At 36.1% G+C, this 459144-nt stretch carries 459 protein-coding genes, 9 tRNA genes, 2 rRNA genes, 22 pseudogenes, 3 riboswitches and 1 other annotated feature (1 of these 496 cut by a window edge); of the genes and pseudogenes, 332 read left to right on the top strand and 160 right to left on the bottom strand.

The window, feature by feature from the left end; translation table 11 throughout:
• The 43 genes from MKY81_RS03755 to MKY81_RS03545 all read left to right on the top strand — a co-directional run.
• Positions 1–110: ribosomal RNA gene (locus MKY81_RS03755) — 23S ribosomal RNA — on the top strand; it begins 2846 nt to the left of the window's first position.
• A gap of 266 nt (positions 111–376) precedes the next feature.
• A 5S ribosomal RNA gene (rrf, locus tag MKY81_RS03750) occupies positions 377–493 on the top strand.
• Positions 494–502: 9 nt separating this feature from the next.
• Positions 503–577: transfer RNA gene (locus tag MKY81_RS03745), tRNA-Asn, on the top strand.
• 2 nt (positions 578–579) lie between these two features.
• Positions 580–652: transfer RNA gene (locus MKY81_RS03740), tRNA-Thr, on the top strand.
• A 35-nt stretch (positions 653–687) separates the two neighbouring features.
• A tRNA-Glu gene (locus tag MKY81_RS03735) sits at positions 688–762 on the top strand.
• Between the two features lie 23 nt (positions 763–785).
• Positions 786–861 (top strand) — tRNA-Val (locus MKY81_RS03730).
• Between the two features lie 20 nt (positions 862–881).
• A tRNA-Thr gene (locus tag MKY81_RS03725) sits at positions 882–957 on the top strand.
• 23 nt (positions 958–980) lie between these two features.
• Positions 981–1064, top strand: a tRNA-Tyr gene (locus MKY81_RS03720).
• Between the two features lie 112 nt (positions 1065–1176).
• Positions 1177–1251, top strand: a tRNA-Gln gene (locus tag MKY81_RS03715).
• 7 nt (positions 1252–1258) lie between these two features.
• Positions 1259–1331, top strand: a tRNA-Lys gene (locus MKY81_RS03710).
• Between the two features lie 145 nt (positions 1332–1476).
• Entirely contained in the window at positions 1477–2457 is a 981-nt protein-coding gene (locus MKY81_RS03705) for a cation diffusion facilitator family transporter (RefSeq protein WP_066235730.1), read from the top strand.
• A gap of 856 nt (positions 2458–3313) precedes the next feature.
• Positions 3314–4213, top strand: coding sequence for an arginase (rocF, locus tag MKY81_RS03700; RefSeq protein WP_066235731.1), 900 nt, complete (start codon positions 3314–3316; stop codon positions 4211–4213).
• 216 nt (positions 4214–4429) lie between these two features.
• Positions 4430–4993 (top strand): RNA polymerase sigma factor SigW, encoded by a 564-nt coding sequence (gene sigW / locus MKY81_RS03695; RefSeq protein ID WP_066235732.1) that lies wholly within the window; start codon positions 4430–4432, stop codon positions 4991–4993.
• A gap of 16 nt (positions 4994–5009) precedes the next feature.
• The gene (locus tag MKY81_RS03690) at positions 5010–5633 is read left to right on the top strand and encodes an anti-sigma factor family protein (protein WP_107920425.1); all 624 of its coding nucleotides are present in this window, start codon (positions 5010–5012) and stop codon (positions 5631–5633) included.
• Positions 5634–5760: 127 nt separating this feature from the next.
• Positions 5761–6585 (top strand): diadenylate cyclase CdaA, encoded by an 825-nt coding sequence (gene cdaA / locus MKY81_RS03685; RefSeq protein WP_066235733.1) that lies wholly within the window; start codon positions 5761–5763, stop codon positions 6583–6585.
• The gene (locus MKY81_RS03680) at positions 6578–7816 is read left to right on the top strand and encodes a CdaR family protein (RefSeq protein WP_107920427.1); all 1239 of its coding nucleotides are present in this window, start codon (positions 6578–6580) and stop codon (positions 7814–7816) included. Before cdaA ends, MKY81_RS03680 begins: the two co-directional genes overlap by 8 nt.
• 39 nt (positions 7817–7855) lie before the next feature.
• Positions 7856–9208: a phosphoglucosamine mutase gene (gene glmM / locus MKY81_RS03675; protein WP_066235735.1), complete on the top strand. Its 1353-nt coding sequence runs from the start codon at positions 7856–7858 to the stop codon at positions 9206–9208.
• Positions 9209–9663: 455 nt separating this feature from the next.
• Complete coding sequence (gene glmS / locus MKY81_RS03670; RefSeq protein ID WP_066235736.1) at positions 9664–11454, top strand: glutamine--fructose-6-phosphate transaminase (isomerizing); 1791 nt, start codon at positions 9664–9666, stop codon at positions 11452–11454.
• 1981 nt (positions 11455–13435) lie between these two features.
• Complete coding sequence (locus MKY81_RS03665; RefSeq protein WP_284561396.1) at positions 13436–13975, top strand: hypothetical protein; 540 nt, start codon at positions 13436–13438, stop codon at positions 13973–13975.
• A 411-nt stretch (positions 13976–14386) separates the two neighbouring features.
• Positions 14387–14689, top strand: coding sequence for a hypothetical protein (locus MKY81_RS03660; protein ID WP_116354766.1), 303 nt, complete (start codon positions 14387–14389; stop codon positions 14687–14689).
• Between the two features lie 53 nt (positions 14690–14742).
• Positions 14743–15303 carry a hypothetical protein gene (locus MKY81_RS03655; protein WP_116354767.1) on the top strand — a complete coding sequence of 187 codons (561 nt, stop codon included), beginning with the start codon at positions 14743–14745 and terminating at the stop codon, positions 15301–15303.
• 156 nt (positions 15304–15459) lie between these two features.
• Positions 15460–16047 (top strand): RNA polymerase sigma factor, encoded by a 588-nt coding sequence (locus tag MKY81_RS03650; protein ID WP_341116807.1) that lies wholly within the window; start codon positions 15460–15462, stop codon positions 16045–16047.
• Positions 16048–16051: 4 nt separating this feature from the next.
• Positions 16052–16240 (top strand): hypothetical protein, encoded by a 189-nt coding sequence (locus tag MKY81_RS03645; protein WP_116354769.1) that lies wholly within the window; start codon positions 16052–16054, stop codon positions 16238–16240.
• Between the two features lie 201 nt (positions 16241–16441).
• Complete coding sequence (locus tag MKY81_RS03640; RefSeq protein ID WP_116354770.1) at positions 16442–17101, top strand: hypothetical protein; 660 nt, start codon at positions 16442–16444, stop codon at positions 17099–17101.
• A 30-nt stretch (positions 17102–17131) separates the two neighbouring features.
• Positions 17132–17485, top strand: a complete 354-nt coding sequence (locus MKY81_RS03635; protein WP_341116806.1) for a hypothetical protein — start codon at positions 17132–17134, stop codon at positions 17483–17485.
• A 31-nt stretch (positions 17486–17516) separates the two neighbouring features.
• Positions 17517–18398 carry a M23 family metallopeptidase gene (locus MKY81_RS03630; RefSeq protein WP_116354772.1) on the top strand — a complete coding sequence of 294 codons (882 nt, stop codon included), beginning with the start codon at positions 17517–17519 and terminating at the stop codon, positions 18396–18398.
• A 108-nt stretch (positions 18399–18506) separates the two neighbouring features.
• Entirely contained in the window at positions 18507–19772 is a 1266-nt protein-coding gene (locus MKY81_RS03625; RefSeq protein ID WP_116354773.1) for a hypothetical protein, read from the top strand.
• 77 nt (positions 19773–19849) lie between these two features.
• The gene (locus MKY81_RS03620) at positions 19850–20323 is read left to right on the top strand and encodes a DMP19 family protein (protein WP_116354774.1); all 474 of its coding nucleotides are present in this window, start codon (positions 19850–19852) and stop codon (positions 20321–20323) included.
• Positions 20324–20438: 115 nt separating this feature from the next.
• The gene (locus tag MKY81_RS03615) at positions 20439–20771 is read left to right on the top strand and encodes a hypothetical protein (protein ID WP_116354775.1); all 333 of its coding nucleotides are present in this window, start codon (positions 20439–20441) and stop codon (positions 20769–20771) included.
• Positions 20768–21340 carry a hypothetical protein gene (locus MKY81_RS03610; RefSeq protein ID WP_116354776.1) on the top strand — a complete coding sequence of 191 codons (573 nt, stop codon included), beginning with the start codon at positions 20768–20770 and terminating at the stop codon, positions 21338–21340. Before MKY81_RS03615 ends, MKY81_RS03610 begins: the two co-directional genes overlap by 4 nt.
• Before the next feature lie 37 nt (positions 21341–21377).
• Positions 21378–21869 (top strand): hypothetical protein, encoded by a 492-nt coding sequence (locus tag MKY81_RS03605; protein ID WP_116354777.1) that lies wholly within the window; start codon positions 21378–21380, stop codon positions 21867–21869.
• Between the two features lie 19 nt (positions 21870–21888).
• Positions 21889–22323 (top strand): DUF4279 domain-containing protein, encoded by a 435-nt coding sequence (locus MKY81_RS03600; protein WP_116354778.1) that lies wholly within the window; start codon positions 21889–21891, stop codon positions 22321–22323.
• 101 nt (positions 22324–22424) lie between these two features.
• The gene (locus MKY81_RS03595; protein WP_116354781.1) at positions 22425–22835 is read left to right on the top strand and encodes a DUF4275 family protein; all 411 of its coding nucleotides are present in this window, start codon (positions 22425–22427) and stop codon (positions 22833–22835) included.
• Between the two features lie 11 nt (positions 22836–22846).
• Positions 22847–23686, top strand: coding sequence for a hypothetical protein (locus MKY81_RS03590; protein ID WP_223254543.1), 840 nt, complete (start codon positions 22847–22849; stop codon positions 23684–23686).
• A 231-nt stretch (positions 23687–23917) separates the two neighbouring features.
• Positions 23918–24535 (top strand): hypothetical protein, encoded by a 618-nt coding sequence (locus MKY81_RS03585; protein WP_341116802.1) that lies wholly within the window; start codon positions 23918–23920, stop codon positions 24533–24535.
• Between the two features lie 102 nt (positions 24536–24637).
• Complete coding sequence (locus MKY81_RS03580; protein WP_116354780.1) at positions 24638–24922, top strand: hypothetical protein; 285 nt, start codon at positions 24638–24640, stop codon at positions 24920–24922.
• 100 nt (positions 24923–25022) lie between these two features.
• A complete protein-coding gene (locus tag MKY81_RS03575) occupies positions 25023–25412 on the top strand; it encodes a hypothetical protein (protein WP_284561386.1) in 390 nt (129 codons plus the stop codon).
• Positions 25413–25496: 84 nt separating this feature from the next.
• The gene (locus MKY81_RS03570; RefSeq protein ID WP_341116799.1) at positions 25497–25982 is read left to right on the top strand and encodes a hypothetical protein; all 486 of its coding nucleotides are present in this window, start codon (positions 25497–25499) and stop codon (positions 25980–25982) included.
• Positions 25983–26165: 183 nt separating this feature from the next.
• Positions 26166–26429, top strand: coding sequence for a CPCC family cysteine-rich protein (locus MKY81_RS03565; protein ID WP_116353937.1), 264 nt, complete (start codon positions 26166–26168; stop codon positions 26427–26429).
• A 70-nt stretch (positions 26430–26499) separates the two neighbouring features.
• Entirely contained in the window at positions 26500–27042 is a 543-nt protein-coding gene (locus tag MKY81_RS03560) for an SF0329 family protein (protein WP_341116796.1), read from the top strand.
• Between the two features lie 113 nt (positions 27043–27155).
• Complete coding sequence (locus tag MKY81_RS03555; RefSeq protein WP_284561384.1) at positions 27156–27422, top strand: hypothetical protein; 267 nt, start codon at positions 27156–27158, stop codon at positions 27420–27422.
• Positions 27423–27467: 45 nt separating this feature from the next.
• Complete coding sequence (locus MKY81_RS03550; RefSeq protein WP_116353939.1) at positions 27468–27914, top strand: WapI family immunity protein; 447 nt, start codon at positions 27468–27470, stop codon at positions 27912–27914.
• Between the two features lie 70 nt (positions 27915–27984).
• Complete coding sequence (locus tag MKY81_RS03545; RefSeq protein ID WP_116353940.1) at positions 27985–28446, top strand: DUF4304 domain-containing protein; 462 nt, start codon at positions 27985–27987, stop codon at positions 28444–28446.
• Between the two features lie 797 nt (positions 28447–29243).
• Here the strand turns inward: MKY81_RS03545 and MKY81_RS03540 are convergent.
• Together MKY81_RS03540 and MKY81_RS03535 are read right to left on the bottom strand one after the other, a co-directional pair.
• The gene (locus tag MKY81_RS03540; protein WP_099354670.1) at positions 29244–29465 is read right to left on the bottom strand and encodes a hypothetical protein; all 222 of its coding nucleotides are present in this window, start codon (positions 29463–29465) and stop codon (positions 29244–29246) included.
• Positions 29466–29489: 24 nt separating this feature from the next.
• The gene (locus MKY81_RS03535; RefSeq protein ID WP_341116789.1) at positions 29490–30203 is read right to left on the bottom strand and encodes a GAP family protein; all 714 of its coding nucleotides are present in this window, start codon (positions 30201–30203) and stop codon (positions 29490–29492) included.
• A gap of 99 nt (positions 30204–30302) precedes the next feature.
• On the opposite strand from MKY81_RS03535, the gene MKY81_RS03530 reads away from it, so the two are divergent.
• The 3 genes from MKY81_RS03530 (at position 30303) to MKY81_RS03520 (ending at position 33634) form a co-directional block, all read left to right on the top strand.
• Positions 30303–30902 carry a TetR/AcrR family transcriptional regulator gene (locus MKY81_RS03530; protein WP_341116787.1) on the top strand — a complete coding sequence of 200 codons (600 nt, stop codon included), beginning with the start codon at positions 30303–30305 and terminating at the stop codon, positions 30900–30902.
• 787 nt (positions 30903–31689) lie between these two features.
• The gene (locus tag MKY81_RS03525; protein ID WP_341116786.1) at positions 31690–31824 is read left to right on the top strand and encodes a hypothetical protein; all 135 of its coding nucleotides are present in this window, start codon (positions 31690–31692) and stop codon (positions 31822–31824) included.
• A 235-nt stretch (positions 31825–32059) separates the two neighbouring features.
• Positions 32060–33634, top strand: a complete 1575-nt coding sequence (locus MKY81_RS03520; protein ID WP_341116784.1) for an IS1182 family transposase — start codon at positions 32060–32062, stop codon at positions 33632–33634.
• Positions 33635–33749: 115 nt separating this feature from the next.
• Here the strand turns inward: MKY81_RS03520 and MKY81_RS03515 are convergent, their stop codons facing one another.
• Together MKY81_RS03515 and MKY81_RS03510 are read right to left on the bottom strand one after the other, a co-directional pair.
• Entirely contained in the window at positions 33750–34544 is a 795-nt protein-coding gene (locus MKY81_RS03515) for a hypothetical protein (RefSeq protein ID WP_341116783.1), read from the bottom strand.
• The gene (locus MKY81_RS03510; RefSeq protein WP_341116781.1) at positions 34525–34989 is read right to left on the bottom strand and encodes a TFIIB-type zinc ribbon-containing protein; all 465 of its coding nucleotides are present in this window, start codon (positions 34987–34989) and stop codon (positions 34525–34527) included. The genes MKY81_RS03515 and MKY81_RS03510 overlap by 20 nt, the downstream gene beginning before the upstream one ends.
• A gap of 504 nt (positions 34990–35493) precedes the next feature.
• Here MKY81_RS03510 and MKY81_RS03505 point away from each other — a divergent pair.
• Positions 35494–36813 carry a S8 family peptidase gene (locus MKY81_RS03505; protein WP_341118733.1) on the top strand — a complete coding sequence of 440 codons (1320 nt, stop codon included), beginning with the start codon at positions 35494–35496 and terminating at the stop codon, positions 36811–36813.
• Positions 36814–37022: 209 nt separating this feature from the next.
• On the opposite strand, the gene MKY81_RS03500 is transcribed toward MKY81_RS03505, so the two are convergent.
• Entirely contained in the window at positions 37023–37901 is an 879-nt protein-coding gene (locus tag MKY81_RS03500; protein WP_328797664.1) for an IS3 family transposase, read from the bottom strand.
• Between the two features lie 38 nt (positions 37902–37939).
• Complete coding sequence (locus tag MKY81_RS21065; protein WP_107919767.1) at positions 37940–38251, bottom strand: transposase; 312 nt, start codon at positions 38249–38251, stop codon at positions 37940–37942.
• 479 nt (positions 38252–38730) lie between these two features.
• Between MKY81_RS21065 and MKY81_RS03495 the strand changes: the two genes are divergently transcribed.
• The 14 genes from MKY81_RS03495 (at position 38731) to arsC (ending at position 51104) form a co-directional block, all read left to right on the top strand.
• A complete protein-coding gene (locus MKY81_RS03495; RefSeq protein ID WP_242290933.1) occupies positions 38731–39201 on the top strand; it encodes a hypothetical protein in 471 nt (156 codons plus the stop codon).
• A gap of 326 nt (positions 39202–39527) precedes the next feature.
• The gene (locus tag MKY81_RS03490; protein ID WP_341118732.1) at positions 39528–40676 is read left to right on the top strand and encodes an endospore germination permease; all 1149 of its coding nucleotides are present in this window, start codon (positions 39528–39530) and stop codon (positions 40674–40676) included.
• Positions 40673–42199, top strand: coding sequence for a spore germination protein (locus MKY81_RS03485; protein ID WP_341116776.1), 1527 nt, complete (start codon positions 40673–40675; stop codon positions 42197–42199). The genes MKY81_RS03490 and MKY81_RS03485 overlap by 4 nt, the downstream gene beginning before the upstream one ends.
• A complete protein-coding gene (locus tag MKY81_RS03480) occupies positions 42177–43364 on the top strand; it encodes a Ger(x)C family spore germination protein (protein ID WP_341116774.1) in 1188 nt (395 codons plus the stop codon). The genes MKY81_RS03485 and MKY81_RS03480 overlap by 23 nt, the downstream gene beginning before the upstream one ends.
• An 87-nt stretch (positions 43365–43451) precedes the next feature.
• Entirely contained in the window at positions 43452–43889 is a 438-nt protein-coding gene (locus MKY81_RS03475) for a hypothetical protein (RefSeq protein ID WP_061184579.1), read from the top strand.
• 899 nt (positions 43890–44788) lie between these two features.
• Positions 44789–45364, top strand: a complete 576-nt coding sequence (locus MKY81_RS03470) for a type II toxin-antitoxin system PemK/MazF family toxin (protein ID WP_108073295.1) — start codon at positions 44789–44791, stop codon at positions 45362–45364.
• Between the two features lie 357 nt (positions 45365–45721).
• On the top strand, positions 45722–46048 hold the full coding sequence (locus MKY81_RS03465; RefSeq protein WP_066232003.1) for a DUF771 domain-containing protein: 327 nt from the start codon (positions 45722–45724) through the stop codon (positions 46046–46048).
• Positions 46049–46122: 74 nt separating this feature from the next.
• Positions 46123–46638, top strand: coding sequence for a MarR family winged helix-turn-helix transcriptional regulator (locus tag MKY81_RS03460; RefSeq protein WP_235993140.1), 516 nt, complete (start codon positions 46123–46125; stop codon positions 46636–46638).
• 72 nt (positions 46639–46710) lie between these two features.
• Positions 46711–47211 carry an arsinothricin resistance N-acetyltransferase ArsN1 family A gene (locus tag MKY81_RS03455; protein WP_066231998.1) on the top strand — a complete coding sequence of 167 codons (501 nt, stop codon included), beginning with the start codon at positions 46711–46713 and terminating at the stop codon, positions 47209–47211.
• Positions 47212–47297: 86 nt separating this feature from the next.
• Positions 47298–48665 (top strand): NAD(P)-binding domain-containing protein, encoded by a 1368-nt coding sequence (locus MKY81_RS03450; protein ID WP_066231995.1) that lies wholly within the window; start codon positions 47298–47300, stop codon positions 48663–48665.
• Positions 48666–48722: 57 nt separating this feature from the next.
• A complete protein-coding gene (locus MKY81_RS03445; protein ID WP_066231993.1) occupies positions 48723–48929 on the top strand; it encodes a hypothetical protein in 207 nt (68 codons plus the stop codon).
• A 79-nt stretch (positions 48930–49008) separates the two neighbouring features.
• Entirely contained in the window at positions 49009–49353 is a 345-nt protein-coding gene (locus MKY81_RS03440) for an ArsR/SmtB family transcription factor (RefSeq protein WP_084347672.1), read from the top strand.
• Between the two features lie 16 nt (positions 49354–49369).
• Positions 49370–50668 (top strand): arsenic transporter, encoded by a 1299-nt coding sequence (locus tag MKY81_RS03435; RefSeq protein WP_108073297.1) that lies wholly within the window; start codon positions 49370–49372, stop codon positions 50666–50668.
• 13 nt (positions 50669–50681) lie between these two features.
• Positions 50682–51104 carry an arsenate reductase (thioredoxin) gene (gene arsC, locus MKY81_RS03430; protein WP_066231988.1) on the top strand — a complete coding sequence of 141 codons (423 nt, stop codon included), beginning with the start codon at positions 50682–50684 and terminating at the stop codon, positions 51102–51104.
• Between the two features lie 350 nt (positions 51105–51454).
• Here arsC and MKY81_RS03425 read toward each other — a convergent pair whose 3' ends face one another.
• Positions 51455–52027 carry a TetR/AcrR family transcriptional regulator gene (locus MKY81_RS03425; protein WP_108073299.1) on the bottom strand — a complete coding sequence of 191 codons (573 nt, stop codon included), beginning with the start codon at positions 52025–52027 and terminating at the stop codon, positions 51455–51457.
• Between the two features lie 194 nt (positions 52028–52221).
• On the opposite strand from MKY81_RS03425, the gene MKY81_RS03420 reads away from it, so the two are divergent.
• The 3 genes and pseudogenes from MKY81_RS03420 to MKY81_RS03410 all read left to right on the top strand — a co-directional run.
• Complete coding sequence (locus MKY81_RS03420; RefSeq protein WP_107921307.1) at positions 52222–52857, top strand: FMN-dependent NADH-azoreductase; 636 nt, start codon at positions 52222–52224, stop codon at positions 52855–52857.
• Positions 52858–52895: 38 nt separating this feature from the next.
• Positions 52896–53768: a pirin family protein gene (locus MKY81_RS03415; protein ID WP_107958652.1), complete on the top strand. Its 873-nt coding sequence runs from the start codon at positions 52896–52898 to the stop codon at positions 53766–53768.
• Between the two features lie 865 nt (positions 53769–54633).
• Positions 54634–54985: pseudogene (locus MKY81_RS03410) on the top strand (site-specific integrase); the annotation flags it as partial.
• A gap of 213 nt (positions 54986–55198) precedes the next feature.
• Here the strand turns inward: MKY81_RS03410 and MKY81_RS03405 are convergent.
• A complete protein-coding gene (locus MKY81_RS03405; protein ID WP_382920601.1) occupies positions 55199–56077 on the bottom strand; it encodes an IS3 family transposase in 879 nt (292 codons plus the stop codon).
• 38 nt (positions 56078–56115) lie between these two features.
• Positions 56116–56427, bottom strand: a complete 312-nt coding sequence (locus MKY81_RS21060; protein ID WP_063440906.1) for a transposase — start codon at positions 56425–56427, stop codon at positions 56116–56118.
• Positions 56428–56854: 427 nt separating this feature from the next.
• Here MKY81_RS21060 and MKY81_RS03400 point away from each other — a divergent pair, with 427 nt between their 5' ends.
• The 3 genes from MKY81_RS03400 to MKY81_RS03390 all read left to right on the top strand — a co-directional run bounded on the left by MKY81_RS03400 (position 56855) and on the right by MKY81_RS03390 (position 59351).
• A complete protein-coding gene (locus MKY81_RS03400; RefSeq protein WP_341116763.1) occupies positions 56855–58528 on the top strand; it encodes a tyrosine-type recombinase/integrase in 1674 nt (557 codons plus the stop codon).
• On the top strand, positions 58525–58905 hold the full coding sequence (locus MKY81_RS03395) for a DUF6262 family protein (RefSeq protein WP_341116762.1): 381 nt from the start codon (positions 58525–58527) through the stop codon (positions 58903–58905). The genes MKY81_RS03400 and MKY81_RS03395 overlap by 4 nt, the downstream gene beginning before the upstream one ends.
• Positions 58906–59000: 95 nt before the next feature.
• Positions 59001–59351 (top strand): VOC family protein, encoded by a 351-nt coding sequence (locus MKY81_RS03390; RefSeq protein ID WP_108069878.1) that lies wholly within the window; start codon positions 59001–59003, stop codon positions 59349–59351.
• A 328-nt stretch (positions 59352–59679) separates the two neighbouring features.
• Here MKY81_RS03390 and MKY81_RS03385 read toward each other — a convergent pair whose 3' ends face one another.
• The gene (locus MKY81_RS03385; RefSeq protein ID WP_108073408.1) at positions 59680–61122 is read right to left on the bottom strand and encodes a DDE-type integrase/transposase/recombinase; all 1443 of its coding nucleotides are present in this window, start codon (positions 61120–61122) and stop codon (positions 59680–59682) included.
• Between the two features lie 166 nt (positions 61123–61288).
• Between MKY81_RS03385 and MKY81_RS03380 the strand changes: the two genes are divergently transcribed.
• The 10 genes from MKY81_RS03380 (at position 61289) to MKY81_RS03335 (ending at position 71291) form a co-directional block, all read left to right on the top strand.
• The gene (locus MKY81_RS03380; protein ID WP_108073574.1) at positions 61289–61648 is read left to right on the top strand and encodes a YxeA family protein; all 360 of its coding nucleotides are present in this window, start codon (positions 61289–61291) and stop codon (positions 61646–61648) included.
• Between the two features lie 105 nt (positions 61649–61753).
• On the top strand, positions 61754–62464 hold the full coding sequence (locus MKY81_RS03375) for a response regulator transcription factor (protein ID WP_108073576.1): 711 nt from the start codon (positions 61754–61756) through the stop codon (positions 62462–62464).
• A 2-nt stretch (positions 62465–62466) separates the two neighbouring features.
• Positions 62467–63885, top strand: coding sequence for a sensor histidine kinase (locus tag MKY81_RS03370; protein ID WP_341116760.1), 1419 nt, complete (start codon positions 62467–62469; stop codon positions 63883–63885).
• Between the two features lie 434 nt (positions 63886–64319).
• A complete protein-coding gene (locus MKY81_RS03365; protein ID WP_202778633.1) occupies positions 64320–65282 on the top strand; it encodes a bile acid:sodium symporter family protein in 963 nt (320 codons plus the stop codon).
• Positions 65283–66117: 835 nt separating this feature from the next.
• Entirely contained in the window at positions 66118–66753 is a 636-nt protein-coding gene (locus MKY81_RS03360) for a VC0807 family protein (protein WP_341116757.1), read from the top strand.
• Between the two features lie 54 nt (positions 66754–66807).
• Positions 66808–67911 carry a LytTR family transcriptional regulator DNA-binding domain-containing protein gene (locus MKY81_RS03355; protein WP_341116756.1) on the top strand — a complete coding sequence of 368 codons (1104 nt, stop codon included), beginning with the start codon at positions 66808–66810 and terminating at the stop codon, positions 67909–67911.
• A 174-nt stretch (positions 67912–68085) separates the two neighbouring features.
• Positions 68086–68931 (top strand): ABC transporter ATP-binding protein, encoded by an 846-nt coding sequence (locus MKY81_RS03350; RefSeq protein WP_108072392.1) that lies wholly within the window; start codon positions 68086–68088, stop codon positions 68929–68931.
• The gene (locus MKY81_RS03345) at positions 68931–69638 is read left to right on the top strand and encodes an ABC transporter permease (protein ID WP_108072390.1); all 708 of its coding nucleotides are present in this window, start codon (positions 68931–68933) and stop codon (positions 69636–69638) included. Before MKY81_RS03350 ends, MKY81_RS03345 begins: the two co-directional genes overlap by 1 nt.
• 168 nt (positions 69639–69806) lie before the next feature.
• A complete protein-coding gene (locus tag MKY81_RS03340; RefSeq protein ID WP_108072387.1) occupies positions 69807–70571 on the top strand; it encodes a MerR family transcriptional regulator in 765 nt (254 codons plus the stop codon).
• A 162-nt stretch (positions 70572–70733) separates the two neighbouring features.
• The gene (locus tag MKY81_RS03335) at positions 70734–71291 is read left to right on the top strand and encodes a short-chain dehydrogenase (RefSeq protein WP_341116749.1); all 558 of its coding nucleotides are present in this window, start codon (positions 70734–70736) and stop codon (positions 71289–71291) included.
• Between the two features lie 175 nt (positions 71292–71466).
• On the opposite strand, the pseudogene MKY81_RS03330 reads toward MKY81_RS03335, so the two are convergent.
• Positions 71467–71905 (bottom strand): annotated as a pseudogene (locus MKY81_RS03330) (AraC family transcriptional regulator).
• 241 nt (positions 71906–72146) lie between these two features.
• Between MKY81_RS03330 and MKY81_RS03325 the strand changes: the two are divergent.
• From MKY81_RS03325 to MKY81_RS03305, 5 genes are all read left to right on the top strand, one after another.
• Complete coding sequence (locus tag MKY81_RS03325; protein ID WP_341116748.1) at positions 72147–72596, top strand: DUF2243 domain-containing protein; 450 nt, start codon at positions 72147–72149, stop codon at positions 72594–72596.
• A 25-nt stretch (positions 72597–72621) separates the two neighbouring features.
• A complete protein-coding gene (locus MKY81_RS03320; RefSeq protein ID WP_341116747.1) occupies positions 72622–73413 on the top strand; it encodes a cytochrome c oxidase assembly protein in 792 nt (263 codons plus the stop codon).
• A gap of 669 nt (positions 73414–74082) precedes the next feature.
• A complete protein-coding gene (locus tag MKY81_RS03315; RefSeq protein ID WP_341116744.1) occupies positions 74083–74415 on the top strand; it encodes a hypothetical protein in 333 nt (110 codons plus the stop codon).
• A gap of 338 nt (positions 74416–74753) precedes the next feature.
• A complete protein-coding gene (locus tag MKY81_RS03310) occupies positions 74754–75635 on the top strand; it encodes a helix-turn-helix transcriptional regulator (RefSeq protein WP_341116743.1) in 882 nt (293 codons plus the stop codon).
• Positions 75636–75729: 94 nt separating this feature from the next.
• Positions 75730–75948 (top strand): hypothetical protein, encoded by a 219-nt coding sequence (locus tag MKY81_RS03305; RefSeq protein WP_066235381.1) that lies wholly within the window; start codon positions 75730–75732, stop codon positions 75946–75948.
• A gap of 135 nt (positions 75949–76083) precedes the next feature.
• Here MKY81_RS03305 and MKY81_RS03300 read toward each other — a convergent pair whose 3' ends face one another.
• The gene (locus tag MKY81_RS03300; RefSeq protein WP_066235380.1) at positions 76084–76335 is read right to left on the bottom strand and encodes a LapA family protein; all 252 of its coding nucleotides are present in this window, start codon (positions 76333–76335) and stop codon (positions 76084–76086) included.
• A gap of 234 nt (positions 76336–76569) precedes the next feature.
• Between MKY81_RS03300 and MKY81_RS03295 the strand changes: the two genes are divergently transcribed.
• Positions 76570–77442, top strand: coding sequence for a YitT family protein (locus MKY81_RS03295; RefSeq protein ID WP_341116735.1), 873 nt, complete (start codon positions 76570–76572; stop codon positions 77440–77442).
• Positions 77443–77543: 101 nt separating this feature from the next.
• Positions 77544–77762 carry a hypothetical protein gene (locus MKY81_RS03290; RefSeq protein ID WP_133174940.1) on the top strand — a complete coding sequence of 73 codons (219 nt, stop codon included), beginning with the start codon at positions 77544–77546 and terminating at the stop codon, positions 77760–77762.
• A 576-nt stretch (positions 77763–78338) separates the two neighbouring features.
• On the opposite strand, the gene crcB (MKY81_RS03285) is transcribed toward MKY81_RS03290, so the two are convergent.
• The 4 genes from crcB (MKY81_RS03285) to MKY81_RS03270 form a co-directional block, all read right to left on the bottom strand.
• Positions 78339–78698 carry a fluoride efflux transporter CrcB gene (crcB, locus tag MKY81_RS03285; protein ID WP_373454637.1) on the bottom strand — a complete coding sequence of 120 codons (360 nt, stop codon included), beginning with the start codon at positions 78696–78698 and terminating at the stop codon, positions 78339–78341.
• Complete coding sequence (gene crcB, locus MKY81_RS03280; protein WP_066227994.1) at positions 78698–79087, bottom strand: fluoride efflux transporter CrcB; 390 nt, start codon at positions 79085–79087, stop codon at positions 78698–78700. Before crcB (MKY81_RS03280) ends, crcB (MKY81_RS03285) begins: the two co-directional genes overlap by 1 nt.
• 57 nt (positions 79088–79144) lie before the next feature.
• A riboswitch (Fluoride riboswitch) is annotated at positions 79145–79204 on the bottom strand.
• A 23-nt stretch (positions 79205–79227) separates the two neighbouring features.
• Complete coding sequence (locus MKY81_RS03275; RefSeq protein WP_341116732.1) at positions 79228–79434, bottom strand: hypothetical protein; 207 nt, start codon at positions 79432–79434, stop codon at positions 79228–79230.
• 57 nt (positions 79435–79491) lie between these two features.
• On the bottom strand, positions 79492–79962 hold the full coding sequence (locus MKY81_RS03270) for a divergent PAP2 family protein (RefSeq protein ID WP_107920550.1): 471 nt from the start codon (positions 79960–79962) through the stop codon (positions 79492–79494).
• 278 nt (positions 79963–80240) lie between these two features.
• Here MKY81_RS03270 and brnQ (MKY81_RS03265) point away from each other — a divergent pair, with 278 nt between their 5' ends.
• Positions 80241–81596 carry a branched-chain amino acid transport system II carrier protein gene (brnQ, locus tag MKY81_RS03265; RefSeq protein WP_341116731.1) on the top strand — a complete coding sequence of 452 codons (1356 nt, stop codon included), beginning with the start codon at positions 80241–80243 and terminating at the stop codon, positions 81594–81596.
• A 115-nt stretch (positions 81597–81711) separates the two neighbouring features.
• Here the strand turns inward: brnQ (MKY81_RS03265) and MKY81_RS03260 are convergent, their stop codons facing one another.
• Positions 81712–82368 (bottom strand): GntR family transcriptional regulator, encoded by a 657-nt coding sequence (locus MKY81_RS03260; protein WP_341116728.1) that lies wholly within the window; start codon positions 82366–82368, stop codon positions 81712–81714.
• A 567-nt stretch (positions 82369–82935) separates the two neighbouring features.
• On the opposite strand from MKY81_RS03260, the gene MKY81_RS03255 reads away from it, so the two are divergent.
• From MKY81_RS03255 to MKY81_RS03235, 5 genes are all read left to right on the top strand, one after another.
• Entirely contained in the window at positions 82936–84387 is a 1452-nt protein-coding gene (locus tag MKY81_RS03255; protein WP_066228014.1) for an NAD-dependent succinate-semialdehyde dehydrogenase, read from the top strand.
• Between the two features lie 117 nt (positions 84388–84504).
• Positions 84505–85365: an AraC family transcriptional regulator gene (locus MKY81_RS03250; protein WP_066228017.1), complete on the top strand. Its 861-nt coding sequence runs from the start codon at positions 84505–84507 to the stop codon at positions 85363–85365.
• A 112-nt stretch (positions 85366–85477) separates the two neighbouring features.
• Entirely contained in the window at positions 85478–85960 is a 483-nt protein-coding gene (locus tag MKY81_RS03245; protein WP_066228020.1) for a MarR family winged helix-turn-helix transcriptional regulator, read from the top strand.
• Between the two features lie 4 nt (positions 85961–85964).
• Entirely contained in the window at positions 85965–87689 is a 1725-nt protein-coding gene (locus tag MKY81_RS03240; RefSeq protein WP_341116723.1) for an ABC transporter ATP-binding protein, read from the top strand.
• Positions 87686–89542, top strand: a complete 1857-nt coding sequence (locus MKY81_RS03235; RefSeq protein WP_341116722.1) for an ABC transporter ATP-binding protein — start codon at positions 87686–87688, stop codon at positions 89540–89542. The genes MKY81_RS03240 and MKY81_RS03235 overlap by 4 nt, the downstream gene beginning before the upstream one ends.
• Positions 89543–89626: 84 nt before the next feature.
• On the opposite strand, the gene MKY81_RS03230 is transcribed toward MKY81_RS03235, so the two are convergent.
• Positions 89627–90160, bottom strand: coding sequence for a flavodoxin family protein (locus tag MKY81_RS03230; protein WP_066228027.1), 534 nt, complete (start codon positions 90158–90160; stop codon positions 89627–89629).
• Positions 90161–90297: 137 nt separating this feature from the next.
• Between MKY81_RS03230 and MKY81_RS03225 the strand changes: the two genes are divergently transcribed.
• On the top strand, positions 90298–90774 hold the full coding sequence (locus tag MKY81_RS03225; protein ID WP_066228030.1) for an SRPBCC family protein: 477 nt from the start codon (positions 90298–90300) through the stop codon (positions 90772–90774).
• A gap of 399 nt (positions 90775–91173) precedes the next feature.
• On the opposite strand, the gene pcp is transcribed toward MKY81_RS03225, so the two are convergent.
• Entirely contained in the window at positions 91174–91821 is a 648-nt protein-coding gene (gene pcp, locus MKY81_RS03220) for a pyroglutamyl-peptidase I (protein WP_066228037.1), read from the bottom strand.
• Positions 91822–91954: 133 nt separating this feature from the next.
• On the opposite strand from pcp, the gene MKY81_RS03215 reads away from it, so the two are divergent.
• From MKY81_RS03215 to MKY81_RS03205, 3 genes are all read left to right on the top strand, one after another.
• Entirely contained in the window at positions 91955–92770 is an 816-nt protein-coding gene (locus MKY81_RS03215) for a hypothetical protein (protein WP_066228038.1), read from the top strand.
• Positions 92771–93262: 492 nt separating this feature from the next.
• The gene (locus MKY81_RS03210; RefSeq protein WP_328018940.1) at positions 93263–93997 is read left to right on the top strand and encodes an AzlC family ABC transporter permease; all 735 of its coding nucleotides are present in this window, start codon (positions 93263–93265) and stop codon (positions 93995–93997) included.
• Positions 93988–94314, top strand: a complete 327-nt coding sequence (locus MKY81_RS03205; protein WP_066228046.1) for an AzlD domain-containing protein — start codon at positions 93988–93990, stop codon at positions 94312–94314. Before MKY81_RS03210 ends, MKY81_RS03205 begins: the two co-directional genes overlap by 10 nt.
• A 518-nt stretch (positions 94315–94832) precedes the next feature.
• Here the strand turns inward: MKY81_RS03205 and MKY81_RS03200 are convergent.
• The gene (locus tag MKY81_RS03200) at positions 94833–95318 is read right to left on the bottom strand and encodes a peptide ABC transporter substrate-binding protein (RefSeq protein WP_066228049.1); all 486 of its coding nucleotides are present in this window, start codon (positions 95316–95318) and stop codon (positions 94833–94835) included.
• A gap of 349 nt (positions 95319–95667) precedes the next feature.
• Between MKY81_RS03200 and MKY81_RS03195 the strand changes: the two genes are divergently transcribed.
• Positions 95668–95988, top strand: a complete 321-nt coding sequence (locus tag MKY81_RS03195) for a hypothetical protein (protein ID WP_108072354.1) — start codon at positions 95668–95670, stop codon at positions 95986–95988.
• Positions 95989–96016: 28 nt separating this feature from the next.
• On the opposite strand, the gene istB is transcribed toward MKY81_RS03195, so the two are convergent.
• The gene (gene istB / locus MKY81_RS03190; RefSeq protein ID WP_341116715.1) at positions 96017–96772 is read right to left on the bottom strand and encodes an IS21-like element helper ATPase IstB; all 756 of its coding nucleotides are present in this window, start codon (positions 96770–96772) and stop codon (positions 96017–96019) included.
• Positions 96769–98337, bottom strand: a complete 1569-nt coding sequence (gene istA, locus MKY81_RS03185) for an IS21 family transposase (protein ID WP_107920984.1) — start codon at positions 98335–98337, stop codon at positions 96769–96771. The genes istB and istA overlap by 4 nt, the downstream gene beginning before the upstream one ends.
• A 272-nt stretch (positions 98338–98609) precedes the next feature.
• On the opposite strand from istA, the gene MKY81_RS21055 reads away from it, so the two are divergent.
• Both MKY81_RS21055 and MKY81_RS03180 read left to right on the top strand, forming a co-directional pair.
• Positions 98610–98747 carry a matrixin family metalloprotease gene (locus MKY81_RS21055; RefSeq protein WP_445663923.1) on the top strand — a complete coding sequence of 46 codons (138 nt, stop codon included), beginning with the start codon at positions 98610–98612 and terminating at the stop codon, positions 98745–98747.
• 47 nt (positions 98748–98794) lie between these two features.
• Positions 98795–99298: a hypothetical protein gene (locus tag MKY81_RS03180; protein WP_341116714.1), complete on the top strand. Its 504-nt coding sequence runs from the start codon at positions 98795–98797 to the stop codon at positions 99296–99298.
• Positions 99299–100212: 914 nt separating this feature from the next.
• Here MKY81_RS03180 and MKY81_RS03175 read toward each other — a convergent pair.
• Both MKY81_RS03175 and MKY81_RS03170 read right to left on the bottom strand, forming a co-directional pair.
• Positions 100213–101433, bottom strand: a complete 1221-nt coding sequence (locus tag MKY81_RS03175) for a CynX/NimT family MFS transporter (RefSeq protein ID WP_066225811.1) — start codon at positions 101431–101433, stop codon at positions 100213–100215.
• 16 nt (positions 101434–101449) lie between these two features.
• Positions 101450–102127 carry a FadR/GntR family transcriptional regulator gene (locus tag MKY81_RS03170; protein WP_108072351.1) on the bottom strand — a complete coding sequence of 226 codons (678 nt, stop codon included), beginning with the start codon at positions 102125–102127 and terminating at the stop codon, positions 101450–101452.
• A gap of 437 nt (positions 102128–102564) precedes the next feature.
• On the opposite strand from MKY81_RS03170, the gene MKY81_RS03165 reads away from it, so the two are divergent.
• Positions 102565–103554 (top strand): DUF3231 family protein, encoded by a 990-nt coding sequence (locus tag MKY81_RS03165; RefSeq protein ID WP_107920155.1) that lies wholly within the window; start codon positions 102565–102567, stop codon positions 103552–103554.
• A 271-nt stretch (positions 103555–103825) separates the two neighbouring features.
• On the top strand, positions 103826–105538 hold the full coding sequence (locus MKY81_RS03160) for a methyl-accepting chemotaxis protein (RefSeq protein ID WP_328018938.1): 1713 nt from the start codon (positions 103826–103828) through the stop codon (positions 105536–105538).
• Between the two features lie 38 nt (positions 105539–105576).
• Here MKY81_RS03160 and MKY81_RS03155 read toward each other — a convergent pair whose 3' ends face one another.
• Positions 105577–105996: an acyl-CoA thioesterase gene (locus MKY81_RS03155; RefSeq protein WP_066225814.1), complete on the bottom strand. Its 420-nt coding sequence runs from the start codon at positions 105994–105996 to the stop codon at positions 105577–105579.
• A 161-nt stretch (positions 105997–106157) separates the two neighbouring features.
• Here MKY81_RS03155 and MKY81_RS03150 point away from each other — a divergent pair, with 161 nt between their 5' ends.
• A complete protein-coding gene (locus MKY81_RS03150; RefSeq protein ID WP_066225817.1) occupies positions 106158–106724 on the top strand; it encodes a topology modulation protein in 567 nt (188 codons plus the stop codon).
• A 27-nt stretch (positions 106725–106751) separates the two neighbouring features.
• Here the strand turns inward: MKY81_RS03150 and MKY81_RS03145 are convergent, their stop codons facing one another.
• The gene (locus MKY81_RS03145) at positions 106752–107717 is read right to left on the bottom strand and encodes a LacI family DNA-binding transcriptional regulator (protein ID WP_108072348.1); all 966 of its coding nucleotides are present in this window, start codon (positions 107715–107717) and stop codon (positions 106752–106754) included.
• A 69-nt stretch (positions 107718–107786) separates the two neighbouring features.
• Between MKY81_RS03145 and MKY81_RS03140 the strand changes: the two genes are divergently transcribed.
• A complete protein-coding gene (locus tag MKY81_RS03140; RefSeq protein ID WP_165797705.1) occupies positions 107787–107948 on the top strand; it encodes a hypothetical protein in 162 nt (53 codons plus the stop codon).
• A 31-nt stretch (positions 107949–107979) separates the two neighbouring features.
• Entirely contained in the window at positions 107980–108687 is a 708-nt protein-coding gene (locus tag MKY81_RS03135) for a DNA alkylation repair protein (protein WP_341116704.1), read from the top strand.
• A gap of 55 nt (positions 108688–108742) precedes the next feature.
• On the opposite strand, the gene MKY81_RS03130 is transcribed toward MKY81_RS03135, so the two are convergent.
• Together MKY81_RS03130 and MKY81_RS03125 are read right to left on the bottom strand one after the other, a co-directional pair.
• Positions 108743–109423 carry an amino acid ABC transporter permease gene (locus MKY81_RS03130; RefSeq protein WP_341116703.1) on the bottom strand — a complete coding sequence of 227 codons (681 nt, stop codon included), beginning with the start codon at positions 109421–109423 and terminating at the stop codon, positions 108743–108745.
• 12 nt (positions 109424–109435) lie between these two features.
• The gene (locus tag MKY81_RS03125; protein ID WP_108072343.1) at positions 109436–110290 is read right to left on the bottom strand and encodes a transporter substrate-binding domain-containing protein; all 855 of its coding nucleotides are present in this window, start codon (positions 110288–110290) and stop codon (positions 109436–109438) included.
• A 253-nt stretch (positions 110291–110543) separates the two neighbouring features.
• Here MKY81_RS03125 and MKY81_RS03120 point away from each other — a divergent pair, with 253 nt between their 5' ends.
• The 6 genes from MKY81_RS03120 to MKY81_RS03095 all read left to right on the top strand — a co-directional run bounded on the left by MKY81_RS03120 (position 110544) and on the right by MKY81_RS03095 (position 115897).
• Positions 110544–111086 carry a helix-turn-helix domain-containing protein gene (locus tag MKY81_RS03120; RefSeq protein ID WP_108072342.1) on the top strand — a complete coding sequence of 181 codons (543 nt, stop codon included), beginning with the start codon at positions 110544–110546 and terminating at the stop codon, positions 111084–111086.
• A gap of 21 nt (positions 111087–111107) precedes the next feature.
• Entirely contained in the window at positions 111108–112214 is a 1107-nt protein-coding gene (locus tag MKY81_RS03115) for an ABC transporter ATP-binding protein (RefSeq protein WP_107921186.1), read from the top strand.
• Complete coding sequence (locus MKY81_RS03110; protein ID WP_108072341.1) at positions 112204–112995, top strand: ABC transporter permease; 792 nt, start codon at positions 112204–112206, stop codon at positions 112993–112995. The genes MKY81_RS03115 and MKY81_RS03110 overlap by 11 nt, the downstream gene beginning before the upstream one ends.
• Positions 112996–113005: 10 nt before the next feature.
• Positions 113006–113809, top strand: a complete 804-nt coding sequence (locus MKY81_RS03105) for an ABC transporter permease (RefSeq protein WP_108072339.1) — start codon at positions 113006–113008, stop codon at positions 113807–113809.
• Positions 113806–114879: an ABC transporter substrate-binding protein gene (locus tag MKY81_RS03100; RefSeq protein ID WP_108072338.1), complete on the top strand. Its 1074-nt coding sequence runs from the start codon at positions 113806–113808 to the stop codon at positions 114877–114879. Before MKY81_RS03105 ends, MKY81_RS03100 begins: the two co-directional genes overlap by 4 nt.
• Positions 114880–114970: 91 nt before the next feature.
• Positions 114971–115897, top strand: a complete 927-nt coding sequence (locus tag MKY81_RS03095; protein ID WP_341116697.1) for a helix-turn-helix transcriptional regulator — start codon at positions 114971–114973, stop codon at positions 115895–115897.
• Between the two features lie 10 nt (positions 115898–115907).
• On the opposite strand, the gene MKY81_RS03090 is transcribed toward MKY81_RS03095, so the two are convergent.
• Positions 115908–117092, bottom strand: coding sequence for a hypothetical protein (locus tag MKY81_RS03090; protein WP_341116696.1), 1185 nt, complete (start codon positions 117090–117092; stop codon positions 115908–115910).
• Positions 117093–117225: 133 nt separating this feature from the next.
• On the opposite strand from MKY81_RS03090, the gene MKY81_RS03085 reads away from it, so the two are divergent.
• Both MKY81_RS03085 and MKY81_RS03080 read left to right on the top strand, forming a co-directional pair.
• Positions 117226–117978 carry an effector binding domain-containing protein gene (locus MKY81_RS03085; protein ID WP_341116695.1) on the top strand — a complete coding sequence of 251 codons (753 nt, stop codon included), beginning with the start codon at positions 117226–117228 and terminating at the stop codon, positions 117976–117978.
• Between the two features lie 318 nt (positions 117979–118296).
• Positions 118297–118491, top strand: a complete 195-nt coding sequence (locus MKY81_RS03080) for a hypothetical protein (protein WP_108072331.1) — start codon at positions 118297–118299, stop codon at positions 118489–118491.
• A gap of 11 nt (positions 118492–118502) precedes the next feature.
• Here MKY81_RS03080 and MKY81_RS03075 read toward each other — a convergent pair whose 3' ends face one another.
• The 8 genes from MKY81_RS03075 to MKY81_RS03040 all read right to left on the bottom strand — a co-directional run bounded on the left by MKY81_RS03075 (position 118503) and on the right by MKY81_RS03040 (position 125980).
• Positions 118503–119105: a response regulator transcription factor gene (locus MKY81_RS03075; RefSeq protein WP_108072329.1), complete on the bottom strand. Its 603-nt coding sequence runs from the start codon at positions 119103–119105 to the stop codon at positions 118503–118505.
• Positions 119102–120244: a sensor histidine kinase gene (locus MKY81_RS03070; protein ID WP_341116693.1), complete on the bottom strand. Its 1143-nt coding sequence runs from the start codon at positions 120242–120244 to the stop codon at positions 119102–119104. The genes MKY81_RS03075 and MKY81_RS03070 overlap by 4 nt, the downstream gene beginning before the upstream one ends.
• A 6-nt stretch (positions 120245–120250) precedes the next feature.
• Entirely contained in the window at positions 120251–120988 is a 738-nt protein-coding gene (locus MKY81_RS03065; RefSeq protein ID WP_341116692.1) for an ABC transporter permease, read from the bottom strand.
• Positions 120989–121888, bottom strand: a complete 900-nt coding sequence (locus MKY81_RS03060; protein WP_328018931.1) for an ABC transporter ATP-binding protein — start codon at positions 121886–121888, stop codon at positions 120989–120991.
• A 170-nt stretch (positions 121889–122058) separates the two neighbouring features.
• Positions 122059–123396 carry an MFS transporter gene (locus MKY81_RS03055; protein ID WP_341118731.1) on the bottom strand — a complete coding sequence of 446 codons (1338 nt, stop codon included), beginning with the start codon at positions 123394–123396 and terminating at the stop codon, positions 122059–122061.
• A gap of 100 nt (positions 123397–123496) precedes the next feature.
• Entirely contained in the window at positions 123497–124405 is a 909-nt protein-coding gene (locus tag MKY81_RS03050; protein WP_181294670.1) for a cation diffusion facilitator family transporter, read from the bottom strand.
• A 219-nt stretch (positions 124406–124624) separates the two neighbouring features.
• Positions 124625–125308, bottom strand: coding sequence for a DsbA family protein (locus tag MKY81_RS03045; RefSeq protein ID WP_325948838.1), 684 nt, complete (start codon positions 125306–125308; stop codon positions 124625–124627).
• Positions 125309–125443: 135 nt separating this feature from the next.
• Positions 125444–125980 (bottom strand): YceI family protein, encoded by a 537-nt coding sequence (locus tag MKY81_RS03040; RefSeq protein ID WP_341116688.1) that lies wholly within the window; start codon positions 125978–125980, stop codon positions 125444–125446.
• A 464-nt stretch (positions 125981–126444) separates the two neighbouring features.
• Here MKY81_RS03040 and MKY81_RS03035 point away from each other — a divergent pair, with 464 nt between their 5' ends.
• Positions 126445–127827 carry a glycine--tRNA ligase gene (locus MKY81_RS03035; RefSeq protein ID WP_066225884.1) on the top strand — a complete coding sequence of 461 codons (1383 nt, stop codon included), beginning with the start codon at positions 126445–126447 and terminating at the stop codon, positions 127825–127827.
• 49 nt (positions 127828–127876) lie between these two features.
• Here the strand turns inward: MKY81_RS03035 and MKY81_RS03030 are convergent, their stop codons facing one another.
• The 3 genes and pseudogenes from MKY81_RS03030 to MKY81_RS03020 form a co-directional block, all read right to left on the bottom strand.
• Positions 127877–128875: a DUF3231 family protein gene (locus tag MKY81_RS03030; RefSeq protein WP_066225886.1), complete on the bottom strand. Its 999-nt coding sequence runs from the start codon at positions 128873–128875 to the stop codon at positions 127877–127879.
• An 86-nt stretch (positions 128876–128961) separates the two neighbouring features.
• Positions 128962–130419: an amino acid permease gene (locus MKY81_RS03025; RefSeq protein WP_341116684.1), complete on the bottom strand. Its 1458-nt coding sequence runs from the start codon at positions 130417–130419 to the stop codon at positions 128962–128964.
• Positions 130420–130519: 100 nt separating this feature from the next.
• Positions 130520–130711: riboswitch (Lysine riboswitch) on the bottom strand.
• Positions 130712–130800: 89 nt separating this feature from the next.
• Positions 130801–131838 (bottom strand): annotated as a pseudogene (locus tag MKY81_RS03020) (amino acid permease); the annotation flags it as partial.
• Positions 131839–132006: 168 nt separating this feature from the next.
• Here MKY81_RS03020 and MKY81_RS03015 point away from each other — a divergent pair.
• Complete coding sequence (locus MKY81_RS03015) at positions 132007–132174, top strand: twin-arginine translocase TatA/TatE family subunit (protein ID WP_181294311.1); 168 nt, start codon at positions 132007–132009, stop codon at positions 132172–132174.
• A gap of 141 nt (positions 132175–132315) precedes the next feature.
• Positions 132316–133389 (top strand): AI-2E family transporter, encoded by a 1074-nt coding sequence (locus MKY81_RS03010; RefSeq protein ID WP_235598306.1) that lies wholly within the window; start codon positions 132316–132318, stop codon positions 133387–133389.
• A gap of 48 nt (positions 133390–133437) precedes the next feature.
• Here MKY81_RS03010 and MKY81_RS03005 read toward each other — a convergent pair whose 3' ends face one another.
• Entirely contained in the window at positions 133438–134586 is a 1149-nt protein-coding gene (locus MKY81_RS03005; RefSeq protein WP_244913492.1) for a 3D domain-containing protein, read from the bottom strand.
• A gap of 274 nt (positions 134587–134860) precedes the next feature.
• Between MKY81_RS03005 and MKY81_RS03000 the strand changes: the two genes are divergently transcribed.
• Both MKY81_RS03000 and MKY81_RS02995 read left to right on the top strand, forming a co-directional pair.
• Positions 134861–135589: an amino acid ABC transporter ATP-binding protein gene (locus MKY81_RS03000; RefSeq protein WP_066231104.1), complete on the top strand. Its 729-nt coding sequence runs from the start codon at positions 134861–134863 to the stop codon at positions 135587–135589.
• A gap of 21 nt (positions 135590–135610) precedes the next feature.
• Positions 135611–136414, top strand: coding sequence for a transporter substrate-binding domain-containing protein (locus tag MKY81_RS02995; protein ID WP_066231107.1), 804 nt, complete (start codon positions 135611–135613; stop codon positions 136412–136414).
• Positions 136415–136734: 320 nt separating this feature from the next.
• On the opposite strand, the gene MKY81_RS02990 is transcribed toward MKY81_RS02995, so the two are convergent.
• Positions 136735–138174 carry a DDE-type integrase/transposase/recombinase gene (locus MKY81_RS02990; RefSeq protein WP_066235067.1) on the bottom strand — a complete coding sequence of 480 codons (1440 nt, stop codon included), beginning with the start codon at positions 138172–138174 and terminating at the stop codon, positions 136735–136737.
• 165 nt (positions 138175–138339) lie between these two features.
• Here MKY81_RS02990 and MKY81_RS02985 point away from each other — a divergent pair, with 165 nt between their 5' ends.
• Together MKY81_RS02985 and MKY81_RS02980 are read left to right on the top strand one after the other, a co-directional pair.
• Entirely contained in the window at positions 138340–138990 is a 651-nt protein-coding gene (locus MKY81_RS02985) for an amino acid ABC transporter permease (protein ID WP_066231112.1), read from the top strand.
• 17 nt (positions 138991–139007) lie between these two features.
• Entirely contained in the window at positions 139008–139739 is a 732-nt protein-coding gene (locus MKY81_RS02980) for an amino acid ABC transporter permease (protein ID WP_084347608.1), read from the top strand.
• A 382-nt stretch (positions 139740–140121) separates the two neighbouring features.
• Here MKY81_RS02980 and MKY81_RS02975 read toward each other — a convergent pair whose 3' ends face one another.
• Complete coding sequence (locus tag MKY81_RS02975) at positions 140122–141309, bottom strand: IS256 family transposase (protein WP_341116480.1); 1188 nt, start codon at positions 141307–141309, stop codon at positions 140122–140124.
• A 281-nt stretch (positions 141310–141590) separates the two neighbouring features.
• Here MKY81_RS02975 and MKY81_RS02970 point away from each other — a divergent pair, with 281 nt between their 5' ends.
• Positions 141591–142613, top strand: coding sequence for an AI-2E family transporter (locus MKY81_RS02970; RefSeq protein WP_066231115.1), 1023 nt, complete (start codon positions 141591–141593; stop codon positions 142611–142613).
• 58 nt (positions 142614–142671) lie between these two features.
• Positions 142672–142884: a binding site (T-box leader), on the top strand.
• 89 nt (positions 142885–142973) lie between these two features.
• Complete coding sequence (gene proS, locus MKY81_RS02965) at positions 142974–144371, top strand: proline--tRNA ligase (RefSeq protein ID WP_213087603.1); 1398 nt, start codon at positions 142974–142976, stop codon at positions 144369–144371.
• Positions 144372–144827: 456 nt separating this feature from the next.
• Here proS and MKY81_RS02960 read toward each other — a convergent pair whose 3' ends face one another.
• Positions 144828–146033 carry an IS256 family transposase gene (locus MKY81_RS02960; protein WP_341116671.1) on the bottom strand — a complete coding sequence of 402 codons (1206 nt, stop codon included), beginning with the start codon at positions 146031–146033 and terminating at the stop codon, positions 144828–144830.
• Between the two features lie 737 nt (positions 146034–146770).
• Entirely contained in the window at positions 146771–147100 is a 330-nt protein-coding gene (locus MKY81_RS02955; RefSeq protein WP_066231120.1) for a winged helix-turn-helix transcriptional regulator, read from the bottom strand.
• Positions 147101–147299: 199 nt separating this feature from the next.
• Here MKY81_RS02955 and MKY81_RS02950 point away from each other — a divergent pair, with 199 nt between their 5' ends.
• Both MKY81_RS02950 and MKY81_RS02945 read left to right on the top strand, forming a co-directional pair.
• Positions 147300–147569, top strand: a complete 270-nt coding sequence (locus MKY81_RS02950; protein WP_066231123.1) for a hypothetical protein — start codon at positions 147300–147302, stop codon at positions 147567–147569.
• A gap of 199 nt (positions 147570–147768) precedes the next feature.
• The gene (locus tag MKY81_RS02945) at positions 147769–148263 is read left to right on the top strand and encodes a DinB family protein (RefSeq protein ID WP_108072875.1); all 495 of its coding nucleotides are present in this window, start codon (positions 147769–147771) and stop codon (positions 148261–148263) included.
• 24 nt (positions 148264–148287) lie between these two features.
• Here the strand turns inward: MKY81_RS02945 and MKY81_RS02940 are convergent, their stop codons facing one another.
• Positions 148288–148968, bottom strand: a complete 681-nt coding sequence (locus tag MKY81_RS02940) for an LrgB family protein (protein WP_066231128.1) — start codon at positions 148966–148968, stop codon at positions 148288–148290.
• Complete coding sequence (locus tag MKY81_RS02935; protein ID WP_328019005.1) at positions 148934–149338, bottom strand: CidA/LrgA family protein; 405 nt, start codon at positions 149336–149338, stop codon at positions 148934–148936. The genes MKY81_RS02940 and MKY81_RS02935 overlap by 35 nt, the downstream gene beginning before the upstream one ends.
• A gap of 120 nt (positions 149339–149458) precedes the next feature.
• On the opposite strand from MKY81_RS02935, the gene cidR reads away from it, so the two are divergent.
• The 4 genes from cidR (at position 149459) to MKY81_RS02915 (ending at position 152366) form a co-directional block, all read left to right on the top strand.
• A complete protein-coding gene (gene cidR / locus MKY81_RS02930; RefSeq protein WP_066227980.1) occupies positions 149459–150355 on the top strand; it encodes a cidABC operon transcriptional activator CidR in 897 nt (298 codons plus the stop codon).
• Between the two features lie 89 nt (positions 150356–150444).
• On the top strand, positions 150445–150819 hold the full coding sequence (locus MKY81_RS02925) for a YkvA family protein (RefSeq protein ID WP_084347438.1): 375 nt from the start codon (positions 150445–150447) through the stop codon (positions 150817–150819).
• Between the two features lie 160 nt (positions 150820–150979).
• Positions 150980–151570: a DedA family protein gene (locus MKY81_RS02920; RefSeq protein WP_108072879.1), complete on the top strand. Its 591-nt coding sequence runs from the start codon at positions 150980–150982 to the stop codon at positions 151568–151570.
• Between the two features lie 307 nt (positions 151571–151877).
• On the top strand, positions 151878–152366 hold the full coding sequence (locus tag MKY81_RS02915; protein WP_107921149.1) for a DinB family protein: 489 nt from the start codon (positions 151878–151880) through the stop codon (positions 152364–152366).
• A 47-nt stretch (positions 152367–152413) separates the two neighbouring features.
• Here the strand turns inward: MKY81_RS02915 and MKY81_RS02910 are convergent, their stop codons facing one another.
• Complete coding sequence (locus MKY81_RS02910; RefSeq protein ID WP_107921150.1) at positions 152414–152614, bottom strand: hypothetical protein; 201 nt, start codon at positions 152612–152614, stop codon at positions 152414–152416.
• Between the two features lie 369 nt (positions 152615–152983).
• Between MKY81_RS02910 and MKY81_RS02905 the strand changes: the two genes are divergently transcribed.
• From MKY81_RS02905 to MKY81_RS02885, 5 genes are all read left to right on the top strand, one after another.
• Positions 152984–154162 (top strand): NupC/NupG family nucleoside CNT transporter, encoded by a 1179-nt coding sequence (locus MKY81_RS02905; RefSeq protein ID WP_108072882.1) that lies wholly within the window; start codon positions 152984–152986, stop codon positions 154160–154162.
• Positions 154163–154300: 138 nt separating this feature from the next.
• Positions 154301–155002, top strand: a complete 702-nt coding sequence (locus MKY81_RS02900; RefSeq protein ID WP_445663922.1) for a response regulator transcription factor — start codon at positions 154301–154303, stop codon at positions 155000–155002.
• Positions 154992–156107, top strand: coding sequence for a sensor histidine kinase (locus MKY81_RS02895; RefSeq protein ID WP_341116655.1), 1116 nt, complete (start codon positions 154992–154994; stop codon positions 156105–156107). Before MKY81_RS02900 ends, MKY81_RS02895 begins: the two co-directional genes overlap by 11 nt.
• A 102-nt stretch (positions 156108–156209) precedes the next feature.
• Positions 156210–157100, top strand: a complete 891-nt coding sequence (locus tag MKY81_RS02890; protein ID WP_341116654.1) for a D-alanyl-D-alanine carboxypeptidase family protein — start codon at positions 156210–156212, stop codon at positions 157098–157100.
• Between the two features lie 58 nt (positions 157101–157158).
• On the top strand, positions 157159–157824 hold the full coding sequence (locus MKY81_RS02885; protein WP_341116652.1) for a Dph6-related ATP pyrophosphatase: 666 nt from the start codon (positions 157159–157161) through the stop codon (positions 157822–157824).
• 279 nt (positions 157825–158103) lie between these two features.
• On the opposite strand, the gene MKY81_RS02880 is transcribed toward MKY81_RS02885, so the two are convergent.
• Positions 158104–158577: a hypothetical protein gene (locus MKY81_RS02880; RefSeq protein ID WP_202778717.1), complete on the bottom strand. Its 474-nt coding sequence runs from the start codon at positions 158575–158577 to the stop codon at positions 158104–158106.
• 102 nt (positions 158578–158679) lie between these two features.
• Between MKY81_RS02880 and MKY81_RS02875 the strand changes: the two genes are divergently transcribed.
• The 14 genes from MKY81_RS02875 (at position 158680) to MKY81_RS02810 (ending at position 171361) form a co-directional block, all read left to right on the top strand.
• On the top strand, positions 158680–159018 hold the full coding sequence (locus tag MKY81_RS02875; RefSeq protein WP_202778718.1) for a L,D-transpeptidase: 339 nt from the start codon (positions 158680–158682) through the stop codon (positions 159016–159018).
• A gap of 235 nt (positions 159019–159253) precedes the next feature.
• Positions 159254–159481, top strand: coding sequence for a hypothetical protein (locus MKY81_RS02870; RefSeq protein WP_202778719.1), 228 nt, complete (start codon positions 159254–159256; stop codon positions 159479–159481).
• Between the two features lie 58 nt (positions 159482–159539).
• Entirely contained in the window at positions 159540–159773 is a 234-nt protein-coding gene (locus MKY81_RS02865) for a hypothetical protein (protein ID WP_202778720.1), read from the top strand.
• A 29-nt stretch (positions 159774–159802) separates the two neighbouring features.
• Positions 159803–160039 (top strand): spore germination protein, encoded by a 237-nt coding sequence (locus tag MKY81_RS02860; RefSeq protein ID WP_202778721.1) that lies wholly within the window; start codon positions 159803–159805, stop codon positions 160037–160039.
• A gap of 128 nt (positions 160040–160167) precedes the next feature.
• A riboswitch (SAM riboswitch) is annotated at positions 160168–160285 on the top strand.
• 92 nt (positions 160286–160377) lie between these two features.
• A complete protein-coding gene (locus MKY81_RS02855) occupies positions 160378–161403 on the top strand; it encodes a methionine ABC transporter ATP-binding protein (RefSeq protein ID WP_341116646.1) in 1026 nt (341 codons plus the stop codon).
• Positions 161393–162055: a methionine ABC transporter permease gene (locus MKY81_RS02850; protein ID WP_202778723.1), complete on the top strand. Its 663-nt coding sequence runs from the start codon at positions 161393–161395 to the stop codon at positions 162053–162055. Before MKY81_RS02855 ends, MKY81_RS02850 begins: the two co-directional genes overlap by 11 nt.
• Before the next feature lie 38 nt (positions 162056–162093).
• Complete coding sequence (locus MKY81_RS02845) at positions 162094–162939, top strand: MetQ/NlpA family ABC transporter substrate-binding protein (RefSeq protein WP_202778724.1); 846 nt, start codon at positions 162094–162096, stop codon at positions 162937–162939.
• 90 nt (positions 162940–163029) lie between these two features.
• Positions 163030–164226 carry a M20 family metallopeptidase gene (locus tag MKY81_RS02840; RefSeq protein WP_341116640.1) on the top strand — a complete coding sequence of 399 codons (1197 nt, stop codon included), beginning with the start codon at positions 163030–163032 and terminating at the stop codon, positions 164224–164226.
• A gap of 186 nt (positions 164227–164412) precedes the next feature.
• Entirely contained in the window at positions 164413–165747 is a 1335-nt protein-coding gene (brnQ, locus tag MKY81_RS02835; protein ID WP_341116638.1) for a branched-chain amino acid transport system II carrier protein, read from the top strand.
• A 113-nt stretch (positions 165748–165860) separates the two neighbouring features.
• Complete coding sequence (locus MKY81_RS02830; RefSeq protein WP_202778727.1) at positions 165861–166838, top strand: LCP family protein; 978 nt, start codon at positions 165861–165863, stop codon at positions 166836–166838.
• 343 nt (positions 166839–167181) lie between these two features.
• The gene (locus tag MKY81_RS02825; RefSeq protein WP_341116633.1) at positions 167182–168933 is read left to right on the top strand and encodes an ABC transporter ATP-binding protein; all 1752 of its coding nucleotides are present in this window, start codon (positions 167182–167184) and stop codon (positions 168931–168933) included.
• 18 nt (positions 168934–168951) lie between these two features.
• Positions 168952–169626, top strand: coding sequence for a response regulator transcription factor (locus tag MKY81_RS02820; protein ID WP_108072904.1), 675 nt, complete (start codon positions 168952–168954; stop codon positions 169624–169626).
• Positions 169623–170690 carry a sensor histidine kinase gene (locus MKY81_RS02815; protein ID WP_341116630.1) on the top strand — a complete coding sequence of 356 codons (1068 nt, stop codon included), beginning with the start codon at positions 169623–169625 and terminating at the stop codon, positions 170688–170690. The genes MKY81_RS02820 and MKY81_RS02815 overlap by 4 nt, the downstream gene beginning before the upstream one ends.
• A gap of 140 nt (positions 170691–170830) precedes the next feature.
• Positions 170831–171361, top strand: coding sequence for a GNAT family N-acetyltransferase (locus MKY81_RS02810; RefSeq protein WP_202778730.1), 531 nt, complete (start codon positions 170831–170833; stop codon positions 171359–171361).
• Between the two features lie 12 nt (positions 171362–171373).
• Here MKY81_RS02810 and MKY81_RS02805 read toward each other — a convergent pair whose 3' ends face one another.
• The gene (locus tag MKY81_RS02805) at positions 171374–172252 is read right to left on the bottom strand and encodes a LysR family transcriptional regulator (RefSeq protein WP_341116624.1); all 879 of its coding nucleotides are present in this window, start codon (positions 172250–172252) and stop codon (positions 171374–171376) included.
• 111 nt (positions 172253–172363) lie between these two features.
• On the opposite strand from MKY81_RS02805, the gene MKY81_RS02800 reads away from it, so the two are divergent.
• The 10 genes from MKY81_RS02800 to MKY81_RS02755 all read left to right on the top strand — a co-directional run bounded on the left by MKY81_RS02800 (position 172364) and on the right by MKY81_RS02755 (position 181486).
• On the top strand, positions 172364–173461 hold the full coding sequence (locus MKY81_RS02800) for a citrate synthase/methylcitrate synthase (protein WP_108072912.1): 1098 nt from the start codon (positions 172364–172366) through the stop codon (positions 173459–173461).
• A gap of 125 nt (positions 173462–173586) precedes the next feature.
• On the top strand, positions 173587–174420 hold the full coding sequence (locus tag MKY81_RS02795) for a M15 family metallopeptidase (RefSeq protein WP_341116621.1): 834 nt from the start codon (positions 173587–173589) through the stop codon (positions 174418–174420).
• 236 nt (positions 174421–174656) lie between these two features.
• Positions 174657–174956, top strand: coding sequence for a DUF2087 domain-containing protein (locus MKY81_RS02790; protein ID WP_341116617.1), 300 nt, complete (start codon positions 174657–174659; stop codon positions 174954–174956).
• Positions 174957–175040: 84 nt separating this feature from the next.
• Positions 175041–176258 (top strand): MFS transporter, encoded by a 1218-nt coding sequence (locus MKY81_RS02785; protein ID WP_108072917.1) that lies wholly within the window; start codon positions 175041–175043, stop codon positions 176256–176258.
• An 83-nt stretch (positions 176259–176341) separates the two neighbouring features.
• On the top strand, positions 176342–176692 hold the full coding sequence (locus tag MKY81_RS02780) for an SCP2 sterol-binding domain-containing protein (RefSeq protein WP_108072920.1): 351 nt from the start codon (positions 176342–176344) through the stop codon (positions 176690–176692).
• Positions 176682–177563: a GNAT family N-acetyltransferase gene (locus tag MKY81_RS02775; RefSeq protein ID WP_108072922.1), complete on the top strand. Its 882-nt coding sequence runs from the start codon at positions 176682–176684 to the stop codon at positions 177561–177563. Before MKY81_RS02780 ends, MKY81_RS02775 begins: the two co-directional genes overlap by 11 nt.
• Positions 177564–177734: 171 nt before the next feature.
• Positions 177735–178301 carry a YkoP family protein gene (locus MKY81_RS02770; protein ID WP_341116612.1) on the top strand — a complete coding sequence of 189 codons (567 nt, stop codon included), beginning with the start codon at positions 177735–177737 and terminating at the stop codon, positions 178299–178301.
• Between the two features lie 172 nt (positions 178302–178473).
• A complete protein-coding gene (locus tag MKY81_RS02765; protein ID WP_066232196.1) occupies positions 178474–179724 on the top strand; it encodes an ammonium transporter in 1251 nt (416 codons plus the stop codon).
• A 72-nt stretch (positions 179725–179796) separates the two neighbouring features.
• Entirely contained in the window at positions 179797–180753 is a 957-nt protein-coding gene (locus MKY81_RS02760) for a DUF294 nucleotidyltransferase-like domain-containing protein (protein WP_066232193.1), read from the top strand.
• Positions 180754–180775: 22 nt separating this feature from the next.
• On the top strand, positions 180776–181486 hold the full coding sequence (locus tag MKY81_RS02755; RefSeq protein ID WP_235993124.1) for an exonuclease domain-containing protein: 711 nt from the start codon (positions 180776–180778) through the stop codon (positions 181484–181486).
• 135 nt (positions 181487–181621) lie between these two features.
• Here the strand turns inward: MKY81_RS02755 and MKY81_RS02750 are convergent, their stop codons facing one another.
• The 3 genes from MKY81_RS02750 to MKY81_RS02740 all read right to left on the bottom strand — a co-directional run bounded on the left by MKY81_RS02750 (position 181622) and on the right by MKY81_RS02740 (position 183751).
• Positions 181622–182062 carry a YrvL family regulatory protein gene (locus MKY81_RS02750; RefSeq protein WP_066232188.1) on the bottom strand — a complete coding sequence of 147 codons (441 nt, stop codon included), beginning with the start codon at positions 182060–182062 and terminating at the stop codon, positions 181622–181624.
• Positions 182063–182162: 100 nt separating this feature from the next.
• Complete coding sequence (locus MKY81_RS02745) at positions 182163–182966, bottom strand: metallophosphoesterase (RefSeq protein WP_445663936.1); 804 nt, start codon at positions 182964–182966, stop codon at positions 182163–182165.
• A 158-nt stretch (positions 182967–183124) separates the two neighbouring features.
• Positions 183125–183751: a histidine phosphatase family protein gene (locus tag MKY81_RS02740; protein ID WP_341116605.1), complete on the bottom strand. Its 627-nt coding sequence runs from the start codon at positions 183749–183751 to the stop codon at positions 183125–183127.
• Positions 183752–184003: 252 nt separating this feature from the next.
• Between MKY81_RS02740 and MKY81_RS02735 the strand changes: the two genes are divergently transcribed.
• Positions 184004–185224, top strand: coding sequence for a C40 family peptidase (locus MKY81_RS02735; protein ID WP_066232182.1), 1221 nt, complete (start codon positions 184004–184006; stop codon positions 185222–185224).
• Between the two features lie 606 nt (positions 185225–185830).
• On the opposite strand, the gene murB is transcribed toward MKY81_RS02735, so the two are convergent.
• The 3 genes from murB to MKY81_RS02720 all read right to left on the bottom strand — a co-directional run bounded on the left by murB (position 185831) and on the right by MKY81_RS02720 (position 188050).
• Entirely contained in the window at positions 185831–186748 is a 918-nt protein-coding gene (murB, locus tag MKY81_RS02730; RefSeq protein ID WP_066227573.1) for a UDP-N-acetylmuramate dehydrogenase, read from the bottom strand.
• 354 nt (positions 186749–187102) lie between these two features.
• On the bottom strand, positions 187103–187345 hold the full coding sequence (locus MKY81_RS02725) for a hypothetical protein (RefSeq protein WP_066227570.1): 243 nt from the start codon (positions 187343–187345) through the stop codon (positions 187103–187105).
• Between the two features lie 24 nt (positions 187346–187369).
• Positions 187370–188050, bottom strand: coding sequence for a DNA alkylation repair protein (locus MKY81_RS02720; RefSeq protein WP_107921093.1), 681 nt, complete (start codon positions 188048–188050; stop codon positions 187370–187372).
• A gap of 176 nt (positions 188051–188226) precedes the next feature.
• Here MKY81_RS02720 and MKY81_RS02715 point away from each other — a divergent pair, with 176 nt between their 5' ends.
• From MKY81_RS02715 to MKY81_RS02700, 4 genes are all read left to right on the top strand, one after another.
• On the top strand, positions 188227–189372 hold the full coding sequence (locus tag MKY81_RS02715) for an acyl-CoA dehydrogenase family protein (RefSeq protein WP_341116598.1): 1146 nt from the start codon (positions 188227–188229) through the stop codon (positions 189370–189372).
• 87 nt (positions 189373–189459) lie between these two features.
• Positions 189460–190599, top strand: a complete 1140-nt coding sequence (locus MKY81_RS02710; RefSeq protein WP_341116596.1) for a thiolase family protein — start codon at positions 189460–189462, stop codon at positions 190597–190599.
• Positions 190600–190814: 215 nt separating this feature from the next.
• Positions 190815–192377 carry a fatty acid--CoA ligase gene (locus MKY81_RS02705; RefSeq protein WP_341116594.1) on the top strand — a complete coding sequence of 521 codons (1563 nt, stop codon included), beginning with the start codon at positions 190815–190817 and terminating at the stop codon, positions 192375–192377.
• Positions 192378–192434: 57 nt separating this feature from the next.
• Complete coding sequence (locus MKY81_RS02700; protein WP_341116592.1) at positions 192435–194051, top strand: long-chain fatty acid--CoA ligase; 1617 nt, start codon at positions 192435–192437, stop codon at positions 194049–194051.
• A gap of 50 nt (positions 194052–194101) precedes the next feature.
• On the opposite strand, the gene MKY81_RS02695 is transcribed toward MKY81_RS02700, so the two are convergent.
• Positions 194102–194962: a MurR/RpiR family transcriptional regulator gene (locus MKY81_RS02695; protein WP_066227557.1), complete on the bottom strand. Its 861-nt coding sequence runs from the start codon at positions 194960–194962 to the stop codon at positions 194102–194104.
• 356 nt (positions 194963–195318) lie between these two features.
• Between MKY81_RS02695 and MKY81_RS02690 the strand changes: the two genes are divergently transcribed.
• Both MKY81_RS02690 and gntK read left to right on the top strand, forming a co-directional pair.
• Positions 195319–196662 (top strand): GntP family permease, encoded by a 1344-nt coding sequence (locus tag MKY81_RS02690; protein ID WP_107921089.1) that lies wholly within the window; start codon positions 195319–195321, stop codon positions 196660–196662.
• A gap of 125 nt (positions 196663–196787) precedes the next feature.
• A complete protein-coding gene (gene gntK, locus MKY81_RS02685) occupies positions 196788–198326 on the top strand; it encodes a gluconokinase (protein WP_341116589.1) in 1539 nt (512 codons plus the stop codon).
• A gap of 158 nt (positions 198327–198484) precedes the next feature.
• Here the strand turns inward: gntK and fdhD are convergent, their stop codons facing one another.
• The 4 genes from fdhD to MKY81_RS02665 form a co-directional block, all read right to left on the bottom strand.
• Positions 198485–199285 carry a formate dehydrogenase accessory sulfurtransferase FdhD gene (gene fdhD, locus MKY81_RS02680; protein WP_066227548.1) on the bottom strand — a complete coding sequence of 267 codons (801 nt, stop codon included), beginning with the start codon at positions 199283–199285 and terminating at the stop codon, positions 198485–198487.
• A gap of 88 nt (positions 199286–199373) precedes the next feature.
• Positions 199374–201728 carry an FdhF/YdeP family oxidoreductase gene (locus tag MKY81_RS02675; RefSeq protein WP_341116586.1) on the bottom strand — a complete coding sequence of 785 codons (2355 nt, stop codon included), beginning with the start codon at positions 201726–201728 and terminating at the stop codon, positions 199374–199376.
• A 20-nt stretch (positions 201729–201748) separates the two neighbouring features.
• Complete coding sequence (locus MKY81_RS02670) at positions 201749–203011, bottom strand: L-lactate MFS transporter (RefSeq protein WP_108072936.1); 1263 nt, start codon at positions 203009–203011, stop codon at positions 201749–201751.
• 215 nt (positions 203012–203226) lie between these two features.
• The gene (locus tag MKY81_RS02665; protein ID WP_066227541.1) at positions 203227–203691 is read right to left on the bottom strand and encodes a hypothetical protein; all 465 of its coding nucleotides are present in this window, start codon (positions 203689–203691) and stop codon (positions 203227–203229) included.
• 185 nt (positions 203692–203876) lie between these two features.
• Between MKY81_RS02665 and MKY81_RS02660 the strand changes: the two genes are divergently transcribed.
• The 6 genes from MKY81_RS02660 to MKY81_RS02635 all read left to right on the top strand — a co-directional run bounded on the left by MKY81_RS02660 (position 203877) and on the right by MKY81_RS02635 (position 210940).
• Entirely contained in the window at positions 203877–204794 is a 918-nt protein-coding gene (locus MKY81_RS02660; RefSeq protein ID WP_066227538.1) for a DUF1002 domain-containing protein, read from the top strand.
• A gap of 451 nt (positions 204795–205245) precedes the next feature.
• Positions 205246–206952, top strand: coding sequence for a peptide ABC transporter substrate-binding protein (locus MKY81_RS02655; RefSeq protein WP_244913521.1), 1707 nt, complete (start codon positions 205246–205248; stop codon positions 206950–206952).
• Positions 206953–207026: 74 nt separating this feature from the next.
• Complete coding sequence (locus tag MKY81_RS02650) at positions 207027–207956, top strand: ABC transporter permease (RefSeq protein ID WP_108072937.1); 930 nt, start codon at positions 207027–207029, stop codon at positions 207954–207956.
• A complete protein-coding gene (locus MKY81_RS02645; RefSeq protein ID WP_108072938.1) occupies positions 207956–208885 on the top strand; it encodes an ABC transporter permease in 930 nt (309 codons plus the stop codon). The genes MKY81_RS02650 and MKY81_RS02645 overlap by 1 nt, the downstream gene beginning before the upstream one ends.
• Before the next feature lie 35 nt (positions 208886–208920).
• Positions 208921–209922, top strand: a complete 1002-nt coding sequence (locus MKY81_RS02640; protein WP_108072939.1) for an ABC transporter ATP-binding protein — start codon at positions 208921–208923, stop codon at positions 209920–209922.
• A gap of 16 nt (positions 209923–209938) precedes the next feature.
• Positions 209939–210940, top strand: coding sequence for an ABC transporter ATP-binding protein (locus tag MKY81_RS02635; RefSeq protein WP_108072941.1), 1002 nt, complete (start codon positions 209939–209941; stop codon positions 210938–210940).
• 138 nt (positions 210941–211078) lie between these two features.
• On the opposite strand, the gene MKY81_RS02630 is transcribed toward MKY81_RS02635, so the two are convergent.
• Both MKY81_RS02630 and MKY81_RS02625 read right to left on the bottom strand, forming a co-directional pair.
• Entirely contained in the window at positions 211079–212653 is a 1575-nt protein-coding gene (locus MKY81_RS02630; protein ID WP_341116575.1) for an IS1182 family transposase, read from the bottom strand.
• Positions 212654–212866: 213 nt separating this feature from the next.
• Complete coding sequence (locus tag MKY81_RS02625) at positions 212867–213142, bottom strand: hypothetical protein (RefSeq protein WP_108073582.1); 276 nt, start codon at positions 213140–213142, stop codon at positions 212867–212869.
• A 200-nt stretch (positions 213143–213342) separates the two neighbouring features.
• Between MKY81_RS02625 and MKY81_RS02620 the strand changes: the two genes are divergently transcribed.
• Positions 213343–214008 carry an SOS response-associated peptidase gene (locus tag MKY81_RS02620; RefSeq protein ID WP_108073584.1) on the top strand — a complete coding sequence of 222 codons (666 nt, stop codon included), beginning with the start codon at positions 213343–213345 and terminating at the stop codon, positions 214006–214008.
• Positions 214009–214023: 15 nt separating this feature from the next.
• Positions 214024–214428, top strand: a complete 405-nt coding sequence (locus tag MKY81_RS02615; RefSeq protein ID WP_108073586.1) for a VanZ family protein — start codon at positions 214024–214026, stop codon at positions 214426–214428.
• A 27-nt stretch (positions 214429–214455) separates the two neighbouring features.
• On the opposite strand, the gene MKY81_RS02610 is transcribed toward MKY81_RS02615, so the two are convergent.
• Genes MKY81_RS02610 through MKY81_RS02600 form a run of 3 tightly spaced genes read right to left on the bottom strand, consistent with a single transcriptional unit; the run spans position 214456 to position 216393 of the window.
• Entirely contained in the window at positions 214456–215319 is an 864-nt protein-coding gene (locus tag MKY81_RS02610) for a hypothetical protein (protein ID WP_341116572.1), read from the bottom strand.
• A gap of 24 nt (positions 215320–215343) precedes the next feature.
• Complete coding sequence (locus MKY81_RS02605) at positions 215344–215757, bottom strand: DUF6114 domain-containing protein (protein WP_244913547.1); 414 nt, start codon at positions 215755–215757, stop codon at positions 215344–215346.
• Between the two features lie 30 nt (positions 215758–215787).
• On the bottom strand, positions 215788–216393 hold the full coding sequence (locus MKY81_RS02600; RefSeq protein ID WP_108073590.1) for a DUF6230 family protein: 606 nt from the start codon (positions 216391–216393) through the stop codon (positions 215788–215790).
• Positions 216394–216728: 335 nt separating this feature from the next.
• On the opposite strand from MKY81_RS02600, the gene MKY81_RS02595 reads away from it, so the two are divergent.
• The 3 genes from MKY81_RS02595 to MKY81_RS02585 all read left to right on the top strand — a co-directional run bounded on the left by MKY81_RS02595 (position 216729) and on the right by MKY81_RS02585 (position 218787).
• Positions 216729–218222, top strand: a complete 1494-nt coding sequence (locus tag MKY81_RS02595; RefSeq protein WP_107957906.1) for a response regulator transcription factor — start codon at positions 216729–216731, stop codon at positions 218220–218222.
• A gap of 96 nt (positions 218223–218318) precedes the next feature.
• Positions 218319–218537, top strand: a complete 219-nt coding sequence (locus MKY81_RS02590; RefSeq protein ID WP_066227497.1) for a DUF1659 domain-containing protein — start codon at positions 218319–218321, stop codon at positions 218535–218537.
• A 34-nt stretch (positions 218538–218571) separates the two neighbouring features.
• Complete coding sequence (locus MKY81_RS02585; protein ID WP_066227495.1) at positions 218572–218787, top strand: DUF2922 domain-containing protein; 216 nt, start codon at positions 218572–218574, stop codon at positions 218785–218787.
• Between the two features lie 235 nt (positions 218788–219022).
• Here MKY81_RS02585 and MKY81_RS02580 read toward each other — a convergent pair whose 3' ends face one another.
• Entirely contained in the window at positions 219023–220249 is a 1227-nt protein-coding gene (locus MKY81_RS02580) for an IS110 family transposase (protein WP_108073350.1), read from the bottom strand.
• A gap of 434 nt (positions 220250–220683) precedes the next feature.
• Here MKY81_RS02580 and MKY81_RS02575 point away from each other — a divergent pair, with 434 nt between their 5' ends.
• A complete protein-coding gene (locus MKY81_RS02575; RefSeq protein ID WP_066227493.1) occupies positions 220684–220827 on the top strand; it encodes a YvrJ family protein in 144 nt (47 codons plus the stop codon).
• A 196-nt stretch (positions 220828–221023) separates the two neighbouring features.
• Positions 221024–222292, top strand: a complete 1269-nt coding sequence (locus tag MKY81_RS02570) for a metal-dependent hydrolase family protein (RefSeq protein WP_066227490.1) — start codon at positions 221024–221026, stop codon at positions 222290–222292.
• 369 nt (positions 222293–222661) lie between these two features.
• On the opposite strand, the gene MKY81_RS02565 is transcribed toward MKY81_RS02570, so the two are convergent.
• Positions 222662–222835 (bottom strand): hypothetical protein, encoded by a 174-nt coding sequence (locus MKY81_RS02565; protein ID WP_160331392.1) that lies wholly within the window; start codon positions 222833–222835, stop codon positions 222662–222664.
• A 140-nt stretch (positions 222836–222975) separates the two neighbouring features.
• On the opposite strand from MKY81_RS02565, the gene MKY81_RS02560 reads away from it, so the two are divergent.
• A tRNA-Ser gene (locus MKY81_RS02560) sits at positions 222976–223065 on the top strand.
• Between the two features lie 593 nt (positions 223066–223658).
• Here MKY81_RS02560 and MKY81_RS02555 read toward each other — a convergent pair.
• From MKY81_RS02555 to MKY81_RS02535, 5 genes are all read right to left on the bottom strand, one after another.
• A complete protein-coding gene (locus MKY81_RS02555) occupies positions 223659–224045 on the bottom strand; it encodes a YmaF family protein (RefSeq protein WP_066225772.1) in 387 nt (128 codons plus the stop codon).
• A gap of 271 nt (positions 224046–224316) precedes the next feature.
• Positions 224317–224511, bottom strand: a complete 195-nt coding sequence (locus tag MKY81_RS02550) for a hypothetical protein (protein ID WP_066225776.1) — start codon at positions 224509–224511, stop codon at positions 224317–224319.
• 87 nt (positions 224512–224598) lie between these two features.
• Positions 224599–224718 (bottom strand): YjcZ family sporulation protein, encoded by a 120-nt coding sequence (locus tag MKY81_RS02545; RefSeq protein ID WP_066225778.1) that lies wholly within the window; start codon positions 224716–224718, stop codon positions 224599–224601.
• Between the two features lie 47 nt (positions 224719–224765).
• The gene (locus MKY81_RS02540; RefSeq protein ID WP_084347321.1) at positions 224766–224858 is read right to left on the bottom strand and encodes a YjcZ family sporulation protein; all 93 of its coding nucleotides are present in this window, start codon (positions 224856–224858) and stop codon (positions 224766–224768) included.
• 496 nt (positions 224859–225354) lie between these two features.
• Positions 225355–225795, bottom strand: coding sequence for an Lrp/AsnC family transcriptional regulator (locus MKY81_RS02535; RefSeq protein WP_107958523.1), 441 nt, complete (start codon positions 225793–225795; stop codon positions 225355–225357).
• A gap of 121 nt (positions 225796–225916) precedes the next feature.
• Between MKY81_RS02535 and MKY81_RS02530 the strand changes: the two genes are divergently transcribed.
• The 10 genes from MKY81_RS02530 (at position 225917) to MKY81_RS02485 (ending at position 233949) form a co-directional block, all read left to right on the top strand.
• A complete protein-coding gene (locus MKY81_RS02530; protein ID WP_107958525.1) occupies positions 225917–226333 on the top strand; it encodes a carboxymuconolactone decarboxylase family protein in 417 nt (138 codons plus the stop codon).
• A 136-nt stretch (positions 226334–226469) separates the two neighbouring features.
• Positions 226470–226748, top strand: coding sequence for a hypothetical protein (locus tag MKY81_RS02525; RefSeq protein WP_107958527.1), 279 nt, complete (start codon positions 226470–226472; stop codon positions 226746–226748).
• Positions 226749–227039: 291 nt separating this feature from the next.
• A complete protein-coding gene (locus MKY81_RS02520) occupies positions 227040–227795 on the top strand; it encodes a GTP pyrophosphokinase (RefSeq protein ID WP_107958529.1) in 756 nt (251 codons plus the stop codon).
• Between the two features lie 225 nt (positions 227796–228020).
• Entirely contained in the window at positions 228021–228368 is a 348-nt protein-coding gene (locus MKY81_RS02515) for a lmo0954 family membrane protein (RefSeq protein ID WP_066225780.1), read from the top strand.
• Between the two features lie 16 nt (positions 228369–228384).
• Complete coding sequence (locus MKY81_RS02510; RefSeq protein ID WP_328007312.1) at positions 228385–229041, top strand: PspA/IM30 family protein; 657 nt, start codon at positions 228385–228387, stop codon at positions 229039–229041.
• A 135-nt stretch (positions 229042–229176) separates the two neighbouring features.
• Complete coding sequence (locus MKY81_RS02505) at positions 229177–231138, top strand: BglG family transcription antiterminator (protein ID WP_066225784.1); 1962 nt, start codon at positions 229177–229179, stop codon at positions 231136–231138.
• An 8-nt stretch (positions 231139–231146) separates the two neighbouring features.
• Positions 231147–231599 carry a PTS sugar transporter subunit IIA gene (locus tag MKY81_RS02500; RefSeq protein ID WP_328007311.1) on the top strand — a complete coding sequence of 151 codons (453 nt, stop codon included), beginning with the start codon at positions 231147–231149 and terminating at the stop codon, positions 231597–231599.
• 5 nt (positions 231600–231604) lie between these two features.
• Positions 231605–231895 carry a PTS sugar transporter subunit IIB gene (locus MKY81_RS02495; protein ID WP_066225787.1) on the top strand — a complete coding sequence of 97 codons (291 nt, stop codon included), beginning with the start codon at positions 231605–231607 and terminating at the stop codon, positions 231893–231895.
• A 20-nt stretch (positions 231896–231915) separates the two neighbouring features.
• Positions 231916–233190, top strand: a complete 1275-nt coding sequence (locus tag MKY81_RS02490; protein ID WP_108073594.1) for a PTS ascorbate transporter subunit IIC — start codon at positions 231916–231918, stop codon at positions 233188–233190.
• Positions 233191–233205: 15 nt separating this feature from the next.
• Positions 233206–233949 (top strand): sugar isomerase domain-containing protein, encoded by a 744-nt coding sequence (locus MKY81_RS02485; RefSeq protein ID WP_202299925.1) that lies wholly within the window; start codon positions 233206–233208, stop codon positions 233947–233949.
• Between the two features lie 33 nt (positions 233950–233982).
• Here the strand turns inward: MKY81_RS02485 and MKY81_RS02480 are convergent, their stop codons facing one another.
• Positions 233983–234423, bottom strand: coding sequence for a site-2 protease family protein (locus tag MKY81_RS02480; protein ID WP_328007310.1), 441 nt, complete (start codon positions 234421–234423; stop codon positions 233983–233985).
• A gap of 158 nt (positions 234424–234581) precedes the next feature.
• On the opposite strand from MKY81_RS02480, the gene MKY81_RS02475 reads away from it, so the two are divergent.
• The 8 genes and pseudogenes from MKY81_RS02475 to MKY81_RS21045 form a co-directional block, all read left to right on the top strand.
• Positions 234582–235718 (top strand): acyl-CoA dehydrogenase family protein, encoded by a 1137-nt coding sequence (locus tag MKY81_RS02475; RefSeq protein ID WP_107958538.1) that lies wholly within the window; start codon positions 234582–234584, stop codon positions 235716–235718.
• Between the two features lie 178 nt (positions 235719–235896).
• The gene (locus MKY81_RS02470; RefSeq protein ID WP_084347325.1) at positions 235897–235986 is read left to right on the top strand and encodes a YjcZ family sporulation protein; all 90 of its coding nucleotides are present in this window, start codon (positions 235897–235899) and stop codon (positions 235984–235986) included.
• Positions 235987–236082: 96 nt separating this feature from the next.
• Positions 236083–236166, top strand: a pseudogene (locus MKY81_RS21050) (YjcZ family sporulation protein); the annotation flags it as partial.
• Between the two features lie 144 nt (positions 236167–236310).
• A complete protein-coding gene (locus tag MKY81_RS02460) occupies positions 236311–236493 on the top strand; it encodes a cold-shock protein (protein WP_066225803.1) in 183 nt (60 codons plus the stop codon).
• Between the two features lie 269 nt (positions 236494–236762).
• On the top strand, positions 236763–239402 hold the full coding sequence (locus tag MKY81_RS02455) for a DUF5689 domain-containing protein (RefSeq protein WP_341116550.1): 2640 nt from the start codon (positions 236763–236765) through the stop codon (positions 239400–239402).
• 1669 nt (positions 239403–241071) lie between these two features.
• The gene (locus MKY81_RS02450; protein WP_066228247.1) at positions 241072–241671 is read left to right on the top strand and encodes a hypothetical protein; all 600 of its coding nucleotides are present in this window, start codon (positions 241072–241074) and stop codon (positions 241669–241671) included.
• 635 nt (positions 241672–242306) lie between these two features.
• A complete protein-coding gene (locus MKY81_RS02445; RefSeq protein WP_153017462.1) occupies positions 242307–242645 on the top strand; it encodes a DDE-type integrase/transposase/recombinase in 339 nt (112 codons plus the stop codon).
• A gap of 33 nt (positions 242646–242678) precedes the next feature.
• A pseudogene (locus tag MKY81_RS21045) lies at positions 242679–242780 on the top strand (integrase core domain-containing protein); the annotation flags it as partial.
• 545 nt (positions 242781–243325) lie between these two features.
• Here MKY81_RS21045 and MKY81_RS02440 read toward each other — a convergent pair.
• The 6 genes and pseudogenes from MKY81_RS02440 to MKY81_RS02405 form a co-directional block, all read right to left on the bottom strand.
• A complete protein-coding gene (locus MKY81_RS02440) occupies positions 243326–244486 on the bottom strand; it encodes an ABC transporter permease (RefSeq protein WP_235598281.1) in 1161 nt (386 codons plus the stop codon).
• Entirely contained in the window at positions 244467–245357 is an 891-nt protein-coding gene (locus MKY81_RS02435) for an ABC transporter ATP-binding protein (protein WP_341116547.1), read from the bottom strand. Before MKY81_RS02435 ends, MKY81_RS02440 begins: the two co-directional genes overlap by 20 nt.
• A gap of 208 nt (positions 245358–245565) precedes the next feature.
• Complete coding sequence (locus tag MKY81_RS02430; protein WP_341116545.1) at positions 245566–245883, bottom strand: hypothetical protein; 318 nt, start codon at positions 245881–245883, stop codon at positions 245566–245568.
• A gap of 688 nt (positions 245884–246571) precedes the next feature.
• A pseudogene (locus MKY81_RS21040) lies at positions 246572–247885 on the bottom strand (IS4 family transposase).
• A gap of 244 nt (positions 247886–248129) precedes the next feature.
• Complete coding sequence (locus tag MKY81_RS02410) at positions 248130–248255, bottom strand: DUF6254 family protein (protein ID WP_219909946.1); 126 nt, start codon at positions 248253–248255, stop codon at positions 248130–248132.
• Positions 248252–248482, bottom strand: a complete 231-nt coding sequence (locus tag MKY81_RS02405; RefSeq protein ID WP_341116535.1) for a hypothetical protein — start codon at positions 248480–248482, stop codon at positions 248252–248254. Before MKY81_RS02405 ends, MKY81_RS02410 begins: the two co-directional genes overlap by 4 nt.
• Positions 248483–248610: 128 nt before the next feature.
• On the opposite strand from MKY81_RS02405, the gene MKY81_RS02400 reads away from it, so the two are divergent.
• The 3 genes from MKY81_RS02400 (at position 248611) to pepF (ending at position 253204) form a co-directional block, all read left to right on the top strand.
• Positions 248611–249465 carry a CvfB family protein gene (locus MKY81_RS02400; protein ID WP_341118729.1) on the top strand — a complete coding sequence of 285 codons (855 nt, stop codon included), beginning with the start codon at positions 248611–248613 and terminating at the stop codon, positions 249463–249465.
• A 411-nt stretch (positions 249466–249876) separates the two neighbouring features.
• A complete protein-coding gene (locus tag MKY81_RS02395; RefSeq protein ID WP_341116533.1) occupies positions 249877–251235 on the top strand; it encodes a transposase in 1359 nt (452 codons plus the stop codon).
• Positions 251236–251416: 181 nt separating this feature from the next.
• On the top strand, positions 251417–253204 hold the full coding sequence (gene pepF, locus MKY81_RS02390) for an oligoendopeptidase F (protein WP_341116531.1): 1788 nt from the start codon (positions 251417–251419) through the stop codon (positions 253202–253204).
• A 527-nt stretch (positions 253205–253731) separates the two neighbouring features.
• Here the strand turns inward: pepF and MKY81_RS02385 are convergent.
• Positions 253732–254508, bottom strand: a complete 777-nt coding sequence (locus tag MKY81_RS02385; protein WP_341116529.1) for a class I SAM-dependent methyltransferase — start codon at positions 254506–254508, stop codon at positions 253732–253734.
• A 260-nt stretch (positions 254509–254768) separates the two neighbouring features.
• On the opposite strand from MKY81_RS02385, the gene katA reads away from it, so the two are divergent.
• Entirely contained in the window at positions 254769–256223 is a 1455-nt protein-coding gene (gene katA, locus MKY81_RS02380; protein ID WP_341116528.1) for a catalase KatA, read from the top strand.
• Positions 256224–256605: 382 nt separating this feature from the next.
• Positions 256606–257334, top strand: a pseudogene (locus MKY81_RS02375) (aminotransferase class I/II-fold pyridoxal phosphate-dependent enzyme); the annotation flags it as partial.
• On the opposite strand, the gene MKY81_RS02370 reads toward MKY81_RS02375, so the two are convergent.
• The 6 genes from MKY81_RS02370 to MKY81_RS02345 form a co-directional block, all read right to left on the bottom strand.
• Positions 257330–257590, bottom strand: a complete 261-nt coding sequence (locus MKY81_RS02370) for a Tn3 family transposase (protein WP_341118728.1) — start codon at positions 257588–257590, stop codon at positions 257330–257332. The pseudogene MKY81_RS02375 and the gene MKY81_RS02370 sit on opposite strands and share 5 nt — an antisense overlap.
• Positions 257591–257905: 315 nt before the next feature.
• On the bottom strand, positions 257906–259363 hold the full coding sequence (locus MKY81_RS02365) for a PTS mannitol transporter subunit IICB (RefSeq protein WP_341116527.1): 1458 nt from the start codon (positions 259361–259363) through the stop codon (positions 257906–257908).
• Positions 259364–259455: 92 nt separating this feature from the next.
• Complete coding sequence (locus MKY81_RS02360; RefSeq protein WP_341116526.1) at positions 259456–259896, bottom strand: PTS sugar transporter subunit IIA; 441 nt, start codon at positions 259894–259896, stop codon at positions 259456–259458.
• Entirely contained in the window at positions 259890–261092 is a 1203-nt protein-coding gene (locus MKY81_RS02355) for a mannitol-1-phosphate 5-dehydrogenase (RefSeq protein WP_341116525.1), read from the bottom strand. The genes MKY81_RS02360 and MKY81_RS02355 overlap by 7 nt, the downstream gene beginning before the upstream one ends.
• 60 nt (positions 261093–261152) lie before the next feature.
• A complete protein-coding gene (hxlB, locus tag MKY81_RS02350; RefSeq protein WP_341116523.1) occupies positions 261153–261713 on the bottom strand; it encodes a 6-phospho-3-hexuloisomerase in 561 nt (186 codons plus the stop codon).
• A gap of 1 nt (position 261714) precedes the next feature.
• Positions 261715–262419, bottom strand: a complete 705-nt coding sequence (locus MKY81_RS02345; RefSeq protein WP_341116521.1) for a ribulose-phosphate 3-epimerase — start codon at positions 262417–262419, stop codon at positions 261715–261717.
• 17 nt (positions 262420–262436) lie between these two features.
• Between MKY81_RS02345 and MKY81_RS02340 the strand changes: the two genes are divergently transcribed.
• The 5 genes and pseudogenes from MKY81_RS02340 to MKY81_RS02320 form a co-directional block, all read left to right on the top strand.
• Positions 262437–263342, top strand: a complete 906-nt coding sequence (locus MKY81_RS02340; protein WP_341116520.1) for a DeoR/GlpR family DNA-binding transcription regulator — start codon at positions 262437–262439, stop codon at positions 263340–263342.
• 90 nt (positions 263343–263432) lie between these two features.
• Entirely contained in the window at positions 263433–265508 is a 2076-nt protein-coding gene (tkt, locus tag MKY81_RS02335) for a transketolase (protein ID WP_341116519.1), read from the top strand.
• 45 nt (positions 265509–265553) lie between these two features.
• Positions 265554–266222, top strand: a complete 669-nt coding sequence (gene fsa, locus MKY81_RS02330) for a fructose-6-phosphate aldolase (RefSeq protein WP_341118727.1) — start codon at positions 265554–265556, stop codon at positions 266220–266222.
• 114 nt (positions 266223–266336) lie between these two features.
• Positions 266337–267005 (top strand): HAD family hydrolase, encoded by a 669-nt coding sequence (locus tag MKY81_RS02325; RefSeq protein ID WP_341116517.1) that lies wholly within the window; start codon positions 266337–266339, stop codon positions 267003–267005.
• Positions 267006–267110: 105 nt separating this feature from the next.
• Positions 267111–267233, top strand: a pseudogene (locus tag MKY81_RS02320) (AAA family ATPase); the annotation flags it as partial.
• Between the two features lie 245 nt (positions 267234–267478).
• Here the strand turns inward: MKY81_RS02320 and MKY81_RS02315 are convergent.
• Complete coding sequence (locus MKY81_RS02315; protein ID WP_341116516.1) at positions 267479–268054, bottom strand: recombinase family protein; 576 nt, start codon at positions 268052–268054, stop codon at positions 267479–267481.
• Positions 268055–268223: 169 nt separating this feature from the next.
• Here MKY81_RS02315 and MKY81_RS02310 point away from each other — a divergent pair.
• Both MKY81_RS02310 and MKY81_RS02305 read left to right on the top strand, forming a co-directional pair.
• A pseudogene (locus MKY81_RS02310) lies at positions 268224–271196 on the top strand (Tn3 family transposase).
• Positions 271197–271270: 74 nt separating this feature from the next.
• Positions 271271–271729: pseudogene (locus MKY81_RS02305) on the top strand (trans-sulfuration enzyme family protein); the annotation flags it as partial.
• A gap of 74 nt (positions 271730–271803) precedes the next feature.
• On the opposite strand, the gene MKY81_RS02300 reads toward MKY81_RS02305, so the two are convergent.
• Entirely contained in the window at positions 271804–272643 is an 840-nt protein-coding gene (locus MKY81_RS02300) for an aldo/keto reductase (protein WP_108072805.1), read from the bottom strand.
• A gap of 54 nt (positions 272644–272697) precedes the next feature.
• Positions 272698–273897: an MFS transporter gene (locus MKY81_RS02295; protein ID WP_108072807.1), complete on the bottom strand. Its 1200-nt coding sequence runs from the start codon at positions 273895–273897 to the stop codon at positions 272698–272700.
• 185 nt (positions 273898–274082) lie between these two features.
• Between MKY81_RS02295 and MKY81_RS02290 the strand changes: the two genes are divergently transcribed.
• From MKY81_RS02290 to liaG, 4 genes are all read left to right on the top strand, one after another.
• Positions 274083–274454: a winged helix-turn-helix transcriptional regulator gene (locus tag MKY81_RS02290; protein WP_108072809.1), complete on the top strand. Its 372-nt coding sequence runs from the start codon at positions 274083–274085 to the stop codon at positions 274452–274454.
• Between the two features lie 62 nt (positions 274455–274516).
• The gene (locus MKY81_RS02285) at positions 274517–275485 is read left to right on the top strand and encodes a 2-hydroxyacid dehydrogenase (RefSeq protein ID WP_341116513.1); all 969 of its coding nucleotides are present in this window, start codon (positions 274517–274519) and stop codon (positions 275483–275485) included.
• 12 nt (positions 275486–275497) lie between these two features.
• On the top strand, positions 275498–275965 hold the full coding sequence (locus tag MKY81_RS02280; RefSeq protein WP_108072814.1) for an NUDIX hydrolase: 468 nt from the start codon (positions 275498–275500) through the stop codon (positions 275963–275965).
• A gap of 99 nt (positions 275966–276064) precedes the next feature.
• Positions 276065–276922, top strand: a complete 858-nt coding sequence (gene liaG / locus MKY81_RS02275) for a LiaG family protein (RefSeq protein WP_108072816.1) — start codon at positions 276065–276067, stop codon at positions 276920–276922.
• A gap of 56 nt (positions 276923–276978) precedes the next feature.
• On the opposite strand, the gene MKY81_RS02270 is transcribed toward liaG, so the two are convergent.
• Positions 276979–278445: an MDR family MFS transporter gene (locus MKY81_RS02270; RefSeq protein WP_341116510.1), complete on the bottom strand. Its 1467-nt coding sequence runs from the start codon at positions 278443–278445 to the stop codon at positions 276979–276981.
• A gap of 628 nt (positions 278446–279073) precedes the next feature.
• On the opposite strand from MKY81_RS02270, the gene MKY81_RS02265 reads away from it, so the two are divergent.
• The 3 genes from MKY81_RS02265 (at position 279074) to MKY81_RS02255 (ending at position 286677) form a co-directional block, all read left to right on the top strand.
• Positions 279074–283435 carry a S8 family serine peptidase gene (locus tag MKY81_RS02265; protein WP_341116508.1) on the top strand — a complete coding sequence of 1454 codons (4362 nt, stop codon included), beginning with the start codon at positions 279074–279076 and terminating at the stop codon, positions 283433–283435.
• 464 nt (positions 283436–283899) lie between these two features.
• Positions 283900–285156 carry a GTPase HflX gene (hflX, locus tag MKY81_RS02260; protein WP_107920656.1) on the top strand — a complete coding sequence of 419 codons (1257 nt, stop codon included), beginning with the start codon at positions 283900–283902 and terminating at the stop codon, positions 285154–285156.
• Positions 285157–285489: 333 nt separating this feature from the next.
• Positions 285490–286677: an IS256 family transposase gene (locus MKY81_RS02255; protein WP_341116480.1), complete on the top strand. Its 1188-nt coding sequence runs from the start codon at positions 285490–285492 to the stop codon at positions 286675–286677.
• 303 nt (positions 286678–286980) lie between these two features.
• On the opposite strand, the gene MKY81_RS02250 is transcribed toward MKY81_RS02255, so the two are convergent.
• Both MKY81_RS02250 and MKY81_RS02245 read right to left on the bottom strand, forming a co-directional pair.
• The gene (locus tag MKY81_RS02250) at positions 286981–287274 is read right to left on the bottom strand and encodes a hypothetical protein (RefSeq protein WP_341116507.1); all 294 of its coding nucleotides are present in this window, start codon (positions 287272–287274) and stop codon (positions 286981–286983) included.
• Positions 287275–287829: 555 nt separating this feature from the next.
• A complete protein-coding gene (locus MKY81_RS02245; RefSeq protein WP_066235003.1) occupies positions 287830–288867 on the bottom strand; it encodes a YeiH family protein in 1038 nt (345 codons plus the stop codon).
• Between the two features lie 118 nt (positions 288868–288985).
• Here MKY81_RS02245 and MKY81_RS02240 point away from each other — a divergent pair, with 118 nt between their 5' ends.
• Positions 288986–289882, top strand: coding sequence for a LysR family transcriptional regulator (locus tag MKY81_RS02240; protein WP_107920528.1), 897 nt, complete (start codon positions 288986–288988; stop codon positions 289880–289882).
• A 410-nt stretch (positions 289883–290292) separates the two neighbouring features.
• On the opposite strand, the gene cyoE is transcribed toward MKY81_RS02240, so the two are convergent.
• Complete coding sequence (gene cyoE, locus MKY81_RS02235) at positions 290293–291234, bottom strand: heme o synthase (RefSeq protein WP_066235000.1); 942 nt, start codon at positions 291232–291234, stop codon at positions 290293–290295.
• A 205-nt stretch (positions 291235–291439) separates the two neighbouring features.
• Between cyoE and MKY81_RS02230 the strand changes: the two genes are divergently transcribed.
• The 4 genes from MKY81_RS02230 to MKY81_RS02215 all read left to right on the top strand — a co-directional run bounded on the left by MKY81_RS02230 (position 291440) and on the right by MKY81_RS02215 (position 293568).
• A complete protein-coding gene (locus MKY81_RS02230; protein ID WP_160331479.1) occupies positions 291440–291715 on the top strand; it encodes a DnaA N-terminal domain-containing protein in 276 nt (91 codons plus the stop codon).
• A 31-nt stretch (positions 291716–291746) separates the two neighbouring features.
• On the top strand, positions 291747–292211 hold the full coding sequence (locus tag MKY81_RS02225; RefSeq protein WP_066234993.1) for a GNAT family N-acetyltransferase: 465 nt from the start codon (positions 291747–291749) through the stop codon (positions 292209–292211).
• A 225-nt stretch (positions 292212–292436) separates the two neighbouring features.
• Positions 292437–292928, top strand: coding sequence for a tetratricopeptide repeat protein (locus MKY81_RS02220; protein WP_066234991.1), 492 nt, complete (start codon positions 292437–292439; stop codon positions 292926–292928).
• Between the two features lie 13 nt (positions 292929–292941).
• The gene (locus tag MKY81_RS02215) at positions 292942–293568 is read left to right on the top strand and encodes a class I SAM-dependent methyltransferase (protein ID WP_107920526.1); all 627 of its coding nucleotides are present in this window, start codon (positions 292942–292944) and stop codon (positions 293566–293568) included.
• A gap of 34 nt (positions 293569–293602) precedes the next feature.
• Here the strand turns inward: MKY81_RS02215 and MKY81_RS02210 are convergent, their stop codons facing one another.
• Entirely contained in the window at positions 293603–293998 is a 396-nt protein-coding gene (locus MKY81_RS02210; RefSeq protein WP_165797712.1) for a DUF3888 domain-containing protein, read from the bottom strand.
• Positions 293999–294066: 68 nt separating this feature from the next.
• On the opposite strand from MKY81_RS02210, the gene MKY81_RS02205 reads away from it, so the two are divergent.
• Positions 294067–295077 (top strand): S66 family peptidase, encoded by a 1011-nt coding sequence (locus MKY81_RS02205; RefSeq protein WP_066234985.1) that lies wholly within the window; start codon positions 294067–294069, stop codon positions 295075–295077.
• Between the two features lie 172 nt (positions 295078–295249).
• Here MKY81_RS02205 and MKY81_RS02200 read toward each other — a convergent pair whose 3' ends face one another.
• Positions 295250–295420, bottom strand: coding sequence for a hypothetical protein (locus MKY81_RS02200; RefSeq protein WP_341116500.1), 171 nt, complete (start codon positions 295418–295420; stop codon positions 295250–295252).
• A gap of 129 nt (positions 295421–295549) precedes the next feature.
• Here MKY81_RS02200 and MKY81_RS02195 point away from each other — a divergent pair, with 129 nt between their 5' ends.
• The 5 genes and pseudogenes from MKY81_RS02195 to MKY81_RS02175 all read left to right on the top strand — a co-directional run.
• The gene (locus tag MKY81_RS02195; protein WP_325948063.1) at positions 295550–296380 is read left to right on the top strand and encodes an aminoglycoside adenylyltransferase domain-containing protein; all 831 of its coding nucleotides are present in this window, start codon (positions 295550–295552) and stop codon (positions 296378–296380) included.
• Between the two features lie 82 nt (positions 296381–296462).
• Positions 296463–296747 (top strand): hypothetical protein, encoded by a 285-nt coding sequence (locus MKY81_RS02190; protein ID WP_066234980.1) that lies wholly within the window; start codon positions 296463–296465, stop codon positions 296745–296747.
• 223 nt (positions 296748–296970) lie between these two features.
• A complete protein-coding gene (gene yiaA / locus MKY81_RS02185; protein ID WP_066234977.1) occupies positions 296971–297441 on the top strand; it encodes an inner membrane protein YiaA in 471 nt (156 codons plus the stop codon).
• A 296-nt stretch (positions 297442–297737) separates the two neighbouring features.
• Positions 297738–298052 carry a hypothetical protein gene (locus MKY81_RS02180; protein WP_066234972.1) on the top strand — a complete coding sequence of 105 codons (315 nt, stop codon included), beginning with the start codon at positions 297738–297740 and terminating at the stop codon, positions 298050–298052.
• 121 nt (positions 298053–298173) lie between these two features.
• Positions 298174–298377 (top strand): annotated as a pseudogene (locus MKY81_RS02175) (LLM class flavin-dependent oxidoreductase); the annotation flags it as partial.
• 258 nt (positions 298378–298635) lie between these two features.
• Here the strand turns inward: MKY81_RS02175 and MKY81_RS02170 are convergent.
• From MKY81_RS02170 to MKY81_RS02155, 4 genes are all read right to left on the bottom strand, one after another.
• On the bottom strand, positions 298636–299184 hold the full coding sequence (locus MKY81_RS02170) for an NADPH-dependent FMN reductase (RefSeq protein ID WP_108072826.1): 549 nt from the start codon (positions 299182–299184) through the stop codon (positions 298636–298638).
• 78 nt (positions 299185–299262) lie between these two features.
• A complete protein-coding gene (locus MKY81_RS02165) occupies positions 299263–300198 on the bottom strand; it encodes an NADP-dependent oxidoreductase (RefSeq protein ID WP_108072828.1) in 936 nt (311 codons plus the stop codon).
• Positions 300199–300353: 155 nt separating this feature from the next.
• Positions 300354–300647 carry a cbb3-type cytochrome c oxidase subunit I gene (locus MKY81_RS02160; RefSeq protein WP_181294692.1) on the bottom strand — a complete coding sequence of 98 codons (294 nt, stop codon included), beginning with the start codon at positions 300645–300647 and terminating at the stop codon, positions 300354–300356.
• Positions 300648–300769: 122 nt separating this feature from the next.
• Positions 300770–301528 (bottom strand): SDR family NAD(P)-dependent oxidoreductase, encoded by a 759-nt coding sequence (locus MKY81_RS02155; protein WP_341116498.1) that lies wholly within the window; start codon positions 301526–301528, stop codon positions 300770–300772.
• Positions 301529–301659: 131 nt separating this feature from the next.
• Here MKY81_RS02155 and MKY81_RS02150 point away from each other — a divergent pair, with 131 nt between their 5' ends.
• Positions 301660–302361, top strand: a complete 702-nt coding sequence (locus tag MKY81_RS02150) for a PocR ligand-binding domain-containing protein (protein ID WP_341116497.1) — start codon at positions 301660–301662, stop codon at positions 302359–302361.
• Here the strand turns inward: MKY81_RS02150 and MKY81_RS02145 are convergent.
• Positions 302263–302484 (bottom strand): annotated as a pseudogene (locus MKY81_RS02145) (PTS sugar transporter subunit IIA); the annotation flags it as partial. The gene MKY81_RS02150 and the pseudogene MKY81_RS02145 overlap by 99 nt on opposite strands.
• A gap of 16 nt (positions 302485–302500) precedes the next feature.
• On the opposite strand from MKY81_RS02145, the gene MKY81_RS02140 reads away from it, so the two are divergent.
• The 12 genes and pseudogenes from MKY81_RS02140 to manA all read left to right on the top strand — a co-directional run bounded on the left by MKY81_RS02140 (position 302501) and on the right by manA (position 314659).
• The gene (locus MKY81_RS02140; protein WP_341116495.1) at positions 302501–302827 is read left to right on the top strand and encodes a PRD domain-containing protein; all 327 of its coding nucleotides are present in this window, start codon (positions 302501–302503) and stop codon (positions 302825–302827) included.
• 358 nt (positions 302828–303185) lie between these two features.
• Positions 303186–304589 (top strand): annotated as a pseudogene (locus MKY81_RS02135) (PTS transporter subunit EIIC); the annotation flags it as partial.
• Between the two features lie 79 nt (positions 304590–304668).
• Positions 304669–305382 (top strand): annotated as a pseudogene (locus tag MKY81_RS02130) (family 1 glycosylhydrolase); the annotation flags it as partial.
• Positions 305383–305723: 341 nt separating this feature from the next.
• Positions 305724–307163, top strand: a complete 1440-nt coding sequence (locus tag MKY81_RS02125) for a glycoside hydrolase family 1 protein (protein WP_341116494.1) — start codon at positions 305724–305726, stop codon at positions 307161–307163.
• 89 nt (positions 307164–307252) lie between these two features.
• Positions 307253–308311: a lactonase family protein gene (locus tag MKY81_RS02120; protein WP_341116492.1), complete on the top strand. Its 1059-nt coding sequence runs from the start codon at positions 307253–307255 to the stop codon at positions 308309–308311.
• A gap of 215 nt (positions 308312–308526) precedes the next feature.
• Positions 308527–308829: a PTS sugar transporter subunit IIB gene (locus MKY81_RS02115; RefSeq protein ID WP_108072843.1), complete on the top strand. Its 303-nt coding sequence runs from the start codon at positions 308527–308529 to the stop codon at positions 308827–308829.
• 12 nt (positions 308830–308841) lie between these two features.
• Positions 308842–309174, top strand: a complete 333-nt coding sequence (locus MKY81_RS02110; protein ID WP_341116489.1) for a PTS lactose/cellobiose transporter subunit IIA — start codon at positions 308842–308844, stop codon at positions 309172–309174.
• Between the two features lie 14 nt (positions 309175–309188).
• Positions 309189–310484: a PTS cellobiose transporter subunit IIC gene (gene celB / locus MKY81_RS02105; protein ID WP_341116487.1), complete on the top strand. Its 1296-nt coding sequence runs from the start codon at positions 309189–309191 to the stop codon at positions 310482–310484.
• A gap of 145 nt (positions 310485–310629) precedes the next feature.
• Complete coding sequence (locus MKY81_RS02100) at positions 310630–312024, top strand: glycoside hydrolase family 1 protein (RefSeq protein WP_445663935.1); 1395 nt, start codon at positions 310630–310632, stop codon at positions 312022–312024.
• Positions 312025–312107: 83 nt separating this feature from the next.
• Entirely contained in the window at positions 312108–312815 is a 708-nt protein-coding gene (locus MKY81_RS02095; protein WP_108072848.1) for a GntR family transcriptional regulator, read from the top strand.
• Positions 312816–312832: 17 nt separating this feature from the next.
• A complete protein-coding gene (locus MKY81_RS02090; protein ID WP_181294693.1) occupies positions 312833–313696 on the top strand; it encodes an ROK family protein in 864 nt (287 codons plus the stop codon).
• Between the two features lie 15 nt (positions 313697–313711).
• A complete protein-coding gene (gene manA / locus MKY81_RS02085) occupies positions 313712–314659 on the top strand; it encodes a mannose-6-phosphate isomerase, class I (RefSeq protein WP_108072862.1) in 948 nt (315 codons plus the stop codon).
• Positions 314660–314759: 100 nt separating this feature from the next.
• Here manA and MKY81_RS02080 read toward each other — a convergent pair whose 3' ends face one another.
• A complete protein-coding gene (locus tag MKY81_RS02080; RefSeq protein WP_244913514.1) occupies positions 314760–315275 on the bottom strand; it encodes a tyrosine-type recombinase/integrase in 516 nt (171 codons plus the stop codon).
• A 44-nt stretch (positions 315276–315319) separates the two neighbouring features.
• Positions 315320–315553 (bottom strand): helix-turn-helix domain-containing protein, encoded by a 234-nt coding sequence (locus MKY81_RS02075; RefSeq protein WP_181294694.1) that lies wholly within the window; start codon positions 315551–315553, stop codon positions 315320–315322.
• Positions 315554–315844: 291 nt separating this feature from the next.
• Here MKY81_RS02075 and MKY81_RS21035 point away from each other — a divergent pair, with 291 nt between their 5' ends.
• The gene (locus tag MKY81_RS21035) at positions 315845–315931 is read left to right on the top strand and encodes a putative holin-like toxin (RefSeq protein ID WP_373316056.1); all 87 of its coding nucleotides are present in this window, start codon (positions 315845–315847) and stop codon (positions 315929–315931) included.
• Here the strand turns inward: MKY81_RS21035 and MKY81_RS02070 are convergent.
• Both MKY81_RS02070 and MKY81_RS02065 read right to left on the bottom strand, forming a co-directional pair.
• The gene (locus tag MKY81_RS02070) at positions 315915–316055 is read right to left on the bottom strand and encodes a hypothetical protein (protein ID WP_181294695.1); all 141 of its coding nucleotides are present in this window, start codon (positions 316053–316055) and stop codon (positions 315915–315917) included. The genes MKY81_RS21035 and MKY81_RS02070 overlap by 17 nt on opposite strands.
• Positions 316056–316141: 86 nt before the next feature.
• Positions 316142–316972 carry a hypothetical protein gene (locus MKY81_RS02065; protein WP_108072853.1) on the bottom strand — a complete coding sequence of 277 codons (831 nt, stop codon included), beginning with the start codon at positions 316970–316972 and terminating at the stop codon, positions 316142–316144.
• 281 nt (positions 316973–317253) lie between these two features.
• On the opposite strand from MKY81_RS02065, the gene MKY81_RS02060 reads away from it, so the two are divergent.
• Both MKY81_RS02060 and MKY81_RS02055 read left to right on the top strand, forming a co-directional pair.
• Positions 317254–318474, top strand: a complete 1221-nt coding sequence (locus MKY81_RS02060; RefSeq protein WP_341116482.1) for an IS110 family transposase — start codon at positions 317254–317256, stop codon at positions 318472–318474.
• 434 nt (positions 318475–318908) lie between these two features.
• Entirely contained in the window at positions 318909–320096 is a 1188-nt protein-coding gene (locus MKY81_RS02055) for an IS256 family transposase (protein ID WP_341116480.1), read from the top strand.
• A 289-nt stretch (positions 320097–320385) separates the two neighbouring features.
• Here MKY81_RS02055 and MKY81_RS02050 read toward each other — a convergent pair whose 3' ends face one another.
• The 13 genes and pseudogenes from MKY81_RS02050 to MKY81_RS01995 all read right to left on the bottom strand — a co-directional run bounded on the left by MKY81_RS02050 (position 320386) and on the right by MKY81_RS01995 (position 333283).
• On the bottom strand, positions 320386–320733 hold the full coding sequence (locus MKY81_RS02050) for a hypothetical protein (RefSeq protein ID WP_341116478.1): 348 nt from the start codon (positions 320731–320733) through the stop codon (positions 320386–320388).
• 55 nt (positions 320734–320788) lie between these two features.
• On the bottom strand, positions 320789–323746 hold the full coding sequence (locus MKY81_RS02045; RefSeq protein WP_108072854.1) for a Tn3 family transposase: 2958 nt from the start codon (positions 323744–323746) through the stop codon (positions 320789–320791).
• Between the two features lie 29 nt (positions 323747–323775).
• Positions 323776–324328 (bottom strand): annotated as a pseudogene (locus MKY81_RS02040) (recombinase family protein).
• Positions 324329–324856: 528 nt separating this feature from the next.
• A complete protein-coding gene (locus MKY81_RS02035) occupies positions 324857–325345 on the bottom strand; it encodes a PTS sugar transporter subunit IIA (protein ID WP_234943139.1) in 489 nt (162 codons plus the stop codon).
• A gap of 18 nt (positions 325346–325363) precedes the next feature.
• Entirely contained in the window at positions 325364–326134 is a 771-nt protein-coding gene (locus MKY81_RS02030; RefSeq protein ID WP_108072857.1) for a MurR/RpiR family transcriptional regulator, read from the bottom strand.
• Between the two features lie 84 nt (positions 326135–326218).
• A complete protein-coding gene (locus MKY81_RS02025; protein ID WP_061810984.1) occupies positions 326219–327553 on the bottom strand; it encodes a 6-phospho-alpha-glucosidase in 1335 nt (444 codons plus the stop codon).
• Between the two features lie 157 nt (positions 327554–327710).
• Positions 327711–329291 (bottom strand): alpha-glucoside-specific PTS transporter subunit IIBC, encoded by a 1581-nt coding sequence (locus MKY81_RS02020; protein ID WP_061810983.1) that lies wholly within the window; start codon positions 329289–329291, stop codon positions 327711–327713.
• A 216-nt stretch (positions 329292–329507) separates the two neighbouring features.
• Positions 329508–330206, bottom strand: a pseudogene (locus MKY81_RS02015) (Gfo/Idh/MocA family protein); the annotation flags it as partial.
• On the bottom strand, positions 330206–330385 hold the full coding sequence (locus MKY81_RS02010; RefSeq protein WP_108072859.1) for a hypothetical protein: 180 nt from the start codon (positions 330383–330385) through the stop codon (positions 330206–330208). The gene MKY81_RS02010 and the pseudogene MKY81_RS02015, both read right to left, overlap by 1 nt.
• A gap of 361 nt (positions 330386–330746) precedes the next feature.
• Entirely contained in the window at positions 330747–331625 is an 879-nt protein-coding gene (locus MKY81_RS02005) for an IS3 family transposase (RefSeq protein ID WP_382920601.1), read from the bottom strand.
• A 38-nt stretch (positions 331626–331663) separates the two neighbouring features.
• A complete protein-coding gene (locus MKY81_RS21030) occupies positions 331664–331975 on the bottom strand; it encodes a transposase (protein WP_063440906.1) in 312 nt (103 codons plus the stop codon).
• Between the two features lie 59 nt (positions 331976–332034).
• Entirely contained in the window at positions 332035–332427 is a 393-nt protein-coding gene (locus MKY81_RS02000; RefSeq protein WP_108073453.1) for an MmcQ/YjbR family DNA-binding protein, read from the bottom strand.
• Between the two features lie 37 nt (positions 332428–332464).
• Positions 332465–333283, bottom strand: coding sequence for an alpha/beta fold hydrolase (locus tag MKY81_RS01995; RefSeq protein WP_108073451.1), 819 nt, complete (start codon positions 333281–333283; stop codon positions 332465–332467).
• A 255-nt stretch (positions 333284–333538) separates the two neighbouring features.
• Here MKY81_RS01995 and MKY81_RS01990 point away from each other — a divergent pair, with 255 nt between their 5' ends.
• The 5 genes from MKY81_RS01990 to MKY81_RS01970 all read left to right on the top strand — a co-directional run bounded on the left by MKY81_RS01990 (position 333539) and on the right by MKY81_RS01970 (position 339047).
• The gene (locus tag MKY81_RS01990; protein ID WP_108073449.1) at positions 333539–334045 is read left to right on the top strand and encodes a DUF1648 domain-containing protein; all 507 of its coding nucleotides are present in this window, start codon (positions 333539–333541) and stop codon (positions 334043–334045) included.
• Positions 334046–334156: 111 nt separating this feature from the next.
• A complete protein-coding gene (locus MKY81_RS01985) occupies positions 334157–334480 on the top strand; it encodes a hypothetical protein (RefSeq protein ID WP_108073447.1) in 324 nt (107 codons plus the stop codon).
• 45 nt (positions 334481–334525) lie between these two features.
• Complete coding sequence (locus tag MKY81_RS01980) at positions 334526–336235, top strand: Ig-like domain-containing protein (protein WP_108073445.1); 1710 nt, start codon at positions 334526–334528, stop codon at positions 336233–336235.
• A gap of 1597 nt (positions 336236–337832) precedes the next feature.
• Positions 337833–338306, top strand: coding sequence for a YjdJ family protein (locus MKY81_RS01975; RefSeq protein WP_108073439.1), 474 nt, complete (start codon positions 337833–337835; stop codon positions 338304–338306).
• A gap of 405 nt (positions 338307–338711) precedes the next feature.
• Entirely contained in the window at positions 338712–339047 is a 336-nt protein-coding gene (locus tag MKY81_RS01970) for a hypothetical protein (RefSeq protein WP_341116469.1), read from the top strand.
• A 674-nt stretch (positions 339048–339721) separates the two neighbouring features.
• Here MKY81_RS01970 and MKY81_RS01965 read toward each other — a convergent pair.
• Positions 339722–340891, bottom strand: coding sequence for an IS256 family transposase (locus tag MKY81_RS01965; protein WP_341116467.1), 1170 nt, complete (start codon positions 340889–340891; stop codon positions 339722–339724).
• Positions 340892–341199: 308 nt separating this feature from the next.
• Here MKY81_RS01965 and MKY81_RS01960 point away from each other — a divergent pair, with 308 nt between their 5' ends.
• The 17 genes from MKY81_RS01960 to MKY81_RS01880 all read left to right on the top strand — a co-directional run bounded on the left by MKY81_RS01960 (position 341200) and on the right by MKY81_RS01880 (position 354099).
• Positions 341200–341433 (top strand): hypothetical protein, encoded by a 234-nt coding sequence (locus tag MKY81_RS01960; protein ID WP_341116466.1) that lies wholly within the window; start codon positions 341200–341202, stop codon positions 341431–341433.
• Positions 341434–341521: 88 nt separating this feature from the next.
• Positions 341522–341983, top strand: a complete 462-nt coding sequence (locus MKY81_RS01955) for a GNAT family N-acetyltransferase (protein ID WP_108070952.1) — start codon at positions 341522–341524, stop codon at positions 341981–341983.
• A gap of 96 nt (positions 341984–342079) precedes the next feature.
• Positions 342080–342853 carry an SDR family oxidoreductase gene (locus tag MKY81_RS01950; RefSeq protein WP_108070950.1) on the top strand — a complete coding sequence of 258 codons (774 nt, stop codon included), beginning with the start codon at positions 342080–342082 and terminating at the stop codon, positions 342851–342853.
• 368 nt (positions 342854–343221) lie between these two features.
• The gene (locus MKY81_RS01945; RefSeq protein ID WP_108070948.1) at positions 343222–344238 is read left to right on the top strand and encodes an NADP-dependent oxidoreductase; all 1017 of its coding nucleotides are present in this window, start codon (positions 343222–343224) and stop codon (positions 344236–344238) included.
• 145 nt (positions 344239–344383) lie between these two features.
• A complete protein-coding gene (locus tag MKY81_RS01940) occupies positions 344384–344998 on the top strand; it encodes a TetR/AcrR family transcriptional regulator (protein WP_108070946.1) in 615 nt (204 codons plus the stop codon).
• 5 nt (positions 344999–345003) lie between these two features.
• On the top strand, positions 345004–346026 hold the full coding sequence (locus MKY81_RS01935) for a 2,3-butanediol dehydrogenase (RefSeq protein WP_108070944.1): 1023 nt from the start codon (positions 345004–345006) through the stop codon (positions 346024–346026).
• Positions 346027–346986: 960 nt separating this feature from the next.
• Positions 346987–347550 carry an amidase domain-containing protein gene (locus MKY81_RS01930; protein ID WP_108070943.1) on the top strand — a complete coding sequence of 188 codons (564 nt, stop codon included), beginning with the start codon at positions 346987–346989 and terminating at the stop codon, positions 347548–347550.
• A gap of 47 nt (positions 347551–347597) precedes the next feature.
• Positions 347598–347936 (top strand): hypothetical protein, encoded by a 339-nt coding sequence (locus MKY81_RS01925; protein WP_084347843.1) that lies wholly within the window; start codon positions 347598–347600, stop codon positions 347934–347936.
• A gap of 443 nt (positions 347937–348379) precedes the next feature.
• Entirely contained in the window at positions 348380–348823 is a 444-nt protein-coding gene (locus MKY81_RS01920; RefSeq protein ID WP_108070941.1) for an SRPBCC family protein, read from the top strand.
• A 26-nt stretch (positions 348824–348849) separates the two neighbouring features.
• Positions 348850–349374, top strand: coding sequence for a DinB family protein (locus MKY81_RS01915; protein ID WP_107921042.1), 525 nt, complete (start codon positions 348850–348852; stop codon positions 349372–349374).
• A gap of 154 nt (positions 349375–349528) precedes the next feature.
• Entirely contained in the window at positions 349529–350044 is a 516-nt protein-coding gene (locus MKY81_RS01910) for an AAA family ATPase (protein WP_244913447.1), read from the top strand.
• An 11-nt stretch (positions 350045–350055) separates the two neighbouring features.
• Positions 350056–351183: a DNA polymerase III subunit beta gene (dnaN, locus tag MKY81_RS01905; protein ID WP_066234880.1), complete on the top strand. Its 1128-nt coding sequence runs from the start codon at positions 350056–350058 to the stop codon at positions 351181–351183.
• Positions 351184–351198: 15 nt separating this feature from the next.
• On the top strand, positions 351199–351738 hold the full coding sequence (locus tag MKY81_RS01900) for a GNAT family N-acetyltransferase (protein WP_108070939.1): 540 nt from the start codon (positions 351199–351201) through the stop codon (positions 351736–351738).
• Entirely contained in the window at positions 351738–352157 is a 420-nt protein-coding gene (gene fosM, locus MKY81_RS01895; protein WP_108070937.1) for a FosM family fosfomycin resistance protein, read from the top strand. The genes MKY81_RS01900 and fosM overlap by 1 nt, the downstream gene beginning before the upstream one ends.
• A 599-nt stretch (positions 352158–352756) precedes the next feature.
• Positions 352757–352903 carry a hypothetical protein gene (locus MKY81_RS01890; RefSeq protein WP_160331475.1) on the top strand — a complete coding sequence of 49 codons (147 nt, stop codon included), beginning with the start codon at positions 352757–352759 and terminating at the stop codon, positions 352901–352903.
• A gap of 58 nt (positions 352904–352961) precedes the next feature.
• Positions 352962–353387 carry a DUF2383 domain-containing protein gene (locus tag MKY81_RS01885; RefSeq protein WP_108070935.1) on the top strand — a complete coding sequence of 142 codons (426 nt, stop codon included), beginning with the start codon at positions 352962–352964 and terminating at the stop codon, positions 353385–353387.
• Between the two features lie 259 nt (positions 353388–353646).
• The gene (locus tag MKY81_RS01880) at positions 353647–354099 is read left to right on the top strand and encodes a hypothetical protein (RefSeq protein ID WP_341116459.1); all 453 of its coding nucleotides are present in this window, start codon (positions 353647–353649) and stop codon (positions 354097–354099) included.
• A 61-nt stretch (positions 354100–354160) separates the two neighbouring features.
• On the opposite strand, the gene MKY81_RS01875 is transcribed toward MKY81_RS01880, so the two are convergent.
• Complete coding sequence (locus tag MKY81_RS01875) at positions 354161–354289, bottom strand: FbpB family small basic protein (protein ID WP_107921044.1); 129 nt, start codon at positions 354287–354289, stop codon at positions 354161–354163.
• 100 nt (positions 354290–354389) lie between these two features.
• Entirely contained in the window at positions 354390–355409 is a 1020-nt protein-coding gene (locus MKY81_RS01870) for a DUF3231 family protein (RefSeq protein ID WP_341116456.1), read from the bottom strand.
• A 208-nt stretch (positions 355410–355617) separates the two neighbouring features.
• Here MKY81_RS01870 and MKY81_RS01865 point away from each other — a divergent pair, with 208 nt between their 5' ends.
• The 3 genes from MKY81_RS01865 to MKY81_RS01855 all read left to right on the top strand — a co-directional run bounded on the left by MKY81_RS01865 (position 355618) and on the right by MKY81_RS01855 (position 357441).
• The gene (locus MKY81_RS01865; RefSeq protein WP_108070929.1) at positions 355618–356403 is read left to right on the top strand and encodes a class I SAM-dependent methyltransferase; all 786 of its coding nucleotides are present in this window, start codon (positions 355618–355620) and stop codon (positions 356401–356403) included.
• A 101-nt stretch (positions 356404–356504) separates the two neighbouring features.
• Positions 356505–356984 (top strand): GNAT family N-acetyltransferase, encoded by a 480-nt coding sequence (locus MKY81_RS01860; protein WP_066234861.1) that lies wholly within the window; start codon positions 356505–356507, stop codon positions 356982–356984.
• Positions 356985–357150: 166 nt separating this feature from the next.
• The gene (locus tag MKY81_RS01855) at positions 357151–357441 is read left to right on the top strand and encodes a hypothetical protein (RefSeq protein ID WP_445663921.1); all 291 of its coding nucleotides are present in this window, start codon (positions 357151–357153) and stop codon (positions 357439–357441) included.
• Here MKY81_RS01855 and MKY81_RS01850 read toward each other — a convergent pair.
• Positions 357418–357540: pseudogene (locus MKY81_RS01850) on the bottom strand (DinB family protein); the annotation flags it as partial. The gene MKY81_RS01855 and the pseudogene MKY81_RS01850 overlap by 24 nt on opposite strands.
• Before the next feature lie 27 nt (positions 357541–357567).
• On the opposite strand from MKY81_RS01850, the pseudogene MKY81_RS21025 reads away from it, so the two are divergent.
• From MKY81_RS21025 to MKY81_RS01835, 4 genes and pseudogenes are all read left to right on the top strand, one after another.
• Positions 357568–357701, top strand: a pseudogene (locus tag MKY81_RS21025) (DUF3626 domain-containing protein); the annotation flags it as partial.
• Between the two features lie 110 nt (positions 357702–357811).
• Positions 357812–358531: an MBL fold metallo-hydrolase gene (locus tag MKY81_RS01845; protein WP_341116449.1), complete on the top strand. Its 720-nt coding sequence runs from the start codon at positions 357812–357814 to the stop codon at positions 358529–358531.
• Between the two features lie 641 nt (positions 358532–359172).
• Positions 359173–359916 carry an aminoglycoside adenylyltransferase domain-containing protein gene (locus MKY81_RS01840; protein WP_108070925.1) on the top strand — a complete coding sequence of 248 codons (744 nt, stop codon included), beginning with the start codon at positions 359173–359175 and terminating at the stop codon, positions 359914–359916.
• A gap of 167 nt (positions 359917–360083) precedes the next feature.
• A complete protein-coding gene (locus MKY81_RS01835) occupies positions 360084–360707 on the top strand; it encodes an SdpI family protein (RefSeq protein WP_341116445.1) in 624 nt (207 codons plus the stop codon).
• Positions 360708–360871: 164 nt separating this feature from the next.
• On the opposite strand, the gene MKY81_RS01830 is transcribed toward MKY81_RS01835, so the two are convergent.
• Positions 360872–361756 (bottom strand): MurR/RpiR family transcriptional regulator, encoded by an 885-nt coding sequence (locus MKY81_RS01830; protein WP_341116442.1) that lies wholly within the window; start codon positions 361754–361756, stop codon positions 360872–360874.
• A 152-nt stretch (positions 361757–361908) separates the two neighbouring features.
• On the opposite strand from MKY81_RS01830, the gene MKY81_RS01825 reads away from it, so the two are divergent.
• From MKY81_RS01825 to MKY81_RS01810, 4 genes are all read left to right on the top strand, one after another.
• A complete protein-coding gene (locus tag MKY81_RS01825; RefSeq protein WP_341116440.1) occupies positions 361909–363291 on the top strand; it encodes a 6-phospho-beta-glucosidase in 1383 nt (460 codons plus the stop codon).
• 106 nt (positions 363292–363397) lie between these two features.
• Positions 363398–364207, top strand: coding sequence for an HAD family hydrolase (locus tag MKY81_RS01820; RefSeq protein WP_341116438.1), 810 nt, complete (start codon positions 363398–363400; stop codon positions 364205–364207).
• Positions 364208–364426: 219 nt separating this feature from the next.
• Positions 364427–365227 carry an AAA family ATPase gene (locus MKY81_RS01815; RefSeq protein ID WP_108070915.1) on the top strand — a complete coding sequence of 267 codons (801 nt, stop codon included), beginning with the start codon at positions 364427–364429 and terminating at the stop codon, positions 365225–365227.
• Positions 365228–365367: 140 nt separating this feature from the next.
• Entirely contained in the window at positions 365368–365745 is a 378-nt protein-coding gene (locus MKY81_RS01810) for an SET domain-containing protein (protein ID WP_066234238.1), read from the top strand.
• Positions 365746–366016: 271 nt separating this feature from the next.
• On the opposite strand, the gene MKY81_RS01805 is transcribed toward MKY81_RS01810, so the two are convergent.
• Both MKY81_RS01805 and MKY81_RS01800 read right to left on the bottom strand, forming a co-directional pair.
• Complete coding sequence (locus MKY81_RS01805; protein WP_108070907.1) at positions 366017–366547, bottom strand: hypothetical protein; 531 nt, start codon at positions 366545–366547, stop codon at positions 366017–366019.
• A gap of 43 nt (positions 366548–366590) precedes the next feature.
• Positions 366591–366692 (bottom strand): annotated as a pseudogene (locus tag MKY81_RS01800) (helix-turn-helix domain-containing protein); the annotation flags it as partial.
• 329 nt (positions 366693–367021) lie between these two features.
• Here MKY81_RS01800 and MKY81_RS01795 point away from each other — a divergent pair.
• Together MKY81_RS01795 and MKY81_RS01790 are read left to right on the top strand one after the other, a co-directional pair.
• Positions 367022–367414 (top strand): hypothetical protein, encoded by a 393-nt coding sequence (locus MKY81_RS01795; RefSeq protein ID WP_373454649.1) that lies wholly within the window; start codon positions 367022–367024, stop codon positions 367412–367414.
• 371 nt (positions 367415–367785) lie between these two features.
• Entirely contained in the window at positions 367786–367983 is a 198-nt protein-coding gene (locus tag MKY81_RS01790; RefSeq protein WP_107920925.1) for a hypothetical protein, read from the top strand.
• A gap of 358 nt (positions 367984–368341) precedes the next feature.
• On the opposite strand, the gene MKY81_RS01785 is transcribed toward MKY81_RS01790, so the two are convergent.
• Entirely contained in the window at positions 368342–370243 is a 1902-nt protein-coding gene (locus tag MKY81_RS01785; protein WP_341116430.1) for an FtsX-like permease family protein, read from the bottom strand.
• Complete coding sequence (locus MKY81_RS01780) at positions 370218–370988, bottom strand: ABC transporter ATP-binding protein (RefSeq protein WP_327990447.1); 771 nt, start codon at positions 370986–370988, stop codon at positions 370218–370220. Before MKY81_RS01780 ends, MKY81_RS01785 begins: the two co-directional genes overlap by 26 nt.
• A 203-nt stretch (positions 370989–371191) precedes the next feature.
• Here MKY81_RS01780 and MKY81_RS01775 point away from each other — a divergent pair, with 203 nt between their 5' ends.
• The 6 genes and pseudogenes from MKY81_RS01775 (at position 371192) to MKY81_RS01750 (ending at position 376402) form a co-directional block, all read left to right on the top strand.
• Entirely contained in the window at positions 371192–372181 is a 990-nt protein-coding gene (locus MKY81_RS01775; protein WP_341116424.1) for a zinc-dependent alcohol dehydrogenase family protein, read from the top strand.
• Positions 372182–372249: 68 nt separating this feature from the next.
• The gene (locus MKY81_RS01770) at positions 372250–372729 is read left to right on the top strand and encodes an NUDIX domain-containing protein (protein WP_341116422.1); all 480 of its coding nucleotides are present in this window, start codon (positions 372250–372252) and stop codon (positions 372727–372729) included.
• Between the two features lie 366 nt (positions 372730–373095).
• Complete coding sequence (locus tag MKY81_RS01765; protein WP_107920930.1) at positions 373096–373758, top strand: hypothetical protein; 663 nt, start codon at positions 373096–373098, stop codon at positions 373756–373758.
• 313 nt (positions 373759–374071) lie between these two features.
• A pseudogene (locus tag MKY81_RS01760) lies at positions 374072–374348 on the top strand (OsmC family protein); the annotation flags it as partial.
• A 181-nt stretch (positions 374349–374529) separates the two neighbouring features.
• Complete coding sequence (locus MKY81_RS01755; protein ID WP_341116419.1) at positions 374530–375858, top strand: CoA-disulfide reductase; 1329 nt, start codon at positions 374530–374532, stop codon at positions 375856–375858.
• A gap of 109 nt (positions 375859–375967) precedes the next feature.
• On the top strand, positions 375968–376402 hold the full coding sequence (locus tag MKY81_RS01750) for a ferritin-like domain-containing protein (protein WP_107920932.1): 435 nt from the start codon (positions 375968–375970) through the stop codon (positions 376400–376402).
• Positions 376403–376720: 318 nt separating this feature from the next.
• On the opposite strand, the gene MKY81_RS01745 is transcribed toward MKY81_RS01750, so the two are convergent.
• Together MKY81_RS01745 and MKY81_RS01740 are read right to left on the bottom strand one after the other, a co-directional pair.
• Positions 376721–377056 carry a type II toxin-antitoxin system PemK/MazF family toxin gene (locus MKY81_RS01745; RefSeq protein ID WP_107920933.1) on the bottom strand — a complete coding sequence of 112 codons (336 nt, stop codon included), beginning with the start codon at positions 377054–377056 and terminating at the stop codon, positions 376721–376723.
• A complete protein-coding gene (locus MKY81_RS01740; protein ID WP_107920934.1) occupies positions 377049–377246 on the bottom strand; it encodes a DUF2281 domain-containing protein in 198 nt (65 codons plus the stop codon). Before MKY81_RS01740 ends, MKY81_RS01745 begins: the two co-directional genes overlap by 8 nt.
• Before the next feature lie 368 nt (positions 377247–377614).
• Here MKY81_RS01740 and MKY81_RS01735 point away from each other — a divergent pair, with 368 nt between their 5' ends.
• Positions 377615–377923: a hypothetical protein gene (locus MKY81_RS01735; protein WP_153017496.1), complete on the top strand. Its 309-nt coding sequence runs from the start codon at positions 377615–377617 to the stop codon at positions 377921–377923.
• A 74-nt stretch (positions 377924–377997) separates the two neighbouring features.
• Positions 377998–378717 (top strand): nucleotidyltransferase domain-containing protein, encoded by a 720-nt coding sequence (locus tag MKY81_RS01730; RefSeq protein ID WP_107920189.1) that lies wholly within the window; start codon positions 377998–378000, stop codon positions 378715–378717.
• 320 nt (positions 378718–379037) lie between these two features.
• Here the strand turns inward: MKY81_RS01730 and MKY81_RS01725 are convergent, their stop codons facing one another.
• Together MKY81_RS01725 and MKY81_RS01720 are read right to left on the bottom strand one after the other, a co-directional pair.
• Positions 379038–379505, bottom strand: a complete 468-nt coding sequence (locus tag MKY81_RS01725) for a GNAT family N-acetyltransferase (protein ID WP_341116413.1) — start codon at positions 379503–379505, stop codon at positions 379038–379040.
• An 86-nt stretch (positions 379506–379591) separates the two neighbouring features.
• Positions 379592–380008: a hypothetical protein gene (locus MKY81_RS01720; protein WP_107920191.1), complete on the bottom strand. Its 417-nt coding sequence runs from the start codon at positions 380006–380008 to the stop codon at positions 379592–379594.
• 129 nt (positions 380009–380137) lie between these two features.
• On the opposite strand from MKY81_RS01720, the gene MKY81_RS01715 reads away from it, so the two are divergent.
• Positions 380138–380392 (top strand): hypothetical protein, encoded by a 255-nt coding sequence (locus MKY81_RS01715; RefSeq protein WP_202752259.1) that lies wholly within the window; start codon positions 380138–380140, stop codon positions 380390–380392.
• A 59-nt stretch (positions 380393–380451) separates the two neighbouring features.
• On the opposite strand, the gene MKY81_RS01710 is transcribed toward MKY81_RS01715, so the two are convergent.
• Both MKY81_RS01710 and MKY81_RS01705 read right to left on the bottom strand, forming a co-directional pair.
• Positions 380452–381003, bottom strand: a complete 552-nt coding sequence (locus MKY81_RS01710) for a GNAT family N-acetyltransferase (protein ID WP_341116401.1) — start codon at positions 381001–381003, stop codon at positions 380452–380454.
• Positions 381004–381093: 90 nt separating this feature from the next.
• The gene (locus tag MKY81_RS01705) at positions 381094–381756 is read right to left on the bottom strand and encodes a TetR/AcrR family transcriptional regulator (protein WP_341116399.1); all 663 of its coding nucleotides are present in this window, start codon (positions 381754–381756) and stop codon (positions 381094–381096) included.
• Between the two features lie 219 nt (positions 381757–381975).
• Here MKY81_RS01705 and MKY81_RS01700 point away from each other — a divergent pair, with 219 nt between their 5' ends.
• The 3 genes from MKY81_RS01700 (at position 381976) to csaA (ending at position 383574) form a co-directional block, all read left to right on the top strand.
• Positions 381976–382623, top strand: a complete 648-nt coding sequence (locus tag MKY81_RS01700; protein ID WP_066231743.1) for a nitroreductase family protein — start codon at positions 381976–381978, stop codon at positions 382621–382623.
• Between the two features lie 32 nt (positions 382624–382655).
• A complete protein-coding gene (locus MKY81_RS01695; protein WP_066231745.1) occupies positions 382656–382952 on the top strand; it encodes a putative quinol monooxygenase in 297 nt (98 codons plus the stop codon).
• A gap of 289 nt (positions 382953–383241) precedes the next feature.
• Positions 383242–383574, top strand: coding sequence for a chaperone CsaA (gene csaA / locus MKY81_RS01690; protein WP_108070881.1), 333 nt, complete (start codon positions 383242–383244; stop codon positions 383572–383574).
• 592 nt (positions 383575–384166) lie between these two features.
• Here csaA and MKY81_RS21020 read toward each other — a convergent pair.
• From MKY81_RS21020 to MKY81_RS01680, 3 genes and pseudogenes are all read right to left on the bottom strand, one after another.
• Positions 384167–384955: a methyl-accepting chemotaxis protein gene (locus MKY81_RS21020; protein WP_411815352.1), complete on the bottom strand. Its 789-nt coding sequence runs from the start codon at positions 384953–384955 to the stop codon at positions 384167–384169.
• Positions 384938–385219, bottom strand: a pseudogene (locus MKY81_RS21015) (protoglobin domain-containing protein); the annotation flags it as partial. The pseudogene MKY81_RS21015 and the gene MKY81_RS21020, both read right to left, overlap by 18 nt.
• Before the next feature lie 634 nt (positions 385220–385853).
• Complete coding sequence (locus MKY81_RS01680; protein WP_100346401.1) at positions 385854–387131, bottom strand: IS110 family transposase; 1278 nt, start codon at positions 387129–387131, stop codon at positions 385854–385856.
• Positions 387132–387521: 390 nt separating this feature from the next.
• Between MKY81_RS01680 and MKY81_RS01675 the strand changes: the two genes are divergently transcribed.
• The 13 genes from MKY81_RS01675 to MKY81_RS01615 all read left to right on the top strand — a co-directional run bounded on the left by MKY81_RS01675 (position 387522) and on the right by MKY81_RS01615 (position 398483).
• Entirely contained in the window at positions 387522–387974 is a 453-nt protein-coding gene (locus tag MKY81_RS01675; protein WP_341116388.1) for a MarR family winged helix-turn-helix transcriptional regulator, read from the top strand.
• Positions 387975–387998: 24 nt separating this feature from the next.
• The gene (locus MKY81_RS01670) at positions 387999–388517 is read left to right on the top strand and encodes a GNAT family N-acetyltransferase (protein WP_066231759.1); all 519 of its coding nucleotides are present in this window, start codon (positions 387999–388001) and stop codon (positions 388515–388517) included.
• An 11-nt stretch (positions 388518–388528) separates the two neighbouring features.
• A complete protein-coding gene (locus MKY81_RS01665) occupies positions 388529–389158 on the top strand; it encodes an FMN-binding negative transcriptional regulator (protein ID WP_341116387.1) in 630 nt (209 codons plus the stop codon).
• Between the two features lie 50 nt (positions 389159–389208).
• Positions 389209–389775, top strand: a complete 567-nt coding sequence (locus MKY81_RS01660; RefSeq protein WP_108070871.1) for a DUF4256 domain-containing protein — start codon at positions 389209–389211, stop codon at positions 389773–389775.
• Between the two features lie 444 nt (positions 389776–390219).
• Positions 390220–391725, top strand: a complete 1506-nt coding sequence (locus tag MKY81_RS01655) for an NADH dehydrogenase subunit 5 (protein WP_341116385.1) — start codon at positions 390220–390222, stop codon at positions 391723–391725.
• A gap of 14 nt (positions 391726–391739) precedes the next feature.
• Positions 391740–394364, top strand: a complete 2625-nt coding sequence (locus tag MKY81_RS01650) for a DUF2309 domain-containing protein (protein ID WP_341116384.1) — start codon at positions 391740–391742, stop codon at positions 394362–394364.
• Between the two features lie 60 nt (positions 394365–394424).
• Positions 394425–394949 (top strand): carbonic anhydrase, encoded by a 525-nt coding sequence (locus MKY81_RS01645; RefSeq protein ID WP_341116383.1) that lies wholly within the window; start codon positions 394425–394427, stop codon positions 394947–394949.
• On the top strand, positions 394946–395230 hold the full coding sequence (locus tag MKY81_RS01640; protein WP_341116382.1) for a hypothetical protein: 285 nt from the start codon (positions 394946–394948) through the stop codon (positions 395228–395230). The genes MKY81_RS01645 and MKY81_RS01640 overlap by 4 nt, the downstream gene beginning before the upstream one ends.
• Positions 395231–395233: 3 nt before the next feature.
• Positions 395234–395602 carry a DUF2294 domain-containing protein gene (locus MKY81_RS01635; RefSeq protein WP_066231773.1) on the top strand — a complete coding sequence of 123 codons (369 nt, stop codon included), beginning with the start codon at positions 395234–395236 and terminating at the stop codon, positions 395600–395602.
• Positions 395603–395899: 297 nt separating this feature from the next.
• Positions 395900–396109, top strand: a complete 210-nt coding sequence (locus MKY81_RS01630; RefSeq protein WP_066231776.1) for a hypothetical protein — start codon at positions 395900–395902, stop codon at positions 396107–396109.
• A gap of 825 nt (positions 396110–396934) precedes the next feature.
• Positions 396935–397765: a VanW family protein gene (locus tag MKY81_RS01625; protein ID WP_066231947.1), complete on the top strand. Its 831-nt coding sequence runs from the start codon at positions 396935–396937 to the stop codon at positions 397763–397765.
• A 15-nt stretch (positions 397766–397780) separates the two neighbouring features.
• Entirely contained in the window at positions 397781–398212 is a 432-nt protein-coding gene (locus MKY81_RS01620; RefSeq protein WP_235598327.1) for an SRPBCC family protein, read from the top strand.
• Between the two features lie 10 nt (positions 398213–398222).
• Complete coding sequence (locus tag MKY81_RS01615) at positions 398223–398483, top strand: hypothetical protein (RefSeq protein ID WP_066231778.1); 261 nt, start codon at positions 398223–398225, stop codon at positions 398481–398483.
• 79 nt (positions 398484–398562) lie between these two features.
• Here MKY81_RS01615 and MKY81_RS01610 read toward each other — a convergent pair whose 3' ends face one another.
• Positions 398563–399105: an integrase gene (locus MKY81_RS01610; protein WP_235598328.1), complete on the bottom strand. Its 543-nt coding sequence runs from the start codon at positions 399103–399105 to the stop codon at positions 398563–398565.
• 220 nt (positions 399106–399325) lie between these two features.
• Between MKY81_RS01610 and MKY81_RS01605 the strand changes: the two genes are divergently transcribed.
• The 8 genes from MKY81_RS01605 (at position 399326) to MKY81_RS01570 (ending at position 404006) form a co-directional block, all read left to right on the top strand.
• Positions 399326–399799, top strand: a complete 474-nt coding sequence (locus MKY81_RS01605; RefSeq protein ID WP_341116378.1) for a hypothetical protein — start codon at positions 399326–399328, stop codon at positions 399797–399799.
• An 18-nt stretch (positions 399800–399817) separates the two neighbouring features.
• Positions 399818–400312, top strand: coding sequence for a hypothetical protein (locus MKY81_RS01600; protein ID WP_108070970.1), 495 nt, complete (start codon positions 399818–399820; stop codon positions 400310–400312).
• Positions 400313–400472: 160 nt separating this feature from the next.
• Positions 400473–401048 carry a nucleotidyltransferase family protein gene (locus MKY81_RS01595; protein WP_108070853.1) on the top strand — a complete coding sequence of 192 codons (576 nt, stop codon included), beginning with the start codon at positions 400473–400475 and terminating at the stop codon, positions 401046–401048.
• Positions 401045–401269, top strand: coding sequence for a hypothetical protein (locus MKY81_RS01590; protein WP_066231788.1), 225 nt, complete (start codon positions 401045–401047; stop codon positions 401267–401269). The genes MKY81_RS01595 and MKY81_RS01590 overlap by 4 nt, the downstream gene beginning before the upstream one ends.
• A gap of 14 nt (positions 401270–401283) precedes the next feature.
• The gene (locus tag MKY81_RS01585; protein ID WP_341116376.1) at positions 401284–402045 is read left to right on the top strand and encodes a kanamycin nucleotidyltransferase C-terminal domain-containing protein; all 762 of its coding nucleotides are present in this window, start codon (positions 401284–401286) and stop codon (positions 402043–402045) included.
• A 15-nt stretch (positions 402046–402060) separates the two neighbouring features.
• Complete coding sequence (locus tag MKY81_RS01580) at positions 402061–402609, top strand: 2'-5' RNA ligase family protein (RefSeq protein WP_341116375.1); 549 nt, start codon at positions 402061–402063, stop codon at positions 402607–402609.
• A 1-nt stretch (position 402610) separates the two neighbouring features.
• Complete coding sequence (locus MKY81_RS01575; protein WP_341116374.1) at positions 402611–403075, top strand: helix-hairpin-helix domain-containing protein; 465 nt, start codon at positions 402611–402613, stop codon at positions 403073–403075.
• 247 nt (positions 403076–403322) lie between these two features.
• A complete protein-coding gene (locus MKY81_RS01570) occupies positions 403323–404006 on the top strand; it encodes a TerC family protein (RefSeq protein WP_341116373.1) in 684 nt (227 codons plus the stop codon).
• A gap of 19 nt (positions 404007–404025) precedes the next feature.
• On the opposite strand, the gene MKY81_RS01565 is transcribed toward MKY81_RS01570, so the two are convergent.
• Entirely contained in the window at positions 404026–404598 is a 573-nt protein-coding gene (locus MKY81_RS01565) for a hypothetical protein (RefSeq protein ID WP_341116372.1), read from the bottom strand.
• 150 nt (positions 404599–404748) lie between these two features.
• On the opposite strand from MKY81_RS01565, the gene MKY81_RS01560 reads away from it, so the two are divergent.
• Together MKY81_RS01560 and MKY81_RS01555 are read left to right on the top strand one after the other, a co-directional pair.
• The gene (locus tag MKY81_RS01560) at positions 404749–405600 is read left to right on the top strand and encodes a VOC family protein (protein ID WP_341118726.1); all 852 of its coding nucleotides are present in this window, start codon (positions 404749–404751) and stop codon (positions 405598–405600) included.
• A 39-nt stretch (positions 405601–405639) separates the two neighbouring features.
• Positions 405640–406242, top strand: a complete 603-nt coding sequence (locus tag MKY81_RS01555; RefSeq protein WP_108070841.1) for a nitroreductase family protein — start codon at positions 405640–405642, stop codon at positions 406240–406242.
• Positions 406243–406294: 52 nt separating this feature from the next.
• On the opposite strand, the gene MKY81_RS01550 is transcribed toward MKY81_RS01555, so the two are convergent.
• The 3 genes from MKY81_RS01550 to MKY81_RS01540 form a co-directional block, all read right to left on the bottom strand.
• The gene (locus MKY81_RS01550; RefSeq protein WP_341116370.1) at positions 406295–406552 is read right to left on the bottom strand and encodes a hypothetical protein; all 258 of its coding nucleotides are present in this window, start codon (positions 406550–406552) and stop codon (positions 406295–406297) included.
• A 361-nt stretch (positions 406553–406913) separates the two neighbouring features.
• Entirely contained in the window at positions 406914–407222 is a 309-nt protein-coding gene (locus MKY81_RS01545; protein ID WP_341116369.1) for a GerAB/ArcD/ProY family transporter, read from the bottom strand.
• Entirely contained in the window at positions 407215–408021 is an 807-nt protein-coding gene (locus MKY81_RS01540; protein WP_341116368.1) for a GerAB/ArcD/ProY family transporter, read from the bottom strand. The genes MKY81_RS01545 and MKY81_RS01540 overlap by 8 nt, the downstream gene beginning before the upstream one ends.
• Positions 408022–408617: 596 nt before the next feature.
• Here MKY81_RS01540 and MKY81_RS01535 point away from each other — a divergent pair.
• Positions 408618–409049: a DUF2935 domain-containing protein gene (locus MKY81_RS01535; RefSeq protein WP_066231961.1), complete on the top strand. Its 432-nt coding sequence runs from the start codon at positions 408618–408620 to the stop codon at positions 409047–409049.
• A 74-nt stretch (positions 409050–409123) separates the two neighbouring features.
• Here the strand turns inward: MKY81_RS01535 and MKY81_RS01530 are convergent, their stop codons facing one another.
• On the bottom strand, positions 409124–409423 hold the full coding sequence (locus tag MKY81_RS01530) for a hypothetical protein (protein ID WP_066231820.1): 300 nt from the start codon (positions 409421–409423) through the stop codon (positions 409124–409126).
• Between the two features lie 165 nt (positions 409424–409588).
• Here MKY81_RS01530 and MKY81_RS01525 point away from each other — a divergent pair, with 165 nt between their 5' ends.
• Entirely contained in the window at positions 409589–410080 is a 492-nt protein-coding gene (locus tag MKY81_RS01525; RefSeq protein WP_341116366.1) for a hypothetical protein, read from the top strand.
• Entirely contained in the window at positions 410077–410946 is an 870-nt protein-coding gene (locus MKY81_RS01520; RefSeq protein WP_341116364.1) for a hypothetical protein, read from the top strand. Before MKY81_RS01525 ends, MKY81_RS01520 begins: the two co-directional genes overlap by 4 nt.
• A 28-nt stretch (positions 410947–410974) precedes the next feature.
• Here the strand turns inward: MKY81_RS01520 and MKY81_RS01515 are convergent, their stop codons facing one another.
• The 4 genes and pseudogenes from MKY81_RS01515 to MKY81_RS01500 all read right to left on the bottom strand — a co-directional run bounded on the left by MKY81_RS01515 (position 410975) and on the right by MKY81_RS01500 (position 413964).
• Positions 410975–411799, bottom strand: a complete 825-nt coding sequence (locus tag MKY81_RS01515) for a DODA-type extradiol aromatic ring-opening family dioxygenase (RefSeq protein WP_066231829.1) — start codon at positions 411797–411799, stop codon at positions 410975–410977.
• Between the two features lie 99 nt (positions 411800–411898).
• A pseudogene (locus tag MKY81_RS01510) lies at positions 411899–412060 on the bottom strand (hemin ABC transporter ATP-binding protein); the annotation flags it as partial.
• Positions 412061–412133: 73 nt separating this feature from the next.
• Positions 412134–413588 (bottom strand): alanine/glycine:cation symporter family protein, encoded by a 1455-nt coding sequence (locus MKY81_RS01505; protein WP_066231831.1) that lies wholly within the window; start codon positions 413586–413588, stop codon positions 412134–412136.
• Positions 413589–413775: 187 nt separating this feature from the next.
• Positions 413776–413964 (bottom strand): hypothetical protein, encoded by a 189-nt coding sequence (locus MKY81_RS01500; RefSeq protein ID WP_107920214.1) that lies wholly within the window; start codon positions 413962–413964, stop codon positions 413776–413778.
• Positions 413965–414074: 110 nt separating this feature from the next.
• Here MKY81_RS01500 and MKY81_RS01495 point away from each other — a divergent pair, with 110 nt between their 5' ends.
• On the top strand, positions 414075–415211 hold the full coding sequence (locus MKY81_RS01495; protein WP_107920219.1) for a zinc-dependent alcohol dehydrogenase: 1137 nt from the start codon (positions 414075–414077) through the stop codon (positions 415209–415211).
• Between the two features lie 107 nt (positions 415212–415318).
• A complete protein-coding gene (locus MKY81_RS01490; protein WP_153017498.1) occupies positions 415319–415519 on the top strand; it encodes a PspC domain-containing protein in 201 nt (66 codons plus the stop codon).
• Positions 415520–415558: 39 nt separating this feature from the next.
• Here MKY81_RS01490 and MKY81_RS01485 read toward each other — a convergent pair whose 3' ends face one another.
• Positions 415559–416029: a hypothetical protein gene (locus MKY81_RS01485; RefSeq protein WP_341116357.1), complete on the bottom strand. Its 471-nt coding sequence runs from the start codon at positions 416027–416029 to the stop codon at positions 415559–415561.
• Between the two features lie 341 nt (positions 416030–416370).
• A complete protein-coding gene (tagU, locus tag MKY81_RS01480) occupies positions 416371–417294 on the bottom strand; it encodes a polyisoprenyl-teichoic acid--peptidoglycan teichoic acid transferase TagU (RefSeq protein ID WP_066231843.1) in 924 nt (307 codons plus the stop codon).
• Positions 417295–417622: 328 nt separating this feature from the next.
• Here tagU and nagA point away from each other — a divergent pair, with 328 nt between their 5' ends.
• Genes nagA through MKY81_RS01465 form a run of 3 tightly spaced genes read left to right on the top strand, consistent with a single transcriptional unit; the run spans position 417623 to position 420204 of the window.
• Positions 417623–418771, top strand: coding sequence for an N-acetylglucosamine-6-phosphate deacetylase (gene nagA, locus MKY81_RS01475; protein WP_108070838.1), 1149 nt, complete (start codon positions 417623–417625; stop codon positions 418769–418771).
• 4 nt (positions 418772–418775) lie between these two features.
• Positions 418776–419501 (top strand): glucosamine-6-phosphate deaminase, encoded by a 726-nt coding sequence (gene nagB, locus MKY81_RS01470; RefSeq protein WP_066231849.1) that lies wholly within the window; start codon positions 418776–418778, stop codon positions 419499–419501.
• Positions 419494–420204 (top strand): GntR family transcriptional regulator, encoded by a 711-nt coding sequence (locus MKY81_RS01465; protein ID WP_341116352.1) that lies wholly within the window; start codon positions 419494–419496, stop codon positions 420202–420204. The genes nagB and MKY81_RS01465 overlap by 8 nt, the downstream gene beginning before the upstream one ends.
• A gap of 605 nt (positions 420205–420809) precedes the next feature.
• Here MKY81_RS01465 and MKY81_RS01460 read toward each other — a convergent pair.
• Positions 420810–421697, bottom strand: coding sequence for a LysR family transcriptional regulator (locus tag MKY81_RS01460; protein ID WP_341116351.1), 888 nt, complete (start codon positions 421695–421697; stop codon positions 420810–420812).
• A 150-nt stretch (positions 421698–421847) separates the two neighbouring features.
• Between MKY81_RS01460 and MKY81_RS01455 the strand changes: the two genes are divergently transcribed.
• Positions 421848–422588 carry an acetoacetate decarboxylase gene (locus MKY81_RS01455; RefSeq protein ID WP_066231865.1) on the top strand — a complete coding sequence of 247 codons (741 nt, stop codon included), beginning with the start codon at positions 421848–421850 and terminating at the stop codon, positions 422586–422588.
• A 13-nt stretch (positions 422589–422601) separates the two neighbouring features.
• A complete protein-coding gene (locus MKY81_RS01450) occupies positions 422602–423627 on the top strand; it encodes a ketopantoate reductase family protein (RefSeq protein ID WP_327990995.1) in 1026 nt (341 codons plus the stop codon).
• A 43-nt stretch (positions 423628–423670) separates the two neighbouring features.
• On the opposite strand, the gene MKY81_RS01445 is transcribed toward MKY81_RS01450, so the two are convergent.
• The 3 genes from MKY81_RS01445 to MKY81_RS01435 all read right to left on the bottom strand — a co-directional run bounded on the left by MKY81_RS01445 (position 423671) and on the right by MKY81_RS01435 (position 427645).
• The gene (locus MKY81_RS01445) at positions 423671–424063 is read right to left on the bottom strand and encodes a membrane lipoprotein lipid attachment site-containing protein (protein ID WP_066231872.1); all 393 of its coding nucleotides are present in this window, start codon (positions 424061–424063) and stop codon (positions 423671–423673) included.
• Positions 424064–424518: 455 nt separating this feature from the next.
• Positions 424519–425772 carry a C40 family peptidase gene (locus MKY81_RS01440; protein WP_325947630.1) on the bottom strand — a complete coding sequence of 418 codons (1254 nt, stop codon included), beginning with the start codon at positions 425770–425772 and terminating at the stop codon, positions 424519–424521.
• A gap of 433 nt (positions 425773–426205) precedes the next feature.
• Positions 426206–427645 carry a DDE-type integrase/transposase/recombinase gene (locus MKY81_RS01435; RefSeq protein ID WP_066235067.1) on the bottom strand — a complete coding sequence of 480 codons (1440 nt, stop codon included), beginning with the start codon at positions 427643–427645 and terminating at the stop codon, positions 426206–426208.
• Positions 427646–427810: 165 nt separating this feature from the next.
• Between MKY81_RS01435 and MKY81_RS01430 the strand changes: the two genes are divergently transcribed.
• Positions 427811–429814, top strand: coding sequence for a penicillin-binding transpeptidase domain-containing protein (locus MKY81_RS01430; RefSeq protein ID WP_341116346.1), 2004 nt, complete (start codon positions 427811–427813; stop codon positions 429812–429814).
• A gap of 168 nt (positions 429815–429982) precedes the next feature.
• Here the strand turns inward: MKY81_RS01430 and MKY81_RS01425 are convergent, their stop codons facing one another.
• Together MKY81_RS01425 and MKY81_RS01420 are read right to left on the bottom strand one after the other, a co-directional pair.
• A complete protein-coding gene (locus MKY81_RS01425) occupies positions 429983–430954 on the bottom strand; it encodes an LCP family glycopolymer transferase (RefSeq protein WP_321165988.1) in 972 nt (323 codons plus the stop codon).
• A 315-nt stretch (positions 430955–431269) separates the two neighbouring features.
• Entirely contained in the window at positions 431270–432304 is a 1035-nt protein-coding gene (locus MKY81_RS01420; protein WP_341116344.1) for a M14 family metallopeptidase, read from the bottom strand.
• A 520-nt stretch (positions 432305–432824) separates the two neighbouring features.
• Here MKY81_RS01420 and MKY81_RS01415 point away from each other — a divergent pair.
• The 5 genes from MKY81_RS01415 (at position 432825) to MKY81_RS01395 (ending at position 443397) form a co-directional block, all read left to right on the top strand.
• On the top strand, positions 432825–434297 hold the full coding sequence (locus MKY81_RS01415; RefSeq protein WP_341116342.1) for an N-acetylmuramoyl-L-alanine amidase: 1473 nt from the start codon (positions 432825–432827) through the stop codon (positions 434295–434297).
• Positions 434298–434711: 414 nt separating this feature from the next.
• Positions 434712–439397: an Ig-like domain-containing protein gene (locus tag MKY81_RS01410; protein WP_341116340.1), complete on the top strand. Its 4686-nt coding sequence runs from the start codon at positions 434712–434714 to the stop codon at positions 439395–439397.
• Positions 439398–439863: 466 nt separating this feature from the next.
• A complete protein-coding gene (locus MKY81_RS01405) occupies positions 439864–440352 on the top strand; it encodes a zinc ribbon domain-containing protein (RefSeq protein ID WP_066231885.1) in 489 nt (162 codons plus the stop codon).
• A gap of 20 nt (positions 440353–440372) precedes the next feature.
• Positions 440373–442001 (top strand): zinc ribbon domain-containing protein, encoded by a 1629-nt coding sequence (locus MKY81_RS01400; protein WP_165797750.1) that lies wholly within the window; start codon positions 440373–440375, stop codon positions 441999–442001.
• A gap of 13 nt (positions 442002–442014) precedes the next feature.
• Positions 442015–443397, top strand: a complete 1383-nt coding sequence (locus tag MKY81_RS01395; protein ID WP_066231894.1) for a zinc ribbon domain-containing protein — start codon at positions 442015–442017, stop codon at positions 443395–443397.
• Positions 443398–444007: 610 nt separating this feature from the next.
• On the opposite strand, the gene MKY81_RS01390 is transcribed toward MKY81_RS01395, so the two are convergent.
• Positions 444008–445645, bottom strand: coding sequence for an Ig-like domain-containing protein (locus tag MKY81_RS01390; protein ID WP_341116336.1), 1638 nt, complete (start codon positions 445643–445645; stop codon positions 444008–444010).
• A 193-nt stretch (positions 445646–445838) separates the two neighbouring features.
• Here MKY81_RS01390 and MKY81_RS01385 point away from each other — a divergent pair, with 193 nt between their 5' ends.
• The 4 genes from MKY81_RS01385 (at position 445839) to MKY81_RS01370 (ending at position 447453) form a co-directional block, all read left to right on the top strand.
• Positions 445839–446090, top strand: coding sequence for a hypothetical protein (locus tag MKY81_RS01385; RefSeq protein ID WP_066231898.1), 252 nt, complete (start codon positions 445839–445841; stop codon positions 446088–446090).
• A gap of 253 nt (positions 446091–446343) precedes the next feature.
• Entirely contained in the window at positions 446344–446673 is a 330-nt protein-coding gene (locus MKY81_RS01380) for a hypothetical protein (RefSeq protein WP_325947616.1), read from the top strand.
• Between the two features lie 11 nt (positions 446674–446684).
• Positions 446685–446924 carry a hypothetical protein gene (locus tag MKY81_RS01375; protein ID WP_341116333.1) on the top strand — a complete coding sequence of 80 codons (240 nt, stop codon included), beginning with the start codon at positions 446685–446687 and terminating at the stop codon, positions 446922–446924.
• A 4-nt stretch (positions 446925–446928) separates the two neighbouring features.
• Complete coding sequence (locus MKY81_RS01370) at positions 446929–447453, top strand: hypothetical protein (protein ID WP_066231903.1); 525 nt, start codon at positions 446929–446931, stop codon at positions 447451–447453.
• A 212-nt stretch (positions 447454–447665) separates the two neighbouring features.
• Here MKY81_RS01370 and MKY81_RS01365 read toward each other — a convergent pair whose 3' ends face one another.
• Both MKY81_RS01365 and MKY81_RS01360 read right to left on the bottom strand, forming a co-directional pair.
• The gene (locus MKY81_RS01365; RefSeq protein ID WP_341116330.1) at positions 447666–449102 is read right to left on the bottom strand and encodes a WG repeat-containing protein; all 1437 of its coding nucleotides are present in this window, start codon (positions 449100–449102) and stop codon (positions 447666–447668) included.
• A 131-nt stretch (positions 449103–449233) separates the two neighbouring features.
• Positions 449234–450784, bottom strand: coding sequence for a multicopper oxidase family protein (locus MKY81_RS01360; protein ID WP_280523950.1), 1551 nt, complete (start codon positions 450782–450784; stop codon positions 449234–449236).
• Between the two features lie 421 nt (positions 450785–451205).
• On the opposite strand from MKY81_RS01360, the gene MKY81_RS01355 reads away from it, so the two are divergent.
• Entirely contained in the window at positions 451206–451421 is a 216-nt protein-coding gene (locus MKY81_RS01355) for a hypothetical protein (protein WP_341116328.1), read from the top strand.
• 745 nt (positions 451422–452166) lie between these two features.
• Positions 452167–452550 (top strand): hypothetical protein, encoded by a 384-nt coding sequence (locus MKY81_RS01350; protein ID WP_341116327.1) that lies wholly within the window; start codon positions 452167–452169, stop codon positions 452548–452550.
• A 93-nt stretch (positions 452551–452643) separates the two neighbouring features.
• Here MKY81_RS01350 and MKY81_RS01345 read toward each other — a convergent pair whose 3' ends face one another.
• From MKY81_RS01345 to MKY81_RS01335, 3 genes are all read right to left on the bottom strand, one after another.
• Positions 452644–454383: a methyl-accepting chemotaxis protein gene (locus MKY81_RS01345; RefSeq protein ID WP_341118725.1), complete on the bottom strand. Its 1740-nt coding sequence runs from the start codon at positions 454381–454383 to the stop codon at positions 452644–452646.
• Positions 454384–454423: 40 nt separating this feature from the next.
• Positions 454424–454711: a hypothetical protein gene (locus MKY81_RS01340; RefSeq protein ID WP_160331446.1), complete on the bottom strand. Its 288-nt coding sequence runs from the start codon at positions 454709–454711 to the stop codon at positions 454424–454426.
• A 459-nt stretch (positions 454712–455170) separates the two neighbouring features.
• Positions 455171–455767 carry a TetR/AcrR family transcriptional regulator gene (locus MKY81_RS01335; protein WP_108070816.1) on the bottom strand — a complete coding sequence of 199 codons (597 nt, stop codon included), beginning with the start codon at positions 455765–455767 and terminating at the stop codon, positions 455171–455173.
• A 203-nt stretch (positions 455768–455970) separates the two neighbouring features.
• Here MKY81_RS01335 and MKY81_RS01330 point away from each other — a divergent pair, with 203 nt between their 5' ends.
• Positions 455971–458961, top strand: a complete 2991-nt coding sequence (locus MKY81_RS01330; RefSeq protein ID WP_341116326.1) for a S8 family serine peptidase — start codon at positions 455971–455973, stop codon at positions 458959–458961.
• Positions 458962–459144: the final 183 nt, after the last annotated feature.

Below are 459144 nucleotides of genomic sequence, written 5' to 3'. Positions count from 1 at the left end.
TTAGTTTATCTAAATAAGACCCCTGAAAGATGATCAGGTTGATAGGTTCGAGGTGGAAGTGTGGCGACACATGGAGCTGACGAATACTAATCGGTCGAAGACTTATCCTAATAAGAAAAGCGAAGGGCGCGCAGCTCTCTGGCGAAACTCACTGGAGCTTCTGGCGGAGAAGTCTGGAAGACTTCGACAGAAGAAGTGAAGTGACGCGAGCCGATAGCGCCCGCAGCTGGACAGGTTGATTCAACGTTATTACTGTTTCTCATTTATCTAGTTTTGAGGGAATAATTTTATTAAAAAACCCTTGAAATTTGGTTGAAAATCATTATAATAAATAATGTCTTAACCAAATGCTGCAAATGCAGTGAGGCAAAAAATATCCGGTAATTATGGCGAGAAGGTCACACCCGTTCCCATCCCGAACACGGAAGTTAAGCTTCTCAGCGCCGATGGTAGTTGGGGGCTCTCCCCCTGCAAGAGTAGGACGTTGCCGGGTTTATATTAATCCGCAGTAGCTCAGTGGTAGAGCTATCGGCTGTTAACCGATCGGTCGTAGGTTCGAATCCTACCTGCGGAGCCATTGCTTCCATAGCTCAGCAGGTAGAGCACTTCCATGGTAAGGAAGAGGTCACCGGTTCGAGCCCGGTTGGAAGCTTATAATATGAATTATGAGATTATCTTACATAGATTGGCCCGTTGGTCAAGCGGTTAAGACACCGCCCTTTCACGGCGGTAACACGGGTTCGAATCCCGTACGGGTCACCAACTTAGATTACATAAATGACATTGGAGGATTAGCTCAGCTGGGAGAGCACCTGCCTTACAAGCAGGGGGTCGGCGGTTCGATCCCGTCATCCTCCACCATATAAAAAATATAATAATAAGCCGGCCTAGCTCAATTGGTAGAGCAACTGACTTGTAATCAGTAGGTTGGGGGTTCAAGTCCTCTGGCCGGCACCATTCATTACGATTAGTAATGATATGGAGGGGTAGCGAAGTGGCTAAACGCGGCGGACTGTAAATCCGCTCCTTCGGGTTCGGCGGTTCGAATCCGTCCCCCTCCACCATTTTTATTAATATAATTTGATTAAAATGGACATAATAAGAATGTCCTTTTTTATTAGACTAAAATGTTTGCTTGTAGGGACTGACCAAAGCCCCGCACTTTTATTATTTCAATGGGCTATAGCCAAGTGGTAAGGCAACGGACTTTGACTCCGTCATTCGTTGGTTCGAATCCAGCTAGCCCAGCCATTGTTTAGAGCCATTAGCTCAGTCGGTAGAGCATCTGACTTTTAATCAGAGGGTCGAAGGTTCGAGTCCTTCATGGCTCATCAAATTTGCAAAAGTTTCCTTAAACCTTAGAGGTTTAAGGATTTTTTTTTGTGAAAAATATTTATAGAGAAACTTATAAGAGTTACAAACGTATAAACAATCGGTAAATTTTTATTAAATTCGATTGAGAGTAGAGGTTGTTAAATGATAGACATAATAAAGCTTTTAAGACAAGGTAATAAATCAGCAATGTTAGCGGCAATAGTCAATGCGGTTATTTCAATTATTAAGGGTATCGCTTTCTTTTTAACGGGCAATATTGCCATGTTTGCTGAAACGATGCACAGTTTAGGGGATGCTGCGAATCAATTTTTTGTATTTATTGGTTCCGCCTTAAGTAAGAAAGCCCCTACGGACCGATTTCCAAATGGTTTTGGTAGGGTTGTAAACTTAGTCCTTTTAGGTGCTGTTCTAATTGTTGGAATTATGTCTTATGAAACAATAAAGGAAGGATTTCATCATATTTTAAAACCAACTGCGTCAAAAGGTTTTGTCATAAATATCATTGTTTTAGGTGCAGCCGTATTACTTGAGAGTTTTGTTTTATTTAAGGCGATGAAGGAAATTCTTCATGAAGTCGGAGATGAAGCAAAAGGTCCCGCAATTTTCTTAAAGAGTGTTAAGTATTTAGGTAAGGCTAAGCCCGCAACGAAGCTTGTTTTTATGGAGGACACAGTTGCTACCGCAGGAGGACTTTTAGCCATCATTGCGGTAATAATTTCTCATTTTACATCGTTTCACCAAGCTGAAGGGATTGCCTCCGTTATAATTGGGATTATGATGTTCATTGTTGTTGGTAAAGTATTTTTAGATAATGCAGCGGGGGCTATCGGTGAAGCAGATGAGGAGATGGAGATGAAAATTGGTAATATCGTTATGGAGGATCCAAGTGTTAAAGATATTCAGGATATTACCGTTGTTAAAGAAGGGGAAGAACTACATGTCGAGGTAGAGATCGAAGTAGATCCAAGTTTAACTGTAGCTCAGGCCGATGATATTAAGGACCGTTTAGAGGAACGAATCATGGCCGAAAAGGGAATAGCTGATGTGATCATTGAGTTTGATGAAGATGATGGAGTGAATAATTGGGAGGAAGAGAAAAAAGAGGTTATAGACGAAAAGTAGAAATTAAACTGTCCTTGGAAATTAGTAATGAGTTTATCTTAGAGGTACAAAACGGTAAATCACAAAATCTTCACAGCATAATAAACAGTATATTTCACTGCTAAAAAGACTTAAAGATGTAAATATCTCTAAGTCTTTTTTCTCAGGTACCACAAGTGCATTAAATGTTAAAGCGAGTTTGAAATAAGCGGAGAAATTCCTCTTAATGAGGAAATAGCACTGAAATTAGGCTCCAATAGCCGGAATTTTTCCGCCTATTTACTCAAAAAACGTGAAAAAGAGGGATTTTGCATTGCATAATCGGAAAACTTCCGCTTATATAGCCCCGAAACATGCCCCATCCTGTATCTAACCGGAAAAACTCCGCTTATTAAATATCACTGCTTACTCAATTAGTACTTCTTATGTTTCAATAAAACCAAGTAAATTTCATTTAGACGCATTGCGGGGCTCAGCTCAACTAATCCTGAAGATGTCGCCCAGGCAAGTTCCCATTAAAAATTAATTCAACAATTATAATCACGTGTTAAACCACAAAAAAATCACACACTCTCCAATAATTATTTATATTCTGTGATTAAATCTGTGAATTAGGAAATGGTAAGCAATTGAAAATTCCTCAAAATCTGGATAAATCAATGTGAAATGCACTATGAATTATTTTGTTTGCAATCTGTTTAATATTTTGCACCTCTAAAGTAAACTCGTTAGGCATCTAGCGGGTAGTTTTTTCTGTAAACGGCCTTTTGTCTCTACTTTGAATAATGCATATATATACATGAATTTGTCGAGTTGAGTCAGAAGATTATGAAGTATTAAAATAGAGATAGATAGGGATTGAGGAGGTTTTACGATAATGGAAAAGAAAATTACTATATTAGGAGTTCCTATGGACTTAGGACAATCTCGCAGAGGGGTTAATATGGGACCTAGTGCGATTAGATATGCAGGTGTTGTGGAACGGCTAGAAAAGCTCGGTTATGTAGTGACTGATCAAGGGGACATTGAAATTGGTGCTGCAGAACGTTTGCATGATCCCGAAACGAATATGAAAAATTTGAAAGCGGTTGCGGACGCCAATGCTATTTTAGGCGAAAAGGTTGATGGAATTGTGGAAAAAGGAGAGTTTCCATTAATCTTTGGGGGAGACCATAGCATTGCAATTGGAACATTAGCAGGTGTCTCTAAACATTATAAAAACCTAGGCGTCATTTGGTATGATGCCCATGGAGATTTAAATATTGCTGATACATCTCCATCAGGAAATATTCACGGTATGCCGCTTGCTGCAAGTTTAGGCCACGGACATCCAACATTAACTGATATTGGCGGCTATGCTCCTAAAGTAAAACACGAAAATATCGTAATAATTGGGGCTAGAGATCTTGATAAAGGTGAAAAAGAGCTAATTAAAGACAAAAATATAAAAGTGTTTACTATGCATGAAATTGATAAACTTGGAATGACTAAAGTAATGGAAGAAGCCATTGACTATTTAAAAGATAAGACGGATGGCGTGCATTTGTCCTTGGATTTAGATGCACTGGATCCGAGCGATTGTCCGGGAGTGGGCACACCTGTACTTGGTGGCATCAGCTACCGTGAAAGCCATCTAGCAATGGAAATGCTGGCGGAATCGGGAATTATTACTTCTGCAGAATTTGTGGAAGTTAATCCGATATTGGATGAAAGAAATCGAACCGCAACAGTTGCAGTTGCATTAATGGGCTCTTTATTTGGAGAAAAACTATTATAACATTCATATGGGCAGTAGAATTTATTCTACTGCTTTTCTGCTTTATCACCTAACTACCACCATCAAACACTTCAAATCTAATTTTCATATCCATTTTTGTAAAAAAACAAACAACTATTGGTAAATATTTGTTAAGATAAAAATAAAAAATATTTTTTGAAACCTTTATGCTATTCATTCGTAACAATGTATAGCCGCTAGGGCGGGGGAATCTGAATGGAACTATTGGTTAAAAAAAGAATAAAACAAGTGTTAAAAGGGGACCAGAATGCTTACGGAGAGATAGTGGAAATTTATAAAGACAAAGTCCTTCAAATATGCTATCGAATGTTAGGTAACTTGCATGAAGCCGAGGATATTGCCCAAGAGGCTTTTATACGTGCATTTATTAATATTCATAGCTTTAAACAAGAAAGGAAATTTTCCACTTGGTTATACCGGATTGCTACTAATTTATGTATTGATCGCTTAAGAAAGAAGAAGCCTGATTTCTACTTGGACGCAGAGGTAGCAGGGACAGATGGCTTAACTATGTATTCGCAAATTGCAGCAACAGGAAAAGCACCTGATGTAGAAGTAATGGATTATGAATTACAAGAAACCATTCAATTTGCGATTCAGTCACTTCCTGAAAAATACCGATCGGTTATAGTATTGAAATATTTGGAAGATCTTTCGTTGAATGAAATTAGCCAAATCCTGGAATTGCCTTTAGGAACTGTGAAAACAAGAATCCACAGGGGACGTGAGGCTTTGAGAAAACAACTTCGAAATTTATAGAGAGGATGAGAACGAATTGAATACTTGTTCTGAAGAAATTATTCTCTTTATGCATGAATACATGGATGGCGATATATCCTCTGAGCATGAAACTATATTAAAAGAACATCTTCAAACATGTGCTGACTGCACAAGGCATTTTCAGGAACTAAAGAAAACAACTGCATTAATAAAAAGTACACCATTGATATGTGCTTCAAGTGATTTTACTGCAAAAGTAATGGCGAAATTACCCAAGGAGAAACGAAAAGTAGGAATAAAACGTTGGGTAACCAATCATCCATTCCTTGCTGCAGCTTCCTTGTTTATTATTCTAATGGGGGGAAGTATCCTCTCTATGTGGAATAACAATCAAGAATTTTCATTTACGAAAAAGCCGAATTTACAAGTAGAAAATCACACTGTTATTGTTCCAAAAGGTGAAACGGTTAAAGGTGATTTATTAGTTAAAAATGGTGATTTGCGAATAGAAGGTAAAGTAGACGGAAGTGTAACGGTTATTAATGGTGAGAAATACATGGCCTCAGCAGGTCGCGTAACTGGAGACATAAAAGAAATTAATGAAATGTTTGATTGGCTTTGGTTTCAAATAAAAATAGGTGCCGAAGAAATAGTAAGTTTTTTTAAGGAAGATAAGTAAAAAAAGAGAAACAAATAAAGACGTTTGTTTCTCTTTTTTGTGGTTTGTACTAATATGGTATAATATAATTTAGTACATATTTATAAAGCGGCTTTTTTTACGATATAAAATTAATGGAGGATCGGACATGCCGTTTGCAGACTTCAATTTTTTTGACTATATCTCTAATATTATTGACATTTTACTCGTATGGTACGTGATCTATAAGATATTAATGATCATACGCGGTACGAAGGCAGTACAAGTTTTAAAAGGGATCATTGTCATCCTTATTGTTAGGAACTTAAGTATCTTTCTAGGCTTAGGTACCTTAAATTGGATTATGGAGCAAGCCATTGATTGGGGATTTCTTGCCTTAATTATCATTTTCCAGCCGGAAATAAGGCGAGCGCTAGAACAATTGGGAAGAGGGAAGTTATTTTCCCGTGGAACGATGCATGAAGAAGAGGAGCAATCGAGAATTATTGATGCCATCGTTAAAGCGACAAGTTACATGGCGAAGCGAAGAATTGGTGCATTAATTTCGATTGAAAGGGAGACAGGTCTTAGTGATTATATAGAAACAGGGATTGCATTGAATTCCAAAATCTCTTCTGAATTACTAATAAACATTTTCATCCCTAATACACCTTTACATGATGGAGCTGTTATTTTACAGAAAGATCAAGTGGCTGCAGCTGCTTGTTACTTACCTTTGTCAGAAAGTCCATTCATCTCGAAGGAATTGGGAACGAGACATCGTGCTGCTCTTGGTATAAGTGAAGTAACAGACAGTTTAACGATCATTGTATCTGAAGAAACAGGAGCAATATCATTAACGAAAAATAGTGAACTTCACAGGGATTTAAAAATAGACCAATTCAAGGAGATGCTTGAAAAAGAATTTATGATATCAATGAACAAGCAAGCTTCCTCATCAATATGGAATTGGAGGGTGAAGAAGCGTGGATAAATTTATGGATAATAAATGGTTTATTCGAATCGTTGCATTGTTCTTAGCGTTATTGCTATATATATCAGTTAGTATTGAAAATGGTAACAAAGAAAAGGACACGAGACAAAAAAATGAAAATGATGTTGTTCAAAATATGCCTGTTGAAGTTATTTACGACCAGCAGAACTTTGTGGTGACAGGTGTTCCTGAAACGGTGGATGTAACCATTGATGGACCAAAGGGATTTGTACGAACAACAAAAAATCTAAAAAATTTCACTGTCTATATTGATTTAACTGATGCTGAACTTGGAAAACAGCGGGTTAAGCTAAAGCTTAAAGATCTATCAGATAAATTGACAGCTAAAATCTCTCCTGCATACGTTACTGTTACCGTTCAAGAGAAAGTGACGAAGGAATTTAGGGTAGATGCAGAATTTAATTCTAATTTATTAGCAAGTGGCTTTGAAGCTGAAACCCCTTCTGTTGAACCAAAAACAGTAAAAATAACTGGAGCAAAAGATGTGATTGATCAAATTACGTATGTAAAAGCGACAGTTGATTCAAAACGGGAAATTAGTTCGACAATTACAAGAGATGCTAAAGTACAAGTGTTAGACAAATCATTAAATAAGTTAAATGTAGATGTCGATCCGGAAACGGTAGAAGTGACCGTCCCGGTTAAAAATCCAAGTAAAACCGTTCCTATTACCGTAAATCCAATTGGGGATGAAAAGGAAGGAATTGTTATTAATAGCATCACGACGATACCAAAAAATATTAAAATTTATGGTAGAAGTGATGTGCTAAAATCAATTGATGCATTAAGTGTGGATGTAGATATTAGTAAATATGATAAAGATACAGAACTTGATGTTCCAATTAAAGTGCCAAAAGGTATAAATAAATTAGAACCAGAAATTGTAAAAGTCCGAATAAGTACTAGTGAGAAAAAAGAAGAAAAGACATTCAGCAATATTAAAGTAAGCAGTACGGGCTTACCTGATGACTACACGATGGAATTTTTATCGCCAAAAAATGGTGAAGTAGATTTAACGGTTAATGGTACAACCAAATCATTAAAAGATATTAGTGCGTCAAGTTTTGATATTCTTATGGATTTATCGGGTTTATCTCCAGGAGTACATGAAGTAAATCTAAAGGTTGATGGACCGAAGGATATAACATGGGAGCTGTCGAAGAAGAAAGCGAAAATTCGCTTAACGGAGAAAGAAAGTGGAGATATTTAATTTGTAATTATTGTATTTTTAGAAGGAGCGAATATTCAAATGGGTAAATATTTCGGTACAGATGGAGTAAGAGGAGTAGCCAATTCTGAGTTAACACCAGAATTAGCATTTAAATTAGGTCGTTATGGTGGATACGTGTTAACGAAAAATACGGAGCGTCCAAAAGTACTCATAGGTCGTGATACTCGTATATCTGGGCATATGCTTGAAGGAGCTTTAGTATCAGGGCTTTTATCAATTGGTGCTGAAGTTATGCGCTTAGGTGTCATTTCTACTCCAGGGGTTGCTTACCTTACAAAAGCTCTAGGTGCACAAGCTGGAGTTATGATCTCAGCCTCACACAACCCTGTCGCCGATAATGGCATCAAGTTTTTTGGATCCGATGGCTATAAGCTTTCAGATGAACAAGAAGCGGAGATTGAACAAATTCTTGATATGGAAGAAGATCAATTACCAAGACCTGTAGGTGGAGATCTTGGTGTTGTTAATGATTATTTCGAAGGAGGTCAGAAGTATTTACAGTTCCTTAAACAATCTGTAGACGAAGACTTTTCCGGTATTCATCTGGCACTAGATTGTGCGAACGGTGCAACCTCTTCATTGGCTACACATCTATTTGCTGATTTAGAAGCAGACATTTCTACGATGGGTGCATCTCCTAATGGCTTGAATATTAATAACGGTGTGGGTTCTACTCACCCTGAAAGCCTAGCAGCATTTGTGAAAGAAAAAGAAGCGGATGTTGGACTTGCTTTTGATGGGGACGGAGACCGAGTCATTGCCATTGATGAAAATGGTGAAGTTGTAGACGGAGATCAAATTATGTTCATCTGTGCTAAATATATGAAGAGTGAAGCACGACTTAAACAATCAACAGTTGTTTCTACAGTAATGAGTAATTTAGGCTTTCATAAAGGGCTAGAAGCATTAGGAATTAAGAGCATTCAAACAGCAGTTGGGGACAGATATGTCGTTGAAGAAATGAAAACGAATAGTTATAATCTTGGTGGCGAACAATCAGGACATATTATTTTCCTAGATTATAATACAACCGGCGATGGGTTATTAACAGGATTACAGCTCCTTAATATTATGAAAGCAACGAATAAACCATTATCAGAACTTGCTGGGGAAATGAAAAAGTATCCGCAAAAGCTCGTGAATATTCGTGTTCAAGATAAGTATCATGTAACAGATAATGAAAAAGTAAAAGCGGTTATTGAACAGGTAGAAAAAGAAATGGCCGGAAATGGTAGAATTCTTGTCCGTCCTTCCGGTACTGAGCCGTTAGTACGTGTTATGGCAGAAGCAGCTACTGAAGAAGCTTGTGAATCTTATGTTAATAGAATTGCAGAAGTTGTAAAAGAAGAAATGGGACTTTCAGAGGAATAAGTGGAATTATATGCATAAGGGGAACGTATACGAATCCTTATGCATATTTTTATTTTATAGCTGTTTTATTATACTTTTTTATTGACCTAAGTATTAATGTAGGATATGATTATCATGTTTTTACTTGCCAAAAGAGAAAAGGAGGATAGATGTTTAGAACGTTTTAAAAAGCGCCAGAACTAGACAACGAGCGGATACAATTGTCTAGTTGACGAGGAGAAGGTTTATCGAGTATTCGGCGGATACCTTCCGGCTGCCACACACAGTCGACGTCTTTTTCTTAAAACATCAGAGGTGACTCGGTGCACAAAGGGAAAAGAAATGTGAGAATTAGATAAGCTATTGGCTGTAAAAACAATTGTTTTGTCTAAAATCTTAGCATTAAAATAATACAGAGATAAGGGGGCAAGTCTGCCCTCTGGCATCTTGCCCCCAATATTGGGAGGAAGATACAAATGTGTGGTATTGTAGGATATATTGGAAATCAAGATGCGAAAGAACTTTTATTAAAAGGCTTAGAAAAGCTTGAATATAGAGGATATGATTCTGCTGGGATCGCAGTAAAGAATGAGTCTGGAGTTCATGTTTTTAAGGAAAAGGGACGTATTGCGGATCTTCGTGAAGTCGTTGATACAGATGTAATGGGTCACATCGGAATCGGACACACACGTTGGGCGACACATGGAGTGCCAAGTAAAGAAAATGCACATCCACATCAAAGTGCAAGTACACGATTTACCCTTGTTCATAATGGTGTTATCGAAAACTATTCACTATTGCAGCAAGAGTATTTACAAGACGTTACGCTTAAAAGTGAAACAGATACGGAAATTATTGTGCAGTTAGTAGAAAAGTTTGTTGCTGATGGATTAAGTGTTGAGGAAGCTTTCAGAAAAACGTTAACTCTATTACATGGTTCCTATGCCCTTGCATTATTGGATACGGAAAATGAAGATACAATTTTTGTAGCGAAAAACAAAAGCCCACTATTAGTAGGTGTTGGAGAAGGCTTTAATGTTGTCGCGAGTGATGCAATGGCGATGATTCAAGTAACTGATCAATTTATTGAGTTAATGGATAAAGAAATGGTCATCGTGAAAAAGGACGAAATCATTATCCAAAACTTATTAGGTGAAAAGATTGCTAGAGAGCCTTATAAAGCACTAATCGATGCAAGCGATATCGAAAAGGGCACATACCCTCACTATATGTTGAAGGAAATCGATGAACAGCCACTTGTGATGAGAAAAATTATTCAAGCGTATCAAGATATTAACGGTGACCTTGCCATTGATTCCGATATTGTAAAGGCAATGAACGATGCTGATCGCATCTATATTGTTGCTTGCGGCACAAGCTATCATGCTGGACTCGTTGGAAAACAAATGATTGAACAGCTTGCGGAAATTCCTGTAGAAGTTCATGTAGCTAGTGAAATGGGCTATAATATGCCTCTATTATCGAAGAAACCGTTATTTATTTTCATCTCTCAAAGTGGTGAAACAGCGGATAGCCGTGCGGTTCTTGTAAAGGTTAAAGAGCTGGGATATAAGGCAATTACGATTACAAACGTTCCAGGTTCTACTTTATCTCGCGAAGCGGATTACACATTGTTGTTACATGCTGGCCCTGAAATTGCCGTTGCTTCAACAAAAGCTTATACTGCTCAAATTGCAGTATTATCGATTCTTGCAAGCGTAGTAGGCAAAAAAGCTGATCTTGACCTTGTTCATGAACTAGGAATTGTCGCTAATGCGATGGAAGTTCTTTGTGATTCTAAGGAAGAATTCGAAAAAATGGCTTTTGAATATTTCACAGTGACACGAAATGCTTTCTTTATTGGCCGTGCCCTTGATTACTATGTATGTCTTGAAGGTGCACTAAAGCTTAAAGAAATTTCCTATATTCAAGCAGAAGGATTTGCAGGCGGAGAATTAAAGCATGGTACGATCGCTTTAATCGAAGATGGCACACCAATCGTCGCTCTTGCAACTCAAGAAAACGTAAACTGGAGCATACGCGGAAACGTCAAAGAAGTCGTCGCTCGTGGAGCAAACCCATGCATCATCTCCATGAAAGGACTCGACACAAACGAAGACCGCTTTGTCATCCCAGAAGTACACGAATTATTAACACCTCTTGTCTCTGTAGTACCACTGCAACTTCTCGCTTACTATGCAGCATTGCATCGTGATTGTGACGTGGATAAACCACGTAACTTGGCGAAGAGTGTGACGGTGGAGTAAGGGAAAGTAATTGCTTTTTTAATGTTATCTCCCTGCTAAAATCCTTGAACCTCAGCTAAAATCTTCTTCCCTCCTGTTAAAGAGTTCGTACCTGGAGCCGGTAAAGAGAGCAGAAAGAAGAGGGCGGGAGAAAAGAATTTCAATCGTATTTTTCAATCATAAATCAATACAATTCAGGCTGGATCAATAACAGGTCCAGTCTTTTTTCTTTTTAACTAAAAAGTTAAGAAGTCCCTTCAATCCCTTACCCAATAAGGAGTCCAATCGTTTTTTCATCATATTCTCTTTTCAAATCAATCCTTTTCCTCGCTCATAAAATCGTTATCCAATCTTCATTCTGTTATTTTTCCCAACGGGATGAATTCATCTTTCCTATTACGCTCACCAAAACGGGGGAACATCTTTTTAACATTTACAGAATATTCGATACAACCCAGAACGGAAAAAAGAAAAGAAAATGGGTTTTTGAGGGAAGAACTTTTTAGCAGTGCCTTGTGGCTTGAAAATGGGGTTGAGGCCTTGGGGGAGTAAGGGTGAAAGGGTGTTTGGGCGAGGGTAGGATATTTTGGGAGTGAGATAAATGTTGTAGATTTGAAATAAAGTCGCGATGTTTATAAAAAAGATGCGATGTTTTGAAGAAAGTCACGATGTTTTAAAGAAAGTTGCGAAGCTTTCCCCCTTTAGATATGATTGTCTAAAGGGGTGTTTTTATGTCTAAAAGAAAAAGAATATCTAAAATTGAGAAGTGGATTAAGGAAGGTATATAGCTGTCTTTTTCTTCTTCCCCATGCTAAAAAGTAGGTACTCACTGCTAAATAGTTGGTATCCGAACGGCATAGGAAGCGGGAAGAGCAGCGGCCAGATCTTTATGTACTCAATCGTTTTTTCAATCGGTTTTTTCAATACAAAATCAATATCAATTCGGGGCGGGTCCAGTAGGACTTCGTCCCTTTTTCTTTTGTCAAATATCCCCTCAATCCCTTGTCCGTAGCGTGTTCAGGTGTTTTTCATATCGTTTCCTATACAGTTCGAAAGAACACGGGAAAGAAGAAAGAGAGTGCTGAGGTGTGTAGCTGTTACTTTCCTCTTCCCCACGCTAAAAAGTCGGTACCTACTGCTAAATAGTTGGTATCCAAACGGCAAAGGAAGCGGGAAGAGCAGCGGTCAGATCTTTATGTAATCAATCGTTACTCAATCGGTTTTTTCAATCAAAAATCAATATCAATTCGGGGCGGGTCCAGTAGGACTTCGTCCCTTTTTCTTTTGTCCAATATCCCCTCAATCCCTTGTCCAATAAGAGTTTCATTCGTTTCTCCAATCCATAAATCCGTAGGATTTCCAATCTCTATTCAGTGTGTTTCCTAACTGTAAAACCGTCTCAACAGGGCTGCATTTCCTTTCTTTTCTCCTGATTCTTCTCTCCATCCTTTCTCAATTTCTCTTGTGTCTATTCTGTTGTTTTCCTCACTGTATAAACCCGTAGGGTTTTAGTTCTTTTTCGCTGGTTTTTCAATCATTTTCCTTTCTTTTCTCCTGATTCTTTCCTCCATTATCGGTACCAACTCTTTAACATTGTCAGAATATTCGATACAACCCGAGAAGGAAAAAAGAGGGCGAATATGGGGGATTTGGGGAAGAACTATATAACATAATGGAATGAAGAAAAAAGGCGAGATAAGAGGGAAGAGGCTTAGAGTCGCAAGGGTTTGGGGGGAGTGAGGGGGAGATGAAGGCGGGGAAGGACATTTTGGCAGGGGAATATAGTTATTAACTTGTTGTTTTATTTTTACAACACATATAATGTCCCAGTATATTGAAGGTACACTACTAGCTGTAGGTTAGATGAGTTTTGATTAATGATGTCTGTAGTTGTTGAATATGACTATCATTTTTAATTAGTTAATTTGATAGTAACTTCAAGGCGTAATTATAGAGGCTCACACAGTATAAATCAATTCTAATTAAAAATGGAGGTTTATGTATGAATACGAGAAAAATGGCTATGGAAAGTATTATCGAGTTTATTGAGTCTGATGAAAAATGTGCTTTATTAACTGGGACTTTTCAAAATGAGAAACATCCTTTAGTTTTAAGGACTATAAATGATTTATTCAAAGGGAGCAGAATATTATTTAGAGCCAACTCAATGCAGAATTTAAGCACATTCTTTAGGGCTAATAAAAACTTTAAGACGGGTGTTGCATACAATTTAGGAAGTAACACAATGTTTGTTGACACCATTAACCCTCGAACATGGAGGAGTTCTCCTAACAGTTTCAATTTCGCTGTTGTTTATCCGTTTGATTCTGTAACGAAAGACAGTAATAAACAGAGCATTATGGATGATTTATTTAAGCACAGAAATATTGAAAAGATATTTTTAGTTAGTTGGACAGATAATATAGACTTTTCTTGGTCTGATGAATATGTTGATCGGAAAATTACCTTCGATGCGGAAGAGGAAAAGCCTGAATACCATCAAAGGATGATTGATCTATTAACGAAAAATAAGGATTGGTAGAAGTACTGTCGATAAAGAAACGAATAAGGAGGATTGCATGAATAAGTTTTTCCGAAAGCCGTCTAAGGTTGCGTTAATTTCCCTAATCGCTACTATAGTTGTTACTGTTTTACTCTTGTGTGTATTGAGGTTATCAGGAGTAGATTCAAGGATTGTACATATGATTGGTAAAGCGACAATTGCAATTTCTTTACCTTTCTTAATGCTTAACCCATTATTTGGCTTTATCTATTCATTTTTCGTTAAAGGAAAAAGTAAAATTATGTATATCCTGTTGCATTTAGCTTGCATATGCACAATTTCAGTTTTAGCGTTTACGGCTTTTATGTTTCGATACTTTGTACCTTTTGCTCCATAGAAACCTAAAAATGAGGTTATGAGGGGGTGTGAGAAATTCCAAAAGTGTCAGCTATGTTGGGAGTAATTTCAGGGGCGTTTTCAATTTGCTTATGGGTTATCTTTAGCTTCTTCAATCCTTATTCAAATACAACTGATATTGAACCCATTTTAAATACGTTTTTCATGCTATGTATTCCTGCTTGTTTAGCAATTATTTCTTCTTTAATCTCTAAAAAAGTATTATTGTTAATTGCTTTTATATGGTCGTTACCAATCAGTTTATATGTAACGATGACTCCAAGCATTTTTGCTTTATTTGGGGTTACATGCTTTGCCTATTTACTCAGCTATTTCTTGATGTATTTAAAGAAATGAGGAAATCGGTGTTCAAATGATATATTCAGAGAGATTGAGGTGATTATTTGAAAATGGCAATTCCAATTCTCGTTTGTATAATCATTGGTATTATATTTATAGGCTCATTTCCTTCGATAACAAGTGCTTGTTCGTGTGCAGAATTACCAGGTGTAGAAGAAGAATTTGAACGTTCAAAAGCCGTATTTAGTGGGAAAGTTATTGATATACGAGAGAAACGAAGTTTAAAAGGATATACGACTAAATCAGTCCTCTTTGAAGTAACGAACACCTGGAAGGGTGTAGAGCAATCACAAATAATCATTACCACTGGACAAGGTGGTGGAGACTGTGGATATGACTTTAAAGAAGGGGAAGAGTATTTGGTCTATGCTTACGAATCAACTATGTATGGAAAAAAAACGCTTGTAACAATCATTTGCGATCGTACGAATGAATTGGGTTCCTCAGAGGAAGATTTGGCGATACTTGGGGAAGGACAGCCTCCGATTGAAGAAGTTGATTTAACAGATAAGCAGGAAGGAAATGGGTTATATATATGGGGTGCAGTAGTTATAGCCATCGGTATTGTTTTATTTTTCGTATTTAAGAGACGCACAAGGTCAAATAGTTAAGGGAGTGATTGTCAGTGATTAAAGACCTGTTATGCAAAGTTGATACACTAATGTAATAATTATGTAATAGACTGGTAATCTGTTTCCCTCAATTTCCAAAGTTGTGTTACCATAATATTAACAAATATTAGGGAATTGGTAAGCGAGTGAGGAACATTGGTTGTATTAGAAGAAAAAGGGAACATAAAGACTCTTGTTCCATCTCACGGTTTATGTGAAACAGACTTAGAAGAGTTAATTAATGAATATGAAAAAGAATTACGCTATTTTGCCTACAAAATTGTTCGTGACTGGATAATAGTTGACGATATTATGCAGGAGGTATTCATTAAGATATTTCTAAAGTTGGACTCGTTCGAAAAAAGATCTTCTATTAGATCGTGGTTATATAAAATTACTTATAATCAATGCATCGATTATTTTCGAAGTAAAACGATAAAATCTCCTAGGTTAATTGAATATCTCGAAGAAATTAAAGTAGCAAATACTGACTCGGCAGAAATTGAAGCAATAGAAAAGTTTGAGAAGGAATGGTTATGCCACACAGTTAATTCTTTACCTAACCAATACAAGGAACCGATTTTACTTTTTTATTTTAAACAGTATTCCTATAAAGAAATTAGTGAGACTTTAAATGAAAATATTGGTGTCATTAAGAATAGACTTTTTAGAGGAAGACGTTTGCTAAAGGAAAAATACTTCGATTATCAAGTTAGCTATGATCGAAAAGGAACGGAGTTATAACAATATGAATTCTTTTATTGTGATTATCATAATTGTTTTAGCTATTATTGCGGATTTCTTTTGGTTCGATGTTGATAAAAAAAGATGGGGATGGATGAAGAACTGGTCAAATCTCCAAAAGGTTTTATTCTTCTCAGGTTTTGCAGTTGTTTCAGGATTAATTTACGTTGGATTGAGTTTAGGTTTTTTCTAAAAACGTGGGCATTATCACTGGGATAATGCCCTTATTTATTGAATTTCCCTTTTAAAATTCTGCCACAAATCCCAAAGAGTAAATTTAGTTAAATGAAATAGTCAAAATAATTGAAAAATGTGATACCAAAATCATTTAAGTTTCGTAGATACATAGTGAAAACAATTTTTAACTAATTCTGGATAAAAGGATGTGTTCCTTATGATGAAAAGTAAAAAAATGTTATATCTTTCTCTTATTCTTTTTATTGCATCTCTTGTCCTAAATTTCCCTTTTCCACACGAAAGTCCTTATGGTGAGACTGTCGCATCGGTATTGAATATACCAGTTCAATCTGTTAATGGATTACATTATGTAGGAATTGCTTCATTAGCTTTATTGATTGCAAGTTTGTATTTCCTTACCAAATCGGTAGAAAAATATCATGGGCGTGTTGTCTTGGTTGCCATTGTTCTCGCTTTATTCGCACCATCGATGATTGCCAGTTCGTTTCAAAAAACATTTGCAACAGGTATTTATGCTGTTTCTTATGAGCGTGATTGGAGCAACTGTCAATTTGAAATGATCGGTGAAACAACATTGCGTGGAGAATGTGAACTTCCTTTTGAAAATTACAGTAGGAATGATGTCCAATTCACCATTGAATTTTATGAAAAATACTATTTTGAAGATGATGTACTCATGGTTTCACTCATGAACAACAATGATCCGTATGAGGTGAAGCTAAAGGGAAATGAAAGAAAAACAGTGAAAATTGAGTCAAATATAGACGTTTCAAATATGGAAAATCATATTGAACAGGGTAGTTCAACAGGTGTAAATATCATCATTAAGTCGGGAGAAAAAATAAGGAAACTTTAAAGTTGTTAAATTGAATAGAGGTGAAAACGCTTGAACTGTTGTTGTGATAGTGAAGAAACAAATGATTTAAAAATAGAAGGAGATGTTGGGGCAGATCCAATTTGGTGTAATAGGTGCGGTGGCAATCTCGACTTAGAAGATGTTCCGATTTCAGATAGATTAGCAGAGGAATTGTTGTCTTGGGCAACAAAGTATGGAGAATGGATTGATTGGGATTCAGATAAATTGCTTCCTAATGGGATTGAACTGGAAGATAAATTTAATCAAATGGGATTCGTATTAACGGAAAAGGTGAAACAAGAAATTGGCGGTAAATATAAAATAAAATTCATATCATCTACCAGTGCGAAATCTTATGCAAACAGGAAAAACGGTTTTAGATAGAGTGAGGACAATAGGATATGAGGTGATATTTATGAAAGAGGGAAAAGAAAAAAGGATTATTCCTGACGAATTTGGAAAAAGTTTTTTGAATGGAGAGTTTTCCACTATATATCAACAAACCTCTAAGGATTTTAAACAGTTGGTCATATTGGAGCAATTCATAGAGTTAGGAGAGTCTTTTAATCTTGAAGTTAAGCAGTATAACTTAGAAATGAGTAACCGTTTAGGTAAACATATTGAGCAATTTTTATGGTTAGACAATGAGAGGGAAAAGGCAATTAGTGTAGCATTTGATGAAGATTACACCATTCAAAGTCTGCTTCTTGCTCCATTTGTTTCTTATCCAGAAAGTGATAACCGATACACTGAGAATACTTATATCATGCCAATAAAAGAAGAATGGTTTGTTTTTTGGGGAGGAACAAATCAATTTATTAATTACCATTATGTTTATGAAACTCAAAGATACGCATATGATTTGGTCATTATGAAAGATGGTCAATCCTATCGTGATGCACCTACTAAGAATGAAAACTATTATGCTTTCAATAAAGAAATAGTCGCTCCGTTTGATGGCGAGGTGGTAAAAGTAATAGAAGGTGTGAAGGACAATGTGCCAGGTGAAATGGATGAAAGTCAGCCAGAAGGAAATTGTGTTGTGATTAGACATCCAAATAATGAATACAGCATGCTTGCCCATTTAAAACAAAACTCGATTCTTGTTAAGGTTGGAGATCATGTACAACAGGGGCAAGTGATTGGATTATGTGGAAACTCTGGAAATTCCTCAGAGCCTCATTTGCACTTTCAAGTCATGGATTCGTTTGATTATTATACTGGTAAATCTATTCGTATCCAACTTGAAGGTAGTTCTGAACCAATCCAAGGAGAAGTAGTTAGACCATATAATTAATCTATTTAGTATAAGAACTTTCTAATTTTCCTAAAAGTATAGTAGAGCTATAGTTATTGATGCGGTATCTGAATGTTTCAAAATAAGTTGCAAGTGAGGTCATAGCGAATGGATTTAAGAATACAAGAATTAGTTGAGTTTACGCAGAAAAAGTTCGGACTAAGTAACTATTATTTACATGAACAACAGTTTTATCGGAGTGTAGATATCTTCAATGAGACAATTTATACATTGTCCATGGAGTGGTTCCCCAATGATGCTGTACAAGATGATGATGGACTAAATCCAGAGGGGACAGTAAGTTTTGAAATCAACTTGAAAAGTCTTAAATTTGAACGTATTTTTGCAAAAGGTAAGCCTTATGCAGAAGACGGGATTACATTTAGCAATCTTAATAAGGAAGCCGTTATAAAATGGGTTGAGTGTGAAACAGGATTATCGTATGGGGAACAATTCCAATGGGTAAGAGAAGATGAAGGGGAACTTAACTTTATGTCGTGTTTTGATGGTGTTGCCGTTTCACCTCCTGGATATATTGACATCAAGTTTAACGAAGAAGGGAAGCTCACTATGTTTTCAATGCATGGTGAATTTCCTTCAAAAGAGCTGATTAAGAAAGAAAAATATACTCTTTCTCTTGATCGATTAGAAGATTTGGGAAAGGAACAATTGAAGTTGATTGAATATCCTTCCTATGAACAGAAAAAATTATACCCTATATATGCATTGGAAGAGATTTTTGTTACAAATGATGGGACAACAACGATTCCGTTTGAGGTTTTTGCAGATGAAAATTATTTTTTGAATATCGATCAAACAATTTATTGGGATGAACCAATGAATCAACCGTTTGAACGGAAAGAAATCAAATGGATTGAAGATCTTACAGCAGAACAAGCATTTTCATGTGAGCCATCTCCTGATTCATTCCCCATTACAGAGATAGAACAAGAGAAATGTATGATAGCAGTTAAAAACCTTTTACGGCGGGAATATCCAAGTGAATCAGGGAATTGGGTATTAAAACACTGTTATCGTGATAAAGGGTATATTCACGTTACATTGAAAGCGAATATTCAGGATGTTCGTGTATTTCAGCGGAAAATAAAGGTCTTCATAGATCCAAAAAGTTTTCAAGTTGTAAATTACATGGATAGTAAACCGATGTTGGAGACCTTTAATGACTTTCAAGCACCTGACAAGGTAACAATCACAAAAGAAGAAGCCTATGAAAAACTTAAAGATTTGTTTGAGTTAAAATCTTACTATGTGTATGACTTTAAACAAAAACAATACGTTTTATGCGGGAAATTAGATTGCAAGTATGGGGTGAATGCATCAAACGGGGAAGTGATAGCGTTAGATGATTTGTAGCTTGATTGACAGTGATAAGTATTTAACAGAAAGAATTGTTGTCTTGGGCAACAAAGTATGGAAAGGTGCCCCCAAATATGGATAAGAAGCCTAAATTAAAAAGATCAGACTTATTAAATAAAGATGATATTTGGAACGCCGTTAGTGATGTGCTACTTGAATCTGCCTATCAATTAGAAAATAAAGTAGCTTATGAAGCATTTACTGTTCTTCAATACTATTCCGAAATGGAAAGTGGAGGTCATGAAAGTTTTTTAAGATGGAATTCAGACCATGTAGAAGGAGTAGGAATCACTCGTTATTTGGAAGAACTGATCGGTGTTCTTGATAAAATAGATGCACATGAGTATGTACTGATTGAGAGAAAGTATGGAAAAGAAATGTGGGACTTGTACGTTGCCTTAGAAAATGACGAGATTGACGAAAAGGAATTTTATAGCGTTATCGAAAAAGCAGACAATGAATACTATCATCTCAATGAAAAACTGAGAGAATTATTAGAAACGTATTTCGTAAAGATTCACACTGACTTAATTGAAATAATAGAGTAGTAGATATATGGGGCATTGTAAAGTGTTTGTGTGTTTGTGTAAGTGATAGGAATGTTTGTAGAGCTGACGATAAAAGACAGTTTGAAAATATTGAGTGAGAGGAAGGAGGCTTCCAATGAACAACTCATTAGTATTAAGCCTACATCGGGCTTTAATCGGTGCAATTCCTGAAAATTTGAGAGGATTAAAAGTAATTTTAACAAATAATCGGCTGTTATGGCAGGCTTTTTTCGATCATGAGCCAACAGAGGATGAAAAGGAAGTGTTAAGTGTTGCTTGCACTGAAGTGTTATCTGATTTCCCTAACATTAATGAGGTTCAAGAGGAATACATCTTCCATCCAACACCATTAACTGTTAATACAATACACGAATGGGCATTTGTTAGATGGGAGCCTGAAACAGAACAAAAGAAATCAACGCATCAAAATAGGAGAAAAAATGAATGAAGTATGCAGACTATATTAACCCTGAAATATGGACTGGTGGATTTTATGAACTTTCAATTGAGTATCATCCATCAGGTGATCATAAAAAGCTAAATGATGCTCTGGACTCATTATACCAATGTGATTTTTTTAATGGAATGTGGGTAGAAAAAAGTGATTATCAAACGTCTCCTGTTCCTCTTCCTATAAATATTGAAGAGGAGAGTGTTCATTTATTTTATGGAACCATAACTCTAACAGCAAGTAATCAGTTACCTTGTGTGATTAGCATAATTAGGGTTCATGGTGAGTCTGATTGGTTAGATATTTCAATTCCACAAGCTATACTTGAAGAAAAATTTCCATATAGATATCCTCTTACAAAAGAGTTAAACCCTTGGCTAAGTAAGGTTGTTGAGCTGTATGCAAAGTTGGTTGAAACTATTTTTGAAAGTTCTCCTTTTACTATAGCAATCATTGGTGAAGAGATTTCAGGAGCGGATATACCCGAAATTAATCTGGAACATGTAACGATCATTACACATTCTCAATTGGAAACAAAACTTGGAATCAATAGAAAAAATGATTAAATGATGTGTTTGATTTATTCAAAAGGGGAGTGATTCATTGAATTATTGGAGAATAACAAAATATGATCCATTAAAAAGGAATGCTGATGGAAGTTATCTTGACCATGAAGAATGGACTTGTTTTTCAGAAGTTGGGACAAAGATAAGCATGGAGGAGTATGAGGCTACGGAGGAAAAGTACATAAATACTATCACGACATTTATGACGGAAATGGGTTTGAATAGAGTTTATGTAATTGCCTTAGAGCAAAGGTCTGACGAGATCAAACATCAAAAGGCGAATGAATTTCTATCAAAGATTTGGATAGGAAAAGCGGTGACTGCACAGGAAGTCCGAGAGTTAGTCAAGTTGACATTACGGAATGCCATTTGGTGTAAATTAGGCTATAAGAAGAAATTCTTTGTTCACTTTGGATACGATTATTATATGTACATTGGGGCGAGTGAAGACTGTACGGAAGCTATAGAGGTTGTTAAGGAAACGGGATTATTTGTCGAGGACTTCAAATCTCCTTACATAACGAATTAATAAAAAGTGGAGGATATTGATGGAGAAAACGCAAGTGATGGTGTATTTTAGTTTGTTTGCAGATGAATTTTCATTAGATGCTGTAACAAAACAATTGGATATCGTACCAACTGAAAGTTATAAAAAAGGTGACATCATAAAGAAAATATCTCCTACAGAAAATCATGTAAGAGGTTATACCCGTTGGAAGCTAAGTACAGGTTATCAAGAATCATTGGACGTTGGTGATCAGTTAAATTTAATTATCAATCAAATCGGGGGTAAGGCATCAATCATCAATGATTTAAAAAGGCGGTTCGGATTAGAATGTAGATTCACCATTGTCATCATAATGAACAACGGTTATACACCTGGTTTATATTTAGATGAATCTCTAATTGCATTTGCCAATAGCATTAATGCTGATTTTGATATTGATTTATACGCCAATCCCTACGATGAAATAGATGAATAGGTGAGGAAAGGACAAAAATAAGCGGTCTTTACCTTATAAGATGAATCAACAATGAATTTAATAAAGTTAAAGGAGAAGTAGGTGTCTTATTGGAAAATCGTATGGACTTAGTATCATTGCTTAGAAGCAAAAAAGTAAAGGTGACTGAAATAGACAAATGGGGAACATTTTTGAGGAAACGATGGGAAAACAATTTTGCCAATCATCTCAGCGATCAAGAAAAGAAATCTATTTATCTTTATGATTTTTTGTGGCACATATTTAGTTATGAGAAAAAGAATTGCTTAAAAGTAGAACAAGCCGACATAGCGTTTAACAAAAAGTCAAAGAAGTCCTGTTACGTTTTCTATCAACATTCTGATGATGCATTTATTCTTGAAAATGCTTCATCTTTAAATGCAAATGATTTCCTAAATGAAGCAGATGTGTACGTGGTAGATAAGGAATTCAACTGGACTTATGTAAAAACGCACGAAACGGGTTGGTGTGGGCCGTACTTTTGCCAAGAATAGTATGAATTGAGGTGTTCCATATAGAACTTTTAGAGTTGTACTACAAGAAATATACAGGTACAGTACAGGCATCAGATTATGTAGGATGGGCAAATTCTTATTTGTATTTGGATTTTCTCGAAATTAAGAAATTAGCCAGTATGAAAGGGAAATTAAATATATTTGAAATTGAAAAGATGTTTGTCGATGCAATAAATAGTATTCAAAGAGAAGCACCTTCTAAAGAACAATGTGTAGACTACCATTTAAAATGCCTACATTCACAATTATTAATGCCCAAAAAGAATGCTGTGTCAATTGTGAAAGAGATTTATGCTTGTACAATTGCAAACGATTTATTCGAAGAACAGATGAATTGGCAGGAGATCAGTGATGCCATAGATGACTTTCAGTACGGAGATAACGATTACGGCTATACCCTGGATAAGATCTATGAAATGATTGTTGCTCATGCACGTAATCTATGGCATACAAAAATAAGTAAGATCACGTTTAAGGAACTGATTGGACAGAAAGTTACCGCCATTGATTCAGAAGTTCATTTCATTATTAGGTTGGAAAAAGGGGCAATAATTATTGAATGTCCTTGGCGAATTCGGGATACAGGAGGAATATTGTTAGGAGAAACAGATATTCAATCTAACCAAAGTGAATGGAAATCGGTCAAAGAGCTATTGGTTGGTAAAAAAATTGAAGATATTCAGTTATTCGAACAGTGTCCACTTCTAATCGTACAATGTGATAATGTCTTTGTAGATGTCTTCCATGCCAGTTCCTTTTTTGACGGTTGGACTTTAACAGACGAAGGGGATTTCTATATATTTTCCATGCATGGTGGAAGTATTGCATAAATGGATTTGACGAATGGCACAAAAAAATTACCTTCACTGATGGTCAAAGCAACATGTACACAACGATTGTGAATTATTAAAATGTGTTGGATTTTATTAGAATCGCTTTTAAACAAATGGAAGCAAGTGTTGAAGAATATTGGGCTGTCTTGAATTGCTCTTTTTGAATGAGTAGCGTTGGCCAGTAATTTTTTGAAAATGCAAATATCGTATTTTAAGAAGGTGATAATAGTGGCTACTGTTTATATTTCAAGCATAAGCGGTCTTAATAAGTATGATGATAGATATGAAATTATAGGTGAACCTAAATACATATATCATATTGAAGTAAAAGAAATTGAGAAGCTGTTAATTGATTATCTACATGAAATAAATAGGTTTCCAATCCACTTAACTATAACTACCTATAACGATTATGATGAATTTGAAACATTATTGAAAAGGTTAGGCCAAGAGTATGAAGTAAATTCATTAGCTGATGTAGCATATGTTTCAACAGAAGATAGTGAAATGCTTAAATACCACGTTCCCCTATTTAAAGTGAAAATAACGGATGCAGTTGCCTTTGAATCAATCATTCGTACCTCTTTCTGGATGGCAGAATCGAATTGCACATTTATCCTTTCCTGTTCTGATAATGTAAGTATTATAAATAAGTTGGGGAAAGACTGGAAAGGTAAAGAGACCGAATACTCTACGATTTTAATAGATATGACTAAAGAATCAACGTCAATAGCGATTACCCATGATGCATATGGTTTTTTGCTATTTTCAGATTTAGAGGAAAACAAGTCCATTGAAACGATTGCACAGCGAATTCCCAATTATACTATTGTAATAGGTAAGTGAGGTTTTATGGATTAGTTTAAGTAAATATGCAATTTATAAAAATGATTATCGTTGATGCTCGTTTCTGTCTCATTTGCAAAACAGAAAGGTAATTTATAATAGATGAAAAAGACAATTTTGCATGCAGTTATATTTTCGATTATTATTCATGTACTAATCCTTGGATTTACGATAATTAAAGGATACTTGCTGACAAAATCTCATATTCCAAGCGACATAAATACTTATGATAATGTTCATATGCTCCAAAATGAGGTTGCGTTTGGTATTGTTTATAATTCAGGAGGTGCAGTGCTTTTAATTTTGTCATTTTTAGCGGGCATTGTTTGTTTTATGATAGGCAAATTTGTATTTGTAAGGTTAAGAGCTAAAGGATTGAAACAGTGATTCAATGAAAATATAATGGAGACACTCTTTCACTAAGGTCGTAGTTTAGTTGAAGAATAATTATTTAGATATCACAATTTAAAAACAAGGGGGGAGTTCATTGAAACGAGTTGGATTTATTTCGGCTATTGTAATTGTTATTTTGGTTGTTTTCATATTTGTAAATAAATTATACTATCCTTCTCTTCCAATTAATAATTTATCAGCTAAAGAGACGATTGAAAAATTGGAAAACTCCGATAGTAAAGTAGTAGAAATTGCAGTAGAAGGCGATACGATTTGGTATATTACCAGAACAGATAATCAAGGTGTTTTGATCGCTGATGAAAATATTAAACAAATGATCGGTTCTAAGGGATGGGAATTTAAAGAAAAAGATGGTAGTGGTCTGTTCTTTGAAAAAGAGGGAGAAAGATTAATTGCTACTACCCAAATGTGGAGTAAAAAATATGTTCTTGTTAAAGTTCAAAGTAAATTTAAAAAAATTTAGACCTTACTAAGCAAACGGAGGAATGTCGCATTTTTTCATAGAACAGGTTAGTTGAAGAGTGATTACGATAAAGGATGGGAGAATTTGAAGAAGAAAATTTGGTTTTCAGTTCTAATTTTAGTAATAGTTATTGGTGGTCTTTATTCCTTAGTAAAATTCAACCCGCCTGAAATTGGTACACTTGCTTCAAGTGAAGATAAAAAATCGGTTGTTGTCGGAATTGGTAATAAAGGGTTTCTCGAAGTGAAGAATTTAGACGTTTCAGTTAATAACAATGAAAAACCATCAAAATTAAAAGTACAAAAAAGTGATGCTGTACAAGGTTTCATTATAACGGATGATTTTGAAAATCAAGAATCAGAAAAATATGGATTTAAGAATATAGGGGATATTGTTCTTAAAAAAGGTACAGCCCCTTCTTCGTACTTTAATAAATTAGATGATGGTACTGCCACTAAGGATGATGAAATTTATGGTGTTAGTGTTATTCATCATGAGGCAATATTTAAGGTTGATATAAGATATAGCTATTTGGGGATTTCATTTAATGAAACGGTATTCTTCAACTAACAAAGAATACTAAATCTATTATCCTATAATTGAAAAAAGTCCTTTGTTCTTAGAAAACTCAGAACAGGTGATTAGATCAAAAGAAATGCTCCAATCCTTTTGGAATAAGAAAAGTGCCTTCTCTTATTGAAAAATACATATACAGAAATGGAATAAAAGTGATTCTTATACTGAGGTGATTAAGTGAAATATACTTGTCCTTGTTGCGGTTATAAAACATTAGATGAAAAACCACCTGGAACATATGCTATATGCAATATCTGTTATTGGGAAGATGACGGGATTCAGTATGATGATGTTGATTATGAGGGTGGTGCAAATACTCCATCATTAAGGCAGGCACAAAGAAACTACATCTTATTTGGAGCTTGCGAGGAGAAGTGTATGGAGTTTGTCAGAAAACCTAACGAAAAGGATGAAAAAGATTCAGAATGGCAACCGTTATAGTTTATTAAGGCATCAAATGTATTACACAATAAAAGGGAACGATTAAATAAAATAATCAGGAGATGGTTAATTGTTATATCAGCCTAAGTGGAGTAAAGCCAAGAAACATTTAAAAAGTTTTATCTGTGAGCCTTTGCGTTCAAGGGTGGATTTTCAAGTCATTAATTATAGAAAAGCACATGATGGGTTAGGTCGGGCTGTCATTACTGTTGATAAAGTTGAGCAATTAAGTATGTGTACAATTACAGCAGAAAGAGAAGAGTATTATAGAGAAAGAGATATCAGAAGGAATCTGAATGATTTTGATTATGATGATGTAGCAAAAAATAGATTCATACAAGATCAAGCCCACACACAATTGAAAAAAGAAGGTATCTTTGCTCAATACGACTTCTTTTCTTCATTAGAGGAATATTTCAACTCTTCCATTGAAGAATCCCTAAAGTCATATGATATCCTAATTAAAATACTCTGTTTGTTAGACCGTAGAGTAGGAAAAAGAACATTGCATAATATGGAAGTGTCTATTTTAGGAGAACATGAATTAGTTAGATATTTTTATGAATTACGTTGTCAGGCAGAAAACATGCATATTGCTTCCGATTGTTCTTAGGCGGTTAGCTTTTCCCTACTATGTCTGCTTCTGTTAAAATTTAGTGTTTAGTTATTTTATCCTTATTATAATGCAATGCATGATACAGAAAAGTATTGAGAATTTTGAGCTATATGACTGTTCAGCAAACAGTGGTGATTATTATGATTATTGAAATTGATGGTTACTTTCAACAAGTTCTACTTACGGGTAAAAAGTGTTCAAAACAACAATTGGAGCAAATGTATCTCAAAGCCAAAGAATTGAACTTTGAGCAAAGGGATTTTTCTGACGTATTTTGCAAAATTTACAACTTTGAACAAATACCTTATTCAGAGGCTATTAAGGTGGACTTTGTTATAGATACTGATACCGATAGAATTTACTCGCCTACATATTAATAACAGTAAGCTAACTATCTACCTAATTGAAATGAGATGAAAAGTGTGAATGAGTTTGTCATTAAAGGTAAAGAGGGCTTTATACGAATTGAGTTAAAAGAAGTATTTGGCTTTCCCGATTTGACAAGTAATTTTGGTGGCTATGATGTTCAAGGAAGAATAGAAATTAAGAGTGGGAATTATTACGTTAATGGTGAACTGTGGTTTACTACTGGTGAAATCTATGAGTTCCACGAACAATTAGCAAGTTGTTATCGTAAATTGAGCGGTGTTGCTACGTTTTGGACTTCCGAAACTAACCTGAAAATTGAAATTAAATTTGATAAATTAGGTCAAATCACCATAGACGGTTATTTTCAGGAAAAAGCATATCAAGAGAACAAATTGAAATTCGAAATTGAAAGCGATCAAAGTTTTTTTGAAGAAACCATTAAAGAGTTAAAGAAAATTGTGGATTATTATGGTGATTTAAAAGGTGTTAAGAATAAGTAACTTCTTTATATTTTCTACGAGTGCGAATGTTCAATAGAATAGTGGTTCTTTTAGACGATGAAGAAGGATTATGAATAAACTAAAGGTAAGGGGAAATATTGTGGCATCGAATGAAAGAAAAATGATGGATAATGCCCTGAAAAAAGTTGTTATACCTGTATTAAGAAATCAAGGGTTTAAAGGCTCATTTCCTCACTTTAGACGTGAAAATGAAGATAATATTGATTTAATTACTTTCCAATTTAACAAATGGGGCGGTTCATTTGTAGTGGAATTAGCAATTTGTCCAATTAAAGGTGTAACGATGTCTTGGGGAGAACAAGTCCCGCTTAATAAAGTTACTGCCCATCATATAAACAGACGGTATAGGTTAGGGGCTAAATCAGAAGATGAAGATGGAATCTGGTTTAATTTTGAAAATGTAAAAACAGAAGAAGATTTTGAAAAGGTTGCATCGAATGTTTTAGATTTATTAAATACATCTGACCGTTCATGGATTTCAAAGTTACTTAACCAACAGAAACATTCTTGAAATAAGGGCTAACAAACGAAATGATTTCTTCCTTAAATCTTATCCCTACTATGTCTCAAACTAAAATTACCGCTTCTTACACAATAAAACCGTTCCTTAACTAAAAAGAACGTTCCTAAATCCGAAGGTTTCCTGATCCGATTCAGGCAGACCTTCGGTCTTTTTATGCCCGAAAAAAGGCGGGGGAAAGAGCGAGAAAGAGCATGAGAAAAAGCATGAAGAAAAGCATGAGAAGACAAGTAACTACAGGGTTTCGCAACAAAAAAGAAGAAGAAAAGGCATGAGCAAACGTGTGAAAGAAAGCGGGAAAAACCGCTCCCTCCAACCTTAAATCTTACCTCTATTCTGGAACGTTATTATTCTTTCGGATTCAGTGAAAAATCGTTACACAAATGAGGAAAAAGGGTGAAAAAAGCGGGAACGTTATTATTCTTTAACGAGATTGGGGAAAGGTGAGAAAAGGGTGTGAGGGCATGTGTGGCAAGGGTTTGAGGGGGATTGGGGGAAGATGGAGCGGGGGAACGTTATTATTCGATGGGGACAACAATTATCTCCATGCTAAAAAGTTGATTTCCACGCTAAAAAGTCGGTACCTACTGCTAAATAGTTGGTATCCAGAGCGGGAAGACCAGCGGGTAAACAAATATGTATTTAATCTTGATTCTATCGTAAAATCAATCAAAATTCGGGGGGCGGGTCCAGTTTGACTTCGTCCCTTTTCTTTTGTAAAAGGCAAAGTAAAGGGAAAACAGCGGAAGTGGTGAGAATTCCTCCGCTGTATTGTAAATTTGTACATTTTAGTTTTCACTTTTAGTAGAGTCGTCTTTTTTACGAGATGCTAAACCTATGACCCCGCCAACTATAATAAATACAATGTTTAAAATGATTTCAAATCCTTGAAAGGCATCAACATAATTAACTAAAAACCAGCTTTTACCTCCATTTGTTAGATGATTAATTAGCCCTCCTACTCCTTGGATAAGGAATAGTAAACTAAGTCCACTAATAATTTCTTTCATGATGAACACCTCATTAAAATTTTTTTAATTTAATATGCCTCTAAGACCGATGTTGAAAAAAACTGCACCTACTACTCCTATCGCTACTAAGAGTGAAGAAATTGGAGCTTCATTTAATTTTGACCTGATTTTATTTAGAAATTGATGTAGTTTGTCTTTAAGCACAATATTAACTCCTAAAAGCAGTAGTGAAGGAAGCACCATTACAAGATTGTACCCAGTTATAATTAAGATAGAAGGAGTAGTCTCTATTGCTAGGTGATCCATTAATATAATTGAATAAAAGTAAGGCAATGCAGTTACAAATTCAATTAGAAAAACAATGCTTCCTAATATGATCATCCCTTTGATAGTTGTGTTTGTGGGTATAATTGAAATTAAACGTTTTTTTGTAGTATCTTTTGGTTTACTGAAGCTAATTAGAACAAGAACCATTCCAAAAAGGATATAAAACCAATTGATAAAGTCAATTTCAGATAATTGTTCGATTCTCGTCAATAGTGATTCTCCACCAAAGTATAGTAATAAACCCATTACAAAGTAGCCTAATTGCGTAATAGATAGAAAAACAAGCAAGCGAGAAGAAAATTGATTAGGTTGTGTCAATAATAAATAGGCTGTTACAGCGAGTACACCAGGACTTAATATGTCAACTAAGGCACAAATGGAAATAATTATTAAGGCTGTTGATATGTCTATTAATGAAGATGGCATCATTGCTTCAATCGTTTCTATCAATTAAATAGTACCTCCTTTTTAATATGTGGTATTATTATAATACAATGTGCTAAAAAAGATAATAACACACTGTGTTAAATAAGGGAAGTGGTTTTAATAATGCCAAAGATTGTTAATCATGAGCAAAAGAGGAAGTCGATCGCAGAAGCTGCATGGAATATTATTAAGCAAGAAGGGTTTGAGAAAGCATCAATACGCAGAGTTGCAACTGAAGCAGGGATGTCCTCTGGTGCGTTAAGACATTATTTTTCAACACAGGATGAAATGTTATTATTTATCATGAATTATTACCTGGAAGAAGGAAAAAAACGTTCTCAAAGTAAAAATTGGTCAGAAAACCCATTGCAAGCAGTTGAGGAAGTTCTATTAGAGCTTGTGCCAATTGACGAAAAAAAGAAAATTGAAACGAGTGTTTGGTGGATCTTTGCACTTCGCTCAATTACAAGTGATACATTAAAAGAAAAAAAAGATGAAATGACTAACGGAACGTATGAATTAGCGAATTCTATGATTCAGATGTTAGTTTTACAAGGGCTTTTACCCGAGTCAATTAATGTAGAATTAGAAACAAGTAGGCTATCAGCATTGATTGAAGGTTTGTCAATTCATGCTCTATTAAGACCTGATGTGTACTCCTCAGAAAAGGTTAAGGAAGTAATCCGTTATCATTTAGAAACACTTTGCAAAGTGTGTAATTAGAAAGTTAATAAAATGAGTGCTCAATAAAATTGGGGGTGATTATGATTGAAAATAAAAAACTGAATCAATTTACATTGGTAGATGTTATTGAAAGGAAAATACATTTCACAAATACAAATACAAATACTATATTCGAGTAACGAGGGCTTTTGCGGAATAAAGGTGGGATCAATACCATGCTTCTTATTTCTCTATTCTTTTTTCTACTATATATAGCTGTCTTTTTCTTCTTCCCCATGCTAAAAAGTAGGTACTCACTGCTAAATAGTTGGTATCCGAACGGCATAGGAAGCGGGAAGAGCAGCGGCCAGATCTTTATGTACTCAATCGTTTTTTCAATCGGTTTTTTCAATACAAAATCAATATCAATTCGGGGCGGGTCCAGTAGGACTTCGTCCCTTTTTCTTTTGTCAAATATCCCCTCAATCCCTTGTCCGTAGCGTGTTCAGGTGTTTTTCATATCGTTTCCTATACAGTTCGAAAGAACACGGGAAAGAAGAAAGAGAGTGCTGAGGAAAGAGGTTTTTTCAGGCTCTTTTTTCATGTTTTTTTCTTATTTCTGTTCCCGTTCAGGGAACATCTATTTAACATTGTCCGAATATTCGATACAAGCCAGAACGGAAAATAGAGGGCGAAAATGGGGGTTTTGGGGAAGAACAATAAAGCAGAACGGAATGAAGAAAAAAGGCGAGATAAGAGGGGTTGGACTTAGAGCCGCAAGGGTTTGGGGGGAGTGAGGGGGAGAATGGTGCGGGGAAGCACTTTTTAGCAGGGGAATATTAGGCCAATGGAAAACACCGTAGATACGGTTGAAAAAATAGTAGATATTTTTGAGAAAATGATTATTGCTTTCTCAAATTACACTTATTATTTCAATCAGGATAAAAAGGAAATGTGGCAGTATCATCAACAAGGAATATGAAAAATTTGTAGAAGATGTTGTCATACGAATCTGTAATACGGTTTGTACCAGATACATTCTAACTCATACCAAGATGAAAGGGGCTGGGACATAACCCACCTCTGAGATGAAAAAGCCGGTGGAAATTTACGACAAGTAAATTTTCACCGGCTTTTGGTTTTTTTACAATAAAATAAGGACCACTTCTGATAAAATTAAGTTACCACACCAAATAAAATCAGAAAGAAGGATCCTTATGTTTAAAAATTATACCATGAATCAATTAGTTTTGCCTTTAGATTTAGAAGTAAAGTTACAAAAAAATGATATTGCCTTCCATGTTCATCATTTAGTTGAAAGTATCCCTCATGAAGCGTTCGAACCATTTCAGAGAAATGATGGCTGTCCTGCCTACCATCCACGCATGATGCTTAAAATTATCTTATGTGCCTACACGCAATCTGTTTTTTCAGGGCGAAAAATTGAAGCCCTATTAAAAGACAGTATCCGTATGATGTGGCTAGCTCAAGGGCATGAACCAAGCTACCGAACAATCAACCGATTCCGTGTTCAACCAGAAGTGAAAAATTTAATTCGCCAATGTTTCGTCCAATTCCGTTGCCAATTAATTGAAGAAAAACTGATCGATCAAGAAGCAATTTTTATCGATGGTACAAAGATTGAAGCGAATGCAAATAAATTTACGTTTGTCTGGAAGAAGTCGATTGAGAAGTATCATCAAAGTTTAATTGAAAAGTCAAACCAGCTATATGATGAGCTTCTTGAGAATGAAATCATACCTGAAATCGAACGTGAAAGCGATGAACAGTTATCATTGGAAGAGCTCGCTCAATTGGTTCAAAAAGTGGATGATGTCGTAAACGAGTATGATAAACAAATTGAAGCATCATCGGATGTTCCAGAACGAAAAGCTTTAAGAAATGAACGCAAATATCCGAAAAAAGTGCGTAAACAGTTGATTGATTTTATCGTACGAAAACAGAAATACCAACGAGACCTTGAAATCTTTGGTACACGTAATAGCTATTCTAAAACAGATCCAGATGCGACATTTATGCGAATGAAAGATGATTATATGAAAAATGGACAATTGAAGGCTGGTTATAATACACAAATCGCAACGGAAGGTCAATATGCGCTTGCCTATGGATTATTCTCAAACCCAACAGACACACGTACGTTAATTCCCTTTCTAGATGAGATTGAGCAGGATTATTTCGAGTTACCGGAACACATCGTCACAGATGCAAGTTATGGTAGTGAAGAAAATTATAATGATATCCTTTTGAACAGAAAACGTGAAGCACTTATTCCTTATACGCTGTATATGAAGGAAAAAAAGAAAACCTACAAACAAAACCTATTCAATCCAGACAACTGGCCGTACGATGAAGAAACAGATACCTATACATGTCCAAACCAGAAACATCTTACATTTCACGATTATTCTGTCCGTACTGATCGTACAGGATTCCAACGGAAGTTTAAAATCTATGAGTGCGAAGACTGTTTGGGCTGCCCGTTCCGCCCCTCCTGTACCAAAGCAAAAGAAGGCAACAATCGAAAACGAATGGTGAATGAAAAATGGGAACAACAAAAAGAATATGTAAGAGCGAAGCTTTCAGAAGAGAAAACGAGTGCCATCTATCGAAAACGCAAAATCGATGTGGAACCAGTTTTTGGATTCTTGAAGGCTAATTTGCGTTTCACACGATTTTCCGTACGAGGAAAATCAAAGGTAGAAAATGAAATGGGCTTTGCATTAATGGCAGTGAATTTAAGAAAATACACTGCCCAACAACTAAGATAATAGAAGAATTACACGCAAAAAAAGAAAAAGGTGAATTTGAGTACACTCAAATTCACCTTTTTCACTAATTGAAGCTAGTTATGTCCCAGCCTCATTGTGTGTTGTTATATAATAATCATAGGTATTGCTGGAAAAGGCCAACTAATTGATGTCCAACAGTATTTAAACCGTTTAATCCCATTCCTAACTTCCCTGCGTATTCAACCTTTTCGATTGCATGTTTAATCAAAGAGCGTTTCGGCTTTTCTGATACAACTTCTGCAACAGCAACTTCAATGATTTCCTTCGTATCCTCTTTTTGCTCTTTATCCATATCCAATATTTCAATGAGTTTATAAAACTCCTCAGCTAATTCTTTTACGTTTTGAGCTTGTCCATTGTAATTGTTCTGTGTGGCGTTCACCGTTCCTTGTCCCTGAGCAATAGCAACTTGTCCACCGTTTACGCTGATATTAATTTTTCCGTCATCTCCCATGCCTAACCAAACCCCCTTTAAGTAAACTTCTATATGACTTACGAAAAGATGAACGACTCTATCATTAAAAGAATCGACCATATCTTGAAACTTCCTTCCTGAGCCATACCAGTAACAGATAGATAGGTATTTATCGCAATGTTCCGCACAATATTTCAGCAATTGATAAATAAAGGAGATTTCATAATTTTTATCTGGCTCAATATGGTAGCCTTCGTGCATTTCTCTTTCTTGAACCGCCTTTGCTATATCAAAAGTTAAGGTATTATGTTCCTCAATGAATTTCCAAATAATTGGATTGTGTTCAATGCAATTGAGAAATCTTTTTAAGTTATCTAAGCCATCATCTACGTTAGTTTTTAATAATCTACTCGCTACTCTGCGAAATTCTGATGACATTATTTGGAATTCTTTTTTATCCATCAATAGTTCCATGTGTTTCTCCTCCACAAAATGGACAGTATAGGGTATCGTCAATAAGTGATGTTTTTACCAATCTCTCACAGCAAGGAACACTGTACGTTTCCATATTATCTGACTCAACGATTATTTTTGGTGAATTCATTTTAAATTCAGGTCCTGTTTTGACCTTAACAAATTTATTATTTTTAAATGATTTATTTACATTATTTTGAAAATCATTTAGTGATTCAAATACGTAATTTTCTGCAAGACGCATAGCCCTTTCAATTACTTCATCTGATAGAAAGTCATTTGGTTCTGCCACTAAGCCACATTGTGGACAAAAAAGTTCATAAACCGATTCATCCATTGCATCCGTTCCAGTTATTTTAAAATGACAATTACAGAAAGGACATTGGAGTGTAACAAATCCTTCATCATCCAGTGGTATGGAAAGGGGGATTTTTTGTTCGGACATTATATTTCACCTCGACTGTCTCAATGAAAATCTAAAACTATTATACCATGTATTGTTGCTTAACAATGACCTCGGATAGTTTGATAACGTTTGACCAGGAACTTATTAAAAGGTTTGAAATTAAACTATATTTGAGATAAGGGGAGAGGGAGTAGAGAATTAGAAATGGTGATATTTTTTGCTCTTTAACGTTTCAAACCCTTGTGGCTGTTAGGCAAGACAGTCCTCTCGACTTTCGGAAAACATAAACCTATATAACGTGGTTAAAAGTTTCTGAAACTCTATTGAACTTTGCTAAAAAGATTATTACGAAATGTCAAAAGGCCTCTTCCAATATCTCGACTTATTTTGAAGAATCTAAGGTGTAATCGTAAAAAAGATAACTTTTATCATCAGCCAAGCTGAAAAGGACAAAGAAAGTGAATCTATCATTCTATAAAAACAAGCGATGGAAAAAGTCATTCATCTAACGAAACGTCAAAAGCCTTTTAGGAACAAGTTGCAATTGTAGATTCTGGTGTTTCCTCTGACAATCACCACCTAAAACCTTGGGTAGAAGATGTTGATAACTATGTGATTGAAACAAATCAAAATAATTATCATGGTGATTTTGTTGCAGGAATAATAAATTACGGACACATATTAAATGAAAATTTAACTAATGTTGTAGATTCTGGAGTTAAGATACTTGATGTTATAGTACTTCCTGATCCAGAAAAAGAGAAAGTAAGAGAAGATGATTTATTATCATCACTTGAACAGGCTTTAGAGGAATACTCGGATACGTATAAAGTTTGGAATTTATCTCTGTCTAGTAAGAGACAATGTACAGGGTTTGTATCAGAATTCACTGCATCGATTGATGAACTACAAAAAAGATATAATGTGATTTTTGTTGTCGCTGCTGGAAATACCACAAATAGTCGTATTAATAGAATTACATTGCCTGCTGATTCGGTTAGATCAGTTACTGTGGGCTCAATTGCTTTAAATAGCAGTATAGGTGATGTTGTAGAAGAGAATATGATAGTTCCTTATTCAAGAGTCGGCCCTGGTATTGGCCTTTCGATAAAGCCTGATGTAGTACACTTTAGTGGTAATCCGTCTAACCACCCTATATATTCATTAGATTCTAATGGTAAAAGGATTGGAGATTTCGGGACTAGCTTTTCTACCCCATTGGTATCAGCAATTATAGCTGAATATTTTAGTCTTTATCCTCAGAACATGTATCCGTTAATGGCGAAAACATTGTTAATACATGGTGCTAAAAACCCAGTAGGTAAAGATAGAATAAAAGAAATATCAGCTCATTATGAATATGGATATGGTTTGCCCCGAAGAATATCAGATATTTTAAATGGGGATGAGCATGAAATTACTTTATTATTCGAAGGAGAAATTGATTCTTCAAGAGGTACCAATTGGATAAAAATTGAGGAGTTCCCTTTTCCGGAATCTTTTTTTGATGAGGAAAACCAAAAAATTAAAGGAAATATTCTTGTAACTTTGGGGTATGAAACTCCATTAAATGCAAGATATGGAAGTGAATATTGTAGGTGCAACCTTGATGTTCGTATTCGAACAAAAATTAGCGATTCTTATAAAAAAATTACAGAAGGAAGCAAAACTTATGATGCTTCATTTGATGCAAAATGGGAAAGAGATAGAATAACTAGTGAATCAAAGTGGTCCAATATTAAGCAAGTCGAATTTAAGAGTCCTGTAGGTAGGCAAGGTACAGATGATATGATTTTAGAAGTATTACCTACTTGGAGAAACCTAGACGAAAAGGAAAGAGTACCATTTGTAATAGCGGATTAACCCCCGAATTTTGGACAGTATTTCTCTTAATCTCACTTTATCTTAAAATTACATTCTTTTTCGTTTCCTTTTGTCCTTTTGAGATCATAGCCATTGCTTCCATTCCTTCAAGGGTAAAGGCTTCGCCCGACTATCGTCGCCCTTGATTCCATTCCAGAAATGGCTGAAATAATTTTTGGGACAAAAGGAAGAAAAAATGGAAGGGGCGATTAAACCCGTACCTCTTTGATTTTCACGTTTTCACATTGTTGCTGTTCATAAAACTCATTTGGCGATAAGTCTAAAATACTAGAATGCATGCGTCTTTCGTTATAAAACACCATAAACTCTGCGACTGATTCATAGGCTTGTGCATACGTTTCAAATTGCCATCTTGATAAACAATCATCTTCAAAAATTCTATGAAAAGACTCAATGTGAGCATTCATATTTGGCGTTTTTGGTGGAATTCTTTCATGTTCTAGTGTATATTTTTCACAAAATTCTTCAAAGGTATGGGAGATAAACTGTGGCCCATTGTCTGTGCGAATCACAGGTTTTTCCCTTTCATTTATCTGCTGGCGCTTGAATAATGCCCGCAAAAGAGTTTGTTTTAGGTCTTTTGCTGTGCAGCTTAATCCCATATAGTATTCGACAATACTACGATCATACACATCGATGATGGACAATACAAAGAAGAATCGGTCTTCACCTTCGATGTAGCCATATTTAATGTCAATTTCCCATAATTTGTTCGAACTTTTAATCGTCCGATTTCGTGCTAGTTTTCTAGGGTATGAGACTTTCTTTTGCCGTTGCGGGCGTAAAATATCAAGTTCTTTGCACAACCGGTAAACTTTTTTCTTGTTAATGATAAGATGGTATTTTCGACGAAGTAATTTTGTTAATTTACGATAGCCATAGTTGAAGCCATCGCCTGCAATTTCTTCAAGTAGGTATTCTTTGATTTGTTCATCAGATACCTTTTGGCCGTCCTCTTTGATGGAATAACCGGGTGCTGGCCGTCCCTCACTTACTTTCTTCTCTTCCACACGATAGTTCTTTTGATAATAGTATGTGGATCGAGAAATACCAATGATTTTCAGCACTTTTTTGATCGGGTAGCCTTTTTGAATCCAACGATCGGCTACTTCAAGTTTTTCAGCAAGTGAGGGTTTTTCTTTTTTATAAGATCTCGTAGAATGGCGATTTCAAGGTCTTTTTCACCTAATATTATTTTTAGCTTTTCATTTTCCTCGGATAACTCTTTAGAATCAATATCTGGCAGCACAGTAACATCTACTTCACCGTATTTGCCATCTTTATATTCACGAATCCAACGACTTACCATGTTCGGATTCAGTTCGTATCGACGTGCTACTAACGAATTATTGCCTGTCTCAGTGGCTTCTTTTACGACTTGTAATTTGAAATCTTTTGAGTGTTTTGTTCGTTTCATTATGTCAGCCTCCTTGGTACATTAAGTAGTATAATATTTATTACTCTTACTGTCCAAGTTCATTTAGGGGCTATAGAGAAAACAGGTAATTAAATGAGTTATCCTTCCATGTACTTGTTTCAAAAAATGTTTGAAACAAGTTTTATCTAGTCTTAATGGAGGAAAGTCTCCTAAGTAATCAAACTTTTTATTAAAAATAAATTTAGCTAAAATTAACCTCATTCGTTTTGAGTAATCTTTTTTCAAAACGGAGGGGGTTTTTCTTATAAAATCAACATTCAAAGCATATTTTTGTTCAAACTTTAAATCAAACCAACAACAATTCTTTAATAGTACATAAAGCTGTGATTTCCTGAACAATTATATTGAGAGGATATCGGTAATTTTCACCTTATTCCATGTGAAAAAAGATGTTTTTCCGAATCTATTAACATGTTATCTTAAAAGAAAGAATATTTTAGGGAGGGAGTTCGTGCTTTATGCCAAATTGTGATTGGGGTAGACCATGTGATTGTAAGGATTGTAGAACAGACCAATTCAGTATAATATGCCCTCATTGTGGATTTAACAATGTCTTAAATGTTTTGGGTAGTGCTGAACTTAAGTCGGATAAGAAAGGCAGTTCGGGTTATGAATTTACCTATCCATCTGGAACAAAGGAATTAAACTGCTATTGTTGTTCAAAGATTATTCCAGATGTTCGTTACTATGATGGTTATAATGAATACATATGTAAAATTAATATTAAACTTTATCAGAACAAATTAAATGGACTTGTTTGTAGTTCTTGTGGTGTGATAGACGGGGAACTGAAAGGAATTAAGTTTGTAAAACTAATTAAATTTGATAATAAACTTTATTGTCAGAAATGCATTATTGATGCAGGAGTAAAAAAATCCCTAATCCTTCAAACGAAAATGAAAAGTACGTTTTTAACGGGGAAAAGTTGAAATGGGAATTACATAAGATAAGAATTCCTTGTCCCTCATGTCATAAAAAAAGATGGTTAAATGCTGAAAATAGATGGAAAACATTATGTAAAAAATGCTACCTAACTTCATAAGTATTTAAGATAGATAAAGCTTGGAATACTGGGCTTTATTTTTTTATTCTACCACGCAAAATAAATAAGATAACTAACATTTGCTTTAATGGAACAATGAAAAAAGCTGTGGTTCTCAAAAATATTGTAAAAAATTATGCCTATTAAAATTAATATTGAAATGTTCCTAAGAATTAAGTTTATGTATTTTCCTGAGTCTACCTATGATTTTATATAAAAAAACGAATAAATTTCTCCTTTTTTAAAAATAATATTAAAAAAAAAGGAGGTGCTAGTATTAATAAACTTGATTCCATTACAAATAAGCAAATGATGCTTATTCTAATAACAGTGATAGGTCTAAACAATCATGTATTTGTAATATCTCCACTTGTGCAACATGCAGGTAAAGATTCATGGATCAGTGTAATTCTATCATTTTTATTATCCTTAGTCTGGATTATACTTCTTTTAGTTTTGCAAAAGTCAATTAATAATGAGGGAATTTTTGAGTGGCTACGATTTAAAGTAAACAAAAAAATTATTATTATTTTGGGAATAATCTTTATTCTCTTTTTAATAAATTTAAGTGCTATCACATTAAGAGAAACTATTGCGTTAATTAATGTTGTATATCTTCCTGAAACCCCAAAATGGATAGTAGCATGTATTTTCAGTATTGTTTGCCTATATTTTGGAGGATCAAAACTAGGAACGATAAGTATCATTAATATCTTATTACTCATTTTCGTTGTCTGTCTTGGGTTTTTCGTTGCTTTTACAAATATGAAACACAAAGATTATTCACTATTACTTCCTATTTTTGAAAATGGATATAGGCCCATATTAAAAAGTATTATTTTTCCCTATTCCGGAATGACTGAACTTATGCTTTTTTTATTTTTAAAAAAGAGAATTAATACTCCAGTTAAATTTCGACATCTCTTTATAACGTCTTTCATATTAATGGGGCTTACATTAGGACCATTAATAGGAGCAATAACGGAATTTGATGAGGTTGAAGCATCCTATCAACGTTTCCCAGCATTTGAAGAATGGGGATTAGTTTCTATAGGGGATTTTATTGAACATGTGAGTTTTTTAGCTTTGTATCAATGGTTAGCAGGTGCATTTATTCGCATTTCCTTATTCTTTTATACGATAAAAGAAGTTTTATTAGAAATTAATTTATATTCAAAATGGTGTCTATTTGTAATTTTATTTATCGTAATTGGATATGCCGTTTATCCCATCAGTGATATTCATTATTCGAATGTTTTATGGAATATCCTACTACCTTTTACGACTTACTTTTTAATCAGTTTTTTACTTCTATTATCCTTATTTATTTTAGTACTACATAAAAGGAGAATAAATGTATGAAGTTTTTCAAAAAAAAATCCCTACAAAAAAATTTATCAATAAGTAATGATAATAATAAAAAGAGCACCGTAATTAGTGAACGAGTATTAAGAAATGTTCTAAAAAAATGTCCGGATATACAATTTTCCACAACTACTTATATACATCATCAAATTACATATATATATTGTTCGGGACTAGTCAATACTGAAATATTATACAATACTGTTCCTCAGTCAATTGATCATTTTTTTTTCGTACATAAAGGCGAAATCACTGAGGAACAGATACGCAACTATCTACATATCCCAACCTTGGATGTAATTGATAATTTAGAGGTTGCAATAACGGATATATTCGCCGGAAAATTATTAATCGATTTTGGAATCAATGGAAAACTTTTTACGATTGATATATCAGAACGTCCTCAAAGAAAGCCTGAAGAGACTGCCACTGAAGCAACTGTAAAAGGTCCTAGAGATAACTTTATTGAGGATATCAATGTTAACATTTCTTTAATCAGGAAAAGATTACGCACATCTTCACTTGCATTTGAACAAACAACGATAGGTAAACGTTCCCAAACGAAAGTTGCTATTCTTTATATGGATGATATCGCAAATATGAATGTACTTAAAGAAATAAAAAATAGACTTTCTACCATTGATATCGACGGACTTGTAACTACCCAACAATTAGAAGAAACGTTCAATAACACTCCTTATGCAGTATTTCCAAGACACCAGTATACTGGTAAGCCAGATTTCGCTGTGCAAACATTATTAAATGGAAGGTTTGTTATCCTAATTGATGGTGTCACTATTGCCTTAATTACTCCTATTAACTTTTTTTTGCTACTTAAAGGAAGTGAAGATAAAGAAGTATCATACATCTTCAGTTCATTTCAACGATTGATAAGAATATCTGGACTTTTCTTGTCAGCTATACTACCAGGCATATGGGTCTCTTTAACCTCATTTCATCAAGATCAACTCCCAATCTCATTATTAGCAACCGTTGTCGAATCAAGAAAAGGAGTTCCATTACCAGTATCCATTGAAGTTATTCTTATGGTAATTTTATTTGAACTTTTTAAAGAGGCGGGATTACGATTACCTATGTCCATTGGTCAAATTCTTAGTGTAGTTGGTGGATTAATAATTGGAGATGCTGCAATAAGTGCTGGATTGGCTAGTCCGGTTACCGTCGTTGTAATAGCTCTTTCCACATTATCCACGTTTAATCTAAATGACCAATCTTTAATTGGAACACTCTCTCTTACACGTCTTTTTATTATTATATTCTCTTCTTTATTCGGTTTTTTTGGCATGTTTACAGCAATATTTGTTATTTGTGCATATATCGGCAGAATAAATACATTTGGTGTTTCTTATTTGGAGGGAATTAGCCTACTAAATATATCTGATTTTATTAAAACAATTATTAAAATTCCTAGCACAAAATACACAAAAAGGCCAAAAGCGCTCGAATTAAATGACGTTACTAGAACAGGTGAAGAAAATGAAAATAAAAAGAAAAGCTAATCAATTTTTTCTTTTATTGAGCATTTTAACTACAGTATTTCTTTCTGGATGCTGGGATGTGAAACAAACGGAAAGAATGGTTTACATACATTCTATAGGTCTTGACTATAAAGACGGTAAATATATAGCATATTTACAAATCATTAATTTAGGACTACTTGCAAAAAGCGAGTCAGGAGGTAGCGATAACCAAGTTACAGCAGAACTTGGTCATGCATCAGGAAATACCGTGGAAGAAGCCATCTTTAATATCTATCAGACAACTCAAAGAAGACTTTTCTGGGGGCATATTGCATACATTGTTTTCACAGAAAATGTTTTGAAACAAGGAGGCTTACAAGCCATTACAGATATATTAGATCGGTATGTTGAAACTTATTATCAAACATGGATATATCTAACGGAAGATTCCATTCCTAATATACTTCATGCCATGCCGAATATTGGAATGTCTACAGATCTTTCACGCCTTAGTGATCCAGAACCTAGTTTTAAACAATTTTCCTATATCCGACCTATTGATTTAAGAAGATTAATTATTTTAAATAACCGTCCACCAAATGAAATAGTATTACCAATTATTTCAGGAAATCACCAATCATGGGAAGCTGATTCTAAACACATGGATACAGCAATATTAAACGGATTAGGTATTATCACTAATGACAATTTGAAAGGGTATCTTAGTAACAGTAAAGCTAAAGGATATAGATGGATGAATAAGGATTTTCAAAGATCAGAAATAACTATAAAAGGCAAGGAAGGTATGGGTCTTTTATTAAGGAACTTACATGTAAAGGTAACTCCGGTCATAAAACATAATGAGGTTAAATTTGATGTTAAAATTAAAGCTAAAGTACATATAAATAAAGTAAGACGAACTAATTCATTAGAGGAAATAAGTTCTGAGGCTAAAAGGAAAATTAAAAAAGAAATAATGGATACTTATTTAGAAGGTCTGAAACTGGATTCTGATATATATCGTCTTTCAAACGTACTTTACATAAAGAATTATTCCACTTGGAAAAGAATACAACATGATGGAAAAATACCGTTGAATAATCACTCAATTAATAATATTGACATTAATTTAAAAATAATAGATGCTGGAAAACAAAGGAACAAGCCCACCTTAATTAAGAGAAAATATCCGAGCCATCCATAATTGGATGGCTTTAAGTCGATGTTTAACATCATGTTTTAAACCATTATAGAGGGTCCATATAAATTTCAAGAGGTAAAATGCTTAGGCGTGGATGTTGCTTTATTTGGGTTCTCCATTATTTTTTGTTGGGAGAATGAACAAGCAAAATTAAATGAAGAAATTAGACAAGGTTTAATAGATAGGTTGGAAGAAAAACTACTTCAAGATTTTTATAGGGAATTAGAAGGTATTAGTTTGAATTTAACTTTAAATATTACTGTGGGAAGTGTGATAGAGAAAGCATACATTGCTACAAAACATTATTCAGAATCTGAATGGGATATTCTAGCGAAGTCAATGAAAGAATTCGAGGCTAACTTGGATATTAATAATAAGGGTGTAACTCCAAGGATATCTCTTGAAATAGATGTTCTAAGAGGATTAGAAGACCATCAATCTGAATTCAGGAAATTAAACACCTACGCTGAAGCAAAAAGGGCAGTGAATTTGAGTTATGTAATTAAATTAGTTGTATATGCTTACTAGATTAACACCACTACGAAATGATCAAACTTTTTTATAAAAACGACACTTGAATCTGCTGATAAAGAATCCATTTTAATCAATCTTTTTTCAAAATGGATTCTTTATATTCGTTGTAGAATTAGGGTTTGTGTGATATTTTTGATCAAACTTTATTTCAAAGCAACAATTGTTATGTCCCTGTTACTTTCCACTTCCCCACGCTAAAAAGTCGGTACCCAATGCTAAATAGTTGGTATCCAAGCGGAAAAGGAAGCAGGAAGAGCAGCGGGCAGTCTATTATGTAATCAATCGTTACTCAATCGGTTTTTTCAATAAAAAATCAATTAAAATTCAGGGCTGGGTCCATTAGTGATCCAGTCTTTTTCTTTTGCTCAATAACTGTCTATTCCCTTGTTCCATAAGGGTTTCAATCGTTTTTCCAATCAATAAATCCGTAGGATTTCCAATCTCTACTCAGTGTGTTTCCTAACTGTGATACCATCCTAGAATTGCTGCATTTCCTTTCTTTTCTCCTGATTCTTTCATCATTATCGGTACCAACTCTTTAACATTGTCCGAATATTCGATACAATCAAGAACGGAAAAAGGAGGGCGAAAATGGGGGTTTTGGGGAAGAACTTAATAACATAATGGAGGGAAGAAAAAAGGCGAGGTAAGAGGGGTTGGTCTTAGAACCGCAAGGGTTTGAGGAGAGTGAGAGGGAGATACCGACATTAAGACAGCTAAATAAAAGGGGCATGAGCCCTTGGGGGAGAGGGAGTTGAGGTGAGTGAGAAGGGGAAGGGGCGGTGGAACGTATTTTTTCTATGGGGACATAGTAGAGAAAAGAAAAATTACAAAATTGATAACTAGGATGTGGTATTATTGATTAAAGAGATATAATAGGGGGAAATAATTTAATGCAGATAGATCTATCTAAAACTCAAAGGTACTTAGAATGGTTGAAGACAAAACTTTTTTTGGATAGTATTGCGAATAAGGCCAAAAAAAGAGTTGTTAAACGTGGTGAGGTATACAAGTGTAATCTTGGTTATGGAGTAGGAAGTGAAGAATCTAAAGAAAGACCCTGTGTCATATTGCAAAGAGATGACGCAAATTCAACTTCACCCAATGTAATTGTTGCTCCAATAACTCATACTTCTTCTACCTTACCTGTTGTAATCCCGATTTCGGACAAGTTTGATGGGGATGGTAATTTAATTCTTGACGGAAATGTCTTATTAGGAAATATAGTATGTGTTAGTAAATCAAGACTAGGTGAATATATTTCCTCCTTGAGCAAGGATGAAATGAAGAGAGTTGACGAAGCTATAGCTATCGCCCTTGATGTAAAGCATTATTACGTTACAATAAATAATATGTTGGATGACAAATTGGTGTACATAGAAAAGCTAAAAAGTAAAATTAATACATTAGAATCTGAACTATCAGAAAAGGAAAGAAAGATAGAGGAATTAAGCATTTTGGGAAGCTAATGTATTTACTAAAAATATATTAGACAGATCTATTGTATTATGTTATTATAAAGGTACAAAATAGCTACTCACGAGTGGGGTAGATGTAAAATTATTCAAATGGGGGCTACGTGTGAGTCCCCTGTACTATTTTAATCAAAATAATGAATGAAATTAATGTAGCTGAATATAATATTAATACAAAATACTTTGAGACGAGTGCTCAAAGATGTAATATTTCAAAATTTGAGAAGTACGGGCGACTTCTCATGTGCCAAAAATCCCTCCTTAATATGGAGGGATTTTTGTATATATGGGGAGAGAACAAGAAATATTTTTTCTTATTTATAAAAAGATATATAATGGGTGGTTGAATTCTTGCAAAAACTACATGCAGAAATTGTAATAACAATTCCAGATGATATGGTGATTATAACAAAAGTTGAATATGAAGAATTAAAACAGAGTGAATTGTTAGGTGTCTATTGGAGTATGAAAGACCTTGAAAAACGTATAAATAAAAAATCAGATTGGATAAAGGAAAGTATTCTTTACCCACAAAGGTTTAAAAAGATTCTTGATATTGATAACGGAGGATTTGTTTATTATCCTGAAACAAAGGGGCAGAAATGGGCTTTTCAGGCTACTAAAATGGCAGAATTTTTGGAGACTAATTTTAGGAAGATATTTGGTTCAGATGTGTAGCTGTATTTAACCCTGTTCCCATTGGGTTTTGTACCTTTTTCGCTCAATCTCCTTTCAAAAGTCTTAATTAACGATTGACAAAGTCAATTATTGATTGTATCATTTACTTTGAGGTGACAGAAATGATTAGTTCTAATGAAGCAATTGAGATCAGAGAGATTCTTCAACAATTGGTTCGTGATTTTGGTTTGTTACAGCGTGAAGGTTCAGAATGTTGCGGAATAACAGTCCTGCAAAGTCACATTATATATGAATTGGATAAAAACCCCCGCATTTCCTTAATTGATCTGGCCGAGAAATTATCTATGGATACCGGAATGCTAAGTAGGCAGATCAATAAAGTGGTGGAATTAGGGTATGTTTCTCGAACCCCTGATCCTAACGATAGACGTTATGTTGTTTTATTACTTACTGAAAAAGGTCAAGTAAAAGCAAACGAAATCTCCGGTCAAATGAATCAATACATTGGGCAGATTTTAGGGTTTATTCCAAATGATAAACAGAATCAGGTTATAGATAGTTTACAGATCTTACTGAGTGCCATGAAGATGAATGATGGATCTGGTTCTGGTTGTTGTACCACTAAATAAATAGTGGTTTTCTTTTAAGAAAATATTTGACTTTGTCAAGTGTTGATAATAGCAATTAAAGGAGGGTACTTAATGATCATTAGAAAGGTCGAAATGACAGACTTGATAGAAGTTCTCGAGATATACAATCAAGGAATAGTTGACAGGGTTGCCACACTCGAAACTAGAAAGAAAGATCAAGACTATATCCATTCTTGGTTTAACAATCATCAAGGGAGATACGTTGGGTTAGTCGCAGAGAATGAAGAAAAAAGCATCGTCGGATGGGCAGCCATAAGTCCCTATAATCAAAGAGATGCCTATAAAGGAGTAGGTGAAATTTCTGTCTATATCCATCGTGACTATAGAGGAAAGGGGGCTGGTCAAAAATTGCTAAAACAACTTGAAATAGAAGCATTGAATCACGATTTTTATAAGTTGGTTTTATTTACTTTCCCATTCAATCTTTTAGGTCAAGGATTATATAACAAATTGCAGTACCGCCAAGTTGGGGTATTTAAGAATCAAGGAGTTCTTGATGGCAAATTTGTAGATGTAATGGCAATGGAAAAAATATTAGATACAACGTGTTAATCTATGCTTCAGTGTTTTACATACAGCAAATATCTCAATTACAAAGTCGAAGTAATCTTCTTTATAAAAATTTAAAGAGAGGAAAGATGAAAATGGAATGGATAGAAATCAAACCGACCTGTTGTCAAGCTGAAAAGGAATTGAAAGATACTAATAATGGAGAAAGCAAACATTTACCCGTTGCAATTATTGGGGCTGGTCCTGTAGGTCTTGCAGCAGCAGCCCATTTAGTAAGATATAATCAACAATTTATTCTTTTAGAATCTGGATCTCAAGTTGGGGCGAATATCCTAACATGGGGCCATGTTCGAGTATTTTCTCCTTGGAGATATAACATTGATAAATTTGCATCTAAACTTCTTAAAAAACAAGATTGGAATGAGCCAGACCTAAATGAATTACCTACTGGGAAAGACTTAGTTGAGCAATATTTAAAGCCGTTAGCAAATACCCCTGAAATTAAAAATTCGTTATTTGTTAATACAAAGGTTCTTTCAATTAGCCGAAAAAGCATGGATAAAATGAAAACGGCTAATCGGGAAAAACAACCTTTTGTGATTATTGCTGAGCAAAATAGGGAGTTTAAACAGTTTGAGGTGAGGGCGGTTATTGATGCAACTGGAACCTGGGGTAATCCTAATCCAGCAAATTCAAACGGCATTTGGTTAAAAGGAGAGGAGGGAATAAAAAATCAAATTTTCTATGGCATCCCAGATATTCTAGGGGTAGAGAAAAACCGTTATCTAAATAAACGTGTTGCTGTTATTGGAAGTGGCCATTCTGCCATCAATTCATTATTAGAGTTAGCAAAAATAAAAGATGAATACCCCGCAACAGAAATAGTATGGGTTTTAAGAAAAGAGAGGGTTGAAAATGCTTACGGAGGCGAGGAACTGGATGCTCTCGAGGCGAGAGGTGATTTAGGAAGTCGTATACACAAATTAGTGGATTCTGGCGTAGTTCAAGTTATTACTCCTTTTATGATTCAATACGTTAAAGGTAAAAATGGAAAAATCGAGCTAGTAGGGGAGACTAAGGGTGACTTAAAAACTTATTCAGATATAGATGAAATGATTGTTAATACTGGGAACCGTCCAGATTTTTCAATACTTCGGGAAGTAAGGACCAGCATTGATACAGCAACAGAAAGTGTTAAGGCTCTTGCACCACTAATTGATCCGAATATTCATAGTTGTGGAACGGTACGTCCTCATGGGGAAAAGGAATTACGGCAACCCGAAAAAGATTTTTATATCGTTGGAGCAAAAAGTTATGGTCGAGCACCAACATTTTTAATGGCGACAGGATATGAGCAGGTTCGGTCTGTAGTGGCATATTTATCAGGAGATTATGGAGCCTCTGAGAAGGTCGAGTTAGAATTACCTGAAACGGGTGTATGTAGTACGAATCTTAAAGTAACGAACGCTTCTTGTAGTTCAAATTCATGCTGCTAAAATTGTGTAATCAGAAGGGGGAGTTGAATAACTTTCCCTTTTATGGAGGTCATATTGATGCTTATTAATAATGGTGGTAATTTAAGTAAAGAATACTTCATAGCATATCTTAAATTAATTATGAGTAGTAGAAAATGCACCTTAGAAAAGGCAAAGGAAATCACGTTTGAGCGTCTATTTCAGAAAGACAAAAAAACACTTGGGAACATTTCTTTTGAACGTTTTACAAATGCGTATGAGGGTTTAAAAGAGGAAGGAAAGTGAGTTTGATATTTTTTTACTTGAACATATAAGTATATAGTTATATGATTATATAGGTTTAGAATTGCAAGGGGGGAATTAGGTGTTGCAAACAACCATCGAAATGGAGAATGCTGCTGTAATTTTAAAATTGCTTGGCGACAAAACAAGGCTAACAATGATGAAGTTAATAGATAATCAGGCTTGTTGTGTTTGTGAATTTGTTGAAATATTTCAATCTAGTCAGCCATCTATCAGCCAACATTTACGTAAATTGAAAGATTTAGGATTAGTTACGGAAGAAAGGAAAGGACAATGGATATTTTATTCAGTAAATAAAAGAAACGAGTATTATCAATTTATTAAACCCATTCTTGATCAACTACCTAATCAAGATTATAAATTAAAAGCACTTGAAGAAAAAGGTACACGAATTTCTTGTTGTTAAATTTGGAGGTATTATTTTGTCAACAACGCTTATACTTGCAATCATAATCTTTGTAGCTACTCTAGTCCTAGTAATTTGGCAGCCTAAAGGATTAAATATTGGTTGGTCCGCTTGTGGTGGGGCAATCATCGCCCTTTTAGTAGGAGTTGTCGGTTTTAGTGATGTTTTAGAAGTGATAGACATTACTTGGAACGCAACATTATCGTTTGTTGCAATCATCCTTATCTCATTAATATTAGATCAAATTGGTTTGTTTGAGTGGGCTGCTCTACATATGGCGAGGATTGCAAAGGGAAATGGAATTAAAATGTTTGCCTATGTAAGTATTTTAGGTGCTATTGTTGCTGCCCTATTCGCCAATGATGGGGCTGCATTAATATTAACACCAATTGTACTTGCCATGGTTCGAAACTTGAATTTTAAAGAAAAAATGGTGTTTCCGTTTATTATGGCTAGTGGCTTTATTGCCGATACAACTTCACTACCATTTGTAGTAAGTAACCTGGTAAATATTGTGTCTGCTGATTTCTTTGGAATTGGGTTTCTTGAGTATGCTTCGAGAATGATTATTCCAAACATTTTTTCACTAATTGCAACTATTGCAGTTCTACTTATTTATTTCAGAAAAAGTATACCTAAAACATATGATCTATCTAAATTAAGAAAACCAGAAGAAGCTATTAAAGACCAAAAATTGTTTAACCTTTCATGGTTTGTTCTTGCAGTTTTACTAATTGGTTACTTTACTAGCGAATTCATTAATATTCCTGTATCCATTGTGGCAGGGATTATTGCGATACTCTTTATTCTAATGGCTAGAAGAAGTGAAGCGGTCAATACGAAGGCGGCGATTAAAGGAGCCCCTTGGAATATTGTGTTCTTCTCGATTGGAATGTATGTAGTTGTTTATGGATTAGGGAATGCGGGGCTCACGTCCGTCTTGGCAAGTGTGATTCAAAATGTGGCTGAGGAAGGATTGTTTATTGCTACTGTTTCAATGGGCTTTCTTGCAGCTATATTATCTGCGGTTATGAATAATATGCCAACTGTAATGGTTGATGCTTTAGCAATTTCGGAAACTAATACGTCAGGTTTAATAAGAGAAAGCCTTGTTTATGCAAATGTTATTGGATCGGATTTAGGTCCCAAAATCACTCCAATTGGTTCACTTGCCACATTAGTATGGCTTCACGTTTTATCACAAAAAGGTGTGAAAATATCATGGGGAACATACTTTAAAACCGGTATTGTCCTAACGATACCTATCCTATTTATTACGTTAATTGGACTCTTTATTTCATTACTATTTTTCTAAAGGAGAATGAGTTATGGCTAAAAAAATAATCTACTTTCTATGTACCGGGAATTCTTGCCGAAGCCAAATGGCTGAAGGATGGGCAAAAAAATACTTAAATCAAGATGAATGGGAAGTAAAGAGTGCTGGAATTGAAGCACATGGACTGAACTCGAATGCGATTAAAGCAATGAATGAAGTGGAAATTAACATATCAAACCAAACTTCTGATATTATCCAACCGGAAATACTAAACAACGCTGAATTAGCTGTTACTCTTTGTGGTGATGCGAAAGATAAATGCCCTGTTACACCGCCTAATGTAAAACGGGAACATTGGGGATTTGATGACCCTGCAAAAGCAGAAGGAACGGAAGAAGAAAAATGGGCTGTTTTCCAACGTGTTCGTGATGAAATTGGTGAAAAAATTAAACGATTTGCCGAAACGGGAGAATAATAGTTAAGGCTTTACCCTTGCTTCCTTATCTTTCTTCTAATATATGTAGCTGTTATTTTCCTCTTTCCCATGCTAAAAAGTTCTTCCCAACTGCTTTATAGTTGGTATCCAAACGGTAAAGGAAGTGGGAAGAGCAGCGGGCAGTCTTATTCAATCAGTTATTTCAATCGTAAAATAAATACGAAACCAGGCTGGGTCTAATAGTGATCCAGTCTTTTTGATTCAATAATTACTGGTCTAATAATGCTTCAAATATCCGATATAATTGTTATCCAGACTGTAAAAATTGCTGTATTAAGAGCAAAAAGCGTTATATCCACTTGGAGTAACGCCTTTTTACTAAAGAAACTTTATACTATTTCATTCTTTAATAATTGCCTAATAGACAAACTTGCATCTTCAAAATAATCTTCAGGTGATTTATTACTGTTCTCTTTCCAATCAATTGAAGCTCCGTAAATCATCCAACTTAACATGGTCGAGTTCATTCTTAACTTTTCATCACCTTGATCCTTATATTTCTTTAATAGTAAATGAAAAATAATCTGTTCAAGCTCCTTTTTTAAAATGGCTTCGATATTCACGCTCATATCATGATAACTTCTTTGACATCGGGTTGATAAGCCCATATGGAATGTAGTAATAGATAAGAACAAACTCTTTAGCATTTCCTCGCTGAACTCTTCATTATTCGACAATTCCTTTAGTACATTCTCCAGTAAATCTTCTTTTATCACTTTTTCAAGCAAATCATATTTATCGAGAAAGTGACGATAAAAGGTTGCCCGGTTAATCATGGCTCCCTTTGTAATATCACTGATTGTGATACTGTTGAAATCCTTTTTTTCCAAGAGTTCTATAAAGGAATCAATAATAAACTTTCTTGTTCGAATTGAACGCAAATCCGTGTTTTCCTCAGTCATTAAAATACCTCCATTCCAGAATGATAAGACATATTTCGTGATTTGTGGCTTATGCAACAAAGTGAAGATTTTGTTGCTTGAGGGGTGAACAGATCATATCTATAATTTGATTATACAACAAGTGTTGTGTATGCAATAGTTGTAAAATCAATTCCCTTTTATTGTGGGAACAGGAATTTAGGAGGATTTATTAAATGAATTTATTAGTAGTTAAAGCAAATAATCGCCCAGAGGGTGTATCTAGTAAAATGTATGAAACCTTTATGGAGTCTATAAATGATGCAAAAAATCTTAATGTAACTGTCTATGATGTTTTTGAAGAAGATATGCCTTACTTTGGGCAGGAATTGTTCAATGCTTTCGGTAAATTACAAAGTGGCGAAGAACTATCGGAATTAGAACAACGCCTTCTAGCTGCAAAACAAAAAGCGAAAGATGTATTTGCTACAGCAGATGTAGTTGTATTTGTTTTCCCGTTGTGGAACTTAACAGTTCCTGCTAAACTTCATACATTTATTGACTACATTGATGAAGCGGGTTATACATTCAAATACGGTCCAGATGGTTCGCCGGTCTACTTAATGCCAGAGAAAAAGATTATTCTAATGAATGCAAGAGGTGGGTATTATTCTTCACCGGAAATGCAAAATATGGAACATGCAGTGAATTATATGAGAAGCATATTTGCTGGAATGTTTGGTATGGAAGTTACTGAAGAGGTTGTTATTGAGGGACATAATGCAAGTCCCGATAAAGCAGAGGAAATCATTGAAAATGGAATGCGTAAAGTAACTGAAACAGCAGAGAAATTAGCTTATCAATATGTTTAATCACACGGTGTAATAGATCCAAAAAAGGAGGACTTGAAATGTCTAATGAATCAATATTTCATAGAGATATAAAAGATTTTTGGTATCCAACATATAATAAAAATGGTTATCCACATGTCCAACAAGGAGTTATTCTTAATCCTGAGAGGAATCAAGAATTTTCTCCCTTTATTCTTATGGCTGAAGACTGGTATAAGCGTGGAGTCTTCGCCGATCATCCTCACCGAGGCTTTCAAACTGTAACGTATGTTGTTGATGGAAGGCTTGAACATATAGATAATGCGGGCGGCTATAGCCTTTTAAATGCTGGTGATGTTCAATATATGAATGCTGGATGGGCAGCTAGACATGCGGAAGAGGCTTATGATGATGACTTGATTCATACATTACAGGTATGGCTAAACCTTCCAAAAAGTTTGAAGCGTACAGAAACAGCTTATCAAAACATCTATGTTGAAGATGCTCCTGTAGTGAACTTTGAAGGTGGTTCGATTCGAGTTTATTCAGGTGATATTGCAGGAGTAAAAGGACCAATGAATAGTTTGGTACCTATTACGATGGCAGAAATTATCCTTCGTGAAGGAACAGAGTATACACATATTTTACCTGAGAATCATAATTCATTCTTGTACATGTTGGCAGGAGAGATGGAATTCGGAGAAAGTAAGACAAAGATAGCTAAAACAGGAGCGGCTACCTTATCCTTTAATGAAGGGGGCTCCGAGTCTAACCAAAGTGAATTAAAAATAAAAGCAAAAACTCGTTCTAAAGTGTTGATATATTCAGGCGTTCCAATTCGGGAAGAAATTGCATTTGGTGGGCCATTTGTAATGAATACAGCAGAAGAAATCCAGGAGGCGTTTCGAGATCTTCAGCTAGGAGTATTTGGACCACCTGCTGTAAAAGAGTAAGGGGAATTTTCATAGGAAAGGAACTACATTTTGTGGAAGGCTGCTTATAAAATGAAGTATTTTAAATGAGAGATGGACTAGAATCGGGGTTTCATTTTTACCTCCATATTCTTTCTTCTATTATATATAGCTGTTACTTTCCTCTTCCCCATGCTAAAAAGTTCTTCCCAATGCTTTATAGTTGGTATCCAAACGGCAAAGGAAGCGGAAAGAGCAGCGGGCAGTCTATTATGTAATCAATCGTTACTCAATCGGTTTTTTTAATCAAAAATCTATATCAATTCGGGGCGGGTCCAGTAGGACTTCGTCCCGTTTCTTTATGTCCAATATCCCTTCAATCCCTTGTCCAATAAGGGTTCCAGCCATCTTTTCTCATTCCTTTCTTTCTTCTAATATGTTGTTTTCCTCACTGTATAAACCCGTAGGGTTTCAGTTCTCTTTCATGGGTTTTCCAATCATTTTTCCATCTTTCCTCCATTATCGGTACCAACTTAATAACATTGTCCGAATATTCGATACAAGCCAGGGCGGAAAAAAGAGGACGAAAATGGGGGTTTTGGGGAAGAACTTTATAACATAATGGAATGAAGAAAAAGGCGAGATAAGAGCGGTGGGGCTTAGAGCCGCAAGGGTTTGAGGGGAGTGAGGGGGAGGGAAGGACATTTTAGCAGTTGAATAATTGTTGTTTATTGACAATAAAGTCGTTTAAATACTTAACTGTACTATGATTATTAGAGGATAGTTAGTTCAATATAAGAGCTAATATCCTCTTTTTTAATACCTATTAGAATTATAAACTACACTTAGAAGTTCTAGTATAATATGTTTATTTTATGATCTAAAGTTTTAAGGTGGAGGATTGGTTATGAAAGTACAGGAAGTATTACTTGATGGTAATAAGAAAAGGTATATGCTCCTTGATGAAGGGGGGATTACCTGTAGCTCCAGTTACGAAGTATTTGAAGTATTTAGATGCAACTAAAAAAAGCAGCAATACCCTAAAAACATATTGTTATGCCCTAAAGCAGTATTTTGACTATTTGGAAGAAGTAAAAAAGGATTATAAAGATATTAATATAAGGGATTTAGCAGAGTTTATGGGTTGGTTAAGGAATCCATATTCAAGTAGCAAAGTAACTCCGTTACAACAAACGAAAGCAAAAAAGACAGAGAAAACAGTGAATCTTACTATTACCGTAGTAACTAACTTTTCGGATTAACCCCCGAATTTTGGACAGTATTTCTCTTAATCTCACTTTATCTTAAAACTACATTCTTTTTCGTTTCCTTTTGTCCTTTTGAGATCATAGCCATTGCTTCCATTCCTTCAAGGGTAAAGGCTACGCCCGACTATCGTCGCCCTTGATTCCATTCCAGAAATGGCTGAAATAATTTTTGGGACAAAAGGAAGAAAAAAATGGAAGGGGCGATTAAACCCGTACCTCTTTGATTTTCACGTTTTCACATTGTTGCTTTTCATAAAACTCATTTGGCGATAAGTCTAAAATACTAGAATGCATGCGTCTTTCGTTATAAAACACCATAAACTCTGCGACTGATTCATAGGCTTGTGCATACGTTTCAAATTGCCATCTTGATAAACAATCATCTTCAAAAATTCTATGAAAAGACTCAATGTGAGCATTCATATTTGGCGTTTTTGGTGGAATTCTTTCATGTTCTAGTGTATATTTTTTACAAAATTCTTCAAAGGTATGGGAGATAAACTGTGGCCCATTGTCTGTGCGAATCACAGGTTTTTCCCTTTCATTTATCTGCTGGCGCTTGAATAATGCCCGCAAAAGAGTTTGTTTTAGGTCTTTTGCTGTGCAGCTTAATCCCATATAGTATTCGACAATACTACGATCATAAACATCGATGATGGACAATACAAAGAAGAATCGGTCTTCACCTTCGATGTAGCCATATTTAATGTCAATTTCCCATAATTTGTTCGAACTTTTAATCGTCCGATTTCGTGCTAGTTTTCTAGGGTATGAGACTTTCTTTTGCCGTTGCGGGCGTAAAATATCAAGTTCTTTGCACAACCGGTAAACTTTTTTCTTGTTAATGATAAGATGGTATTTTCGACGAAGTAATTTTGTTAATTTACGATAGCCATAGTTGAAGCCATCGCCTGCAATTTCTTCAAGTAGGTATTCTTTGATTTGTTCGTCAGATACCTTTTGGCCGTCCTCTTTGATGGAATAACCGGGTGCTGGCCGTCCCTCACTTACTTTCTTCTCTTCCACACGATAGTTCTTTTGATAATAGTATGTGGATCGAGAAATACCAATGATTTTCAGCACTTTTTTGATCGGGTAGCCTTTTTGAATCCAACTATCGGCTACTTCAAGTTTTTCAGCAAGTGAGGGTTTTTCTTTTTTATAAGATCTCGTAGAATGGCGATTTCAAGGTCTTTTTCACCTAATATTATTTTTAGCTTTTCATTTTCCTCGGATAACTCTTTAGAATCAATATCTGGCAGCACAGTAACATCTACTTCACCGTATTTGCCATCTTTATATTCACGAATCCAACGACTTACCATGTTCGGATTCAGTTCGTATCGACGTGCTACTAACGAATTATTGTCTGTCTCAGTGGCTTCTTTTACGACTTGTAATTTAAAATCTTTTGAGTGTTTTGTTCGTTTCATTATGTCAGCCTCCTTGGTACATTAAGTAGTATAATATTTATTACTCTTACTGTCCAAGTTCATTTAGGGGCTATAGAGTAAAAGAAGACGGTTCTTTTACAGAAAAAAGAGTTAATAATACTTATTTCTTAGTTAACAATTCATGGAATATCAACTATTTTGGAACGATTAATAACTTTAAGGAACAATATACTAAAAATAAGAAGAAAACTAAAATTAACATTGAATTTAATTTTATCTCCTACTCAGTTAATCTAGAAATCAAGTATGTATTTTATCATAAGTTATTTAATGATGAATGGACTCTCGCTAATGCATTCGGCACTTTCGATAATTATCTGAAAAAGTTAGCAATATTCATCAATAAACATTACCCCAATCTAAAATCCTTTTTGATTTAAATTTAAAGGAAGCTAACGATAAATGGATGTCTTGGCTGAAGAATACTGGACAAAAGGTAGAAAAATGTTATAAGACAAACGGAAAAGAATATACACATAAAACCCCTATAGTTAATTTTCTTAATTTAATATTTAATAGTCTATCAACCCTTTTAGATGTTCGTGAAGAATGGGAAAAGGATAGATGGGATGTTAGAATTTTATATAAAAAATATCTTATTGACTACAACCAGTCTTACCAAGGATATCATATTGATTTCTCAAAAATTAAAAATGAGCATATAAAACGGGAAACAAAGAAGTATTTCAAACAACGTTTACTTGCCAAACATAACTTTTCATGGAGTACTGCAATGAATTACATGAAATTTATTGTGAATTTTATTAATTACATGACCTCACTTGAACCTAACTGGAATGATCTTAATGATTTATCTAGAGTACATATCGAAAAATATATTGAATGGTTAAATATTTATACTACAAAAAATCAAAGCAGAAAAAATTTAAACCCGGAATCTTATATCTATGTGTCGATAAGGATGGTACAAAAGTTTCTAGAGGATTTACAATTGTTTGAATATGAGGTTGCGCCAAAAAGAAGTGTGAAAACATTGATTTTTCAGAGCGGTAAACCAACGTTAAAGAAAAAGCCATATGATCAAGTAGATTATATTCCTGATTACGTTTTAGAACAATTGTTTGAAAACCTTAAATATCTTCATCCAGAAGTTCAACCTATTATTTGGGTAGCATTCAAGACAGGACTTCGAATATCAGATATATTAGGCTTGAAGCAAGATTGCTTAGTTAAATTAAATGATAAGTATCAAATAGTCGCTGATATCAAGAAAACATATGTGCAAGGACATTCAATACCCATTGATAATGAATTAGCTGATCTCTTAGCAGTATTAATAACAGCTTCTAAAGAAAAAAGTAACCAAGAAAATAATCCTGACAACTACATATTTGTTAGGTATTCTGGTTCTAGAAAAGGAAAGCCTTATACGCAAGATTGGATTCGCTCAAAGTTAAACTCTCTCGCTCACGAACGAAAAATTATAGACGAGAACGGTAAGATCTTTCATTTTAAAACACATCAATTTCGACATACTTTTGCCGTTAAAATGATAAATGGGGGTGCAGATATTCTTACCGTTCAGGAACTTTTAGCACATGCTTCTCCAGAAATGACAATGAGGTACGCACGATTACTGGACAATACAAAGAGGAAAGCTTTTGAAGAGGCCGTTAATCAGGGAATATTCAGTTTTGATTTTAATGGAAAAGTATATAACATATCTGAAACTGAAGGAATCTCACAAGACGTTCTAGAAATGTTATGGTGTGACCATAAGCTAACTGCCATTGATAACCCTTACGGGTCTTGTCGAGCAAGATTGAACGGAAACTGCCCTTATGCAGAGGAACCTCCTTGCTTAACTTGTAACGGTGGTAAGCCATGCAAGGACTTAGCTGTAGGTTTGTCAGAAATGGACGCAGCCAAATACGAGATTCATATTCAATCAACATCTAAAATGATTGAAGTTGCCCAGCAATATGGTCGAGAAGAAATCCTAGAGAAAAATCGGAAAAACCTTGAAAGATTACAAGACATATACAACACGATTAAACAAGGTAATATTATCTTTGGGCGATTAGAACGGATGAAACGAAAGCAAGGTGTCTACAAATGACTAAATATGATCGTAGAGAGCATTTAAAACTGCTTCATCAAGAAAGAAAAGTGAATACTCGTAAAAAAGTTGATAATGCGATTCAAAGGCTCATACGAGCCAATGGTAACATTAACTTTAATAGTGTTGCAGAAGAAGCAGGAATTAGCAAAGCTACATTATATAACAATCCAGAAATTCGAAAAGGAATTGAATCATTACGAGAGCAACAGGCTCAAGTTCCAACCCCAAAACAGGTAAAACGTGAGGTGGATGAAAATAATAAAGATGCCATTATAGCATCTTTAAAACGGAAAATTAAGAAATTGGATGAAGAAAATAAAGAACTACGTGAACAGCTAAAATTTGCTTACGGGGAGGTTTATAAAAAAATCTAATGGCACTTCGTTCCCTGCATGTTCAACAATCGGGCCATTTTGTGGAAGAAAGGACAATCTGAGAACGTTTTATTTTAGTACGAGGAGGATGTAGAGTGAAGGTCAAGCGAATTGTTACCAATATTGAGACGCAGGACATTTCCAAGGCAAGGTACTTCTATGGGGAAATACTAGGACTTGATCAATTAATGAATCACGGATTTATTGCCACCTATGGTTCACATGAGAAAATGGACACTCAAATCAGTTTCCTTTCAGAGGGAGGTTCCGGGACTCCAGCGCCTGACTTGTCAATTGAAGTTGATGATCTTGATGAGGTGCTAACACGCGTAAAAGAAGCGAAGATTCCAATTGAGTATGGACCCGTTGAGGAACCTTGGGGAGTTCGGCGCTTTTATGTAAGAGACCCATTCGGAAAGCTCGTCAATATTCTTTTCCACCTGTAAACAAATAGAAAAAAGCTATTCAAGAATAGGGCGCACTTATTCAGGCAGTGCGCCTTTTCTTTAATCGGGCCAGGGTATTGTAAAAAGTTCTATGAAAACTAAATAGTTGTTTAGGTTACTTTCCATTTATTAGGTGGGGAGCTCCCGCAATCGCTCTTGACAAACACGCCAATGGTTTGATCCAAGGTTAACAAGGGCGAAGGGGACAAAAAGAAGGCATACCAAATAAGCCCTTGGTATTTTCATTTTAAACCATTGGCAAGTTCGGTTTGTCAAGAGTTCGCTCCGCCGATTGCTAAATGGTCCAAGGGCTCTGCTAAACAAAAAGTTAGGCGGATCTTTGTTCGACTATCCATCGTTGAGCTAACTCGATGAGCTTTGTCCAACGCGCAGGCATGGTAGGAAGTCCTGATAACTTTGGATTCACAACGGGTACCTTGCCCTCTAGGGATGCATGTGGTCGTAGAAAGTTAAAATACGCCGCAAACAAGGTGACAAAAGAAACAGATCCATGATCCGATCCAAATCCTTGTGTAGAGCGATAATTTCCTTTAAATGTGCGATTCAGTCTTTCGATAATCTGTTTTAACGGTCTGTATTCGGTTGAGATGGGATCTTCATTTGTCAGCCCGATTACTTGCTTCACATCGAAAGAAATATCATTCTGAGCGAAGAAATGCTGGGCTAGAAGATAGATTGGATTTCCATCTACTACGAATGTAAGGTTTTCAGGGATCTCTTCCATCTTCAGTAGGACGTCGTTTATCGCTTGAATGGCGGATGCTGTATCACGATTAGGCGACACTCGGTACGAAAGGACGATCTTTTTCACCGCGTCAAAGAAGAAAAAGAGATAATGCCATTTTCCATTGACCCGGATATAGGTTTCGTCACCACAGAATTGATCTGAAAGCTCATAAGGATAGTGATCCACGTAAGGTTTAAGTAAAAGAGCCACACTATTTTCGTAGTTCAATATCGTCTGATGAGAAATAGCTACACCGTGAACATCCTGCATAAGGGCAGCGGTCCTTCTTGCGGAAAGACCGTAATTCACATGGTAGGTCAATATCAAACCTAACGTATGCGGAGAAGCATAGATTCTAGACAGATCAACAACTGGCAACTCCGGTGAATTCTTGGATAATGGTTGAAAATCAATGTGGAATTGGCGAAAAATATACCTTAACTTAAACGACTGGGGATCCTTTTTAAACTGTTTCTTTTCTTTGGAAGACATACCGTTTAATTTCTTTTGATAATACGGACAGTCGTCGTTTTTACACTTAAACACATCGAAATCTTTTCGCTCCTTGATCTTATCGAGTGTTTTAGAACAATGAGGACATTTCAAAATGGCCTCTTTCGAAAAACGATTCTTATCGCTGAAAAGGCAAGAACATACCTTGCATTGATACTGTCCCTTATCACCATTATTGGCATAAAGATAATCAGATGGTGCACCACACTTAGGACATTTCATTCCTTTAGGTACCGACACTTTTGCGTTCTTGTGTCTTCGAACGGGTTTAAGAGATTTCCCATGCTTCTCTTGGTACTCCGTTAGGAGATTTCGATAATTCAGCTTTTCTGGGATTTCGATAATGGGAAGATCATCAACTTGTAGTTTTCGATAAGGTTTGTTAACAGGCTGCTGATCTTTCGGTTTATCAAACATACTCTTCCCAATAAGTAGGGTGAGTAATGTTCGAATTATTTGTTCTTGGAATTTTATAAAAGTTAGTAAATAGGTTATAATTTGAGGGTACAACTTGTCACTTCCTTTTCTAAGGTTGTTGGGTGTGTGGTAACCTCAATTATCCTTAGATTTAGGGGGGTGGCAATTTTTTTGCTCAAAAATCCCTCTATTAAGGTAGTTTATAGCCTATTTTATATAAAAGTTTTGACAAAACGAAAATAGAGTGAGGGGTATATGAATGAAAAAGTCAATGATAGTGATTGGAATAGTATTAGTGATTTTAGTTGCTGGTGCAATTTTTATGCAAAATGTAAATCTTAATCGATTTGGTGCTGATGAATATTACACACAAATAAAAGGAAAAGGAACTAAAATGGAAGACAAAATGAGTGATGGAACGATTTATAAAAGATATGAATATAAATTACCGGCTTTTGATAAAGATGGCAACCAAAAAACATTCACATTTTCTGCTGACAAGCAGCTTCGCGAAAATGCGTATTTACTTCTGTTTGTGAAAGATGGAAAAGGTGTTACATCATATCAGGAAGTGACTGCTGAGGAATTACCTGAAAAAGTAGCTAAAATGTTGGAATAATGAGAAAAGAATCCTTTGAAAAAAGGGTTCTTTTTTGCTTTTTAGTATTATGGGTCTCGGATTATTTCCTTTATAATAAAGAAAAAGTTATGGAGGTATTTATGAATGTCGCTAAGTAACAAAACTGTTTTAATTATCGATGATGAAGAAGATATTTTAAGACTTATTAAAACGGTTCTAGTAAAAGAGGGAATTAACTATGTAGTGACGTCTACCACTGCGAAAGAAGGCATTGCTGAATTCCGACGAACACAACCGGATCTTGTTTTATTAGACATTATGTTACCAGATGGCGAAGGGTATGATGTATGTAAACAAATAAGAAATATCTCGAATGTGCCAATTTTATTTTTATCAGCGAAAACAGAAGAAATTGATAAAATTTTGGGCTTTGCCATAGGGGGAGATGATTATATTACAAAGCCATTTAGTCCTAAAGAGGTTGCTTATCGGGTAAAAGCACAGCTGCGAAGGGCAGATTATATGCAGGTGGATATAATAACAGATTCCATTATAAAAGCTGGCCCCTTTGAATTAAACGAGCAAAAAGCGCAAATTTTAAAGAATGGGGAAATCATTGAATTAAAGCCAAAGGAACTTGGATTAATGAAGTACTTCCTCCAAAATATTAATAAGGTGATTAGCAAGGAACGGCTTTATGATACAGTATGGGGTGAGGACAATTTTGGCTCTGACAATACGGTAATGGTTCATATACGGCGGCTGCGAGAAAAAATTGAAGCAGATCCCTCTCGCCCTAATTTTTTAATTACGATAAAAGGCTTGGGCTATAAATTCACTGTAGAGGATGAATAAGTGTGAAGTGGAAGTTGACTGGAAGATATATATTTTCCATCGTCTTAGTCGTTATTCTAGTTGTTTTCGTAAACATTTTTATTATATTTGCTTTATTAATAGCCCAGTCTGTTTTTAATATACCATTATTTCAAGGAAACGAAACATCTCCCGAACGTTTTACAAGACAATTTCAAGATAAAATTAATATAGTAAATAATCATGTGACTATTAGCAAATCAGGAAAAAAAGCGTTGATTGAAGAAAATGCATGGATCCAAGTTTTGGACGAACATGGTAAGGTCATTTATAACTATAGAACGCCTAAGGGCATTAAAAAAAATTATACGCCTTCAGAAATAGTTCAAACGTATAAATACAAGGAAGTTAATGCAGACACAACGGTTTTTGTTGGTGGGAAAAAGGAAAAATCCATTAATTACAGTTATTTTATCGGGATAGAGAACCCTAGTTTAAATCGCTATTTTATTTCGTATGATAATCGAAACATCTATCAAGTTGTTAAGGTTGTCGGAATTGTTTTTATTATAGACATTTTCATCGCCTTGCTAATTGGTTACTTTTTTAGTAAACGTCTTACACAGCCTCTACAAACACTCATAAATGGAATCAAAAGATTGGCAAATAAAGATTACGCTGTCAATTATGAGCCTAAAGGAGTTTATAAAGATGTCTTTCATAATGTCAACTTTTTATCCGATCAGCTAACAGCCAATGAAAAGGAAAGAAAGAAATTGGAGATCATGAGAGAAGATTGGATTGGAAATATCTCTCATGATATAAAAACACCACTAGCATCCATACAAGGATATGCTGAATTGATTAAAGATCAAGATTATCATTTTTCTATAGAAGAAATAAGGGAGTACGCTGGAATTATTGAACAAAAGTCATTATATATAAAAGAGGTTATAGAAGATTTAAATTTAACCACAAGGTTGAAAAATAAAGCACTATCGTTAAACAAAAAAACAGTTAATATTGTTGCTTTTTTAAGAAATATTGTGATTGATATATTAAACGATCCTAAATATTCTAATCGTAATATTGTATTTCATGCAAATCAAGAGCAAATTCCTGTAGCAATTGATGAAATTCTATTTCGAAGAGCAATCAATAATTTAATTTATAATGCAATTGTTCATAATGATGAAAATGTACAAATAGATGTGATGATAGAGAAAAAAGAACGTACACATCTAACAATTAAAGATAATGGTAAAGGTATAGAGAGAAAAGAACTCGATAAAATTTTTGACCGTTACTATCGAGGAACGAACACCGGAGATGCACATAAAGGTTCTGGACTAGGGATGGCCATAGCTAAAGATATCATTCAGGAACATAAGGGAGAGCTTACGATTAGCAGTGAGATTGGTCACGGGACAACGATTGATATAAATTTTGAAGACCCATCGTAATCTTTCTTTAATTAAAGGAGAAGTTGTACGAGTAATTCATTAGACGCAAAATCGATTTTGATAAGCGGAGAAATTTCCCTTAATTGAGAAATTGCACCTAAAATACCTTAAATAAACGGAAAAATTCCGCCTATTAACGCGAAAAACGTGAAAATGAGTGATTTTGCTTTGCTTAATCGGAAAACCTCCGCTTAAATCCCACGAACCGGGCTCCATTTTGCTGGTTAACCGGAAATTATCCGCTTATATTGATTATCTTTAATGCAACAGGAGAGAACCAACTATATAGGGTTCTCTTTTTTTATTGATAAAAACTTAGATATTCTTAATAGAACGTCTAAAGCTCTAAAACTCCAAATTATCTAACTATTGTTTATTTTTAGTTATGAGTATATAATTTAGAACATTAAATTAATTTTAGAGAGGATCAAAATATGAGAACATTAGAACGTTTTAGTCAGTTTGTTAGTAGTACATTTGCTATTTGGGTACTAATCTTTGCGACATTTGCTTTCTTGTCACCAAATACATTTTCTTGGATTGGTGAATATATTACTATTTTGCTAGGCATTGTTATGTTTGGGATGGGTTTAACCATTACAGTAGATGATTTTAAAGAGGTATTAACGAGACCAAAAGATGTGGCTATTGGAGTAGTTGGTCAGTTTGTTATTATGCCTAGTCTTGCTTATCTTTTGGCAAAAGGACTTAATTTACCGCCGGAGGTTGCAATAGGAGTTATATTAGTTGGATCTTGCCCGGGAGGAACTTCATCGAACGTTATGACATTTTTGTCCAAGGGAGATGTAGCACTTTCTGTAACTATTACGTCTATTACAACTCTTCTGGCACCTTTTGTTACACCAGCACTTATTTTATTATTTGCTAGTGAATGGGTTGATATAGCGCCAAGTTCGTTATTCATTTCGATTGTACAAGTTGTCCTTATTCCGATTATACTGGGAATCATCGTTCAAAAATTATTTAAAAAACCTGCACAAGCAAGTGTAAAAGTTTTACCGTTGATTTCAGTAGTTGCAATCGTAGCAATTGTATCTGCAGTAGTTGCCGGAAGCCAAGCGAAAATTGCAGAAACAGGATTGTTAATTTTTGCTGTTGTTATTTTGCACAACACACTCGGTTATTTGTTAGGTTACCTATTAGGAAAATTATTCAAAATGAATTTATCAAAGAAGAAAGCAATCGCAATCGAAGTTGGTATGCAAAATTCTGGATTAGGAGTTGCCCTTGCATCTGCTCATTTTTCACCTTTAGCAGCAGTACCAAGTGCAATCTTTAGTGTATGGCATAATATTTCAGGTCCCATTTTGGCAACCATCTTTAGACGTATGAAAGAAAAAGAAGAAGTAGTAGTTAACGAGAGTAAGGTTATATAAGAATAATAATAAAGTTGTCCCGCTTTAGGTATCATAGCTGCTTGATCTACACTTTTATCGGATCGCTTCCGGCTAATCCGATCCCATAAACTCGGAGGCGGCTTAGTTATCGGCCGCTTCAACCTCATTAGGTCCCATAGCACCCAAAGTTGCCCTGTTATCGGACTGCTTCGGGCTGTACCGAACCCATAAACGTAGAGGCGGGCATGCTATGGGTCCGCTTCAACTTCATTAGGTCCCATAGCACCCAAAGTTGCCTTGCTATCGGACTGCTTCGGGCTGTACCGAACCCATAAACGTAGAGGCGGCCTTGCCATGGGCCCGCTTTAACTTTATTAGGTCCCATAGCACCCAAAGTTGCCTTGCTATCGGACTGCTTCGGGCTGTACCGAACCCATAAACGTAGAGGCGGCCTTGCCATGGGCCCGCTTTAACTTTATTAGGTCCCATAGCACCCAAAGTTGCCCTGTTATCGGACTGCTTCGGGCTGTACCGAACCCTTAAATGTAGAGGCGGGCATGCTATCGGTCCGCTTCAACTTCATTAGGTCCCATAGCACCCAGAGTTGCCTTGCTATCGGACTGCTTCCGGCTATACCGAACCTATAAACGTAGAGGCGGCTTTGCTATGGGCCCGCTTCAATTTCTTTATTAGAGCCAGTGTCACCTTGGCTAGGGGGAAGAAAACCGTGACCATTGTAACAATATTTGCTTCGCGTTCTCCCTGTAAATAACAATTAAATCCAAATTTAATTATAAAGCGACTTCCAAAAGAGGCTGATAATTGTGTAAAATGTAAAATAAAGATAAAAAATATAGGACTGGAGAGGTTACCATTGAGTAAACGTATTGTGATCTGGGATATTATTTGTTATTTGATATTTCCAATTGTTATTTGGAATTATGGAAAGAATCATATAGGTGAATATTATGCCATGCTAGTTTCTACATTGCCGGGAATTTTATACAGCATCGTTCGCTTCATTTTACTTAAAAGAGTAAATTTATTTGGAATTTTTATGGTTTTAAATTTATTAATTGGAACACTTGTTGATGTACTTGCGGGGTCAGCAATCCAGATGTTATGGAATGATGTATTTTATTCTTACATATTAGCTCTTATTTTTATTGTTACTATTGTCGTTAATAAACCTTTGTTTCTATTCTTCTCGCTAGATTTAGTAGAAATGCAAGGACACAATCGGACAAAAATGAAAAGTTTGTTCTATCAAAAGAAGATATTATTTATTTATAAATTAATAACTTTCGGTTTTGCTTTTAGAGAAATACTTTTATCTTCATTGAAAATTGCACTTATACTTAAATATGGTGTAAATTCATTTGATAAATCAATAATACTAAGACAAATTTTGAGTTGGGGGACTTTTGGTATTTCTTTTTACGGTTTCTTTTATATATCGAAGTTACTGAACAATCAGACAAATAGTCAAGAAACTTCCGATATATGTTAAAAAAGCAGCAGAATTAAAAAATGGAAATTTTCCGACCTGAGGTTTTTAATCAACATGTGCTTATTGCAAATAAAACAAATTGAAAAAAGTAAAGGAAATACGATTGTATTTCCAAAGATAGATTTAGATATTCATAAAGAAGAGATTGTAGCGATTCAGTGCAATCACGAAGTTGGAAAACAGTTAATCATGATGATAATTGGCAAGACACCCATTTCAAACGGGGAAGTATTGCTGGAAGGCTTGCCTATAAACCACCATTTTAAAAGCCTATCTAACCGTGTAGGGTTATTTTTATTGGATGAAGCGATGTATGAACGACTGACACCGAAGGAGTACCTTAATTTTTATAAAAGGTTATATGATGTGGACGAAGAGATTAATTCACTCCTTCAAAAAGTAGGTTTAGTTGAAAAAGTGAAATCAAAAATTAGTAAACTTACATATTCAGAAAAGAAACGATTACAGCTTGCTAGGGCAATTTTGCATCTGCCGGGCCTGCTCATTATGGAGGAACCTGATCAAAATATTGATATCGAAAGTAAAATCATTATGCAAAGAGTATTAGAAGACTTTAAAGGACAAGGAAAAGCCGTTCTCATTACTACAAACAACTTTGAAAGTGCTATTTCAATGACAAATACTGTTTACCGTCTGAATGAGGAAGGCTTAAAGAAAATTGATGTTGTGGATGAGGAAAAGGGTAATTTGCATCCCGTATCAATAGATGAACAGGTGATAAATTCGCCACCAACAATCTTGAATGAAGAAATAGAAAATTCAACTGCAGAAGAGGAAGTTACTATCATTCATAGACCATTACGGATTGAAAAAATTCCGGCAAAAGTCGAAGATAAAATGATCCTATTTGATCCCACGGAGATTGTCTTCGTTGAGAGTAATGAAGGAATCTCCCACCTACATGTAAATGGAGAAGTCTTTCCTTGTTCCATTACTTTGAATGACCTATCGGAACGATTACGACCATTTGGCTTTTTTCGCTGTCATCGATCCTATATTGTCAATTTACAAAAAGTACGGGAAGTAATCACTTGGACTAGAAATAGCTATAGTCTCATTCTTGAAGATTCCAAGAAAAGCCCTGTTCCATTATCCAAAGGAAAATTAAATGAGTTAAAAGTGATCCTCGGAATTTGAGAATTTGTTCACATCTAAAAGAGCATTTTTTAGTCAAAAAAATGCTCCACTCACCCTAAAATTGGTGCCATTCAACCGTTTATATACTCCCTTCGCCTTGATATTACTGCGTTTCACTGATTTTGCAACTAAACTTAAATCAAGAAAACGAAAACGTGAAAAGGGGTAATGTAAATGGAAAATGTTATCGAAGTTCGAGAACTTGTTAAATCATTTGAAAACAAGATGGCATTAAAAAATGTAAATTTTCAAGTAAAAAAAGGAGAAACCATTGGTTTTTTAGGACCAAGTGGTTCCGGTAAAACGACAACGATCAAAATTTTAACAGCCCAACTTCATCCAACAGCTGGAGAGGTTATAGTGTTTGGTCAACCTATCCATAAATTAAAAGATCCTACTTATATGAGGAGAATCGGAATCTTAACAGATAATAGTGGCCTTTACGAACGACTTAGTATCTACGATAACCTTGCCTTATATTGTGATTTATATGATGTGGACAAAAGTAGAATCAATGAGGTTCTTGAATCTGTTAATCTAATACAAGATAAGAAGAAACCAGTTCAAAAACTATCAAAAGGGATGAAGCAGCGGGTTACATTGGCAAGAGCCATCCTACATAAACCTGATCTTCTCTTTTTAGATGAACCAACCTCTGCCTTAGATCCAGTCAATACAAAGCATATTCATGCGGGCCTAAAGAAATTGAATCAAGAAGGAACAACCATTTTTTTAACAACCCATGACATGCAAGAAGCAGAAGACCTTTGTGATCGCATTGCGTTCTTGAATAACGGTGAGATCATGCTACTGGACACACCCCGAAATGTAAGAGCACAACAAGAAAATACAACGATTTCGCTTTTATTAAAAGGAAATCGTACAGTTGTAGTTGATAAAGGTGAAGAAGGGGCAAAGGAAATCTATCAATATATGAAAGATGGACAGATTTTAACCATTCATTCCAATGAGCCGACACTTGGAGACATTTTCGTACAATTAACAGGGAGGAACTTATAATGACTTTTTCATTTAAACGAGTAAATGCCATATTTATTAAGGATTGGAAAGACCTGCAAAGAAATTCCTACATCATCTTTACATTGGCAATCCCTTTAGTTTTTGCTGCATGGTTAGGTCGTATGGGTGAAGAAGATGGCATCTTTAGCACCTATCCAATTAATCTTGCTCTTGTCATTGCAGGTGCTTTTATCCAAGCTGCAATGGTTGCAGAGGAAAAAGAGAAAAATACATTAAGAGGATTGTTGCTATCTCCTGCTAGTACAGTTGAGATTTTCGTAGGAAAAAGTGCATTATCTGCTGTCATGACAATTGTTGTGATTATTGGTTCCATCTTTTTATCAGACTTCAAAGTCCCATCACCCCTATTATTCGCAGTAAGTGTATTATTGGGTTTGGTTTTTTATATTGCTACTGGAACCATTCTTGGCTTAATATCAAGAACCGTAATGGAAACAAGTATTATTGGAATGCCTGTATTAGTAGTCTTTGGCATGAGCTCTATGTTTAAATCAATGGTGGAAAATGAAACTTTCTTAAAGATTATCGATTATTTACCAAATGAGCAGCTAAATACCATTTGGGTCGGCTTAAGCAAGGGAGAAGGCTTTAGTGGAATTATTGGAAATATGCTTATACTCCTGGTGTGGGCAGCTATATCAATAGTTACTACAGTAGTTATTTATAGAAAACGTAGGATTGATTGAAAAAAAGGATGAGAGTGTTAAGTTAATTTCCTGTAATTGGTATGTCGTATACACCATATAATTTATCAAACTTTGTTCTAAAGCTTTTGTTTTTTCTAAATTCCATCTTGAACCTCCAGTTACGTAAGGCTTTATAATGAACATATACTTTTTATGGGAGGAATGTTCATGAAAGGGAATAACAAGTATTCGATTGGGGAGTTTTCAGAAAAAACAGGAATATCAATTCGTACCTTACATTACTATGATGAAATAGGTCTTCTACAACCAGAAAAGCATCCAACGTCGGGCCACCGCATTTACGATCATCAAGATATTTTAACCTTACAGAAAATCATCAGTCTAAAGTTCCTAGGGTATAGCTTGGATAAAATCACTAACTTGTTAAAGGAATCGAGTTTTTCTGTTGATTTAAATGAAACGTTAACCCTACATTTACAAGCATTAGAAAAAGATAAAGAACGAATTGAACAATCTATCACTGCAATTAAGAGAGTTATAAAGTTATTGGAGAAGGAAGGGGAAGTAGACAGCGCCATATTATTCAGTCTTATACATGGTATACAAACGGAAAATATACAAAAAGAGTGGATGGAACGGCACATGCTTGCAGATGTAATGGAAGAGTTGTCAAACAAAACAGAAGAAGAAAAAATCACCTTAGATCAAACCTTTATTCAATTAGCTAAAGAAGTAAAACAATTGTATGGTAAACCTGTAGAGGACCTAAAAGTACAAGAAATGATTAAAACGTATATAGAAGCTTCTTTTAAGTTTCTTGGTGATGATTTGATGGAAAGACTAGCGGAAACCAATGTGGAAGAACTGGATGTACAAGAACTCGAAAATATGACATCGCCATTTACAGAAGATGAACAGGATTGGCTAAATCAAGCAATGGAATATTATATGAAACAAACGGAATCAGAATAGAAATAAGATTTTCTCGACCTCTTAATAATATTGGGGTTAGTATATGATTATGATCTATTAATTTTAAGCTACAATTAAAGGAAAAGTAACAAAGTAGGTTCCTTACATTTTGTTGCTTTTTGTATTGAAAAATAGACAATATTATAAAAGAGGTGTAAATGAATGAAACATGCATTAGTTGTTGGAGGCACAGGAATGTTATCCAACACATCTCTTTGGCTAATGAGTAAAGGCTATCAAGTATCGGTAATCGGACGTAATGTAAATCGAATGGAAGGCTTGATAAGTAGATCAATAGATAGATCACTTATAACACCGATTTTAGTTGATTATAGTGATGTAGCGCTTTTGAAAAGGAACTTAAGACAGGCCATTGAACGGAATGGTCCTATTGAGTTAGTTATTGCATGGATACATTCGTATGCGGAGAATGCTTTAGAAATAATATCAAAGGAAGTTTCACATTGGAACGAAGGGACATGGAGTCTGTTTCATGTATTAGGAAGTAGTAGGAATCTTAGTGAAATTAAAAGTGAAATAAATGTATTTGATTCCTGTCGATACCACCAAGTACAGCTTGGTTTCGTCATTGAAAACGGTCATTCAAGATGGCTAACAAATGAGGAAATTTCCCAGGGTGTTATTGATTCTGTTCAGAATGATAAATTGACAAATATCATTGGCACTCTTGAACCTTGGGAAAAGCGCCCTTTAGCTTAGGTCTATTGTAAAATTCTATTTAATAATAGGGAATGTAAATCTTGTATCAAACATTATTTAAAATGAAAGGAAAGCAACAAAGTTTTAACTGCTTTGTTGCTTTCCCTATTAGGCGTCAGGAATCAATCTAAAAAAATGTAATTCAATTATTTTTTTAGGGAACACCCCAAATCATTTACAACGGTTTTAAAGGTACACATATATCACAATAATCGTTGTAAATCATATTACCGATGTATCTTTCGAAAATCGGTTTGTTGTCAATTTGATATCCACTGCTGTGAATGGCAGGGAAAATTTCAGTCCATGCTTTTTGAATGTCCTCGGCTGTATGCTTTACTTTGTAAATAAGATATTTTCCACCCGCAAATTCACTTTCGCAAACTGCATCATCAATTTGCTCATCTTTTGAAATGACAATACAAGCATCATATCGACAATTTTCGAGTGGTGTCGTTTCCGGATTATCTTGTGGAATTCCGAACAGTATAGTCGATTCAGTAAGCAAATTTTTCTCTGTTGCCCATTTTTTTAACTTATCCATGGCTTGACGGACCTACTTGTCGCACATATGCAATGCGATACTTTGGAAGATTTTCGACTTTCATATTCATCATTTCTACTTCCCTTCTAGAAAATGTTTGATACATTTCGAATGCTATCATGATAAAAAAAAATAATCACCAAGTATTTTTAAAATTCAAAAAATAATTTGTGTAAATGGGTTGAATAATCATTTGAAAGCGTTTAAACCTTATAAAGGTTCATGTTTTAAAATCAGTTAACACGGTAAAAATGATAAGTATTATCGAATGCTATTTTAAGTTAAGAGAGCATATGACAAAGGAGATACTTATGGCTAAAAAGAACGTTTCTATTAACTATTCGGCTCGTAACCTATGGGCGGGATTTCTATTCGGTCTTGGCATTGCCGCCTTTTTTGATGAAACCGTCTTTCATCAATTACTTCGTTGGCACCATTTCTATGATAAATCTACGACAAATATTGGTCTTATATCTGACGGGCTATTTCATGCTTTTAGTTGGTTTGCAACGATTGGGGGCTTATTTCTATTTGCCGATCTTCGAAGACGGAACACATATAATTGGAAAAGATGGGGGGGCGGGGTTTTTCTCGGTGTAGGTGGATTTCAGCTATACGATGGTATAATTCAGCACAAGCTCATGCGAATTCACCAAATTCGCTACGTTGATAATCTGCCTGTTTATGACTTAATTTGGAATATCGTTGCTATTATTATAATAATAGTCGGTATCTTTCTCATTGTCCGGTCAAAGAAGTAAAATCAGCTAAGAAAGGGTATTTTGAATGCACAACATTAATTATCATGGTGATGAGTTCGTGCCCGAGGTTCTTTTGGCATTACCGTTTATAGTAGTATTTATTTTATATATCTTCGCAGTAGTGGTCTCTAATCGACGTCATAAAAAATGGTCTTTATACCGTACAACCTCTTGGATTTTTGGAGTAATTTGCGTCTTGATTGCCGTTATTGGCCCCCTAGCAGACCGTTCCCACGTGGATTTCTCCGCCCATATGCTTGGTCATTTGCTTCTTGGAATGCTTGCTCCACTGTTTATGGTTTTAGCTGCACCTATGACTCTTATTTTGAGAACACTCAACGTCAGAACTGCCCGTAAGTTATCACGATTACTAAGAAGTCGATTGGTTAGTGTCTTTAACAATCCCATTATCACGTCTGTGCTCAATATTGGTGGATTATGGTTACTTTATACAACTAACTTATATAACCTGATGCATGAGAACATTTTTGTCCATGTGTTCGTACATCTTCACGTTTTTATAGCCGGATACCTTTTTACAGCATCCCTGATTTACATCGACCCAACACCCCATCGGGTTAGCTTCGTTTACAGGGCAATTGTATTCATACTAGCCCTTGCAGGTCACGGCATATTGTCTAAGTATATCTATGCCCATCCTCCAAACGGTGTACCTCAAAATCAAGCGGAAGCAGGCGGTATGCTTATGTATTATGGAGGCGATGTCATTGACGCAATAATAATCTTTATCTTTTGCTTTCATTGGTATCGTGCTATTCGTCCAAAAGCATCATTTTCAAGAATTACAGGGATTTGAAGGATTTAATATTATTTGAGAAATTGCTTTAAACATTATCGAAGGAAATCCGTAAATGGGGTGATTAAAATAATGAGGAGAATAATCACCATTGCAGTTACATTTCTTTTTATACTTCATTGGTTTATACCATCATTACCTTGGTAGCAGTAATAATTCATTACATAAGTTAATTTTAGAATTATCTGTTGCACGTATAATAATTGTAAAAATAAACGGAATCAAAGGGAGGATGACATCATAGATAGACTTTATAAAAATTCATCAAAAATAGTAATTGATCTTCCAATCTACCATTCCGGTTATCGATTTTTGTCGAAGGTTGATGCTTGACAATGACTATTAATCCGTGGAAAAATTTATTTAAGAATATTTTCCTTGCATCTATTTTATCCTCATTGAATCAACTTCAAAAGTATGGCAATCTAAGAAATTAGTAAACCCTACCTCTTTTTCGTCTTCAAGACATTCTTCATTAAAATCCTTTGCATTCTGAGTTAATCACCACAGGAGTCCTACTATGTTTTACAATCATTACCCAATATGGGAGTTGATAAGCTAGTAAACAATTAATTATCTCGTTAAGTTGTATAAACTTTTTTGTTCAACCGCTTATTGCTTATAGGATTGGTAGATATAATTATTTCAAGTTTAAAGGAGGAGCTATTAATGGGGCACGATATTAGCGGATACAATAAATCAGGAGAAGAAATTTGTTATATTCGTTTTGGTAAGTTGAATTCAACAGCCACCGTATTTTACAATCTTTTTGATGCTAGAGACTTTCATGCAGGTGTAAGTGGAACAGGGGCAAGTGAAACTTACACATTGGCACATGTTGAAAAGACGTTGGCAAACTACAAGGAATTCTATGGTAATGATTTCGTGGAGTTAAAGGATGATGACTTTTTAATAAGGGAACGTAAAGAAATACTCAAATTTATAAATAATTGCTTAGAAATCGCTAAAAAAGAGGGAAGTGTTAAAGTATTCTTTGGTTAATTAAGTCTAAATCCTATGAGAAATAATATAGGAGTCTGCAGGGTGTGATGATGTTAGTATAGTTTCAATATATTTAAGACTTAACTTGCTTATCTCTCTCCTAAACATTAGAATTCCAATTCCTACTACTAAATCGAGGGAAATAAATATTCCAACAATAATACAAAACACAATGTTCAATATAACACTCCCTAAATAAATCTCCATTTTTCAAATTACAATCCATTTTGTTTGGTGAAAACTGAATTTTATTTTAAATTACTGTAAAAAAGCAATATATGTCAAAAAGACTCTTCCCTTTTTTGCTATCTTTTTTACAAGGAGGTTCAAAGAAAAGAATGAGTTATAATCCAATCATACAAAAAACGATTGAGCATATAGAGAAAAACTTACACGAAGCACTTTCGTTAGAAAGCATTGCTCAATTTGCTGGATTTTCTAAGTATCACTTTCATCGTATTTTTCAAAAGGAGATTGGTGTAACAGCATCTGAATATATTCGGTACCGTAGAATTGCTAATTCTGCAAATATGCTGCTTTATTCGGGAGAAAAAATAATAGATATCGCGGTCTATTATCGCTTTGAGTCACAAGAATCATTTACTCGTTCCTTTAAGAAGTATTATCAATTACCACCAGGAAAATATAGAAAATTTATGAGTAAATTAACCTTACAAAGGGAGGAAGTTGTTTTGAAAAATGAACAGTTAGTAAAAGGATGGCAATTAAGCGAGAGTCACCCATTTAATTACGAGATGGGAATTGATCATGAAATCTTTCATAAAGGGAACGCATCTGGATTTTTAAAATCGGTTTCTGTACAATCCCAAGGGGAGTTTGCAACGATGATGCAACAATTTAAGGCAGAGAAACATCTTGGTAAAAGAGTAAAGTTATCCGGGTTTATAAAATCTAAAGATGTTGATGGGTTCTGTGGTTTTTGGATGCGTATAGATGATGCTCTTGGGGATGTGTTGCAATTCGATAATATGGGTAACCGTCCAATAGTAGGAGATACTGAATGGAATCATTATCACATTGTTTTAGATGTACCTGAAAATAGTACAGTGATTGCTTTTGGTGTTTTGCTTTCTGGAAACGGACATGTATGGATTGATGAACTTAAATTTGAAGAAGTTGATAATGGTACACCAACAACTAATATCGATTTTACTGGTGACCTCTTAGATGAGCCTACTAATTTGTCTTTTGAGGAGTAGGGATAGATAATTGCGAAATTTTTTAAATTTATTTAGTGATAATTCTGACAGACTAGTGGCGTTTATGGTATGTTAAAAAAAAGGAGTGATAATGATGGAGGGATTTGTATTTAATTTTAAAAATAAACGAGTTCGAGTGTGGTTCTTAACGGTTTTACCGGCTATTATTCTTGCAATACTTTTGTATACTTTATTACCAATAAAATACAATGTTATCCCAATGCTGTTTCTTATAGCTGCAGTAATGATTTATTATAGTTGGGTTTTTATCGATAAAAAGAAACAGAGGAAAGATGATACTTTTCTCAACTAACTGGTGAACTTAATACATTTAAAAGAAAACGTCATTTTGAACTCTTTTTTCATAATGACGTTTTTAATGTTGTTAAAAAAATGCATTAACATCCAGAATAACGAACTTTCACTGATGCAGTACTATCGTATATCTTTACGAATTATCATCCACATTATTATTTTCTGCCCTTTTTAATGCCTTTTGAAGCTGATAAATTTTCATCATACCAATTAATCCAGCTAATAGTGCTCCCAATAGAACCGATCCAATAATAACAAGAATTAATGGCCAATCGGCTTTTCCAAATAAATAATTAACTGTTACAGGTTCAACATTGATTACCGAAAAAATTGCAATAACTAAGACGACAATTAATGCTAATAGTAAGTTCCATTGCTTTTTCATAAGCCACCTCATTACTATTTTTTTTAATACTATCAGAATATATTCTAAAATCATAGCTTTTAGGACATACTCTTATCCATTGTAAAAAAGCATGCCTTTTGAATTTCCCCTCTTTGCAAAGAACATATTTTCCATCAGAATATTCGACTTTCGTAGAGAATAAAGCATGGGAAAAATACTTAGAATACATATATGGTAAAATTAAAAGATAAATTGATTGAATAGAGGTTCGGTATGAGCAATGTGAAAAAGTACAAATCAAAAAGGTTAAAGACAATTTTACGTGGATTGATCATTATAATTGGGGGATTTATAGCGGCATATGGTCTAGAAACTGTCTTAATCCCTAATAATGTATCTGATGGGGGAGTAACGGGACTTAGTATCGTTGCATCAAAACTATTTGGATTACCATTAGGCGTTTTAATTGCGATTATTAATATCCCTTTTATTTGGTTAGGTTATCAACAAATTGGTAAAAGCTTTGCAGTTTTTTCGGTTATAGGAATAATTTCATTATCTATTGGTACAAGCCTTATGCATCATATCCCAGCGATTATTGAAGGGGATACCTTGTTAGTTACTGTAGTTGGTGGTATTATCCTCGGTTTGGGGATGGGGCTTGCTTTGCGTAATGGCGGTGCATTAGATGGAATTGATATGCTAGCTGTACTACTTTCCCGGAAATTACCGTTTGGAACAAGTGATTTAATTCTTTTCTTAAACTTGTTTGTATTTATTTTTGTTACAACTATATTCGGCCTTCAAGGGGCAATTCTTTCGGCAATTGCTTACTTTATTGCTTCGAAGGTGATTCATATCGTTGAGGTAGGTTTAAGCGGCTCTAAAACCTTTAAAATTATCACCACTCAACCTGAATTAATGGTAGAGACTATACGTGATCGCTTGGGCAGAAGCGCAACGTATAATGAAGTTTACGGTGGCTATACAAGAGAAAAATTTAAAGAAATCACTTGTGTCATTAACCGCTTAGAAGAAAGTAAAATAAAAGAAATCATTCATGAAATTGACGAAACCGCTTTTGTTACAGTATATGACGTTGCAGAAGTTAAGGGTGGTAATTTCAGAAAGAATAATATTCATTAGATAAAACTAAGTAAATTTGAAACCTCAGTTAGCTGTGTAAAGTGACAATTCTGACAAATGTGTTGCGTTTATGGTATGTTATACAAGAGGGAGTGATAATGATGGACAGTTTCGAATTCAATTTTAAAAATAAACGAATACAAATGTGGCTAAAAACGGTCCTTCCAGCCATTATACTTGCGATATTTTTGTATACTTTTATACCAACAAAGTTGAATTATATCCCAACGTTGGTTCTTGTAACGGCAGTAATTATTTATTATGGTTGGGCTTTCAACGATAAAAAGAAACAGAAGAAAGATAACGCTTTGCTCAACTAACTAGAGTTAGTTACAAAAAGCCTTTAAAAATATATATCATGATATGGCTATCAAGTAATAACTTAATACACTTTAAAATAAAAATGACACAACTGTGTCATTTTTTAATACTTTTTTATGATGCGTGTTGACTAAAGTGCTTTTTCTTAAACCATAATGCGACGTTTACAATTGAAAAATAATGAGGGTGTGCAATTTATGAAGGTTATTTTAGAGCTAATTAGAATTATCCTGATATTTGGATGGTGTTTTTAGTTCTGTTTTAAACTATACATACAAATCATTAGGTGTAAACTGCTATGAATGGACAGGATTTTTAGCCGTTTTAATCTTATTGTTTGTCATGTATAGAAACAAATGGCAGTTTAATGGGTGGTACAATGGAAAAGGAAAAGAAAAACTATCTCGAAAAGTCACTAAATCTCTACTATCTTTCTCCGTATTCTTATTAATATTGCCTCCTTTTTTAAGTTATCTTTGGTGAGGAAAAAACATTCTATTTTTAAAAATTGAAAATTAAAGACTGATGGGACAACAGATTAGGTCCTTTGTCCGATTCTTGTACTGAAAAATCCCTTAAAAAACCTCACCTATTTTTAGCCCAATAAATGCAAGCAATATTCCGACTGTATAACCGATGCTTAAATACAAAACCATCACATTCCAATTTTTCTTTTCATAAAGTTGGACATTTTCTAATTTAAAGGTAGAAAAAGTGGTAAACGCCCCCGTGAATCCCGTCCCTAATAGTAATTGCCAGGACTTTTCTAAATTTGCTCCGATAATTAGACCGAGGAGAAACGAACCGATTAGATTCACAAAAAGGGTAGCTATTGGAAAAGTAGATGGGTATTTGCTCTTTATCCAGTTACTCATTCCGAAGCGGAAAATTGCGCCAAAAAATCCCCCGATTGCTACTAATGTAATATGTGCAATCATTTAGAGATCACCTCGTTTTTGGAAGTTCCTAAATTAAAACCACACCAGGAGAATAATAGCCCACCCCAAAGACTTAAGAGTACATAACCGATTGCAATAGCCCATTTCGCGTTCATTACTAGTTGAACGGTTTCCACACTAAAGGTAGAAAAAGTCGTAAAGGAGCCAATCAATCCGGTTCCTATTGCAGTAATCATATAAGGATGGAGAAATTTAAGCCGTGGTACAAAAGTTGTTATCCATCCCAAAATAAAACTTCCCGCCATATTAGTTAAAAAGGTTGCTAACGGAAAGTCGTATAGCCACCAATGGTTAAAGTAAATTCCGATTAAATAACGCAAAGATGCCCCAAGTATCCCGGCAATGCCAACGAATAAATACTGCACGAATGTTCACCTCTAGTATATAGTTCCCAAACATAAAAAGACTCCTACCAGATATTTTTTCCGGTAGGAGTCATTAGCCTAGTAGCACATCTGGCGAACTCCATCGCCCTTTACATTTATAGCGCTATTTTAGCATATAATCATAAATTTACCAATGGAATATTTATTATGGGGGCCGCTTTTCCCTTTGCCGGTCCGATAGAAGTACGCCCGGCACAGCAATGGGACTGCTTCTCCTTTAACCGGTTCCATAGCAGTACGCCCGGCACAGCAATAGTACCGCTTCTCCCTTTCCCGGCACCATTCCAGCATTGCTCTATCGGACCACTTGCAATGTCCATAAACAAAAACAATTACTCCATTATTCGTACAAATAACGGAACTAGGGTCCAAACTCGCAACCATTAGAATGGATAAATATAAAATGTTAACAAACCTACTAAGATACCTGTAATGATTCCAAAGAAAACCTCAACTGGTTTATGTCCTAACAATTCTTTAAACTTCTTTTGGTACTGATACTTCGTAACATCATGATCTTTAATGATTTCAATTAATTGATTGAAATCAGCTAATAATTTATTTAACACTTCAGCATGGAACCCGGCTTCCCTTCGAACACCAATCGCATCATGAATAACGATGGCGGAAACAACGACGCAGATTGCAAACTCATTAGAATAAAAACCGGAAGTTAATCCGATGGCGGTGGTTAGGGAAATAACTGTAGCTGTATGTGAGCTGGGCATGCCACCTGTACTTAAAAATAAACTCCATTTCAATTCCCGTGAGGTTAAAAAGTGAATGGGAATTTTGACAAATTGGGCAATTAACATACCTAAAAGAGCGGCTAAAATGGGATATGACAGAAACATTTTGTCCTCCTATTCATTGGATAGGTAATAAAATCACATTATTTTCTTTTATAACATACTCTTATAGTTCCACAAAAAGTCGTATATTAAGCTACTTTTTTGATAATTAAGATTAGATTACGGATAGTGGATCAGCCTCATTGTCCCAACCTCAGTGCGAATTATCAAAAAAATCTGATTGATATATTGCATTTTGCATACAAAGATAGTATGATAGATTTCACTAATATATTGCATATAGCATTTTAGCAAAATAATCATCTTAGGGGGAACATATTATGAATGACAAACTATCATTTTCATCTTACTTTGTAGTAGGAGTCATGCTATTTGCATTGTTTTTCGGAGCGGGCAATTTAATTTTCCCAGCACAGCTTGGTCAAAATGCTGGAACAAATATTATACCTGCAGTTGTAGGCTTTTTGATTACTGGCGTCGGTTTACCTTTTCTAGGTATCTTAGTGATGGGGTTTTCAGGAAGTCGGAATTTACAAGAACTATCTAGTAGAATTCATCCAATCTATGGAGTGATTTTTACTTCTCTATTATATTTAACGATTGGGCCATTCTTTGCGGCTCCACGTACTGGGGCAGTAGCATATGACATCGGGATCGCCCCATTTGTCGGAAAGGGATTTGAACAAACAGGGTTATTTATTTTCACCTTATTATTTTTTGTAATTACTCTATGGTTTTCTTTGAATCCAGCAAAGATAGTGGATCGCGTAGGAAAAATTTTATCGCCTGGTATTATTATTCTTTTAATTATTTTATTAGTAACGGTGATTGTCAAACCAATGGGATCCATTGAAGCTCCACAAGGTGCATATACAGGTAATGCCTTTATGAAAGGATTTACGGAAGGATATAATACGATGGATGCATTAGCTTCACTAGTATTTGGTATTATTGTCATTAATGCCATCCGTTCAATGGGTGTGAATTCTACTCGTGGAATCCTTGGTGCAACGGCAAAATCAGGCTTTGTTGCGATTGCATTTCTCGGTATCATTTATGTGGGAATTACCTACTTAGGGGCAACAAGCACGGGCAGATTTGGTCTCTTTGATACTGGCGGTCCTGTTTTAGGAAGTGCTGCATCTTATTATTTCGGTATGACGGGAACAGTAATGCTGTCTGTTGTTATCCTGCTTGCCTGTTTAACGACAAGTATAGGCTTAATGACAGCTTGTGGGGAATACTTCCATACACTTTTACCAAAAATAAGCTACAAAATTTTCGTTACGTTTTTCACAGTGTTTACCTTTATCATTGCTAATTTTGGACTAGCAAATATTATTAATTATTCAATTCCTGTATTAATGTTTCTTTATCCGTTAGCCATTGTATTAATGCTATTAACTTTCTTGTCACCACTTTTCAATCACTCAAAAGTTGTTTATATTTCGGCGACGTTTGTTACATTTTTAATAAGTATTATTGATGGGATTAAAAAATTTTATGATCTCTTTAAAATAGATTACGCTGGATGGTTAGAAGGTATTATTTCTTTCTATAAGCATTATTTACCTTTATATAATGAAGGACTAGGATGGCTGCTTCCGGTTCTCATTGTAATCTTAGTCACGGGAATCATTGCACGCGTCCATCGATATTCAGAAGTGCATGCATAGGAAAAGCGAAAGCGCCTTGTTCAGCCCCGAAAGTTATTTGATCTCGAAGGACTAGGCGCTGTAGCTAGACAAATAGAAAAAGCCGGCCTCCTCAATTTTGGGAAGCCGGCTTTACTTATTTTAATGAATGGAATTCCTCAATCGCACGGAGCCAGTTTTGGCGCATGACTTGTGCAACTTCGGTTACGTTATGATCTTTCATTAAATTGATGATCGTTTGATGTTCATCAATAGACTTTTTAGTTAGGATAATGGAGTTATGAAAAAATAATCTTCTAACATGTGCTTGTAAATCAGCAACGATGTTGTGTATGTAGGGATTTTTTGCAGTATCGACAATAATTTGATGAAATTCTTCATCTATTCTAAGTGCAGAAAAATAATTTTTTGAGTGAATGGCTTCTGCAAATCTTTCGTTTGTACGTTCAAGCAATTTGATCACTTCATCATTTAAATGTGAAATGGCTAGTTCGGCCGATAATGCCTGTAATGAAGCTAACGGAGGAAGCAGATCTTTAATCGATTCTTTCTTCACCTCAGTTACTTGAGTTGCTTTACCGGGATACATTTTTACAAAACCTTGAACTTCCAGCAATTGCAGGGATTCCCGTATTGGTGTCCGACTTACACCCAATGCTTCTGCCAGCTCGGAGTCATTTAGTTTCTCACCAGGTTTTAAAGTGCCTTCAATAATCCATTGCTGTATTTGGTTAAATGCGTTTTCTTTAGCAGATTTGCGTATAGGCTTCGAATGATTAATTGGTATCGGCATGACGACTCACCCTCAATAAAAGTTTTGTGTAATATCTATTATATAGTATACATGAAAAATAAAGGGAATGATATGCAATATATTACATTTCATTAGTTGTTAAATTGATATTAATTACTTCTTCGAAAAGTCAAAAGGTCGATAAAAGTACAGCCTGAAAATACTAAGTGTAGTCTTATTATCAAGTTAAATCATTCAAAAGTCACTTGAATCATACTGAAAATTTGGTAAAATTAAAATATAGTATATTTCTTCGGCCCTAGCCGTTTTACCGCGGAAGGAAGGGAAGAAACGGATCTTTGATTATTCATACTGACTGTTTAGATATCATAGCCATTCTTGTCGGAGTGGGGTTAATGAATCATAAAGCCGGTCTTTATCACAATAGTATGTGATAGGGCTGGCTTTTTTGAATTTATAAAGCTTTTCAAAGGAGAGGAGATTAACATTAATGGATGCGTATCTATAAAAATATCAATTAGATACAAATTTTCTTACAAACATTTAAGGAATGATTGGAAAAGAAGCATTAATTGCCGTTCAAAAAAGTTTACAGGAGGGAAAACGATGTTAATTGGACAAAAGGAAAAAGGGATATTTATAAACGGGGAATGGCGTGAAGCTTATTCCGGTACTTATCGGTCAATTACTAACCCGGCAACATTAGAAAAGCTGACGGAAATATCGTATGGAGGGAAGGAGGATGCTTTAGAAGCCATTGAGGAAGCTAAAGCCGCTTTTTCTGCCTGGTCGAAAAGAACGGCTAGAGAACGCTCGCGTTTTTTGTATAAAGCCTATGAAAAGATGCTTGAAAATAAAGAACAGCTTGCACAAATTTTAACATCAGAACAGGGAAAGCCGCTCACAGAAGCTCGAACGGAAATAGAATCAGCGGCGAGTTACTTATTGTGGTATGCAGAGGAAGCAAATCGTGTATATGGAGAAATCATTCCACCATCTAACGCAAATAAGCGGTCACTCGTCATTCCGCAAGCAATCGGTGTAATTGCCGCAATCACGCCATGGAATTTCCCTGCATCAATGGTAACGCGAAAACTTGGCCCTTCTTTAGCTGCTGGTTGTACCGTAGTCTTGAAGCCAGCCTCACAAACACCATTAACAGCAATGGCTATCGTGAAAATTTTCGAAGAAGTAGGACTTCCAAAAGGTGTCTTGAATTTAGTAGCAGGTGACGCTAGAGCCATTGGAGACGCGTTGACGCAAAGTCCGGATGTCCGGTTAATTACTTTTACTGGATCAACAGAAGTGGGAAGAGACCTAATGAAAAATAGTGCCCAGCATATTAAAAAATTATCACTAGAGTTAGGTGGACACGCACCAATTCTAGTTCTAGAAGATGCAAATCTTGAAACAGCTGTCGATTTAACAATCGCAAGTAAATTTAGAAACTGTGGTCAAACATGCATTTGTGCGAACAGAGTTTATGTACATCAGAATATAGCAGAAGAATTTATCGAAAAACTATCGGCAAAAGTAAGGAACCTTAAAATCGGTAATGGAAATGAGGATTCAACAGTTATCGGTCCAATGATTGACCGAAATGCTGTGGAAAAAGTAACAGAACATGTCGAGGATGCTTTGAAACATGGTGCGTCGATTGTAGCTGGGGGGAAGGAATGGAATGGAGGATTAGGCGGTCATTTCTATGAACCTACTGTCCTTGTAGATGTAAATGATCAAATGAAGGTTATGAACGAAGAAACATTCGGACCCGTTTTGCCGATTGAAACATTTGACTTATTAGAGGAAGTTATTGAAAAAGCGAATCAGCTTCCATATGGTTTAGCTGCTTATGTTATGACGGAAAGTACGAACCGTCTATTTCAACTCACAGAAGCATTAGAATACGGAATAATTGGAGTAAATGATGTTTTTCCAGCAACAGCCGAGGCGCCATTTGGGGGAATAAAGGAATCAGGATTTGGAAAAGAAGGTGGAAAGGAAGGAATACTAGAGTTTGTTGAAATGAAGTATGTTTCGATAGGTATAACGAAATAAACATTTCAGGCTAAAGCAGGAAAAAAAGCTAGCGATAGAGAATCTGTCTTAACAAAGCATAAAATGACAGGATAGAAAGTCATTCCCCTTTTAGAATGTTAGTAAGGAGTGAGCGATATGGCATGGGTGGAATCATTACAAAAGGCGATTAACTACATGGAAGAGCATTTGCTTGAGGAGATAACAATTGATGATATAGCTAACCAAGCTAACGCTTCAACATTTCACTTTCAGCGAACATTTTCAGTGCTAACTGATGTCTCCGTAGGTGAATATCTTCGTCGGAGACGCTTAACACTAGCAGCTGAAGAATTAGCAAAAACAAATGCTAAAATTATTGAGCTCGCCTATAAGTATGGCTACGACACTCCCGAGGCTTTCGCCAAAGCTTTTCGTAAGCAACACGGGGTTACTCCAAGTGAAGCACGTAAAGGCATTGGAAAGCTGAAATCTTATAACCGCCTGATGATACAGGTGAATCTGAAAGGGGTAGAACCAATGAAGTACAGTATTGTTAAGAAAGATGCATTTCAAATCGTCGGGATTAAGCGAGAATTTTCATATGCAAACGGTGAAAATCTTGTCGGTATTCCGAAGTTTTGGGACGAAGTAAATGCAAATGGAACAGATGACGAGCTATTCAAGGTAAACAATGGTCCGGTTAATGGGGTGCTAGGTGTCTGCGTCGATAATGGTTCAACGCGACCACAACAAATGGAATATTGGATCGCTGCTGCCCATGATGGCGATGTTCCTGATAAATTTGAAAAACTGGAGATTCCTGCTTCTAAATGGGCTGTATTTGAGGTTCACGGTCCAATGCCTGATGCCATGCAAAAAGTGTGGAAACAGATCTTTTCGGAATGGTTCCCATCCAGTGGCTATCAACATGCCGGGACTCCGGAATTGGAAGTATATCCAAATGAAGACGCATTTAGTCCAGATTCCTATTCTGAAATTTGGATTCCGGTAAAATAAGATCTGCAAAAAATCCTTTCAAAACGAAAGGATTTTTTTCTTGACTATGGCTATTTATCAGAGTAAATTAATATTTATCATTGTGAATAGTTCATAATGGAACAATTCTAAATTGGACAAAAGGAGCGATAAAGATCAATTGAATCAGCTTTCATTAGAAATCCTTCGTGCATTTGATCGTGTACAACAAAATGCGAGGAAAATTTTTCAAAAAACAGCTTCCGATCATAACCTCTCAATCCCGCAATTGGTATTACTAACGAAATTGGCACCACAAATTGAAATGACACAAAAGGAGCTAGGTAAGGAAACTCAGCTCCCGAAAAGTACATTAAGTCAGGCCGTTGACGGTCTTGTTTTAGCAGGGTTGATTCATAGGCACCCTGTTGAAGACAATCGAAGGGAAATGCAATTGATATTGAGTGAGAAAGGCAAGGAATTTTTTGATACGATTTGGGTTCAAAAGGGAAGTATTCATCATGCTTTTGAATGTGCACTTCAAACATTTACTGAAAAGCAATCAGAAGATTTCCTTGCCGCACTTCTCCAAATAGCACTATTTTTAGAAAAAGAAATAACTGAACAAGGAGAATGATCGAATGGCTAAGCTATTGAAAAATTTATCATTTTATAAATGGATCGTTCTAGCAGTATTTGGACTTGTTTTCCTACAATCGATGTCAGATCTTTATTTACCGACATTAATGGCGGATATTATCGATAAAGGTGTGGTCGTAGGGGATACGCCATATATTTGGAAAATTGGCGGAATCATGTTGCTAGTTTCTGCTTTTGGTGCTTTAGCATCAGTTGCTGCAAGCTATTTTTCATCAAAGGCCGCTATGGGGTTCGGAAGGGATATTCGCCGAAAAGTCTTTAGCCATGTGGAGAAGTTTTCACTTCAAGATTTTGATGAAGTAGGTACGGCATCATTAATTACGAGAACGACAAATGATATTACTCAAGTACAACAAGTGGTCATTATGATGCTTCGTATGGTAGTCAGTGCGCCAATTATGTTTGTAGGTGGACTAATTATGGCACTGTCTAAGGATGCAAAATTATCATTAATTATCGTTGTCACCATTCCGTTATTGGTCGGTTCGATCTTATTAATTATGAATAAAGGGATTCCGCTGTTCAAAACAGTTCAGGCAAGATTGGATCGTTTGAATTTAGTATTGCGTGAAAATTTGACTGGAATTCGGGTTATTCGTGCCTTTAATCGTGAAAAACAAGAAAAGGTTCGGCTTCAAAAGGCGAATAAAGATTTAACGGACGTTTCCATTAAAGTAAATAAGGTAATGGCACTTTTAATGCCTGTTATGATGCTTGTGATGAATTTAACAGTTGTAGGCGTCATATGGTTTGGCGGGATTCGGATTGATAATGGCGCAATGCAAGTAGGGGATCTTATGGCCTTTATTCAATACGTGATGCAAATTATGTTTGCACTTGTGATGGCATCGATGATGTTTGTGATGGTGCCTCGTGCTGCAGTCTCGGCAAAACGGATTAATGAAGTTCTAGAAATGGAACCAACGTTTTTGGATGAGGGAAAACAAACAGCCGATAAGAATCGTGGCACGCTTGAATTTGAACATGTATCATTCAGCTATCCTGGTGCAGAAGAACCTGCATTATCAGATATCCATTTTAAAGCCAATTCAGGTGAAGTGACGGCGATTATTGGTGGAACAGGAGCAGGAAAATCAACGTTAGTGAATTTGATTCCAAGGTTTTTTGATGTGACTAGCGGGACGATTTGGGTAAATGGTGTCGATGTTCGTGACGCTTCGCAAGATGAAGTCCGTTCAAAAATTGGTTTTGTACCTCAGAAAGCACTGCTTTTTTCAGGAACGATTGCGGAAAATATTCGTTTTGGAAAAGAAGACGCGACTCAAGAAGAAATTATCCATGCTGCAAAAGTCGCTCAAGCGGATGATTTTATTGGTAAAATGGACGCAGGTTACAATTCGGTCATTTCACAAGGTGGGGCAAACATATCCGGTGGCCAAAAACAACGTCTTTCAATTGCGAGAGCACTCGTAAGAAAGCCTGATATTTATATTTTTGATGATAGTTTTTCAGCCCTCGATTATAAAACGGATGCAAAATTACGTGCTGCACTAAAAAATGAGACAGAAACGGCAACGGTTATTCTCGTTGCACAACGGGTGAGTACTGTTATCGATGCAGATAGAATTATCGTTTTAGATAAAGGGAAAATTGCTGGGATAGGAACACATAAAGAATTACTAGAAACAAATGAAGTTTATCGTGAAATCGTTGAATCACAGCATTCAGAGGAGGAGATTGCATGAGTAAGCATAAAAAATCGCATCCTCAAGGCGGTGGACCAGGCCATGGCGGCGGTCATATGATGATGGCCGGACAGAAGGCAAAGAATTTTAAAGGAACCTTCAAGCGTCTGCTTTCGTATTTAAAACCTCTTCGCAATCAATTAATCGCAGTGTTTGTTGCTGCAACCATGAGTACGATTTTTACCATTGCGGGCCCTAAAATTATGGGAAACGCCATAACTGAAGTATTTAAAGGGGCATATGCAAAATTTAAAGGCGTACCGGGTGCCGAAATAGACTTTGGAGCCATTGGTCAGCTTCTCCTCCTTTTAGCAGGTCTATATGTTATTAGTAGTTTATTTACGTACATTCAGCAATACATTATGTCAAGTGTAGCGCAGAAAACGGTGTATCGTTTAAGGGAAGATGTGAATGAAAAGTTAGAGAAGCTTCCACTTAAATATTATGATAGTCGTCCAAACGGAGAGACATTAAGTCGAGTGACAAATGATATTGATTTAATAGGAAGTACATTGCAGCAAAGTGTAACGCAGTTTATTACATCGATTGTTATGATTGTCGGTATCATTATTATGATGTTGACGATCAGTCCTCTCCTCACATTGATATCAATCGTTAGCTTGCCCGTGTCTATCTTTGTGATTAAACCAATTTTGAAAAGGTCGCAAAAACATTTTGCTGATCAACAACGGACACTAGGACAGTTAAACGGACATATAGAGGAAATGTATACGGGACACCAAGTAGTAAAAGCATTTGGACATGAAAAGAAAGCACTTGAACAGTTTGATGAAGTAAATGAAGAATTATATCAAGCAGGACGTAAAGCTCAATTTATCTCAGGAATTATTATGCCGATGATGTTTTTCGTTGGAAATTTAAGCTATGTTTTAATCAGTGTTATTGGCGGAATTTTAGTGACAAAAAGAGCTATTTCGATAGGTGATATTCAAGCATTTATTACCTATACAAAGCAATTCACACAACCAATTACACAAACAGCGAACATCGCCAATATTATACAATCAACGGTTGCTGCCGCGGAACGTGTTTTTGAACTTCTTGATGAGGAAGAGGAAATTCAAGAAAAGAATACATCAACTTTAACTCATGCAAAAGGTGCTGTTACATTCGAGCATGTTGATTTCGGCTATGATAAGGATTTATTAATAGAAGATATGAATATTGATGTTCATCCTGGTCAAACAGTCGCCATTGTCGGGCCAACAGGTGCCGGGAAGACGACATTGATAAATTTATTAATGAGATTTTATGAACTAAATGGTGGTGCGATTAAAATTGATGGCATCGATACGAGGGAAATATCACGTGAAGATCTACGGACAACATTCGGAATGGTGCTTCAAGATACGTGGTTATTTAATGGAACGATAAAAGAAAATTTAGCGTATGGGAAAAATGGTGCGACGGATGAAGAAATCTTCCAAGCAGCTAAAGCAGCTCGGGCTGATCATTTTATCCGTACACTTCCAGATGGATATGATACCGTATTGAATGAAGAAGCATCGAATATCTCTCAAGGGCAAAAGCAGTTACTAACAATTGCTCGGGCGATTTTAGCCGACCCTCCGATTATGATTTTGGATGAAGCAACATCAAGTGTTGATACACGTACAGAATTATTGATTCAACAGGCAATGAATCGATTAATGGAAGGAAGAACAAGCTTCGTCATTGCTCACCGCCTTTCAACAATTAGAGATGCCGATTTAATTTTAGTAATGAACCAAGGAAAAGTAATTGAACAGGGCTCTCACCAAGAATTATTGGAAGTGGATGGGTTTTATGCAGATCTTTATAACAGTCAGTTTTCGAAACAGGTAGCTGGATGATTTAATATGTTATAGAAATCAAGAAATAAGAAAATACCCTTTGCTAAGGGTATCTTCTTATTTCAGAATTAAAACGATAATTATTTACCTTCTTAATAATTCGGTAGCAGCATATACAGCCTTTTTGTCATTCAAAATATCTCCCGGCTTATTTCCTTCTCCAAGAACATATCCCTCAAACGTCATACCCATAAAATCAAAGATATGCTGAAATTGTTGGATCATTGGTAGTCCCTTTACGTATGGTTGATCACCGCCGACAGCAATCACATATGCTTTTTTCTTAGACATGTGCGTTTTAAATTCAGGATAGTTTGCGTCTCTCATTGTTTGTGACCAACGATCGATAAAGTTTTTCATGATTCCTGACATACTGTACCAATAAATAGGGGTGGAAAAAATCCATGTATCATGTGGTAACAGACGGTTGATAATGGAGTTGTAATCGTCACTTACTTCTTGAAATCCTTCTTCTGAATGCCTTCCATCTTTGATTGGTTGAATGAGATATTCACCTAAGTATATTTTTTCTACTTCTAATCCGTTAATGGCTAGATCTGTTAATGTTTCTGCATTTCCATTCGGGCGGGTTCCCCCATAAATAACTGCTATTGTCATTGTAACTTCTCTCCTTTTATTTAAATTAGTCTAATCTTATAATAATCTTATTAATCGATAAAGAAAAAAGAGATGGTTGATATTAGGACTGGTTATTAATACAATGAAAGCAAATTACATTGTGAGAAGGTGGAATAATGTTAGCTTCAATACAAAAGGTCGAGGATCATTATTTTGCGAGATTTGAACGTCAATTACAGCATTCCGTTGAAGAGGTATGGGCGATGTTAACGGACAATGAAAAGCTTTCGAAATGGTTTTCAGAGTTACGAGTGAAAGATCTTCGTAAAGGTGGGATCATTTTGTTTGATATGCAGGATGGCACTTTTGAGGAGATGGAAATTACCGAACTTGAAATGTATTCTGTATTGGAATTTACTTGGGCGGAAGATAAAGTGCGTTTTGAACTGTATAAAGAGAATGATGGATGCTTATTAATTTTAAATGAAACGATAAATAAAATGACAAATCATACCCCAAAGGATCTGGCTGGATGGCATGTTTGTCTTGATGTCATACATGCATTATTAGATGGTAGAACAATTGAATCAAGAAAAGAAGAATGGGAAAAGTGGTACGAAAAATATATCCAATTAACAGAAAGATATATGTAATTGAAAAAGATGATTAATAATGGACTGGTTTCTAGTGCCAGTCTGATAAGAAAAACTTTTCTTGCTTATGAGCTGTGAATTGAGCGAGGCGGATCATCCGATGAGAGCTCGGCCCTCGCTGAAATCGTGCTGGGAAAGAGAGAGGCGGTCCGATGGAAAGGCGAATCTCGCATCAATGGTGCCGGAAAGGAGAGAAGCGGTCCGATGGTAGCTGCGCCCCGCAGCAATGGAACCGGAAAGGGGGGAAGCGGTCCGATGGAAAGGCGAATCCGACAGCAATGGAACCGGAAAAGAGAGAAGCGGTCCGATAGCAACGCGAATCCCGCTCAAACGGTCCCTCAAAGGTAAGAACCGTGCTGCAAACACCTCCATAAGATCCGAAACTCCCTGTCCGTTTCTTTAATGTATAGTGCCCCCGACTTCTCGAATGTCCTTTCCCTCATTAGCAGAAGTGATAATTGCTATTTCAAGTCCGCGTACGATGACATCTAGACTTAAACTTGGCGCGTTATTATTGATTGTTTGCTCCGGAATGAATGGAATATGGATAAAGCCTCCACGAATATGTGGGGTATTTTTTTCAATATAATTCATGACACCATAAAATAGGTGATTACAAACAAAAGTTCCTGCAGAATTTGAAACAGCTGATGGTATGCCAGCCTTTTTCATATTATGAACGATTCTTTTAATCGGTAAGGTTGACCAGTAGGCAACAGGGCCATTTTCAACAATTGCTTCATCGATGGGCTGTTTTTGATGATTATCCGGGATGCGTGCATCATCAATATTAATTGCGACCCGTTCAGGTGTTATTTGTGTTCTACCGCCCGCTTGTCCTACACAAATGACTACATCAGGCTGGTGTAGTTCGATCGCTTTTATCACCACTTTGATTGATTCATGAAATACAGTGGGAACTTCTAATGTAACAACTTCAACTTCTTCTATGATTCTACCTTTAAATCGTTTAACTGCCTCCAATGCAGGGTTGATTTGATCTTGTCCGAATGGGTCAAAGCCCGTGATTAAAACTTTTTTTCTCATCAATTATCCCTCCTACAATAAGTATAAAATATAGGAGCGAATATGACTAAGTAGAAACATACAATAAAAAAGAGGTAAGTTTCAATGCCTACTCTTAAGGGAAACATGTGTAAAAGAGGAAAGGAAGGTAGCCATGAAGCTAAACATAATATTTGCACCGATTATTGCTGTTCTTTTGCTAAGTGCCTGTGCACCAAAGAGCGAGGATATAAAGGGTAATGATAAGGAGAAATCCCAAGCTCCGGCCCAAGACCAAACGAATCACAATAGTAATAACGAACATAAGGGCGAGTCTAACAATGAATCGAAAAACCCAAATCAGACTATGTCACAGGCTGAAGTAATGGAAGCGATAAAAAACCAGTTGAAAACAAATATTTCCATTGTACTTCCCAATAAACTTCCTATATCAGAAGGAAAGCATTTAACCGCAACAACTAAATCGGATGCTAACCACTATGAAGTTGTTTTTTATGAAAGCGTTCAACCGATACCAATAAATCATAATACGCTTGGAAAAGATCAAACAGCAAAAGCAATCATGCGTTTAAATGTGAAAAAATATAATAGCTTAAAAGAAGCTAATGAGCAAATTGGATATCAAGATTATAGTAAGCTAGGCGGTAATCCAATCGATCTTGGCCATGGTATAAAAGGATACCAAGATGCCGGGGCAGGTTCGCAGTGGACGAGTTGGAATGAAGGGCGCTGGGCACTTGTTTCCCGTGCAAAAACGACGGAAGGTGACAAAGGGAAAAACCTAGCTAAAAATGCGGTAAATTACTTAGAAACACATACATTACCAATTCCAAAACCACACGGCATGGTTCATATCGATGTTGATCAATCAGATAACAGAATTATGTGGCAGAAGGAAACCATCGTATATACGATAGATCAAGTAAAGGATCCAATGGTTGCTCTTGAAATTGCTACATCTTTTGAATAAGCACATTTCGCAAATTTTATTTTAAAGAAAAAGGGGTTTCTCCTAGGCACAGCAATTAGGAAAAATTCCTTTTTCTTATGTTTTTTGCTTCTATATCCTCTTTTTTGGACATACTGTTTTTCTAAGTACGTTCATTGAGGTGAAGTGGTTTGAAGAAATTAAATAAACTAGCTGATCTATGTTGGGAAGGGCTTACTTTACAGCATGTTACTCATAGGGAAATTATCATTCCATATATGTGGTTTACATTTACAGCAATATTTTTTGAATTTTTTTTAGCGATATTAATTTGTGTATCTAGTTTTTTCTTTATTATATATGATTTCTTGCCTAACTTTGAATATTTTATCGCGGCAGGAATCGTATTTTTCTTACTGATTTTACACATCACTATTTATATTACTCTTTTAAAGAAGAGAAAATTCACTTTTCCGAAAAAGAAACCTCTGATATATTAGAAAATAAAAACAATCATCAAGAGGGGGAGGAGAAGTGAATCAAGAGATACTTAAGTTAAAGACGAATACATATTCCAACACGGAAGAAAGCTTTTGGAAAGGTGTAAAAGACTGTGTTCCGACATTACTTGGATATTTAAGTATTGGGTTTGCGGCGGGTGTTGTGGAAAAAACAGCGGGATTAAGTATTATGGAGATTGCACTTCTCAGTATTTTTGTTTATGCGGGATCAGCCCAATTTATTGCAGCAGGCATGATTGCTATGGGTAGTCCGGTTTCAGCAATTATTTTTACGATTCTCTTTGTAAATCTTCGTCATTTTTTACTCAGCGCCGCCTTATCGCCTTATTTTCGACATTTATCTCTGTGGAAAAATGTGTATGTAGGTAGCTTGTTAACGGATGAAACATTTGGTGTAGCCATCAATCAACTCTCAAATAAAAAGTTTGGTAGCTATAAATGGATGGTCGGCTTAAATCTAACCGCCTATTTAAATTGGATCGTAGCTAATATTGCAGGTGGATTCTTTGGGAATTGGATCCCCAATCCGGAAAAGTTCGGTTTAGATTTTGCCTTGCCTGCTATGTTTATCGGTTTACTTGTGCTTCAAATTTTAAGTCAAAAAAAATACTTTGTAGATATCATGGTTATTCTTAGTGCCGTGATTATTGTAGTAGCCGTAAGCTTTATTTTTTCAGGAAGTGTAGGTGTTATAGTTGCTACAATTCTAGGAGCAACGATTGGGATGGTGATTGAAAAATGGAAATAAGATATACCATTTTATTAGTCATTTTTGGATGCGCACTAGTCACATTTATTCCGAGGGTTCTTCCTTTAATGGTTTTGAGTCGTATCCAGCTTCCGGACTGGGCGATTAGTTGGTTAAAGCATGTCCCAGTAGCCGTCATGGCTGCGTTACTTGCACAATCCCTTTTATTTTCAAATGACAAACTAGCACTCTATGAAAATAGTCTTAATTTAGTCGTATCGTTGCCCGTTTTTTTAGTGGCTATTTTTACGAGGAGTTTATTAGGTACCGTTTTGACAGGGATTATATGTATGATGTTATTTCGTTTTATATTTTAGGCTATTTTCGTATATTTTGTTAATTTTGAGGGAAAAATATTTAACATTACTCGATCTGAGATATTAACAAAAAATTATGCCCGTAGTTAAACAAAATTTAGGATTTGCAACTAGTACGAAATTGTAACAGGTAATAACAGGCATTCGATTATTTCAATCTTTTAGAAAGTGCACTTATATTAGATTAGTCTTAGCCCTTTAAAATATTTGAATTTGGAGGGTTTTCCAAGTGTTGCCTTTTACCTGAATACTTTTCACACAAATTCTTAACACACAATTTTGTTTACTTTAATGACAACAGCCTTTTAATTGCAATTCAAAAAATAAATTATACTATTAAACTGTTTTTATACGGAACTTTTTAAAGCTACTAAGCTAGCGATCCAAACGAAAAACCCCAAAATTTGACTCAATTTGGTCGAATTTCGGGGATTCGTTGTTTTATTACTTTCTCTGTATGATTGTCATGTTAAATAAATAGATAATCCATATTAAAATTAACGGTCAGTAAGTAAATATTAACTTTTCTGAGTTTCTTTTGACTCTTTAACTTTCCATTCCCCATCTTTAAAATGAATTTTTGTTTCCACAACAGTAGAACCTTTGCCAGAACGATATTTGGACCCTTCAAATAAAACATTATTAAAAGGTTTATAATCAACCTTTTTAATTCTTAATAATACTCCATCTAAAGACATGGTATTAGAATTGAATAAACCTTTTTCTTTTAATTCGTCTAATGACATATCAATAACTTCAACTTTATACTTTTCCTTAAAATAACTTAATATTTCGCTTTTATCCTGTTTTGTTAATTCATCAAAATTCTTCATATCAATAGCTATATATTTCATATCACTACTCAATTCTTTATCTTTTTCCATTATAGAGTCTAATGCAATTTTATATATTTCTACTAAATGTTCCTTAGGATTTTCCTTTTTAGAACAAGCAGCAAGAGATAAAAATAGAGTAAATATTATAATAGATTGTATGATCTTCATTCGATTCGCTCCTTCATTGTAATTATTTTGTTTTTATTTTCTATTCGTTTCTCCTTTAGTTAGTAAGTCCAAACCCTAGTTGTAAAATTTTTATGAAACTGAAAGCCTTTTTAATAACTCCTCTCTTCTTATATTCTATATAAAATAAAAAAATCCTAGTGCTAAACCTTCTTTATTTTTAAACACTTACATATCCCATATATACCTTTGACATTAGGATACTAAAACAGTCTTTGAAATAATGGTTACTTGAATTTTTTTGAATAGATAAAATATTATGATTTACAACTCACTCTATTAAAGGTTATAATTTGGTAAAATGTATAAAAATATATTAGGAGTGATGATTATGAAAAAAAGGAATATTATGATCATGTTAACTGTTTTAATTATTTGTTTGCCTATAATTCTTAGTAATAATGTTGCAAATGCTTATGTTATAAGCGATTGGAAAAAACAGTCTCGTCCAAAAGGTCTATTATATAATATACACAGTTCAGTGAGTGATGCTGGTTTTTCAAGTTATGCTTCTAATGGTGCCAAGGCGTGGAACGCCTCAAGCAAAATAGAATTTGTTGGTACTTCATCTCAACCTGGACTTTCAGATGTGTACTTTACTTTTAGTAATGTAACTACTGACGATTACGCAACTGCTGTGACCGTCAAGTAGAATGTTACAATTTTCGATAATTTATTTTTTACACTTTTTCAGTAAAAATAGTAGCTCGATGTTTCATTCGATAGCTATCACCATTTAAGTGAATGACTTCTGCCCGATGGATAAGCCTATCCAAAATGGCTGTCGTTATCGCTGGATCCCCTAATAACTCACCCCACTCCTTTGGAGCTTTATTGGAGGTCAAGATTATAGAGGATCGGTTGTATAAGTCATTGATTAAATGGAAAAATAGGTTCGCTTCATGCTGATCCATTGCCATAAACATAAGATCATCAATGATGACTAAGTCCGCAGTACGGATTCTTTTCATTTTGGTCTGTGCTTTCCTTAAAATTTCCTGCGTTTTTAAGGCATGAACCAACTCTCCCATGGTGATAAACATAACCTTATGACCTTGATTGATTGCTTCTAATCCTAATCCAACTGATAAGTGTGTTTTGCCTATGCCTGGCGGTCCAAGCAGAATAATATTATATAATTGTTCAATCCATGTTAATTCTCTCAGATGATTCAATTGCTTTTGACTTAATGATTGTTGTTCTTCTAAATGAAATTCATCCAGTGTTTTTTGAAAAGGGAAGGCTGCCCATTTCAGCCTTTTTTCCAATTGTTTTTCCTCTCTTCGTTTTTGCTCATATTCCAAAATGCTGTAAAGAAAGGAAAGATAGGTTGATTCGTTTGTCTCAGCTTGTTTGACAAACTGAGACAAAGAATGGGCTGCTTCTGATAAATGGAGGGTTTTTAAAAGCTCTTCCGATTTCTTTAATGGGCTCATTTTTCTCCCTCCAATACAGCTATATATTCATTTACATCTCTTTTTTGGGCATAGGTTTGAATAATAAACGCATTTTGACCATGGAATGGTTTAATTTTACCCTCTTCATTACGGACATCTGTAACATTTAATGGTCGTTGCCGTTTGATATACTGAATCATATCGACAAAATCTGTTGCACAAAAAAGCCTTTTATCTACACACTCCTCCAAGGCCTGGTTAGATATTTCTTGCGGCGTCCTTTTTAGCTGATTCATGATGATCTGTAATTGATCACGTATATATCGAGGATATCGATCCCTGATTTCCTTCAGAAAACATTGTGCCAGATGGGAATCGGTAAAATAACTGGCTACTGTATCCATGTAGGCGTCGATTCCTTTTGATCTATCTCTAGTATGTTGCCGGTCTTGAATCAATTGACCTTTCCCATGACAAATTTTATGTTCGGCCATTAACGGGCCATTGGGAGATGCATATATAAGCAGATGTTCTTCGGTTCTTTGTATATATACCTTTTCTTGTTTATTAAATGTACCTAGAGGAACAGAATATCGGTTGGACTGATATCGGATTGTATTGTCCCGGCGAACCGTTCTTGTTATACTAGATACAGGTTTTACATTACTGAATTCTAACGGGTTAGGGACTGGTCTTAAATGGTGTTTTTCTTCTTGAAACACTTCGACCGGTCTTTTTTTTGTAGTCTGATGAATTTTATAGTTCCCTGTACGATTAAGCCATTTCCACGAATCTTCATTCCAGCGATCGATATTGGTAAATATCCGATGCTTGGCGAAATTTTTCTTGATATATCCGACTACATTTTCAATTCTCCCTTTGCTTTCTGGATCTGCTTTGCGACAAATCCTTACCTTTAAACCACGCTGTTGGCGGTACACTTCAAATTCCTTTGTGTAAATAAGGTTTCCCCCATTTTCACTGACGACAATGACTGAATCCTGGTCATATACCATTTCATGTGGAATCCCTTCAAACCACTTAAATGCATTTTCATGGGCATTTATCAAATCTCTTGTTGTAAAAGGCCTATCTAGCCATTCTACATACTTATAACGTGAATGCGATAAGACAAAAGCTATGAAATAAAGTTTTGCTTTCTTCCTTTCAGGGGTCTCCTGTATGGTTTCTCCAAAATCCACTTGTGCTTGTTCCCCCATGGCCATTTCTGGAACAGCTTCATAGTCACGAACACGAATTTCTTTTGGAAGATCATAATCTTCTCGAAGTTTCCTGACATAGCCCCTGACAGTGCTCTCCGATATCTCCAAGGAAGAATCTCTCTCTCTTAACCAATCTTCTACTTGGGCAGCCGACATGTCTGGATTCTCTTTGAGCCAGGATAAAATCTTATCCTTATATGGATCCAATTTTTTCGACCTGACTTGGAGGGAATCTACCCAGTCTGCCATTTCTTTCGGATCCTTTTGAAGGTATCGATACAGAGTAGGTCGGGAAATTCCTAACTTTTTGGCTATTTTTGCTTTACTGAACCCTTGCTTTAATAATTGACGAATGTCTACATACACTTCAAACTTGTCCACCTTTCATGTCCTCCATCACTGTAAATCATCATCAACGAATAAAATATAACAGTGATAGAGAAATATTTTAATAGGAACGGATGTTAGTAAGTTCTGATTTTTCTTTGTCCTCCTGCCCTAGGGCAGGAGGACAAAGAATCTAACCATCCAAGTTTAAAAGTGTAAAATATTATTTATCGGAAACTGTTAAATCTAGTTTATCAGTCACAACTGCTTATGGAAGTAAGAGTAGTTCTCAAGTAAGAATTACCTTTTGGAAGGATTTTAAAGGATTGAGTGCTACTCGTAAGACAGAAACTGCAGTCCATGAAGTTGGACATGCTTTAGGTTTAGATCATACTCAAAAAGCTAATAATTCAATATCTGTTATGAGAAAAACTGGATTTAATGATAAAAAAACACATTACTAATTATTCCAGGTATATTAATAGTTTTTATGGCTTCAATATTCTTTTATATGAAAATAGAAGCTTCTAAAATTCAAACACCTAAAGATTCATTTGCAGAAGCAAAAACTGATGGCTTTAAAGATTTAAATGAACTTGCAGAAAAAACACCAGTAATCGTGAAAGGAAAAAAAATCAACGAGGAACAGGTAGTTGATTATATTGGTGGAATTGCTAGTGGTTATACTCGTACTGAATTTAAAATCAGTGAAATTATTAAAAATGAAACTTCAAAAGAATTAAATAATAATGATATTATTACTGTAATTGAAAGTGCATTCTACGATGCTAAAAACAATACTAATGTTCATGTTAATGGTTATCAATTAATGAATATCGATGATGAATACCTCTTGTATATGATATATGATAGTGAAAATGATACGTATGCACCAAGAGGAGTGACCTTTGGGAAGATTCCTTTAGAAACAAATCAAACCGAAATTTTAAATAATGGTTCTAATATGGACTCTATTAATGTTATTAAGGAAGGTCAAAAAAAATATCAAAAATAAAAAATCGCTTTTAAGGAAAAGTTATCCTCAATTAGATATTAAAAATTTCAAAACGTTGATATATTCATGTTTTTAACATTTTCTATCATGTATAATTTAATTAAAATCGGTAGTTCGAAAAAGCCAGTGATCACAATATTTCACTGACTTTCGGAACTACCGATAATTTTTGATTATGTTAACTAATTGAGAACTGTATAAGCAAATATACAATCTTTCCTTCTTTACAAAAAAATCCTCCACATATACTGGGACCCTACTGCATCATCACATTTTTTACAACGAACTTATTAATAATTATCTTATCAAATCTTTCACCTGTCTATAGGCATGTTCATATGATATACTAACTAGAAATTCTGAAATTAGTTTTTCGATTTCATTAAATTTATTTTTTACCAGAAACCAAGATACATTACGTGTATTTTTTAACTCTACTATAAGTTTTATCTAACTATGATGAGCCTTTCTCAGTTCATTTAATAACTTCTTTATGATTTTTGACTGATAAATTATTGACTTTATAAAGAGGTGTTTATGCAACTTAAAACTCAATTGGGGAATATGTAAAGTAGTAAAAAACTGGATTTTATAAACTAGATTTCGGTTTTAAAAGTAAATCTATTATTTGAGGTTGCTAGACCTTAAAATTTATAATACACTTGTACGGAAAAATGAAAAGAACTTTGACGTGTTTAAGTGATGTTCGTAGCATATTTAAACCTAGGCAGGAAAAACGCTTGTCAAAGTTCTTTAGATTAACATAATTATACGATATTTCTAATGTATAATCCCATTCAATTCAAGAAGGAAATGTTTCCAAACGAGAAAACATTTAGAAAAGGGAGATAAAAATTGTTGATTAAAGGAAGCGTGACGGTAATCCGCTTCGCCCACTTCTTTCATTTTTTAAATTAATTCGTTGAAACATATCCTTTTTTTCCAGCACTTATACCTGTTACAAGAATAAGGAAGGAAACGATAATTAACATCCATAGAGGCATTGTCCAGCTATGAAATGTATCATGTAGAATTCCGAACAATGTTGGTCCAGCTGCCGCAAGAAGGTAACCAAATGATTGGGCCATTCCGGATAATTCTGCGGCTTCATGTGTACTTCTTGTACGAAGACTGAAGAACATCATAGCCAAACTAAATGCAAATCCTCCTGCAATACCTATCATTATCACCCATAATGGAATCAGCGCCTCACTGCCGTAAAGAATTCCGAACATACCAGCGATGAATAGCACTCCTGTTATTGCCACTAATAAAAGCTGGTTCTTCATTCGTCCAGCTAAAATTGGAACGATAAAGGTAAATGGAATGACAGCAAACTGCATTAATGAGAGCATCCATCCTGCTGAATTAGAACTAACCCCTTGCTGTACGAGTATTTCTGGCAACCAAGCGACAATCGTGTAGAAGATAAGTGATTGCAGTCCCATAAAGATGGTTACTTGCCAGGCGAGTTTAGATTTCCACAAGTTAATAGATTGCTTTTTTTCTGATTCCTTTTTCATTGGCTTTTGTCTTGAACGAATTTGTGGAATCCAAAAAAGAATAGAAATGAGTGCAAATAGGCCCCAGTAACCAAGAGCTCCATGCCATCCTATTTTTAAAGAAATAGGGGTACTTAATCCCGATGCAATAGCCCCACAAAGGTTCATTGAAACTGCATAAATGCCGGTCATGACACCAAGATTTTGAGGAAATTTATGCTTGATCACACTTGGTAACAAGACATTACAAATAGCAATGCCTAAGCCAACTAAGACGGTCCCTGCAAATAACGTACCGACGCCCGGAATGGTTCTTAAAACAATGCCAGCAGTCAATAAAATTAGTGAAACGAACAGCGTACCTTCCATGCCATATTTACGAGATAATTTTGGTGCGAATGGGGAAAGTAAGGCAAAAGCAAGTAATGGAACGGTTGTCAAAGTACCTGCTAGTATATTAGATATTCCTAAACTGTCACGAATCGATGAAATTAATGGTCCCACAGCTGTTATTGGTGCTCTTAAGTTTGCCCCAATAAAAATAATACCGATTATTAGTAATAATGTTTTTGATTTTACACTAATTTTAGTTTGCTGATGCTCTTGGTGAATAGATACTTGATGTAATCCCATGATGAACCTCCATTTTTTATTTCAATGTTTCTTTAAATTGAGCAATATACTCATTAACTGAGTCAGTCGCTTGACTAGAGTTTTGTTCTAAAATAGCCTCAATAAGCTTTTCATGGATTCCTATATGAAAATCGGTGTGTGTAGTAATGTCCGCTAAGTTTTGGATCGATGTTTGGAGAGGGATTGTCATATGTTCATATAAATCGATCAAAATACTATTATGAGATGCCTCTACAATCGATTTGTGTAACTCGAAATCTGCTTCTACATATAATTTGCTATTCCCTTGTTCAGCTGCAATTTGGCAAGCCTTTAATTTTTCTTGCAATCGATTAATATCTTCTTTGTCCCTTCGCATTGCTGCTAATTGTGCGGCTTCCCTTTCAAGCGCATGCCTAACTTCTAAGGTTTCTAATAGATTTGCTTTTTGAATTCTTTTTTCGAGAGCAGCTCCAAGGACACTCGATGAACAGACAAATGTACCGCTCCCTTGCTTCGTCTGAAGAAGTCCTGCATGTACGAGAGCTCGAATAGCCTCTCTCAATGTATTGCGACTTACATCAAATTGTTGCATTAATTCTAATTCAGGTGGAATTTTACTCCCAACTGGCCATGAATTCGACTCAATTAAAGTTTCCATTTGGGAAACGATTTGCTCTACTAATGATAAACGGTTAGTTTTGGATATATCCAAGAATTCACACCTCTAATTTGTAGGATGATTGGTTCATTGGGTAATTTAACATGTTTTTATGAAAAAGTAAATGGATTAAATTTTTCTCCTAAAAAAAAGGAGTGCACAATCTCATCTGTGCGCTCCTTTTACTAACTTTTAAATGGCATTTTTATGAAAGAATAGAGATGTTCATTAACCCATTAAATCTATGAAGGATCTGTTGTACAAGTCTCCTCAAATTATATATGAGTAATTGTAAAATTGTCTCAAGATTTCTCATAGGTTACCCCTCCAAATAAAAGTTAGTTTGGTGATATCACCGTATTTATTGTTTGTATTTTCCATTGAATATATGTATAAGACTAGGGATGTTTCTACTGGTTGTACAACTGAATGAATAATAAAAGTGGCTTTGGAAAATCTAGTAAAAAGATTTAAAACTGAGGTGAGCGAATATGCCGAATCAACCTACTATTTCTTCAAGCGAAGTGGGTACATTATGGTTAACATATCAGGAAAAGACATTTATTCTTCGTTTATTAGAATATTTAATTCCTAAGGCAGATGATCATAAATCCGAAAAAATTATGACTGATTTATATAAGGATTTAGATAAAAATGTGGAAAGAATTAAACATATTTTTGAAAAAGCAGGATCTGCATTGCCGGTCGGGTTTACTTCTCAAGACGTAAATGTTGAAGCACCGAGACTATTTGAAAATGGACTGGATATTATGTTTCTTCGGATGATAAAAGAAGTTAGTATGGGGCTGTATACACTTAATATGGGAAAGGCCTATCGTGAGGATATCATTAATCTCTATAAGGATTTAACAGCAATTACTCAAGGATGTTATAATAAATGTACGCAATATTTGTTAGAAAAAGGAATGCTTACTCGCCCTCCTTTTGTACCTATGCCTAAGACAAATGAATTTATAAACGATATGAAGTATTTAAGCGGGTTAAATTTACTAAGTAATGCAAGGCATATAAATACGATTGAACTTTCATCACTATTTCATGGCATGGAATCGAATAATTTGGGTATGACGTTAATGTTTGCTTTTACACAGGTAGCTGAAGCAAAAGAGGTAAAACAGTACTTTCATAAAGGTATGGAGATTTCCAAGAAAATTCTTAAGCAATTTGGTGAAATTCTTTTAGAAGATGATATTACCCCTACTATTTCATCCGTAGGAAACGTATCAAGTTCGAAGATAAGCCCATTTTCAGATAAGTTCATGCTGTATTGTAATAGCTTACTTTGTAATCTTAGTCTCGGGGGAAATGCATTCGGATTTGCCTTTAGTCTACGAAATGATTTACAGTTGAAGGCCTTATTGGCTGCAAAGGATGTTGCTGATTACGCGAATGATGGAAATAAACTTATGGTGAAAAATGGATGGCTGGAAAAGCCGCCAGCGACTAATTTAGAACGTTAAAATAAGCATAGTTATCGAAATAAAAAGATTGCAATGGCATGATCTTTACCCATTGCATTCTTTTTTTTAATTTGTGTGTTGATCATTTAGTGAGTCCGAACGTTCAAACCCAAGTAAGCGGGTTCCTTTTTGGATCGTCATATTTTGTAGAAAAATGTCGAAACTCTATAAAACATTACTGTTTTTTGTCGATACATAAAATGTATAAATAAAATAATTTGAAAATCTAGCAATGGAGAGCGTTTAATTTCAATCATAAGGAGAATGTTTTGTGGGTTTACTAAGAAATTTAAAAACAGCTAAGAAATTAGCATTATTAATTGCTATAGAAATTTTAGCATTAGTACTAGTTGGAGTAATGAGCCTTATCTTCATGAAAAATATTGCGAACGAAACAGAAAAAATGTTTACCCATCGGTTTATTCCAAACCAATGGCTAGGAAAAGTAATTGAAGATAATCGTGCAATTGATGAAGATATTTTGGAGTTAATGATTACAAAAAATTCAATTCGAAATAAAGAGATGATTGATGATATTGTAACATTGCAAAAAGAAATAAATGACGTGATGGAAAAGCTATTTTCAGCAAAACTTACACCTGCAGAAATGGAAAAACTTGAGGCTTACAAAAAAAGTGATATAGACTTACAAAAATTACAAGAAAAAGTGATTCAATTAGCGCGGAATAATCAAAATACAGAAGCTTATCAGCTATATACCGCTGAATTACTGCCACAAGTAGAATTAGTGAATACGACGCTTAAGGATTTACAAAAATTAAATGAAAAAGTGGCAGATCAATTAAACGATAATAATAAACAAACAATTAATAATGCAATCCTTCTAGTTATCTTAATAAGTGCAATTTCTATAATAGTATTAATCTTGATTGGATTGTTTATTACAAAAATGATCGTTAAGCCTACCAATCATATTGCTAAACTACTATCCAAAGCTGAGAATGGAGATTTTACAGTAAAAGGAACGTACCAATCTAAAGATGAGATTGGAAAATTAACAGCTTCTTTCAATAATATGATTAGCGGCCTACAAGGTATAATCAAGACCGTAAGAGATACTTCACAACAAGTGGCTGCGGCATCCGAAGAACTAACTGCCAGTGCAGATCAAACAACAGCCGCAACGGAACATGTCGCAACGGCTATTCAAGAAATTGCAAGTGGTGCAGAACAATCATCTGCGAAAATAGAGGAGAATTCGAATTCACTAAATGAAATTTTACACGGAGTTACACGCATTGCTGAAAGCTCAACGAATGTTTCCGAATTATCAAGGGAGACTTCTACTGAGGCTGAAGAAGGCGGTAATTCGGTCGAAGGAACATTATCACAGATGAAATTTATTCATGAATCAGTGAATAACCTAAATGAAGTAATCCAAACACTTTCAAATCGTTCTTATGAAATAGGTAAAATTCTCGATGTAATTAGTGGTATTTCAGATCAAACAAATCTCCTTGCACTTAACGCAGCGATCGAAGCAGCCCGCGCCGGCGAACATGGGAAAGGCTTTGCGGTGGTTGCAGATGAGGTAAAAAAACTGGCTGAGCAGTCTCAAACCTCAACTCAATCCATCGCCAATATTATTAATAGCATTCAAATGGATATTAAAAATTCACTAGAAATGATGAATGAAGTAACAAACAATGCAGAGCAAGGTGTTACAGTCACTATTGAAACATCCCAAAAGTTTAAGGCAATAATTGATCAAACAAAAAATATTGCCCCACAAATTGAGGAAATTACTGCAACAGTACAACAAATATCAGCTAGTGTAGAAGAAGTTTCCACATCCGCTAAAGAGGTATCGATGCATTCACAAGAAAACGCATCAAGCTCTGAAGAAGTTGCTGCATCTACAGAACAGCAACTAGCTTCAATGGAGGAAATAAACTCTTCTGCAAGAGCCCTTGCTTCTACAGCAGAAGAATTAAAAGAGTTAGTGAATAAATTTATTGTTTAAAAGCATTCGAAAGCGAGCCGACAAACGATCGGCTCGCTTTATTTTCTCTTAATTTCTTCATATTTTTGAAACCATTCAGGAAATACCTTTTTGAATTGGACTGGTTTAAAGTCTTCTTTTCTCACAACAATATGTGTTGTTGTTCCTTCCGCACATATTTCATCTTCTCCGTTTACAATCGTAAATCCATAGATTGTCCTCAAATTTTTGTTTTCTTCCACCCAGGTTTTTACAATTACTTTATCGCCGTATTTAATAGATTTTTTATAAGTTATTTCTAGATTATATACGGGTGCATAATAACCCGACTTTTCCATATCGAGATAATTATAACCGACATCCTCGATAAGTTTTGTCCTGCCAAGCTCGATCCACTTTACATAATTCCCATGGTAGATAACTCCCATCATATCTGTATCTGCGTAAGACAGTTGGATTTCAATCGATGAAATGTACATATTTGAAACTCCTTTAATAGTAAATTTGATTCTAAAATATAGTATATATTTTTTTCGCGTTTTTGAAAAAAAGACCGAGCAGCCACTTGCACCAAGAAATGGATTTTGGTAAGATGTTTGTCTTGAATAAAATGAATATTATGATAAAAGGAGGTGTATGAATGAAACGTATAATGATTATGGGAGTATCTGCAGGAGTTGGAAAGTCTACTTTTGCTAGAAAGCTAGGTGATATTTTGCAAATTGATGTTTACCATTTGGATGCACATTATTGGAAGCCGGGTTGGGTTGAAGCAACAGTAGATGAGTTTCGTGGAGCTCAAGAAGAAGTTGTGAAAAAAGAACAATGGATTATTGAGGGGAACTACACAGGTACATACGACATTCGAGCTTCCCGTGCAGACACGATTATCTACTTGGAGCTTCCTCTATCCGTTTGTTTATTTCGGGTGATAAAGAGATTCCTCATGAATATCGGAAGAACCCGTCCCGACATGGGAAAAGGATGCAAAGAAAAAATAGACTACCAGTTTATTAAATTTATTATTTCCACTTATTATCCACGGAAGAATAAAATGGCGGACCGTTTTAATGCCTTCCAATCTTCAGCAGCAGAAAGAAAAGTCATCATGTTAAAAAACAAACGGGCAATAAATGATTACTTGCACGAGACTAGATTAAAATATTCGTCGAAAAAAGAAATATTTCCCGAGAAATTTATCGAATAATGTGGAAGCGGCAAAAAATTTGTTCGTTTAAACAGAATCACGTTCAATTAATTTAAAAGGTAAGATAAGTCTATTAGATTCATTTTCATATTTTTTAATTGATTGAACGGCTAGTCGTCCGATTTCTTTAGTCTGGATTTCGATTGTTGAAATCCCCATTATTTCAGAGATGGGCTGGTTATCAAAGCTTAAAATAGCGAAGTCTTTTGGAATACTTAAGCGATAATTTTTTGATGCTAATATTAACCCTGCGGCAACTTGGTCATTACCTACGAGAAACGCAGTTGGTTTTTCCGTTAATTGGATATATTTCAACAGGACCTCGCGTCCATCTTCAATCGTTAAACAGCGATCAAAAAGCCACTCATCTCGAACTTTTTGATTTAGTTTCTTCATCATAGTTTCGTACGCTCTTATTCTTTTTAAACTATTAGGACCTTCTTTTCTGCCAAGACAATAAGCAATTCGAGTATGCCCTTTGGAAACTAAATATTGAAGCCCAAATTGAAAGGCTTTTTCATGTGGGATACTAATTGAAGGAAATATAGCTTGATCAGAATCTTCACATAGAATGATAGGACCATATTCCTTGTATTCCTTTACTACTTCAAGAGATATGGCACGGGAGCAAAATACGAGTCCATCAATTAAATTCCCTCTTAGCATTTCAAGAGCGTCTAACTCTTTCGTTGTTTCATAATTTGTTTGAAACAGAATAAGCTGCTGATTATCTTTCATCGCTTCCTCGGCTATGCCATCTACGATACTACTGAAATAGGGATGATTGATGGTAGGGAGAACGACACCAATCATATTAGAAGTCCCTTTTGACAAATGAACGGCGTTTATATTCCTTTTATAATTTAATGCTTCCATTGCTTTTCGCACGGAATTCCTTTTTTCTTCACTCACATATGGGTGATTGTTGAGTACCCTTGAAACCGTTGTAACGGATACACCGGCAAGCTTTGCAATTTCACGAATATTTGCCATAAAAAAATTCCTTTCAGTAAAAAAATCAATCTTGACCTGAAACGCGTTTCATAAATTACCTTTTCCTTAATGAAGAAAAGGAGTGACTATGTCATGATTGAAGGGATTATTCTATTAATAGCATTGTGCATTTTTGAACTAATCTTAGCAAACATAGCATTGAAAGACAAAAAAGAGCATTTGATGGATTTTTATGAGTTTTTTGATATTAGTAAGAAGGATGGGTTATAATTTAAAAAATTAAATGCTGTGAGGTGAAAATATGACTTTACAAGAAATAATGGAAAAGTTAAAAGAACTGGGAACAGAGCAAACAAAGAAAACGTTCATTCGACATGGGGCAACGGAGCCGATTTTTGGGGTCAAAGTAGGTGATCTGAAAAAACTTGTTAAACACGTGAAAAAGGATCAAGAATTAGCTCTTTCATTATACGAAACTGGAAATTATGATGCGATGTATCTAGCAGGACTTACGGTAAATCCTAAATTTGTATCGAAAGAATTGCTGCAAAAATGGGTGAAACAGGCATATTGTTACGGATTAGCTGAATACTCGGTGGCGGGAGTGGCGGCGGAAACTAATTATGCCATTGATTTAGCTAGGGAATGGATTGAATCTGAGAATGAAACGATCGCTACTTGTGGATGGAGTACTTATACAAATTATCTTTCCATTACACCTGATGAGAAGCTTGACATCGAAGAAATCCGTCACTTATTAAATAGGATCGAGACAACGATTCACCAGGAAAAGAATCGCGTTCGATATACAATGAACAATTTTGTAATTGCAGTCGGTACCTTTGTTGAAGAGCTACACAAAGAGGCTTATGAAGTTGGAGAAAACATTGGGAAAGTTCAAGTAAATATCGGAGAAACCGCCTGCAAGGTTCCATTAGCAACAGAGTATATAAAAAAGGTAGAAGCACGAGGGAAAATTGGTTCTAAGAAAAAGACTTGTATATGCTAGGCAAGTATGAGCCACAAACCGAAAAAAAAAGATGGCTTCACTAATGCCATCTTTTTTAACTGCTTTGCATTTCATATCTTTTTTCAAGGTGATTTTGCATTACTGCTATGATTGAACAGATTCCCCAATAGATGAGCGCGACTAAAATATACATTGTCATATAATCTAATTCCCTTCCTCCAACAATTTTTGCTTTTTGAAGTAGTTCAGGGACAGTGATCATCGCAGCTAGCGAAGTACCTTTGACTAAATCCAGTAATACATTTGATAGTGGCGGTATGGCGATTTTGACAGCCTGTGGAAGAATAATCTTTCGCATCGTTTGCCAATAGGAAAGTCCAAGGGATGCAGATGCTTCCCATTGGCCTTTATCAACAGAGGCGATGGCTGAACGATTGATTTCTGCCATATACGCAGCACTATTTAGGCTAAAGCCGATAATCGCAGCCGTTACTGCTGTAAAAGTAATTCCAATCATCGGAAAGCCGAAATAAAGAATAAACAAGAGAACAATAATTGGGACACCACGCATAAAAGAGATATAAGTACGCGCTGGAAGCTGAAAAATATAATTTTTTGACATTCGACCAAGTGCAAGAAAAAATCCTAGCAATAACCCGAAGAACATACTGATTATAGAAATGAGTAAAGTATAGCCAATCCCTTTAATGACATAAGGAAAGGATTCAATGGCCAATTTTGTATTAAAGATATATTCCCATTGAATTGTTCCCATGTTTCTCTCTCCCTAGTATTTAAGATCTGGCTTTTTCGTTACATCATCGCCATCAAAAAATTGTTTAGAAATTTTCGTGATGGTCCCGTCATCAAGCATTTCCTGAATCGTTTTATTAATATGTTTCTTTAATTCTGTATTATCTTTTTTCATAATCATTCCGACACCTTCATCACGCGTATTAAATTTAAGATCAGGATGAATCGTAATATTTAATTTCGGAAATGCAGCAAGTGCAAGCTTTTGTAAATAGTAGTCATTAATAATGATATCTGTACGTCCAGAAGAAACATCACGTAAATATTGTTCATTTGTAGCATTATCATATGTGACTTCTTTTGCACCGTATTTACGAGCAATTTTCATATAAGTTGTTGTTGCTTCACCAGCAGCCGTTTTTCCTTTAATATCTTCGACTGTTTTTATTCCAGATAAATCATCTTTTCTCACAATAGCTGTTGCAAAAGAAAACTTATACGGTGTTGAAAAAGAAAATTTCTCTTTTCGTTCATCTGTAATAGCGATATCGTTTGCAGCGACATCGACTTTTCCACTATTAATAGAAGTGAGCATTCCGTCAAAGGCCATTTCGACAAAGTCCACTTTAAGTCCCATTCTTTTGGCCATTTCACGAACTACTTCAACCTCAAAGCCCGTTAATTTATCTGTTTTGGATTCATGGAAAGAAGCAGGATAAAGGGTCCCTGCAGTGGCAACAGTTATTTTTCCGTCTTTTTTTATTTTATCCCATGCGGTTTCTTTCTTTTCCTTGGAACTATCTGAATTCCCGCATGCGGCTGTTACAAAGGCTAAAGCCATTACTAATAAAACCATAATTCTGTGTTTAAAACGATGTGATTTCCGCATTATGTAACCCCCATATTTAACTTTAATCAGTAAAAACATAGCACTGAAGTGGGGATTATGCAAAGGAATTTTGCATAGAGAAAATTAGGCGGAATTTTCGATTAATAGAAAAGTGCTTAAAAAAGTTTTTATTATTCAATTGAATTTTTACAACAATTATGTATAATGGTCTAGGAAGTAAACTTGAAGTTTAGTATTAATAAACTTTATTTATTAGTAGTTTACTAATAGTAAACAGACTTGAGGTTATACGATGCAAATCGGAAAAAAGATCAAAAACTTACGATTGAAAAAAGGGCTAACTCAGGAAGAACTTGGCGAGAGAACAGATTTGAGCAAAGGATATATCTCGCAAATTGAACGTGATTTAAGTTCTCCTTCCATAGAAACGTTTTTTGATATTTTAGAAGTTCTAGGATGTGCACCGAAGGATTTCTTTGATGAGCAAGAACTAGAACAGAAGGTTGTTTACGGTGATGAAGATCAAACGGAATACGTCGATGAAGAACGTGGATATCAGATTCAATGGCTCGTTCCAGAATCAAATGAAAAAGAAATGGAACCGATTATACTGACTCTTGAAGAGAAGGGTGAATTCAAGGAATTTGAACCATCTTTATCAGAGACTTTTGCCTATGTATTAACTGGAAAAATCAGCGTCCGCTTAGGAAGGCGGGTTTATTCAGCTAGAGCGGGGGAAGTCATTTATTATCACGCTGCTGAAAGACATCAAATTACGAATGATTATCCTGGTACATCACAAATACTTCTCGTTGCAACGGAATCATACTTATAAATTTAAAAGGGGGAAGCCACTATGACAGATAATACAATCATTCGTTTTGAAGGTGTAACAAAACAATACGATGATGACCCTGCTGTCTTAGATAGTGTTAGTTTTGAAATTGAAAGAGGGAAATTTTATACATTACTTGGTCCATCGGGGTGCGGAAAGACGACAATATTACGACTTATTGCTGGTTTTACTGAGGCGAGTCAAGGGGAAATTTACTTCAATGGGAAAATGATTAATCATGTTCCGGCAAATGAACGACAAGTAAATACGGTTTTCCAAGATTATGCACTCTTTCCTCATTTAAACGTATTTGAAAATGTCGCATTTGGACTGCGAATCAAAAAGATGAAAAATGCTCAGATTCAACAAAAAGTGAAAGAAGCATTAAAATTTGTCAATTTAGAAGGCTATGAAACACGTGAAATAAAAGAGATGTCGGGTGGACAACGGCAGCGGGTCGCAATTGCTAGGGCCATTGTCAATGAACCGGAAGTGATTCTTCTAGATGAACCACTATCGGCACTTGATTTAAAGCTTCGTACGGAAATGCAGTATGAGCTTCGTGAATTACAGCGTCGACTTGGAATTACCTTTATCTTTGTTACTCATGACCAAGAAGAAGCACTCGCGATGTCAGATGAAATTTTTGTCTTAAATAAAGGAAAAATTCAACAAAGCGGGACGCCAACGGATATTTACGATGAGCCAATCAATCGGTTTGTGGCGGATTTTATCGGGGAGTCCAATATCGTTCCTGGTAAAATGATTCAAGACTTTAAAGTAGAGTTTGTAGGAAAGCAATTTGAATGTGTGGACCGCGGATTTAATCCAAATGAGTCGGTTGAAATAGTTATCCGTCCTGAGGATTTAGAAATTACGAAAAAAGATCAGGGCAAACTGAAAGTACGTGTGGATTCGCAATTATTTCGTGGAGTTCATTATGAGATTTGCTGTTATGATGAGGCGGGTAATGAGTGGTTAGTTCATTCGACGAAAAAAGCTGTTGTAGGTGATGAGATAGGTCTATATTTTGATCCAGAAGCGATTCATGTCATGAGATTTGGTGAGACAGAAGAGGAATTTGATAAACGATTAGAAGCATATAATGAGGACGGCCATGCAAACTAAATCCCGCAATATCTATCTTATTCCTTATGTATTATGGATCATTCTTTTTATCGTCGCACCTATTCTACTCATTCTTTATTATTCTTTCTTTAATATCGATGGGGATTTCTCTTTTGAGAATTACAAAAACTTTTTTACACACGTTTATTTAAAGATGACACTTAGCTCGTTTTGGTATGCATTTTTGATTACCGCGATTTCGCTTATAATTGCCTACCCAACGGCCTATTTATTAACAAAAACAAAGCATAAACAACTATGGTTATTATTAATTATTTTACCAACATGGATCAATTTATTGCTGAAAGCCTATGCTTTTATCGGGATATTCGGAACGTATGGAGCAGCTAATTCATTTTTAGAATGGATTGGGATTGGGACAAAACAAATTTTGTTCACTGACTTTAGTTTCTTATTTGTCGCTGTGTATATTTTTATTCCGTTTATGATTATGCCGATATTCAATTCGCTGGAAGAGTTGAATCCAACACTTATTGATGCTTCAAGAGATTTAGGCGCGTCTGCGTGGACGACCTTTAAACGAGTGATTTTTCCATTAACGATTGATGGTGTAAAATCTGGATGCCAAGTTGTCTTTATTCCGGCATTGTCCTTATTTATGATTACCCGTTTAATTGCTGGAAATCGAGTCATCACACTAGGTACGGCGATTGAACAACATTTTCTTGTAACCCAAGATTGGGGAATGGGTTCAACGATTGCTGTCTTTTTAATCATAGCGATGGCATTATTCATGATCGTAACAGGTAATAGAAAGTGAGGGGATACGAATGAAACGAAAGGGAAAGATTTTTAATATTTATTTAGTTATTATTTTTATCATTCTTTATGCCCCGATCTTCTATTTAATGTTTTACTCCTTTAATAGTGGAGGAGCGATGCATGATTTTGAAGGCTTTACACTTGAGTGGTACAAGGAAGTATTTCACGATACCCGTCTATTAATTATTGTATTAAACACAGTTGTTATTGCCCTTTTATCGGCGGCACTTTCAACAATTCTCGGCGTAATTGGCGCTCTTGCCATTTATTTTGTAAAAAGAAGACGAACAAAAAATACATTACTTACACTAAATAATGTATTGATTGTTAGTCCGGATGTCATTATCGGTGCTTCATTTTTAATATTATTTACGATTATTGGGATTAAACTTGGTTTCATTTCGGTTCTACTCTCACATATCGCCTTCAGTGTACCGATTGTTGTATTAATGGTCATTCCGAAGCTGCAAGAAATGAGTCCTACTCTGCTTGATGCGGCACGTGATTTGGGGGCTAGCCGTTGGAACGTCCTTACAAAGGTTGTTCTTCCATTTATCACACCCGGAATTTTTGCCGGTTTCTTTATGGCATTGACTTATTCTTTAGATGATTTTGCGGTGACCTTTTTCGTAACAGGGAACGGATTCTCCACGTTGTCTGTAGAAATTTATTCACGCGCAAGACAAGGAATCTCATTATCTATTAATGCTTTGTCTACACTTATTTTCTTGTTCACGATCATTCTTGTTATCGGTTATTACTTTATTAATCAACGTAATAACCGTCCGAACGGAATGGGGGTAAGAAAATGAAACAGCTAGTTCGTGTGTTTGTAACGATTTTTATCGTGTCATTTGCGATTCTCTTTTTCATTAATCGATTGAATTCGTCCCAAGGATTATCCGGTGGGAATACATTAACTGTTTATAACTGGGGAGATTATATCGAGCCGAAACTGATTAAAAAATTTGAGAAGGAAACAGGGATTAAAGTTATCTATCAAACATTTGATTCAAATGAAGCGATGATGACAAAAATTGAACAGGGTGGCACGACATTTGATGTGGTAGTACCATCTGAGTATGCGATTGAAAAAATGAAGGAAGAAAAGTTGCTTATTCCAATTGATCATTCCAAGTTGCCGAATTTAAAATATATTAATCCTCGTTTTCTAGATTTACCTTTTGATGAAAAAAATAAATATTCGATTCCTTATTTTTGGGGAACAGTTGGAATCGTTTATAATCCATCGTTATTGAATGGGAAAAAGATTACGAGTTGGAATGATTTATGGGACAAAGATTTGCGCAATTCCATTTTACTTGCTGACGGTGCGCGTGAGGTAATGGGAATGGGGTTAAATAGTCTTCATTATTCATTAAATGATACAAACGAAGCACATCTTCAAGAAGCAAAAAGAAAGCTAGATAAACTTACACCAAATGTAAAGGCGATTGTTGGTGATGAAATTAAATTGCTTCTTGCTAATGAGGAAGCGGCAGTTGGTGTCGTTTGGTCCGGTGATGCGTCAGAGATTATCGATGAAAATGAAAAGTTGGACTATGTCGTTCCAAAGGAAGGTTCCAACCTATGGTTTGATAATATGGTCATTCCAAAAACGGCGAAGAATATCGATGGCGCGCATAAGTTTATTAATTTCATGCTTGATCCAAAAAATGCAGCGGCCAATGCTGACTATGTCGGCTACTCCACACCGAATGAAAAAGCATTAAGCTATTTAGATAAAGAAGTATCTGGTGATAAGCGATTCTACCCGGATTTAGACAAGGCGGAAGGTCTTGAAGTGTATGAGAATCTCGGAAAAAGAATGCTTGCACATTACAATGAGCTGTTCTTAGAATTTAAGATGCATCGGAAATAATGATTAGAAAAACCGATTTTTAGCACGTGCTAAAAATCGGTTTTTCTTTTATCATGTAATCAATATATAAATTGAAGAAGGGAATTATCCTATGAAATTGGATCGTTTGTTGGCAATTACGATGATCTTGATCAATCAAAGAAGAGTACAGGCACAGGAGCTTGCGGACATGTTTGATGTTTCAGTGAGGACAATTTACAGAGATATTGATTCATTAAATCTGGCAGGTATTCCGATTGTTACGTATCAAGGTCAAAACGGCGGAATTGGTTTAATTGATGGTTTTCGAATGGATAAGAATGTCTTGACTCGTGATGAGTTAGGAGCAATTACGATTGCCTTAAAGAGTCTATCCACATCCTATCAAGATGCGCATGCATCAGCTGTACTAGAAAAATTAAAAGCGTTATCAAATGAACAGCAGACGCTTGAATCAATATTTATTGATTTTAGTCCTTGGGGAGGTAACCCCGTTTTAAAGGAAAAGGTCACGATGCTGAAAAAGGCAATCGAATCTCATCTTTGTATGCAGTTCTTTTATTCAAACAGTTCAGGTAAAGAATCGAATCGTGAAGTTGAACCGCATACGATTGTACTAAAGGGCCAATCCTGGTATTTATATGCCTTTTGCCTGCAAAAGGAGCAATTTCGTTTATTTAAGATTGCAAGAATGAAGGAATTAAATGTTCTAAAGAAAAAATTTGTAAGGAAAGAGATTCAAATTGACGATTCTCCATGGGATAAAGAATGGTATCATCCGGAACGGACCACAGAATTAACCCTTTCATTCAATTCTAGTGATCTTGCACTAATGGAAGAAATGTTTGGAGTAGAAAATGTCATCAAAGGCGAAAAAGATCAACTTCTTGTAACGATAGATATGCCTGAAGACGAGGGCATGTACCGATTTTTATTTAGTCTTATGGATCGAATCGAAGTAATGAAACCAGAGCATGTGAGACGGAAATTAAAGAATTTACTTCAAAAGATGAATGATCTATACAAGGAAAAAGGATAAACACAGAGGATTATCCTTTTTCTGACACCTTTAATACATGTGTATCTTCCTCATAAGAGCCTTCAATTTTTCCAATTCCATCAATCTCAATATGATTGTTTAAGATAGTAGGTTCCTTTTCTAAAATGAGATGAAGATGATTAATTGTTTGAATCTTTTCGGTAAACCTCGTAAGGACAGGTTGTGTAATATAGTAGTCTTTCCCAGTTATTTTTAACTTGATAAAATTTTGATGCAGTAAATGATTATTGGAGGATACAATATTCATTGGGTCAAAAGCAGTAACCGTCATATTTCCTTCTATAAAAAGATGGAAGCCTATAGTATTAATAAAGGATTCAATGACCTTTTCTTTTTCACCTTTTACATAATTATAAATAATCATTGATTTTTCATTAGGTGAAAGCTCCAATGGATAGGGAGGTTGAATGACAATATACTCCTTAAAAAATTCATATAAGGTCTTCGTCGATTGGGTAAACGCCTCTTTCCATTCCTCGGTAAGCTGATCAAGTAAAAGGCAAAGAAACATACCGGAGCCATAACAACTTACACGAATTTGTAAATTTGATCTATATTCATCCAAAAATTTCGAACTATATGTTTTCAATATTTCATCAAATGGAAGAATACTAGCTTTTTGTAATGCTTTTGATTCTACATACCATGCAGGACCTTCCACACTTTCTATAAGAAATTCGTACTGAGCATATTCTCCAATTATTTCTTTTCTTTTTTCCCTCATAAAAATAAATGTATTCAATAATTGATTTCTAGCTTCTGCGTTTGACTCTAATAAAGCTTGATAGAGTAATCTTCTTTCCTTATTTCTTAACTCAATATTTTCTAGAAGTATAGGATACTGAACACCGAGCAATTCGTTTGGAAATCTCGACTCGTTATATAAGTATTGATATCCATGAAACAATTCATGAACGATTAGTGAATAGATCGTTTCACTATCGTTGTAACGATCAATGTTAACAATTGCGGTAGGAAAATCTTCATATAATATTAGCGAGTCAGCACTAAACAGTTCATTCCATGGAAAAATATTATCAGACGGATAGTTCGGGTGGTTATAAAGATAGACGGTTTCACTATTATACAGACAATAGGCAACGGATTTAAAATTCGGCCAGTAATATTCTAAATTAATATTTTTCATCATATCTCTTACTTTTACTTCGTGCATACAATCCCTCCTAAAAGTTACTATTCACTTTATAAATAAAAATTTCCTTCAAAGTCGTAAAATAAAAAATCAAACATGACAGATAGATGTCATGTTCGGTTTTTTATAATAAGGAAAAAAGGAGGTAAGGGAAATGAATCAAGTTTTTTGCCAAAGCTGTGGAATGCCAATTACTGAGGATTCTATTTTTGGGACTGAAATCAATGGTCATAAGAGTGTTGATTATTGTATTTATTGCTATGAAGGAGGTGCGTTTAAACAACCGAATTTAACCGTGGCGGAAATGATTGAAATTTGTGTTCCATACATGGTGGAGGATGGTATGGAAAAAGAAGAGGCGTTATCTATTCTACAAAAAACGATGCCATTTTTAAAACGCTGGAGAGATGAAGAAGAACTGATGCAGCCAATATTCAAAACATTAGACGGATTTACTTTTACTGGAATAAGCACACGCACAAACAATGCAAATGAGTCTAAGCCAAATGGAAAAATTCCAATGATGTGGAGCAAATATTATGGCCAGGGAGTTGCTGCTAAAATTCCAAATCAATTGGATTCAAAAGAAACGGTTGCACTATACTCGGACTACGAGAGCGATGTTACAGGGGATTATGATTTTTCGATTGGAGCAATGGTCAAACATGGAGAAAAAATTCCTGATGGGCTGGTGGTGAAAACAGTCCCAGCTTCTCACTATGCTGTGTTTACTACTAAGGTAGGGAAAATTACAGATATCGTCCAGATGGCGTGGTTGGATATTTGGAAGTGGTTTGAAACAACAGGGGTGAGGCGTACGTATAGTGGCGACTTTGAACTTTATGATGAGCGTTGTTCGGACCCGGGCCATTCACAAGTTGACATATATATTGCTATACAACGATGAAATTTTAAGTGGCCGATCCAACGAAATTCAGAGGCAATCCTAGAAGGGGCATACGGGCACTTGGTGAGAAATAACATTTATCAAATGCCCGAAAGACTCCGATTCGGGAAGATGAGCATGGAGCATTGGTCACGAAATTCTCTAAAGGGAGGGTTGCTGGAAGATGAGAGAAAGGTCTTGCCACAAAGTGCCCGAAAGAGTCGGATGCGGGAACTTGAACAAGACCCATCAATCGCGAAGTGCCCGAAAGAGCCGTATGCGGGAATTTGAACAAGACCCATCAATCGCGAAGTGCCCGAAAGAGTCGGATGCGAGAACTTGAACAAGAACCATCAATCTCAAAGTGCCCGAAAGCGCCACATGCAGGAACTTGAGCAAGAACCATCAATCCCGAAATACCCAAAAGGCCGGATTAAAGCAATTGAACATCAAAATTCTGTTACAAGTGTTTACAAACCAAATAATGATGGGGCATCCCATACACTTTGGCTAAGTGTATGCAATCTTGTTTGAAAATTTCCTCTCTATATCCATCCTTTATTTTGTGCGATGCTTATTGCTTCCATACGATTTTTTGCATCTAGTTTTTGAATAATTTCAGAAACATAGTTTCTTACGGTCCCTGATGAAAGAAATAGGATGGCTGTTATTTCTTTCGTTGTTTTACCTGAAGCTACGAGTCTTAAAATTTCTTGTTCACGAGGGGTCAAAGGATTTTCTTCCCTAATAATATCAAACATTAATTCTTGACTAAACACACGTTTGCCGGACATGACTTTGTGTATCGCATCAGATAAATCTTCGATCGAACCGTCTTTTAATAAGTATCCATCTACCCCGATTTTCACCGCGCGTTCGAAATATCCAGGTCGTGCAAAGGTAGTAAGAATAATAATTTTGGATGCAATATTTAACTTTTTGAGGGCTGAAGCGACATCTAATCCATTTTTTACAGGCATTTCAATATCCATTAGACAAACATCGGGATCGAGCTTGAGTATTGAAGCAAGTGCTTCCTCTCCATTTGTTGCTTGACCAACAACTTCCATATCCTCCTCAAGATTTAGTAATGATCCAAGTGCCCCAAGCAACATCCGTTGATCCTCTGCGATAAAAATACGTATCATATTGCGGCACCTTCTTTCTTTATTTTTTGAATGATAGGTATTTTCATTTCTAAATGTGTGCCTTTTTGAGTTGAAAGTGTGAGTACGCCATCAATAAGTGAGAGTCGTTCCTCCATCCCTTTCAAACCATTCCCGTCTAATCCTTTATTTTTCAAGCCGATACCATCATCTTTTACGACGAGATGTAGGCTTTCAGTAGAAGTTAAAATAGTAATAGAACAGTTTTTTGCTTTACTATGTTTTACAACATTTGTAACCGCTTCACGTAAGCACATGCTGAGAATATTTTGTGAAAGGGGAGGAATATCAGACACGTCATTTATCCCTTGGTGATGATAAGCAACTCCTGCCGCTTCCAAAATTTCTTGAACATGTATGAGTTCTTCTGCAATAGTAATGGCCCGCATATTCGAAACGAGTTCACGAACTTGCTTTAAGGCAGATCTTGATGTTCTTTCAATTTCCTTCGCCTCGATCTGTGCTCTTTCCGGGTCGATTTTGGTTAATCTTTCAACGAGCTGACTTTTTAACGTAATGAGAGAAAGTGTATGACCAAGAGTATCATGTAAATCCCGTGCAATCCGTGTCCGTTCCTCTCTTTTTACTAACTCTTTAATTGTTTCATTGGCTAGATCTAGTTGCTTTTCAAGTTCCATTCGTTGATTCATTGAACGAATCCCAAAGGGTGTTAAAATCATGATGGCTAAAAATGGCAAAAAGTGTAGAGAGCTAGATGAAACAAAGAGGCCATGATAAAAGGCTGGGACTAGCTCAAATAAAGCAAAGCAAATTAACATGGTATTGAACTTTTTCTTATCACAATACCAGCCGATAAAATTAGCGGGAAAGAAGCCCATAAACAATAAATTCGGATCATAGAATAGGCTAAAGCAAAAAACGATTCCCATTTGTAAAACTAGCCAATAGGTAAAGACAAACACTTTTCTGGATGTGGCGTATAATTGGCGGTAAGTAATTAGAAATAGGCATAATAATGCAAAACCAATGATTTTCTTTATACCTGACGAATTAACCAAATAGGGAACAGGAAGAGCTAAATACGCTAAAAATATATAGGGAAAAAATCCATAACGTTTAGGGAACACGTGAAATTTCTTATTTTTAAGAAAGCCGATCACTCATCATCACACCGCTTCTTGTTTACGTCTTATATATTTTGATAGTAGCATGAAAATTATTAAATAACAGAGTAAAATAATAATATTTTTCCAATTTGGTAAATTACCTCGAACGATTTCCCATGCGCCATTCCCAAAATTGTAGGATGGAAGCCATTTTCCGATGGATTGCATGATTTTCGGCATGACTTCTATAGGCATCCACATCCCGCCTGAAATTGCTAAGATCATATATAGGACATTACTCACACCTGCAGCTGTTTCTACTTTTCGCATCGCACCGATAATTGTACCTAGTGCAAGAAACGGAATGGAACCAATTAATATCCAAAGTCCACTCAGTAACCATTCAGAGGCTGATAAGGCAACCCCATTAATAAGTGCACCGGCTACGAAGATAACGATGATTGAAAGAACATGAATCACCGTTTGACCAATCATTTGACCCAAAAAGTAGATTGAATCGGGCAGCGGAGTCAATCTCATAAAAGTTGACCAGCCGTGGGCTCTTTCTTGAACGATACGAATACCGAGAGTCATGATGGAGGAACCCATGACGCTAAATGTGGTCATCGACATTAAATAGTGGGCATGCCATGCACTTTGATCACCAGCACCTGTATTAACGACTTTTGTAAAAATAAAATAGAAAACGATCGGCATGAGAAGGGACCAGAACACGAAATAAGGATTTCGTAATACTCGTAAGATTTCAGCTTTACATTGTAACCGGATTAATTTCAATTAAATAACCTCCTTATGTTCAGTAGTCAATTGCTCAAATGCTTCTTCCAATTTTCCACGTTCAATCTGAATATTATAGGCATCAATATTTTCTTTAAAAAGTAGAGCCAATACGGCATCTGTATCCTCTGTTTGTAGGAAGACTCTGTCATTTTTTTCGAAAATATTTGTAATAATTGAATGCCTATAAAGTTTAGTAAAAGATTCGGAGTTTGTCTGAAACGATACAAATTGCTTAGTTAAACTTGCTTTTATTTCTGAAGGTGTTCCATCCGCAATAACGCTCCCTTTATTAAATAAAATAATTCTTTGTGCCACATCATCTGCTTCTTGAAGGTAATGTGTGGTAAAAATAATCGTTTTCCCACTATCAGCTAAAAGTTGTACCGTTTTCCAAAATCGATTGCGGGAAGTAATATCCATTCCCACTGTCGGTTCATCTAGGATGACTAACTCAGGATTTCCCGCAAGAGCTAACGCAAAGCTAAGTCTTCGTTTTTGCCCACCGGATAGTTTTTCAGCAAGAGTTTTTAAATCGTTGTCGGTTAAACCTGTAAAGGATATTAATTCTTCCATGGACAAAGGGTTTGGATAGTATTGTCGGATTAATTCCAGTAATTCTCGCACCTTTAAACCATTCATCACACTTACCTCTTGTAGCATGATTCCGAGCTGTTCACGTACCTTTATTTCATTCGGATGCTGATTGAATAACCGGACTTCGCCAGCTGTCGGTTTTAATAATCCTAGCATCATTGAGATAGTCGTAGTTTTTCCTGCACCATTTGGTCCAAGAATCGCTACAACCTCACCCCTATTTATTGAAAAAGAAACATCCTTAACCGCATGTTTATGATGAAAAGACTTTGACACATTTTTAACGCTCACAATTTCATTCATTATTCGCGACACCTCCATAACTTATAATCTTAGTTTATTAAGATTGGCGAGTGAGTAGTAGTAGAGGATGTCATGATCGTAAGATGACAATTGTCATATTGAAAAAGGAATGGGCAGGTAACATCTAGAATTAAATCGCACAAAAAAGACCACTTGAAATTCCCAAGTGGTCAACCATTCGCTTCATTTCTCGAACTTTTCACCTTCAAAAGGACCAATATTCCGATGAGTGTCATGATAATAAGTGATCCCATAGCTAGACGGCTAGCTATATTTCCGTAACTTGCAAAGGCCCAAGTAATCGATCCATATAATAGAGGACCGATAATAGAAGAGACTTTTCCGGAAAAGGCAAATAATCCGAAGAATTGTCCTCGTTTATTTTCGGGACTTAGCTCAACTATATACGTTCTTGATGTCACCCACATGGCGCCGAGGCTAATCCCGAACATACTTCCTGCAATCCAGAACATTGATTTAGCAGTTGCAATGCTGCCGACAAGCAAGGCAAGACACATTAAGAGGCCAACATATAATACCGCCTGCTTTGCACCTTTTGCTTTAGTGATATATCCAAAGATAAAAGAACCGATTATACTGGAAACCGTTGAAACTAAGTAAAGCAAAATAAATTCCCCGGTCGTAAAGCCGACCACTGCCTTCGTATAAATAGCCATCATGGCAATAGCGGTTGCGATCGCATCATTTAGGAAAAAATATGAAATCATGAACGTAAAAACAGCCCGATATTTTTTCATTTCTTTAAAGGTTGCTAAGATATCCTTATATCCAGATAAAAAACTCCCCGCCACCCTTGTTTGAACTTTTCTTTTCTCCTTAGTAAAAAAGAAAAAGGGAAGGGCGAAAATCAAGAACAAAATTCCGGTAGCTAGAAAAGCAATATAGTATTTATTATCCCCGACAAGTGGGTATACACATAATCCAAGTAATGTTCCAACATATCCAACAGCTACACCAAATCCGGAGATTAAAGGTATATATGATTTATGAGCTAAATCGGAAATCATCGTATCATAAAAAACAAGACTGGAGTGGTAAAAGAATTTAGCAATAACAAATGAAATGATGACGAGAACAAGCGAAATAGGAAGGTTAAACCATTTTCCGGGTACTTGGAAATATGCGAAAATTCCCATGGAGAGAGTGCCTAAAACTGTAATTAATGTAAACCAGAAAATCCAAATTTTCTTTTTTCCTGTCCGGTCAATCGTTGTTCCAAAAAGCGGTGAAAAGATGACTAAGAAGAAGCTGGCCACGGCATTGGCATACGAAATAAATGTGCTGGCAATTTGATTTGTGACGGGATTTCCGCCAACTGTATGTTCTAAAAATAAAGGAAAGAAAATCGTATTGATGTTAGAGGAAAAAATCGTATTCGCAAAGTCATATAAGGCCCATGACAGAATGGGTAGTGAAAAAAATAGCTTCCAAGCTGAAAAACCTTGTTCCTTATGATTACCTAATTGTTTAACAGAATTACTGGACATTCGCTCACCTACTTTCTTTAATAATGTTTTCATTCCATGTATATAAGAAAATCTCCTTTTTCTTTACATAAATTTTACAAAAATAAAAACAAGACTAAATTTAGTCTTGTTTCTCTTCTTGAGAATAGTAAGGATTCAAATGAATAAGTACTTCCTGAATATTATCATATTTACTCATTAGTGAATGTTTGATTTCATGGGAAAGATCGTGGCCTTCTTTTATCGTTTTATCATGATCAATGGAGATTCTTAAATCAACGAGTATGTAATGCCCATGATCTCTCGCACGAATTTTATCTATCCTCCTTACGTCATGAAACTCTGAAATGATGGAGACAAAATCTTGAAGTGTTTCAACATCAATATTACGTTCAAGAAGAATGTTAAATGCTTCGCTGAGCATTTCTTTAGAAATTTTAAATATTAAAATGGCAACAAAAATACTAGCTACTTTATCTCCGTATAATAAAATGTCAAGTCCGAGTTTATCTCCGAGAATCGATAATATTACTCCGGCCGCTGCTGCAAAAGAAGCGACAATATCTGCTTTATGATCTAAAGCAATGGCTTCAATCGCTTTACTATTATTTGCTTTAGCAACTTTCATGGAAGATCGATATAAAAAATCCTTGAAAATAAAGGAAAAAATTGCAACCCACATAGCTAACATATTCGGTGTTTCAATAGGGTGGAAGAAACCGGCAATGCCTTCGTAAACGATATAAATAGCAACTAAAAATAATAAGATACCAACAATTCCTGAAACGATTACTTCTGCCTTTCCGTGGCCATAGGGGTGCTCTTTATCGGCCGGTTTATTGGCAATTTTTATGACTAATAAGACGATAACGGAGGCAAAAACATCCGCTGCAGAGTGAATCCCGTCAGCGAATACTGCATCACTGTGAGCAAACCATCCGATAACCATCTTTCCAATCGTTAATAAAATATTACTCCAAACACTGATCCAAGCAATTTTTTTCGCAATCGACTCTCTTGTCCCCAATATGTATCACTCCAATCGAAGAAAGTCTAAAACACCCTTGTAATCATAACAAACCTAGTATTGGTGGGTCTAGAGCAAGATAGTTGTTCCCATCAATCGTTTTAAAGTTTAACTAAAAATGTTTCCTCTATGAAAAATATAAGAACTAAATTAGTATTCACGTTTTTTCCAGAAATTATAAAAAACAGGTTAGTTTATACTAACCTGTTTTAAACGAATTGTTTATTTAGCCGCATCCTGTACTTGTTGAATAAATTCTTCATAGCTTTTTCCGGTAAATTCCTTACCATTAATAAATAGGGTTGGCGTTGAATTAATCCCTAACTCAGTCACATAGGATTTGTCTTTGTTTATAGCATCTTTGTACACCTTATTATTAAAGGCTTCTTCAACTTTTTTAACGTCTTTGTCACTTGAAATCTCCGCTAATGTCTTTTTAAGGAAGTCTAGTTTAAAGTAATCCACTTTTTCGTACTTCTCATCTTTTGGTTGTTTGCTGTAAAGAAGATGATGGAACTTCCAAAATGTTTCATTGCCTAGTACTTTGTAGACCGTTTCTGCAAACTCCGCGGAGCGATGGGAATCCGTATTAATAAAAGGAAAGTTCATAAAGTAAAATTTAGCTTTTCCTGTATCAACAAATTCCTTTTGAATAACCGGGTAAACACTTTCATTAAATTGTTTACATACCGGACATTTATAGTCACCGAATTCAACAATTTCGACGGGAGCTTTTTCATCACCTTCGAAAGGTTGGTTGCTGTAATCAAAATTAAATGCTTCGCTTTTTTCAGGTTTGTCCGAAGATTTACTTAAAAATATAATTAATGCAAGCAAAGCAACTGCAATGATGACTACAATCCAAAAAAATGAACTACTGGATTTGTTCGTATTTGTTTTCGACATATTTGCACACCTTTATAAAATATTGGTTTTGTAATTAGAGATAGTTTTACATAAGATGAATAAGGACGTCAAGAAAATACCTATTATGTCACTATTTTGTAAAATATAAAAAAGGTGCCCGAAGACACCTTTTTATTACGCTTCTTTAGCAGCTTCGATTTCAATCGCCACTTTTATTTCATCACCAACTAAAACACCGCCAGTTTCTAGAGCCGCATTCCATGTTAAGCCATAGTCACTACGTTTTAGTTTTCCTGTTGCACTGAAACCTACTTTTTCTGCACCGCTCATCGGATCTTTAGCTAGGCCTTCAAATGTAACAGAGAATGTTTCTGAACGTGTAACTCCATGAAGAGTAACATCACCGGTTACTTTATATTCATCATCATCCGTTTTTGTAATGTTTGTTGATTTAAATGTCATTGTTGGATAGTTTTCAACATCAAAGAAATCTGCTGAACGCAAATGGTTATCACGATCGCTATTGCGAGTATCAATACTTGCTACATCGATGTTGAAGTCAATAGTTGCTGTTGTTAAATCAGTTGGATCGGCTTCAACACTTGCGTTGAATTGTTGGAAAGCGCCTTTCACTTTAGATACCATCATATGTTTTACAGAAAAATCAATACTACTATGTGCTGTATCAACTGTCCATTTAGAAATTGTCATTTTTCATTCCTCCATTTATTTAATAACTTAATGTAAGTTGCTATATAAAATATACTTAATGATTTAAATTAATTATATTTTTTTCTATGGTATTTGTCAATTCATTTTTATATAAAAATGAAATTAAATTACTTTTTTATAGTTAGTTAAGTGAAGGGACTCTAATTAAATTCACCGTCCATTGACTTCTTCCCTTCCTTTATGTAATATAATCATAAAAAAACATAGACGACGTTGAAGGATCTATAGTAGCTAAAAATTGTCTTCTAAAGCGAATCAGGGATGGTGTAAGCCTGATAAGATGTTTTAGTGAAACGGCAATCTGGAGTCGTGTCTTGAAAGTGGATGTGCTTGTTTTGTACATCAACTGGGGTGGAACCGCGTGAGTACAGCTCTCGTCCCCAGGCAATCATTGCCTGAGGATGGGAGCTTTTTGATTTTTATAATAAAGGAGAGAATCGACTATGTCAGTAAATATGGAACAAATCGTTTCACATGCGAAGCATCGCGGATTTGTATTTCCAGGTTCAGAAATATATGGAGGACTTGCAAACACATGGGATTATGGTCCTCTTGGAACAGAATTGAAAAACAATATTAAAAAGGCTTGGATGAAAAAGTTTGTTCAGGAATCCCCATATAATGTCGGTCTTGACTCTGCTATTTTAATGAACCCAAGAACATGGGAAGCATCAGGTCATATTGGAAACTTCAACGACCCAATGATTGATTGTAAAAAGTGTAAAGCAAGACACCGTGCAGATAAATTAATCGAAAACGCAGCAGAAGAAAAAGGTGAAGAAATTATCGTAGACGGCCTCCCATTTGAAAAAATGGAAGAACTAATGAAAGAATATGACATTGCTTGTCCTGAATGTGGCAGCAAGGACTTCACTGGAATTCGTCAATTTAACTTAATGTTTAAAACTTTCCAAGGCGTAACTGAAACAAGTACGAATGAAATTTTCCTTCGTCCTGAAACAGCACAAGGTATTTTCGTAAACTTTAAAAATGTTCAACGTACGATGCGTAAAAAGCTACCGTTTGGTATTGCCCAAATTGGTAAAAGCTTCCGTAATGAAATTACACCAGGTAACTTTACATTCCGAACACGTGAATTTGAACAAATGGAGCTCGAATTCTTCTGTAAACCTGGCGAAGAATTAAAGTGGTTTGATTATTGGAAAGAGTTTGCGAAGAAATGGTTGCTTTCATTAGGAATAAAAGAAGAAAATCTTCGTCTTCGTGATCACTCTGAAGATGAGCTATCACACTATAGTAATGCAACGACTGATTTTGAATATAAATTCCCATTTGGCTGGGGAGAATTATGGGGTATTGCATCTAGAACAGATTATGACTTAAAACAACATATGCAATTCTCAGGTGAGGATTTCACTTATTTAGATCAAGAGACTAATGAAAGATTTGTACCTTATTGTATTGAACCATCACTTGGAGCTGATCGGGTGACACTTGCTTATTTAATCGATTCTTACGAAGAAGAAGCATTAGAAGATGGTACATCAAGAACAGTGATGCATTTACATCCGGCTCTTGCACCATACAAAGCAGCTATCTTGCCATTATCGAAAAAGCTATCTGATGAAGCGCGCGAAATTTTTGCTGATCTTGCAAAACAATTCATGGTAGATTTCGATGAGACAGGCTCAATCGGTAAACGTTATCGTCGTCAAGATGAAATTGGTACACCGTTCTGTATCACCTATGATTTTGACTCGAAGGAAGACCATATGGTAACCGTTCGTGATCGCGATACAATGGAACAAACACGATTGCCAATTTCGGAATTAAAAAGCTTCTTAGAAGAAAAAATTCAATTTTAATAAAAAAGAAGGGCCCCAACTGATGAAATTTTGGAGCCCTCTTTTTAATTTACTTTTCAAGTTTTTTCCTATTAGGAACGGAAGGAGGTTCTTCCAACCATTTTCGTTCTACCGCTAGCTTAAATCCTTTTTTCAAATATAATAAAATTTCTCCAATTAGCTTGCTATATTCTCCTGATAAATCGGTTCGTAATGAACCGGATAATGCATGGCCAATTAAAGTAATATCAATAGCATTTAATACATTAAACAAATTCATAATTAGCTTATTTGAAAAAGGGGAAATCTTAGAATCGGTCACTTCCATGTTAACCGATACAATTCCGAGAAGATCTTCAGCCTTTAATAATTCATTAAAATAATCGATTTGTTTTAATGAGATATCCTTGCCTTTTTTAATATAGTTTTTAATTTCTTTATCCTTAACTACCTGTAATAGCCCTGTACATAGCACTATTGAAAAGTAATTTCGTTCAATATTGTAGAAAATTTCCGTTAGTTCATTTACGTTTAACGGTCTGTCTTTATACAGTAACCCGCTTATGTATGATGAAGTTTCAATATAATTTACTTCTGTCGGGTATGGAATATTCGGCGGTCTGTCATAAAGCCCTTTCGACAACAATAAAGCTGTTGAATCCCCGTACAGTTTAGAGGCCCCCTGGAGGGAATCAGTAAAGAATGCAATCATGTCTTTTCTTGATAAATTCACAAGTGCAAACGAATAAAAAATCATATCCATTCTCGCCAAATTATATAAAAAGCTTAAAGCGAAAGGATCGTAGAAAAGGGGTGGAGCGGTTAAGTCAATATCCTTATCGGTAAACCCGTTTGGAACAGGTAGTTTTTCTTGAGAAAAGATAGAGTTGAGTCTCTTTATCCGTAAATTAGTGGAATCTAATGTATTTTGAAGCATATCTTTCATCTCTTGGTCTTTTATATGATGCAGAAAATAAATAAGAAGACAGCGAGTCATTGTACTGTTCATGTAGGTAGACCAAAGGCTACCGATTTCGGCGCTAGTTAATCGTATATGTTTTTCCGCCATTAGGTCATCACTCCTTTTTCTTATATTTTGATGTCATATCTATTTTTATACTTGAAATAAGAAAGACCGTCTAAAGACGGTCTGATTTAATTAATATATTTTTCAGTACTGAAATCACACTGTTCAAGTGGAACGATTCTCGTTTTTTTAATAAATTTGTAGCTCAACCATACAACAATAAATAGTGGTAATCCAATATACGATACTAAAACACTTGTCCAATCAATTTTATCTCCTAAAAAGGCAGAATAGTTTTGACCAAGGATGACAAACGCGCAGAGAACGAAGGCGAAAATAGGACCAAATGGGAACAACTTAGCACGATAAGGTAAATCATTTAAGTCCTTTCCTTGAGCTACATATGCTTTTCGGAATCGATAATGGCTGATGGCAATGCCGAGCCATGCAATAAAACCGGACATCCCTGAAGCATTCAGTAACCAAACATAGACGACTCCATCACCGAAGAAGGAGGCTAAGAACGCTAACGTTCCAACTAAAGCTGTGACAATTAATGCATTCACAGGTACACCATTCTTATTTAATTTTGCTAAAAACTTCGGTGCTTTTCCGTCACGAGCTAAATCCCAAAGCATCCGGGTCGATGCATACATTCCTGAATTTCCGGCCGATAATACAGCTGTTAAAATAATGGCATTCATGACAGAAGCCGCAAAGGCAATTCCCGCTTTATCAAAAATAATTGTAAATGGACTCATTGCGACATCATCGGTTGCTAAGTTCTTATCTGTATACGGAATAAGTAAACCAATGACTAAAATGGCTAACACATAAAACAATAGGATACGCCAGAATACTTGACGAACGGCTTTTGGAATATTTTTTTCAGGATCGTCACTTTCTCCGGCTGCAACGCCAAGAAGCTCAGTCCCTTGGAAGGAAAATCCCGCAGCCATAAATATCCCAAGCGTAGACATAAATCCACCATGGAATGGTGCATCACCAATCGTAAAGTTTTTAAAACCAACTGGTTCGCCGCCCATAATTCCAAATATCATCAAAAATCCTGTAATAATAAATACGATGACCGTAATGACTTTAATAAGGGAAAACCAAAATTCGGCTTCTCCAAAACCTTTAACAGATAGATAATTTAATAGAAACATAATTACTAAACAAATACTGCTCCAAATAAGTGATGGTGTATGAGGAAACCAAAACTTCATGATAATCGTGACAGCAGATAATTCTGCAGCAATTGTGATCGCCCAGTTATACCAGTAGTTCCAGCCAAGAGCAAATCCAAGTGATGGATCGACAAATCTTGAAGCATACGTACTAAACGTTCCGGAAACAGGCATAAAGGCAGCCATCTCTGCAAGGCTAGTCATTAAAAAGTAAACCATAATACCAATTAATAAGTAGGATACAATAACTCCACCAGGACCAGCTGTGTGAATGGCACCGCCGCTGGCCAAAAATAGACCGGTCCCAATTGTACCGCCAAGGGAGATCATTGATAAATGTCGGGATTTTAATTTGCGTTTAAGCTGTTGTGTGCTGTTTTCTATTGATGTTTGCATGTGGTTGTTACACTCCCTTAAAAAATATTGGAAGGAGTGGGGAAAATAAAAATGCCGTCAAAAAAGGTTTGACGACATTGTAACACCCCGCATCATACCTTCCGAAGATAGCTCAACACGTTTAGTTGGAATCAATAAACGTGACAGTTCTGTTCCTATTTGGAGACAGCCCCAGCCGATAAATCCAAAAGAGAAGTATCAGCTTCGGCAGCTATTCCTTTCAAGCGGAGTCATCGAAATCTTTTGTTTCTCGTCCGTCCTACTCTTAATAGCCGCGACCTCTACCCCATCGGTTTGATGAGGATTTTTAATTATTAAGTTATACAATTTACTATTATAAAATAATTTTACGATTTTGCAATAGAGAAATTTGGTAATCGCTTATTTCTTAAATTTATACGGAAGTGTAGCAACGACAATATCTTTTCTCCATAAAAGTCTCGCGCGAATTAATAATGCTGATTGATTGTGTAAAATATTGTGCCATCTTTTTTTCGGTATAAATTGAGGAACAAGGACTGTAACCATATAATGATTTTTAATAGCTTTAGCCTGAACAGTTTCTAAAAACTTATTTAATGGATAGATGATGCTTCGATAGGATGAATATAATGTCACTAATCGAACCCCATTGTTTAGCTCTTCCCATTTTTTCTCCATTTTCTTCTCATCTTCTTTATCAAAAGCAACATAAACGGCAATTACTTGATCTGTCAACGATTTTGCATAATTAATGGATCGTTCAACAACAGTTGTGACTCCAGCGATAGGAACAATAAACACGTTTCCTTCAATATCTTGGGCAATTGGTTGGGATACACGTAATTGCTCACCAACTGCTTCATAATGACGTTTAATTTTATGAAAGATGAAGACAACAATTGGTAAGAAAATCACGACAGCCCACACATGATGAAACTTTGTTACAAAAAGAATCGTTAATACGAGAAATGAAATTAGCGCACCGACTAAATTCGTAATTAACTTAATCACCCATCCCTCAGGCTTTTGTCTTATCCATTTCAAGATCATTCCTGTTTGGGAAAGTGTAAAAGGAATGAATACACCTACCGCATATAAAGGAATTAAATGCTCTGTTTTCCCTTTAAAAGCAATAATAAGAATAATCGAAGCAATACTTAAGAAAATGATCCCGTTTGAATAACCTAAACGATCTCCTCTTATTGAGAACATGCGGGGCATGTATTTATCTCTTGCTAAACTATAAGCTAACATCGGAAATGCTGAAAATCCTGTATTCGCTGCGAGAACTAAAATTAAGGCAGTTGTCCCTTGGACGAAATAATAAAGGAAATTACGCCCAAATGTTTGTGCAGCAATTTGTGAAACGACCGTCTCGTTTCCTTTTGGAGCAATTCCAAACCAATAGGCTAAAAATGTTATCCCTGTAAAAAGAATTTCTTAGCTTTTTACTATTTTTTCTATTCAAAACAACATGGAGAAAGCAATGTTCACCATACGTCCATTTTTTGTTGCTTGAAAATTAAAGTATTTAGGATTAAAATAGCCCTAGAACTTATTGTGATTGTAATTATGAATGATTAATTACATTTAGGAGATGAAATAATGGGTAACTTAGGATTCGGAGAAATTCTGTTAATTGTTGTTGTTGCTCTGTTAATTTTCGGACCATCTAAATTGCCAAAGCTAGGAAAAGCTGCTGGTGAAACATTAAGAGAATTTAAAAAGGGTATGAGAGGAATTATGGAAGACGATCCAAGCGAAAAGAAATAATTCCGGCGATCATTTCTTCATACTCCATTCGTTAACCACAGGGAAACTACCTGTGGTTTTTTGCTTTTTTTATTTATAGTGAAATATTTCTTTTATATGAGAGGGAAATTGATTATTATAGTAGAAAAGCAGGTAATAGGGGTGTTTAAAATAAAAAAGAAGTTTTTGAATATTGGAATTGGGATGATTATCGTTCTGGTTATCATTTGGCTATTAAATCAAGTTAGTTTTGTATTTACCCCGCTAGTTATTTTTATCCAAACTTTGTTTATTCCTTTTCTCATTTCGGGGATTTTATATTATTTGGCAAGACCAGTTGTGAGGCTGTTAGAAGGATGGAAAGTTCCAAGAAAACTTGCGATTATGCTCATATTTGTTGCGCTAATTGGGATTGTTGTTACGGTAGTTGAATTAGTCGGTCCATTATTACAAGATCAATTTAAACGTTTAATAGATAATGTACCAGATATGGTAAAGGCAGCGCAGGACGCATTAAATTATTGGCAAAAAAATCAGGAATACATTCCTCAATTTGCAAAGGACATTATTGCCAGTGTAACGACTAAATTACAAACGAACGCTTTATCAACGGGTGCAGTTGTCGCAAAGGTTCTAAGTAACGTATTCGGTTTCCTTTTCTCACTCGTCATTGTTCCGTTCATTTTGTTCTATATGTTAAGTGATCGTGATAAATTCGTGCCGAATGTGACTCGCTTTTTTCCAAAGTCGAAAGAAAAGGAAATTCGTTCTGTTTTACACGATATGGATAAGGCATTGGGCGGTTATATTCAAGGACAATTAATTGTGAGCTCTGTTGTAGGGATTCTCTTATTAATTGGCTATTTAATTATTGGATTGGATTATGCGTTGATTCTTGCATTATTTGGAATGGCGACGAATGTTATCCCGTTTCTCGGTCCATTTATTGCGGCAACACCAGCAGTTATTGTCGCTTTCTTCCAAAATCCGATTATGGCGGTTTACGTTATTATAGTAATGTTTGTTGCCCAACAAATTGAAAGCAATCTCGTTTCACCGCAAGTAATGGGAAAAACGTTGAATGTCCATCCACTAACGATTATATTGCTTATTTTAGTAGGGGGAAATCTTGCAGGGGTATTAGGAATGATTTTGATTATTCCAACATACGCTGTGTTAAAAGTTGTTGTTTTACATATTTATCAATTAATTCGCTTAAGAAAAATAGAAGAATAATAAAGAAAGAGCGGTCCCACTATAAGGGAAACGCTCTTTCTTTTAGTATTAATTTAAGATAATGATTTTTACGGTTTTCCGTCCCCAAGCTTTGGCTTCTTTGCTAGAGGGTTTGAGTACATCAATTCTATGTCCAATGATGGCACTTCCCGTATCGCCCGCGATCGCAACACCATAACCTTCAACCCAAACTTTTTTGCCAAGAGGAATAACTGAAGGATCGACTGCAATTAATTTCATATTAGGATTTTCCTTAATGTTATAACCTGATGCAGTAATATTTCCTTTCGTATCTTCATGGCTATAAGCAGTTGCTGTTACGTATAGCTCTTTCCCTTTTTTGGGCTTGTCATTATTTCTTCTTTGGGGAGTAGGTGTACTCGAACTTGAACTTGAACTTGTTTGTTTAGTAATACTCACTACTCTTTTCTTAGCTGCTTCCTGCTCTTTTTTAATCGTGTTTTGAATAGTAGTTATCTGTGATTGAAGCGACTCATTATTTTTCTTAGATTGTTTTATATCTTTTTCAATTGAAGCATACTTAGATTGAAGATTTGTTATAGAATCCTGTTTTTCTTGTAAACTATTTTCTAGTTTTATCTGAGCAGAAGCTAATGCTTCCTGATCCTTTTTTAAATCCGCTTCTTTTTTGGCAATTTCTTTTTTATCTTTTTCAATTTGATCGAGATCATCTTGTTGTTGTTCCAATATTTGATTATCAGCCTTTAATAAAACGGCTACGGCGCTTACTCGATCAAGAAAGTCACCGATACTTTCAGAATTTAATAATGTATCAATAATGATATTCGTACGATCATTTTCCTGTAAAGCAACGAGTCGTTTTTTAATAACATCCTCTCTTGCCAGTACTTGATCTTCCAATTTCACTATTTCCTCTTTTTTCTTTTCAATCTCTTCATTTGTTTCCTTTATTTTACCTTCTAAACTACTTAACTCTTTTTTATTTGTAGTAATCTCTGATTGTAATGATTGCCATTGTTGCTGTAAAGTAGTCAGTTCCGTGCCTAAGGCTTCTTTTTCCTTTTCCTTTTCTTGGACGGCTTTCTTATTTTGTTGCATTTGTTTTTTAACATTATGCAAGCTTTCTTGACTTGTTTCTGCTTGGGCTTTTATTGTCATTGGAATAAAAATAACGCTCATCATAAGTATGACAATAGCTCGCCTAATTTTTTGCATAATACAACCCCTTTCTGCTGTATATATAGTTATAACATAAAAAGTAGTATAGAAGATTACAAAACTATTAAATCGTTAATCGGATCAAAATTGTCGTAAGTAAAGCTATTTAAAAATAATAGAAAAAATTTTTTACCATAAAGAAGGGATTTTAGAGAATTAAGTCGAATATTAGATTATTATGGGGATTTAGAAGATTGTATAAAATAGATGAAACTAACATAGTTTAGGGAGAAGAAGGTTCCCTATTTCTTAATTTATTGGGGGGGTTCGATTGATAACATTTCGAAATGTTAATAAGCATTATGGGTCATTTCATGTTTTAAAAGATATTAATCTTGAAGTCAATCAAGGTGAAGTAGTGGTTGTCATTGGTCCATCTGGATCAGGGAAAAGCACGATGCTACGCTGCATTAACCGACTGGAAACAATTTCAGACGGCGAGCTCATCGTAAGTGGGATTAAAGTAAATGACAAGCAAACCGATATAAATAAATTACGCCGAAATATAGGGATGGTATTTCAACATTTTAATCTATATCCTCATAAGACTGTTTTACAAAATATCACTTTAGCCCCTATAAAAGTCCTCGGCGAAGATAAGAAAAAGGCTGAAGAAACAGCTATGTATTATTTAGAAAAGGTAGGAATCCCTGATAAAGCAAATTCCTATCCTTCTCAATTATCAGGTGGTCAGCAACAAAGGGTAGCAATTGCTAGAGGATTGGCAATGAAACCACAAGTAATGTTGTTCGATGAGCCAACTTCAGCATTAGATCCGGAAATGATTGGGGAAGTGCTTGAAGTAATGAAATCCTTAGCACAAGAGGGGATGACAATGGTTGTAGTCACACATGAAATGGGATTTGCTAAAGAAGTGGCCAATCGTGTCGTTTTCATGGATGAAGGGCGAATTGTGGAGGAAGGCAAGCCTGCTGACTTTTTTGCCAATCCACAAGCTGAACGAGCTCAGCTCTTTTTAAAACGTGTGTTAAATCATTAAATATATAAGGGGGAAAAGTAAATGAAGAAAATGAAAAAGTGGTTGTTTTTGGGGGTAGTGTTTACATTAATTGCTGCATTAATGGCAGGTTGTGGAAAGTCTTCGTCAGGAGATTCGAGTAAAAGCACACTAGAAAAGATTAAAGATCGTGGGAAATTTGTTGTTGGTGTTAAATATGATACGTATTTATTTGGTTACAAAGATCCTAAAAGTGGTGATGTAACAGGATTCGATATTGATATTGCTAAGGCGCTTGCAAAGAAAATCTTTGGTGATGAAAACAAAATAGAATTAGTTGAAATTACGTCTAAAACTCGTATTCCTAAGCTTAAAAATGGCGACATCGATGCCATCATCGCGACAATGACCATTTCAGAGGAACGCAAAAAAGAGGTAAACTTCTCCGATGTTTATTTTGACGCTGGTCAATCATTGCTTGTGAAAAAGGGAAGCCCAATTAAAAGTGTGGAAGATTTGAAAAAAGGAACAAAAGTTTTAGCTGTTAAAGGTGCTACTTCCGGAGAGAACGTGAAAAAGGTTGCTCCTGATACTGAACTGTTAGAATTTGAAAACTATGCAGAAGCATTCACAGCATTAAAGTCCGGTAAAGGTGATGCCCTTACAACTGACAACTCTATTCTTTATGGTATGGCTGCACAAGACAGCAACTATGAAGTAGTTGGCGGTACTTTTACAGAAGAGCCTTACGGAATTGCTGTTAAAAAGGGTGATAAAGAATTCACTGATTATATCAACAAATTTTTAAAAGAACTTAAAGACAGTGGAGAATACGACAAAATTAAAGAGAAGTGGATTAAAGAATAACTTTTCTTAGGAGGATGGGCTGAGGCTTGTCCTCTTAAAATATTAGCCTTGTTTTAAGGTAGTGTCAAAAGTTCTATGAAAACTCAATAGACACTCAGTTCTCTTTACAGTTATTGGTGGAACGGCCCCGCAATCGCTCTTGACAAACACGCCAATGGTTTGAATTCAGGATAACAAGGGCGAAGGGGACAAAAAGAAGGCATGCCAAATAAGCCCTTGGTTTTTACAATTTTAAACCATTGGCAAGTTCGGTTTGTCAAGAGTTCGCTCCGCCGATTGCTGAATAGCTCAAAAGCTTAAGGGCTCTGCTAAACAAAAAGTTAGGCAGACCTTTGTTCAAAAATCCACTGTTGGGCTAGTCCAATAAGCTTTGTCCATCGAGCTGGCATTGTTGGCAACCCTGATATCTCTGGATTAACAACAGGCACTTTACCTTCTAGGGATGCATGAGGACGTAGAAAGTTAAAATAAGCCACAAACAGGGTGACATAAGAAACAGATCCTTGTTCGGATCCAAAGCCATGCGTAGAGCGATAATTGCCCTTGAAAGTTCGGTTCAGTCTCTCGATGATTTGTTTCAGAGGCCTATATTCAGCCGAAACCGGGTCCTCATTCGTCAATCCGATGACTTGTTTCACATCAAAGCGAATTCCATGCTGGGCGAAAAAGTGTTGAGCCAGAAGGTAAATTGGATTTCCATCGACTACGAAGGTAAGATTCTCCGGGATCTCTTTCATCTTCACTAACACTTTATCAATGGCTCGAATGGCTGATGCTGTATCCCGATTAGGAGACACAGGATAGGAAAGAATAATCTTTTTTACCGCATCAAAAAAGAAAAATAAGTAGTGCCATTTTCCGTTCACTTTGATGTAAGTTTCATCTCCGGAGAATTGATCGGAAAGCTCGTACGGATAATGATCCACATAAGACTTAAGCAAAAGTGCCACACTGTTTTCGTAATTCAATATCGTTTGATGAGAAATCGCTACACCGTGGATATCTTGCATAATGGCTGCTGTCCTACGGGCCGAAAGTCCATAGTTTATGTGATAGGTCAAAATCAAACCCAATGTATGTGGTGAAGCATAGATCTTGGACAAATCAACCCTTGGAAGTTCAGGTGATTGTTTAGACAAAGGTAAAAAGTCTATATGAAACTGACGAAAAATATATCTTACTTTAAATGCTTGAGGATCTTTTTCAAATCGTTTCTTCTCTTTGGGAGACATCGCTTGCAGCTTCTTTTGATAATAGGAACAGTCATTATTTTTACACTTGAAAACGGAGAAATCTTTCCGTTCCTTGATCTTCTCAAGAGTTCTGGCACAGTGAGGGCATTTTAAAATAGCCTCTTTGGAAAAACGATTCTTATCACTGAATAGACAAGAACATACCTTACATTGAAACTGACCTTTATCTCCATTGTTGGCATAAAGAAAGTCCGAAGGAGCACCACACTGTGGACAGTTCAATGATTTAGGTACTGATACTTTTGAATTAGCACGCCTTTGAACCGGTTTGAGAGGTTTCCCGTGCTGCTCATAGAACTCTTGTAAAAGAATTTTATAGTCAAGCTGTTCAATCGTTTCAATAATCGGAAGATCATCTACCTGAAGCTTTCGATAAGGCATATTAACGGGCTCTTCCGTTGGTTTCTCAAACATATTTTCACCTACAAGAAGAGTCAATAAATAACGAATAATATGTTCTTGATACTTGATAAATTCGAGTAAATAGGTTAATAATTGAGGATACAACTTGTCACTTCCTGTTCTAAGGTATTGTGTGTGTGGTAACCTCAATTATCCTTAGGTTTCAGGGGGTGGCAAGTTTTTTGCTTGTGAAGCTCTTTAAATCAAGGAATTATTAACTTTTTACTATAGATGTTTTGACAATACGTGTTTTAAAAAGGGAGGGAGATTATGCTTGATTTCTCCGTATTAACTAATTATTTTGATTTGTATATGGATGGATTTCTTCAAACGATTAAAGTGAGCCTCATCGGCCTTGTTTGTAGTTTTGTATTAGGGGTAATTGTAGCAATCATGCGTATTGCCCCGTTTAAAATACTAAATTTCTTTGGTGCATGCTTTGTCGAGTTTATTAGAAATATTCCACTAATCGTTATTTTATTTTTCTTTTATCACGGATTGAGTTCAATATTTAATTTTAGTGGATTTGTAGCCGGAACGATTGCCCTTACAATTTATACTGCAGCCTTTATAGCAGAAGCTGTCCGTGCCGGAATTCAATCTGTTGATAAAGGACAAATGGAAGCGGCACGTTCATCGGGCCTTAATTATATCCAAACAATGAGGTACATTATTTTGCCTCAAGCAGTTAAAATTGTCATACCTCCAATAGGTAATCAATTTATAAATCTTGTTAAAAATTCATCCATACTTGGAGTAGCAGCAGGTTTAGAATTAATGTATTTTGGCGACTATATCGCACAAAAAAACTATGCCATTTTTGATACGTATATATTTGTTGGATTATTTTATTTAATATTAACCATCCCGTTAAGTTTATTTGTCAATTATTTAGAAAGAAGATTGGCAAAAAGCTATTAAAAGAGGGGGGATAAATGATGGATTTTGTAGGCGCGTACTCCAGTGGAAACATTAGCTACTTACTTAAAGGTTTTTTAGTTACATTAGAAGTTGCTTTTATATCAATTATTTTAAGTTTTGTTATAGGAAGCCTTCTTGGAATATTTAGATATGCAAAAATACCTGTTTTTTCAAAAATAGTCGCTGTTCTTGTTGAAGCAATACGTAATCTTCCCTTAATATTAATTATCTTTTTTACTTATTTCGCACTGCCTGAAGTAGGAATTAAAATGGGGGTTATGACAGCAGCTATTGCTGCATTAACGATTTTCGAATCGGCAATGATATCTGAAATCGTCCGAAGCGGTTTAAACTCTATTGAAAAAGGACAAATTGAGGCATCAAGGTCTTCCGGATTAAATTACGTACAAACGATGTGGCATATCATTCTTCCACAAGCATTAAAAAGAATGATACCTCCATTAGTTAGTCAATTTATTTCATTGTTAAAAGATACCTCCTTAGCAGTAATTATTGCTTTACCGGAACTTCTTCATAATGCACAAGGTATCTATAGCGGCCCAAAAGGCGGAAATCAAATCATTCCGATTATCATTATGGTAGCCCTAATGTATTTTGTTGTTAATTATGCATTATCACTTCTTTCTCGGGCATTAGAGAAACGTTTAGATACAACTCATAAGAAGGATAAAGGAAGGAATAAATTTCAAGGGAATAATCAAGAGGTATTGCCAAGTAATTTATCATAAAGAGCTGCCCTCGCAGGCAGTTTTTTATATTATCCGTCAATTTTCCCAACAATTAAAAACAAAAAGGGTGTGTCAATAATTTTGTGTAAATAACCCTATTTCCGGTAGAAAAGTTAGCCTGCTTATTTTAGTTGATAAAACTTCTATCTCTAGGTTAAACACAGAGCCACAGCGGTAGCTGCTTGTCCTTGACCTTGTGCCTTTTCTTAGTTCTTGCTGGTTGGGTTCAGGGACCCGGCCAGCGAGAACTTAGAAAAGATCGGTCGTGGTACGCTAGGTGTGCGGATAAAGTCCCCACATAGGGCTTTATTTTTCCCATCCGACAACCTACACACCACCACGACCGCAAACAAGGTCAAGGATGGCGGATCAGTGCTAGAGCTTAATCTTCCAGTGCTTCAAACATGTGTATCAATTCTGATTTGGCCTTTTCAAAGCCTCGATGACAACGCATGCCAAACTTGTGATTATAGTCTAGAAACCGTGTCACGAGAAAGCGTTCTAAGGATTCTTCATTCGGGAATTGTTCTTTGCGTTTGACATATCGTTTGATTTCTTTGTTAAAAGCTTCAATTAAGTTTGTCGAGTAGATACTGCGACGTATGGAAGCTGGAAAATCAAAAAACGTTAAGATCCGTTTGTTGTTCATCACTGATTCAATGACACGTGGATAAGGCTTTTCCCACTTGCTTTGCATCTGTTCTAAGGCTTCTAAAGCTTCTTCACGGTCTTTCGCTTGATAGACGGCCTTAAAATCATCGAGAATGGCTGCGCGATCCTTTACACGTACTTTGCTGGAAATGTTTCGAGCGACATGTACACAGCACACTTGATGTTTCGCCTTTGGATAGACACGGTGAATGCTATCTGTCATCCCTGGCAATCCATCGGAAATGAAGAGAAGAACGTTTTCTACTCCTCGCTCATGTAGGCATTGGAGGAGTTCTTCCCATACGTGCGAAGACTCAGTTGGTGCAATGGTAAAGTCTAAAACTTCTTTGTTTCCTTCTTCCGTAATACCAATAGCGATGTAGACAGCTTCTTTTTCAACCGTTTGACGTCGAATCGGAATATGAGTGGCATCCAAGTAAATGCACACATAGCGTTCTTCCAGCTTTCGTTCATGGAAAGCCTTCACGTCTTCAGAAACAAGTTGCGTTAGGTTCGAAACCGTTTGTTTGGAATAGTGATGTCCATACATTCGCTCAATGAGATGAGCGATTTCATTTGTCGTAATCCCTTTTTCATAAAGGTGAATGACAAACTGTTCCAGCGTATCATTGGAACGCTTATAGGGAGCTATTGTTTGTTGTTGGAACTGGCCATTACGGTCTCTAGGGATACGAAGGTGTAGTTCTCCGTATTCGGTTTTAAAGGTACGATCGTAGTAGCCATTACGGGAATTGCCGGAATGAAAACCTTCTCGATCATAAGGCTCATAGTCTAAAAAGACAGTTAATTCATGTTTTAACAGCTGATTGATGGCTGTTTCCAAATGATGACGAAAAACTTCTTCAATATCTTGTTTTTGTGCTAGTGCTTCGATTAAATCTGTAGTAAGATGAATCATAGGGAAGACCTCTTTTCTGTGAATTTTGTCGGCTAACTTTATTCTACAGAAAGGGTCTTCCTTTTTCTATGAACATTATTTAGTGCATTTCTATTTACACAAAATATTTTACACTCTCAACAAAAATTTAAGGATAAAAAGTATGAGACAAATTATTAGAAACATAAAATTATAAAAAAACATAAATTTTTTTGATAATATAGTATGAAAGTATGAGAAAATAAAGTAATATGTGAGGTGTAAGTTGTTTAAATTCAAGAGCTTGGGAGGAAAGCGATAAGATGGCAGAGTTTGTTAGCGGTTTTTTTCAAAAAAGAAGTGTAAAGCGTTTCATTATATTTGCTTTACTTGCACTTATAATATATTTTTTGAGAAGTATGATGAATTTAATACTGCTAACATTTATTTTTGCGTTTTTAATGGACCGTCTATCAGTATTTGTTTCTAGACGATTACATGTAAATCGCAAATTAACGGTTGTTGTCCTATATGTTGCCAGTGTCGGCCTATTATCGCTCGGTATTAGTAAATATTTACCGGTACTCATCAATGAAATAACCCAACTAATCAAGCAACTGATTGAATTCTATTCCCAGCCGCAAGATAATGTAGTGGTGAACTATATTGTTGAGAAGATAATAGAAAAAAATGAAATAACCAACTTTTTAAAACAAGGATTTACGTTCCTGCTTGGATATTTCACTAATATAGGAAAATTGAGCATAGATGTATTTTTATCTCTCATACTAAGTATATTTTACCTTTTGGAAAAAGAGAGACTCATTGACTTTACAAAGAAATTTAAAACAAGCAAAGTATCTCCGTTTTATGATGAGATTGAGTTTTTTAGCAAAAAATTCGCATTAACTTTTGGTAAGGTAATTGAAGCGCAATTTATTATAGCGATTGTAAATACGGTATTAACAACGATTGCCCTTTCCATTATGGGATTTCCGCAATTGTTTGGCTTAGCAATTATGATTTTCTTCCTAGGATTAATACCGGTAGCAGGAGTAATTATCTCACTAATTCCGCTTTGCTTCATAGCATATAGTATAGGCGGTTTTATTCAAGTATTATATGTAGTGATTATCGTAGTGATTGTTCATGCGGTTGAAGCATATGTATTAAATCCAAAATTAATGTCTTCAAAGACAAACCTTCCAGTATTTTATACATTTATTGTATTAATCTTTTCGGAGCATTTCTTCGGTGTCTGGGGCTTAATATTAGGAATCCCAGTTTTCGTATTCCTTTTAGATGTTCTAGATGTTCAAAATGAAAAGAATAAAAAGATAAAATAGTATAAAGTCGCTTGACATTGGATAAAAAAATTAGTATATTTTTTAAAAAATTATATATAAAAAAACGTTGAAAAGGACTAGTAGAGTGTGTCCGTCTTTTCTAGAGAGGAAACAATTGGTGAAAAGTTTCTAAAGACAGCATTTGAACCTGCCTTGGAGTTCTGTATCGATCTTACTTAAGATACAAGCGGTTTACACGAACCGTTATCAATAATGAAGTGTACAGCAATGCTGTAAATAAGGGTGGTACCACCAGACCTCGGTCCCTTTTAAGGAATCGAGGTCTTTTTGCGTTTAAAAAAATAGAAGGGAAGATGTATTGTGGCAAAGGATAAAAAGTTTGTTGAAGAGATTACCGCAATGGAAGATGATTTTGCACAATGGTATACAGATGTTGTAAAAAAGGCTGATTTAGTTGATTACTCATCAGTAAGAGGGTCAATGATTATTCGCCCATACGGTTTTGCCATTTGGGAAAATATCCGTGACATACTAGACGGAAAAATTAAAGAAACAGGTCATGAAAATATTTACATGCCTTTACTTATTCCTGAAAGTCTATTACAAAAGGAAAAAGATCATATTGAAGGTTTTGCACCTGAAGTTGCTTGGGTCACACATGGGGGTTCAGAAGAATTAGCAGAACGCTTAGTTATCCGTCCAACATCGGAAGTTCTATTTGGTGAACATTATGCGAATATCATACACTCCTATCGTGATCTACCTAAATTATATAATCAATGGGCGAATGTCGTTCGCTGGGAAAAAACAACAAGACCATTCTTACGCTCATTAGAGTTCTTATGGCAAGAAGGGCACACATGTCATGCTACAAGCGAGGATGCCCAGGAAGAAACGGCAAGAATGCTTGATATGTATGCTGAAGTATGTGAAAAATATCTTGCAATACCTGTACTTCGCGGTCGTAAAACGGATAAGGAAAAATTCGCCGGTGCAGTTCATACGTTAACGATTGAAAGCTTAATGCATGACGGAAAAGCATTGCAATCAGGTACCTCCCACTATTTAGGAACCGGCTTTGCCGAAGCATTCGGTATCCAATTTACCGACAAAAATGGTGAACTTCAAACTGTACACCAAACTTCATGGGGAATTACTACAAGAATAATCGGTGCGTTAATTATGGTCCATGGTGACAATCGCGGCCTTGTAGTACCGCCAAAAGTTGCTCCAAAACAAGTGATGATCGTACCGATTGCACAGCATAAAGAGGGCGTCCTTGATAAAGCATATGAGCTAAGAGATCAATTGAAGAAAGTTGCAAGAGTCGATATCGATGCAAGCGACAAAATGCCTGGCTGGAAGTTCAATGAATCTGAAATGAAGGGAATCCCAGTTCGTCTAGAAGTGGGTCCTAAAGACATCGAAAAAGGTCAAGTCGTCCTAGTTCGCCGTGATACAGGTGAAAAAATCTTCGTTCCAATGGCTGAACTCGAAACGAAGGTTGTAGAACTTCTTGAAGATATTCAAAACAATCTATTTGAAAAAGCAAAGGCACACCGTGAAGAAAAAACAAGTATTGCACGCAATATGGACGAATTCAAACAAGTACTTGTTGAAAATCCAGGCTTTATTAAAGCAATGTGGTGCGGCGATGTAGCTTGTGAAAACTTCATTAAAGATGAAACATCCGCAACATCCCGTTGCATTCCTTTTGAAGGTGAACCAGTTTCTGATACATGTGTCTGCTGCGGCGGCGAAGCGAAACACTTAGTCTACTGGGCAAAAGCATATTAATTTTATAAAAAATACAGATGAATGGGTCATCTGTATTTTTTTGTTTGTTTAGAAAACTATAAAATTCTAGACATGTGGATAACTGTTCGATAAAATGTTCGTATTAATAGTAGGAGTATCGGTATGAGTAAGCAAGTCGCAGAGGTATTTCAATATCATTATCAAAAGAGAAGCAAAAAACGAAATTTGACCGTTAGGGTTATTACCGTTATTCATTACATTAGGTTATGTAAATTATTTTGTGTAAATGATTTTGTTACCATATTTTTGACTATACTAAAATATATGTTCTTACCTGCTAGGGGGATAGGGCAATGCTGGGGAGCAACCCGAGCACCTAGTAGGGTTCTGCACAAAAGGAGATGGGGTTTCCCCATCTTTTTCTCCTTTTGGGAGAACAATAGCGATAAACCCTTAGGGCAGAGCCCTAACACGTCCCAATACAAATTGAAACGATTATTTTCCAAGCCGACCATTAAACATAATATCGAACTGTTGTCTACATTCTAACCATCCTGGAACGGGAATAGTCCATTTTTCTGTTACTCCTACTGTAGCGAGATAGACAATCTTTCTTAAAGCATTATCGCTAGGATAAGCATTCTTTGTTTTAGTCACCTTTCTAAGCTGTCTATGAAAGGCCTCAATCGTATTTGTTGTATATATTAACTTTCTAATTTCTACTGGGTAAGAGAAATAAGCAGTTAGCTCAAGCCAATTGTTTTCCCATGATTTGATAATTGATGGATATTTCGTTTCCCACTTATTTTTAAACTCTTCGAAAGCCACTTCAGCCTGTTCGAGCGTATAAGCTTTGTATACTTTCTTTAAATCATCCATTACCACTTTACGATTTTTAGTTGGGACATACTTCATATTATTTCGTAATTGGTGGATAACACATGACTGAATAGTAGTATCTGGAAATGTTGCATTAATAGCTTCGGAGAAGCCAGAAAGCCCGTCTTTACAAGCGATTAGGATGTCTTCGACACCACGGCTTTTGAGCTCCTGACAAACATTTAGCCAAAAACTAGCACTCTCATTTTCACCTATCCAAATACCAAGGATGTCTTTGACTCCATCAGTATTAATACCTAAAACTGTATATGCAGCTTTACTAACAATTCTATTTTCATGTTTCACTTTAAAGTGAATCGCATCCAAAAACACAATTGGATAAACAGGGTCTAGTAGACGAGACTGCCATTCATAAACAAGAGGTAATATCTTATCCGTAACTTTACTTACCAAACTTGGAGAAACATTCACACCGTAAATATCCTTCATGTGACTTTCAATATCTCTAGTCGACATTCCTTTTGAATACAGGGTTATAATCTGGTCTTCCAGCCCATTGATGGATGTTTCGTATTTTTTAATGATTTGAGGTTCAAAATCTCCTTTACGATCTCTTGGTATGCTTAATTCGGTCTCACCAAACTTACTTTTAATCGTCTTTTTACTATACCCATTTCGGCTATTTCCCGAGTTATTGCCCCTTGAATCGTGTTTTGAGTAACCTAGATGATTCTCGATTTCTGCTTCAAATACCTGTTGAAGAGTCTCCTTAAAAAGATCCTTAATCATGGCATGTATATCGTCAACAGTTTCACATTGACCAGCCAATTCCCTGATTGTCATGTCCTTAAAATTTTGCATTAATGATCATCTCCTAGTTATAATTATTAGAAAATTATGACCATTTACACAAAATTTTATACATTCTCTTACATTATGAAAAAAACTCCGAATGGAGCCCAAGATCCAAATCCAAAGTCCATCTTGGTCATCAAAACGAGCGAATGGAGCCCAAGATCCAAAACTTAAATCCATCTTGGTCATCAAAGCGGGCGAATGGAGCCCAAGATCCAAATCCAAAGTCCATCTTGGTCATCAAAACGAGCGAATGAAGCTCAAGATCCAAAACTTAGATCCAACTTGGTCATCAAAGCGAGCGAATGAAGCTCAAGATCCAAATCCAAAGTCCATCTTGGTCATCATAGCGAGCGAATGAAACCCAAGATCCAATACAAAAATCCAACTTGGTTGTTCCCAAAATCGAAACACTAGAACCAAGCCCAACCCAAACCGATTAAAATGAGAAGGAACCGATCAAAAAAGAGGATGAACCGATCAAAAATAAACCGAACCAATCTAATAAAAAAGTGGACCGTTCAAAAAAGTAAAGGTAGTATTTTTGAAACAAAAAAATCAAAATATAGCAAGTTTCTACATGCAAGCAATTTAATCAAACGTTTGATTAAACATATAAAAAATCCAGCCAAATCAAGCGAAAATTTGAATAAGTAATTGCATATTTTGTCGATGTCAGTGCTCTTTTAATAATATTTCGACATAAAAAAACCTTAGCTCAAAATAAAAGCTAAGGTAATTTCTTATTCGTTACAGCTGTTCATCGAAACCCATTTATCCGCCCAATGCTGGACTTCGTCAAGAACTGGAGTAATCGCATGACCTTTTTCACTTAATCGATACTCGATTCGAACGGGTGTTTCCGGATACACATCCCGAATAACGATATTCTCGTTTTCCAATTCCTTTAATCGATCGGAAAGCATTTTTTGACTTATATGTGGAATTTGCTCGGCAATTTCATTAAATCGCATTGGGTGACTTTCCAAAACACGGATAATTACACCAATCCATCGTTTTCCTAATAATTGAAATGCCTTCTCAAATTTTGGACATAGTCGTGAATTTTCCATATTGCTACACCTCCTATATGGAATGAAGCATAACTTTCTTCCTAGTTGTTATCTATTATACACCTTTTGTTAACTTACTAATAGTTAGTTAGTTTATTTTATAAAAAATAATTTTCACACAAACAATTTGTGAAATATTTGTAATATATGCATGATTTCAATAAAAGGGGGTATTAAATAAAACAAGGAGATGATTAAAATGGCGAAATTAAATCGGGTTGTACTAGCAGGTATAGGAATTGCTGGTGTGTCGTTTCTTTCATCTAAGAACAATCGTGAGAAGGCACGGGTTATGTTGAATAATGTTAAGACAAAAGTGGATTCCTGGATGAAAAAGAAAAAGCACAATAAATCACCGATGACGAAGATAGGCCACTCCGATCCCCACGATATAGCTGATAATAAAATGGTCAGTGAAGGTGCTATGTATAGTGTTGATTATTACAATATGGTAGAACAAGAAGAATAGATTGGAGAGGGTTCGGTAATTATTTACTGAACCCTTTTTTCATTAACTGGCTGGCCTAGTAATCTGCAGATTAATAGTGTCGATATTTTATGCCTTTCAGCATTAGGTCGCACGGACATCGTGTTGTTTATTATCCATTAAGGATTGACCCGTTCATATGAATTAGTCAATTTTAATATAAATAAAAGAGGAATTTACCATGCCGTTAACGAAAAGAAATACATACAAAATAACAAACAGGGATGGGATGGAAATGAATACGATAGTCAATCAATTAACAGGCTGGATCGATTATTTGAAAAATATTAAAGCGGAACAACATGAGGAATTTTTTAAAACGATTGCTGAAGGGAAATGGTCCAAAGCAGCAATTATTGCCCATATCTTCTACTGGGATCGTTTCTTTTATGAAAAAAGGCTGCCTGCAATGTTAGAGGGTGGAACGTTGCCTAGTATTGACGCAAGCTATGTTGAAGAAATGAATAATAAAGCCGATAAATATGCTCATTCAGGAATACAGCTGTCCGATCTGATCAATAAAGCCATTAAACAAAGAGAGATACTTGTAGATTCATTAAAGGACCAGGATTTGTCGCAGACGTTTATCATAAATGATAATAAATATACACTTGAGTCTTATGTAAAAGGTGAAGTAGAACACGATCAACATCACTTAAAGCAATTAAAAGGATAAAAAGGAGGAGCATGTAAGGCTCCTCTAGTGTAATAAATGCTGATAGATCCATGGGGAAAGACAAAATGACATAATCGCAGCTAATACCATGCAAACACTGGAGACAGCTCCAGTTGCATGACTTAATTCTAATGCCTTTGATGTCCCTGCACCGTGTGAACTCGTACCTAGCAATACCCCTCTTGCTATTTCACTTTTGATTCGAAAGAGGCGGATCATCCATGGTCCGAGAATCATTCCAATAATCCCGGTGATAATTACAAATACAGCAGTAATGGTCGGAACACCGCCAATTTTTGTCGAAACTCCCATCGCAATCGGTGTTGTAATCGAATAAGGAATAATGCTCGTAGACAGTGTTTTATTTAAATGGATTACACCCGAAATCGTAAACGACGCAAGAATAGACATAATCGAACCGAAAAACACACTAAAAAGAATTTCACTCATATATTTTTTTAAAATCGGGTAAAAACGATAGAGTGGAATCGCTAATGCCACGGTTGCTGGTTGTAATAATTTCGTTAACCAAATGGCTCCGTGATTATATGAATCATACGTTATATGGAAGAATACAAGCAATAATATAATCAAAAATGGAGCTACTAAAAGCGGTGAAAAGTATATTTTTTTAGTTTTACTGTATCCCCATTTTGCTAGCCAATAAATACTAATGGTGAGAAGTATATACATAAGTGTCAACATGCTGTGTCTTTTTCTCCTTTCGGCGTGCCATTTTCTCTGCTAAAAAACCAGAACATGCCATGACAATTGTGGAACTAATGATAATAACAGCAAAAATTTTAGAGCCATTTTCCAGTAATAATTGTTTATATTGAAGAATGCCTACTGCCGAAGGAATAAAAAATAACAACAATTCGGCGACTAACCAATTTCCTCCAATTTCAATCCACTTCAGCCTTATTACCTTCGTTTGTAATAAAATAAATAAAATAACCAATCCTAAAATACTGCCCGGAATGTTAAGATGCAGAAATTCGGAAAGTTTCCCCATAATATACGTAAAAACGGTTAACATCACGATTTGGATGAATCCAATTAATAATTTTTTCAATTTCTTCCCCTCATTTATGAAAAAAATCTCTATATAAAGTGTACAGCGCATTTTTATATAGGTAAAATGAATATAGAGAATGATAGCTATTCTAAATAGTTATAAGAGGGTGCGGTTGTTTTGGATATTCAACATTTAAAATACTTTGTTGCAGTTGCTAAGGAAGGGAATTTCACAAAAGCTGCACAAAAGCTCTATGTTTCACAGCCAACCATTAGTAAAATGGTGAAGAGTATTGAAGATGAGCTTGGTGTTGTTTTATTTGATCGTACAGGTAAACAGGCCAAACTAACTGATGCAGGGGAAATTATTCTCGTTCAAGCGCGGAATATTATTCAATCATTCGATAATCTTTCTTCGGAATTAGATGATTTAATTCAGTTAAAAAAGGGAAATATCCATATAGGATTACCGCCAATGGTTGGCTCACGATTTTTCCCAAAGGTTATTCAGGCATTTCATAAAAAGTATCCGAATATTACTGTTCAGCTTGTTGAAGATGGGGCAAAAAAAGTGGAAAGAGATGTTGGAAATGGTACGCTTGATTTAGGGGTCGTCGTTTTGCCAGTGAGCGAGGAGCTCTTTCATACTTTTTCATTTGTGAATGAAAATCTAATGCTGCTTACACACCCTGACCACCGATTAAGTAAAAAGGAATCTATTTCGCTTTCTGAATTGGCCCATGAGTCTTTTATATTGTTTGGAAAGGATTTTGCCTTACACGATCGAATCATTAGAGAATGTGTTCGTTCTGGTTTTCAGCCGGATATTATTTATGAAAGCTCACAGTGGGATTTTATTAGTGAAATGGTAGTAGCTAATCTTGGGGTAGCCCTCCTGCCGGAAACCATATGTAAACAGGTCAATCGGAAAGAGGTGTCGATTATTCCACTAACCGAACCAAGAATCCCTTGGAACCTAGGGATCATTTGGAGAAAAGACCGCTACTTATCTTTTGCAGCAAGGGAATGGATTCGATGCACACAATTGTTTATGGAAGGATCTGAACAAAAATAAATAAAGAAGATAGATACTTAAGCAGAAAGGAGCTATTTTAAATGAAAAAAGATATCCAGCAATATGATGAAGAAAAATTAACTAGCGAAATGCAACGTTCGAGCAGGCATTATTCTGATCATAAGTTTTGGGACAAGCTTAAAAAATATGGAAAGAAGGCAGGCGGGGTAGTCGTCTATGCTGTTCTCTTACTGTACTACACATTACAGAAACCAACTGTTCCTAAGAAAACGAAGGTGTTTATTATCGGTGCATTAGGATACTTTATTCTTCCAACAGATTTACTGCCCGATTTCCTTCCGGGGATTGGCTATGTAGACGACTTAGGTGCACTTGGCGCTGCGGTTTTGCAAGTGGCTGCACATATAGATAAAGAAGTTAAGGCTAAAGCCAAAGATAAAGTGATTCAATGGTTTGGTGAAGAAGTTAACACAACGGTCATCGATGAAAAAATAGGACATTAAAAACGATGGATTCATCGTTTTTTTGGTTCTCTTTTCCCCTTCATATCTTTGATAAAATTAGTAATCATCAATTAAATGAAACTAAATCTATCAAATATACGTTATACTAGTAGTATCTTTTAATTAATATTGGATGGTTAAACTACTTTTGGAGGACATGATGGGCGATTTTATTCAATCAATCTTAACCTTTTTGACGGATCTCGGTTATTTCGGTGTGGCATTAGGACTAATGATCGAAATTATTCCGAGTGAAATTGTGTTAGCATATGCGGGCTATCTTGTATCCCAAGGACATATTAATTTTGTCGGTGCGGTCATCGCTGGTGTCATTGGTGGAACGATTGCGCAAATTTTTGTTTACTGGATTGGTGCGTATGGAGGAAGACCTTTCTTGAAAAAATACGGGAAATATATTTTTATCCATGAGAAGCATATTGATATTGCGGAAAAATGGTTTGAAAAGTATGGGTCCGGTGTGATATTTACAGCTCGTTTTATTCCTGTCGTGCGTCATGCAATATCAATTCCTGCTGGGATTACGAAAATGTCGTTAAAGAAATTCACATTGTATACAACATTGGCCGTTATCCCCTGGTCGATCTTGTTTGTTGCTTTAGGGGATCAGTTATCATCAAACTGGAAACATGTTGATGAATTTGCGAAACCATATATACAGCCTGCGATGATCATTGCAATTGGATTGATTGTTTTATATTTTATTTATAAAATGTTTAAAAAAAATAAATAAAGAAAGAATAGAATGTCTGAATCAATTAAGATTGAGGCATTTTTTAACCTATACTTTGTTAAAGTTCAGTCTTGATATTGACGCTATGTTGATTGAAGCGAAAGGTGCGAGACTCCTGCGGGATTAGCTGGACAGATGAGACCCCGCAAGAGAGAAGCGATGAGGAGGCTCATCGCCAGCCCCGCGGAAAGCGAGTACCTGCAGCGGAAATCAACAATCCAGTATAATATCCTTAACCTAAATGAAGGGAAATTCAAAAAAGGGAAAGAAATATTTACATAACACATTAAAAAAGGAGAGTAGGAATATGAGTACATCAAAATTACGTGAGCTGTTGTTATCAGAACTATACATCGCTGTTCGAACAACAAAGGAATTGCTGAAGAAAGTGTCTGAGGAGGATTTTTCCTATCAGCCAAATGAAAAAATGCGCACCTTGTTGGAGCAGGCGAACCATTTAGTGCAAATTCCTTTCGTTGATATTGCGATTGGACAAGAAAAGACAGAAGCTGAAATTAGACAACTTGAAAAAGATTTATACTCGACTGATGTTATCAAACTAGGTGAAGTAATGGAAAAAGGCTTCCATGAGTTAAAAGCGTATTATGAATCACTTTCTGAAGAGGACTTCTTAGAAAAGGTAACAAAACCATTTTATTTTTCTCCTGATATGGAAGGTCATACGCAAGCGAAATGGTTGATTGAAACAACTACACATGCATTTCACCATCGCGGGCAATTTTTTAATTATTTAAAAGAGCTGGGGAAAGAAGTGAATATGTTTGATTTATATTAACAAACAAAAAAATCCGTTGCGAATTAGGCAGCGGTTTTTTAGATTTTTCAATAGGATTGAATGCGAGAATTCATTCGCCAATTTCTACTACATAACACTTCAATCATATGATTTATTTTATCCCTATCATTTAACGCTTTTTTTATAATTTGAACTTCGTTTTTCGTAACAGACAGCCCGAAATATTTTGCTAGTGTTTTTTCTACATTGGCACCTCTTGCAATTTCATTAGCGATTTCAGTTTCCATCCAAATACACCTCCATGAAATTCTTTAATTAAAGTTTAAATCCAAAATATTAAATTCGAATGAACATAGATTTAAGATTCGGTAAAGATTTGACATGTTTTAGGTGATGTTAACACATACTAAGTGTTGTGAATATGGGTTGGTAAAATATATTAGAATAGAAATTAAAATAACAATAATCTGAATGTAATCCTTTTCGTTGTGAGAGTATAAATTTTATGTTTTAATTTTATAGACCTTATTTTTATTAAGTAGAATATCGTTTGTTTTATACACTTTTAATACATAACTTTTAATAATCGATATTATATTGGGAAAATAAACATAAGTACTGCAACATAGAAAAAATTTCGTGATGGAGGAAATATAATGAAATATATTATTTCGATTATCGGTTTACTTATTGTAATAGGACTAGCTTTGCTAGTAAGTAATAACCGTAAAAAGGTTAATTATAAACCGATTATTTTAATGATTGTTATTCAGATTGTACTAGCTGCATTATTGTTGAATACAAAGTTTGGATTGGTATTAATTAAAGCTATTGCAGAAATTTTTACAAAACTGCTTGAATATGCTGGTGAAGGAATCTCCTTTGTATTTGGAGGAATTGCTAATAAAGGGGAAGCCCCTTTCTTTTTAAATGTTCTTCTTCCAATTGTATTTATTTCAGTATTGATTGGAATATTTCAATATTTACGGATTCTTCCATTGATCATGAAAGGGATCGGATTGTTGCTTAGTAAAATTAATGGGATGGGGAAACTGGAATCTTATAACGCAGTTGCCTCTGCTATGGTCGGGCAATCAGAAGTATTTATAACGGTGAAAAAACAATTGAATCATCTTCCTCCACATCGTTTATATACGTTATGTGCTTCGGCCATGTCGACTGTTTCAATGTCTATTGTTGGCGCATATATGACGATGATTGAACCAAAATATGTAGTTACAGCACTCGTCATCAATTTATTTGGCGGATTTATCATCTCTTCGATTATTAATCCATATAAGGTTGACAGCAAAGAAGATATTTTAGAAATTCAAGAGGAAAAGCAAAGCTTCTTTGAAATGTTAGGAGAATATATTCTTGATGGCTTTAAAGTAGCAATCATAGTTGGGGCAATGTTAATTGGTTTTGTTGCATTAATAGCGGCTATAAATAATGTTTTTGATTTGATATTCGGTATTTCATTCCAGCAAATTCTGGGCTATATTTTCTCCCCTGTTGCCTTTATCATGGGAATTCCATGGGCAGATGCAGTAAAAGCGGGCGGAATTATGGCTACAAAGCTTGTGACCAATGAATTTGTAGCGATGATTGACCTAACCAAAATTCAATCAAGCTTTAGCTCACGAACAATTGGAATCATCTCTGTGTTTCTCGTTTCATTTGCTAACTTCTCATCCATCGGTATTATAGCAGGTGCAGTGAAGGGATTAAGTGAAAAACAAGGAAACACTGTTGCACGCTTCGGATTAAAATTATTATATGGTGCTACACTTGTTAGCATACTGTCAGCTATTATTGTTAGCTTTGTTTTATAGCAGAAAAAGGATCTATTTGTTTTTATGAGAACAAATAGGTCCTTTTTATTTTCATTATGAAAAGTTTTTTAACAGTAGCGTTTCGAAGTATAAATTGGTAGACTTTTCAATATACACTATATCTATCAATAGTTATGAATGGAGATTAATATGAAAAACATATTAGTTGTTGATGACGAGAGAGAAATTGTAAATTTAATCACGATTTATTTGAAGAATGAAGGGTTTCATGTGTTAAAAGCCCACAACGGGGTGGAAGCTTTAGCGATTATGAACCATGAACAGGTAGAGTTGATGATTATAGATATTATGATGCCCGAAATGGACGGAATGGAATTGTGTCGGAAGATTAGGGAAAAGAATCAGGTTCCTATTATTATGTTGAGCGCAAAAGGGGAGGATATGGATAAAGTTCTTGGACTAATGACGGGTGCGGATGATTATATGATTAAGCCGTTCAATCCGTTGGAGCTGATAGCCCGCGTAAAGTCACTATTGAGAAGATCTTACCAATATAAAATTGACACGCACGCGAACGAAAGTGAAATTATCACCATTCATTCCATAGAAATCAATCGCAGCTCACATCAAGTATTAAATGGTGGAATACCGATATCATTAACGGCCAAAGAGTTTGATATTTTATATTTACTTGCTAGTAATCGAGGACGAGTTTTTAGCACGGAAGAGATTTTTGAACGTGTATGGGATGAGAAATATTTTGCATCTAATAATACGGTAATGGTTCATATTAGTCATCTAAGAGATAAGCTGGAGAAGGAATTAGGTTATAAATTGATCAAAACCGTATGGGGGGTCGGTTACAAGATTGAAGAATAGGTTGATTAATCAAATACAAGGAAAGATTATGCTCCTTATTCTAAGCAGCTTAGTTTTATCTACAATTGTTTTTGCGATCCTTTTTGTCATTTTATATATTTTAAAAAATATGTCGGTTATTCCTTATCGTGTATTATACAGTTTTTATCGATTCGATCAAAAATACGGTTATGCATATTTGGGAATGTTCATCTACTTTCTTTTATTTATCTTATTTGTACTCATCCTTAGTAGAGGATGGGGCAGGGACTTTAATAAGGTGTTGGAGGGGACGAAAAAAATATCCGAAGGAGAACTTGATTTTCAAGTTCCCGTTTATTCAAATAATGAATTAGGGGAAATGGCAGGTAATATTAATCGGATTTCCGAACAATTGCACCATTCAATACAAGAGGAGCGGCGGGCAGTACAAGGGAAGAACGAATTAATTACGAATGTCTCACATGATCTCAGGACCCCTCTAACATCAATTATGGGGTACTTGCGTTTAATTGAAGAGGATCGCTATAAAGATGAGGTCGAGCTTCGTTATTACGTGAATATCGCGTATGAAAAGGCTATGAACCTAGAACGAATGGTTAGTGATTTATTTGAATACACGCGTGTAAACTTTGGTACTCAACGGTTAGAAAAAATCGAAATTGACTTAATTCAGCTGTTATCTCAAATTACCGCTCAGTTTATTCCGATTCTTGAAGAGGCAGATATGGCGATTAATTTTATCGCTGTAGATGAAAATATTATGATTAAAGCGGATGCGGATAAATTAGTGAGGGTATTTGAAAATTTAATCTCTAATGGGATGAAGTATGGGAAAGAGGGTAAGAAAATTTTGTTAAGGGCTAAAAAAATGGATGGCCAGGCTATAGTCGAGGTCACTAATTATGGGGAACCGATTTCCTCTGCTGACCTTCCATATATTTTTGACAGGTTTTATCGAGTCGAGAAATCCCGCTCATTAGACACTGGTGGTTCGGGACTTGGACTGGCTATTACGAAAAGTATAGTCGAACAGCATGATGGTCATATAGAAGTAACGAGTAATAAACAAGAAACGAAATTCACTATTACACTCCCTTTAAATCAAATCGCCTATATTGAATAGGTGATTTTTTTTCCTTAAGAAAGACTTAAGAAATATTTACAAACCACTTAAGCTTCACGTTTTATAGTAAAGAAAACGATTTTTTATTAAGAGGTGTTAGTGGTGAAAAAGTTTCTTATTCTATGTATTATCCTTTTTATAAGCGGCATTTTATATAAATATCCTGAGTATTTGAAAAAACCATTCGGTCTACATATTCAATCTGATAGAAATTTGATTAAAGGAAAGGCAGGTGTATTGATGGATGAGAATAGTGGAAAAATCCTGTATGCTAAAAATGCAAATGAGCGTCTATACCCTGCAAGTACGACGAAAATATTAACCGCACTAATTGCTTTAGAGAAGACGAATGTAAATGATCCAATACAGATAGGAAATGAAATATTATTAAGGGAGCGTGAGGAAAGTTCTGCCGGTCTGAAACCTGGTCAGGTGCTGCCGCTCGGAGTGTTATTACGAGCGATGTTACTCCCTTCCGGAAATGATGCAGCAAGGGCAGTTGCTGTCTATATCGCCAAAAAGGATAGTAACCAGCCAAATATGTCTTCAGAGGCTGCATTAGACTATTTTGCTAAATTAATGAATGTGAGAGCAAAGCAAATCGGAGCAACCCATTCACATTTCGTCAATCCTCATGGACTACATAATCCTAATCATTATTCGACTGCGGAAGATTTGGCAAAGATTGCAAGGGAAGCAAGAAAGTTTAAGGAATTTCGGGAGATCGTCAGTGAAGAGGTGTATAAAGGTTCGTCTGAAACTTTTTATAATCGTAATGAGCTTGTGAATCGGAGCAGCAAACATTATTTTAATGGAGCAGATGGGATAAAAACAGGATTTACAGATGAAGCTGGTCACTGTTTAGTATCATCTGCTTCCAGAAATGGGAAAAAGCTGATTTCAGTCGTGTTGCATTCTTCGAAAGAAGATGTATGGAATGATTCCACCGCTATGTTGGAATATGGATTTCAGGAGAAGTATGCAAAGAAATAAGTAATTGGTTGTTTGCGTGCTACACTTTAATTAGCCTAACTAAAAGGGGAGATGGATCTTGGGAAAACGAGTTGCTCTTTCTTGGAGTGGAGGGAAAGACAGTTGTCAAGCATTGTATGAATTGGTGAAACAAGGGTATGAAATAGCTTGTCTTGTTACTACTGCTCCGAAGGAAACGGGCTTAACCTTTGCGCATGGGGAAAGAATCGAATTAATCGAAGCGCAAGCAAAATCGCTTCGGATTCCAGTCTACATTATACATTGTTCTTTCGATAGCTATACGGATGACTTCCACAGAGAAATAATAAAGCTAAAGGAAATTTACCAATTAGATGCTATTGCCTTTGGTGATTTATACTTAGATGGACATCGGGAATGGGGCGAAAAATTAGCGGAAGGCGCGGAACTTGAAGCTCTTTACCCATTATGGATGAGACAAGAGAATGCCATTTGCGCGCTTTCTACTTTTATCGATACAGGTTACCAAGCAATAGTTATCAGAACGATGCATAATCAAGTTCCGGATAAATGGCTTGGAAAACGAATCGATAAAGAATTTTGGAAGGAAATTCAAACGTATGATGTATGTCCGATGGGTGAATCGGGTGAATACCATACATTTGTTTTTGATGGACCATTGTTTCATGAGAAAATAAACTTTCGAACCAGTTCAAAAATCGTTCAGGATCACTCTACTAAACTGGACATTTTTCTAAATGATTAAAAAAATGAATTGAGAGGAATATTTTCACTTTATGATAATAAATATTCCTCGTAAGAAACCACACTATTTATTGTTTCAATAGGCTAATTTCTAAAAAATATTGTTACTTCTAACGGTAATAAAAGCGCAGAGTGGATTGAAGCGGAAGGCACTTGACTCCTGCAGGATTAGCTGGAAAGATGAGACCCCGCAGGGAGCGAAGCGACGAGGAGGCTCATCACCAGCCCTGCGGAAAGCAAGTGCCTGTAGCGGAAAGGAACGGTCTATTACGAAAGCTTTTTAAACATGAAAAATACTATCTAAAACGGCTAATGGATGTTCATAACGACGTCCAAACTCACTTCCGGTATAAAAATACTCAGGTGTTTCCAAATAACTTGAAAGTGTTTGTTCCTTTTTAATCTCCCATTTAAGCTGGTCAATCATATGATCAAACGTATAGGAAGCTGACTGATTAGGAGTATTATATTTAACAGAAATAGAAGCGATTTGCTCTCTATCTTTCATGATAAAAATATCATTTCCGTCATTAGTAAAGGCCTTAAATTCTAATGAATCATAAGCAGCCGTGACTGAATGGTGACTTGTCCTAACAACAAATCCTCTCTCTCTAAAATAATCTTCAAAAGAAGCAAGAAATTCATCGACTTTGATTTTCATTCCGGTCAATACATTGTTTTCATAGAGTTGTTTGTTCTTTTCTTTTAAGTGAATCAATTCCGCTTGTAAGTCTTTTATTTCCGTAGTACTCATATCATCATATCTCCTTTTTTATTTCTTCCTTTAATTTTATCAAAAAAATACGGTAGGCAACAAAATGTAATGATTCATATGGTGGTATAGGAGGTGGTACGAATGGTATATGAAATACATGTGTCTACATCTAAGCGTCGCTTAGCACTTTTGAATAACGGCCGGGTAGTTAAAATCTATCCAATCGGAGTGGGGAAAATGTTAACACCAACGCCGAAGGGTACGTATAGAATCATTAATAAGCAGCCAAATCCGGGCGGACCATTTGGAGTAATGTGGATGGGACTATCAAAACCACATTACGGAATTCATGGAACGAATAATCCTGCATCAATCGGGAAACTGGTCTCCCATGGTTGCATTAGAATGTATAACCAAGATGTTTTATCCCTATCTAAAATAGTACCGATTGGGACGAAGGTAAGGATAAGTCAGTCATGATTTTACACTCAATGGAAATTATGTAGCCCTAAAAAATAAAGTGAACAAAAAGATAAGATAAATATAAGGTTCTTCTTTGGAGTATGAAGAATATAAATTTTATAAAGGGTTCACTTGAAGGGAGGATAGGTGTCAAGCCAAATCAATTTTGTTTAAACGAAACGCAAATTCTTGGATACCAAGTGTGAAAGATAAACAAAATGGTCCAAATGAATAAAGAAAGGGAAATGGAATCATGGTCTTTGAACCTATTCAAATTAATCTTAGTGAATTGAAAATCAATAGTTGTGACCATTCGAGTGCAATTACTCTAGGATCTGCAGTTATCGTTGGCAGAAGAGTGGTTGCAAAGAAAAACCAACCAATTGGTCAACTTTTATCAGATCGTACCACTGTTATATCCTCTAAAAGTTTTACAATTGATGACGATATTGAAGACTTCTTTCGCACAAAAGGCATATAATCAATTAACCCTGTCCCTTTAGGTCGATGGTCTGATATAAAACATAGGAGGTACGAATATGTTATTTGCACCAGCAGTGATTAATCTTCAGACCTTTAAACTGAATTCAATAGATCACACAGCGGTATTAAATATCGGGCAATGCCAGCTATTAGATATTTTTGTCGCCTATAAAAGGAATCAAGGAATTGGAGAACAAAACGGTGATGGGGTTCGGATAATCTTACCTGTTTCATCCGTGTTAGACTCAGATTTCATTGATAGTCCTGCAGTTAAAAATAGTATTGTTTAGTTTGATTTCGTAAATAAGGAGTGACATGTATGTTTTTTTTCACACCTATGGTTGTTAATCTTCTCGGATTTAAAATTAATTCAGTCGATAACTCCTCTGTTATAAACGCTGGGCCAGTTCAATCAATTGATCAATTTACGGCTTATAAGCGAAACCAAGCTTTTGGAGAACTAAACGGTGATTTATCTCCAACCACTTTGCCTATTACAGCAATTGTTGATCCGGACGTAAGTGACAGCCCCGCTGTTAAAAATAGTGTTATTTAGTCGTACTTTTTCTAATTGTATAAGTTCAGCTAAATAAATTTAACAAATTTTTAAAAGGCTATTGACTTATTATATTTTTCGAAATAATATTAAGACTATTAAATTACAAAATTAAATAAAATGACTATGACTTATCCAGAGAGGTGGAGGGACTGGCCCTTTGAAGCCTCGGCAACGGGTTTGCATTTATGCAAATACCGTGCTAATTCCTGCGAATCGGGGTTTTTTCGATTCGAAAGATAAGAAGTAGATTGGTTAGTTTATACGAACCCTTCTTCTTATCTGTTCTTGGATAAGAAGAAGGGTTTTTTATTTATTGAAAGGGAGGATCAAGCAACATGATTAAATTTGAAGGTGTAAGCAAAGTGTTTCAGTCAAAAGGCAGAGAAGTGGCAGCTGTGCAGGATGTTTCTCTTTCAATCGAAAAGGGTGAAATATTTGGTGTAATTGGTTTTAGTGGTGCTGGAAAAAGTACTTTGCTTCGACTGGTAAATCTTTTAGAAAGGCCAACATCAGGAAAGGTAATTGTTAACGAACAAGAAAATCTCTCCCTATCAGAGAAGGAACTTCGAAAGATGAGACAAAGAATCGGAATGATCTTCCAAACCTTTAATCTATTTAACTCAAGAACGGTGTTCGGAAATGTTGCCTATCCGTTAAAAATAGCAAAAGTGCCGAAACAGGAGATTAATAGAAGAGTAACGGAACTGTTGCAATTTGTCGGGTTAGCTGATAAAGCAAATTATTATCCTGAACAACTGTCAGGAGGACAAAAGCAGAGGGTGGGAATTGCGAGAGCACTAGCCACTTCACCAGACATTTTAATTTGTGATGAAGCGACATCGGCTCTTGATCCGGAAACAACGAGCGATATTTTGACACTATTGAAGAGGGTAAATGAGGAATATAATGTGACGATACTATTGATTACTCATGAAATGCAAGTTATTCGAACGATATGTGATCGTGTTGCTGTGATGGAGAATGGACGAGTGATTGAAGAAGGTAGCGTCTTTAATCTTTTTACTAATCCTACAACTAAAACAACAAAAAACTTTATTAGCTCCGTCCTAAACGACAAAATCTCACCGCAACTTTTTGAAAAATTGTGCGGAAATAAGTCTAGTCATCTATACCGGATTATTTTTACCGGTGAAGAGACGAGTAAACCATTGCTATCAAACATTGCAAAGTCCTTTGAAGTAGATGTAAATATTCTTTATGGAAATATTAGCGAAATACAGGAAGTTCTCTTTGGTAATTTAATTGTTGAGTTACAAGGGAATCAAGTAGAGATAGGAAGAGCTGTTAATCATTTGCAACAATATGTAGAAGTGCAGGAGGTTACAAGTCATGCAAGTTGATTGGAGTACATTTTGGCCAAGGATATTCCAAGCATCCGGTCAAACGATAACAATGGTTATTTTTACACTGATTTTTGCAACAATATTTGGCTCAATCATTGGGTTGCTCCTTTTTGTGACAAGAAAGGGGAATATTTTAGAGAATCAAACGGTTTCTACGATTCTTAATATCTTAATTAATATTATTCGGCCAATTCCATTCATTATTTTTTTAGTAGCGATTAGTCCTTTGACCCGTGCTGTGATGGGGTCAACTATCGGAACGGCCGCTGCCATTTTTCCGATGACTATTGCAGCATCCTTTGGAATTGCTCGCGTTGTCGAGAATAATTTAGTGTCTATCGATCCTGGAATCATCGAGGCGGCAAAAGCGATGGGTGCCAGTAAACTTCAAATTATTTTTGGCGTATTAATTCGAGAAGCATTAGGACCATTAATCCTTGGTATAACCTTTATTACAGTAGGATTAATCGATTTCTCCGCCATGGCTGGAACTGTTGGTGGCGGAGGTCTCGGAGATTTAGCAATGACATATGGTTATCAGCGATTTGATAAATCTGTCATGATTGTTACGGTCGTGCTATTGATTATCCTTGTTCAAATTGCTCAATTCATTGGAAACTATCTAGCAAAAATTTTCTTGCGAAGATAATGAATAATACAAAACATCAGAAGAAAAGAGGAAACAATGTGAAAAAGACAATTTTATTAAGTGTTATTGCAGTATTTATCTTTTCCCTTTTAGCTGCTTGCGGAAAAGAAACGAGTGGCAACTCTAAAGTGGTGACCATTGGTGTAACCGGGTCGGATGGACAAATGTGGGATATTATTAAGGAAAAAGCAAAAAAAGAAGGGATTACGATTAAGTTAAAAGAGTTCTCGGATTATACGATCCCTAACCAGGCATTAGCAGATGGAGACATCGATTTAAATGCATTTCAACATATTGCTTTCTTAAATCAATTCAAAGAAGAACATAAATTAGATATTACACCAATTGGAACAACACAAATTGCTCCTATGGGTATGTTTTCAGACAAATACAAATCACCAAAGGAAATTCCTGCAGGCGGAGAGATTGCTATTCCAAATGATCCGTCTAACCAGGCACGAGCCTTATTATTGTTACAATCAGCGGGTTTAATCAAATTGAAAGATGATTTCGGCCTTTTCGGTGATCCAACTGGAATCATAGATAATCCAAAAAAGTTAAAGATTACCCCTGTTGTTGCACAACAGACTCCACGAGTATTAAAAGATGTTGCAGCGTCGGTAATTAATAATGGTGTGGCGGGCCAAGCCGGACTGAATATTACGAAAGAATCCATTTATTTAGAGGATCCCAATAGTGATTCGGTAAAACCTTATATCAATATTATTGCCGCACGTTCGAAAGATAAAGATAATAAGACATACGAAAAAATTATAAAGATCTATCATAGCAAAGAAGTGGAAGAGGCGGTTAAAAAGGATACAAAAGGCGGATCAATTGTAGTGGATATGCCAATTCAAGACCTTGAAAGTATCATTAAATAGGAAGAAGTTATTCAGGAAACGAAGGATAATAACTATTTAATTCCGATTAAATCTATGCGATAAATCACATATAAAAGGAGAGAATGAAGGATGACAATCCAAACGAAAAGTTTAAGAGGGGTAATTAATCAAAGTATTGAAGAGGCTAAACAATTGTATATTGAAACAAGTCACAAAATCCATAGAAAACCTGAAATTGGAAACCAAGAATATTTCGCATCAAAAACATTAACCGAAATTCTTGAGAATGCTGGATTTACTGTAACACGTAATGTAGCTGGACATGAAACAGGATTTGTTGCAAGAAAAGCAGCAGTTAAAAATGGTCCGAAAATCGCCTTTTTAGCTGAATATGATGCATTGCCGGGTTTAGGTCATGCATGTGGACATAATATTATCGGCACGACAAGTGTTGCTGCTGGCATTGCCTTAGCAAAAGTAATTGATGAAACAGGCGGTGAAGTGATTGTTTTTGGAACACCCGCAGAAGAAGGAGGGCCAAATGGCAGTGCAAAAGGAAGTTTTGTCAAACATGGATTGTTGGAGGGAATCGATGTCGCGCTTATGATTCATCCATCCGGAAAAACAAGTTTAACGTCTCCGTCTCTTGCAGTCGACCCTCTTGATTTTCATTTTTACGGGAAAGCGGCACATGCTTCGGGTTCACCCGAAAAGGGAATAAATGCGCTAGATGCTGTTATTCAATTGTTTAATGGTATTAATGCATTGCGCCAGCAACTACCTACAGATGTACGGATTCACGGCATCATTACTCATGGTGGTGATGCACCTAATATTATTCCAGAATATGCTTCTGCTAGATTTTTTATACGTGCCAGTACATGGAAACGAGCCGAGGGAATTTCAAAGAAAGTCCGAAACATTGCCGAAGGGGCAGCTCTTGCAACAGGCAGCACAGTAAAAATAGAACGATTCCAAAATGAAGTACATGATTTTATCATTAACGATTCTCTTGATCGAGTTGTTGGGGAAGAACTATCTTTATTAGGAGAAAAAGTTTTTTCTGAAAAAGGGAAAGGAATTGGATCAACAGATGCAGGTAATATTAGCCATGTTGTGCCAACCGCCCATCCACATATCAAAATTGGACCGGATGATTTAATTGGTCATACGAATGAATTTCGTGAATGTGCAGGCTCATTAGAAGGGGATAAAGCGTTAATAACTGGGGCGAAGGCATTAGCATTCACAGGATTTCGTCTATTAACAGATTCACGCTTGCTTGCAGGAATTCGTGCAGATTTCGAAGCAAGAAATATAAAATAGCACAGGAAGAGGTGGTAGATGATACCACCTCTTTATTAATGATATTTCAAAATATTTTTAGAAAATCTCCGAGAAATATGTTATTATTATTTGTCCTTAAATGAGACATATATTTTTCAGAATGTTTTACTATTTTAATATAAGAATTACTATTAATGGTACATTTCGTTTTCTCGGAGGTAAGTAATGAAGAAGAAAGAATCATTTACATTTATAATAGCGATTGGCTTTATGCTATTCGCTTTATTTTTTGGAGCGGGAAATTTAATTTTTCCAGTTATGCTCGGTCAATCAGCAGGTACAGCGATTTGGTCGGCAAATGCAGGGTTTGTGATAACTGGTGTTGGTTTACCTCTACTGGGAGTACTTGCGTTAGGATTCTCTGGTAAAAGCGATTTAAGATCGCTTGCGAGTCGAGCACATCCAATTTTTGGATTGATTTTCACAACTATTCTTTATTTAGCGATTGGTCCGCTATTTGCTATACCAAGGACCGGGAGCGTTTCATTTGAAATTGGTGTTAAGCCTTTTCTGCCTGCTCATGTAAGCTTTATACCATTATTACTATTTACTGTACTTTTTTTCGGAATAACGTGCTATTTTGCTTTAAATACATCGAAAATTGTGGACATAGTAGGTAGAATATTAACTCCTTTGTTATTAATTTTTATTGGAATATTGATTGTAACGGCAGTCATTCATCCGATGGGGAAATTAAGTATGCCCACGGAGTATTATATGAATCATTCTTTTTTTAAAGGCTTCCAAGAAGGCTATCTAACAATGGATACATTAGCTGCTTTTGTTTTTGGAATTATTGTCATTCAAGCCATTAAAGATAAAGGGATATCAGGTAAAGGAAAAATTATGATGACCTGTTTGAAGGCGGGATTAATTGCGGCGGGTCTCCTAGCAATCATTTACACCACTCTATCCTTTATTGGTGCGTCAAGTGTTGAAGAACTGGGCATATTAGATAATGGTGCAACAATCTTGGCTGGTGTATATCATCATTATTTTGGCCAATATGGACGGATATTACTAGGATTTATTGTAGTTGCTGCATGTTTAACAACGAGTATCGGCTTAATATCTTCTAGTGCTATCTATTTTCATAAGATGTTTCCGATGGTGTCCTATAAATTATTCACTATCATCTTATCTATAGTTAGTACAATATTTGCTAATGTTGGATTAATGAAATTAATTAGCATTTCAGAACCAATTCTCGTTGCGATTTACCCATTAGCTATCTGTTTAATTTTCTTAACATTCTTTCATTCACTTTTCAAAGGGAAATCGGAAGTATATATATGTAGTTTATTATTTACATTTATCATTAGTGTTTTTGACGGGTTGAAAGCAACAGGCATTCAAATTCATTCAATTGATCAGCTGTTATCTAGAATTATCCCTTTATATACTGTTGGTATGGGGTGGCTGCTTCCTGCTATAATTGGAGGAATAATTGGATATATAATTAGCATGCTAAAAAGAAAGAAACATAAGTGTAACAATTGAAATCATTTTTTGACCTTCTCATCCAATTTTATAGATGACAAATTTTCGTTTTTCGAAGATAATATAAAAGTTGGGTAAACCACACTTTAAATTAAAGAAAATTGAGGGATTATATGAGCTCAAGATTAAATAAGAAAAAAAGAAAAGTACGTAAAGGAAGAATCGCCCTTTTCATCATTGTCTTATTAATTATCGGTATAGCAGGCTTTGCTTATTCGCAATACAAAGCAGGTGTGAATCAAGCTGGTAAAGGAATAGATAAACAAGAAAATATTGAGTTTAATGGAAAAAAGGATAAAAACGGAAGAGTCAACTTCCTTTTATTAGGAATTGATAAGCGGAAAAACGAAACAAAGTCACATACAGATACGATTATGGTCGCACAGTATGACCCTAAAAATGATGATATTAAAATCATTTCATTAATGCGTGATATGTTTGTAGATGTTCCCGGTTATAAAAAGTGGAAAATCAATACAGCGTTTTTCTTGGATGGTCCTGAACTACTTCGAAAAACGATTCAGCAGAATTTCGGCCTTGATGTCCAATATTATGTCATGGTAGATTTCAAAGGTTTTGAAAAAGTGGTTGATACTCTTGCTCCAAACGGAATCGAAATCGATGTGGAGAAAAGAATGTCCAAAAATATCGGTGTGACATTAGAACCTGGGGTGCAAAAGTTAAACGGGAAAGAATTGCTTGGCTATGCACGATTTAGACATGATGCAGAAGGTGACTTCGGGCGTGTAGCTCGACAACAAAAAGTAATTAATGCGTTAAAAAATGAAGTACTTAGTGTGAATGGTATTACAAAAGCTCCTAAGCTTTTTGGAACAGTACAGCCATATATTCAAACGAATATGGGGACTAAGGATAGTATTGCTCTAGTTACGAAAGTATTATTAAATAAACCGGATAAGATTAATACGTTAACTGTTCCAGTCAAGAATTCTTATACAAATGGCTATTCAGACTACGCTGGTGCAGTATTAGAAGTCGATCTTGAAAAAAATAGACAAGCCATTGATAACTTTTTAAATGGTACATCGAAAGAAGAAACCAATACAACGGATCAACAATCTAATCCGTAATTTTGAATGAGACCAAATCAGTATGTGATTTGGTCTTTTGTTATATTGTGGACTGGACTTGGCTTGGAGGTGGACACTCGTTCCGTTATCTGTGAAAAAATGGGGGATTTCCTTCTGTTTGCGGACATAGAGTCCGTTATTTTATAAAAAGGTCGGAAATTCCCGTTATTTTTCGTAAATAGCGGACCTGGTGTCCGACTAGCTCTTAAATTTAGGTCATTTTTGAAAAATAGCGGACTCCATGTCCGCAAACAATGTGAAAATAATTCAAATTCATATTCAGTTCATAAACCTGTTGTATAGTAATAATAGAATCATAAACATGAAAGGATGTAAAACATATATGGAGGGAACTACCAAACATAAAGGATGGCGTCAGTTTGTCCAATTGGTGCGGGGAACAAAGCCTTCGAAGCTGCTTCTTAGTATTGCTTTATTTTTAAGTATCAGTACAACTTTAGTTGGTTTACTTGTCCCGTTATTTACAAAAAACTTAATTAATGACTTTTCACTTAGTTCATTGAGCACGGGGAAAATCATGCTACTTGCATCAGCTATGATCGTGCAAGCTTTGGCAAGCGGTCTTTCAATCTATATGCTCAATCATATTGGTCAATCGGTCGTAGCGGGGATAAGAGATCGATTATGGAAGAAGCTACTTGTATTACCTATTTCTTATTATGATGATCATCAAACAGGTGAAACGGTAAGTAGAATGACGAATGATACCGCTGTTGTGAAAGGGCTAATTACAGACCATCTAGCTAATTTTCTAACAGGGATCATTTCAATAGTTGGGTCGGTTATCGTTTTGCTCCTTTTGGATTGGCGAATGACATTAGTTATGTTTATTGCCATTCCCTTAGCATTTGTTATCCTCTTTCCATTAGGGAAAAAAATGCATATCGTTTCTAAAGGTATGCAGGATGAAACCGCCAGCTTTACGTCCGTGATTCAACAAGTGCTATCGGAAATACGATTAGTCAAAGCATCCAATGCGGAAAAAATAGAATATAACAATGGAAAGAAAGGAATTAACCAATTATTTCAATATGGGTTAAAAGAAGCTAAGATTCAGGCATTAATTGGACCACTTATCGGTTTAGTTATTATGTTGCTGCTTGTCGTTATTCTAGGTTACGGCGGGATGCGAGTTTCATCAGGTGCCTTAACTGCAGGCGATTTAGTGGCATTTATTATGTACTTATTTCAAATCGTTATGCCAATGGGACAATTAACAGCATTTTTTACCCAATTTCAAAAAGCAACGGGTGCCACAGAACGAATTATAACGATTTTAGATTCCGATGAAGAAAGTAATGAAATGAAGGAAGACGTTCCAAATATGAACCAACAAATTATTGTGGATCATTTAACTTTTGCCTATAAGGAAGGGGAATCGGTTCTTCAAGATATTAGTTTTTCAGTTGAGCCAGGAAAAGTTACCGCAATTGTCGGTCCGAGTGGCAGTGGGAAAACTACATTGTTCTCATTATTGGAACAATTTTATCAACCGCAACTGGGATCTGTTAGCCTAGGCGGTGTACCAATTGATCACTTTTCTCTTCAATCTTGGCGAAGTCAAATTGGCTATGTATCTCAGGAAAGTCCAATCATTGCCGGATCGATACGTGATAATATCCGCTACGGTTTAGAAAAAGAGGTAACAGAAGAAGAATTTATTCGTGTAGCTAAAATGGCGTATGCGGATCAATTTATACAAGATTTGCCGCAAGGATTCGATACTGAAGTTGGTGAAAGAGGTGTAAAGCTCTCGGGTGGACAACGTCAAAGGATTGCTATTGCACGTGCCTTTTTAAGGGACCCAAAAATATTAATGCTAGATGAAGCAACGTCAAGCCTTGATAGTAAATCAGAACTGGTGGTCCAACAAGCATTACAAAACCTTATGAAAGGGAGAACAACCCTAGTGATTGCTCATCGTTTATCAACGGTTATTGATGCCGATCACATTCTCTTTTTCGAAAAAGGTAAAATCACCGGAAGTGGGACACATGCGGAACTTATACAATCTCACTCACTATATCGTGAATTTGCAGAGCAACAATTAAGAATGACAGAAACAGTTGGATAGAGAAAGGTATGAGGATGTATGACAAAGGTATTAATTGTTGATGATGACTCCCATATTCGTGAACTCGTCCTCCTTTTTTTAAAAAAGGAGGGATTTGAGCTGTACGAAGCATCGGATGGGATAAAGGCTTTGGACGTAATGGAAAAAGTGAAAATTGATCTTGCTATTATTGATATTATGATGCCGAATATGGATGGATGGCAATTATGTCAAGAGATAAGAGAATCCAGTGACCTGCCGATTCTCATGTTAACAGCTAAGGGAGAGACAGCACAAAAGGTAAAAGGATTTGAACTTGGAGCGGATGATTACCTTGTGAAACCATTTGAACCGATTGAACTCGCGGCAAGAGTGAAAGCATTACTAAAAAGGTACAATATTACCGTTTCTCAAACGGTAGAAATGGGTGAATTTAAGCTAAATCGAAAGACACATGAAATATCTTTTAAGGAAAATGAGTTTACAATCCCGTTAAAGGAATTTGAGCTTTTATTTAAATTGGCCAGCTATCCGGGGAAAACCTTTTCCAGAGAGCAGCTAATTGAGGACATATGGGGATATGATTATGAAGGGGACGAGAGAACAGTTGATGTTCATATTAAGAGGCTAAGAGAACGGTTTTCTGAAATTGAGTTTCCATTTTGCATTAAAACGATTAGAGGATTGGGATATCGACTCGAGGTTAGAACATGAAGATAAAAAAGTTTTTTCGACACATGTTAGGAGTTCTCTTTTTTTTAATTCTTTTATCCGCTAGCTTTTCAGCAGGTTACTTCGTTGAACGGTCTGTATATAAAACGTTCGATTTTCATCTATCCGATTACCTTCGCCATTTGATTGCTTTAGCTTTCGGTTTCTTAATTATGGGGGGAGTGGGTTATCTTTTTTCGTTGTTGGCACAATCAAAACATCGAAGAAATTATATTCAAGAAGTAATCGATGCTTTAAGAAAAATTTCTAAAGGTGATTTCACAGTACATTTAAATTTAAAAATAGATAAGGAACATCCATTTGGACAGGTGGTTGATCACATTAATCATATGGCAAAACAGTTAAAGCAAATGGAGGATATGCGTCAGGAATTTATTTCAAATGTATCGCATGAAATTCAATCGCCACTTACATCTATCAGTGGCTTTGCGCGAGCATTGCAGCATGACCAGTTAAGTCAGGAGGAACGTTCCCATTATTTGAATATTATTGAAACGGAAAGCATTCGATTATCAAAATTAAGTGATAATTTATTAAAACTAACTTCTCTTGAGTCAACAAATCATCCGTTTGAGCGAAAAAGCTATTATCTGGATACACAAATAAGAAATATTATTCTAGCTTGTGAAGTGCAATGGATGGAAAAAGAATTGGACATGGACGTATCTCTTGATAAGTTAAGCATTGTCGGTGATGAAGACTTAATGAGTCAGGTCTGGACGAATTTGATTCATAACAGTATTAAATTCACACCGAAGCACGGGAAAATCCGAGTTCAACTAAGACAAGTAGATGATAAAGCTGTCGTAAAAATAATTGATAATGGAATCGGGATTTCAAAAGAAGACCAAATCCATGTGTTTGAACGGTTTTATAAAGCGGATAAAGCGAGAGAGCGTTCAAAAGGTGGCAGCGGGTTAGGGTTATCCATCGTTAAAAAGATTATTGACATGCATGAAGGGACAATTTTTGTAGAAAGTGAAGAAGGAAAGGGAACAGTATTTACAATTTTTATTCCAATAAGGCTAACTCAAAAAACCGTATAATGGTTTTGGAGAGTTAGTCAATTTTTTTATCAATTAAAATCAAGGATGTAAGCGATAACAAAATTAGAGTAATTATTCAGAAAATCTTGTATAATAAAATAATAGATACGAAATCTTTTTATCATTGTGGGGGATCATTTATGAGCCAATTCACCTTAAAAGGAAAAACTGTAGAATTAAAAAAACCGAGTTTTGAAGAATTAGCGTTTGTTCAGTGGTTATGGTCGGATGAGGAAACGATGAAATCAAGCGGGGGGCCAATCACTTTTTCGGAAGAAGAAAAAAAGCGTTGGTATGAAATTATGGTAAATCCGAGTAATGGAAAGCATCTATACTGCCTTGTATATAATGAATTGAACAAGCCAGTAGGTGAGGTTAGCTTCCATCAATACGATAAAATAACAAAAGCAGCCGAATTTAATATCAAAATTGCTTATGCTGAACGAGGAAAAGGCTATGGGTCCGAAGCAGCTAAACTACTTTTAAATTACTATTTTAATAAATGGAATGGGGAAATAATGAGAGATTCTCTTGCCATTGATAATATAGAAGGACAAAACACGGTGCTGCGTTTCGGGTTCGATAAGGTATATACGACTAAAGATGACTTTCTCGTTGCGATGACAAAAGAGAAATTTAACCGCATATATCATAATGAAGCAGGAAAATAATTTTTCCCGCTTCTAAAATCGAAATTTTGATAAAAAGTCTAAAAATTGCTTTTCCTTTGGATGCTCATATTTTAATATCGCATATGTTTTCGCAATTGGCAGCTTCAAAAAATGACAAGGTGCTTCTAGTAATCTGCCTTCTAATAATTCGCGTCTAACAGTAGAGGACGGAAGAAACGATATACCGAGTCCCTCAATAATGAATCGCCTCGTAACATGAACCTGGGAGACGGCCATTGTTTTTAGCATCGGAAATTGTGGACGCAGCGATTGTAGCAGACCATCCCAGTATTCCGGATGATTATGAGTGATTAAATGATGATTCCTTAGAAGCTCCTCTGCATCAAGCGGTGGAGCAGTTTCGCTATCCCTTCCGTCATGTGGAACTACAAGAATGACTGGATCTTCGTAAAGTGGTCGGCATATGAGATCGGAATTATTGAAATGTAAGCGTGAAAGTCCTAAATCCACTTCCCCCGTCAGAACGGCTTCAGATATATTCATGGAATCGAGAACTTGGACGGAAATCTCAATTTCTGGATGAATGAGCATAAATTGTTTTAATACATACGGCATGATAGATTCTGCTATTAATGGTGACATGGCTAATGTAAGCTTTTGTGAATATCCTTGACGAAAGCGATCTAAGTCGGCCATTCCATTTTCGTACACTTCAAGCATATTCTTGGCAATGGGTAAAAATCTTTTTCCTGCCTCGGTTAAGATCACCTTCCTGCCATCCCTTTCAAATAAAGGACTCCCAATCACTTCTTCAAGTAGTTTAATTTGAACCGTTACCGTTGGCTGCGAGATATAAAGCTCCTCCGCTGCTTTTCGGAAATTTTCATGTTTTGCCGCAGCTGTAAAGGTATGTAGCCATTTAAAATCCATTTTTTTATCCCCTGATTATAAAATTTAATTAATTTAATTATAATTGTTTAATTTTATTAATCAATGAAAGCAACTATACTTAAAGTATCAAATGCGAGAGGATGGTTCGATATGATTCAACACGGATTAAAAGGAGTTATTGCAGCAGAAACGGCAATTAGCTTTATTGATGGAAATAAAGGCTATTTAGTTTATAGGGGAAAAGAAGCGAAGGAAATCGCTTTAAATTATTCATTTGAAGAAGCTGCTTATTTCTTGTGGCACGGGACCTTCCCAACAAAAGAAGAACTAGCTTCTCTTAACCAAAAGCTGAAAAATAATCGAACTCTTCCTCAAAATATCGAAAAGATCATGCAGCTATTGCCAAATGATATGGAATTAATGAGCGTGATCAGAACGGTTGTATCAAGTTTAGGAAATTCACAATATAAATGGAAACCGACAATTGATGAAGCGATCCGTTTAACAGCAATCATCCCAACAATTATCGCTTATTGGAAAAGGAAAATATCTGGATTACAGCCAGTTGCTCCTAACGAGGACTATGGACATGTGGAGAACTATTTATATATGTTAACCGGAAAAAAACCGTTGGATGTACATGTGAAAGCACTCGAAACATATATGATCTTAACAATGGAGCATGGGATGAACGCATCGACCTTTTCTGCGAGGGTAACAGTGTCAACCAAATCGGATATGATTTCCGCAATCACCTCTGCGATCGGAACAATGAAAGGTCCACTGCACGGCGGCGCACCTTCAGATGTGACGATAATGTTGAACGAAATTGGAACGAAAGAAAATGCGGAATCTTGGTTACGAGCCAAACTAGAAAATGGCGAAAGACTAATGGGATTTGGTCATAGAGTTTATAAAACAAAGGATCCCCGCGCACTTGCTTTAAAGGAAAAAGCGTTAGAAATTGGTCAAGATGATCCATGGTTAGCCTTAGCGTTGCATGTAGAAGAAACCGCAATTCAACTTCTTGAAGAATATAAACCCGGCCGAAAACTATATACAAATGTAGAGTTCTTTGCCGCTGCGGTTATGAGGGCGATTAATATGGAAGATGATTTATTTACACCAACTTTCACTGCAAGCAGAGTGGTTGGTTGGAGTGCGCATGTGTTAGAACAAGCGGAAAGAAATGTGATTTTTAGACCGGAATCTCAATATATTGGTTCATTGCCTTTTTTAATGAATTGAGTAGGGATCATGCAGAAAATATGCTTAACTCATTTTAAATAAAAAAATTAAAAAAGCGAGAGAAAACTTGAAACCTTTAGGGACTGCAATCGTCAATAATAGTAGTAAATCAAAGGAGTACTAAAATGAAAAAAGTGGCTCTTACATCATTGATTGTAACTTTGCTCTTAGCTGGATGTAGCGAGATGGGAAAGTCTCCAGATAATATAAAGAAAAGGGATGACGAAGTTTCCAAAAATAAAAACACTTTAGTTGATGATCGGTCTGAACAAGGTGAACAAGATAAAAATAATCAATCGAATAATAACGATACAGCAAAGAAAAACGACAAAACAGATAATCAAACAAAAAATAGTGAAGGTGTTCCTGTAGTCGCTAACCCAACAGCGATAACAGTTATGGTAAACAAATCAAATGCATTGCCAGACGGTTATCGTCCAAACGATTTAGTGCGACCAAAGGTGAAGTATGTCTTTGGCAATCAGAAATTAGATAAGGCATTGATGCGAGCAGAAGCTGCAGCTTCACTTGAAAAAATGTTTAATCAAGCATCTTCACAAGGAATTCAGTTATATGCTGCTTCTGGTTTTCGTTCTTATGAAACACAGGATTATTTGTTTAAACAGGAAATTAAAAACGTCGGTCGCGAAAAAGCCGAGCTCGCCGTTGCAAAGCCAGGTACGAGCGAACATCAAACAGGATTAACGATGGATATTTCAGCACCAAGTGTCAACTATACATTGACACAAAACTTTGAGTCCAAAAATGAAGGAAAATGGTTAGCTGAACATGCACATGAATTTGGTTTTATTCTTCGTTATCCGAAAGGGAAAGAGGATATCACCAAATATCAATTTGAACCATGGCACTTTCGCTATGTTGGAAAAGAAATAGCAACTGAGATTTACAAAAAAGGCATCACATTAGAAGAATACTTTGATGGAAAACAAGGAATTTAATCCCGATATTCAATGCGCCCCCCGCATTTAATATAAATAAAAAATCCGTATTGCCTAATAAGGTAGTGCGGATTTTTCTTTTTTCCAATAGAGAGTTGTTTTACTTTGAACACTAAATAATATTTTAAACGCAGAGTGGATTGGAGCAGAAGGAGCTTGACTCCTGCGGGACATAGAGGAAAAGTCGAGACCCCACAGGCGCAGGAGCGCCGAGGAGTTAGAAAAGTAGAGGCGGCTTGCTTATCGACGTACGAACTGAAGGGCAGCGACTGAGAATCATCAATAATTTTTTCACAAAAGATGGGAAACTAAAGAACATCCCGGCACAACGTAAGAAAAAGCTTGTCATTCTTGCGCATATCGTAAAAGAGTTAGAGTTTGGAAAAATATATCCTGAAAAAGAGATAAATGAATTTCTAAAAAAATACCACGAAGACTATGCCACATTAAGAAGAGAATTAATTATGTGTCAGTTCATGTATCGTGAGAACAATCAATATGAAATGAACCCAAAAGATTTATGGTGGCTGAGATAAAAAATATGGAGGTAGTTCCATATTTTTTTGCAAAACTAATTAGATGCATATTTAATTAGATAGATTATAAAGTAGGTGAATGGAATGAATTTTTCACTTTTTAAAGCAGAACCTCAGTATCGAAAGTTGTTTGTTGCTGGGATTGTAAATGGGGTTGGTGACCGATTTAGTCAAGTGGCAATGCTTACAATGCTCCTTCAATTAACAGGATCTGGTTTTGCAGTAGGAGTGACGATGGCACTAAGATTATTGCCATTTTTAGCGTTCGGTCCGTTAGGGGGAAGGCTTGCTGATCGATTTTCAAGAAAAAGAATATTAATTATCACCGATCTTGTTAGGGTTATTTTTGCCTTATCCTTCCTGCTCGTAAATAGTAAGGACGATATTTGGATTATTTACATCGGTTCATTTGTATTAGCAGCAGGGGAGGCCATTTATGCTCCGACTCGTAAGGCGACGATTCCACGGCTTATTAAAAAAGAACATCTTGTTAAAGTAAATGGGTTGGAACAGGTAATGATTGGTATCGTATTAATCGGTGGTGCATTTTCGGGCGGGGTGGTTTCTTATTTATTTGGCCCGAATATAAGTTTCATGTTTAATGGGGCATCTTTTTTAATTGCGGCATGGTTAATTTCGTCAATAGTTTTTCCTGAGGCATTGGGAGGAAAACGGTCTCAAGGAGAATCAGCAAACTTATCCATGCTTAAAAAAGTACTTTTGGCATCCGTTCCACTTCAAATTATTTTGCTAGGGGAATGCTTAATCCCATTAATTAATGGGATTGATAATGTTTTAATAAGCGTTTATGCAGTGAATATCTTTAAGCTTGGCGATATGGGGGTTGGCTTATTTTATGGAGCGCTAGGGATAGGTTTAGTATTCAGTTTTGTGATCGCCAATCGTTTAAAAAGCAAATTACTGTTAATTGGATTTCTTTGCTTAATGTTAGAAGGGGTATCACTTGCCATGTTAAGTCAATCCAGTTATTTCATGCTTGCTTTGTTGTTCTTTTGTTGCACTGCCTTTATGTCGGGAATTGGAAATACATGCTTTGATACAGTCCTTATGCGAGAAGTCCCAGATAAACTTCAAGGAACGATATTTGGAATCATTGCAACGATTTCTAATACATTGTTAGGTATTTCAATGTTTTTGGCGGGAGTGGCATTAGAATTTATTTATCCACGTACTTTAGGACTTATTGGTGGTCTTTCTTTTATTATTATAGCGATCCTTCTTACGTGTGTGTTAACGATAAAAAAGTCCATATCAACCAGTTTGGAGGAAAAATCAAAGTGAATAGCGAACAAGATAATGATACGGCATTACATCTCATAGACAATAAAAGAAAATTATACACGAAATCATAGGGGGAACGAATCATGACGGACTTAATGAATATGACTGTTGAAGAAATATGGATGGATATTGAGAAATTAATGAAGGATAATCCGCAACCTTATAAGGATCTAAATGTGGTATACCAATTTGATTTATCTGGGGAAGATGGCGGTGTATTTCAGTTAGCTTTCTCTAACGAAACAGTACGCGTATTAAGGGAAGATTTTGAAGAGCCTTCGTGTACATTACAAATGAAAGTATCGGATTTTAAGAAATTTTTGCAAGGAAAAATGAACAGTACTGCCGCCTTTATGATGGGGAAAATTAAGGTTCAAGGAAGTGTCGGGCTTGCATTGAAATTAGAAGGACTGCTAGGACAATATGAATTCTAATATTACGATTCAATCGATTGTTGATTTGCCAGAAGCCGCGTCTTTTATAGCAGATTGTAACGGTGATCCATGTCAACATGTTGGTTATTGTGGAAGCAATCCAGAAGAAATTTTATATACACTGCAACACCATTTTTCTGATTTGCCTATACGGCAATCATTGATTGCTGCATATGATAATAAAGAATTAGTAGGTTTGTTAGGTTTAGATATTGATAAAGAGTTCATGGAAGCCGAAATTTGGGGTCCATTTATAAAGGGGAACGATTGGAATTCGATAGCAAATGAGTTATGGATGCACCTAATGGAGGAATTGCCAATCCAAATCAATCGCTTTAATGGCTTTTACAATACCGAGAACCATCACGCCGGAACTTTTATGCAACAGCACAATTTTATCAAAGGAAACATTCATTTATTGTTGAGTGCCAATCAGTCTCAGGAAAAACCGATAAATGATATTCATCTGCTAGACCTACCTCCTGAGGAATACAACCAATTTATTACATTACATGACGAATTATTTCCTCATTCTTATTATGATGGAAAAGGGATTGTAAAAAGGTTAAATAATGTAAGAAAAGTTATTGTAGCTGTAGAAAAAGGATTGATTCAAGGTTATGTGTATTTTGAGGCAAACCCTATTTTCGGTGAAGGGTGCATAGAATTTATCGGAGTCTCACCTAATCATAGGAAAAAAGGAATTGGAAGAACACTAATAAAGGCGGCATTATATCAATTATTTACTAAATTTCGCATAAGTGAAATACAGTTATGTGTAAGTGAAAAAAATTCAAGAGCCATAAATCTTTATACAAGTGCTGGATTTGTTGAAAAATATAAACTTATTTCTTATCGTAGCAATGAATAAAAAGATCCTCACTTACTTTAAGTATAGTGGGGTCATTTTTTTACATTGTTGTCTTGGCGCATTTATTATATTCATACTGTTATTTTCCATAGTGAAAAATGGAGTTAAAATTGAATAAAGTGTTTATCCTAAAAGTGAAAGGGAGAAAACCTGAAAGGGGATAAGATTGTTTTGTTTATAAGATTCTCGATTATTTCGTTATGGATGTTTATTGATCCCTTTTATCATTTGATTAGAAGGTTAAAATATATTGGATTTATTCAAAACAAAAAGGCAATTTTCCGGGTAAAGCTAACAAAATATAAAGGAAAAACATTTTTATTAGCGGATGGAACAGAAATTAAAAAAAATGACTGTTTGTTGAAAATTCATTTACACAATGTCCGTGTGTTAAAAGAAGTGATGTCGATTAGCCATCCCGTCCAGCGTACTAGAGTGATTTATAAAATGGTCGAACAATCCATGCCTTTATTAGCAAAATTTATTGAATCCCATCAAAGGAAAGAGGAGATTAAGGGGATTATCGGAATAACGATGTTAAACAAGGGTGTGAAGAAGCTGGGATTTGAGCTTATGTATCCGGAAAACAGATATTATATACATTTTAAACGACTCACGCAAACACCAATTTTTTTGATCTCCCATTCCACATTATCGATGAAGAAAATCAAAAATCAAAGACCAACTTACTTAGTTATGTCGAAGGAAAAACTATTTGAAAAATATTTAGGGGCTTAGGCCCTTTTTTTATGTTTAAATAATGTCATATTTTCTGACATTAAATTTGAAAAAGTCAAAAAAAAATCTTGACTTTGATGAAATTTCCTCTAAAATAATTAACAAATACATATCGTGTAACATTTTATAACATGAAATGTATTTATATATGACAATTATAGGAGGGGAAAGTATGGAAATGGTAATGAATACTGTTTGGGTTATGCTGGGAGCGATTTTGGTTATTCTTATGCAAGGTGGATTTATTTTATTGGAAAGTGGATCTACACGGATGAAAAATGCAGGACATATTGCTGGAAAAACAATCGTAACATTTGGGATTGGATCTCTTGTGTTTTGGGCTGTAGGTTATGCATTTATATTTGGCGAACATGCAAACTTCTTTGTTGGACTTTCTCATTTCTTCTACTCTGGCTACCAAATTGATGGTACAGATTTATCTTCATCGGTCTTCTTTCTCTTTCAATTAGCATTTGCCACAATCGCTTTAACGATCGCTTTTGGCGGGTTTGCTGAACGTGCTAAATTTTCCACATATGTTATTTTTTCAATATTATTTTCGGTTATTGTGTATCCTGTCGTTGCACATTGGATTTGGGGAGGCGGTTGGTTAGCCGAACACGGCAAACAAGATTTCGCGGGTTCAACTGTTGTTCATTTGACGGGTGCGATGGCGGCGTTAGCAGCAACTATATTATTAAAGCCTCGAATAGGTAAATACAATAAAGATGGTTCAGTGAACGCAATATATGGACATAATCAAGTCTTTACAGCATTAGGAGTCCTCATTTTATGGGTAGGTTGGTTTGGCTTTAATGCCGGTAGTACATTGTCAGTTGCTGATGGATTCTTCGGTTTTGTTGCCCTTAATACGAATCTTGCTGCAGGCGCAGGTGCGTTTGCTGCTCTTCTTATCTCATGGTTAGTACTAGGTAAATCAGATATAGGAATGATTTTAAATGGAGCTTTAGCAGGACTTGTTGCAATTACCGCATCGTGTGCATTTGTATCTGCTTGGGCAGCGGTAATCATTGGTTTTATCGCTGGGATTTTGGTCTTCTATAGCATGAGGTTTTTTGACAATAGGAAAATTGATGATCCAATTTATGCTTTATCTGTACATGGAACAGCGGGTGTTTGGGGCACGTTATCAACGGGATTTTTTGCAACAAAAGAACTTGCAACGGTAGGCTCACCAGGTCTGTTTTATGGAGGTGGCTTTCACCAACTTGGAGTACAGTTGACGGGAGTTGTGGTATCAGGTTTGTATGCGTTTATTGTGTCCTTTGTTATTTTATATGTGATGAAGAAGCTCATGAACGGCCTTCGAGTAACAGAAGAGGAAGAAATTATTGGTCTTGATTTAAGTGAACATGGTACTTATGGGTATCCGGAGCTAATTGCAAAAGAAAAAATTAGTTGAAGCAAATGGGGAAGGTTTGAATGATCAAAAAATAGTCGTTGTACCGTTGGAGGGAGGGTATAGAAATTCCTCATGAATGAGCATCAATCATTAGTAAGCTTGAAAAATAATTATTTATTCAAGTATTTTTCTGATAATAGATCCCTAAATCTGTTCCATGATCAAGTGATGAAAAAAGCATTTCAACTATCTATTAATCAAATAGGTCCTCCTCCATGCTCGTTTTCTTGGTTTGTCATGGGGAGTGCCGGAAGGTCAGAACAGGGAATCTTTAGTGATCAAGACCATGGGCTCGTTTTCGAGGATGATGATGAGAAAAATATGCTTTATTTTCGTCACCTAGGGAAGGAGCTGACAGATGAATTATATCGATTAGGCTATTCTTATTGTGAGGGAAAAGTGATGAGCTCAAATATTCTTTGGTGTAGGTCACATAAGGAGTGGGAAGAGCAAATCAACGGATGGATAGAGCAGGGAAGTTGGGAATCGATTCGAAATGCTACGATATTCTTTGATTCAAGGAATCTTGTGGGGAATGATGAATTTATTGAAGATTTAAAGAGGCAATTTCTTAACAAAATAGTTAGCAATCCAAATGTTTTAGAACGCTTTTTTGAAAATATACGACATGTAAGAAATTCGGTAGGTCTATTTGGACAAATTTTTGTTGAAACAAAAGGGATCCATCAAGGAGAAATCGATTTAAAATCTATGGCATACCTTCCTTATGTGAATGCCATTCGCTATTTAGCGATAAAAGAAGGGGTGTATGAAACATCTACCATATTACGAATGAATGCTTTGTCTAAAATGATGAGGTATGAGAAGGATATCCCTATTTACCAACGCTATTTTAAAAAATTATTAGCCTATCGATTATCACTTATTAATGAACGAACTTCTTGTCAAAGTATGAATTATATAAATGTAAAAAATATCGAGCGTGAGAAAAGAAAAGAGATAAAAGAAATTCTTCATCACGGTAAAAGACTGCATCGGTTCATTGAAACGATAGCGAAAGGCCTATAGGTGAATTATGGGTTTTGATTCAATGATTCGTTATATAAAGGAAAAAGGGTTAAATATCATTGAAGTGATGCAGGGCAGACAAAATGCTCAGCAGTTAGCATATGTTCGCCAGCTCCAAAGGGAAATAAATAATGACGAAAAGTTGTTTCTACCGTTACAACAATTACAATTTACTGTTTTTGATATAGAGACTACTGGTTTTTATCCAGAGCAAGGGGATCAAATAATTTCATTAGGCGCACTCAAAGTGAGAGAAGGAAAAATCTTTGAGGATACGCAGTTTTACTCATTGATTTATACGAATCAAGATATCCCTCCTGAAATCGAACAATTAACAGGTATTAGGAAAAGTGATTTGACCACTGCACCTTCCTTATCGGAGGTGATCTATCAGTTTTATCAATTTGTAAAAGATGATCCTCTCATTGCTCATCATTCATATCATGAGAAAAACTTTCTCCAGCATGTGAATTGGAAGCTTTATCGTTCGTCGTTTAATCATAGATTGATTGATACGTCTTTTCTGCTTCAGATAGCTGAGCCGACAATTCGTATTGTGAAATTGGAAGAGTGGTGCAACTATGCAGGAATTCCGGTGGAAAACCGTCATCATGCATTAGGGGATGCAATACTTACTGCTCAATTATGGTGTAAATACATTGAAAAGGTTCAAAAACTAGGAGTTATATCATTAATGGATCTATATGAAGAAGTTGCGAAAAGAAAAAAATGAATCTGGCAAATTTCGCATAGAAAAAACGAATGAAATACTTATATGTCAATGGTTTAAAGATTTTTAATCAAACGTTTGATTAAAAAGATAAGTGTTGGCTATTGGTGAGGAATAAGATTTATTGTTGAAAAAATCTTATTCCTTTTTCTTGTCAAAGTTATACTCAGCACAAGCAAGAAACAAAGCTAGTATAAGCTCGACCCAGGTAGGAATAGTAATACTACTCATCGATTCATCAACATAATGGAGGACAATCCAACTAATTAATATATCGAAAAACATTAAAACAATGAAATTCACTATATTACTGTTTACATAACTGATAATAAAACGAATAATTAACTTTGCAAAAACCTCGGCTATTAGGCAAATGAAAAAGAATTTTAAGATAAAGGAAATAAGTGCTTGATTTGAATCATATTGGACATTAAGTAAGCGGAAAAATCCTATTATCCCAAAAAAGTAAAGAGCTATGACAACTACTAATGCAAAAATAATTAAAAATCCGATAGATAGTATAGTAACCAGTTTTGAGGGGAAATTTAAATCTGAAAATTTTTCGTCATTATTCTTCATGAGTTCCTCCGAAGATTATTCTTATATCAATAATATCAGAATTTTTACAATAAAATGCAAAAAACACCTAAATGATTAGGTGTTCTTAAGATAGTGGAAGCTACATGGCACTGGCAGCCTTCTCGATAATTGGAAGCGTTAAATGATGGATTGTGATTTCAGGACGGCTTCCAATACGAATATTAAGACCTGTTTGTCCTAATCCTTCGCTAATATAAAATGGCTTTCCATCGTGGGTTTGCAAGCCTTTAATCATATTCATTCGTACGAGTTTTCCCATTTTCAGAAGATGGTATGGCTTTGGCCAATATATTTGTCCTCCGTGAAAATGGCCAGATAATAAATAATCAAAGTGAAAATTCTTCATTTTAAGCACAATATTTGGATCATGTGTTAAAACGAGATTATATCCGTGCATGAGTCCGTGATAGGATTTATCAATTTCACTCCGCTTAGTACTAAAATCGTCAATCCCGATAATGTTTAAACGATTCCCGTTTATCGTTAGAACGTCATTCTCATTTTGCATCGTTTTACACCCTTGATCTTCAAGCACTTTTTTTAATGTAAGAAAATTTGAATCCCGCAATACATAATCATGATTTCCAAATACGGCATATGTTCCGTATTTAGGATTAAGTTGGTTGAACACGTTTAAATAAGGAATCAGTTTTGGAATACTGCGCTTTCTATCTAAAAAATCACCAGTTAAAGCAATTAAATCAAATGATTGATCATTTAAACTTGCATAAAGCTTTTCTGGCGAAATGGAGAGATTTTCTAAATGTAGATCAGAGATTTGAAGTACTTTAATCGTTTGCCCATCTATCGTAGGGTGATTGACCGCTATATGATTTATCACGACATTTTGCGTGTTTTTATTTCCTTTATTAAAAATAATCATTAGAAAAGTAATGGCAATTATTGCGATTATCCAAATGTACAAACTATCCCCTCCTCACCTTTGATTATAATTGCTTAAAAGCAAGATTGTTAGCTGTAATTAATGGGAAAACGATTTCTAACTTGTTTTGCATAAGAAAAAAAGTCCTGATTCTAAAGTCAGGACTTCTTTATATGTGTATTCAAATTAATCGCTAAAAAGCGGCCTTCATCTTCTTTTGTTCGTTTAAAAATCGTTACTCCAACGTTGTCCTGAGCAATCATTCGATAATTTCGGAAAGGGATCTCAAGTGTGCCCGCAACAAAAAATCTAATGACCCAGCTGTGGGCTGTCACTAGAATCGTTCCTTCAGGATGCTGATTAACAACATCGTTTACAAATTCATTCACCCTCTGAAAAATTTCGAAAGCATTTTCACCTGTTTTCCCTGCTTTGGTAGAACCGGGATCCTTTAGCCATTGATCCCAATACTTTGGATCTTCAGCGATAAATACTTCTAGCCTTTTGCCTTCCCATTCACCAAAATTTGCTTCAATGAGTCTTTCATCATTTTGTATAGGAACGAATTCCTCGTGGTTTAATAAAATGTATTCTCCCGTTTCACGTGCCCTGCATAATGGCGAGGAGTAAGCACCTGTAAATTGTACATCTTGCAATAATGTAGCTGCCATCTGAGCTTGTTGTTTTCCAATATTTGAAAGCTTAATGTCAGTTCGTCCGCAATAACGATTTCCACTAGCATTCCATTCTGATTCTCCATGACGTACGAAATATATGATAGTCATTAGACCACCTCTTTTTAATAATATAGTTATTTAAGTATAACAAATCGGAATCTTTTTCAATAACTTAACAAAGAGTAACGCAATTGAAATATAAATGTAATATGATTGTGGCTCCTTTTGTCGAATAATGATGTTATAATAGCACCTGTGACAATAGACACGTATTTTTCTATTTATACATAATTAATAGAATAAATTTAAATTTTAATAGATTATGTTCGTATATTTATAAAGATCACGGGGGAAAAGAAAATGAGAAAGAGATTACTTACACTTGGTTTAGCGTCTGTAATTGGGACGAGCGCATTATTCTCTACCCAAAACGTTTTTGCATCCGAAAATGTAAATCAACAAATTCGTGCGAAAAAGCAAGAAATTTCCGATTTAAAACAAAATGAAATCAATATGCTTGCGGATATGAAACAAATCGATGCAAAAGTTGCACAGACTAATGCGGAAATGAACAAGACAAAGGCAGAAGTAGCAGATACAAAAAAAGAATCTGAACAATTAAAAGTAAAAATTGCAGATACAAAGAAAAGAATTGATGAACGTAATAAATTATTACAAAAACGTGCCCGTGCGATTCAAGAGAGCGGGAGTGTCGTAAGTTATTTAGATGTTTTACTAGAATCCGAAAGTTTCGGTGATTTCGTTGACCGCGCTATGGCGGTTTCTACCATCGTAAATGCTGATCAGAAGATTTTAGATGAACAGAAAAAAGATAAAGAATCACTTGAACAGTCCAAGAAAGAGCTTGCAAGTAAGCTAGAGAAAGTTCAGAAGGATTTAGATGATCTTAAAGATCTGAAAGAGGAATTACAATATCAAATTGATGATAAAAATAGTATTCTTGCAAAAATAAAAGAAGAACAAAAAAATGCATCAAGTGAATTAGGCAATCTTGAAGACCAGGCAGCTGCTGAAAAGGCTGCAGCAGAAAAGGCGGCACAGGAAAAAGCAGCAGCCGCTTCTACTTCTGAAACTACTTCAGGAACAAAAAGCAGCAGTTCATCAACTAATCATACGTCCACTTACACGGCGCCATCATCAACTGTAAAATTAGGCTCCGGAGGCATTGAAGCTGCGATAAGTGCAGGGTCATCTATTGTTGGTCGTTCTCCTTACAATTGGGGCGGCGGTCGTAGCAGCAGCGATATAGCAAGACGTTCATTTGATTGCTCTTCATTCGTTCGCTGGGCATATGCTGAAGGTGGAGTTAATCTAGGACCAGTTTCTGGAACAAATACGGATACACTAGTTGGACAAGGAAGGGCAGTAAGTTCTTCAGAAATGAAAAGAGGAGACTTAATCTTCTTTGATACGTATAAAACAAATGGTCATGTAGGAATTTATCTAGGAAATGGTCAATTCTTAAATGACAACAGTTCACACGGCGTATCAATTGATTCATTGAGCAACTCATACTGGAAAAAAGCATTCAAAGGTGTTGTACGACGCGTAGTTGAATAAAATAATAAGCAACCCCTAGCGAATACAGTATTCGCTAGGGGTTTTTTATACACTGACGTAGTGTTAAGTGAATCAAATTATCGTAGGAGAACTCGGATTCGGGAAGGAAAGACCAGGAATACATCGCTTACGTGCACGAATCCGCGAGATTCGGGAAGGAAAGACCGTGAACACATTGCTTACGTGCACGAATCCGCGAGATTCGAGAAGGAAAGACTAGGAATACATTGCTTACGTGCACGAACCCACAAGATTCGAGAAGGAAAGACCGTGAACACATTGCTTACGTGCACGAATCCGCAAGATTCGGGAAGGAAAGACTAGGAATACATTGCTTACGTGCACGAATCCACAAGATTCGAGAAGGAAAGACTAGGAATACATTGCTTACGTGCACGAATCCACAAGATTCGAGAAGGAAAAGTCAAGAACTCATTGCATTAGTGCACGAAAGGACAATGACATAACCTTTTTACGCATCACTCAAAAATGGAAGAACTACTTTATTCGCCCACCTTAATACTCTCATCGGATATATGATAATATTTAACTGCAAAAAACACACGAGCTTACATTTGCTCGTGTGTTTTTTGCAGTTAATAACAATTATAAATCCTCACCAATAATCTTAACTTCTCGTTCCAATTCTACATTGAATTTTTCCTTCACAGTCTTTTGAACATATTTGATTAATGAAATATATTCTTCTGCAGTTGCATTGTCTTTGTTGACAATAAAACCGGCATGTTTTGTTGATACTTGCGCACCGCCAATTTGTTTTCCTTGAAGCCCGCTATCTTGAATGAGTTTCCCGGCAAAGTAACCGGGTGGTCTTTTAAATACACTGCCACATGAAGGATACTCGAGTGGTTGTTTAGATTCTCTTTTAAATGTCAAATCATCCATAATTGCTTTAATTTCTTCATAGTTCCCAGGTTTAAGTTTAAAAATGGCTTCAAGAACAATATCCCCTTTTTCAGGGATATTACTTGTACGATAGCTAAGTTCAAGATCCTCTGCCGTTCTTTTTACGACTTCTCCGTTACGATCGATAACAATCGCATGATCCAATACGTCTTTAATTTCACCGCCATAGGCACCGGCATTCATAAATAAAGCCCCGCCTACAGTACCAGGGATTCCACAAGCAAATTCTAAACCAGTTAATTTTTCCTTTAATGCATACTGAGATGCATCGATGATGGCGGCACCGCTTTGCGCTGTTAAGAAATTCTCCTCAACAGAAATACGATTGAAATTTTCAAGAAGAATAACAATGCCGCGAATTCCGCCATCCTTAACAATCAAGTTGGAACCATTTCCTAGTAAGGTGAAAGGGACATTCTCCCGCTTTGCAAATTTAACGACGGTCTGCACTTCTTCATAAGTGGAAGGGGTAAGAAAAATATCCGCTTTCCCGCCAAGTTTTGTATACGTATGGTTTTTTAATAACTCATTCGTTTTAATATTGTTTTTATCTATAATAGTCGATAATTTATTGTAAATTTGAGTATAATCAGTCATTCATATCATTCCTTTTGCAGAGATAATGATCTTTGATGAAAAAGTGGCCTTCATTTTAGCATATGCCTATATTTGTTTTAAAGTAATATACAATGAGAAAAATTTTTTGACAATATCCTTATCATAGTAATAAAAAGGGGAATAATCAACTGAAAAACGCAGGTTATAAGTAATTGTAATATTATTGTTGTTTTCGTAAATTGGAGAGCATCCTGATAGAGAAAATTTGACAATAATCTCATATAGAAGAATGCTATAAACTTTATATATCAATAGGCACAGCATTTTTAATCAAACGTTTGATTAAATGAAGGAAGTGGTGAATATTGTCATATTAAAGGAGATTTTCTTCTTTCATCTTCGTTTCTTTCCTACCAAATAGCCGAGATAAAATATAATAATATAGCTTATTAATCCCACAAATAGAATGGGATTTTTCTTGATCATTTTAGCAAGCTGATCTACAGTGAAGAGAATTTTCTTTGTTAATAAACCTTCAGTATGCAGCTGATAAAGATAGACAAGGAAAAGAGCAATAAAAATTAAAAAAATTACCCAAAAGATTCGAAGAAAAGAAACTCCCTTTTTTGCTTTCATCTAATCCACCTCATTTAAGATCATTTACCGGATTATCTTTTTAGATTTCATCCATTTTAACGATTCTTTTTTACTAAGATTTGCGAGATTGGTTGAATCTACGAAGTCTATAACTTTTTGTGAATCTGTTTTTGAATACTCCCGTAATGCCCATCCAATTGCCTTCTGGATAAAAAATTCTTTGGAATCTTTTAAACGTAGGATACTATCGAACAAAATGGAAACGTCTGTGTCTTTCTTATATTTTAATTGATATAATAAGATACTTCTTTGAAGCCAAAGATTATTGGAGGATAACCATTTCTCGATGATTTCAGGTTTATGTTGAGGATATGCTTTTAAATAATATCCGAGTGCATTGGGAGCAATTGAATCAACAGAATCCCACCAAGATTTATTTGTAATGCAGTATTCGATTAATTCTATATCCTCCTCCTTTAACCACTTTTGATAACGATTTAAAAAAAGAATCGCAATCATTTGATACTCTCTTTCATCTTTTTTCCACAAATGAGTAACAAGTTCCTTTAATTCATGTGGATGAATTGTGTAAACGGTAATCAACTTTTTGAAAATTTCCTTTACAACCGGTGCTCTTGCTCCGAAAAATTTGAAGTTATTTTTCATATAACTTTCCATTTTAATGGCCTCATCTTTATTAGCGCTTTCTTGTAATAGTTCATCTATTAATTTAACGGGAAACAAAATGATCACTCCTAGACATAATTAGTTTGCTACTATCATACAACTTTTACTAGAATGACTAAAATTAAAACTAGTAAAAATTTTTCTGATTTTAAGTCAAAATATTCTAACAGTTATACGTCCAATCGGTTACAATAGAAGATAGTACGATTGGCATAGAAAAGGGGAATTTTCAAATGAACCATCTATATTTGAAAGATGAACATGAAATATTCCGTAGTTCTTTAAGGCGATTTCTTCAGAAAGAGTGTGTACCTTACTATGATGAGTGGGAAGAAAATCGGATTGTTCCTCGCTCCTTTTGGCAAAAAATGGGGGAGCAAGGGTTTCTTTGTCCGGATGTCGATGAGTCATATGGTGGATATGGAGGAGATTGGGGCTTTTCGGTTATTATTAACGAGGAGTTAGAAAGAGTGGGCTCAAGCCTGGTTGGTATCGGTTTACATAATGATATTGTGATTCCTTATTTGACCTCCTATGGTACGGAGGAACAGAAGAGAAAATGGCTTCCTTCATGTGTGGCAGGGGAAACAATTACAGCCATTGCGATGACAGAGCCTGGTTGTGGATCAGATTTGGCTAATATGCAAACGACTGCCATTTTAGATGGAGACCATTATCTATTAAATGGACAAAAAACATTTATTACAAACGGGGTTCATGCAGATCTAGTAATCGTTGCTTGCAAAACAAATCCACAGGCAGTCCCTCCCCATAAAGGGATGAGTCTTCTTGCTGTAGAAAGAAATACACCAGGATTTTCAAGGGGCAGAAAGTTAAATAAAGTTGGCTTGCATGCGCAAGATACCGCTGAGTTGATATTTGAGGATTGTCGTGTACCGAAAGAGAATTTACTTGGAGAAGAAGGCAAGGGATTTACGTATCTTATGGAAAAACTTCAGCAGGAACGCTTAATTGTTGCAATTGCTGCACAGGTGTCAGCTGAGAGAATGCTAGAAATAACAATGGATTATGTGAAATCACGGAAAGCGTTTGGAAAAGCAATAAGTAAATTTCAAAACACCCAATTTAAACTGGTGGAAATGGCAACAGAGATTGAAATGGGGAGGACATTTTTAGACCAACTAATCGCTGAACACATGGAAGGAAAAGATATTGTCGCGAAAGTATCGATGGCAAAATGGAAGTTGACCGAAATGGCAAGGGATGTTGCTACTCAATGTATGCAGCTCCACGGGGGATATGGCTATATGGAGGAATATGAGATTGCAAGGCGATATCGGGATATTCCCGTAGCAAGTATCTACGCCGGGACCAATGAAATTATGAAAACAATTATTGCGAAGAATCTTGGATTATAGTCGACTAAATTAATAGATAGGCAGATTTAACGTTTATATAAGTACAAAAAGTCCTCATTTAAGGGAGGAAGAGAAAGGAAGTAAATCATGCGAGAAGTCGTGATTGTTGAAGGGGTTCGTACACCAATTGGAAGGAAAAAGGGAGATTTAAAGGATATTCGTCCAGATGACTTAGCGGCTGAAACATTGAAATCACTTATTAAACGAACGAAACTGGATCCATCCATGATTGACGATGTCATTCTTGGATGTGTGACTCAATCCGGTGAACAAGCAGGTGATATTGCAAGGATTGCCGCTTTAATCGCCGGTTATCCATTAGAGGTTCCAGGTACAACAATTGATCGTCAATGCGGTTCAAGTCAGCAGGCAGTTCACTTTGCATCACAAGCGATACTTTCGGGTGACATGGAAGTTGTGGTTGCTGGTGGAGTTGAAAGCATGTCAAGGGTTCCGATTGCGTCTAACTATCAAGGGTCACCGTTTAGCGAAAAACTAACAAATAAATATGAAATGATCCACCAAGGACTGTCAGCAGAACGAATTGCAGAAAAATATGGTTTTACTAGAGAAGTTTTGGATCAATTCTCCTATGAAAGTCATCAAAAAGCATTAAATGCTCAATATGAAGGATATTTTCAAAGAGAAATTATACCGATAGAAAATGGCCAGGATTCAGTCATTATCCATGATTCAGGACCTAGAAAGGAAACATCTGTTGAAGTATTAATGAATTTAAAACCTGCATTCAAGGAGGATGGCATCATCCACGCTGGAAATGCAAGCCAAATTAGTGATGGAGCTGCAGCGCTGCTTTTAATGTCTCGTTCAAAAGCGGAGGAACTTGGATTGAAACCTCGTTTTAAAGTTCATACGCGTGTTGTTGTTGGTTCCGATCCAACACTTATGTTAACAGGACCTATCCCCGCAACGAAAAAAGTACTAAAAAAAGCGGGATTGACAATCGATGATATCGATGTGTTTGAAGTGAATGAAGCCTTTGCCTCTGTGCCGTTAGCATGGTTAAAAGAAACAGGAGCTAATCCGAAAAAGTTAAATCCGAATGGAGGGGCCATTGCGCTTGGCCATCCACTTGGTGCTAGTGGTGCAAGATTAATGGTAACAATGATGCATGAGCTTGAACGGACAGGTGGGCGCTACGGCTTGCAAACAATGTGTGAAGGATTTGGGATGGCCAATGCAACAATCATCGAAAGATTGGAGTGAGTTTGGTAACAGTTTAATAAGGCTACTTTTTAAAGGTTTATAGGAAAAACGTATATTTTCCCTCAGGATTATAGGATGAAAACATTTTATAAATACAGAGCCGCCGGAACTAGACAGGCTCACGGGTCACCCGCGGAAAGCGTAGTGTATTCAGACTGCGGATTTGATAACAACTATCCATACGAAGTAAATGAAAGAATTAGGGAGGTTCGTTTATGTCCACAACAATTGGAAAGCTTTTCGATTTAACTGTGAAAAAATATCCGAACAAAGAAGCCTTATTTGATGTGAGAAGAAACAGGAGATTTACGTATCAGGAATGGAGTGAACGCGTAAATCAACTAGCGAACGCCCTTATCCATGAGGGGGTTCGCAAAGGTGACCGTGTATCAACGTTTCTATTTAACAATGAAGAATTAGCAACAGCTGTTTTTGCTTGCGCCAAGATTGGGGCTGTAATTAATCCGATTAATTTTAGGTTGATGTCCGAAGAAGTAGCTTATATTTTAGACGACGCAAAACCGAAAGTGGTCCTTTTCGAACAGGCTTTAGCATCAACCATTACCTCTATTGAAAGCCGTTATCCTCACATTTCGTTTTGGTTTATTGATGATCAAACACCATCCTATGCAGCCAACTATCAAGAGAAAATTCAAACTGAACCTACAACTTTAGAAGACTACCAAATAGAAGAATCAGACATTTACGCCATTATGTACACGAGCGGAACAACAGGCCGACCAAAGGGTGTCATCCATCGTCATCGAGAAATCGTTGAACAAAGTCTTATTATTATAAGTGCGACTAAGTTACATGCAAATGATCATGGGCTTGTCACTGCACCGATGTTCCATTGTGCAGAACTACACTGTGCACTCATTCCACGAATTCATGTGGGAGCTAGAAATACGATTCTCCACCAATTCAATGCATCTAAAGTTCTTCGGCTAATTGAACAAGAAAAAATCACTAAGCTTTTTGCAGCACCGACGATGTGGAACATGCTTTTACAAGAGGATTTGGAAAAGTACAAACTGGACAGTTTGGTACTAGGACTTTACGGTGCAGCTCCAATGGCACCAACACTTGTTCATGCTTGTCATAAACAGTTAGGGATTTCGCTTGTTCAAGCATATGGAATGACCGAAATGGGACCAGCGATTTCTTTCCTTTTAGAGAATGATCAATTATCAAAGGCGGGTTCTGCGGGGCAAGCGTGTTTAAATCATGATATCCGTATTGTAAGGCCGAATGAAAATGGACCATCAGATCCGGATGATGTTGTCCCAATAGGGGAAACAGGCGAAATCATTGTTCAAGGCCCATGTATGATGGGCGGCTATTTTGAACGTGATGAAGCGACGGAATATGCCTTATATAAGGGATGGTACCATTCTGGTGATATTGGCTATTTAGATGAAGACGGCTATTTGTGGGTGAAGGATCGAGTGGATGACATGATTATTTCCGGTGGAGAAAATATTTATCCTCGTGAGGTGGAGGATGTTCTTTATGAGCATTCCGGCGTGTTAGATGTAGCGGTTATTGGAAGTCCTAATGAGCATTGGGGAGAAATAGTGATTGCATTTGTTGTAAAGAAAGACCCGGATGTAACTGAAACTGCCTTGGATGAATGGTGCATAAATAGTGACCATCTTGCGAATTATAAGCGGCCAAGAAAATATATATTCTGCGATGTCCTGCCTAGAAATGCTAGTGGGAAAATTCAAAAATTTTTATTGAGAGAACAGTTAAAGGAAGAATCACAGAACATATGAGAAACACAAATGTACTTGTAATCTAATTAAATCAAATAGATAAAGGGGAAATGTGACATGATGCAGGTGCCATTAACAGTAGGTTCATTGTTAGAGAGGGCTGAAACATTTTTTCCAAAGAAGGAAGTCGTTTCAAGAACTTTGTCGGGGATCCATCGCTTTACGTACAAAGAAATTGGTAGGAGAACTCGCAGACTTGCAAGTGCTTTAGAAACACTCGGAGTGAAAAAAGGCGATCGGGTTGGAACTTTAGCTTGGAATCATCATCGCCATTTGGAAATTTATTTTGCCGCGCCTGGAATTGGAGCTGTTTTACACACGATTAATCTTCGACTTTCGCCTGAACATATTTCCTATATTATTAATCATGCGGAAGACGAAGTATTATTCGTAGATGAGGATATTCTTCCTCTCGTTGAAATGGTAAAAGATTCTCTTACTACTGTGAAGGCATATATTATCATGACAGATCAGGATAAATTACCAACTACTACATTAGAGCCTGTATATTCTTATGAAAGATTGCTTGAAGCTGGTGATCCGGAGCATTCTTTCCTACAGGATATTAATGAAAATGACCCTGCAGGAATGTGTTATACATCAGCAACGACTGGGAATCCGAAAGGGGTTGTATATTCACATCGAGGAATTGTATTACACAGCTATGCATTAGGGTTAGCTGATACTACTGCAATGTCTGAAAAGGATATATGTATGCCAGTTGTTCCTATGTTCCATGTTAATGCTTGGGGAATGCCTTTTGCTGCAACATGGTTCGGATCTAAGCAAGTCTTACCAGGTCCGATGTTTACGCCAAAGCTGCTTGCTCAACTTATTGAAAATGAGAAGGTCACAGTCACAGCTGGGGTGCCGACAATTTGGTTAGGACTATTAAATGAATTAGAACAAAATCATTATGACACTTCTTCATTACGAAGCATTCTTTGTGGTGGTTCGGCAGCTCCAATGGCCATGATTAAAGCGTTCGAACAAAAATATAATATCCCATTTTTACATGCCTATGGGATGACTGAAACAACCCCGCTAGCAACAATTTCGACACTTAAAAGCTATCAAGAAGATATAGATGAAGAAGAGAAATTAAACATTCGCTCGAAGCAAGGTCTACTTGTACCTGGGCTACAAATGAAAGTCATCGCGGGAGATAATGAGGTGAAATGGGACGGGAAAGAAATGGGTGAATTATTAATTAAGGGTCCGTGGATTGCAGATGAGTACTATAAGGATGAACGAACAAGCGAATCTTTTAAAGATGGCTGGCTCTATACAGGTGATGTGGCTACCGTAGATGAAGAGGGAAATGTGAAATTAGTCGATCGGACAAAGGATTTAATAAAGAGCGGGGGAGAATGGATTTCTTCAGTTGACTTAGAAAATGCATTGATGGCCCATGAAGCAGTATTTGAGGCAACGGTAGTCGGAGTACCACATCCACAGTGGCAAGAACGACCGATTGCATGTATCGTATTGAAAGATGCTTTTAAAGGCAAGGTAGAAAAACAAGAAATATTAGATTTCATTGCCCCGCAATTTGCGAAATGGTGGATGCCGGATGAAATATTATTTTTGGATGAAATTCCGAAAACATCGGTAGGGAAGTTTTTGAAAAGAGAGTTAAGATCGAGGCTAAAGGATTACTTTGTTGAAATTTAAAAGTTTGAAAACCAACTGTTTCCTTAATAACAGTTGGTTTTCTATTTGTTTTATAACTTTTTAAGAGAGATTGCTTCTCTCATTTTTTGCAGTGATTCCTTCCCTAAATTATCTTGCTTCGCCATTACATTTACATAAAGGGCATCAATTATACTTAATTGGGCAATACGAGAGGACAATGCCTCGGATCGATAGTCTGTTTCTTGGGAAGCTGTAAATAGGGGAATATCTACTTTTTGGCTTAATGGCGATTTTGCAAAATTTGTAATTCCAATTGTTTTTGTCCCATTCTTTTTAGCGATGTCCAGGATCTCCATCATGTCTTTCGTAGAACCTGAGTGGGAGATAAGAATCACCAGATCTTGATCAGTTAGCTGTGAGGCAGACATAATTTGAAAATGTGAATCAGTATAAGCCGAAGTTTGAATGCCAGTACGCAAAAATTTATGATGAGCATCCATAGCAATGACCCCTGAGCCACCAATACCATAAAACTCAACCTTTCTTGCCCCCATTATTAGTTCGGTCGCCTCCGTGAAACGATTTTCATTAAAAATATGAAGGGTATCCTCTAATGTTCGGATATTCGCTTTGAATACTTTTTCGGCGATTTCCTTTTCGTTATCACCCTCTTGAATCGTTTCGTGAATATTTTTAATCGGTGCAACAATTTCTGAAGCCAAAGCGATTTTCATAGATTGAAAGCCATTAAACCCTATCCGCTTGCAAAAGCGAAAAACAGTAGCATCGGCTACAAATAAATCATCGGAAAGTTGATTAATTGTTGAATGAATGATTTTTTCAGGATGTTCTAATATATAGTCGGCTATTATTTTTTCTTTTTCGCTAAATTGTGGGTACATCGTACGAATCCTTGGTAAACAAGGGAATTTTTGAATTTGTGTTCCCATTTAAATTACACCTTTCTAAGCAGTCTTTTCTTCTATTGTAATATAAATGAAAGGGGAAATGTAAACGGTTTCGAAATTTTTTTTGTAAAGCATTGGGAGATTCATTGAAATAGGGTATCTAGTCTGCTTTTTCTTCTATTTGTTAATAAGTTAGGGAATTATTTTTCATAAAAACTATTGAAATAAAAAATATTTATCGTAAAATAGAATTATATTGAAAAAATATTTCTTTCAAGTGAAATGAAACCGTTTTAATAGGGACGTTTCTTTTTACATGAAAAATGTAAACGATTGCTTCTTCAAATTAAGAACACAATCACTATAAAACTAAACATCTAGATTTGGAGGATCGAAGAATGACAGGTCATGACATAAGTTTATTAGTTTACACATTATTAGCCATTATCTTTTTGATTTTTATGATTGCGAAAGTAAAATGGCATCCGTTCGTTGTGTTATTATTAACATCAGTTATTCTAGGAATGTTAGCCGGAATGAAACTTCCTGATGTGGCGGATGCAATACAGAATGGGGTAGGGAATACATTAGGTTCCATTGCTGTTATAATAGGTCTTGGGACGATACTTGGGAAAATGCTGGCTGAGTCTGGTGGAGCTGACCAAATTGCGAATACGTTGCTAAATAAATTTGGCGAAAAGAAAGTCCATTGGGCAATGATGATTGTTGCCTTTATTGTCGGGATTCCGGTTTTCTTTGAAGTAGGACTTGTTTTATTAATTCCACTTGTGTATACGGTTGCAAGAAGGTCGGGAATGTCGATATTGAAAATTGGGATTCCGATGGTTGCAGGATTATCAACTGTGCACGGATTGCTTCCGCCACATCCGGCACCAATGATTGCTGTGGAAGGATTAGATGCAAATGTTGCAAGAACAATCTTATATGCATTGATTGTAGGTATTCCTTCTGTTATTATTGCCGGTCCTATTTTTGGCTCTTTTATCGCCAAACGACTTGGTCATATAGAAATGTCTAAAGAATTGTCAGAGCAATTTTCGAAAAAGGAAACAAATAAATTACCTAGCTTTGGGGTAACAATTTTCACCGTTCTATTACCAGTCATTTTAATGTTAGTTGGTTCGATAAGCGGTATATTGCATGAAAACAAAGCGCTAGCTGAATGGAGCACTTTTCTTGGAAAACCAATTGTCGCTTTATTAATTTCAGTGATTGTTTCATTCTTTACGCTTGGGTATGCAAGAGGATTTAATAAGAAACAACTTTCCAGCTTTATGGGTGAGTGCTTAGCACCAACGGCTACAATTATTTTAGTTATTGGTGGAGGCGGTGCCTTCAAAAATGTATTAATTACGAGTGGGGTAGGAGATGCTATTGCTAATCTTGCTACGAACACACATATTTCACCGATTCTATTTGCATGGTTAGTCGCTGCATTAATTCGTGTAGCAACGGGATCAGCATCAGTCGCAATGACAACCGCTGTTGGAATTGTTGCACCGGTGATTGCAAGCACACATGGTGTCAATACGGAGTTAATTGTTTTGGCCATCGGTTCAGGTTCATTGATTTTATCCCATGTAAATGATGCAGGTTTCTGGATGGTGAAAGAATTCTTTAATATGAGTGTGTCCCAAACTTTAAAATCATGGACAGTTATGGAAACGCTACTTTCTATCGTTTCACTCATTATCGTGTTATTACTAAGTATTTTTGTATAATTAAAGTATGATAAATCCCACGTCAGATTTTGACGTGGGTTCTTGTCGATTTTTTAAAGGGAGTCGCGGATATCGTGAAATTCCGTACTGCTTGCGAAGCAAAAACTAATTTGAGGTGAATAAACATGGCACAGTCCTATATGATGGGTGTAGATATCGGAACAACGAGTACAAAAGCGGTTCTTTTTACTAAGGAAGGCGAAGTAGTCGATACATTTTCAAAAGGGTATCCATTACATAATCCAACTCCTTCGATCGCTGAACAAGATCCGGATGAAATTTTTCAAGCAGTAATTATTTCAATTCGTGAGTTGATGAAGTCAAGTGGGATTCATAAAGAGGAGTTAATGTTTGTATCTTTTAGCTCGGCAATGCATAGTGTCATTGCGGTTGATGGGCAAGGGAATCCTCTGACAAAAAGTATTACGTGGGCAGATAATCGAAGTGTTAAGTATGCGGATGAATTGAAGGCGTCTAAAAGAGGGTTAAATTTATATCGAAGAACTGGTACGCCAATACATCCGATGTCACCAATCACGAAATTAATTTGGTTACGAAATGAACATTCAGAAGTGTTTAATAGAACGAATAAATTTCTAGGGATTAAAGAATACATCTTTTATAAAATGTTTCATCAATATGTGATGGATTATTCATTAGCTTCAGCAACGGGGATGTTTAATTTAGAAACATTAAAATGGGATAAAGAGGCATTGGAAATTGCCGGGATTGACGAAAGCAAGCTACCCGCTCTTGTTCCAACGACACATATTTTAAAAAATTTGGACAGTGGGCTGGCTGGTCAAATGAATATTTCCGTAGACACACCATTTGTAGTAGGGGCAAGTGATGGTGTTCTTTCAAATTTAGGACTTAATGCGATTAAACCGGGTGTTCTCGCAGTCACGATTGGTACAAGCGGTGCCATACGGACAGTTAGTGATAAACCTTTAACCGATCCGAAAGGACGAACCTTTTGTTATGCTTTAACAGAAAACCATTGGGTTGTTGGCGGGCCAGTTAATAACGGTGGAGTGACGTTCCAATGGGCTCGTGATCAGTTTGGGCAATTAGAGGTACAAAGGGCAGAGGAAAATGGGGAAGATGCTTATGAATTGTTAACAGAAATGGCTGAAAAGGTGGCGCCGGGAGCGGACGGCTTGATTTTTCATCCTTATATGGCAGGGGAGCGCGCGCCAATTTGGAATGCAGATGCACGGGGTTCTTTCTTTGGTCTTGCTTTATACCATACACGGGCACATCTTGTTCGTGCTGTTCTTGAAGGGGTTATGTACAATCTGTATAGCGTAATGCTCGCATTACAAGAGCTAATTGGTGAACCGAAGAAAATTCATGCAAGTGGCGGCTTCGTTCGATCTAAGCTATGGCGGCAAATCATGGCTGACGTGTTTGGAGGACCTGTTACCATTCCAGAAAGCTATGAAAGTTCGTGCTTAGGCGCAGTCGTATTAGGTTTATATGCTATTGGGGAAATCGATCGATTAGAAGTAGTTGAGGACATGGTTGGCACAACAAACGACATCGAGCCAAATCCCGAAAACGCTAAAATCTACGAAGAACTCATGTCCATCTTCCTATCCATCAGCAGAAAAATGGAAGAAGACTACCACAGAATCGCCCAATACCAACGCAAAATCAAATAAGGTGTCACAAATAAAGTGTCAGGCACCGTTTTGGATAATGGGAAAAATGCTTCCATAACCCAATTCGGTACCTGACACCATTTTGGTTATGACGAAAAAGGTTGCATAAATCCAAATTGGTGCCTGACACCGCTTTGGTTGTGGAGAAAGATGTTGTATTAATCCAATTCGGTGCCTGACACTCTTTCTGGGTGGGTGTAGATGTTGAGTTGGTTTTTTCGGATGAATCCGATTATGGTGATGCCGAGGTCGTTGGCTAGGTCGATTCCTAGTGATGTCGGTGCGGATTTGGATAGGATGATTCCGATACCGATTTTGGCGACTTTTAGTATTACTTCGGATGACAGTCTGCCGCTAAAGGCGATGATCTTATCTGAGCGAGTGATTTTTTCTTTCAGGCAATAACCATATAGTTTGTCGAGAGCGTTATGTCTGCCGATGTCTGTGCGGTTAATAATCATCTCATCGTTCGTGCATAGGGAAGCGTTATGGACGCCGCCTGTTAACCGAAAATCAGCGGATTGATGTTGCAACATATTCATTAAGTGGAAGCATTTTTCAAGCGTAATCGTAGTTGTGTTCGTGATCGTTTTCGCTGTTCGCACGTCATTGTGAAAATAAAATTGCCGACTTTTGCCGCAGCAAGATCCAATAAATCGCTTAGAATATAAATCCTTATTAATTACCTTCTTATTCTTTAAATTTACATAGGCAAAACCATGATTGTCATCGATCGAAATTGACGCAATTTCAGAGTGGAGCCGAATAAGCCCCTCCGATGCGAGAAATCCTATAACAAGCTCCTCGAGGTGGGTAGGGGAGCAAACAATCGTTGCAAATTCCTCTCCATCGACATGAATGGTTAATGGAAACTCGATTGCGATATCATCTTGTACACTTGATAATGTTTCCCCATTGTATTTGACGATCGTATATGGCTTTCTAACTTTATTGTCCATTGGTAAAACTCCACCCCACTCACTTTCAATGTCCTCTCAAACGTAGCTAATTTCTAAAACAAAGGAAATCAGCATTCCTGCCGATTTCTTAACTAATTTCCACTTCTAAATCCTCGATTCGTTTCTCCATATATTTCGTATCCTTATGTGCATGGAAAGATTCGGCTTTCTCAACGATTACAGCGGTATTGTATTCAGGTATTCCCGCATATTGTTCATAGACTCCCTTCGGAATAAGAACATTTCCCTCAGGCCAGAACACAAGAAGGTTTCCGCGCTGAGTTTCTGCGAATTTTGCCCGACCGTGAAAATAGCCGTACTTATTGTACATAACGATTGCTTCTCCTTCAGCAATGTTTAATTCAGAAGCATCCACCTCATTTATTAAAACATCATAGCGATCGGCATTGTTAAACGAATCTTTTTCATTATAAATCATCGAATTAAATTGTTTTCCTCTTCGTGTCGTCACGTAAAAATGACCTTGTGGCTTGTGAAGCTCAGGTATTTCTATAGGGAGTAATTGTCCTTTGCCATCTTCGGTAGGACAAATTCCATCCTCACATAACCATGCACCACCCCATTGGAACACATCGCCTTTTTGATGTAAATGTTGGATTCCATCATAATTAGGGTTTGCCTTAGCAATCTCCTCACGAATTTGTTCTGCGCTAGAAAAATTCAAACATTCCTTTGCTTCGGCAGGTTTAATTCGCGCAGCTAAATCAACATAGATTTCCCACTCCGATCGTGCTTCCTCAATTCTTGGTCCTTTAATTTCCGGTGAAAAATAAACCATTCGCTCGGTAGAAGTGGAGGTTCCTCCACCTCGTTGTTCATATCTTGTCATCGCCGGTAAAACAATCACTTCTTCTTTCGCCTCAACTAAAGTAGAAGTATTAAAAATAATATCTTGATGGACACGAAGTTCAACAGATTCTAAACATTCCTTCACAAACGCAGGATCAGGCATCGTTTCTAAAAAGTTCCCACCTGAAGTGTAAAATACTTTCAGTTTCCTTTCATGATCATCCGGGAGCATTGCGTTTTCAATCGAAACTCCAACAATATCGCCTTGCCATTTTGGAATTTCGAATCCCCATATCTTTTCCATTCGTTCGATGTTTTTATAGTCAAAATCTCCCCCAGGCAAAGCAAAAGGGTCTGCTCCCATTTCACCTGAACCTTGAACTCCCGAATGTCCGCGAATCGGCATAACTCCACAATGTTGTCGACCAATAAATCCACGAAGCATAGCGAGATTAGCAACTTGAGAAATATTATCTGTTCCAAACCGATGTTGGGTAAGCCCCATGGACCAAACAAATACGGCACTATTTGCTTTCGCTAAAACTTCAGCAAATTCACACATCCGTTCCTTGGTTAGACCGGAGGATTTCTCTAGTAACTCCCAATCTTGCATTACGACGTGGGCTTTTAATTTTTCAAGCCCATTCGTATGTTCCTTCACAAATTGATGATCAATCGCCGATCCTTTTTCTTCCTCCTCCATTTCAAACCAATGTTTCATCACCCCATTCATAAAGGCGATGTCACCACCTATATTGACTTGATAAAAGTCATCGGCAATTTTCGTTCCAAATAAAGCGGAGTCAGGAATGGATGGAACCCAATATCCATCCATAGCCGGTTCACGATAAGGATTGATTACAATTATTTTCGTTCCTTTCCGTTTCGCTGCATACATATATTTCGTTGAAACGGGTTGATTGTTAGCAGCAACTGATCCCCAAAAAATAAGGACATCCGTACCGATCCAATCTTGATAATTACAGCTGGATGCACCAATTCCTAATGAACGCTTTAATGCTGTTTTACTCGGTGAGTGACAAATTCTTGAGGCGTTATCAATATTATTCGTTCCGAGAAAGCGTGCCATTTTTCCAGCTGTATAATACACTTCATTGGTAATTCCTCTTGATGTTAGGAAGAAAGCGAGCTGTTTTGGATTAATTGCCTTTATTTTTTCAGCTATTCGATTTAATGCTTCATCCCATGTAATTCGTGTAAATTTTTTCTCGCCTTTTTTTCTTGAAAGAGGGTAAGGGATTCGCCCAAGCTTTCTTAACTCTGCACTAGTAAACTTTTGCAGCTCTTCTATGTTACTATGAATCACTGATTCTTCCATGGCAGGCATTGTATTTAAACGAAGAACATTTAAGCGGGTTGTACAGAGATGTGGTCCTGTTAATGTTTGGTCACGAAGACCAGCCACGCCTAATGCACAACCATCACAAACCCCTTGGGTTAAAATCCTTGATGCATACGGAAGATTATCTCGGTTTTCCCATAAGACTTTCATCGTATCACGAATATGCTTCGGCTTAATCTTCCCCAGCCCAAAAGGAATTGGGCTTACCCAAAGCTTTGGATCGGGTGTTTTTGGTAACTTTATCGGTCCTTGATGCTTAGTTTTTCCCATCTTTTCCACCTTTCTTTATATTAAATATGTGAAGCGGTATTAGATGATTGACGGATTTTGTTTTCTTTTAATTTTTTTATGTCTATACGAATGACTAAAGAAATAATGAAGGCGAGTACGAATAATCCCGAGAAAAAGGTGAGGCTATTGGCATAGCTGCCAGTAACATCTTTAATCCATGCTGCAAATAAAGGTCCTGCCAGGCCGGCTGCGGCCCAGGCGGTTAAAATGTAGCCGTGGATTGCACCGAGTTGTTTTGTGCCAAATAAATCTCCAATAAAGGCAGGAATTGTAGAAAATCCACCACCATAACATGTATAAACAATGGCTAACATGATTTGGAACAGGATAGATATCGTTGTATGTGGTAATAGGGCAAAAAGAATAATTTGTAAAATAAAGAAGGTTGTATACGTATTTGCACGACCAAAGTAATCGGAAATAGATGCCCAACCTAAGCGACCGAAGCCATTGAACAAACCAAGAATCCCTACAAGTGCAGCAGCTTCTGTTGTGTTTAGTCCAATACTTTCTTGAGCTAACGGTTTTGCTGCCGATAATATGGCAATCCCGCAAGTCGTGTTAATGAACAACATAATCCATAAATAATAAAATCTTGTCGTTTTAATTGATTCATTTGCTGTTAATTGTGATAAATCTGTAACGACTTTCTTCTGTGCATTTTCCTTAAATCCTTTTGGTTTCCAATCTTCAGCAGGTTTTTCAAGATAAAGGGAAGATAAAGTCATAATGATGAAATAGGCAACACCTAAAATGAAAAAAGCATTAGCAATTCCGAATGATTTTATAAGGGCATCCATAATAGGGCTGCTGATCGCTGCAGCAAATCCAAAACCCATAATCGCAAGCCCTGTAGCAAGGCCGCGTCGATCAGGGAACCATTTTACTAATGTGGAAACAGGTGTAATATATCCGACACCTAAACCGATCCCACCTAATACCCCGTAAAAAAGGTAGATTAGAGGTAAGGAGCCGGCATGAACGGCAAATCCTGAGCCGAATACACCCACCCCAAAAAAGATGGAGGCAAGCAATCCGGCTTTTCTTGGCCCATGCTTTTCAACAAAATGTCCTAAAAATGCCGCAGAAAGCCCTAAAAAGAGAATCGCAACACTAAATGTCATTTGCACCTGACTAGCTGACCATCCAAACTCATTCATGAGTGGGTTAGTGAAATTACTCCATGCATACACAGAGCCAATGCAGATATGAATTCCGACCCCGGATAAGGCAATCAACCACCTGTTTTTTGTTTTTTTCATGAAACCCCTCCAATTTTCTTTTATGTTCTATATGTATTCTTAGAACATCTATCTATGAAGAAAATATGAACAATGATATATTCAGAGTCTATCCAATGGAGTAGGTGTCAATTCTTTGTTTTTATACTATCATGAAAACGCTTCCAGATGGCGGAGTATTTTAATATTTTGATAAAAACAAAATCACTAGCAGCTATCTACCATGCTAGTGATTCTTATTTTTTGTACGCCCATAGGATATACCATTTATCCTTCTCCTCTACCACATACACATCTTGATGAATTGTAAACACGCCAAACTCACTTTTAAATGTTTGTGTAATCGGTACTTGATACGTGTTTTTAAACTTTGGACTTTCTTTCGAAAATGTCCAGCTCTTAAGATGATGGGCTTTCCCGACTGTATAGGAAAAAGTTTTTGCGCCAAAATCTTGCATGAAAACATGGGCACGTCTTTGTATATAATCTTCCTGCGAAAACTTTTTCTTCATCAATGGATGAAAAAGAGTCCAAGAGCCACCGAAATTCCCGGATTTCTCGTATTGGTAAAAGTCTTCTACTAAACTTGTTGCCCGGTCTTTTGATGATTGCGAAAAGATGACATATAATAATAGACACAGCAAAATAATAATAAGGGTGAAAACAATGATTTTTAAAGCGGGTTTACGTTTTCTTCTCATACTCTCATCACCTACTAAATTAGTATGTGGATAATGAAAGAATTATGACGGGCCGTCCCAATCGGTAAAAAATGAAACTTAAATAAAATGAAAAACGTCTAATAAATAGCCCTTCGAAATAGATTTACTTAAGACAACCTTCAAAACATGGAAGGGCTATTTAAGACTTAAAGGAGCAGAATAAAATGTTAAAACGAATAAGTAAAATAGTTCTTATTGCGGTTTTTATGTTAGGAATAGGCATGAATAGTGTGGCAAAGGCATCTAGTAATGATAACAGTGACAGCATTAATGAAAAATTCGGCTTGCCGATTGTTGTCTACGGTGAAAAACTATCTGCCGACCAAAAGCAAAAAGTAAAAGAACTACTAAATGTAACAGACAGCAGCCAAGTAAAAGAAGTTACAGTAACAGCGGCCGATCTTGTAAAATATATAAATGGCGATCCAAATTCTAATCTGTATTCCTCAGCAAAAATTACAAGAAAAGAAAAAGGGGAAGGTCTCGCCATTTCAATTGTTACTCCCGACAATATTACAGAGGTTACCGACCAGATGTATGCAAATGCGCTTCTTACAGCGGGAGTAGAGGACGCGGATGTGGAAGTGGCTTCACCAATAAAGGTTAGCGGTCATTCAGCGCTAGTAGGTATTTACAAAGCATATGACAAAGGCGGCGGTGATCTTAACAAAGATCGAATGGAAGTAGCTAACGAAGAACTTGGTTTAGCAACAGACTTAGCGAAAAAAGACGGAATGGACCAAGAAAAGGTCACACAACTACTAACGGAAATTAAAGAAGAAATAGCGAAACAAAAACCAGCTACAAAAGAAGATATCGAAAAAATTATCGATGATAAGCTCAAATCATTAAACATTCAATTAAGCCCGGAAGATCGCGAGCTTCTAGTAAAACTATTTGATAAAATGCGAAATCTGGATATTAATTTTGATAATGTAAAGAGTCAACTTGGAGATATCGCAAATGATATTAAAAAGAAACTACAGGATGCAACAGGGGACAAAGGATTTTGGCAAGGAGTAGCCGATTTCTTTAAAAAGATTTTTCAAGCGATCGCTGATTTCTTTGGAAGTCTATTTTAATAATAGATAGTAATCTATAAAAAAGATTGGTCATAATTAAGTTGGCCAATCTTTTTTTGTGAACAATTATACCAATAGTTGTAAAAATAATAAGCAGATGTTACTAGTGTTTTTTGTGATACATCTAAATATTCGGTTTATATTCAATTTTCAACAAATTTTGAATAAATTATTGACAGATAATTTAAATTTACTGTATATTTTGATATATCATAGGATAAAAAAATCAAAATTTTTATCCGAAGTATGGGTCGCGTGTCCAAAGTACTATCAATTTTGAATTGATAGTTGAATGTTTCGTCTGCCGAAAAGCTTTTTGAGAAAAATTTTTCTCACTTCGGAATATAGATGGGATTATTCTAATAGTTTTATTATTAGGCATGTCGACTCATATCCTATTGGAAAGTCAAAACTGACTTTCCTAAACAAAAAGAAATAGGGGGGAAAGAGCTTGAAGAAAAAGTCTTTTTATTCATTTTTTGCGGTTTTTCTAGCAGCAATGTTAATGCTAGCCGGCTGTTTCGGAGGGAAGGAAGAAACAGCAAAGCCAGCAGATGGTGACAGTGGCAAAAAAACTGAAGAAAGCAAAGGAACAAAAGTATTAAGGCTGAATAACACGGAAGAACCTGGTGCCCTTCATCCGGGAAAAGCGCAAGGAACACATGATTCATGGGTATTAGAGGGTACTTTTGAAGGTCTTACAAAGAAAACACCAGAAGGCAAAATTGTTGAAGGTATGGCAGAAAAATGGGAACCAAGCAAAGATGGCTTAAAGTGGACATTCCATTTAAGAGATGGAATTAAATGGTCAAATGGAGATCCAGTTACTGCAGAGGATTTCGAATATGCGTGGAAATATGCATTGAACCCAAAAACAGCTTCGGACTATGCTTACCAACTATATTATCTTAAAGGTGGATCAGAATATAATAATTACAAGCTAACGAAATCAAAAGATCCAAAAAAATTAGCAAAACAAGATAAAGAGTTAAAAGCTTTAGAAGATAAAGTAGGAGTTAAAGCAACTGATGACAAAACATTGGTCGTAACTCTTTCAGCACCAACAGCATATTTTCTTGATTTAACAAACTTCTATACTTATTATCCGATTAATAAAAAAGTACAAGAAGCAAATCCAAAATGGTATACAGAGGCATCATCCTACGTTTCAAATGGTGCATTTAAGTTAACAGAATGGAAGCATAAAGAAAGCTTAAAGCTTGAAAAGAATGAAAACTATTATGACAAGGACAACATTAAACTTGATGAGGTAGATTTTGCAGTAATCGATAATGAATCGACTGCATATCAAATGTATCAAAATGGAGAACTTGACATGGTTTATCCTATCCCACAAGACGTTCTTCCAACGCTCAAAGATAATAAAGAATTTCATAACAGTCCGGATTTAGCGACTTATTACTATAATTTGAATAACAATAAAAAACCTTTTACTAATGCAAAAGTTAGAAAAGCTTTATCAATGGCAATTGATCGTAAAGCCATTGTTGATAGTGTAGCGCAAGGTGGACAACAGCCTGCATATTCAGTTGTACCTCCAGGTATCCCTGAGGATGAATCTACTGATTACCAAAAAAAGGGTGGAGATCTATTTAGTGAAGATGTAGACCAAGCGAAAACGCTACTTGCAGAAGGGCTTAAAGAAGAGGGAATGAGCAAGATGCCAAAATTCTCAATTCTTTATAACACTAATGAAGGTCATAAAAAGATTGCAGAAGCTGTCCAACAAATGTGGAAGAAAAACCTAGGTGTTGATGTATCACTCGAAAATGTCGAATTCCAAGTGAAGATTGACCGTGAGCACGCTGGAGATTATGAGGTTTCCCGTGCAGGCTGGATTGGAGATTATGTAGACCCAATGACATTTATGGATTTATGGGTATCAACTGGTCCACAAAATGATGCGAAGTTCAATAACAAAGAATACGATAAATTAATTGATACAGCTAAAAAATCTATAGATAATGAAGTTCGTATGAAAGCAATGCATGATGCGGAAAAAATTCTAATGGAAGAAATGCCTGTAATCCCTGTTTATTTCTATACAAAACCTTATGTATTAAAAGAAAATGTTACAGGTTTCTTCACACCGATCAATAGATACCCTCAATACATCTATGCTGATATTGAGAAATAAAAAACACAATTAAAAGCAGTTGGTATGTCCTTAAAAGGCATACCCTGCTTTTTCTTAAGAGAGGGTGAATAAAAATGTTGAGATATTCCTTAAAACGATTAATGTGGGCTATTGTGACGATTTGGGCGGTTACCACGATTACTTTTATTATTATGCATAACATTCCAGGAAATCCGTTTGCTAAAGAAGGAACAATGCCTGAAGCGGTACTTAATAACCTCAAAGCGTACTATAATTTGGACAAACCTAAAATAGTACAATATTTCTTATATATAAAAGGTTTGCTTCATTTAGATTTTGGACCTTCAATAAAATCTCAATCAATAACAGTTAATGATTATATCCGAAATGGATTTCCTATTTCACTGCACTTAGGTCTTCAAGCAATGGTTATTGCTATACCGTTTGGTTTATTTTTCGGAGTAATTGCAGCAATTTTCAAAAACCGTTGGCCGGATTATCTTTCTATGATACTTGCAATCATTGGTATTTCTGTACCAAGCTTTATTTTAGCTACAATATTAATCAATTATTTTGCAGTAGAGTGGAAGATATTCCCTGTTGCTACTTGGAAATCGTGGGCCCATACTGTTTTGCCATCTGTCGCCTTAGCAGTATCTCCAATGGCTTATATTGCAAGACTTATGCGCTCCAGTATGCTTGAAGTACTTGGTCAAGATTATATTTTGACTGCAAAGGCTAAAGGATTAGGCAAAAGCATGGTTCTTATCAAGCATGCAATTAGAAATGCGATTCTACCGGTTACGACCGTATTAGGGATATTAATCGCAAATGTTGTGACGGGAAGCTTTATTATTGAAAACATCTTTGGAATACCAGGCATGGGAGAAATGTTTGTAAAAAGCATTTTCAACCGTGATTATCCTGTAATCCTTGGTTCGACTGTTTTCTATAGCGCCATTCTAATCTTTCTCATTTTTATTGTGGACATTGCTTACACATGGATTGATCCAAGAATTAAAGTGACAGGGGAGAGTAAATAATGGCAAATGAATTAAAGTTATCAGAAGAGTTGTTCTTACCGGCGGAGGATAATTTCAAAGAAGCTGAGAAAATTGCTCGCCCCACGACATCCTATTGGGCGAATGTATGGAGACGGTTGAAAGGAAATAAATTGGCCTTAGTTGGATTAGTCATTATTATCCTTTTAGTCATAATGGCGATTATTGGGCCGCATTTGAACGGCTATAAATACGATGAAATGGATTTTACCCAGAAAAATGTGAAACCGAATGGGGAGCATTGGTTTGGTACAGATTCATTAGGTAGAGATTTATTTACTCGTGCATGGTCCGGGGCAAGAATTTCCTTATTTATTGGATTAGCTGCAGCTTTAATTGACTTTATTATAGGGGTTTTATACGGTGGGATATCTGCGCTTAGAGGGGGAAGAACCGATAATGTGATGATGCGAATTGCAGAGGTTTTGTATGCGATTCCATATTTACTAATGGTTATTCTCATTATGGTTGTTTTTCCAGAACAAGGAAGAGGAATGTTCTCGATTATCATTGCGATGACGATTACTGGATGGATACCCATGGCAAGGCTTGTACGTGGACAAGTATTGCAGTTGAAACAATATGAATATGTACATGCATCAGAAGTAGCAGGCGGTAAAACATCTTGGATTTTAAGAAAGCATATGATTCCAAATACAATGGGTCCGATTCTCGTAAATATTACATTAACTGTTCCGACTGCGATTTTTGGTGAGGCAACGTTAAGCTTTCTTGGCTTAGGAATTCCTGCTCCACAGGCTAGCTGGGGTACATTGGCAAGTGATGCACTTCAAAGCATCCTCGTTGGAAACTTTTATCAGCTTGCATTTCCAGCAATTTTAATTTCTTTAACCATGTTTGCCTTCAATGTCTTCGGTGATGGTTTAAGAGATGCGCTTGATCCGAGATAAAGTGGGGTCAAATATGAGAAAAGGAGGAACACATCATGGGTAATTTACTAGAAGTTAAAGACTTACATGTTTCCTTTGGGACCTATGCGGGTGAAGTCCAAGCGGTTCGAGGAGTTAGTTTTGAAGTGAAGCAGGGGGAAGCGATTGCGATAGTAGGGGAATCGGGTTGTGGGAAAAGTGTCACAGCCAAATCGATTATGAAACTACTATCCACTCCACCAGCTAAATATAAAAGTGGATCGATTTTATTTAATGGACAAGATTTAATTCCTAAAAGTGAAAGAGAGATGCAAAGGATTCGAGGGAATGATATAAGTATGATTTTCCAAGATCCGATGACCTCTTTAAACCCTACGAGTAAAGTAGGAAGCCAAATAATGGAGGCTGTTCTTCAGCATAATAAAGTTACACGAAAAGAAGCATGGATGGTTGCAAAGGAAATGCTCGAATTAGTAGGAATTCCACAGCCTGAAAAAAGATTGGATCAGTATCCGCACGAATTTTCAGGTGGAATGAGACAAAGGGCGATGATTGCGATGGCACTCGCTTGTCGACCGAAACTACTAATTGCCGATGAGCCAACAACCGCACTAGACGTAACGATCCAAGCACAGATATTAGAGCTGATGAAAGATCTGCAACAAAAAACAGAAACTTCTATTATATTAATTACACATGATTTAGGTGTTGTTGCGGAGATGTGTGATCGGGTGATTGTTATGTATGCCGGAAAAGTAGTAGAGACAGGAACTGTTGAGGAAATCTTTGAAAAGCCACAGCATCCGTATACAAAAGGGTTATTAAAATCTGTTCCGAGATTGGATATGAACAAAAATGAACCGCTTGCACCAATTGTTGGTACACCGCCAGATTTATTAGAGCCGCCAAAAGGATGTTCTTTTTATGCGAGATGTGAGTCTGCGATGAGAATTTGCAAAGATTATTCACCAGAGCTGGCAGAGGTAGCAAAAGGTCAAACTGCTGCATGCTGGCTCCATCATCCAATGGCCACCATGAAAAAGGCTAGTGGTAAATAGTGAGGAGGAGATTTAGATGAATTCGAAAACAATTGAGACAAATGATACGAACAAGACGAGCACTCTTACTCCTCTTATCGAAGTAAAAAACTTAAAGAAGTACTTCGGTTCTGGTGATCAGGCGTTGAAAGCCGTAGATGGAATTAACCTAGATATCTACCCTGGGGAAACGGTTGGACTAGTTGGAGAAAGTGGCTGTGGGAAGTCGACGGCAGGCCGGACGATTATTCGTTTATATGAGGCAACGGAAGGCGAAGTTTTGTTTAAAGGTAAAAATATTTATGAGAATAATAGTAGTGAAATGGCCAAGGTACGTAAAGAAATACAATTGATATTTCAAGATCCGTATGCTTCCTTAAATCCACGAATGACCGTTGAAGAGATTATTGGTGAACCAATCGCAATTCATGGATTATTACACGGAAAAAAGAAACGTGAACGTGTATTAGAATTATTAAAGCTAGTTGGACTAGATCCAGAACATATCCACAGATTTCCACATGAGTTTAGTGGTGGACAACGTCAACGGATTGGAATAGCCCGAGCATTGGCATTAAATCCTAAATTCGTCGTTTGCGATGAACCGATTTCAGCTCTAGATGTTTCGATTCAAGCGCAGGTCGTTAATTTACTTAAAGATTTACAGAAAGAGATGGGGCTGACGTATTTATTTATCGCGCACGACCTATCGATGGTTAAATATATTTCCGATCGTATCCTTGTTATGTATTTAGGGAATATGATGGAGCTTTCGGAAAGCGAAGAATTATATAATGAACCCCTACACCCGTATACTCAAGCACTGCTATCAGCAGTACCGATCCCGAACCCTAAATTAAAAAGGGAAAGAATTGTTTTACAAGGGGATGTACCAAGTCCAATTAACCCGCCAAGCGGCTGTGTCTTTAGAACACGCTGCATGCACGCCATGGACATCTGCGCACAAAAGAAACCAGAATGGCATGAAGCAAAACCAGGACATTTCGTGAGCTGTCACTTGTATAATAAAAATAATTAAAAGCAAAAAAACTGAGACATAATGTCTCAGTTTTTTGTTTAAAAGAGGCTGGGACATAACTAGCTTCAAATAGTGAAAAAGGTGAATTTGAGTGTACTCAAATTCACCTTTTTCTTTTTTTTACGTGTAATTCTTCTATTACCTTAGTTGTTGGGCAGTGTATTTTCTTAAATTCACTGCCATTAATGCAAAGCCCATTTCATTTTCTACCTTCGATTTTCCTCGTACGGAAAATCGTGTGAAACGCAAATTAGCCTTCAAGAATCCAAAAACTGGTTCCACATCGATTTTGCGTTTTCGATAGATCGCACCCGTTCTCTCTTCTGAAAGCTTCGTTCTTACATATTCTTTTTGTTGTTCCCATTTTTCATTCACCATTCGTTTTCGATTGTTGCCTTCTTTTGCTTTGGTACAGGAGGAACGGAATGGGCAGTCCGAACAGTCTTCGCACTCGTAGATTTTAAACTTCCGTTGGAATCCTGTACGATCAGTACGGACAGAATAATCGTGAAATGTAAGATGTTTCTGGTTTGGACATGTATAGGTATCTGTTTCTTCATCGTACGGCCAGTTGTCTGGATTGAATAGGTTTTGTTTGTAGGTTTTCTTTTTTTCCTTCATATACAGCGTATAAGGAATAAGTGCTTCACGTTTTCTGTTCAAAAGGATATCATTATAATTTTCTTCACTACCATAACTTGCATCTGTGACGATGTGTTCCGGTAACTCGAAATAATCCTGCTCAATCTCATCTAGAAAGGGAATTAACGTACGTGTGTCTGTTGGGTTTGAGAATAATCCATAGGCAAGCGCATATTGACCTTCCGTTGCGATTTGTGTATTATAACCAGCCTTCAATTGTCCATTTTTCATATAATCATCTTTCATTCGCATAAATGTCGCATCTGGATCTGTTTTAGAATAGCTATTACGTGTACCAAAGATTTCAAGGTCTCGTTGGTATTTCTGTTTTCGTACGATAAAATCAATCAACTGTTTACGCACTTTTTTCGGATATTTGCGTTCATTTCTTAAAGCTTTTCGTTCTGGAACATCCGATGATGCTTCAATTTGTTTATCATACTCGTTTACGACATCATCCACTTTTTGAACCAATTGAGCGAGCTCTTCCAATGATAACTGTTCATCGCTTTCACGTTCGATTTCAGGTATGATTTCATTCTCAAGAAGCTCATCATATAGCTGGTTTGACTTTTCAATTAAACTTTGATGATACTTCTCAATCGACTTCTTCCAGACAAACGTAAATTTATTTGCATTCGCTTCAATCTTTGTACCATCGATAAAAATTGCTTCTTGATCGATCAGTTTTTCTTCAATTAATTGGCAACGGAATTGGACGAAACATTGGCGAATTAAATTTTTCACTTCTGGTTGAACACGGAATCGGTTGATTGTTCGGTAGCTTGGTTCATGCCCTTGAGCTAGCCACATCATACGGATACTGTCTTTTAATAGGGCTTCAATTTTTCGCCCTGAAAAAACAGATTGCGTGTAGGCACATAAGATAATTTTAAGCATCATGCGTGGATGGTAGGCAGGACAGCCATCATTTCTCTGAAATGGTTCGAACGCTTCATGAGGGATACTTTCAACTAAATGATGAACATGGAAGGCAATATCATTTTTTTGTAACTTTACTTCTAAATCTAAAGGCAAAACTAATTGATTCATGGTATAATTTTTAAACATAAGGATCCTTCTTTCTGATTTTATTTGGTGTGGTAACTTAATTTTATCAGAAGTGGTCCTTATTTTTATTCAAAAAATAATCAAAGCCGGTGAAATTTTACTCGTCGTAAAAATTCACCGGCTTTTTCATCTCAGAGGTGGGTTTTGTCCCAGCCTCTTTTTGTTTAAAAGAGATTTGCTTATCTGAGCTGAACAAAGCGCTTTTCGCTTTTCTTAATTAAATATAATCATATACAATTGTAAAGCTGAGATTCCAAGGGAGATTACGATCGTTAACATACTTCTTAGTCCAGTCTTCCAATCTTTCACTGAAAACAAACCAATCACACCGAGATAAAGAATAACAATTGATAATGCTAATGTAATATATAAAGGCTGAATAACGGTAAACTGAATGGAATGAAGGAAATTCGTGATGTATGCAATCATGAACAGAAGTGTACAGCCTATACATAATAAAAAGGAATATAAATTTAAACGAACACTCATGTAAGACACCATCCTTTAGTTAATTTTGTCGATTTTGTGTCTAAAATATGTATATTTAATGAATATTCGCTATGTTCATTTAAAATCCTTCTTTTTTAAAAATTTTTCAGTCCTTTTAGGAATTTTCGTTAGGAATAGGAAAAATTCTCTTTTTTAAGGTAGAATAAGATAGGTAAAAAACTACTTTGGAGGAGTAGGGTATGTGCGGCCGATTTAATTTATATTCAAGCATTGAAGATTTAATGGAGCGGTTCGATCTTACAAATTGGGAAATGATTGAGTTTTCGCCTAAATATAATATTGCACCTAGTCAAGAAGTATTGGCGATCGTTGAAGGAGAAAAGGGAAATCGTGGTGGTTTCTTGCGTTGGGGGTTAGTTCCTTCATGGGCAAAAGATCCAAAGATCGGTTATAAAATGATTAATGCGAGAGCAGAAACGATTGATGAAAAGCCAAGCTTTAAACGGTTGTTAGCGAGAAGACGTTGCCTAATCATCGCCGATGGTTTTTATGAATGGAAAAAGGAAGGGAATCGAAAAACACCGTACCACATTCATTTAAAAGATAAACAACCCTTTGCGTTCGCTGGTCTTTGGGATCGTTGGAATCAAGGAGGAAAAACGATTCAATCGTGTACGATTATTACAACAGAGGCCAATAAATTAATGCGGGATATTCATGACAGAATGCCTGTCATCTTAACGAAAGAATCTGAACAAGTCTGGTTGGATAGGTCTATTCAGGAGGAAAAGCAATTAAAATCATTATTATCACCGTTCGACTCCACTTTAATGGAGGCCTACACCATATCAGAAATAGTTAATAGTCCAAAGAATGAAGGGGCAGAAATACTAAATTCATTATAAGAAAAGGTTGATAGAATGAAAAAACGAACAATATGGTGGGTATTAGCCATCATCATGTGCATCATTATTTATAATTTCACAGCGGCACCGGAATCTACTGGCTCCAATACATTGAATATAATTGAAAGAATAACGGGATTAAAAGGTGAGGCAGCGGGCGTATTGAATTTTATTATTCGAAAGCTAGCCCATGTTAGCGTATTTGGATTATTAGGGATCTTTTTATATAATGCGTTTAGCAGAAATAAGATATTTTTCGCATGGTTTTTAACGACCCTATATGCAGCAAGTGATGAGTATCATCAATCGCTCGTTCCAAATCGGACAGCTTCGGTCTGTGATGTTTTACTAGATTCTGGTGGAGCATTGCTGGCAATGCTCATTATTCGGGCAATCTTTAAAGAAAAAGAAAAGGAGTAGTTCATAGCGAATCTACTCCAAAAGTGATTATGGATTGTTACTCGAATCATTTACATTCGTGCCATTATCATTTCCGCCGTCATTTTCCGGGTTATCCGGTTGCTGACTTTTTTCATCGTTAATTTGGGAGTCATCCTTTGGGGGATCCTCGTCTTGTTGTGAATCCTCTTTTGGCTGATCGGCGGCATCATCCTTTTGAGAATTATCCTCATTTTTTTCCTTGGGTTCTTCCTTTTTGCTGTTATCTTCTGTTTTTGTTTCATCCTTTTGTGTATCTTTGTTCGGATCATTTGTTTCTTCACCTTCCGGATCTTTCTTTCCATTTAGAAGATCATCCATCGTAATTGGAAAGGTGTGCTGATCCGGATTTTCTTTAAGAAGTGCTGTTAATTTTTCATTCAACAGTTTTAAATGTTCTTCACTGTCTGAAGTTGTTTGGAAGTTATTTTGGGCAAATCGTACATCCAAATTTGGCAATGAAGCAAGATCTGCTGTTTGCTTATGTGCGACCAGTCGGACATTTTTTAGGCCGATTTCACCAACGCGAGGGATATAAATTTCATCAAATGACAGCTTCGTCACGTCTGCGCACATCTTGCTTAACTCATCCGGTCCACTTGATGCCATTTGCATAGTAATGCCGTTGCTTACTTTAGATAATTTCATTCCGTAAATCGTTGATTTCGCAAAGCAAAGACGAAGCATGACTTTTTTGGGTGAATGGGATGTCTCGCCGGTGACAATACTAGGCAAGCTTATTACTCCTTCAACACGATCCGCCTCAATGATAAAACCTTCCGATGATGAACTTTCAGCAATAGATGGATGAATCCATGTCCCGCTACAAAGAATATAAAGGATAAGAATAAAAGGCAGTGTTCTTTTTAACATAGCTATCACCAAATTTCGAATGATTCATTTACTTGCCGCAATTTCTTGAATTGTTTGATCTTCTTCTGTTTGTTTTTTGTTAGTAGAAACCGGTACAGTTCTCCAGGCGATAGAAAAGGAACCACCAATAATTCCGAGAATCGTCCCGATAAAAAAGCCACCTAATGCTCCCATAATAGATAAAACGGATAAAAAAATAGTTAAAATTCCAAATACCGTATGAAATTTCGGGAAAATATAGCCTAAAATTCCTAAAAGGACAATTAAGCCGCCGAAAATAATTCCGATGACAACTAAATTACCAGGGGCAAAGGCGATTTGAATTAACTGCAAAGGTACATATAAAATAATAAGACCAGAAAGGAGCGACAAAGTCGCCCCCCAAAATGGTCGGCTCATTCTCCAGTATTTAAAACGCTGTCTAATCGTTTGTTTCATTCTTTTTCAACTCCTAGCGAGAGCCAATGTTTATTTGCCTTTTTTAATAAATTCAACTTTCAATCCAGGTAGTTTAGCTACTTGTTGGAAAAGGTAATGTGTATCAAGGCTACCGTTTTTGATTGTGACGGTTGTTGCACCTTGTGTAAAAGCTTTGCTAGCAGCTTCTGGATCATTTGCTTGAACATAATTTTCGCTTATATTCATATTTGTAAATTGAGCATTTCCTTGTACAAGTGCCGCTTTTTGAATAAGACCAGTTAATTCAACAGGAACACTGCCGTTACCAGCAGTAATCATCACTGTGTAATCACCGAGAAGCGGAAGTGAGACTTCTTTTGATATTTTTAACCCTTTAATAGTGACTTCTTTAATATCATTTACAAATACTGGCTTTACATGGTCGGCACCTTTGCTCGGTTCACCGTAAAGGGACCCATACAATTTGAACCCTTTCCCTTGCATCTCATCAAACGATACATTGAACTTTCCAATACCACCCATCGGCATTGCATAGGCAACACCTGTTGCTCCAAACACTGTTAGTAGTGACCCAAGAAATAAAAAACCCGCTAATAGTGCAATTAAGAAATGCTTTTTTGATGTTTTCCCCTGTAAGACCATTGCCTCATTCATTTAGATCTTCACCCCTTCTTCGTGTTTAACGTATTAACTGGATAATCAGGTCTCTGTTTTGGCAAACACCCCCTTTGCAAGCGGTTTCAAACCTTTTTTCTTAAATTTTATTCAAAAAAGTGTGAATACTGAATTCCTATATATGTAGGAAAATCAATTTTTCATTCCCTACAAATGTCGTGTTCCAGTTAATGACAATTTTCGAGAAGTTATGTCAAATTTAATCTAATTTTCGTGTAAGAAAAAGGACTTAAGTAAGGAACGTTATGATACTATAAAATATAGACGGAATGTTCAAAAAATATATCGATGCAGGAAAGTAAGGGGAGAGAATGGTGAATCTCACACTAAATAATCATATGAAACTAGTGTTGAAGAATGGCGTTGAACTTTTATGTGATCATCAAGACCAAATTATTAAAGAATGGGCAGGCATTTTGGAATACATGAAAATTCATCATAAAAAATCTGCGCACGCATTTGAGTTCGCTTTTTCATTCTTTTCTCAATTCCTAAAAATGAGTGAACAAAATATCGACCATTTAATTAGTGATATACGGACCGAGTGGTTTCAACAATTTCATAGACCGCCAGAACCAAATTTATTAATTTTTATTTTGTCACTATTAGAAAATGCTGTACATAAAGTAATTAAATTAAATACGACCCGTTCATTTCATTTGCATCCTTCTGTCCAGTTTTTGTTTTCAAAAATTTGCGAAGAAATGCTTGCATCTACAAAACATGACAAGTTTCATATCGATTCACTATGTGAACAGATGGTTCGATCAGAGCAATTAGATATTGAATGGATAGCTAGAGTGGAGCATGTGGAAAATGGGTATCAATTAAAAAAAATTACAGGTTTATCAATGGAAACAAAATTCCAAGTAATAGCATCATCATGGTTCCAAATCACTGAAGAAATATTGCAAAAAACAGGAGGGAAAAAGGGAAGAAGCGATGTTTTTCCTATCCCTTGGAAAAATGAAACTTTGCTCTTTTGTATCAATAATCATGATGGATCGTCTATCGTTCCGTTTTTGACATATGCAATGCATGTGCTGCAAATTGAAGAAGAAAACTATCAAATACATTGGAAAGATGCGGTTATTTTATTTAATGAATGGATAATGCGTTCGAAAAATTTGGATGAGGCAATTAAAAATATTGCCTACGGATATGCACATTATTTGCCATTTGAGAGATGTGCAATTTTTCGCTATTCGAACATCGAAGAAAAAGGACAGGGACTCTTCGGCTATCATTTTAATGATGAAGAAATTCGGAGTATTAAAGAAAATATTGATAATTTTCCTTCATTATATAAAAGTTTAGCACGATTAAATCCTGCAAATGAAGCATTAAAGAATTTTCAGCCCATGTATTTTTCACATGCATCGGAGGAATTTCCTTATCGCTATGTTCAAACGTTCCAACTAGAATCCGTGGTTGTTGCACCGATTTATGTCCCCGCTGATGGTAAGCTTATTGGCGCTGCTTTTTTAGATAGAGGCCCAGGAAAGTTTTTTGATGTTGACAGCAATACATTTGCGGCATTATTAAAATTTGGTCAAGGTGCAGGAGAACTTTTATCAAAATTTACTGAACCTGAACATTGGCCATCAAAAGATCCATTGCTATCTTCAAGAGAAATTAGTGTGTTGGAATTACTTGCGGAAGGAGCCTCCACAACGGAAGCCGCTGAGGCACTTCATTTAAGTGAATATACGGTACGTGATTATGTATCAAATATTATGAAGCGATTAAATGCTAGAAATAGAACGGAAGCTGCTGTTAAGGCAATTCGATTAGGAATTATAAAGTAGAAGTTAAAAACTCATCAATTTTGGTGAGTTTTTTTGTGCAGGGGTGCCTTATTTTCCCTTTCATTTATATATATAAGGTGAAAGGAGGTGAGGCACATGGCTGATATCCTTTTAAAGGGTTCCAGTTTAAAACTTGTTTTTGATAACGGTGTTGATGAAAATGGCAAGCCTATGTTTAAAACAAAAACATTTAATAATATTCGTCTTGAGGCTACGGCGGATGAATTATTAAAGGCTGCACAAGCAATTGATTCGTTATCTCAAAAAGACTTATTTAATGTAGAGCGAAACGATAGCTCTGATGTGAAGGCGTAAGCTATTTTATTAACATTGCTAGGGAGGTGAGAGGATGAAAACTTTGGAGCTTCAATTTACTACATCTGAAAATAAAACAGCACGAATTTCTATCGAGGATCCAATTGAACCGGTTGATACAAACAAAGTAAAAGCAGCGATGGAAGAAATCATTGCATCAAACGTATTCGTTAGTTCAACTGGCTCAGCCTACACTGAAATAAAAGGTGTAAGACTGATCGAAAATAATGTAACAGAGTATACTGTTTAATTAACTTAATTTTTTATATAAGGGAAAGGCCTGAATTCCATTAGGACAGGTCTTTCGTGCTTAATGGAATTTTTTGAAAGACTTGTGGTAATAAGTCAAGAGAAAATCCATAAAAAATAAAGTTGATTTTGGACTTTCAAAGGAAAAAAAGGCGCACTGAACTAAACCCGCACCATCACAAGAACGCTTGTTCGGGTTTGCTGAAAGGATTCAAAAGCAGCTATTTGCTTTTGAGTTACACGCTCCTTTTTGGCGTGTAGAGTTGGTGATTGCGTAGTAGCACATCCACCAAACGCACTAATTTTCTTGCAGTCATGACAAGGGCTCTTTTGTGTTGAAATTTCGGAACTTCTTTATACTTCTTTAAGTAAAATTCACGATAGGCGGGTTCATTTCGTTGGACCGAGTTGGCAGCTTCAACTAAGTAATAACGAAGATACTGATTTCCCGACATGACTCGTGGTGTTCGTTCCGATTCATAGTCGCCTGATTGCGATTTTTTCCAGAAGAGACCGGCATATTTAGCTATTTGCGCTTGTGTTTCAAATCGATCAATTTGACCGATTTCGGCGATAATCCCTGCCGCATAAACCGGACCAATACCCGGCACGCTTTTCAAGCACTGTCCTTCTGGAATAATGTGAAATAGGGACTCAATCCCTTTTTCTAACTCTTTGACCTGGTTTTTAAGTGTTTGAATGAGTTTGGCATAGGTGGCCAATACGACATCAACGGAGTCCTGTACGACCTTGCCTAAACGGTAGGAGTCACGAATCGCCTTTTGGATGGATTTCGCAACTTTTTCTGGCTGACGAAAGCGACCTTTTCCTCTCTCTTGAAGGAACTCAGCCAGCTCTTCCAGCTCCATCTGAGCGATCTCATCCAGCGAAAAGGATTCAGCGAACAACTCCATCATGGTCGAACCAAAAACAGAAGTATCTACTTCATTGGTCAATGTATTGCACTTGTAATAGAGATTTTCAAGGAAATGCTGCTTACACTCGGTCAATTGATGAATGACCTGATAACGAGAACGCGTTAAACGCTGAAGGGCAACATACTTTTCTTCCTTGATGATGGTTTTATTATAGCGCCCAAACCGAAGAAAGTCGGCAATCCGAAATGCATCAATTTTATCGGTTTTATCTTCTTCAAATAAGCCTTTAAACCGATGGATCGCCTTTGGATTTTGAACCACCACTTCCACCCCAATCCGTTTTAAGTCGGCATCGTTATCTAAAAGATGCGCAGGGTGAAAGCTATACACAGAGGTGGATTCCATGCCGACAATGATTTTTTCGTAATGGGATTGTCCATGATAAGCTAAGATATTTTCTTTAATCTGGTTCGCTCCATGAATATCGTTTGGAAAAGTCGTTTCTTTTAAACGTGTGTCTTCGCTGTCCAGAAAACACACATCAAGTTTTTTAGAGCTTACATCAATACCTACAAATAAATTCACGGAAAGGACCTCCTTTCATTTGATTATGGAATAAGCTTGGATACTGCGGGATATCCCTAGAAACAATGGTCTGGCAACAGCCTCGCGTATGAGTATTCAAAAGGTGCGTCTCTAAAAGCTGCCCCAATGTCCACTAACATTGGTATAGAAATACACCGATACAGCTTGTGTGTTTGCAGTACAACCATTGTCTGGGTCACAGTCTTTAATCGTAGTCGAACTACAGGAGGAAACAGCATATTCCCAGTTGGATCCATTCCAATGTCTATTATCCAGGGATATCCCCCAGTATCCAAGCAATTCGGGTTGTGCTATTTATGAATATAAAGAGAGAGCAGCATTGCCTCCATCATAGATAGCAATATCTTAATTATTTAGTTATCAAAGAACAATAAAAGCAATTTCTAAAACTTATTATACGAGGAGGAAGAAAGATGGATCAGCTATTACCCTTCATTAGTGAAGTCGGCTTTCCAATTGTTGTTACGTTGTATCTACTCTATCGTATTGAAACGAAGTTAGATGCAGTTGTACAATCAATCGTAAGCTTGCCCGAGCGTTTGAAGAGAATAGAGTAGAGAAAAAAGCTTGAGAGGGAAAAGACAACCTTTCAAGCTTTTCTGCTATAGTTTACCGCGTTTTTGAATTAATTTTTTATTGGTATAAAGGAAAGTTTAGATTTACGAAAAAAAATGAAATTTTAAGAAGGATTTTCTTTTATTTTTATTGAATATTATAAATGTTAATAAAATTTAAAAGACTGGAGTGCTTATGGTGACTTACATACTAGTGAAAAACGGAACGCTTATTGATGGAAACGGCGGGCAACCCATTCAAAATGCTGCAGTACTAATTAAAGAGAATAAAATTGTGCAAGTAGGAAAGCTTGAAGATATTAATCTCCCCAATGAAGAAGTAGACGTAGTTGATGCGGAAAATGGATACATTCTTCCGGGCTTAATTGATACACATGTTCATTTAATGATGGAATTCACAGATATAAGGAAGTCTTTAGCTACACCGTTCGCATATAAATTTTATCAAGCAATTGGATACATGAAAAAGACCATTGATGCAGGGGTAACTACTGTTCGTGATGCAGGATTTACGGATTTAGGAGTGAAACAGGCGGTGGAGGACGGGCTTGTACTTGGCCCTCGTATGCAAGTAAGCATCAATCCACTGACGATTACGGGTGGTCATGGGGATAACTGGACCCGCTCAGGAATTGATACGACTAGTCCTTCTTACCCTGGAATGCCAAGCGGATTTTGTGATGGGCCGGAACAAGTTCGTCAAAAGGTAAGAGAAATGCTGCGAGCGGGTGCGGATATTATTAAAGTTCATGCAACAGGTGGGGTAATGAGCCCAACAGACCATCCGGAGTTTACGCAATTTTCGCAAGAAGAACTAAGGATTATCGTTGAAGAGGCGAGATTCCGCCGTGGCATTAAAGTAATGGCTCATGCACAAGGTGCAGAAGGGATTAAGAATGCTGTTCGTGCTGGGATTCATTCCATCGAGCATGGGATTTACCTGGACGATGAAGCGATTGAGTTAATGTTGAAGCATGGTACATATTTAGTACCAACATTACTAGCACCAGTAGCGGTATTAGAGCAAGGGAAAAATAGCGACAATATGCCGGAACATGCCATTCAAAAATCATTAGAAGTGATAGATATTCACCATGAAAGTGTCTCGAAGGCTTTCAAAGCTGGTGTGAAAATTGCAATGGGTACTGATGCAGGGGTGATGCCACACGGAAGCAATCTTCGTGAATTAAATCTAATGTGCAGCATTGGTATGAGTCCGATGGAATCAATCGTTGCCACGACAAAAGTAGCTGCAGAATGCCTTGGCTGGGAAGACAAGCTCGGTACAGTTGAGGAAGGAAAACTAGCAGACCTTGTCATTACAAAAGTGGACCCACTTGCAAATATTTCATCACTTGAAGATCAAACGAATATTGTTGCTGTTATGAAAGATGGACAAATAGTAAAAGATCTAAGAGTGGGGACATCGAATTTAGTTACTCAATAATTTTAAAATCAATTTTACTTATGAGAGGTCCTTTATTATTATAAAGGGCTTTTTCTTTACTAAAGACCGCACCTGGATCATGGGCTGCATCCAATGTCATACTACCGAAAAATGCATTTCCTGCTTCGGCAATGAATTTGATATTTAGTAAATCTGGTTATCCAAGTCGCAGGAGCAAACCAGCTGCGGGTAACACAGCAATCGGAAGCATAAGTGATTTACCGATTTTCTGTAAAAATGAAAGCATAACGCCCCTCCTAAAAATAAAGCTAATTACTATTTTAGAATAGTATAAAGTTATTAAGATGTATAGACCAATTATGTGTCATAAATTATTTCGATATAATTTAAAAAATAAAAAAATGGGAGCTAATCTTTCTTAGGCTCCCGTTTATCCATTTCTTGAATAATATCGATCAAGTCTCCTATTGCACGTTCTCGTATATAATCATGATTGTCTTCTAATTGAACTGCCACACTAATTAACATTCTTTTAATATATGTCCAGTCTTCTTTAAAGGATAGAAAATCGATATTTTCCATTGAGGATTCCTCCTTTTATATGTACGTAATTAATGATAATTTAACCGAAATACTGGTTGATTATTCCACTAAAAAATATGAGAAGTGTGAGTATTTCATTTGTCATACGATCAGGGTTTACTATATAATAAAAGTAAATTGGAGAAGTACCCAAGAGGCTGAAGGGGACGCACTCGAAATGCGTTAGGGGTTAACAGCCCGCGTGGGTTCAAATCCCACCTTCTCCGCCATAATGATTACAATATAAATAGTTGAAATTGTGACCTCAACTCTAGGTTTTCGTAAAATGAAGGCTTATGTTTGAACAAAATATGAATTAGTAATTAGTTTTGAGTAAAGTTGTATAAGTTTATAGAAAAGGGCAATCGAATTGAACTCATTCGAATGCCCTTTTTCTCACTTTATTAAGTCAGTATATTAAAAAAGGTCGGCATTAAGTCAGTATATTAAAAAAGGTCGGCAAATGCCTCTTCCTGTAACGATCTCTATTTCTAATATCTTATTATATGAAATAATAAAATCTTTTTCATAAGTTATTAAAAACTTAAATCCCTAATCTGGTGAATATATAACATTACGACAACTTTTATGAAAAAAAGCCTCTGGACTAATCTTAGAGGTTTCTATTATGTATGCCTGTATATTTAGTTAAGTATAAAATTAGCGCTTCTGTTGGATGAGTTTAGAAAAAAGTATATGTTAGTCCAAGCAGATTTTTATATGAATCATAAAAATATATAGAGTAGGTATATACATCATAATTGGATTTAACATTACGTTAATTGTAGTTCATTTTTGTATTTACAATAATTCTTAAACGGCCTTAGCTACTTGGACTAGTATTGCCACTATATTTATGTGAATGAGGGTGGGAGCCGTTAACTGTGGTTACGCCATGAAATTTATGGTAATGGCCTCCATCGGGCAAGGCAATTGCCGGTCCTGTGACACCTCGAATTTCATGTTTATGTCCATCATCAAAGGATGTAACTGTAAAGTATTCATGTGTATGAGGAACTCCACTTGGAGCAGGTTTAGTTGTACCTGCATATCTATGCTCATGTCCAACGTTAAAAGAAGTCACACCGGAAAAATGATGTTTATGAAGAGGCCTCCCATCCCACGAAGTAAGATATAAAACATGTGAATGCTCAGAATCCAAATTAGAATTAGGTGAATGAAAAATTAAACCTGTAATCGGAATATCCATTAAGCTACTCCACCTTCCCTTGATTTGTAAAGCTGTGGAAAATTTCTAGATAAAATTCACTTTCTTATCAACTACAATATATTCCTCGTTTTCGGAAAATTTCATTACATTTGCAGTAATTGTATTCGTTAATGAAAAAAATACGTACTCTTCATAGATGGCTAACGGTCTGTTTCACATCCCTAAGTTTTGGTAAGGTATGATATATGAAAAATAGGACCTGTTTTTCAAGCAGGTCCAAGAATGAATTTAAATAGTTTTTTTGAGCAATTTAAAAAATACGTCTTCTAAAGCGAAATGAAAAGACGAAAATAACTGCTGCAAATGGTATAAATCTTCTGCCAAAACCAGACCTTAAAAAGAATCCTCCTGGAGGTGGATCCCCATCAACGACTCCCCGATACACTCTCCCGTCGCGCATTCGCACTTCAACCGGTTCGCCTCGATATCTCATCATTGGATTCATTTTCCACTTCCTATCTTTTTGTGTTAAACAAAAGGACAGAAGCAGCTGTCCTTTTAGAGGGAAGTTCACTTCATATTTATTCACTCATTATGACCAAAAAGAAGTTCCTACAATGATAAGCAAAATAAACAACACAACGATTAAAACGAAGGAGCTACCACCATAAGATGTTCCCCCATAGCTATAACCACCGTAACCATAAGACATTTATTAGTCACCCCCTAGTTCTATTAATATTAATTGCACTTAAGACATTAATAACCGCCTCCAGAGAAAGAAGTTCCTACAATGATAAGGAGGATGAACAATACTACGATTAAAGCAAATCCCATACCAGTGCCTCCCATTTTGAACACCTCCTACTCTTAAAATGGATACTATATCTATCCACTATTACATTATGTAAATCTTAATTTTAAGGAATGGACAAACATATAGAAAAATAGAAAATCCATGTTTGTCTAATAGATTTAAATCCTATGAGAAAAAGAGGTTGGGACAAAACCCACCTCTGAGATGAAAAAGCCGGTGAAATTTTACGACAAGTAAATTTTCACCGGCTTTAATTATTTTTTGAATAAAAATAAGGACCACTTCTGATAAAATTAAGTCACCACAACAAAATTATACAGAAAGAAGGATCCTTAAGTTTAAAAATTATACCATATTTGAAGCTAGTTATGTCCCAGCCCCTTTAAACATTATTTTGAATTTCCTTTTTCATTTCAATTACAATAAATAATCGCTCTTCTCTACAATTTGGAGACCACTATTCAGTTTTATTAAATTTCCATAACGTTATTAAGCATCATAGGTAGATAGGTGTACATTGATTGATTAAAATCAGTCCGATCCGATTCTTAAGTTCGTCTCAATTTTAGAAAAAATGAAATGTGTTACCGTATGAGCATAAGGATTTACATCATCAATAAATTCTTCTGCTTTAGCAAATGTCTCGAATTGCATTTTAAGCATATAGCAAGCATTTCCAGCAATTCGGTAACAAAACTCTACATTTGAAAGACCCTCAATATATTTCTTAAAAGATTGATAATCGCCATTTTTGATAGTTGCTTCTATAATGCATTGAATAGGGAGCCCTAGTTTACCGTAGTCAACCTCTAATGTATATCTCTTTATTACTCCAAATGATTCCATTCGCCTTACCCGCTCTGTTACAGATGGGGAAGATAAATTAATTCTTCTTCCAAGTTCACTCATCGATAATCGACTATTTTTGCTTAATTCATCAATAATTTTCTTATCAATTGTATCAATTTGCATTTTTAATAAAATCCTCCAATTTGCATTAGTTTTTAAAAGAATATATGTAAAATGAATGTAATATTTAATGTGATTATTTAAAGTTATTCGGTAAAGTTAATACTACAAGGAGGTAGTAATGATGGCAAGAATTAATGAATCTGAATTTGGAGAGACACCTTTTCAAAGACTTTTAGGCCATAATATAGATATCTTAAATGGATGGAATCAATTAGGGGAAGTGCTGGGAAAAGATATGAATCTATCATCTCAACTAAAGGAACAAGTTAGGAGAACGTTAGCGCATAGTAATGGTTGTGAGTATTGCAAGGCAAAAGGAAAACCTGAACCTCATTTGTTCGATGAAAAAATATCTATTGCAGTAGGTTTTGCTGAGGTTTTTATAAAACAAAAAGGGGATATATCAGATGCTCAATTTGATATATTGAGAGGGTATTTTTCGGAAGCAGAAATTAGTGAGCTACTTTCGTTTATTACTTTTACTACCGCTTCCCAGTATTTTGGAGCCATTATGAAATTAGAATCTATGACAACATAATAATATTGCTACACCTGTTATGTTTAGTAGGACAGGTTGGGGAGGAAGTCCATTTTTCTTGTGTAACTAACAGGAAAAGTTTGTTACATTTAATATATTTTACAAAGAAAAATTCGTATCATTCAGCAGGCACAATATGCATAATGCAGCATTAAGTATTAATGATGTACAAAAAGCAATTGAAGATGAAAAATGGGGACTACGAAATAATCCAGAAGCAGAATTAAATATAAGAAAAATACTAAAGTACTGGCGAGAAATCAATTGGCCAGTTATTCACGTGCAACATAGGTCAGATAATACATCTTCAGTGTTTTATCAAGAAGGTAGAGGATTTGAGATCAAAGAAATCGTTAAGCTGATTGACGGAGTTTCAAACCTGAATGAATTTAATTTGCCTTTTTTGAGTAAGTAGGTTTATATATTATATCGAAAATAGAGCGAAATTTGAAATGGCATAGTGGATGCACTCTGTTGACAAATGACACAGTGTCATTTAATATTTAAATACATAATAATGACACCGTGTCATAATAATGTGAATACAGATGAAGGAAAAGTCAATTTATCTGAAGAATGTAAAAAAGTTAATTTCTAAATTACAGAAGCAAGGAATAAATGTCACAATGTGTAAAAGACCAATGATAAAAATGGAACAAAACTAATATATAGATATAGTGTTTTTAGCATAAAGGAGAAAAATGAAATGGGAGTAATAGAAATCGATGATAGAAAGCAAATGAAATTCATGAAAACTGAAATACTTCGATTTATGATGGGATATAAATTTGCTTTGGATGAAATAAATACGAAAATTGACATTTTAAAACAAGAATTTCAAATTATGCATGATTATAATCCGATTGAACACGTAAAGTCGCGGATAAAATCTCCGAAAAGCATATTAAAAAAGGTTAAGAAAAGAGGATATGATTTTTCATTACCTACAATAAAGGAAAAGGTACGTGACATAGCTGGGGTTCGAATTACTTGTTCCTTTATATCGGACATTTATGAAATCAGCAACATGTTACAAAATCAGAAGGATATAGAAGTAGTTGAGGTGAAGGATTATATAAAAAATCCTAAGCCTAATGGCTATCAAAGTTTACATTTAATTATCAAAATTCCTATCTTTATGTCTGATAGAGAAGAACGAGTATATGTAGAGATTCAAATTCGTACAATCGCAATGGATTTTTGGGCGAGTTTGGAGCATAAAATTTATTATAAATACAATAAAGAGGTTCCCCAAAAAATTAAAGATGATTTAAAAGACGCAGCAATTTCTTCTACTTTACTAGATAGGAAAATGGAGAATATCCATAAGGAAATGGATAAAATTAAAGAAAGCGTCAAAGATGAGGATGATTTGCAAGAATTATTGATAAATAATGAAAAATTCCATCTCCCATACGATTTTTTAACAGCGGATTTCATGGGAAGAAGAGAAGACAATTAATGGCTAAAGACTGAATCGTTGTAGAAGCGGTAGAAAATAATTAAAAATGAACTATTTCAAAAGAAAAAGGACAACCTTTCTGTGTTTAGAAGGTTGTCCTTTCATATTATTACTGAAAATTTTTTCGCTAATTAAGCCTTAAGTCCGATAAAAAAATAAAGCTCGAGATTGTTAATCGATTGAAAGGATTTCATTATCATTAAAGTATCGAAAGGGGAAATGAAAATGAAAAAATTCTTGATGTTTATTTTAGCGGGTGTGTTAGGGATTGTTGCTTTAGCGAGTATAGGAAATATTATCGGATTAGCAGTTAGTGTGGCGATTGCCTATTTTTCACTGAAGCAATTTCTAAAATCCGATTCATTTGGAGGGAAATTGTTATGGGCGATTATTGGGGTAATTGCTGTAGGTGCTACTTTTTCAAATCTACCAGCAATTGCGGGGATATTAGCTTTATACCTTCTTTATGTAGGATATAAAAATTGGAAAAAGGAAGAAAAGCCAACCCAATCATCGAAAGATCCATTTACAAGCTTTGACCAACAATGGAATGACATTAAAGGAAAATTTTAAAAAGGAGATTATAAAAATGACAACATTATTCGAAAAAATTAAAAACACCGTATTAGCTGACCTTAACGCCGTAATGGATAAGAAGGAAGAGAAAAATCCAATCGCATTATTGAATCAATATCTACGTGAAAGTGAAAATGAAACAAATAAAGTAGGCAAATTAATTGAGAGACAGTATATGTTGAAAGAAGAATTTTACCGTGAATTGCAACAGGCTGAATTTATGGCGGAAAAAAGAAAAAAACAAGCGAAAATCGCATTAGCAGCTAACGAAGAATCCCTTTATGAAACAGCGATACATGAAGAAGCAATGTACAATGATCAAGTCACTCGATTGAAAGAGGCCTACACACAAGTGACAGTCCAATTAGAAGACCTTGAAAAGAGACATCGCGAAATGAAGCTGAAATTAAAGGATATGCATTTTAAACGGATGGAATTGATGGGGAAAGAAAATGCAATGAAAGCGAACGCCAAAGTTAACACTGTCCTTGATCAATCAGTTGTTGGTAAAGCTACCAATCGTTTCGAGGAAACAGAGCGCTACATGGAGCAACTTGAATCCAAGATCAATACGGGATATGAACAAAGTTTGTTCGATATTAGAATGCAACAATTAGAAAAAGGGTTAGATCAAGAAGGCGAAAATAAATCGCATTGTAGTTGGAGATAAATATGTATGTAGTATAGTGGATAAGTCATCGAGTATAGATGACTTATTTTTTTTATTGCCACATCTGCGGAAATACTTAGTTATTAATGTGGCGGTTGAAAAGGATTACAATAAAAATGTAAAGGATGTGAGCAGATGATTTCCTTAACGAAACGACAGATGGATATTCTGAAACAGCTTTTAGGTCAAGCGGATTATATTAATGTCAAGCAGTTAGCTGAGTTGTATGAAGTAAGTGAAAGAACGATAAGGTATGATCTCGACTTTATTGAAAGTTTCTTAAAAGAATATGATGTTACCTTAATTCGGAAGCCTGGAAAAGGAATATACCTCGAGATAAGTCCTGAAAAGACTTCAAGGATAATAAATGAGCTTTTACAGTTAAATCATTATGTAGTAACGAAAAAGGATCTCATCTATATGCTCAGTATTCAAATTCTTTTAGAACAGAATACCACCCTTGAAAGCCTAGGTGAAACGTTTCAAATAAGTAAAAATAGAGTTTTTCAATATATGGAGAACGTGGAAGAACTGTTTAATCAATACGGTGTAAAGGTCGAGAAAAAACCTTCTCGTGGGATATCTCCTGTTGGAAATGAATTAGATATTCGAAATGCTTTTGCATCCTTATTTAATGAAGCAATTACATTATCAGCACTATCAAAGCAGTATATCTTTCAGCAGTTTGATGAGGAACTGCTTCATTTGTCTAAAAGGTTTACGAAGGACTTTGAGAACCATTTATCTATTCAATTTAGTGACGATTCATTAGACGAGCTTTATTTAATTCTTTGTTTTCAACATACTCGATTACAAAGAGGGTATATCGCTGACTATCCATTTGTTGAGAAAAAGGAATTTTTAAAGACAAAGGATTTTCAGCAATTAAAAGAAATATATCAGTCCATCTTTCACATCACTCTTGAGGACGATGAAGTTGTATATTTATTGAAACAAGTAAAGGGAGCTAAAGTGTCTGTTTATCCGATAGGAGATGTTCCTTTCAGTAAGCAAGAAGATGCGTACCAAATCACTTATTTATTTGCGACTGAAGTGGAAAAACGCTTAGGAATCAATTTTAAACAGGATTTAGAGTTTATGAATGGTTTAATGGTGCATCTGCAGGTTGCCTTGCATCGACTTTTCAATCACCAAAAAATTGAAAACCCTTTAACGGAGCAAGTAAAGTACAAATATCGTTTTATCTTTGAAATTACTCGTAAAGCATTATTGAAAATTGAAGAATTGTATCATTTTCAATTACCGGAAGAGGAGATAGCCTATATTGCTATGCATTTAGGTGCGAGTTATGAAAGACACTCCTTTTCAGGATATATGCCTACAGCGTTAGTTGTTTGCGGATCAGGATTAGCGACTTCTTCGTTATTGGCCACTCGATTAAAGATAATGCTTCCAGAGTTAAAGGCTTTCGGACCAATTAGTATGTCTAATCTCGATCAATACATGGATCAAGAGTTTGATTTTATTATCTCAACCGTACCTTTAACGATAAAGGATTATGAGGTTGTAGTCGTTAATCCACTTTTGGAACCTGAAGAACTGATGACCTTAAAAAAACTAGTTTTTAAGAAAACGTATCAAAAGCAAATGGACGAATTGATTCGAACAGAGCTACCTTTAAAGGATTACCATGAGTTAGGTGATCTTATTCCAATGAACCATATTCAATTACATGGGGATGTGGATAGCTGGAGAAATGCGATTAGACTTGCTAGTCAATCACTTATAGAAAATGGCTTTATAACCAATCAGTATACTCATGCAATGATTCGTGCAGTTGAGGAATTAGGTCCATATATGGTGTTTATTCCAGAAGTGGCTATTGTACATGCATCTTCAAAGGAAGGTGTATTGAAGGATGGCGCAAGTCTTCTTGCATTAGATAAACCAATCCCGTTTGGCGATTCGGAGAAGGTAATGGTTCAACTAATATTTGTTATCTGTTCTACAATGTCTGAGTCCGACTTATTTATTCAACTTGTCCAAATTCTCGAGGAAAACAATAATTTGGAAATCTTAAAAAGCTCAAAACGCATTCAAGAAATTTTGAAATTAAATAATGAAACAGCAAGGTGATGTTTGATATGTCTCAACTGATAAAGATGCAAAACATTCAAGTTCAGCAAGAGGTAGCAAATTGGGAGGAAGCGATTCGGAAGGCCGGGCAATTACTTCTAGCAAATAAAAGTATTGGTTCCGACTATATTGAGGATATGGTGAATGCTATTCATGAATTGGGACCATATATTGTAATTGCCCCTCATATTGCTCTTGCCCATGCAAGACCTAGCGACAAAGTAAAAAGAAATGATATTAGTATCATTACGCTGAAACAACCTGTCGCTTTTGGAAGCGAGCACAATGATCCGGTAAATATTGTTTTTGCCTTTTGTGCGACTGAAAGTGGCGGACATTTAGAACAGCTGACTAATTTAGCGAGTTTGTTAGATAAGGATACGGTTTTAAGTGTTTTAAATAATAGTAATAGTAATGAAGAGGTATTTCAGATTTTAAATAATGAATTTAAAGGAGAATGATAATCATGAAAAATTTAAACATAATTGCGGTTTGTGGATTTGGCGTAGGGTCTTCAATGGTATTAAAAATGAAAATTGACGAGGTATTGAAGGAAGAAGGAATGACTGCAAAGGTTTCTACAGCAGATGTTGGTTCTGCGGCATCAACTCCTTGTGACATTATTTTTACTTCTAATGAGTTAGGAGAAAAATTATCGCAAACTGCAACGGTTCCAGTCGTTAAAGTAAATAATTTTATTGATAAAAATGAAATCAAAGAAAAAGGATTGCCTGTTATTCAAAGCTTGCTTTCATAATTCAAAGGGGATAATAGACTATGCAAATTATTAACTTTATTGTTAACCAAATCCTACGTGAGCCCGCACTATTCTTAGGAATAATTGCGGCCCTTGGATTAATTATTCAAAGGAAAAACTTTTCAGATATTATTAGTGGAACATTAAAAACTGTTATTGGTGTTGTCATATTGACACAAGGTACAAATATTTTAATAAGCTCAATCACACCATTATCTGATGCATTTAATGATCTATATAAAATTCCAGCGGAAAAATCTTTACATCCTCTTGGAGCAGATAAATTTCTTAGTACTTATGGAAGTCAAATCGGGCTGTCAATGCTTCTTGCCTTTTTAATAAATATTATCGTTGCTCGTTTTACTCCATTGAAAAATGTATTCCTAACCGGGCATATGTTGTTTTGGTTCCCATTTGTTTTCACTGCAACAGCGGTTGAAAGTGGCTTAAAGGGTGCAGGAATTGTTATCTTCGCTACTATATTTGCTGCGTTATATTTCATAATTGCACCAGCACTAATTAAACCATTTGTTAAAAAAGTAACAGGTGGAGATTCATTTACACTTGGTCATCCGACAATTGGATTATCCATTGTTTCAGGACTTCTTGGAATGGCCTTTGGAAATAAGAAAAAATCAACTGAGGACATTAAGTTTCCTAAGCAAATCGAATTTTTACGTGAAATCACAATTACTTCTTCATTAGTTATGTTTATCGTGTACTTAATTGTCGGCTTTTTAATCGGCGGCGATCAAGTAGACAAAATCTTTGGAGAAGATAAAAGTTTAGTAACCTTTTCATTATTACAAGGTGTTTTATTTGGAGCTGGTTTAACGATCCTACTTCAAGGTGTACGTATGATGCTTTCTGAAATTATTCCAGCATTTAAAGGGATTTCTGATAAAGTCATTCCGAATGCTGTGCCAGCATTGGATTGTCCAATTATTTTCCCATTTGCACCAAATGCCGTTATTATCGGTTTCCTCGTTTCAATGGTAACTTCAACAATTACCTTATTTATCATAGGTGGAACTGGTTTATTTCCATATGCCATTGTTCCTTTAACGATTACATGTTTCTTTGAAATTGGGACAGCTGCGGTTATCGGTAATGGAACCGGTGGTTTAAGAGGTGCGATTATTGGATCAGCGGTTGCTGGTGTATTGATGATTTTACTCGTAGGAATTTCGATACCGTTCTTACAGCATACTGTATCAGAATGGATTATCGTGTTCGGAGGAAATGATTTATCTTTATGGGCATTTATTTCTGGGGCTCTCGGAAAATTATTTTAGTGGAGGCGTTTGAACTTGAGAAACTATGTTCAAGAATATTATCAACATGTAAATAAGATTACAGCACAAGTACTAGACACCCAATATGATCAGATTCTAAAGGCAGCAAAAGCTTTCTCTGAATCTATTAAAAATGGAAACACGATTTATGTGTTTGGGGCATCTCATGCTGGAATTATTGCAGAAGAGTTGTTTTACCGTACAGGCGGCTTAGCTGTTATTAACCCAATTCTTAATCCGACATTAATGTTAAATACCCGTCCAGTTACATTAACATCACAAATGGAAAGAATGAATGGATTTGGAAAGGAAATCTTCAATTCTACTGCAGCAAAAAGTGGAGACACAATATTAATCCATTCCGTTTCTGGTAGAAATCCGGTATCAGTTGATATGGCACTAGCGGCTAAGGAAAAAGGGTTAACAACGATTGGGCTTACCAATATTACGTATTCCTCTCAAGTTTCATCCAGACATGAAAGTGGAAAAAATCTGTATGAAGTCGTTGATATTGTTATTGATAATTGTGGAGATTTTGAAGATTCCTCTATGCTTTTAGAAGGAATGGATCAAAAAATTGGCCCTACTTCAACCATTATCGGATCGTTTATCGTGAATTCGATTGTAATTGAAACCGTTAATAATCTATTAAAAGCTGGAGTTACTCCGCCAGTATTTCATAGCGCGAATGTCGACGGTGGGGATGAATTCAATAAAAAGGTTTTAGAAAAAAATAAAAATAATATTCATTATATGTAAAAATAAAAGGGTCAAGCGATGTTCTTGACCCTTTTATTTTTGCCGCATAGCTTTTAAAATCGTATATCCATCCGACTGTCTTACCCCAAATCGAAATGGGATGAGATTAATAAAGAAAAGCCAGAAGTTAAATAGTGCAAATAATTGACAGATTCCTAAATGATCAACAGGGTTCCATTGCTGGACAATCAGCCCAATAACACCGTTAAGCAAAGGTCCGAACGCTGAAATCACAATCTGCTCCGTTTTTGAAAAATATGGATATCGTTCACTTGCAGTGTGTGCACCAAGCATATAGAAAATGTATACACAAATCGACCATTTTCTATTCTGAATAGAAAACAGTTTAGGTCCAGCACCAATATTCAGTTCAATTTTGTCTGCTTTCATCAAATAGGAACCTAATGCATGACCAAGCTCGTGAATAAATACAGTAATGGGCGCTGCAATCAATAGGAATATAAGAATAATCATGGCGAACTACCTTTTTTATTTTATTTTACCATTTATAAAGGGTCTCATTTTGAAAATTTGTATCTATTTTATTTCACTTAATTCCGACCTATTCAGTAGAAATTAAATATAAGAATCGTTAAAATGAAGATATAGTTTTGATGAGAGAGGTGCAGTCAATGGATTTACTAGCTTTACAAACGATAGATGAACGGTTGGATGCAATTAGAGAATTTATTCCTGTTTTTAAAAAACGTGCAGTAAAAAATGACCAAGAAGGACGTTTTCCATTTGAAAATATCCGCGATTTGAAAGGGATCAACTATACACAACTTACTGCACCTAAGATGTTTGGCGGGGGAGAGATTCCTTTATACGAGTTTGTTCGATATCAGGAGGAAATTGCTATCGGTGATGGCGCAACTGCTTTATCCATCGGCTGGCATATGGGACTAATGATGAATTTAACAAAAAACCGTCCGTGGGAGGAAAAACTATTTTCCTATATTTGTCGGAAAGTGAGCGAGGGGGCGCTACTTAATGTGTGTGCAACAGAAGAACAAACAGGAAGCCCAACAAGAGGCGGAAAACCGCTCACAAGCGCGGTGAAACTTGGAGATAAATGGCTAATTAATGGAAGAAAGACATTTTCAACGATGGCGCCAATGCTGGATTTTTTTGTTGTTTCTGCAACGATCGAGGAAACAAATGATGTTGCCTTCTTTTTAATTCCCCGAGACTCAGACGGCGTTTCTATTAAGGAAACATGGGATAGTGTGGCCATGAGAGCATCTGGGAGTCATGATTTAGTGTTAGAAAATGTGAGCATTCCTTTAGACTACTTAACTGAAAAACTTTCTAATCGCAAAAAGGCAGCGACTGGCTATCTGCTTCATATTCCTGCCTGTTATTTAGGAATAGCAGAAGCGGCAAAGCGGGAGGCAGTTCTTTTCGCAAAAAATTACACGCCGAATAGTTTGTCTCACCCTATTTTTGAGTTACCTGCCATCCAACATAAATTAGGAGAAATCGAGCTGAAACTTATGCAATCTCGTCACTTTTTATATTCAGTAGCAAAAATGTGGGATGAATCCTCACCGGAAATACAAAATCAAATGGGACCGGAACTTGGGGCGGTTAAATTAGCGGTGACGAATCAGGCAGTAGAAATTGTTGATCTTGCGATGCGCATTGTCGGTGCAAGAAGCTTGTCAGAAAAAAGTCCTTTGCAGCGGTATTATCGAGATGTTAGGGCAGGACTACATAATCCGCCAATGGATGATATGACACTGATGCTATTAGCAAAAAGGATCTGAAAAAAATACGAAAAAGGGCAGCTTTCTTATCGGAAGCTGTCCATTTTTATAGAAATTTCACCATGACTGAATAGCACTTTTAAAAGAGCCTAAATTTTTAAAAATAGTCATATCCCCAATCGCACTGAGTCATTTTTCCATAGTCTATAAGTGTAAAGGAAAGAGGAGGTGGTTATAAATGGGTGGAGCAGGTTTTGGAACAGGATTCGCATTGCTCGTCGTCCTATTTATTTTGTTAATCATTGTTGGAGCAGCGTATCTGTACTAACAAAATTTTATTAAAGGAGTGGATCGATTGATGTTTGGTTACGGAGGCTTCGGTGGCGGTTGTGGCTGCGGCGGTTATGGCGGTTATGGCTACGGTGGCGGATACGGCAGAGGTGGCGGATTTGCACTAATCGTAGTATTGTTCATCCTTCTTATTATTGTTGGAGCAGCTTGGTTGTAAACTGAAAATTAAGGAAATCGGCAAGTATGCTGATTTCCTTTTAGCTTTGTGAAATTTTACTAAAATGTAAAAAGAATTCAATAATATATCTTAAATTTCTTAAATAGGATATACTAATAGTAGTACATAGAAGGGAGAATCATTATGGCATATTTTAAAGGCCAGAAAGAGCCTGTTCCCGAAGTCGAAACAAATGTTTGGTCCTGTACAAGTGATAGCTGCCAAGGGTGGATGAGAGAAGCGTTCAGTTTAGATGAAAAACCGAAATGCCCGCTTTGTCATTCAGACATGGACAAAGAAACAAGAATTCTGCCGGTTATTGAGTAACATTTCTCAACTAGCTTAATTGCACATACAATAACGGAAAAGAAAAACAGTCTCGTTTACATAATGAGACTGTTTTTTTTGTTCAAGTATGTTTATTTTCAGGCCTATTATAATAGTCCTAATTATTAATCAAATCTTTACGTTTTTCAGGTGTTTTGCCCTATATGTGAATGAAAAAAATGTTGATAAAGTAGTTTTAGGTATGTCACATTTCTATGATTTTAGTAGAAAAATGTGTCATATTACTAAATTCCTATGGGAGGTAAAATATGAAGAAGGTAAAAAGCCTGTTTTTAAAGGTCGTCATGGCAATTCTAGTAGTAGGAACTTTGCCATCCCTGTCTGGGTTGCAAGCTGTACATGCTGAGGGTCCGAATGATCCAGCACCTGAGATTAAACCTGTGAATGATAATGGGAAAAAGGTATTGTTTGATAACACCCACGGTCAAACAGCTGGTGCGGCTGACTGGGTCATTGATGGGGGATTTTCTGATTTTGGAAATGCCATTGCAAAAAAAGGTTACTATGTAAAAGAACTTCGTAAGACGACACCAATTACGTATGATGATTTGAAAGCGTATGATGTATTTGTGATTGGAGAAGCAAATATTCCGTATAAAAAATCTGAACAAAATGCAATGATTCAATATGTACAAACAGGCGGAAGTATTTTCTTTATTGCCGATCACTACAATGCGGATCGTAACAAAAACCGTTGGGATGCTTCTGAAGTGTTCAATGGCTATCGTCGAGGTGCATTCGAAAATCCTGCCAAAGGCATGTCGACTGAAGAAGCTAACTCACTTGCCATGCAAGGTGTAGAGAGCTCTGATTGGTTATCTGATAACTTTGGACTTCGTTTTCGCTATAACGCGGTCGGCGATGTAAATGCAACAACAATCGTTTCTCCAAATAGTACTTTTGGAATTACTAGCGGTGTTGATTCTGTTGCGGTCCATGCCGGGTCCACGGTTGCTATTACGGATCCAAAACGTGCAAAAGGTCTAGTTTACCTTCCATCATTATCTTCTAAAGATAAATGGAATAATGCGGTCGATCAAGGTGTATATTTTGGCGGCGGTGTGGATGAGGGCGCCTATGCAGCAATTTCAAAACTTGGAAAAGGAAAAGCTGCATTTATTGGTGATTCTTCCCCGGTTGAGGATGCCACTCCAAAATATGTACGTGAAGAAAACGGTGCAAAGAAAACAACGTATAATGGATTTAAAGAACAAGATGATGCTGTTCTTTTAACAAATATAATTGACTGGTTAGCTATGGATGAAGATTATACAAGTTTCGAAGGGAAAATTCCTTTAGATAAAGAGTCTCCAATTCTAGATATGGAAATTCCGAGTAAGTCAACGGAACCACAACCGGAGCCATGGTCACCACCTGCTGCAGGTTATAAGTGGTATGATTCCAGTACATTTGCTCCAGGATCTTACGGGTCATCCAAGCCTCCTGAAGTAAACGCGGAATATTCATTTGTACACCAAGCTGTATTGCCAAATCAGCAAGAATTCCAAATTCGTGTATCAGTTGATCATTTAGCTCCTGGACAAACTGTTTCTGGATTAAAAGCAGGGATCTATTTAACTGGTGGAGAGCAAATCGCGAAATTCCAAAATGAGGACGGCACGTGGCCAACTTCTTACAATTATAGCTCGGAGTTTTCTGTTACGGTTGATAAGACGGGCCATGCAAGTAAGGATTTAACTGTAAAAATCAATCCTGCGAAATCAGGTGCTGCAAGCTTACGACTAAAAAGCGGCAGCAAAAATATCATTACAGAGGCGGTAACTGTTGATAATGTTAATGCTGAGCCATTGCCAGATGATAAACCGAATTTACCGGAAAAAATTTCAATTCAAGATGCAAGAACAGCACAGGTTGGAAAAACCGTAACGATTGAAGGTGTTGTTACTTCTAAACCAGGTGCCTTTGGTGGACAAGGGTTCTATTTACAGGATGATACTGCTGGAATTTATGTTTTCCAAAATGAAGCGGGTTATCAAGTAGGTGATGTTTTAAAAATTACTGCAACAACAGAAGTGTATAATAATGAACTTGAGCTAACAAATCCAGTAGCAATTGAAAAAACAGGAACAAAACCCGTACCTGAAGCAAAAGTTGTGACTGAACTAGGAGATGCAAATCAAGGGCAGCTTGTACAATTAGAAAATGTGAAAATTGGAAATTTAGCGGTTGCCGGTCGTGCATTTGAATTCGATGCAACGAAGGATGGAAAATCGACGCGAATTCGTGTCGATGAGCGTACGGGTGTTACCTATGATGAGTTTTCAAAAAAATATAAAAATGGTGATGTGCTAAATATCACGGGGATCTCATCTATTTTTAAAGATGTATACCAGCTAAAACCATTAAGTTTTGATCATTTTAAAATTGCCGATGCAACTGGTCCAGTAATTAAAGATATTAATCCATTAAGCATCTATCCGTACGAATCCTTTGAACAAAACGTAGAAGTGACGGACGAAGGCAGTGGTGTAGCTAAAGTTACAATTACTTTGGATGGAAACGAAGTGTCGAATCCAATTAAAGTAGAACCTTTTACATTAGCACGTGGAAATCACACAATCGTTGTAAAAGCAGCTGACCAAGCAGGTAATGAGAGTGTGAAGGAATTCACTCTTGTTGTACAAATGGATTTGAATCATTTAGATGAATATCTTGATAAAGGGTATGAAAAAGGACTTATTACAAATAAAGGGATATATAAAAGTCTTTCAGCGAAAGCACAAACAGCACAAAAAGCAAAGCTGAAAATGGTTAGGTGTACACTTTTAAATACTCTTGAGTTTGAAGTAAGATTGCATAGTGACAGAAAGATCGATAAAGACTATGCAAAATCACTCATCGAAGTCATTAACTATTTAAAAAAGTAAATTAAAAAGTCAGCCTTTGAAGGGGCTGACTTTTTGTGCGATGGGCAGTCGCGTGGAATGTTGACTTAGTCAACATTCTTCTTTTCATTATCTGAAAGAGACGTCATTTCGATGAAACGACTTAGAGAGGATAATCAATTTGAATCCCAGATGGTGAAAGTTTATACCTAAGAGACTGACCTAGCTTGGGAAGCCTAATCTAGGGCAGCATCGTGTGGTATTGTCTGAAGGAGATGCGGAAAGTGAGAGATCCGCAGGTGAATTGGTAGACCCTAATGCAATAAGTGTGAAGCACGGTGACGAGATAAGTTGGTGACTTTTCGAAAAGTGAGGAAGCCCACTTAAAAGGAATTTTCTTTAGAAGTCAGAACGAGAAAATGTGACTTATAGCGTGCTGGTGCAGGGTATACCTAGAAGGGAAATGTGATGACCCCGTGAGGACTTCACCTTACCGAACAGGCAGGGTTCTAGTCTATAAGGGTAATCCGAAGTGACGAAGAACGGGTGAAGTAGTCAGAAATTCTCATAGTACGGAAGTAGCTTGACGACCATAACATCAAGTGAACAGAAGGGGAATGACATATAATAGATCCAAGTTATAAAAGTGGCATTATGTAAGACAACAAGAGCTTATTGACCCAACAACTCCACATGTTTTCATGCGAACAATGTGGAGGAGAGATGTACCCTGAGTTTTGTGTACATGGCATAGTGTACAAAATAACGGATATTATCTAAACAAAAAGAACCGAGCATGGTTTTCGCCCGGTTTTTCTTATAGAGGATTCCATACAATAACGCTTTGAGTCATATTACGCTATTTAAAAAAGAAGAAATTCACCATGTCAAACACTTGGATTATAAATTATCCAAGATATCCCTATTTATATACATCATAGGATGGTGTACAATTGTAAAAGAATTCACTAATGTAATGGCTGTATAATTCTCATTCAGTTAGAAAGCTAAATCAATGGGGGGTAGCCTAGTTACTTAATTACGATTGTACACCAGTTTTATATGGGGCAGGACCTTAATCATCCGTATGTCAAAGCCGACGTACTAAATCATTTTTTCAGTATAGAAACCATGTTGGAGGATGAATGTAAAGGTCATGGCTCAACCACTTTTTTAGGAAAAGAATTCTGAAAGAAACTAAATTTTATGTGTCCAAAAAATTGACATATATCCATAAATTTAAGATAATCTTTTTATTAATAAAGGGTAAATAGTTTATTATTGATAGAATCAATCTGCACTGATTAAAATTACAAAAAGTAAAGAATAATTAAAGATTAAATGCTTTATAACTACTTTCTATAGTGTACCATTTCTAAAGAAAGTAGATCCATTTTGTTTATGGTATAAACTTATTAAATCTATGTTTGTTTTCATTTTGAATTTTCAATATCAAAATCTTGTTATTTTTTCTTTTGTCTTCAAAGATATTAAAACTTTTGTTTAGAAATTAAATTTATACTTAATTTTTTGTACAATTAATGTTTTCTCCCTATTACGATCATTTATAAACAATTTTTAAAATACTACAATGATATTTTAAATCGATTAAAAGGAAGAAACTCGAAATATTAAGTAATCTTTTTCTTCTTAGCATTTAAAAAATCCTAAAAAAATCACTCTATATATAAAACAATGGAGGAAAATAAGTTTGAATGAAATAGAAAAGGTAATTGAAGTCCACCAAAAGTTGTTAAATCAGTCTGAAGCTCCAATTGCAATAATGGCAGAAATACTTTGGATTTTTATAGGTTTATTATTAATTATACATATAATTAAAGATATTAAAATATTTTCCCTAAAAAAACTAATTTATATGGTATTTTTCTTAGTCATCATATTTTTTACTGTCGGTTCATTGTTTACTTCTATAAAAAAATATGACTTTTCAATGAATGAAAAACAATGGAAGGAAAAATATCTTGAACCTTACATTGTTTCTTTACCTACAAACAAATTAGAAGTTGAAGATTTTCTGCTGGTATTAAAAAGACCAAATAAGGGAGTCAAATCAGTTTATATAAATAATAAAGAAAAACCTATTTGGTGCAAAATATCTATGGTGAATAAAAAGGGACATGAAACGAAAATCAATGTTCAAACTAAAATTCAAAAAGAAAATATTAAACATGCTTATTTAACTTATAAAGTAATAAGTAAAAACATATCCAATGATTACAAAAGTGATGCCTTTTATGAAACAATATTACATATACCAAAAGATTATAGAGTCCTGGTTCCGGTAAAATAAAGGATTTACAGCTTATTAAAAGTTCCTAATAACATATATTTGTGGACTCATTTTATGCTTACATTGTTATTTACCTATCGGACCTAAGGTTTTGATTAACATTAAAATAACAAGTTCAAATAAGGTTTTAAGAAATTGTTCAAATATAGCTTATGTATTTTATTCCACAAAAAATGTTTCGAGATAAACAAGATAAATTTTAAGTAAAATAAGTACATCGACTCTTTAGATTTAATTATGAACGTACTCTAACGGCTAAGAAGATGCTGATTTAAGGAGAAAAATATGTTGGAAACATTAATTAAATATAACTTTCCATTTTTCACTAAACATCACAATGCTATCATAAGAAAATATAATGAACCCAAGAAACTATGCAGGAAATGAGGAGATGTTAAAGTAGGTTAATGAAACAGAGAAAACGTTATACATCAGAATTCAAATCCAAATTGTGCTAGAAATCTTGAAAGAAAAATGCTAAACGAAAATGCTTCTGCCAATGGAATTCATATGAATGAATTCCATTGGCAGTTATATATGAGAGAGATGGGGATTGTTGATATCGACATGGTCCGAATCTAAGCAAATAAAATCATAAGCACCGGATTTTTCCGTAGCTTTTAAGAGAATTAACCATTCAGTACCCAAACCATGTCTGGGGAATTGGCATCACTTACATTAGATTAAACCGTTGCTGGATGTACCTAGTGGTTTTCATTGATTGGTTTTCCCGGTATGTCGTAAGCTGGGAATTGGATCAAATCATCGAAATGGATTTTGTAGTTGAAGCCGTCAAACAAGAACTATCTGAATACAAGCCAACGATTTTGAATAGTAATCAAGACAGCGATTTCACTAGATCACAATACATCGACTTACTCAAGGAAAGAGACGTGACGATCAGCATGGATGGAAAAGGCCGAGTACTTGACAACATTATCACAGAAAGGCTTTGGCGAACCGTGAAGTATTAAGAAGTATATTTAAAAGATTACGGGAGTCCTAGAGAAGCGAGAAAAGAGATTAATAGCTTTCTAACATTTTATAACCATGAACGACCACATCAATCGTTAGGCTATAAAACGCCTGCTATCCTTTTTATTGTGTAATTGTTCGCAAGCCATACTCTTGAAAAGAGGACTTCTTAGGGGCTAACCAGTCAAGAGTAATAGCAAGCCCTCACTCGTTCGCTCTTAACAAGTTAGCCCCTAAGAAGCAAAATATTGGTGAGGATGGCTCACAAACAAAACAACAATTGGGTAAACCAACCTCTAAAGCCAAGCAAATCCTTCTGACTGTAACATAGTAGACAATCCGCGTTCGACCCCCACGTCTTAACAATAGGGTCCACTTTAAAAATGTAATTACTAGTAATTTTCTTTACCTATTTATCACCAATTAGCAAAAATCCCAAATTACTTCTAATCTAATATATATAAGGGTATCACCGATCATTCAATAGAAAATCTAATTTATTTGGGTACTACTTAATTTTATATCTTAACATTTTCTTCAAGTTAAGGTTTAAGTGATAAATATACTAACACTATTAAAATTCAAATCGTCTGTTTCTTGGGGAAATTCAATCTCATTTGTTTTATGCGCATAAATATGTATCGCTAAATCTATAGAAACTAACAGTCACACAAAGGATTTATATTCTCTTTTTATTATTTATAATTAATATAGTAAGGAAATAAAAAAGAATGCTTGATAAAAGTAGTGTAAAAACCCCATCGGTAACATTTAAATAAGGATTATTAAAATTTAGAGCACTTTCTCCATTTATAATTTTTGGTACATTAGCAAATGTGAATGGAATGAAATGCATTATTGCATAAAACTTGGTTTTAATACTGCCCATCAACTCAACAAAATAAAAACATCCAATTAAAACTAGCATTAACAACAAATTATTTTTTATGAAGGTATTTAAAAACTGTGTAAAAATAGAAATAAAGATTAGCAAACAAATTATTAATAATAGAGCCCTGCCAAAAAAGTTAGAAATTGTAATCCAAGTTAATTCAGTTCCATTGGAATTTACAGCAATTGGGTAGTTCCAGCTACCAGGATTATTGGCTATTGTTCCAATGAAAAGTGCTACCAATAAAGGAACAAAAATTAGAATACAACTATAAAAAAATGATATTAAAATTCTTGTATCCAGTATTCTTGTTTGCTTCACGGGAAATATGTTAACTAAATTGGTTATACCGCTCATTTTATTAGTTGTGGATATATCACCTATAAGCACTGCTACAAAAAGAGGCATTAGAAAAGGAAAGAAATAAAAGAGAATTCTATACGTAAAATTAATTCCTTCTGTTTCATATGACTCTATAACTGGATGAATATTTTGATTAACTAATTTAGTGTTGAGTTGTATTTCCTTTTCCGTTATTGGAATAATATCTTTATTATCTGTAACAGCAGTTCCTGCTCTTAATTTTTCTAGAAGATTTTTATCTAAAGAAATTTGCAATTTTAGTTCTTTCTTCCAGTCTCCTGTTTTATTTGCTTCAATTTGAGACGTTTGAAGGTTTAATTGTTCTTTTAAATTTCTAAGTACTCTTTCTTTGGCCACACTCTTGTCAGGATTGCTCTCCAAACTTGAAAGTGAATTTTCAAGAGTTACTTTATTACGTTGATAATCATTAATGGGATTCATTTTTTTAGAGGTTTCAAAGTTTAAAAAGAACAAAAGTAAAACAATTACGATTGCTATACCAAAAACAGCAATATTTTTTTTATTTCTAATTACTCTTAATGATTCTAACCGCATTAGGCTCATATTACTTACCACTTCCTTCATAAAGGTCCTCATAAATTTGTTGACTGCCTTTATTACCTAAATAAAGAACATTAAATTTAATATTTTGATTAGCAAGTTGATTAAATAATAATGAAATCTTATCCGTTTCTACCTCTAACTCAAGACTTTTTGAATTGATTTTCGTAAATTCTTCACTTTGAAATATTTTTTGTATATATTGGAAATCTGTCACTGTATCAAATTGAATTTTTGCATATTTCTTAAAAGGAGAATTATTTTTTTCACTTTCATAAATTATCTTACCATCTTTAAGATAAATGACCCGATCACATAAATCATCAATATTACTTAAAATATGAGATGAGAAAAGAATAGTTTTTTTCTGAGCTTTAAGTTGTTTAATTGTTTCACTTATAAGCTTAATATTGGTTGGATCTAATCCGTTCATCGGTTCGTCCATTAATAACAAATCACAGGAACTTATTAAACACATTCCAAATAACAGCCTTTGCTGCATACCGAGTGAATACTTTGAGACTTTTTTGTCAACATAAGATGTCATGTTTAATTTTTCGACAATATCATGGTAACTCAGTTTACTATCCCATAAATTTTGTACTAATTTTAGATGCTCTTTTCCGCTTAAATTTGGGTATAGTACTGAATTATCTTGTAAAAAAAATACTTTTTTCAAAACGTTTTCTCGATTATTTTGATAGTTCATATTATAAATACTCATTTCTCCTTTAGATACAGGAATGAGACTTGATATGGTTTTTAATAACGTTGTCTTCCCTGAACCATTAGGAGCTACTAAACCAATAATTTCTCCCTGACCGGCGGAAAAACATATATCTTCTAAGATTTTCACTTTTTCTATCTCCACAGAGATATGGCTTAACTTTAACAAAATAATCCCTCCGGAATTGAAATATAAATACTAATATTAATAAAGTTTGATAATCTATCAAACAAAAGAAATTCGAGATAGCCCCATTTTAAATATTGAATTATTTTAAATGAATAGAATTTTATTTGTACATAAATTCATAATTAATTATTTTACTCTAGTGAAAAAATTGGAAATAAAAAAAGGGATCAAGATCCCAATTTTTATTTTAATAAGTTTCATAGACCTTAGTAAATTTGTACGTTGACCATATAATCCCTGAATCAACCTTAGTTTTTTTAGTAGTTACAACAGAGTAACCATTTTTGTAGGATAAAGTTTTGTAAACATAGCCATAGGTATCACTCCAAAAGCTTAAAGCATTGTTATAATCTTGCAAATGGTAATTTTCAACTTCAGACACATTCATAGCACTAGTATTATTGCTATATCCAAAAAATAAAGCTGCGAATAAAACAAGTGCGGCAAATAGCGCTAATAATTTTGCTTTCAAAGACTGTAAAGATAAATTAATACTGTTACTCATTTAATCTCCCCCATTTTATTAAAATTTACTGTTTAGAAAACTACCCTCCTTATTATCAGATAATACTATTTTATTTTACTAATATAAATTTTTTAACAAAAAAATAAATATTTTTCCAATTTACAAAAATAACCCACCATTTAGACAATATTTTGTACAGTATTATTTTTTAAGTTTCTCAATCAATAAAACTATTATTATGATATTGTAAAAACAAGCTTTCTCCTTTAGCAAATTGGATATTTCATCTATGGTTGGGGGAGGTTTAATAAAAAATGGTTGATAGGAAGCGAAATGATAATTGGCATAAATAATTGATGTATTAAAAGAGTGGGAAATTCCTTTTTAAGGATTTGAAGAAATTTTTAATAAAACTTTTTATATATAAAACTTATTTTCATCACTATTCAGATGGGCATTTATAAGGTAAGCTTTTTATCATCGTTTGTAATTCACTTTTAATAAATAGGTATAGGTTTTATGGTATTCCTAAATGTATGAAACCACGGCTCTATTCGAACGCATTTCCAGTCGTAGAATCACTTTTTTTGAAACATCAAATACATCTTAATTCCTCGCCACGAAACTCATATCGTTGTTCTTATATAGTAACTTTGTTCCTTTACTGAAAGCCGAAAGTAAAGTATTAATATGAATTGAAGAAAAAATATATATTGGTTATTATAACTCAACTTTCGCAGAGCAAAATCGGCAAATAAGCCTTGATATAGTTTGGAAGGCCTGACTTTGTATTAACTTTTGGATTTTCTTATTCGTCTGTTATAAGTGCGTCTCGAAGAAGCTCGATTAACTGTTGTAATGCGACAGCCCAATCAAGTTCATTTACTTCATCGCATAATTCATAAAATAGGACACCTATTGTGCGTTGATCGGTGTTACCACGATTCTGCCATGCCAGTACGATAAAACGAGTAAACACAATAGTTGTATGGCAAATAAGCGCATCATAAGACCGGCTTTGGAACTCTTTTCAAGTTTCAAAAGAGATTTGGCCGCCTTAAAAAACACCTCGATATCCCAGCATATTCCATAGATTCGGACGATTTCCTGTTATGAAAGAGTGCAATAGGTACTGAGGATGGCAAGCTAGTCACTTTTCTTGTTTCTGTTTTTTATTGGTATTCCATTGGCGTTGTCGTATGGATGGAACAGAGAATTTTTTTCTTTGATCGAACGGGTCCGGCCAAGCGGCATAGCTGCTTTAAAGTCACCAATGTCCCGTTTACGTTATAGCGCTGTTTTGTTTCTTTAACAATTCCAATGACATCCAAACCTTGTTTAACGATAGCTTTGATAAGTGGTGGCAATGTAAACTAAGAATCCATAAGGACATATCTCGCATCTATTCCATTAACTAGCGCACGTTTGATCATGTCAGAAATTTATTCAGGCTCTGTTTGTAAGGTATTTTCTCGACGCTTAGATCCACAAGTAAGTTTATCAATTTGTTCAAAGATTCCATTGATTGAGAGTTTTTTGAACTGACTAAAGAAAAGTCAATTGGCATAAATGTAAAGCCATTCGATCAGCCTAAAGTGAGCATACGAAAGCCTTTATAGAATCGTATTTTAAGAGAAGCGTGATCAAAACAACGAGCGAGAAGTTCTACCTTTTTACTACGATTTCGGTCATACGCAGAATCATCGATAATCAGTACTTTTGGCCGCTCTTTATTCGTAATACGAGTAACCTTTTGAATGGTAAAAGTGCTCAACAGTAATAAAAAACGGCGCCAATTGAAAGTTGATTGGTTTAAAAAGCGATAGACTGGAAACTGATCAGCCTTCTTTGACTTAAGAAGAGAAAACCAATTTTTATGTTGGAAATTCAGACAGAAAACGAGCTGAAATAAGTAAGAACAGCTGAAACCAAAGGACTTTTTAATTCCTGCTTGGTGTAGATGTTTATTCATTTCAAGCTCAGAAAAAACAGAATTAAGTTCTTTTAGTAGCTGATTGTATTGGCTATTTTGGTCTATCATATAGGAGACACCTCTTCTGTGTGGTAGTGACTTCTCGACAATCTCACTATACCAAAGATCGAGGTATTTTTTCATTTTTTATAAAGGGAGTAAAGGACAAAGCAACTTATTCAAAATACTCCCTTTTCTTATATGAATCGACAACATTTTCGGCTAAGTTTATTAATCAAACGTTTGATTAAAAATAAGCGAAAGTGCAATTCTACAGCATTTTTTAAGAAAGCACCATTAAAATCGTGTCGAATCACTTTTTCTTAGTTGGTGTAACCTCATCTGCAATTTCCTCAAGTGATTTAATTTTTCCGTGAGGGTTTTGTGATTGTTTTCGAACGGTCCATTGCCGCTCTTTCTGGCCTTTTGATTGTGTCATTGTTCTTCCTCGCCTTCCTTTCCAGGTATTTTTCCATCAAACCATTTTGAGAAACGTTCCATTTCTGGATCAACTTTTAAGGACGTGACGTGAAATGGATTATCCGTCACTTTTCTATCAAATCGCAGTCCCATTTGTGGGCCGCCAAACGAGTCATTTTCAATTCCTTCATATTCGGAATCGAAATGAGGATCGGCATTGACGTGAATATTCTTCTCTCTGTTCATTAACATCACTCACTTTAAATTTTTCAAATCTATTTTGCGACTGAAAGGGATTCTTTATTCTTAATTGGGGAAAAACAATGTTATAATTACTTCCATACATTTATTGAGGAGAGTAGGATATACATATGATAAGTCTAGAAGCGGGAACGGTAGTAACATTGGATGTGGATCGTGAAGCACCTTTTGGTTATTTTTTAACAAACGGGGAGGAGGATGTGCTCCTTCATGATAGTGAAGTTCCGGAGGAGTTTAACCCTGAGGAAGCACATACGGTTTTTTTATTTCAGGATCATCAAGGTCGATTAGCCGCAACCCTGACGATTCCGACCGTTCAAATTGGAAAATATGATTGGGTAGAGGTCGTTGAAGTGAAGGAATCACTTGGTGTGTTTGTATCGATCGGGATTGTAAAGGATATTCTCGTATCGAAGGATGATCTTCCAGCACTTCATAGTCTTTGGCCGACAATTGGAGATCGACTGTACTGCTCGTTGAAAACAGATAAAAATGGACGCTTATTTGGAAAATTAGCAACCGAGGATGTCATGCGGGCTGTTGCGGAGAAAGCAACACGTAAGGACTTCAATAAAAATATTACTGGTTGGGCTTACCGTCTATTGAAGATTGGGACCTTCCTTTTAACAGATGAAAACTATATCGGTTTTATCCACGAAACACAACGTAAACACGAACCACGTCTAGGACAAAAAGTGGAAGGCCGGATTATTGATGTGAAGGAAGACGGCACGATCAATGTATCACTTCTTAGCCGGGGTCATGAAGCATTAGATGAAGATGCGGAAAGGATTTTTTCTTATATGCAAAGTCGCGGCGGAAAAATGCCCTATTGGGATAAAAGTAGCCCTGAAGACATCACAGCCCGTTTTGATATGAGTAAAGCTGCATTCAAACGTGCAATAGGCAGATTGATGAAAGAAGGAAAGATTTATCAAGAAGATGGTTGGAGTTTTATAAAAGAATAATACGATTAATAAAAAGGCAGATCATCCGATTTGTCTTTTTTACAAGGCTCTTTTTAAAATAATTGTAGCGGAAAGGAACGGTTCATTGTCTATTTCAAAAACAACAAGCTTTACGAAAACGATTAAACAAAAAGAAGCGCCGCATTTCCCTTCAAAATCTTTGATTTAGTGGGGATTAGGGGCTTATTCTTTCTTTTTCTTTGGTTTTCAAAAATCCTTTTTTATTCTTTCAATCATTGCACCGTCAGTGGTTAATACCATATAACTTTTACTACAAAAATTTGGTTTTCAGTATTATTTAGCTTCAAAGTAAATTGTTTTCAAAATATACTATTTATTCAAAATACCTTATTGCCTTTACAACGTATTTTGCTATGATAGATAGGAAGGAGCCTTTTGGAGGGTTTGATAATGAAAATTGTAAAAACATTAAAATACAAAATTATTAATCATTCAAAGATCTTCCACTCGACACTAGACATCTATAATCGAGCGTTAACATTCATCATGGATGTCATTGATAAAGAGTTTGATCATTTGGATTCCATCTCAACGAAGACGATTGTCCCTGCTGTCGAGAAGCTCATTCATGTTACAAAATCAAACCCTCAACCAAAGTACCCTGAGTTCAATCTTCTTTTCTATAAATTTCCTTCTTATTTTAGAAGAAGTGCCATTGCCTCCGCTTTTGGAAAAATCAAAAGCTATCGTTCCAATCTAAAAAATTGGGAAGAAGAAAAGAAAATGGCTCTATCAGAAGGAAGAAAATTTAAGAAGAAACCCCCTCGATTACAATTAGAACATAATGAATTTCCAGTATTTTATCGAGGAAATATGTTCAAAAAGACCTCTCATACTACAGCAAAAATTAAAGTCTTTCATCAGAATGATTGGATTTGGAAAGAGATTCAATTTAAACCACAGGACGAATACAAGCGTGGGGTCTGGAATTGGAAAGAAAATAATCCAAAGCTTGTTCAGGTGGGGAAAAAGTTCTTTCTGAATGTTAGCTATGAATCGAAAGTGAAATTAAATCATACAAAAACACAAAACCAAAGAATTTGTGCAGTAGACCTAGGAATCAACCAATCCGCCGTTTGTTCCGTGATGGATGCGAAAGGAACTGTCTTGGCCCGAACATTCATTAATCAGCCAATAGAAAAAGACCGATTGTATACCATTACAAACAAACTTAGGAAGGCACAATCCATTTCAGGGAGGATTACTGCACCAAATTTTTGGAGAAGAATAAACGGTTTGCAAAAACAAATCGTGAACGATACGTCACATGAAATCGTAAAATTCGCGAAAGAGCATAGGTGTGATGTGATTGTATTTGAGTACCTTGATCAAATGAAAATGCCTAAAGGATTTTGGGGTGCGAAAAAACTCCGTTTCAAACTTCGGTATTGGCGAAAGAAAGGCATACAAAATAAAGTCGAAGAAATGGCCCATTTCCTAGGAATGAGAATTTCAAGGATTAACGCTCGAAATACAAGTGCTTTAGCATTTGATGGCTCTGGAAAAGTGCAACGAAATGCTAAAAAAGACCTCGCTACGTTTACAACAGGAAAAGTGTATCATGCAGATTTACAAGCGTCGTATAATATAGGGGCTCGTTATTTTATCCGTGGAATTCAAAAATCCATTTCTGAAAAGAAATGGTTGACTCTTCAGGCAAAAGTTCCTGAATTGTCAAAAAGAACTGAACAAACCTTGTCTTCATTCATTAGTCTGAATCAAGCGATAGAGACACGAAAGGTGTCTTAACTGCTGATTTTGTACTGTATTTAAGATAAGGGATGCTCCATCAAAATCTATGATTTACTTGGAGAGGTTCACCAAAAAATAGGAAAATGTACTTACGAAAAATTCTAACTATTTGAGTTGTTATCGGTTATAGTAAATAGTATCAACGTAAAAGATTTACGAGAAACAAGGGAGTGTTTTGATGATTACCTATGCATCAAGAAGTGATGTGCCGGAGGGTGAAAAGTGGAAATTAGAGGATATTTATCCTTCTATAGAAGAGTGGGAAGCAGATGTACAAAAGATCGGACAAATGGCAGAAGGATTGAAGAAATACGATGGGAATATCCATAATGGCCAAACTTTATTATCCTATTTGTCAGAAAACGAAAAGGTATCTTTTTCTTTTAACAAAGTAGCTGCCTATGCAATGTTACAAGTAGATATTGATACACGTAATTCATTTGCCCAGTCACTACAAGATCGCACCAAGCAATTAGGTGTAAAATTGAGTGCGGCCACTTCTTTTTTTATGCCATTTCTATTAAGTTTGGAAGAAGCTACATTAAAGAAGTATATAGCAGAAGCAGAGGGTTTAACTTATTTTGAAAAGGATTTGTTTGAAGCGTACCGCTATAAAGCACATGTGTTAAGTAAAGAAAAGGAAGAAGTCATCTCGCAATTAGGAGAAGCACTTTCATCACCCAGTCATACATATAGCATGATAAACAATGCAGATATTAAATTTGGAGAAGTGACCAATGAGGATGGGAAAAAAGTAGAACTTACACGAGGGATGTACTCCAAACTGATTGAAAATAAGGATCGGGACAAACGAAAAGAAGCATATAAAGCCTATTACCAACCATACGTTCAATTGAAAAACTCGATTGCATCCACTTTAGCAGCAGCGGTGAAAAATAATGCCACGATTGCACGAATGCGAAACTATCCTTCCGCATTGGAAAAGGCATTATTTAGTGATTCCGTTCCAAAGGAAGTATATGAAAATTTAATTGCAACGACTAAAGCGCATATCGCACCAATGCATCGCTACTCGGAAATACGTAGAGAAATGCTCGGTGTAGAGGAACTGCGCCAATATGATTTATCTGTTCCTTTAGTGGAAGGGGCTGAACAAGACATCTGCTTTGAACAGGCATATGCCACGATGCTTAAAGCGCTTTCGCCACTCGGGGAAGAGTATACGAGAACACTGGAGTCCTTTAAAGATGCAAGATATATTGATGTGCGGGAAACACCCGGAAAACGTACAGGTGCCTATAATTTAGGCGTATATGGGGTACATCCATTTGTCTTATTAAATCATCATGATGACTTAAATAGTTTATTTACACTCGTGCATGAAATGGGGCATGCGATGCACAGTCATTTTTCACATAAAACTCAGCCGCAAATTACAGCAAAATATAGCATTTTTGTAGCAGAAGTTGCATCAACAGTAAATGAAGTATTGCTCATTCACTATTTACTTGAACAAGTAGAGGATGAAAAAGTGCGAAAATACCTGATCAATCATTTTATTGATAAATTTAAAGGAACACTATTTACCCAAGTAATGTTTGCCGAGTTTGAAAAAATTACTCATGAGAAAGCTGAAAAGGGAGAAGCATTAAATGCGAACGTGTTCAGTGAGATCTATGAATCATTATTCCGCGAATATAATGGAGATTGCGTTGTTTTCGATGATGAGGTGAAATATGGTTGGTCGAGAATTCCTCACTTCTATCGCCCATTTTACGTTTATAAATATGCAACAGGCTTTGCATCTGCCATTCATTTAGCGGATCGAATTTTAAAAGGAGACCAAGAAACTTTAGCGTCTTATCTTGAATTCTTGAAAAGCGGCAGCTCGGATTATCCGTTAGAATTGTTGAAAAAAACAGGTGTCGACTTAACATCACCAGAGCCGATTCAAAATGCATTGAAGCAATTTAGTGAATTGGTGGATGAATTTGCGAAAAAGTAAGTAGGTATCCTTGATGTTATGAAATACATTGAATAAAACGGACCAAATCGTATATCGATTTGGTCTTTTTGGTTGCTTTGTTTTCTAGTTCAGCTAATATCAAGACGAAGTTGTGATAGGATTTCATGGAAAGGAGGGAAAAATGTATAAGGAAGGAATGGATGCATATAGTTTCTCATGGAAAGAAGGGAAAAATGTATAAGGAAAGAGAGGATACGTATAGATTTTCATGGGAAGAGGGAAAAAATGTATAAGGAAAGGGAGGATGCGTATAGATTTTCATGGGAAGAGGGAAAAAATGTATAAGAGAAGAGAGGATGCGTATAGATTTTCATGGGGAGAAAGAAAAAATGTATAAGAGAAGAGAGGATGCGTATAAATTTTTATGGGAAGAAAGAAAAAATGTATAAGCATAGAGCCGATCCTTATACATTTTCATAGATTCAACGCCAAAATGTATAAGGAAGCCTAGTTATATACATTCTTCTAAAATGAATCAAATTAAGAAATAGACCAATTTTATAAAACTATTGTTTATCCGCTTTCCAAATCGTCCAACGATCTTTTTCAACAATCGGTTGATGGCCGGGTAACTTTTCCTTCAGATAATCAACTAGATCTTGCAATTGATAATCATTTAGCTCGTGAAGGATGGAACGACCTGTTCGATTTATTATATCATCAAATAGTTCTTGCCGATTCTCATATTTCCTCCTAGTCTCCCATAATATATGTTTGGAAATTGTTTCAAAGCCAGTTAGCTTTAATGCATCACGAACATTCTCGCCGGAATGTCTTCGCGAGGTTTCCTTTTCTACTAACTGTGGGTATTTTGTAAAAAAATATCCCCTAATATGTTCATTACTTCCTTCAACTAAGCAATCGTCGGGTGTACGATCTTGAATCATGCATGAGCCTCCCCGTTTTAATAAACGAAAGATTTCTTGAAAACAAGTTTCAATATCATTTAGATGATGGATAACTGCACGTATGAGCACGATATCGTATTGTTCACTAGGCAATCCCGTTTGTAAGGCATTGCCTAGCTTGAATTCAATATTATGATAGGATTGCAAATTAACTTTTGCAGCAGAAAGCATCTTTTCTGAAAAATCCAGGCAGGTTATATGCAAGGCCCCCATATCTGCAAGAGCTTTTGTGTAAATTCCACCGCCACAACCAATATCTAGCACTCTTTTTCCTTTAATATCGCTTATCTGCCTAACAAATTGTATCCAAGATGAGTCCGCTTCTCTTCTTGCATAGGTAAAATGGTCATCCGGATTCTGAAAGTTGATTGTCATCGCCAATCCCTCCCTGTTCTTGCTTTTAGATTAGCTCTATATATTTCATTAGTCAATTTAATAATTTTTATAAATACCCATAAGTATTTGTTATTTTGGACATAAATCTTGTACTTATGAATAACATGTGTAGTGGGAAAGAGAGAGGTAATCATTTAGTATTTCTTACTAAATTATAATTATTATAAAAAAGTATTGATTTTATTTTAATAAGTGTTATTATAGTTTCATAGTCAAAATAACTTGATGAGGTGATTTGATTGAGTACAAATAAGAAACTAACGACAAGTTGGGGTGCACCAGTAGGAGATAATCAAAATTCAATGACAGCTGGCTCCCGCGGACCGACATTAATTCAAGATGTACATTTGCTAGAAAAATTAGCTCATTTTAATAGAGAACGTGTACCAGAACGTGTTGTTCATGCCAAAGGTGCGGGTGCACACGGATATTTTGAAGTAACAAATGATGTTTCAAAATATACAAAAGCAAAAGTATTTAATGGTGTGGGCAAACGTACACCATTATTCATCCGCTTCTCAACAGTAGCTGGTGAAAATGGTTCTGCTGATACAGTTCGTGATCCTCGCGGCTTTGCAGTTAAATTTTATACAGAGGATGGCAACTACGATATCGTAGGAAATAACACCCCTGTTTTCTTTATTCGTGATGCAATCAAATTCCCTGATTTCATTCATACACAAAAGCGTGATCCGCAAACACATTTGAAAAACCCTACAGCGATTTGGGATTTCTGGTCTTTATCACCTGAATCTTTACATCAAGTAACGATTTTGATGTCTGACCGTGGAATACCTGCTACATTCCGCCATATGCATGGCTACGGAAGCCATACATTTAAATGGGTGAATGAAGAAGGCGAAGGCGTTTGGATTAAATATCATTTTAGAACTGAACAAGGTGTGAAAAACTTAGCACCTGATTTAGCGGCTAAATTAGCGGGAGAAAATCCTGATTATCATACAGAAGATCTATTTAATGCGATTGAAAAAGGCGACTTCCCAGAGTGGAAGTTATATGTACAAATTATGCCTCTAGAGGACGCTAATACGTATCGCTTTGATCCATTTGATGTGACGAAGGTATGGTCACAAAAAGACTATCCATTAATTGAAGTCGGTCGAATGGTGCTTGATCGTAATCCGGAAAACTATTTTGCTGAAGTCGAACAAGCGACATTCTCACCTGGAACATTAGTACCTGGTGTCGATGTATCACCAGATAAGATGTTGCAAGGCCGTTTGTTTGCATATGCTGATGCCCACCGTTACCGTGTAGGTGCGAACCATAATCAATTACCAATCAACCGTCCGAAAAATGAAGTAAATAACTATCAACGTGATGGCCAAATGCGTTTTGGTAATAATGGTGGAGGCTCCGTATATTACGAACCAAATAGCTTCGATGGGCCGGCAGAATCACCGGAAGACAAACAGGCTGCTTATGCTGTTTCGGGATATGCGGATGCTGTTGCTTATGATCAATTCGACCATTATAATCAAGCGGGTGATTTGTATCGTTTACTAAGTGAGGAAGAGCGTACACGCTTAGTTGCAAATATCGTTGAAGCAATGAAACCTGTGGAGGTAGAAGAAATTAAGCTTCGTCAAATTCAGCATTTTTATAAAGCAGATCCGGAATATGGAAATCGTATAGCTGAAGGTCTAGGATTACCTCTACCTCAAGAAGTTTAATAGCATATTTATAAAAGTAGTATAGTAATCTCAATTTATTTCTCAAATTCTCAGGTTAGAGTAGGTATCCGTTCGCAGACGGGTACCTATTTTTAAATAGTGCATATTTTATATGAGGTGATCGTAATGTAAAAGGAGTGTTCGAATATGTTAAACAAAATAATTTGTCCTATATGTCATACAAAAATAAAATACTTAAAACATAGTATTCTTTGTAAATGCGGGATGAAATGTAAAACCAAAAAAACAATTGCTTAGTTATAAATGATCAGTTTAATTATCAATGTACCACTCCTTCCTAATTGTGAAAACGCTTCCATTATCTTTTTGATTAGCATATGATAGATATAGAGCTTCATATTTTTAGGGGGAGGTTACACAAATGGGGAAGCAAAAGAGGTTTGAAACAGAGGTTATTCATAGTGGATATGATTCGCTGCAACATCAAGGCAGCCTTGTTCCGCCGCTATTTCAAACGTCCACCTTTACATTTCCGTCAGCCGCAGAGGGAGAACGTCGATTTGCGGGAGAGTCGGAGGGGTATGTTTATTCACGTTTAGGAAATCCTACCGTAAAAGTACTTGAGGAAAGAATGGCAGCCTTGGAAAAAGGGGAGGTCGCACTTGCCTTCGGATCAGGAATGGCTGCTGTATCTGCAACTCTTTTTTACTTAACAAAAACAGGTGATCACATTCTTTGTTCGGAAGGAATATATGGCTGTACATTTGGGCTGCTGCAATTAATGAAAAAGAAGCATCAAATTCAGCATGATCTTATCCATTTTGCCGATGAAGAAACGGTCCGCGCAGCGATTCGCGATAATACAACCTGTATTTATATTGAAACACCGATTAATCCGACGATGAAGCTCGTAGATTTAGAGATGGTTTCTCGGGTTGCAAAGGAAAAAGGCATCCCGGTCGTCGTTGATAATACGTTTTGTTCTCCGTACTTACAGCAGCCATTAACATTAGGATGTGATTATGTCATCCATAGTGCAACGAAATATATTGGTGGACATGGTGACGTGATTGCTGGGATTGTCGTTGGCAGGAAGGAAGAAATGGGTGAAATGGCCATGACGACGCTGAAAGATATTGGAGGAATCATTGGGGTAAGTCCGAGATAAGTCCAAAAACGGCATGATAGATAGAAAAAAATGTAAAAAGGGTCAAGAGGCCCTTCATTTGAGCTGTTTTAAGTTCTAACCCCAGCTTTCCATCGAAAGGTTGAGGTAGTTCTTCTAAATCAATGACGTAATCACCAAATAGTTTAATATGTTCCATAATATAGGGACTTAGTACACTTAGATCGTCTGGGTCTACGTAATGTCCTTCTTTCCTTAATTGACGGATCGCCGTGGTCATATCCACAACCCTTATCGGGGTAGTACCAGCGAAGCTGTCACCATCCGCAATAAGGCAATGTCAAGATTACTTCCAACATGCATACCCCCGTCCTATTTTGGATGGGGGTAAAATAGTTAATTTTTTTAGGATGCCCTAGCAATATAGTCATTTTAAAATTTTTATTTTCTTCAATAATCGCGCCCGATTGCTGAAGATTATTGCTGATTTTTATTGAAGGAAAACACCCGTTAAACAAGATTTTTTAGCTCTCTCGTCTGCCATGGTTAACCAAAACAGAGTTCTCCATTTTAAGAACTCCGATTTGGTTTAAAATTAGCTATTCTTTTTTTCTAGTTTATTCAATAATTCAGCAAGATTCGGATCATCTATATAATTTCCTATAGTAATGATTTTTTTATCTTTATGAGATAACCTCGCTCTTTCTAATAAATCTTTATGCACAACGATTATATCAGAATCCCGAGGAACATCTTCTATCCTATAATGTTTTACCTCAATGCCATTAATGTTTTTCTTTTGTAGTCTTTTTCTAAATGTTGTTGCACCTAGCGCACTGCTACCTGCCCCTGCATCGCAAGCAAATGAAATTTTACTAATTTTAATAGCATTAATTTGATTAATAGATGAACTTAGAATTTGTTTTCCTTCGGATTTCATAGCTTTTGATCTTTCTACTGAACTAGTAAAATCCTCATCTTCATCAGCTTTTTTATCCATCTTTAAAATAATTGATGTAACGAGGAAGGAAACTACAGCAGCAACGAGTACTCCGGATATGATTCCTAAGAAATTACCTTTAGGTGTTAAAGCTAGATATGAAAAAATTGAACCTGGGCTTGGCCCTGCTACAAGTCCTACATGGAAAAGGCGGAAAACGGTAATACCTGACATGCCACCAGCAATCATCCCAAGAATTGTAATGGGTTTCATTAATACGAATGGGAAATACAATTCATGGATACCGCCAAAAAAGTGAATAATAATTGCTCCTGGGGCAGTTCGTTTAGCCGTTTTTTTGCCAAAAACGCTATAAGCTGCTAATAATCCAAGTCCTGGTCCAGGGTTAGATGCTACTGTAAAATAAATTGATTTTCCTGCTTTAAGCGTTTCTTGCATACCTAAAGGATAATAAATCCCTTGGTCAATGACGTTATTTAAAAATAATACCTTCGCAGGTTCATTGATAATAGAAAGCAATGGTAAAAATCCAGTCGATACTAATGCTTTAATAGCCGATGATACAAAGTTATTAGCTGATTGGATAACTGGACCTATAAAGAAATACGAAACAACCATTAATAAGAAACCTAAAATACCAATCGAGAAATTATTAACGATCATTTCAAATCCCGCAGGAACCTTATTTTCTATTGATTTATCGAATTTTTTGATTACCCATCCGCCTAGAGGACCAATAATCATTGCTCCCAAGAACATTGGAATGTCTGATCCAACTATTAAACCGATAGCGCCAATGGTTCCCATTACAGCTCCTCTTTGGCCGGCAACCATCCTGCCCCCCGTACTAGCTAAAAGTAACGGCAACAGGAATTTTATTGCAGGGCTAACGATTTCTGCAAGGTGTTTATTTGGAAACCAGCCAGTAGGTATAAACAAAGCAGTGAGTATACCCCAAGCTATAAAGGCTCCTATATTAGGTAATACCATATTAGTTAAAAAGCCGCCAAAGGCCTGAATCCGAGCACGAGTTGATGGGGTCTTAGAAGGTTTATCTTTAACTAAATTTGCTGCATTCGCTGCATTCGCCATATCGTATCATCCCTTTTTCAAGTGTTTTTTAAGCATTCATCCACATTTGGCAAATAAACCAAGTTATTCGAAGGTAACGAATGTGGACTATCCTATTCGACCATCTTAATTAAATTAATTATTTCCTCTTCATTATCTGAATTTCTAAATTGAACCATAACATCTTCATCAATTAGGATAGAAGACAAATCAGAAATCAAATCTAAATGTCCTGTGCTATCTTCAGCGGCTAAAACGATCAGAATATTTACCTCTTTATCTTCTGGAAAAAGCACAGGCTTTTTTAATTTCAATAAGGAAATACCCGTTTTTATTACTCCTCCTCCTTCATTTTTTGCATGAGGCATTGCAATCCCTGGAACAATCACGATATAAGGACCGTTGATATTAACATTATCAATCATATCTTGAATATATTTTGGAGTAATATTTCCTTTGTTTAATAAAGGTTCGGCTGCTACTCTTATAGATTCTTCCCATGTAGAAACTCCATCTAAGAAATAGATATTATTTTTTAAGTAATCGCTTAACATTTTACTTCCCCTTCATTCATATTTAGTAGTGATATTAATTCATTGTTCTCATTTTTGAATAAATAATAATTTTCTTTAATTCGATCCCGGATTGTTTTACTTTCAATCTTAGTAAAATGTAATATTGCCTTGTCTATGCCTTTTTCACTTATATATTCTTGTAAATTGACGGATTCCTCATCACTAGGGTTATTAAATAGAAATCCAGCAGCAAGCGCCATTGTTAGATGATCTATAGGGAGCCCTAGATCAAATAGTTCTCTAGTTGGTTTAGTTAATCGCTCATCATAACTTAGTTTACGAATGGGGGATCTTCCTACACGCAAAATATCATCACTAATATTTTTATTTTTAAAGCGTTTTAATGTCTTTTCAATAAAAGCAGTCATGTCTTCAGATTTAAAATTGAATCTTTGAATTATATATTGTGAAGCTTCATTAAGTGTTTTCCTCACAAAACTTTCAATAGTTGGGTTGCCCAATGCACTCTGAACAGTAGATTCTTTTGCTAGAAATCCGATATATGCAGTCGTTGCGTGACCCATATTGACAATATATAATTTCCGTTCAATAAAAGGCTTTAAATCTTCAACATAGATAGCGTTTTCTATCAAGGGTAAATCTAAATTAACCATTTCTGATTTATTGATGATCCACTCGTAAAATGGTTCTACAAGCGCAATCTCACCCTCTTCACTATTTTTTGATAAAGCTAAGCGATCGATGGCTGAATTTGGAAATCCAACAAAAGAAGTGATTTCTTTCATTTCGCTATTAGTTACATGTTGTGCAATTTCTTGTTTCAAAGTTGATGTCGCATTAATAGCGTTTTCATTTGCAATTATGTCAAGCTTTCTTTTGTCTTTCTTTGCTCTCTTTAAAAGACCTTTAGAAATAATATTTGCGATTCTAGGTAAATTATTAACTCCAACAGATGTTGTAATTAGATCGGCGTTTACGATGGCATCAATTACATCTTCTTCTTGTGTAATACTATTTAATGCAGTAACAGGAGAAATCGTTTCTACTGTATGGGTGTCATCTAGTATTTCTACTAGGTAACTATTATTTTTATTAAAACTGTCAACCATTTGTAGGTTGACATCAACAAAGCAAACATCATAACCGGTTTTGTTTAGCAAATAGCCAATAAAACCCTTCCCGATATTCCCGGCACCAAAGTGTAGTGCTTTCATTTTATTATCTCCTTTTTATCCTAATGAACATCTATCAACATAAACGGCCTTTTAAAAGATCTATTCTAAGTTTGCATGATATTGCCACAGGCTAGGCATATCAATATTTTGCTCTCTAATCATCATTAATGCTAAAGTGTCACCTAACAACAATAAACTTTGTTCAAATAAACTTGTCATAGGCTGTACCGATGGAATTTCATCTGGTAATTGTAGTTTTGTGCTTACAGGTACTTTTACGAAAAGATCGGAATACTCTCCCATTGAACAATTAGGATTTGCCCCAATATGAGCAACAGTGGCATTATATTGTTTTGCCTTTTTTGCAATAATTAATGGGAAAGCTGACTCGCCACTACCTGAGCCTACTATTAATAAATCTTTATCCGTAATAGCTGGCTCAGTAATTTGTCCAACAATATAGGTTTTAATACCAAGATGGGCTAATCTTTTAGCTACTGCTTTTAATGACAATAAAACTCTGCCAACCCCTACAAAGAAAACTTTATCAGCCTTTTGTATTTCTACTAGCAACTTACTTACATCGTTACTATCAATGTTACTTAACGTAGTAGTAAGTTCATTTGTAATTTCTTTTGCAATATCATAGTAATGGCCCATTTTACTTAACCTCCTCATATAAACCCTCTAAAATAGCTTTTTCTACAATCTTCTTATTTTCTGCTAAACTTTTATTAGAAATAAATAGACTTGTACTTCCCGCCACTAACGTATCCGCACCGGCTCTTACCAAACTTGAAATAGTGTCTAAAGAAACTCTGCCATCAACCTCAATTCTTTTTTCAAATCCATTTTCTTTAATTAATCGATACAAATCTTCTACTTTTTTAACTGCATAAGATACTTGTTTTTCATTCTTATCCGTTGCAAAACCTGGGTTAATTAACATTAAAAGAACTGCGTCAACCTGTGGCAGCACATAATCCAATACGGATAATGGCGTTGCAGGATTAAGGGCCACTCCAACCTTAGTGTTATTTTTCTTTATTAATTGAATAAAGCGATCAATATGTGTACTCGTTTCTAAATGGAAAGATATTTGTTGAACACCGATCTGTAGCATCTCTTGAATAAAATACTCATTATTATTAGACATAATGTGCACATCAAAGTTCATATCAGTAATCTTGCGTAATTGCTTAACGGTATCAATCCCCAAGGGCATACTAGGGCTAAAATATCCATCAATTATATCTATGTGTAAAGTATCTAATCCTTCTCTTTCAATCTCTCTAACACTTTTTTCTAAATTGCATAAGTCTGCACACATAATCGAAGGTGCAATAGTAATTTTTCTGTTTTGCATGTTTATGCCTCCTGCCTTTGCGCTTATTTGCTTTTTTCTGTATTATAAAACGTTATCAATTATTAGTAAAGCATGTTTTTGCATTTTTATATTTATTTTTGCGTGTTTGTCTTTGTATAAACGCAACACTCTATGGTAAACTAAAAGAAATGAAAGAAAGGGTTATCATTATTATGCTAAAAGAAGAACGTCAACAGATAATTTTACAGATATTAGATGAAGAGCATAAAGTTATTGCTAGTGATTTAAGTAAGCGATTTTCTGTTTCAGAGGATACGATTCGAAGAGATCTGAAAGAATTAGATAATCAAGGTCTTATAAACAGAGTCCATAGCGGGGCATTGAGAATAGGACCGCCTGTCGTCGATTTTTCAACAAGGCAGAATATTTCTAATGAAATTAAAAGCAATTTAGCAAAAAAAGCATTGGATTTCATTAAAGAAGGAATGGTATTACTAATAGACGGAGGAACAACTAATTTACAATTAGTGAATCAACTACCATTAACATTTAACGCAACAGTCATAACAAATAGCCCTCCCATTGCAATGGCATTAATAAATCACCAAAATATTGAAGTCATTATGATTGGTGGAACTTTGTTTAAACAATCAATGGTTAATTTAGGAATTGATACTGTTGAAGCGTTAAATACAATGAGAGCTGACTTATATATCATGGGTATTTATAACATTGATCCTCAATTAGGGATTAGTGTTCCTAGTCTTTCAGAAGCCTTAGTGAAACGTAAAATGACTTCTATTTCTAATGAAATTCTGGGAATGGTAACTTCTGATAAATTAGATACTATTTCTAATCAAATTATTTGTCCAACAAATCAATTAACATATTTAATAACTGAAAATATCAGAACAGATATTAAAAGGTTATACGACCAGCAAGGAATACTTGTTATTGATTAATTAATTTTCAAATAAGTTTCTTACATTTTATAAGGCGGTTTGAAAGAAGAAGCAGCCTTTAAATGATAAATTAATAAAGGAGTAGATAGAATGAAGAACTTTAATGAAATTGATGAACTTGCTATTAATACAATACGTACACTATCCATAGATGCTATTGAAAAGGCTAATTCGGGGCATCCAGGTTTACCCATGGGAGCTGCCCCCATGGCATATGTATTATGGACCAAGCATATGAATCATAACCCAAAGAGTCCATCTTGGTTTAATCGGGACCGTTTTGTATTATCCGCAGGACATGGTTCGATGTTATTGTATAGCCTATTACATTTATCAGGATATGATTTACCCATCGAAGAAATTAAAAACTTCCGTCAATGGGGTAGTAAAACACCCGGCCACCCAGAATTTAGGCACACACCAGGTGTAGAAGCAACAACTGGCCCACTTGGACAAGGTATTGCTATGGCAGTTGGGATGGCGATGGCTGAACGTCATCTAGCAGAAAAATATAATAAAGAAGATTTTGATCTAATTAATCACTATACATATAGTATTTGTGGTGATGGTGATCTAATGGAAGGCGTTTCCGCTGAAGCTTCTTCACTAGCAGCACATTTAAAATTAGGCAGACTTATCGTATTATACGATTCAAACGATATTTCATTAGATGGTGACTTGAACCGTTCCTTCTCTGAAAGTGTGGCAAATCGTTATAAAGCCTATGGATGGCAAGTAATACGTGTCGGGGATGGCAATAATTTAGAGGAAATTAATCAAGCAATAGAAGAAGCAAAAAGAAATTTAGAATGTCCTAGTTTAATTGAAGTAAAAACAACCATTGGTTATGGATCACCAAACCTTGCAGGTAAATCTGATGTACATGGTTCACCACTTGGAAAAGAAGAAATTAAACTGACAAAACAGGCATATAAGTGGACATTTGAAGAAGACTTCTTTGTTCCTGAAGAAGTCTATACTCATTTCCGGTCACTCTTAGTAGAGGAAGGACAAAAGAAAGAAGAAGAGTGGAATAAGTTATATGCTTCTTATAAAGAAAGATACTATGAACTATATGAGCAATTAGATAAATCTATTAAAGGAGAACTGCCTGAAGGTTGGACAAATCATTTACCATCCTATGAAGTTGGGACAAGCTTGGCATCACGCGCTTCTTCTGGAGAGGTATTGAATGCCATTGCAAAAGCAGTCCCACAATTTTTCGGTGGATCAGCTGATTTAGCAGGTTCAAACAAGACAACTATTAAGCAGGCTGGTGATTTTTTTGCAACTAATTACGCTGGCCGTAACATTTGGTTTGGTGTACGTGAGTTTGCAATGGGTGCAGCGTTGAATGGTCTAGCGCTTCATGGGGGACTTAAAGTATTTGGTGGTACATTTTTTGTATTCTCGGATTATCTTCGTCCAGCTATTCGTTTAGCAGCCTTAATGAAATTGCCGGTCACTTATGTCTTTACACATGATAGTATCGCAGTAGGCGAGGATGGCCCAACACACCAACCGATTGAACAACTTGCTTCATTAAGAGCTTTACCAAACATGAGCATCATACGTCCAGCAGATGGAAATGAAACCGCAGCAGCTTGGCAAATTGCGATGGAATCAATGGAGACGCCAACTGCCCTGATTTTATCTCGTCAAAATCTGCCTACCATTGCCGGTACAAAGGAAAATGCCTATAAGGGCGTGCAAAAAGGCGCATATGTGATATCCAAATACGATAATCCGCAAGCCCTCTTGATGGCATCAGGTTCAGAAGTGCAGTTAGCATTACAAGCACAACGTGAATTATCGATGGAAAACATTTCAGTATCTGTCATTAGTTTTCCATCGTGGGATCGATTTGAAGCCCAGTCAAATGACTACAAGTCTTCAGTCCTTCCATCCAATATAAAGGCTCGATTAGCTATCGAAATGGGATCATCTTTGGGGTGGGAGCGTTATGTGGGAGACTATGGGGACGTGTTGGCCATTGATGATTTTGGTACTTCGGGTCCAGAATCCAAGGTGTTGAAGGAATATGGTTTTACCGTAGACAATATCGTTTCAAAGGTAAAAGAATTATTGAAGTCTCTACATTTAAAAAGTGAAAAGAGTTTATTAGAATTTGAAAATGGTGAAAAACAGAATGCTTTAAGTGTATAGGAACCATTTCAAGTTAAAAAATACTAATGAAAGTTGGAGAACAATATGAAATTTTTTATTGATACTGCAAATCTTGAAGATATAAAAAAGGCATATAAAATTGGCGTTTTATCTGGTGTTACCACTAACCCTTCCTTGGTGGCCAAAGAAGGTGTTAAATTCGAACATCGTATTGAGGAAATCTGTCAATCTGTACCTGAGGTGGAATCTGTTTCAGCGGAGGTAACTCCTGACGCAGTGACCGCTGAAGAGATGATTGCACAAGCAGAAAAACTCATTTCAATCAATGGCGGCGATGAGAAAATAACTATCAAGCTTCCAATGACATTATCTGGTTTAGAGGCATGTCGGTATCTTACTAGAAAAGGAGTTAAAACCAACGTTACCCTTATTTTTACTGTAAACCAGGCACTTTTGGCTGCTCGAGCAGGAGCTACATATGTTTCTCCATTCTTAGGCCGTTTGGATGATATTTCTGAAGATGGTGTCCAATTAGTAACCAAAATTGCTGAACTATTCCGTGTTCAAAATATAGATTCACAAATTATTGCGGCCTCCGTTCGACATCCAGATCATGTAACCCGTGTCGCTATGGCTGGTGCTCATATTGCCACTATCCCTTTTAGTGTCATTGAGCAGATGTCCAAGCATCCATTAACAGATCAAGGCCTCGTGAAATTTGCTGCTGATTGGGAAAAAACAAATAATCAATAAAATAATATTATTTATTTCTCAACTGTCTAAGGTCTTGTCATTGGACTTTAGGCAGTTGGTATTCTGTTAGCACACTAGAGTAGGGAGAGAGTAGATAATATGGGGGGAACTGATATGATAAAAGCTATTGTTTTTGATTTTGATGGGTTAATTATCGATACAGAAACAGCTTTGTACCAAGCTTATAGAGAATTGTTAGAAGAACATAATGTAACTTTATCGATTGCAGAGTATGCGTCATATGTTGGTACAGATCCTGGAGCCCTTTATGAGTTTTTAACGAACCAACTTACAGGAAAAATGACAAGAGAGGAAATTATTGAAAAAAGTTATAAGCTTCATCGAGAGAAATTAAAGGAGCCGATAGCTAGAGAAGGAGTCCAAGAATACCTAGAAGAAGCTAAAAAACAGGGTTTAAAAATTGGACTAGCAAGTAGCTCCGATAGAGAGTGGATTATTCATTTTTTAAAAGAACTTCAGATCATTAATTATTTTGAAGTGATCAAAACCCGTAATGATGTGGAGAAGGTTAAACCCGATCCGGCCTTATACAAAAAGGTTATTAAGGATCTAGGCATTTTACCTTCAGAGGCTATTGCATTCGAGGATTCAGCCAATGGAAATAAAGCTGCTGTTGTTGCTGGGTTAAATTGTGTAATTGTTCCGAATATGGTAACAAAAACCCTTACATTTGATAAATATCATTTACGTATGTCTTCTATGAAGGAAAAAAGTCTAGGTGAAATCATTGAATTTATTACTTCATGTGCTAAAAAGATTTAACACGCTTCATTTTGAAGTTTATATTGAATTAGAAGAACTCTAAAAACCCAGGCGTCCTCATTCACTTTGGCAGCCGCTGACGAAGAAAAGCAAAAAGAGTTTGTAGAAACTACCTTCCCAAAATTAGCGGCAGACGGTAGCTACCGCAAGTTAATCAAGAAATATGCAAAAACGGATGTGCTTATTCTTGATGAGTGGCTGCTTATGGATCTATCAAAAGATGAAGCAAGGTAGCTGTGAATAATAATTTTAGACAGAATATTAAACTATTTATTTTATATTATTCATGCCGAGTAAAATACCTTCCTGAATAATATAAAATAATGATCCAGGAAGATATACAAAAAAGTGGCTGGTTACATTTTAGAAACCTTTTTTAACTAAAAAACCTCATTTATTTATGGTACGGTTCACCACTATTAATGCTGAACTACATCCTCTACAATCTGGCCTTTTAAAGGAATAAAAACGAACTATTTTTTCCCTTCTGAAAGCTTTCGATACAAAGCCGACCTTGAAACATTCGTAATTTCACAAATTTGCTTTACGGTCATTTTGCCTTCTCGATAAAGCTTTACTGCATAGTTAATCCCGGCATGCTTATGGTGATACTTTTTGACTCTTCCACGGTATTTCCCTTCCTTTTTCGCTAAATCAATTCCTTCACGTTGACGCATTCGAATTAGATCACGCTCTAGTTGATTTACTCCACCCATAACCGTCATTAAAAATTGGCTATAGGGATTATCTTCTGATAAATCTAACCAGGTGTCTTTTAATGACCGTAAGTTCGCCTTCTTTTGTTTTATGTAATCCACTAATTCAAATAAATCCCTTGTGCTGCGAGTGATTCGAGTAAGGTCCGTAACAAAAATGATGTCCCCATGTTGAAGAGATTCCAACATTTTTTGCAGCTCAGGTCGATCTTGTGTCGCCCCGGACAGTTTTTCTTCAAAAACGATGTCCATTCCTATCTCATTTAGTTGCTGAAACTGCCTTGCAGGATTCTGGTCAACAGAACTCACTCGTATATAACCGATTTTCCTCATATTTACACCTCTATTTTGAAACAAGTCTTATGGGACGCTCTTAACTAGCATTCTATCAGTCTTTCATATTTGTTTCAATAGAGTCTACTCTATTGGTATATAATTATTATGATAGAAAGTTTCCATAATACAGAATACTCGTTAATTGAACAGATAAAGGGGAGTTTATATGGCATCAATTGAAAGAACGGCGTATCCTCGTTTTAAGCGAAGCTTAACAAAAAAAGAACTTCAACGCATTTATACCTTAACATTAGAAGAAACTCAATTTATTCATTCAATCGCACGAGGACCAGAAAACTTATTAGCAGCTGCTGTTCTGCTCAAATCGTTTCAGAAGCTAGGCTATTTTCCTAAGGCTCATAACATCCCGAAAGGGATTATTGAGCATATCCGTAATTCGTTAAACTTGTCTCCTAATACGTCCTTAGATTTCAAACCATCCCGAACCACACAGAGACATCAACAAGAAATACGTAAATATTTTAACGTCATACCAAATGGTAAACAAACACGGCCGATCATCATCAATATTTTAACCGAAGCAGCAAAGGTGAAAGATCATCCCCCTGATCTAATTAATATCGCCATCGAAGAGCTCGTTAAAAGCAGGTGTGAGTTACCGAGTTTTCGTGTCCTAGATGAGTTAACCGGTTAAATTCGCAGGGCTGTAAATCAAGAGCTGTTCCAACTGGTATTTAGTAGGCTATCCAGTGAACAAATACATTCTTTCAATGAATTGCTCATAAGAAGCACGGACCAGCATTATAGCGACTATAATCGGTTTAAAACCCTTCCTAAAAAGCCTACTCTGAAAAATCTAAAGGATCATATCGACTATTTTATTTGGCTTCAGTCTTACGGTGATATGACTCCGTTTTTGAAGGGAATTGCACCATCTAAGATCAAATATTATGCGGCTGAAGCCAAATCGCTGGACGCAGCCGAATTAAAAGATTACTCCGAACCGAAGCGAATCACTCTTCTTATCTGTTTAATTCACCAGGCCCAAGTAAAAACCAAAGATCACTTGGCTGAAATGTATCAAAAACGGATTGGAACCATACACAACTCCAGCAAAGAAGATCTAAAGGACATGAAAGAACAGAAGCAAAACGAACTAGAAAATCTAATTACAATCTTTAACGACGTTTTGCTTGTTATGGCTAGCGAGAACGATGATGCAGTCAGTCATGAAAAAGTGAAAGAAACCATCGCCTCTTATGGAAGTGTCCAGACACTGTTGGATAAATGCGAAGCGGTGGCTTCAATTAAAGGAAATAACTATTACCCTTTCATCCAGAAACATTATAAAAATAGTCGGTCTACTCTTTTTAGACTTGCTGATCTGTTGCAGTTTACATCCACATCTCAAGACCAATCCTTGTTGCATGCGCTTGAATTTGTGATGGAAAATAGGAACAAACGCACGGATTGGCTACCCGATGAAGTGGATCTCTCGTTTGCCTCTGATCAATGGCGCAGGATGGTTCGCGTAATACAAAGAGTTGGAGGTTGGCTTGTTCACCGTCGGCACTTAGAGGCTTGTGTCTTCTCTTGTATTGCAACAGAATTAAAATCTGGCGATATTTGTGTCCCAGGGTCCGAGTCATATGCTGACTATCGAAAACAATTGCTTCCTTGGGAAGAGTGTGAACCTTTAATACCGGAATACTGTCGCGAATTAGGTTTCCCTGATAATGAGGTAGACTTTGTAAAAGGATTGAAGTCATGGATGATTGAGATTTCGAAACAAATTGACCAGGACTTCCCTGATAATGAGCATGTGAGCATTAACGAAGCTGGTGAGCCTATTTTAAAAAAGGTGAAGAAACGTGAATACAAAAAGTCACTGAAAGAATTAGAGGAGATGATTAAAGAACGTCTCCCCGAAAGAAATTTGATTGATGTCTTGTGCAATGTCGAACACTGGGTCAATTGGACACGCCACTTCGGGCCATCTTCCGGGTCCGATCCAAAGCTAAAAAATCCACGTGAACGATACATCTTAACTACTTTTGCTTATGGATGCAATTTAGGACCTGTTCAGGCAGCTCGGCATATGCGGGCGGATGTGACCGGGAGTGTCCTATCTTATACAAATCAAAGGCATATTACGGCAAGAAAGATTGACCAAGCTTTGAAGGATATCATAAACCATTATCATCATGAGTTTGATTTACCCAAGCTTTGGGGGAAAAGTAAATCTGCTGCGGCCGATGGGACCAAATACGATATTTATGAACAGAACCTATTGGCCGAATACCATATTCGCTATGGGGGTTATGGTGGGATTGCGTACCACCACATTTCAGACAACTACATTGCTCTTTTCAGTCATTTCATCCCCTGCGGAGTATGGGAAGCCGTTTATATTCTTGATGGTTTGCTGAAAAATGAGTCGGATGTGCAACCAGACACTATTCATGCCGACACACAAGGCCAATCTACGCCAGTATTTGGTTTATCTCATCTGCTGGGTATCAAACTGATGCCTAGAATTCGGAATTTCAAAAAGCTCACTTTCTTCCGACCTAGCCCTGACATGAAATATAAGCACATCAATTCTCTTTTTAGTGATACGATCGACTGGGATTTAATCGAATTACATTGGAAGGATCTTTTACGAGTGGTTTTGTCAATAAAGCATGGGAAAATCTCTTCTGCTATGTTGTTAAGAAAGCTGGGGAATTACAGTCAAAAAAACAAGCTCTATCAGGCATTCAGAGAGCTGGGACGTGTCGTGCGGACCGTTTTCTTACTCCAGTACATTTCTGATATTGAATTACGCAGAACAATCACTGCTACCACTAACAAAGTAGAAGCTTACAACGGATTTACCAAATGGTTGTTCTTTGGCGGGCTTGGCATTATTGCTGATAACGATCCTGAACAACAGGAAAAGGCCATTAAGTATGGAGACCTGGTTGCAAACGCAGTTATTTTTCAAAACGTCGTGGATATAACTACGGTGATACGTCAGCTGAGGAAAGAAGGGCATTACGTAGATCAGGACGACCTAAGTGCACTTAGTCCTTATCTTATGGAACATATCAAACGATTTGGCGATTACGTCATTGATTTAGAAGAACGGCCTGAACCTTTAGATGGAAGGCTGGGGTTAGGGTTTAAAACAGCTTAGTGGAGGGCCTTTGTGTCCTCTTTACATTTTCTTACATCTGTATGGCGGTTTTTGGACTTATCTCGGACTTATCCCTCATTAGCCCATTCGATGCCTGGTTGCTCATTAGAGGGTTAAAAACATTACCAGTGAGACTTGATCGCCATTGTGAAAATGCGAAAAAAATAGCAGTCCAACTGAAAAAGCATCCGAAAGTAAAGACGATGTACTTTCCTGGGGATCCGGATTTTCCACAATATGAGCTGGCTAATCGTCAAATGAAGCATCCTGGTGGAATGATCAGCTTTGAAATTGATGGAACAAAAGAAGAGGCCCAAGCCTTTTTAAATCACTGCCAATTAATTAAAATCGCTGTCAGCTTAGGTGATTCGGAATCACTCATTCAGCATCCAGCAACAATGACCCATGCAGTCGTACCTGAAGAGGAACGTTTGAAAATGGGGATAACCGACCAACTCATTCGTCTGTCTGTAGGGCTCGAAGCGTGGGAAGATATTTGGGAGGATTTACAACAAGCGTTGGATCAGTTGTGATATAGCTAAAAAGAAGCAGAGCAAACCCCATATGATTTGCTCTGCTTTTTCTATCGAATCTTTACGTAATCTTTTTAGAAATCAAAGTTATCAGGATCTGGTCCCACACGATGGTTCTCATTTAAACTATCGATTCGTTTCATATCATCAGCTGATAATTCAAAATCAAAGATGGTAGAGTTTTCAATAATTCGGTGTTCTTTTGTTGATTTAGGTATTGTGATAATACCATTTTGCAAATCCCATCGTAAAATTACTTGAGCGACTGATTTATTATATTTTGTTCCTATTTCTTGTAATGTAAAGTTATCTAGTAACTGGCCTTGCATTAAAGGTGACCATGCTTCCAATTGAAGTTGATGCTGTTTACAAAAAGCGAGAAGTTCTTTTTGGGATAAACGTGGGTGCAGTTCCACTTGGTTCACCATTGGTTTAATTTCTGCATCCTCCATTAAGTTTTGCAGATGATGAATTTGGAAGTTGCTTACGCCGATTGCTTTAACTTTTCCTTCTTGATAAAGGGTTTCTAATGCTTTCCAAGAATCTTTATATTTTCCCTCAACTGGCCAGTGAATAAGATAAAGATCTAAGTAATCTAATCCAAGTTTAGTTAGACTTGTATTAAATGCTTCAAGTGTTTTTTCGTATCCTAAGTCTGCATTCCAAACTTTGGATGTAACAAATAATTCTTCGCGAGATATGCCCGCTGCTTTTAATCCTTCACGAATTCCGATGCCTACGCCTTCTTCATTTTCATATACAGCAGCTGTATCGATACTCCGATATCCATTTTTGATTGCTGATGAAACTGAATGAATGGTGTCATCATTTGGTACTTTAAATACACCAAGTCCTAACCAAGGCATTTTTACACCATTATGCAATGTTGTTGTATCTTGTAAGTTTTTTATCATTTTAAATAACCTCCTAGAATCTGTTGGAAAAATTATGAATTAATTTGTTTTGTTTTAGTGAATTATATTTTTTTGATCTTTTCGTTCTAACGTGCGACTAATTCCAGTAAGAATTACCGCACCTACGACCATTAATGAACCTATCCAAGCTGTGTGAATGATTCCCATGGAATGGATGATGATGCCGCCCAAATAAGAGCCAATTGCTATCCCTGCATTAAATGCGGCAATATTTATTGCTGATGCGACATCAATTGCTGATGGCACAAATCGTTCAGCCAACATGACTACATACACTTGTAGGCCGGGTACATTCATGAAAGCTAATAATCCCATAAAGAGAATAGTTATTAATCCAGCTAGCTTATATGGTGCTGTGAATGTTAATACAAAAAGAACGACTGCCTGAACAATAAACATATAGAATAGTGCATCTATAGGGTTTCGATTGGATAATTTTCCTCCGATCATGTTACCAATGGCAATCATAATTCCGTAAATTAGTAAAATGGCTGCAACAGTACCTTCCTTAAAGCCAGTAATTTCTTGTAATAATGGAGAAAGATAAGTAAAGACAACAAATGTTCCTCCATACCCTAAGGCTGTAATTATAAATAGCAAAAGTAGACGACTGTTGGTAACTAATTTAAATTGATCACGAAAGCTTGTCCGAGTAACGGATTTTCTTAAATCAGACGGTATTAAAATACTATTAGCGATAAAAGCAATTACACCGACGATAATTATTACAATGAAGGCGATTCTCCATCCGAATTGTTGCCCAATAAATGTACCAAATGGAACACCGGTTACTGTTGCAACTGTAAGTCCTGTAAACATAATTGAAATTGCACTTGCCCTGCGGTTTTCCGGAACTAAATCAGCTGCAATGGTCGAACCGATAGACATAAATACACCATGTGAAAATGCTGAAATCACTCTTGCAATTAGCAGTACAGCAATAGTAGTTGCACTGCTAGCAATGCTATTGCCGATGATAAAAACAACCATAATCCAAAGTAATAAGGCTTTCCGTGGTATCCTTGAGGTAACAGCTGTAAGGATTGGTGCTCCGAAAGTAACTCCTAACGCATATAATGAAACAGTTAAACCTGCTGTAGTAACAGGAATGTGTAAATCATCTGCAATAAGTGGCAATAATCCCACACTTATAAATTCCGTTGTACCAATCGCGAATGCACTTACTGCTAGAGCCAATAGTGCGAATGTACTTCTTCTTTTATCCAGTGACATGAACTCTCTCCTCCTCTATAAAAAGTGAATAAAAACACAAATGTGTGTGTGAATAGAAAAAATTAACCGGCAAATGATATTATGAGATATAACGATCTTAATGAAAAGTACGCACTTTTTTGTAATATAGGTACAAAAAAGTAATATAGGCACTTAAAAGTACCTATAGGATGAGGAGGATTACAATGCAGAAAAAGAAATACAATATATCAGTTGAAGCGACGTTAGAAGTGATCGGTGGGAAGTGGAAATGTGTGATTCTTTGCCATTTAACACATGGGAAGAAGCGGACGAGTGAATTAAAACGGTTAATGCCGAATATTACACAAAAGATGCTGACGCAGCAACTAAGAGAACTTGAGGAGGATGGCGTCATCAATCGTATCGTATATCAACAAATCCCTCCTAAAGTGGAATATGAGCTAAGTGATTATGGATGGAGTTTAGAAAGTATATTGAATGCTTTATGTGATTGGGGTGAAAAACATATTACGAAGGTGTACGGGGACACATTTTCTGTACTGGAAGAAAATATTTTAAATGATCATTTAAAATGATAAAGGAAAACTCCAATTGTATCTAGAAGATATGGAGGGATACGACAAATGAGGTGTAAACAATGAAACCAAAAATTTATATAACTCGTAAAATACCAGAAGTAATTTACGATCAATTAACTGAGTTTGCGACCGTCCGTATGTGGGAAGAAGAGGAGACTCCAGTACCTCGGGAACTTTTATTACAGGAAGTTCGCGATATTGAAGGGTTGTTCTGTCTTTTAACAGAAACGATCGATGAAGAAGTGATCCAGCAGGCACCAAAGCTAAAAATCATTAGTAATATGGCCGTAGGATTTAATAATATCGATGTGACATATGCTAATAAACATGACGTGATTGTGACGAATACCCCGGGAGTGCTCACAGAAACGACCGCGGATCTTACTTTTGCATTAATGATGGCGACGGCAAGAAGATTAGTCGAAGCATCTGAATATTTACGTAAAGGTGATTGGAAAACATGGTCACCAATGCAACTAACAGGTAGAAATATTTATGGTGCCACGCTAGGAATTATCGGAATGGGAAGGATTGGACAAGCGCTTGCTAGAAGAGCAATCGGGTTTGGAATGAATATCCTTTACTATAATCGTTCGCGAAAAACTGAAATAGAAAAGAAATTAGGGGTTGAATACTGTGAATTTGAATCATTACTACAACAAGCAGATTTCATCAGTCTTCTACTTCCTTATAGTCCGGAGGTCCATCACTTAATAGGCGAAAAAGAATTTAAACAGATGAAAAAGACCGCAATTTTAATTAACACTGCACGGGGTGGAATTGTTGATGAAAGTGCTTTATATCATGCATTGAAAAACGGTGAACTTTGGGCAGCCGGCTTAGATGTTTTTGAAAAAGAACCGATTGATTTAGATTCACCGCTTTTATCATTGCCAAATGTGGTGACCCTTCCTCATATCGGAAGTGCAAGCGAAGCAACAAGACTAAAAATGGCTGAAATCGCCGCCAATAATATCATTCAAGTGTTAAAGGGCGGCCAGCCAATAACACCAGTGAAAATAAAATGAAGAGGTTAGACAATGGGATATATTGAAGAATTACGAAAGCTTGTTGGAACAAGACCATTAAATTTAGTAGGATCTGTCGTTGTAATGGTGGATGAAAAAGGGAGGATTCTGTTACAGCAAAGAAAGTATCCAAAGGAATCATGGGGGCTTCCTGGAGGGCTGATGGAGTTAGGAGAATCAGCGGAAGAAACGGCAAAACGGGAAGTGTATGAAGAGACGAGATTAGTTGTTGATGACTTACAGCTTATTAACGTTTACTCGGGTAAAAACTATTATATGAAGGCGGCAAATGGTGATGAATTCTACTCTGTAACTGTTGCCTACTATTCAAATACCTTTCATGGGGAAATGCAGGCCGACCAAACAGAAATTAATGATTGCTTATTTATAGACCCACATCAATTACCAGAGAAAATTGTCGGAAGTCATCGGGAAATTGTTGAGGATTATTTGTGTTTAATTAAAAACAGGAGTCACTAAGCCTCAAGTCTGAACGAATATTCATTCTAAAGTGCATTGTTGGAAGATTGTCCACTCCTATATGATGTATGTATAGAAGAAGGGAAAGGACGATATGCAATGAAAAAATTATTATTATTTTTACTCGTTCTTGTCGGTTTATATTTTATCGGCTCGAGTATAAAAGAGGCATCTTGGTTTCCGTTTAGTAAGGGTGATGCACATACTCAATCAATAAAACACATTGACTTACTTGATTTAAAGGTCGATAGCTCGAATACTGTCATTATTCCAGAAGATCGGGAAGATGTTAAAGCGGAACTAGAGGGCAAAGGAAAATTAGATGTTGATCGAAGTGGAGACACTATTCGAATCGAAGTAAAACGGAAATGGTTTCAACATTTTGGGTTTTGGAACAAAAGCAAACTGACGGTGCATGTTCCTCGAGAATATAATCGCGATTTGAATGTGACGATCGGATCCGGGAAGTTAACAATGGAAGGTCCTTCAAAAAAAGATCCAATGAAGTTGAAAAACATGAACGTGAATATGGGTTCAGGTCAGTTAGATCTAGAAAACTTAGATGTAAAACAGTATAAACATAATGGCTCATCAGGCATGGCAAATCTATCTTCTATCTCCACTCAAACGGGAGAAATTCGAATGAGTTCTGGTATTGTCAATGTGGATGGCTATGAAGGAGAACTTGATGCGACGCTATCTTCTGGTAAATTAAATGTTCAAATGGATAAGCTTGAGGATTCCATTAATGTCCATGTAAGTTCAGGTTTAGCCACGCTTGATTTACCTGATAATGCAGATTTCACCTTGAAAGGAAAAGTAAGCAGTGGAGATATTTCTTGTGATTTCCCACTTGAAAGCCAAGAAGTAGGTAATCATAAAGTGAACGGAAAACATGGTTCAGGAAAGCATACAATTGATGTTACGGTATCTAGCGGAAAAGTGAATATTTATTGATAATTAATGATTGAAAAGGCTGGTATCAAACTTGATACCAGCCTCTTCCTTTTAACTTATCCTCTTTCTTCTGCTTTTAATTTTGGAGATAAAAATGCAACAAAGAAGCCTAATAAGGCAATCACCATCATTGCAATAAATAGATGGTGCAGACCAAACACGAGAATTTCCCTTAAAGAAGATCGTGCTTCTTCAGGCAGCTTCTGTGCCAAGTTAGGATTAATCAATTGATTAAGACTATCTGTTTTTACATGGGAATGTGCGGTTTTTGTTACAACGGTCGAATTAAAGTAAGTTCCAAGTATGGCCACCCCGACGGACTGTCCTAATGTACGGAAAAACGTATTAGATGCAGTAGCCGCCCCGCGCATCGACCAATCAACTGCAGACTGAGAACTAACCATCGTTATCGTCATAACCATTCCGAAGCCAACTCCGATTAATGCAGCTAATAAATGGAAAAATAGCTCAGGTGTGTTAATCGAGAAAAACATTAACCAAATCGCCGAAATAACGATAATTCCCATACCGACTGCAACGGTTACACGTTCACCTTGACGCAGCAACATTCGCCCGCCGAGAAATGAACCAATCATCCATGTAAGAGACATTGGCGCCAACATTAAACCTGAAATAGTAGCTCCGTGGCCAATAACCCCTTGAACCCACATCGGAAAATAAACAGTTATACCAATTAATATACAACTTGCGAGAAAACCAACCGCATTAGCGACCGAGATGGCCCTTAAACGAAATAGCTGTAATGGAATCATCGGTTCTTTTGCTTTCGATTCAATAAAAACGAATAATATAAGTAAGATAATTGCACTTATAAGCAAAAGAATAATCGATGGAGATGTCCAATTATGCGTATCGCCGCCGCGTTGTAAGGCATAAAGCAAGGCGAGCATACCTATCGAAAAAGTAATCGCACCGGCAAAGTCGATTTTTTTCTTCGTTTTTTCGATATTTTCCTTCAAAGAAAAGCCAACCATCAGCATCGCGGCAATTCCGAATGGAACATTAATATAGAATATCCAATGCCATGATAGCTGATCGACGAAAAAACCACCGACAAGTGGACCAATAACACCGGCAATTCCCCAAGCGGCCCCCATAAACCCTAGTACCTTTGCCCGTTTTTCATATGGATAGATGTCCCCGATAATCGTAGTTGTGACGGGCAAAATGGCACCAGCACCAATTCCTTGGATCGCACGATAAATAATTAATTGTTCCATCGTTTGTGAAAGTCCACAAAGTGCAGAGCCAATAAGGAAAATAATTGTACCAAGTGTAAAAATAAATTTTCTGCCGTATAAATCAGAAAGCTTTCCAAAAATCGGAACAGTTACAGCAGAAGTAAGTAAATATATTGCAAAAACCCAATTCATTAATTCGATCCCTTTTAAATTACTGACAATTGTCGGCATTGCAGTACTAACGATAGTTCCTTCAATGGCAGTCAAAAAGGTTGCAACAAAAAGGGCGATCGTTACAGTTCGTTTATTTGTTTTCTTCATTCCTATCCTCCATTTTTCTTATTGCTACTGACTAGTATCATTCGAGACCTTCTATTTTGTCAAATATATCGTACAAGTATACGAAAGAAGTCATTATAGAATACCAATGCATGTCAAAAGAAGGATACTCATTAATAAAACAGTCTCAAAAGTAGTTCGTATTACCAAAATATAAAACTCTTTGTTATCAACTACAAGGACTTTCGGATTAATTCAGACAATGAATAATGATTCATAATTATCCCTACTAGGTTGATGTATATATTTTTTTGGGGGTTGAAATGGAATTTTTTTAACATAGTAAGGAGTCCCTATATGATTTATTAATAGAAGGGTTATTTTGCCAATATTTTCGCTGTGTAACAAAAATTACACTCCTGGTAATATTTAGTACTTTTGCCCCTGCTTAATAATTTCCATTCCTACGAAATGACTAAATCCTGAAAATTCAGACCTTAGTCGACAAATTTAGACAATTTTTTTAAAACCTAAGCGATATATTTAAGTTGACAACTAAGAACCTTCACCAAGAAAGTCTAGAGAAAGGAGGATACAGTTGTCATTTCTATTGTCAAAGGCTTTTTTCATGAACGAAAAGAGCAAATTATTTTGAAGGGGAGGAAAAAGAATGCCGAGGAAGAAAAAGGTTGTGAAGGCCACAAGTGTATTGGCCACAGTGTTAATGTCAGTTTCGCTTTTAACACCAAGTTTTGCGAATGCTGCTTCATTATCAGTAACGAAAAAACCACATACATCGGTTTTGGATTCGAGTGTTACGAAGTCGAAAATTAGTGATGCACTTCTTAAAAAGTTCAACACAGCCGATGAAAAGGTAACCTTTTTAATCAAATTTAAGGAACAGGCTGATACAGCTAAAGTTGCTAAAAAAGCGGCAACCAATGCCAAAAAGGCGAAGCTGTCAGGAATTAAAACAAAGCTTGCAAAACGATCAGCGGTTGTCTCCGAATTAAGAGCGACTGCGATAGAAACACAAGACGATGTGATTAAGTATTTAAAAAAGGAAAAGAAAAACGGCAATGTAAAGAATTTTGAATCCTTCTATATTGTCAATGGGATGGCAATAACAGCTACGAAGGAAGTCATGCAAAAGCTTGCTGGCTTTGAAGCGGTAGCGAAAGTCCTCCCGAACGAAACGCGTCAGCTATATAAAACAGGTGTAGCTGCACCGAATAAACAGGATCAAAAAGCTGAAAAGAATACAAAAGCTGAAAAAAGTGCAAAAACAGCTGAGAAAAAAGCTGGCACTAACAATATTGAATGGAATATTGATCGCGTAGGTGCACCACAAGTTTGGGATATGGGAATTGATGGATCGGGAACGGTCATCGCCAATATCGATACAGGTGTACAATGGGATCACCCGGCATTAAAAGAAAAATATCGTGGTTACAATGCAGCAAACCCAAATAGCCCAAATCATGAAATGAACTGGTTTGATGCAACTGCAGGTCAGTCTACTCCGTATGATGACCAAGGACATGGTACACATACAATGGGAACAATGGTCGGTTCTGAGCCTAATGGGGCGAACCAAATTGGTGTAGCTCCTGGAGCAAAGTGGATTGCGGTAAAAGCGTTCACAGCTACGGGTGGCACAGACGCAGATCTACTAGAAGCTGCTGAATGGATTCTTGCTCCAAAGGATGCACAAGGGAATCCACATCCTGAAATGGCGCCAGATGTTGTCAATAACTCATGGGGCGGCGGCCGTGGAATTGATGAATGGTATCGCGAAATGGTTCAAAACTGGCGAGCAGCGGAAATTTTCCCAGAATTCTCTGCGGGGAACACAGACATATTTGAACCTGGTGGACCAGGATCAATCGCAAATCCAGCAAACTATCCTGAAAGCTTTGCGACTGGTGCAACAGATATCAACAATAAATTAGGAAGCTTCTCCTTACAAGGTCCTTCTCCATATGGTGAAATAAAGCCTGATATTGCTGCACCTGGAGTAAATATTCGTTCTTCTGTACCTGGAGGCGTGTATGAAGGCGGTTGGAATGGAACTTCGATGGCTGGACCGCATGTATCAGCTGTAGTTGCGTTGTTACGGCAAGTAAACTCATCATTGACAGTTGATCAAATTGAAGAAATTTTAATGAACACTGCAACGCCTTTAACAGATACCACTTTCCCTGAAAGTCCAAACAATGGCTATGGACACGGATTAGTGAATGCATTTGATGCAGTTTCATCCATTATGAATGGTCTAGGAAAAGTGAAAGGTCAAGTAACGAAAGACGGGGATGACAATGAAGCTCCAACTTTCGAACATAGTGCACCAACTGAAACATATGCAGGAATGGATTTACCTTTAACAGTCCAAGTAAGTGATAATATTAGCGTATCTTCAGTTACTTTGGAATATAAAGAAGGAAATGAATGGAAGAGCATTGATGCACAAAGAAAATCAGGTGATTTTAAATCTGGAGAATATTCCGCGAAGATTCCTGGGGATAAAATTGCTACTCCTTCTTTAACGTATCGTTGGAAAATGAATGACTTTGGTAATAATGAAGTGACAAGTAATGAATACAGTGTAGAAGTGAAACCTGGAATCACTGTTGGCTATTCTCAAGACTTTGAATCTACACCAACGGGCTGGAGCTCTTTTGGAACAAAAGATTCATGGCAATGGGGTGTACCAACTTCCGGACCAAGAAGTGCTGCCTCCGGTGAAAAGGTTTATGCGACAAACCTTGCTGGAAACTATGATAACAGTGCAAACATGACGTTGGTAATGCCGCCAATCGATCTTCCGGAAGGTAATTCATACCTTCAATTTAAAAACTGGTATGAGCTAGAAACTCGTTATGATTTCGCTCATGTATTTGTTTCAACAGATAGGGAAAATTGGACACAGCTTCTACGTTTAAATGGAACAACAACTGCATGGACAGATCAAGAAGTAGATCTATCTGCTTACGCAGGTCAACGAATCTACATTGGCTTCAACGTAACTACGGATGGAAGTGTACAAAAACAAGGTTGGTATATTGATGATGTGAAGCTTTCCGCTAATTCGATTAGCAGTAAAACTTCCAAAGGCAACATGAATCTTGGAGTCGAAAAAGGCGATGACAAGGATTCTATGAAAAAAGAAAAGGTAAATCCAGCTTCAATTAAGCCAGAATTACCTAAAAAGGATGCCCCTCCGGCGAAAGAGGAACAAGTTAATCCTACACTATTACCGATGAATGCTCAAGTAAGTGTAGTAGAAACTGGACGTTCAGTAACAACAAATCCAGCTAACGGCGAATATGAAATGACACATGCAGCTGGCGACTATACTATACAAGCAGATGCATATGGATTCCGTTCTAAGCAACAACGTGTAACGATTGAAAATGATGGGGTAGCAACAGCTAACTTTGTTTTAGATGAGCTGCCAAAAGGAAATATTAGTGGTACGGTGAAAAACAAATCGACTGGGGAGCCTTTACAAGGTGCAACGGTTCTACTTGTTGAAGACGCTGCGGTGACACCGGTACAAACGGATGCGAATGGACACTATGAATTAACTGCTTATGAAGGCACATATACGTTGAAAATCATTGCACCATTCTATCATGGCCAAGAAAAACAAGTAACGGTAGAAGGTGGAGAAACAGCAAACGTTAATATTGATTTAGTTCCAATCATTAGTTACCCTGGCGGAGAAATTGGTTATGACGATGGTACAGCTGAAAATGCGCGTGCATTCTATGATGCGGGTAATGGCTGGGCAGTGAAAATGTCACTACCTGAAGGTAAAAAGACGGCAATTGTTACAGCTGGAGTGTTCCGTTTCTGGGATACTGAATGGCCTGTACCAGGTGGAACAGAGTTCAAAGTAGAAGTTTGGGATGCAACAGGAACTAATGGCGCACCAGGTAAGAAGATTGCTGGTCCAATCAATGCGACTGCACTTCGTAATGGTGAGTGGACAGTTGTTGATTTATCTGGAGAAGGAATCTCAGTAAATGGTGACTTCTACATGGTTTACATTCAAAGTAAAATTAACACTGCTTCTCCAGGCTTAGCAACAGATGAAAGCAGTCCAAATGCAAAACGCAGCTGGCAATACGTAGGCGGAGCATGGAGTCAATCTCCTGCAGATGAAGGAAACTATATGATTCGTGCCCGTGTAAGCTATGAAGTGGACGTACCAGCAATCACTTCACCTAAAGATGGTTCATTTACAAATGAAGGAACAGTAACTGTAGAAGGAACTGCTTCACCTTCAACAAATGTACACATCTTAAACAATGGTGAAGAGGTGAAAACTGTTCAAGCAACAGATAAAGGAACATTCTCTGCAGATGTGGCTCTAACTGAAGGAGAAAATGTCCTAACAGCGAAAGCTTCTGTGGAATCTGGTTCAACAGAACCGTCCGCACCAGTTAAAGTGGTGTATGACAAAACAAAACCGAATTTGATAATCGATAGTCCGAAAAATGATTCTAAGACAAATAAGGAAACAGTAACTGTTGAAGGTAAGGTCAGCGACGCCAATCTTGATTGGGTTAAAGTTGACGGTCAAAAAGCTACTGTAACCGATGGTAAATATTCAAAACGTGTGATGCTTGAAAATGGCGAAAACGTCATTAAAGTCGTTGCTCAAGACAAAGCGGGCAATAAAGTAACGAAGAAGGTAACCGTACATGCACAGTACGATGCACCTGCAATCGAAAATCTATTGCCAGATGCTGACAAGAATTTGAAGAAAGGTGATTCAATCAAAATCGAATTTGATAGTGCACCGGGATTAAAAGCAACATTCGCTATTCACATGCCTTTAACAAACGTTTCCAGTGATAATGCAACGGAATTGCCAATGATGGAAACATCATCTGGTCATTATGTTGGCTACTGGACCGTACCAAATGGCACAAAAGCAGATGGAGCGGTAGTCGAAGTAAAAGTAAAAGACGATTATGGCAATGTAGGAACAAAACTGGCGAGCGGTAAGCTTTATATTAAGTAATCTAATCCGAGTCCCCCCTGACTCGAAAATAGATGTTGCCTAGCAAGGAAAACCCCCCCTTGCTAGGTTTTTTGTTTTTCTATAAGGATTTTCTTTTCTTTATTGTTATCTACATATTGATGTGGTAATATTAAGATAACTTTTTTAGAACGGAGGGGTAGCCTTGAAGTTTGTAAGAATCCGATTTAAGGCTTTGTGCCGCTAATTAAATAGCGCAAGACTCTGCTAATCCTGTGCAGAGTAATCGGATTGGTCTGCCTACTTTTAGGAACCCTATTTTATTGAAACATTTATAGTATAAAGAGGGAGGAACGATTCTGCCCTCTTTTTTTGTTGTCTTTTTTTGGAACTGCTTATAAGGGTGCTCCCTTATTTTTGGGGAATTATATACATTATCCGATACTCAGGTGCGTGCAGCGAGCAGATTTGTAAGTTTATTTTTAGAAAATGGAGGGAGCAATTTTATGGAACTAAGGGAAAAAGCGATATTAGTAGGGGTTAATTTAAACCATCAAGACAATTTTGACTATTCAATGGAAGAGCTTCGAAATTTAACGGAAGCATGTGATATCGAAGTCGTTGGAGAAATTACACAAAATCTTCAAAGAATCAATAAATCACATTATGTAGGGACTGGAAAAATTGATGAAATTCGTGCGCTTGGGGAGATGGTAGAAGCAAATGTCATTATTTTTAATGATGAATTATCACCATCACAAATTCGAAATTTAGAGGCGGATATTGATTGTAAGGTTATTGACCGGACGATTTTAATATTAGATATTTTTGCTGAACGTGCGCGAACGAAAGAGGCACAGCTGCAAGTAGAGGTTGCCCAGCTGCAATATATGCTACCGCGCTTAGTCGGTCTTCGTGCATCTTTAGGTCGTCAGGGTGGTGGATCTGGCTTGGCCAACAGAGGTGCCGGAGAAACAAAGTTAGAACTTGATCGTCGAAAAATTGAGGCAAAAATCGTTGCCTTAAATAAAGAATTGGAGCATTTAGTTGCCCATCGGAAAACACAACGTAAACAACGGAAGAAAAATGATGTGCCTGTTGTTTCGCTCGTTGGCTATACAAACGCGGGGAAATCAACCATTATGAATGCGTTGGTAGAAAAATTTAACCCACTAGAAAATAAGCAGGTATTTGAAAAGGATATGCTATTTGCGACATTGGAAACTTCAGTTCGAAGCATTTCTTTAGCTGACCAAAAGTCATTTTTACTAACGGATACCGTCGGATTTGTTAGTAAGCTCCCTCACCATCTTGTTAAAGCATTTCGATCGACTTTAGAGGAAGTAGCAGAAAGTGACTTATTAATTCATGTCGTTGATTATTCCAATCCGAATTATGAACGGCTTATGGACATTACGAATGAAACATTAAAGGATATTGGAATTGAAAACATTCCAACCATCTATGCGTACAATAAATCTGATTTAATGGATGTTCAAATTCCGATGATTCGCGGTGAAGATGTATTTCTATCTGCAAAACAAAGAATTGGAATCGATGAATTAATCGAGTTGATTAGGAAGGAAATTTTCACAGATTATGTTCAGTGTGAAATGTTAGTTCCTTATGATCAAGGAAGGATTATTTCCTATTTTAAAGATCATGCAAATGTGATGGGGATGAGTTATGAGGAAACGGGAACGAAGCTTGTGTTGGAATGTAAAGAGAGTGATTATGAAAGGTATAAGGAATTTGTGATTTAAGGCGCTTTTCGTAAACATTGCTCTTTTTACGAAATGATGCACCTATTGGCTGATACATGTCGTGAAAAAAGAGGATTGATCAAAAGTAATCAATCCTCTTTTATTAAACTTGATATATCTTTTTCCCCAATGGGTTATTGAGTGAATAATAAGTATCATTTATTTTAATTTCATTATCTAGGAAGGTTATATTAAATTCTTTATTGTTGGAAGAGGAGAGTGTAAAATATTTTGTGTAAATAGAAATGCACTAAATAATGTTCATAGAAAAAGGAAGACCCTTTCTGTAGAATAAAGTTAGCCGACAAAATTCACAGAAAAGAGGTCTTCCCTATGATTCATCTTACTACAGATTTAATCGAAGCACTAGCACAAAAACAAGATATTGAAGAAGTTTTTCGTCATCATTTGGAAACAGCCATCAATCAGCTGTTAAAACATGAATTAACTGTCTTTTTAGACTATGAGCCTTATGATCGAGAAGGTTTTCATTCCGGCAATTCCCGTAATGGCTACTACGATCGTACCTTTAAAACCGAATACGGAGAACTACACCTTCGTATCCCTAGAGACCGTAATGGCCAGTTCCAACAACAAACAATAGCTCCCTATAAGCGTTCCAATGATACGCTGGAACAGTTTGTCATTCACCTTTATGAAAAAGGGATTACGACAAATGAAATCGCTCATCTCATTGAGCGAATGTATGGACATCACTATTCCAAACAAACGGTTTCGAACCTAACGCAACTTGTTTCTGAAGACGTGAAGGCTTTCCATGAACGAAAGCTGGAAGAACGCTATGTGTGCATTTACTTGGATGCCACTCATATTCCGATTCGACGTCAAACGGTTGAAAAAGAAGCTGTCTACATCGCTATTGGTATTACGGAAGAAGGAAACAAAGAAGTTTTAGACTTTACCATTGCACCAACTGAGTCTTCGCACGTATGGGAAGAACTCCTCCAATGCCTACATGAGCGAGGAGTAGAAAACGTTCTTCTCTTCATTTCCGATGGATTGCCAGGGATGACAGATAGCATTCACCGTGTCTATCCAAAGGCGAAACATCAAGTGTGCTGTGTACATGTCGCTCGAAACATTTCCAGCAAAGTACGTGTAAAGGATCGCGCAGCCATTCTCGATGATTTTAAGGCCGTCTATCAAGCGAAAGACCGTGAAGAAGCTTTAGAAGCCTTAGAACAGATGCAAAGCAAGTGGGAAAAGCCTTATCCACGTGTCATTGAATCAGTGATGAACAACAAACGGATCTTAACGTTTTTTGATTTTCCAGCTTCCATACGTCGCAGTATCTACTCGACAAACTTAATTGAAGCTTTTAACAAAGAAATCAAACGATATGTCAAACGCAAAGAACAATTCCCGAATGAAGAATCCTTAGAACGCTTTCTCGTGACACGGTTTCTAGACTATAATCACAAGTTTGGCATGCGTTGTCATCGAGGCTTTGAAAAGGCCAAATCAGAATTGATACACATGTTTGAAGCACTGGAAGATTAAGCTCTAGCACTGATCCGCCATCCTTGACCTTGTTTGCGGTCGTGGTGGTGTGTAGGTTGTCGGATGGGAAAAATAAAGCCCTATGTGGGGACTTTATCCGCACACCTAGCGTACCACGACCGATCTTTTCTAAGTTCTCGCTGGCCGGGTCCCTGAACCCAACCAGCAAGAACTAAGAAAAGGCACAAGGTCAAGGACAAGCAGCTACCGCTGTGGCTCTGTGTTTAACCTAGAGATAGAAGTTTTATCAACTAAAATAAGCAGGCTAACTTTTCTACCGGAAATAGGGTTATTTACACAAAATTATTGACACACCCTGGAAGAGAGAACGGCTTTATATATATAACCTTTTGTTTTTTCGTGATTTTCCATTTCTTTATATTCTTTTTCATTAAGAAGTTGAATAAATTGTTGTATTTTGTCTTTTTCAGTAATAGTGTGTCGGTTTCCATTTCTCCCGTCAATCACTTCTATTTTAGATACCGATTTATCACCTACAATCTCCATAAAATCCTTACTTCCTTTTGAACTTGTTTGAGAGCAACCACTAATTAATACTAAGACTAAAGATACCGATATTATAATAAAGTTTTTCATTTGATGGACGCACCTTGATTATATAGTCAAAATAAAAAGTGCATTTAACCCAATAATCTTTCGGTGTATTGTTCGATGTATCATATAGAATTTCCTCCTGTTTTCAATTATTAGATATGAGCGCGTATGTTATTTAAATATTTCTATTTATTGAAAAACCTCTGTTTATTGTAAAAAATTATTAAAAAAACACACGATTAGCAAATTAAAATTAAGGGGTAAAAAACTGTCCAAATTTGGTAGGAGGGTTTGTACTTATAACTGAAGGTTGATTTTACCGAGTTTGAAAAATAAACGGAAAAATTCCGTTAATTTAGGGAAATACTCATATTTCCCTAAAAATAAGGGGAGTTTTTCCGCTTACCTCATCCAAATCTTTGGATTTTGGCTCATTTAGAGCAGTTAATCGGAATAACTCCGCTTATATCTACATCTTAACCCACCCTTATATACAATAGACGGAAATTCTCCGCTTATTATTTATATAAAGTCTTGGTTCCTAAATGTGATCTAGTCTTTTTACATTCTATAGGCTTTTTTGTTTTATGAAAATTTTTACACGATAAAGTAAACGATGACGCTAAGACAGATCGATGTGATGACCATGGCGATAAGTGGTCGCAGGGCTTTGGTGCGAAGGTCTTTTATGCTGACGTTAAGGCCAAGGCCGACCATGGCAGCAGTTAGACACCATGTTGTTACATTGGAAACGCCATTCGTAAAGCCGTCGGATACAGGGATCTGACTTCCAAGAACATAGCTTCCGAATAGACTCATAACGATAAACCCAATTAAGAACCATGGAAATTCAATTTTATTTCCAGCAGTTTCTTTCCCGTGTTTTTTTCGATTCACAAAATACATGAAAATAAAGCAAAGCGGAACAAGAAGGAAAACACGTCCTAGTTTAGCTAGTAAACCGATTGCTAAGGAATCCTCTCCACCCGGTGCAGCGGCTAAGGCCACATGGGCAATTTCGTGTAAACTTGTGCCAGACCAAATCCCATACTCGACAGGGGTTAATGGTAAAATAGGGCGAAGAATTGTATAAGCAATGGCAAAGATTGTTCCAACTAAAGCAATAATTCCAACTCCAATTGCAGTCTCTTCGTCCTTTGATTTAATGATTGGAGCGACAGCGGCAATCGCAGCGGCCCCACACACTCCGGTTCCGACTCCTAATAAAAGGGAAATTGTTTTATCCGCTTTAAACACTTTAGCAAGCCACATCGTAAAGAGAATCGCAAAGGCGATCACACCTACATCACGAATAAGCAGACCGATTCCGTCTTGAAACACCGTATTAATATTTAATTTTAATCCGTATAAAATAATAGCGAATCTCAAAAGCTTCTTCGATGAAAAATTAATTCCCGATCGAATCGCTTCCGGGTATCCAAAAAATTGTCGGAACACAATAGCAATCACTATCGCGGATGCAAGCTGGCCGACATGATCGAATCCTGGGACTTTTGCTAAAAAGAAGCCAAGTAAAGCAATAAAAAAGGTAAATGCAATGCCACCGACCCAAAGGAGGGAAGACGGTTTTCGCTTCGGTTCCATCGGTTCAAGTACTTTTGCTCTTTCTTCCATGTCAACACCTCCAAAATTATTCTATACTATTACGATAATTCATCATTGACGATAAGGAAAATAAATATATATGATGTTCATAATAAGTAAAACTTATAAAGGGGGGAGGGAAGCTATGATGGATCAGCATTTACTCGTGTTTGTCACGGTTGTAGATAAGGGGAATTTTTCACGTGCGGCCGAGGAGCTTCATATGACGCAGCCTGCAGTGAGTCAATACATACAAGCATTGGAACGATCTTATGGGGCAAAGCTGCTTGATCGGAGCAATAAATTCGTTCGCTTAAATAAAGCAGGTGAGATTGTGTACTATCACGCAAAGGAAATTTTAGGACTTTATTCGAAAATGCAGGGCCTCATTGACGATTTGACGAATCGGGCAAGTGGACCGCTGTCTATTGGAGCGAGCTATACATTCGGTGAATATGTGCTGCCACACTTAATTGCGAAACTCCATCAACAATTTCCACTCATTAAACCTAAGATTACAATTGGGAATACGAAAGAGATCTCAGAGTTAGTTATTGGTCACCAACTGGATGTCGGAATTATTGAGGGAGAATATAAGGACCCGCATCTTTCAATTGAATCTTTTACCGAAGATATGATGTATGTTGTTGCCTCTTCCACTCATCCTTTATCTTTGCAAAAAAAGGAGATCCCAATTTCCGACTTAGAGAAGGAAACATGGATTATCCGCGAAATAGGCTCAGGAACGCGAGAGGCAACAGAAACCATTTTCAAACGGTTATCCATAGCTCCAACAGATACGATGGAATTCGGCAGTACCCAATTAATAAAAGAAACCGTAGAATCCGGATTGGGCATCACTCTTTTGTCTCAACTGGCAATAAGAAAGGAAATTTCGATGGGATTGTTAAAAACTCTCCCTGTTAAAGATACTCCTTTTAAAAGAAGTTTTTCAGTCGTCTTACGAACTTCCTTTCAAACGAAAGCACTGGAAGTATTTATAAGATTATTAAAGGAGCAGTTTAAAAAAAGGGGCTTCTCTTAACGATAAGTAGTTCCGTTTCGGTAGACCAATTAATGTCCTTTTTGAGGATAATCAAAATAAGCGGATATTTTCCGGTAAAATAGCAGAATGGATCTCGGTTCGGGGAATATAAGCGGAGTTTTTCCGATTAAGCAAAGCAAAATTACTTATTTTTGCGTTTTTCAAGTTAATAGTCGGAATCTTTCCGGCTATTTAAGGTATTTTCAGTGCTATTTCTTAAATAAGAGAAATTTTTCCGCTTATTTATCAAACTCGATTTAGCGTCTAAATGAGCTTGTACAACTTCTCCATTAGTTAACAAAAGCTTGAGAAAAAAATCCCAAGCTTTTGTGCTAATTATAATGTTATTTGTGCTGCGATTTTAGATTTTATCCATGTTATCGAAAACTACTTATCTTAACGAGACAGCCCTATAAAAATGTACTTCCAATAAAGGAATAAACAATGATGGTCGCAAAAAGAATAGTGAGATGATTAAGTGAAAAAATAAACATTGTTGTCGCCCATTTTTTAGTTGTCATTTTTTTATAGCCAACAATACTTAAGATAAGCCAGGCAATACTTAAAATGAGTGCGACTAACATAATCCCGATGCTAAATGTGATAAAAAGAAAACTTGCAGCAATTAAAGCAATCAAGTAGATATTTGTTTGTATATAAGTTCGCTTAAATCCTTTAACGACAGGAAGCATTGGAACATTTGCTGCTTTATAATCATCATACTTGCGGATGGCAATTGCATAAAAATGAGGCATTTGCCAAAGAACCATGATGACAAACAGGCCTAGAAGTGCTGGATGCATCATGTTAGTTGTAATCGCTGCCCAGCCAATAAGTGGAGGCATTGCTCCTGAAATACTTCCAACTTCCGTATTATAAATGGTACGGCGTTTCGTCCACATTGTATAAGGCACAACATAGAAGAATAAACCAAGAAGCCCGAAGAGTGCGGCAAGTGGTGTTGTAAATGCAAGGGATACTAATCCTACTACGGACATGATGATAGCAAGCAGGAGTACAGTTTTTGGCTGCAGTGCACCTGTTACTGTTGGGCGATTTTTTGTCCGTTCCATAATGGAATCAATATCACGGTCATATAAATTATTAAAAGCACCTGCAGCACCTATCACTAGAGCTGATCCGATCATCGCTAAAATGATCTCAGGAATCTTCTCAAGCGGGCTATAATCATTTATAAATAAAGCCAATGTTAACCCTGCAAACATGGCTAATAAGTTTGATTTAATAATACCGGTCTTAACCGTCTGTGCCAAAATGGTCGTTAGCGATTGTTTTGAGACTGCGCTAGACGTACTTTGAACACTTTTATCGATCTTTACATCGCTTCGCATAGTTATCCTCTTTCCTTTTTCCAAGGTTATCTGCCATATAAGTTTATCATAATTCATAGAAGAAAAGTTTGTTCAGCTTTGAACAATTTTTAACAGATATATAAACAACTGCTTTTCTTATGTTAGGAAAAAGGAATTACCCACCATTTTGTCGAATGTATGGGAGATGGAAATTGGTAAATGTAATTTGAAAGGAGCAAGAATATTGACCCATTCAAAAAAAATACATACAGAAAAAGTCGGACTTTGGGAAGAGGTACTAGATGAATTAAAGTTATCTCTCGAACCTAATGCGATTAAGACTTGGTTTAGTAAAGCAACAATCGATAGATTAAGCGAAAATGAAATGCTGGTTTGTGCGGTTAATGAATTCTCGGCAGACTGGATTAGGAAACATTTTCAAGCTGATCTCGAAAAGGCTGTATGCAAAGTATTGGATCAGAAGGTTCGCATTCATATTTCTGTTCAATCGTCGAAGTAAACGAGATAAATTAACCGAGGAGGACGAGCGAATGAATTATTTATCGATTCGAAGAGCACGTCGGAAAGATATCGATGAACTAATCGACCTAATGCTCCAATATATCGTTGATTTTTATAAAAGACCGCGTCCTGAAGAGAAGGAGCTTCGAAACTTAATTGAACATTTATTATCTAATCCTGAAGTCGGCGTACAGTTTGTTGCAGAATTAGAAGGAAAACTGATCGGATTCTCCACATTATACTTCACTTTTAGTACGACAAGAGTGAAGAAAATTGCGATATTAAATGATTTATTTGTCGCTCCCAAAACGAGAGGTATGAAGATTGGAGAGCAATTATTCAAGGAAAGTTTAGCCTATACAAAAGCTAATGACTATGCGGCAATGTCATGGCAAACCGCACATGATAATCTAATCGGTCAGTCCTTATATGAAAAAATGGGCGGCCAGCAAACAAATGACGAATGGATTAATTATGAGATTAGTAATATGTAAGTATCGAAGGGGAAAATAGAGTGAAGAGAGTCAGTGCTGCATATAGATTTTATAAAAGGGATGGCCAAAATGTATAGGAAAGCGCCGGATGCATAAAGATTTTACAAGAAAAAGGACAAAAATGTATAAGGAAGCCCGGGTTGCGTATAGATTTTACGAGAAGAAGGACAAAAATATATAAGGAAAGTCCGGATACACATAGATTTTTCAAGTTGGAGGCCACAAATGTATACGAAACACGAAATGGAGAAAGCAATCCAACTAAGAGAAGAGGGACATTTAATAGAATCGAATGAACTACTGATTCAATTAGCCAAAGAGCATCACGGTGATCCCGTAATAAACTACCAATGTGCCTGGAGTTATGATGTGCTAGGTGAAGAACGTGAAGCTGTTCCTTACTATGAAAAGGCGATTTCATTGGGGCTTGAAGGGGAAGATTTAGAGGGAGCATTGCTTGGATTAGGAAGTACATACCGAACATTAGGTGAATATGAGAAGTCAAGACGTACTTTTTTAAAAGGAATCGAGTTATTTCCGCATAACCATGCAATACGGGTATTCTACGCTATGACCTTATTCAACTTAAAGGACCATAATCAAGCGATGGAAATTCTTTTAAAAAGTATAGCTGAAACATCGAATGATCCTCAATTGGTAAGCTACAAACGGGCGATTGAGTTTTACTCAGATAAATTAGATCAGGTTTGGGATTGAAAGGAGTAGTTACATGTTAAGTAAACAAGGTTTTGATTTATGGGCAAATGATTATGACCAAACGGTTCAACTAAGTGAGGAAAATAATCAATATCCTTTTGCCGGCTACAAAGAGATTTTAAATACAATTTTTAATGAGGTGATGCAAAAACCTTCATCTCATGTTTTGGATATCGGATTTGGAACAGGAGTTTTAACAACAAAATTATATGAACATGGGCAACATATTGACGGAATTGATTTTTCCGCGAAAATGATTGAAATTGCTAAAGAAAAAATGCCGCATGCCCATTTAATCGAATGTGATTTTTCACAAGGTTTACCTGATGGGGTAAAAGCGAAACGGTATGAATCGATTATCAGCACCTACGCATTACATCATCTAACTGACGAGAATAAGGTGGAGTTTATTAAGGAATTGCTGCCATTACTCAATGAACATGGGGCGATTTACATTGGAGATATCGCTTTTGAAACACGTGAAAAGCTCGAAGAATGCAGGCAGGAAAGTTTAGCTTATTGGGATCCTGATGAATTTTATTTCGTTAATGAAGAGATTGCATCGGCTTTGAGTGATGTTTGTAAATGTGAATTTCATGCAATTTCACATTGTGGCGGTGTGTTTATTATTTCTCGTTAATAACAGGGGAAAGAAATAGGAGGCTCGTTGCCCCCTATTTTTCAGAATGAGTGTATTCGATTAATTCGACCGCATTTTTTGGATCAGCCTGTGGGTCTACTTTTAATAAAATTGTATCAATATGTGGTTGAGTCTTCGTCGGGTCGGTTACTTTAACCGTCATTTTCACCTCGTAAATTCGTTTAGGAGGCTTAACGGAGAAGTTATTGTTAATTGTTAACTTCTGCATTTTGTCTAACGTCCAAGTTGCCTGGTCGCCATTTTCCTTTTTTACGACTTCCGTCACATAAGGGGAAATTACTTCAGCGAATATTTTATTAAAGTTTGCCGTCATTTTATTTTGTTGACCTTGATTAGCTGGTTCCGCCATTACAATGGAAGCATTTCCGAACACGAGTAAGCATGCTAATAAAACTGTTATTTTTTTCATTTTTTTCACCTCGAAGTTAATGTTTCCAGAATGTAGTTTTCTATTCATCTTTTTAAGGAGGTTTTTATGTGAAATACCCCATTTTAGAAAAAGGCGCAACAATTGGCATCACCGCTCCTTCTTCGGGCGTAGAAGCGGAATTACATGATTTGATTAAATCGGCATGTGATCGTATGGAACAGAAAGGTTATTCAATTATTTGCGGCGATACTGTATGGACACAGGAAAAAGCAAAATCAGCACCAGCAAAAATACGTGCGGCTGAATTTACTGACATGATGCAGAATGAGCAAATACAAGCAATTATTCCGCCGTGGGGTGGAGAATTGTTAATCGAAATTCTCGAATACATTGACTTTGAGCAAATGAAAAATAAGTGGGTGCTCGGTTATTCGGATCTAAGTGTTCTATTAATGGCTATCACGTTAAAAACGGGAATAGCAACAGCCCATGGAACGAATATCATCGACTTAAGAGGGGAAGTGACGGATGAGACGACCGCGATGTGGGAAACAGTTTTATCCACAAAACCTGGGGAAGAGGTACGTCAATATTCCTCTAACAAGTTTCAAAAGAATTGGCAACACGACAATCCATCCCCATGTGTGTTTCATTTAACAGAAGAAACAGAGTGGAAAACGACTACGAATAAAGATGTGAAAATAGAAGGTCGATTGCTGGGCGGATGCATTGATGTCATTAGACATTTAATCGGAACGCCGTATGGAGATGTGGCGGATTTTCGAAAAAAATATACGAATGGCGAACCTATCCTGTGGTACCTAGAAAATTGTGAATTAACAACCGCTGATTTACGGCGATCATTAGTTCAAATGAGGCTAGCTGGCTGGTTTGAAGGCTGCTCGGGAATTATGTTTGGCAGAAGTCCAGCTAATCAGCCAGTGGATAATTATACAGCTGAAGATATTTATGAGGAACTGTCAGCTGAACTGCAAGTCCCAATTATATATGACATCGATTGCGGTCATGTCCCACCGCAAATCACTTTCATTAATGGTGCATTTGCTGAAGTAGAAGTGGAGAATGGGAAGGGAATGGTTTTGCAGCGGTTTATTTGAAGGTAAGAGAATAAGAACAAAATCTTACCGAAGATCCCCTTTTGTGTAAATTATTTATTAATCTCGAATAATATAAATGAGTTTTTGGAAATTTGGAAAGTTCCTTCTTAACTGAAGGGCTTTTTTTCGTCTAGGGGCTAATATTTCAAATAAAAAAGACAGGTTCCCCCATCTACTGATTTCGTTGATCTAGTTTCTTCAATATGCTTCTTAAAATATCATTTCTTTCTTGCTGCAATCTAATGAACCGCAGTAGAAACCAAATGACAAATACGATCGGAACAACGTAAAAAAGAATCGCAATTAAAGGTAAAGTAGAAGTAAAGATAGAAACCCAAGACATATTCAAACCCTCTTTCGAATGTTATTGGATAATTGTACCACGTAGGAAATAGCTGTTGTACAATAAATTTAATATAGCCATACATTTTGGCTGAAGATAAATTTCTGAAATCTAACGGAGGAAAATCAAATGAATCATATTCCAGTAAGGGTAAATGAAGTCTTATCGGTTTATTTTGATTTTTTTGAGTCAAAATTGCCTAATTTGCTTGATTCCTATTATCTTTATGGTTCTACATCATTAGGAGAATATAATGAAAGACAAAGCGATATTGATTTCATAGCTGTTGTGAAAAGAGAAATGAGTGAAATAGAGATACATAGGTTGAAAGACATACATTATCATATGCAAAAAAGATTTCCTCATACGACTTTAGATGGGGTGTATATTCTTCAAATTGATTTGGAATCTCCCAATAAAAATACTCCGTTATGCCCCTATTTTAACGATGGAAAGTTCCAAGGATTTAAGAAGTTTGATCAAAACTCCATTGATGCCTATCAATTAAAAAAATACGGGGTTACTGTGAGAGGCGAAAAACTTGAAAATGTTAATTTTGATGTAAATTGGGATGTCTTAATAGAAAATATGCGCGCTAATCTGAATACATATTGGCGTAACTGGGCGAATGATTGTAAACAGTTCCTCTCTTTAAAATACATTGGGTTATTTTTTAATTTAGGAATGATCGAATGGGGAGTATTAGGCGTATCCCGTCTTTATTATACATTCCGGGAAAAGGATATAACCTCAAAAGTAGGGGCTGGAGAATTCGCGTTAAGGACCGTTCCTCAAAAATGGCATAAGATTATCAATGAATCAATGAGATTGCGGAAGGGAAATAAAAAATCCTTTTACACATCAGTTTTTGCGAGACGAAAAGACGCATTAGATTACATGGAATTCATCATTCGAGAAAGCAATCGTCTTTTTACTGAAGATAATAGACTAAGGAAATAGGGGAACTCTGGGTATTCGCCGTTTCATTTAGAAAATGCCTACATAAATTATAGGGTATTAACCCATAAGGAGAGATGCCCATATGTATCCGTTTGTCAATTATCAAATACCGTCCGTCCCATACGAATATAACCCATATGACGAGTATCAGGACTATTATGATCGCAATACACAAGTATCACAGCTACTTCAACTTCCACAATGGCGGCAGTTGGAACGTCGTGTCACTCAGCTTGAAAGGCAAAATGAACGCCAAGAAAGAGAAATTAATCAATTACAGCGCCGACTTCAACGAGTCAATCAACGGCTTCGTGTCATAGAGAACAGATTCAATATTCCGTTCACACCATTTGATGGGGAATTTTGATTACCACAAGTAATTTTTTCCTTAACATTTAGTCGCAGCTTGTATACTTTCTAAAACAAACGAAGAAGGTTATTTTGACAACTCCGAAAACTAAAATTTTAATAGGAAATCAGGGGAAAATCATCTGCTGATTGCAAGAAAATTCTGTATAATATATTTAGGTAGGAGCACTACTATCTGGTGCTCTGTTTTTATTAGAAAAAAAGTGGGGGTGAGGTATTCAATGTCTAATGATAATGAGATTTTATTTGAAAAGGGTAAACAAAATGATTCAAAATTGAAGATAGAAAGGAAAGAGGGAGAACCGACTCCAGCTTTCAAAGGGGCCTCTTGGGCAGCGCTATTAGTAGGTGTTGCGGCATATCTAATAGGCTTGTTTAATGCAACGATGCTATTAAATGAAAAAGGCTATTACTTTGCGGTCTTAATATTCGGGCTCTACTCAGCGGTATCCTTACAAAAAGCAGTAAGAGATAAAGATGAGGGAATACCAGTTACTACTATTTATTATGGAATTAGTTGGTTTGCGCTTATTGTAGCAATTGCATTAATGGTTATCGGTTTATACAATGCAGGAAGTATTGATTTAAGTGAAAAGGGATTTTATGGTATGGCATTTGTGCTTAGTTTATTTGCTGCGATAACGGTTCAAAAGAATATTAGAGATACACAGAGAGCAAGGGAAAGGGATTGAGTTATTTTTGTTCATTTGACTGGAGGCTCTTTCATATCTGACAATCAATATTGCATTAGAAAGGGCGGTATTTTAAAATAATCCCGCTCTTTCTAATGGATATTCATCAAAAATTATATGTATCTTCTAAAATAAGAAGAGAGTATTACTTTCTCTTCTCCTACATAGCCCACAGATTCAATTGTATATTTTCCGTATTTATAACTGACTTTTTTTGTATTCATGTCTTTTGCTTGCCTCGTTTCATCATACTTGGCAATTAATAAAGAAATATTTGTTTAAAAAGGGGTGTTTGTATGGAGGATCTGCTCTTAATGATTCTATCTATTCTAGTTATCATTTATAAAATACAGAAAAACAAAGAAATCTTAAGAAAGCTTACAAATATTCAATTGGTAGGTGTATCTTTGGCCTTTCTTTTAACGATAATATTGAGTTTTTCTTGCATTTATTTTGGTGGCAAATGGATTAGGGGATATTCCCTCCATCCGGTTCTGACGTTCATAAGTCAAGTGATTATTATCATTGTATCAATGGGTTTAGGAGTAACAGCCTTATATAAAGTTTTATATAAAATTACTAAGGGGATTCTTCCTAAAGAAAGTGAGTAGCTTCCTTTTGGTTAACATAAGAAAAATAGGATTGGTAAATAGTGTTTTGCCTATAAAAAACATATAATAGTTACATCAATTAAATATATATAAACTGTTAGCCGAAAGGAAGATAATATAAATGGAAATAGGCGTAAGTACGTTTGTCGAAACAACTCCGGATGTGGTAACCGGTAAAGTAATTAGCCACGCACAAAGATTGCGTGAGGTAGTGGATGAAATAGTTCTAGCTGACCAAGTAGGCTTGGATATTTTTGGTGTGGGTGAGCATCATCGGAAAGATTATGCGGCATCATCTCCAGCAGTTGTACTTGCTGCAGCTGCTTGAGGAACAAGAACCAGTGTATATACTAAAGAAGTATCTCCAAAGCAGTTTATGGGGAACATGAAGCAACATTTCTGCAAATGATGTACCTCAAGCTAAGCCTGAAAAACATCTAATCAATTGGAAACGAGGATTGTTGGGAGAAGAAGGCGAAAATTCGATATTTGGAGAAAACTGAACGAAAAGAAAAAACCGATCCTCTTGCTAAGAGAGATCGGTTTCATTTAAATACTATTACTGAAATTTTAAAAAAAGTCCTTATGATTGATATTTTTTAATTAATTCAACAAAGGCATTCACAAAAGTTTGCAAAAATTGAACTGTTCCATCATTGTTTATTTTACCGTTTTCATCTATTAAGTTTGCTGAATTGGCTAGATAGACTTCTGGTTGTTGAACAATCGGCATATTTAAAAATGTTAGTGATTGGCGTAAATGGTGGTTTGCACCAAATCCGCTCAAATTACTTATAGATTGGCTAATAATCGCTGCTGGTTTGCCATTCCACACACTTTCGCCATACGGTCTTGAACCTACATCAAGCGCGTTTTTTAATACTCCTGGTACAGAACGGTTATATTCAGGGGTTACAAATAAAACAGCGTCAACTCCCTTTATCGTGTTGCGGAAGGTGGTATATTCTGATGGGGAATTACCATCATACTCCTCATTATATAATGCGAGATTGCCGATTTCGACAAACTCTGTTTCATAACCTTCAGGAAATAGCGAGGCAACATTTTTCGCAATTTTTTTAGATAAAGATTCTTTTCGTAGACTTCCAACTACAATACCAATTTTCGTCATTTTTCATCATCCTTTTTTCTTTTTAGTCTTTCTCTACATGCATATATTGTTTATTAGAATGAGAGAAATATGCATTTTTTATAGTATTTTAATAACTATCTTCCCTTTTGCATGGTGAGTTTCACTGAGTGCGTGAGCTTCTTTGATTCCTTCCGCTGATAGTGGAAAGGTATGTCCGATGATCACTTTAAGTTTCTCATCTTGGAGAAGTTCAGCAAGTTTTTTTAATTGTTCTCCATTAGGAATCAGCCAAACAAGATCAGATTTAATATTTTTTTGTAAAGCTTTTTGTTGATCAGGTTTAGAAACGATAGATGCTAATCGGCCCCCTTCCTTTAAAACGGTAAAGCTTTTTTCCTGTACTTCTCCCCCTAATGAGTCAAGAACGAAGTCAAATTGATGCAGAATGCTTTCAAAATCTTGTGTTTTATAATCAATTACCTCATCAGCACCGAGGGATTTCAAAAAATCAGAGTTCCTTGCACTAGCAGTTGTAGCAACATAAGCCCCCGCATTTTTTGCCAATTGGATGGCGAATGTTCCAACTCCACCTGCACCCGCATGTATAAGTACTTTTTCTCCTTTTTTTACATCGCCAAACTCAAATAAACATTGCCAAGCGGTTAATCCAGTTAATGGTACACATGCCGCTTCTTCATAGCTAATATTATCTGGAATTTTGGCTAGGAGATGAGAATCAATTGCTGTAAATTCAGCATAAGTTCCTCTATTTGTAGTCTCTGGACGAGCAAAGACCTTGTCTCCAATTTTAAAATTTCTCACATTACTACCTAATTCAACAATGTCTCCCGCTGCATCCCATCCTAAAATAATAGGGAAATCAAAAGGTAACATTTCTTTTAAATATCCTTCTCTCAGTTTCCAATCAATCGGATTAATGGAAGTTGCATGAAGCTTCACCACAACTTGATTTTCTTTTGGTGTCGGTTGTTGCATTTCTTTTTCCTTAAGTTCCTCTTTGCCGCCATATTTTTCAATCACAATCGTTTTCATTGTACTCACCCTCGATTCGAAAATGGATTATTAAAAAAATTAATGTAGTAGTTTTCATGGTTTTGATGACCGAAACTTATGAAGATTAATCGGAAAAATTATGCCTACTGGCTTTTTAACCAGCAAAAAAACGCTTGGAGTTTAAATCCAAACGTTTATATATAAATTAAAACGCCGCTGTCCAGCCTGCATCTGCTGCAAGCACAGTTCCTTGATTCATCTGAAGCTATCATTGTCAATACAACCTGGAGGGACTTCCAAAAGGTAGATATTCCCGGATCCATTAATTGATGGTGGAATCCAACTGGGATAGAGTAAAGAATAAGTAATAAGAAAGTAAGCCTCAATAAAGAATTACTAAAAATCTTTCCACCAAATGATCTTGGAAATCGCAACATACCAGTATATGTAAGCTGGAAGTAGTCAGAAATAAACGAGTGGGTGGCCAAATAAAATAAAAAAGCAAAGAGACAGCGTTTTAGACGCCTACTCTTTGCTTGAAGTTTTGATGCAATATCTATACTGAATATTCTTTAAAGTAATACAGCCATGAAGTTTTTCTAAATAGGGTTTATAATGTTAATCCACCATCTACAAGAACAATCGAACCTGTCATATAGCTTGCTTTATCTGAAGCTAGAAAAGCAACCATCTCAGCGAGCTCTTTCGGATCAGCATAACGGCCCATTCTCATATTGGAAACTTCGTCTGGCACGTAACCGCCTTGTGCAAACTGTGCTTCTACACCAGTTGTTAAAGTAGTTCTCACACCGCCGGGACAAAGGGCATTAATGCGGATTCCTTTTTTTGCATATTCCATTGCAGCACCCTTTGTAAATCCTACAACTGCATGTTTACTTGCAGAATATACAGCTACACTATGTTCAGGACGAACCCCTGCAGTAGAAGCCGTGTTAATAATGGAGCCGCTGCCTTGCCCTTCCATTACTTTTAACACATATTTCATTCCAAGGAAGACTCCTTTTACGTTAATATCCATAATGCGATCAAATTCGGATTCCTCTACCGAAGTGAATGGAGCAAACTTTTGGATAATACCTGCATTATTGAAAAATATATCAATACGTCCGTATGTTTCGACTGCTTTGTTTACATAGTTTTGTACATCTTCAGTTTTCGAAACATCTGCTTGAACGAAGATTCCTTCGCCGCCTTGTTCTTTCACTAGTTTTAATGTTTCTTCCCCAGTTTCCTTATTGAAATCGACTAATACAACAGTTGCGTCGTTTTCGGCAAGTTTCAAACTGCTTGCTCTTCCGATTCCACTTCCTGCCCCGGTGATAACAGCAATTTTATTTGATAATTCCATGTATATCTCCCCTTGTCAATTATTTAATACATGACCTAGTATATCCCTTGTAATGATTAATTTATTGTATTATCTTACGATTAATAGTATTTATTTAATGGAATGAATTTGAAGGAGATTATTAAACATAGATGGAGATAAACGTAGCTGATTTACAATATATATGCGAGCTAATTTACAAAGCTCATAACATATCAGTGTATAATGTTAATCAATTTGGTGAATTTGAATATGAATTCTCAAGAAGTGATTTGCGGGAGAATCCATATTATGCCCCTTTTATGGAACAGATAAGTGTATACACTTATGAAGATGATCCAAATGATTTTCCTATCTTTTTTACAAATTCAAATTTGAATTTTTTCTTTATAAATCTTAAAAAATCCAACCTTTTTATAGGCACTATTATTGTCGGACCAGTCCTTGAGTCAAAAATATCCGGTGAAACGATTACCAAAATTATGGACGCTTTTAAAGGGGAGGTGAATAAAAGGCAGCTTATTGAATATTATCAATCCGTTCCTATTATGGATAAGCAGCAACTGCTGACGATTAGTTTATTAATGTATTATTTAATTTATCGTAAAAAATTAGATGAAACATTTGTTGTACAAAACAATCAAGACCTAACTCCCGACTTAATTGAAGTAGCAGATCTAGATCTTGAGTTATCTAAAGGTAGAAGGAATTTTCTTTTTCATTCCAATCTTTCATATGAAAGGGTTTTGCTAGATTATGTTAAGAACGGACTTTTCAACACGAGCGCCTTGCGTTGTATGGGCAGAAAAGTATTTCCCTTCCAACTGTACAGTGTCCATTCCAATATGGATTAAAATTTCTGCACCTTCGTCTGTAGTAATCCCAATCGCATGATTAGTTGGAAATAAGGCTGAAACCGTACCAGATACAGGCGAAACTAATTTACCTTCTGATGGTTCAATTGCTACGCCCTTTCCTGTTCAAATTACAGAGATGGTTAATACAATTTTGAATATCGTAAAATACCATTTTAAAATGGAATTAGACGAGAATTCAGTGAATTACGAACGGTTTTTAACTCATCTTCGCTTCTTCGCTGTTCGGTTTGTCCGCAAAGAAAAATTGGATGAATCAGTCGATCAATTCTTTTTTGAGCAGATCCAATTAAAGTATCCGGATGCATATGCATGCGCAAAAAAAATCACCGCTTATTTAAGTAATCAGTTTAATTGGGAATTAACGAAAGACGAGGAAATTTATTTAACAGTGCACATCCATCGGGTTACGAACCGCCAAAAAATGAAGGAAGAATCCGATTAAAAGTACTTTAAAATGATTTTTAAGAAAGCGTTGACATATGGTGAAAGCGCTGTTACAATAAATCTAAATTAATAAGTAAATTCTTTTAGGATTGTTACTGGTAATGCAGGCTAAACCTAAATTGCTCCGTCTTTTATTGACGTGCAATTTAGGTTTTTTTGTTGGCTGTTCAATACAAGCAGCTTACATTTTTACAATAAGGAGGCGGATCTTTCATTCAAACAAATTTAATAACTTCGTTTAGGAATGTTACCTATCTGGGCATAACCTGAACTAATCTGGAAAGGCATATACATGCGTATTCAGATTGGTTCAGGTTTTTTTATTCAAAATGATAACAAGAAAGAAGGGTCATTTTATGAAATATGAACAACTAGCTAAAGATATTATTGAAAATGTCGGCGGCAAAGAAAATGTAAATAGTGTTGTCCATTGTATTACTCGTTTACGATTTAAATTAAAGGATGAGGGGAAAGCCAATACAGATGTTCTAAAAAATATGGATGGCGTCGTTACGGTCATGAAAAGCGGTGGTCAGTATCAAGTAGTCATCGGCAATCATGTGCCTGATGTGTATAAAGATGTTGTAGAGATTGGAGGTTTTCAAAACCAATCACCGGTTGAAGAAGATGGGGACAAGAAAAAGCAAGGCGTGTTTAATAGTTTCATCGATATCATTTCCGGTATCTTTACTCCGACATTAGGGGTATTAGCAGCAACAGGGATGATTAAAGGATTTAACTCCTTATTTGTCGCATTAGGTTGGTTTAGTGATAAATCTGGAACGTATCAAATTCTAAATGCAGTTGGTGATGCGTTGTTCTACTTCTTCCCAATCTTCCTTGGTTATACGGCAATGAAGAAATTTGGCGGAAGTCATTTTATCGGGATGGCAATTGGTGCAGCGTTAGTTTATCCAACGCTATCTGGTTTATCAGCTGGTGAGCCGTTGTACACATTATTTGCTGGAACGATGTTTGAATCACCAATTCATATAACTTTTCTAGGGATTCCAGTAATCTTAATGTCTTATTCTTCATCAGTAATTCCAATTATTATTTCTACCTATGTAGCAGCAAAATTGGAAAATTGGCTTAAAAAGGTTATTCCTGATGTTGTAAAAATGTTTTTAGTTCCATTTTTCACTTTGCTTATCATTGTTCCACTTACATTTATTGTTATTGGACCAATTGCAACATGGGCAGGGCAGCTTATCGGACAACTAACCCTTTGGTTAATTGGTTTAAGTCCAATTGTTGCAGGTATCTTCCTTGGAGCATTCTGGCAAGTATTTGTTATATTTGGCCTACACTGGGGTCTTATCCCGATTGCAATTAATAATATTATGGTCATGGGTCAAGATACAATCTTGGCATTAATTTTTGCCGCTACATTTGCACAAATTGGTGCTGTTCTTGCCATTATGCTTAAGACAAAAGATAAAAAGTTAAAATCATTAAGTATTCCAGCATTTATTTCCGGTATTTTTGGTGTAACAGAGCCAGCGATTTATGGAATTACGCTTCCAAGGAAAAAACCGTTTATCATTAGCTGTATTGCAGCAGCTATCGGCGGAGGAATTATTGGTGCCTTTCACGCGAAATCATATATGATGGGCGGTCTTGGCATATTTGCCTTCCCAAGCTTTATTAGTCCAAAGGAAGGAATTACAATGGGACTTTGGGGGGCAGTCATTGGAGCTGTAGCAGCGTTCATTCTAGGTTATATTCTAACTGCTTTATTTGGCGGAAAAGAAAAGAAACTTGCTGAGGGTTTAGGAGCAACAGTTGGAACACAAACGACTGCAGAACAAAAACAAGCTGTAAAACATCTGAAAAACAAAAGATTTTTTATGGGGTGGTGCCCTCGCTGCGAATCAAGTAGAAGGCGCCTATATTGAAGATGGCAAGGGATTAACTACAATTGATGTCATGCCAACAGGGAAAAACCGTTGGGATATCGCGACAGGGAAGATTGAATCCTTCAAGCCGATTGAAGGTGAATTTTATCCTTCACATGAAGCAATTGACTTTTATCACCGCTTTAAAGAGGATATTGCTCTTTTTGCAGAAATGGGATTTAAAGCATTGCGTGTGTCAATATCATGGGCGAGAATTTTTCCAAATGGAGATGATCAAGAGCCAAATGAAGCAGGCTTGAAGTTCTATGATGACTTATTTGATGAGCTTTTGAAGTATGGAATTGAACCGGTAGTGACGATTGCTCATTTTGATGTACCTATACATTTAGTTGAGGAGTATGGAAGCTGGAGAAATCGTAAACTAGTTGTGCTATTTGAAACATATGCGAAAACAATTTTTAAACGATATAAAGACAAAGTGAAATATTGGATGACATTTAATGAAATTAATATGCTTCTTCACCTACCGTTTGTTGGAGCAGGTCTTGTTTTTAAAGAAGGTGAAAACAAATTACAAATTCAATATCAAGCAGCTCACCACCAACTTGTAGCAAGTGCACTAGCAGTTAAGGCATGCCATGAAATGATTCCGGATGCGAAAATTGGTTGTATGCTTGCTGCAGGAATGACCTATGCTCCAGATCAGCCACTTGTTCAATTAGAAAATGCCAGTGTGACAAAAGTTGAATATAAAGATGGTAAATACACTGTTAAATCTGTGAATGACATGAGTTATGTTGAAAAGGGAGAAAAAGGCCAGTAAGCTAGTTCAAACGGAGAAAACCTTTAATCTTTGTCATTCATTTATAGAAGGTTTATAATAGATGTAAATTGAATAATAATTTTTCCAGGATTGTTACTGGTAAAGCAGGCAAAACCTAAGAAAGCATAAAGTCTTGTTACGGCAGGATAAATTCTTTCTTAGGTTTTTTGTTTTTTTGTAGAACATTAAGTGAAAAATTAGGAGGAAGAAAAATGGCTACGAATGGTAAAAAATTTCCTGAATCTTTTTTGTGGGGTGGGGCAACCGCTGCTAACCAATTGGAAGGTGGATTTCACGAAGGAAATAAAGGGATGAATATTGCAGATGTACTTCCGGGAGGAAAAGAACGTTTAGCAATCTTGCAGTCACCAGGATTTGACTTCCAAATTGACGAGAGTAAGTACTATCCTAATCATGAAGCGATTGATTTTTATCATCGATATAAAGAAGATATCGCATTATTTGCTGAAATGGGTTTCAAAGCATATCGGATGTCTATTGCATGGACTCGGATTTTTCCAAATGGGGATGAGTTAGAACCAAATGAAGATGGATTAGCCTTCTATGATCGTGTTTTTGATGAACTACATAAATATGGAATTGAACCAGTTGTCACCATTTCGCATTATGAAATGCCTGTTAACTTAGTAAAAGAATATGGAGGCTGGAGAGATCGTCAGGTTGTTACATTCTTTGAAAGATATGTGAATGCGATTTTTAATCGTTATAAAAATAAAGTGAAATATTGGATGACGTTTAATGAAATTAATAGTGGTTTAATGATGCCAATTATGGGTCTGGGTTTCTCTATCCAAAAAGAAGAAGACCGTTACCAAGGTACATTCCAGGCTTATCATCATCAGTTTGTTGCTAGCAGTATTGCGGTAAAAGCTTGCCATGAAATAATCCCGGATGCCAAAATTGGTTGTATGATCTTATTTGCTCCAGTTTATTCTTACGATAGTAATCCTGAAAATGTGATGTATGCACTTCAGGAAGAAAACATATTTAATTATTTTTGTGCAGATGTTCAAGTACGTGGTGAATATCCAACATTCATCAAACGTTATTTCAAGAAGCATAATATTGAATTAGACATCCATGAAGGTGATCTTGAACTTATTAAAAAGCACACAGTAGACTATATCGGTTTCAGTTATTATATGTCCCGAACAGAGAAGAAGGACAAGAGTGATCAAGAGAATACTCAAGGAAATATTATGTCCGGTGTAAAAAATCCATTCTTAAAAGCAAGTGATTGGGGTTGGGAAATTGACCCAATTGGACTTAGAATTTCATTAAACAAACTATATGGCAGATATCAAGTTCCATTATTCGTTGTGGAAAATGGGCTAGGAGCGTACGATAAAGTTGAAGAAGATGGCTCTATTAATGATGACTATCGAATTGATTATTTACGTGAACATATTAAAGCAATGGCTGAAGCGATTGAAGACGGTGTCGACTTGATGGGATATACAAGCTGGGGATGTATTGACTTGGTGAGTGCATCAACCGGCGAATTTTCGAAACGCTATGGTTTCATCTATGTCGATAAACATGATGATGGCAGTGGTACATTAGAACGTAAGAAGAAAACATCCTTCTACTGGTATAAGGATGTTATTTCTACGAATGGGGAAAAATTATAAATCATGACTTTATGATATAGTATTATAAAGGGGAGATTTCATTGAAATCTCCCTTCTTATCAACAAAACTTTTGAAAAGAGGGTTCCAAATGAGTAAATCTAGCAGTTCATTGAAAGGCTATGTTGGTACTTATACAAAAGGAGACAGCGTAGGAATTTACAGCTTTACTTTAAATACGGAAATACCTGAAATTAAAGATGTACAAGTAGCAGCTGAGTTAGGCAATCCTACATATTTGACTATAAGCCAGGATAATCAGTATCTTTATTCTGTTATTAAAGAAGGAGATAAAGGTGGTGTAGCGGCTTATTCCATTTCTGATCAAGGTGAATTACATTTATTAAATAGTCAGCTAACAGAAGGAGCCTCACCTTGTCACGTTAGTGTAGATAATGAAAAAAATTATGTAGTAACAGCCAATTATCATAAAGGAACAGTAGAATTGTACCCAGTCAACAAGGAAAATGGGTCAGTTTCACCGGCATCTTCTACTGTACAGCATGAAGGCTTCGGTCCTAATAAAGACAGACAAGAAAAACCACATGTCCACTATTCAGGTTTTACTCCTGATGAAAAATACATTGCTGTAATCGATTTAGGAATTGATAAATTAATTACATATGCAAACAATGATGGTGTATTAGAAGAAGTAAGTAGCTTATCTGTTCAGCCAGGAAGTGGACCAAGACATTTAGAGTTCCATCCGAACGGAAAATATGCATATTTAATGACGGAGCTAAGCTCTGAAGTCATTGTTTTATCATATGACAGTGAAAAAGGTTCCTTTAAGGACATCCAATACATTTCAACAATTCCTGCTGACTTTACTGCCAATAATCAAGGAAGTGCGATACATGTCACAGCTGATGGTCAATTTGTCTATGTTTCAAACAGGGGACATAATAGCATTGCTGTCTTTAGTGTTGATCAAGAATCCGGAAAACTGACATTTATTGAACACACATCTACTGAAGGAGATTGGCCAAGGGACTTTGTGCTCGATCCATCGGAAAGATTTGTTGTTGCCTCCAACCAAGAGTCAGGCAATCTCGTGCTATATACAAGAGATACTGCTACCGGTAAATTAACGCTAGTTCAGTCTGATATAGCAGTGCCTTATCCGGTATGTGTTAAATTTTTGAAATAATATACTACCTCTATAAGATAAAAAAGCTGACTCAAAAGGTTTTTAATGAGTCAGCTTTTTTATGTAACTTCCTAAGAAAAAAATATATTTTTTATTTAAATGTATAGACATTTAAAAGTAAATGACTATAATAATATTTGTAAGCGGTTAATGAAAGCGTTATTAATTGTTCTATTAAACTACTATTCATATACAAGATAAGGAGTCTGATTTCGATGAAAAAAATTTTATTAGCTTGTAGTTCAGGAATGTCAACTAGTCTTTTAGTTACAAAAATGGAACAATACGCAGCTTCAATCGGTGAAGAAGCGAAGATTTGGGCAGTTGGTCAAGATCAAGCGAAAAAAGAAATGGCTGATGCCGATGTTGTCTTAATAGGACCACAAATGAGTTTCTTGAAAGGCGAATTTCAAAAAGAAGCAGACAAATACGGCATTAAAGTAGATGTCATTGATATGATGGCTTACGGTTTGGCAGATGGTAAAAAAGCTTTTGAACAAGCTGTATCTTTAATGTAACGGAGGATTAGTATGGAAAACGTAAATGTAGATGAACTAACTGGTGAACAAATTAATTTTATGCTGATTCTTCATAGTGGGAATGCAAGAAGTAAAATCATTCAGGCACTACGTGAGTATCGTGAAGGCAAAGTTGAAGAAGCAGATAATCTATTAGTTCAAGCAGAAGAAGATTTGAATAATGCCCATCAGATTCATTTTAAGATGGTACAGAAAGAAGCTTCAGGTGAAAAGGTCGAGTTTGCAATGCTGTTAATGCATGCAGAAGATCATTTAATGTCAACGATAACAATGAAAGAACTTGTGAAAGAATTATTAGATCTATTTAAACAAAAAAATATCTAAAAAGGGGAAAAACAATGTTCGAGAAACTAAGTAAATACCTTGTTCCGATTGCTGGTAAACTTAATAACAATCGCTATTTGGCAGTGTTGCGCGATGCATTTATGCTTGCCTTCCCATTAACTATTTTTGGTTCGATCTTCGTTGTTTTAACTAATTTGCCCTTCCTAAATAAAATAATGAGTAAGGGAGCAATCGCTAATTTCCAAGATATGTTTGGTATTGCTTCATCAGCAACAATGGGAATCATGTCCGTCTTCGTTGTTTTTGGTATAGGTTACTATTTGTCTAAAAGTTATAATGTGGAAGCTGTTTTCGGTGGAGCAATTGCCCTTGTCTCCTTCTTAATATTAACACCATTTGTCGGTCAAGCAGAAAATGGTGATATCGTAACAAGCGTTATTCCTTTAGACCGATTAGGTGCAAAGGGAATGTTCCTTGGTATGATAACCGCATTCCTAGCAACTGAAATTTACCGTCGTATCGTTCAGAAAAATATTACTATTAAAATGCCTCCTGGTGTTCCACCAGCAGTAGCGAAATCATTCGCGGCATTAATACCTGCACTTATTACATTAACTGTATTTTTAGGGATAAATATTTTTGTCACACAATTATTTAACACAAATATGCATGATGTCATTTATAAAGCAATTCAATCCCCACTAGTTGGTTTGGGAAGTGGAATTATTCCTACTTTAATTGCGATATTCTTTATTCAAGTTTTATGGTTCTTTGGATTACATGGACAAGTAATAATCAACTCTGTCATGGATCCAATCTGGAATACTTTAATGATTGAAAACCTAGAGGCATATAAAGCTGGAAATCCTGTACCGAATATTATCTCAAAACCATTTATGGAGATCTACACAGTAGGTATGGGTGGAACAGGTATGACATTAGCAGTTGTCCTTGCGATTCTTATATTTATGAAAAGCAAGCAAATGAAGCAAGTAGGTAAGCTTGGCTTAGGACCTGGTTTGTTCAATGTAAATGAACCAATTATCTTTGGTTTACCGATTGTTATGAACCCGATTATCGTTATTCCTTGGATTGTGGCACCGATGATTGTGACACTCGTTTCTTACTTTGCGATGTCTACAGGGCTTGTTCCACCACCAACAGGGGTAGCAGTTCCATGGACGGTTCCATTCTTTATCAACGGGATAATGGCTACAAACTCATTGGCCGGCGGAATACTACAACTTGTAAACATGGTCATTGTTTTCGTCATCTGGTTCCCATTCTTAAAGGCATTGGATCGCATCAATGTGCAAAAGGAAAAAGTAGAAGTAAACAAAGCTGGATAATTGTTAACTTTATAAATCATTTAAAAGGGCAGGTAAAAAATCGGAATATGCAAGAGATTTTGCAAAACCGTATTCACTGCCTTTGTTTTTTGAAGATTCAACCAAGATTTACTAAAATGAAAAAGGAGATATAATCATGGCAAGTATGAATGAAATAAATTATCGTTTCCCTGAAGGATTTTGGTGGGGATCAGCAGCTTCTGGTCCACAAACAGAAGGGGCAGCAGATGTAGACGGAAAAGGAAAAAATATTTGGGATCATTGGTATGAAGTCGAGCCAACTCGGTTCTTCGATGGAGTGGGACCTAACAAAACTTCACAATTCTATTATAAATATAAAGAAGATATTAAGTTAATGAAAGAGACTGGCCATAATTCATTCCGTATGTCTATAAGTTGGTCTAGATTAATCCCTGGTGGGAAAGGCGAAGTAAATCCGAAAGCAGAGGAATTTTATAATAATGTCATTAATGAAATGATTAATAATGAGATTGAGCCGTTTGTGAACTTATTCCACTTTGATATGCCGTTTGAATTGCAAGAAATTGGCGGATGGACAAATAGAGAAACCGTACATGCATATGTAAACTATGCTCGTACTTGCTTTGAACTATTCGGTGACCGAGTAAAATACTGGTTTACTCATAACGAACCTATTGTTCCGGTTGAGGGTGGATATTTATACGATTTCCATTATCCGAATGAGGTGGATTTTAGAAAGGCGGCTCAGGTAGCTTACCATTCTATTTTAGCGAGTGCTATGGCCATTAAAGAATATAAATCGTTAAATCAAGGTGGAAAGATCGGGATTATTTTGAACTTGACACCTTCATACCCAAGAAGCCAAAATCCTGCAGATGTGAAAGCTGCAGTAATAGCAGATGCATTCTTCAATCGTTCATTTTTAGATCCTTCTGTAAAAGGTGAGTTCCCAAAAGAGTTAGTCAAAATTTTGAAAGAAGAAGGATATTTGCCAGCTATTGAAGAAGAGGATTTAGAGCTTATTAAAAATAATACCGTTAACATTCTTGGTGTCAATTACTACCAGCCTAGACGTGTCAAAGCTAAAGAAAACATGCCAAATCCTGAGGCGCCATTTATGCCAGAGCGTTTCTTTGATAACTATGTGATGCCCGGTCGTAAAATGAACCCGCATCGTGGTTGGGAAATTTATGAAAAAGGTATTTACGATATTCTTATCAATTTGAAAGAAAACTATGGAAATATTGAGTGTTTTATTTCTGAAAACGGTATGGGTGTTGAAGGAGAAGAAAAATTCCGTAATGATCATGGCATGATTGAAGATGATTATCGAATTGAATTTATTCGGGATCATTTAAAATGGGTTCACAAGGCCATTCAAGAGGGTAGTAATGTAAAGGGATATCATATGTGGACATTCATGGACAACTGGTCATGGACGAATGCTTATAAAAATCGTTATGGTTTTGTCTCCGTGAATCTTGACAAAGATGGTGAACGAACAGTTAAGAAAAGCGGAAAATGGTTTAAAACTGTTTCTGAACAGAACGGTTTTTAAAAAAGATGGTTGGTTTCAACCATCTTTTTTAAAGCTATTGTATGATAGAAAGTAATATCATTAATTAGGATGGAGAATCGCAAATGACTAAGTATGAGATAATTTCATCTGAAATGAGAAAAAGAATAAGGGAACAGTATTATCCTATTGATCAGCCTATACCTGATGAAATTTCGTTAGCTAAAGAATTCGAATGTAGCCGAATGACCATGAAGAAGGCCCTCGACATATTAGTAATGGAAGGGTTGCTTTACCGTAAAAGAGGGCATGGGACATTTATCGTTCAATCAGCTATTAATGACAAGCGGGTTTTTGTTGATACGAACGAAGGATTTTCTAAACTAATGCGAAATAAAAAAGTAACAAGTAAAATAATAAAATTTGAAGTTCAATTTCCGTCAGAAGAAGTGGCTATGCAATTAGCAATTGATATAAAGACCCCAGTCTATGATATTATTAGGTTAAGGCTTGTCGAAGATGAACCATATGTTATAGAAAAAACATACATGCCATCTACATTAATTCCAGGTATTAATGATGAAATTCTTAAGGGGTCAATCTACTCCTATATCGTCGACAATTTGGGTTTAACGATAGCAGGATCTCACCGAAAAATAAGAGCCTGCAAGTCAGATAAGCTTGATCAAGAACATTTGGTATGTTTCCCTGATGATCCGATTCTAGAAGTGGAACATGTAGGATTTTTAAATAATGGCGTTCCTTTCGAGTATTCTTTTTCACGTCATCGATATGATAAATTTGAAATTACAACAATTAACTTCAAACGGTAGTAGGGGGAGAATTCATTATGTTAGGGGCAATTGAAGCAGGTGGTACAAAATTTGTTTGTGCTGTTGGCGACCATCTAGGCAATATTAAAGATAGAATCCAAGTTCCGACAACTATTCCTGAGGAAACAATGAAGGACGTTATTTCCTTCTTTCGGAAATATCCAATAGAAGCAATTGGAATCGGTTCGTTTGGTCCTATCGATGTGAATCTCGATAGTCCAACATATGGGTATATTACTTCCACGCCAAAAACAGCATGGAAGAATTACCCTTTCATGCAGACGATAAAAGAAGCATTTTCGGTACCGGTTGGCTTTAACACAGATGTAAATGCAGCAGCATTAGGAGAAGCAACCCTAGGCGCGGCAAAAGGTTTGGATAGTTGCCTTTATATTACAATTGGTACTGGAATTGGTGCGGGGGCAATCGTACATGGGAAGCTGCTTCAGGGTGTGACCCATCCGGAAATGGGCCATATTTTGGTTCGGCGTCACCCCGATGATTCATATAAAGGGAAATGTCCTTATCATCATGATTGTTTAGAAGGTCTTGCGGCAGGTCCTAGTATTGAAGAACGTTGGAATGAAAAGGGAATTAACTTGGCTGGACGTTCGGAAGTATGGGACTTAGAAGCTTATTATATTGCTCAAGCACTTATGCAGTACATGCTCATTCTTTCACCAAAGAAAATCATTTTAGGTGGAGGGGTAATGAAACAGAAACAGATTTTTCCTCTGATCTATAAGCATTTAACGGAATTGGTGAATGAGTATGTATCCTTGCCGGAGCTATCGAATTATATTGTTAGTCCGGGATTAGGAGATAATGCTGGAATTACGGGATCGCTCTTACTAGCACATGAAGCATATCAAAATCAATAAATCTTGGAGGGGCAAATCGTGCAACCATTATTTTTACAACCAGTTTTTAAGGAAAGAATTTGGGGCGGAACAGCGCTTAAAAAGGAATTCGGCTATGATATCCCTACAGACAAAATCGGTGAATGTTGGGCGATTTCCGCACATCCGAATGGACCATCTGTTATCGAAAATGGACCATTTGCGGGTGTAACATTAGATAAATTATGGAATGAACATCCTGAGCTTTTTGGAAACCCTTCTGAAAAGGTTTTTCCTCTTTTAACTAAAATCTTAGATGCTAATATGGATTTGTCTGTTCAGGTACATCCAAACGATGCGTATGCAATGAAGAATGAAAATGGTGAATTAGGAAAAACCGAGTGCTGGTATATCATCGATTGTAAAGAAAATGCTGAGATGATCTTTGGTCATAATGCCCTAACGAAAGATGAATTTATTCAATTAGTGGACAAAGGACAGTGGAATGACCTTCTTCGCAGAGTAAAGATTAAGCCAGGCGACTTTTTCTTTGTTCCAAGTGGCACGATTCATGCACTTTGTGAAGGCACGCTTGTTTTGGAAACTCAACAAAGCTCAGATACCACTTACCGTGTTTATGATTATGATCGCCGCGATGATCAAGGAAACTTACGTGAACTTCATATAGAAAAGGCAATTGAAGTGACATCTGTTCCCCACCAAGAAATCAAGGGAAACACTTCAATTGAAGAAAAGGGAGATTTAACAATCACCACATTTGTAAATTCCGAGTTTTTCTCTGTTTATAAGTGGGACGTAAAAGGAAGTGCTTATTTTACAGCGAATGATCAATATTTGCTTATAAGTGTTTTAAAAGGAAATGGTACTTTCATTCATAATGATGAAACATACTCGTTAACAAAAGGCACGCACTTTATTGTTCCAGTAGGAATGGGAGATTTTGAAATACGTGGTGATTGCCAATTAATTGTATCTCATAAGTAATCTCAAATATAATTTAAAAAAATGCAATTAGCTATTTTGTACAGAAATAGCTAATTTTTTTTAGATTCAAAAGGTTGTTAACTCCGTCGTGAATTTGTACTTATTTCCAATTTAAGTAAAGGGATAAATGGGATAAATACAAAATATATCTTAAAGTTACAGCTTCAGAACTATGGTTAAACATTTCCATTAACAAGGTTATATTAGTACCTCTTTTTATCTGGTGATATCCAAAGGTTTTTCTCAATGAATGTGTACCTATATTTTCAATACCCAATTCATTGGCAGCATCACTAATTATTTTCCATGCTTGAACCCTAGATATAGCTTTATTTTTTCCTTTTCTACTTCTGAATAAAAACATTTCGGGGTCTCCTGTATAATGATTTGCTGCGTAATCGGATATTGCCTTTCTTACCTTTTTAGCTAGAGCTACTTTATTTTCTTTTCCAGTTTTTTTCTCTTTTAATGATAAGTGAGACCGGACATTATTTTTTCCATCCATAACATGTTTAAATTGTATGCGGACTAAATCAGATATTCGATAAGGCGAATTTATACCAATCGTAAATAAAAGAAAATTCCTTTCACTTTGAGCAAGAAGGATTTTTTTCATACTATCAATTTTTTTAATATCTCTTATTGGGTCAACGAATTTCATTATTCATCAACCTCATTGAAAATATCGTCATTGAAAAACTCGGATAGGGTAATTCCAAAACCAAGGGAAAGTTTTTTAATTGTATTAATTTGAGGGTACTTTGAACGCCCATTCATGAACTCTGAAATGGTCGGCTGATGAACACCTGAACGTTTGATTAACTCATTGAGTGTCCAGTCTCTTTCTTTACAAAGATTTTCTATTCGTGTTTTTACAGCTTCTCTAATTTCCATGGTCATTTCTCACCTTTCAATGAAATAACGAATATAACATAATATCATTATATATATTATTAAGTAATATTCAAATTGAAGATGTTCTCGGAAAAGACATAGAAAAAGCCGAAACCCCTTGAATTATAAGAGTTTACGACTTTTTATGAATCTAACATATTTATATTGTGTTAGATTCGAGGTTTCATTTAAATAGAGAGAATAAAATGCTATAATTAAAGGACAATAGCATAACGGTTAACTCAAGGGTGGCTAGCATCACTCCCATTTTTTTAGAAGGGGGGTGGTGCTATGATGACGGTATATGAAAGCATTTCTCTCATGATTGCGTTCGGAGTGTTAATTATAGCGCTGCTGTCATTTAATCAAAAAAAATAATCCACCCTTGAGTTCGTGGCTCAGGTGGATTATTTCTGTCTGCTGCTAGCCCCCTTGAAGGGAACCAAGCTATTGTTATGACTGAAGGTGCTCCAACATCTTCAGTCGTTTTTAATGTATTCATTTCTAAGTACAGTATACCCTTTTTTTCTAAAAAAGAAAACATGCAATATTATTGAATGTTAATTTTACTTTATAATAATGTGGAAACTAACTGATGCTAATAGTTTGATTTATAATTTTATCATTATGAGATTTAAAAAATCGGTCTATTGCTTTAAATATTTTATTATCATATTTACTATCGTCCAAAATAAAACCGAGCTTATTCAAAACCTCCTTGAATTCATCACTATACAAAATGTTTCTCTGTTCTCTTTGAAAAGGGAAGTCTATCCACATTTCAAAATCCTCAAATTCCAAGATGAAATTAAAGTTGTCGTTTGGTCTGCCATTAAAACAAGGTAGTTTGTAATAATGAAATTCTTTGGAATCTCTATCCCCAATATATTTAATATTTTTAACAGGTGAAGGCTCATCATATAAAACTTTACTACATTCATATATTTCAATTATATTTTGAAGGAGTACATCTTTATCATATGTTCTGTCACCAAAAGACATACCATTAAGAAAAAATACCAATCTACCATCTTTTTTAGCTTTCACATGTATAGGGATAGAAGAAGAGTATTTACTGTCATAAGCTATTAATTTCTTTTCAGTAAAATCGTATTCAATAACATTATAAGTAAATACATTGGTTTCTAAGTTCTCCATATCAACATCAGTGTTTACATCAAGAAAATTGACTAAATTACGTGGCCCAGTTCCCCTATAACCGCATTGAAAATTATATGTACTTAATTTATCTGTTTCTACCCATAAGTCCCTAAAAACAAAAATACTGTTTGTCATTTCTATGTCATCGAATTTTTCGCTAGGTTTTTCAATTATCCTGTAGTAACCATTTAAGAAAAGTTCATAAGTATTAAATGAAACAACAACTTTAGATAAATCAACGTTCAAATTGACGCTCATATTTCACATCTCCTTTAGAAGAATGATTTTATTATAGACGTTCATGCCGCTTCCGCGGCACCATCAGCAGGATGAAAATGGATCAACGTCGAAGTATATTTTTACGGCTGGCGAAGGGAGGTCGCGTCTCTATGGTGCTGCGAGCCCGTAAGTTAGACAGATCCCAGCGACCAGGTGCACCACAGATTGTTGCTTCATTTTTGGAAGCACGGAGGGTAGATTAACCAGGATGGTTGCTGCACCAGCCCTTTAATCTATACAGCCGTAGAAGGAGAAAGACTATGGACGTCGTTTACAGTCACTGCTGCGGGCTTGACGTTCATAAAAAGAACGTTGTAGCCTGCGTGATTACTCCGGAAGGGAAAGAGATTCGGACATTTACAACGATGACGGACGATCTCATCAACCTCGTGGATTGGATCAAAGCCAAAGAATGTACGGTCGCAGCTATGGAGAGTACAGGCGCCTTTTGGAAGCCGATCTACAACCTGCTTGAACTGGAAGACGTCAAACCAATGGTCGTCAATGCCCAGCACATTAAGAATGTTCCGGGCCGCAAGACAGACATAAAAGATGCAGAGTGGATTGCCGATTTGCTTCGTCACGGCCTGATCAAAGGCAGTTATATCCCTTCCCGTGATCAACGTGAATTGCGGGAGCTGATTCGTTATCGCCGGAGTCTCATCGATGAACGGGCGCGGGAAACGAATCGTATCCAAAAGGTCCTTGAAGGAGCCAATATCAAATTGTCTTCCGTCGCCAGTAATGTTCTTGGTAAATCCGGCCGCGCAATGATTGAAGCCATGATTGCCGGCGAGGAAGATCCTGAAGCCCTGTCGGCACTGGCAAAAGGTCGGTTAAAGAACAAAAAAGAAGAGCTGATGTGTGCATTGAACGGCTTGATGGGGCCCCATCAGAAGCTCCTGCTGGAAACCCAACTGCGCCATATTGACTTCCTTGATCAGGAAATCAAAAGGCTCGATGAAGAAGTAAAGGCGCGAATGCTCCCTTTTGAGGAGGTCCTGGAACTGTTGGAGACCATTCCCGGAGTCGGCCGGCGCACATCAGAACAAATTCTGGCTGAAATTGGAATTGATGTAGAAGAACAATTTGGCTCCGCTGCCCGAATGTGCTCATGGGCAGGATTGTGTCCAGGGAATAATGAAAGCGCCGGAAAACGGAAGTCAGGCCGAACGCGCAAAGGGAATAAAAAACTGCGAAGCGCTCTTGTAGAAGCTGCCCGGGCGGCGGCACGAACAAAGAACACATACCTGTCAAGCCAATATCATCGCATTGCCGCCAGGCGTGGTGCAAATCGAGCCGCCGTTGCCGTTGCCCATAGTATATTGACAATTGTCTACTACATCATAGTACGAAGACAGCCGTACATCGAACTCGGTCCAAACTATTATGAGGAACGAAAAAAGGAAACCGTCATCAAACAATCCATTAAGAAACTAGAGTCCCTTGGTTACAAAGTGAACGTTGAGTCTACAGCATAGAAGAACGAAAGCATTCCTAAACATCATAGTGCTATCGAAGCCGGTTACCACTTTCTGGAAATTAGGGTATAGCCGGTTAGCTTAGTATTGCTTTTTTTAGCAGTTCGTTAGTTATATTTTCAGGGTAGTTATATTTTCAGGGTAGAGTCTTCATATTCGGAAGACCCTCTATAGTAAAATGATATTCCTAAAGCTCTATGGCTTTTTGTTTTTTTATCTTTTTTTCATTTTCCATGGTTTTACTTTCTTCTGTTTTATCTAATTGATTATCATTAGATAGGAATTTATTAAACTCCTTGAAAGCCCCTTTATCCTGGAGAGTGTAAAATATTTTGTGTAAATAGAAATGCACTAAATAATGTTCATAGAAAAAGGAAGACCCTTTCTGTAGAATAAAGTTAGCCGACAAAATTCACAGAAAAGAGGTCTTCCCTATGATTCATCTTACTACAGATTTAATCGAAGCACTAGCACAAAAACAAGATATTGAAGAAGTTTTTCGTCATCATTTGGAAACAGCCATCAATCAGCTGTTAAAACATGAATTAACTGTCTTTTTAGACTATGAGCCTTATGATCGAGAAGGTTTTCATTCCGGCAATTCCCGTAATGGCTACTACGATCGTACCTTTAAAACCGAATACGGAGAACTACACCTTCGTATCCCTAGAGACCGTAATGGCCAGTTCCAACAACAAACAATAGCTCCCTATAAGCGTTCCAATGATACGCTGGAACAGTTTGTCATTCACCTTTATGAAAAAGGGATTACGACAAATGAAATCGCTCATCTCATTGAGCGAATGTATGGACATCACTATTCCAAACAAACGGTTTCGAACCTAACGCAACTTGTTTCTGAAGACGTGAAGGCTTTCCATGAACGAAAGCTGGAAGAACGCTATGTGTGCATTTACTTGGATGCCACTCATATTCCGATTCGACGTCAAACGGTTGAAAAAGAAGCTGTCTACATCGCTATTGGTATTACGGAAGAAGGAAACAAAGAAGTTTTAGACTTTACCATTGCACCAACTGAGTCTTCGCACGTATGGGAAGAACTCCTCCAATGCCTACATGAGCGAGGAGTAGAAAACGTTCTTCTCTTCATTTCCGATGGATTGCCAGGGATGACAGATAGCATTCACCGTGTCTATCCAAAGGCGAAACATCAAGTGTGCTGTGTACATGTCGCTCGAAACATTTCCAGCAAAGTACGTGTAAAGGATCGCGCAGCCATTCTCGATGATTTTAAGGCCGTCTATCAAGCGAAAGACCGTGAAGAAGCTTTAGAAGCCTTAGAACAGATGCAAAGCAAGTGGGAAAAGCCTTATCCACGTGTCATTGAATCAGTGATGAACAACAAACGGATCTTAACGTTTTTTGATTTTCCAGCTTCCATACGTCGCAGTATCTACTCGACAAACTTAATTGAAGCTTTTAACAAAGAAATCAAACGATATGTCAAACGCAAAGAACAATTCCCGAATGAAGAATCCTTAGAACGCTTTCTCGTGACACGGTTTCTAGACTATAATCACAAGTTTGGCATGCGTTGTCATCGAGGCTTTGAAAAGGCCAAATCAGAATTGATACACATGTTTGAAGCACTGGAAGATTAAGCTCTAGCACTGATCCGCCATCCTTGACCTTGTTTGCGGTCGTGGTGGTGTGTAGGTTGTCGGATGGGAAAAATAAAGCCCTATGTGGGGACTTTATCCGCACACCTAGCGTACCACGACCGATCTTTTCTAAGTTCTCGCTGGCCGGGTCCCTGAACCCAACCAGCAAGAACTAAGAAAAGGCACAAGGTCAAGGACAAGCAGCTACCGCTGTGGCTCTGTGTTTAACCTAGAGATAGAAGTTTTATCAACTAAAATAAGCAGGCTAACTTTTCTACCGGAAATAGGGTTATTTACACAAAATTATTGACACACCCTTATCCTGTTTAAAATATTGTTCAACAGTATTGAGTTTTTCTTTTAATTTATTATTAGATTGCATCAGTTTTTTGTTTTCTTCTTGGGTAGTAGCTAGTTCCTTTTTCAATTTATCAATTTCATTATTGTCTTTTGACAATGTAGTTGCATCAGCAGGAGCAATATCATTGTCAATTAATTTATGATTAATTAAATTGCTTTCCTTCATCTTATTTAGTTCATTATTTGAAAGAATGATTGAAATAGGTTCATTGGCTTTTTTTTTTTTGCTTCCACTTGGGGTCCTACCAACAAAAAGCGCAAAACATACGCTAAGCAAATTTCGACATAAATAAAGCCGAGTTTTCCTACGCTAAGAAAATTCGGCTTATTATTTATTGAATAAGAGGGCGCAGCGAATGTAAGCTTGCTATTTTCTTCATATCAAAGGTGTATTCCCCAAGAAAATTGATATGTTCCCATCCTAATGGCGAAATATGTTTTAGTAGATCTTCTTGAAAATCCCCTTTTTCCTTCAACAATTTTGTTGCTTCGGTAAGATATACGGTGTTCCATACACTAATAGCGTTAATTATAATATTTAAAGCGCTTGCACGTTGAAGTTGATCTTGCAGTCCTCGTTCCCGTAACTCCCCTCGTTTTCCAAAGAATAATGATCTTGCCAAGCCATTCATAGCTTCTCCTTTATTCAATCCTCGTTGAATACGCCTACGTAGAGCTTCATTAGATATGTAATCTAAAATAAAAATAGTTTTTTCGATTCTTCCCATTTCTCGTAATGCAGCAGCTAACTTGTTTTGCCTTGCATATGATCCCAATTTCCCCATAATAAGCGAACCAGACACTTTTCCTTCTCGAATCGAATGGGCTAAACGGAGCACGTCATCAAAGTTTTCCTGAATAATCTTTGTGTTAATCCGTCCACGAAGTAATTTTTCTAGGTCAGGAAAATCACTTGGCTTTTGAATTGTGTATAGTTTGGAATCAGCTAAGTCACGAAGCCTTGGCGCAAAACGAAAACCTAACAAATGACTTAATCCGAATACAGAATCTGTATAGCCGGCCGTGTCTGTGAAATGCTCTTCAATATTTAATTCTGTTTCATGATGAAGCAACCCATCGATGACATGGACAGCATCTCTTGCATTGGTATTAATGACTTTCGTATAAAACGAGGAAAATTGATCACTTGTAAACCTATAAATGGTTGCCCCTTTTCCTGTGCCGTAGTGGGGATTTGCTTCGGCATGCAACGATGAAACACCAACCTGTACTCGCATTCCGTCGGATGAAGATGTGGTGCCATCTCCCCAATAAGAAGCTAGAGCAAGTTTGTGTTGAAAATTTACCAAAGTTGCCTGTGCTCGATTTATAGCATCATCATATAATCTCCATTGTGCGGCATTGGCCATCTGATGATAAGTAACTCCAGGTGTAGCATCTGCCATTTTAGTCAATCCAATATTCGTTCCCATTGCCATAAGCGCAGCCATCAAAATGACCTTTTCTTCTCCATTTGGAGGGCGATTAGTGGAAGCATGTATTAACATTTCGTCAAAACCTGTCCAGTGCGCTACCTCCATTAAAAGATCAGTAAGCTTAATTCTCGGAAGCATATTATATAAGGATAAACTGAAAGTTCGTGCATCTTCTGGGGTATTCTTTTCCAAACGATCCACTCTAAGTTTTGCTTTTTCTATATTTATTCCTTCAAGACTATCAAGGTTATTTGAAACCCATGTAAGGCGTTCAGCTAGAGCTTTCTTTCTTTCCTCAAGGTATTCCTCTGCTGATGAACGAACTGCCAGTCTAGTTTCTTTAAGATTGGTTGTTGTCCATTCATCTTTGGGAACAAGGTACTCCTCAAAGTCTTTATGAAGCCTACTGCCGACTACAGATACGTCTCCTGAACGAATATGATTTTTTAATTCCGTAAGGGCAGCCATTTCATAATAATGTCGATTAATTGTTCCTTCCTCATCGTATACATGCTTTTGCCATCGTTTTGGGACGAAATCTAATGGAGCTCCATCTGGTACTTTTCTTTTTCCGGATTCATTCATCACGTTCAATGTTTTTAATGCACGTAATAATGGTTCTGCTGCTTTTGTAGAATGAAATTCTAATGATTTCAAAAGAGTAGGGGTATACTTTCTCAGATAAGTAAATCGATTCTCTAGCAAATCAAGGTAATCATAATCCATTGGTCGAGCTAATTTTTTCGCTTCTTCAACAGAAGTAACGATTTTATCCCAAGGCATTATCTTTTCAATGGTCCTAAATGGATCAAGCCCTTCATCTCGTGCTTGAATAAGTGCAGCCCCAATATCTGCAAAATGAACAACTTTTTCGTTAACTGCTTTTCCATTTTCTTTTTGCATTTCCTCTTGTGTTTTACGACCTTTCGATTGTAAAATCATCATTTGCCGATCATGAATTTCAATTGCTTGGTCAATTAAATCCTGACTTAGAGTTACTAGGTATGCGACAAGAATGGTATATTTCTTATTTTCTTTAAATCTGCGAAACGAATGGGGTTCATAACGTGCCCCAATGCGAGATAATTGTAGTAACCGATTAGGATGAACTTCATTTATGTTTAATGGAAGTTTCAACTCCCGAATATATTCTAAACGCTCTATTACTTTTAGAAAGGCATCCGGTGATGACTGACCCGGAAGTTCTCTCAACCATGCCAATGGGGTTTTCCTGCTTTCCGCAAAGGGATCTATAAGTTTATCCAATTTGTGTCTTTGCCACGGTGAAAGAGTAGCAGTTAAAGAGTTAAAAATCCTTTCCTCTGCTCTCCGACGGGTATCCCACACAAGTCGCTCTATTGTAGTCATTCCAGGAAGGATTATTTTTCGATTCCTAAGTTCTTCTTGAACAGTTCGAAGTAGATACATAGAATTGCCATTTTGAAGTGCATGTTTCAAAAGATACTGAGCTAACTCCCGATATGTACTTACAGAAAAATTCTGGTATCCATATACCTGTCGAATTTCTTCCATATGTTCATGCTTGGTTGGGTCACGTTGGGCATATAAAGAAAATGAATCGGGATTAGCATTTATTTGTTTTGCTATATAGTGGAGTACATAGTCTGGTATAGGTTCAACATCTGTGAGAGACCACCCTGGATAGCGCAATACACATAATTGGACAGCAAACCCTAAGCGATTATGATCTCTTCTGTGTCGTTTTATAATTTCCATATCAAATTGCGAAAAAGTATAATAGGTTTCTAGTTCTTGTTTACTCATTTCATCCGGTATTTTTACAAATTCTGCTCTTTGATCTGCTGTAAGTAATTCTTTCCCTCTTGATGCCATTTCCTCCCCATCCTTTCGTAAGCAAAGACTTACTTCTTTTCTAAATATCGATAAACAGTTGTTCGGGAAACTCCCCACATTTGAGCAATATCAGTAACGGGTGTCCCATTTGCTACCAATGTCTTCAACATTTCTAATTCCTTTTTATCTAACTTCTCCGGTCTTCCTCCTAAACGCCCTCTGGCTCTTGCAGCAGCACGACCAGCTGCTGAACGTTCTTGAATAAGATTACGTTCGAACTCAGCAAAGGCCGCAAATAGATGAAACATAAGCTGCCCTGTTGCACTAGCCTTGTCCATCGTAATGTTTTCCTGCAAGCTGTGGAAACTAATACCTCGGTCATTAAGGTCATTCACAATTTTAATTAAATGCTGCATATTTCTCCCTAATCGATCTAAGCGCCAAACTACTATCGTATCACCAGAGCGTACAAATCGAAGGGCTTCTTCCAATCCTTGTCTTTTATCTTTGGCGCCACTAATTTTATCTGTAAATATTTCTTCGCAAATGTTCTTTAAGAGCATCCAATTGTAAATCAAGATTTTGAATGCCTGTTGAAACACGAGCATATCCTACCTTCATTAATTTCTCCCCTTATTTTTAAATTTCTCTGTTTTATCGTAACATAACTTAATGTTAGGGGTAATATCTGAACATAGATTTCTTTACAGAGTTTATGAACACATATAGTAGATAGAAAGCTATAAAACTATTTAAATTTCCCTGCGTTCAGAAATTGATGAGTTTTTGAACAAAACAAATAAGTATCCTGAATGACAAGACTTCTAGGCTGCAGAACAATTTATTTTAGATCTTTCATTTTTAGTTTTGCGCCACTGTTTTTCTAAATGGAAAGCGCCGTAAAACCGAGGAACGTAATAAAAGCCTGAATGAAGGAAGTATCATACAGGCTAATTATTACTTAATAAATTCACTTTTTGATCTAAGAATTAGGTTGTCAAAAATAAATAACAACTATGGCATGAGAATCTTCCTTACCAAGAATGGAGGCCGTTTCGCTTTTTAAAATCAGTTCAAGCTACGAATTTGGCTGGGTCTTAAATTTTTGAGAGCCCCATCACAAATCGATTTTCAAGTATGAAATTTGAGTTATTTAAAAATCAATTGAGCAATTTCCGTTCCACTTTCAACTTCATCTGACTTTAACGGAATCATTTCAGAGATTTTTTCTTCAAAATTCGGGAAAACAAGGACTGAAATAATTTCTTTTCCCTTCTCCTCAATATAGGAAAGATCAAAAGTACCAATGTGGTCATTAACACTAACTATATCTCCAGCATTAATTTTGATATTAAATCCTTCACCTTTTAATTCAACTGTTTCAAGTCCTAAATGTAATAGCATTTCAAGGCCATCTTCCGTTACCATTCCAATTGCATGTTTAGTAGGAAACACTTGTGTAACCTTCCCATTTACAGGAGAAAAAACTTCGCCGTTAGTTGGAATAAAGGCTAGCCCTTCGCCCATCATTTTCTGGGAAAAAACGGGATCTGGAACACTTCCTAATGGAATAACCTCGCCCTTTAAAGGGCTATGGATGAATATATTTTTTTCTTTTTTACTCTTCTTAAAAAACATCATTTCACACCTCAATGTCTATCTTTTACTATTTATATAATCTAAATATCCAAATGCCAATGCTTCTACCACAATAAAAAAGGAAGAGGCAGATCGTACCCACCAATTTTTCGGAATAGGATTCATCGTACTGGAAGCATATAAATTAAAATCAGCATGTCCTGACAACCAATTACTTTTAAAATTGGTAAGGGAAATCATTTTTGCACCCTTAACTGCAGGAATATCAGGTAACCCTTGTAAGTTTGGATTTTCACCGGATAGCGAAAACAAAATAATTAAATCTTTAGAAGTTAACTTTTCAATTATAAGCCTATATTCATTTGCGTGGGCCATTGCAGGAATAATTTGAACGGGTTTGCCAATAAGTAGGAATAGTCGTTGCAGTTCTGCAGCTTGATTTTTCTGGGCTATTCCTGTTGAAATGACATAAATATTTTCGCTAGTATCAATTGCTTTATAAATAGGTTCAAAGTCCACACTATTTAAATAGTCTAACGTTTTATTGACATCATAAAGAACTTGTTCAAACAATTCATTTGGTTTAAGTTCCTTATTTGGGCTGGCATTTTCCCATTTTACAAAGTTTTTAAATTCACTATATCCACTAAAACCTAATTTTTGAGCAAATCTTAATACAGATGATTTGGATGCTAAACTATTTTTAGCTAACTGATTAATACCCATGTTCCCAATTTTATCTTTATTAGCAAGAACGTACTTAGCAATAGTAAAATCAGTATCACTCAAATACTCATAATTTTTATTAATTAACTCTTCAAGATTCACAAGGAGATCCTCCTAACTTAATTACCAGGCAACAGGGTATGAAAACACCTCATACCCGCTACTAGTTTAGCAAACCCTTTTTCCTTAAGAAAGTTCCGGCCAAAAATCCTTGTTTGCCTCGATAAGGTCATCTAAAATTGCTTTTGCAACACTCGCACTTGGTACTGTCTTTGACAATGTTAGCGCCTGCCAAAGTTTTTGATATGATTTTTCTAAATAAGCTTGAACGACTAACTTTTCTACTGATACTTGTTGTTCAATCAATCCCTTTTGGAATTGAGGAATCGTCCCAATAGATAGTGGTTCCACACCTGCTTTACTTACTAAACATGGAATCTCAACCATTGCAGTTGGTTCAACGTTTGCAATCGCCCCATTATTAGGAACAATTAATAGCATTCTTTCATATGTGTTGTATGCAAGCGCTCCTGCCAATCGAACGATGAATTCCGCGTGTTCCCCGGCTTCAATACTTGTTCCTTCAGCGGTGCCAGCTTCGGCAATTCGTATACATTCGGCAAAAACATTCTTTTCACGATGATCCATCACTTCGTTTGCCCGTGTATGTTCTGGGTTTGAATGTTGTACTACATAGTCAGGGAATAAATAATATTTTAAATACGTATTTGGTAGTGTATCCGGGTCAACAGCGTATACGTCCTTAGCTTTAGTAAATGTATCCATCCAGCTGGATTCCGCTAGCAGTGGATTATTAATCCCATCATTTTTAGCCCCATAACCCCATTGTTTTACATGTTCTTTCAATCTTGGCATTAAGTCATTGCCTTCTTTATCATAAAGCTCAGTCCACCAACCAAAATGGTTTAGTCCATAATACCGTTCAATAATATCATTCTCAGATTCCAACCCTAAAATGTCAGCCATTGATTTTTTAATGGCAACTGGCATATCACAAATATTAATGATTTTCGAGTTAGGACGTAAGATACGTGTTGCCTCTGCAACAATCGAAGCTGGGTTAGAGTAGTTTAACATCCAAGCATTCGGTGAATACTTTTCCATATAATCAATTAATTCAATTACTCCTGGAATTGAACGCATACCATAGGCCATGCCGCCAGGTCCACATGTTTCTTGACCAACGGCCCCATATTTTAATGGAATTTTTTCATCTAGTTCACGCATTTTTAGACCACCGACACGAATATGTGCCATTACGAAATCAACATCTGTAAAAGCTTCCTCGGGATCTGTTGTTGCTATGAATTCAATTTTAGGAGCACGTTCCTTAATGATAATTTCACATGCTTTCGCAACGATATCTTGACGTTCTTTATTATTATCGTAAAATTTTAATTTCCGTAATGGAAATTTATCTTGATTTTCAATTAACATCATTACAATTCCAGCTGTATAAGTACTTCCCCCACCAGCAATTACTACAGAATTTTTTTTCATTTTTAGTCCCTCTTTCCTTATTGTTGTTATGTCTTAGTGTATAAATATTTCTTTAAGGTTAGTATACTGCGATTTTTCCTTCATCGTAATAGTTTGGAAAGATGATGGGAAAGGTTTCACTCATTGGGAGATTTCTTTAACCTTCTTACATCCTATTTTACTTTCGAACACTTTTAATCTTTTCTTCCATTTTATCTCGAACTTGACCAACTGATAGTCCAACTATTACTTGGATCGCTTGTTTATTTCGAACTAAGCCATGTGCTCCATGTTTTCTAAAAACTTGTTCACTTTCTAGTTTTTCAGGATCTTTTACTGTAACACGTAATCTCGTTGCACAGTTTGTAATATCTTGAATATTTGCAGCGCCACCTAAATCTGCTAAAAAGTATTCAGCTAATTGTTCAAAAGAACTGCTTCCACCTGTATTTCCTAATTTCTTCTCTTTGTAATCTGCTTTCGTAAATAACTTGCTTTCTACATCATCAGACTCCCTGCCTGGCGTCAAAATATTAAACTTAATAATTAGATATCTAAATAAAACAACATAGATAACGGTAAATCCTAAACCAATACCTATTTGAAGCAGCCAAGTTGCCCAGTGATTTTGCCATGTACTTGCCCAAGTGATTGAGAAATCAAGTAAGCCGTATATAAAGTTACCTGAAACACCAAAGGCATACATAATTGCAGTCATTAAACCAGCCAAAATAGCATGAATTAAAAATAAATAAGGAGCAATAAACAAGAATGTAAACTCTATTGGTTCTGTTATCCCTGTAATTACTGCAGTAAATGCAACAGGTAAAATTAATCCAATTGTTTGTTTTCTTTTCTCTGGTCTACTTGTAATGATAAGTGCAATTGCTATGCCCAAGCATCCAAATACTTTGGAATTCCCAAACAAGGTAAAACCACCCTGAGGAAACAACTCTGTCATTGATTTAGTCGAATTTGCAAACTCTGCTACATGAGAAAACCAATAAGCTAGAAGTCCCCCATTTACTGCAGCTGGTCCATAAGCAAAGGGCTGCCAGATAAAATGGTGTAAACCAGTTGGAATCAGAATTCTTTCTAGAAAACTGTAAAGCCCTACACCTATAGCTCCAGATGTTTTTAATAGCCCTTGAAGTGAAAAAATCCATTCTTGAATATGTGGCCAGACAAGACAAGTTAAAAGTGCTACTGGTATCATAACTAAGAATCCTACTATCGTGACCAAGGCACTTCCTTGGAAAATTGCTAAAAGGTCTGGCAATTTTTTATCATAAAAGCGTTCATGAAGCCAGATAGTAATTCCTGCAATAATTAATGCACCAACCATACTCGTATCAAGCGTTTTAATACCTGCTATACTTGCTAATCCGCTATATCCGCCTACATCCTTAGAGAAATCCACCCCAAAAGTTGAACCAGATGTAGATAGTAATGAGTTGATAAATACATTAAAAAACATATAAATAACGAAAGCTTCCAATGCAGCCCTGCTCTTTGATTTCTTTGCTAAACCAATAGGTAAACCGATAACAAATAAAAGGGGAATATTTTGAAATACAACGTAACTCCCATCAAAAATTAATTTCCAAAATGCATACCAAATGGTACCTTTAGCAGCAATACTTCCGACCATTTGCTCATTTAATAAAGTGTTACTGAGACCTAGTAACAATCCCATAGCCGGCATAATCATTACTGGAATAAACATGGCTCCACCAAATCGCTGCAATTTCTGCATCATAATGAATCAACTCCTTTTTAGTTTTTATAAGAAAGCGCTATCTCTAGAGCAATTATAGAGCTGCATGATTATTCTAACAATCACTTATCAATAACTTGGGAAAAGTACCAGATAATGAAACAAATGAGACTCAGAAAATTGAAAATAACTTTTAGGAGTAGACCTTGATTATTAATAAAAAAATCCCTTTAGTTTAAACTGAAGGGATTACTCGTACTATTTATTTATCCTATCCGCCGGAAATTCAAGACCCATCTGTTTCCGCGCTTCTTCTATAATTCTCATAGTTATCATTGAATGATTGTGCGAATTGATACTTGATTCTAACTGACCAGCCTTAATTAAATTAATAAATTCTTTGGTTTCATAATACATTGTGTTGTTAGATTGTGGGTAGGAAATATCTTCTACTCGTCCATCTCGATAACGAATTTCTACTTTTTGTGGTTGATTGATATTATCTATAATAATGTTTCCATTTTCGCCTTGAATTTCAGAAGGAATATTCGAATCTGTTATTTTTGAATACATAATTACTGCATCCATATCTTTATACTTCAGCAATAGACTTCCTTCTCCGTCTATTCCCGAGTCAAGCATCAACGCATTGGCTTGGACACTAGATGGTACGCCAAATAATACAACCATTGGATAAATACAATAAATACCAATATCCATTATAGAACCATTTGAAAATAAAGGATTGAATGCATTTAATATAGTTCCTTGCTTATAAGCATCATAACGAGAGGAGTATTGACAATAACTTGCAAAATATCGACGTATTTTTCCTATTTTATGTAAATTACTGTAAACACTTTGAAAATTAGGAAGTAATGTTGATTTTAATGCTTCCATTAAAACAACTTTATTACTTTGAGCAACTTGAATCATCGTTTGTAATTCTGTTGTATTTATTGTGAAATAATATCTAGCTTTGTTCTTAAAGGAATTTTAGTCAATGGGGCAGATATTTCATCTTGCTCAAAGTGTTCAATTCTTTCTGTTTTAATGACTCCAATTAATTCTTTAACACCATTCCTTTTCTTATAATTAATACCTCTTGGAACTCGAACTTCATCATCACGTAACACATAGCCTTCTCTTTCCGTTTTACCATTATGTGAACTTATTGGCAGAATAGGTACAGTAGTAGCATATTTACCGCCATAGTTTATAACAACACCATAACGTTCTTTTCCTTGCTTATTAGGTTCAGAATCATCTTGTTTAGACTCGGATTAACCCCCGAATTTTGGACAGTATTTCTCTTAATCTCACTTTATCTTAAAACTACATTCTTTTTCGTTTCCTTTTGTCCTTTTGAGATCATAGCCATTGCTTCCATTCCTTCAAGGGTAAAGGCTACGCCCGACTATCGTCGCCCTTGATTCCATTCCAGAAATGGCTGAAATAATTTTTGGGACAAAAGGAAGAAAAAAATGGAAGGGGCGATTAAACCCGTACCTCTTTGATTTTCACGTTTTCACATTGTTGCTTTTCATAAAACTCATTTGGCGATAAGTCTAAAATACTAGAATGCATGCGTCTTTCGTTATAAAACACCATAAACTCTGCGACTGATTCATAGGCTTGTGCATACGTTTCAAATTGCCATCTTGATAAACAATCATCTTCAAAAATTCTATGAAAAGACTCAATGTGAGCATTCATATTTGGCGTTTTTGGTGGAATTCTTTCATGTTCTAGTGTATATTTTTTACAAAATTCTTCAAAGGTATGGGAGATAAACTGTGGCCCATTGTCTGTGCGAATCACAGGTTTTTCCCTTTCATTTATCTGCTGGCGCTTGAATAATGCCCGCAAAAGAGTTTGTTTTAGGTCTTTTGCTGTGCAGCTTAATCCCATATAGTATTCGACAATACTACGATCATAAACATCGATGATGGACAATACAAAGAAGAATCGGTCTTCACCTTCGATGTAGCCATATTTAATGTCAATTTCCCATAATTTGTTCGAACTTTTAATCGTCCGATTTCGTGCTAGTTTTCTAGGGTATGAGACTTTCTTTTGCCGTTGCGGGCGTAAAATATCAAGTTCTTTGCACAACCGGTAAACTTTTTTCTTGTTAATGATAAGATGGTATTTTCGACGAAGTAATTTTGTTAATTTACGATAGCCATAGTTGAAGCCATCGCCTGCAATTTCTTCAAGTAGGTATTCTTTGATTTGTTCGTCAGATACCTTTTGGCCGTCCTCTTTGATGGAATAACCGGGTGCTGGCCGTCCCTCACTTACTTTCTTCTCTTCCACACGATAGTTCTTTTGATAATAGTATGTGGATCGAGAAATACCAATGATTTTCAGCACTTTTTTGATCGGGTAGCCTTTTTGAATCCAACTATCGGCTACTTCAAGTTTTTCAGCAAGTGAGGGTTTTTCTTTTTTATAAGATCTCGTAGAATGGCGATTTCAAGGTCTTTTTCACCTAATATTATTTTTAGCTTTTCATTTTCCTCGGATAACTCTTTAGAATCAATATCTGGCAGCACAGTAACATCTACTTCACCGTATTTGCCATCTTTATATTCACGAATCCAACGACTTACCATGTTCGGATTCAGTTCGTATCGACGTGCTACTAACGAATTATTGTCTGTCTCAGTGGCTTCTTTTACGACTTGTAATTTAAAATCTTTTGAGTGTTTTGTTCGTTTCATTATGTCAGCCTCCTTGGTACATTAAGTAGTATAATATTTATTACTCTTACTGTCCAAGTTCATTTAGGGGCTATAGAGAATCCATTTTTTTTAATTAACCTTATGCGCGTAATCCATTCCTTTACCAAACGCTTTGGTGCAACGCGCAGATAAGCTTCTTGAATAAGTGCTGTCAGTTCACCCCAGTCTTCATCACGTGGGTTTAGAATAGATACCCATCCGTGTCGACCAATATAAGGGGTTTTGAAAAACTGTTCTTTCTGCAGCAACCATTCTTGTGTTTCCGGATTCGACTTGAATGATAGTCCAGTTCTTTCACTTAATCTAACAAAGGATTTGCCATGGACTTGAAAGGTAGTGTGTCCAAATCCATCGATATGCTCCAAGGCTTCAGGAAGTGCAAGACAAATATCCCGCACATGTTCAAGGATCATTTCCTTTTGTGTTTCCATATTCTCATTCACCTCGTCTCCCTTAATCAGAACTATTTCATTGAATAAATTCTTCAATCCGATCCAGCCATTCATTAATAAGCGTATAAAATAAATGTGATTGCTCAATTTGCAAGTTGTGGCCAGCTCGATCCAAAACAGCAAATGTTGCTCTTGGATAGTTGTCTAAAAGTTCAAATGCGTCTTTATATCCAACCACAGAATCCTGTTTTCCTAGCAGGAACACACTTGGTTTATGAAATACGACATCATCCACACTATAAGAAAAACCGTAATTCCTTTGGATTTTTTCTAAAAAAGCTACATCAGCAATTTTACAACCGGATAATACTTCATCTCTGTATCTTTTCCAATTGTATTCATCTAGGATTACTTGATTTGCTTTGAAAATATCTACCTCTTCGTTGGTCAGTGTAGATAAAAATTCATGATCCGAATAAACAATCGTTTGTTTTGGAAGTGTTCGATTTTCTGTCTTAGGAATAATTACAGGGCAAATAAATGCAGTTCCTAAAACCTGTTCTTTTTTTCTTTTAATGATTCCTCGCGTTAAATAGCCGCCATAGGATTCGCCAGCAATCATGAAAGCTTGGTTTGGAATTAACGTTTCAATAAAATTGATTACTGCATCCAATATGTCATTAGAGCTATGAATATGTCCATAATCCTCAGTTTGACCCATTCCTGGAAGGTCTATGTATATTCGTCTATATCCATCTCTCTTTTTAAAAATAGGTTCCATACAACCACTCATTAGTCTGTGGTCAGGAGTAAATCCATGAATCATGATAATTGGTATTCCTTTTCCGATTTCCTCATAGTAAAAAGTAGCTGTATCCGTTTGTAAATACGGCATTTTACATATCACCTCTAACTAGAATGTACGTTCGTATTAAATATAACAAATTTTCAAAATAATATCCATTGAAAATTATGATAAATACTCATGTATCTTTAGAAGGAGTACTTCAACATGTGTAGAAGTAATATTCTGATTGAACTTTTATCTAATTATTTTTTTTCATAATTAAGATTCCAAAAAAACGAACTTCATATAAATATAGATAACTAACTACCGTAGTATAACAGTGAGATAGGGAGGAAGACAAAAATGACAAACTCATGGAAACGGCCAAAGTTAACGATTGCAAAGACAAAAGGGGAATGGGTCTGGGATATTATTGGTTATTTATTTTACTTCGGCTCGATTGTCTTTTTAATCGTTGTTTGGAATAAGCTTCCGTCAGAAGTTCCAGCGCATTATAATGCGGTAGGTGAGGTTGATCGGTGGGGGTCCAAAATGGAACTTCTCATATTGCCGTTTGTTGGAGCTTTCATTTTAATTTTTATGCAAGTACTTGAAAAATTTCCAGAGGTCCATAATTATCCAAGCAGGATGAATGAGTCGAACGCAGAGCAATTTTATTTGCATAGCCGGAAGCTCTTAAATCAAATCAAAAATATTTGTTTGATTCTCTTTTCTTTGATCCTTGTTGAGTCCATTTTCGTAGCAAATGATTGGGCAAGCGGTTTTGGGATATGGTTTCTGCCGATAACAATTGTGGGAACGGGGATTCCGATTGTAGTAGGGATTATAAAGCAAAGGAAGATTGGATAGGGAGGTTGGGAAGTTTATTACATGGAATATTTTGTTGATGGAAATTTTCTATATTATATCCGATATACTTAATAGCAATAGATAAAACTAAAAGTGAAAGAAGGATAATCAATGAAAAGGAATGTACTAATAAAAGTGATCGTCATGATGATGCTATTACTTTCGTTTGCTTCAAGCAATACGGTAAATGCAGAAAGTAATACTTCATTAAGTGATGGTACCTATACAGTAGGAGAGGACATTTCTGCAGGATTAGCTAAATTTAGTATTCAGAAAGGTACAGCAACAATCCATATTAGCAGGGGTACGTTAGATCTAGTTTATGAGACTCTTAGTGATCAGTTATTCAATTCTAATCAATTTACAGCTAGCTTGAAAGACGGGGATAAGATAGAGGTCACCCTTGATGAAGCTACCAATTTAATGGTGCAGTAACTCTCAAAATTAGATTTGGAAAACTTATCAGCGGGTTATTATGAGGTGGGTAACGATATTCCGGCGGGAACGTACACGTTACAAATTGATCGCCCAGAGGATGACTATGCGTATATCACTATTTATGATAATCAAGATAACGAAAAAGATTCCTTTAGTTTATATAACGACGATGATCCCATTGAATATACAGCTTCTGCAGGAGAGAAAATCTATATATCATCGTTAATGGGGACGATGAGCTTTAAAGAGAAAATTCTTGTTCCGCAAAGTATCACGTTAAGTAAATCAAGTTTATCCCTAAAGGTAAACCAAACGGCACGGTTGACAGCTATTGTAAAACCATCTACTGCAATTAATAAAAATGTTAGCTGGACGAGCAGTAATCCGGAAATTGCTACAGTAGATGCAAAAGGTAATGTAAAAGCACTTAAAGCTGGAAGCACAACAATTACAGCCACGGCAAATGGGGATTCCTCTATAACAAAAAGCATAAAAGTTACTGTAACGAATATTGTCCCGACTAGTTTAAAGTTAAGTAAATCGATACTAAATATTACAAACAACCAATCTATTAAAGTTATTGCAACAGTCGCGCCAACGAATGCAGTAAATAAAACAGTTTTATGGAAAAGCTCAAATACGAAAGTAGCAACGGTAGATTCGACAGGGAAGATTAAAGGATTGGCAAACGGATCCGCTACCATTACAGCAACGGCCAAAGAAAATCCTAAGGTTTTTAAAACTGTGGCTGTAAAAGTTACTACGAAAACAGTAAAAGTAAATAAAACAAGTTTGTCTATAACAGCGGGAAAGACAGGGAAATTGACAGCAACGGTATCACCATCCGATAGTACAGATAAGACAGTAAAGTGGAAATCTACTAATACAAAAATTGCAACAGTGGATAGTAAAGGAAAAGTAACGGGCAAAGCAAAGGGAAAGACGACGATTACGGCAACAGTTAAAGGTGCTAAAACGGTAAAAGTTAAAGTGACAGTTACGCCTCCGATTATGGCAAAATCGGTGAAGATTAACAAGAAATCAGTCACGTTAAGTAAAGGCAAAACACTAACCTTATCTGCAACGGTAAGCCCAAGTAACACAACGAATAAAACAGTGAAATGGAAATCTTCCAATACAAAAGTCGCAAAAGTTGATAAAAAAGGAAAAGTAACCGCTGTAGGTGCTGGGACGGCTAAGATTACTGCTACAACAACAAATGGTAAAACTTATAGCACAACGATTCATGTTCCTTATGTTAAGAGTTTGAGTGCGGGTAAATGGAAAGCAGGAAAGGATCTACCAGCAGGCCGTTATAAAATTACGACGAAATCTGGTACTGGCAATTTAGTAATTGGAATGGGTACTGAACGTTTTGTAAATGAGGTTCTAACGAATGATGATGATGATTTTGGTGTAACTGTTGTTACAACAGATATAAAATCAGGAGATCAAATTGAAATTTCGGGATTAAATAGCGTTCAATTTACTCGTGTTTCACATGTGAAATCAAATACACTGCATGCTGGATACTGGACCGTTGGAAAAGATATAAATGCAGGGAAATATAAAATAACAACATCAAGTGGGATAGGAAACTTAATAATAAACAGAGGAAACAATTTACTTGTAAATGAAATTCTTTCTAGTACACATGATGACTATACAGTTACAAGTGTAACGACAACACTTAAATCAGGAGACCGTATTAATATTTCAAATTTAAATAAGGTGATCTTTAAGAAAAGGTAGGTATTAAAGGGTGATGTTTCTCATGTAAGAGAAGGATCATCCTTTTTTTATCTTAAACGTTATAACGTATTGAATTCAGCTTCTTAAATAAAACTATCTATTTTATTGTTAATTATTTAAATCTTTAATTAGCTTTTTTAAATTTGGTGAAAAGGGGGAAAAAGAATGACAATTACAACAAAAAAATTCTCATTTACCATTAATGCAAAGTGTGTTTAAGCAATGTCTACCGCCATCGTATTTTAGAACACATTTAAAGCGAAAATACGCCAACTCAGTCTATGTCACGATACCTTTGACAGATGCATAAGGGGCTCTTTCGTAAGGAAAGGTTGCCCCTTGTAAAAATAATCATAATTATTTTAATTATGGTAAAATAAAAACAGGAATTTATTAGCAGGTTATATGTATCTGGTAGGGAGTGTAATTTTATATGAACTTGCTTCGTAAAAGTTTACTATTTGGTATATTGATATTTATTGTTTTTGTTATATGGAGTTATGTGGAAAATAATGTGTTTAATTTGGCTGATAACACTTTACGAGCTTTGATTTTTGCTTTTGTGTATGCCCTATTTACAGGATTATTTGAAAAAAAGACAATAAAGGAAAGTCGATCACCTAATTAGGTTATATAACAATATTTTCTATCAGTTTCATTAGTGGAAATTGATTTTTCGAATATTAAGTTATCCCATCGGATATTTATTAACTATTGTACAGAAGTCGGATATGGAACTAGAAATCGAGGCTGGTCGAGTAAAGGCGTAGAATTTACTAAAAAGGGGAATGCTCAAAAAATTGTATCTACTTTTATTCACCATAATTTATTGTGTAGTAACACAGGTTTTGAATATAGGCTATATACCTGCTATGGGAGTTTATTTAATAGGTTTAATCTTTATCAAGGGAATTTTTAGTGGAGAATTAAAAGATGTCTTTAACTTTAAAAGGACTAAATATTTGTACGAAAAAAACGGATTTAAAGCCTCCTTAATGGAGCTATTGTCTTTAATGTTAATTTTTATTAATTCAATTTTAATAGATTATGAACCTCTATCTCCTTTTGAATTTGTTTATTTGTTATTTCTTATTGTACTTGTATACCGCTTTCTATTTTGGGGTATAACACAGGCAATCGGGAAAAAATTTAGCTCTAAGGTGTAATTCAGATGAGTCCTGAAATGGTTAATATCATACTGGACTTTTACCATAAATCGTTAAACTTTGATGAATGTGTATTTAACAGGTTTTTATAAGATATTACGGTCGAATTCTACCATGGATATTGGCAACATAGCTCGTTTAATGGGATAACTGATTCTTTTTGTCAGGAATTTATGAGTCATTTTTTTTCAGGATATCAAACAGAAAATATACTACATAGAGATACCGTAAAACAAATTCCTATTTTCCTTTTATGTAGAAGCGGGACAGGAATCATTTAGAAGATTGGCAAAAGAATACGTTGCACGACGTAGAGGACAAAATTAAGAATGGAGAGCTGTATGCTGGGAGTCGTGAATTTTCAATTTATCTTAAGTGACTGAAACTTTCAATTTATAAAATCAGTCTCCATAAAATGAGGTGGAAATAAATTGAACAAAATAGTCCTGCAGTTTGGTTTGGCCCTTGTTGTATTTTTATTTTCAGCGGGAATAGCTTTTTATGAAGGAAGTGGAATTGTCGATGATGTATTTGAGTGGGATTATTCCACACCGTTTACCCACTTGTTCCATGGAGAAATAATTGAACCGACGGACATATCCACATTGGATTACTTTGTGTACGCAGCGAAGTATCGACCAACCTATCCACTTCTTATGGCAATAAGTGTATTGTATTTAATAACTCTTATTGTATATCGATGGATTGGCAATAGCAGAAAAGAATTTTCTTATTTTATTGGTATACTAGGTGTGCTTTTGTTAGTTGGTTGTGCGGTTACGAATTATCCATCAACTGTTGGCGGACAGACGATGTTTGCTGTTTTATTAGCAATTGGTATTCTTTATATGGGAATATCAATCGTACTTTATTTTAATAATTGGTTGGTTGGAAAACGATGTTAGTATGATAGTAACGGGTTCCGATAAGGGAGAGAAACAGTTAAATTAGAATATCAATTAGCAGACTAATTCGCATAGCGATTTGGTCTGCATTTGTATTGTTATATCAATGTTTAAAGTGAATTAACAATGAGATAACTATGATATTAACACCTGTATTTTTGCTTAGACAATGGCTGTTGTCCAGTGTGAAATTCGTGTGCTAAAATTGGTGCTAAAGAATATGTTAAATGGTAGTAGAAAAACAATTTACTTTAAAAGATATTCTTACCTAAGATAGTTCGCTGGATATTGGCGAACTAATTTTATTTAAATTCAAATGGAAAATTTACGTTAAAATTATTATATAATTATGAAAAATTGCTTTTTTAAATTTACTAAGAAATTGTTACAAAAAAATTAAAGGGAGTGAATGTAATAAAGAAAAAAGTTGGATGGACAATTGCAATAATGGTACTTTTAATAGGAGTTGGCATTGGATACTATTTCACTGCATTGTCACTTTATGAGCCGTCAGAAGATTTATACGGTTTCCCAATTCCTAAAAAAGCTGAATTAGTTCAAGAAAGTAACAAATCAAAAAGTTATGATTGGTCAAGGGCTTCTGAAGAAAATGGAATACCATTTATTACAAAATTGCTCTTAAAGCAAATGGTTGGAAAAAAGGTGAAAGAGAAGGGACTTCCGTTTTATACACAAAAGGAAATCACACAATTGATTTGCTTTCTTCTACCAAATGGTTAGACATTATCAAAGTAAAGTAGATAGAAGTAACAAGCCCTCTTTGACAATTAGGGGCTTTATTTGAATGAAGATAGTTAATTCTACATCCAAAAACGCTCAGAGTAAATTCTGAGCGTTTTTGTTTGCTATTTATGTGGTTAATTTCTCGTTAAACTCTATGCTAATAAGCATATAATTTATATTGTTATTAGCAATTATCTCTTCCAAAACGGAACCCGTTAGTATGATAGCATCGTTTTTTTGCTTGTAAAATTGCACTTTACTACAGTGAAATTATCAAGATGAAAAGTTAAGTACATGGGACTCATTCGAGAAGGAAATAAGTCAAAATCACACGCCATATGCACGGAAAGGGCTTATTCGAGAAGGAGAGCAGCGCAAAACGCCCCTCAAGTGCACGAAAAAGCCGTATTCGGGAAGGAGAGCAGCGCAAAATGAGTCAAGTCCATATTATTGTGTAAAAGTGTTAACAATGTTTTCATGATATAAAACTATTTTCGTATAAAAAGCTACAAATATTTCGAATTTACATTGAGGGGCGGGCGTGATAGCCTGGAGGGCAAGCCAGGAGTTGTTAAACTGCTGGCTTCCTGGCTTTAGATCATGCCCGTCGGAGGCTCAATGTCAATTCGAAATTAGGCCGTACCACTTTCTGAGTTGAGTTGGTTTTCTATTTAATTTTTAAGGTAAGGGGCTTTATTTTTATCCCAGTCTTCTTCAATATCCATCAATACCGAACCAATAATCCTAATAGCTGATTGTTCGTTCGTAAAAATTCGAATGACTTTTTCCCTTCTACGAACTTCCTGGTTTACACGCTCCAGCATGTTTGTGGTACGTAAATGTTTATGATACCCAACAGGGTGAGAAAGAAATTGTATAGCATCTTCAAATCCATCGTCTAAAATTTCAATGGCTTTGGAAAAACCTTTCGTGCCCTCGTATTTATTTGTAAACCGGGTTTTTAATTCTCTCACGACTTCTAAATCTGAATTTCGAAATAGATCCTTTAGTTCTTGACGAGCTTCAGATGTTCCCTTTTTAGGTAAAGTATCCATGATGTTTTTTAAAAAATGGACACAACATCTTTGCCACGAAGTTCCTAAAAAGGATTCTTTTATGGAAGCAACCAAGCCACCGTGGGCATCAGAAATAACCATTTTAGGTGATTGAAGACCTCTAGACTTTAAATAGTCAAAAAATGAAGTCCAGCTTTCAGTAGACTCAGTGTGATTAATTTTTAAGCCAATAATTTCTCTATGTCCAGTTTCGTTCACACCAACAGCAATATGAACGCTTTTAGAAACCACTTTTCTGTTCTCACGAACTTTAATATACATGGCATCTACATAAATGTATGGATAATAATATGTGTTAAGAGGGCGGTTTTTCCAATCATTAATAATAGGATCTAAGGATTTGATTAGATTGGAAACAAGCGATTTTGAAACACTCGTGCCACATAATTCCTCTACAATTTTAGTAACTTTTCGCGTTGAAACACCATTCACAACCATTTCAACCATAGAAAGAATTATAGCTTGATCGCAGCGTTTGTATTTTTCGAAAATCGTTGTAGAAAATTCGCTGTCTCTAGAACGAGGAACTTTTAACTTAAGTGAACCAACTCCAGTGATCAATTCACGCTCATAATAACCGTTACGATAACCTTTACGTTCATCAGTCCTTTCGTGGGAAAGAGCATTGATGTATTCATCTCTTTCCTTTTCCATTAAGGAATTCAAAATAAGAGCTAATGAAGCCTTCACAGGTGATTCAAGCGAACTTTTTTCTACTTTGTCTTTGAGATCTTCTAAGTTTATAGTAATATTGATTTGGGTCATCATCATGTCCTCCGTTTATGGTTTTCTTGGTCGAAAACATTGTAACACGGATCATGATGATGACCTTTCTTTTTACACAATTATATGGACTTAATCGAAAATCAATCCCTATGTGCACGAATCCACAAGATGAGGGAAGACGAAGCGCGAAAATCAATCTCCACGTGCATGAATCCGATCGATGTGGCAATAAATTCCATAACGCCAGCACCAAATGCCCGAATCCGAAATATACAATCAGAAGGAAATTTCCCCATCAAAAAGGAATATACATACAATAATAAGCGAACGAGGAGAGAGGGTTGTGGATGGACTTACATTGGGCTGTGGTCTTGTTTTGGGTATTATCGGGAGCTTACTTATTTCTATTTCTAGGTGGACTACTGGCAAGATCGTGGAGGGCATTGGTTGTTAGTGGAATTGCGGTGATATTGCCGTCGCTTTACTTTTTCGGTGCGGAAAATTGGTTAAGACTTGCAATATTGCTTCCTTTTCTTTCTTTTATCTTTGCTTATTTGGTGAGAAAAAATAGATCTGTATAAAATTGAGAAATTGTTTAAGTTTGTAATCTAGTCCGAGGTTGGATTACTAAGTTGAAATATTAACCTTTTTTGAGATGGGAGACCTAATATGAAAATAAACCGAACTAATGATTTCGAACTAATTGCTAAGTTGAATAAGCATGTACACGATTTGCACATAAAGTTATATCCCAAGCACTTTAAAGAATATAACTTTGAAGAGGTGAAGGCTTTCTTTGCAAGTATTATTGATATAGAGGAATTCGTGTTTCTTATTTTGGAACAAAATGAGCAGCCTTTAGGTTATGCGTGGATAGAATTAAGAGAGTATCCGGATAACCCTTTTAAAAAAGCGTATAAATCTGTATATGTGCATCAAATTAGTATTTCAGAAAATCAAGGCAAAAAAGGTTACGGTTCAAGATTGATGGACGAAATCTGTAATATTGCACGTGCAAATGGGATAAATAAAATTGAATTAGACTATTGGTGCGATAACGAGATAGCAAAAAGCTTTTATAAGAAAAACGGATTTGTAAAATACCGTGAATTTGTTTATAAGGACATTTAAACTTGATACTGTACTCTGAGTAAAAAATACAAGAGGTGCAATTGTACTATACCTTCTTTAATTTATCCAAAATTATGTTTCAAAAGGGGGAAGGAAATGAGTAATTTAAAAGGGAAAATTGCCATCGTTACGGGGGCTAGTCGTCGAAATGGGATTGGTGCTGCGATTTGTTTAGAGCTTGCTCGGAGGGGGGCGGATATATTTTTTACCCATCTTCGCCAATATGATCGGCAAATGGACTATTATATCGAAGAAGATTTTCCAACTGAGCTTGAGGGGGAATTGAAGGATATGGGTGTACGGGTCGGATCATTAGAGGTTGATCTTAGTCTGCCAGATGGACCTGGGAATCTATTAAATGAAGTGGAAAATCAATTAGGTTTGCCTTCTATTCTAGTGAATAATGCGACATATAGTATTGATGTAGATTATAAAGCAATGACAATTGATATTCTGGACCGTCATTATGCTGTAAATGTTCGTGGAACATGTATGCTTACAGTGGAATTTGCAAGACGAATTGAAGGAAAGCACGGTGGCAGAGTGATTAATCTCGTTTCGGGTCAAGCTAAGTCACCGGAACCGGGTAACTTAGCTTATGTGACGACCAAAGGGGCGATTTCGACATTTACGAAGACGATGGCCTTAGAGGTTGCGAAACATCGCATTACTGTTAATGCTGTTGACCCAGGTCCAACTGATACGGGCTGGATGAGTGATAAGTTAAAAGAACATTTATTGCCTAAATTCCCGATGAGGAGAATCGGACAACCTGAAGATGCTGCTCGCATTATCGCTTTTTTGGCAAGTGATGAGGCGGAGTGGATCACGGGGCAGATTATTCATTCGGATGGGGGATTTTGGGACTAATCTCATTCAGAAGGGTGAAGCGAGGAAATAAGGGTTATTCAACGGTATCTTCTATTAACAAAAGAAAAGAAAATAAAAAAAGTGGATTCGAGAATATGTCGAATCCACTTTTTATACTCTGTTTAACTATAATATCTGACCAAAACAAAAACTAAAGAGGATATTTTGAGCAAGGATGTCTAAAATATCATTGAGATTGACTGCAAATGAGCAGTCTTTTTAATGTAAAACGCGTGTTCATTGACAAAAAAATAAGCAGGAGTATACTTGGAATTGAACAATTGTTCAAAACAAATGTTCAAAATAGTAAAAGAGATATGCCTATAAAATCAGAACAAATAATCCCTTTCCTGAATGGAGGAGTAATAATGAGTCAAATGCAAAAACAAATTCAGCTTGCAAAACGTCCGATTGGAACGCCTTCGATAGAGGATTTTGCTTTTATTGAAGCACCAATTGGAACACCGTCAGATGGTGAGGTACTGATACGTACCGTATATATTTCAGTTGATCCGTATTTACGTGGAAGGATGCAGGATGTAAAATCATATATTCCACCATTTCAATTAAACGAGGTCATTACAAGTGGAGTCATTGGCCAAGTTGTAGAATCAAAGTCGGAACAGTTTGCTAAAGGTGATTTAATCATTGGTACTCTAGGCTGGCAGGAATATTCGATTGCGAACGAGAGAGAGATTCGAAAAATTGATCCGACGTTAGCTCCTGTAACAGCGAACCTTAGTATTATTGGAATGACAGGATTAACAGCATATTTTGGCCTGCTTGATATTGGACAGCCGAAAGAAGGAGAAACCGTTGTCGTATCTGGAGCTGCTGGGGCAGTGGGATCGACCGTTGGACAAATTGCGAAAATTAAAGGGGCACGTGTCGTGGGGATTGCCGGGACAGAAGAAAAATGTCGCTACCTTTTAAATGAACTCGGATTTGATGCAGTAATTAATTATAAAAAGGAAGATGTTCCTAGTGCATTAGAAAAAGCTTGTCCGAATGGAATCGACATCTATTTTGATAATGTTGGTGGCGTTATTTCTGATGCTGTATTCCCACTTCTTAATAAGTTTGCGCGTATTCCGGTTTGTGGGGCAATTTCTGCCTATAATAAAGTCGATATTGATATGGGACCACGCGTTCAAACTGCACTTATCAAAACAAGTGCCCTTATGAAAGGATTTACACTAGGAGATTACTCTAACCGATTTAAAGAAGGCGGTACCGCACTTGCCAAATGGTTAAACGAAGGCAAACTTAAATATGAAGAAACCATTACCGAAGGATTCGACCATATTATCGACGCCTTCCTTGACCTTTTTAAAGGGGCTAATCTCGGTAAGCAACTCGTCAAAGTAGCGGATATTGAAGAATAACTGGTGAACCCCATTTAAAGGATATTATTTACTTTTAAAACTGAAGTGTTTGAGCGGGAGGCAGGGGTAGGGAAGTCCCCTGCGGAAAGCGAAGTGTCTGGAGCGAAAATCAACAACCTAATACAACAGAGCCTTTATAAAAACAATGAAGGGGCTGAGTCAATTAAAACAGAGTAAAAGTAATGACAAAAATAAGGTTGTCCGAGATCAAATTCTTCAAGCAGCAAAGAAATTATTTGCGAAAAAAGGCTATGAAGGGACAACCGTAAGACAGATTTGTAATGAAGCAAATGTTTCATTGGCTCTCGTTTCGTATCATTTTGGAGGGAAGGAAAATGTTTTCTTTGAAATGTTCGAACCGATTAGACAATTGTTTGCAAATATGAATTATGATTTATCCGATCCGTTAGGTGCACTTAAAATCTTTTGTAGACAGTTTGTTATTTTTAGAAATGAAGAACATGAATTAATTAGTATTTTACAACAAGAGTTAGTGATGAATAGTCCAAGATTAGAGAAGCTGACAGATGTGTTTTTTCCTTCTTGGGAGCAACTTCGGTTGATTTTAAAAAAGTGTCACGATGAAAATGCAATTCAATTTCCCCCAATCGATCTAGCAGTGAACTTTGTGATGGGAACTTTAATGCATACTTTTAATATTTCATTTTTGAATCGAACACAATCGGAATTGTCTCCTGAACAGGTAGCGGATCTGGCTGTAAGTTTTATTATTAATGGACTTACTAAGGGAAAGAGGTAGGAAAGATGAAAGCGGCAAAAATATATGGAGCAAAAGATATACGAGTGGAAGAAGCAGAAATACCTGTACTAGAAAATGGAATGGTGAAGGTAAAAGTTGAATATGCGGGCATTTGTGGAAGTGATATGCATGAGTATTTAGCGGGAACTTATCCAATGCGTACTCAACCTGTTTTAGGTCACGAGTTTTCGGGTGTCGTAGTGGAGGTAGGAGAAGGAGTAACCAATACAAAAGTAGGAGATCGAGTTGCTGTTGAACCACTTATTCCTTGTGGAGAATGTGATAATTGCCAAAGAGGCTTTGTAAATTTATGTACAGAGCGTCAAGGATATGGATACACAGTTTCAGGTGGATTTGCTCAATTTGCAGTTGTGAAGGAAGAGAATATTTTCCACTTGCCTGAAAACATGAGTTTAGAGCTTGGTGCACTTGTTGAGCCAACAGCTGTTGCGGTTCATGCTGTCCGTCAAAGTCAATTAAAGCTTGGAGATACTGCAGCAATATTTGGTGCAGGTCCAATTGGATTATTGTTGTTACAAGCGGTTAAAGCAGCGGGAGCAAGTGAAGTTTTTATCGTGGAAGTTTCGGAAGAACGTCGTCAAAAAGCATTAGAACTTGGTGCTACACATGTGATTAATCCAATCGGTACAGATGCAGTTGCCTTTATCCGTGAACAAACGAACGGTGGAGTAAATGTAGCTTTTGACGCAGCAGGTGTACAAGCGACATTTACAAGTGGCGTAAGTTCCGTGCGCCCAGGCGGTGAATTCAAGATTGTCAGTGTATGGGAAAAACCAGTCAATTTTGATCCAAATATGATTGTAAGAACAGAAGCGAAAATCAGTGGTTCTTATGCATATGTTCGTTTATTCCCGGAAGTCATTCGCCTGCTTGCTAGTGGCGTCATTGACGGCAACGCAGTCATTACAAGTCAAATTGCGTTAGATGACATTGTAGAAAAAGGCTTTGAAAAATTAACAAAAGATCGTTCTCAATGTAAGATTCTTGTGAATATGAATCTAAATTAATTGGTGGTTGCTTTAAATAGATTAGGAGATTAAAAGCTATTTTATAGTAAAATTTCGGCAAAAAGGCGACAGATTCATTTTTGAATTCGTCGCTTTTTTTCATTAGGAAGAAAAATCCATCACTACTTACCTTATAGTATTCTTCAATATTAGTTAATCTGTTTTTCTTTCCAATTGAATCGTGACGGGTATGGTGGTGTCGATTGGAATACAAGCACCAGTCCAAGCAAAATCAATCCAAAATTCATTCATTTTGATTTTTTAATTCTCCTTCTTCAAAATCAGTAGCTTTTTCATAAGAAGAACCATCTATCTTATAATTAAAAACAGATGGAGTACTACCCTCTCCGATATACGAGATTTTATAAAGTCTACTCTACTCATCTTCAACATTCAATATCACCTTCCAACAATCACTTTTTCCTTTAAAATGCTGTGCCTCAAATTTATTAGAAATTTGTTTTATCTGTACAGGCAGCCAGTATCAAGATAATTGCATATAACCTATCAACAATAAGTATTTCTTTATAATTATTTCCTCCTTTGCTTGTAATATTTGATGTTCAGATTCAATTTTTATCCCACTTTTTAAATTATTTAGAACACAACAATTATTTATGATTCTTTTTAAGTAATGGAGGAGAGAATTTCAAAAATTTGATAGACTAATTTCCTACTGGCTGCATCTAAACAAGGCCAGTGATTACATAGAAGAACAGAAATGAATTGATTAAATCATTCAAGTACTATCATATAGTATAAGATATAGTACTAAAGGTATGGGTATAATCCTTTTTTTTAGTTATTTTTTACCGTTTTTGTTATTTTATATTGTGGTAGGTAAAGAAACTTTTTATAATAGTAATCAGAAAATTGGGAGTCTTTAGTTTTATAACATTACTTTAAGGGGTTGGTTTATGTGAAAAAAATAATTCTATTAAGGCAACAACGTTAGGTGAGATGAAAGAAGAAATAGAGAAAGAAGAAGCAACGGCTGAATTATTAGGACAATATGAACCAGAGGCTACTGGGACAATTAACTTAAAAAATGCAAGAGCTTATGCAGAAAAATATTATAAAAATTATAATAAGGGCTACCCTGAATTCGGTAATGATTGTACAAATTTTGTTTCTCAAATATTAGCAGAAGGTGGAAGAAGAGAAGTCTATCCTATGCATCTTCCATCTTATACAACTGATTCGAAGTATTGGTATATGAAAAAACGTCCTGATAATTCTTGGGGATGGAGTAAATCTTGGACTGTAGTATCGGATCTTTATGCTCATTTAGTGAGAACACAAAAAGGATATAGTAGTACAAGTAAAAGTTCTATTATTAGTAATGCAAAATCTGGAGACGTAATTCAATTTAAAAAGCCAGGGGCAGACCGTTATTCTCATACAATGTGGATTTATGAAAAGCAAAGTAGTAATCTCTTACTTTCCGGCCATGATAATGATTATTTAAAACGTAGCTTTAATGCAATAACGGGTTATGCAAAATATAGAATAATCAAAATGTAATAGAGAGGAAGATTAACATAAAAAAGAAAAAAGTTATTGGACTAATTGTGCTTTTATTTGTAGTTTTCATCGTATTGTTAAGTTCTATAACTATTTTTTCATATGAAGAATCTAAAAAGTTTAAAGGATTTCCTGTACCGAAACATGCAAAATTAACGAAAAGTAGGGCGGATTTTGAGGCGTATGATTGGTCACCTGCTTCGGAGGAAGAAGGACTTCCCTTAAGATATCTTCTTATCATCAAACTTAAAGGTTGGAAAAAGACGTTTGAAGAAGGTTCTTTAACAATCTATGAAAAGGATGGATATAAGATCGATGTCATATCCCAAACGGATTATTTATCTTTAGGGATAGATTCGGATTCCAAAAATGACAATAAAGAATAAAGGGTAAAAAAGCTTTCGGTGTAGATTAAAAAGAAGATGTTTGCACAAACCTTAGTGATATAAGAAAAATGACTATCAAAAAGTGTAGTAGTTGATAGTCATTTTTTATTATAGATCAAATGGCTCTTTTAAAAGCTTGAATTTCTTAATGCAAGGAAGATTGCTAGTGTAATAAAGAAATTTACTGCCAATGATGCTGTTCAGAATCCTGCTTGCAGCCTCCCACAATAAAAAAGCAAGACTCTCATCCCATCTACCATATATCTCGTAGGTAAAATAGGACCAAATATTTGAGGGACGATAGGCAAAGTCGAGAAAGGAACAGCTCCTCCACTTGTCGCTAGTATATCCTTATGATATAGAATCGTATATTAAAGGAAAAGAACGACTCGTTATCGAAATATAAAGATAAGCATTGGGATGGTATAAGGAGGTTGGAAAATATGCCTGAAATCGAGCATAGTACATATATAAAGGTGGAGAAAGTAAAAGTATATGAAATACTTTCTTCTCCTGAAGGATGGAATGCATGGTTTACAGATGATACTTCTCTCACACTAAATTCTGAGGGAACTGGTGATATTCGATTAAAATGGACTGATTTCGGCAGCAAAAAAGAGAATATTGAGGATGGCGGTAAAATACTTGAGGCAATCCCTAATAAATCATTTGTTTTTCAATGGTCTCCGGGCGAAAGTATAACTACAGTATCTATTAAACTTGAGAAATATAAAGATGGAACTCTAGTAAGGCTAAGAGAAACGGGATACTCTAGTTCTGAAAAGGACTTAGCTGCTTATTTAGGGTGCGCTGTAGGTTGGGGAGAGGCGTTAACGCTATTAAAGGTTTACCTAGAATATGGTATTGTGTGCAAACAAGATTTGTAGACCATTTTAAAAAGGGGTAGATAAATTTGGAGAAAAAATCACTATTCGTATCGTCTTTAGCAGGATATGAAGAAGAAATTGGCCGTTGGCTATGGTGTTTAGAAGATGTTCGACGCACCATAAAACAGAGATTATCTGGAATTAGTCAAAGCGATCTTGATACAAAAATCGATGAAAGACAAACGATTGGCTCACTTTTATATCATATCGCTTTAATCGAAGCCGATTGGTTATATGAGGAAGTGTTATGTACTGAATGGGACCCAGAAATACGAGAGTTGTTTCCGTTCGAATGCCGTTCTGATGACGATTCATTAGCCCATATCGAAGGACAAAGTTTGGAAGCGCATTTTGATCGTCTTAACAAGGTACGTGAAGTTTTTCTTTCACATTTTCGTACAATGGATCTTATAGATTGGCGGAAACCAAGGGTCCTTGAAAAATACGATGTCACACCTGAATGGGTCGTCTACCACTTAATTGAGCACGAATCCCATCATAGAGGACAGATTTTTCAATTACTTAGTAAATTAAAGCATGAACGTATTTAATTATTAAAAAATCGACAGTTTAATTTGCTGTTGATTTTTTTATGTAGCCGTCTGAAAAAAGGATCTCAAAAAGGTATTTTTGTTTACAATGTAGAATTCCTTTTTTAGAAGGAAGGTCGAAAAGGTAAATATAATGTTGAAAAGTGGTGAAAGAGTGTCGAAAGCAATCCCGAATAGAATTCATATTATCGGTTCAGTTGGTAGTGGAAAAACAACTTTAGCCCGATCATTATCTAAAAAATTGAACATCCCATTTTATGAATTAGATAATGTTGTATGGATAAGGACAAAATCCGGTGATGTGCAAAGGGGGCAGAAGGAAAGAGATAAGTATCTTACCGATATTGTAAGGTCAGAAGCATGGATTATCGAAGGTGTCCATCATCCATGGGTATCCCCGAGCTGGGAAAAAGCGGACTTAATAATCTTTCTGGATACGGATTATTCAATAAGGACTTATCGAATCATTAAACGATATATACGACAAAAATTAGGACGCGAAAAAGCGAATTATCAACCGTCGTTTGACATGTTTAAAAAGATGTTCGGTTGGAATGCTTATTTCGAAAAGAAAAGCAAACCTGAAATTATGGAGCTTTTAAGACCGTATGAGGAGAAATTGCTCATTTTAAAAGATAATAGAAGAAATATTTTGAATGAAGGTTCCTAAGGGGTGTGGAGATGGAGTTTATTATTAATAACGACTGTTTCAATAAGGCGATTTCAGAGGTGAGGAAAGGAATTTCTTCGAAAACGCCTTTGCCGATTTTAACGGGTATTAAGATAGTCGTTAATAAGGAAAGTGTTATTTTAATCGGAAGTAATTCGGGTATCATCATTGAAAAAAGAATTCCTTTAATGATTGATGGAGTCAAAGTTTTAGAAATCGTACAACCGGGGAGTATTGTTATTCCGGCCAACTACTTGAGTGAAATCGTTAAGAAATTGCCATCTGATGTTCATATGAAAGCAAATGAAAAGCAGTTGATTACGATTCAATCTGATGAAATTATTACACATATAAGTGGCTTGAATGCGGATGATTATCCAAGACTTCCGGATATTCAGCAAAACTTCTGTATAAAGATAGGAAGTAATGAATTAATCGAACTATTTAAACAGACGATGTTTGCTGCCTCATCAAACGAAATGAAGCCAGTATTAACGGGAGTTCATATGAATTTTTTAGATGACAAACTTGTTGTTGTTGCAACAAATTCACATCGACTGTCTAGGAGAGAACTGTCTATAGAATCCGATGTGAATGCTTCTATCATAGTTCCACGGTCAAGCTTACTGGAGTTTACGAAGTTATTTATAGATTCAGGGGAATTAAAGCTGTTCATAACGAACAATTATATTGTCTTTCAGTCAAAGGACATGACTTTATATTCAAGATTAATCGATGGTGTGTATCCGAATACGGCTGGACTCATTCCAAAGGAATCAAAAACAAGAAATAGATTAACTACCAATCAATTTTTAAAAGGAATAGATCGTGCCTGTTTGTTTGCAAGTGAATGGAGAAATAATAATGTGAATCTATCGATTGTAGAAGGGGATAAAATAAAGATTTCGTCATTGGCATCGGAAATAGGAAAGATTGAGGAAACCCAAACGATTCAAATGGTTGAAGGACAGAAGGAACTGAGTATTTCTTTAGACGGAAGTTTTTTAAAGGATGCATTAAAGGTAATTCAGGAAGAAGAGATAATGATACAATTTGGCGGATCAATGAGTCCAATATTCATACAACCTGTCGGTAATCCATCGTTTCTGCAACTCATATCGCCGGTTCGGACGTATTAAAAGGGGGAGATTTATATGTTTCCGGTTTTAGAAACAGAGAGAATGAAATTGAGAGAAATAGTTGAAGAAGATGCGGGCGACATTTTTTCTTGTTTTTCTAATGAACAAGTCACGAGGTACTATGGGCAAGAACCATTTGTAAAAGTTGATCAGGCAAAGCAAATGGTCCATCTTTTTGCAAAAAATTATGAGGAAAAACGAGGGATTCGTTGGGGAATGGAGAGAAAGGGAACAAAAGGATTAATCGGTACGATTGGCCTGAATGCATGGTCACCAACACATAAGCGTACGGAAATTGGCTATGAAATCCATCCGGACTTTTGGCGCAAAGGTTATGCTAAAGAGGCAATTTCAGAGATTGTTACATATGGACTTGAAGAGCTAGGACTCATGAGAATTGGTGCCGTTGTTTTTCTGGAAAACACAGCTTCCAATGAACTTTTACTAAAAATGGGCTTTCAGCATGAAGGTGTGTTGAAAAATTATATTCATCAAAATGGACGGTCGTATGATACGAATGTTTATGGGTTATGTAAAGTTGTGGATAAGAGCTGATGGCGATTAAAGGTGTGAATCATTTCTTATTTTCTGTATCAAATTTAGAAGCATCAATTGAATTTTATCGGAATGTGTTTGATGCAAAGCTGCTTGTTAAGGGAAGGAGCCTTGCCTATTTTGATTTAAATGGGATATGGCTTGCATTAAATGAAGAAAAGGATATTTCGCGTGAGGAAATCCATCTATCATATACACATATTGCTTTCTCTGTTGATGAAGAAGATTTCGATACAATGGTAGAAAAGTTACGTTCGTTCCATGTGAATATTCTTCCCGGTCGAGAGCGAGATGAAAAGGATAAACGCTCCATTTATTTTACTGATCCAGATGGGCATAAATTTGAGTTTCATACAGGGACACTGGAAGATAGGATGGCGTATTATCGAGAAGAAAAGGATCATATGGAATTTTATTAAGTTAAAAAAGCGGAGCCTGTTTTGGACAAGGATGTTTCAAAACAGGCTCATTTTGATACGGGAAGATGAAGAGCGAAAGTCCAATCCCACGTGAACGAATCCGTACGATTCGAGAAGATAAAGAACGAAAAAACAGTCTCATGTGGACGAATCCGTTCATACGGGTGGTTCGTTAGTTAAATAAGGATCGTCATTCGTTGCTGAAGGATTACGGAAAAGTTATTCATCTGAAGATTCATCTTTCTTCACCAATATCAGAGAAAGAATTTCGATCACATGCGAATTTTGCTTTGACTTTTCTAAAAATGACAAAGGGATTTGGCCGTTTTTGGCGGCCGCTCTATTTTTATATGTAAAGTTCTCAATTTTTGCCTCTGGAAAGTACTGATGAAAATATCCACCTAAGGATAAGTTTTTTTACGTTTGGATCAGAAAAAAGATAGAAAAAGAAGAGGTTTAGCACCCAAAAAGAAAGTAATCGAAAAAATGGGAGTTAAAGAAAAAGTGATTCATCGATTGCCAAGCGTTTTGAATAAAGGACGGCGGATATTTTTTTAAATTAATGAACATTATATATGTTGAGCGGGAGGTGAATGTTGATGGAGAATAACAAAAAAACAAAATCATCCAATACAAAAAATGGATCAGGGTCTTCATATAATAAGAATCACGCGGGTCATTTACCAGACTATGGTGGAAATGATGTGGATCCGAATGCAAAAGGGATTGTAACTAAGGATGAATAGTACTCATGATAAGACGCCTCGTTATTGGCGTTTTTCTTATATAGTTAGGAGGGTAAATATGGTAAATAATCACGTAATCAACACGTTGAATGATTTTTTGAAAGGTCAATATATGGGGATACATGCTTATGAAAACTATATTCAAAAAATATCGGATGAACAAATCAAACGAGAGCTTCAAAAGATTCAGCAAGAACTTAAAAACGATGCTTCCAAAGTTGCAGAAAGAATTCAAAATCTCGGGGGAAAACCTGCTGATAGTGAGGGCATCGTTGGTTCCATACAAGGTTATATCAATCATTTTACAATTCCAAATGATACATCCGAGATGCTGGAAGATGCGTTAAATGGTGAAAATAAAGGGATACAGATGGCAAAAGAAATCGTTAGAGGGGATCTCGATCCGGAAAGTCTTCAGTTAATTAAAGAACTTCTTAATAAAGATAGGAGTCATGTAGAGCGATTGCGGGGATTAATTCAATAAGGAGATGGTTTTCTGAATTGTATAATTGAGGTGAAAAAGGGATGCCACGTTATTCAAATAAATGGAGGATATTGAAATCATCGATGGATCCTCTTTTCAATTAAAAATTAAGGAAATTAAAGGAAGGGTTTCTTTTCTTCTTGTCGAATAATAGATTAAGAGTAATTTTAAAAGGAGCTCTTCGTGAACAGATGGATCAAATTAGTGAATTTCTCTCCCAAAATAGTAGAACTTTTTGTAAAAGGGAAGAGGTGATTTCTTGAATTATTATATGAGGGTACTCATCACGGTTATTTTGGTATTGGCAATTATAGGGATTGCATTTCTGTGGGGATTTATCGCTAAGAAATTTGAGAAAAGGTATGTTACACTTATTCAATCGAAAAAAGGGAATGCACTGATCATTTCAGGAGCATATCTGATTCAATTGTCACTGGTGGTCATAATTTCTTTTCAATTTAGGACCTTTATTATAGATACGTTATTTGTATTTAGTTTCATTATTTCCGGAATAGCTTGGTTATACTCTTATTTTCGAACCTATTCAGTGAATCAGCAAAAGGTCATTAATAAGCAATACGGCGGCGACTACAGTGTAAGTGAAATAAAAGTATTTAAGTTGGCATTAAATCCCTTTTTGATAGGAATCTATTCTTTTTCTATTATCGGCATCGTTGTAAGTTTTTTATATTATCTACCTTACTTTTTTTAGTCTTGAGTTTTCTACATAATAATATCATAAAGAAGGACCCCGTTTAGGAGTCCTCTTATCACTACATTTGTTTTTGGATACTGTATTTTTTATCAATTTTTATTTCTATTTTTTCTAAAGCCTTCTGATCTTTAATAATGTCTAATCTATTTTTATTTACAAGTTCTTTTAATGTAATATTTTTTCTCATAACTTACACTCCTTTCATATTTCATTATACCCTAAAATAGCCTAGGTAAAATTAAAATAGTATGAATATTTAGTGAAATATTCATTAAATAGGATTATTTTTATAAAAATTTGTCTGAAGCTAAATGGTCCCTGTCGACCGCTTCGGGTGGACGTTCCATCCAATCATTTTCTATCATGATATTCATACCGTCCTCCACAAAAAGACCGATTTCAATTAAAAAACGAGAATACATCGTTGCCAAATCCTTCCTTCCGTTTGCGGATAATGAATTCGCATAAGACCGTACTTTCATAGAAAACATATCTATCTTATGGAATACCATCAATTTATCTGAAAATGGTGAATCGGTAGATGTACTTACTAGATGGTCCAATAAAGAAGGGGAAGGTAAATGATCTTTATGTAATTTTTTTGAACAATTTTCTATATGTTTATTGGTTATGTTCCTTCCTTTAATAAAAAAATCTTTTACTTTCTCATTTTTAGCTACTTGGCTAAATCCAATAAGAAGCGCTTTACTCGTAATATCATTTTCAATATTATCAAACAAATGCGCGATCTCTAAGCTATGAAGATTTCTTACATCACCAAAGAATCCATTTAAATAATTATTCTCTTTTATAAATTTAACTTTTTCAGGTGTAGGAATAGTTGTAGTCTTTATTAATAAACCTTTCATATTAAGTACATTATTTACTTCAAATAAAAGCTTTTTCGTAGAGTTAAGACAATAAGAAAAAAATTCTTTAACATCCTCTCTAATTACGATTGGAATGGCAATAGAATAAAGACTGAGTCCTGCTTTTCCTGCATATTTCAAATAATAAAGATAAAATTCATCTGCAAATAGTCGTGGAGCGCTTAGATTCACATCCTGTTCACCAAACCCCAAAGGTATTGGAAAGTCTTCTTGAATAAATATTTTTTCAATTTCTTTAACCATTGACTCACTTAGATGTAATGCATCATTTAAAACCTTTTTGATATCTTTATCTTCCGTATGCAGAAGGTAGTATGTTAGGACCCGAATAGACATGGAATTACCCATATATGTAGCCCATAATTTTCCCATTTCAGCTGCACTTAATTTTTCATTTAAAGAATTACTCTTTACCATTTATATACAACTCCTGCTATATTATTTTCCTTTGAAAACATAATGTACAAAATCGTTAGGATTCTTATTTTTTCCAATCAGTGGTGATACATACGGTTTTTGTGGAAAAAATTCGATAAATTCCTTCAGATGTCTATTTCCTCATTCATGTATAATAAAATGAAAAAGAAAAGGATGACTTATTTCTACATTAAAGGAGCTGATATTTATGGAAAACTTCGAAGAGTACGATGATCCAATTTTATACGATAAAGAAAATGAATCATACACAGCGGACATTCCATTTCTATTAAAATGGGCGGCAAAAACGGAAGGAACGATTATCGATGTCGCCTGTGGTACGGGTAGAGCGACGATCCCTTTAGCAAAGAACGGACACAAGCTCATCGGTGTTGATGTACATAACGGAATGCTAGCAGAAGCGAAAAGGAAAACGGACAAGCTTAATTTACCAATTGAGTGGATCGAACAAGATTGCGCGGAGCTTAACTTAAATGTAAAGAGCAATCTTATTTATACAGTCGGAAATTCATTTCAGCACTTCCTGACAAATGAAGCCCAGGATGCATTATTAAACTCTGTGAACAAACATTTGAACGTGGATGGGATCTTTATTTTTGGGACACGGTTCCCGAGTACAGAAGAATTACTGCAGCCAAGTACAGAGGAATATTGGAAAACATATATAGATGAAGAAAGTCAGCATAAAGTAGATGTATACACAATTAGTCACTATGATTCCCTTAATCAAGTTCAACATTACACGACGATACGAAAATTTTTAAACGATGCTGAGGAAATCGTTGATGAAAAGAAAACAAACATCAGCCTGCGATATGTCTTTCCGAAAGAAATGGAACGATTGCTGGAAAGGCATGGTTTTGAAATTGTTCATCTTTATAAAAATTGGAATGAGGAACCGATAACGAATGACAGTTATGAAATGGTGTATGTGTGTAAAAAATACAGGAAGTGTAGGAGGAAAAATGTTTGAGAAGATATTATTGAAAAAATATAAGATTATTCATTGAATTATTTGCGAACATATATTCGGTGTGGTAAAATGGTTTTATAAATAACACGGAGTATTTTTATATGAAAACAGGCAATGAAGTAGAATTGCATTTTTATAAGTCGGAATATTTTGATTTGCTGAAAGACTATCATTTACCGGAGGACCAAGCTCGTTTTACTGCATTACCAGCAGACGCTTTGGAAGTGATACATGAAAAACAACCAATCGTGATAATGAGTGATGGTGAGGCAGTTGGATTTTTTGTGTTACATACTAGTCCACGGGTGAAAGATTATACCGATAATCCTCATGCTTTGCTATTAACGGCATTTTCGGTTAATCATTCTCAACAAGGCAAAGGTTATGCCCGTAAAGGATTGGAGCGGTTAAATGCATTTGTTCGTAAAGAATTCCCCGAATACAATGAGATTGTTTTGTCTGTGAACAAACTAAATATTCCAGCACAAAAGGTGTATGAAAAGGTTGGTTTTCAAAATACAGGGCGAAGTAGATTTGGGAAAATGGGAGAGCAGTTTATTTATAGCTTCCTATTAAAATGATGAAGGGATGATGATTCAAGTTGTTTTACAAATGACGGTTCAAATTCGTGTACCTGATATGAAAGAAGGACAAAAATGGTATGAAACCCTTTTGAATTGATAGCCAGATTTCATTCCTCATGAAGGTTTTGCGGAATGGGAAATGATCCCTGGGTGCTGGCTGCAAATGGCTGAAGGAACACCTTCAAATGGAAGCGGTCCAATCCGGTTAGGGGTTACGAATATAGAAGAAACGCGGGAAAGACTTGTAAGGGAGTTAAAGGTTGAGCAATTTGAGCTTTGTTCAAGGGAAGAAGTACCTGTTAAATGGGGCACCTTTTCCGATCCGTGGGGAAATCGACTAGGTTTATTTGAATATGTAAACGAGGATGATAAAAATGAAAGAATCGCGGCGATTCTTAGGAAAAAGAGGTGTAAGCCCCTCTTTAGTTTATTAGAAGTAGACCCTGATGATTAAATCGGAGTTAACGGGTTTCAATTCTAGTTCCCTCGACCATATTGATAATTGTCCAATATGGTGAATCTCATGTGAGATTAAATGCCTGATGATTTTTCCGATACAAGTAAGAGTTGATTCACTGCCATAGACTTCAAGTTCAATCCAACTTTCCGGAGTGACCGTGGTAAAATAATGTGGCTCTTCGGGAATTAAAATTATTGTGGTATGTATTAGTTCGGTATGGGAAACCAATTCGAAACTTATCCAGAACAACTTAAAAAAGTCGATGTTCTAAACTTGAAAAAGTTTTATTCATTTGCTTTCTTTTTATTTCAAACTAACTACGCTATTCTTATTAGGCACTACAATCTGGAGGAGGAATGGCAAAGTGAAAATTTCCAAACATGTTGAAATGGTCGTACTAAATATCGAAGGCTTTTTGCTAAATCCAACCCTATTATGGGATGACGAGAAAGCGATATTGGTTGATACAGGAATGCCTGGTCAACTTGAACCAATCAAGTCAGCTATGAACAAAGCTGGAGTTCCTTTTGAGAAATTGCAGGCGGTAATTTTAACCCATCAGGATATCGATCATATTGGGAGCCTTCCAGAAATTCTTCAGGCAAGAGACGAAAGAATTGAAGTTTACGCACATGAACTAGACAAACCTTATATTGAAGGTACGAAACATATGATGAAGGCAGATCCGAATAAAATTAGCAAAGAAGTTTGGGATTCACTTCCTCAACCAATGCAAGCGTTATATATGAATCCGCCAAAAGCAAAAGTAGATCACACACTTGAAGATGGTCAGGTACTGTCTTACTTTGGAGGCATCGAAGTAATTTTTACACCGGGCCATACACCAGGACATATTAGTTTGTATGTAAAAGAAAGCAAAACCCTTATTGTTGGTGACGCGATGGTAATAAGTAATGGTGCATTGCATGGCCCCGTTCCCCGCAACACGCCAGATATGGAAACAGCATTTCAATCACTAGAAAAATTTCTTCCATTCGATATTGAAAACGTGATTTGCTATCATGGTGGTTTTTTAAGTGGGAAAATGCATGAACAAATTCGAAAACTTGTTCAGAATAACTAAGTGATGTCTTTGTTGGAAAATAGTCCTGGTAACATGGAGGAAATGTAAAATCGCAACAAAGATTAGCACAAAAGCTTGGGTTTTTTTTCTCAAGCTTTTGTTAATTAATGGAGAAGTTTTACAAGTTCATTTAGGTGCTAAATCGAGTTTGATAATAAGCGGAGAAATTTCCCTTAATTAAGAAAATAGCACTGAAAACACCTTAAATAGGCGGAAGGATTCCGACTATTAACTCGAAAAACGTAAAAATGAGTAATTTTGTTTTGCTTAATCGGAAAACCTCCGCTTAAATCCCCCAAACCGAGCTCTATTCTGCTGTATAACCGGAATATATACGCTTATTGATTATTCTCAAAACGGACATCAATTACCTGCTTAAGTAAAAAAATCAACATACCAAATAGCATATAGGCTGTGATTTTACTTGCTAATTAAAGTAGTAATATCCCATAATCGTTAATATACAAGAGACCAAATGATACGCGATTTGGTCTGCTAATTTCTATTTCTTCTAGCTGATGTAAAAAAGGGATGTACACAAAATACGATTCCGTCTCAAAAATATGCGGGTGCAAACGTAGAGCGATTTGATACCATTGAATAACACTCCTCAGCTATTCGAAAAAAAGCAGGTGTAGAAAGTGTCGGTTGAAAAGTTTTTAGAAAAGGTTTGTTCATTGTTTGATCGTCAATTAGGGTCTAATTTAGTTGGAGTTTACTTGCACGGTTCCTTAGCAATGGGATGCTTTCAACCAGATAAGAGTGATGTGGATGTACTGGTCATTGTGAAGGAGAAATTATGTAAGGAACAAAAGAAGAATCTTATCCAAGATATATTAACATTAGAAGAGTATAAGTTGGAAATGAGTATTCTACTAGAAAATTATCTAGTGAATTTTCGATTTCCCACGCCGTTTGAACTGCACTATTCACAGATGCATCGGGAAAAATATTTGCAAGATAGTGACTATCTATGTGGTGACTCGGTTGATCCGGATTTAGCTGCACATTTAGTTGTGACCTATGAACGGGGGATATGTTTGTTTGGGAAACCGGTTCGCGAAGTGTTTTATCCCATAGAACGTACTTATTATATTCAATCCATTCTTTTTGATGTAGAGGATGCAGTTGAAGAAATTGTTCATCAACCAGTCTACTATATTCTTAATCTGTGTAGAGTTCTTTATTATCTTTCTGAAAGGGTCGTTTCCTCGAAAAAAGAAGGTGGAGAATGGGGGAAGAGGAAGGTGATAAATCGATATAAACCACTTGTGTCCCAGGCCCTATCCCGATATTTAAACGAAGAATCTGAGCAGGAGTGGGATCCAGTATTTCTTCAAGAATTTGCTGTATATATGGTGAAGGAAGTAAGTAAGTGGAAATAAAATGTAATGACCATTTAACGATTTTATAAAATACAAGACTTTTAGATAGTGAGCGGAAAGGGAAACAAATTATCTATTCAATTAATCCTACTGTCTTTCAAGATATTCTCACTTGGATTATTAATCTCAGAAAAGAGTAAATTTTTAATGAAGGAAGGGATTTAAAATTGAAGAAAAATATTTTTGTTGTAACTAATATTTTGTTATGCATTATTATTGGCTTTATTTTTATTACAAAATTACCACAACAACTTGGAATTCATTGGAGTTCTAGTGATTCTCCTGACGTATACGTTAACAAGTTTGTTGGAATATTTATATTCCCCATCGCCATTCTTCTAACATGGATCATACATTCAGTCATCTTTAAAAAAATGATAAAGACTCAATTAAACAATCTTATTTTAAATATCTTAACTGGTACTTACACTGTTATTCACTTATTTTTATTAATGGAAAACCTTGATGTATTGAATACCGAAATCGATTTATCTGGGATTTTAATTGGTATTATCATTATTATTATAGGGAATCCGATGCAGAAAGCAAAAATGAATCCACTATATGGCGTCAGGACCACTTGGTCAATGAAAAATGAGGAAGCGTGGAGATTATCCAACCGCTTTGGAGCAAAGGTTCTAGTTGCTTATGGATTTGCAGTAATATTAGTTGCAATATTTCTTTCAAAGTACTTGCTTCCTATAATAATGAGCTTACTTTTAATCGTTCTCATCGTTGTCGTTTATGCTTCATATTATTTCTATAAAAAATCCTTAAAGATAAATAACTAATTGTCTTTTTATACTTTGATAGTTAGTGACCTTTTTGTCAAAAAGAGTCAAGTTAATTGACAAAGAATAACTGTTGTTTAATCAGGTTTAAAAGGAAAAGCTTTCAAAATAACCATCTGTTTATATATATAAACAATATGCGGGAATCTTGTAGATCCCCCTTTTTAATTCTGATCATGATTATTTTCTTCCATCACCTTATTGGAACTTTTTCGATGGTCGTAATATTTGGAAATATTTATTTTATAATCGAGATTATTTTTATAGTCTCTACCAAATACGCATGCATAGAGAACATCCAGAAGGAAGGAGATAGAATCATTTGAACTGAAGCTGCCTATTTTCGAATACAATTTTTCACGAGTCGTAATTCTAAAAATACAATCAGCGTATTTAGTTAATGTATTGTCTCCAATACTTGTTAAAGCAATGATTGGTGTTTTTCTCTTCTTTAACATCGGTAATAAACTAATAATATCTGACGTTTCTCCAGTATAGGAGATAACAATAGCACATGTATTCGAATTGCAGCTAGCCGCCTCGTATCCTTGGTCTACTGTACAAAGATTGACCTTTCTGCCAATCCTCCCCATATGTGATTTAAAATCGTTACATAGTAGTAGGTTGTTGTTTAATGAAAATACTTTTATTTCTTCAGCTTGGTTCAGCAAATCGGTTGCCTTTTGTAGTTCATCATTGTTTATTAAAGATAATGTGTCACTAATGGTCATTTGATTCAATAAAGCCATCTTGTTCGCAATGGTGATGACATTGTCCCGTTCATTAAATGGATAATTCGCATCAATATCTTTAAAGTGGCTATTCAGGTAGTCAATTTCTTCAATAAATGTATTTTTCAGTTCAACCCAGCCATGATATCCAAGCTTTTTGGCAACTCTGATTAACGTAGAGGGATGAGTGTACGTTTCTTCAGCTATTTGTTTTGTAGTTTTATCATTAATATTCTCCCTCTGCTCAAACATATAGTGAATAATTGCTTTTTCAGAAGGAGAGAAGATATTTTCTTTCATTTTTTCCGTCAATAACATATGAATCACCAACTACAGTATATCCGATGTAAATAGCATTTACAAAAATTATTGATTTTTGTAAATGAATTGTAAACGGTATATGATTTTCCCTTCATTCCCTTGTTTGTTGTTTCTGCTGTTTTACAATAGAAGAAAAGGAGGAATGATGTATGTCAAAAGGTGTGAAAATCGTAACTATTGGCGGAGGAAGCAGCTATACTCCAGAATTGATGGAAGGATTTATTAAAAGATATGAAGAACTTCCAGTTCGTGAAATTTGGCTTGTTGATATAGAAGATGGCAAGGAAAAACTTGAAACGGTTGGTAAGATGGCCCAAAGAATGTGGGATGCGTCACCTTATGATGTGAAAGTTCATTTAACGTTGGACCGACGTGAAGCATTAAAGGATGCTGATTTTGTAACAACTCAATTTAGGGTTGGTGCATTAAATGCCCGAGTAAAAGACGAACGAATTCCTTTATCCTATGGGATGGTGGGACAAGAAACCAATGGGGCTGGTGGAATCTTTAAAGCATTCAGAACGATTCCGGTTATTTTAAGCATTGTGGAAGATATGAAAGAATTATGCCCGAATGCTTGGTTAATCAACTTTTCGAATCCAAGTGGAATGGTAACGGATGCTATTATACGCTATGGTAAATGGGAAAAGGTTATTGGTTTGTGCAATGTTCCGGTTGGAGCGATGATGGCTGAACCAGAATTAATTGGAAAAACGTTGGATGAACTTATTTATTCCTTTGCCGGTTTAAATCATTTTCATTGGCATCGTGTAAAAGATTTGCAAGGAAATGATGTTACTTCTGAAATCATTGATAAGATGTATGGTAATGATTCGGGAATACCGGCAAATATTCATGACACTCCATTTTTTATCGAACAACTGAAACAGATGAATATGATTCCGTGTGGCTACCATCGTTATTACTATCGCTATGAAGAAATGCTTCAACATATGCTCGATGAATATAATGATCCAAATGTAGGTACGAGGGCGCAACAAGTGAAACAAACGGAAGCGGAATTGTTTGAGTTGTACAAAGATCCTCATTTGAATTATAAACCAGAACAATTATCAAAACGTGGCGGAGCCCATTACTCTGATGCCGCTTGTGAAACCATTGCATCCATCTATGCAAATAAAAATACACATATTGTTGTTTCAACAAAAAACAATGGTGCTGTTCCTGATTTGGCACCGGATGATGTTGTCGAGGTTTCTGCGTATATCGGGGCTGCGGGAGCAAAACCAATTGCATTCGGTTCTTTTCAACCAGCTGAAAGAGGTTGGCTGCAATTAATGAAAAATATGGAGCTGTGTGTGGAAGAAGCAGCAGTAACCGGCAATTACGGTTTAGCATTACAAGCCTTCACGATGAATCCGCTCATTCCGAGTGGTGAAACGGCAAAACGCGTCTTAGATGAACTACTCATTGCCCATAAAAAATATTTACCGCAGTTTGCTGAAAAAATTGCAGAACTAGAAAGTGCCGGGTGCACTGTTAAAGATGAAGTGGCAAAAAATTTGAACTAAAAACGTAATCGTAAAGAAGCGTCCTAAATTAAATTTAGGGCGTCTCTTATTTTAAGTTGATGTTTTAGCAAAAACCTACATTTTAAAAGTTAAAGGAGGCAATGATATGATTAAATTAGTGCTATCGGATATGGATGGAACGTTTTTAAATAATAGTGGTGATTTTAACAGGGAACTATACAGGGATGTAAAAAAACTAATGAAAGAGAAGGGTGTTGTTTTTGCACCTGTAACCGGCAAACAATGTGAACGTGTAGAAGAGCTATTTGGTGACGATGCGAATGATTTATGGATATTAGGTGATAGTGCTACTCGAATCAAGCACAATGGGGAATTTGTTTATGAATCCTTGATGAGTAATAAATTAGGACTGGAAATTATTCGTTTGCTTGAGGATATAAGCTTGGATCATACCATTATTGCGTGCACTAGAAATGGTGCAGTGATTAAAGGGAATATTTCGCAAGAAGAAGCCGCTATTGTCAGACGCTCCTATGCTCAGGTGAGAGAGATATCCGATTTTAGTGAAATTAATGAGGACTTCGTTAAAATAACCGTTCATGATCCGGCCCTTCGATGTTTTGAAACGAGGGAAAAATTATCTCACTTTTTTGAGTCCGCTTATATTGTCGCATCCGAAGCTGCCTGGATTGACATCGCTAATGCGAATGTTCATAAAGGCACGACCGTTGAACACTTGCAGAAATTATTGAAAGTAACACCGGAAGAGACGCTTGCCTTTGGAGATGGTTACAATGATATAGAGCTTTTGGCTCGAGCAACGTATAGCTTTGCTGTCCGAAATGCGGTTCAAGAAATAAAAGATGCTGCAAACTTTATTACCCGTTCAAATGAAGAAGATGCTGTAATGAAGACAATTATACAAATGTTATCTTTACAGGAAAGTCGGTCATAATGTTGGCTAGAGAATGTGTAATCCTGCTGTTTAGTATTTTTTGTTTGTAAAAAAGAAGTGTCCTATAAATAAATTTAGGGCGCTTCTTCATTTAAACTCTTCCTCCCTGTAGCTATTACAGACTTCAAAGAAAAGGAGTTATCTACACCATTCATTCTTTAATAATGATAGTATTGTTTATATCTATTTTATTTTTTCCAAAGGAGGGTTTTTACCCATATGATTTATTTAAAGAGCTTCAAACTTTCCCCTCATACAGTCAATAATCCAAATGCATATCCATACAATGTGTTCAGAAAAATATCTGGAGAAGTGTTTGTCTTTCATAACATTACGGTTTTGTATGGTAATAACGGTTCCGGCAAGTCCACATTGTTAAATTTAATAGCAAACAAGCTGGATATTACTGGTGCTGAGGAATTTACAAATCGTGAATACCCATTAGATTTCATGTTGAATTGTTCATATAGCCTAGGTGAAAATCAAGGTGATGGGGAGTCAGATCGAATACCGCCTAATAGTTTGTACATCAAAAGCGAAGATATTTTATATGAGATCAAGAAGATTCAGCAGGAGTCCGTTCTTAAGGAAGGTTATCTGTACCAACACGCTAAATTGGGGTATACTAAGGAGAATTTGGAAAAGTTGAAACAATCCTCGCAGATGTATAAACAAATTGGAATTATGAAGTTTGCCAATGAGAAATATTCTAACGGTGAGACATCCATTCAAATATTTGATGAGTATCTTGTCCCAAATGGATTATACTTGCTTGATGAACCTGAAACATCTCTTTCACCTACAAACCAAATTCGGTTGGCGGAAGAAATCAATAAACTGGTAAGATTTTTTAACTGTCAGTTTATTATAGCTACTCACTCGCCATTTATGTTGGGAACACTAGATGCAAAGATTTATAATCTTGACGCTCCCCTCTTAAGAACATTTAGATGGTCTGAACTGGAAAATGTAAGATTTTTTTACGACTTTTTCAAAGAACGTAAGAATGAATTTGAATAATTTTGTAGAACATACCATGTAGACTATGTTGCCAGTAACGGGAACAGTTATCAATTTTTATTATCGTAACCAAGAACACCTTCGGAAATATGTATATATACAGTTAAAAAGAAAATTTTAAAAGTAAGAAGGAGAACAACATGATTGAGATAAAAACATCTCCACTAAGTAATGGAGAATTCAATAGAGGGGTATTCGCTACATGTGATATCAAAAAAGGCGTGCTTTTACATGAAGCACCTGTTATTTCTTACCCAAACGATCAGCATCAATACATAGAGCAAACGTTACTTGCGGATTACGCTTTTGAGTATGGGATAAATCATTCTGCGATTCTTCTTGGTTATGGAATGCTGTTTAACCATTCTTATGAACCTAATGCAATTTATGAAATTAATTTTGACAATCACACATTCGACTTCTATGCTTACAGAGATATAAAAGCAGGTGATGAGATTCTAATCAATTATAATGGCGATGTTGATGACAAGGAACAATTGTGGTTTGATCAGGACTAAAAAATATTCAAAATAACTTCTGTTTGGGCAGTTAAAAAAATAAAGCAAGTAGAGCCGCATGGAACCCGGTTTGTGGGTCATAGAAAGAAATTTGGGACCGATAGAACCTAACGCGGCGGACGAAATTACGGTTTGTGGATCAACGGATGAAATTAGTGCCTCATAGAACTCGATTTGTGGATCATAGAAAGAAATTTGTGACCCATAGACTCCATCTTGGCAGGTGAAACTTGGATTTTCGCAAATAACAAATTTGTACCTGTAAAAATAATTACACCTTCCTTTGGGAAAATCCCGTAAAAACAAAACAAGTAATGCAGGCAACTGCTGTAACGATGATAGCAAATAGTAATCCAATCGCCTTCATAAATGTATCTTCTCCAGGATAGGATGGTTTTAATGTGACAAACAAGAAAACAAACAGAACGGTCAGGATCAAATAAAAACTGCTCCCAATTGCGCCCATCTTCAATCGATTTCTTTTCGTGCCTTGCCATGCTTTATTTATTATAATCCATAAATAAATACTTCCGAATACCGCTAAAAGCATTATAAATATATGAATAAACGGGATAATCAAAAACATCAGCAAGTAAAGTATACCAATGGTTGCAAAAAATAAAACGGCATTCATCCCAAATAAAAAGATCCCAGCTAGCCAATAATTTTGATACCAATTCGCCGTTTGTAATTTATGGACCATTTTATTATTTTCTCCAAGCTTATTAATGATTGGATTTTTGAAGAATAGAACAAGTAACACTCCAAAAAGACCGATGAATATAATCAATGACAATGGCATACACCCCCTAAAATTCTAAATCACTTTTATATTCAAAAATATCTCAAGGCTGATAATCTAGTGTTTTGCAGACCGCTTCTAATGTTGAAAACTGAATTGCTTTTGCCTTGCCATTTTTCAATTTTGAAAGATTAGCCATAGTAATAATACACAAAAGGCAAGACCATGATCCATAATATAAAAATTATGAATTTAAAAAAGCAGTTGTTCCTTGCTTCATAAAAGCACCTCACCTATTGATCTTATTCATATAATAATCATTTATTTATCGAATATCAATAAAAATTTGTTAATTAACAATATTATTTGATGATTCCTTTCCTTTGATTGAAAGGTTTGTTTTAATTTGACTTTCGTACCTTCGACTAATCAAGGATAACTTTCGGTTTTTGGTATAATTACTACAAAAGCTTTTCAGCGTAGTGTCTTTTGAAAAAACATTATCCATTGCCCAAATGTAGAGGGAAGAGAAAAATGCCAAAAAAACAAACGAGTTCAATGAAAAGACCCATTAAATTATTAGGGATAATCTTCTTAAGTCTTGCAGGAATTTTTTTTATAGCACAAATAATTTTGACTCTAAGTATAGGAACGGGTTTAGGTAAAGATGACATGGTGGGATTTTCTAAAAATAAATATGTCATTGGTCGTCCACCGACAAGTTATAATTTATATGAAAAAGATAGTGGGATAACTATATTAGATAATGTAATAGGTTACAAAAAGGGGAAGGCTGCAAGTTATATTCGAAATGATATAGAATATGTAATTATAAATGAAGAAAAGGGTAATTACTCCAAAAGGGAATTAAAAGATGCGTCTACAACAGATATTAAACAGTTAAAAAAAGTAAAAAGATTGGAGTAGTCATTTTCTTAATATAACATCTATTATAGAAGTCGTTCACACAAAAGCCCTTGAATTCAACCAAATATGGTCAAATTCTGGGGCTTTCCTTTTGGGGAAAATTGAAAATTAAAGGGAAATGCTTTTAAAAAATGAAGGGATTTTTATAAACTTATAGAAAGTAGCTATATAATAAAACATCTGAGAAAGGAAAATTGCTCAAAGACGATAACTTGGTTTCTTAATGTAATTGGTTTGGTTTTTTCTGTCGTTGGAGTAACACATTTTAAAAATAATATTTTTATATATTGGATTAGTTATCGAGACTATAACAACAGTGATTTATTATGTAATTAAATATAATGAAGAAAAACTATAATAAGGAGTAAATCATGAAAGCATTAACTGGGACGATTGCATTATCCGTTTCTTTTGTATTATTCATTTATTTATATGGTTTAAAAGAAGACTCATCGGTGAAATACACACCGGGATTATATGTATTTCCATCCATATTGCTACTTATTGCAATCATATGCTTTGGGTTGTTAGTTGTAGAATTTGAAAGTGCAAACTCTAAAAAGAAGTGAGCGTTTGAAGGTAAATGATGTTGTATTAGTAAGGCTTGTATCTTATAACAATTAATAGACCTGGGGAATCGCGATTCATCTTCCCGAAAGAAGTGGATTCGAGTAGATAAGAAGAGGAACTGCACTTTCAACTACCCGAAAGAAGCGGATACGAGCAGATAAGAGGAAGAACCGCATCCCCATCTTCCCGAAAGAAGCGTATTCGAGAAGATAAGAGGAGGAACCGCGCCCTCATCTTCTCGAATGGAGTAGATTCGAGAAGGAAAAGAGAGGGATCGCGATTCCTGGATGATGTTCTTTCGCAAATAACTTACTCAGTTTCAGCGATAACTACCATTTTTGTTAATATAATGTTTTCTTACACCATCTTCGTATACAAATGCTTCAAATACCGCCAACGGGCAATGAAGAAGTAAACGACTTGAGCTGCCCCAAAGGTTACAAAAATGATAATTGATGATTTCAATACTGAAAAGTCAACAAGTCGTTGCAGGGCGAAAAAGGCAACGGAGCCGTGAATGATGGCCATGACGATTGGCAAGAAGAATAGGAGTACGAGTTGTCGGGTCACGATTTGGCTGAGTTCCTTTTTGCTTAGTCCGATTTTTGAAATCATTCGATATTGCTGGATGTCGCGGTCTAAGTCTGCGTAGAGGCGGAAATAGATAAAGCTTGCAGCGAACGTAAAGAACACAACTCCGACTAGCCCGCTTAAAATGAGCAAAAGACCGTTCTCTTGTTTAGACGTTAACCAATTTAATACAAGTGAACTAAAGTTATAGTTGTCTGGATTCAACTTCATAGTGATGTTTTGAGCCACTTCTTTTGTTTCCTGCCAGTTTTTTACGACGAAACGATAATCTCTATAATTGGATTCGTCTCCTTCTAAAAATTTTTCGTACATTTTATCCGAAACAATAATAGTTGTACTACCTACTTCTGGAAAAACGATGTATGGCAAGGCTTTTTTTATTGTAACGTCAGCATTCATTTTTTCTTGAACAATCTCTAGTTGCTTTGTGGTTTGTCCATGAATTCGCCAATCATTTTTTTGTTTAACAGTTGTTGGAGTGAGAATGGCTTGATTCGTTGAAACAGTTTCTGTTGGATAACCAAGTGCTTTAGCCATTTCATTATAGTTACTAAGCTTAATCAAGGTCGTATCATTTGTCGTATAAATTGGTTTAAACGATCCCATCGCAAATGGAATATTCGCTTTTGTGAGTTCTTCTTTAATGGTTTCGATTGCTTGTTTATCCGCTTTCTCACCAAACGATGTGTAGCTAAATGCATACGGATTGATCATTTCGGATAATCCTGAGTTTCCTAAAGCTAAGCATGTTCCAATTCCTGTGAATGCTGAAGCAGAAATGACAGATACAAGGAAAAACATAACCGCATTGTCCTTCATACGGTACATAAATTCCGAAATCGTCACCATATTTGTCTTCTTAAAAAAGAAACGGCTTCTCTTCTTTAAGCCTCGTATCGAATATACACTAAATTGCGTAAATAAAAAGTATGTTCCCAAAATCGTTAAACCGACACCGGATAACAGCAAGCCAAGTGAAATAATTTGTAGAATCGCAAAGCAAAGCACCATACCATATCCTGCTGCTAGTAAAACAATTGCTAAGATTGATAACCATGGTGAGGCTTTCGGTTCAGGCTTCGGTTTTTCTTCTGCTTTCACAAGTTCTAAGACAGTCCCTGTTCTTACCAATCTAGAAGTAAATAACGAAATTAACAGGAAGAGCAGGAGGAATGCACCCGCAGTGATTAATGCTGCCTTGATTGGAAAATAGAAAGATAACCCTTTTTCAATCGCAAGTATGTTCGCACTTATAATTAAAAGAAACTTCGAAAGGAAAGTCCCTGCAACAATCCCTGCAATAATTGCAGCACATCCAATAATCATGTTTTCGACAAAAAGAAGACGATAAAATTGCTTTCGGGACATGCCGAGGATCATAAGAATACCAAATTCCTTTTTCCGCAGTTTTAGAAAAGCACTGACGGAGTACAGCAAAAAGAAAAATGAAAAAATGAAAATGATAATTTGCGCTACTTTCATTCCCATCGTTCCTAATGCACTAATCATGTCACTGGTTGACTTAAGTTCTCCTTGTAGCTCGGGATGAAATAGTAACAACGCATAGATGAAAAAGATCATGACCGAAAACGCACTGCTCAAAAAATGGGCCAAATACGTTCGTTTATTTCGAAGAACGTTATTAATCGCGAATTGGCGAAGGTTCATTTGCAGTCCCTCCAATTCGTGAAAGATTCTCGATGATTTTTTGATAAAAGTCGGATCGATTCGTTCCCATTCGAATTTCATTCACTAATTGACCATCTTTAATAAAAACAACACGCTGACAGTAACTAGCTGCAACTGCGTCATGGGTCACGAGCATCATCGTTGCTTGTTCTTCCTTATTTAGTTTTTCTAGCATTTCCATTACGTCTTGTGCTGCCTTTGAATCTAAATTTCCGGTAGGTTCATCGGCGAGAACAAGTTTTGGCCGATTAATAAGGGCACGGGCAACTGCTGTACGCTGGGCCTGTCCACCGGAGATTTCATAGGTCCGTTTATCTAAAATAGAAGTGATTCCTAATTTTTCAGCAAAAAGGTTTACTCTTTTGTTCATCTCCTCAATGCTCACACCATCTAATGTTAATGGAAGAACAATATTTTCCTTCACCGTTAAGGTTGGAAGCAGGTTAAAAGATTGAAAGACAAATCCTAATTCGCGTCTGCGAAAAATCGCCAATTTCTGATGGGACAAGCGATAGGGATTCTCACCGCCGATACGAATCTCCCCGGAAGTTGGGCGGTCAATCGTCGAAATCATATTTAATAAAGTCGTTTTCCCGCTTCCTGATGGTCCCATAATCCCTACAAACTCGCCTTGATTGATCGTTAAATCGATATTTCGAAGGGCTTCATAATTCACATTCCCTTTATACACTTTCCCTAAATCCCGAACAGTTAATATTTCCATAAAAGGTTCCTCCTCATGTTCGTGTGTATGTATTAATTAGTTCATACACCTTGTATGTGTATTATATGGTTAATACATTTATAAAGTCAACTGCCATTTTTTATAAAAGGAAGGAAAAATGGAGGGATTCGAGAATACTAATCTATATATAGATTGGACATTGTATACTGAAAAAGATCCGCGAAAATGAAGGAGTTTTAATTTTGAAAGCAAACCGAGTGATGTTTCATGAATTTGGAAAACCGGAAGATGTGTTAATCGTTATGAATCAGCGGATAGATCCGCTCGCTGATGGGGAAGTTCTTGTTCGCATGAAAATGTGCCCAATTAATCCGTCTGATCTGATTCCGATTAGAGGGTCTTATTCTCACCGCATTTCACTGCCTGTCATTCCAGGATATGAAGGGGTAGGAATTGTAGAGGAGGTTGGTCCTTCTGTTTCGCATGACCTAATTGGTAAACGTGTCCTTCCGTTAAGAGGGGAAGGGACATGGCAAGAAGTTGTTAGGGCGCCAGCTAAGTGGTTAATTCCTATACCCGATGAAATGGATGATACAATCGCTGCCCAGCTCTATATTAATCCGGTTACAGCTTTTGTTATTTGCACCGAAATATTGTATTTAGGACCAGGCGATTATTTATTAATGAATGCAGCGGGATCTGCAATTGGCCGGTTGTTTGCCCAGCTTGCTAGAATCATAGGGTTTCAATTTATCGCCGTAACACGAAATCCTATTTATACTGAGGAGCTGCTTAAACTAGGGGCTACCCATGTTATAGACACTTCGGCTATGCCTTTACAAGAAACGGTGATGGAATTAACAAATGGAAAAGGTGTAAATGCGGCGATTGATTCAATTGGTGGTTTAGATGGGACCCAGCTTGCATATTGTGTCCGTCCGGAAGGAAACTTTTTAACAATTGGCTTGCTTTCTGGTATGCAAATTCAATGGAAGGAAGTATCAATGCGGACGAAAGTAAATGTTAAACTATTTCACCTTCGTCACTGGAATAAACAAGTTTCGGTTCAAAAATGGCAAGAGACATTTCACAAATTAATGACGTTAGTGACTGAGCAACGATTAACATTGGCTTCACCCGAAACATTTTTCAATCTAATGAAAGTACGGGAAGCGGTACGACAATCTGAAACCTCGAATAGAAGCGGAAGGAAGGTTTTTATAGAAATATAGTGTATACGGAAATAAGAGATCGGAAGGTGTTCTATTATTTGCATACATATGATGGAGGTGGCGATTAGGTGACTTATCCTATTAGAGTGCGAGCGTGTGCGCTCATTATCGAAAACGATTCGATTCTTTTAGTTGAGTTTCAAGATGAAAGGGGGTTGCATTATAATTTGCCAGCAGGTGGGGTGGAACCTAATGAATCTGTTATTGAAGCAGTTAAACGGGAAGCGAAAGAGGAAGCTTCAATTGAAGTGGAAGTTGGTCCCTTGGCTATTGTTTATGAGTATGCTCCACATTTAAACTCAAATAAATTTGGAGAAACGCACTCTTTACAGTTAATGTTTGAATGTACGATAAAGGATGGATTTATTCCAAAGCTGCCAAATACCCCAGACCCAAATCAAACGGATGTTAAATGGATAAAATTATCTGAACTGAATGAGATTGTTCTATTCCCGAATATTAAAGAACAAATAATTACATATGTAAAAGGAAAAAATAGTATTGAGTTAATTGAAGAATATACTTTAGAGGGATATGAATTGAATTAGCATCCTTTAAAGAACGGCTATATGGGCGTGCTAGTTAACATTATCCATAAGTAAATGAGGCATTTAGCCAAATGCCTCTCCTGAAATAAAGGAAATAGTTTGACAAATTTAAGAAGTCTATTAAACTAAAATTAGAATCCTCTATATAAGCTAAAACGCAAGTCTTTATTTCCCTTTTTCTTTGTCCCCAATTGAAACTACATTAAACCACTTATTTTCACTCGCTTAAACACTCATAAATTTTAAAAATCTTTCCGAAGTTCAAATGAATAAACATCAAATGATGTAAGCTATTAAATGCCCCGGTTGTGGAGATTTTGCATTGAAAGATGATTATTACAAAAAACTGGACAGGAGGAGAAATCTATGGGATTTAAAGAAGAATACCAGGCCTTTTTGAATGCTCACTTGCAGGCAAGAACTGGAGAGCGGTTACGTCGCTTACAAGAAGGTCATAACCAGGCTGAAATGTTATTTTTAAAAAAAGTATGGTGGCCTTTATTTTACCATTTCCAGTATCTTCATCCAGAATATGAAGTCAATGATTTCAAGGATGGCAAAAGGTATTTAGATTTTGCATATATTCGTCCAGGTATCCGGATATGCCTTGAGATCGACGGGTATGGTCCTCATCTAAAGAACATAAGCAGATGGCAATTTTCCGACAGCCTGGAACGTCAAAACCAATTGGTGATTGACGGATGGACAGTAATCCGTTTTTCTTATGATCAAGTAAAGGAAAATCCTCGTCGATGCCAACAGATTGTTCAGCAGGTGATTGGCCGATGGCTGGGTGATGAATTGGACCAGGCATCTCTGTCTTTGCTCGAAAAGGAAGTCCTTCGGTTAGCGATTCGAAAAGGAGAAACCATATCCCCTATAGAAGTCGAGAAGTATTTGAAACTAAGTGACAAGACAGTGAAAAAAGTACTGTCTCGACTAGTTGATAAAAAGATGCTGATTCCCGCATCGGGAATTAAGAGGATCCGCTCATATCGATTGGGGGATCGGGTTAAACATCCGATCTGACCAATAGTCGGAAAAATTCCGCTTAATTAGCTTAATAGCATTGAAAATGGGTTGAATAGACGGAGGAATTCCGCCTATTGGCTGTAAAAACGTGAAAATGGGGGATTTTGCTTTGCATAATCGGAAAAATTCCGCTTATATACCCCCGAAACATGCCCCATCCTGTATTTAACCGGAAAAACTCCGCCTATTTTACTTTCACTGCCTACTTAATTAATTAAATGGAAGTGGTGAACCGTTCTGTAAGACATATGTTTTAAACAATGACAAAAGGGAATCCACTAATTATCGGAATATAAAGGAGTTATTTTAAGTGAGTACATCTTATGCTACGGCAAAAAGTGGACGGGGTGGCCATGTGAAGATAAATCCGACAAAAAGGGGTCGAATCCTGAACAGTTATTCGCGGCTGCTTACTCTGTCTGTTTCGATGGAGCGTTAAATTCGGTAGCTTCGCAAAAGAAAAAGGAGATCGATTCAACTTACAACAGCCAGTGTAAGCTTTTTAAAGGATCTGGATGATGGAGTCCGCCACTTAACATAAAGGTGTAAGCCAAAAGGAAGCTGAGGAGCTTGTTAAGGCAGCCCATTAAGTTTGTCCTTACTCTACGCGGAAACATTGAGATCCAGTTATAACCGAAGGCGGTTTAATTCGAAAGACGCATGAAAAAATACGAAAGGCTAAAACTAATTGTATCAACTCTAGCCTTTTTGATACAGGACTTCAGTCAATTTTTTCAACAACGAGAGGGTATAAGAGGAGGTGAGAAAATGAAGTATGTGATTATTGGTGGGGATGCAGCAGGGATGAGTGCGGCAATGCAAATTGTTCGTAATGTGGAGGATGCGGAGATTGTTACCTTTGAAAAAGGGGAAATTTATTCATATGGGCAGTGTGGACTTCCGTATGTGATAGGTGGAACCGTTTCTTCAACAGATCAGGTCATCGCTCGAAGTGTAGAGACCTTCCGACAAAAATATGGGATCGATGCACATTTATATTGTGAAGTGAAAAATATTGATTCAGACGAAAAAAAGGTGTATGGCATTCATACAAAAACAGGTGAAGCATTCTGTCAATCCTATGATAAATTGTTGATTGCGACAGGAGCGAGTCCCAACTTGCCGGAGTGGGAAGGGATCGAACTTGAACATGTTCATGTATTAAAGACTATTCCGGACACACACCGTATTTTAGATAGTCTAAAAGAAGAAATAAACGATGTAACAATTGTAGGTGGAGGCTATATTGGTCTTGAGATGGCTGAAAACTTCCACAAGCTCGGGAAACATGTCCGAATTATCCAACGAGGGAAGCAGCTTGCTTCAATTTTTGACGAGGATATGGTAGAGCATATTCATAAAGAAGCACAGGATAAGGGAATTGAAGTTATATTAGAGGAAAATGTGAAGAGAATAGTTGGGGAAACAACGGTAGAAGCGATTGAAACAGACAAGCGGCGTTATGAGACAGATTTAGTGTTAATTTCAATAGGAGTGCATCCGAATACTACTTTTTTGAAAGGGACGGATATCCGTTTAAGTACAAACGAAGCTATTGAAGTGAACCGTTATATGGAAACGAATGTGAAAGACATTTATGCTGCAGGGGATTGCGCTGTTCAATACCATCGGATTAAAGAGCAAGACGATTACATTCCTCTTGGCACAACAGCCAACAAACAAGGGCGGATTGCTGGTTTAAATATGGCTGGTAATGGAGTAGCTTTCGGAGGAATTGTTGGCTCATCCATTATTAAGTTCATGGATCTAACACTTGGAAAAACAGGATTGTCCGAAAAAGAAGCGAGCGCTCTTCAGTTTCCATTTCAAACAATTTCACTAGAAGTGAAAGATCACGCTGATTATTACCCAGGGGCAAGCCCGCTCTCTATCAAACTAATGTATCGAAAGGATAATGATCTACTTCTCGGTGGGCAAATTATCGGGAAAGACGGAGTTGACAAGCGTATTGACGTTTTGGCAACCGCACTATTCAATAAAATGTCCATTACCGAGCTTACAGATTTAGATCTCAGTTATGCCCCTCCTTATAACAGTCCGTGGGATCCGATTCAACAAGTGGCACGTAGACATTAAAGAAATTCCATGTAAACAGAACTAACCTCTGAAACTCCGAATGAATGTTTAACTTTATTTTAAAAAGGGTAAATAATATATAATTACAAAATGAAAGGATGACTGGCTGATGGAAAAAGAAATGAAAGAACTTATTGACGGATTAAATGAAGATTTGAGTGGAGAATATTCAGCTGCCATTCAATACACTTATTATGCATCCGCTGTACAAGGTCTTTACTATCAAATTCTAAAACCTATGTTTGAAAAAGAAATTCCTGATGAGCAGGGCCATGCTCTTTACCTATCTGAAAAAATTATTAATCTCGGCGGTCAACCAACAACTAAACCGGCAGAAGTAAAACCTGTAACGGATGCTAAGGAAATGCTTGAAGAGGCACGTAAAGCAGAGGAACAAACAATTGCCCGCTATAAAGTACGTCGTGAACAAGCTGACAAATTAGGATTGATCGAATTAGTCGTTAAACTGGAAGATATTATTTCCGATGAAACTAGACATATGGAAGAAATGCAACGTTTACTGAATGATCCACGTTTTTCCTAATGGGATACAGTCAGAATTGTACATATATAAATGAAAATTAAAGTCCCTTAAGCCTTCTTTTATAGCGGGCCTTTTTGTTTTGTTTATGATGTATTGATGCTGAAGCTTTCGGGTCATAAATACACCTGATACATTTATCTGATCGATAATTAGTAGGTAAGCATGAAAAAATACCAAGTTATGTATAACAACTTGGTATTTTTAGCTTACTTATATGAGATAAGCGCCAGTTACTTTAAGTGAAGTTCTTCTGAAAAGTAAAATTTGAAAGCTCTTTACATACTAAAAAGGCCTGTTTGGCAGCCTTCTTTTCAAAAATTATTTTAATAACTCGTTTATTTTTGTCCGAACGCCTTTCAAAACCTCAGAGTTCACTTGTCCAAACCTTTTTCTGACAATATCTTTTGAAAGTGTGTAAACTTTATCAGCACGAATTGCTGAGGTAACTTTAAGTTCACCCTCATTTAAATCTTTTGAGTTTATTACTATTGAATAATCAAGATCCTTTAATCGTGAAGTAATTGCAACGACAACTATATCTTCAGTTATTTTGTTGTAATTATCATTTGAAATAACTAGTACAGGTCGCTGCTTCCTGTTTGTTAAATCACTAAATGGAACAGGAACTAAAACAATATCTCCCTGTTTATACATTATTCCAAACCTCGTCATCAATATCATTATTCCAAAAATCAAGACTACTTTCACTTGCCTTTGTTAAATCTTCAGATAAGAATTTTTCTTTTTTCGCTTTTAAGAATTCTGCAAAATCCAAAATTTCATTTATCTCTTGTTCAGGTATTTCATCTATAATTTTAAGCAATCGCTCTTTAGCTGTATTCATGTTGACATTCACCTCTTCCATGAATAGTTTATTTTATTATACCACTTGAAATTTCATGAAACTACATAATCCGTTAGTTCTATACTGTTTACCGAAGAAAAAAAGAGAATGTATTGCAAGCTGAATAACCCCTCTATTACATATGGTTAGTCTCTAAAAAATTCTCTCCCTACTAACCATTTCAACATGTATGGTTATTGGGATGACTAGTTATTTACAGTATTTCCAATTAGCACAAGATTTTAAAAAAAGGAATAATGGAACAATCAAGCGAAGTAAAATAAAGAATGGGGGGATTTGTATGATTAAAAAATTCTTAGTTATCATTCTTTTCTTTATTTTTAACGGCTTGTTCAAAAATAAAAGTGATGAATTTTGTTGGTAGGAGCGGCAATTGGGATATAAATTATAGAGTAACGGTGCTAGATGAAGATAGCGAATCTACTAATATAACAATAAAATATATTGGAAAAGACCCTATTCCTAAAAAAATTTCATATAGTATTGAAACTGCCTCGGGGAAATCAAGCGGCAACGAGCCACTAACTGAGAGTGGTGTATTAAGTGGTAGTGGACATTCTTGTGATGGCTGTTCAGTTGTTCAAGAAAATGAAGATATAAACGCTATCATCACATGGGATGGAAAGTCTGAAACGTTTAAGCTGAAAAATAAGTAGTCTTTAAGAATATAAATTTTAAATATTTCAGTAAAGATACTCTTCCAGAAATAAATCAAATAGAGGTGGGAACAATGGGTGATTTAATTAAGTTAAGCCCAATCGAAGCAGCACAACAGTTTATCCGTAAGCATTTTCCAAATTGTCAAGGAGCGTTATTAGCTGGGAGTGTAGTTCGAGGTGAAGCTACAGAAACATCTGACCTTGATATTGTTATTTTCGACAAAAGCGTTAGTTCATCTTATAGAGAGTCATTAATGGATTTTGGTTGGGCGATAGAGGTCTTTGTACATAATTTAACCTCTTATAAGCACTTTTTTAAAAATGATTATGAAAGAGCGAGACCTTCGATGCCAAGAATGATTTCAGAGGGAAGGGTCTTAAAAGACGATGGAATCATAGATTCTATCAAAAAAGAGGCTAAAGAAATCGTTGAAAAAGGTCCAGCGGAATGGTCAGTAGAAACGATAAATGCAAAGCGTTATTTTATTTCGGACGCACTGGACGATTTTATAGGTTCTTCTATTCGAGCGGAAGATATATTTATAGCAAATACACTTGCAGAATTGGTAAGCGAATTTGTATTGAGAACGAACCGTAAATGGATTGGTGCATCCAAGTGGGTAGTTCGTTCATTAAAACAATATGACGAAGAATTCGCAAAGCAATTTGTAGAGGCATTTGATATTTTTTACAAGACTGGTGACAAAAATCAAGTAATACAATTAGTTGAGAATATTTTGCAACCTTTTGGAGGAAAGTTATTTCACGGTTTTTCGTTGGGGAAGAAGTAGGTATCTTCTAACAGGAGGGGATTTAAAATTGCTGATCCAGATGGGTATTTTCTAAGAATTACTTCTAAATGATATTGTGGATTTTAAACGGCTGAATAAGCAGGATGCTTTTTCCAAAAAACCCCCGACCAAAATCAAACGGATGTAAAATGGATAATATTATCTGATTTAAAGATATTGTCTTATTTACGAATATAAAAGAACAAATATTTACTTATGCTAAATGAAAAAATAATATTGAGTTAATTGAAGAACACACTTTAGAAAGATATGAAATGAATTAGCATCTTTTTTAAATAATGCATTTACTTTATTCTCAACTACAAATAAAAACTCATTATAATTAATTCACCTTTTTTACCCATTTTTCTAACTCCTTCATCTTTATAACCACATTTTTTATACAATGTTTGGGCCGAGATATTTTTCGCATTCACGGCTAATATTATTTCATTGATATGTGGAAATTGTGTACGAACAAATTGGGGTAATAGAAAAAGGGATTGTTTAGCATACCCGTTCCCCTGATGACGAAAATCAGTGGAGAACGTTCTCAACAGAATCGCCTTTCTATTTTCTGAATAAGGTTTTACGCCTTCATTTTTATGAAGTACAAAAAATGTTACAAGTTCATTATTTTCAATAGCCAAAATGGGATGTCGGTCTATATCTGAATTTGATAGTTCTACAGCTTTGGAAGGGGTTCCTGTAAACTGGAGCTGTTCTTTGGATAAAGAATAGTTCTCTAATTTTTCCTTAAATTGTTTTTCATATTCTATTAAAAACATAATTTCCTCCACAGTACGTTTTCAAATTTAATTAGATTATAGAACATTCGTTCTTGTATTACAAGAAAAATTAATAGCCTCCGTCTTTAAACCTTCTTCTTATAATGATTACTACTTAGAATTTCAGATACAAACGTAACGAATACAACAAATGATAAAACCAAAATAATCCAAATAAGCATTTCAGCTTTAAAGATAGCATAGAAAATGATAAATAATATTTCTAAAAAAATTACCGTATATTGAATAATTTTGAATGATATTGCATTACTTTTCAGTTTTATTTCTTGATTTCTTTCATCTAATTCTTCAATTTTATCTTGTATTGTCAATTGTTTTGAAATACTTCTACGAATACTAGAAACAGAAATCAAAAAAATAAGTATCGCTAAAATGGAAAATTTTAAATCATATCCTTTTATTAATAAAGAGATTAAAGCTATTAATACAAAAAAAATACCTATTATCCCTGTAAAAAATTTCTGTTTATTGTAGATTTTCAAAGCGTCTATCCTCCAAATCTTTACTAGGTAAGGCTTGATTTCTACTATTATACCAGTTTTTAGCATAACTTTTAGTAGCAATTCAATTGTAAGAAGATACAAGAACTTCAAAAACAACTCCTGGAACTAATGTATTTAAAATATTCGTCTATTTTGATGTCTTCCTCGATTTTAAGATTTCGCCTAATTAATGTTGCTTCGAGTAATAATGGTGCAGTAGAAAATATTCTAAAGGATCTTCTTAAACTAGATGAAGTTAGTCATCCATCTGATAAAAGTAAGTTTAAAGAATATGAAAAGTATGCTAAAGAGGCAATGAATTATCAATGTATCCATCTTCCTCAAAACTTCCTTTCTACTTTTCTCAATTCCTTTCACAAATAATAGAGGAAGATAAAAAGAATAGCTCAATACCGTGTTTAAACAAACCAACCTTAATAATGTTACTTTAGTATTTTTCGGTTTAAAATATCTTCTAACAAAGACCAGGCTTCATGACAGCTTGGTTCGGTGAGTAAAGGTTCAAACCTGTAGTTTAAGTACATATTGATTGCTTGGTAACTTGTCGTTTGCGATGTAAGATAGCATTTTGAATGATTATTGGCCAAAATATTCATAACAGCACTAAGTAATGGTTTTGAAAGTTTCTTCCCTTGATATTCTGGAACAATACCTACCCAATGAATTCTGCCGGATACTTCTCCATCGCCATGTAAGTCGCCATACCATGCTGTGGTGGTACCAATCACTTCGCCATTTTCATTTTCAATAAAAACACATCTTCTTGACATTTCATCCAAATGTGGTCCGAATTCTTTGTTAAAGTGTTCTAGTGCAGTTTGTTCGTTTTTAAATTCATCCACACTTGTTTCAACACGAGCCCAACTATGTTCGTCCCCTTTTTCAAATAACCTTATTCGAAATCCGGCTGGAAGCGAATATTGAGGGATATCTAACAAATCCTTCCTCACCATTTTAACTGGAATTCTTTTCATAAAAATCATCTCCCTATCGTGATTAATCTTCTTGTTTAAATATTTTTAACTGATTTTCCTTCAATTGGGATCTGAAATATAAGACTATTTTTAAATCGCTGCTAGTTTTTTCAGTACACAATCCACCATTGCATTGATATTCTCATTTTCTGTGCTTTGCAAGTATTCAGGCTTAAAGACCTGGGTTTTCTTTGCCACATAATAATCGATTAGAGACTGTTTCAATGACAATCCCTCTTCCGTTAAAAATGAAGTATTAACAAATCTCTCCAGAACAATTTCATCTTGAATAATTAGGATTGAGGCATTCAATTCATTAAAAACTTCTTCTTTCATACCATTTTGATAAAAGGTGTGAATAATAGAAGTTTGTTCTTTTCTTGATTGCATCTTTTTTTCATAAAGATGGGGGCAGCTTCTTTTTAAATCATTCAAATAAATATCTGACGTGTATGCAGCTGAAAAAACCGCTTGTTCAAACACTTTTTGAAAACGAAGCGAATATGACAATTCTTCGTTGGAAATGGTCTGACCAAATTCATTTATATAATTAATACAGAGATTAGTTAGCTCCATAATGATGTCTTCTTTTGAAGAAAAATAGTTATACAAGGAAGCTCGGCTCAAATTCATTAAATCGGCAATATCTTGAATGGTAAGAGAAAGGAATCCTTGAGTACGAATGACATGGATCAACTTTTTTACATAGGCTTTTCTCAACCTCTGTCTTTCATCAGGTGCAATTTTTCTCAAAAGTACCACTCCTTTTATCCTGAAATTATATCATATCCAGTAAGGTAAATTAATTTATGGGTATTCCAATTCTTTTCAGTTTACAACAAAAGAAAAGAGGAGTATGGTATACAAAGTAAACACTTTAGACATTTTAAATTATTTTTGTCTAAAATGTATAAGTATTTGTTTTTCAAACATTTAAGTAAAAATTTAAGATAATAAGGAGAGAATATAAGAATGGCTACTAAGACTACAGCACCAGTAACAAATGATTTTTATAAAATCGTAACAGAACGCCGTTCAATAAAAAGTTACGATAAAAATGTAAAAATTAGCCGCGAAGAGATGGAGGAAATCCTTACATTAGCAACACGTGCTCCTTCTTCGGTTAATATGCAGCCATGGCGCTTTCTTGTGATTGAAAGCCCTGAAGCAAAAGCAAAACTTGCTCCACTGGCCCGTTTTAATCAAACCCAGGTTGAAACATCATCAGCAGTTATTGCTGTTTTTGGTGATTTAAATAATTTTGAGAAATTCGAAGAAATCTACGGTGCAGCTGTAGATAAAGGATTGATGCCTTTAGAAGTAAAAGAACAAATTCATGCATCTTTTTCAGGTTATTATGAAACTGCTTCACGCGAAGAAATGAAAGATGTTGTTTTGGTTGATGGCGGTCTTGTCTCTATGCAATTAATGCTAGCTGCCCGTGCTTATGGCTATGATACAAATCCAATGGGAGGATATGAAAAAGATCAAATAGCCGAAGCTTTTGGATTAGATAAAGAACGTTATATTCCAGTGATGTTGATCTCCATTGGTAAAGCAGCAGATAACGGACATCCATCTGTACGCCTCCCAATTGACCAAGTCGCACAATGGAAGTAATGAAATATAAACAAGAAAGGACCTGAGGTTCAATGATTATCGTCCATGCTACATTCCAAATAAACCCAGCAAAAGAGAATCTATTTCTAGAGGAAATCCAGCCGCTTATTGCCGCTTCAAGAGAAGAGAACGGAAATATTTCTTATGGCCTTCAAAAAGATGTAGAAAATGAACATGTATTTTTGATGATAGAAATTTGGCAGGATATGCAAGCTGTTGCCAGCCATAACTCAAGCGATCACTTCACTAAGTTCGTAGCAAAAGCAAAAGACTTCTTGACTGCACCGTTAGACATTAAGGCATATGAAGGGCAGCAGCTAAAATTATAGACATGTACTCTAATATATAATGAAAAATAGAAAGAGAGTGTCCCAAAGAAAAGTTTTTAGGACTCTCTCTTTTTTGTTTATAAATAGAAATGATTGAGGAATTTCAACAATGATGGTTTGTTAGTTGTGAAGGAATATCTCCAAAAAATATAGAAATCTTAATAATGGATAAAAAGGATATTAAACTTGGTAAAGAAATTTTCTATGATAAGCTTAATATCCTTTTATAGTATTAATTATGGTAATATTATGGAAACATAGGTAAAACTTTAAAGGTGGTAAGAACAATATGGTAACAATCGAAGACTTTTTAAAACTAGATATGCGAGTTGGCACGGTCATAAGTGCAGCACCTTTTCCTGAAGCAAGAAAACCGGCGATAAAATTAGAGATTGACTTTGGGGAAGAGATTGGAATAAAACATTCTTCTGCTCAAATTACTCGAAGATATAGTCCTGAGCAACTTTGTGGACGTCAAGTCGTAGGTGTAGTAAATTTTCCGCCAATGCGTGTTGCTGGGTTTAAATCCGAGGTATTGGTAGTAGGCGGGATTCCTGAAGAAGGGGATGTCGTTCTGTTAAAACCTGATGAACCTGTTAGGAATGGAACACGTATCTCATAATTCTTTGTGCTAGGTGTTAATCTAAGAAGGATTAACACTTTTTTATTTGTTTAGGAAACTGCCAAGATCCGATTCCAAAGTCCATCTTGGTCTACAAAGCGAGCGAATGAAGCCCAAGATCCAAAACTGAGATCCATCTTGGTCGACAAAGCGAGTGAATGGAGCCCAAGAACCAAATCCAAAGTCCATCTTGGTAGACAAAGCGAGCGAATGAAGCCCAAGATCCAAAACTTAGATCCATCTTGGTAGACAAAGCGAGCGAATGAAGCCCAAGAACCAAATCCAAAATCCATCTTGGTCGTCCCAAAAATTGAAACCATTCTTGAATCGAGTGTGCTGTCAGCTTTTTATTTGGAAATAGTAAACAATATTCCTTTATTCTACGTAATACTGCCGTTGTAATATTTTCTTTGTATCCGCATTTAGGGCATAAGATAAAATATTTTTCATAATGGTCAATAAATTCTTTAATCCACTATCAACAGTTAGCGGAAGAACACAAAAGAAAAAACATTCCTTTGAATGCCTTTTCTAATCGATCTTTTCTTTCGTAGCAATATCCTGTACAAATCCACAACAATAGAAAAATTCATTAATATCCTTGCATCGTTCCATTTAGATCATCTGCTAAATTTGCTACTTTTGCACCGGCTTCACCAATTTCCTTTAATATATCTATAAATTTAATCATTTCTTGGTTATTCCGTTCATTTTGTTCCTTGCTAGCCATACTTGCTGTTTGAATTTCGTCAAAACTTTCCACAGTATCTTGGACATTTTGGTTAGCTAATACGGTTTTAGAATTGACATCATTTATTTGCTCCACCACGTCTTTGATTTGTTTTGTTGTGGAGACAACCAATTCTGTAATATTACTTGAAGAGTCCTTTGTTTGCTCAGCTAGCTTCCTTACCTCAGCTGCCACAACCGAAAATCCCTTTCCGTGTTCTCCTGCTCTTGCGGCTTCAATCGCAGCATTCAGCGCTAATAGATTTGTTTGTTCTGCGATGGAGGTGATTACGGCCACGATGTCTCCAATTTCCTTCGAGTTAGCTTCTAATGAGCGGATACTAGTTCGAATCTCGTTAACACTTTCCTTTAAGGACTCTGTTTGTTCAATGACTTGGTCTAACTGTTTTCTACCTGTTACGGAAGTTTCTGATGTGATGATTGAAGATTGGAGTCCCTCGTTTAGGTGTGTCTTTATACTTTCAGAACGAACAACGACATCCGCAACCGATGCCCCAACTTCTTCTGACATGGCAGCTAATTCTTCTGTAATGGTACCAATCGTTTCCTTAATGTTTTGTTTTGCTTCAATTTCTTTTTTGGCCGCATCCTCATTTTGTAGCTCTTGTAAAGCTGAAAGGCAAAGCTGCAGTTCTAAATTAAATATTTTACTAGTAACTTTAGTAGCAAGTGCAAAACTTTCTCTATCATCCTTAAACTCTTCTGTTAAGAGATCTGTTATATTGTTTGTAAATGCTTGGTTGGTACAAAGATACCACCGTACTTCAACACCAGTCATTAAATAATATTTACTTAGTTGATATCTTCTCTCTACATATGCATCATCAATAATCCCATCAAAAAAATCAACTACATATTGTTGACTTCCCGATAAATCAATGCCTATTGGAACCATATTTACTACACTTTGAATTCCTGCAAAAGGGTTGTGATACATTGGATTATAGATTCTTTCAATATTATCGCGTATAAGAGGTTGTAATGCCTTTGCAACTGCAAGGTCATCTAAAGTGAGATCAATGAGGGACAACTGCTGTGTTAAACTACTATATTTATGGACATCAATCCTTACATTCGACTTTAGTCTATTCGCTTCCTCTTTTAAATATCCTGGTCTTTCTTTTTTGGCGAACAATTTCATAAAAAACTCTCCCTCTATAAATGTTGATTTATCAACGGTTTGAGCCGTTGGTGGGGTGTCAAAAAAATATTTTTCGACACGCTTCCTAACAATATTTTTATATTATGAGAAACTATTCCATTATATGGGTACGCTACGCGGTCACTACTGGTTAATAGTGGTAAGTAGTGTCAGAGAATTATGTGATGCACAATGGATCTCTGCGTAACTTATGATGACGTACCCTCCCATGTCTCTGGGCATCTGTGTGCCTACATTCCTTCGTTCGGTCTAGTCATAAGGCAGAGGCTAGCGAAGCTCCTTTAGGGACTCTAGGTCGAATGGTGAATATAATGCCAGCTTCTCCGTGTCATCCTGTTGTCTAGGTCTGTAAAGGGGATGTAGAAATCTATATAGCCTCTGCGAGACTAGGAATATCCTTCATCATTCGCTGCGCATCAAATGCTTTGTGCTTCGTGCTGATTCCATGTAACACTTTTAATAGTTTTCCGCATAGAACCACGATAGACTGCTTCTTACGTAATGGATTAACCTGACGATTTGTATAATATTCGTGCAGTTTTCTAAAAGCCTCATTATGTCGAATCATCGGCATCATAACTCTAAATAGGAGGGCACGCAGCTTTCTTCTGCCACGTTTGGAGATGCGCTTTTGCCCTTTGTGCTGTCCGGAAGAACTCTCTCGTAATGTTAACCCCGCGAGTTTGATTAGTTGGCGTGGGTCTTCATAGTATGAAAAGCTTCCGATTTCAGCTAATAAATCAACTATCGTTGTATCTCCTAGTCCTGGTACCGTTGATAGCCACTCGTACTCTACAGAAGTTTTTACAAGCTCAACTAAGTGTTGAGTAATCCTCTCGATATCTTGTTCCAGCTGATGGTAACGGCGAACGAGCGTGGCGATTTCAATACGGGCCATCTCACGTCCTTCTGTTACTCCAATGGAATAAGCAGCGACTTCAATGAGGCGCACTGCTTTTGGTCGTTGGGGAGATTTGAGCCCCTCAATCTTTCGATAAAGGGATAAAACCTCATCAGCTTGTTTCTGTTGGAGATCACTCGGAAATGGGGTACATTCTAGTACGGCCATTGCCATCTTTCCAAATGACGGGAAGATCTGAGTGAACTCAGGAAAATAGCGATCTAACCAGCGAATAATCATGTTTTTGACAGCACTAAGTTCCTCTGTCAATTTCCCTCTAAACGTTGATCCAACACGAAGTTCAGCCTCCATGTCTTTCAAGATACGTGGATAACTGAAGCGTCCATCTTTAATAAGACGAGCGATTACTAGCGCATCTTTACGGTCATGTTTGGTTGGTAAATTGTCATCCAATTCCTTTGACTTTTTAACGTGCAAAGGGTTGGTCATGACTAGGGGAATACCCCGTTCCTCAAGGAAATAAGCTAAATTTAGCCAGTAATGGCCTGTTGGTTCAATCCCGACAATGACTTCCGTTTTTTCGTATTCTTTCATTGCAGTTAAAATACGTTGATAAAAACACTGGAAGCCATCACTAGACTGTAATACTGGGAAAGATTTTTGGAGCACCCGACCACGATCATCTACAAAGCAAGCAAAATGTTTTCGCTTGGCAATGTCAATTCCTACTACGAGTGTATTCTCGGTGACTTGATTTATTTTCTGATTTTGTTTAAAATCCACTTTGGAGTCCTCCTTGGTTAACTAAGTTAGGGGTCAATTCGCGCTATGATTTGACACCCCGTATCATACCAAGAGGGCTCTTTTTTGTTCAAGTCCCCGAAAATCCTTCTAACAGGAATGCTCCTTTATAAAAATACATGAACAAATGATTATTTATATTATCGGTAATTAAAATTATTTTTAAATAGTAATTAGAAATGATAAGGATAAAAATATGCTTTCTAAATTAAATTTCGGAGGGAAAATCAAGTTAAGAAAATTATCGTAAGAAAGAAATGTTCCCTTATACAATTACCTATTAAAAAAATGTTGTAAATGCAACAAAAATAAGTTAAATTTAATGTACAGTTTTATTGCATTTGCAACAAAATATGTAGTAAGGAGTTAATTATGAAGGATGTTCTTCGAGAAGTTGGAATGATAGCCAGGGCATTAGATTCAATAAGTAATATAGAATTTAAAGAATATGACCTTACGAAGGGTCAGTATTTGTACCTTGTACGAATATGTGAAAATCCGGGAATCATTCAAGAAAAATTAGCTGAGATGATAAAGGTAGATCGAACAACAGCAGCACGTGCTGTAAAGAAACTTGAAATGAATGGCTTTATTGAAAAAAAGGAAGATAACCAAAACAAAAAAATTAAAAAACTCTTCCCGACAGAAAAAGGGAAAGAAATTTATCCTTATATTAAAAGAGAAAATGATTATTCCAAAACTGTTGCTTTAGAGGGATTTTCCGAAAAAGAAGTAGATACTATTTTCAATCTTCTACAAAGAGTGAGAAAGAATATCGAAAAAGACTGGGAATTTGTAAAAAAGGGAAACAAGAGAAATTATTGAATATATAAAGGAGCGACCTATTAAATGAGTATAAATATAAAAAAGTGCAGCCTTGAAGATTCACGCAAACTTCAAGAAATTAGTTATGAAACATTTGATGATACATTTAAGCATCAGAATACACCTGAAAATATGAAAGCCTATTTGGAAAAGGCATTTAACTTAACACAGTTAGAAAAAGAATTAGCCAATATTTCCTCGCAATTCTTTTTTGTTTATTTTAATGATGAACTTGCTGGATATTTAAAGGTCAACACGAATGATGCTCAGTCGGAAGAAATGGGTGAAGATTCACTTGAAATCGAGAGGATTTACATAAAGAAGAGTTTTCAAAAACATGGACTAGGCAAAGTTCTTCTAAATAAAGCTTTGGAAATAGCGCTGGAAGGTAATAAGAAAAAAGTCTGGCTAGGCGTATGGGAAAAAAATGAAAATGCTATTGCCTTTTATAAGAAAATGGGATTTGTTCAAACTGGTGCCCACTCTTTTTATATGGGTGATGAAGAACAAACGGACTTTATAATGACTAAAACTCTCGTATAAGGGGGATGATTATGTACATTCCAAAATATTTTAAGATCACAGATGTTGATGAAATTTGGGATTTTGTGCAAAAAAACTCTTTTGGCACGATTGTCACAACAGAAAAAGGAAAACCAATTGCTACTCATTTGCCATTACAGTTAATTAAAGAAGGAGATACTTTCTATATAACAGGGCATTTAGCGTATGGAAACCCTCAGTGGAGAACATTTGAAACCTGTGAGGATGTTTTGGTTATATTTCAAGGACCACACGCCTATATCTCTTCATCCTGGTATGAAAAGGAAAATGTACCGACATGGAACTATCAAGCCGTACATATATATGGCCCGTCCCGTGTTTTGGATGAAGATGAGTTAAAGCAGGACCTGACAATGTTGCTGGAAAAATACGAAAAACACCGTGAAAATCCAGCTTTATGGGATAAACTTTCTCCTAAACTATTAGAAAATCAACTGAAAGGTATTGTTGGTTTTAAGATTAAAGTGAAAGAAATTCAGGCTGCATATAAATTAAGTCAGAATCGAAATGAAACGGATTATAATAATATTATTGATAAATTACAAAATGAAGTTAATCCGAATTCGAAACAAGTGGCGGAACTGATGGAAAAAAGTATTAAAAAATCACGTATGCAATAGTTAAAGATTCTTTAGGTGTTAAGAAAAAACAATAAAGGGGAAAAACGAATATGACAAAGACAAATAAGGAATTATCACTAGAAAAACGTGAAGAATTACTCAACGTATTGAAAGCCCGTTTTGAGAAAAACATGAACCGCCATAGCGGGATCGAATGGTCCAGCGTCCAAGAAAAGCTGGAAGCTAATCCTAAAAAACTATGGTCGCTTAATGAAATGGAAAGCACTGGCGGCGAACCGGATGTTGTTGGTAATGATAAAGAGACGGATGAATACATTTTTTATGACTGTTCAGCGGAAAGTCCTAAAGGCCGCAGAAGTGTTTGCTATGACCGTGAAGCACTTGAGTCAAGGAAAAAACATAAACCGGAAAATAACGCGATTGATATGGCTGCAGACATGGGCATTGAGCTTTTAACGGAAGAACAATACCGGGAGTTACAGACACTTGGAAATTTCGATTTGAAAACATCGAGCTGGGTGCAAACACCTGCTAATATTCGAAAACTCGGAGGAGCTATCTTCTCTGACCGCCGCTATGATACGGTCTTTGTGTACCACAATGGAGCGGATTCCTACTATGCTGCAAGAGGGTTCCGTGGCTCGCTGCGTGTCTAAAGAAGTCTTTTTTGTTGACATTTTTTAATATTTGAGATAGCATACAATATGCTAAATAATCGATAGATTTTTATTTCTCCTTTTTTAAATAATTATGCCTTTAGCATTCTGTTAATATACTATATTGATTGAATGAAAAAGGAACATACTATAAAAAAGGAAGAGTAACGTAAATCGATTTATTACATTATACCGATCTTTTGTTTAAAAGGAATATAAAATTAAATTATAAAATAAAATGACATATAAAAAGGTAGCTCTTTAAAAAACTTTGTTAAAAGTTAGTTGAAGTGAAGCCGACAATTTTCATGATTCAATGATTTAAGCATCATTGAATGATTGAGGTTGTCGGCTTTTTTTATTGAAAAATAACATTTATCCAAAATCCCCTTAATTTAAAGGATTTTTTGACCATAATGCTATTCGAAAAAGGGAGAATTTTAAATGCTGAGTTTGTCGTCATTATTAACATTATTTTTTATTATGTTAATCGCTTCTGGGTTAAGTGGACTGTTGTTCTTACATCCGCGAATCCCCTTGAGTTTTGTTCGTATTCATTTTTGTATCGTGGCTTTACCGCCTTTGGTTGCCTTATTGGCTCTTGTTACGCGTGTAAATGGAAATGTTGGTCCTTTTCACTTGGATACCTTAGCTTGGTTAATGGTTTTCTTTGTTCTTGCAATTGGTTTAATCGTTCAGCGTTTTTCTATACGTTATTTAATGGGTGATCGTTCTTATCGAAAATATTTTACACTTTTTACTTTCACTACAGCTGCTGCTGCAATTACATGGTTAAGTGCTGATCTCCGCTTAATGGTCCTATCTTGGGGAGCAACCCTCACCGGATTAATTTTACTTATAAGGTTAAACAGTGGATGGAAAGTAGCTAGTGAAGCGTCCAAAGTTTCTGCTCGCTTATTTACACTGGGTTGGTTTTCATTATTATGCGCAATAATTTGGCTTTTTCAAGCTACAGGTCAATGGCAGTTATCATTAGCTCTAACAAATGAAAATTTAGCTCAACTTGGCGAATGGGAGAGAACAGGGATTGATTTATTGATTGTATTAGCTGTAATCATTCCAGCTGCCCAATGGCCTTTCCAAAGATGGTTAATTGAGTCTGTTGTTGCGCCTACTCCAGTTTCTGCGATTATGCATGCAGGTTTAGTAAATGCAGGTGGGATAATGTTAACTCGGTTTTCACCTCTTTTTAATGGTGATATAGCTTCGATTGTTTTACTTATTCTTGCAAGTATTTCTGTATTGATTGGGTCCGGCATTAGTTTAGTTCAGGTTGACTATAAGCGTCAGTTAGTAGGTTCAACTATTGCACAAATGGGATTTATGCTCATTCAATGTGCATTAGGTGCGTACATAGCAGCCATTATTCATCTTATTTTACATGGTTTGTTCAAAGCTACGCTGTTTTTACAGGCTGGTTCGGCAGTACATCGTTTTGAAGTATCAACTCGTGTTAATGAAAGGTCCACCTATTTATGGATTATGGCAGGTCGAATTTTAAGCTTAGTTTTAGGGGTTGCTTTTTGGCTCATGGCTCCTGGAGAGGGGTACCAATTGATTAGTGCGTTCATCTTAGCATGGTCATTGTCCGTTTCTTGGAAACAACTCGTAGCTTTTGCAGAGGGAAGAATTGGCCGTATTGCAGGCTTATCATTTTTAGGAGGAGCTGCCATCGTTTATTTTATCATTCATAGCCTTTTCTATAAGTGGTTAAATACAACCGTTTTTCAGGGGGCTCAACCGCCAATGGCACTTGTCATCATTGTCTTATGTTTCTTACTAATTGGCAGTGCTATAAGTATGTTAATTGCCCGTAATCGTTCTTCTGTTTCCTTCGTAGTACTCTACCTTTGGTTAGTACGATTAGGTGAAGCAAAACCAAAGTCAGTAGAGAGTCATCCAAACTACCTTAAAAACTATTTACCATAAGGAGGTAATCAGTGATGAGCGGAACTTCCGTATTAACAAAAGAAAATGTAAAAAGGAAAAATACAAAGGTCGATTTTCAAGAAAGTGATATTAACGTCTTAATTGAATCTGCAAGCCAAGTGATTGCACCACTTTGGCCAATTTCTACATTTGCAGCACGTAATCCGTGGATGGGATTTGAAAAGAAGTCTTTTGACCAAGTTGCAGGTTGGTTAAAAGATACTCGTGATGTTGATATATACCCTAGTGCTTCGATGATCCATTCCGCAAAGAGGAAAGGTGAGATTGATGAAGCATTTGTAAAAATGGGTTTACAGCGTTGGCTTGATACACATTCCTTCAATATCCCACGTGACGTGGCAGAACGATTTTGTCTTGCTTCACTAAAATTAGATCCGTTACCTTCTAACCTATTAACATCGCTTAAACTGAAGAAGTTGGCAGATGAATTTAGTGGACTAAATATGGATCGCATCGGCAATTATTCTATGCAACCAATAAGTTCTCGATTAAAGAATCAAGATGGGGAAAGGGTAGTCGATATTCTCGATTATCATGTCATCAAGTGGTGTAAATTATATCTTGATGATTCTCAGGCAGGCTGGACAATGCCAAATCGTGAGCAAGGCTTCTATCGTGCTTGGCAAAGTCTTATTCAATATGATCCGGCACTTAGTAAAAAGCAACGTAAAAGTTTAAAAAGTTGGTCACAAGAGCCACATATGGCTTTAAAAGAAGTGTTATTCGCATTAAAAATCCCTGAATCGGAAATCCAAGCATATCTTGAAGGTCATTTACTTTCCTTACCTGGATGGGCAGGGATGATGCTTTGGCGTTCCCAACAATCGGGACAAGGTCATGCACTCCTAACTGAATATTTAGCAGTTCGACTTTCCTTGGAGTGGGCTCTTGTACAGCCGTCCTTACCTATTTCCGGTCAACGATCTGAGAAGGAAGTTTCGATAACTTCCCTTTTGGCAGCTTGGATTCATTGGGGGGACTTTACAATCGAGGAATGGTCACAATTGTCAGCGGCCGAACAAACCGAATACTTATCATTTGCCTATAGATTTGATGAGAAGCTTCGCAGGAAACTTTGGTTAGAGGCTTGGGAACAAACACACGCAAATCAATTAAGTCAGAAACTTATCGCCAAACAACCTAAGACTAAAGATAAACAATCTGTATTAGCTCAATTAGCATTCTGCATTGATGTACGATCAGAACCTTTTCGTCGTCAACTTGAAAAAGAAGGTCCGTTTGAAACGATTGGAATTGCTGGTTTCTTTGGCGTACCCATTGCAACTAGTGAACTGGGGAGTAATCACAGTCATCCTTCTTTGCCGGTTATGCAAAAGCCTCAAAACAGAATAAAAGAGATTGCTGATAAAAATGAGCTCAATTCCTATCAGCAGCGGAGACAGGCAGCGAATTCCTTAAGCTATACATTTAAAGCGATGAAACAGAATATACTTGCTAACCTTTTTTTACCTGAGATTAGTGGACCTTGGCTTAGTCTCCAAATGGTAGCACGTAGCTTTGTACCAAGAAAAGCAGATCGTTTTATTCATAACCTTCGTGAGACTTGGCTACGAAAACCGAATACAAAGCTCGCGCTTAATCATGTTCATAGCACAAAAGCGGAGATACCTGTTGGTTTTTCTGAAGAAGAAAAAGTAAATTATGCCCGCCAAGCTCTAAAAATGATGGGCCTAACAAAGAATTTCGCACCATTAGTCGTATTATGCGGACATGGTAGTCAAAGTACAAACAACCCTTATGCCTCTGCTCTGGACTGTGGTGCCTGTGGTGGCGCTGCAGGTGGATTCAATGCAAGGGTTTTAGCTTCTTTATGTAACCTTCCAGAGGTAAGACAAGAGTTATCTTCCTCAGGAATTGAAATCCCTCAGGACACCGTTTTCATCGCCGCTGAGCATAATACAACGGTAGATGAATTGCACTGGATTTATGTCCCTGAACTTTCCGATGCTGCACAAGAAGCATTTGATTGTATCGAAGCGATTATGCCTAAAGTGAGCCATAATGCAAATGCAGAGCGTCTAGCCCAATTACCGAATTTTCAATCGAAACATAAAAATCCGAAGGCTGAGGCACACCGATTTGCAGAGGATTGGAGTGAGATACGTCCGGAATGGGGGTTGGCACGTAATGCCGATTTTATAATCGGCCAACGTGAATTAACGCAGGATTGTGACTTGGAAGGAAGATCCTTCCTTCATAATTATGATTGGAGGCAGGATGAAAGTGGTGAACTCCTCGCCAATATTATTGCAGGACCTGGAACGGTGACCGAATGGATAAATCTACAATATTACGCTTCAACGGTAGCACCTCATTATTATGGTAGTGGAAATAAAGCAACACAAACCGTTACATCAGGTATAGGTGTTATGCAGGGGAATGCCAGTGACTTGTTAGCAGGACTACCTTGGCAATCCGTCATGCAGTCAGATCACGAAGCTTATCATTCTCCTCTTCGATTACTGATTGTCATCCAAGCACCGAATGAATATGTCAAAAGATTATTAAATAATGATTCAGCATTTAGAGAAAAAGTTCAAAATGAATGGGTTCGACTTGCTAGTGTTGATCCAGAAGGACGTTGGGAAAACTGGTAATCGTTTGATAATACTTGCCTCTTAATCAAAAAATTATAAACATAAAGGGAAGTGTACTAAATGAATCTAGTTAAAAATCAAAAAGCATTAGTTTTAACGAACATTGAAAATGGCTTGGAGACTATTTTACAAGAAGTGACTAATATTCGAACAGAAAACATGCTGACTTTACAATGCTACGGTCCTGTAATCTCAAATCCTTATGGAGATATAATGAGGTCTATTATTATTGCTATTTATCAGGAAAATGTTGAAGAAATTTTCGTTGTAGGAAAACAAGATAAAGAGAATACCTCAGTTAAGGTACTTACTCAAATTGATTCAATGAAAGATAAAATACAAACATTAGATTATCTTTTTCAATATAACAAGCCCGAATTTTCGGGTGTTTCAGTCAAAGAATGGTTATATGGGAAGGAAAATGAAAATGCTAGTGACAATATCAAAAAGTGCGTTAATATCATTCAACATCATCCATTAGTACCATCACATGTTAAAGTCAAAGGTATAATAGTTAGCAATGATGATGGCAAACCTATAATTGGTGAGATTCCTACTAATATAACAGTGTCAAGTCTTACATGATCGTCAAAATAATTAGGCTCTTTTCTAAAGGATTGTTGCTTCCAAATATTAATCCACAGAGTGGATTGGAGCGGAAGGCAATTGACTCCTGCGGGATCAGCTGGACAGATGAGACCCCGCAAGAGCGAAGCGATGAGGAGGCTCATCGCCAGCCCCGCGGAAAGCAAGTGCCTGTAGCGGAAAGGAACGGACCATTCCAAAAAACAACAAACTTTACGAAAACAGCCTTTAAAAAAACATATGAGAATATACTAATTTTTCATTCTATAGGAGATGTATAATTAATGAAAATATCTAAAGGAGCTTATGAATCTGAGATTAGTAAAGCAATTACTCAATGGGAAAAGGACTATCTTGGGCGTGGGTCTTTAACCGTTAAAACAGATATATTACGGGACATGATCATTGTGAACTTACAAGGTATTTTAACACAAGCCGAATATGCTGTTTGTGAAACAAAAGAGGGATTGTTAACTATAAAGAAAACTCGTTCAGAATTAGTTGAATCAGGTATAGAAGATCTTAAGAAGATTATATTAACTAAAACCGGGGAAAAAGTGAAAAGTTTCCATACTGATATAAGCTCTCGCACAGGTGAACGAGTGATGGTATTCAAATTATATAATGATCTCGAGAAAACTCTTTTTACATAATGAAATAGAGGGACGTCATTTTTTAGAATTGAAGATCCAAAAAGGTATTGGATTTTAATCCAATACCAGAGTTCCAGATAATGTGGTGGTAGGAGGAAATCCAGCTATAATTATTAAAAAAATAGAAGTTTAAGGGACAGTCCTTTTGAAATAATGTGTCAAAGAAATATTTTTTCGGTCTTAAGGGAACTCTTTTAAATATAAATCAGTCCGTGTTATAATGAAAAATTAGAATAATAATTGAACGGATGCCAAAAAAAGCCTCCGCCAAGCACTAAAAAATGGAGGTGTAAGAGATTGAATAAACGATGGACAATCGGCGAAATTAAAAAATTTGTTGAGAACAATTCGGAAAGTAAGTTACTATCGACTGAATATCACGGTTTTTCTCAAAAGTTACTGTTTAAATGTTCATGTGGCAGCAATTTTGAAAAAACATTTACGAAGTTTAAGAAAAATAATCAACGAAAATGTGACGTGTGCCAACCGCCAAAAGCGTCACGCTAAGCAAAGTACCAATTTCTGTTAACTGGAAATTGGTTTTTTTATTGACGATAAAACGAAACATTCCGTTTGTGGATCAAAGAAAAAAGTTTGTGCCGCATAGAATACGATTAGTGGATCATAGAATCTCATTTGTGGATCATAGGCTTCTTCTCGAACGAGGGATTTACGGTTTGTGGATCATAGAATCCTATTTGTGACGCATAAAAATCGGTTTGTGGATCATAGAATCTCATTTGTGGATCATAAGGTTCTTTTCAAACGGGGGATTTTCCGTTTGTGGATCAAAGAAAAAAGTTTGTGCCGCATAGAAAACGATTAGTGGATCATAGAATCTCATTTGTGGATTATAGGCTTCTTCTCGAACGAGGGATTTGCTGTTTGTGGATCATAAAAAATAATTAGTGCCGCATAGAAAATGATTTGTGGATCATACAATGTCATTTGTGGATCATAGAGTTCTTTTCAAACGGAGGGTTTGCGGTTAGTGGTTCATAAAAAATGATTTGCGCCGCATAAAATTCAATTTGTGGACCATACAATGTCATTTGTGGACCATAGTCTTCTTTTCAAACGACAAATTTACAGTTTGGGGACCCAAGCATTTCTAAACTAACGAAGTCAATTGTTAATTAAGGACAATTGACTTTTTACTTACAGATAGAAGAAGGAAATCACTCAATTTTATAGAATTGTAATAATTTAGAATGAATATCAATCATTTTCTAATTATACGAATGCGGAATTCATTGAGGAATACGATAACACGTTTGATGGGGATAAACTTATTTATCGATTTGAAAATAGGAGTTTGTAGGGGTGTGGGAAATGGAGTCACTAAAGCCGATACATAGGAGTCCGATTCGAATTTATTTTGGAAAAAAGTACTATCGATTCAGGAGGTATTTGGATTGGTACTTCGGACGCAAGAAATTTTCGTTAAAAAAAGGGGATACTCCATTACAACATGTTATTTTTACCCACCAAACTGTCCTTATGCGAGAATTAAAAGATGTAAAGATGTGGTTGCAGCATAATAAAGTGAAGAATCTTCGGCTTGCAACGGAGAAACTAAATAAGGTGGTCATTAAACCTGGTGAAACCTTTTCTTATTGGCGATTGCTTGGTAATACAACGAGAAGAAAAGGATATGTAGACGGAATGATTTTACATTATGGAAAAGTTCAAACAGGGGTAGGCGGAGGGGTGTGCCAGTTATCGAATTTGATTTATTGGATGACACTTCATTCTCCGTTAACAGTTACGGAACGATACCGTCATAGTTATGATGTTTTTCCGGATTCAAAACGTAGCCAGCCGTTTGGGAGTGGGGCGACTTGTGCATATAACTATCTTGATCTACAGATTAAAAATGAAACAACTCATTCCTATCAATTAGTTGTATACTTAACTGATACTCATTTAGTTGGGGAATGGAGATCAAACGCTCCTCCGATTCATTCCTATGAAGTATACGAGCAGGATCATATGATTAGACAGGAATATTGGGGAGGGTATGTCCGACACAACCGAATTCATCGGAAAAAGTTTAATCTAAATAAGCAGCAAATCGATGATGAATTTGTTACGGAGAACCATGCAATAATGATGTATGAACCGTTGCTGGCGGAGCCTTCATTTAGTGAAATGAATAATTGAAAAGAGGGATTTTCCGTGAATAATGTTACGAAAATGAAAATAAACAAATCTGCAAATGAAGTGTTTGAAGCATTCGTAGATCCTGCAAAAATCGGGAAGTTTTGGTTTTCATCAAGTTCTGAAAGATGGGAACAGGGCAAAACGATTACTTTGAGATATGACGAATACGGTGCAGAAGCTAACATTAAGATTTTAGAAATAGTGAAAAATAAAAAAATCGTTTTTCAATGGGGAGAAGAGGGAAATATTGTAACAATCACTCTCCAAGAGGTGGATCAGGATGGTTCAATTATTGAGATCGTAGAAGAAGGTTTTAATGAAATTGACGATCAATTTTTAAGTCATATAATTGATAACAAAGAAGGCTGGGTGTACGTATTAACCTGTTTAAAAGGTTATTTAGAGTTTGGGATTGATCAATTGCGGGCGGGATTGGTGAAGGATTGAGGGGATAGTATTGAAAGAAAATATGCTTGCTCTGTATTTTAACATGATTTTAGGAACAATCGGAACCATCCTCGTTGCATTAACTGCATTGGGGTACCTGGTGAAAACAAATGATGGTAATGGATACATCATTATCTTTCTCGGATTTATTTTTACTATTAGTTATATCAATTTTTTAGAAAAAAGAGCGGGAGTAAGTAAAAAATTGACTTGGATAAGAGCAATTGTATCGATTGTTATTTTTGCGTCAATTTCCTATTTCTATTTTTAATAATCATTTATATCAATTTTTTGCTTATTGTCAAAAAAAGAATCAGTCATAAAAAAATCCGACTGATTCTTGTATTTCTCTATGCAATTTGTTCGCTTTGCTCGGCTAGAAGTTTGTTATAAAGAGTCAAATCTCTTTCATATAAATGATGATAAGTGGCTAAGCCTTGAGCTTTTACTTGTTCGAAGCTTTGCCAATCGACAATTGCAAACTTTTTATTCATTATTTCTGCATTCGCCCAGGCTGTCTCTTCAAAAGCAATATTCATTAAATGCTCTTCAATCAGCATGCCAAGCAGTTTGATGTCGCTATACTGTTCTTTTAGTGAATAGCTTTTTTTCATCTCAAAGATCTCAATTGTTCTTTCAAGTGAATCCATTAAAGCTTTTCGATCTACTGCATGACCTAATTCATGGATAGTCAATGCTTTTATATATGCTTCAGGTGAAATAGGTGTTTCCGCTAAGACTTCTTGGACACGTTTAACATCATAACCTACATTGTTAAAAATAAAATTATAACTCATATTTATTCCATTATTCATTTGCTTTAATTCGATATCCATTCCAACAGCATCCATCGTCGACTGTATCCATTGCTGGATTTGGTTTCTTTCTTTCACTCATTTCCCTATCTTTCTTTTTTTATTTCTATTATAGTAAGGAATTTTCCAAACGAGACCAGTATATAGTAAAAAAGATTGCATTTCTACAAAAAAGGCACCTTTTTTTATCCTTTAGTATTTTTTCGAAAATCTGATTCAAAAAATGTAGGGACAAAATATAAAAGTATTTTCCGATAAATATGATTTAGAAAGAAGCATTTTTAAGGAGAATCAACGAATGTCACATGATTATCTCGAAGCGATATACACGGTTTTAGAAAAGGGAATGGCTGCCAAAGAGGTTGTTTGTTCCATTACGACTGGATTCCGATCGGTTCCCTCCATACGAACTCAGCCAGGGTTGAATCCTTATCATGCCTCTGTAGCAGATGTTGGTTATGGATTTGACGCGGTGCAAGGGACCATTGATCGAATTCGAAACGGAGAATCGATGCCTCTTGCAATGGAAATGCTTGTTTTTGATTTGGATACTCTTCGAATAAGTGCCCAACAATTACAGCCGAATTTTGAGTTAGCGGTAAAAAATGCTTCCTCGGAAGTCTACTATTTGGTTGAACTAAGCAGGGACTTAAATAGACAAATAGAGCAAAGAATTAGGGATGCAATAAGATTAGCTCAGGAGTTATTAGGGGATAAGTGGCAAGAAATCCGTTCGCGTATTGAAAATATTCAAGCGGTTCCACGGCTTTAAGGGGGGATACCTTTGGTTATGAATGATGATGAGAGACAGCGACTGCTTGACTGGTGGAACACAATGGAAGCGGCAAAACCAATGGTACGACGACTAATGTCCCTAATTACCGAGCTTCGATTACATCCACAATCAAGTCATGCCGACGGTATAATCTTATTTTACAGGGCAGCCTCGGAAGTTTCCTATGGATACGCCGGTGTGAGAGGGTGCATTAGGAGAGCATTTACAAGTGAATACGGTGAGGCCATTAGAATGAATATAGTAAATTGCCATCGTTTTGCGGATAGATTTTCAGTTGATACGAACGTTCTATTAGAACGGGTAGCTAAACAAATAACCGGGAAGGATGCGCTGCAACTAGTCCAACGAATTAGAGAAACTTTACGAGAAAATGATGTGATGCTCGAAGAAATAAATAAGAAAGCCAATGCTTTTTTTGGAAAAAATACATTCCAATCGATGAAGAAGAAAGTGAAGGAATCTAATACATTGTCGAAGGTAGATGCATGATCGGGTGTGTGGGACAAATGAAAGATCAAACATGAAAAGGACGCTATTTTAGTCATAAGGAATAGTGACCTTTTATTTTTTTTGTAGGAATATTCTTCAAATTCCGTTTATTGTATATAGAGATTTTGCTATGATAGACCTATCTAGAGAATAGGAGTTTATGAATATGTTAAAAACCGAGTCAGATATTATCCGAATCATTCAAGAAGATGCATGGATGATGGCTATTTTACATGCGGCAAAGACGTTAGATTTGCCTGATTGGTGGGTGTGTGCCGGGTTTGTTCGATCGAAAATTTGGGACACGCTCCATCGGTTTTCCGAACGAACACCGTTGGCTGATGTGGATGTCATTTACTTTGATCCTTCGTTTGTAGATGAATGTGTGGAAAAGATGTTGGAAGACAAGCTTAGAGAGATTCTTCCGAATGTACCGTGGTCAGTGAAAAACGAGGCAAGAATGCATTTAGTGAATAACATCCCACCGTATACTTCATCCGTAGATGCGATTTCAAAATTTCCAGAAACGGCCACTGCTTTAGGAGTCAAACTGAATGAACATGATGATGTCATTTTAACGGCCCCTTGTGGGATAGGGGATGTACTTGCTATGGTTGTGAAACCAACTCCGTATTTTTCCGAAAATGAGGAGAGAAAGAAAGTTTTTGAAACACGCGTTATAGAGAAGAATTGGGGAGCAGTTTGGAATAAGGTGTTAATTGGAGGAAAACTATGAAATTAGTTGGGTGGATACTGATAAGTACATTATTAGGATATGGACTTTTTGCACTTGGTCCCTTATTAGGTGGATTTATAGCTTTCGGAATTGTCGCCGGATGCATTTTTCGAGGCTTGGCTTTATTAAAAGAATTAAACGAAAAGCTGTCTGTTTTGGTACCTGATAAGGATAAAGTAACCGAAGCGTATGAAAAATATATTAATGAGAAAAACGCATAGATTGGAGGAATAAGATGCTTACATTCCCAGTACCTACAACAAGAGAAGAAAAGTTCAACATGATGAACGAGATAAAAGATCGGTTACTATCGAAACATGGAACAAAAATTTTAGCCATTGGCGTATATGGTTCAATCGGACAAGATAAGGATGGACCGTATTCAGATATTGAAATGCATGTAGTATTGGAAGACGGCGTACAGCTAAAGGGTCATGAATTTATCTATCATAAGTTTAAAATAGAAATCGGCATGAATCAAAAAAAGGATATTTTTAAAGAAGCTACAGAAATTGATGAATCCTGGCCGATTAAAGCAGGTGCTTTTGTACATATTACTCCTTTATATGATCCAACGAATCTATTTGAGGAATTGAGAAAGATGCCATTTCAAGCTTCTGACGCTGTTTTTAAAGTAGTGATGAGAGAATTCATGATTTGGGAACCTTATGAGACGGTTGGTAAACTGAGGAACAATTTTATGAGCGGAAATTTTGATTATTTGACTTTAGGAGCGAAGGATTTAGTTTGGCAAACAGCGAAGCTTATTGGACTTGCAAATAGGAAGTTTTTTACAACAAGAGCAAGAACTTTTGAAGAATCATTGTTAATGGAGTCCAGGCCTGCAGGCTATGATGAGCTTGTGCGAAAAGTGATGGCTGGAACGCTAGAAGACAAGGAGTACATATATCAGTTATGTGAAAAATTGTGGACAGGTTTGAATGAATGGTTTGCGGAGTTAGGAATTGAGTACAAGGTGCAGGAGTTACCGTTTTAAAAAAGAGGTGTGAAGATGTACGGGATTATAGCGCATTTTGATCGGGAGACAGAGGAATATATTAAAACAATATGGAAAGAACTAAGTGAATTATCGATTTCTTCATACGCGGAGGAAGTACGAAATCGAAGACCTCATCTTACGTTGGCTAGTTATAATGCGTTAGATGAAGAAAAGTTTATCCGAAGGTTTACCGATTTTTATGAAAGCGAGTTTGAACTACCGGTTGAAATGGGTTCATTAGGTACATTCATGAATTCCGGGTTACTATTTTTAGCGCCAACGCCATCCATTGAATTACTAGAATTTCATGATAGATATCATCGATCTTTTGCAGACTTCGCCGATCTTTCGGATTCATTGTATCTTCCAAATAAGTGGGTACCGCATTGCACATTAGCGAATCGTTTGAGTTTGGGGAAACTAAAGGAAGCTTTAGTTTATTGTTCGCAACGAATGGGAAAAATTCAAGCAAAGATATGCGAGGTTTCAATTATCAAAATGGTCGACCGTATGACAGTTCCAACAATACATACGTGCTATTTAAAGGAGGAGAGGAGGTAAAATGAAGAAAAAAACGCCGAAGCTTATGTTAACGGAAGTGGAGAGGGAAGCATTACGGAAAAATAAAATTCGTCTTCATGAAATAGCGGATATAGATGTAGGGGTTTTGCACGATCTATTAGGTGGAACATTGGAACGAGCAAAAGAGCTAAAAGCCTCGGCGGAGTTTCAAATGATTCCATCTATTGGTCCAAAATTTTCAGAGGATCTGATGAAGATTGGCTTTTTCAGCTTAGATGAGTTAAAAGGAAATGATGGTGCCGAATTGGTTGATAGAATGGAACAATTTTACGGAGTTTGGCTGGATCCTTGTGTTGAGGATCAATGTCGGTTAGTTGTGCATTATGCGGAGCATCCTAGTAGTACGAAACAATGGTGGGATTTTACCGAGGAGCGAAAACTGTATCGTGCGAAATATGGGTATCCGAGTAATCGCCCTGCTAAATCGTGGAATGAAGTTGAATAATTTTTGAAGGCTGCTCGTATTGAAGCGGCTTTTTTTGTGTCTAACATGATTTTGATCCACAAATGAGATTCTATGATCCACAAACCGATTTCTATGCGTCGCAAATTCAACTTTATGATCCACAAACTGAAAAATTGACCTCCGATAGGTTGTACTTTTTTATAAACCTATTGAATACTTATAAATTGATGCTGTCCAACTTTAATCAACATCGTCTTTAATAATTCAGAAGAAACGAGGCGATCGGGTGCACGAGTTTTTTAAGGTGTTTTTCATCAATTTGGTATGTGACATTGATAATATGCTTATTTTGGGAGCGATTTTGCGAAGACATTCTTATTTAAATATGACGATTCCTGCTGCGATTGTTCTGACTTTCATGCGAACCGTTTACGTCATTTTGATTAACGAAGGGCTTTCGGGTATTCCGCTATTTCAATTGCTTACAGGACTTGTTTTGCTTTTTATTGCATTTAAAGTGGTTACTATGACCATTTCAGGGGAGGATTTACTTTCACGTTCGACCCGTTCTCCGAAATCAAAAGTGAACGTTTTATTGCTTCTTATGGGTACGGACTTTTTGATTAGTTTGGATAGTGTATTTGTAATTTCCGGGATTTCGCAAACCATTTTCCCTGTGGCTACCGGCATTTTTGGCAGTTTGATGATTTCATTGCTTTTTATGTCAATCATTATTAGGCTAGCGAAAGCTTTTTTTTGGATCAATATTATTGCGGGTGGTTTTATTGCTCAGAATGCGATGATTGGAATGAGTAAGGATCCATGGTTGGCAGATTGGATCAGCCAGATTAATCAGTCTTTTCCGAATGTAAATATCGTAAATATTGCAGCCAATGGGGCCGTCATTCTCATTGTTGTGATTGGGGTGTATTCTTATATAAAACATCACCGCATTATTATTGATAAGTAGGCAACTAAGATCGCCTACTTTATTTTGCTTTTATCGGTATGACTTTTTCTAGGCGGTAAAAATAGCCCTTTCCAACTTGCCATGTGTTAGGCATTGATTTCTTCGATGCATTAAGTCGTAGTCTTACGGTTGCTAGTGAGGTTAGGCCGCCATCGATATAGTGAAATCCTTGATTTCGTTTCGTTATGTATTTCTGGTGAAGATTTGGATCACGAGTCCCGATGTATTCGGAAAAATAAAATAAACTTTCCTCCAAAAGTTTAAAACCAATAGATAATTCTTTTTTAACATTATTCAAAGATAATTTTACATCATTAGGAAGTGTGGAAGGGATGTTTAGTCCAGCTAAGTGTTCTGAGCCTTCGATAAACTTATTTTTCGCAGAGGTAATCATCATATATAATTCTTCCTCGTTTATTTCTTCATTGAAGGTGCTCAATGGTTTGATACTAGTTGCTATAATTTCAAAGATATTTTTTTCAAATTGGAAATATCCTTGAAGTGTGGGATCTTCCTTTTTTTGTGCAAAAGAGAAGGCAGGAATCGAAAGCTGAATACATATTAGTAATAGGATAGCAATGTATTTACGCATGAGGTGAAGTCCTTCCTACATCGTTTTTATTAGTATGTGACGAAGCATAATATTTATGTATTTTTAATTACTTGACTAATATAGGTATAAAAAATATAATAACTTACATAAAGTAACCTATCTTTTTTTCAACTGGGAGGTACTATCATGATGGGATTCCATCAACCACCACATACATTTGTTGGTCAAGTTGATTTGAAGGTTTCCAATTTGGAGCGTTCATTACAATTTTATCAAGAGATTATTGGCTTTCAAATTTTGAAGCAAGCAGATAAAAAAGCATTATTAACAGCGGATGGGAAAACGTCATTGTTATCGCTTGAACAATCGGAGGATATTATCCCGAAGCAGCCGCGAACAACCGGGCTTTATCATTTCGCCATTCTGTTACCTCGTCGTTCTGATTTAGCCGCTGTTTTACAGCATTTACTCCAAACAGGTTATCCATTACAAGGAGCATCTGATCACCTTGTCAGTGAGGCGCTTTATCTTGCGGACCCAGATGGAAACGGAATTGAAATTTATTCTGATCGAAATCCATCAACATGGGAATGGAAAAATGGAGAGGTGTCAATGACAACGGAAGCATTGGATGTTCGCGGTTTGCTTGCTGAAGGAAGTGGAAAGCAGTGGGTGAGACTTCCAGAAGCGACATTGATAGGTCATATTCATTTGCATGTATCCGAATTGCAAAAAACGGAGGAGTTTTATTGTAAAGGTCTTGGCTTTGATGTAGTTACGAGATATGGAGACCAAGCGCTCTTCATTTCGACAGGTGGCTATCACCATCATATCGGATTAAACACGTGGGCTGGAATTGGCGCACCGAAACCGGCAGAAAATAGTGTGGGATTAAAATGGTTTTCCCTCATGTTACCAAGTGATGATGCAAGAAAAAAAGTAATCGAGCAACTTCAAGGAATAGGTGCATTAGTTGAAGTGAAAGATGGAAGTTACTTTACAGAAGACCCTTCAGGGAATCGGATAAAATTAATGAGTTAAGCAAAACTATTTTTAAAAGACAACAAGGAGACGAAATTTATGAACAAAAATGATTTTTATACAGCAATTGAAAATAGACGTTCTATTTATGGAATTAGCAGTGAAGCGGTTGTTTCAAATGAAAGAATTCAAGAAGTCATCAATCATGCGGTAAAGCATACACCTTCATCATTTAATTCTCAAACAGCAAGAGTAGTTGTGTTAACAGGTGAAAGCCATACAAAATTATGGAACATCACAACAGAAACACTTAGAAAAATTGTTCCAGCTGAAAACTTTGGTCCAACTGAAGACAAAATGAATGCTTTCGGCAGTGGTTACGGTACTGTATTATTCTTTGAAGATAATAGTGCAATAGAAGGATTGCAAAAACAATTCCCATTATATGCTGAAAATTTCCCAATTTGGTCATTACAATCAAACGGAATGCTTCAACATGTTATCTGGACATCTCTTGAGGTAGAAGGATTCGGTGCATCATTACAACATTACAATCCATTAATTGACGATGAAGTGAAAAAAGAATGGAACATCCCAAGTGATTGGAAGCTTCTTGCTCAAATGCCATTCGGTAAACCAACAGCACCAGCGGGTGAAAAACAATTTGCTCCATTGGAAGATCGTGTGAAGTTTTATAACTAATAAATTAAGCATACAGGTGATTACCTGTATGCTTAAAATATTCATAAGGTAACTAGCGATAATAATGGCCATAACCATGATGGTGATGGTAAGGGAAACCACCATAGCCATGATGATACCCATAGCCCCAGCCACCGTAGCTAGGGTAACCGCCATAACCGCCGTAACTCGGAAAACCGCCATAACCGCCATAACCACCAAAACCCGGAAAACCGCCATAACCATGGTAACCGTCGTAACCCGGGAAACCACCATAACCGGCAAAGCTACCCATGCCCGGATATCCTCCAAAACCAAATTGTCTCATCATTTTTCTATCTCCTCCTCAAAAATGGTACACAATAGGGTATGTGTCTATTTTTGAAAAGGTATAGATGAATGCCTATAATTTAGTTGGTTAGGGAGATATAAAATCTTCGCATTGCCCGTTCGGTTTCACGTACTGAGATATTGGGTCACAAAAGAGAATAGGAAATCCGATTATTAAGGTTTATGCGGACACTGGGTTCGTAATTCAAGATCAAAAATAAAGGAATCGGTGACCGCAAATTGTTATATTCTACTTCTCAAAAAGTACAGTAATTAGTGTTTTTAGTATAATTGATAATGATTTTCAATGTCAATTAAAAAGAAAAGACTTTTTCACAATTTTGTTGTTAAAAAAGTCTTGCTCAAGTTTTACGTTGATGCCCTTTTGTTTTCAATTTTTTCGCCAACCAAACAAGAATTAATAGGAATGGAATATATATAAAGTTAATCAAAAAGCCTAGGTGGCCAAATACATTATTTAATATGTCAATTTGCTGGCGCGATTTTAGGAAGGGGACGATAATTATTGGAATGGCACATAGAATAAAGACCCCTTTTTTTTGGGTAATTTTAAAAGTTTGTTTTATTAATCTGCTTCCACACCATAAGGCAAGAGCTGTATTAGGCAATATAATTAAGCACCAATTAGCAATTCCTATATATTCATTCAAAACGCTCGACAACAGGTAAGTGAACAATTTTCCAAGTGGTTAATGTTGGCCAGATATATTTTTGTAACATTCCTTCACTAAAATAGCCGAATGTCAAAACCGCTGTATATAAAAACATTATTAATGATACTAAAAGTGCAAGATAAGCCCATTTTTTTGATTGATTTGTATTTTTCACAAAAGGGCTGTAGATAAGAAATGCCTCATACCCCATATACGTGAGAGACATTTGGTGGGAAGCAAGAATAATATCTTTCGTTGAATGATCAAATATTGGTAAAAAGTGACAAAAATCTGCATATTCAAATGTATAGCTAAACAAAATGAGTAAGTAAGAGGGAAGAGTTACACTAAAAAACATCATACCGACCACTGTTCGAAATCCACCAAAAACGATATACATACAAAGCGATAAATAGATAACCGTAAATATAAATACATTTAAATCTTCAAAGACCCAGACTTGAATAATTTCTGTATAGGTTCGAAGAATGGTTACAATGTAGAGCAAAAAGTAAAAAATAAATAATAGGTTAAATACTTTGCCAAGTAACTTCCCAAAAACAAATTGATGTGTTTCAGCAAGGTCTTGTTTTCCCATTTCTAAAATTTTATAAATCATCCACATTATCATCATTGTTGCTATTCCTGCTAAAATAACCGAGATCCATGAATCGTAACCAGCTTTTCTAGCAATTAACCGCTGAAATCCTAGTATGCCAATCCCGAATTGCATTCCATGGATAGTAAAAAAGGTGAGTGATGGTGAAACTTTTCGGTTTTCTGGAATTGTCTGCATAGTAAGACCTCCGACAATATATGAGAAATTAGATGTTAAATGTTTCGTTTCTTGCGTTTTTATCTGCCAAAGGTTCCTTTTCAGTAACCATCGCCGCATACAAGTACTTCTTCTATCCAATAGATTGCTTTCGAGTTGGGGGTTCGTTCAGCCTACATCTTAATACGAAGAAACCAACTCCAAATACAAAACAGAAATACAATCCTTTTTATTCCACTAAGTGATAATATCCCCATTTAAGAATGAATTATAATTGAATACCATAAAAATCTCCCCAACCATCCCAAAAAGTACCTAACACCGAATTGATAATGTGCAAAATAGTTGCGTTCAACAAATAAAGTACCTGACACCAATATGCGATGGTGCAAAAAAGTTGCGTGCTTCCAATAAGGTACCTGACACTGAATTGGTAGTACGCAAAAAAGTTGCTACCAGCAAATAAAGTACCTGACACCAATCTGTGTATGTGCAAAATATTTGTGCCGATCAAATAAGGTGCCTGACACCAAATTAGTGATACCAAATTTGGTTCTTTTCGTTGTGGTGTTTTAATAAGATTTATATAGGGATAGATTGTGGAGGGGGTGATGGGGTTGCGTTATTATTATGGGAATTCGATGCCGCTTAGGGTGTTGGATGAGTGTGAGTTTTGGAAGGAGCAGGAGGAGGAGCATACGATTGTCATTCGAGAGTTGGTAAAGGACTTAGAGGATGAGTATGTCGATGCTTTGTTGGCGTGGGAGCAGGCATTTGCCGAGACGCATAGCCGGGTTGTCGCATTTATCGAAACGACCATTCGTATGACGGGGACCTTTACGTATGAGTTGTACCGTGATTTAACGACACTCGTTTCTTTTTGCTTGGAACAAAGTAACCAATTTATTGCCTTTTGTAACCAACTCATTCAAGAGAGTGAACCAGTCAAAAATAATCCAACAGTGAAAGTAGTTATGAGACATATAATAGATGAATCCGAATATTTCGTAGGCATTGCGCAAGCAGTCCTGTATAGTAAATCGATATAATTAGCAATAAAACACGCTTGGAGAATGATGGACCCAAGCGTGTTTTTCCTTTTTATTATATGATCTTCAAAATCCTACATAACAGAACGTATATAAGTGTTTATTAACGCCATCACAACAATCACCAAAACAAAATAACCTCCGCTAACCCTTCTATTCCTCTTATGAAAAAAGTATCCTACGATGCTTTCAGTCATTCGACAAACAATTAAGACTAAAATAAGTAATAAAATAACCCAATACCAATGTCTCGCACCTAATTTGAGGATTGGTGTAGATGCGCTTACTACAAGCAGACCTATACATAAAGTAATAAGTTCAATCAAATCCTGTTTTCTACGTTTAAATAACCATTGAAATACTTTCCTGACCATAAAGCTCCCCCATATTCAACGTGTGAATGTTCACAACCTATATACTTATTTTAACATATAATGGAAGTGAACTTCTTGACTATTTTAATAAGCAAAGAAAAAATTATAACTGAGTATCGAATAGTTAACAAAAAGATGGAAAACGTAAAAAAAAGGAGCCACGATATGATTGGACTTGTTCTAGCAATAATTATCTTTAATTCTATTGCTTTTATTTTTACGAAAAAAAGGCAAACAACAAATCAAATCATCCATATAATTGTGTTTACGATTGCTTTGCAATCACTCTTTGACCATTTTATTGAATTCAAATATCATGGCTATTGGTATTTTTCAAAGAAAGTTGATTTTTCGGGACTTGTTGCTCATCTTTTTGTCGTTCCACCTGTAAATATTATGTTCCTTAAATGGTATCCTTTTCGGTCAAGCATAAAAAAGCGAATTTTATATATTGTAATATGGGAAGTAATCACGCTTACATATGAACTCATTACATTGCTGCCTGAACCATGGGGCTATTTTCATTATGGTTGGTGGAATTTAGGACATACTATCATTCTCAACCCTATTCTGTTCATTATATTGATCAAATATTATAAATGGATTGTACGAAAGGAAAGAGAAGCATTTAAGCAATATGAAAGAGGTCTTCTATGAAAAAGAATAAAATCCCTTATCTAATACTCATGATCGTTCATCTTGGATTATTCGTCGTGACAATTATTAAAAAGAAGGACAAAAAGCCACTTCTTCTCTATTACTCCGGCATTGGAATGGCGTATGTATTTGAGTATGTTGTTTTAAATATTTTTAGAGGGTACCGCTACTATCCGAAAGTACTCAAGCGAAACCGTCTAGACTCCGTATTTGGAGCAATTGTCTCCCAAGCATTAATAGTTCTGGTTTCAGCCATTTTCATTACGTTTTTTCAATTAGGATGGGGATGGAAGATTTTTTTTACCTTACTGTACTCAGGTATTGAACAGTTGTTTATTCATCTAAAGGTTTTTAAAAATAGGTGGTGGAAAACAATTTATACGTTGATCAGTTTACCATTCTATTTTTGGCTTGTTTCAAAGTGGTCGATTTACCTTGATCAAAAGCCGAAAAAATGGATTGGATATCTCACATTATTTTTCACTTTCTGGGTCAATTACTTAAATATTAATTTTGTGTTGGTCGCTTTCTTAAAACGGATTATTTTTAAAAAAGGGTGGTCCCTACGCAAATATTATGTAAACTTTATTATCGCTCCAACTTATGGCTTCATTCAATCAATAATTGGCGTCATTGTTACTTTAAAAAATAAAAAACTAATCGGTCTTGGACTTCTGCATTTGGTGGACCAGTTATTTTATCGTTTAAAATTAATAAAAATGAAAAAATGGTCCGTATATTGCTTTCTTCCGATTCATATCGTTTTGTTACTAGTAGGAAGTATTTTTAAACAACAAATGCTTCATTTGATGTCTGAAAGTGAGTGTTCACAGCGAGAAACTAAAAAAATACAATCGCCTATCTGATAGTACACAAATTGATCCTGAAACCATGTTATTCATCATCGTCGGACGTGGAAATTTCGGCACAAATAAGTCCGAAATAAGTCGGAACTTCGTAGGAGTATAGATGAATTTTTCGAGATTCTTTTGGAATCGCCCCGGCTAAAATTAATGTTTGCCATATGCCATCGGGTTTTGCTGCTTCAATATATTCTGCATCGAACTCTGCCATTTTTTCTAATTCATTCGATCGGATGAAACCGACTACTTCTTCGTCCAACATTTCTGCAGCGGGGTCAAAACCATAAGGCCCCCTTTCATCATGGGCATGTGCCCAATCACAGCTCGCAATTAAGGCCACACGCTTACCACTATTCCGGACAACTTGGCTGATCACTTCGCCAAGTTTCACATGCAAATCGAAAGAAAGCTCACGTGATGGATTGATGACAACGATAGGAACATCCGGCATAAAAGACAGCGGAACGATGGAACCCCAATCGAGTGGAAGACAAGATATCGGACCTGCTGCCGTTCCGAAATTGATCGAGGCAATCGGAATCCCTTGTTCTGCGGCGACTTCGGTGATGGAAACGGCCAAATTGCGATCAACATACCGTTCGAGCTCATAGTATCCATCATTTTCTTCAACAAATCCGTACATTCTTTCACTATTTGTAACAGAGAAGTACCCATCAATTCGCGTTCCATGTGGAGTTAACACAATAATCGTTTCCGGCTTTGCATCTTGCATTTTTTTGCCGAGCTTTACCATACTGTTTCGCGTCAATTTCATTCGATCCGGCAATGCTCCACATAATTCAGGGATTATTTCTCCACCATGCGGGGCAATGCAGGCAAACACAAATGGATTCATCCTCATCACTCTTTCACGAATATATATTTACCATTACTATTCGTCAAAAAATCGTAAACTCCTTTAATATAAGTCAGAAAATTGGGATTCCTCAAATTTTTAGGCACCAATTTCAGATAATTTTCCATCTTCAATATAGACGATGCGATTGCATAGATCCAGCATGCGTTTATCGTGGGTTACCATGACAGCTGCTTTTTGACTGCGTTTTACTTCATCAGCGAGCATTTCGACAACGGTCCGGCCACGTTCGGAATCCAAGACTGGCAGGGATTATTTTAACAGAAAAAGGTCTGCCCATTATAAAAGGACAGACCTATATATGTGTGTTCGTTTAACTAACTTCCTTTTTATCTCCTTTTTTTGCTTCAACCCAGTAGTCTGCATTTTTAATACCGAGCACTTCTGGGTCAAAAACAGGGTCTTTCCCAGCTTTTTTCTGTCGCTCGTAATCTTTTAAAGCGACGAGTGCAGGTTTCATGAGTATCACGACGGCGATAATATTTAGCCATACCATGATTCCAAGTCCTGTATCCCCGAAAGCCCAAGCGACTTTGGATGTTTTTACACATCCATAGAATACAGCAGCAATGCTTACAAATTTGATTAGCAAAATTGCCCAACGATTATTTTTTCCACGTGTTAAATATGCGACATTTGTTTCAGACATATAGTAGTAAGCCATGATTGTTGTGAAAGCAAAGAAGAATAAGGAAATCGCAACGAATCCGGCTCCGAAACCAGGCAGGACACTTTCAACTGCTGATTGTGTATATTGCGGACCAGGGTCAGCTGTTCCCATTTTATTGTAAAGATAGGTTCCATCAGGAGCTTTTGTACTAAACATACCTGTGAAAAGAATCATTAATCCAGTTGCAGTACAAACGAACCATGTATCAATATATACAGAAAATGCTTGCACTAACCCTTGTTTTGCTGGATGGGATACTTCAGCGGCACCAGCTGCATGGGCACCAGTTCCTTGTCCTGCTTCGTTGGAATAGATTCCCCGCTTGACTCCCCAAGCAATTGCGGAACCAATCAATCCACCAAATGTTGCATCTGCACCAAAGGCACTTTTAAAAATCTGTGCAAATACAGCGGGAACTTGATCGATATTTATGAAGACGATAATCAATGAAACAAGAATGTATCCAAGTGCCATGAATGGTACAACGAATTGGGCAACACCAGCAATTCTTTTTACCCCGCCAAAAATAATAATTCCAAGTAAAACAGCAATAATTACGGCCGTAACCATTTTGTGCATCCCAAAGGCATTTTCTAAACCTTCAGCAATCGCATTTGCCTGTACACCAGGCATAAGGAAAGTAAGGGAAATGATTGTGGCAATGGCAAAAACAATACCGTACCATCTCATTCCAGTCCCTTTTTCAATGTAGTACGCAGGTCCCCCGCGGTACTCGCCGTCTTGCTTCACTTTGTAAATCTGTGCCAAAGTCGACTCTACATAAGCAGTTGCTGCACCAACAAAGGCGATTAGCCACATCCAGAAAAGAGCTCCTGGTCCCCCTAAACCAATCGCAGTTGCAACCCCGGCAATATTTCCTGTTCCAACACGTCCTGATAATGCAACTGATAATGCTTGGAACGAAGAAATCCCTGCTTCAGAGCTCTTTCCTTTAAACATTTGTGCTAGCATGTCCTTGATGAGCCGCACTTGTAAAAAGCGGGTCGAAAGTGAGAAAAACAACCCGACCAAGATACAGATGATGATGAGCGGCGGACTCCATAGAACATCATTTAACCAACCGACAAACTTATCCATCCTTTACCCCCTGAATGTATTTGTAGGCGAAAAATTTCTCCCCTCGCCTAAATTATAGAATAATTCAAAAAATAGAACAATCCTAAAATTGAAATTATTTGGTTTATTAATTTTTTATATCATAGGTCGCAAGGGAAATATCATTTTGTTTCATAGCTAATCGAATTGACAGAGCAAGTTTGGAAAATCAGAATTTATGCGGATTTTTTACTTTGATGGAAGAAACTTCGCCACAATTTTTGCAGAAGGTAAAAATGAGTGGGGAGCTCTTGCCCAAAATTTTATCTACTTCGGTAAGACTTGAATAGCCGTTTCCTAATTTTCCTTGGACGAACTCTTTTTGTCCGCAAACTTTGCATGGTTGTTGGTTTTCCACCTTCATCACCTCTTTGTTTAGTTTCCTTTTATACGTTGAATTTTATTGGAAGGTTTCGTGTGTTTTATGGGCATGCTAACAGTAAAAATTGTGAAGGGATGTCGATGTTGGTGAAAGCCGTAACGTATCAAGGAATTAAAGATGTAAAGGTAAAAGATGTGCCAGAGCCGACGATCCATAAAGCCGATGATTTAATTGTGAAGATAACGAGTACGGCCATTTGTGGGTCCGATTTGCATCTTGTGCATGGAATGATTCCGAATATGCCACATAATTATATTATTGGGCATGAGCCGATGGGAATTGTGGAAGAAGTGGGTCCGGATGTGACGAAAGTGAAAAAAGGGGATCGGGTCATTGTTCCGTTTACTATTTCTTGCGGTCAATGTTGGTTTTGTCAGCATGAGTTAGAAAGCCAATGTGATCAATCCAATCCGCACGGGGAGGCGGGGGCGTATTTTGGCTATTCGGAAACTTTTGGCGGGTATCCTGGGGGGCAAGCGGAATATTTGCGCGTTCCATTTGGTAATTTTACGCCGTTTGTTGTGCCGGAGAATTGCGAGTTAGAGGATGAGAAAATTCTGTTTCTCTCCGATATTATTCCAACTTCTTATTGGGGTGTTGATAATGCGGGGGTGAAGGAAGGCGACACAGTGATTGTACTTGGATGTGGTCCGGTTGGACTTTTAACACAGAAGTTTGCCTGGATGAAAGGCGCCAAACGAGTGATTGCTGTCGACTATATTGGGTATCGTTTGGAGCATGCCAAGAAAACCAATCATGTGGAGGTTGTGGATTTTAGTAAAATCGATCATACGGGTGATTATTTAAAGGAGCTGACAAAAGGCGGGGCGGATGTTGTTATTGATTGTGTCGGATTAGATGGGAAAAAGTCAGCGATGGAAATGATTGGGTCTGCGCTAAAGCTGCATGGCGGAACGATGAGTGCGATTGTTATGGCTGCTCAATGTGTTAGAAAGGGCGGAACGATCCAATTAGTCGGTGTATATGGGGAGCGATATAATCAGTTCCCGCTGGGTGACTTATTTTCTCGCAATATTACGCTGAAAATGGGGCAGGCCCCAGTCATCCATTACATTCCAGACCTATACAAACAAATAACCGACGGGCGACTTGACCCAACCGACATCATCACCCACCGCCTCCCACTCGACCAAGCCGAATACGGCTACTCCGTATTCGACGAAAAACAAGACAACTGCATTAAAGTCATCCTCAAACCATAAAAAGGTGTCAGGCACCGTTTATGCAAAAATGGGCATAAATATTCGAAAAAATGAATAAATGGTGCCTGACACCTGAAGTAGTTTATAAAAAAGGGGGGGAGCTCGTCTTGAGTGTAAAAAGATTAACGAAATCGACAACGGATAAAAAAATAAGTGGTGTATTAGCTGGGATAGCTAATTATTTTGAGGTAGATTCAACTTTGATCCGATTAGGATTTATTATCCTTTGCTTAGTCACAGCTATCGTTCCGTGTTTAATTGCTTACTTGATTGCAGATTGGATGATTCCGAAGGATACGGAAATATAATCTATTTTCTTCTAGCTTTTTCGGCATAGAGCCCCGTTATTACTTGACTTTAATCACAAATGCATAAAAGGCGTCTCCATTAGACACATTCTTTTCCTTTTCGTCCATCCACCATACACCGTAAGAATAATAATAAATGCCTTTTTCATTCGGTGCAAAAAAGCTGTTGTCTTTAACGGGGATTTCTATTGAATTGTTTTTATTTATTTGCTCAATGTGAATTTCATTAGGCTTTGGCTCATAATCCATTTTGAATGTTATTTTTTTACCGGGACGCACGTTGATCGGTGTTTGATCCTTTAAAATTTCAACAGGTCCAGCAGTATCAACACACTCACCTTTTCCATTATGATGCCAGCAATACGTACCTAACGTTGTTTCGTATGATTTATTACCGATTTCGATGGTTGATTTTGGAGGTTTGTTTACTGACATACCGTTGTTGCTCGAAATGTTCGAACAGCCCATTACGCTTATAACTAACAGTAGAACACCTAACCACTTAAACATCAAACCCACTCCTTTTTAGAATAGACGTTTATAGTTTATATAAGGTTACAATTACGTAATTACTTTACACCAAACTGTCTTTTACTTTTGTATATGAAGATGGAAAAGGAGCAAATAATGAACGATGCAAAATTGGAAAGCAGTGAATAAACTGTTTCAGTGGCGAAGGCAATGAAACGAATTAAATAAAAAACCAATTATTAAAAGCGAAACGTGTCCCCAATGATAATTTACACACAAAAACCGCATAAATAAACAAAAAATGCATAAAAGGTGTCAGGCACCTTTTATGCATTTTCTTGAGTAATTATTTAGGATTTTGTATATTTGGTGCCTGACACCTAAAGTTCTAGGTGTTGTTTGAGGCGGTTGTGTGCTTTTTGTTTTTCGTCTTGTGGTACGATGTAGTAGTAGATTCCGCCGATTTTTGTTCCTTGGCCTTTGAGTTGGAATTGTTCGATTTTGTGTCGTGCGTCTTTATAGTATTTTTGAATGGACATCATTTCATCAAACGTTAGATTTGTTTCAACGTTCTTCCCGAGTGTTTCAAACACGTCGTTATATTTTGTTAGAGCAGAAACACTTGCCCCTTTACTGATGACGCCTTGAATAACTTGTCGTTGCCGATCATTCCGCCCAAAATCTCCACGTGGATCTTCTTTTCTCATGCGGACGAAGGCGAGGGCCTTCTTCCCATCTAAATTCACTTCTCCTTTAGGAAAATGATAGCCACCATAACTGAAATCCAACGTATTATTCACCGTCACGCCACCCACGGCATTAACAATGTCCTCAAAGCCTTCCATGTTCACTTTAATGTAATAATCGACAGGAATATCAAGAAATTTCTCGACTGTATTCATCGACATGGCCACTCCGCCAAAGGCATACGCGTGGTTGATTTTATCCTCCGTACCTTTACCAACAATCTCAACGCGTGTATCACGTGGGATACTTAACATTTGAACAGATTTAACAGTCGGATTGACAGTTAAAACAATCATCGTATCCGATCGGCCACGATCCCCTTTTCGTTCATCAACCCCAAGCATTAAGATCGAAATAGGATCCTTATCCTTAAATCGAATTTCTTTCTCCCTTGAACTTTTACGATCGACAGGGTTATGCATCGTATTAACAGCTTTTGTTAAGGAATGATAAATGGAATAAACATAAGCACCTGCCCCTAAAATAAGCACAAGCAAGATAATTCCAATAATTTTTCGCTTTTTCATCTTCTTCTTTTTTAAATTATTTGACCGCATAAATATGTCCTCCAAAGGGATTTTTCAACTCTATACCGATAGATTACCAAATTACTGATGAATTGTGTACCATTATTTGCAAATGCTAAATATATGTGGATATATTTAAAAATAGTCTGTTTTCGTTAAGGTTGTGTTATTAGAAAAAAACCAATGCACGTTCCCTTCCGCTCCAATCCACTCTCAGATTTCAATATTATTTAGTGTTCAATTTTAAAAAATAACTAAAAATCCTATTTGACAATCGCTTAAATAACGATCATAATAATTGGTATAGACAACTATATCAAAATATTATTTCCATTAATAAAAAAATGAGGTGAAGGCATTGGGGCAAAACATAGTAATCAATGCAAATCTATTTACCGGTGAAGAAAATATCGCCAATGGCTATTTGAGATTTGAAGATAAAAAAATCACGGAAATCGGTGATATGAATCAGTATCATCCTAAACAAGATGAAAAAGTAATCGATGCTGGCGGTAACATTGTCATTCCGGGAATGATTGATGTACATATTCATGGGGGATACGGTGTCGACGTAATGGATGCAGATCCTGATAAGCTCATCTTTTTAAGCGAACAACTTCTTCAAGAAGGAGTGACCACTTTTTTTGCGACGACAATTACCCAAGATTATCCTGCTATTGAGGCAGCACTTGCATCTGTTAAAAAAGCAACAGATATGGGTAAAACAACGATAGCAGGCGTCCATTTAGAAGGACCATTTATTTCGGAAAAAAGAGCAGGTGCACAGCCATTAGAATTTATTTCAGCACCGGATATTGATTTATTTTTACAATGGCATGAAGCTTCCGGGAAACAAATTAAGTTGGTAACATATGCACCGGAGAAAAATGGGGCACGTGAGTTTGAAGACGTCATGATTAGGAACGGAATTGTGCCTTCAATGGGACATTCAGATGCAGTACGGGAAGAACTTCTTGACAGCAAAACAACGCATGCCACACATCTTTATAACGGAATGCGCGGCCTGCACCACCGGGAAGCTGGGGTTGCTGGACATGCATTATTATCACCGCACATCCAGGCAGAAATTATTGCGGACGGAATCCATGTACATCCTGATATGGTCAACCTTACGTATAAGCTAAAAGGTGCAGAAGGAATCGTTCTCATTTCAGACGCGATGAGGGCAAAAGGCCTTCCAGATGGAGAATCGGAACTTGGCGGCCAGAAAGTATTTGTGAAAAATGGCGAATGCCGTCTCGAAAATGGATCACTTGCGGGAAGTATTTTAACAATGGACCAAGCGTTCCGAAATATTATCCAATTTACCGGTTGTTCCATTGCTGAAGCGGTCCAAATGACATCCGGAAACCAAGCAAAAGAATTCGGCTTAACATCAAAAGGATTTTTGAAAAAAGATATGGATGCCGATTTTGCCATCATGAATCAAAATCTCGAAGTAATCGAAACGTATCATTTAGGAAATTCAAATAGAAAAGGGGTATAAAACTATGCAATTACACACTTATTCAACAGTAACTGATGCATCTGCAAAAGCTTTTGATATAATAAAAACTGGAATTGAAAATGGTAGTATTCACACATTAGGCCTTGCTACAGGTGGAACACCATTGAAGTTTTATGAAATATTCCGCGCTTCAAAATTGGATGTCTCAAACGTATCAACGGTCAATCTAGACGAGTATGTCGGATTAAATGCAAAAGATGAAAACAGCTATTGCTATTATATGGAAAAAGAATTATTTTCTCATATGAATTTCAAAGAAACATTTTTGCCAAATGGAATGGCAGCTGATTTAGATGAAGAATGCTTGCATTATGAGGCGATCCTGCAAGATCATCCTGTTGATGTACAAATTCTTGGAATTGGTGAAAATGGCCATATTGGTTTCAATGAACCAGGCACCTCTTTCGACTCACTAACACATGTCGTTGAATTAACAGAGTCAACCCGTGAAGCGAACAAACGCTATTTTGACAAAGAAGAGGATGTACCGACACATGCGATTTCTATGGGAATCAAGTCAATTTTATCTGCAAAAAAAATTATCCTACTAGCTTTTGGTGCAAACAAAGCCGAAGCAGTGAAACAAATGATTGAAGGAGAAGTCAGTGAAGACTGCCCGGCATCTGTTTTACAAAAACATCCTAATGTAATTGTTCTTGCTGATCAAAAGGCAGCGTCATTATTAAAAGAGGGGATTGCACGTGATTAATAAGGAATCACCGATTCCAATTTATTATCAAATTCAAGAACATATCCGCGAAAACATTAACCAGCAAAAATGGGTCAAAGGGGAAGCAATCCCTTCCGAGCGCATTTTAACTGAACAATTTGGCGTCAGTCGAATGACGATTCGTCAAGCGGTTCAAGGCCTTGTCGATGAGGGAATTCTCATGCGCAAACGGGGAAGCGGAACCTTTGTCAGCAATGAAAAAGTCGAGCAACCATTAAAAGAAATTACGAGCTTTACAAAACTTATGGAACAACGCGGAATGAAGGCGAGCAGCAAAATTACCTTGTTCAGCGTTCGAAAACCGAATGAGGTTGAAGCAGAAAAGCTGCAAATTGATATTGAAACAGATGTCTACCATATCGAACGAATCCGTTTAGGTGACGAAATCCCAATTGCGATCGAAACATCCATCGTTCCATGTTCTATCGCAGAAGGGCTGAAAGAGGAAGATATTCAACATTCCCTTTACGAATTCATCGAGGTAAAAAAAGGCTATCAACTCGGAGACGCCAAACAATCAATTGAAGCGATCGGTGCGACAGAGCGCATCTCCAAACTGCTCGATGTCCCTATCGATTCTCCTATTCTTCAAATCGAACGCGTTGCCAACCTGCGATCGGGCACCCCATTAGAATACGTCCGATCACAATATGCTGGCGGCCGATTTAAATTTTATTTATAAATAGTAGGATAAGAACATGCGACCGTATTTGGAAAGGTTGCATGTTCTTTTTGATAGGAGTGTGACGTAGAAAAATTGTTTTTTACTATTTCGGCCATGATGGGGATTGAATGCAAAAGAAGATGCGGGAACTTGATAGTAGGAAAGGTGAAGCGAAGTGCCCGAACCGGCCGGAAGCGGGAACTTGAAAGTTGGAAAGGTGAAGCGAAGTGCCCGAATCCGCTGGATACGAGAACTTGATAGTAGGAAAGGTGAAGCGAAGTGCCCGAATCGGCTGGAAGCGGGAACTTGATAGTAGGAAAGGCGAAGCGAAGTGCCTGAATCGGCTGGATACGGGAACTTGATAATAGGAAAGGTGAAGCGAAGTGCTCGAAACTGTCGGATACGAGAACTTGATAGTAGGAAAGGTGAAGCGAAGTGCCCGAATCGGCTGGATACGGGAACTTGATAGTTGAAAATGCGATCCGAAGTGCTCGAACCTGCCCGAAGTATTCGAATCTGAAAAAACGAGAACATGATATCCGAAAAAGTGAGATGAAGTCCTTGATTCCAATGTAAAAATCTAAAAAAGGACGATTAAAAGAATGCACCCTAATCAAAAACCTTCAGTGATCCTTGAACATTTCATAGTGTTCTTTAAAGTACGCTATAATAAAATCCCGGAACTCTTTCACCGTAGGAGATAACAAACCATCTTTTACCCACGATAGCCCGACTGTATATGTTGGATAAATATCTGCGATTTTTACGTAATGTAAATCGAGTTTTCTACATACCGAAATGGGAAGTAACGCCACACCTTGATCGAGCTTAATGATTTCCGCTAATAGACTAGAATCTACCTCGAAATTATTAGTAGGAGTGAATCCAGCTCTTTCGCATAGAGCCGTTGTAAATCCACTATATTCTTCATTGTTGGCGAGGGAAATAAATGGTTCATTGGCGACTTTGCTTAAGGAAATTTTAGATTCACCTGCCAGCTTATGGCTAGAAGGAAGAACGAGTACGATATCCTCATCCACGAGTACACAACTTTCAATCTCTTCATCCACTATCGGTGGACCAGCTATTCCTAAATCAATATCTCCCTTTTTCAAGCTAGTCACTATTCCGCTTTTTACCCCAACTCCTTGTTGTATTTTCGTATTTGGATGGCGGGTAATGTATTCACTAATCAATCCTGAAAGGAATCTTGGATTAGAAATTGAAATTTTGATCGTACGTGCATTTTCTTGATCGTGAGATTGAATGTCCATTTTTGCCTTTTCAATTTCGGTAAAAATTTTGTTTACATGTTTCAAAAGAATTTTTCCAGATGAACTTAACTCGATATTCCTACCTTTTCTATTAAAAAGATTTGTGCCCAATTCATCTTCAAGTCTCTTTATTGTCAGGCTTAAGGAAGGCTGGGCAATATTTAATTGCTCAGCTGCCTTAGAAATATGTTCTGTATAAGCGACTGTCTGAAAGTATTTTAATTGAAGCAGCTCCATCTATTTTTGAACACTCCATTCATTTATTATAGTAAATATATTTATATATTATTATGTATTAGATTAAATGTAAAATCAGATTTAAAATAATAGATGTAGGGAATTATAGATAAGAACATCATTTATTCAAAATGTGGAGGTGCTATTCAGATGAAAAAGGAAGACGTGGTAAAGCAGTTTACAACTCCGTTAGATGCAGGGGCGTTTCCATTAGGACCGTATCGTTTTTATAATCGCGAATACTTAAACATTTTATATAGAACCGACCTGGAAAGCTTAAAAAAAATAGTTCCAGAACCATTGGAAGTAAAAGATCCGCTTGTCAGATTTGAAATCATGAAGATGCCGGATGTGACAGGGCTTGGATCCTACACAGAGTGTGGACAAGTCATACCTGTTAGTTTTGAAGGGGAGGAAGGGGATTATCTCCACGCAATGTATGTAGATAGCTTTCCTGCCATCGCATCAGGCAGGGAAATCGCAGCGTATCCTAAAAAGCTGGGCAAGCCTAGTTTATATGTAGATTCCGATACCTTAGTGGGACTCTTGGACTATGGCAGTTTGCGAGTAGCAACAGCAACGATGGGGTATAAGCATTTTCCGCTTGACCATTCAGAGGCACTTAAAGAAATCGTTAAACCGAATTATATGTTGAAAAAAATGCCGGACTATAATGGATATCCAAGAATTTGCGAATTGGTTCGTAGCGAAATTACTGATATTAAAATTCTTGGTGCTTGGTCAGGTCCTGCAAGACTCGAGCTGTTCGCCCATGCGCTTGCACCGATGGCTGATTTGCCAGTACTAGAGGTCGTATCAGCTTCTCATATTATTACAGAGCTTTCTTTGGCATCTCCAACTGTTATATACGATTATTTAGCTGAAAAGTAAGGAGGATATTCAAATGAAAATCGCAATATTAGGGGCAGGTTCACTAGGAACGATCGCCGGAGCATATATTGCTGCCGGTGGACAAGATGTAGAGTTAATCGATGTTTATCAAGCACATGTTGACGCATTAAATCAATCGGGCGCAAAAATTATCGGCACGACTGATTTTCAAACAAAAGTGAAAGCTATTACTCCTGACAATATGTCGGGAACCTATGATTTAGTCTTGCTGTTAACGAAGCAATTATATAATGATTCAGTGTTGCAAAACTTGCTTCCATTTTTAGATGACAAAAGTGTTGTCCTTTCCTTGCAAAACGGGATACCTGAAGAAAAGGTTGCATCCATTGTTGGCCGCGAACGGGTGATTGCCGGGTCCGTTGAATTTGGCGCAACATTTATGGAGCCAGGAGTATCAAAACTGACAACAGAGTTCGCCCACTTTAAAGAGTATGCTTTCCAAATCGGGGAATTAAACGGTGAAATAACGGAAAGAATTCACGAGATCAAAACGATTTTGGACCTTGTTGGGGGTACACATATTTCCGATAACTTGGTTGGTACGAAATGGTCAAAATTACTGATCAACAATGCATTTAGTGGGTTATCAGCTGCACTGAACACAGAGTTTGGCGGGGTTATTGATCATGAGGTTAGCATTGTAAGTGCAGCGCATATTGCCGATGAAACAATCAAAGTTGGTCATGCAAACGGTGTAACTTTTGCAAAGATGAATACATTCGATATTGCTTCATTAGAAATAAAAAGCGAAAACGATATTCCTGAACGTGTCCAAACACTTCGGAACTTTATGGAACCTTCCAGATTGTTAAGAGCAAGCATGCTGCAAGACTTAGAAAAGAAACGTAAGTCTGAAATAGATTATATCAATGGGGTCGTACCGCGATTGGCAAAAGGAAAAGGAATTGCGACACCATATAATGATATGGTTGTAAAACTAGTCAAACAAGCAGAAGAAACCCAATCTGTACCGAATTTCGATACCAATATTAAATTTTTTGAAGAACTAAATAAGTAGTATGAAGAAAGGTGTTGTCCATCAGCGGGCAGCACCTTTTCTTTTATCGTTTTACTATCTTAACCGTCGCATCTTCTGGAGTGAGGTATTCCTTATCTAAAGAAAAATCTAGATGCTGCCGATTGATTTCTGCATATTGAACAACTTTACTTTTCTGGAGGAAAACGAGTAAATAAATATCATCTCTCCTGTCGATATTACTTGGATCTTTAAATTTAGTGCCCAGTTGTTCATTTATACTTTCTTGCACTGTGTAGGGTGGGAAAATGAATGCTTTGTCCCAAGTGAAATCGGTTAGTGAATTCAAATCGATTTCATGACTTCCACCTTTTTTTATCACTTGTGAGAAGGACGATTCCACTTTATTATTGTGTTTGACATCACTACACCCTGTTAAGAGAATGATAGAACACAGTAGAAAAATTGCTTTTTTCAATGAATAACCTCATTTCATTTTTATAATTACGTGGAGAAAGGGTTAAATTTACCTTTTTCAGTAATGGATCGTTCTTTTTTCCGTTTAATCGAATGAAAAGGGAACGGATGAAATGTTTAAATTAAAATATTTCGCCAATTATACCATATTTGGCCATTCTCTCCTAGATAAAAAATCCCTCGAAATCCGACTTATATGTTCCAACTTGATTTTTATAAATGACATTTCCCGGGAAAATACGATTAATTTTGACAGCAAATTCGTCTAACTTTTTATGTTAAAACTGTGTTGCACGTTATCACACATGTGCCTACCAACGAGGATACGTCAACTTGGACATACATCTGTTATTCAAGACTATGGATTGTATCAATTCGATAAGAAGAAATACACTTTTCCATAATCATATAATCACAAGAAAGCCCACATCGAAATGTGGGCTTTCTTGATGTCGATTAATCCGCATCATACAATCTTTTAAATCCATCAAAATGTGATTTCCAATAGGAGTTATCAAGTGAGGAGAGTTGTACTCCGTCTGAACTCGCATGGATGAATTGGTTGTTGCCAATATAGATTCCTAGATGAGAGATTCCGCTTTTATATGTACCTGTAAAGAATACTAAATCCCCTTGTTGTGGTGATTTAGTTACATAATAGGAACGATTGTAATACCCTTCACTAGATATGCGTGGTAAAGATAACCCTGCATTGTTGTATACATAATAAATGAATCCGCTGCAATCGAATCCGCTCGGGGTCGCTCCAGCCCATACATATGGAGTGCCTACTAATTTTTTCGCTGTATCAATGACTTTTTTAACAGAAAACGTTGAACTTAAGCCCGCTGGTTTATCTACCTTTGGCGGGGCAGCAGTTTGTCCGGCTTGTTGTTTAATATTAAGTTTCTGGCCAACATAAATCATATCGGATGTAAGCTTGTTAAGTTTTTTCAATTCTGCGACAGATACGCCAAATTCCTTACCAATTTTACTTAAGGTATCCCCAGATTTAACGATATAGGTTGTCCCAGTAGAATGTGATGGTGATTTTGCCGGTGTATTTACCTTTGGCGTGGTAGTGGCTTGTCCAGCTTGTTTTTTAATAATAAGCTTCTGCCCAACGTAAATCATATCAGATGTTAGTTTGTTAAGTTTTTTTAATTCGGAGACAGATACGCCAAATTGTTTACCGATTTTACTTAAAGTATCCCCAGACTTAACCAAATAGCTTGTCCCAACAGTAGTTGTCGGTGATGTTGTTTTATTAGTAGCAGCAGGTTTTTTCGACTGAGATGTCGTTGAATTTTGGCTTGAAACCTTTAATTTGTCCCCGGGATAGATTATATTGGATTTTAAATGGTTCCAACTTTTTAAGTTAGCGACCGAAACCTTGTACATATTAGCAATTTTACTTAGGGAGTCCCCTTTTTTTACGGTATATGTTTTTGAGGTTGAAGTATTTTTTGCTGTAGATACTTTCGAAACCGTTTTGGTAGATTTAGAAACGGTTAGCACTTGATTCGGTTTAATCATATCACTTTTTAAATTATTTAACTTTTTTAAATTGGCTACGGTTGTGTCATATTTGTTTGCGATTTTCCACAATGAATCGCCATTTTTTACTTTGTATGTAGCAGCCATGGATGGTGTTGCAATGGCCGTAGTTATTATCGTGGTAGCAGCAACCGACACGAACGTCTTTTTCAAAACTTAATTCCCCCCATTATTACAATATTAACTACTATTCTATCAAATTATTCGACAATTGCACCCCCTTTTTTAGAAAAAGAACATTTCAAAATGATTACAATGCCAGTTGAAGTTAATATTTTAGAATAGTTGTCTATTTCTTTTGTATAATAGGTGTATAGTCAAAAGGTAGTGTCAAAAGTTCTATGAAAACTCAATAGACACTCAGTTCTCTTTACAGTTATTGGTGGAACGGCCCCGCAATCGCTCTTGACAAACACGCCAATGGTTTGAATTCAGGATAACAAGGGCGAAGGGGACAAAAAGAAGGCATGCCAAATAAGCCCTTGGTTTTTACAATTTTAAACCATTGGCAAGTTCGGTTTGTCAAGAGTTCGCTCCGCCGATTGCTGAATAGCTCAAAAGCTTAAGGGCTCTGCTAAACAAAAAGTTAGGCAGACCTTTGTTCAAAAATCCACTGTTGGGCTAGTCCAATAAGCTTTGTCCATCGAGCTGGCATTGTTGGCAACCCTGATATCTCTGGATTAACAACAGGCACTTTACCTTCTAGGGATGCATGAGGACGTAGAAAGTTAAAATAAGCCACAAACAGGGTGACATAAGAAACAGATCCTTGTTCGGATCCAAAGCCATGCGTAGAGCGATAATTGCCCTTGAAAGTTCGGTTCAGTCTCTCGATGATTTGTTTCAGAGGCCTATATTCAGCCGAAACCGGGTCCTCATTCGTCAATCCGATGACTTGTTTCACATCAAAGCGAATTCCATGCTGGGCGAAAAAGTGTTGAGCCAGAAGGTAAATTGGATTTCCATCGACTACGAAGGTAAGATTCTCCGGGATCTCTTTCATCTTCACTAACACTTTATCAATGGCTCGAATGGCTGATGCTGTATCCCGATTAGGAGACACAGGATAGGAAAGAATAATCTTTTTTACCGCATCAAAAAAGAAAAATAAGTAGTGCCATTTTCCGTTCACTTTGATGTAAGTTTCATCTCCGGAGAATTGATCGGAAAGCTCGTACGGATAATGATCCACATAAGACTTAAGCAAAAGTGCCACACTGTTTTCGTAATTCAATATCGTTTGATGAGAAATCGCTACACCGTGGATATCTTGCATAATGGCTGCTGTCCTACGGGCCGAAAGTCCATAGTTTATGTGATAGGTCAAAATCAAACCCAATGTATGTGGTGAAGCATAGATCTTGGACAAATCAACCCTTGGAAGTTCAGGTGATTGTTTAGACAAAGGTAAAAAGTCTATATGAAACTGACGAAAAATATATCTTACTTTAAATGCTTGAGGATCTTTTTCAAATCGTTTCTTCTCTTTGGGAGACATCGCTTGCAGCTTCTTTTGATAATAGGAACAGTCATTATTTTTACACTTGAAAACGGAGAAATCTTTCCGTTCCTTGATCTTCTCAAGAGTTCTGGCACAGTGAGGGCATTTTAAAATAGCCTCTTTGGAAAAACGATTCTTATCACTGAATAGACAAGAACATACCTTACATTGAAACTGACCTTTATCTCCATTGTTGGCATAAAGAAAGTCCGAAGGAGCACCACACTGTGGACAGTTCAATGATTTAGGTACTGATACTTTTGAATTAGCACGCCTTTGAACCGGTTTGAGAGGTTTCCCGTGCTGCTCATAGAACTCTTGTAAAAGAATTTTATAGTCAAGCTGTTCAATCGTTTCAATAATCGGAAGATCATCTACCTGAAGCTTTCGATAAGGCATATTAACGGGCTCTTCCGTTGGTTTCTCAAACATATTTTCACCTACAAGAAGAGTCAATAAATAACGAATAATATGTTCTTGATACTTGATAAATTCGAGTAAATAGGTTAATAATTGAGGATACAACTTGTCACTTCCTGTTCTAAGGTATTGTGTGTGTGGTAACCTCAATTATCCTTAGGTTTCAGGGGGTGGCAAGTTTTTTGCTTGTGAAGCTCTTTAAATCAAGGAATTATTAACTTTTTACTATAGATGTTTTGACAATACGAGTCAAAATAGAGGAGGTTAATTATGAAAAAACTATTTTTTGCTTTTGCTATGTTACTATTTGTTCTAGCGGCTTGTGAAAAAGAACCTTCACCGAATGATCGATTAAATGAATATGTGAAACTTTGGGATAAAAATAATTTTAATAAAATGTACAACGAGTACCTCTCATCCAGTGTGAAAAAGGAATTTAAGCCTGAGGACTATGTCGATCGCTATCCGAAAGTATACAAGGATTTAGAAATTAGCGATTTAAAAGTTACTTATAAAAAGTTGGGAGAGGACGATTTTAAAAAGAAAGAAAAGGTGTCGATCCCGCTACAAATCTCCTTTCATACGATGGCTGGTAATGTCAAATATGAAGAGAAAGTGACATTGAAAAAAGAAGAGAAAGATGACAAGTCCAATTGGTATATTGATTGGAAACCGAGTTTACTTTTACCAGGACTTGAAAAAGGCGATAAAATCAAACCTGTTACCGTAAGTCCAAAACGGGGCGAAATTCGTGATCGAAATGGCAGTGAACTGGCAGTAAATGGTGAAGTCTTTCAAATCGGTGTTATTCCGGAAAAAATGGATGGACATGATGCGGAAGTGAAGAAACAATTAGCTTCTTTATTAGATATGTCTGTTAAAGAAATTGATCAAAAGTTAAACGCTTCATGGGTAAAACCGGATTTGTTCGTGCCGATTAAAAAAATCCCTTCGACGAAGGAGGACCTTGTTCAAAAGCTATATGAGCTTCCTGGTGTTGATAAACAAAATGCAGAAGGAAGGGTGTATCCTTTCGGCAAAGCAGCTGCACATTTAGTAGGTTATGTTGGGCCGATCACGGCAGAAGAATTAGAGAAGCACAAGGGAAAAGGCTATACGGAAAGTAGTGTCATCGGAAAACGCGGGTTGGAGCAAGTGTTTGATGAACAATTGCGCGGGAAGGCTGGAGAAACGATTTCAATCGTTAAGCCAGATGGTACCGAAAAAGTCATTGCTGAAAATAAAGTACAAGATGGGAAAAACATTTCAGTCACGATCGATGGGGACTTGCAGACGAAAATATATAACGAAATGAAGGGGAACGCTGGTACGGCGGCAGCCATTCATCCGGTTACTGGAGAGGTCCTTTCATTAGTTAGCTCACCTTCTTTTGACCCGAATGATTTTGCTTTAGGTGTATCGAGTAAAGAATATGCGAAGCTAGAAAAGGATCCGTTGCAACCATTAATTAACCGTTTCGCACTATCCTACGCCCCTGGTTCAGCCATCAAACCGATTACAGGTGCGATTGCATTGGAAAATGGGACGTTGAATACAAGCAGTACAAAAACAATAAATGGAAAAACGTGGGGGAAAGGTGGAAGTTGGGGTGATTATAAAATTACTCGCGTCCACGAAACATCTGGTCCGGTTAACATGCAAACTGCGATGATATATTCCGATAACATCTTTTTCGCACAGGCAGCCCTTGATATGGGCGGCGATAAATTTGTGAAGGGATTAAAGAACTTTGGCTTTGCAGAAGAAATTCCTTTTACGTATCCATTGAAGAAATCGCAAGTGTCATCGGATGGAACATTGAAAAACGATAGTATCATGTTAGGGGATACGGGTTATGGCCAAGGTCAAATGTTGACGAATATTTTACAGCTTGCTACTGCATATACACCGTTTATCAACAGTGGAAATATGATCAAGCCGTATTTACTTCTAGATGAAAAGGAAACAGGGCTTTGGAAGGAACATGTCATAAGTAGCGGTACTGCCAAATCAATTAGCGCTATGCTCCGCCAAGTCGTCGCTGATCCACGGGGGACCGGCCATGGAGCGAACCTACCTAACAGAGCACTAGCCGGCAAAACAGGAACAGCCGAATTAAAAAGCTCAAAAGACGAAAAAGGAAAAGAAAACGGAGTCTTCGTCGCCTACGATTCCAACAAAAAAGACCTCCTTATCGCTATTCTCATCGAAGGAGTCGAAAAAGGCGGCGGCAGCAAACTCGTCGTCCAAAAAGTCGCCAACATCTTCAAATAATGGTGTCAGGCACCGAATATGCAAAAACTGAATAAATATTAAAAAAATGCATAAACGGTACCTGACACCGTTTATGCATTAGGTGAATAAATATTAGAGATTTGAATATTTGGTGTCAGGTACCAAAAAACGCATCTGTCCATTTTGTTTATGGACGGATGCGTTTTTTTATTGTCCGGCTGATACCATTTCTTGGCCAAGTTCTAAGTGGTTACGTAGGAGGTCCGAGAGTTTTTGTCTTTCTTCATTTTTTACAGAATAGTAATAGATGTTTTTGCCGGACTCATTTGGAATCCATTCGTTTTCACCCTCTACTTTGAGTTCTTCAATGTTTTTTCTAATGTCTTTGTATTGGGATTGAATGCCCAGCATTTCCTCAAAGGTGAAATTTGTTTTCACATTTTTTGCAAGTGCATCAAAGATATTATCGTAATTCCAGAGAGAGGAGATGCTTGCACCTTCGTCGAGAATCGATTCGATAATTTCCCGTTGACGTTTTTGACGTCCGAAATCACCTTCCGGATCATCATGACGCATTCTGGAAAACTTCAAAGCCTTTTTCCCATCGAGAGTTAAATTACCGACTGGGAAGGTGACCCCACCTGCAGTAAATTCTAAATCATTGTGTACTTTAACACCGCCAACAGCATCAACGACTTCTTTAAATCCTTCCATATTCACCTTTACATAATAGTCAATTGGGATATTTAAAAAATGCTCAACTGTATCCATCGACATCTCCACATCACCATATGCATAGGCGTGGTTGATTTTATCGACCGTTCCTCGTCCAATAAGTTCTGTACGAGTATCACGTGGAATACTTAGCATCTTAATCGATTTCAAATGCGGATTGACCGTCATGACAATCATCGTATCTGAACGACCTTTATCATTTTTGCGCTCATCGACACCAAGTAGCAAAATTGAAAATGGATCCCCGTTTTTAACAGTTACTTCCTTCGCTCTCTTCACGGGCTGTTTGCGCTCAACAGGTTTATGGATGTTTTTGACGGCACTATCAAACGAATGCCATACTGAATATGCATACGCACCCCCGCCTACAACAGAAAGTCCTACAACGATCAGCAAAACTGTTAACCATTTTTTCTTTTTCGTATGTTTCTGACTTCTCATCATTCGTAATCCTTCCTTATTAAAAATAGTAATTTATTTAAAAAATTTAATCCGATAGGGAAAAATACATTCTTATTAGATATGTAAAAATTCTCACTTCTTCTCCCTAATATAGACGTTTATTCGACAAAAAAAGATTCAACCGATTAATGTATTTTTTTAAAGGAAAGTATAACATTTCAATCCTATCCAGCTCAAAGTCTAGCCCCACAAGGTTAAAACCTCCCGACAATAAAAGTCAAAGAGCGACCTTTTTTGCGAGAAGATCAAAATTCGGATTTTCTTTGCAAAACAAAAGCTTGTCAAGCCTAATCAGGGCTAATGCTTTTTAAATAATGAATATCCATGTTTCGCTACATATAGACCAACAAACTTATTTTCTTTCCATGATTGTTTAAATTGAGAGACTTTGAGATTCGTATTTCCGGGATATGTTCCAATCTCAAGGGTAAAGCCAGGTCGTTTGTATTTAGAAATGAACCAATCAGTAAGGCCACCGCCGGATGGATTTTTCTCAGGATAAATAAGTTTATATTTTGTCAATTTCCCAATTGCTTTCGCATACGCTAGATCCCGTTTGTATAATGCTTTCGACTGATGGAAATTCCAATAAAGAATTTTGCCAGCTGTATGGTAGGCAACCGTCATTTCGGGATTTATTTTTTTCACGAAAGCAACGATCGCCTTCGTTTCTTTTGCCGTCACGGGTGCTTTTCCTTTATAAAGGCTCCAGCTTGGCTTTCCAGGGTTCGACTTAATATGCTTCCAATCGGCATCATATTGCCGGTTCAAATCGACACCTTTCCCATTCGATTTCCATCTTTTGGAATTTTTACTTCCTTCATTCATTTTAATTAATTTCGCATGATCTTTTTTCGGGAAAGCTTTTAACCCAGACTGCTGTAGTGTGACCCCATCAGGATTCACCATTGGAACAAACCAAATCGTCGTTTGACTCAATATCTTTTTCACATCATAGCCATTGATTTTTTTATTCGACAAATAGTATTGAGCGTATTGATCAAGCATATACATATTGAGATTCGTCGTCAGCCATTCCCTTGCATGATGGGAACCATTTATAAAAACCGTCGATTTCCCTGTGCCTAAAGAAATAGCATAAATTGGTTTGCCATATTCACTTTTACCAATCGTTCGATAATGAATAATAGATGGATATTTTTTGGCAAGTTTTTTAATATCTCGAACCATTTTATTATACGTATATGTTTGGTTAGGATTTACAATGTCTTTACTTGCGGCATGAACTGAGCTTAAGCTGGATGGCATACACATGCAGCAGAAGAATAGTATGCAGAAGATGAAAAGGAGCGAAGCAACACGCTTTTTCAAATCTGTATCCACCTCCAATAATAGATAAATAGATTTAGCTATCTTAAATAATACTATATTTTGTGAGGAAATTTGACATAATTTTTCACAATTTTTGCGTAAAATAGATTACAAATGTATTACAAAAAGACTAGTCTAAAAGCAGGGGGAGAATAGTGGAAAAAATAATCATAACTGTCATCAACCTATGAAACAGGCCGTTAAGAAAATACGTATAATTTTTATCATAAAATTAAGTTGTAAACACTAAAGAGCCCAAACTCAGTTGTGAGAGGGCTTTTTTTCTTATGATTAATGACATCTAACTCCATAAATCAACATTCGACAAAGCGCAAAGTATTTTGTCTAAATTTCTCGGGAAATGTCTTGTGTTCCATATGACCTATCGCAAAGGCGTGTAGTTCAAAAGAACCAATTCCTTATAACTAGGACCTTTTTTCTACAAAACTACCAAATTTATTGTCGAATTATGATAGAATATGACATGGCAAAATATTACTAAAAGAGGGGGGCGAATCTGATGAAAAAAATTCTATTCTTTATCATGGCAATCATTCTTATGTTTACTTCTTTCGGAAACATCGGATATGCCGCAAGTGCTAAACCACCTAATATAAAGAAAATAAAACCATTAGGTGAATATACCGTCACAGCCACTAGTCTTTATATTCGAAAAGGACCGAGCGCAAAATATAAAACTCTCGGTTATGTAAAGAAGAATAAAAAAGTTAAAGTGTACGAGATTAAAAAAAGCTGGGCGTATATTACTTACGGAAGTACAAAGGGATATGTAAGTTCGAAATATTTAAAAAAGGTCACTGCTAAAAAGAAACCAACGATTGTGAAGAAGAATACAACCTCTAAAGTGAAAAAAGCAATCGGTGAACGTATCGTCAATGCAACGACACTTTATGTTCGCAAAGGACCCGGAACGAAATACAAATCAGTTGGCTATCTAAAAAAGAACAAGAAAGTTAAAATTTATGAAATTAAAGGCAATTGGGTATACATAATTGATGGCAAACTAAAAGGATATGTCAGCAAAACCTATTTAAAAACAGTGAAGAAGCCGACGCCGGTTAAAAAAGCGGCACCAAAACCGGTGGCGAAACCAAACCCAAAACCGGCAAATACAAAACCGGTGGCGAAACCAAACCCAAAGCCTGCGCCAAAACCAACTCCGGCACCATCCAAACCGAAACCAAGCATACCAACGGTTAATGGACACGGACAATCCTATGGACAGCGCATTGTCAACGTTTCAGAACTAAATGTCCGCAAAACGCGAAGTACTAAAGGCAAACCGGTAGGAGTATTGAAAAAGGGAACAAAAGTTACTATGTACGACGTTAAATCAGGCTGGGCATATGTAACCTCAGGGAAAATAGCTGGCTATGTTAGTACACAATATCTCCAATCTACCACACCTGCCAACCGAAAAATCATCGTTATTGATGCAGGCCATGGTGGAAAGGACCCGGGAGCAAGCGGAAATAAGCTGGTAGAAAAAGAGGTTACATTAAATGTAGCTCAACGTGTTGAAAAACTATTGAAAAGTGCGGGAATCGAAGTAGTGATGACGCGTACCGGTGATACATATCCAACGCTGGAAGATCGTATCGATACTGGGGTAAAAGCAAACGCTGATACATTTGTCAGCATTCATTGCAATTTCTTTTCAAAAGCAAGTGCCAATGGAACCGAAACATATTACCATAATGGTGGACCGGCAGACCGAGCGAATCATAGTAAGCAGCTTGCAACCTTTATCAACGAACGCCTCGTACAAGCAATTGACACGACCAATCGAGGTGTAAAAAAAGAAGAATACCGAGTGATTAATTCCAATCCACTTGCAGCGGTTCTTGTGGAACTCGGATTCCTATCTAATAAACAAGACGCAAGTAAACTTGCATCCAATAAATATAGAGACATTGCAGCAAAAGCAATATACCAAGGAATTTTGGATTACTATAAATATATAGGGAAGTAAAGAAACGGGCGATCGCCCGTTTTTTTGATGTTGGGGGTACCCAATTCGACCAGGAATACAAGAAAAAGCAAACACGAGATGCACGAACGCCCTCCATTTCGACCTCATTTTTACTTTTTTAACGAAAAAGCCATTTATCACTCTAGTAAAAAAGCCTTTTATATTATCCAATGGATGTAAAATAAATAATCAATTAGTAGAACATTATAAATTTTTGACTAATTTAGTATATTCTCTATTTACTAAACGTATTAAAAGTGATAAGTTTTTATCGTATAGGTTAATTTGTCCTACCTATGCAATTTTTTCTATTAATTTGAAAGGGGGCTATAAAACTAGTCTTTTTGGAAGAAGCTTTGTTGATAATCAACAGAGTCATTTTTTGTCTTAAAAACTAGAAACGGGGGGAAACGTGTGAAGCAGTTCAAGAAAATGAAGAAAATAGCACTCATGATGATTATTTTCTTCCTTGCATTCTCAAGTGCGTTCGCAGGTACAAAGGCAAATGCGCAAACGAATTCAAGCACCAAATCACAGTTAAAACAATCATTAAATAAGAAAAATCGATTAGGTGAATTAAAAAATTCACAAAAGTATAAAAGCAACGAAAAAGTCCGTGTTATCGTTGAGTTAAAAGGCCAACCAGCGATTGAATATGCGACAAAGCAAGGGAAACGCTATAAAGACCTACCAAAATCAAAACAAGCCTCACTACAATCAGATGTAAATAAACAACAAACCAATTTTATTTCAGATGTAAAAGAAAAGAAAATCAACCTTAAAGTTGAAAATAAGTTTACAACCGTTGTAAACGGAATAAGTGGTCATATTGAATATGGAAAAATTAATGAGCTAAAAAAGCTTCCGAATGTAGCAAATGTCTACATTACAAATAAATATGAGCGTCCTAAAGTAACACCACAAATGATCTCAAGTAAAGATCTTGTAGGTGCAAAAGAAACATGGGATCTTAAATACAAAGGTGACGGAATGGTTGTCGGTGTCATCGATACAGGAATCGATTCTAGTCATAAAGATATGATCCTATCAGATAATAAAAAAGCGAAACTATCGGAAAACTCCGTAAAAGATATCATTACAAAGGACAAGCTTCCGGGAAAATACTACACAGAAAAAGTTCCTTATGGATACAACTATGCAGATAAAAACGATGAAATTAGGGATCTAGGTCCTGATGCATCAATGCATGGTATGCACGTATCAGGTACTGTTGCAGCAAACGGGGACGAAAAAAATGGTGGAATTCAAGGGGTTGCACCTGAAGCACAATTACTAGCACTTAAAGTATTCGGAAACGACCCAGCAATGCCGTCGACATTCGGTGATATTTATATTAAAGCAATTGATGATGGTATTCAGCTTGGTGCTGATGTAATGAACATGAGCTTAGGTTCAACAGCATCATTTGTTGATAAAAATGATCCTGAACAACAAGCGATTAAACGTGCGGTAGACAATGGTGTGTTAATGTCAATTTCTGCAGGTAACTCAACAAATATTGGTGGCGGAACACTTAACCCATTAGCATCCAACCCGGATATCGGTCTTGTTGGTGCTCCAAGTCTTTCGCCGGAATCCATTTCTGTCGCATCTTTTGAAAATTCAAAAATGCAAGTGGATGGCCTTGAATATGATATTAACGGTGAAAAAGGGACAGCTGCTTATCTTTCAGCAAGCAGTGTTCATCCAAATGATGTTAAACAAAAAACCTTCGATGTATTGGCAGCGGGAATCGGTGATGTTACCGACTTCGAAGGGAAAGATTTCAAAGGAAAGTATGCGTTAGTACAACGTGGAACACTTGATTTTGTTACAAAGACAAAAAATGCACAGGCAGCAGGAGCAGCTGGTGTAATTATTTACAATAACCAAACAGGTCTCGTAAGTATGGCATCAGAAGCAGCAATTAAAATACCTCAACTATTCATGCTACAAGCAGATGGGGAAAAATTAAAAGCTGAATTGGATAAAGGGAAAGCTGTAAAAATCACTTTCAAAGGTGAAAAATCGGAAATCGATAATCCAAGTGCAGGTCAAATGAGTGACTTTACTTCTTGGGGTGTCACACCAAATCTTGACTTCAAACCGGAAATCACTGCACCAGGTGGACAAATTTATTCAACGCTTAACAACAACCAATATGGTTTAATGAGCGGTACATCAATGGCGGCACCACATGTTGCAGGTGGAGCAGCACTTGTATTAGAGTATATGAAACAAAATGATTTATTTAAAGACTTAACAGGTGCCGAAAAAGTTGAACAGGCAAAAACACTTTTAATGAATACTGCCGTTCCACTTGTTGATCCAGATGTGAAAACATTCTATTCACCTCGCCGTGAAGGTGCTGGATTAATGAAACTTGATGCAGCGGTAACAACACCTGTCTATGTAACCGCAAAAGACACAAACGCACCGAAAGTAAATTTAAAAGAAATTACAAGCAACAAATTCGACTTTACATTAACATTAACGAACTTTAGTGATAAAGATGTAACGTATAAAGTAGACACTAAACCATTAACTGACTTAATCGGAAAAGACAAGGATGGCACATTACTAAATGCAGAAGCAGCACAAGAAATTAAAGATGCAAAAGTATCGGTCGATTCTGAAGTAACTGTTCAAGCGGGTAAAACAAAAGACGTTACAGTAAGCATTGATCTTTCTGAAGCAGATAAAGCACTAACAGCATTAATGAAAAACGGCTACTTCGTTGAAGGATTCGTTACTTTCAAAGATGTGAAAGATGAAGCTCCAAGTCTGTCTGTTCCATACTTAGGCTTCAAAGGTGACTGGAACCAACCACCAGTTCTTGATGCGATGGTATATGATGATGAAGAATCATTCTATGGAGTATCAGAAATGGTTGATGAGAATGGCTATGATTTAGGATTTGATCCTGTAAAAGAAGAATTCTATAAAGATAAAATTGCCATCTCTCCAAATGGTGACGGAGAAAGTGATGCTATTACACCTGTATTATCATTCTTACGAAATAGTAAATCTGTGGAATACAGCATCTTAGATAAAGATAAAAATCAGATCCGTAAATTAAATGTTCATTATGATCAAAGGAAAAACTACTATGATGCTTCAAGACCGGGATCCTATTATTCATACGATTCATTAAATGAATGGAATGGTAAAGCAAATAATAAAGTAGTACCAGATGGTAAATATTACTACCAAATTAAATCGCAAATCGATTACGCTGGTAAAGATCCACAAGTTGTACAAGTACCAGTAATCGTTGATACAAAAGCACCAATCATTAACAATTTGAAATACGATAAAGGAGTTTTATCTTTTAACGCAGCAGATGATGGAAGTGGAATAAGTTACTATGAAATCATTGCAAATGGTGAACTTTTAGGTTACCTTTCTGGTGATGCACAAGCAGTAGCTATTCCTGATCTTGAAAAGGCGTCGATTATTGTTCGTGCTTTTGACTATGCAGGCAACACTGCAACTGTTACGAATGAAGTAAACGATGGTACAATTCCGTATCTTGATCCAAGCACATCTAAACCAGAACCAACAGGTATTTATGATTCAAAAGAAGTTCCTTTTAGTGGTAAAATTACGGCGAAATCACCAATTGATAAGCTAGAGGTTCGAATTAATAGGCAAGAGGGAGCGCCGAATCAAGTAGTCAAAACGCATTGGAATAAAGAAGATGCCACATACGACTTTGACGATACGATCACCTTTAAAGAAGATGGAGTACATGAAATTTTCGTTTTAGGTGTCGATCAAAAAGGAAATAAACTACAATTTGCACGTAAAGTATTTGTAGATACGACTGCACCAACAATTGATGTAAAAGGATTACCTGCAAAAGGACAAGTGGATGTCAACACGAAAGAAGTAAAGGTAACAGCTACAATTGCTGACAACTTCGATGTAATCCGCTTTGTTATGAATGGTGATCAAATAGAGAAAACGGATTTAAAAGAACCATATGAACAAAGAAAGTACTCTAATGATTTTCCATTAACGCTTAGCCTTGATGATAAGCCAGGGGAAAATATTTTTGAATTACAATTGACCGATATAGCTGGTCATGTAACAACAAAAGTAATCAAAATCAACAAAGTAGTACCATTAGCACCAAAAGTGAATCCGGTATCTGATAAAGATACAAAAGTAACAGGAACAGCTTCTAAAAATGCCACTATTTTAGTGAAAAATGGCACGAAACTAGTAGGCGCAAACACAGTTGATAAAGATGGCAAATTTAGAGTTACCCTTAATGGAAAACAAAAGGCAGGATCCAAATTAACTGTCGTTGCTAAAGTAGGCGAATACGAAAGCAAAGCAACAACTGTCACAGTATTAGACAAAACAGCACCTGCAGCACCAAAAGTAAACACAGTATCTGACAAAGATACAAAAGTAACAGGAAAAGCAGAAGCAGGCTCAAAAGTCACTGTCAAAGCTGGCAAATCAACACTTGGTACGGCGACAGCAGACAAAGCCGGCAAATTCACTGTGAAAATTAAGAAACAAAAAGCCGGAACAAAACTATCTGTTACCGCAACAGATAAAGCAAAAAATGTAAGTAAAGCAACAACAGTAACTGTCGTTGACAAAACAGCTCCAAAAGCACCAACAGTCAACACAGTAACAAGCAGCACAACAAAAGTAACAGGAAAAGCGGAAGCTGGTTCAACGGTTACAATTAAGGCAGGCAAGAAGAAACTGGGTTCTGCCAAAGCGGATAAAAATGGCAAGTTCAGCGTGAAGATTAAAGCGCAAAAAGCCGGAACAAAACTATCCGTTACAGCAACTGACAAAGCGAAAAACGTCAGCAAAGCAAAAAATGTAACTGTCCAAACACCAACACCAACCGTAAATACGGTTAAATCAAGCTCGACGAAAGTAACAGGAAAAGCAAAAGCTGGTTCGACTGTTTATGTAAAAGCCGGAAGCAAAACACTCGGCCATGCCAAAGCAAACAAATCCGGCAAATACACAGTCAAAATCAAAAAACAAAAAGCCGGCAAAACGTTAACCGTTTATGCGGTAGAAAATGGCAAGAAGAGTGCATCTAAAAAGGTAGTTGTAAAAAAATAATAGAGAATTGTTCAAACATTGCAGGTCCCAATTTTCTTTGACACGAAGACAGAGAGTATCGAACTCTCTGTCTTTTTTTATCGGAAAAATGTTAGCCGATCAAGTTGTTAATACCAATCATAAAAAAGAGAGAACCACTCAAAAAAATACTCACCAATCAATCGATTAAGAAAGAACCGATCAAAAATAAGAATGAACCAATCAAAAACCATCGGATTTCATACAATTGCAATAAAGGATGTCATTTTATGATAATTTTTGTAAAACTCTACCGAAAGTTATTGACATAAATTTAAGAAAAAATTTAAAATCATAAAGGGGCAGGAAAAATATACTAGTACTATTTTACTGTTGTCGATATTTTGAGTGAATCATAGTTAATTTGTATTCATACTAACGATCTACCTAAGTAGAAAATTAATCTCAATTATTGGCAATACAAGATTTCAAAATCGGAGGGGAAAAAATGAGCGACTTACAAACAAAGCTCGGTGGAGGAATGAATATACTCCAAGATAGTTTACAACAAGGAAAACAGAAGCTACAGACGGCCCAAGAGATTAGCCAATTGAAAAAGCTTGTACAGGAAAACATGACCAAACGTGCAGAGTTAATCCTTCAATTAGGTGAGTCAGTGTATCGGCTGCATCGTGAGGGGGAGATCATTCAATCTGAATTCAGTGATATTACACAATCTATTGTCGCACTCGATAAAATGATCTTTAATGCCCAAAAAAGTATTGAATTACAGAGTAAGAAAAATCAAATTGCCCATAAATGCCAGTGTGGTGCTTCTATTAGTGAAAATGACAAATTCTGTGGTGTCTGTGGTACGAAGGTAGAGATTCAATCAGAAGTTGATTTGGGATCGACCATTGTATGCCAGTCATGTGAAGAGGAAATTCCTGAAACTTCATCTTTTTGCAAATGCTGTGGAATGAAAGTTGCCATCTAATCAACGGGGGGAAGAGATCTATGTATTGTAGTACATGTGGGCATTTAAATAATAAACATGATTTATACTGCTCAAATGATGGGACAAGGTTAAAGAAAACAGATATAAAAGTAAATTTTCGTGAGAATGGTGCTTTTTGCGCATCATGTGGAACGAAAACGAGTAAATCGGATTCATACTGTTCCTCTTGCGGACATGTTCTAGTAAGTGGTCAAGTCGCGGCCCGGAACGGTACGAATGAAGTTGTTTGGACAAAATCTGCTGATCTAACAAATATTCCTGCACAAAAGTGGTTTAAATTTAATTTTGACATAAAGCAGTCTCTGCTCTCTGCTGTTGCCGCTTTTGTAGTGGTCATTGTATTTGCGTTGATCTTAATGACAGGCTCGAAATCTATATTAAATAGCTTGATAACTGAGAGTATGGATGGCACAAATTTTACTGATATGTTATCGGAAATTGAAACAGAGACGGACACGAATATGCCTAAATTAGATTCGATTGTTGGATTTACAGATTATGTGATGGCCGAACACTTACAAATACCTAAGATTGCGGCAAGTGTAAAGGGTAGTGCTTTTGGAGACGAAGGCTATTTTAATGGCAGTGTGACCGTTGGAATCGGAATGCTCATTTATTTAATTGGTCCATTCATAGGATTATTTTTGGCAGGCATTTATGCCGGAAGAAAGATTCAAAATACCTCATTGATGAAACGATTCAATCAATCTATTGGAATCGGAATTTGTTATGCTATCATTCTTTCTATTTTTTCATTGTTCAGTGGATTTTCAAAGAAAATCAATATTCACGATCACGGATTTAATATTAGTTTTCACATGGGAGTAAACTATTCCATTTTTGGTGTTTTCGTGTCAACTCTATTTTTTGGAATCTTATTTAGCTTTTTAGGAATACTTTTTGCTATGAATTTTAGAAAAACGACAGGTAATCTTAAAGAAATTCCGCAATTTGGTCAAGCAATTCATCAAGGTTTTTCCGTATTCTATAGAGGTTTTGGCCTGTTTGCTATTGTTTCGATTATTGTGTTTTGGGTTATTGGCTCTAAATATAACTTCTTTGAATATCTTGAGCAAAATATTGATTTCTTTACTGTGAGTAAAATGAAGGTATTTTATTATTTAACATTTGGATTACAATTCGGGTTTTATATTTGGTCCTCGTTACATTTCGCACCATTCGGTTTCAATTATAATGTAGGTAATGAAAAGGGGAATCTTGCCTATCACATTTTCTCCGGATTTAAAGGCGAAGGTTCGGTAAGTGAAGGGATGTGGGTTTTAGAAAATTCATTTACTTCACATCATATCGATCTTTATTTAAAACTAGCGATAATTATTCCTATTGCTCTATTTTTATATGCTGGATACAAAATGGGGAAATCAAAAACATTTAGTTGGAAGTCAGTTATTCTTTTTTCCCTTATTTACTCATTATTCATGAGTATAACCGCTGGATTCACAAATTTGGAAATGGTCTTAAAATACAATGGTACGGATGTAATCAACAAGCCAACCTCTTTATTTTTTGGCTTTCATCCGTTTGGAATGTTTATTCGAAGTTTCATCTTTTCATTCATCGTATCTTATGCCGGCTCCTTTATAAATAAGATCGTGAAGAAAGCATAGGAGGGAAATGAATATGACTTTTTGTAAGAATTGTGGAAGCAAGCTTCAGCAGGGACAAACATTTTGTAATCAATGTGGTGAAAAAAACGGGGAAGAGGTACCATTGCAACCATCCTCAACAAGGGTGAAAAGCTCCTATCACTTTCCGAAAAAAGCATGGTATTATATTATTCCTATATTTGCTCTCGTCATTATTGTAATAGGAGCCTATCTTTTTTTATCAGAGCAATATAAACCGAATAAGGTTATTGATAAATTTGAAACTGCTGTAAAAAAGAAAGATACGAAAGATTTAACAAAGCTCATGAATGATGGCCAAACAGAAATTCTCGTAAAAGCAGATGATGTTGAGGGGTATATCTCTTATTTGACAAAGGAAAATGAATTCTCGGACTTAGTAAAACAGCTCCAAAAACAAAGCAGTCAGATTAAAGGTGATCAAAAGTTATACCCAATAAAGGATCAATACGGGAATGAATTATTTATTTTACAAAAGAAAGCTAAGAAAAAATGGGGCATTTTTGACCAATATGTTATAAAATTTATCCCTATCGATGTTAAGGTCTCCTCAAATTTCCCAAATACGAAGGTATCTATAAAAGGGAAAAAAGCAAAAACAATACAGTCGGAAGATGATGTGGTAGATCTCGGCAAAACGTTCCCTGGTACATTCCAAATTGAAGCTGAAAGCGTTGGTAAATATTCTACTTTTAAAGCAAAAGAAAAAGTAGACTTTTCAGAGGCAAGCGACAATGTGTTGGAGCATCAAATAAATTTCGAAGGTGACTACATAAGTGTCTATTCAAATTACAGTGATGCCGAAATCTTTATTAATGACAAAGATATCGGAATGTCTGTAGGTGATTCAGAAGAAATTGGTCCAATCGCAACAGATGGTTCTGTCAAAATTTATGCCAAACGAAATTTCCCGACAGGTTCTAAAAAATCCCAAATTATTACCGTTACAAGTAATGACGATATCAACTTAACCTTTGATGAATCACCAACGGAAAAGGTAGAGGATCCACAAACAGCTTTAACGGACTTTATGAGATCATACTTATCGGATAGTGTGTCAGCCATTAATTCCAATGACTTTTCCTATGTATCTGATAAACTTGACCCAGATGGTCCAGCATACAAGGAATCTAAAGATTACGCAAAATATTTATACGAAAAAGGAATAACAGAAGAAAGCCTAAATGTGGAAGTAACCGACTACAAAATATTGGATGCAACTACGTTTGAAGTATCTACCTATGAAGAATATAATATCTATTCTCCTAAGAAGGATGAGGATAAATTTCGAGCGTATAAATCGATTTATAAGATTAAAGTAGATGCCGATTGGAATTTTAAGGTGAATAAGCTTGTTAAGACGACGGAAATAAAGTAACAAAAATGTGCCCTTGGATCATGTTGTCCAAGGGTACTTTAGTCTTAATAATATGGTTTTGTTTAATTGTAAACTATCGGATTATATCCCATAAATAACTTATGGAAAAGTTTGGGGAATTCACCATGCTAAACCTCGAAATGGGATAGGCGGAGAATTTCCGGCTAATGTATCTAATGGAGGATTAAGAAGCAGAAATAAGCGGAATTTTTCCGATTAACTGCTCTAAATAAGCCGAAATCCAAAGATTTGAATAAAATAAGCGGAAAAATTCCCTCTATTTTGAGGGAAATATGGGTATTTCCCAAATTAAGCGGAATTTTTCCGTTTATTTTTCAAACATAGTGAAACCAACATGCAGTTTAACACCGCTATAATCAAGTCTGTTAATCGGATTCATTTGCATCCAATTATCGGGAAGAGAATATCTATTCGCAAGTTGATATTACTTATCAAGATTTTTTGTTTCTAAGTTTTTAAAAATTTTACGGGCATATTGTTTACTTTTACCTAATTCTTAGAAAATAGCGTATTCTTTGTCCTAAAAAAAAGCAGAGATCCAATCATTCAAAAGGCTCTCTGTTTTCCGTTATCGTATAAAAATTTCCTCTTACTTTACCTTCACTGTTTTGGAACCACTCTTATTCCCGGCTTTATCCTTTGCATAAACAACTAATTTCGAACCTTTTTTTTGCTTTGATATTTTCGCTTTAAAGGTACCTTTTTTTCCTACGGTCGCTTTTCCGACTAGCTTCGATCCTTTATACACATAAATAGTCGAAGCTTTTTCCCCTTTACCTTCTACGTAGGTTACTGTTGCTTTCTTAATTGTTGGTGTTTTTGGAGGAGTTTTATCTAGAACAGTAATGGATACTTTCTTTGTGCCATATTTGTTTTTGGCACTGACTTCAATTTTTGTTCCAGCCTTTTGCTTCGGAATATTAATGGAAAAGGCCCCCACTGAATTTGCCTTCTTCTTATAGGTTTTTCCTGAAGCTTTTACAATAACTTCTTGATTTTTAGCTGTTTTTCCCTTTATAACAGTTGATTTATCACTTACTTTATCGACTGTTAACGGAGCGAGCACCACGGGTGAAGTAATTTTTAAAGTGTATTTCCCTGTATTGTCATCCCAGTCATACTTATTATAAACCTTAAAGAAATAAGTTCCTTTTTTTAATTCAATTGTTTTAGAATATTTTGCAGGGTTTTTTGAGCTTCCTTCTACATAATCGCTTAATAGCTCATCATTTTGACTATTAATCAGTTGGAAAAAAGTAGTCTCATCAACATAAGAAACACTATTAAAAGTAACCTTTCCTGACTTTGGAAGGGTAAATTTATAATAATCAATAGTATCGTTCCAAGATAAGAAGCCTGTTACTGTTTGAGAAAATGGAAGAGCTTGTGCCTCAATCGTTCCATTGTTTGATTCTTTTTCATTATTATTTGCTGGGGTAAAGGAAGTTTTTAAAATATATTTCCCTGTATTGTCATCCCAATCATACTTATTGTACACTTCTAGATAATAGTCACCTGGCTCTAAATCCACCCAGTTATAGTATTTTGCAGGGTTTTTTGAACTACCTTCCGTATAATGGTCAAAAACTGTCTCATTATTATTATCAAGTAATTTAATATAAGTGTTTGAGTCGATATAGGTATTCAAGTCGATATGAAATCGTCCAGCCTTCGGAAGTGTTACTTTATAGAAATCAACCTCATCATTCCAGGATAAAAAGCCTGTTACAGCTTGATTGAATTTTAACGGTTGTGCGTTTACTGTTCCATTGTTTTGTTCGACTTCATTATTATTTGCCGCAGTAAAAGTGGCTTTTAAAGTGTAATTCCCGATATTCTCGTCCCAGTCATATTTATTGTAAATTTCTACAAAATATTTCCCTGGTTCTAAATCCACCCAATTCGTATATTTAGCAGGACTTTCTGAACTACCTGAAGTATAATCATCGAATACGACATCATTTTCATCATCTAATAGTCGAATGTAAGTGTCGGAATCTACATAAGAGGTAACATTTAGAAAGAATCTGCCTGCCTTGTTTAATTCAACAGTATATGTATTGCTGGTGATGTTTTTCGTAAGAACACCTTTTACATTTGTATTTAAAGGTAAATTAAATTCTGCAGCAGCTGCTTTCTTTGCAAATAGATGAACTCCGCTTAATAGAAGAGCCAGAATGACAACTATTTTTGCATTAAGACTTATTGCTTTCATCATACGATTCATAAATAATCCCCCAATTATAATTTTTTTAAAATACAGAAGTTTCCAATTTTATGAAAATGCCATCCCTCCTTGATGAAAAAGTGCCATACTAGTAACTCTTAGATTCCAATCTATAGGTGAAATACCGTTAGCATCCTGAAATCGAAAGAGTTTGCCTTTTCCATTTTTGGAAGTTTCATAAGATAAAAGTTACATGAAACAATGTAATTATAAAGAACTATATCGAATCTGTAAAGAAAATTTTACCATTTTATTACGTGGACTAGAAAACATAAAGATTATGCATATCATTAAATTAATTGTATTCGGAAATAGTGTGATAAGAGGGCTAGATAATGGGATTGAAATCAATCAATATACTAAATCGAAGGACGGATGGTCCATATGGAAGGGATCAAGCAAGAAAATACATATTTTAACGGTTATATTTTTTCCTGCATTTTAATAATATTCGTCAAAAAAAAAGGAAAATATTTATAAAATGTCGAATAACTAAATAGGTAAATAGTTTTAGAGAATTCCCAAAATGTAATAAACCTAAATAGTAGACTTTTGGTTTTACCTTCAGTAAATCAATCGATTTAAAGGTATAGTGAAATATTAAATGCATGAAAATAATCCGTAAAGAACTTTCTTTCTTATACTAAAGTCCTAATTATACAAAAAGAACTATATGTTAAAATAAAGGGAGGAAAATAATGAATAAACAAAATCCAATTAAATTACACGGAAATTGGATAGAAGGGTTTGCTTTTGATTATCATATAATTTACAGCGAATACTTAGGAGTAGACGAATGGGGCCGTGAGCTGTTCGATACAAAAAGAACCGAAATTGGTCAGCTACTTTATGAATTAAAGTATAAAAAAGACAAACTTAAGGCTGAAAGTATTGTCCAGTTAATAGGGCCTTTTCTTAATCTTTGGGGTATCTCTAACAAAATTGATTACATTATACCTGTTCCACCTTCAATAGAAAGAAGATTTCAACCAGTTTTCGAATTAAGTCAAAAAATAGGCGAGCATTAAAAAAACAGGTCTTGTTTGATGTTGTTAAAAAGAATAATCCTACACAATCCAAAAATTTGGTGACAGATAATAAAAATGAAATTACAGGATCAATTGTTAGAACAAAGCGTTTTCTAAGAAAAGTAAATTTATTAATTATTGATGATTTATATCAATCGGGAAAAACTTTAAATGAAACAGCGAAAGAATTGAAGAATGATCAAAACGTAAATAACATATATGTATTAACAATGACCAAAACAAGAAGGTGAAAAAATGAATGTTTTTATAGCGGGACCTAGGGCTATTTCTAGATTAAATAAGGATGTAATGGAAAGACTAAACAATATTATTAAAAATAATTTCACGGTTCTAGTTGGAGATGCGAACGGAGTTGACAAACAAATTCAGGAATTTTGCCATTCATTAAACTACAATAAGGTAAGAGTATTCGCATCAAACGGAAAAGCTAGAAATAATATTGGAGAATGGGAAGTTTATAAAGTAGATGTAGATAGAAACGTGAAGGGTTTCGATTTTTACGCTGCAAAGGATTTGGAAATGGCTAAAAAGGCAGATTACGGATTTATGATATGGAATGGTAAAAGTAAGGGTACGCTAAATAATATTCATAATCTTGTTAATTTAAATAAAAAGGTATTAGTTTACTTTACTCCAGATAAACAATTTTATACGATTCGTTCTTTGAATGATGTAAATAAATTGGGGAACAAGTCTAATAAGAATAGTGACATTGATAATGGTATAAAAAAAAATGAACAAATGTCATTGTTCAAGTAGTTAACTGGAGATTAAAAGGATATCGCCAGCGGGATAATTGATTAACTCATTTCGTGAAGAGTTAAACTTCGGTAACTATAAATACGCAATCACTGACAAACAAATATCATCCGAGAATATTAATCAAAAAGATGAAAGAACCGATCAAACTCTAAGCACAAGGACAAAACAAAGACCAAATCAATATACGATTTGGTCTTTGTCTAGTCTTCTTAATAATAGCTCAATTTTATAACTACTTTCCCTTTTTTATCAATGAATCCCGCCTTTCCATTTTTCTTCACGTAAGCGAGCCCTTCTTTGAAAGCTCCGACTTGATCATATTTAGGAGTTACGACAACTTGCCCTTTGTCATTGATAAATCCGTATTTTCCTTTATAGGAAATAAAGGTTATATAATTTTCGGACTTGTAAAACATGCCGATATCTTCATATTTTGGCTTAACGATCACTTTTCCCGATGAAGTGGCGATCCCATATTTAGATCCTTTCATGATGCGGATCAACCCTTTATGTTGAAATGGATCGATACGGTCATATATCGGTTTAATGATGACTTTACCTTTGCTATTTAGAGCACCTTCTTTGTTATTTTTCTTAAAAATAACAAAATTACCTGTAAACTCACCGTCTCCGTAGGGTGCAGCTCTTAAATATTCATAAGTTGGTTTTACAATTATCGCGCCTTTTGTATTAATCAAACCGTATTTCTTATTTTTACTAATAATCGCTAAACCGTTTTTGTTAAATAAACTAATTGAGTCATAATTGAAATCGAGAATGACTTTCCCTTTTTTATTTATCACTCCATATTTTCCGTTTTTCATAACAACTGCGGCATCTTGCCAAAATTCATAAAGTGAACTTCCATCGGAATCGTAAGCTTCCTCGTATTGTGGTTTAACAATCACTTTTCCGTTTGTATTGATATAGCCTAGCTTTCCTTCGACTATAACTGGAGCAAGCCCTCTTCTAAATACACTGACGGAATCATAGAGCGGTTCGGTAATAATTTTCCCTTTCGCACTAATGAACCCGTACTTATCTTTTATCATTGTTTGGGCAAACCCATTAAATAACGTGGAAATACGGTCATATTTTGGGGTAACGATGATTTTTCCACATGTGTTAATTATTCCGTATTTGCCATCTTTCTTTATTTTGAATGTCCCATTTCCAAAATGGCTGATAGATTGATAAACTGGTTTTACGATAACTTTTCCTTGCTTATTCAGTAACCCATGCTTTTTATTTTGCGAAAAAGTAAACACTCCGCCAGTATTATCGTTGATTTTATCATAGGTTTGCTTGAGTATAACTTTCCCATTTTTATCGATGATTCCATACTTTCCTTTGTATTTAAAGTAGGCAACACCGTTTTTGAATCTGTCAATTTCCTCATACTTCGGTTTTACAATCGTTTTTCCGTTAGTATTGATTAATCCATACTTATTGTTCTTTATCACTATGATCGGATTATTTAAACCGACCTCGGTAAAATCATACTGTGGGGTAACAATGACTTTCCCTTTTTGATTAATGAACCCGTATTTCTTGTTCTTTTTTACACGTATTAAATTTGCACGTTCGGATTGATCGATTTCTTCATATAGCGGTTTAATGGCAACTTTCCCTTTTTTATCTAACATTCCATATTTCCCATTTTTGTACTGCACCCCAAAAATTAGAGTGAAAATCTAACTTTTGGGGTGTTTATTTATGGCTAACTATAGTGAGATAGAATAGGACAGTGGACGGGATCAATAGTCCCGCTATCCTATTACTCTATCACTTTCATCGGCCGCATCATATCATAATCTTCATGCTCCAAAATATGACAATGCCAAACATAATCACCTGTGAAATTTTCAAACCGCATAATGATGCTTGTGACCATCCCGGGATCGGCCCTCACTGTGTCTTTCCATCCCTTTTCATTGTCATTAGGCTCTATCGCTGGTCCTGTATATTGAATATAGCCGTCTTCTAGGAAGCGATCCAAATTGAATGGTCTTCGATGTAAAATTTTAAACTGGACAAGGTGGACATGGATTGGATGGGCGAATGGGGTTGTATTGATAAATTTCCAAATCTCAACACTATTTAGCGAAGGTGTTTCGGTTACTGGATCATCCCACATGCGATGGTCGAGCAATAGCATTGGTCGGTTATATTGATCGATTGTTGCCCCCACTGTCAACAATCTCGTTTTTGTGGCCATTTCCTCCGTTAACGGTTCATCAGTACAAAGTGATGACGGAATTTTGCTCATATCTTTTTCCGAAAGTGGTAAGACCACCCGAAATTGCATGATGAAGCCAAGATCTCCTTCGTCATTCGAATTTTTAAGGATCAATGATTGCCCATTTAATGTTGAAAAATCAACGATAATATCCGCTCGTTCTGCCGGTTCTAAAGCGAGTGAGTTTAGTTTAACGGGTTCCGGCAAAAGCCCTCCATCTGTGCCGATTTGATAAAAAGGATGGTCATTTTCAAACTTTAATGTATAGCCGTTCGTATTCGATGCATTTACCAATCGAAAACGATATTTGCGCGGCTCTAGTTTTAAAAAAGGCCAAACCTTCCCATTGACAACAATCGTATTGCCGATAAATGCTGGCACAACCGAAGGATTTACCTCTGCAGGTGGATTAGTATTTTCGGGATAAAATAAAGAACCGTCTGGATTAAATGATTTATCCTGGATCATTAAAGGAATCTCATATTCGCTGCTTGGAAGTTGCAGCTCCTCTTCTAAAGGATCTCGAATGAGGTAAAAACCAGCAAGACCGGAATAGACATTTAATCTAGTAACCCCGAGGGCGTGATCATGGTACCAGAGAGTGGCCCCCATTTGATGATTGGTATATTCATACACCTTTTGTTTAAAGGTTTCCCCTCTAATTTTAAAATTCCGCGTAAACCAAGCATCGGGATGTCCATCACTATCAGATGCGACGTGAGCCCCATGAACATGAACGACTGTTCGAACATCTGGAGAATGAGAAGTCCCATGAAGTGTACGATCGATTGGTAATAGATGTTGACTCGGTAGACGATTCATCCATTTTACTTTAATGGTTTCATCCTTTTTCACATGAAAAGTGGGACCGGGGTACATCCCGTTATATCCCCAAATCGTTGTAGCTGGAAAGTATTTATGAAATTGATGCTTAGCTTCCTTCATTTCAATTGCATAATAAGGATCGTTTTCGTTAACCATTCGATTTGGTTTTGCGATAGCGGGAATCGGTAGTTCATCAACAAATTTCGGAATCGTTTCCGGATTAGAAGGATCAACCCTCGTTTTTTCTGAAGTAGAATGTTGCAAAGAAAACACTTCCTTTTTTTAAACAGTTTATGTAGGTCATTTGTTTATGAATGGGGCAAACGCGGAGATAGCGACTCTTTTGATTAGAATGTATGTTCTCATTTTATTATAATATTTGTATGCATTATTATTTTTTTAAAAGGTTGTGGTAAAATAATGTCAAACTTTCTTGTCCTAGAAGAAACAGAGGAGTATAGTCATCTATCTTAATCAAACGAAACAAGACAACGAGGAACGTTCCCGTTTAAAACTCCAATTATTATTAGACGTTCTGGAAAAAGGACATTATCCGCATAAAGAAAACCACACAACGATCTCAGCATTATTTTATTTCATTGACTATTTATTGAAGATTCCAGAAGATTTGACGAAAAAACTAAGAGATGAAATTATACCAATGATCACAAAGGAGGCAAAATACATGATCCATTCCGAAAAAGTGCCATCACCAACACTCGCAGAAGTTTTTGAGCTCTATAGGAATGAAGGAATAGAAAAGGGCTTAGAAAAAGGCCGTTTAGAAGAACGTAGAAATTTAGCCTGTGAGCTCATTCGTGAAAACTTTTCAAATGAAAAAATAGCAAGGATGACTAAGTTAAGTATAGAAGATGTGATTGAACTTAGAAGGAAATTATAAATCTTGTCGTCTCCACCCTTTTTGAGTCATTCCCAAGCATTTTAAATGTTTGGGAATGACTTTTTTTATCTTTTTTGAGGCATAACTGTGATTGATGGGAATTCCCTGAGTCACAAAACGAAAAACGTGGAAAAGAAAATGCTGCTATGATCCACAAACCCGAGAGTATGAGTCACAAACTAAAATCTATGAGTAACAAACTGATTTCCATGCGCCACAAAACAAAAACCGGTGAAAAAAATTTGCTGCTATGATCCACAAACCCGAAAGTATGAGTCACAAACTAAAATTTATGAGTCACAAATCGATTTCTATGCGCCACAAACCAAAAACCCGGCGAAAAAACTCTGCTGCTATGATCCACAAACCCGAAAGTATGAGTCACAAATAAAAATCTATGAGTCACAAATCGATTTCTATGCGCCACAAACCAAAAACCGGCGAAAGAAATCTGCCACTATGATCCACAAATCCAAGAGTATGAGTCACAAACTAAAATCTATGAGTCACAAATCGATTTCCATGCGTCACAAACCAAAAACCGGCGAAAAAAATCCGACGCTATGATCCACAAACCGTTTTTATAATGCATAAATCTTTTGTAATGGTCAAATCTAAATTAAAACGGAAAGAGGAGGCGAAAGTTTATGATTGTACCCTTGATTCGAGTAGGATTCATTTTGTCTTGGCTAACTGTTTTTTTATACCTAAAAAAACTGTTAAAAGATACCTTCCAACTTCTACAATGTCAGCATTATTAGTCTTGACCCTTGTGTTTATTGGAACTCCTTTTAATTTTTGGAAAGTAAAAGGTGGTCCAGAAACGAGGATTAAAAACATATTAAGTGTTATTCTAGGTCCTTTTGCGGTAGGAACATTGTGGATTTTCCATTTAACTTTCCGGAAGTTTTGGTTATTTATGTTGACCAATTTGGTTCAAAATCTAATTTATGCATTTCCAATACTAACCTTTTTTGAAAAAATAAATTTTATCAAATATGTTAAATTCACACGAATCCATCATTTGATTGCCTCAATGTCATTTGCCCTAATCCTATACGGTTTTCAATCGTATCTTGAAAAGCCTGTTTCAACAGTTTTACGATTATCGGATAAAAGAGCTCTCTAAGATTATACTCATGACTCCTTCGTTCAAACTTTTCACTAAAAAAGACAGAGAGTGAAAAAACTCTCTGTCTTAGTCTATTCCGCTTTTTTGAAACTATAATCTATAATGATGAATGGTTTGGTTTAAATCTTCGCTTAGTTTGTTCAGCTTTTCTGCAAGTGTAGTTGTAGTTTGAAGTGCGTTCATTTGTTCATCTACAGATGCGGTGATTTCTTCAGCTGATGCTGCAGCTTGTTCAGACACGGCTGAAATGTTTTGAATGGCCGCATTGATTTGCTCACTTTGTGTTGTGATGTTTTCAATTTCTGTGCTCAAGCTTTCAATTGCTTGAACAGATTTTGTAACAGTTGAATGAATATTGTTAAATTCTGTTTCTGTTTTTCCCACTACCTCATTTAATTGCTGAGAATGTTGTATCGTATTAGTCATCGCTATTACTGTTGCTTCAGTATCTTTTTCAATTTCAGTAATCATATTTTGAATATGGGCAGTGGCTTGTTGCGAGCTTTCAGCAAGTTTCCTCACTTCTTGTGCGACAACAGCGAATCCTTTCCCGTGTTCACCCGCACGAGCTGCTTCGATACTTGCGTTTAATGCTAGTAAATTCGTTTGGTCAGAAATCCCATTGATTGTTTTCGTAATGCTTGAGATATTTTGGATTTTATTAAATAGATTCGTAATACCTATACTAATATCATCGGCAGATTTTAATGAATTATCATTTGATTTTTTTAACTGTTCGACCATTTTCATCCCATTCGTTGCTGCTTTTTCGGACGAAACTGTGATATCTTTTATCACGCTATGGTGTTCATTTACTTTTTCGATAGAGGTTGACAATAATTCAATGCTTCTACTTGTTTCTTCTGTGTCGGAAGCTTGTGCGACCATTCCTTGGGTAATTTCAGTAAGGGCACTGTTTACTTCTTCACCGCTGGCAGTCGTTTCCTCTGATACAGCTGATAAATTTGAAGCTGAGTCTACCAAATTCGTGCTCATATCTTGTAAATGATGAAGCATCGTTTTCAATTCGCGAACCATTTTATTAAATGAGGTACTAAGTTGTCCAAGCTCATCCGCTGATTCTGGAAGCTTTGCTACATTTAAATTCCCGTTAGCGATTTCCATAGAAACATCCGTAATCGTTCCTAGTATCTTGAATTTCTTTTTCACTACAAAATAGAAAACGAGCAGACAAATGATCGTGATAGATGCACAAATAATGATGGTCATCCATTTTAAAGATTCCAGGCCTTGATAAAATTCGTCAGTGTACGCTCCGATTCCAATATTCCAATCCCATGGCTCGAAGTAGTTCATATAAGATATTTTTTCCCGTGATTTCTCATCGCCTTTATTTTTCCAGTTGTAAGTGTAGAAATGGTTATTTGCCTTTGCTGCTTTTATTAAGTTGTTTCGAACATTAACAGCATCTGCTGAATTGTCATTTGTTCCAATTGGTGTAATTGGATTCAACGTTACTTCTCGGTTTGAATTAATGGCGAAAACATATCCATTCTTTTTGTACAAAAAGGGAGATTTCGTATAGTCGTAGATAACTTTTTCATTGTCAACCTTCTGACCATTCAGAATTTCACGAGCTTTTTCTTGAGCTTCATTCAATGTAATTTGTCCACTAGTCACTTCTTGATTTAATGTTTCTAGAGTCGATAAGGCAGTTTGGACGAGATGCTGCAAGTCCAATTTTCCACTTTCTATTAGTTCTTTTTTCGCAAATTGATAATTGAAAACCCCGATTGTTATACTGATGATGAATGTCATCACTAATATTCCCGCTATTAGTTTAGTAGACATTCGATTAAAACTATTCATACGTTTCACTTTGAAATTTCCTCCAGAATATGTAAATTTATTATTCGTTTGTTGCAAGAATTCCTATTAAAATATATTTAAGGTAGCCGCTTACATCTGATTGTCGATTTTTGATTAAAGAAATCATATGAATTATTTTAATTACTTCTCTTCTTTGGACTTTTGTCATAATAATTTCTATGATTTCATCCTTGGTTAAAAATATCGTTTCATTTTCAAAATTAATAGTTAATCGCTGAATGGATTGAAGATTTTGGTAAAATATATGTTTTATTTGGTTTCGACTGAGTCGTATGTCACCATAATCGAATACATGTTTTTTACTCATTTTAAAATCATACAACATTGCTATTTTTAGCTCCTTCCATATTTTTTTGTACAATAAAAAAAGACTTTCATCCTAGTCTAATATCCGGCTTTCTTGGTGTGCTAGAACTATTGGCCTATTTATATTCTATTTTTCAAGCTGTTCGCAGATATTGGTCTAATATGCGTTATTGCTATGTTTTCACAACAATAGTAATTAACGTGATTTATTTTAACATACTATTTTCGCTAATTTAATAGTACTATTTCTATTCGAAATTATATGAATTATTAACAAATAATAATTTCATTTTGTGGGATAGGAAAGTGGACGTTTCCCGTCTTCGGTAATTTTGTGACTGTCAAATAATCGGTTGTTATAGCATTTTTGAAATTGGTTGAGGTAAATTTGTAGCGTGTATTCTGAAATAGGTAATGTGAACTATGCTGCGGAAGCGAAAAAGAACCTCGGCCTACTCACCTAGTAGTCTCGGCCTACCCCGTATAAAAATAGCCGAACCATATGAACAGCGAGGTTTTCCGGGGTATCTTTCCCTTGAAATAAGTGGGTAATGGTCAGTCGTTCGATGGCTCCGACGAGGATTTCCGAAAAAAGGCTTGTGTCCAGATTCGGAAGGAAGTAGCCATTTTGCACTTCTGAATCAAGATTCATCTTAATCTGCCAAGCTAATTGACGTTTAATTTCTTCGGATTCCGGTGCCATGAAGAAGCCAATCCGTGTTAAATCGGGATTTTCATTAAAGAATGTAAGGATGTTCGCTAATCCTGCGGAAATTTTATCCGGGACATTTTCACTGACAATATCCGAATCGAGCTTACTCGATTTAGTAAGCGTGAATATCCGGTCACGGAAGGAGTCGACTAATTCTTGGAAAATTGCTTCCTTGTTTTGAAAGTATAAATAGAAGGTAGGCTGTGTGACATTTGCCTCTTTCACGATATTGCTTATTTTCGTTTTATAAAATCCATGATTTGCAAATTCCTTTGCAGCAATCGTTAGCAAAAGTGCACGACTTTCTTCTCCGCTTGCTCCTTTTTTTCTACCACGCTGTCCCATATATAACACTCCCAACTTTGCTAACTTCTTTTATAGTACTAAGGGAGAATTCGACAGGTCAATAGGGAAATGTCGAAATATAGTGAATTTTTGTCGAAAACTTTTCCGCTGGCAAAAATAGATTTAGATTGAAAAATAATACATCCGGAAATATTATAGATTTGGAGAAGCTTTTACAAAAAACAATACAAGGGGGCAATTATGTGAAGGTAAAAAAGTTAAGCAAATTGACGGCATTGGTTCTAATTTTCTCATTAATCGTGGGATTCATTATGCCGCAAAGCTATCGTGCCGAAACAAAATCAGGCGCATCCATTGAGGAGGCAATCCCACTTAAAGCTGTTGGTAGTATTAATAGTACTTTTAATGAGCCAGGTGTTCATTGGTATCAAATCTCACCAGCGGACGTAAACAAATTTTCGCATATGCATCTAGCAGTAGATAGCGACCAAATGGTCTATGTAACGGTGTACGCGAATAAAGAAAACGCGAAAAAAGATATTACCTATGACCAATATCGGACAAGTACTTACACAGAACCCGATACATCGGCTGCGGTCGTTCATTTCCCATATGCATGGACAGGTCCATACTACATTAAAGTTGAGTATTATGGATACGACGAAGATATGGAAGAAATGATGATCGACGAGGAAGTACCACCAGGAGAAAATGAGTTTATTCCTGCAGACTACACGCTATCCACTAAAGGGGAAAAACTAAAGCCAAACGCAGATACTTCATCAGGATCTGATTGCCCAGTGGAAATTGGTGCGAAAGGGCAAAAAGGCGGAGCAGAACTGCTAAAGTCTATTCGTCAATTCCGTGATGGAATCCTATCTAAATCAGAAGAAGGTAAGAAACTATCTTCTTTATATTATAAATCCGCACCATTTTTAGCGGTAAAATTAGTAGTTAATAAAAGTGCTAGAGAAGAAGTTTATAAAAATTTAGAAGTGTTAAAACCACTTATTACTGATTTAAATAAAGGAAATAACTCACATGTCATTAGTGAGAAGGAAGAAACTGCAATTAACGTATTGTACGATCTATCAGTAGGTGCTGTTCCGGCAAAATTAAAAGCAGAAATGGAAAGCATTGCAAGTAAGGTTGACATTAAAAATCTTAAAGGAAAAGAAGTTGCAGATGTAATCGCTAAAGTAGGAATCAAACTACCTACACAAACCGCAAATAAATACATCGTTAAACTTAAATCAGGCAAGAAATTGAGCTCAGTTAAAGCAAAAGCTCGCTCTTTATCTGCTTTATCTGTAAAGAATAATGATTCATTATTTGATAATATGTTTGTCGTGGAATTAGATGAAGATCATTTTTCAGGCATGTCGGCTCAATCCAAAAACAAAGCAATGAAAGCAACTGTTTCGCAAATTGAGAAGCTTCCAGACGTTGAATATGTCGAAAAAGTCCAAACTTATAAAGCATTATCAACGGACATCCAATCCGGAAATCAGTGGTCTTTAACGAATACTGGTAAAAATGATAATGTGGGCGAAGGTAAAGCCGGGGCAGACATTGGGAATAAGAAACTGCAAGCTTTACTTAAAGATAGAAAAGATTTAAAAGATACATTAGTAGCCGTCGTTGATACAGGTGTTGATAACACACTTGCTGATCTTAAAGACCAAGTTCTTTTGGACAAAGGAAAGAACTATATCGATACTAATGAAAAACCCTTGGATGATAACGGTCATGGAACCCACGTATCCGGCATCATTGCCGCAAAGTCCGATAATGGCTATTCCATGGAAGGAATTAACCAGCACGCAAAAATCCTGCCTGTAAAAGTTCTTGATGCTTCAGGTTCAGGGGATACTGAGCAAATTGCCCACGGAATTAAATACGCAGCAGACAAAGGGGCAAAGGTTATCAACTTAAGCTTAGGCGGAAGCTATAGTCGTACGTTAGAATATGCAATGAAATATGCAGCAGACAAAAATGTTGTCATTGTGGCAGCAAGCGGAAATGATGGACAATATGGGATTTCTTATCCAGCAGCATCTAAATATGCAATCTCTGTTGGCGCAACAAATAGCTGGGACATCGTCGCTGATTATTCGAATTACGGGGTTGGCTTAGATCTTGTTGCACCTGGAAGCAATATTCCAAGCCTTCTTCCAGACGGAAATGTCACGTATTTGAGTGGAACATCGATGGCAGCACCACATGTAACAGCTGTAGCAGGATTACTTTTATCAAAAAATCCGAAATTAAAACCAAACGATGTACGAACAATGCTTCACGAAACATCGAAACATGTAGAATTCGTAGAGACGGATAACAAGGGCAGTGAAGGCGGCTCACTGATTGATCTAATCGGTGGAGGCGGCGGTGGAATAGATATTGACCCAGATGAGGTAACACTTCCACAAGGCGCCGAATTAGTCTCCGGATACGGACGTTTAAACGCCTACAGCATCTTTAGTAAACTTGATTTAAATGTGAAACTGAATGCGATTTATGACAATCAAAATAAAGTCACAGGTACGACAGTTAAAGGTGCAAAAGTCGAAGTTAAAAAAGGATCAAAAGTCATTGGCAAAGCAACTGCAGCAACCAATGGCACATTCAGTGCAAAAATTCCGGTTCAAAAGAACAAGCAACAGCTTTCAATCGTTGTTACAAGTGGAAAAGCACAAACGACATTTAAAACGTTTGTGAAAAAAGGCAGCGCACCGAAAGCACCAAAAGTTAACACCATTAGCAATAAATCAACGTATGTGACTGGAACAGCCCAAGCGGGAGTGAAAGTAATCGTTAAAAACACTTCCAAAAAAGTGGTTGCTCAAGGCACAGCTGACAGCAAAGGAAAATTCAAACTTAAATTAACGAAAAAACAAAAAGCAGGTACAAAACTATCTGTAACAAGCCAAGACCTAGCAAACCGAGTAAGTAAATCAGTTGCTGTTGTTGTAAAAGACAAAATTCCACCTGCTGCACCAAAAGTAAATAAAGTAACAACAAAGTCAACAAAAGTAACCGGAAAAGCTGAAGCAGGCTCAACCGTTACCTTAAAATACAAAGGCAAAACAATCGGTACAGCCAAAGCAAGCAAAAAAGGCAACTTTACAATCAAAATCAAAAAGAAACCAGCCGGCGCAACACTTTATGTAAATGCTAAAGACAAAGCTGGAAACATAAGCAAAACTGTAAAAGTTAAAGTGAAAAAAGCATAAACAAACGGGGCAGTGGATTAGATCCACTGCCTTCATCTTAATCATAATGTGAAAATTTAACAAACGGAGGGATGTAGGTTAGCAGATATACCTCAGTCAAGAATTGATCAAAATTTCTAGAAAGGGAGTGTAATTGTTGTTATGTTAATTCTAGAAGAAAGGATTACGTATACTGATCATGAT

The organism is Heyndrickxia sp. FSL W8-0423 (assembly GCF_038009395.1).
In the GTDB taxonomy this organism is placed as follows: Bacteria; Bacillota; Bacilli; order Bacillales; family Bacillaceae_C; genus Heyndrickxia; species Heyndrickxia sporothermodurans.
Note: the sequence above shows the minus strand (reverse complement) of the source record. Positions and strands in the feature narration are given on the sequence as shown.

Excerpts from the sequence above, each read along its gene's own strand:
- MKY81_RS03445 (WP_066231993.1), top strand. The coding sequence starts at position 48,723 with ATGCTTATTAATAATGGTGGTAATTTAAGTAAAGAATACTTCATAGCA.
- MKY81_RS02470 (WP_084347325.1), top strand. The coding sequence starts at position 235,897 with ATGGGTGGAGCAGGTTTTGGAACAGGATTCGCATTGCTCGTCGTCCTA.
- MKY81_RS02555 (WP_066225772.1), bottom strand. The coding sequence starts at position 224,045 with ATGGATATTCCGATTACAGGTTTAATTTTTCATTCACCTAATTCTAAT.
- MKY81_RS02290 (WP_108072809.1), top strand. The coding sequence starts at position 274,083 with ATGCAGAAAAAGAAATACAATATATCAGTTGAAGCGACGTTAGAAGTG.
- MKY81_RS03540 (WP_099354670.1), bottom strand. The coding sequence starts at position 29,465 with ATGAAAGAAATTATTAGTGGACTTAGTTTACTATTCCTTATCCAAGGA.
- MKY81_RS02360 (WP_341116526.1), bottom strand. The coding sequence starts at position 259,896 with ATGTTAAGCGATTACTTAAAAAATAATATCTATTTCTTAGATGGAGTT.
- MKY81_RS03040 (WP_341116688.1), bottom strand. The coding sequence starts at position 125,980 with ATGACAATTTCTAAATGGACAGTTGATACAGCACATAGTAGTATTGAT.
- MKY81_RS02590 (WP_066227497.1), top strand. The coding sequence starts at position 218,319 with ATGGCTGATATCCTTTTAAAGGGTTCCAGTTTAAAACTTGTTTTTGAT.
- MKY81_RS01865 (WP_108070929.1), top strand. The coding sequence starts at position 355,618 with ATGGAAAACTTCGAAGAGTACGATGATCCAATTTTATACGATAAAGAA.
- MKY81_RS03625 (WP_116354773.1), top strand. The coding sequence starts at position 18,507 with ATGGATTTAAGAATACAAGAATTAGTTGAGTTTACGCAGAAAAAGTTC.
- MKY81_RS02980 (WP_084347608.1), top strand. The coding sequence starts at position 139,008 with ATGGATTTTGTAGGCGCGTACTCCAGTGGAAACATTAGCTACTTACTT.
- MKY81_RS03375 (WP_108073576.1), top strand. The coding sequence starts at position 61,754 with ATGTCGCTAAGTAACAAAACTGTTTTAATTATCGATGATGAAGAAGAT.
- MKY81_RS01380 (WP_325947616.1), top strand. The coding sequence starts at position 446,344 with ATGAATAAACAAAATCCAATTAAATTACACGGAAATTGGATAGAAGGG.
- MKY81_RS03395 (WP_341116762.1), top strand. The coding sequence starts at position 58,525 with ATGACTAAATATGATCGTAGAGAGCATTTAAAACTGCTTCATCAAGAA.
- MKY81_RS02820 (WP_108072904.1), top strand. The coding sequence starts at position 168,952 with ATGACAAAGGTATTAATTGTTGATGATGACTCCCATATTCGTGAACTC.
- MKY81_RS03365 (WP_202778633.1), top strand. The coding sequence starts at position 64,320 with ATGAGAACATTAGAACGTTTTAGTCAGTTTGTTAGTAGTACATTTGCT.
- yiaA (WP_066234977.1), top strand. The coding sequence starts at position 296,971 with ATGTCTAATGATAATGAGATTTTATTTGAAAAGGGTAAACAAAATGAT.
- MKY81_RS03130 (WP_341116703.1), bottom strand. The coding sequence starts at position 109,423 with ATGGGAACAATTCAATGGGAATATATCTTTAATACAAAATTGGCCATT.
- MKY81_RS03200 (WP_066228049.1), bottom strand. The coding sequence starts at position 95,318 with ATGAAGATCATACAATCTATTATAATATTTACTCTATTTTTATCTCTT.
- MKY81_RS02140 (WP_341116495.1), top strand. The coding sequence starts at position 302,501 with ATGGTTAATACAATTTTGAATATCGTAAAATACCATTTTAAAATGGAA.
- MKY81_RS02870 (WP_202778719.1), top strand. The coding sequence starts at position 159,254 with ATGGTCTTTGAACCTATTCAAATTAATCTTAGTGAATTGAAAATCAAT.
- MKY81_RS01830 (WP_341116442.1), bottom strand. The coding sequence starts at position 361,756 with ATGTTATTGACGGAAAAAATGAAAGAAAATATCTTCTCTCCTTCTGAA.
- MKY81_RS01645 (WP_341116383.1), top strand. The coding sequence starts at position 394,425 with ATGAATCTAGTTAAAAATCAAAAAGCATTAGTTTTAACGAACATTGAA.
- rocF (WP_066235731.1), top strand. The coding sequence starts at position 3,314 with ATGGAAAAGAAAATTACTATATTAGGAGTTCCTATGGACTTAGGACAA.
- MKY81_RS01400 (WP_165797750.1), top strand. The coding sequence starts at position 440,373 with ATGTATTGTAGTACATGTGGGCATTTAAATAATAAACATGATTTATAC.
- MKY81_RS01940 (WP_108070946.1), top strand. The coding sequence starts at position 344,384 with ATGAAGGGGCTGAGTCAATTAAAACAGAGTAAAAGTAATGACAAAAAT.
- MKY81_RS02170 (WP_108072826.1), bottom strand. The coding sequence starts at position 299,184 with ATGACGAAAATTGGTATTGTAGTTGGAAGTCTACGAAAAGAATCTTTA.
- MKY81_RS01890 (WP_160331475.1), top strand. The coding sequence starts at position 352,757 with ATGGAGAATAACAAAAAAACAAAATCATCCAATACAAAAAATGGATCA.
- MKY81_RS03320 (WP_341116747.1), top strand. The coding sequence starts at position 72,622 with ATGCACAACATTAATTATCATGGTGATGAGTTCGTGCCCGAGGTTCTT.
- MKY81_RS02025 (WP_061810984.1), bottom strand. The coding sequence starts at position 327,553 with ATGAAAAAAAATTCTGTAGTAATTGCTGGTGGGGGAAGTACTTATACA.
- MKY81_RS02075 (WP_181294694.1), bottom strand. The coding sequence starts at position 315,553 with ATGGAAATTAGAGAAGCTGTAAAAACACGAATAGAAAATCTTTGTAAA.
- MKY81_RS02215 (WP_107920526.1), top strand. The coding sequence starts at position 292,942 with ATGTTAAGTAAACAAGGTTTTGATTTATGGGCAAATGATTATGACCAA.
- MKY81_RS02760 (WP_066232193.1), top strand. The coding sequence starts at position 179,797 with ATGAATGAGCATCAATCATTAGTAAGCTTGAAAAATAATTATTTATTC.
- MKY81_RS03665 (WP_284561396.1), top strand. The coding sequence starts at position 13,436 with ATGAATACGAGAAAAATGGCTATGGAAAGTATTATCGAGTTTATTGAG.
- glmS (WP_066235736.1), top strand. The coding sequence starts at position 9,664 with ATGTGTGGTATTGTAGGATATATTGGAAATCAAGATGCGAAAGAACTT.
- MKY81_RS01395 (WP_066231894.1), top strand. The coding sequence starts at position 442,015 with ATGACTTTTTGTAAGAATTGTGGAAGCAAGCTTCAGCAGGGACAAACA.
- gntK (WP_341116589.1), top strand. The coding sequence starts at position 196,788 with ATGGCACAGTCCTATATGATGGGTGTAGATATCGGAACAACGAGTACA.
- MKY81_RS02250 (WP_341116507.1), bottom strand. The coding sequence starts at position 287,274 with ATGAAAAACTTTATTATAATATCGGTATCTTTAGTCTTAGTATTAATT.
- MKY81_RS01505 (WP_066231831.1), bottom strand. The coding sequence starts at position 413,588 with ATGGATAAGTTTGTCGGTTGGTTAAATGATGTTCTATGGAGTCCGCCG.
- MKY81_RS01885 (WP_108070935.1), top strand. The coding sequence starts at position 352,962 with ATGGTAAATAATCACGTAATCAACACGTTGAATGATTTTTTGAAAGGT.
- MKY81_RS01655 (WP_341116385.1), top strand. The coding sequence starts at position 390,220 with ATGCTGAGTTTGTCGTCATTATTAACATTATTTTTTATTATGTTAATC.
- MKY81_RS02225 (WP_066234993.1), top strand. The coding sequence starts at position 291,747 with ATGAATTATTTATCGATTCGAAGAGCACGTCGGAAAGATATCGATGAA.
- MKY81_RS01825 (WP_341116440.1), top strand. The coding sequence starts at position 361,909 with ATGTCAAAAGGTGTGAAAATCGTAACTATTGGCGGAGGAAGCAGCTAT.
- MKY81_RS03175 (WP_066225811.1), bottom strand. The coding sequence starts at position 101,433 with ATGGGATTACATCAAGTATCTATTCACCAAGAGCATCAGCAAACTAAA.
- MKY81_RS01995 (WP_108073451.1), bottom strand. The coding sequence starts at position 333,283 with ATGCCGTATTTACAAACGGATACAGCTACTTTTTACTATGAGGAAATC.
- MKY81_RS03165 (WP_107920155.1), top strand. The coding sequence starts at position 102,565 with ATGCCGAATCAACCTACTATTTCTTCAAGCGAAGTGGGTACATTATGG.
- MKY81_RS01790 (WP_107920925.1), top strand. The coding sequence starts at position 367,786 with ATGAAAGCATTAACTGGGACGATTGCATTATCCGTTTCTTTTGTATTA.
- MKY81_RS03120 (WP_108072342.1), top strand. The coding sequence starts at position 110,544 with ATGCAAATCGGAAAAAAGATCAAAAACTTACGATTGAAAAAAGGGCTA.
- MKY81_RS03470 (WP_108073295.1), top strand. The coding sequence starts at position 44,789 with ATGCAGATAGATCTATCTAAAACTCAAAGGTACTTAGAATGGTTGAAG.
- MKY81_RS01670 (WP_066231759.1), top strand. The coding sequence starts at position 387,999 with ATGAGTATAAATATAAAAAAGTGCAGCCTTGAAGATTCACGCAAACTT.
- MKY81_RS02910 (WP_107921150.1), bottom strand. The coding sequence starts at position 152,614 with ATGGAAACTGAAATCGCTAATGAAATTGCAAGAGGTGCCAATGTAGAA.
- MKY81_RS02625 (WP_108073582.1), bottom strand. The coding sequence starts at position 213,142 with ATGAGTGTTCGTTTAAATTTATATTCCTTTTTATTATGTATAGGCTGT.
- MKY81_RS02840 (WP_341116640.1), top strand. The coding sequence starts at position 163,030 with ATGACAATCCAAACGAAAAGTTTAAGAGGGGTAATTAATCAAAGTATT.
- MKY81_RS03060 (WP_328018931.1), bottom strand. The coding sequence starts at position 121,888 with ATGAATGAAATTGTGAGCGTTAAAAATGTGTCAAAGTCTTTTCATCAT.
- MKY81_RS01520 (WP_341116364.1), top strand. The coding sequence starts at position 410,077 with ATGAAAAAGAATAAAATCCCTTATCTAATACTCATGATCGTTCATCTT.
- MKY81_RS02950 (WP_066231123.1), top strand. The coding sequence starts at position 147,300 with ATGGCGAAATTAAATCGGGTTGTACTAGCAGGTATAGGAATTGCTGGT.
- MKY81_RS03705 (WP_066235730.1), top strand. The coding sequence starts at position 1,477 with ATGATAGACATAATAAAGCTTTTAAGACAAGGTAATAAATCAGCAATG.
- MKY81_RS02815 (WP_341116630.1), top strand. The coding sequence starts at position 169,623 with ATGAAGATAAAAAAGTTTTTTCGACACATGTTAGGAGTTCTCTTTTTT.
- fsa (WP_341118727.1), top strand. The coding sequence starts at position 265,554 with ATGAAATTTTTTATTGATACTGCAAATCTTGAAGATATAAAAAAGGCA.
- MKY81_RS01595 (WP_108070853.1), top strand. The coding sequence starts at position 400,473 with ATGAATATGTTAAAAACCGAGTCAGATATTATCCGAATCATTCAAGAA.
- MKY81_RS02700 (WP_341116592.1), top strand. The coding sequence starts at position 192,435 with ATGATGCAGGTGCCATTAACAGTAGGTTCATTGTTAGAGAGGGCTGAA.
- MKY81_RS02100 (WP_445663935.1), top strand. The coding sequence starts at position 310,630 with ATGAATGAAATAAATTATCGTTTCCCTGAAGGATTTTGGTGGGGATCA.
- MKY81_RS02690 (WP_107921089.1), top strand. The coding sequence starts at position 195,319 with ATGACAGGTCATGACATAAGTTTATTAGTTTACACATTATTAGCCATT.
- pepF (WP_341116531.1), top strand. The coding sequence starts at position 251,417 with ATGATTACCTATGCATCAAGAAGTGATGTGCCGGAGGGTGAAAAGTGG.
- MKY81_RS01715 (WP_202752259.1), top strand. The coding sequence starts at position 380,138 with ATGTATTTAAAATATTCGTCTATTTTGATGTCTTCCTCGATTTTAAGA.
- MKY81_RS03640 (WP_116354770.1), top strand. The coding sequence starts at position 16,442 with ATGATGAAAAGTAAAAAAATGTTATATCTTTCTCTTATTCTTTTTATT.
- MKY81_RS01820 (WP_341116438.1), top strand. The coding sequence starts at position 363,398 with ATGATTAAATTAGTGCTATCGGATATGGATGGAACGTTTTTAAATAAT.
- MKY81_RS21065 (WP_107919767.1), bottom strand. The coding sequence starts at position 38,251 with ATGAAACGAACAAAACACTCAAAAGATTTCAAATTACAAGTCGTAAAA.
- MKY81_RS03150 (WP_066225817.1), top strand. The coding sequence starts at position 106,158 with ATGAAACGTATAATGATTATGGGAGTATCTGCAGGAGTTGGAAAGTCT.
- MKY81_RS02640 (WP_108072939.1), top strand. The coding sequence starts at position 208,921 with ATGGGTAATTTACTAGAAGTTAAAGACTTACATGTTTCCTTTGGGACC.
- MKY81_RS02510 (WP_328007312.1), top strand. The coding sequence starts at position 228,385 with ATGACAACATTATTCGAAAAAATTAAAAACACCGTATTAGCTGACCTT.
- MKY81_RS02975 (WP_341116480.1), bottom strand. The coding sequence starts at position 141,309 with ATGATTCATCTTACTACAGATTTAATCGAAGCACTAGCACAAAAACAA.
- MKY81_RS02055 (WP_341116480.1), top strand. The coding sequence starts at position 318,909 with ATGATTCATCTTACTACAGATTTAATCGAAGCACTAGCACAAAAACAA.
- MKY81_RS03345 (WP_108072390.1), top strand. The coding sequence starts at position 68,931 with ATGACTTTTTCATTTAAACGAGTAAATGCCATATTTATTAAGGATTGG.
- MKY81_RS01815 (WP_108070915.1), top strand. The coding sequence starts at position 364,427 with ATGATTTATTTAAAGAGCTTCAAACTTTCCCCTCATACAGTCAATAAT.
- MKY81_RS01965 (WP_341116467.1), bottom strand. The coding sequence starts at position 340,891 with ATGACCCAAATCAATATTACTATAAACTTAGAAGATCTCAAAGACAAA.
- MKY81_RS03260 (WP_341116728.1), bottom strand. The coding sequence starts at position 82,368 with ATGCCGATACCAATTAATCATTCGAAGCCTATACGCAAATCTGCTAAA.
- MKY81_RS02795 (WP_341116621.1), top strand. The coding sequence starts at position 173,587 with ATGAAAAAAGTGGCTCTTACATCATTGATTGTAACTTTGCTCTTAGCT.
- MKY81_RS02505 (WP_066225784.1), top strand. The coding sequence starts at position 229,177 with ATGATTTCCTTAACGAAACGACAGATGGATATTCTGAAACAGCTTTTA.
- MKY81_RS03510 (WP_341116781.1), bottom strand. The coding sequence starts at position 34,989 with ATGTCCGAACAAAAAATCCCCCTTTCCATACCACTGGATGATGAAGGA.
- MKY81_RS02850 (WP_202778723.1), top strand. The coding sequence starts at position 161,393 with ATGCAAGTTGATTGGAGTACATTTTGGCCAAGGATATTCCAAGCATCC.
- MKY81_RS02755 (WP_235993124.1), top strand. The coding sequence starts at position 180,776 with ATGATTCGTTATATAAAGGAAAAAGGGTTAAATATCATTGAAGTGATG.
- MKY81_RS02200 (WP_341116500.1), bottom strand. The coding sequence starts at position 295,420 with ATGTCTTGGGTTTCTATCTTTACTTCTACTTTACCTTTAATTGCGATT.
- MKY81_RS02385 (WP_341116529.1), bottom strand. The coding sequence starts at position 254,508 with ATGACAATCAACTTTCAGAATCCGGATGACCATTTTACCTATGCAAGA.
- csaA (WP_108070881.1), top strand. The coding sequence starts at position 383,242 with ATGGTAACAATCGAAGACTTTTTAAAACTAGATATGCGAGTTGGCACG.
- MKY81_RS01935 (WP_108070944.1), top strand. The coding sequence starts at position 345,004 with ATGAAAGCGGCAAAAATATATGGAGCAAAAGATATACGAGTGGAAGAA.
- MKY81_RS01605 (WP_341116378.1), top strand. The coding sequence starts at position 399,326 with ATGTCACATGATTATCTCGAAGCGATATACACGGTTTTAGAAAAGGGA.
- MKY81_RS01580 (WP_341116375.1), top strand. The coding sequence starts at position 402,061 with ATGTACGGGATTATAGCGCATTTTGATCGGGAGACAGAGGAATATATT.
- MKY81_RS02345 (WP_341116521.1), bottom strand. The coding sequence starts at position 262,419 with ATGCAAAACAGAAAAATTACTATTGCACCTTCGATTATGTGTGCAGAC.
- MKY81_RS02970 (WP_066231115.1), top strand. The coding sequence starts at position 141,591 with ATGGCAGAGTTTGTTAGCGGTTTTTTTCAAAAAAGAAGTGTAAAGCGT.
- MKY81_RS03225 (WP_066228030.1), top strand. The coding sequence starts at position 90,298 with ATGTTAGCTTCAATACAAAAGGTCGAGGATCATTATTTTGCGAGATTT.
- MKY81_RS03255 (WP_066228014.1), top strand. The coding sequence starts at position 82,936 with ATGTTAATTGGACAAAAGGAAAAAGGGATATTTATAAACGGGGAATGG.
- MKY81_RS03305 (WP_066235381.1), top strand. The coding sequence starts at position 75,730 with ATGGAGGGATTTGTATTTAATTTTAAAAATAAACGAGTTCGAGTGTGG.
- MKY81_RS02150 (WP_341116497.1), top strand. The coding sequence starts at position 301,660 with ATGGAGATAAACGTAGCTGATTTACAATATATATGCGAGCTAATTTAC.
- MKY81_RS02540 (WP_084347321.1), bottom strand. The coding sequence starts at position 224,858 with ATGGGAGGCACTGGTATGGGATTTGCTTTAATCGTAGTATTGTTCATC.
- MKY81_RS03495 (WP_242290933.1), top strand. The coding sequence starts at position 38,731 with ATGCCAAATTGTGATTGGGGTAGACCATGTGATTGTAAGGATTGTAGA.
- MKY81_RS01740 (WP_107920934.1), bottom strand. The coding sequence starts at position 377,246 with ATGAATACAGCTAAAGAGCGATTGCTTAAAATTATAGATGAAATACCT.
- MKY81_RS01650 (WP_341116384.1), top strand. The coding sequence starts at position 391,740 with ATGAGCGGAACTTCCGTATTAACAAAAGAAAATGTAAAAAGGAAAAAT.
- brnQ (WP_341116638.1), top strand. The coding sequence starts at position 164,413 with ATGAAGAAGAAAGAATCATTTACATTTATAATAGCGATTGGCTTTATG.
- MKY81_RS03235 (WP_341116722.1), top strand. The coding sequence starts at position 87,686 with ATGAGTAAGCATAAAAAATCGCATCCTCAAGGCGGTGGACCAGGCCAT.
- MKY81_RS03290 (WP_133174940.1), top strand. The coding sequence starts at position 77,544 with ATGGACAGTTTCGAATTCAATTTTAAAAATAAACGAATACAAATGTGG.
- hflX (WP_107920656.1), top strand. The coding sequence starts at position 283,900 with ATGGAACTAAGGGAAAAAGCGATATTAGTAGGGGTTAATTTAAACCAT.
- MKY81_RS03270 (WP_107920550.1), bottom strand. The coding sequence starts at position 79,962 with ATGTTTCTGTCATATCCCATTTTAGCCGCTCTTTTAGGTATGTTAATT.
- MKY81_RS01920 (WP_108070941.1), top strand. The coding sequence starts at position 348,380 with ATGCCTGAAATCGAGCATAGTACATATATAAAGGTGGAGAAAGTAAAA.
- MKY81_RS02110 (WP_341116489.1), top strand. The coding sequence starts at position 308,842 with ATGGAAAACGTAAATGTAGATGAACTAACTGGTGAACAAATTAATTTT.
- MKY81_RS01860 (WP_066234861.1), top strand. The coding sequence starts at position 356,505 with ATGAAAACAGGCAATGAAGTAGAATTGCATTTTTATAAGTCGGAATAT.
- MKY81_RS02365 (WP_341116527.1), bottom strand. The coding sequence starts at position 259,363 with ATGGCGAATGCAGCGAATGCAGCAAATTTAGTTAAAGATAAACCTTCT.
- MKY81_RS02925 (WP_084347438.1), top strand. The coding sequence starts at position 150,445 with ATGCAACGTTCGAGCAGGCATTATTCTGATCATAAGTTTTGGGACAAG.
- MKY81_RS02115 (WP_108072843.1), top strand. The coding sequence starts at position 308,527 with ATGAAAAAAATTTTATTAGCTTGTAGTTCAGGAATGTCAACTAGTCTT.
- MKY81_RS03295 (WP_341116735.1), top strand. The coding sequence starts at position 76,570 with ATGAGCAATGTGAAAAAGTACAAATCAAAAAGGTTAAAGACAATTTTA.
- MKY81_RS02120 (WP_341116492.1), top strand. The coding sequence starts at position 307,253 with ATGAGTAAATCTAGCAGTTCATTGAAAGGCTATGTTGGTACTTATACA.
- MKY81_RS01945 (WP_108070948.1), top strand. The coding sequence starts at position 343,222 with ATGAGTCAAATGCAAAAACAAATTCAGCTTGCAAAACGTCCGATTGGA.
- MKY81_RS02660 (WP_066227538.1), top strand. The coding sequence starts at position 203,877 with ATGTTAAAACGAATAAGTAAAATAGTTCTTATTGCGGTTTTTATGTTA.
- MKY81_RS02775 (WP_108072922.1), top strand. The coding sequence starts at position 176,682 with ATGAATTCTAATATTACGATTCAATCGATTGTTGATTTGCCAGAAGCC.
- MKY81_RS02090 (WP_181294693.1), top strand. The coding sequence starts at position 312,833 with ATGTTAGGGGCAATTGAAGCAGGTGGTACAAAATTTGTTTGTGCTGTT.
- MKY81_RS01725 (WP_341116413.1), bottom strand. The coding sequence starts at position 379,505 with ATGTTTTTAATAGAATATGAAAAACAATTTAAGGAAAAATTAGAGAAC.
- glmM (WP_066235735.1), top strand. The coding sequence starts at position 7,856 with ATGGGTAAATATTTCGGTACAGATGGAGTAAGAGGAGTAGCCAATTCT.
- MKY81_RS01540 (WP_341116368.1), bottom strand. The coding sequence starts at position 408,021 with ATGCAGACAATTCCAGAAAACCGAAAAGTTTCACCATCACTCACCTTT.
- MKY81_RS02675 (WP_341116586.1), bottom strand. The coding sequence starts at position 201,728 with ATGGGAAAAACTAAGCATCAAGGACCGATAAAGTTACCAAAAACACCC.
- MKY81_RS02080 (WP_244913514.1), bottom strand. The coding sequence starts at position 315,275 with ATGAAAAAAATCCTTCTTGCTCAAAGTGAAAGGAATTTTCTTTTATTT.
- MKY81_RS02460 (WP_066225803.1), top strand. The coding sequence starts at position 236,311 with ATGGCATATTTTAAAGGCCAGAAAGAGCCTGTTCCCGAAGTCGAAACA.
- MKY81_RS02800 (WP_108072912.1), top strand. The coding sequence starts at position 172,364 with ATGATTCAACACGGATTAAAAGGAGTTATTGCAGCAGAAACGGCAATT.
- MKY81_RS02715 (WP_341116598.1), top strand. The coding sequence starts at position 188,227 with ATGAACCATCTATATTTGAAAGATGAACATGAAATATTCCGTAGTTCT.
- MKY81_RS02240 (WP_107920528.1), top strand. The coding sequence starts at position 288,986 with ATGGATCAGCATTTACTCGTGTTTGTCACGGTTGTAGATAAGGGGAAT.
- MKY81_RS01345 (WP_341118725.1), bottom strand. The coding sequence starts at position 454,383 with ATGAATAGTTTTAATCGAATGTCTACTAAACTAATAGCGGGAATATTA.
- MKY81_RS01405 (WP_066231885.1), top strand. The coding sequence starts at position 439,864 with ATGAGCGACTTACAAACAAAGCTCGGTGGAGGAATGAATATACTCCAA.
- MKY81_RS02255 (WP_341116480.1), top strand. The coding sequence starts at position 285,490 with ATGATTCATCTTACTACAGATTTAATCGAAGCACTAGCACAAAAACAA.
- MKY81_RS01625 (WP_066231947.1), top strand. The coding sequence starts at position 396,935 with ATGGAGTCACTAAAGCCGATACATAGGAGTCCGATTCGAATTTATTTT.
- MKY81_RS01950 (WP_108070950.1), top strand. The coding sequence starts at position 342,080 with ATGAGTAATTTAAAAGGGAAAATTGCCATCGTTACGGGGGCTAGTCGT.
- MKY81_RS02475 (WP_107958538.1), top strand. The coding sequence starts at position 234,582 with ATGGATTTACTAGCTTTACAAACGATAGATGAACGGTTGGATGCAATT.
- MKY81_RS02190 (WP_066234980.1), top strand. The coding sequence starts at position 296,463 with ATGTATCCGTTTGTCAATTATCAAATACCGTCCGTCCCATACGAATAT.
- MKY81_RS01960 (WP_341116466.1), top strand. The coding sequence starts at position 341,200 with ATGGACTTACATTGGGCTGTGGTCTTGTTTTGGGTATTATCGGGAGCT.
- MKY81_RS01805 (WP_108070907.1), bottom strand. The coding sequence starts at position 366,547 with ATGCCATTGTCATTGATTATATTCATCGGTCTTTTTGGAGTGTTACTT.
- MKY81_RS02495 (WP_066225787.1), top strand. The coding sequence starts at position 231,605 with ATGAAAAATTTAAACATAATTGCGGTTTGTGGATTTGGCGTAGGGTCT.
- MKY81_RS03310 (WP_341116743.1), top strand. The coding sequence starts at position 74,754 with ATGAGTTATAATCCAATCATACAAAAAACGATTGAGCATATAGAGAAA.
- MKY81_RS02705 (WP_341116594.1), top strand. The coding sequence starts at position 190,815 with ATGTCCACAACAATTGGAAAGCTTTTCGATTTAACTGTGAAAAAATAT.
- MKY81_RS03025 (WP_341116684.1), bottom strand. The coding sequence starts at position 130,419 with ATGCAAACATCAATAGAAAACAGCACACAACAGCTTAAACGCAAATTA.
- MKY81_RS02665 (WP_066227541.1), bottom strand. The coding sequence starts at position 203,691 with ATGAGAAGAAAACGTAAACCCGCTTTAAAAATCATTGTTTTCACCCTT.
- MKY81_RS02630 (WP_341116575.1), bottom strand. The coding sequence starts at position 212,653 with ATGTTTAAAAATTATACCATGAATCAATTAGTTTTGCCTTTAGATTTA.
- liaG (WP_108072816.1), top strand. The coding sequence starts at position 276,065 with ATGAAAAAATTATTATTATTTTTACTCGTTCTTGTCGGTTTATATTTT.
- MKY81_RS02900 (WP_445663922.1), top strand. The coding sequence starts at position 154,301 with ATGGAGATTAATATGAAAAACATATTAGTTGTTGATGACGAGAGAGAA.
- MKY81_RS01415 (WP_341116342.1), top strand. The coding sequence starts at position 432,825 with ATGAAAAAAATTCTATTCTTTATCATGGCAATCATTCTTATGTTTACT.
- MKY81_RS01810 (WP_066234238.1), top strand. The coding sequence starts at position 365,368 with ATGATTGAGATAAAAACATCTCCACTAAGTAATGGAGAATTCAATAGA.
- MKY81_RS03580 (WP_116354780.1), top strand. The coding sequence starts at position 24,638 with ATGAAAAAGACAATTTTGCATGCAGTTATATTTTCGATTATTATTCAT.
- MKY81_RS02520 (WP_107958529.1), top strand. The coding sequence starts at position 227,040 with ATGGGAGTAATAGAAATCGATGATAGAAAGCAAATGAAATTCATGAAA.
- MKY81_RS02635 (WP_108072941.1), top strand. The coding sequence starts at position 209,939 with ATGAATTCGAAAACAATTGAGACAAATGATACGAACAAGACGAGCACT.
- MKY81_RS02955 (WP_066231120.1), bottom strand. The coding sequence starts at position 147,100 with ATGGAAAATTCACGACTATGTCCAAAATTTGAGAAGGCATTTCAATTA.
- MKY81_RS01665 (WP_341116387.1), top strand. The coding sequence starts at position 388,529 with ATGTACATTCCAAAATATTTTAAGATCACAGATGTTGATGAAATTTGG.
- MKY81_RS01460 (WP_341116351.1), bottom strand. The coding sequence starts at position 421,697 with ATGGAGCTGCTTCAATTAAAATACTTTCAGACAGTCGCTTATACAGAA.
- MKY81_RS03045 (WP_325948838.1), bottom strand. The coding sequence starts at position 125,308 with ATGTCGAAAACAAATACGAACAAATCCAGTAGTTCATTTTTTTGGATT.
- MKY81_RS03425 (WP_108073299.1), bottom strand. The coding sequence starts at position 52,027 with ATGACTGAGGAAAACACGGATTTGCGTTCAATTCGAACAAGAAAGTTT.
- MKY81_RS01590 (WP_066231788.1), top strand. The coding sequence starts at position 401,045 with ATGAAATTAGTTGGGTGGATACTGATAAGTACATTATTAGGATATGGA.
- MKY81_RS01555 (WP_108070841.1), top strand. The coding sequence starts at position 405,640 with ATGAACAAAAATGATTTTTATACAGCAATTGAAAATAGACGTTCTATT.
- MKY81_RS01550 (WP_341116370.1), bottom strand. The coding sequence starts at position 406,552 with ATGATGAGACAATTTGGTTTTGGAGGATATCCGGGCATGGGTAGCTTT.
- MKY81_RS03325 (WP_341116748.1), top strand. The coding sequence starts at position 72,147 with ATGGCTAAAAAGAACGTTTCTATTAACTATTCGGCTCGTAACCTATGG.
- MKY81_RS03300 (WP_066235380.1), bottom strand. The coding sequence starts at position 76,335 with ATGAAAAAGCAATGGAACTTACTATTAGCATTAATTGTCGTCTTAGTT.
- MKY81_RS03100 (WP_108072338.1), top strand. The coding sequence starts at position 113,806 with ATGAAACAGCTAGTTCGTGTGTTTGTAACGATTTTTATCGTGTCATTT.
- MKY81_RS03515 (WP_341116783.1), bottom strand. The coding sequence starts at position 34,544 with ATGGAACTATTGATGGATAAAAAAGAATTCCAAATAATGTCATCAGAA.
- MKY81_RS03005 (WP_244913492.1), bottom strand. The coding sequence starts at position 134,586 with ATGCAAAAAATTAGGCGAGCTATTGTCATACTTATGATGAGCGTTATT.
- MKY81_RS02045 (WP_108072854.1), bottom strand. The coding sequence starts at position 323,746 with ATGGCATCAAGAGGGAAAGAATTACTTACAGCAGATCAAAGAGCAGAA.
- MKY81_RS03090 (WP_341116696.1), bottom strand. The coding sequence starts at position 117,092 with ATGCACGAAGTAAAAGTAAGAGATATGATGAAAAATATTAATTTAGAA.
- fdhD (WP_066227548.1), bottom strand. The coding sequence starts at position 199,285 with ATGGACAATAAAGTTAGAAAGCCATATACGATCGTCAAATACAATGGG.
- MKY81_RS03095 (WP_341116697.1), top strand. The coding sequence starts at position 114,971 with ATGAAATTGGATCGTTTGTTGGCAATTACGATGATCTTGATCAATCAA.
- MKY81_RS01780 (WP_327990447.1), bottom strand. The coding sequence starts at position 370,988 with ATGGAAATATTAACTGTTCGGGATTTAGGGAAAGTGTATAAAGGGAAT.
- MKY81_RS01365 (WP_341116330.1), bottom strand. The coding sequence starts at position 449,102 with ATGTTAGATAAAAAAGGGAAAGTTGCCATTAAACCGCTATATGAAGAA.
- MKY81_RS01900 (WP_108070939.1), top strand. The coding sequence starts at position 351,199 with ATGTTTCCGGTTTTAGAAACAGAGAGAATGAAATTGAGAGAAATAGTT.
- MKY81_RS01640 (WP_341116382.1), top strand. The coding sequence starts at position 394,946 with ATGATCGTCAAAATAATTAGGCTCTTTTCTAAAGGATTGTTGCTTCCA.
- MKY81_RS01425 (WP_321165988.1), bottom strand. The coding sequence starts at position 430,954 with ATGATGAGAAGTCAGAAACATACGAAAAAGAAAAAATGGTTAACAGTT.
- MKY81_RS02405 (WP_341116535.1), bottom strand. The coding sequence starts at position 248,482 with ATGAACAGAGAGAAGAATATTCACGTCAATGCCGATCCTCATTTCGAT.
- MKY81_RS02000 (WP_108073453.1), bottom strand. The coding sequence starts at position 332,427 with ATGGAAACACAAAAGGAAATGATCCTTGAACATGTGCGGGATATTTGT.
- MKY81_RS02180 (WP_066234972.1), top strand. The coding sequence starts at position 297,738 with ATGGAGGATCTGCTCTTAATGATTCTATCTATTCTAGTTATCATTTAT.
- hxlB (WP_341116523.1), bottom strand. The coding sequence starts at position 261,713 with ATGGGCCATTACTATGATATTGCAAAAGAAATTACAAATGAACTTACT.
- sigW (WP_066235732.1), top strand. The coding sequence starts at position 4,430 with ATGGAACTATTGGTTAAAAAAAGAATAAAACAAGTGTTAAAAGGGGAC.
- MKY81_RS02865 (WP_202778720.1), top strand. The coding sequence starts at position 159,540 with ATGTTATTTGCACCAGCAGTGATTAATCTTCAGACCTTTAAACTGAAT.
- MKY81_RS02285 (WP_341116513.1), top strand. The coding sequence starts at position 274,517 with ATGAAACCAAAAATTTATATAACTCGTAAAATACCAGAAGTAATTTAC.
- MKY81_RS01390 (WP_341116336.1), bottom strand. The coding sequence starts at position 445,645 with ATGAATCGTATGATGAAAGCAATAAGTCTTAATGCAAAAATAGTTGTC.
- MKY81_RS02805 (WP_341116624.1), bottom strand. The coding sequence starts at position 172,252 with ATGGATTTTAAATGGCTACATACCTTTACAGCTGCGGCAAAACATGAA.
- MKY81_RS02270 (WP_341116510.1), bottom strand. The coding sequence starts at position 278,445 with ATGAAGAAAACAAATAAACGAACTGTAACGATCGCCCTTTTTGTTGCA.
- MKY81_RS02095 (WP_108072848.1), top strand. The coding sequence starts at position 312,108 with ATGACTAAGTATGAGATAATTTCATCTGAAATGAGAAAAAGAATAAGG.
- MKY81_RS02195 (WP_325948063.1), top strand. The coding sequence starts at position 295,550 with ATGAATCATATTCCAGTAAGGGTAAATGAAGTCTTATCGGTTTATTTT.
- MKY81_RS02300 (WP_108072805.1), bottom strand. The coding sequence starts at position 272,643 with ATGATAAAAAACTTACAAGATACAACAACATTGCATAATGGTGTAAAA.
- MKY81_RS03125 (WP_108072343.1), bottom strand. The coding sequence starts at position 110,290 with ATGCGGAAATCACATCGTTTTAAACACAGAATTATGGTTTTATTAGTA.
- MKY81_RS01675 (WP_341116388.1), top strand. The coding sequence starts at position 387,522 with ATGAAGGATGTTCTTCGAGAAGTTGGAATGATAGCCAGGGCATTAGAT.
- MKY81_RS02490 (WP_108073594.1), top strand. The coding sequence starts at position 231,916 with ATGCAAATTATTAACTTTATTGTTAACCAAATCCTACGTGAGCCCGCA.
- tagU (WP_066231843.1), bottom strand. The coding sequence starts at position 417,294 with ATGCGGTCAAATAATTTAAAAAAGAAGAAGATGAAAAAGCGAAAAATT.
- MKY81_RS02615 (WP_108073586.1), top strand. The coding sequence starts at position 214,024 with ATGAAAAAACGAACAATATGGTGGGTATTAGCCATCATCATGTGCATC.
- MKY81_RS03030 (WP_066225886.1), bottom strand. The coding sequence starts at position 128,875 with ATGGCGGAAAAACATATACGATTAACTAGCGCCGAAATCGGTAGCCTT.
- MKY81_RS01485 (WP_341116357.1), bottom strand. The coding sequence starts at position 416,029 with ATGTTTAAGTGGTTAGGTGTTCTACTGTTAGTTATAAGCGTAATGGGC.
- MKY81_RS02725 (WP_066227570.1), bottom strand. The coding sequence starts at position 187,345 with ATGAAAGCAAAAAAGGGAGTTTCTTTTCTTCGAATCTTTTGGGTAATT.
- MKY81_RS01730 (WP_107920189.1), top strand. The coding sequence starts at position 377,998 with ATGGGTGATTTAATTAAGTTAAGCCCAATCGAAGCAGCACAACAGTTT.
- MKY81_RS02220 (WP_066234991.1), top strand. The coding sequence starts at position 292,437 with ATGTATACGAAACACGAAATGGAGAAAGCAATCCAACTAAGAGAAGAG.
- MKY81_RS02735 (WP_066232182.1), top strand. The coding sequence starts at position 184,004 with ATGAGAAAGAGATTACTTACACTTGGTTTAGCGTCTGTAATTGGGACG.
- MKY81_RS03195 (WP_108072354.1), top strand. The coding sequence starts at position 95,668 with ATGAAAAAAAGGAATATTATGATCATGTTAACTGTTTTAATTATTTGT.
- MKY81_RS03140 (WP_165797705.1), top strand. The coding sequence starts at position 107,787 with ATGAAGAAAAGGAGTGACTATGTCATGATTGAAGGGATTATTCTATTA.
- MKY81_RS03530 (WP_341116787.1), top strand. The coding sequence starts at position 30,303 with ATGCCAAAGATTGTTAATCATGAGCAAAAGAGGAAGTCGATCGCAGAA.
- MKY81_RS01750 (WP_107920932.1), top strand. The coding sequence starts at position 375,968 with ATGGAAAAAGAAATGAAAGAACTTATTGACGGATTAAATGAAGATTTG.
- MKY81_RS02500 (WP_328007311.1), top strand. The coding sequence starts at position 231,147 with ATGTCTCAACTGATAAAGATGCAAAACATTCAAGTTCAGCAAGAGGTA.
- MKY81_RS02855 (WP_341116646.1), top strand. The coding sequence starts at position 160,378 with ATGATTAAATTTGAAGGTGTAAGCAAAGTGTTTCAGTCAAAAGGCAGA.
- MKY81_RS01355 (WP_341116328.1), top strand. The coding sequence starts at position 451,206 with ATGATCCATTCCGAAAAAGTGCCATCACCAACACTCGCAGAAGTTTTT.
- MKY81_RS01385 (WP_066231898.1), top strand. The coding sequence starts at position 445,839 with ATGAAACAATGTAATTATAAAGAACTATATCGAATCTGTAAAGAAAAT.
- MKY81_RS02610 (WP_341116572.1), bottom strand. The coding sequence starts at position 215,319 with ATGTTAAAAAGAACACTGCCTTTTATTCTTATCCTTTATATTCTTTGT.
- MKY81_RS02155 (WP_341116498.1), bottom strand. The coding sequence starts at position 301,528 with ATGGAATTATCAAATAAAATTGCTGTTATCACCGGGGCAGGAAGTGGA.
- MKY81_RS03480 (WP_341116774.1), top strand. The coding sequence starts at position 42,177 with ATGAAAATAAAAAGAAAAGCTAATCAATTTTTTCTTTTATTGAGCATT.
- MKY81_RS02280 (WP_108072814.1), top strand. The coding sequence starts at position 275,498 with ATGGGATATATTGAAGAATTACGAAAGCTTGTTGGAACAAGACCATTA.
- MKY81_RS02995 (WP_066231107.1), top strand. The coding sequence starts at position 135,611 with ATGAAGAAAATGAAAAAGTGGTTGTTTTTGGGGGTAGTGTTTACATTA.
- MKY81_RS02985 (WP_066231112.1), top strand. The coding sequence starts at position 138,340 with ATGCTTGATTTCTCCGTATTAACTAATTATTTTGATTTGTATATGGAT.
- MKY81_RS02060 (WP_341116482.1), top strand. The coding sequence starts at position 317,254 with ATGGACGTCGTTTACAGTCACTGCTGCGGGCTTGACGTTCATAAAAAG.
- MKY81_RS02650 (WP_108072937.1), top strand. The coding sequence starts at position 207,027 with ATGTTGAGATATTCCTTAAAACGATTAATGTGGGCTATTGTGACGATT.
- MKY81_RS02860 (WP_202778721.1), top strand. The coding sequence starts at position 159,803 with ATGTTTTTTTTCACACCTATGGTTGTTAATCTTCTCGGATTTAAAATT.
- MKY81_RS02550 (WP_066225776.1), bottom strand. The coding sequence starts at position 224,511 with ATGAATCCAATGATGAGATATCGAGGCGAACCGGTTGAAGTGCGAATG.
- MKY81_RS02620 (WP_108073584.1), top strand. The coding sequence starts at position 213,343 with ATGTGCGGCCGATTTAATTTATATTCAAGCATTGAAGATTTAATGGAG.
- MKY81_RS01565 (WP_341116372.1), bottom strand. The coding sequence starts at position 404,598 with ATGCGTAAATACATTGCTATCCTATTACTAATATGTATTCAGCTTTCG.
- cdaA (WP_066235733.1), top strand. The coding sequence starts at position 5,761 with ATGCCGTTTGCAGACTTCAATTTTTTTGACTATATCTCTAATATTATT.
- MKY81_RS03340 (WP_108072387.1), top strand. The coding sequence starts at position 69,807 with ATGAAAGGGAATAACAAGTATTCGATTGGGGAGTTTTCAGAAAAAACA.
- MKY81_RS03415 (WP_107958652.1), top strand. The coding sequence starts at position 52,896 with ATGTCTAATGAATCAATATTTCATAGAGATATAAAAGATTTTTGGTAT.
- MKY81_RS02670 (WP_108072936.1), bottom strand. The coding sequence starts at position 203,011 with ATGAAAAAAACAAAAAACAGGTGGTTGATTGCCTTATCCGGGGTCGGA.
- MKY81_RS02480 (WP_328007310.1), bottom strand. The coding sequence starts at position 234,423 with ATGATTATTCTTATATTCCTATTGATTGCAGCGCCCATTACTGTATTT.
- MKY81_RS21035 (WP_373316056.1), top strand. The coding sequence starts at position 315,845 with ATGATGACGGTATATGAAAGCATTTCTCTCATGATTGCGTTCGGAGTG.
- MKY81_RS03355 (WP_341116756.1), top strand. The coding sequence starts at position 66,808 with ATGTGCTTATTGCAAATAAAACAAATTGAAAAAAGTAAAGGAAATACG.
- MKY81_RS03380 (WP_108073574.1), top strand. The coding sequence starts at position 61,289 with ATGAAAAAGTCAATGATAGTGATTGGAATAGTATTAGTGATTTTAGTT.
- MKY81_RS01455 (WP_066231865.1), top strand. The coding sequence starts at position 421,848 with ATGAAAAAGGAAGACGTGGTAAAGCAGTTTACAACTCCGTTAGATGCA.
- MKY81_RS02695 (WP_066227557.1), bottom strand. The coding sequence starts at position 194,962 with ATGGGAACACAAATTCAAAAATTCCCTTGTTTACCAAGGATTCGTACG.
- MKY81_RS01875 (WP_107921044.1), bottom strand. The coding sequence starts at position 354,289 with ATGAGAAAAAATATTACATTAAAAGAACTTGTAAATAAAAATAGATTA.
- MKY81_RS03205 (WP_066228046.1), top strand. The coding sequence starts at position 93,988 with ATGGAAATAAGATATACCATTTTATTAGTCATTTTTGGATGCGCACTA.
- MKY81_RS01855 (WP_445663921.1), top strand. The coding sequence starts at position 357,151 with ATGGCTGAAGGAACACCTTCAAATGGAAGCGGTCCAATCCGGTTAGGG.
- celB (WP_341116487.1), top strand. The coding sequence starts at position 309,189 with ATGTTCGAGAAACTAAGTAAATACCTTGTTCCGATTGCTGGTAAACTT.
- MKY81_RS03035 (WP_066225884.1), top strand. The coding sequence starts at position 126,445 with ATGTCAGTAAATATGGAACAAATCGTTTCACATGCGAAGCATCGCGGA.
- MKY81_RS03180 (WP_341116714.1), top strand. The coding sequence starts at position 98,795 with ATGAAAATAGAAGCTTCTAAAATTCAAACACCTAAAGATTCATTTGCA.
- MKY81_RS01575 (WP_341116374.1), top strand. The coding sequence starts at position 402,611 with ATGAAGAAAAAAACGCCGAAGCTTATGTTAACGGAAGTGGAGAGGGAA.
- MKY81_RS01735 (WP_153017496.1), top strand. The coding sequence starts at position 377,615 with ATGAATTTTGTTGGTAGGAGCGGCAATTGGGATATAAATTATAGAGTA.
- MKY81_RS02440 (WP_235598281.1), bottom strand. The coding sequence starts at position 244,486 with ATGAAGGAAGTGGTAAGTAATATGAGCCTAATGCGGTTAGAATCATTA.
- MKY81_RS01955 (WP_108070952.1), top strand. The coding sequence starts at position 341,522 with ATGAAAATAAACCGAACTAATGATTTCGAACTAATTGCTAAGTTGAAT.
- MKY81_RS03110 (WP_108072341.1), top strand. The coding sequence starts at position 112,204 with ATGCAAACTAAATCCCGCAATATCTATCTTATTCCTTATGTATTATGG.
- MKY81_RS01755 (WP_341116419.1), top strand. The coding sequence starts at position 374,530 with ATGAAGTATGTGATTATTGGTGGGGATGCAGCAGGGATGAGTGCGGCA.
- MKY81_RS01335 (WP_108070816.1), bottom strand. The coding sequence starts at position 455,767 with ATGGGACAGCGTGGTAGAAAAAAAGGAGCAAGCGGAGAAGAAAGTCGT.
- MKY81_RS02915 (WP_107921149.1), top strand. The coding sequence starts at position 151,878 with ATGAGTACATCAAAATTACGTGAGCTGTTGTTATCAGAACTATACATC.
- MKY81_RS02530 (WP_107958525.1), top strand. The coding sequence starts at position 225,917 with ATGGCAAGAATTAATGAATCTGAATTTGGAGAGACACCTTTTCAAAGA.
- MKY81_RS02410 (WP_219909946.1), bottom strand. The coding sequence starts at position 248,255 with ATGACACAATCAAAAGGCCAGAAAGAGCGGCAATGGACCGTTCGAAAA.
- MKY81_RS01635 (WP_066231773.1), top strand. The coding sequence starts at position 395,234 with ATGAAAATATCTAAAGGAGCTTATGAATCTGAGATTAGTAAAGCAATT.
- MKY81_RS02525 (WP_107958527.1), top strand. The coding sequence starts at position 226,470 with ATGCATAATGCAGCATTAAGTATTAATGATGTACAAAAAGCAATTGAA.
- MKY81_RS02265 (WP_341116508.1), top strand. The coding sequence starts at position 279,074 with ATGCCGAGGAAGAAAAAGGTTGTGAAGGCCACAAGTGTATTGGCCACA.
- MKY81_RS01985 (WP_108073447.1), top strand. The coding sequence starts at position 334,157 with ATGAAAAGGAATGTACTAATAAAAGTGATCGTCATGATGATGCTATTA.
- MKY81_RS02745 (WP_445663936.1), bottom strand. The coding sequence starts at position 182,966 with ATGATTATTTTTAATAAAGGAAATAAAAACACGCAAAATGTCGTGATA.
- MKY81_RS03350 (WP_108072392.1), top strand. The coding sequence starts at position 68,086 with ATGGAAAATGTTATCGAAGTTCGAGAACTTGTTAAATCATTTGAAAAC.
- MKY81_RS01660 (WP_108070871.1), top strand. The coding sequence starts at position 389,209 with ATGACAAAGACAAATAAGGAATTATCACTAGAAAAACGTGAAGAATTA.
- MKY81_RS03600 (WP_116354778.1), top strand. The coding sequence starts at position 21,889 with ATGGAGAAAACGCAAGTGATGGTGTATTTTAGTTTGTTTGCAGATGAA.
- MKY81_RS01370 (WP_066231903.1), top strand. The coding sequence starts at position 446,929 with ATGAATGTTTTTATAGCGGGACCTAGGGCTATTTCTAGATTAAATAAG.
- MKY81_RS03485 (WP_341116776.1), top strand. The coding sequence starts at position 40,673 with ATGAAGTTTTTCAAAAAAAAATCCCTACAAAAAAATTTATCAATAAGT.
- MKY81_RS02785 (WP_108072917.1), top strand. The coding sequence starts at position 175,041 with ATGAATTTTTCACTTTTTAAAGCAGAACCTCAGTATCGAAAGTTGTTT.
- MKY81_RS03335 (WP_341116749.1), top strand. The coding sequence starts at position 70,734 with ATGAAACATGCATTAGTTGTTGGAGGCACAGGAATGTTATCCAACACA.
- MKY81_RS03555 (WP_284561384.1), top strand. The coding sequence starts at position 27,156 with ATGACTGTTCAGCAAACAGTGGTGATTATTATGATTATTGAAATTGAT.
- MKY81_RS01515 (WP_066231829.1), bottom strand. The coding sequence starts at position 411,799 with ATGAATCCATTTGTGTTTGCCTGCATTGCCCCGCATGGTGGAGAAATA.
- MKY81_RS01350 (WP_341116327.1), top strand. The coding sequence starts at position 452,167 with ATGTCAGCATTATTAGTCTTGACCCTTGTGTTTATTGGAACTCCTTTT.
- MKY81_RS03620 (WP_116354774.1), top strand. The coding sequence starts at position 19,850 with ATGGATAAGAAGCCTAAATTAAAAAGATCAGACTTATTAAATAAAGAT.
- MKY81_RS01600 (WP_108070970.1), top strand. The coding sequence starts at position 399,818 with ATGAATGATGATGAGAGACAGCGACTGCTTGACTGGTGGAACACAATG.
- MKY81_RS01430 (WP_341116346.1), top strand. The coding sequence starts at position 427,811 with ATGAAAAAACTATTTTTTGCTTTTGCTATGTTACTATTTGTTCTAGCG.
- MKY81_RS02780 (WP_108072920.1), top strand. The coding sequence starts at position 176,342 with ATGACGGACTTAATGAATATGACTGTTGAAGAAATATGGATGGATATT.
- MKY81_RS01990 (WP_108073449.1), top strand. The coding sequence starts at position 333,539 with ATGACAAACTCATGGAAACGGCCAAAGTTAACGATTGCAAAGACAAAA.
- MKY81_RS01560 (WP_341118726.1), top strand. The coding sequence starts at position 404,749 with ATGGGATTCCATCAACCACCACATACATTTGTTGGTCAAGTTGATTTG.
- MKY81_RS02315 (WP_341116516.1), bottom strand. The coding sequence starts at position 268,054 with ATGAGGAAAATCGGTTATATACGAGTGAGTTCTGTTGACCAGAATCCT.
- MKY81_RS03520 (WP_341116784.1), top strand. The coding sequence starts at position 32,060 with ATGTTTAAAAATTATACCATGAATCAATTAGTTTTGCCTTTAGATTTA.
- MKY81_RS03525 (WP_341116786.1), top strand. The coding sequence starts at position 31,690 with ATGGAAAACACCGTAGATACGGTTGAAAAAATAGTAGATATTTTTGAG.
- MKY81_RS01340 (WP_160331446.1), bottom strand. The coding sequence starts at position 454,711 with ATGAGTAAAAAACATGTATTCGATTATGGTGACATACGACTCAGTCGA.
- MKY81_RS02945 (WP_108072875.1), top strand. The coding sequence starts at position 147,769 with ATGCCGTTAACGAAAAGAAATACATACAAAATAACAAACAGGGATGGG.
- MKY81_RS03135 (WP_341116704.1), top strand. The coding sequence starts at position 107,980 with ATGACTTTACAAGAAATAATGGAAAAGTTAAAAGAACTGGGAACAGAG.
- dnaN (WP_066234880.1), top strand. The coding sequence starts at position 350,056 with ATGGAGTTTATTATTAATAACGACTGTTTCAATAAGGCGATTTCAGAG.
- MKY81_RS01530 (WP_066231820.1), bottom strand. The coding sequence starts at position 409,423 with ATGGTCAGGAAAGTATTTCAATGGTTATTTAAACGTAGAAAACAGGAT.
- MKY81_RS03400 (WP_341116763.1), top strand. The coding sequence starts at position 56,855 with ATGTCTTGGCTGAAGAATACTGGACAAAAGGTAGAAAAATGTTATAAG.
- MKY81_RS02565 (WP_160331392.1), bottom strand. The coding sequence starts at position 222,835 with ATGGAAAATATCGATTTTCTATCCTTTAAAGAAGACTGGACATATATT.
- MKY81_RS01930 (WP_108070943.1), top strand. The coding sequence starts at position 346,987 with ATGAAAGAAGAAATAGAGAAAGAAGAAGCAACGGCTGAATTATTAGGA.
- proS (WP_213087603.1), top strand. The coding sequence starts at position 142,974 with ATGGAAGATGATTTTGCACAATGGTATACAGATGTTGTAAAAAAGGCT.
- MKY81_RS01765 (WP_107920930.1), top strand. The coding sequence starts at position 373,096 with ATGGGATTTAAAGAAGAATACCAGGCCTTTTTGAATGCTCACTTGCAG.
- brnQ (WP_341116731.1), top strand. The coding sequence starts at position 80,241 with ATGAATGACAAACTATCATTTTCATCTTACTTTGTAGTAGGAGTCATG.
- MKY81_RS02645 (WP_108072938.1), top strand. The coding sequence starts at position 207,956 with ATGGCAAATGAATTAAAGTTATCAGAAGAGTTGTTCTTACCGGCGGAG.
- MKY81_RS02210 (WP_165797712.1), bottom strand. The coding sequence starts at position 293,998 with ATGAAAAAAATAACAGTTTTATTAGCATGCTTACTCGTGTTCGGAAAT.
- MKY81_RS02960 (WP_341116671.1), bottom strand. The coding sequence starts at position 146,033 with ATGCAAAATTTTAAGGACATGACAATCAGGGAATTGGCTGGTCAATGT.
- MKY81_RS02605 (WP_244913547.1), bottom strand. The coding sequence starts at position 215,757 with ATGAAACAAACGATTAGACAGCGTTTTAAATACTGGAGAATGAGCCGA.
- MKY81_RS02765 (WP_066232196.1), top strand. The coding sequence starts at position 178,474 with ATGGAAATGGTAATGAATACTGTTTGGGTTATGCTGGGAGCGATTTTG.
- MKY81_RS02920 (WP_108072879.1), top strand. The coding sequence starts at position 150,980 with ATGGGCGATTTTATTCAATCAATCTTAACCTTTTTGACGGATCTCGGT.
- MKY81_RS02165 (WP_108072828.1), bottom strand. The coding sequence starts at position 300,198 with ATGAAAACGATTGTGATTGAAAAATATGGCGGCAAAGAGGAACTTAAG.
- MKY81_RS03660 (WP_116354766.1), top strand. The coding sequence starts at position 14,387 with ATGTTGGGAGTAATTTCAGGGGCGTTTTCAATTTGCTTATGGGTTATC.
- MKY81_RS02070 (WP_181294695.1), bottom strand. The coding sequence starts at position 316,055 with ATGAATACATTAAAAACGACTGAAGATGTTGGAGCACCTTCAGTCATA.
- MKY81_RS02875 (WP_202778718.1), top strand. The coding sequence starts at position 158,680 with ATGGTATATGAAATACATGTGTCTACATCTAAGCGTCGCTTAGCACTT.
- MKY81_RS01525 (WP_341116366.1), top strand. The coding sequence starts at position 409,589 with ATGATTGGACTTGTTCTAGCAATAATTATCTTTAATTCTATTGCTTTT.
- MKY81_RS03240 (WP_341116723.1), top strand. The coding sequence starts at position 85,965 with ATGGCTAAGCTATTGAAAAATTTATCATTTTATAAATGGATCGTTCTA.
- MKY81_RS02600 (WP_108073590.1), bottom strand. The coding sequence starts at position 216,393 with ATGAATGAGGCAATGGTCTTACAGGGGAAAACATCAAAAAAGCATTTC.
- MKY81_RS02430 (WP_341116545.1), bottom strand. The coding sequence starts at position 245,883 with ATGAGTAACAGTATTAATTTATCTTTACAGTCTTTGAAAGCAAAATTA.
- MKY81_RS02825 (WP_341116633.1), top strand. The coding sequence starts at position 167,182 with ATGGAGGGAACTACCAAACATAAAGGATGGCGTCAGTTTGTCCAATTG.
- MKY81_RS03455 (WP_066231998.1), top strand. The coding sequence starts at position 46,711 with ATGATCATTAGAAAGGTCGAAATGACAGACTTGATAGAAGTTCTCGAG.
- tkt (WP_341116519.1), top strand. The coding sequence starts at position 263,433 with ATGAAGAACTTTAATGAAATTGATGAACTTGCTATTAATACAATACGT.
- MKY81_RS21060 (WP_063440906.1), bottom strand. The coding sequence starts at position 56,427 with ATGAAACGAACAAAACACTCAAAAGATTTTAAATTACAAGTCGTAAAA.
- MKY81_RS03630 (WP_116354772.1), top strand. The coding sequence starts at position 17,517 with ATGAAAGAGGGAAAAGAAAAAAGGATTATTCCTGACGAATTTGGAAAA.
- MKY81_RS01450 (WP_327990995.1), top strand. The coding sequence starts at position 422,602 with ATGAAAATCGCAATATTAGGGGCAGGTTCACTAGGAACGATCGCCGGA.
- MKY81_RS02370 (WP_341118728.1), bottom strand. The coding sequence starts at position 257,590 with ATGACCACGGCGATCCGTCAATTAAGGAAAGAAGGACATTACGTAGAC.
- MKY81_RS03545 (WP_116353940.1), top strand. The coding sequence starts at position 27,985 with ATGAATAAACTAAAGGTAAGGGGAAATATTGTGGCATCGAATGAAAGA.
- pcp (WP_066228037.1), bottom strand. The coding sequence starts at position 91,821 with ATGAGAAAAAAAGTTTTAATCACGGGCTTTGACCCATTCGGACAAGAT.
- MKY81_RS03015 (WP_181294311.1), top strand. The coding sequence starts at position 132,007 with ATGGGTAACTTAGGATTCGGAGAAATTCTGTTAATTGTTGTTGTTGCT.
- fosM (WP_108070937.1), top strand. The coding sequence starts at position 351,738 with ATGGCGATTAAAGGTGTGAATCATTTCTTATTTTCTGTATCAAATTTA.
- MKY81_RS03595 (WP_116354781.1), top strand. The coding sequence starts at position 22,425 with ATGGACTTAGTATCATTGCTTAGAAGCAAAAAAGTAAAGGTGACTGAA.
- MKY81_RS02830 (WP_202778727.1), top strand. The coding sequence starts at position 165,861 with ATGAGCTCAAGATTAAATAAGAAAAAAAGAAAAGTACGTAAAGGAAGA.
- cyoE (WP_066235000.1), bottom strand. The coding sequence starts at position 291,234 with ATGCGAAGCGATGTAAAGATCGATAAAAGTGTTCAAAGTACGTCTAGC.
- MKY81_RS01870 (WP_341116456.1), bottom strand. The coding sequence starts at position 355,409 with ATGGTAAAGAGTAATTCTTTAAATGAAAAATTAAGTGCAGCTGAAATG.
- MKY81_RS03615 (WP_116354775.1), top strand. The coding sequence starts at position 20,439 with ATGAACAACTCATTAGTATTAAGCCTACATCGGGCTTTAATCGGTGCA.
- MKY81_RS03230 (WP_066228027.1), bottom strand. The coding sequence starts at position 90,160 with ATGACAATAGCAGTTATTTATGGGGGAACCCGCCCGAATGGAAATGCA.
- MKY81_RS03105 (WP_108072339.1), top strand. The coding sequence starts at position 113,006 with ATGAAACGAAAGGGAAAGATTTTTAATATTTATTTAGTTATTATTTTT.
- MKY81_RS03450 (WP_066231995.1), top strand. The coding sequence starts at position 47,298 with ATGAAAATGGAATGGATAGAAATCAAACCGACCTGTTGTCAAGCTGAA.
- MKY81_RS01745 (WP_107920933.1), bottom strand. The coding sequence starts at position 377,056 with ATGTATAAACAGGGAGATATTGTTTTAGTTCCTGTTCCATTTAGTGAT.
- MKY81_RS02395 (WP_341116533.1), top strand. The coding sequence starts at position 249,877 with ATGAAAATTGTAAAAACATTAAAATACAAAATTATTAATCATTCAAAG.
- MKY81_RS03075 (WP_108072329.1), bottom strand. The coding sequence starts at position 119,105 with ATGATACGTATTTTTATCGCAGAGGATCAACGGATGTTGCTTGGGGCA.
- MKY81_RS03115 (WP_107921186.1), top strand. The coding sequence starts at position 111,108 with ATGACAGATAATACAATCATTCGTTTTGAAGGTGTAACAAAACAATAC.
- MKY81_RS02295 (WP_108072807.1), bottom strand. The coding sequence starts at position 273,897 with ATGTCACTGGATAAAAGAAGAAGTACATTCGCACTATTGGCTCTAGCA.
- MKY81_RS02575 (WP_066227493.1), top strand. The coding sequence starts at position 220,684 with ATGGATCAGCTATTACCCTTCATTAGTGAAGTCGGCTTTCCAATTGTT.
- MKY81_RS03055 (WP_341118731.1), bottom strand. The coding sequence starts at position 123,396 with ATGTCCAGTAATTCTGTTAAACAATTAGGTAATCATAAGGAACAAGGT.
- MKY81_RS02455 (WP_341116550.1), top strand. The coding sequence starts at position 236,763 with ATGAAGAAGGTAAAAAGCCTGTTTTTAAAGGTCGTCATGGCAATTCTA.
- MKY81_RS02065 (WP_108072853.1), bottom strand. The coding sequence starts at position 316,972 with ATGAGCGTCAATTTGAACGTTGATTTATCTAAAGTTGTTGTTTCATTT.
- MKY81_RS02355 (WP_341116525.1), bottom strand. The coding sequence starts at position 261,092 with ATGAAAGCACTACACTTTGGTGCCGGGAATATCGGGAAGGGTTTTATT.
- MKY81_RS03085 (WP_341116695.1), top strand. The coding sequence starts at position 117,226 with ATGAATCAAGTTTTTTGCCAAAGCTGTGGAATGCCAATTACTGAGGAT.
- MKY81_RS02750 (WP_066232188.1), bottom strand. The coding sequence starts at position 182,062 with ATGAAGAATAATGACGAAAAATTTTCAGATTTAAATTTCCCCTCAAAA.
- MKY81_RS01710 (WP_341116401.1), bottom strand. The coding sequence starts at position 381,003 with ATGAAAAGAATTCCAGTTAAAATGGTGAGGAAGGATTTGTTAGATATC.
- MKY81_RS02515 (WP_066225780.1), top strand. The coding sequence starts at position 228,021 with ATGAAAAAATTCTTGATGTTTATTTTAGCGGGTGTGTTAGGGATTGTT.
- MKY81_RS03420 (WP_107921307.1), top strand. The coding sequence starts at position 52,222 with ATGAATTTATTAGTAGTTAAAGCAAATAATCGCCCAGAGGGTGTATCT.
- nagB (WP_066231849.1), top strand. The coding sequence starts at position 418,776 with ATGCAATTACACACTTATTCAACAGTAACTGATGCATCTGCAAAAGCT.
- MKY81_RS02325 (WP_341116517.1), top strand. The coding sequence starts at position 266,337 with ATGATAAAAGCTATTGTTTTTGATTTTGATGGGTTAATTATCGATACA.
- MKY81_RS01700 (WP_066231743.1), top strand. The coding sequence starts at position 381,976 with ATGGCTACTAAGACTACAGCACCAGTAACAAATGATTTTTATAAAATC.
- MKY81_RS02245 (WP_066235003.1), bottom strand. The coding sequence starts at position 288,867 with ATGGAAGAAAGAGCAAAAGTACTTGAACCGATGGAACCGAAGCGAAAA.
- MKY81_RS01695 (WP_066231745.1), top strand. The coding sequence starts at position 382,656 with ATGATTATCGTCCATGCTACATTCCAAATAAACCCAGCAAAAGAGAAT.
- MKY81_RS01585 (WP_341116376.1), top strand. The coding sequence starts at position 401,284 with ATGCTTACATTCCCAGTACCTACAACAAGAGAAGAAAAGTTCAACATG.
- MKY81_RS02020 (WP_061810983.1), bottom strand. The coding sequence starts at position 329,291 with ATGATGCAGAAATTGCAGCGATTTGGTGGAGCCATGTTTATTCCAGTA.
- MKY81_RS03155 (WP_066225814.1), bottom strand. The coding sequence starts at position 105,996 with ATGTACATTTCATCGATTGAAATCCAACTGTCTTACGCAGATACAGAT.
- MKY81_RS01785 (WP_341116430.1), bottom strand. The coding sequence starts at position 370,243 with ATGAACCTTCGCCAATTCGCGATTAATAACGTTCTTCGAAATAAACGA.
- arsC (WP_066231988.1), top strand. The coding sequence starts at position 50,682 with ATGGCTAAAAAAATAATCTACTTTCTATGTACCGGGAATTCTTGCCGA.
- MKY81_RS01795 (WP_373454649.1), top strand. The coding sequence starts at position 367,022 with ATGCCAAAAAAACAAACGAGTTCAATGAAAAGACCCATTAAATTATTA.
- MKY81_RS02905 (WP_108072882.1), top strand. The coding sequence starts at position 152,984 with ATGAAATATATTATTTCGATTATCGGTTTACTTATTGTAATAGGACTA.
- MKY81_RS03215 (WP_066228038.1), top strand. The coding sequence starts at position 91,955 with ATGAAGCTAAACATAATATTTGCACCGATTATTGCTGTTCTTTTGCTA.
- MKY81_RS02125 (WP_341116494.1), top strand. The coding sequence starts at position 305,724 with ATGGCTACGAATGGTAAAAAATTTCCTGAATCTTTTTTGTGGGGTGGG.
- MKY81_RS02710 (WP_341116596.1), top strand. The coding sequence starts at position 189,460 with ATGCGAGAAGTCGTGATTGTTGAAGGGGTTCGTACACCAATTGGAAGG.
- MKY81_RS02035 (WP_234943139.1), bottom strand. The coding sequence starts at position 325,345 with ATGTTTTTTAAGAAGAGTAAAAAAGAAAAAAATATATTCATCCATAGC.
- MKY81_RS02880 (WP_202778717.1), bottom strand. The coding sequence starts at position 158,577 with ATGAGTACTACGGAAATAAAAGACTTACAAGCGGAATTGATTCACTTA.
- MKY81_RS03315 (WP_341116744.1), top strand. The coding sequence starts at position 74,083 with ATGGGGCACGATATTAGCGGATACAATAAATCAGGAGAAGAAATTTGT.
- MKY81_RS02810 (WP_202778730.1), top strand. The coding sequence starts at position 170,831 with ATGAGCCAATTCACCTTAAAAGGAAAAACTGTAGAATTAAAAAAACCG.
- MKY81_RS02940 (WP_066231128.1), bottom strand. The coding sequence starts at position 148,968 with ATGTTGACACTTATGTATATACTTCTCACCATTAGTATTTATTGGCTA.
- MKY81_RS21030 (WP_063440906.1), bottom strand. The coding sequence starts at position 331,975 with ATGAAACGAACAAAACACTCAAAAGATTTTAAATTACAAGTCGTAAAA.
- MKY81_RS03655 (WP_116354767.1), top strand. The coding sequence starts at position 14,743 with ATGGCAATTCCAATTCTCGTTTGTATAATCATTGGTATTATATTTATA.
- murB (WP_066227573.1), bottom strand. The coding sequence starts at position 186,748 with ATGACTGATTATACTCAAATTTACAATAAATTATCGACTATTATAGAT.
- MKY81_RS03250 (WP_066228017.1), top strand. The coding sequence starts at position 84,505 with ATGGCATGGGTGGAATCATTACAAAAGGCGATTAACTACATGGAAGAG.
- istB (WP_341116715.1), bottom strand. The coding sequence starts at position 96,772 with ATGAGCCCATTAAAGAAATCGGAAGAGCTTTTAAAAACCCTCCATTTA.
- MKY81_RS02585 (WP_066227495.1), top strand. The coding sequence starts at position 218,572 with ATGAAAACTTTGGAGCTTCAATTTACTACATCTGAAAATAAAACAGCA.
- MKY81_RS02535 (WP_107958523.1), bottom strand. The coding sequence starts at position 225,795 with ATGCAAATTGATACAATTGATAAGAAAATTATTGATGAATTAAGCAAA.
- MKY81_RS02740 (WP_341116605.1), bottom strand. The coding sequence starts at position 183,751 with ATGACTATCATATATTTCGTACGTCATGGAGAATCAGAATGGAATGCT.
- MKY81_RS02545 (WP_066225778.1), bottom strand. The coding sequence starts at position 224,718 with ATGTCTTATGGTTACGGTGGTTATAGCTATGGGGGAACATCTTATGGT.
- MKY81_RS03145 (WP_108072348.1), bottom strand. The coding sequence starts at position 107,717 with ATGGCAAATATTCGTGAAATTGCAAAGCTTGCCGGTGTATCCGTTACA.
- MKY81_RS03645 (WP_116354769.1), top strand. The coding sequence starts at position 16,052 with ATGAATTCTTTTATTGTGATTATCATAATTGTTTTAGCTATTATTGCG.
- MKY81_RS03610 (WP_116354776.1), top strand. The coding sequence starts at position 20,768 with ATGAAGTATGCAGACTATATTAACCCTGAAATATGGACTGGTGGATTT.